The 461,373-nt window shown below is 36.6% G+C and carries 422 protein-coding genes, 5 pseudogenes and 4 riboswitches (2 of these 431 running past the window's edge); of the genes and pseudogenes, 119 read left to right on the top strand and 308 right to left on the bottom strand.

What is annotated here, in order from left to right; translation table 11 throughout:
• Positions 1 to 1,427: the 3' portion of a methyl-accepting chemotaxis protein gene (locus FC748_RS09285; protein WP_024363370.1), read on the top strand. Its footprint begins 262 nt before the window's first position; the window shows 1,427 of its 1,689 coding nt (coding positions 263–1,689); its start codon lies beyond the left edge, outside the window; the stop codon is at positions 1,425 to 1,427.
• Between the two features lie 326 nt (positions 1,428 to 1,753).
• On the opposite strand, the gene FC748_RS09290 is transcribed toward FC748_RS09285, so the two are convergent.
• The 3 genes from FC748_RS09290 to FC748_RS09300 all read right to left on the bottom strand — a co-directional run bounded on the left by FC748_RS09290 (position 1,754) and on the right by FC748_RS09300 (position 4,827).
• Positions 1,754 to 4,021, bottom strand: a complete 2,268-nt coding sequence (locus FC748_RS09290) for a DEAD/DEAH box helicase (protein ID WP_108030476.1) — start codon at positions 4,019 to 4,021, stop codon at positions 1,754 to 1,756.
• Entirely contained in the window at positions 3,996 to 4,379 is a 384-nt protein-coding gene (locus FC748_RS09295) for a YppE family protein (RefSeq protein ID WP_108030475.1), read from the bottom strand. Before FC748_RS09295 ends, FC748_RS09290 begins: the two co-directional genes overlap by 26 nt.
• A gap of 253 nt (positions 4,380 to 4,632) precedes the next feature.
• Positions 4,633 to 4,827, bottom strand: coding sequence for a hypothetical protein (locus tag FC748_RS09300; protein WP_024363367.1), 195 nt, complete (start codon positions 4,825 to 4,827; stop codon positions 4,633 to 4,635).
• 383 nt (positions 4,828 to 5,210) lie between these two features.
• On the opposite strand from FC748_RS09300, the gene recU reads away from it, so the two are divergent.
• Both recU and FC748_RS09310 read left to right on the top strand, forming a co-directional pair.
• Complete coding sequence (gene recU, locus FC748_RS09305; RefSeq protein WP_108030474.1) at positions 5,211 to 5,861, top strand: Holliday junction resolvase RecU; 651 nt, start codon at positions 5,211 to 5,213, stop codon at positions 5,859 to 5,861.
• Positions 5,858 to 8,554 (top strand): transglycosylase domain-containing protein, encoded by a 2,697-nt coding sequence (locus FC748_RS09310; RefSeq protein ID WP_108030473.1) that lies wholly within the window; start codon positions 5,858 to 5,860, stop codon positions 8,552 to 8,554. The genes recU and FC748_RS09310 overlap by 4 nt, the downstream gene beginning before the upstream one ends.
• Positions 8,555 to 8,699: 145 nt before the next feature.
• Here FC748_RS09310 and FC748_RS09315 read toward each other — a convergent pair whose 3' ends face one another.
• The 7 genes from FC748_RS09315 to FC748_RS09345 form a co-directional block, all read right to left on the bottom strand.
• Positions 8,700 to 9,014 (bottom strand): YpoC family protein, encoded by a 315-nt coding sequence (locus FC748_RS09315; protein ID WP_024363364.1) that lies wholly within the window; start codon positions 9,012 to 9,014, stop codon positions 8,700 to 8,702.
• Positions 9,011 to 9,673, bottom strand: coding sequence for an endonuclease III (gene nth / locus FC748_RS09320; protein ID WP_108030472.1), 663 nt, complete (start codon positions 9,671 to 9,673; stop codon positions 9,011 to 9,013). The genes FC748_RS09315 and nth overlap by 4 nt, the downstream gene beginning before the upstream one ends.
• A gap of 14 nt (positions 9,674 to 9,687) precedes the next feature.
• Positions 9,688 to 10,419 carry a DnaD domain-containing protein gene (locus tag FC748_RS09325; RefSeq protein WP_024363362.1) on the bottom strand — a complete coding sequence of 244 codons (732 nt, stop codon included), beginning with the start codon at positions 10,417 to 10,419 and terminating at the stop codon, positions 9,688 to 9,690.
• A 93-nt stretch (positions 10,420 to 10,512) separates the two neighbouring features.
• Positions 10,513 to 11,808 (bottom strand): asparagine--tRNA ligase, encoded by a 1,296-nt coding sequence (gene asnS / locus FC748_RS09330; RefSeq protein WP_108030471.1) that lies wholly within the window; start codon positions 11,806 to 11,808, stop codon positions 10,513 to 10,515.
• A 28-nt stretch (positions 11,809 to 11,836) separates the two neighbouring features.
• Complete coding sequence (locus FC748_RS09335) at positions 11,837 to 13,030, bottom strand: pyridoxal phosphate-dependent aminotransferase (protein WP_024363360.1); 1,194 nt, start codon at positions 13,028 to 13,030, stop codon at positions 11,837 to 11,839.
• 16 nt (positions 13,031 to 13,046) lie between these two features.
• Complete coding sequence (locus FC748_RS09340) at positions 13,047 to 13,529, bottom strand: cell wall elongation regulator TseB-like domain-containing protein (RefSeq protein WP_024363359.1); 483 nt, start codon at positions 13,527 to 13,529, stop codon at positions 13,047 to 13,049.
• 446 nt (positions 13,530 to 13,975) lie between these two features.
• Positions 13,976 to 15,397: a tetratricopeptide repeat-containing diguanylate cyclase gene (locus FC748_RS09345; RefSeq protein WP_108030470.1), complete on the bottom strand. Its 1,422-nt coding sequence runs from the start codon at positions 15,395 to 15,397 to the stop codon at positions 13,976 to 13,978.
• 443 nt (positions 15,398 to 15,840) lie between these two features.
• Here FC748_RS09345 and FC748_RS09350 point away from each other — a divergent pair, with 443 nt between their 5' ends.
• Positions 15,841 to 17,706: a multicopper oxidase family protein gene (locus FC748_RS09350; RefSeq protein WP_238600185.1), complete on the top strand. Its 1,866-nt coding sequence runs from the start codon at positions 15,841 to 15,843 to the stop codon at positions 17,704 to 17,706.
• A 1,320-nt stretch (positions 17,707 to 19,026) separates the two neighbouring features.
• On the opposite strand, the gene FC748_RS09355 is transcribed toward FC748_RS09350, so the two are convergent.
• Together FC748_RS09355 and FC748_RS09360 are read right to left on the bottom strand one after the other, a co-directional pair.
• Positions 19,027 to 19,809, bottom strand: coding sequence for a MerR family transcriptional regulator (locus FC748_RS09355; protein WP_244311199.1), 783 nt, complete (start codon positions 19,807 to 19,809; stop codon positions 19,027 to 19,029).
• Between the two features lie 56 nt (positions 19,810 to 19,865).
• A complete protein-coding gene (locus tag FC748_RS09360) occupies positions 19,866 to 20,465 on the bottom strand; it encodes an NAD(P)H-dependent oxidoreductase (RefSeq protein WP_108030468.1) in 600 nt (199 codons plus the stop codon).
• Between the two features lie 119 nt (positions 20,466 to 20,584).
• Here FC748_RS09360 and FC748_RS09365 point away from each other — a divergent pair, with 119 nt between their 5' ends.
• Both FC748_RS09365 and FC748_RS09370 read left to right on the top strand, forming a co-directional pair.
• On the top strand, positions 20,585 to 21,019 hold the full coding sequence (locus tag FC748_RS09365; protein WP_024363354.1) for a MarR family winged helix-turn-helix transcriptional regulator: 435 nt from the start codon (positions 20,585 to 20,587) through the stop codon (positions 21,017 to 21,019).
• Positions 21,020 to 21,162: 143 nt separating this feature from the next.
• Positions 21,163 to 21,933, top strand: a complete 771-nt coding sequence (locus FC748_RS09370) for a YqcI/YcgG family protein (protein WP_024363353.1) — start codon at positions 21,163 to 21,165, stop codon at positions 21,931 to 21,933.
• Here FC748_RS09370 and FC748_RS09375 read toward each other — a convergent pair.
• The 4 genes from FC748_RS09375 to FC748_RS09390 form a co-directional block, all read right to left on the bottom strand.
• A complete protein-coding gene (locus tag FC748_RS09375; RefSeq protein ID WP_108030467.1) occupies positions 21,930 to 23,255 on the bottom strand; it encodes an amino acid permease in 1,326 nt (441 codons plus the stop codon). The genes FC748_RS09370 and FC748_RS09375 overlap by 4 nt on opposite strands.
• An 11-nt stretch (positions 23,256 to 23,266) precedes the next feature.
• On the bottom strand, positions 23,267 to 24,208 hold the full coding sequence (locus tag FC748_RS09380) for an arginine deiminase family protein (protein WP_108030466.1): 942 nt from the start codon (positions 24,206 to 24,208) through the stop codon (positions 23,267 to 23,269).
• 376 nt (positions 24,209 to 24,584) lie between these two features.
• Positions 24,585 to 25,613 (bottom strand): spore photoproduct lyase, encoded by a 1,029-nt coding sequence (gene splB / locus FC748_RS09385; RefSeq protein ID WP_024363350.1) that lies wholly within the window; start codon positions 25,611 to 25,613, stop codon positions 24,585 to 24,587.
• A gap of 12 nt (positions 25,614 to 25,625) precedes the next feature.
• Positions 25,626 to 25,853 carry a transcriptional regulator SplA domain-containing protein gene (locus FC748_RS09390; protein ID WP_024363349.1) on the bottom strand — a complete coding sequence of 76 codons (228 nt, stop codon included), beginning with the start codon at positions 25,851 to 25,853 and terminating at the stop codon, positions 25,626 to 25,628.
• 400 nt (positions 25,854 to 26,253) lie between these two features.
• On the opposite strand from FC748_RS09390, the gene FC748_RS09395 reads away from it, so the two are divergent.
• Positions 26,254 to 26,787 carry an ECF transporter S component gene (locus FC748_RS09395; protein WP_024363348.1) on the top strand — a complete coding sequence of 178 codons (534 nt, stop codon included), beginning with the start codon at positions 26,254 to 26,256 and terminating at the stop codon, positions 26,785 to 26,787.
• 117 nt (positions 26,788 to 26,904) lie between these two features.
• On the opposite strand, the gene FC748_RS09400 is transcribed toward FC748_RS09395, so the two are convergent.
• From FC748_RS09400 to FC748_RS09475, 16 genes are all read right to left on the bottom strand, one after another.
• On the bottom strand, positions 26,905 to 27,414 hold the full coding sequence (locus FC748_RS09400) for a QueT transporter family protein (protein WP_024363347.1): 510 nt from the start codon (positions 27,412 to 27,414) through the stop codon (positions 26,905 to 26,907).
• Between the two features lie 151 nt (positions 27,415 to 27,565).
• Positions 27,566 to 28,321: a 3-oxoacyl-ACP reductase gene (locus FC748_RS09405; protein WP_108030465.1), complete on the bottom strand. Its 756-nt coding sequence runs from the start codon at positions 28,319 to 28,321 to the stop codon at positions 27,566 to 27,568.
• A gap of 181 nt (positions 28,322 to 28,502) precedes the next feature.
• On the bottom strand, positions 28,503 to 28,724 hold the full coding sequence (locus FC748_RS09410; RefSeq protein ID WP_024363345.1) for a DUF2829 domain-containing protein: 222 nt from the start codon (positions 28,722 to 28,724) through the stop codon (positions 28,503 to 28,505).
• 221 nt (positions 28,725 to 28,945) lie between these two features.
• Entirely contained in the window at positions 28,946 to 30,433 is a 1,488-nt protein-coding gene (locus FC748_RS09415) for a malate:quinone oxidoreductase (RefSeq protein WP_024363344.1), read from the bottom strand.
• Between the two features lie 1,171 nt (positions 30,434 to 31,604).
• Positions 31,605 to 31,850 (bottom strand): cold-shock protein, encoded by a 246-nt coding sequence (locus tag FC748_RS09420; RefSeq protein ID WP_024363343.1) that lies wholly within the window; start codon positions 31,848 to 31,850, stop codon positions 31,605 to 31,607.
• A gap of 18 nt (positions 31,851 to 31,868) precedes the next feature.
• Positions 31,869 to 32,420: a histidine phosphatase family protein gene (locus FC748_RS09425; RefSeq protein ID WP_024363342.1), complete on the bottom strand. Its 552-nt coding sequence runs from the start codon at positions 32,418 to 32,420 to the stop codon at positions 31,869 to 31,871.
• A 273-nt stretch (positions 32,421 to 32,693) separates the two neighbouring features.
• Positions 32,694 to 34,001 carry a sensor histidine kinase gene (locus tag FC748_RS09430; RefSeq protein WP_108030591.1) on the bottom strand — a complete coding sequence of 436 codons (1,308 nt, stop codon included), beginning with the start codon at positions 33,999 to 34,001 and terminating at the stop codon, positions 32,694 to 32,696.
• A gap of 320 nt (positions 34,002 to 34,321) precedes the next feature.
• Positions 34,322 to 35,353, bottom strand: coding sequence for a choloylglycine hydrolase family protein (locus tag FC748_RS09435; protein ID WP_024363340.1), 1,032 nt, complete (start codon positions 35,351 to 35,353; stop codon positions 34,322 to 34,324).
• Positions 35,354 to 35,559: 206 nt separating this feature from the next.
• Positions 35,560 to 35,793 (bottom strand): DUF1540 domain-containing protein, encoded by a 234-nt coding sequence (locus FC748_RS09440; RefSeq protein WP_025219139.1) that lies wholly within the window; start codon positions 35,791 to 35,793, stop codon positions 35,560 to 35,562.
• Between the two features lie 190 nt (positions 35,794 to 35,983).
• Positions 35,984 to 37,444 (bottom strand): spore germination protein, encoded by a 1,461-nt coding sequence (locus FC748_RS09445; RefSeq protein WP_108030464.1) that lies wholly within the window; start codon positions 37,442 to 37,444, stop codon positions 35,984 to 35,986.
• A 107-nt stretch (positions 37,445 to 37,551) separates the two neighbouring features.
• A complete protein-coding gene (ribH, locus tag FC748_RS09450) occupies positions 37,552 to 38,019 on the bottom strand; it encodes a 6,7-dimethyl-8-ribityllumazine synthase (protein WP_024363337.1) in 468 nt (155 codons plus the stop codon).
• 17 nt (positions 38,020 to 38,036) lie between these two features.
• On the bottom strand, positions 38,037 to 38,666 hold the full coding sequence (gene ribB / locus FC748_RS09455; RefSeq protein WP_108030590.1) for a 3,4-dihydroxy-2-butanone-4-phosphate synthase: 630 nt from the start codon (positions 38,664 to 38,666) through the stop codon (positions 38,037 to 38,039).
• A 59-nt stretch (positions 38,667 to 38,725) separates the two neighbouring features.
• Positions 38,726 to 39,364, bottom strand: coding sequence for a riboflavin synthase (gene ribE, locus FC748_RS09460; RefSeq protein WP_024363335.1), 639 nt, complete (start codon positions 39,362 to 39,364; stop codon positions 38,726 to 38,728).
• Positions 39,365 to 39,554: 190 nt separating this feature from the next.
• Positions 39,555 to 39,680, bottom strand: a riboswitch (FMN riboswitch).
• 120 nt (positions 39,681 to 39,800) lie between these two features.
• A riboswitch (FMN riboswitch) is annotated at positions 39,801 to 39,926 on the bottom strand.
• Between the two features lie 105 nt (positions 39,927 to 40,031).
• Positions 40,032 to 40,820: an ABC transporter permease gene (locus tag FC748_RS09465; protein ID WP_108030463.1), complete on the bottom strand. Its 789-nt coding sequence runs from the start codon at positions 40,818 to 40,820 to the stop codon at positions 40,032 to 40,034.
• Positions 40,817 to 41,722: an ABC transporter ATP-binding protein gene (locus FC748_RS09470; RefSeq protein ID WP_108030462.1), complete on the bottom strand. Its 906-nt coding sequence runs from the start codon at positions 41,720 to 41,722 to the stop codon at positions 40,817 to 40,819. The genes FC748_RS09465 and FC748_RS09470 overlap by 4 nt, the downstream gene beginning before the upstream one ends.
• The gene (locus tag FC748_RS09475; RefSeq protein WP_024363332.1) at positions 41,706 to 41,957 is read right to left on the bottom strand and encodes a PLD nuclease N-terminal domain-containing protein; all 252 of its coding nucleotides are present in this window, start codon (positions 41,955 to 41,957) and stop codon (positions 41,706 to 41,708) included. Before FC748_RS09475 ends, FC748_RS09470 begins: the two co-directional genes overlap by 17 nt.
• Positions 41,958 to 42,248: 291 nt before the next feature.
• Here FC748_RS09475 and FC748_RS09480 point away from each other — a divergent pair, with 291 nt between their 5' ends.
• Complete coding sequence (locus tag FC748_RS09480) at positions 42,249 to 42,629, top strand: GntR family transcriptional regulator (RefSeq protein WP_024363331.1); 381 nt, start codon at positions 42,249 to 42,251, stop codon at positions 42,627 to 42,629.
• Positions 42,630 to 42,804: 175 nt separating this feature from the next.
• A pseudogene (locus tag FC748_RS09485) lies at positions 42,805 to 43,421 on the top strand (HAD-IA family hydrolase).
• 110 nt (positions 43,422 to 43,531) lie between these two features.
• Here FC748_RS09485 and FC748_RS09490 read toward each other — a convergent pair.
• From FC748_RS09490 to FC748_RS09500, 3 genes are all read right to left on the bottom strand, one after another.
• Positions 43,532 to 44,497, bottom strand: coding sequence for a VanW family protein (locus FC748_RS09490; RefSeq protein WP_108030589.1), 966 nt, complete (start codon positions 44,495 to 44,497; stop codon positions 43,532 to 43,534).
• 272 nt (positions 44,498 to 44,769) lie between these two features.
• Entirely contained in the window at positions 44,770 to 45,150 is a 381-nt protein-coding gene (locus tag FC748_RS09495; RefSeq protein WP_167492664.1) for a DUF3997 domain-containing protein, read from the bottom strand.
• Between the two features lie 257 nt (positions 45,151 to 45,407).
• Entirely contained in the window at positions 45,408 to 45,869 is a 462-nt protein-coding gene (locus tag FC748_RS09500) for a site-2 protease family protein (protein WP_108030460.1), read from the bottom strand.
• 773 nt (positions 45,870 to 46,642) lie between these two features.
• On the opposite strand from FC748_RS09500, the gene FC748_RS09505 reads away from it, so the two are divergent.
• On the top strand, positions 46,643 to 47,839 hold the full coding sequence (locus FC748_RS09505) for a winged helix-turn-helix domain-containing protein (protein WP_108030459.1): 1,197 nt from the start codon (positions 46,643 to 46,645) through the stop codon (positions 47,837 to 47,839).
• Positions 47,840 to 48,036: 197 nt separating this feature from the next.
• Here FC748_RS09505 and FC748_RS09510 read toward each other — a convergent pair whose 3' ends face one another.
• The 4 genes from FC748_RS09510 to FC748_RS09525 all read right to left on the bottom strand — a co-directional run bounded on the left by FC748_RS09510 (position 48,037) and on the right by FC748_RS09525 (position 53,039).
• A complete protein-coding gene (locus tag FC748_RS09510) occupies positions 48,037 to 50,610 on the bottom strand; it encodes an ABC transporter permease (RefSeq protein ID WP_108030458.1) in 2,574 nt (857 codons plus the stop codon).
• On the bottom strand, positions 50,610 to 51,296 hold the full coding sequence (locus tag FC748_RS09515) for an ABC transporter ATP-binding protein (protein WP_108030457.1): 687 nt from the start codon (positions 51,294 to 51,296) through the stop codon (positions 50,610 to 50,612). The genes FC748_RS09510 and FC748_RS09515 overlap by 1 nt, the downstream gene beginning before the upstream one ends.
• A gap of 80 nt (positions 51,297 to 51,376) precedes the next feature.
• Positions 51,377 to 52,366: a sensor histidine kinase gene (locus FC748_RS09520; RefSeq protein ID WP_108030456.1), complete on the bottom strand. Its 990-nt coding sequence runs from the start codon at positions 52,364 to 52,366 to the stop codon at positions 51,377 to 51,379.
• Positions 52,353 to 53,039, bottom strand: a complete 687-nt coding sequence (locus tag FC748_RS09525; protein ID WP_108030455.1) for a response regulator transcription factor — start codon at positions 53,037 to 53,039, stop codon at positions 52,353 to 52,355. Before FC748_RS09525 ends, FC748_RS09520 begins: the two co-directional genes overlap by 14 nt.
• A 335-nt stretch (positions 53,040 to 53,374) precedes the next feature.
• On the opposite strand from FC748_RS09525, the gene FC748_RS09530 reads away from it, so the two are divergent.
• The 3 genes from FC748_RS09530 to FC748_RS09540 all read left to right on the top strand — a co-directional run bounded on the left by FC748_RS09530 (position 53,375) and on the right by FC748_RS09540 (position 54,413).
• The gene (locus FC748_RS09530; RefSeq protein WP_108030454.1) at positions 53,375 to 53,572 is read left to right on the top strand and encodes a DUF6980 family protein; all 198 of its coding nucleotides are present in this window, start codon (positions 53,375 to 53,377) and stop codon (positions 53,570 to 53,572) included.
• Between the two features lie 79 nt (positions 53,573 to 53,651).
• A complete protein-coding gene (locus FC748_RS09535) occupies positions 53,652 to 53,846 on the top strand; it encodes a hypothetical protein (protein WP_108030453.1) in 195 nt (64 codons plus the stop codon).
• 312 nt (positions 53,847 to 54,158) lie between these two features.
• Positions 54,159 to 54,413, top strand: a complete 255-nt coding sequence (locus FC748_RS09540) for a hypothetical protein (protein WP_238600183.1) — start codon at positions 54,159 to 54,161, stop codon at positions 54,411 to 54,413.
• A gap of 379 nt (positions 54,414 to 54,792) precedes the next feature.
• On the opposite strand, the gene FC748_RS09545 is transcribed toward FC748_RS09540, so the two are convergent.
• From FC748_RS09545 to FC748_RS22420, 11 genes and pseudogenes are all read right to left on the bottom strand, one after another.
• Positions 54,793 to 56,022, bottom strand: a complete 1,230-nt coding sequence (locus tag FC748_RS09545) for a glutathionylspermidine synthase family protein (protein ID WP_108030452.1) — start codon at positions 56,020 to 56,022, stop codon at positions 54,793 to 54,795.
• Between the two features lie 8 nt (positions 56,023 to 56,030).
• The gene (locus FC748_RS22295) at positions 56,031 to 56,315 is read right to left on the bottom strand and encodes a hypothetical protein (protein ID WP_244311200.1); all 285 of its coding nucleotides are present in this window, start codon (positions 56,313 to 56,315) and stop codon (positions 56,031 to 56,033) included.
• A 188-nt stretch (positions 56,316 to 56,503) separates the two neighbouring features.
• Positions 56,504 to 56,902 (bottom strand): DUF350 domain-containing protein, encoded by a 399-nt coding sequence (locus FC748_RS09555; protein WP_108030450.1) that lies wholly within the window; start codon positions 56,900 to 56,902, stop codon positions 56,504 to 56,506.
• Positions 56,903 to 56,917: 15 nt separating this feature from the next.
• Positions 56,918 to 57,250, bottom strand: coding sequence for an aminotransferase yhxA (locus FC748_RS09560; protein ID WP_137102295.1), 333 nt, complete (start codon positions 57,248 to 57,250; stop codon positions 56,918 to 56,920).
• A 202-nt stretch (positions 57,251 to 57,452) separates the two neighbouring features.
• Complete coding sequence (locus tag FC748_RS09565) at positions 57,453 to 58,250, bottom strand: DUF2705 family protein (RefSeq protein WP_108030448.1); 798 nt, start codon at positions 58,248 to 58,250, stop codon at positions 57,453 to 57,455.
• Positions 58,251 to 58,295: 45 nt separating this feature from the next.
• The gene (locus FC748_RS09570; RefSeq protein ID WP_108030447.1) at positions 58,296 to 59,093 is read right to left on the bottom strand and encodes an ABC transporter permease subunit; all 798 of its coding nucleotides are present in this window, start codon (positions 59,091 to 59,093) and stop codon (positions 58,296 to 58,298) included.
• A 6-nt stretch (positions 59,094 to 59,099) separates the two neighbouring features.
• Positions 59,100 to 59,984 (bottom strand): ABC transporter ATP-binding protein, encoded by an 885-nt coding sequence (locus tag FC748_RS09575; RefSeq protein WP_024363313.1) that lies wholly within the window; start codon positions 59,982 to 59,984, stop codon positions 59,100 to 59,102.
• A gap of 986 nt (positions 59,985 to 60,970) precedes the next feature.
• The gene (locus tag FC748_RS09580) at positions 60,971 to 62,158 is read right to left on the bottom strand and encodes an aminotransferase (RefSeq protein ID WP_024363311.1); all 1,188 of its coding nucleotides are present in this window, start codon (positions 62,156 to 62,158) and stop codon (positions 60,971 to 60,973) included.
• Positions 62,159 to 62,257: 99 nt separating this feature from the next.
• A complete protein-coding gene (locus FC748_RS09585; protein ID WP_108030446.1) occupies positions 62,258 to 63,169 on the bottom strand; it encodes a D-alanine--D-alanine ligase in 912 nt (303 codons plus the stop codon).
• A gap of 4 nt (positions 63,170 to 63,173) precedes the next feature.
• Positions 63,174 to 64,622 carry a MocR-like pyridoxine biosynthesis transcription factor PdxR gene (gene pdxR / locus FC748_RS09590; RefSeq protein ID WP_024363309.1) on the bottom strand — a complete coding sequence of 483 codons (1,449 nt, stop codon included), beginning with the start codon at positions 64,620 to 64,622 and terminating at the stop codon, positions 63,174 to 63,176.
• Between the two features lie 17 nt (positions 64,623 to 64,639).
• Positions 64,640 to 64,843 (bottom strand): annotated as a pseudogene (locus FC748_RS22420) (transposase); the annotation flags it as partial.
• A gap of 405 nt (positions 64,844 to 65,248) precedes the next feature.
• On the opposite strand from FC748_RS22420, the gene FC748_RS09600 reads away from it, so the two are divergent.
• Positions 65,249 to 66,133, top strand: a complete 885-nt coding sequence (locus FC748_RS09600; protein WP_108030445.1) for a helix-turn-helix domain-containing protein — start codon at positions 65,249 to 65,251, stop codon at positions 66,131 to 66,133.
• 387 nt (positions 66,134 to 66,520) lie between these two features.
• On the opposite strand, the gene FC748_RS09605 is transcribed toward FC748_RS09600, so the two are convergent.
• Positions 66,521 to 68,269: a methyl-accepting chemotaxis protein gene (locus FC748_RS09605; protein ID WP_108030444.1), complete on the bottom strand. Its 1,749-nt coding sequence runs from the start codon at positions 68,267 to 68,269 to the stop codon at positions 66,521 to 66,523.
• Positions 68,270 to 68,648: 379 nt separating this feature from the next.
• Here FC748_RS09605 and FC748_RS09610 point away from each other — a divergent pair, with 379 nt between their 5' ends.
• Positions 68,649 to 68,936, top strand: a complete 288-nt coding sequence (locus FC748_RS09610; RefSeq protein WP_108030443.1) for a hypothetical protein — start codon at positions 68,649 to 68,651, stop codon at positions 68,934 to 68,936.
• A 128-nt stretch (positions 68,937 to 69,064) separates the two neighbouring features.
• On the opposite strand, the gene FC748_RS09615 is transcribed toward FC748_RS09610, so the two are convergent.
• The gene (locus FC748_RS09615) at positions 69,065 to 69,625 is read right to left on the bottom strand and encodes an LOG family protein (RefSeq protein ID WP_108030442.1); all 561 of its coding nucleotides are present in this window, start codon (positions 69,623 to 69,625) and stop codon (positions 69,065 to 69,067) included.
• A 58-nt stretch (positions 69,626 to 69,683) separates the two neighbouring features.
• Here FC748_RS09615 and FC748_RS09620 point away from each other — a divergent pair, with 58 nt between their 5' ends.
• The gene (locus FC748_RS09620) at positions 69,684 to 69,998 is read left to right on the top strand and encodes a MazG nucleotide pyrophosphohydrolase domain-containing protein (RefSeq protein ID WP_024363304.1); all 315 of its coding nucleotides are present in this window, start codon (positions 69,684 to 69,686) and stop codon (positions 69,996 to 69,998) included.
• A 239-nt stretch (positions 69,999 to 70,237) separates the two neighbouring features.
• On the opposite strand, the gene FC748_RS09625 is transcribed toward FC748_RS09620, so the two are convergent.
• The 10 genes from FC748_RS09625 to FC748_RS09670 are packed head-to-tail and all read right to left on the bottom strand — an operon-like array spanning position 70,238 to position 79,226.
• Positions 70,238 to 70,693, bottom strand: coding sequence for a hydrogenase maturation protease (locus FC748_RS09625; protein ID WP_108030441.1), 456 nt, complete (start codon positions 70,691 to 70,693; stop codon positions 70,238 to 70,240).
• Positions 70,693 to 72,099, bottom strand: a complete 1,407-nt coding sequence (locus tag FC748_RS09630; RefSeq protein WP_025219113.1) for a nickel-dependent hydrogenase large subunit — start codon at positions 72,097 to 72,099, stop codon at positions 70,693 to 70,695. The genes FC748_RS09625 and FC748_RS09630 overlap by 1 nt, the downstream gene beginning before the upstream one ends.
• Positions 72,092 to 72,997, bottom strand: coding sequence for a hydrogenase small subunit (locus tag FC748_RS09635; RefSeq protein ID WP_025219112.1), 906 nt, complete (start codon positions 72,995 to 72,997; stop codon positions 72,092 to 72,094). Before FC748_RS09635 ends, FC748_RS09630 begins: the two co-directional genes overlap by 8 nt.
• The gene (locus FC748_RS09640) at positions 72,990 to 73,526 is read right to left on the bottom strand and encodes a cytochrome b5 domain-containing protein (protein WP_024363300.1); all 537 of its coding nucleotides are present in this window, start codon (positions 73,524 to 73,526) and stop codon (positions 72,990 to 72,992) included. Before FC748_RS09640 ends, FC748_RS09635 begins: the two co-directional genes overlap by 8 nt.
• A 55-nt stretch (positions 73,527 to 73,581) precedes the next feature.
• Complete coding sequence (hypE, locus tag FC748_RS09645; protein WP_024363299.1) at positions 73,582 to 74,589, bottom strand: hydrogenase expression/formation protein HypE; 1,008 nt, start codon at positions 74,587 to 74,589, stop codon at positions 73,582 to 73,584.
• A gap of 4 nt (positions 74,590 to 74,593) precedes the next feature.
• Positions 74,594 to 75,700, bottom strand: coding sequence for a hydrogenase formation protein HypD (hypD, locus tag FC748_RS09650; protein ID WP_025219111.1), 1,107 nt, complete (start codon positions 75,698 to 75,700; stop codon positions 74,594 to 74,596).
• The gene (locus FC748_RS09655) at positions 75,675 to 75,908 is read right to left on the bottom strand and encodes a HypC/HybG/HupF family hydrogenase formation chaperone (RefSeq protein ID WP_024363297.1); all 234 of its coding nucleotides are present in this window, start codon (positions 75,906 to 75,908) and stop codon (positions 75,675 to 75,677) included. Before FC748_RS09655 ends, hypD begins: the two co-directional genes overlap by 26 nt.
• A 15-nt stretch (positions 75,909 to 75,923) precedes the next feature.
• Positions 75,924 to 78,227 (bottom strand): carbamoyltransferase HypF, encoded by a 2,304-nt coding sequence (gene hypF / locus FC748_RS09660; protein ID WP_108030440.1) that lies wholly within the window; start codon positions 78,225 to 78,227, stop codon positions 75,924 to 75,926.
• Positions 78,212 to 78,871, bottom strand: coding sequence for a hydrogenase nickel incorporation protein HypB (gene hypB, locus FC748_RS09665; protein WP_024363295.1), 660 nt, complete (start codon positions 78,869 to 78,871; stop codon positions 78,212 to 78,214). The genes hypF and hypB overlap by 16 nt, the downstream gene beginning before the upstream one ends.
• Before the next feature lies 1 nt (position 78,872).
• Positions 78,873 to 79,226 carry a hydrogenase maturation nickel metallochaperone HypA/HybF gene (locus FC748_RS09670; protein WP_108030439.1) on the bottom strand — a complete coding sequence of 118 codons (354 nt, stop codon included), beginning with the start codon at positions 79,224 to 79,226 and terminating at the stop codon, positions 78,873 to 78,875.
• A gap of 406 nt (positions 79,227 to 79,632) precedes the next feature.
• Here FC748_RS09670 and FC748_RS09675 point away from each other — a divergent pair, with 406 nt between their 5' ends.
• A complete protein-coding gene (locus FC748_RS09675; protein WP_108030438.1) occupies positions 79,633 to 80,190 on the top strand; it encodes a hypothetical protein in 558 nt (185 codons plus the stop codon).
• A gap of 527 nt (positions 80,191 to 80,717) precedes the next feature.
• Complete coding sequence (locus FC748_RS09680; RefSeq protein WP_108030437.1) at positions 80,718 to 81,059, top strand: hypothetical protein; 342 nt, start codon at positions 80,718 to 80,720, stop codon at positions 81,057 to 81,059.
• An 86-nt stretch (positions 81,060 to 81,145) separates the two neighbouring features.
• Here the strand turns inward: FC748_RS09680 and FC748_RS09685 are convergent, their stop codons facing one another.
• The 8 genes from FC748_RS09685 to catA form a co-directional block, all read right to left on the bottom strand.
• Entirely contained in the window at positions 81,146 to 82,873 is a 1,728-nt protein-coding gene (locus FC748_RS09685) for a methyl-accepting chemotaxis protein (RefSeq protein ID WP_108030436.1), read from the bottom strand.
• A 953-nt stretch (positions 82,874 to 83,826) separates the two neighbouring features.
• Positions 83,827 to 85,512 carry a methyl-accepting chemotaxis protein gene (locus FC748_RS09690; RefSeq protein ID WP_108030435.1) on the bottom strand — a complete coding sequence of 562 codons (1,686 nt, stop codon included), beginning with the start codon at positions 85,510 to 85,512 and terminating at the stop codon, positions 83,827 to 83,829.
• Positions 85,513 to 85,996: 484 nt separating this feature from the next.
• Positions 85,997 to 86,182, bottom strand: a complete 186-nt coding sequence (locus FC748_RS22555; RefSeq protein WP_108030434.1) for a hypothetical protein — start codon at positions 86,180 to 86,182, stop codon at positions 85,997 to 85,999.
• Positions 86,183 to 86,745: 563 nt separating this feature from the next.
• A complete protein-coding gene (locus tag FC748_RS09700; RefSeq protein ID WP_108030433.1) occupies positions 86,746 to 88,542 on the bottom strand; it encodes a sensor histidine kinase in 1,797 nt (598 codons plus the stop codon).
• Positions 88,542 to 89,225, bottom strand: coding sequence for a response regulator transcription factor (locus tag FC748_RS09705; RefSeq protein WP_108030432.1), 684 nt, complete (start codon positions 89,223 to 89,225; stop codon positions 88,542 to 88,544). The genes FC748_RS09700 and FC748_RS09705 overlap by 1 nt, the downstream gene beginning before the upstream one ends.
• 273 nt (positions 89,226 to 89,498) lie before the next feature.
• The gene (locus FC748_RS09710; RefSeq protein WP_108030431.1) at positions 89,499 to 91,031 is read right to left on the bottom strand and encodes a hypothetical protein; all 1,533 of its coding nucleotides are present in this window, start codon (positions 91,029 to 91,031) and stop codon (positions 89,499 to 89,501) included.
• 23 nt (positions 91,032 to 91,054) lie between these two features.
• Complete coding sequence (locus tag FC748_RS09715) at positions 91,055 to 92,989, bottom strand: ABC transporter ATP-binding protein/permease (RefSeq protein WP_108030430.1); 1,935 nt, start codon at positions 92,987 to 92,989, stop codon at positions 91,055 to 91,057.
• 1,576 nt (positions 92,990 to 94,565) lie between these two features.
• Positions 94,566 to 95,231 (bottom strand): type A chloramphenicol O-acetyltransferase, encoded by a 666-nt coding sequence (gene catA, locus FC748_RS09725; protein ID WP_108030428.1) that lies wholly within the window; start codon positions 95,229 to 95,231, stop codon positions 94,566 to 94,568.
• A gap of 189 nt (positions 95,232 to 95,420) precedes the next feature.
• On the opposite strand from catA, the gene FC748_RS09730 reads away from it, so the two are divergent.
• The gene (locus tag FC748_RS09730) at positions 95,421 to 95,870 is read left to right on the top strand and encodes a GNAT family N-acetyltransferase (RefSeq protein ID WP_108030427.1); all 450 of its coding nucleotides are present in this window, start codon (positions 95,421 to 95,423) and stop codon (positions 95,868 to 95,870) included.
• A gap of 454 nt (positions 95,871 to 96,324) precedes the next feature.
• On the opposite strand, the gene FC748_RS09735 is transcribed toward FC748_RS09730, so the two are convergent.
• Positions 96,325 to 98,253 carry a sigma-70 family RNA polymerase sigma factor gene (locus FC748_RS09735; RefSeq protein WP_108030426.1) on the bottom strand — a complete coding sequence of 643 codons (1,929 nt, stop codon included), beginning with the start codon at positions 98,251 to 98,253 and terminating at the stop codon, positions 96,325 to 96,327.
• Between the two features lie 1,154 nt (positions 98,254 to 99,407).
• Here FC748_RS09735 and FC748_RS22425 point away from each other — a divergent pair.
• On the top strand, positions 99,408 to 101,903 hold the full coding sequence (locus FC748_RS22425) for a winged helix-turn-helix domain-containing protein (RefSeq protein ID WP_108030425.1): 2,496 nt from the start codon (positions 99,408 to 99,410) through the stop codon (positions 101,901 to 101,903).
• 139 nt (positions 101,904 to 102,042) lie between these two features.
• On the opposite strand, the gene FC748_RS09750 is transcribed toward FC748_RS22425, so the two are convergent.
• A complete protein-coding gene (locus tag FC748_RS09750) occupies positions 102,043 to 102,651 on the bottom strand; it encodes a YkwD family sporulation-associated protein (protein WP_025219101.1) in 609 nt (202 codons plus the stop codon).
• A gap of 299 nt (positions 102,652 to 102,950) precedes the next feature.
• The gene (locus FC748_RS09755) at positions 102,951 to 103,571 is read right to left on the bottom strand and encodes a transmembrane-type terpene cyclase (protein WP_108030424.1); all 621 of its coding nucleotides are present in this window, start codon (positions 103,569 to 103,571) and stop codon (positions 102,951 to 102,953) included.
• A gap of 206 nt (positions 103,572 to 103,777) precedes the next feature.
• On the opposite strand from FC748_RS09755, the gene pgeF reads away from it, so the two are divergent.
• Positions 103,778 to 104,542 (top strand): peptidoglycan editing factor PgeF, encoded by a 765-nt coding sequence (gene pgeF / locus FC748_RS09760; protein ID WP_107895982.1) that lies wholly within the window; start codon positions 103,778 to 103,780, stop codon positions 104,540 to 104,542.
• Positions 104,543 to 104,667: 125 nt separating this feature from the next.
• Here pgeF and FC748_RS22060 read toward each other — a convergent pair whose 3' ends face one another.
• Both FC748_RS22060 and FC748_RS09765 read right to left on the bottom strand, forming a co-directional pair.
• Positions 104,668 to 104,847: a Ger(x)C family spore germination protein gene (locus FC748_RS22060; protein WP_153062814.1), complete on the bottom strand. Its 180-nt coding sequence runs from the start codon at positions 104,845 to 104,847 to the stop codon at positions 104,668 to 104,670.
• A gap of 263 nt (positions 104,848 to 105,110) precedes the next feature.
• Positions 105,111 to 105,986, bottom strand: coding sequence for a hypothetical protein (locus FC748_RS09765; RefSeq protein ID WP_108030422.1), 876 nt, complete (start codon positions 105,984 to 105,986; stop codon positions 105,111 to 105,113).
• Between the two features lie 358 nt (positions 105,987 to 106,344).
• Between FC748_RS09765 and FC748_RS09770 the strand changes: the two genes are divergently transcribed.
• Both FC748_RS09770 and FC748_RS09775 read left to right on the top strand, forming a co-directional pair.
• Entirely contained in the window at positions 106,345 to 106,581 is a 237-nt protein-coding gene (locus tag FC748_RS09770) for a hypothetical protein (protein ID WP_137102297.1), read from the top strand.
• Positions 106,578 to 106,709: pseudogene (locus FC748_RS09775) on the top strand (laccase domain-containing protein); the annotation flags it as partial. The gene FC748_RS09770 and the pseudogene FC748_RS09775, both read left to right, overlap by 4 nt.
• A 169-nt stretch (positions 106,710 to 106,878) precedes the next feature.
• Here the strand turns inward: FC748_RS09775 and FC748_RS09780 are convergent.
• The 4 genes from FC748_RS09780 to FC748_RS09795 all read right to left on the bottom strand — a co-directional run bounded on the left by FC748_RS09780 (position 106,879) and on the right by FC748_RS09795 (position 112,044).
• Entirely contained in the window at positions 106,879 to 107,991 is a 1,113-nt protein-coding gene (locus FC748_RS09780; protein WP_024364229.1) for a Ger(x)C family spore germination protein, read from the bottom strand.
• Positions 107,988 to 109,079 (bottom strand): GerAB/ArcD/ProY family transporter, encoded by a 1,092-nt coding sequence (locus FC748_RS09785; RefSeq protein ID WP_238600181.1) that lies wholly within the window; start codon positions 109,077 to 109,079, stop codon positions 107,988 to 107,990. Before FC748_RS09785 ends, FC748_RS09780 begins: the two co-directional genes overlap by 4 nt.
• Positions 109,080 to 109,109: 30 nt before the next feature.
• Positions 109,110 to 110,504, bottom strand: a complete 1,395-nt coding sequence (locus FC748_RS09790; RefSeq protein ID WP_108030420.1) for a spore germination protein — start codon at positions 110,502 to 110,504, stop codon at positions 109,110 to 109,112.
• A gap of 166 nt (positions 110,505 to 110,670) precedes the next feature.
• On the bottom strand, positions 110,671 to 112,044 hold the full coding sequence (locus tag FC748_RS09795; protein WP_024364232.1) for an amino acid permease: 1,374 nt from the start codon (positions 112,042 to 112,044) through the stop codon (positions 110,671 to 110,673).
• Positions 112,045 to 112,565: 521 nt separating this feature from the next.
• On the opposite strand from FC748_RS09795, the gene bcaP reads away from it, so the two are divergent.
• Complete coding sequence (gene bcaP / locus FC748_RS09800) at positions 112,566 to 113,951, top strand: branched-chain amino acid transporter BcaP (RefSeq protein WP_024364233.1); 1,386 nt, start codon at positions 112,566 to 112,568, stop codon at positions 113,949 to 113,951.
• Between the two features lie 116 nt (positions 113,952 to 114,067).
• Here the strand turns inward: bcaP and FC748_RS09805 are convergent, their stop codons facing one another.
• The 6 genes from FC748_RS09805 to FC748_RS09830 all read right to left on the bottom strand — a co-directional run bounded on the left by FC748_RS09805 (position 114,068) and on the right by FC748_RS09830 (position 121,713).
• A complete protein-coding gene (locus tag FC748_RS09805; RefSeq protein WP_025219097.1) occupies positions 114,068 to 114,277 on the bottom strand; it encodes a hypothetical protein in 210 nt (69 codons plus the stop codon).
• Positions 114,278 to 114,297: 20 nt separating this feature from the next.
• Entirely contained in the window at positions 114,298 to 115,818 is a 1,521-nt protein-coding gene (locus FC748_RS09810; RefSeq protein ID WP_108030419.1) for an NCS1 family transporter, read from the bottom strand.
• 266 nt (positions 115,819 to 116,084) lie between these two features.
• On the bottom strand, positions 116,085 to 117,347 hold the full coding sequence (gene preA / locus FC748_RS09815) for an NAD-dependent dihydropyrimidine dehydrogenase subunit PreA (protein WP_024364236.1): 1,263 nt from the start codon (positions 117,345 to 117,347) through the stop codon (positions 116,085 to 116,087).
• A 13-nt stretch (positions 117,348 to 117,360) separates the two neighbouring features.
• Positions 117,361 to 118,728, bottom strand: a complete 1,368-nt coding sequence (locus tag FC748_RS09820; protein ID WP_108030418.1) for an NAD(P)-dependent oxidoreductase — start codon at positions 118,726 to 118,728, stop codon at positions 117,361 to 117,363.
• A gap of 204 nt (positions 118,729 to 118,932) precedes the next feature.
• Positions 118,933 to 120,333, bottom strand: coding sequence for a dihydropyrimidinase (hydA, locus tag FC748_RS09825; RefSeq protein ID WP_024364238.1), 1,401 nt, complete (start codon positions 120,331 to 120,333; stop codon positions 118,933 to 118,935).
• Between the two features lie 135 nt (positions 120,334 to 120,468).
• A complete protein-coding gene (locus FC748_RS09830) occupies positions 120,469 to 121,713 on the bottom strand; it encodes a Zn-dependent hydrolase (RefSeq protein WP_108030417.1) in 1,245 nt (414 codons plus the stop codon).
• Positions 121,714 to 121,852: 139 nt separating this feature from the next.
• On the opposite strand from FC748_RS09830, the gene FC748_RS09835 reads away from it, so the two are divergent.
• Positions 121,853 to 123,022, top strand: coding sequence for a PucR family transcriptional regulator (locus tag FC748_RS09835; protein WP_108030416.1), 1,170 nt, complete (start codon positions 121,853 to 121,855; stop codon positions 123,020 to 123,022).
• Positions 123,023 to 123,317: 295 nt separating this feature from the next.
• Entirely contained in the window at positions 123,318 to 124,838 is a 1,521-nt protein-coding gene (locus tag FC748_RS09840) for a CoA-acylating methylmalonate-semialdehyde dehydrogenase (RefSeq protein WP_025219091.1), read from the top strand.
• An 83-nt stretch (positions 124,839 to 124,921) separates the two neighbouring features.
• Here the strand turns inward: FC748_RS09840 and FC748_RS09845 are convergent, their stop codons facing one another.
• Complete coding sequence (locus tag FC748_RS09845; protein WP_024364242.1) at positions 124,922 to 125,248, bottom strand: DUF378 domain-containing protein; 327 nt, start codon at positions 125,246 to 125,248, stop codon at positions 124,922 to 124,924.
• 709 nt (positions 125,249 to 125,957) lie between these two features.
• Here FC748_RS09845 and FC748_RS09850 point away from each other — a divergent pair.
• On the top strand, positions 125,958 to 127,763 hold the full coding sequence (locus FC748_RS09850; protein WP_238600180.1) for a sensor domain-containing diguanylate cyclase: 1,806 nt from the start codon (positions 125,958 to 125,960) through the stop codon (positions 127,761 to 127,763).
• Positions 127,764 to 127,800: 37 nt separating this feature from the next.
• Here FC748_RS09850 and dinG read toward each other — a convergent pair whose 3' ends face one another.
• The 4 genes from dinG to panB form a co-directional block, all read right to left on the bottom strand.
• Positions 127,801 to 130,572 (bottom strand): ATP-dependent DNA helicase DinG, 3'-5' exoribonuclease type, encoded by a 2,772-nt coding sequence (dinG, locus tag FC748_RS09855; RefSeq protein WP_108030415.1) that lies wholly within the window; start codon positions 130,570 to 130,572, stop codon positions 127,801 to 127,803.
• 225 nt (positions 130,573 to 130,797) lie between these two features.
• A complete protein-coding gene (panD, locus tag FC748_RS09860; protein WP_024364245.1) occupies positions 130,798 to 131,181 on the bottom strand; it encodes an aspartate 1-decarboxylase in 384 nt (127 codons plus the stop codon).
• A gap of 1 nt (position 131,182) precedes the next feature.
• Positions 131,183 to 132,037, bottom strand: a complete 855-nt coding sequence (panC, locus tag FC748_RS09865; RefSeq protein WP_108030414.1) for a pantoate--beta-alanine ligase — start codon at positions 132,035 to 132,037, stop codon at positions 131,183 to 131,185.
• Positions 132,038 to 132,874 carry a 3-methyl-2-oxobutanoate hydroxymethyltransferase gene (panB, locus tag FC748_RS09870; RefSeq protein ID WP_108030413.1) on the bottom strand — a complete coding sequence of 279 codons (837 nt, stop codon included), beginning with the start codon at positions 132,872 to 132,874 and terminating at the stop codon, positions 132,038 to 132,040. It abuts the gene before it with no gap.
• A 497-nt stretch (positions 132,875 to 133,371) separates the two neighbouring features.
• Here panB and FC748_RS09875 point away from each other — a divergent pair, with 497 nt between their 5' ends.
• The 3 genes from FC748_RS09875 to FC748_RS09885 are packed head-to-tail and all read left to right on the top strand — an operon-like array spanning position 133,372 to position 135,118.
• A complete protein-coding gene (locus tag FC748_RS09875) occupies positions 133,372 to 133,692 on the top strand; it encodes a PadR family transcriptional regulator (protein ID WP_024364248.1) in 321 nt (106 codons plus the stop codon).
• Positions 133,685 to 134,284, top strand: a complete 600-nt coding sequence (locus FC748_RS09880; RefSeq protein ID WP_108030412.1) for a DUF1700 domain-containing protein — start codon at positions 133,685 to 133,687, stop codon at positions 134,282 to 134,284. Before FC748_RS09875 ends, FC748_RS09880 begins: the two co-directional genes overlap by 8 nt.
• On the top strand, positions 134,285 to 135,118 hold the full coding sequence (locus FC748_RS09885; protein ID WP_108030411.1) for a DUF4097 family beta strand repeat-containing protein: 834 nt from the start codon (positions 134,285 to 134,287) through the stop codon (positions 135,116 to 135,118). It abuts the gene before it with no gap.
• A 315-nt stretch (positions 135,119 to 135,433) separates the two neighbouring features.
• Here the strand turns inward: FC748_RS09885 and FC748_RS09890 are convergent, their stop codons facing one another.
• The 7 genes from FC748_RS09890 to FC748_RS09920 form a co-directional block, all read right to left on the bottom strand.
• A complete protein-coding gene (locus FC748_RS09890) occupies positions 135,434 to 136,417 on the bottom strand; it encodes a biotin--[acetyl-CoA-carboxylase] ligase (RefSeq protein ID WP_024364251.1) in 984 nt (327 codons plus the stop codon).
• A gap of 83 nt (positions 136,418 to 136,500) precedes the next feature.
• Complete coding sequence (locus tag FC748_RS09895) at positions 136,501 to 137,037, bottom strand: GNAT family N-acetyltransferase (RefSeq protein WP_029747403.1); 537 nt, start codon at positions 137,035 to 137,037, stop codon at positions 136,501 to 136,503.
• A 153-nt stretch (positions 137,038 to 137,190) separates the two neighbouring features.
• A complete protein-coding gene (locus FC748_RS09900) occupies positions 137,191 to 138,366 on the bottom strand; it encodes a CCA tRNA nucleotidyltransferase (protein ID WP_108030410.1) in 1,176 nt (391 codons plus the stop codon).
• Positions 138,353 to 139,498, bottom strand: a complete 1,146-nt coding sequence (gene bshA / locus FC748_RS09905) for an N-acetyl-alpha-D-glucosaminyl L-malate synthase BshA (protein WP_024364254.1) — start codon at positions 139,496 to 139,498, stop codon at positions 138,353 to 138,355. Before bshA ends, FC748_RS09900 begins: the two co-directional genes overlap by 14 nt.
• 31 nt (positions 139,499 to 139,529) lie before the next feature.
• Positions 139,530 to 139,934: a methylglyoxal synthase gene (gene mgsA, locus FC748_RS09910; RefSeq protein ID WP_024364255.1), complete on the bottom strand. Its 405-nt coding sequence runs from the start codon at positions 139,932 to 139,934 to the stop codon at positions 139,530 to 139,532.
• Between the two features lie 18 nt (positions 139,935 to 139,952).
• Positions 139,953 to 140,750, bottom strand: a complete 798-nt coding sequence (dapB, locus tag FC748_RS09915) for a 4-hydroxy-tetrahydrodipicolinate reductase (RefSeq protein WP_024364256.1) — start codon at positions 140,748 to 140,750, stop codon at positions 139,953 to 139,955.
• The gene (locus FC748_RS09920) at positions 140,750 to 141,085 is read right to left on the bottom strand and encodes a nucleotide pyrophosphohydrolase (protein ID WP_024364257.1); all 336 of its coding nucleotides are present in this window, start codon (positions 141,083 to 141,085) and stop codon (positions 140,750 to 140,752) included. Before FC748_RS09920 ends, dapB begins: the two co-directional genes overlap by 1 nt.
• 115 nt (positions 141,086 to 141,200) lie before the next feature.
• On the opposite strand from FC748_RS09920, the gene FC748_RS09925 reads away from it, so the two are divergent.
• Positions 141,201 to 142,070, top strand: coding sequence for a YitT family protein (locus FC748_RS09925; RefSeq protein ID WP_024364258.1), 870 nt, complete (start codon positions 141,201 to 141,203; stop codon positions 142,068 to 142,070).
• 105 nt (positions 142,071 to 142,175) lie between these two features.
• Here FC748_RS09925 and FC748_RS09930 read toward each other — a convergent pair whose 3' ends face one another.
• The 38 genes from FC748_RS09930 to prsW all read right to left on the bottom strand — a co-directional run bounded on the left by FC748_RS09930 (position 142,176) and on the right by prsW (position 180,250).
• A complete protein-coding gene (locus FC748_RS09930; protein WP_024364259.1) occupies positions 142,176 to 142,850 on the bottom strand; it encodes a zinc metallopeptidase in 675 nt (224 codons plus the stop codon).
• Between the two features lie 60 nt (positions 142,851 to 142,910).
• Complete coding sequence (gene lhaT / locus FC748_RS09935; RefSeq protein WP_025219081.1) at positions 142,911 to 143,507, bottom strand: lipoprotein heptaprenylglyceryl N-acetyltransferase LhaT; 597 nt, start codon at positions 143,505 to 143,507, stop codon at positions 142,911 to 142,913.
• A 205-nt stretch (positions 143,508 to 143,712) separates the two neighbouring features.
• The gene (locus FC748_RS09940; protein ID WP_025219080.1) at positions 143,713 to 144,486 is read right to left on the bottom strand and encodes a menaquinol-cytochrome c reductase cytochrome b/c subunit; all 774 of its coding nucleotides are present in this window, start codon (positions 144,484 to 144,486) and stop codon (positions 143,713 to 143,715) included.
• A 42-nt stretch (positions 144,487 to 144,528) separates the two neighbouring features.
• The gene (gene qcrB / locus FC748_RS09945; RefSeq protein WP_024364262.1) at positions 144,529 to 145,203 is read right to left on the bottom strand and encodes a menaquinol-cytochrome c reductase cytochrome b subunit; all 675 of its coding nucleotides are present in this window, start codon (positions 145,201 to 145,203) and stop codon (positions 144,529 to 144,531) included.
• Positions 145,204 to 145,225: 22 nt separating this feature from the next.
• A complete protein-coding gene (locus FC748_RS09950) occupies positions 145,226 to 145,729 on the bottom strand; it encodes a QcrA and Rieske domain-containing protein (protein ID WP_024364263.1) in 504 nt (167 codons plus the stop codon).
• A gap of 155 nt (positions 145,730 to 145,884) precedes the next feature.
• A complete protein-coding gene (locus FC748_RS09955; protein ID WP_024364264.1) occupies positions 145,885 to 146,334 on the bottom strand; it encodes a DUF2487 family protein in 450 nt (149 codons plus the stop codon).
• A 151-nt stretch (positions 146,335 to 146,485) separates the two neighbouring features.
• Positions 146,486 to 147,043, bottom strand: a complete 558-nt coding sequence (locus FC748_RS09960; protein WP_024364265.1) for a ReoY family proteolytic degradation factor — start codon at positions 147,041 to 147,043, stop codon at positions 146,486 to 146,488.
• A 14-nt stretch (positions 147,044 to 147,057) separates the two neighbouring features.
• The gene (locus FC748_RS09965) at positions 147,058 to 148,326 is read right to left on the bottom strand and encodes a tetratricopeptide repeat protein (protein WP_029747404.1); all 1,269 of its coding nucleotides are present in this window, start codon (positions 148,324 to 148,326) and stop codon (positions 147,058 to 147,060) included.
• 287 nt (positions 148,327 to 148,613) lie between these two features.
• The gene (gene aroA, locus FC748_RS09970) at positions 148,614 to 149,903 is read right to left on the bottom strand and encodes a 3-phosphoshikimate 1-carboxyvinyltransferase (protein ID WP_108030409.1); all 1,290 of its coding nucleotides are present in this window, start codon (positions 149,901 to 149,903) and stop codon (positions 148,614 to 148,616) included.
• Between the two features lie 101 nt (positions 149,904 to 150,004).
• Positions 150,005 to 151,102, bottom strand: coding sequence for a prephenate dehydrogenase (locus FC748_RS09975; RefSeq protein ID WP_025219078.1), 1,098 nt, complete (start codon positions 151,100 to 151,102; stop codon positions 150,005 to 150,007).
• Complete coding sequence (gene hisC / locus FC748_RS09980; RefSeq protein ID WP_108030408.1) at positions 151,099 to 152,199, bottom strand: histidinol-phosphate transaminase; 1,101 nt, start codon at positions 152,197 to 152,199, stop codon at positions 151,099 to 151,101. Before hisC ends, FC748_RS09975 begins: the two co-directional genes overlap by 4 nt.
• An 18-nt stretch (positions 152,200 to 152,217) precedes the next feature.
• Complete coding sequence (gene aroH / locus FC748_RS09985; protein WP_024364270.1) at positions 152,218 to 152,586, bottom strand: chorismate mutase; 369 nt, start codon at positions 152,584 to 152,586, stop codon at positions 152,218 to 152,220.
• Complete coding sequence (gene aroB, locus FC748_RS09990) at positions 152,583 to 153,674, bottom strand: 3-dehydroquinate synthase (protein ID WP_024364271.1); 1,092 nt, start codon at positions 153,672 to 153,674, stop codon at positions 152,583 to 152,585. Before aroB ends, aroH begins: the two co-directional genes overlap by 4 nt.
• Before the next feature lie 3 nt (positions 153,675 to 153,677).
• Positions 153,678 to 154,859 carry a chorismate synthase gene (gene aroC, locus FC748_RS09995; RefSeq protein ID WP_108030407.1) on the bottom strand — a complete coding sequence of 394 codons (1,182 nt, stop codon included), beginning with the start codon at positions 154,857 to 154,859 and terminating at the stop codon, positions 153,678 to 153,680.
• A gap of 375 nt (positions 154,860 to 155,234) precedes the next feature.
• Positions 155,235 to 156,005 carry a CheR family methyltransferase gene (locus FC748_RS10000; protein WP_024364273.1) on the bottom strand — a complete coding sequence of 257 codons (771 nt, stop codon included), beginning with the start codon at positions 156,003 to 156,005 and terminating at the stop codon, positions 155,235 to 155,237.
• Positions 156,006 to 156,089: 84 nt separating this feature from the next.
• Positions 156,090 to 156,320: a hypothetical protein gene (locus FC748_RS10005; protein WP_024364274.1), complete on the bottom strand. Its 231-nt coding sequence runs from the start codon at positions 156,318 to 156,320 to the stop codon at positions 156,090 to 156,092.
• Positions 156,321 to 156,801: 481 nt separating this feature from the next.
• Positions 156,802 to 158,427: a long-chain fatty acid--CoA ligase gene (locus FC748_RS10010; RefSeq protein ID WP_108030406.1), complete on the bottom strand. Its 1,626-nt coding sequence runs from the start codon at positions 158,425 to 158,427 to the stop codon at positions 156,802 to 156,804.
• Positions 158,428 to 158,551: 124 nt separating this feature from the next.
• Positions 158,552 to 159,319 (bottom strand): 3-hydroxyacyl-CoA dehydrogenase, encoded by a 768-nt coding sequence (locus FC748_RS10015; protein ID WP_024364276.1) that lies wholly within the window; start codon positions 159,317 to 159,319, stop codon positions 158,552 to 158,554.
• Positions 159,320 to 159,333: 14 nt separating this feature from the next.
• Complete coding sequence (locus tag FC748_RS10020; RefSeq protein ID WP_024364277.1) at positions 159,334 to 160,482, bottom strand: thiolase family protein; 1,149 nt, start codon at positions 160,480 to 160,482, stop codon at positions 159,334 to 159,336.
• Between the two features lie 347 nt (positions 160,483 to 160,829).
• A complete protein-coding gene (locus tag FC748_RS10025) occupies positions 160,830 to 162,338 on the bottom strand; it encodes an SH3 domain-containing protein (RefSeq protein WP_108030405.1) in 1,509 nt (502 codons plus the stop codon).
• Between the two features lie 1,214 nt (positions 162,339 to 163,552).
• A complete protein-coding gene (ndk, locus tag FC748_RS10035) occupies positions 163,553 to 163,969 on the bottom strand; it encodes a nucleoside-diphosphate kinase (RefSeq protein WP_024364284.1) in 417 nt (138 codons plus the stop codon).
• A gap of 86 nt (positions 163,970 to 164,055) precedes the next feature.
• Positions 164,056 to 165,030 carry a heptaprenyl diphosphate synthase component II gene (gene hepT / locus FC748_RS10040; protein ID WP_108030404.1) on the bottom strand — a complete coding sequence of 325 codons (975 nt, stop codon included), beginning with the start codon at positions 165,028 to 165,030 and terminating at the stop codon, positions 164,056 to 164,058.
• Between the two features lie 19 nt (positions 165,031 to 165,049).
• Positions 165,050 to 165,754, bottom strand: coding sequence for a demethylmenaquinone methyltransferase (locus FC748_RS10045; RefSeq protein WP_024364286.1), 705 nt, complete (start codon positions 165,752 to 165,754; stop codon positions 165,050 to 165,052).
• A gap of 16 nt (positions 165,755 to 165,770) precedes the next feature.
• The gene (locus tag FC748_RS10050) at positions 165,771 to 166,538 is read right to left on the bottom strand and encodes a heptaprenyl diphosphate synthase component 1 (RefSeq protein ID WP_024364287.1); all 768 of its coding nucleotides are present in this window, start codon (positions 166,536 to 166,538) and stop codon (positions 165,771 to 165,773) included.
• 312 nt (positions 166,539 to 166,850) lie between these two features.
• Positions 166,851 to 167,069 (bottom strand): trp RNA-binding attenuation protein MtrB, encoded by a 219-nt coding sequence (gene mtrB, locus FC748_RS10055; RefSeq protein ID WP_010858802.1) that lies wholly within the window; start codon positions 167,067 to 167,069, stop codon positions 166,851 to 166,853.
• 63 nt (positions 167,070 to 167,132) lie between these two features.
• Positions 167,133 to 167,702 (bottom strand): GTP cyclohydrolase I FolE, encoded by a 570-nt coding sequence (folE, locus tag FC748_RS10060; protein WP_024364288.1) that lies wholly within the window; start codon positions 167,700 to 167,702, stop codon positions 167,133 to 167,135.
• A gap of 458 nt (positions 167,703 to 168,160) precedes the next feature.
• Entirely contained in the window at positions 168,161 to 168,433 is a 273-nt protein-coding gene (locus FC748_RS10065; RefSeq protein WP_004232618.1) for a non-specific DNA-binding protein Hbs, read from the bottom strand.
• A gap of 199 nt (positions 168,434 to 168,632) precedes the next feature.
• Positions 168,633 to 170,111, bottom strand: coding sequence for a stage IV sporulation protein A (gene spoIVA, locus FC748_RS10070; RefSeq protein WP_024364289.1), 1,479 nt, complete (start codon positions 170,109 to 170,111; stop codon positions 168,633 to 168,635).
• A gap of 144 nt (positions 170,112 to 170,255) precedes the next feature.
• On the bottom strand, positions 170,256 to 171,044 hold the full coding sequence (locus FC748_RS10075; RefSeq protein WP_024364290.1) for a YphF family lipoprotein: 789 nt from the start codon (positions 171,042 to 171,044) through the stop codon (positions 170,256 to 170,258).
• An 18-nt stretch (positions 171,045 to 171,062) separates the two neighbouring features.
• The gene (locus FC748_RS10080) at positions 171,063 to 171,272 is read right to left on the bottom strand and encodes a DUF2768 domain-containing protein (protein ID WP_024364291.1); all 210 of its coding nucleotides are present in this window, start codon (positions 171,270 to 171,272) and stop codon (positions 171,063 to 171,065) included.
• 415 nt (positions 171,273 to 171,687) lie between these two features.
• A complete protein-coding gene (locus FC748_RS10085; protein WP_024364292.1) occupies positions 171,688 to 172,704 on the bottom strand; it encodes an NAD(P)H-dependent glycerol-3-phosphate dehydrogenase in 1,017 nt (338 codons plus the stop codon).
• Between the two features lie 157 nt (positions 172,705 to 172,861).
• Positions 172,862 to 174,172: a ribosome biogenesis GTPase Der gene (gene der / locus FC748_RS10090; protein ID WP_024364293.1), complete on the bottom strand. Its 1,311-nt coding sequence runs from the start codon at positions 174,170 to 174,172 to the stop codon at positions 172,862 to 172,864.
• Between the two features lie 436 nt (positions 174,173 to 174,608).
• A complete protein-coding gene (gene rpsA, locus FC748_RS10095; RefSeq protein WP_025219071.1) occupies positions 174,609 to 175,745 on the bottom strand; it encodes a 30S ribosomal protein S1 in 1,137 nt (378 codons plus the stop codon).
• Positions 175,746 to 175,847: 102 nt separating this feature from the next.
• Complete coding sequence (gene cmk / locus FC748_RS10100) at positions 175,848 to 176,522, bottom strand: (d)CMP kinase (protein ID WP_025219070.1); 675 nt, start codon at positions 176,520 to 176,522, stop codon at positions 175,848 to 175,850.
• An 83-nt stretch (positions 176,523 to 176,605) separates the two neighbouring features.
• Positions 176,606 to 177,265 carry a flagellar brake protein gene (locus FC748_RS10105; RefSeq protein ID WP_024364296.1) on the bottom strand — a complete coding sequence of 220 codons (660 nt, stop codon included), beginning with the start codon at positions 177,263 to 177,265 and terminating at the stop codon, positions 176,606 to 176,608.
• A gap of 86 nt (positions 177,266 to 177,351) precedes the next feature.
• Positions 177,352 to 178,626 carry a PepSY1/2 domain-containing protein gene (locus tag FC748_RS10110; protein WP_036205511.1) on the bottom strand — a complete coding sequence of 425 codons (1,275 nt, stop codon included), beginning with the start codon at positions 178,624 to 178,626 and terminating at the stop codon, positions 177,352 to 177,354.
• A gap of 24 nt (positions 178,627 to 178,650) precedes the next feature.
• Complete coding sequence (gene sleB / locus FC748_RS10115) at positions 178,651 to 179,475, bottom strand: spore cortex-lytic enzyme (RefSeq protein ID WP_024364298.1); 825 nt, start codon at positions 179,473 to 179,475, stop codon at positions 178,651 to 178,653.
• Between the two features lie 100 nt (positions 179,476 to 179,575).
• The gene (gene prsW / locus FC748_RS10120) at positions 179,576 to 180,250 is read right to left on the bottom strand and encodes a glutamic-type intramembrane protease PrsW (RefSeq protein ID WP_024362348.1); all 675 of its coding nucleotides are present in this window, start codon (positions 180,248 to 180,250) and stop codon (positions 179,576 to 179,578) included.
• An 82-nt stretch (positions 180,251 to 180,332) separates the two neighbouring features.
• On the opposite strand from prsW, the gene FC748_RS10125 reads away from it, so the two are divergent.
• Positions 180,333 to 181,301, top strand: a complete 969-nt coding sequence (locus FC748_RS10125) for an asparaginase (RefSeq protein WP_025219068.1) — start codon at positions 180,333 to 180,335, stop codon at positions 181,299 to 181,301.
• Between the two features lie 68 nt (positions 181,302 to 181,369).
• On the opposite strand, the gene FC748_RS10130 is transcribed toward FC748_RS10125, so the two are convergent.
• From FC748_RS10130 to FC748_RS10160, 7 genes are all read right to left on the bottom strand, one after another.
• Positions 181,370 to 182,911 (bottom strand): aminotransferase class V-fold PLP-dependent enzyme, encoded by a 1,542-nt coding sequence (locus FC748_RS10130; RefSeq protein WP_024362350.1) that lies wholly within the window; start codon positions 182,909 to 182,911, stop codon positions 181,370 to 181,372.
• 4 nt (positions 182,912 to 182,915) lie between these two features.
• Positions 182,916 to 183,476 (bottom strand): glycerol-3-phosphate acyltransferase, encoded by a 561-nt coding sequence (locus tag FC748_RS10135; protein ID WP_025219067.1) that lies wholly within the window; start codon positions 183,474 to 183,476, stop codon positions 182,916 to 182,918.
• Between the two features lie 69 nt (positions 183,477 to 183,545).
• A complete protein-coding gene (locus FC748_RS10140; protein ID WP_108030403.1) occupies positions 183,546 to 184,511 on the bottom strand; it encodes a YpdA family putative bacillithiol disulfide reductase in 966 nt (321 codons plus the stop codon).
• Positions 184,512 to 184,656: 145 nt separating this feature from the next.
• On the bottom strand, positions 184,657 to 185,412 hold the full coding sequence (locus FC748_RS10145) for a metallophosphoesterase (protein WP_024362353.1): 756 nt from the start codon (positions 185,410 to 185,412) through the stop codon (positions 184,657 to 184,659).
• A gap of 159 nt (positions 185,413 to 185,571) precedes the next feature.
• A complete protein-coding gene (locus FC748_RS10150) occupies positions 185,572 to 186,327 on the bottom strand; it encodes a LysM peptidoglycan-binding domain-containing protein (RefSeq protein WP_025219065.1) in 756 nt (251 codons plus the stop codon).
• 87 nt (positions 186,328 to 186,414) lie between these two features.
• Complete coding sequence (locus FC748_RS10155; RefSeq protein ID WP_108030402.1) at positions 186,415 to 187,857, bottom strand: RecQ family ATP-dependent DNA helicase; 1,443 nt, start codon at positions 187,855 to 187,857, stop codon at positions 186,415 to 186,417.
• Positions 187,857 to 188,885 carry a YpbB family protein gene (locus FC748_RS10160; protein ID WP_108030401.1) on the bottom strand — a complete coding sequence of 343 codons (1,029 nt, stop codon included), beginning with the start codon at positions 188,883 to 188,885 and terminating at the stop codon, positions 187,857 to 187,859. The genes FC748_RS10155 and FC748_RS10160 overlap by 1 nt, the downstream gene beginning before the upstream one ends.
• A gap of 105 nt (positions 188,886 to 188,990) precedes the next feature.
• On the opposite strand from FC748_RS10160, the gene FC748_RS10165 reads away from it, so the two are divergent.
• Complete coding sequence (locus FC748_RS10165; protein ID WP_024362357.1) at positions 188,991 to 189,239, top strand: ferredoxin; 249 nt, start codon at positions 188,991 to 188,993, stop codon at positions 189,237 to 189,239.
• A gap of 210 nt (positions 189,240 to 189,449) precedes the next feature.
• Positions 189,450 to 190,232 carry an enoyl-ACP reductase FabI gene (locus tag FC748_RS10170; RefSeq protein WP_081769866.1) on the top strand — a complete coding sequence of 261 codons (783 nt, stop codon included), beginning with the start codon at positions 189,450 to 189,452 and terminating at the stop codon, positions 190,230 to 190,232.
• Positions 190,233 to 190,325: 93 nt separating this feature from the next.
• Here FC748_RS10170 and FC748_RS10175 read toward each other — a convergent pair whose 3' ends face one another.
• Positions 190,326 to 191,531, bottom strand: coding sequence for an MFS transporter (locus FC748_RS10175; protein WP_108030400.1), 1,206 nt, complete (start codon positions 191,529 to 191,531; stop codon positions 190,326 to 190,328).
• Positions 191,532 to 191,831: 300 nt separating this feature from the next.
• Here FC748_RS10175 and FC748_RS10180 point away from each other — a divergent pair, with 300 nt between their 5' ends.
• Positions 191,832 to 192,656, top strand: coding sequence for a methyl-accepting chemotaxis protein (locus FC748_RS10180; RefSeq protein WP_024362360.1), 825 nt, complete (start codon positions 191,832 to 191,834; stop codon positions 192,654 to 192,656).
• A gap of 28 nt (positions 192,657 to 192,684) precedes the next feature.
• Positions 192,685 to 193,257 (top strand): GNAT family N-acetyltransferase, encoded by a 573-nt coding sequence (locus FC748_RS10185; RefSeq protein ID WP_108030399.1) that lies wholly within the window; start codon positions 192,685 to 192,687, stop codon positions 193,255 to 193,257.
• Between the two features lie 95 nt (positions 193,258 to 193,352).
• Here the strand turns inward: FC748_RS10185 and FC748_RS10190 are convergent, their stop codons facing one another.
• Together FC748_RS10190 and FC748_RS10195 are read right to left on the bottom strand one after the other, a co-directional pair.
• Positions 193,353 to 194,909, bottom strand: a complete 1,557-nt coding sequence (locus FC748_RS10190; protein WP_108030398.1) for a flotillin lipid rafts scaffold protein FloT — start codon at positions 194,907 to 194,909, stop codon at positions 193,353 to 193,355.
• A 15-nt stretch (positions 194,910 to 194,924) separates the two neighbouring features.
• On the bottom strand, positions 194,925 to 195,455 hold the full coding sequence (locus FC748_RS10195) for an NfeD family protein (protein ID WP_025219059.1): 531 nt from the start codon (positions 195,453 to 195,455) through the stop codon (positions 194,925 to 194,927).
• Positions 195,456 to 195,651: 196 nt separating this feature from the next.
• Between FC748_RS10195 and FC748_RS10200 the strand changes: the two genes are divergently transcribed.
• Positions 195,652 to 196,032, top strand: a complete 381-nt coding sequence (locus FC748_RS10200) for a hypothetical protein (protein WP_024362364.1) — start codon at positions 195,652 to 195,654, stop codon at positions 196,030 to 196,032.
• A gap of 62 nt (positions 196,033 to 196,094) precedes the next feature.
• Here the strand turns inward: FC748_RS10200 and FC748_RS10205 are convergent, their stop codons facing one another.
• From FC748_RS10205 to FC748_RS22430, 4 genes are all read right to left on the bottom strand, one after another.
• A complete protein-coding gene (locus FC748_RS10205) occupies positions 196,095 to 196,829 on the bottom strand; it encodes a hypothetical protein (protein WP_024362365.1) in 735 nt (244 codons plus the stop codon).
• A gap of 91 nt (positions 196,830 to 196,920) precedes the next feature.
• A complete protein-coding gene (locus FC748_RS10210; protein ID WP_025219026.1) occupies positions 196,921 to 197,712 on the bottom strand; it encodes a GNAT family N-acetyltransferase in 792 nt (263 codons plus the stop codon).
• Positions 197,705 to 199,510 carry a ribosomal protection-like ABC-F family protein gene (gene abc-f, locus FC748_RS10215; protein WP_108030397.1) on the bottom strand — a complete coding sequence of 602 codons (1,806 nt, stop codon included), beginning with the start codon at positions 199,508 to 199,510 and terminating at the stop codon, positions 197,705 to 197,707. The genes FC748_RS10210 and abc-f overlap by 8 nt, the downstream gene beginning before the upstream one ends.
• Positions 199,511 to 199,614: 104 nt before the next feature.
• Positions 199,615 to 199,755 carry an RAxF-45 family protein gene (locus FC748_RS22430; RefSeq protein WP_279633374.1) on the bottom strand — a complete coding sequence of 47 codons (141 nt, stop codon included), beginning with the start codon at positions 199,753 to 199,755 and terminating at the stop codon, positions 199,615 to 199,617.
• Positions 199,756 to 200,041: 286 nt separating this feature from the next.
• Between FC748_RS22430 and FC748_RS10220 the strand changes: the two genes are divergently transcribed.
• The gene (locus tag FC748_RS10220; RefSeq protein WP_024362368.1) at positions 200,042 to 201,736 is read left to right on the top strand and encodes a methyl-accepting chemotaxis protein; all 1,695 of its coding nucleotides are present in this window, start codon (positions 200,042 to 200,044) and stop codon (positions 201,734 to 201,736) included.
• Positions 201,737 to 201,786: 50 nt separating this feature from the next.
• Here the strand turns inward: FC748_RS10220 and FC748_RS10225 are convergent, their stop codons facing one another.
• Entirely contained in the window at positions 201,787 to 202,821 is a 1,035-nt protein-coding gene (locus FC748_RS10225) for an AbrB family protein (protein ID WP_108030396.1), read from the bottom strand.
• Positions 202,822 to 203,139: 318 nt separating this feature from the next.
• On the opposite strand from FC748_RS10225, the gene FC748_RS10230 reads away from it, so the two are divergent.
• The 6 genes from FC748_RS10230 to FC748_RS10255 all read left to right on the top strand — a co-directional run bounded on the left by FC748_RS10230 (position 203,140) and on the right by FC748_RS10255 (position 207,046).
• On the top strand, positions 203,140 to 203,589 hold the full coding sequence (locus FC748_RS10230) for a LytTR family DNA-binding domain-containing protein (RefSeq protein WP_024362370.1): 450 nt from the start codon (positions 203,140 to 203,142) through the stop codon (positions 203,587 to 203,589).
• Position 203,590: 1 nt separating this feature from the next.
• Complete coding sequence (locus FC748_RS10235; protein WP_108030395.1) at positions 203,591 to 203,995, top strand: DUF3021 domain-containing protein; 405 nt, start codon at positions 203,591 to 203,593, stop codon at positions 203,993 to 203,995.
• 6 nt (positions 203,996 to 204,001) lie between these two features.
• On the top strand, positions 204,002 to 204,952 hold the full coding sequence (locus tag FC748_RS10240; protein ID WP_108030394.1) for an ABC transporter ATP-binding protein: 951 nt from the start codon (positions 204,002 to 204,004) through the stop codon (positions 204,950 to 204,952).
• A complete protein-coding gene (locus tag FC748_RS10245; protein WP_108030393.1) occupies positions 204,921 to 205,796 on the top strand; it encodes an ABC transporter permease in 876 nt (291 codons plus the stop codon). Before FC748_RS10240 ends, FC748_RS10245 begins: the two co-directional genes overlap by 32 nt.
• Positions 205,797 to 205,929: 133 nt before the next feature.
• Complete coding sequence (locus FC748_RS10250) at positions 205,930 to 206,685, top strand: DUF2087 domain-containing protein (RefSeq protein WP_108030392.1); 756 nt, start codon at positions 205,930 to 205,932, stop codon at positions 206,683 to 206,685.
• Between the two features lie 16 nt (positions 206,686 to 206,701).
• Positions 206,702 to 207,046: a GIY-YIG nuclease family protein gene (locus FC748_RS10255; RefSeq protein ID WP_024362375.1), complete on the top strand. Its 345-nt coding sequence runs from the start codon at positions 206,702 to 206,704 to the stop codon at positions 207,044 to 207,046.
• A gap of 22 nt (positions 207,047 to 207,068) precedes the next feature.
• Here FC748_RS10255 and FC748_RS10260 read toward each other — a convergent pair whose 3' ends face one another.
• From FC748_RS10260 to FC748_RS10295, 8 genes are all read right to left on the bottom strand, one after another.
• Positions 207,069 to 207,425 (bottom strand): MmcQ/YjbR family DNA-binding protein, encoded by a 357-nt coding sequence (locus tag FC748_RS10260; protein WP_024362376.1) that lies wholly within the window; start codon positions 207,423 to 207,425, stop codon positions 207,069 to 207,071.
• A gap of 107 nt (positions 207,426 to 207,532) precedes the next feature.
• Positions 207,533 to 208,348, bottom strand: a complete 816-nt coding sequence (locus FC748_RS10265; protein ID WP_024362377.1) for a YitT family protein — start codon at positions 208,346 to 208,348, stop codon at positions 207,533 to 207,535.
• Positions 208,349 to 208,458: 110 nt separating this feature from the next.
• Positions 208,459 to 209,760, bottom strand: a complete 1,302-nt coding sequence (locus FC748_RS10270; RefSeq protein ID WP_108030391.1) for a M48 family metallopeptidase — start codon at positions 209,758 to 209,760, stop codon at positions 208,459 to 208,461.
• Between the two features lie 356 nt (positions 209,761 to 210,116).
• Positions 210,117 to 210,923 carry a hypothetical protein gene (locus FC748_RS10275; RefSeq protein WP_108029690.1) on the bottom strand — a complete coding sequence of 269 codons (807 nt, stop codon included), beginning with the start codon at positions 210,921 to 210,923 and terminating at the stop codon, positions 210,117 to 210,119.
• Complete coding sequence (locus tag FC748_RS10280; RefSeq protein ID WP_108029689.1) at positions 210,920 to 212,011, bottom strand: MBL fold metallo-hydrolase; 1,092 nt, start codon at positions 212,009 to 212,011, stop codon at positions 210,920 to 210,922. The genes FC748_RS10275 and FC748_RS10280 overlap by 4 nt, the downstream gene beginning before the upstream one ends.
• Complete coding sequence (locus FC748_RS10285) at positions 212,004 to 213,665, bottom strand: ABC transporter permease (RefSeq protein WP_024362381.1); 1,662 nt, start codon at positions 213,663 to 213,665, stop codon at positions 212,004 to 212,006. Before FC748_RS10285 ends, FC748_RS10280 begins: the two co-directional genes overlap by 8 nt.
• Before the next feature lie 131 nt (positions 213,666 to 213,796).
• Positions 213,797 to 214,828, bottom strand: a complete 1,032-nt coding sequence (locus FC748_RS10290) for an ABC transporter substrate-binding protein (protein ID WP_108029688.1) — start codon at positions 214,826 to 214,828, stop codon at positions 213,797 to 213,799.
• Positions 214,825 to 215,790 (bottom strand): ABC transporter ATP-binding protein, encoded by a 966-nt coding sequence (locus FC748_RS10295; RefSeq protein ID WP_108029687.1) that lies wholly within the window; start codon positions 215,788 to 215,790, stop codon positions 214,825 to 214,827. Before FC748_RS10295 ends, FC748_RS10290 begins: the two co-directional genes overlap by 4 nt.
• A 137-nt stretch (positions 215,791 to 215,927) precedes the next feature.
• Between FC748_RS10295 and FC748_RS10300 the strand changes: the two genes are divergently transcribed.
• The 6 genes from FC748_RS10300 to modB all read left to right on the top strand — a co-directional run bounded on the left by FC748_RS10300 (position 215,928) and on the right by modB (position 220,695).
• Positions 215,928 to 216,824, top strand: a complete 897-nt coding sequence (locus FC748_RS10300; RefSeq protein ID WP_024362384.1) for a LysR family transcriptional regulator — start codon at positions 215,928 to 215,930, stop codon at positions 216,822 to 216,824.
• 215 nt (positions 216,825 to 217,039) lie between these two features.
• On the top strand, positions 217,040 to 217,495 hold the full coding sequence (locus FC748_RS10305; protein ID WP_108029686.1) for a PTS sugar transporter subunit IIA: 456 nt from the start codon (positions 217,040 to 217,042) through the stop codon (positions 217,493 to 217,495).
• Entirely contained in the window at positions 217,496 to 217,759 is a 264-nt protein-coding gene (locus FC748_RS10310) for a PTS sugar transporter subunit IIB (protein ID WP_108029685.1), read from the top strand.
• 67 nt (positions 217,760 to 217,826) lie between these two features.
• Positions 217,827 to 219,095 carry a PTS ascorbate transporter subunit IIC gene (locus FC748_RS10315; protein WP_024362387.1) on the top strand — a complete coding sequence of 423 codons (1,269 nt, stop codon included), beginning with the start codon at positions 217,827 to 217,829 and terminating at the stop codon, positions 219,093 to 219,095.
• Between the two features lie 157 nt (positions 219,096 to 219,252).
• Positions 219,253 to 220,038 carry a molybdate ABC transporter substrate-binding protein gene (gene modA / locus FC748_RS10320; protein WP_108029684.1) on the top strand — a complete coding sequence of 262 codons (786 nt, stop codon included), beginning with the start codon at positions 219,253 to 219,255 and terminating at the stop codon, positions 220,036 to 220,038.
• The gene (modB, locus tag FC748_RS10325; protein ID WP_024362389.1) at positions 220,039 to 220,695 is read left to right on the top strand and encodes a molybdate ABC transporter permease subunit; all 657 of its coding nucleotides are present in this window, start codon (positions 220,039 to 220,041) and stop codon (positions 220,693 to 220,695) included. It begins immediately after the preceding gene.
• Between the two features lie 314 nt (positions 220,696 to 221,009).
• On the opposite strand, the gene moaD is transcribed toward modB, so the two are convergent.
• From moaD to FC748_RS10350, 5 genes are read right to left on the bottom strand one after another with little or no spacing between them, the layout of a single operon-like run.
• Positions 221,010 to 221,243 (bottom strand): molybdopterin converting factor subunit 1, encoded by a 234-nt coding sequence (moaD, locus tag FC748_RS10330; RefSeq protein WP_108029683.1) that lies wholly within the window; start codon positions 221,241 to 221,243, stop codon positions 221,010 to 221,012.
• Positions 221,240 to 221,719: a molybdenum cofactor biosynthesis protein MoaE gene (locus FC748_RS10335; RefSeq protein WP_025219008.1), complete on the bottom strand. Its 480-nt coding sequence runs from the start codon at positions 221,717 to 221,719 to the stop codon at positions 221,240 to 221,242. Before FC748_RS10335 ends, moaD begins: the two co-directional genes overlap by 4 nt.
• Positions 221,700 to 222,233 carry a molybdopterin-guanine dinucleotide biosynthesis protein B gene (mobB, locus tag FC748_RS10340; RefSeq protein ID WP_108029682.1) on the bottom strand — a complete coding sequence of 178 codons (534 nt, stop codon included), beginning with the start codon at positions 222,231 to 222,233 and terminating at the stop codon, positions 221,700 to 221,702. Before mobB ends, FC748_RS10335 begins: the two co-directional genes overlap by 20 nt.
• On the bottom strand, positions 222,203 to 223,492 hold the full coding sequence (locus FC748_RS10345; protein WP_108029681.1) for a molybdopterin molybdotransferase MoeA: 1,290 nt from the start codon (positions 223,490 to 223,492) through the stop codon (positions 222,203 to 222,205). The genes mobB and FC748_RS10345 overlap by 31 nt, the downstream gene beginning before the upstream one ends.
• Positions 223,493 to 223,505: 13 nt before the next feature.
• Positions 223,506 to 224,522 carry a thiazole biosynthesis adenylyltransferase ThiF gene (locus tag FC748_RS10350; protein ID WP_108029680.1) on the bottom strand — a complete coding sequence of 339 codons (1,017 nt, stop codon included), beginning with the start codon at positions 224,520 to 224,522 and terminating at the stop codon, positions 223,506 to 223,508.
• 101 nt (positions 224,523 to 224,623) lie between these two features.
• Here FC748_RS10350 and FC748_RS10355 point away from each other — a divergent pair, with 101 nt between their 5' ends.
• From FC748_RS10355 to moaC, 3 genes are read left to right on the top strand one after another with little or no spacing between them, the layout of a single operon-like run.
• Positions 224,624 to 225,118, top strand: a complete 495-nt coding sequence (locus FC748_RS10355) for a MogA/MoaB family molybdenum cofactor biosynthesis protein (RefSeq protein ID WP_024362395.1) — start codon at positions 224,624 to 224,626, stop codon at positions 225,116 to 225,118.
• Complete coding sequence (gene mobA / locus FC748_RS10360; protein ID WP_024362396.1) at positions 225,115 to 225,705, top strand: molybdenum cofactor guanylyltransferase; 591 nt, start codon at positions 225,115 to 225,117, stop codon at positions 225,703 to 225,705. The genes FC748_RS10355 and mobA overlap by 4 nt, the downstream gene beginning before the upstream one ends.
• Entirely contained in the window at positions 225,698 to 226,180 is a 483-nt protein-coding gene (gene moaC / locus FC748_RS10365; RefSeq protein ID WP_024362397.1) for a cyclic pyranopterin monophosphate synthase MoaC, read from the top strand. The genes mobA and moaC overlap by 8 nt, the downstream gene beginning before the upstream one ends.
• Before the next feature lie 48 nt (positions 226,181 to 226,228).
• On the opposite strand, the gene moaA is transcribed toward moaC, so the two are convergent.
• Genes moaA through FC748_RS10380 form a run of 3 tightly spaced genes read right to left on the bottom strand, consistent with a single transcriptional unit; the run spans position 226,229 to position 228,424 of the window.
• A complete protein-coding gene (gene moaA / locus FC748_RS10370) occupies positions 226,229 to 227,245 on the bottom strand; it encodes a GTP 3',8-cyclase MoaA (RefSeq protein ID WP_108029679.1) in 1,017 nt (338 codons plus the stop codon).
• Positions 227,246 to 228,064: a formate dehydrogenase accessory sulfurtransferase FdhD gene (gene fdhD, locus FC748_RS10375; protein ID WP_108029678.1), complete on the bottom strand. Its 819-nt coding sequence runs from the start codon at positions 228,062 to 228,064 to the stop codon at positions 227,246 to 227,248.
• A gap of 12 nt (positions 228,065 to 228,076) precedes the next feature.
• Positions 228,077 to 228,424: a Na-translocating system protein MpsC family protein gene (locus FC748_RS10380; RefSeq protein WP_024362400.1), complete on the bottom strand. Its 348-nt coding sequence runs from the start codon at positions 228,422 to 228,424 to the stop codon at positions 228,077 to 228,079.
• A gap of 570 nt (positions 228,425 to 228,994) precedes the next feature.
• Between FC748_RS10380 and fdhF the strand changes: the two genes are divergently transcribed.
• Genes fdhF through FC748_RS10395 form a run of 3 tightly spaced genes read left to right on the top strand, consistent with a single transcriptional unit; the run spans position 228,995 to position 233,474 of the window.
• Positions 228,995 to 231,931: a formate dehydrogenase subunit alpha gene (gene fdhF, locus FC748_RS10385; RefSeq protein ID WP_108029677.1), complete on the top strand. Its 2,937-nt coding sequence runs from the start codon at positions 228,995 to 228,997 to the stop codon at positions 231,929 to 231,931.
• A 4-nt stretch (positions 231,932 to 231,935) separates the two neighbouring features.
• Positions 231,936 to 232,415, top strand: a complete 480-nt coding sequence (locus tag FC748_RS10390; RefSeq protein ID WP_025219001.1) for a helical membrane plugin domain-containing protein — start codon at positions 231,936 to 231,938, stop codon at positions 232,413 to 232,415.
• A 12-nt stretch (positions 232,416 to 232,427) separates the two neighbouring features.
• Positions 232,428 to 233,474 carry an Mrp/NBP35 family ATP-binding protein gene (locus tag FC748_RS10395; protein ID WP_024362403.1) on the top strand — a complete coding sequence of 349 codons (1,047 nt, stop codon included), beginning with the start codon at positions 232,428 to 232,430 and terminating at the stop codon, positions 233,472 to 233,474.
• A gap of 49 nt (positions 233,475 to 233,523) precedes the next feature.
• Here the strand turns inward: FC748_RS10395 and FC748_RS10400 are convergent, their stop codons facing one another.
• The 3 genes from FC748_RS10400 to FC748_RS10410 all read right to left on the bottom strand — a co-directional run bounded on the left by FC748_RS10400 (position 233,524) and on the right by FC748_RS10410 (position 235,465).
• A complete protein-coding gene (locus FC748_RS10400) occupies positions 233,524 to 233,814 on the bottom strand; it encodes a hypothetical protein (protein WP_025218999.1) in 291 nt (96 codons plus the stop codon).
• 115 nt (positions 233,815 to 233,929) lie between these two features.
• Positions 233,930 to 235,060, bottom strand: coding sequence for a CamS family sex pheromone protein (locus tag FC748_RS10405; protein WP_108029701.1), 1,131 nt, complete (start codon positions 235,058 to 235,060; stop codon positions 233,930 to 233,932).
• Positions 235,061 to 235,252: 192 nt separating this feature from the next.
• Complete coding sequence (locus FC748_RS10410; RefSeq protein WP_024362406.1) at positions 235,253 to 235,465, bottom strand: DUF3955 domain-containing protein; 213 nt, start codon at positions 235,463 to 235,465, stop codon at positions 235,253 to 235,255.
• Positions 235,466 to 235,690: 225 nt separating this feature from the next.
• On the opposite strand from FC748_RS10410, the gene FC748_RS10415 reads away from it, so the two are divergent.
• From FC748_RS10415 to FC748_RS10435, 5 genes are all read left to right on the top strand, one after another.
• Complete coding sequence (locus tag FC748_RS10415; RefSeq protein ID WP_108029676.1) at positions 235,691 to 236,140, top strand: hypothetical protein; 450 nt, start codon at positions 235,691 to 235,693, stop codon at positions 236,138 to 236,140.
• Between the two features lie 155 nt (positions 236,141 to 236,295).
• Positions 236,296 to 237,819, top strand: coding sequence for a spore germination protein (locus FC748_RS10420; protein ID WP_051147728.1), 1,524 nt, complete (start codon positions 236,296 to 236,298; stop codon positions 237,817 to 237,819).
• Positions 237,820 to 237,847: 28 nt separating this feature from the next.
• Positions 237,848 to 239,035 (top strand): Ger(x)C family spore germination protein, encoded by a 1,188-nt coding sequence (locus FC748_RS10425; protein ID WP_108029675.1) that lies wholly within the window; start codon positions 237,848 to 237,850, stop codon positions 239,033 to 239,035.
• A gap of 8 nt (positions 239,036 to 239,043) precedes the next feature.
• Positions 239,044 to 239,283 carry a hypothetical protein gene (locus tag FC748_RS10430; protein WP_108029674.1) on the top strand — a complete coding sequence of 80 codons (240 nt, stop codon included), beginning with the start codon at positions 239,044 to 239,046 and terminating at the stop codon, positions 239,281 to 239,283.
• 16 nt (positions 239,284 to 239,299) lie between these two features.
• The gene (locus FC748_RS10435; RefSeq protein ID WP_108029673.1) at positions 239,300 to 240,448 is read left to right on the top strand and encodes a GerAB/ArcD/ProY family transporter; all 1,149 of its coding nucleotides are present in this window, start codon (positions 239,300 to 239,302) and stop codon (positions 240,446 to 240,448) included.
• An 88-nt stretch (positions 240,449 to 240,536) separates the two neighbouring features.
• On the opposite strand, the gene FC748_RS10440 is transcribed toward FC748_RS10435, so the two are convergent.
• The 7 genes from FC748_RS10440 to FC748_RS10470 all read right to left on the bottom strand — a co-directional run bounded on the left by FC748_RS10440 (position 240,537) and on the right by FC748_RS10470 (position 252,206).
• Positions 240,537 to 240,854 (bottom strand): hypothetical protein, encoded by a 318-nt coding sequence (locus FC748_RS10440; RefSeq protein WP_137102298.1) that lies wholly within the window; start codon positions 240,852 to 240,854, stop codon positions 240,537 to 240,539.
• Between the two features lie 682 nt (positions 240,855 to 241,536).
• Positions 241,537 to 243,156 (bottom strand): hypothetical protein, encoded by a 1,620-nt coding sequence (locus tag FC748_RS10445; RefSeq protein ID WP_108029671.1) that lies wholly within the window; start codon positions 243,154 to 243,156, stop codon positions 241,537 to 241,539.
• A gap of 462 nt (positions 243,157 to 243,618) precedes the next feature.
• Positions 243,619 to 245,313, bottom strand: coding sequence for an FAD-dependent oxidoreductase (locus FC748_RS10450; RefSeq protein WP_108029670.1), 1,695 nt, complete (start codon positions 245,311 to 245,313; stop codon positions 243,619 to 243,621).
• Positions 245,314 to 245,610: 297 nt separating this feature from the next.
• A complete protein-coding gene (locus FC748_RS10455; protein WP_108029669.1) occupies positions 245,611 to 249,363 on the bottom strand; it encodes an InlB B-repeat-containing protein in 3,753 nt (1,250 codons plus the stop codon).
• 310 nt (positions 249,364 to 249,673) lie between these two features.
• Positions 249,674 to 250,273 carry a TetR/AcrR family transcriptional regulator gene (locus FC748_RS10460; RefSeq protein WP_108029668.1) on the bottom strand — a complete coding sequence of 200 codons (600 nt, stop codon included), beginning with the start codon at positions 250,271 to 250,273 and terminating at the stop codon, positions 249,674 to 249,676.
• A gap of 296 nt (positions 250,274 to 250,569) precedes the next feature.
• Entirely contained in the window at positions 250,570 to 251,226 is a 657-nt protein-coding gene (locus tag FC748_RS10465; protein WP_108029667.1) for an MBL fold metallo-hydrolase, read from the bottom strand.
• A 47-nt stretch (positions 251,227 to 251,273) separates the two neighbouring features.
• On the bottom strand, positions 251,274 to 252,206 hold the full coding sequence (locus FC748_RS10470) for a DMT family transporter (RefSeq protein WP_024362416.1): 933 nt from the start codon (positions 252,204 to 252,206) through the stop codon (positions 251,274 to 251,276).
• Between the two features lie 112 nt (positions 252,207 to 252,318).
• Between FC748_RS10470 and FC748_RS10475 the strand changes: the two genes are divergently transcribed.
• A complete protein-coding gene (locus FC748_RS10475; protein ID WP_025218987.1) occupies positions 252,319 to 253,737 on the top strand; it encodes an aminotransferase-like domain-containing protein in 1,419 nt (472 codons plus the stop codon).
• A gap of 255 nt (positions 253,738 to 253,992) precedes the next feature.
• Here the strand turns inward: FC748_RS10475 and FC748_RS10480 are convergent, their stop codons facing one another.
• Positions 253,993 to 254,586, bottom strand: a complete 594-nt coding sequence (locus FC748_RS10480) for a class I SAM-dependent methyltransferase (protein ID WP_025218986.1) — start codon at positions 254,584 to 254,586, stop codon at positions 253,993 to 253,995.
• A 330-nt stretch (positions 254,587 to 254,916) separates the two neighbouring features.
• Here FC748_RS10480 and FC748_RS10485 point away from each other — a divergent pair, with 330 nt between their 5' ends.
• Together FC748_RS10485 and FC748_RS10490 are read left to right on the top strand one after the other, a co-directional pair.
• Positions 254,917 to 256,245 carry a c-type cytochrome gene (locus FC748_RS10485; RefSeq protein ID WP_108029666.1) on the top strand — a complete coding sequence of 443 codons (1,329 nt, stop codon included), beginning with the start codon at positions 254,917 to 254,919 and terminating at the stop codon, positions 256,243 to 256,245.
• Positions 256,242 to 257,282 carry a cytochrome ubiquinol oxidase subunit I gene (locus tag FC748_RS10490; protein ID WP_024362420.1) on the top strand — a complete coding sequence of 347 codons (1,041 nt, stop codon included), beginning with the start codon at positions 256,242 to 256,244 and terminating at the stop codon, positions 257,280 to 257,282. The genes FC748_RS10485 and FC748_RS10490 overlap by 4 nt, the downstream gene beginning before the upstream one ends.
• 95 nt (positions 257,283 to 257,377) lie before the next feature.
• Here FC748_RS10490 and FC748_RS10495 read toward each other — a convergent pair whose 3' ends face one another.
• Together FC748_RS10495 and FC748_RS10500 are read right to left on the bottom strand one after the other, a co-directional pair.
• On the bottom strand, positions 257,378 to 257,917 hold the full coding sequence (locus FC748_RS10495) for an IbrB-like domain-containing protein (protein WP_024362421.1): 540 nt from the start codon (positions 257,915 to 257,917) through the stop codon (positions 257,378 to 257,380).
• Positions 257,907 to 259,238, bottom strand: coding sequence for a phosphoadenosine phosphosulfate reductase (locus FC748_RS10500; RefSeq protein ID WP_025218983.1), 1,332 nt, complete (start codon positions 259,236 to 259,238; stop codon positions 257,907 to 257,909). The genes FC748_RS10495 and FC748_RS10500 overlap by 11 nt, the downstream gene beginning before the upstream one ends.
• A 470-nt stretch (positions 259,239 to 259,708) precedes the next feature.
• Here FC748_RS10500 and FC748_RS10505 point away from each other — a divergent pair, with 470 nt between their 5' ends.
• Positions 259,709 to 260,350, top strand: a complete 642-nt coding sequence (locus FC748_RS10505; protein ID WP_025218982.1) for a TetR/AcrR family transcriptional regulator — start codon at positions 259,709 to 259,711, stop codon at positions 260,348 to 260,350.
• Positions 260,340 to 261,014, top strand: a complete 675-nt coding sequence (locus tag FC748_RS10510; protein ID WP_108029665.1) for an MBL fold metallo-hydrolase — start codon at positions 260,340 to 260,342, stop codon at positions 261,012 to 261,014. Before FC748_RS10505 ends, FC748_RS10510 begins: the two co-directional genes overlap by 11 nt.
• A gap of 469 nt (positions 261,015 to 261,483) precedes the next feature.
• On the opposite strand, the gene FC748_RS10515 is transcribed toward FC748_RS10510, so the two are convergent.
• Together FC748_RS10515 and FC748_RS10520 are read right to left on the bottom strand one after the other, a co-directional pair.
• Positions 261,484 to 262,158: a hypothetical protein gene (locus tag FC748_RS10515; RefSeq protein ID WP_108029664.1), complete on the bottom strand. Its 675-nt coding sequence runs from the start codon at positions 262,156 to 262,158 to the stop codon at positions 261,484 to 261,486.
• 501 nt (positions 262,159 to 262,659) lie between these two features.
• The gene (locus FC748_RS10520) at positions 262,660 to 263,721 is read right to left on the bottom strand and encodes a PepSY domain-containing protein (protein ID WP_167492665.1); all 1,062 of its coding nucleotides are present in this window, start codon (positions 263,719 to 263,721) and stop codon (positions 262,660 to 262,662) included.
• Positions 263,722 to 264,622: 901 nt separating this feature from the next.
• On the opposite strand from FC748_RS10520, the gene FC748_RS10525 reads away from it, so the two are divergent.
• The 3 genes from FC748_RS10525 (at position 264,623) to FC748_RS10535 (ending at position 268,874) form a co-directional block, all read left to right on the top strand.
• Positions 264,623 to 266,233, top strand: a complete 1,611-nt coding sequence (locus FC748_RS10525) for a glycosyl hydrolase family 18 protein (RefSeq protein ID WP_108029662.1) — start codon at positions 264,623 to 264,625, stop codon at positions 266,231 to 266,233.
• Between the two features lie 695 nt (positions 266,234 to 266,928).
• Entirely contained in the window at positions 266,929 to 268,209 is a 1,281-nt protein-coding gene (locus FC748_RS10530) for a hypothetical protein (RefSeq protein ID WP_238600118.1), read from the top strand.
• Positions 268,210 to 268,454: 245 nt separating this feature from the next.
• Positions 268,455 to 268,874 (top strand): hypothetical protein, encoded by a 420-nt coding sequence (locus FC748_RS10535; protein WP_108029661.1) that lies wholly within the window; start codon positions 268,455 to 268,457, stop codon positions 268,872 to 268,874.
• 174 nt (positions 268,875 to 269,048) lie between these two features.
• On the opposite strand, the pseudogene FC748_RS10540 reads toward FC748_RS10535, so the two are convergent.
• From FC748_RS10540 to FC748_RS10550, 3 genes and pseudogenes are all read right to left on the bottom strand, one after another.
• Positions 269,049 to 270,402: pseudogene (locus tag FC748_RS10540) on the bottom strand (IS3 family transposase).
• Positions 270,403 to 270,662: 260 nt separating this feature from the next.
• Positions 270,663 to 271,046: a type II toxin-antitoxin system HicB family antitoxin gene (locus FC748_RS10545; RefSeq protein ID WP_108029660.1), complete on the bottom strand. Its 384-nt coding sequence runs from the start codon at positions 271,044 to 271,046 to the stop codon at positions 270,663 to 270,665.
• A gap of 50 nt (positions 271,047 to 271,096) precedes the next feature.
• Positions 271,097 to 271,270, bottom strand: coding sequence for a type II toxin-antitoxin system HicA family toxin (locus FC748_RS10550; RefSeq protein WP_108029659.1), 174 nt, complete (start codon positions 271,268 to 271,270; stop codon positions 271,097 to 271,099).
• A gap of 457 nt (positions 271,271 to 271,727) precedes the next feature.
• On the opposite strand from FC748_RS10550, the gene FC748_RS10555 reads away from it, so the two are divergent.
• Positions 271,728 to 272,270 carry a hypothetical protein gene (locus tag FC748_RS10555; protein ID WP_108029658.1) on the top strand — a complete coding sequence of 181 codons (543 nt, stop codon included), beginning with the start codon at positions 271,728 to 271,730 and terminating at the stop codon, positions 272,268 to 272,270.
• An 18-nt stretch (positions 272,271 to 272,288) separates the two neighbouring features.
• Positions 272,289 to 272,489: a hypothetical protein gene (locus FC748_RS10560; RefSeq protein ID WP_108029657.1), complete on the top strand. Its 201-nt coding sequence runs from the start codon at positions 272,289 to 272,291 to the stop codon at positions 272,487 to 272,489.
• Between the two features lie 79 nt (positions 272,490 to 272,568).
• On the opposite strand, the gene FC748_RS10565 is transcribed toward FC748_RS10560, so the two are convergent.
• On the bottom strand, positions 272,569 to 273,303 hold the full coding sequence (locus tag FC748_RS10565; protein ID WP_108029656.1) for a hypothetical protein: 735 nt from the start codon (positions 273,301 to 273,303) through the stop codon (positions 272,569 to 272,571).
• A gap of 183 nt (positions 273,304 to 273,486) precedes the next feature.
• A complete protein-coding gene (locus tag FC748_RS22065) occupies positions 273,487 to 273,636 on the bottom strand; it encodes a hypothetical protein (protein WP_167492666.1) in 150 nt (49 codons plus the stop codon).
• Positions 273,637 to 273,873: 237 nt separating this feature from the next.
• Here FC748_RS22065 and FC748_RS10570 point away from each other — a divergent pair, with 237 nt between their 5' ends.
• The 3 genes from FC748_RS10570 to FC748_RS22070 all read left to right on the top strand — a co-directional run bounded on the left by FC748_RS10570 (position 273,874) and on the right by FC748_RS22070 (position 276,307).
• Positions 273,874 to 274,419, top strand: a complete 546-nt coding sequence (locus FC748_RS10570) for a hypothetical protein (RefSeq protein ID WP_137102299.1) — start codon at positions 273,874 to 273,876, stop codon at positions 274,417 to 274,419.
• A gap of 303 nt (positions 274,420 to 274,722) precedes the next feature.
• Positions 274,723 to 276,150, top strand: coding sequence for a recombinase family protein (locus tag FC748_RS10575; protein ID WP_108029654.1), 1,428 nt, complete (start codon positions 274,723 to 274,725; stop codon positions 276,148 to 276,150).
• Entirely contained in the window at positions 276,134 to 276,307 is a 174-nt protein-coding gene (locus FC748_RS22070) for a hypothetical protein (RefSeq protein ID WP_158497867.1), read from the top strand. Before FC748_RS10575 ends, FC748_RS22070 begins: the two co-directional genes overlap by 17 nt.
• A gap of 77 nt (positions 276,308 to 276,384) precedes the next feature.
• On the opposite strand, the gene FC748_RS10580 is transcribed toward FC748_RS22070, so the two are convergent.
• Together FC748_RS10580 and FC748_RS10585 are read right to left on the bottom strand one after the other, a co-directional pair.
• The gene (locus tag FC748_RS10580) at positions 276,385 to 277,539 is read right to left on the bottom strand and encodes a hypothetical protein (RefSeq protein WP_108029653.1); all 1,155 of its coding nucleotides are present in this window, start codon (positions 277,537 to 277,539) and stop codon (positions 276,385 to 276,387) included.
• A 378-nt stretch (positions 277,540 to 277,917) separates the two neighbouring features.
• Positions 277,918 to 278,361 (bottom strand): hypothetical protein, encoded by a 444-nt coding sequence (locus tag FC748_RS10585; RefSeq protein WP_108029652.1) that lies wholly within the window; start codon positions 278,359 to 278,361, stop codon positions 277,918 to 277,920.
• Positions 278,362 to 278,741: 380 nt separating this feature from the next.
• Between FC748_RS10585 and FC748_RS10590 the strand changes: the two genes are divergently transcribed.
• The 6 genes from FC748_RS10590 to FC748_RS10615 all read left to right on the top strand — a co-directional run bounded on the left by FC748_RS10590 (position 278,742) and on the right by FC748_RS10615 (position 283,712).
• The gene (locus FC748_RS10590; protein WP_024364792.1) at positions 278,742 to 279,281 is read left to right on the top strand and encodes a helix-turn-helix domain-containing protein; all 540 of its coding nucleotides are present in this window, start codon (positions 278,742 to 278,744) and stop codon (positions 279,279 to 279,281) included.
• Between the two features lie 43 nt (positions 279,282 to 279,324).
• A complete protein-coding gene (locus FC748_RS10595) occupies positions 279,325 to 280,185 on the top strand; it encodes a YitT family protein (RefSeq protein WP_024364791.1) in 861 nt (286 codons plus the stop codon).
• 196 nt (positions 280,186 to 280,381) lie between these two features.
• A complete protein-coding gene (locus FC748_RS10600; protein WP_024364790.1) occupies positions 280,382 to 280,693 on the top strand; it encodes a hypothetical protein in 312 nt (103 codons plus the stop codon).
• Positions 280,694 to 281,121: 428 nt separating this feature from the next.
• Complete coding sequence (locus FC748_RS10605) at positions 281,122 to 282,024, top strand: hypothetical protein (protein ID WP_108029651.1); 903 nt, start codon at positions 281,122 to 281,124, stop codon at positions 282,022 to 282,024.
• Positions 282,025 to 282,106: 82 nt separating this feature from the next.
• Positions 282,107 to 282,985, top strand: a complete 879-nt coding sequence (locus tag FC748_RS10610) for an ABC transporter ATP-binding protein (RefSeq protein WP_108029650.1) — start codon at positions 282,107 to 282,109, stop codon at positions 282,983 to 282,985.
• A 16-nt stretch (positions 282,986 to 283,001) separates the two neighbouring features.
• Positions 283,002 to 283,712: an ABC transporter permease gene (locus FC748_RS10615; protein WP_108029649.1), complete on the top strand. Its 711-nt coding sequence runs from the start codon at positions 283,002 to 283,004 to the stop codon at positions 283,710 to 283,712.
• 56 nt (positions 283,713 to 283,768) lie between these two features.
• On the opposite strand, the gene FC748_RS10620 is transcribed toward FC748_RS10615, so the two are convergent.
• Entirely contained in the window at positions 283,769 to 284,794 is a 1,026-nt protein-coding gene (locus FC748_RS10620; RefSeq protein ID WP_167492667.1) for an Rpn family recombination-promoting nuclease/putative transposase, read from the bottom strand.
• A gap of 140 nt (positions 284,795 to 284,934) precedes the next feature.
• The gene (locus FC748_RS10625; RefSeq protein WP_025218965.1) at positions 284,935 to 286,128 is read right to left on the bottom strand and encodes a YbfB/YjiJ family MFS transporter; all 1,194 of its coding nucleotides are present in this window, start codon (positions 286,126 to 286,128) and stop codon (positions 284,935 to 284,937) included.
• 526 nt (positions 286,129 to 286,654) lie between these two features.
• Between FC748_RS10625 and guaD the strand changes: the two genes are divergently transcribed.
• Positions 286,655 to 288,025 carry a guanine deaminase gene (guaD, locus tag FC748_RS10630; RefSeq protein WP_108029647.1) on the top strand — a complete coding sequence of 457 codons (1,371 nt, stop codon included), beginning with the start codon at positions 286,655 to 286,657 and terminating at the stop codon, positions 288,023 to 288,025.
• Positions 288,026 to 288,121: 96 nt separating this feature from the next.
• Complete coding sequence (locus FC748_RS10635) at positions 288,122 to 289,468, top strand: uracil-xanthine permease family protein (RefSeq protein ID WP_108029646.1); 1,347 nt, start codon at positions 288,122 to 288,124, stop codon at positions 289,466 to 289,468.
• Between the two features lie 194 nt (positions 289,469 to 289,662).
• Here FC748_RS10635 and FC748_RS10640 read toward each other — a convergent pair whose 3' ends face one another.
• Positions 289,663 to 290,007, bottom strand: a complete 345-nt coding sequence (locus tag FC748_RS10640) for a winged helix-turn-helix transcriptional regulator (protein WP_024361405.1) — start codon at positions 290,005 to 290,007, stop codon at positions 289,663 to 289,665.
• 130 nt (positions 290,008 to 290,137) lie between these two features.
• Between FC748_RS10640 and FC748_RS10645 the strand changes: the two genes are divergently transcribed.
• Together FC748_RS10645 and solA are read left to right on the top strand one after the other, a co-directional pair.
• Positions 290,138 to 290,770 carry a nitroreductase family protein gene (locus FC748_RS10645; protein WP_108029645.1) on the top strand — a complete coding sequence of 211 codons (633 nt, stop codon included), beginning with the start codon at positions 290,138 to 290,140 and terminating at the stop codon, positions 290,768 to 290,770.
• A gap of 240 nt (positions 290,771 to 291,010) precedes the next feature.
• Complete coding sequence (gene solA / locus FC748_RS10650) at positions 291,011 to 292,129, top strand: N-methyl-L-tryptophan oxidase (protein ID WP_024361407.1); 1,119 nt, start codon at positions 291,011 to 291,013, stop codon at positions 292,127 to 292,129.
• A 57-nt stretch (positions 292,130 to 292,186) separates the two neighbouring features.
• On the opposite strand, the gene FC748_RS10655 is transcribed toward solA, so the two are convergent.
• From FC748_RS10655 to rpoN, 7 genes are all read right to left on the bottom strand, one after another.
• Positions 292,187 to 294,166 (bottom strand): hydantoinase B/oxoprolinase family protein, encoded by a 1,980-nt coding sequence (locus FC748_RS10655; RefSeq protein WP_108029644.1) that lies wholly within the window; start codon positions 294,164 to 294,166, stop codon positions 292,187 to 292,189.
• Positions 294,167 to 294,190: 24 nt separating this feature from the next.
• Positions 294,191 to 296,215, bottom strand: a complete 2,025-nt coding sequence (locus tag FC748_RS10660; protein ID WP_024361409.1) for a hydantoinase/oxoprolinase family protein — start codon at positions 296,213 to 296,215, stop codon at positions 294,191 to 294,193.
• A gap of 99 nt (positions 296,216 to 296,314) precedes the next feature.
• On the bottom strand, positions 296,315 to 297,712 hold the full coding sequence (locus FC748_RS10665) for an aldehyde dehydrogenase family protein (protein ID WP_108029643.1): 1,398 nt from the start codon (positions 297,710 to 297,712) through the stop codon (positions 296,315 to 296,317).
• 61 nt (positions 297,713 to 297,773) lie between these two features.
• Complete coding sequence (locus FC748_RS10670) at positions 297,774 to 299,102, bottom strand: aminotransferase family protein (RefSeq protein ID WP_108029642.1); 1,329 nt, start codon at positions 299,100 to 299,102, stop codon at positions 297,774 to 297,776.
• A gap of 295 nt (positions 299,103 to 299,397) precedes the next feature.
• Positions 299,398 to 301,044: a sigma-54 interaction domain-containing protein gene (locus FC748_RS10675; RefSeq protein ID WP_108029641.1), complete on the bottom strand. Its 1,647-nt coding sequence runs from the start codon at positions 301,042 to 301,044 to the stop codon at positions 299,398 to 299,400.
• 193 nt (positions 301,045 to 301,237) lie between these two features.
• Positions 301,238 to 302,653 carry an amino acid permease gene (locus FC748_RS10680; RefSeq protein WP_024361413.1) on the bottom strand — a complete coding sequence of 472 codons (1,416 nt, stop codon included), beginning with the start codon at positions 302,651 to 302,653 and terminating at the stop codon, positions 301,238 to 301,240.
• A gap of 278 nt (positions 302,654 to 302,931) precedes the next feature.
• On the bottom strand, positions 302,932 to 304,269 hold the full coding sequence (gene rpoN / locus FC748_RS10685; RefSeq protein WP_024361414.1) for an RNA polymerase factor sigma-54: 1,338 nt from the start codon (positions 304,267 to 304,269) through the stop codon (positions 302,932 to 302,934).
• Between the two features lie 266 nt (positions 304,270 to 304,535).
• On the opposite strand from rpoN, the gene FC748_RS10690 reads away from it, so the two are divergent.
• The 5 genes from FC748_RS10690 (at position 304,536) to FC748_RS10710 (ending at position 309,688) form a co-directional block, all read left to right on the top strand.
• Positions 304,536 to 305,690, top strand: coding sequence for an acyl-CoA dehydrogenase family protein (locus FC748_RS10690; RefSeq protein ID WP_024361415.1), 1,155 nt, complete (start codon positions 304,536 to 304,538; stop codon positions 305,688 to 305,690).
• Positions 305,691 to 305,695: 5 nt separating this feature from the next.
• Positions 305,696 to 306,763: an acyl-CoA dehydrogenase family protein gene (locus FC748_RS10695; protein WP_238600126.1), complete on the top strand. Its 1,068-nt coding sequence runs from the start codon at positions 305,696 to 305,698 to the stop codon at positions 306,761 to 306,763.
• Between the two features lie 86 nt (positions 306,764 to 306,849).
• Positions 306,850 to 307,656 (top strand): enoyl-CoA hydratase/isomerase family protein, encoded by an 807-nt coding sequence (locus FC748_RS10700; RefSeq protein WP_025218954.1) that lies wholly within the window; start codon positions 306,850 to 306,852, stop codon positions 307,654 to 307,656.
• Between the two features lie 20 nt (positions 307,657 to 307,676).
• Positions 307,677 to 308,819, top strand: a complete 1,143-nt coding sequence (locus FC748_RS10705) for a CaiB/BaiF CoA transferase family protein (RefSeq protein ID WP_108029639.1) — start codon at positions 307,677 to 307,679, stop codon at positions 308,817 to 308,819.
• Between the two features lie 101 nt (positions 308,820 to 308,920).
• Positions 308,921 to 309,688 carry an IclR family transcriptional regulator gene (locus tag FC748_RS10710; protein ID WP_024361419.1) on the top strand — a complete coding sequence of 256 codons (768 nt, stop codon included), beginning with the start codon at positions 308,921 to 308,923 and terminating at the stop codon, positions 309,686 to 309,688.
• Between the two features lie 42 nt (positions 309,689 to 309,730).
• Here FC748_RS10710 and FC748_RS10715 read toward each other — a convergent pair whose 3' ends face one another.
• Genes FC748_RS10715 through FC748_RS10730 form a run of 4 tightly spaced genes read right to left on the bottom strand, consistent with a single transcriptional unit; the run spans position 309,731 to position 313,249 of the window.
• Positions 309,731 to 310,294, bottom strand: coding sequence for a 5' nucleotidase, NT5C type (locus FC748_RS10715; RefSeq protein ID WP_024361420.1), 564 nt, complete (start codon positions 310,292 to 310,294; stop codon positions 309,731 to 309,733).
• Between the two features lie 16 nt (positions 310,295 to 310,310).
• The gene (locus FC748_RS10720; RefSeq protein ID WP_108029638.1) at positions 310,311 to 311,396 is read right to left on the bottom strand and encodes an FAD-dependent monooxygenase; all 1,086 of its coding nucleotides are present in this window, start codon (positions 311,394 to 311,396) and stop codon (positions 310,311 to 310,313) included.
• Positions 311,393 to 312,502, bottom strand: a complete 1,110-nt coding sequence (ribD, locus tag FC748_RS10725; protein ID WP_024361422.1) for a bifunctional diaminohydroxyphosphoribosylaminopyrimidine deaminase/5-amino-6-(5-phosphoribosylamino)uracil reductase RibD — start codon at positions 312,500 to 312,502, stop codon at positions 311,393 to 311,395. The genes FC748_RS10720 and ribD overlap by 4 nt, the downstream gene beginning before the upstream one ends.
• A gap of 15 nt (positions 312,503 to 312,517) precedes the next feature.
• Entirely contained in the window at positions 312,518 to 313,249 is a 732-nt protein-coding gene (locus tag FC748_RS10730) for a GTP cyclohydrolase II (RefSeq protein ID WP_024361423.1), read from the bottom strand.
• A gap of 273 nt (positions 313,250 to 313,522) precedes the next feature.
• Here FC748_RS10730 and FC748_RS10735 point away from each other — a divergent pair, with 273 nt between their 5' ends.
• The 4 genes from FC748_RS10735 to FC748_RS10750 all read left to right on the top strand — a co-directional run bounded on the left by FC748_RS10735 (position 313,523) and on the right by FC748_RS10750 (position 317,419).
• The gene (locus FC748_RS10735; protein ID WP_069512026.1) at positions 313,523 to 314,158 is read left to right on the top strand and encodes a TrkA C-terminal domain-containing protein; all 636 of its coding nucleotides are present in this window, start codon (positions 313,523 to 313,525) and stop codon (positions 314,156 to 314,158) included.
• A gap of 255 nt (positions 314,159 to 314,413) precedes the next feature.
• Positions 314,414 to 315,613, top strand: a complete 1,200-nt coding sequence (locus tag FC748_RS10740) for a quaternary amine ABC transporter ATP-binding protein (RefSeq protein ID WP_108029637.1) — start codon at positions 314,414 to 314,416, stop codon at positions 315,611 to 315,613.
• Positions 315,606 to 316,460 carry an ABC transporter permease gene (locus FC748_RS10745; protein WP_024361426.1) on the top strand — a complete coding sequence of 285 codons (855 nt, stop codon included), beginning with the start codon at positions 315,606 to 315,608 and terminating at the stop codon, positions 316,458 to 316,460. The genes FC748_RS10740 and FC748_RS10745 overlap by 8 nt, the downstream gene beginning before the upstream one ends.
• An 86-nt stretch (positions 316,461 to 316,546) precedes the next feature.
• Positions 316,547 to 317,419, top strand: a complete 873-nt coding sequence (locus FC748_RS10750; RefSeq protein ID WP_024361427.1) for a glycine betaine ABC transporter substrate-binding protein — start codon at positions 316,547 to 316,549, stop codon at positions 317,417 to 317,419.
• Between the two features lie 138 nt (positions 317,420 to 317,557).
• Here the strand turns inward: FC748_RS10750 and FC748_RS10755 are convergent, their stop codons facing one another.
• The 6 genes from FC748_RS10755 to FC748_RS10780 all read right to left on the bottom strand — a co-directional run bounded on the left by FC748_RS10755 (position 317,558) and on the right by FC748_RS10780 (position 322,294).
• Complete coding sequence (locus FC748_RS10755; protein ID WP_024361428.1) at positions 317,558 to 317,872, bottom strand: DMT family transporter; 315 nt, start codon at positions 317,870 to 317,872, stop codon at positions 317,558 to 317,560.
• Positions 317,872 to 318,213, bottom strand: coding sequence for a DMT family transporter (locus FC748_RS10760; protein ID WP_025218951.1), 342 nt, complete (start codon positions 318,211 to 318,213; stop codon positions 317,872 to 317,874). Before FC748_RS10760 ends, FC748_RS10755 begins: the two co-directional genes overlap by 1 nt.
• Before the next feature lie 61 nt (positions 318,214 to 318,274).
• A riboswitch (guanidine-I (ykkC/yxkD leader) is annotated at positions 318,275 to 318,372 on the bottom strand.
• 32 nt (positions 318,373 to 318,404) lie between these two features.
• Entirely contained in the window at positions 318,405 to 319,550 is a 1,146-nt protein-coding gene (locus tag FC748_RS10765) for a PstS family phosphate ABC transporter substrate-binding protein (RefSeq protein ID WP_108029636.1), read from the bottom strand.
• A 487-nt stretch (positions 319,551 to 320,037) separates the two neighbouring features.
• A complete protein-coding gene (locus FC748_RS10770; protein WP_024361431.1) occupies positions 320,038 to 320,478 on the bottom strand; it encodes a cell wall hydrolase in 441 nt (146 codons plus the stop codon).
• Between the two features lie 72 nt (positions 320,479 to 320,550).
• On the bottom strand, positions 320,551 to 321,345 hold the full coding sequence (locus FC748_RS10775) for a GNAT family N-acetyltransferase (RefSeq protein ID WP_108029635.1): 795 nt from the start codon (positions 321,343 to 321,345) through the stop codon (positions 320,551 to 320,553).
• A gap of 85 nt (positions 321,346 to 321,430) precedes the next feature.
• Positions 321,431 to 322,294 carry a phosphotransferase family protein gene (locus FC748_RS10780; protein WP_108029634.1) on the bottom strand — a complete coding sequence of 288 codons (864 nt, stop codon included), beginning with the start codon at positions 322,292 to 322,294 and terminating at the stop codon, positions 321,431 to 321,433.
• 473 nt (positions 322,295 to 322,767) lie between these two features.
• Here FC748_RS10780 and FC748_RS10785 point away from each other — a divergent pair, with 473 nt between their 5' ends.
• Complete coding sequence (locus tag FC748_RS10785) at positions 322,768 to 324,447, top strand: methyl-accepting chemotaxis protein (protein WP_108029633.1); 1,680 nt, start codon at positions 322,768 to 322,770, stop codon at positions 324,445 to 324,447.
• Positions 324,448 to 324,551: 104 nt separating this feature from the next.
• On the opposite strand, the gene FC748_RS10790 is transcribed toward FC748_RS10785, so the two are convergent.
• Positions 324,552 to 324,869 carry a hypothetical protein gene (locus FC748_RS10790; RefSeq protein ID WP_108029632.1) on the bottom strand — a complete coding sequence of 106 codons (318 nt, stop codon included), beginning with the start codon at positions 324,867 to 324,869 and terminating at the stop codon, positions 324,552 to 324,554.
• Between the two features lie 363 nt (positions 324,870 to 325,232).
• Here FC748_RS10790 and FC748_RS10800 point away from each other — a divergent pair, with 363 nt between their 5' ends.
• Positions 325,233 to 326,111, top strand: a complete 879-nt coding sequence (locus FC748_RS10800) for a DMT family transporter (RefSeq protein WP_024361436.1) — start codon at positions 325,233 to 325,235, stop codon at positions 326,109 to 326,111.
• Positions 326,112 to 326,175: 64 nt separating this feature from the next.
• On the opposite strand, the gene FC748_RS10805 is transcribed toward FC748_RS10800, so the two are convergent.
• The 6 genes from FC748_RS10805 to FC748_RS22195 form a co-directional block, all read right to left on the bottom strand.
• Entirely contained in the window at positions 326,176 to 326,916 is a 741-nt protein-coding gene (locus tag FC748_RS10805) for an alpha/beta hydrolase (RefSeq protein WP_238600117.1), read from the bottom strand.
• Positions 326,917 to 326,997: 81 nt separating this feature from the next.
• Positions 326,998 to 327,447 carry a hypothetical protein gene (locus tag FC748_RS10810; RefSeq protein WP_108029631.1) on the bottom strand — a complete coding sequence of 150 codons (450 nt, stop codon included), beginning with the start codon at positions 327,445 to 327,447 and terminating at the stop codon, positions 326,998 to 327,000.
• Positions 327,448 to 327,519: 72 nt separating this feature from the next.
• Positions 327,520 to 327,969: a GNAT family N-acetyltransferase gene (locus FC748_RS10815; RefSeq protein WP_108029630.1), complete on the bottom strand. Its 450-nt coding sequence runs from the start codon at positions 327,967 to 327,969 to the stop codon at positions 327,520 to 327,522.
• A 206-nt stretch (positions 327,970 to 328,175) separates the two neighbouring features.
• Positions 328,176 to 328,418 carry a hypothetical protein gene (locus FC748_RS10820; RefSeq protein WP_024361440.1) on the bottom strand — a complete coding sequence of 81 codons (243 nt, stop codon included), beginning with the start codon at positions 328,416 to 328,418 and terminating at the stop codon, positions 328,176 to 328,178.
• Positions 328,415 to 328,594 (bottom strand): hypothetical protein, encoded by a 180-nt coding sequence (locus FC748_RS10825; protein ID WP_024361441.1) that lies wholly within the window; start codon positions 328,592 to 328,594, stop codon positions 328,415 to 328,417. Before FC748_RS10825 ends, FC748_RS10820 begins: the two co-directional genes overlap by 4 nt.
• Positions 328,595 to 328,626: 32 nt before the next feature.
• Positions 328,627 to 329,067: a hypothetical protein gene (locus tag FC748_RS22195; RefSeq protein WP_193768771.1), complete on the bottom strand. Its 441-nt coding sequence runs from the start codon at positions 329,065 to 329,067 to the stop codon at positions 328,627 to 328,629.
• Between the two features lie 163 nt (positions 329,068 to 329,230).
• Between FC748_RS22195 and FC748_RS10835 the strand changes: the two genes are divergently transcribed.
• Positions 329,231 to 329,704 (top strand): YbaK/EbsC family protein, encoded by a 474-nt coding sequence (locus FC748_RS10835; RefSeq protein ID WP_108029629.1) that lies wholly within the window; start codon positions 329,231 to 329,233, stop codon positions 329,702 to 329,704.
• Between the two features lie 68 nt (positions 329,705 to 329,772).
• On the opposite strand, the gene FC748_RS10840 is transcribed toward FC748_RS10835, so the two are convergent.
• The 3 genes from FC748_RS10840 to FC748_RS10850 form a co-directional block, all read right to left on the bottom strand.
• A complete protein-coding gene (locus tag FC748_RS10840) occupies positions 329,773 to 331,029 on the bottom strand; it encodes a glutathionylspermidine synthase family protein (protein ID WP_108029628.1) in 1,257 nt (418 codons plus the stop codon).
• A gap of 24 nt (positions 331,030 to 331,053) precedes the next feature.
• The gene (locus FC748_RS10845) at positions 331,054 to 331,782 is read right to left on the bottom strand and encodes a hypothetical protein (RefSeq protein ID WP_108029627.1); all 729 of its coding nucleotides are present in this window, start codon (positions 331,780 to 331,782) and stop codon (positions 331,054 to 331,056) included.
• A 155-nt stretch (positions 331,783 to 331,937) separates the two neighbouring features.
• A complete protein-coding gene (locus FC748_RS10850; protein WP_025218937.1) occupies positions 331,938 to 332,984 on the bottom strand; it encodes a DUF418 domain-containing protein in 1,047 nt (348 codons plus the stop codon).
• 186 nt (positions 332,985 to 333,170) lie between these two features.
• On the opposite strand from FC748_RS10850, the gene FC748_RS10855 reads away from it, so the two are divergent.
• Entirely contained in the window at positions 333,171 to 333,929 is a 759-nt protein-coding gene (locus tag FC748_RS10855; RefSeq protein WP_108029626.1) for an MBL fold metallo-hydrolase, read from the top strand.
• 114 nt (positions 333,930 to 334,043) lie between these two features.
• The gene (locus FC748_RS10860; RefSeq protein WP_108029625.1) at positions 334,044 to 334,307 is read left to right on the top strand and encodes a Parvovirus coat protein VP1-like protein; all 264 of its coding nucleotides are present in this window, start codon (positions 334,044 to 334,046) and stop codon (positions 334,305 to 334,307) included.
• A 126-nt stretch (positions 334,308 to 334,433) separates the two neighbouring features.
• Here FC748_RS10860 and FC748_RS10865 read toward each other — a convergent pair whose 3' ends face one another.
• Complete coding sequence (locus tag FC748_RS10865) at positions 334,434 to 335,297, bottom strand: AraC family transcriptional regulator (RefSeq protein ID WP_108029624.1); 864 nt, start codon at positions 335,295 to 335,297, stop codon at positions 334,434 to 334,436.
• 388 nt (positions 335,298 to 335,685) lie between these two features.
• Here FC748_RS10865 and FC748_RS10870 point away from each other — a divergent pair, with 388 nt between their 5' ends.
• Positions 335,686 to 336,756: a branched-chain amino acid aminotransferase gene (locus tag FC748_RS10870; protein WP_024361450.1), complete on the top strand. Its 1,071-nt coding sequence runs from the start codon at positions 335,686 to 335,688 to the stop codon at positions 336,754 to 336,756.
• A gap of 136 nt (positions 336,757 to 336,892) precedes the next feature.
• Here the strand turns inward: FC748_RS10870 and FC748_RS10875 are convergent, their stop codons facing one another.
• The 8 genes from FC748_RS10875 to FC748_RS10910 all read right to left on the bottom strand — a co-directional run bounded on the left by FC748_RS10875 (position 336,893) and on the right by FC748_RS10910 (position 344,660).
• Positions 336,893 to 337,249 carry a hypothetical protein gene (locus FC748_RS10875; RefSeq protein ID WP_025218934.1) on the bottom strand — a complete coding sequence of 119 codons (357 nt, stop codon included), beginning with the start codon at positions 337,247 to 337,249 and terminating at the stop codon, positions 336,893 to 336,895.
• 94 nt (positions 337,250 to 337,343) lie between these two features.
• Positions 337,344 to 337,733, bottom strand: a complete 390-nt coding sequence (locus FC748_RS10880) for a tautomerase family protein (RefSeq protein ID WP_108029623.1) — start codon at positions 337,731 to 337,733, stop codon at positions 337,344 to 337,346.
• Between the two features lie 74 nt (positions 337,734 to 337,807).
• A complete protein-coding gene (locus FC748_RS10885; RefSeq protein ID WP_108029622.1) occupies positions 337,808 to 339,244 on the bottom strand; it encodes a phytoene desaturase family protein in 1,437 nt (478 codons plus the stop codon).
• On the bottom strand, positions 339,241 to 340,236 hold the full coding sequence (locus FC748_RS10890) for a glycosyltransferase family 2 protein (RefSeq protein ID WP_167492668.1): 996 nt from the start codon (positions 340,234 to 340,236) through the stop codon (positions 339,241 to 339,243). The genes FC748_RS10885 and FC748_RS10890 overlap by 4 nt, the downstream gene beginning before the upstream one ends.
• Before the next feature lie 114 nt (positions 340,237 to 340,350).
• Positions 340,351 to 341,001, bottom strand: a complete 651-nt coding sequence (locus tag FC748_RS10895; RefSeq protein ID WP_167492669.1) for a lysophospholipid acyltransferase family protein — start codon at positions 340,999 to 341,001, stop codon at positions 340,351 to 340,353.
• The gene (locus FC748_RS10900) at positions 340,994 to 341,740 is read right to left on the bottom strand and encodes a carotenoid biosynthesis protein (RefSeq protein ID WP_108029619.1); all 747 of its coding nucleotides are present in this window, start codon (positions 341,738 to 341,740) and stop codon (positions 340,994 to 340,996) included. Before FC748_RS10900 ends, FC748_RS10895 begins: the two co-directional genes overlap by 8 nt.
• Before the next feature lie 120 nt (positions 341,741 to 341,860).
• Positions 341,861 to 343,441 carry a phytoene desaturase family protein gene (locus FC748_RS10905; protein ID WP_024361457.1) on the bottom strand — a complete coding sequence of 527 codons (1,581 nt, stop codon included), beginning with the start codon at positions 343,439 to 343,441 and terminating at the stop codon, positions 341,861 to 341,863.
• A gap of 229 nt (positions 343,442 to 343,670) precedes the next feature.
• On the bottom strand, positions 343,671 to 344,660 hold the full coding sequence (locus FC748_RS10910; protein WP_024361458.1) for an EAL domain-containing protein: 990 nt from the start codon (positions 344,658 to 344,660) through the stop codon (positions 343,671 to 343,673).
• Positions 344,661 to 345,095: 435 nt separating this feature from the next.
• Between FC748_RS10910 and FC748_RS22075 the strand changes: the two genes are divergently transcribed.
• Complete coding sequence (locus tag FC748_RS22075) at positions 345,096 to 345,263, top strand: hypothetical protein (RefSeq protein ID WP_162832709.1); 168 nt, start codon at positions 345,096 to 345,098, stop codon at positions 345,261 to 345,263.
• Between the two features lie 155 nt (positions 345,264 to 345,418).
• Positions 345,419 to 345,922, top strand: a complete 504-nt coding sequence (locus tag FC748_RS10915) for a DinB family protein (protein ID WP_025218929.1) — start codon at positions 345,419 to 345,421, stop codon at positions 345,920 to 345,922.
• A 137-nt stretch (positions 345,923 to 346,059) separates the two neighbouring features.
• Here FC748_RS10915 and FC748_RS10920 read toward each other — a convergent pair whose 3' ends face one another.
• From FC748_RS10920 to FC748_RS10945, 6 genes are all read right to left on the bottom strand, one after another.
• Complete coding sequence (locus FC748_RS10920; RefSeq protein WP_108029699.1) at positions 346,060 to 346,917, bottom strand: PhzF family protein; 858 nt, start codon at positions 346,915 to 346,917, stop codon at positions 346,060 to 346,062.
• A gap of 65 nt (positions 346,918 to 346,982) precedes the next feature.
• Positions 346,983 to 347,588 (bottom strand): ABC-2 transporter permease, encoded by a 606-nt coding sequence (locus FC748_RS10925; protein WP_024361463.1) that lies wholly within the window; start codon positions 347,586 to 347,588, stop codon positions 346,983 to 346,985.
• Positions 347,581 to 348,447 (bottom strand): ABC transporter ATP-binding protein, encoded by an 867-nt coding sequence (locus tag FC748_RS10930; RefSeq protein ID WP_108029618.1) that lies wholly within the window; start codon positions 348,445 to 348,447, stop codon positions 347,581 to 347,583. Before FC748_RS10930 ends, FC748_RS10925 begins: the two co-directional genes overlap by 8 nt.
• 5 nt (positions 348,448 to 348,452) lie before the next feature.
• The gene (locus FC748_RS10935; RefSeq protein ID WP_024361465.1) at positions 348,453 to 348,824 is read right to left on the bottom strand and encodes a GntR family transcriptional regulator; all 372 of its coding nucleotides are present in this window, start codon (positions 348,822 to 348,824) and stop codon (positions 348,453 to 348,455) included.
• Position 348,825: 1 nt separating this feature from the next.
• A complete protein-coding gene (locus FC748_RS10940) occupies positions 348,826 to 349,143 on the bottom strand; it encodes a YfzA family protein (RefSeq protein WP_024361466.1) in 318 nt (105 codons plus the stop codon).
• A gap of 339 nt (positions 349,144 to 349,482) precedes the next feature.
• The gene (locus tag FC748_RS10945; RefSeq protein ID WP_108029617.1) at positions 349,483 to 349,923 is read right to left on the bottom strand and encodes a VOC family protein; all 441 of its coding nucleotides are present in this window, start codon (positions 349,921 to 349,923) and stop codon (positions 349,483 to 349,485) included.
• 315 nt (positions 349,924 to 350,238) lie between these two features.
• Here FC748_RS10945 and FC748_RS10950 point away from each other — a divergent pair, with 315 nt between their 5' ends.
• Positions 350,239 to 350,547 (top strand): GrpB family protein, encoded by a 309-nt coding sequence (locus tag FC748_RS10950; RefSeq protein WP_238600114.1) that lies wholly within the window; start codon positions 350,239 to 350,241, stop codon positions 350,545 to 350,547.
• 340 nt (positions 350,548 to 350,887) lie between these two features.
• On the opposite strand, the gene FC748_RS10955 is transcribed toward FC748_RS10950, so the two are convergent.
• Both FC748_RS10955 and FC748_RS10960 read right to left on the bottom strand, forming a co-directional pair.
• Positions 350,888 to 351,469 carry a DUF4352 domain-containing protein gene (locus FC748_RS10955; RefSeq protein ID WP_167492670.1) on the bottom strand — a complete coding sequence of 194 codons (582 nt, stop codon included), beginning with the start codon at positions 351,467 to 351,469 and terminating at the stop codon, positions 350,888 to 350,890.
• A gap of 616 nt (positions 351,470 to 352,085) precedes the next feature.
• Complete coding sequence (locus FC748_RS10960; RefSeq protein ID WP_024361470.1) at positions 352,086 to 353,420, bottom strand: glutamine synthetase family protein; 1,335 nt, start codon at positions 353,418 to 353,420, stop codon at positions 352,086 to 352,088.
• Positions 353,421 to 354,421: 1,001 nt separating this feature from the next.
• Between FC748_RS10960 and FC748_RS10965 the strand changes: the two genes are divergently transcribed.
• From FC748_RS10965 to FC748_RS10980, 4 genes are all read left to right on the top strand, one after another.
• Positions 354,422 to 354,844 (top strand): ATP-binding protein, encoded by a 423-nt coding sequence (locus tag FC748_RS10965; protein ID WP_024361471.1) that lies wholly within the window; start codon positions 354,422 to 354,424, stop codon positions 354,842 to 354,844.
• Between the two features lie 28 nt (positions 354,845 to 354,872).
• Entirely contained in the window at positions 354,873 to 356,567 is a 1,695-nt protein-coding gene (locus tag FC748_RS10970; protein WP_108029615.1) for a methyl-accepting chemotaxis protein, read from the top strand.
• 27 nt (positions 356,568 to 356,594) lie between these two features.
• A complete protein-coding gene (locus FC748_RS10975) occupies positions 356,595 to 356,981 on the top strand; it encodes an STAS domain-containing protein (RefSeq protein ID WP_024361473.1) in 387 nt (128 codons plus the stop codon).
• A 170-nt stretch (positions 356,982 to 357,151) separates the two neighbouring features.
• Positions 357,152 to 357,706: a hypothetical protein gene (locus FC748_RS10980; protein WP_108029614.1), complete on the top strand. Its 555-nt coding sequence runs from the start codon at positions 357,152 to 357,154 to the stop codon at positions 357,704 to 357,706.
• 152 nt (positions 357,707 to 357,858) lie between these two features.
• On the opposite strand, the gene FC748_RS10985 is transcribed toward FC748_RS10980, so the two are convergent.
• The 10 genes from FC748_RS10985 to FC748_RS11030 all read right to left on the bottom strand — a co-directional run bounded on the left by FC748_RS10985 (position 357,859) and on the right by FC748_RS11030 (position 367,846).
• Positions 357,859 to 359,205 (bottom strand): sodium-dependent transporter, encoded by a 1,347-nt coding sequence (locus FC748_RS10985; RefSeq protein ID WP_108029613.1) that lies wholly within the window; start codon positions 359,203 to 359,205, stop codon positions 357,859 to 357,861.
• Positions 359,206 to 359,350: 145 nt separating this feature from the next.
• Positions 359,351 to 359,512 carry a hypothetical protein gene (locus tag FC748_RS10990; protein WP_229388933.1) on the bottom strand — a complete coding sequence of 54 codons (162 nt, stop codon included), beginning with the start codon at positions 359,510 to 359,512 and terminating at the stop codon, positions 359,351 to 359,353.
• 516 nt (positions 359,513 to 360,028) lie between these two features.
• A complete protein-coding gene (locus FC748_RS10995) occupies positions 360,029 to 360,373 on the bottom strand; it encodes a hypothetical protein (protein ID WP_153062810.1) in 345 nt (114 codons plus the stop codon).
• A gap of 558 nt (positions 360,374 to 360,931) precedes the next feature.
• The gene (locus FC748_RS11000) at positions 360,932 to 361,663 is read right to left on the bottom strand and encodes a LytR/AlgR family response regulator transcription factor (protein ID WP_108029611.1); all 732 of its coding nucleotides are present in this window, start codon (positions 361,661 to 361,663) and stop codon (positions 360,932 to 360,934) included.
• A 4-nt stretch (positions 361,664 to 361,667) separates the two neighbouring features.
• Complete coding sequence (locus FC748_RS11005) at positions 361,668 to 362,861, bottom strand: GHKL domain-containing protein (RefSeq protein ID WP_208733883.1); 1,194 nt, start codon at positions 362,859 to 362,861, stop codon at positions 361,668 to 361,670.
• Positions 362,862 to 362,970: 109 nt separating this feature from the next.
• The gene (locus FC748_RS11010; protein ID WP_080653286.1) at positions 362,971 to 363,111 is read right to left on the bottom strand and encodes a cyclic lactone autoinducer peptide; all 141 of its coding nucleotides are present in this window, start codon (positions 363,109 to 363,111) and stop codon (positions 362,971 to 362,973) included.
• Positions 363,101 to 363,679 carry an accessory gene regulator ArgB-like protein gene (locus tag FC748_RS11015; protein WP_108029609.1) on the bottom strand — a complete coding sequence of 193 codons (579 nt, stop codon included), beginning with the start codon at positions 363,677 to 363,679 and terminating at the stop codon, positions 363,101 to 363,103. Before FC748_RS11015 ends, FC748_RS11010 begins: the two co-directional genes overlap by 11 nt.
• Positions 363,680 to 364,352: 673 nt before the next feature.
• Positions 364,353 to 364,583, bottom strand: coding sequence for a hypothetical protein (locus tag FC748_RS22560; RefSeq protein ID WP_024361480.1), 231 nt, complete (start codon positions 364,581 to 364,583; stop codon positions 364,353 to 364,355).
• Positions 364,584 to 364,649: 66 nt separating this feature from the next.
• Positions 364,650 to 366,851 (bottom strand): non-ribosomal peptide synthetase, encoded by a 2,202-nt coding sequence (locus FC748_RS11025; RefSeq protein WP_108029608.1) that lies wholly within the window; start codon positions 366,849 to 366,851, stop codon positions 364,650 to 364,652.
• Positions 366,852 to 366,925: 74 nt separating this feature from the next.
• Positions 366,926 to 367,846, bottom strand: coding sequence for a DMT family transporter (locus tag FC748_RS11030; RefSeq protein ID WP_108029607.1), 921 nt, complete (start codon positions 367,844 to 367,846; stop codon positions 366,926 to 366,928).
• 696 nt (positions 367,847 to 368,542) lie between these two features.
• Between FC748_RS11030 and FC748_RS11035 the strand changes: the two genes are divergently transcribed.
• The gene (locus FC748_RS11035; protein ID WP_108029606.1) at positions 368,543 to 369,130 is read left to right on the top strand and encodes a C39 family peptidase; all 588 of its coding nucleotides are present in this window, start codon (positions 368,543 to 368,545) and stop codon (positions 369,128 to 369,130) included.
• Between the two features lie 340 nt (positions 369,131 to 369,470).
• Here FC748_RS11035 and FC748_RS22080 read toward each other — a convergent pair whose 3' ends face one another.
• The 14 genes from FC748_RS22080 to FC748_RS11100 form a co-directional block, all read right to left on the bottom strand.
• The gene (locus FC748_RS22080) at positions 369,471 to 369,632 is read right to left on the bottom strand and encodes a hypothetical protein (protein ID WP_167492671.1); all 162 of its coding nucleotides are present in this window, start codon (positions 369,630 to 369,632) and stop codon (positions 369,471 to 369,473) included.
• 76 nt (positions 369,633 to 369,708) lie between these two features.
• Positions 369,709 to 370,296 (bottom strand): ECF transporter S component, encoded by a 588-nt coding sequence (locus tag FC748_RS11040; RefSeq protein ID WP_024361484.1) that lies wholly within the window; start codon positions 370,294 to 370,296, stop codon positions 369,709 to 369,711.
• Between the two features lie 224 nt (positions 370,297 to 370,520).
• A riboswitch (FMN riboswitch) is annotated at positions 370,521 to 370,717 on the bottom strand.
• Positions 370,718 to 370,967: 250 nt separating this feature from the next.
• Positions 370,968 to 372,254 (bottom strand): hypothetical protein, encoded by a 1,287-nt coding sequence (locus FC748_RS11045; RefSeq protein ID WP_024361485.1) that lies wholly within the window; start codon positions 372,252 to 372,254, stop codon positions 370,968 to 370,970.
• Positions 372,251 to 372,784, bottom strand: a complete 534-nt coding sequence (gene sigX, locus FC748_RS11050) for an RNA polymerase sigma factor SigX (protein ID WP_024361486.1) — start codon at positions 372,782 to 372,784, stop codon at positions 372,251 to 372,253. The genes FC748_RS11045 and sigX overlap by 4 nt, the downstream gene beginning before the upstream one ends.
• Before the next feature lie 240 nt (positions 372,785 to 373,024).
• Positions 373,025 to 374,800, bottom strand: coding sequence for an ATP-binding protein (locus tag FC748_RS11055; protein WP_024361487.1), 1,776 nt, complete (start codon positions 374,798 to 374,800; stop codon positions 373,025 to 373,027).
• Complete coding sequence (locus FC748_RS11060; protein ID WP_024361488.1) at positions 374,793 to 375,509, bottom strand: response regulator transcription factor; 717 nt, start codon at positions 375,507 to 375,509, stop codon at positions 374,793 to 374,795. Before FC748_RS11060 ends, FC748_RS11055 begins: the two co-directional genes overlap by 8 nt.
• A 115-nt stretch (positions 375,510 to 375,624) precedes the next feature.
• Positions 375,625 to 376,806 carry a c-type cytochrome biogenesis protein CcsB gene (gene ccsB, locus FC748_RS11065; RefSeq protein ID WP_108029605.1) on the bottom strand — a complete coding sequence of 394 codons (1,182 nt, stop codon included), beginning with the start codon at positions 376,804 to 376,806 and terminating at the stop codon, positions 375,625 to 375,627.
• Entirely contained in the window at positions 376,803 to 378,476 is a 1,674-nt protein-coding gene (resB, locus tag FC748_RS11070) for a cytochrome c biogenesis protein ResB (protein WP_025218908.1), read from the bottom strand. The genes ccsB and resB overlap by 4 nt, the downstream gene beginning before the upstream one ends.
• A 13-nt stretch (positions 378,477 to 378,489) precedes the next feature.
• Positions 378,490 to 379,023 (bottom strand): thiol-disulfide oxidoreductase ResA, encoded by a 534-nt coding sequence (gene resA / locus FC748_RS11075; RefSeq protein WP_024361491.1) that lies wholly within the window; start codon positions 379,021 to 379,023, stop codon positions 378,490 to 378,492.
• 275 nt (positions 379,024 to 379,298) lie between these two features.
• Positions 379,299 to 380,030, bottom strand: coding sequence for a pseudouridine synthase (locus FC748_RS11080; RefSeq protein WP_025218907.1), 732 nt, complete (start codon positions 380,028 to 380,030; stop codon positions 379,299 to 379,301).
• Positions 380,031 to 380,359: 329 nt separating this feature from the next.
• Positions 380,360 to 380,941, bottom strand: a complete 582-nt coding sequence (locus tag FC748_RS11085) for a hypothetical protein (protein WP_025218906.1) — start codon at positions 380,939 to 380,941, stop codon at positions 380,360 to 380,362.
• Between the two features lie 126 nt (positions 380,942 to 381,067).
• Complete coding sequence (locus FC748_RS11090) at positions 381,068 to 382,138, bottom strand: D-alanyl-D-alanine carboxypeptidase family protein (RefSeq protein WP_024361494.1); 1,071 nt, start codon at positions 382,136 to 382,138, stop codon at positions 381,068 to 381,070.
• 79 nt (positions 382,139 to 382,217) lie between these two features.
• Positions 382,218 to 382,811: an SMC-Scp complex subunit ScpB gene (gene scpB, locus FC748_RS11095; protein WP_024361495.1), complete on the bottom strand. Its 594-nt coding sequence runs from the start codon at positions 382,809 to 382,811 to the stop codon at positions 382,218 to 382,220.
• Entirely contained in the window at positions 382,783 to 383,562 is a 780-nt protein-coding gene (locus tag FC748_RS11100; RefSeq protein WP_024361496.1) for a segregation/condensation protein A, read from the bottom strand. The genes scpB and FC748_RS11100 overlap by 29 nt, the downstream gene beginning before the upstream one ends.
• A gap of 55 nt (positions 383,563 to 383,617) precedes the next feature.
• Here FC748_RS11100 and FC748_RS11105 point away from each other — a divergent pair, with 55 nt between their 5' ends.
• On the top strand, positions 383,618 to 384,121 hold the full coding sequence (locus FC748_RS11105; RefSeq protein ID WP_107895149.1) for a DUF309 domain-containing protein: 504 nt from the start codon (positions 383,618 to 383,620) through the stop codon (positions 384,119 to 384,121).
• Here the strand turns inward: FC748_RS11105 and FC748_RS11110 are convergent.
• The 12 genes from FC748_RS11110 to FC748_RS11165 form a co-directional block, all read right to left on the bottom strand.
• Positions 384,118 to 384,489 carry a GNAT family N-acetyltransferase gene (locus FC748_RS11110; protein WP_024361498.1) on the bottom strand — a complete coding sequence of 124 codons (372 nt, stop codon included), beginning with the start codon at positions 384,487 to 384,489 and terminating at the stop codon, positions 384,118 to 384,120. The two genes, FC748_RS11105 and FC748_RS11110, sit on opposite strands and share 4 nt — an antisense overlap.
• A gap of 200 nt (positions 384,490 to 384,689) precedes the next feature.
• Positions 384,690 to 386,009: a diaminopimelate decarboxylase gene (gene lysA, locus FC748_RS11115; RefSeq protein ID WP_025218903.1), complete on the bottom strand. Its 1,320-nt coding sequence runs from the start codon at positions 386,007 to 386,009 to the stop codon at positions 384,690 to 384,692.
• Positions 386,010 to 386,234: 225 nt separating this feature from the next.
• Positions 386,235 to 387,677 carry a spore germination protein gene (locus FC748_RS11120; protein WP_024361500.1) on the bottom strand — a complete coding sequence of 481 codons (1,443 nt, stop codon included), beginning with the start codon at positions 387,675 to 387,677 and terminating at the stop codon, positions 386,235 to 386,237.
• Positions 387,678 to 387,692: 15 nt separating this feature from the next.
• Positions 387,693 to 388,481 (bottom strand): RNA polymerase sporulation sigma factor SigF, encoded by a 789-nt coding sequence (gene sigF, locus FC748_RS11125; RefSeq protein WP_024361501.1) that lies wholly within the window; start codon positions 388,479 to 388,481, stop codon positions 387,693 to 387,695.
• A 10-nt stretch (positions 388,482 to 388,491) separates the two neighbouring features.
• Entirely contained in the window at positions 388,492 to 388,932 is a 441-nt protein-coding gene (gene spoIIAB, locus FC748_RS11130) for an anti-sigma F factor (RefSeq protein ID WP_024361502.1), read from the bottom strand.
• Positions 388,925 to 389,278, bottom strand: coding sequence for an anti-sigma F factor antagonist (gene spoIIAA, locus FC748_RS11135; protein WP_108029604.1), 354 nt, complete (start codon positions 389,276 to 389,278; stop codon positions 388,925 to 388,927). The genes spoIIAB and spoIIAA overlap by 8 nt, the downstream gene beginning before the upstream one ends.
• Positions 389,279 to 389,891: 613 nt before the next feature.
• Positions 389,892 to 391,142: a thymidine phosphorylase gene (locus tag FC748_RS11140; protein ID WP_108029603.1), complete on the bottom strand. Its 1,251-nt coding sequence runs from the start codon at positions 391,140 to 391,142 to the stop codon at positions 389,892 to 389,894.
• A gap of 13 nt (positions 391,143 to 391,155) precedes the next feature.
• Positions 391,156 to 392,337, bottom strand: coding sequence for a phosphopentomutase (deoB, locus tag FC748_RS11145; protein ID WP_024361505.1), 1,182 nt, complete (start codon positions 392,335 to 392,337; stop codon positions 391,156 to 391,158).
• A 128-nt stretch (positions 392,338 to 392,465) separates the two neighbouring features.
• Positions 392,466 to 393,368 (bottom strand): site-specific tyrosine recombinase XerD, encoded by a 903-nt coding sequence (gene xerD / locus FC748_RS11150; protein ID WP_024361506.1) that lies wholly within the window; start codon positions 393,366 to 393,368, stop codon positions 392,466 to 392,468.
• 202 nt (positions 393,369 to 393,570) lie between these two features.
• Positions 393,571 to 394,035: a ferric iron uptake transcriptional regulator gene (fur, locus tag FC748_RS11155; RefSeq protein WP_024361507.1), complete on the bottom strand. Its 465-nt coding sequence runs from the start codon at positions 394,033 to 394,035 to the stop codon at positions 393,571 to 393,573.
• Between the two features lie 124 nt (positions 394,036 to 394,159).
• Positions 394,160 to 394,672: a hypothetical protein gene (locus FC748_RS11160; RefSeq protein WP_024361508.1), complete on the bottom strand. Its 513-nt coding sequence runs from the start codon at positions 394,670 to 394,672 to the stop codon at positions 394,160 to 394,162.
• A gap of 65 nt (positions 394,673 to 394,737) precedes the next feature.
• Positions 394,738 to 395,283 (bottom strand): NUDIX domain-containing protein, encoded by a 546-nt coding sequence (locus FC748_RS11165; RefSeq protein ID WP_024361509.1) that lies wholly within the window; start codon positions 395,281 to 395,283, stop codon positions 394,738 to 394,740.
• 216 nt (positions 395,284 to 395,499) lie between these two features.
• Here FC748_RS11165 and FC748_RS11170 point away from each other — a divergent pair, with 216 nt between their 5' ends.
• From FC748_RS11170 to FC748_RS11180, 3 genes are all read left to right on the top strand, one after another.
• Positions 395,500 to 396,618, top strand: a complete 1,119-nt coding sequence (locus tag FC748_RS11170) for an RNA-guided endonuclease InsQ/TnpB family protein (protein WP_108029602.1) — start codon at positions 395,500 to 395,502, stop codon at positions 396,616 to 396,618.
• A gap of 162 nt (positions 396,619 to 396,780) precedes the next feature.
• Complete coding sequence (locus tag FC748_RS11175) at positions 396,781 to 397,680, top strand: aldo/keto reductase (RefSeq protein ID WP_108029698.1); 900 nt, start codon at positions 396,781 to 396,783, stop codon at positions 397,678 to 397,680.
• Positions 397,677 to 398,141 carry a VanZ family protein gene (locus FC748_RS11180; RefSeq protein ID WP_108029601.1) on the top strand — a complete coding sequence of 155 codons (465 nt, stop codon included), beginning with the start codon at positions 397,677 to 397,679 and terminating at the stop codon, positions 398,139 to 398,141. The genes FC748_RS11175 and FC748_RS11180 overlap by 4 nt, the downstream gene beginning before the upstream one ends.
• A gap of 135 nt (positions 398,142 to 398,276) precedes the next feature.
• On the opposite strand, the gene FC748_RS11185 is transcribed toward FC748_RS11180, so the two are convergent.
• Positions 398,277 to 398,543 (bottom strand): YqkE family protein, encoded by a 267-nt coding sequence (locus FC748_RS11185; RefSeq protein ID WP_024361512.1) that lies wholly within the window; start codon positions 398,541 to 398,543, stop codon positions 398,277 to 398,279.
• A gap of 22 nt (positions 398,544 to 398,565) precedes the next feature.
• The gene (locus FC748_RS11190; protein ID WP_024361513.1) at positions 398,566 to 399,750 is read right to left on the bottom strand and encodes an acetyl-CoA C-acetyltransferase; all 1,185 of its coding nucleotides are present in this window, start codon (positions 399,748 to 399,750) and stop codon (positions 398,566 to 398,568) included.
• A 257-nt stretch (positions 399,751 to 400,007) separates the two neighbouring features.
• On the opposite strand from FC748_RS11190, the gene FC748_RS11195 reads away from it, so the two are divergent.
• Entirely contained in the window at positions 400,008 to 400,982 is a 975-nt protein-coding gene (locus FC748_RS11195) for an alpha/beta hydrolase (protein ID WP_108029600.1), read from the top strand.
• Positions 400,983 to 401,025: 43 nt separating this feature from the next.
• Here FC748_RS11195 and FC748_RS11200 read toward each other — a convergent pair whose 3' ends face one another.
• The 4 genes from FC748_RS11200 to sirA all read right to left on the bottom strand — a co-directional run bounded on the left by FC748_RS11200 (position 401,026) and on the right by sirA (position 403,465).
• The gene (locus tag FC748_RS11200) at positions 401,026 to 401,496 is read right to left on the bottom strand and encodes an S-ribosylhomocysteine lyase (RefSeq protein WP_024361515.1); all 471 of its coding nucleotides are present in this window, start codon (positions 401,494 to 401,496) and stop codon (positions 401,026 to 401,028) included.
• 510 nt (positions 401,497 to 402,006) lie between these two features.
• On the bottom strand, positions 402,007 to 402,513 hold the full coding sequence (locus tag FC748_RS11210; RefSeq protein ID WP_108029598.1) for a cysteine hydrolase family protein: 507 nt from the start codon (positions 402,511 to 402,513) through the stop codon (positions 402,007 to 402,009).
• A gap of 207 nt (positions 402,514 to 402,720) precedes the next feature.
• Positions 402,721 to 402,939 (bottom strand): YneF family protein, encoded by a 219-nt coding sequence (locus FC748_RS11215; protein WP_024361518.1) that lies wholly within the window; start codon positions 402,937 to 402,939, stop codon positions 402,721 to 402,723.
• Positions 402,940 to 403,039: 100 nt separating this feature from the next.
• Entirely contained in the window at positions 403,040 to 403,465 is a 426-nt protein-coding gene (gene sirA / locus FC748_RS11220; RefSeq protein WP_024361519.1) for a sporulation inhibitor of replication protein SirA, read from the bottom strand.
• 230 nt (positions 403,466 to 403,695) lie between these two features.
• Between sirA and FC748_RS11225 the strand changes: the two genes are divergently transcribed.
• From FC748_RS11225 to FC748_RS11245, 5 genes are all read left to right on the top strand, one after another.
• Positions 403,696 to 404,049 (top strand): lmo0954 family membrane protein, encoded by a 354-nt coding sequence (locus FC748_RS11225; protein ID WP_024361520.1) that lies wholly within the window; start codon positions 403,696 to 403,698, stop codon positions 404,047 to 404,049.
• Positions 404,050 to 404,065: 16 nt separating this feature from the next.
• Positions 404,066 to 404,704, top strand: coding sequence for a PspA/IM30 family protein (locus FC748_RS11230; protein WP_024361521.1), 639 nt, complete (start codon positions 404,066 to 404,068; stop codon positions 404,702 to 404,704).
• Positions 404,705 to 404,784: 80 nt separating this feature from the next.
• Positions 404,785 to 405,474 (top strand): cell wall-active antibiotics response protein LiaF, encoded by a 690-nt coding sequence (gene liaF / locus FC748_RS11235; protein WP_233433805.1) that lies wholly within the window; start codon positions 404,785 to 404,787, stop codon positions 405,472 to 405,474.
• Positions 405,471 to 406,508 carry a sensor histidine kinase gene (locus tag FC748_RS11240; RefSeq protein ID WP_025218886.1) on the top strand — a complete coding sequence of 346 codons (1,038 nt, stop codon included), beginning with the start codon at positions 405,471 to 405,473 and terminating at the stop codon, positions 406,506 to 406,508. Before liaF ends, FC748_RS11240 begins: the two co-directional genes overlap by 4 nt.
• A complete protein-coding gene (locus tag FC748_RS11245; protein ID WP_024361524.1) occupies positions 406,483 to 407,115 on the top strand; it encodes a response regulator transcription factor in 633 nt (210 codons plus the stop codon). Before FC748_RS11240 ends, FC748_RS11245 begins: the two co-directional genes overlap by 26 nt.
• A gap of 226 nt (positions 407,116 to 407,341) precedes the next feature.
• Here the strand turns inward: FC748_RS11245 and FC748_RS11250 are convergent, their stop codons facing one another.
• From FC748_RS11250 to FC748_RS11260, 3 genes are all read right to left on the bottom strand, one after another.
• On the bottom strand, positions 407,342 to 407,734 hold the full coding sequence (locus tag FC748_RS11250; protein ID WP_108029597.1) for a hypothetical protein: 393 nt from the start codon (positions 407,732 to 407,734) through the stop codon (positions 407,342 to 407,344).
• Positions 407,735 to 407,902: 168 nt separating this feature from the next.
• Complete coding sequence (gene tkt / locus FC748_RS11255) at positions 407,903 to 409,897, bottom strand: transketolase (RefSeq protein WP_108029596.1); 1,995 nt, start codon at positions 409,895 to 409,897, stop codon at positions 407,903 to 407,905.
• Between the two features lie 295 nt (positions 409,898 to 410,192).
• Complete coding sequence (locus FC748_RS11260) at positions 410,193 to 410,426, bottom strand: DUF896 domain-containing protein (RefSeq protein WP_024361527.1); 234 nt, start codon at positions 410,424 to 410,426, stop codon at positions 410,193 to 410,195.
• Positions 410,427 to 410,598: 172 nt separating this feature from the next.
• Here FC748_RS11260 and FC748_RS11265 point away from each other — a divergent pair, with 172 nt between their 5' ends.
• Entirely contained in the window at positions 410,599 to 411,111 is a 513-nt protein-coding gene (locus tag FC748_RS11265) for a GNAT family N-acetyltransferase (RefSeq protein ID WP_024361528.1), read from the top strand.
• 56 nt (positions 411,112 to 411,167) lie between these two features.
• Here the strand turns inward: FC748_RS11265 and FC748_RS11270 are convergent, their stop codons facing one another.
• Together FC748_RS11270 and yneA are read right to left on the bottom strand one after the other, a co-directional pair.
• Positions 411,168 to 411,830: a YneB family resolvase-like protein gene (locus tag FC748_RS11270; RefSeq protein ID WP_024361529.1), complete on the bottom strand. Its 663-nt coding sequence runs from the start codon at positions 411,828 to 411,830 to the stop codon at positions 411,168 to 411,170.
• Positions 411,830 to 412,144, bottom strand: coding sequence for a cell division suppressor protein YneA (yneA, locus tag FC748_RS11275; RefSeq protein WP_024361530.1), 315 nt, complete (start codon positions 412,142 to 412,144; stop codon positions 411,830 to 411,832). Before yneA ends, FC748_RS11270 begins: the two co-directional genes overlap by 1 nt.
• 165 nt (positions 412,145 to 412,309) lie before the next feature.
• Here yneA and lexA point away from each other — a divergent pair, with 165 nt between their 5' ends.
• Positions 412,310 to 412,927 (top strand): transcriptional repressor LexA, encoded by a 618-nt coding sequence (gene lexA, locus FC748_RS11280; protein ID WP_024361531.1) that lies wholly within the window; start codon positions 412,310 to 412,312, stop codon positions 412,925 to 412,927.
• 141 nt (positions 412,928 to 413,068) lie between these two features.
• On the opposite strand, the gene FC748_RS11285 is transcribed toward lexA, so the two are convergent.
• The 26 genes and pseudogenes from FC748_RS11285 to FC748_RS11405 form a co-directional block, all read right to left on the bottom strand.
• On the bottom strand, positions 413,069 to 413,524 hold the full coding sequence (locus tag FC748_RS11285) for a GNAT family N-acetyltransferase (RefSeq protein WP_025218880.1): 456 nt from the start codon (positions 413,522 to 413,524) through the stop codon (positions 413,069 to 413,071).
• Between the two features lie 252 nt (positions 413,525 to 413,776).
• The gene (locus tag FC748_RS11290) at positions 413,777 to 414,499 is read right to left on the bottom strand and encodes a gamma-glutamyl-gamma-aminobutyrate hydrolase family protein (RefSeq protein WP_024361533.1); all 723 of its coding nucleotides are present in this window, start codon (positions 414,497 to 414,499) and stop codon (positions 413,777 to 413,779) included.
• Positions 414,500 to 414,511: 12 nt separating this feature from the next.
• On the bottom strand, positions 414,512 to 415,264 hold the full coding sequence (locus tag FC748_RS11295; protein WP_108029595.1) for a prepilin peptidase: 753 nt from the start codon (positions 415,262 to 415,264) through the stop codon (positions 414,512 to 414,514).
• Positions 415,265 to 415,554: 290 nt separating this feature from the next.
• On the bottom strand, positions 415,555 to 417,645 hold the full coding sequence (locus tag FC748_RS11300) for a DUF2339 domain-containing protein (protein ID WP_108029594.1): 2,091 nt from the start codon (positions 417,643 to 417,645) through the stop codon (positions 415,555 to 415,557).
• 91 nt (positions 417,646 to 417,736) lie between these two features.
• A complete protein-coding gene (locus FC748_RS11305) occupies positions 417,737 to 417,988 on the bottom strand; it encodes a phage holin (protein WP_024361536.1) in 252 nt (83 codons plus the stop codon).
• A gap of 449 nt (positions 417,989 to 418,437) precedes the next feature.
• Positions 418,438 to 419,118 (bottom strand): 4'-phosphopantetheinyl transferase family protein, encoded by a 681-nt coding sequence (locus FC748_RS11310; protein WP_108029593.1) that lies wholly within the window; start codon positions 419,116 to 419,118, stop codon positions 418,438 to 418,440.
• Between the two features lie 88 nt (positions 419,119 to 419,206).
• Positions 419,207 to 420,010, bottom strand: a complete 804-nt coding sequence (locus FC748_RS11315; RefSeq protein ID WP_025218877.1) for an ABC transporter ATP-binding protein — start codon at positions 420,008 to 420,010, stop codon at positions 419,207 to 419,209.
• A gap of 33 nt (positions 420,011 to 420,043) precedes the next feature.
• Positions 420,044 to 422,398: an ABC transporter permease gene (locus FC748_RS11320; protein ID WP_108029592.1), complete on the bottom strand. Its 2,355-nt coding sequence runs from the start codon at positions 422,396 to 422,398 to the stop codon at positions 420,044 to 420,046.
• A 55-nt stretch (positions 422,399 to 422,453) separates the two neighbouring features.
• A complete protein-coding gene (locus FC748_RS11325) occupies positions 422,454 to 423,776 on the bottom strand; it encodes an MFS transporter (protein ID WP_024361540.1) in 1,323 nt (440 codons plus the stop codon).
• 293 nt (positions 423,777 to 424,069) lie between these two features.
• On the bottom strand, positions 424,070 to 424,819 hold the full coding sequence (locus FC748_RS11330) for a thioesterase II family protein (protein WP_108029591.1): 750 nt from the start codon (positions 424,817 to 424,819) through the stop codon (positions 424,070 to 424,072).
• A 28-nt stretch (positions 424,820 to 424,847) separates the two neighbouring features.
• The gene (locus FC748_RS22200; protein WP_176723145.1) at positions 424,848 to 425,678 is read right to left on the bottom strand and encodes a hypothetical protein; all 831 of its coding nucleotides are present in this window, start codon (positions 425,676 to 425,678) and stop codon (positions 424,848 to 424,850) included.
• Positions 425,675 to 431,071, bottom strand: a complete 5,397-nt coding sequence (locus FC748_RS11340; RefSeq protein WP_167492672.1) for a non-ribosomal peptide synthetase — start codon at positions 431,069 to 431,071, stop codon at positions 425,675 to 425,677. Before FC748_RS11340 ends, FC748_RS22200 begins: the two co-directional genes overlap by 4 nt.
• Positions 431,072 to 431,260: 189 nt before the next feature.
• A pseudogene (locus tag FC748_RS22565) lies at positions 431,261 to 431,440 on the bottom strand (CurL C-terminal domain-containing protein); the annotation flags it as partial.
• A gap of 16 nt (positions 431,441 to 431,456) precedes the next feature.
• Complete coding sequence (locus tag FC748_RS11345; protein ID WP_108029589.1) at positions 431,457 to 442,148, bottom strand: hybrid non-ribosomal peptide synthetase/type I polyketide synthase; 10,692 nt, start codon at positions 442,146 to 442,148, stop codon at positions 431,457 to 431,459.
• 34 nt (positions 442,149 to 442,182) lie between these two features.
• Positions 442,183 to 442,659, bottom strand: coding sequence for a DUF6790 family protein (locus FC748_RS11350; RefSeq protein ID WP_024361545.1), 477 nt, complete (start codon positions 442,657 to 442,659; stop codon positions 442,183 to 442,185).
• Between the two features lie 46 nt (positions 442,660 to 442,705).
• Entirely contained in the window at positions 442,706 to 444,658 is a 1,953-nt protein-coding gene (locus FC748_RS11355; protein WP_167492673.1) for an aminotransferase class III-fold pyridoxal phosphate-dependent enzyme, read from the bottom strand.
• 22 nt (positions 444,659 to 444,680) lie between these two features.
• Positions 444,681 to 447,518 (bottom strand): type I polyketide synthase, encoded by a 2,838-nt coding sequence (locus FC748_RS11360; RefSeq protein WP_108029587.1) that lies wholly within the window; start codon positions 447,516 to 447,518, stop codon positions 444,681 to 444,683.
• Between the two features lie 15 nt (positions 447,519 to 447,533).
• On the bottom strand, positions 447,534 to 455,027 hold the full coding sequence (locus FC748_RS11365; protein ID WP_108029586.1) for a type I polyketide synthase: 7,494 nt from the start codon (positions 455,025 to 455,027) through the stop codon (positions 447,534 to 447,536).
• Between the two features lie 72 nt (positions 455,028 to 455,099).
• A complete protein-coding gene (locus FC748_RS11370; RefSeq protein WP_108029585.1) occupies positions 455,100 to 456,074 on the bottom strand; it encodes an electron transfer flavoprotein subunit alpha/FixB family protein in 975 nt (324 codons plus the stop codon).
• A 23-nt stretch (positions 456,075 to 456,097) separates the two neighbouring features.
• The gene (locus FC748_RS11375; protein ID WP_108029584.1) at positions 456,098 to 456,868 is read right to left on the bottom strand and encodes an electron transfer flavoprotein subunit beta/FixA family protein; all 771 of its coding nucleotides are present in this window, start codon (positions 456,866 to 456,868) and stop codon (positions 456,098 to 456,100) included.
• A gap of 12 nt (positions 456,869 to 456,880) precedes the next feature.
• Positions 456,881 to 458,020 carry an acyl-CoA dehydrogenase family protein gene (locus tag FC748_RS11380; protein ID WP_108029583.1) on the bottom strand — a complete coding sequence of 380 codons (1,140 nt, stop codon included), beginning with the start codon at positions 458,018 to 458,020 and terminating at the stop codon, positions 456,881 to 456,883.
• On the bottom strand, positions 457,968 to 459,059 hold the full coding sequence (locus FC748_RS11385; protein WP_024361552.1) for an HAD-IIIC family phosphatase: 1,092 nt from the start codon (positions 459,057 to 459,059) through the stop codon (positions 457,968 to 457,970). Before FC748_RS11385 ends, FC748_RS11380 begins: the two co-directional genes overlap by 53 nt.
• The gene (locus FC748_RS11390; protein ID WP_025218865.1) at positions 459,056 to 459,304 is read right to left on the bottom strand and encodes an acyl carrier protein; all 249 of its coding nucleotides are present in this window, start codon (positions 459,302 to 459,304) and stop codon (positions 459,056 to 459,058) included. Before FC748_RS11390 ends, FC748_RS11385 begins: the two co-directional genes overlap by 4 nt.
• Before the next feature lie 16 nt (positions 459,305 to 459,320).
• Entirely contained in the window at positions 459,321 to 460,154 is an 834-nt protein-coding gene (locus FC748_RS11395) for a 3-hydroxyacyl-CoA dehydrogenase family protein (RefSeq protein ID WP_024361554.1), read from the bottom strand.
• A gap of 340 nt (positions 460,155 to 460,494) precedes the next feature.
• Entirely contained in the window at positions 460,495 to 461,124 is a 630-nt protein-coding gene (locus FC748_RS11400) for a response regulator (RefSeq protein ID WP_051147706.1), read from the bottom strand.
• Positions 461,111 to 461,373 carry the end of a sensor histidine kinase gene (locus FC748_RS11405; protein WP_024361556.1) on the bottom strand. Its footprint extends 1,984 nt past the window's final position, so only the last 263 of its 2,247 coding nucleotides appear in the window; its start codon lies beyond the right edge, outside the window; the stop codon is at positions 461,111 to 461,113. The genes FC748_RS11400 and FC748_RS11405 overlap by 14 nt, the downstream gene beginning before the upstream one ends.

The following is a 461,373-nucleotide window of genomic DNA, read 5'->3' on the forward strand; positions in this document are numbered from 1 at the left end:
ATGATGAAATTACAGAACTAGAGAGCACTTTTAATGAACAACAATTACAAAAAGAAATACAAACGCTAAAGGAGAATCAAGCAAAATTTAACGCAGCTTCACAAGAAATTTTAAACATTTATAACGGTGAAAATTTACAGGAAGTTATACATATTCTAAGTAATAATGCAGGCCCAGCAAATTCAGCAATCCAATCCTCTATTAAAGAAATTGTCGATTTTCAAACTAAAAAAATGATAGAAGTACAGGCGAATTCCACTAAATCTGCAAAAGTTGCTTCCATTTTAATTATTGTTATTTCTGCGATTTCAATTATTTCAGCTATTTTTATTGCTTTAGTGTTAACTCGTGCAATTACGATCCCAGTTAACAAATTAGCGGCTTCTGCCAAAACGATTGCTGAAGGTAATTTAAATCAAGAAGATGTAAACGTCAGTACTAAAGATGAAATTCGCAAATTAGCCGATTCATTTAATCTTATGAAACACAATTTACATAAACTAGTAAATAATGTGGCGACAAATGTGGAACTAACTACTTCTTCTGCTGAAGAACTAGCAGCTAGTATAGACGAAGTATCTCATTCTTCGAAAGATGTAGCTAAACGTGTAGAAAAAATGGCCTTAAATGCAAGCCAAGCCTCATCTAATGCTCGTGAATGCTCTATGACTCTCGATGAAACTGCCAACGGTGTACAACGTATTGCAGAAGCCACGCAAATATTGAATACCAAAGCTTCAGACACTCAATTGATTGCAAATAATGGTGGCGAAATATTACAAGCAGTTGAAAGTCAAATGCTTGTTATTCAACAAACTTCCAATGATACCAATAATCGTATTAAACAACTAACCATCCAATCAGCGGAAATAGAAAATATTACAAAAGTTATAACAGACATCTCAGAACAAACAAATCTTCTTGCACTTAATGCTGCTATCGAAGCTGCTCGTGCTGGGGAACATGGAAAAGGGTTTGCTGTGGTGGCTGAAGAGGTTCGCAAACTAGCGGAAGAATCAAAAGAATCTGCTAACAAAATAGTGAACATAACATCTCTTATTCAGCAAGATACAAAAGAAGTGGATAAAGCTGTATCTGTATCTGTTCAAAAAGTTGATGAAGGCGTGTCATACATTGCGGATGCACAATCTGCATTTGGTGATATCCTAAATGCTATTGGAGAGATAAGTTCTCATATAGAAGAGGTATCTGCCTCTACACAACAAATTTCTGCTAGCACTGAAGAAGTAGCTGCATCGATCAATGAATTATCATCTATTGCTGAGCAGGTAACTGTACAGTCTGAAATGATTTCCGCCGCAGTAGAAGAAGAAACGGCAACTATTCACGAAATTAATTCTGTGTCGAAATCAATGAGTGAAGGTGCTATGACGCTACAAGACGAAATCAATAAATTTCAAGTTTAAAATAGGTTAATTCATTTAAAACTCCAGAAGAAGTATTTGCTGGGGAACTGAATAAAGGAAAAAACGAAAGATTTGTTTGATTCTTATGCTACAAGGATTTTGTGTAGCTTTCAAGAAGCTTAAACAACCGTTAATTGCAGTAAATGTGATAAGCTTCCCAAGTAGTATTTAAAGATAAAATCTATCTACTTGGGGAGCATTTTTTACATATTATTCTAATATATTGTGTGGAAGAATACGATAAAGGCAATTACTAGCATCCCACCGAAGAAAATAATTTGGTGGTATAACAATAATACACCCCATCCCCTCTTCTTTTGTGTATATTAATATAAAATTTGCAGTAACTCTTTAACTTTCCGTTTCATGTTTACTAAAGCATTTTGAGGCCCAATACAGGATGGGCAGCCCGATTCACAAGGGCAGTTTACGACATGATTCATTGTCTTGGTCAATAAGTCTTCCCATAAATCATACACTTTTTCACTTAAACCAATTCCGCCTGGATACTTGTCGTACACAAAAAACGTTGGCAAATTATTATGTGTAGCCTTTACCTGTGGAACTACTGCTACATCACTGGCGTCACATTGGATGAATAGCGGGATAAAGGCATTCATTGCATAGGCTGCACCTGTCATCGCCTCTGTTAATTCTGCCTCAGACCATTGTAGTGTATTGCTAAAGGACAACCATGACGAGCTTGTATGCATTTCATCTGGTGGTAGATGGATTGGACCCGAGCCAATATTATCTTGTTTATCATTCAAGCTTATTTTCTTAAAGATGGTAGCCTGTGCGACTAATCCTACATCACCAAAGCTAATAGTCCCACCTTGGTAGATGCGACTTCGATCTTCTTCAAGCACTTTCATCTCTACTGCTAAATTCGCGTCTGTGTAATAATCAACATCTACTTCTCGCACAAAAGCTTTTTTTTCTTCCCAATCAAGTTTTTCTACTTGATATTGAATGCCCTGATGCAAATAAATTGCTTCTTCATGTAATAATGTCATAGCACTATGGCGATCCATTTCCCCAATGACTTTTGTACGAGCAGGTACTGTCATATCAATAATTACAACATTTTCTTGAGAAGCTGAACGGAGGCTTATATCATGTGCAGGAAAACGATCACTCATCCAATGCCATTTTTCACTCGTTTTAAAAACAACACCTTCTTCTGCTAAATAGTCGAGCAGTTCTTGTATGTCATATTCTCCGTACGTATCGCTTGTTGTGAACGGTAACTCAAACGCCGCACATTTAAGATGATCCATTAAAATCAACATATTTTCAGGATATATACGTGCCTCCTCGGGGTCGCTCCCTAGTAAAAATAGTGGATGATCTACCACATATTGGTCTAGTGCAGTAGACTGTGCAACATAAATAATAAGCGCCTCGTCTTGACGTCGACCAGCTCGGCCCGCTTGTTGCCATGCACTTGCGATATTTCCCGGGTAGCCTGTCATAATACATGCCTGTAATTGACCAATATCCACTCCTAGCTCCAGCGCATTCGTACTAACTACGGTTTGAATTGTACCATCACGAAGCCCACGTTCTATAACACGTCGCTCTGACGGCAAATAGCCTCCTCGATAGCCACGCACAGATTCATCTTTTAGCTTATTGCGCGTCAGTTCTTTCAAATAAGTAACAATCATTTCAACACGCACACGACTTTTAGCAAAAATAATTGTTTGAATGCCAGCTATATAAAGTCTTTTGGCAAGATCACTTACCTCTAAAACCGCACTACGCCGAACACCAAATGTTTTATGGATAATTGGTGGATTGTAAAAAAGGAATGTTTTTTTACCAACTGGAGCACCTGAATCAGCAATTAAAGTGTGGGTATCATTTGTTAAATTTTCAGCTAATTCTTTTGGGTTTTTTATCGTTGCTGACGTACAAATAAACACAGGTTTACTACCATAAAATTCACAGATACGTTTCAATCTGCGAATGACATGTGCCACATGTGAACCAAATACACCTTTATATGTATGTAATTCATCAATAACGATATACTTTAAATTTTCAAAGAGCGATACCCACTTCGTATGATGCGGTAGTATACCTGAATGCAGCATATCTGGATTGGTCATCACAATATGCCCTGCTTTCCGTACCTTTTGCCGAATACCAGGAGCCGTATCACCGTCATACGTATAACTTAAAATGTCCTCTCCACTCTGTTCAATCAGGTCATTTAAATCATTTTTTTGATCCTGTGCTAACGCTTTCGTTGGAAATAGATAAATTGCCCGTGCATTGCGGTCTTCTAAAATTTTTTGTAATACAGGTAAATGATAGCAGTAAGATTTCCCTGATGCTGTCGGTGTTACGGCAGTAAAGGATTTGTGACTCGCCGCCAAATCAAACGCTTCCCGTTGATGTGTATACAATTGTGTAATTCCTCGGGCATGTAATGCTTTCACAAGCGCAGGGTGTAAATTTTCTGGGAAAGGCGCGTACTTCGCTTCGCGGCCTTCTAAAGTGTGCCAATGAATAATTCGCTCTTTTAATTCGTCATCATAGCGCCATTCATTTAACAATGCATTAATTGTTCGTTTTTTCGATAACATGATGTTGCGCCTCCTTCACTAAGCGATAAAAATTATTTAACGTATAGGAAGTAGAATGCGTTGCATCTAAAAAGCGTTTTTTACTTGTTTCTTTATAAAAAGATTGCACAACAAATTGCTCCATCGATTCAGCCGCTGAAGCAATTTGTCCTATATGCATATATTTCGGTCTGTTTTTTTGAATCCAAGCAGTCGCCTCTTGCTGCCACTCTTTCAGCAGTTGATGAATGACATCCGCATGCGGCTTGACTTCTGCAAAAAAATCTGGCGTCCGATCCTCCTCGCGCATTTGCCAAAAGCGTGCAACACATTTTTCACATTCATCTATTAATATGGAAGTTTGCTGTATTAATAACAATTTCGCACCTCATCTCTTTCATTGTACCTTTAGCTAATGATTGTGTGATTATCGTTCACAACCAATAATACACTGTGTCAAATGTTGAAAAAACATAAGTTCAGGTTCATATGCCTTCCTCTTCTCTTTACGACATACTACTGCAAACTATCTGAAAGTATCTCTTCGTCATTCTTAACACGCGCTAAAAGCATTAAACGATTGCATCTAATGAATCATTTTTATAGGTATGAGGTTAGTGTACCAAAGTCTATCATTTTTCACTACTAATAGGCGAACAAGCATTCTTTACTTGCCAGTTCTTTTCTGCTAAGCTTACTTTCTGGCTAACAGATTTGAGCTGCATAAAAAATTGCAGGCTATGTGCATTATTTTCTAATGACACCCTCGTGATAAGTAATTGATTGACCAGATCCAACTGCGCAACTAATTGTCCTAATTTGTTCAATACAACGCCTCCTTTTATCTTTACTTATGTATTCCTCGCATGTATAAAATAACCTTCATGCGTGACAAAAAAAGCGTAAGTTAGCTGAAAGAAGAAGTATTTCGATAAATTTTTAATAAATACTACCTAAGAGCAGCATTCGTAAATAGGCTGATAAAAGACTCTATCTCTACGAATCTAGCAATAAATGAAAGTATTAATAGGACAATTTCTATGACGAATGCAGTTGTTTCCTTGGCGAATTTTCTACTTTAAACAGCGAATCATGCTACGAATTAGCAATTGTCATCTAACTTTAGAGCAATGTGCTGACTGTGGTGAAGTTCTACAAAAATCATGGTAAACTATTGTGTATAATAGCAGTATTATAGAGGGTGAGCTAAGTGACAATTCGTTATCCAAATGGGAAAATCTATACCCCTGCACAAGCTATTCAAAAAGCAGAAAAAAAGGGGAAAAAGAAGGATTTCTCCTATAGTAATCGAGGGAAGACGCTTGAGGATGAAATTAATGAAGCAAACGACTATTATTTAGAAAGGCGACTTGCTATTATTCATAAGAAACCTGTTCCCGTACAAATCGTCAAAGTAGAGTATCCATCACGAAGTGCTGCCGTTATTCGTGAAGCTTATTTCCGAACGCCCTCTACAACTGACTACAATGGTGTTTGGAATGGGCACTATATTGATTTTGATGCAAAGGAGACCGCCTCGAAGACGAGCTTTCCACTAAAAAATATACACACACATCAAATGAAACATATGCAGCAAGTGAAGGAACAAAATGGTGTGGCATTTATTATCGTTCGTTTTTCAGCTTTTGAGCGTTATTTTTTAGTGCCATACGAAGTTTTACAAAAGGCCTGGCATGCAATGAACAATGGTGAACGTAAATCGATTCCCTTTTCAACCATTGAAAAGGAAGCTTATGAAATTCCTACAAGCTACTATCCACGTATCGATTATTTACCTGTTCTCCAGCGGTTTATTGAAGCAACAAGTCATGGCTCTGAAAGTGAGGAGATAAAAAAATGAGTGAACGTCGTCAAACACGCGGAGAGCATCAAAAAGCTCTCGCTCAAAAAAATAAAAAGAAAGCGCCGAAAGCAGCGAAATCTTCGACTAAAGTTTGGTTGAAGCGTATTGTTCTAACAATACTTATTATAGGGATTGTTGGTTTAGTCGGCGGGGCAGGTGTATTTGCCTATTATGCAAGTACAGCTCCTGAACTGGAAGAAGATTTATTGAAGGACCCCGTTTCCTCTGAATTTTATGATAAAAACGGTGAAATTTTCGCCACAATCGGTGCAGAAAATCGAAAATACGTAAAATACGAAGACATTCCTGAAGATATGATTAACGCCATTCTCGCAACAGAAGACGTTCGCTTTTTTAAACATCATGGTATGGACTTTTATCGTCTTGGTGGTGCAATACTTGCCAACTTCCGTGATGGTTTTGGGTCACAAGGGGCTTCAACATTAACACAGCAAGTTGTCAAAAATTCATTTTTACAAAATGAGAAAAAATTAAAACGTAAAGCACAAGAGGCATGGCTTGCTTTCCAACTTGAACGCAAATATTCAAAAGAAGAAATATTTGAAATGTACTTCAATAAAATGTTGATGTCCGGCCGTATTTATGGCTTTGGGACAGCAGCTCAATATTTCTATGGTAAAGAGTTAAAAGATTTATCATTGGATGAAGAAGCGCTACTAGCTGGCTTAGTTCAACGTCCAAACGCATACAATCCATTAAAAAATCCAGAGCTGGCAGAGAAACGCCGAAATACAGTTTTGGGCTTAATGTACCAGCATGGAAAAATTACAAAAGCTGAAATGGAAGAAGCGAAAAAAGTTGATGTGCAAGCAGGTCTTTCAGACGACGCTACACGCCAATCATTTGCTGGTTCTAAATACGATGCCTTCCTAGATATCGTCATTAATGAGCTAGAGAAAAATGGCGATGGTTCTGCTATGGCTGAAGGTATTAAAGTTTACACAACACTTGATCCAAATGCACAGCAAATTGTAGAAAACATCATGAATGACGATAGCAATTTCCCAACAGAGAAAATTGAATCAGGCGTTGCTGTTATTGATACAAAAACTGGTCAAATTCAAGCAGTCGGCGGTGGACGAAATTACGGCAATCGTACATTTAACTATGCAGATGACTTAAAGATTAACCACCCTGGTTCAACAATGAAGCCATTACTCGATTACGGTCCAGCAATTGAATATTTAAAATGGTCAACAGGTAAAACACTTGTCGATGATCCAATGAAATATACAGGTACAAATCAAACGATTACAAACTGGGATGGGAAATATTTAGGTGCTATGACAGCACGTAAAGCGTTATATGCTTCTCGCAATGTGCCAGCTGTTAAAACGTTTAAAGAAGTTGGCGCTGACAAAGCGAAAGAATTTATCGGTCGCTTAGGAATTAAGGCAGAAATTGCTTACGAGACAGATGCAATTGGTGGTGGTGACATTACAATATCACCTATTCAAATGGCAGCATCTTATGCGGCATTTGGGAATAACGGTGTATATACTGATCCTTATGCCATTACGAAAATTGTTTACCGCGATGGTAAATCAACGAAAGACTATACACCAAAATCTACGGTTGCCATGGAAGATTACACGGCTTATATGGTCACAGATATGTTACGTGATGTAGTCAGCAATAAACCAGATGCATCAGGTACAGCCGCAAATGTTTCAGGCTTAGATATTGCTGGTAAAACAGGTACAACCAACTATTCAAACGATGAGTTTAATAAATATAATTTACCAGATACAAGTGTGCCAGATTCATGGTTCGCTGGTTACACTACTAACTATTCAATCGCTATTTGGAGTGGATACGAAAAACGTTCGGATCCAATCACTACATGGGATGAACGCCGTTTACCACAACATCTATTTAAAAATATTATGAAAGACCTTTCTGCGAACATTGAAACTGCACGTTTCAAAAAGCCAAGCTCGGTTGTAGAAGCGACGATTGAAGTAGGCTCTAGCCCACTGAAACTAGCTAGTGATTATACTCCAAGTGAATTGCGCCAAACAGAACTATTTGTTCGTGGTACAGAACCTACAGAGGTTTCAAATGAGTATGAAGCACCTGAACTTTCTACACCTTACAATGTAAGTGCAAGTTTAGATTTAGCAGGTCAATCTATTAATATTGGCTGGGAACATGATGCCATTCTTGACCCAGAAACAGATGAACCAATGGCTACTACTTTTGAAGTATCTGCTACACGCGAAGGTGGCGAAACGGTAGTGCTTGGAACTACTGACAACAAAGGTTTAACTGTTAGCAACACATTAGAAGATGGGAATTACACGATTTCTGTCGTAGCGATTGTAGATGGTGCACGCAGTGAACCAGGAACGACATCTTTCGAGATTTCGAGCATGCCTGATGAGGATTTAGGTACCGAAGATCCAGATAATCCGGATATAGAACAACCTACACCGCCTGATCAAGGCAATGGTGAGGACAATGGCAACAATAACGGCAATGGCAATAATGGCAATAACGGCAATAATGGTAATAACAACGGTGGTAATAACGGCAATAACAGCAATAACGGTAACAATGGCAATAATGGCAATGGTACTGGCAACAATGGCAACGATGCTGGTAGCCAACCTCCTGTAACACCAACTGACCCCGTAGTGCCAAACCAAGAGAATGATAGTGAACAATAATTAATTTAAGATTTACTAAATACTAAAAAACAGGTGCAGAAACCGAAATGTTTCTACACCTGTTTTTATATTTTATAAATAAAAGAAGGTTGTCCTTTTTAAGTTCAATCACTTATCGGACAACCTTATACTTATCATGTATACTTTAGCGTTTAGTCGCCTGTAAGCGCAAACGTGCCGTTCGTTTTTTCGTTTCTTTAAATAATTCATCTATTTGACGATAACACGCATATTGACCTGGTTTCGTTTTAATAAAAGTTAAACGTTCCACTCCATTTATGGGCAATACTTCTTCACCTGCTTCGTTAACTAAACGTTCAAACAAACGTATAGCCTCTTCCATAAGGCCTTTTGCTTTCCCATTACGTGCTTGATGGGCTGCATGTATTTGCGCTTCTAGCAATGCCCACTCTGCAAACCATTCATCAATTTTTTCTTTTGTGATTGCATCGATATTCATGCTTTGGTCACCAGTCCTTTTTTAAAACGCTTTTGTCCTTCACGACAATCACCTAATAACGGACATGTTGCGCAACCTGGATTTTGTGCCTTGCAATGATAGCGACCGAAGAAAATTAGCTGATGATGGGTTTTCGACCACTTGTCCATCGGTGTTTTTTTCATAATCGTTTCTTCCACCTCAAGAACTGAGTCTTTCCAGCGACATAAGCCTAATCGTTTAGATACGCGCTCTACATGTGTATCGACTGCAAGCGCTGGTATGTCAAAGGCTACGGATAGCACAACATTCGCTGTTTTACGACCTACACCTGGCAAGGTAACAAGTTCCTCTCGACTTGCAGGAATTTGCCCACCATATTCAGTCAAAAGTCGCTCACATAAAAGTTGAATATTTTTTGCTTTATTTCGATAAAGACCAATAGAACGAATATCCAGTTGTAGCTCCTCTAAGGACACCGCTAAATAATCTTCGGGTGTTTTATATTTTTGAAACAATGCTTTCGTTACTTTATTAACAAGTACATCCGTACATTGTGCAGATAATAACGTGGCGATTGTCAGCTCGAACGGGTTGTCATGCACAAGTTCACAATGTGCATCAGGAAACATGCGGTCCATTTCAGCTAAACAATGCTCCCACTGTTTTTTTGTTAACATTCCCTAAAATCCCCCTATTCTCTTTCTTCTAACCAGTTATAAAATGGTACTTTATTTGTCGACTGCGTTTCTTGCTGTAACGTGCGGGATTGCGGTCTAGTCAAGTTTTGCTTTTCACGGAACTGTTCGCCTTGCTTATGTGCAGCTTGTGGTGTTGTTATATTTTTCTTTTTCCACTCCAACAAAATCCGATCGATATAGCGAATGCTTAGTTTTCCAGCAAACACAGCCTCTTTTAACGCTTCTTTAATAAGTGAAGGACTGTGCCTATCCTCATCTAACCAAGAACCAATTTTTTCTAGCTCTAAAGGAGATAAAAGACGCCCCATTTCTTCTTCAAATAAACGGAATACCTCGCCCTCTTCTTGACGAAGCGTAGTTGCTGATTTTTGTTGCTCTTTCAATTCTATAATCTGCAAGATACGTTCCCAAAGAGGGTACACCGAATATTTTTCGTACAGCTTGCCAGTTGTCTTATCAACGTCACGTGTAATCTCAAGGAAGCCTTTTTGCATAAGTCTTTGTAAGCGCGATGTAATGTCATTACTAGGCATCGTGAGACGATTCATCAGGTCTGTTGGTGTAGGAAAATCATTTCCTTCAACATGATAGGCAAGTAAATGCAAGACGATAAGCGCCTCATCATCCTCAATATTTAACTCCTTATAAAACTGAAAAAAGAGCTGAGGAATGTGTATCGTTCTCTGCTCAGTCCATGTACGGAGTCGATTATTTTTTGTATTCATGTAGACATGACTCCTTTTTTCTAAGTAAGTAGAAAAGCCGCGTAGAAATTTCACTACGCGACTTTGCAATTGTTTCTGTTTATTGCTAACCGATTATGGATATAAGCGGTTTAATAAACGTGGGAACGGAATCGTTTCACGAATATGCTCTGTCCCAGAAATCCATGCAACTGTTCGTTCTAACCCTAGACCGAATCCAGAATGCGGTACGGATCCTTGCTTACGAAGTTCTAAATACCATGCATAAGCATCTAATGATAAGTTATGTTCTTCTAGACGAGATTTTAATAATTCGTAGTCATGAATACGCTCTGAACCGCCGATAATTTCACCGTAACCTTCAGGTGCAATTAAGTCAGCACATAACACAACATCATCACGATCAGGATGTGGTTGCATGTAGAATGGTTTGATGCCTGTTGGATAGCACGTAATGAATACTGGTTTGTCAAATGAATTGGCAATGGCAGTTTCATGTGGCGCACCGAAGTCATCTCCCCATTCAATATCATCAAAACCTTGTTCATGTAATAGTTTAATGGCATCGTCGTATGAAATACGCGGGAATGGCGCTTTGATATTTTGAAGTGTAGATGTATCACGGCCAAGTCGCTCTAATTCTAGCGTACAGTTTGCCAGAACAGACTGTACAATATGCTCAACATATTGTTCTTGTACTTCTAAATTTTCTTCAAATTCCACAAAAGCCATTTCCGGTTCAATCATCCAGAATTCGATAAGGTGACGGCGTGTTTTAGATTTCTCCGCACGGAACGTCGGACCGAAAGAGAAAACCTTCCCTAACGCCATTGCCGCTGCTTCCATATAAAGTTGACCAGATTGAGATAAATACGCATCTTCATCAAAATATTTCGTGTGGAATAACTCTGAAGTTCCTTCAGGTGCTGAACCCGTTAAAATTGGTGGATCCATTTTCGTAAAGCCATTATTGTTGAAAAACTCGTATGTAGCACGAATAATTTCATTACGAATTTTCATCACCGCATGTTGCTTACGAGAACGTAACCATAGGTGGCGGTTATCCATTAAAAATTCAGGGCCATGCTCTTTAGGCGTAATTGGGAAATCAGTCGCTGCATGTAGCACTTCAATGCCTGTAACTGCTAGTTCACAGCCAAAGCTTGAACGCTCGTCGGCTTTCACCTCGCCAATTACATACATCGACGTTTCTTGCGTCATACCTTTTGCAATCGCAAAAATTTCTTCGCCTACTTCTTCTTTCACAACAACGCCTTGCACAAAATCTGAACCATCGCGCAGCTGTAAGAAAGCAATTTTACCACTTGAACGTTTGTTAGCTAACCAAGCACCTAGCTTGACTGTTTCGCCGATATGCTGTGGCATATCTTGAATCATAATTTTTTTCATAGAAATCCTCCAAAGTTGGTTAGAAGGATTAGTCTTGCCATTTTGATTTTACGAATGCATCAATACGACGGACTGCCTCTTCTAATAATTCTAAAGATGTAGCATAAGATAATCGCATTGTAGTTGGTGCACCAAAGCCAGAGCCCGGAATCACTGCTACGTTTGCTTCAGTTAAAATATCCGCAGCAAATGCATCTACTGAATCATAACCAGTATGAGCCATCGCTTCTGCTACATCTGGTAATAAGTAAAATGCGCCTTGCGGTTTTAATACATTGAAGCCAGGAATTGCACTAATTTGTGGATAGATTTTTTCAAGACGAGATTCAAATGCTTGGCGCATTTCTTCTACAGTGTCTTGTGGTCCATTATACGCTTCCACTGTTGCATACTGTGCAGTTGTTGTCGCGTTTGAAGTAGAGTGTGAAGCAAGGTCAGTCATTGGTTTAATAATGTCTGCATCACCTGCTGCATACCCGATACGCCAGCCTGTCATAGAGTGAGATTTAGCTACACCATTGACTACAATTGTACGTGCTTTCAATGCATCTGAAAGTTGTGCAATTGAATAATGCTCAATACCATTGTATACAAGCTTCTCATAAATTTCATCTGACACGATTAAAATATCTTTTTCTTCTGCAACAGCCGCAAGTTCTGCTAGCTCATCACGAGAATAAATCATACCAGATGGGTTGCTTGGCGAGTTAATGATGACTGCTTTCGTTTTATCCGTAACAGCTGCTCGTAATTGATCCGCAGTAATTTTATAACCTTGTTCGCGTGTTCCTTCAACATAAACAGGCACGCCACCTGCTAATTTCACTTGCTCTGGATACGATACCCAATAAGGAATAGGGATGATTACTTCATCGCCTTCATTTAAAATAACTTGGAATAACGTGTAAAGAATATGCTTAGCCCCAACACCTACGATAACCTCGTTCGGTTTATATGTAAGATTGTTGTCGCGTTGAAGTTTGTCAATAATGGCTTTCTTTAGAACTGGAAGACCGCCGGCAGGTGTATATTTTGTTAAACCTTTTTCCATAGAGTCAATAGCCGCATCTAGAATATTGCGTGGTGTGTTGAAGTCTGGCTCACCAGCACCTAGACCAATTACATCGATACCTTGCTCTTTTAATTCTTTTGCTTTTGCAGTAATCGCTAATGTTGAAGATGGTGTTAAAGTTTTCACTCGGTTTGCTAATAATTTTTTCATACGGGATCTACTCCTCTTATAAATTCTTAATGCGCTTCCACCAGTCGCCGTCCTTAAACAAAATATAGACATAGTTGAGTTTATCTTGATCGTTCAGGTATGAAATTTCCCAAACAGCTCCAGCCTCCTCATAGCCTAATTTCATATGAAGAACCTTTTGTACATTTCCTTCTTTTTTAAAAACCGATAATGCTTGCTTTTCCGTAATACCATCTTTCAAAAATACTTCCTGAATGGAATCCTCTTCTAGATTCGTTGGAACAAAGACAGCCTTTTTGTCACCGTATTCGTCTACCCCGAATACAGTAACATACGAATTTTTGCCATTATATGTGTAGGACTCCGTGACAATTGCTAGGGCTTTGGCATCAAGTGCCAACTGTTCAGCCTTTTCTTCAATTGAACTAAACGGAGCCTCGGCTTTCCAGAGTACTAAAATACTAATGACAAGTGATAAGGAAACCATAAAGACAGAAATGAAAATCAACCAGTTTTTCATATATTCACCTTATGTTTCACACCTAGCTTTTTGTTTGCTAAGAATGCCTGATATTTTTGCGTGTCGAACACTGCGCACACTTTCATTTTGCTTACCATTTTTGCCAACCTGCTTTCTTTCCTCATACCACAACATTATACACCAAAATCCCGTTGTCGTGTTTGCTAATTTCATTTATTGTACGTTGATAAACCAACGTTTTCAAATGATTAGAGTATCTATTTTCGATTTTTACTCTTTCATGAAAATAGACAGCCCTTTCCCGTCAAAAGTTCCTATTCTTTTTCACAAAGAGAAAAGTTTTTTTGAGGGAAATCTCTTTTTTCTATATTAAAAAGGATAATTATATGAAAACAAATTTATTCCCACTGCCTAGTATTGACAGTGGGAATGATGAAAGCGGATTTTTACTAAAATAGACAATGCATTTAAAGCTGCAAAACTTTTTATTGTACACTAATAACATAACTAGCACGACCGTTATTTTTAGCTTTGTACAAGTTGCGATCTGCTTGCTTAAAAAGCTTTATATATTCATAATTTTTTTGGTCATTCAAACAAGCGCCTAAACTAACCTTTAATGGATAGCTATCATATTCATGTTCTAGTTTTAAAGTTAACATGTAGGCATGCAATTCTTTTATACTCTCATTTAAAAACATCTTACTTTTATGCCGAAGACAAATAATAAATTCATCTCCACCATAACGGATAATCACCGCTTCTTGATTATACAAAAAATCTTTTAACCCCGTAGCAAGGAGTTGCAACACCATATCTCCAAATAAATGGCCATATTGATCATTGTATGCTTTAAAATAATCAATATCGAGTACAATTACACCAACATATTGGTGGCATGCCTGTGCCTCATTTAACCAATCATTCAGTTCTATATCAAGAAAATGGCGATTTAGGACACCTGTTAACGGATCATATAGCGCTCTTTTTTCCAATGTCTCTTTTTGCCGATTAAATTCTAGATTCATCACCTGTTGAAGCAGATTATCTGCACTCATTTTTTCTGATAGCTCTATATAAGCGCGTTGCACATCAAATATTTCATTACGATAATCCAATTGATAAAGTACGTTTAAAAGCATTCGCATCACTTTCTTCGTAATGGGGTTATCACCATAGGATTGTGCTAATTCTATCGCTTGCTTATAATAGTCTACCGCTTCTTCAAGTCGATGTTGATGCTCGTATAAAAAACCATAGCCAAACAATGCAGCTACCTTTTCTCGTTTATGATTTTGAATAATTTCAGAATTCAATGTCTGATCCAACAAAGCTTGAGCAGTAACAAAATCGCCCTCTAAAATATACACATCCGCCATATTATTATGAATGCGAATCTCTTGTAATTTCGCTAATTCTGGAAGTGTCTTCGCAAGCTCCACATTATAATTTCTTGCAATAAAAGCCGCTTCCAGAGCCTCCATATAACAGCCATTTTCAACTTCTAGATAGCATAGATTACTATGGCAACGTACAAGCATTTTAATATCTTTTAACTGCGTAGCATATTCTATAGACTTTTTTGTCATTTCCACCGTTTTTTCTCTGAAACCAACCAGATCATATACTAAAGACATGACCAGATTGTAATTCATAAAGTCCTTTTTCGTGCCGTACTTTTGGCAGCACTCCTCATATTCTTGGATATGACGTACCATGCTTAATGTATCACCTAGCGCATGATGAATTAATATCTTTTGGAAGAATAAATCTAGTCCATGCCTATGATTATCATTTTCTAATGCTACTAAAAGTCCCTGTTCAGCAAGAGTTAGAGCTTCTGTCAACCGCCCTTTCGTCCGCATTTCTAGGATTGTTTTGTTTAATTGTTCTAATGTTAACTCCAATTCATCACCACTTCTCTAAGCTCGGATTTTCCCTTATCCATCACACCTTAATGTAGCAGTTAGCCTATTCATTAATTATAAGCGAAGTCCTATACACTCGTCCGTCATTTCTATCATATCCCATAAATTACTAAACATATCGAATGATGAATGTTTTGTAAAAAGCGTATAATACTTGCCCTTCCTTTATACTAGTAAGCCACAATAAGCAAAGGGACTGCTCGTTCATCAGCGGCCCTTACGCTATCAACTAAAAACGCTGCTTTCGTTTTATGTATAGTAAATATATGCCTTATTGGCTACTCATTAGCAGATTGCATGAATTTTTGAAATTTAATATTTTTTATATATTAGCACAAATACTTCCATTATTGTCCTCGTTTCTTATTGTTTTTACCCATATGATGAAGTTAAGTTTGTAAAAATGTAAGGGAAGTGATGTTTTGAATAAAAAAATCAATCCTGCTGACCCAGCAACAATCCCCAAATTTGTAGATGCCTTACCGAAACCCGTTACCGCAAAACCAAAATTCAGTAGCAGACATCCGAAGAAAGATTATTACGAGTTGCAGATGTTGGAAGCAGAGCATAGTTTTCATAAAAACTTTCCAAAATCCACGATTTGGGGATATAACGGGCTTTATCCAGGACCGACCATCGAGGCTTCAAAAGACAAAACGATTTATGTCAAATATAAAAACCAATTGCCGACCAAACATTTTTTGCCAGTTGATTTTACTCTTCATGCGGCTAATGACTCCCAAGAGGTTCGAACAGTAACTCATCTTCACGGTGCCAATGTAGATTGGGAAAGCGATGGACATCCTGAAGCTTGGTATACAAGAGACTATACGTATACTGGTCCTAAATTTAATAAAGAAATACATGAATATACGAACCATCAACCAGGTACAACTTTGTGGTATCATGACCACGCAATGGCTTTAACGCGCCTAAATGTTTACGCTGGACTTGCAGGTTTTTACCTGCTTCGAGACTCCATAGAAGAACGTTCAAACTTACCATGTGGCGATTATGAATATCCGTTATTAATTGCTGATAAATCCTTTAATGAAGACGGCTCACTGTTCTATCCAGAAGGTCCTCCATTCCCAGTGCCGGTGAATCCATCCATTACACCTGGATTTGTTGGAAACACAATCGTTGTCAATGGTAAAGTATGGCCTTATTTAAATGTTGAACCTCGCAAATATCGTTTTCGTTTGTTAAACGGTTCAAATAGAAGAGGCTATGTTTTAAGCCTGTCCAACAAGCAGCCAATGATTCAGCTTGGCACAGATGGTGGCTTTTTAACTGCCCCAAATGCAATTTTCTCGGTTGAATTATTGCCAGCTGAGCGAACAGATGTCATCATTGACTTTTCAACATGCGAAGGTCAAGAAATCACTTTAATGAACGGTGATACCGATTTTTTTGATGAGCATACTAGCGTCATTATGCAATTTAACGTAAATTGCCCACTTCGATATGAGGATACGAGTGAAGTGCCTGCAAGACTTGCAATGTCAATGGATTTACACCCTCATCATGCACAGGTTGAACGCAACTTACCGTTAAGTGCCACTACGGATGACTTCGGAAGACCTATGTTGTTATTAAATGACCGAATGTACCATGACCCTGCTACCGAAAAGCCTGCGCTTGATAGTATAGAAGTTTGGAATTTTATTAATGCTACGCCGTTTATACACCCTATTCACCTGCATTTAATTCAATTTAAAATTCTTGAACGACGACCATTTGACGTGGAACTCTATCAAAATGAAGGAAAGCTAGCATTTACTGGTCCTGCAGAAAAACCACGTGACTACGAACGAGGTTGGAAAGATACCGTCAAAGCTGATGCAGGGAAGGTTACAAAAATTATTATGCACTGGAAAGACCATATCGGAAATTATATGTGGCATTGCCATTTCCTCGAACATGAGGATCATGATATGATGCGACCTATTCTCGTAATGAAAGATGTACATCCCGTATCGGAGCCACATGTTGAAGTAGCGCATGTTACAGAAAGTCATAGCACCACAGCAACAACCATTTCAAATGATTCGGACACCACTCCCCCCTTGTTGAATAATGCTCAAAATATTACAGTAGCGCCTGAGCCAACACAGCACGTATCTAGAAGGGCTAATAAGCAATTGTCCGTTGCGAAGGAAACTGCACCTCATGTTGCGACTCATACACAAAATGTCTCACAGTTTGTACCGCTACCTATATATCCTTCAAAAACAAGCCAAACACAAGCCCACACGGCAAATAGATGGCGTAGAAGACGGTCATAGCAACCTACTTCAGCCCATATAATGCCAAATAAAAACGAGGTATTTGACATTAGCTTGTCAAATACCTCAGTTTGTAAAATAAATATTAGCTATCTCACATCGAGTTTCATTTCTCTATAATTGGATAACGGGCAATAATAAGTCTAATTGCGTAAAATCTTTATCACCTATGATAGATAATGCATTGTAATTATTGTAAATAATCGTCATTTTTTTATTTCCATTTATAGTATACTAAAAGTCTAGAAAAGGAGGTGAACAAAGTAGATTAAGATAAAATACATATTCTTCACTACCTACTAGTAGTATTTGAAGAAAACAAAAAAGCGGCACAATCTAAACCACAACGTCGCAAGTAGTCATTTGAAGAAGGTGAAAACCTCTTTTTACTTAGTATTTTATCGTAACCACTAATTATGCGAAGGAAAACCATACGAATATTTAACATTGTTATCATCATAGTACTAACTTTTATAATGGCACAAACAACAGACTTTAGTAATTTAACAACGTCGGACTATGTATATTTATCACTGTATGTTTTGATTATTATTCTTTTCATCGTTAACACTATATTAGAAGTAATCAATAAACGACGTGATATTAATGAGTAATATCCGTAACACAGATAATCCGTTATTCAAAGGTATGGATATAGCAGAAGCATCCGGACTATGCGGACTGTCTCAACTACAGATCAAATTGTTATGTAGTATACACCTATAATTGAGGAAGAATGACACCTTAGAAGCAGATAGTGAAGGCATATTTCAATTAAGTGGAGACTTTAGCACAGAGTAAAAAATAATACGCGTGCATTTTAACTAACAAGAGGCTGGGACAAAAGAGAAAAGGGTTAGATTGATGGCAGTCAATCTAACCCTTTTCTGCTGCGCCGTTGTTGTCCGCTTCTGCGGTGCTTTCCGCGGGCACACACGTAAGCCGCAACCCTCGCTAGCGCGCGGAATGCCAGCGTCTTACGCTGCGTGCATTCCCGCAGGAGTCACCGCCTCCGCTACCAACAACTAGTGAACCCTTCTAATTTATTATTAATTGCAAAAGAAATAATAGTAAATATGTTCTATATATTTTCTTAGCAAAAATTTATCAAAACCAATGTCCCTCTATTTAAGATTCTAAAGTTATGTGCCAGCCTCTAATTGTTTGCCTTTTATCCATGATTAATAATCTTATCTGTATAGAAGACTTGCTCCTTGACAACTCTTTGATGATTGGTGCATATACGACGCTAAAACACGATGAGTAATCGTAATTACTGTAAAATAATATGGATTCAACAAATAACTTTAAAAAATCATCTCACTTTTCATTTCTCTCCAATTGGATGACGGGCAATAATAAGTCTAATTGCGTAAAATCTTCTCCTCGGTACCACTCGATAATTGAGCGGGTAGGCACCCAGCTATGATGAAAAGCATATTGTAATAATTTGTGATAACCGCTTTTGATTTTTGTAGGATTTTCTTTAAATGGTAATGCTAAGCAAATACAGGCAGGCATATGTTCGATAAAATCAACACCCTTTAATCCATTTAGCATGGAATCTGCTGTCACTCCAAAACCGATTTGTACTTTTATCAAATCTTGTCCTGATAAGTAGTTTACATAATAACTTTTAATGCGTATATTGTTCTGCTTTAATTTATTCGCTCTTTTTGCAAAATGCTCTCCAAACTTCCCTGTTGTCGATTGCTCAATGAACCAAATAATTTTTTCATCTTGTTTATCGATAAGATAAATATCTTCTTGAATTGAATCACTTTCTAAAAAACGTAAACTAACATCTATTAGATCACGTTTTTTCTTAATAGAACGAATCCAATTTTCCATCATGGTTTGACGAGCTATTTCATCATTTTCCTGTAAATAATGTTGAATATCTTGTAGAGGGACATCTGCAATTCGCAAAGTGGTAATTAATTTGACTGTAGCAATTTGATGCTGCGCATATACACGATAGCCATTCTCTCTTCGTTCTACTGGCAATAATAAATTTTTCGATTCATAAAAACGTAACGTGCTTTTTGCAATTCCAGTTCTATTTGAAAATTCTTGAATCGTCATATCCTTTTGCAAAGTCATCTCACTCCTTCGCTTTAACAGTAAACCTTAAAGCTACTTGAAGGTCAAGAAAATTTTCAGAATTGTTTGGGTGACTGGCACTGCCTAAAATACTGATAGACTTTTTCTAACTTTTTTTGTTGCCCTCCCTTTTTACTTTCCATATTGCCAAATTCAAAAAACTTCACCTTTTTAATTCCTACAAAATTAAACAATGCTTTTCGCATTAACACTTTATGCGCATTATTCAACCAAAAGAGTGGATAATTTGTCGGGCCTTTCATTGTTGACACACAGACGACCGACTTCCCTTTTAAAAGTCCTTCTGGAAACAAGCTTTTTTTATCTCTATAAGCAAAATTAGATGCAAATAGTTGATCGATATATCCTAAAAGCATTGCAGGCGGTCTTCCCCACCAAATCGGATAGATAAAAACAATCTGATCTGCCCATGTAAGTTGTTCTCTATATTTCTCTAAGTTAGGCTCGCGATACATATCACGTCTTCGTTTATGTTCGTGAAAATGTAAAATTGGATCAAATTTTTCCTCATATAAATCTAACACTTGTAATTCGGTTATGTACGGATTTTCATTACAGCCTTTAAGGACTTGCTGTAAAAAAGCATAATTCAAACTTTGATGATTTGGATACGTATAAATGACTAACGTGTTCATAACATCCCCCTATTACTTATCATTTGATAAGTAAATAATAACGAACATTGATTTAGTTGTCAAATGATAATTGTTTTAAGATAAGTTCTTTGATATCTTGTCAGTAAGAGGTGAGATATTTGGACAAGAATGCATTATTCAATCAATTTGTTACGTTTACCGCAGCCGTCCACCAAGTAACAAGTGACTTAACACAAAACATTAATACGGATGCTATTACGCCTGTTCAATACAAAATTTTAGAGTATTTAAAAGTAAGCCAACCTGTTACGATTACCGAAATTAGTGAATGTCATCATATGTCGTTACCCAATACAAGTCGCGAGCTCAAGAAACTTCAAGAAAAAAATTTAATTGAAAAAATAAGTGATATAGCGGATCGTCGTAAATTTTTTGTACGTCTATCAGCAGATGGTGAACAAATGATGCATGAAGCGTTTGCCCGTATCGAAGAACGCTTTCAACAGCTCATTCAACATGTTCCAGAAGAAGATTTAGAGGAAATCAAACACGCTTTGGATATTTTGCAACAGAAGGTTTTTAAACAACCTTAATCGTCAAACATTTTAATGTAAATGAATCATACTAATGCTACAGGTATTGTGGCTATCAACTCATTTAGAATTTAATCCCTAATATTCGTCACCCAATGACACTTTCCTTAATAGTCTAAAGATGTATAAAGGAGGTGACTCATGTGGGAGCAGTTTTTGATAAAATTTGGCTTGAACAGCATTTGGCTTCCCTTCCCTTATGGCAACAGATCGCATTTCAAGATTTTGCTTCAATGGTTGCAGATGATGCAAATGCATTCCCTTGTATTCCTGCGCGCACAGGGTTTATTTCGAATCAACTACGCTACAGTTTCGTTGGCGATCCCCGAGAGTTACAATCAGCTAAAGATTTGGCAAATTGCTTAAGGGCGTATGGTGACTGTGCTCGATCTGCTGGGAAATATACTTCGCACGCCATTTTCTTTGAGACGCCAAAAGATATGCTTGAAAATTATGATGTAGAAGATTACAGAGCTTTATTTTGGACCATGCTAAATCATGTAACTGCCTTTGACGAAAAAGAATGGCCTAGAGAAATCCCCGTAAATCCGTCTAATCATACATGGGAATTTTGTTTTAATGGGGAGCCTTATTTTGTCTTTTGCGCAACACCTGCCCATCAATTGCGTAAAAGCCGCCAGTTTTCAACTTTACTAATGGCATTTCAGCCACGCTGGGTCTTTGAAGATATAAATGACACGACTGTGCTAGGCCAAAAACTAAAAAAGTTAATACGAAAGCGCATCGAACAATATGATGCTATTCCAGAACACCCCGACTTAAAATGGTATGGGCAAAAAGATAATTTTGAATGGAAGCAATACTTTTTAAGTGATGATGAACATAGCCCTGCCCAATGTCCGTTTGTAAGAGGCAATTTACCACTCACTTTGCCACAAAAACGAAAAAATTAAACGGAGCGATGGTTGCTCCGTTTTTTCATAACAATTAATGTTGCCAGTGCAATGAAGACGATGAACAGTAAGCTTATGTAAAAACCGAGCCTGCTTGTTTTTTCGCCTAAAGTGCCCGAAACAGTTACCGCAATTAGCAGCATCCCAACAATATTTTTTACATGTTGCCACTTCGTTAATGTCATAAGTTTTGCATAGGTTACTAAAATAAAAAGCCAATTATAAATTAACATTAATCCTGCTGCCGTTATTAAGTATTCAAAAATCTTTTCTGGAATCATGAAACCGATTGTAATAGTGATAATTAAACCACCCGTGAGGAACAGAAAGGCTGGTAATGGAACTTTCATTTTTCCTTTTTTCGCTAATATCGCTGGTGCATCATGATCTTCAGCTAAAGCCGTTAAAATCGTGACAACAGCATACAAGGACGCAACCATTGTAGAAAATCCAGCAATAATTAAAATACCGGTTATGATATCCGCAACAAATGGGATATTAAAATTTGCAAGAGCAGTAATAAACGGGCTTTCGTCTATTGTGAATGATGCCCAATGTACTAATGCAAGGGCACAGACTAGTGCAATTACATAAATCGTAGTAAGGATAACAATCATTACTTTTCCGGCTTTCGGTGCCTGATGGGGATCTTTTAAATCGATTACGAGTAGCCCCATTACCTCTATGCCACCAAAAGCAAAAAATGCATAGAGTAAACCAAGCCAAACACCCTTTACTCCTTCCGAAAAAAAGCCTTGAAAGTTTGCTAGAATAACATCTACTTGCCTTGGCTCACTATTCATCCCCTTTATCATTAGGATAGCAGTAACTACAATAAACATGACAACAGCAGCGGCTTTCATTGCCCCAAATACATTTTGAAATTTTTCAAAGCCTTTCATGCCCGTCAGTATAATGAGCAAGCCCAGTGCACCAAAACCTGATGCAGTCATCCATAGCGGTATGCTAGGAAACCAAAAACGCGTGAAAATTCCTAATGCCATTAATTGGCTCCCCATAATTAATAGTTCAGAAATTAAATAGACCCAACCATTACTAAAACCTGCCCAATTGCCAAAAGCTTGTTTTGCATACGTACGAAATGATCCTTTGTCAGGATTGGCAACAGACATATTCACGAGCGCATCATAGACAATGTAGGTGCCAATGGCTGCTAAAATAAATGGAATTAAAACAGCAGGCCCACTCTTTGCAATGGCCATGCTTGTTCCAAGAAAAAAACCTGTCCCTAACGTACACCCTACACCTAATAGGGACAACTGCCACCAAGACATTTGGCCTTTGCTTGTTTTTGACTCCATAGAAATCACCTCTATACCGATTTTCGCACTAATGGTAATGTCATACAGCGAATACCACCACCGCCTTTTTCAAGCTCTGTCACGTCAATTTCCACAATATTTTTCTTTTGTAATTTTGGATGCGCTTTAAAATGCTGTTTAGTCGCCTTTTTACTGACTAACAATGTTTCGGGATTGAGATTTAAAAAATTGATATCAGGAATGGTGTTATACTTTTCTAACCAATACAACTCAAACCCATGACGATTGAAAAATTGTTCGGTCATATCAAAACGAGTCCCACTTGTTGTAATTATTTGGATAGGAAAATAACGCATAAAACTTTTAGCTATGACGACATCGTTGTTGGCAATATTACAATTCATATCTAAATGCAGTGTATCCGAGCTTCGAGGCAAATCAATAATGCCTATTTCAGAGTAACCTGCTTGAAAAATACTGTCTTTTATCTGCTCTACACCCTGCCTTGTCGTTCTTACACCTATATTAATAAGCACAGCATCACGATTTAACACCATCACATCTCCAAACTCTAATACATGGCTACTTTCCTTAGCGGGCATAAAGTGTTGCGGAAACCATTTCTGAAGTAATGTATGCGCATGTCCATATTCAGGTCGTCTAATCGAGCTACCCGCTGCACCTGGTAGCATTCGGTTACCAAACACACATGCAAGATCACGCACAAAATAACGATTTAGAAGTTGTTCGCTAATGTGCTGCGCATCTGCTAATAAATGTGTTGCGTAATCTATTACGTGCACGCCTGCCTGTTGTAAAGTCTCTTTCAACTCCATAAAACTTTCCATTGCTTGGGTATGTGAAACAGCCGCACTCCATTGTACATTTTCTGCCGTTTTTAAATCGGGTACATCTAATTTGGAAGGCGCACAAAGCATAACCGCAGTAAGCTCTCCGTGCTCCGACCAACAGCTTGGTTGAAATGACATCATGATGGTAACTCCCCCTTTTCGTCGCGATTATTGTTAGCCTTACCAGCAACTTAAAGATTATACGATGCAGCGCTACAAGAAAACACACCATACATAATTTTCAAGGAACAGCAAAAAATGAAATACTTCTTTTAAACGTTTACTATGACAATCTCATGACCACGTAGAATTCTTTGCAAAGGCGAGGTAGGTATATTGTTACCTCAAAAATATTCGGCATGCTAGGAGCTTGACTAGTTGAGTGGAGTGGAAGGTGCGACACTCCAGCTCAGAACAACACGAGCTGAAAATCCATTTTTTACGGCTTTTGTCGCAAAAATTAGTTGAAGCCGTGCCTGCGGAAAGGGAGCGCCTGGAACGGAATTCAACGATATGTTTACGTAAAATACTCTAGTTTCGCATTGGGGAAAAATTTTTTCATATAGCCATAAAGATGTTCTTTTATGTCTTCCTCTTCTTCTTTTTGATAAATATATTTACCAATCCCATATTTCCCCCACTTGTATCTTCTCGCAGTCTCATCCAATTCTAATTTTGTCATCGGATAGTTTTTTTCGATTACCTTTTTCGCAGGCTTTGTAAAGCGATGTTGAATAAATTCAAAAGTAATATCGTCCCTTACATCATGGGGCAATTCCGCATCTAGACGCTCAAACATATGATAATAGCCTTCCTCCCAACCTTCGTGCAGATAAATGGGCGCAACAATAAAACCTAGAGGATAGCCTGCTCTCGCTACTTTTCCAGCCGCTTCAATGCGCTTATCTAAAGGAGATGTGCCTGGCTCAAAGTTTTTAATCACATAGTCCGCATTTACACTAAAACGAAATCTTGTCTTGCCATTATGTTTCGCATCTAATAAATGGTCCACATAATGGAATTTCGTTACAAATCGCAGTAAACCAAACTCACTTTGTCCAAAATGCTCAATCGCTCTTTTTAACGTATGTGTTAAGTGATCAATTCCAACAATATCTGATGTACACGATGCTTCAAAGCGCGTAATTTCAGGTGCTCGTTCTGCCATATAGTTGTCTGCAGCTTCAAGTATTTCCTCAACATTGACATATGTGCGAATATAAGGTTTGCTGCCCATCGTTGTTTGCAAATAACAATAATGACAATGCCCCATACATCCAGTGGCAAAAGGAATAGCATATTCTGCTGACGGTTTAGAAGTATCAAATTTTAATGTTTTTCGAATACCCACGACGAGCGTTGACTTGGCAATCCGATACTTTTGCAAATCATTGTCTCCAGGAAGATTGCGCACTTGATTATGAGATGTAGTGTAACGAATTTCTATGCCCATTTGCTCAAACTTCTCTTTTAGTTCTTGTCCAAGCGGATAGTCGAGCGCATCAGGTTCAAAATAAACGAGCTGAGGTGTAAATGGTTTTCGCATCCTCTACCTCCATCAATGAAAGTATTGATGATATGCTTGCTCCGCATCCATCTCACTTGAAAAAATAACAAAGTCATTCGTTAACGGATAGTAAGTTTCAAAAAGAAATAACGCCAATTCATTTGGATTTTCCGGATTAGTAACAACTGCCGCTTCCTGTATATTTGCGACATCTTGAATATGTGGATTGCGGTAAAAGATATAAACAATATCCCCTGCATTGTATGATTGCTGTTGCATTTCTTCATCCTCCTTTAGTCATTTCTATTAGTTTGGCTAAAGAAAGTGAAATTATGTTGTGTATTGAAATCATATTTTCTCCTAGCTATTTACTTGAAGAAATTATTTTAAAATAACAAATCCCAAGACAGATCTTCTTATAATTAGATAAGTAATTATTTCCTTTTTCTACTCTATTCTTTTTATCAAATTCCGTTAACAAGCAGAGTTTACTTCATATCTCTAAGTACCAGTTAGTGCAAGATGTAAAACTGACCACTATTTTTTTTACAAAATTGATACTTTTAAATAGGCCAAGCCTTTGCTAATGTTATCCTAGCATGCAGCATTGATTTACGAAGTAAGGTTTTGCGCAACTATTCTTTGACATTGAAAAAGCAAATAAGGAAGGTTTACAACTATGCAAAAATCAATAAGCTATTCACATTCACGCACTTTTGATCTCATTCTATCAGCCATGTTAATTGCACTTGTGTTTGTAGCAACACTCACATTGAATATTAAACTACCTATTAAAGCAAATGGTGGATTGGTTCATCTTGGTACAGGTATGCTCTTTATCGCATCTATTCTTTTTGGTCCTAAAAAAGGTGCCATTGCAGGTGCAATAGGCATGGGTTTATTTGACGTTGTATCTGGATGGACATTGTGGGCGCCTATTACAATCGTAGCTCGTGGCTTACAAGGCTATATCGTAGGGAAAATCGCTTGGTCAAACGGACGCAAAGGAAACAGCATTGCTTTTAATGTTCTTGCTATGATTATTTCAGTTCCATTTATGGTAGCCGTTTATTATGTTGGGGAAGGTATTTTATATGCCAATTGGGTTGCACCATTGACTTCTATTCCTGGAGACTTAGTTCAAAATGTTTTAGGAATGATTGTGGCAATTCCGGTTTGTATTCTCTTAAGAAAAACACCGATTTTCAAATAAATATTCGTAGTTCTTTGAGTTGTTCTCGCTGTTAAATCAGCGAGAATTTTTTATTTGCGATACACGCCTGTTCCCTTTAAAAATAAAAACACACTCGCTTGCGCGAATGTGTTTTTTCTATTTGGATAAATCTATTTTTTTATTTAATAAGTAAATGGTCACGCCACCAACAGTCATCGATAATAATTCTCCGACACCAACCGTAAACCATGTCGCCCAAAATGGCAGATCATACAGTATCGTTAATTGGCCTGCAACAGTAAACATCGATAGTGCAAAAATCACTGCTGTGATGACCATTTTCCAACTATCCTGCTTAATGTTTTTAGTTACCATTCGACAAAGAATTAATACTAGAAATGTTGCAATTCCGCCAATAGGCACATCAAGAATCCAAGTCGGCGACATAAAATTTGCTAATACAACACCTAGGGTTACTGCTACTACATAGCGTTTATTGTACAGCGCCAAATAGTTGAACATCTCTGACAAACGTAGCTGCACTGCTCCAAAGCTAATCACTGACAATAATACAGTTACAGCCACATATAAGGCTGCGACAAGTGCTACTTTAGTAAGTTCCCTTACAGAAGTACGCGGTGAATCTTTTACAATAGATGTATTCAATTTACATTCTCCTTTGTAAAATAGCAAGTTGCTATTTTAGTAATAACTACGACCAAAGGAAGAGAGCATATTGCCCTAACTGAAGTGCCGTAGTGTAAGCTATTTTTGCTTACTTGCGTATTATAGCAGAAGAATGATTCATTGACCAATACTATTTCGCAATCCAACCACCGTCAATTGGTACCACAGCTCCATGCATATAATCAGCGGCATGACTCGCCAAAAAAAGCGTTAAATTCGCCACTTCGCTTGGTTGTGCCCAACGACCCGCTGGCGTCTCATTGGCAACCCATTTTGCCATTTCACCATCGCCTTCAAAATCCGCTTTGGTCATAGCTGTTTGAATAGCTCCTGGTGCAATGGCATTCGCACGTATCCCCTCGCGACAATAATCTAAATCCAACTGTTTCGTATAGCCCACAATGGCATGCTTGGATGCTGTATAAGCCGCACCCCCACCTCCTGCAATCAGCCCAGCAATAGACGCCATATTAACGATGATGCCCGATTTACGCTTTACCATATGAGGCAAAATCGTATTCGTTACAAAAAAAGTACCCTTTACATTCGTATTCATAATTTTGTCCCATAGCGCCTCATCGGTATCTAGTGTTTTGGCAAAACCATCTAAAACGCCAGCTGTATTCAGTAAGATATCTACGCTGCTAAAGCTTGCCATTGCTGCTTGAAAAGCGTGCTCTACATCACTTTTTTTACAGACACTTCCTAGCGTATAAGCAAAGCGCTCAGGGTATTGCTGCTGTAATTGCCCTAACCCTCGCTCATCTACATCCAAACCAAAAACATAAGCACCGTTTTCTAAAAAAGCAATAGCTTGTGCTTGGCCAATACCTGACGCAGCACCTGTAATAAACACTGTTTTACCATTATATTCTGCAAACTTCATAGGATCTCTCCTTTATAAAAAGTAATCTACTACTAAAAACACTGACACAAGTCGCAGCTCTACATGCATTGTGCCAGCTCTTATCAACTATACCGCCTACAAAGCTTAACCTTCATATCAAAAAAATAGCATACTAAGAATCACTTAGCATACTATTATAACCTTTGAAACGACACTGAATTTAGTTTACGATTTTCCAATCTTCGGCTAATAAATCACATACTGTTGGTGTGAACATCGTGTAACCCTCGCCACGCACATTAATTAAAAAATAGGGGTTCAAATTCTCTCCGTCGTGCACGCTTTGACCTACAAGCTTAACATATAATTCAGCACCGCCCCATCCTTCACGAATTACTTTCTCGCCCGCCTTTAAACGCGGTAATACTTCTTCAAACGTCATCTATACTCATCCTTTGTTAATCTTTTCTAATATGCCATACGAAAAAAGTATACTGGATATTTATTTTGTTTACAACAGAAGCTAGTTCATTTATAATTTTCATTCTAACTACTTTTTTGTTATATTAGTTCCTTATTTAGTAATATATTGGAAATTTAGAAACAACAGCAATATGAAAAAAGAACCCTCAATCCAAAATGGATCGAAGGCTCATAAGTTGTTTAGTTTTTGTTTAGGCCTAGAGTCTCTGCTGTTGAAGTATGAACTTCTTCAAGAAGCTCTGGATTTTGTAATAAGGAGATACCATAAGATGGAATCATTTCTTTTAGTTTTGGCTCCCACTCTTTAGCTTGTTGAGGGAAACATTTTTGAATAACTTGCAACATAACGTGAACGGCAGTAGATGCACCTGGTGAAGCACCTAATAATGCAGCGATTGATCCGTCAGCAGCACTTACTACTTCGGTACCAAATTGTAATGTTCCTTTACCGCCAGCTTCAGTATCTTTGATAACTTGTACACGTTGACCTGCTACGACAATATCCCAGTCCTCGCTTTTAGCAGTTGGGATAAACTCACGTAACTCTTCCATACGTTGATCTTTTGATAATAACAGTTGTTGGATTAAATATTTTGTTAAAGACATTTCTTTAACCCCTGCCGCTAATAATGTTGTAATATTATGCGGTTTTACAGAAGCGAATAAGTCCATGTTCGAACCTGTTTTTAAGAATTTTGGTGAGAAACCAGCAAATGGTCCAAATAGTAATGATTTTTTGTTATCGATAAAGCGAGTGTCTAAATGTGGAACAGACATTGGTGGTGCACCAACTGCAGCTTTACCATATACTTTTGCATGATGTTGTTCAACCACTTCTTGGTTTTTACATACCATAAACAATCCACTAATTGGGAATCCACCAATGTGTTTTCCTTCAGGAATGCCTGATTTTTGTAATAATTCAAGACTTCCTCCGCCAGCTCCAAGGAAGACGAATTTTGCTGTATGGTATTCCATTTTACAGCCATCTTTATCATGTACTTTTAATTCCCATAAACCGTCTTTCGTACGTTTAATGCTTTCGACACTATGGTTGTAGTTGATATCTACATCTTTCGCTTTTAGGTGGTCAAATAAAATACGTGTTAGAGCACCGAAGTTAACGTCTGTACCAGTGTCAATTTTTGTCGCAGCAATGGCCTCATTTGCTGGGCGGTCTTCCATAATAAGTGGAATCCATTCTTTAAGTTTTTCTGGATTATCAGAGAATTCCATCCCTTTGAAAAGAGGATTATTTGACATTGTTTCATAACGTTTTCTTAAATACTCAACGTTTTTTTCACCTCTTACCATACTCATATGTGGTAATGGCATAATAAAATCTTGCGGATTTTGGATCAGCTTGTTCTTTACAAGATATGACCAAAACTGCATCGAAACCTGGAACTGTTCATTAACATTAATTGCTTTGCTAATATCAATAGTACCGTCTGGTTTTTCAGAAGTGTAGTTAAGCTCGCATAGTGCTGCATGCCCTGTTCCTGCATTATTCCATTCATTAGAGCTTTCCTCACCGGCGTTTGAAAGTTTTTCAAACACAGTAATATTCCAGTCCGGTGCTAATTCTTTGAGCATTGTCCCCAAAGTCGCACTCATAATTCCGGCACCAATTAAGATGACGTCTGATTTAGTTACTCTGTTACTCATTTTTACCATCCTTATATTTTAAGATTTGCAGAAATGATGTAGGTGTAAACTAGTCACACACCTTTTCTGTATCAACTATAAACTTACAATAGTCTATCACAACTATTTAAAGAATAAAATATCTACTACAATATTATAGTAATAAACTAATTAAAAAGTAGTAAAAAGTGCGAAGTCCGCTCATAATGTCCTTTGTACATATTTAAAACAAAAACCTTCCCCCTGTTTCCAGGAGAATGGTGCATTGATCAAATCGGATAAATGCATCGTCTGAAAGATGTTTTATGTTGTATAAAGTCAACTGATTGAATTTTAGTATGCTACTACTAAAATAATTTATCCATCATTTTTTAATGAAAGATATTTTTTAACTTCACTCATACTAAAAGCACTAGACCTTTTAGTCTAAAAGTGCTTAATCGACTCTATTTTACATGATTTGCTAACATTCACAAGGTACCTTCAAACTAATTTTCGCTTTTTCGACGGGATATTCCAGCATTTTCACTCCAATTATGTATAAAGGTCAAAAGACACACTTCTTTAAACAAACGAAACAATTACTTCCAATCCTCTTCAATAACAAAAGCTCAACAATTATTTTTTCTCATTAAGCTAAGTGTTACAAATCAAACGATTATCTGTCACTTGCCTCATTAGTTACTGTATACGCTTCCATTAAATCTATCAAGACTTAAACCTTGGTTTTATTATTCTCTTCCTTTTTAAGGAAATCATATACAACCTACAAAAATATTTTCTTCATATTGTTATATAACACAATCAAGTTTACCATACAACAACAAAAATTATTAGAATATTTTATTTTTTAAATAACTTATACATCAAGTAATTTATCTTTTCCAATAAATTCATTGCCCTAAACAGACAACTAAGGTAGGTCACTCAATATAAGTGACCCGCCCTTTCGGTATACAAAATACAAATAATTATAAATTTAGATGTATATTTAATCGATTTTTACAATCTACCATACTACAGCGTACCTTCCTTATCTACGAAAAATAAGAAAACACCATAAGCTCTAATAAACGCAAGAAAAAAACGCCAATCCTGTATATGGATTAACGTCTCTATAAATCGGTACCGTACTTTTTCGTCGATAGAATATTGAACTATTGGTTGCCACAAACTATTACGCCCGTGCATATTAGTCTGACAGCACAATGACATTTTCTGCAACCTGCTTTTGATCAGTAGAATTGGGTATTTCAATTAAATCAAAGGAGACTTTTTGGCCTTGTTTCAGAAAGCGAAATGCATTTGGAAATCTTTCCTTATCCGGCAAAATCGAGCTAAAATGAACAAAAACATGATTGTCTTCCTCACCATTCAGCATAATACGTCCATAGCCTTTTTCATTTTTATACCATTTTACAATTCCTTCTCGTTTCATTTCTATCCCCCAAAATTATTATTGTAACGTCCCTAAGGTTGCTAAATCGGCTAATGTTAGCTGTTTTACAATTTCGTAGCCATTACCCACACCTTTGGGCTTAATAATAACGGTTCCCATGCTTGTCATTTCACCTATGGCAGTCCCTTTCGGAAAACTGTGTGCAATAATTACTTGATTAGTCCCAGGTGGTGGTTTTACTTCTAGATGTTTTTGGGCTTCCATTACAATTTGTTGTTGTTCCGTAGTGGAAATCGTTTCTGCTAATTTAGTAATTGAAAACCAGAACGGGTCAATTTGTAGATACATTGTTGGAAATGCAAGCTGTGCCGTTTCAATTGTTCGACAAAACGGACTTGTCATTATAGGTGAACTAATTGGAATTTGCCAATACCGCAGCATTTGTCCATAGTAAACGGCTTCTCGCCGACCGTAATCAGATAAATTTCTTTGCGTATAGCAGTTTTGAAAATTAACATATGGCTGATCTTCACCAACAGTTGCTTCTCCATGTCTAACATATAAAATCAATCCACCTGCTCTTAGTAAATCAAGGATTGGCTGTTCCAAATTGTTTTTATCCTCCTAACCTGCCCTATTAGGTTTACTGTTAATGTATGATTGATATTAGCTCATACATGCTATGCAAAACAGCCGGATTTTCTTAGCAACAAAAGCCTCCTACTCTATATATGTAGGAAGCTTAAGCTATTATTCTATCCTGTTAAAATGACTTTGCTTCACGCGAAAATTAGCCGTGAAGGAAAAAATGCTAACAAACAACCCTATAGACAAACCACATCAGAAAAATTTTAATACTATCAGTCAAGTACATCTGCCCATTTACTTTAAAGGAATAATGACAATCGCTGTTGTTTCAAATTCCGCAGTAGATTGGATAGAAATAGTGCCGTTGTATTTTTTCACAACTTCTTTCACAATAAACAAGCCTTGGCCTCTAATTTTCCCTAGTTCAGCTTTTTTCGTTGTAAACCCTTGCTTAAAGATTTGATCAGGGTCTGGAATTGTTGGTCCTGTATTAACAATTTCAAATACATACTTCATTTCATCCGCATGACAACAAATTTTCATTTTGCGTTCACTTTCAGGCAATTCAGTTGTCGCATCAATCGCATTATCAATTAAATTTGATAATAATTTAATGATATCAGTTGTTTTTATTTTATCGAAAGTATCCTGTGAAACCGATATATCCATCTCAATATTATGATTTTGAGCAGCTAACTTTTTTGTTTGCAATAAAATTGACAGCCCTGGATGGTTAATATTTAATTTCAATGACTTTATTTCCTGTACCTCTTTAGATAATGATGATAAATACTGTTTCGCTTGATCTGGCTCTCCCAATTGTAAAAGCCCATGCAACACTTGAATATGGTTGGTAAAGTCATGTCTTAAGGACGATACAGAGGTAATTAACGCTTTTATTTCAGTTTGGTAGGTATCTTCTGTTACCTCTACTTCTTTTGTCACTTCTTTTTGATACCATCTCTGTAAAAAGAAAAACGATGCAATAACGATTACTATAAATATTCCATTATAAATAAACAAGAATAAATTATTTTCTAATACTTTTCCTTTGATACCATTAAGTTTGTCTGCGCTTATATCAATCCCGAGATAGCCAATAACGTGACCTTCTTCATTCTTAATAGGAGCGCCTACAGAAAGATAATCTCCGTGTTGAGGGTCATTAATGACATTCGTAACATATGTCAACCCTTGATAAGCTAGTTTGATTTGCTTTTCTGGAACAGTACAAATTTGTCCAATATCAAAGCCTACTGTGAGATGATTAGGAACACCGGCAATCATCGTTTTTGATACTTTAGGATTATCAATTTCTAACGTATAGACATTTAAGGCCCCTATTTTTTCTCGTGCATCATTTAAGTATTTTCTTATTTCCCAATAAGTTGCATTTTTCACAGGATTATTTGCAAATTTTTGATACAACTTAACATCAATTGATGATGCGATGGAAATAGCCGCTTCTAAGCTTTGGTTAGCGATAGATTCTTCCACCGTCTTTTTCATTTTCACATATGAAGTGAGCACATTTAAACTTGTGAACAATGACAATAAGACTGTCGCTAATACTAATATTAGTTTAATTTTACGATTTTTCATACAAACTGGTACTTCCTCATCTATTGTATTCATTATTTAACGATGTGTAATTACTCCTAGAACAAATTAATATTTATATTAATAACAATAATATTATACTATAGTAATTTTCGTTTTTTCATGTATATTTTTTAAAGTACGTTGAAAACAATACTTTTATCCAAGTTTATTTTTAAAACTTAGTAATTGTTATGCAAAAATGGAATAATTTATTTTTCTTTCGAAAAGCGAAATAGCTACAAAACGAAAGGAGAATAGCCCAACAAATGTTACGCCATTCCCCTATTTATTCTATTAAATTATAAACCAAGCCTAACAAATTAGATAGCCTGAATTATGTTTCCTTTAATGGTTATCGGAAAAATAAGTTTACCTTCGATAAATTGTTGGAGAGAAAATGATTGCGGCTCACAATTTTCACCTATTCCAACAACTACCTCTAATTGCTTCGGTGAGTATATAACAGTATGGAGAGTACCAAAATATTCTTGATATTGTTTAAAAAATAACGGAGAATCTCCATTATTGAAATGGTGATAGACAGACATGGTCGTACGCGCATCTACTACATAGCGATTTATAAAGCTTTTTCGTTGTTTTGAACCCTCAATGCAAGCTTTGTTTTTCCCTGCCAATTGTTGAGACTCAAAATGATTTGTGCATATAAGCGGATGTTCAGCAGAAACTACCCGCTCTATTGGTGTAGCCTCCACCACAACTGCTTTTCCACTTTGATCTGTCATGGAGTAATTGTAGCAATAGCGATGTGGAATTTTATTTAAAAGTGCAATAGCCTCTTCAATATTTTCACACTGTTCAAGCACTATTTTAACGATTGTAGTCGCCAAAAAGCCATCTCCTTTCCAATCATTATTGACAAAATGCAGCCCTACTACAAGCCCTTTTTCATTCATTCCATCTAACCTACCAATAATTTGCTGGCTAAAACCTACACTGGCATACCCTTTAGACGGTTTAGAAAAAACGAGTCTTGCATCATACATAACTGGACTAAAATCATAATTTCTTACATACTTCCCATTGTGTACAACCGAGGTACATCCCATATTTGGAAATATTATATTATAACCGCTATACATTTTTATAATGGTTTCATACGGCTGTTTTAAGCCAAACGCTAATCCCTTCATCTCTTGCAAAAGATTGGGCGAAACATGTCGCAACAGCTCTTGTACCCGCTGTGTATTACAAGTAGCAGATAAAGCTAACAGTTGTTCATTTTGCGCTAAATGTGCATTTGTTTTTATTTCGTTACTTTGTTGAAAACCTATTTCATAAGCATCGCCTCTTAAAGCTACTACAGATACGATTAATTCTTGATATTTATTCATTGAAATCCCTCCCATACAGCTATTCAATCTTCAGTATCATCGTAATCCTTCAAGTAACTGGAAGGTCAAGGGTATAAAAAAAGTTGCCTTCCTATAGGAAGACAACCTTTAACGTGACCAAATCAGTAGTAAAAGGTACAGATAAATTATTTTGGTGAAATAAAGATATTGTCTTTATTTACATTGTCCAAAACAAACGATACCCATTAGCTAAAGTTTTTTTCTTTTGATTTGAATGTTTTACAACACGTATCGGATGATTGAATGGCTGCTGCCTCTTCTGACATTGTATGCATTTCAAAGTCAGAAGCAAACTCCGCATCACGTTTGTTCGTATTACGTTTATCCATGTCGATTGCAATTTTTTCAGCTCCGCAATAATTACCTTTGGCATGGAAAACACAATTTGATACTGCACAGCTAACTTGGACATTCGGCATAACTATCCACCCCTTATGATTGGTCTTGAAAAATATAGAATGGAAAATCTAATCTATACTCTTCACTTTGTATTTTGTCCAATCCATAGGTTTTTACAAGTAAAGCTTAAAAATAACTTTAACATAATCGGTCAATACGATTGCAAGTAGCACATGTGATAGATGTAATTGTCGTGCTACTGAAAGACATCTAATTTTTGCCCGATGACCTCGTCTCATCTTGAGGATGTAGAAATTTTGGTCGTTTACTATATCCTTTTGGCGATAGACGTATTAATGTTTTCTTGGTATCGGACCAGTTTAAATTGGCACCAATATTTAAGTACGGAACGCTTAATACACGGATATTGGCAAAGTAAATAAGAATGAAAAACAAGGACAAAAAGAAACCAAATAATCCAAAGAAAGCGGCCATTGAGATAACAAATAACCTAAAAATACTCATTGCAGTTACAAACGATTGATTGACAAGAGTATAGGCGGCAATACTTGAGATGGCAATCACCACGATCATGGAAGGACTCGTTATGCCTGCCTTGATTGCCGCATCTCCGATGATTAGTCCACCTACAACACTCATTGTTCCACTCAAAATAGACGGTAAGCGTAGATTTGCTTCGCGAAATATTTCAAACATAAATAACATTAGCAATATCTCCAATATCGTTGGAAAAGGCAAGCCAGTACGTGATTGGACAACCGTCGCTAACAGTAATATTGGCATCTGCTCTTGATGATAAGTCGTTAATGCTAGCCAAAAACCGGGTAAAAGCATACTTATTAATATCCCTACGATTCGTAACAGACGCTCTAATGTACCGACCATAGATGGATAATCATTATCCTCACCTGATTTAAAAAGTAGAAACATATTAGGCGGCGTAATAATTGCGTAAGATACGCCATCGACAAAAAGAAGTATTCGTCCTCTGACTAGCGCTTGTATTGCGAAATCTGGTCGCCCTGTATAATCATGTCGCGGTAAAATTTTCGCGGTTTTTTCCACACTTTCCATCATTATATCGCCACTAAAGACAACATCTGTATTAATTTTCCTTAATTGCTTTTTTAGTTCCGTGACCATATTTTTGTCCGTTATATCACCCATGTATAGGACAGCCACTGTCGTTTTAGAGCGCTTTCCGACTTCCACTGTTTCCACGCATAAAGAATTTGTAGGCAATCGCTTACGAATTAAGGCCACATTAATAAAAACATCTTCTATAAAATCATCTCTCGGCCCTTTTACCACTAGTTCTTGCTTTGTTTCTTCAGGATTTCGATTTGGTTTTTTTGTAATTTTACTTGAAAATAAAATTTTTTCCCCTTCAAAGTAAAGCAAAACAAACCCTGAATATACACGCGTAATAGCATCATCTAAATTGGTTACTTTTTGAAGATTAGGAATGTGTAAATCGTTTTTTATTTTTTCCTCTAATAAGTTTACAGAGCTGTCTTCAAACAAAGATTGAACTCGATCGATAATGACCTTATTCAATAAAAACTGATCGACCATCGACTCACATGTAATAAAATAAACATGCTGTTGTTGAAAGGTAAAGGATTGAAAAATTACGTCAGCAGAGCGTTGAAATAATTCTTTCAACATTTTCAATTCGATTTCTTGTTCTATTGATTGAATATTCCTCATCTCCTACTGAACCAAATTCAAACAAATTATTTTACTAAAATACTTATAAACATATATTTCCCAATGTCCAAAAAATTATGCAATAAATTTTACGACCATGCATCCTTTTAGCCAATCATTTTTTGTAAATTAGCCATTTCAATTGCAGACATCGCTGCATCATAACCTTTATTGCCAGACTTTGTTCCAGCACGTTCAATCGCTTGTTCAATATTTTCAGTTGTGACAATACCAAAAATCACTGGTACATTTGTCGAAAGCGATACGTTTGCAATGCCTTTAGCTGATTCGTTACATACATAATCATAATGCGTTGTAGAGCCACGAATAACTGTACCTAGACCTATAATGGCATCATATTTTTTCGTTTCAGCTAGTTGCTTTGCGATAAACGGTACTTCAAATGCACCTGGTACCCACGCAACATCTATTAAATCATCGTCTACACCATGACGCTTTAGCCCATCTAATGCACCACTTAATAATTTACTTGTTATAAATTCATTAAAACGACCAACGACCACCGCTATTCTTAAATCATTGCCAATTAATTGTGCTTCAAATGTTTTGCCCATCATTTCATTCTCCTCTTTTACATAGTAAGTGAATTTTCTATTTGCATATGTTGACGACGGTATGTTGCTAAAGCGTCAATCGAAATCATTTTTAATTTATGTTTTTTTGCATATTTCACTAAATCATCAAAGCGTAACATTTCCCCATCATCGCCCATAATTTCACATATCACGCCAGCTTGTACACTGTTGCAAAGTTTAGCCAAATCGATAGTAGCTTCCGTATGCCCTCGACGCTCTAATACCCCATTGTCTTTTGCTATTAGCGGAAAAACATGTCCAGGTCTACGGAAATCCGATGCTTGTGCATGTGACGCTAGCATTTTTTGAATCGTCAAAGCACGTTCAAACGCACTAATGCCTGTTGTTGTCTCTTTATAATCAATACTGACAGTAAACGCTGTTTGGTGATTATCAGTGTTATCTACGACCATTGGCTGCAACGCTAATTTTTGTGCAAGCTGCTGTGAAATGGGTGTACAAATAAGCCCCCTACCATATTTCGCCATAAAATTAATCTTTTCTGGTGTCATGAACTCTGCAAGGGCCAGTAAATCTCCTTCATTTTCACGGTCTTCATCATCCACGACAACAATCATATTGCCCTGTTTTAAATCGGCAATCGCTTCTTCAATTGAATGTAGCAACATTGCCACCTCCTAATAGATATCACTTTATAAATTATGTTTTTTCTTTCTATAGCAGGTTAAAAACCATGCTTCGCTAAGTAATCTTTTGTAATAGTCGACGATTGCTGACTACCCTTTAGCTGGTGAATAATGTATTTGCCTACTAAATCGGTTTCGATATTGACTAGTGCCCCAACATTTTTAATTCCTAGTACGGTTTCTTTGTATGTGTGTGGAATAAGTGATACTGTGACACTGTTTTTTTCAACATGAAAGAGCGTTAAACTCGTTCCATCAATTGTGATTGAACCTTTAGGAATACAATAGCTCGTTAAGTCTTCTGAAAGTTCGATCTCAATATAGACCGCATTTGCCATTGGACGTTTACGTAAAATTTTCCCTACACCATCTACATGCCCTGAAACAAAGTGGCCACCAAATCGTCCATTGGCTGGCATTGCACGCTCTAAATTGACCGCATTTCCAACAGTTAGTTGCTGTAAATTCGTCGCTTTCACTGTTTCAGGCATTACATCCATTGTTAGCTCTTGGTCATTATAATGAGTTACTGTCAAACAAACCCCATTTACGGCTATACTATCCCCAAGCTTCACATCCGCCACTATTTTGGGCGAAATCACCGTTATTTCCATACTTCGCCTATCGCTTTGCAAGGTTTTTACTGTACCAATATCCTCAATAATACCTGTAAACAATTTTCCACCTACTTTCTTAACCCTATGTCGTAAACCTTTTGATAGTGATTATTTTAATTCCCCTTTCATTTTTTATAATCGAAACAAACAAAAAACCCCTTTCATATAAAAGGGGTTTGGGAGTACTTGTACATAAGACGTCACGAAATAAACCTAGTGGATACAAAAATTTTCCACAGGCTGCCATCTCATTGTTCTTCTCCCATCCAGACTATCACTGTCGGTTTTGGATTTGCACCAAATCAGCTTGCGCTCACGGACTTTGAATTGCTTCATCACCGCCGATTGGGAATTTCACCCTACCCCGAAGAACAGATATTTATTCAATTTTTGCCTAAATAAAAAACTTCCCAACAGAAGCGATGGGAAGTAGTATGCTATATAAGCGTAGCCAAATAGACCTTTTAAAGTCATACGAATTTAAAAAGCTTATACTTTCACCCTTCTCCCATCCAGACTGTAACTGTCGGTTTTGGATTTGCACCAAATCAGCTTGCGCTCACGGACTTTGAATTACTTCATCACCGCCGATTGGGAATTTCACCCTACCCTGAAGGATATATTATTTAGTTACTTCATACGATAACATTATTTTAATAGATTATCCACCTAAAATTTTTTCATGCCTGCATGCTGATAACTGATTTTGTCAAAAAATTATACTTTATTAATTTTTATGGTATTTCTTCTCCGAAATCCAATAGTGCGAAATTGTTACAGTTAAAGTAATCCATATGAACGTTATCACCATATTTCCATATAGTTGTGCATCCATTGAACCCGTTATTAATACCATCATTGCTTGTTGACTCATGCCAGCAGGATTCACTAAATCAATTATTGGATGTAAACCACTAATGATTTTCAACAGTAGCAAGCAAACAATACTAATTAAAGCTATAACGCCCTGTCCATTAAAAATAGTACTGACCATCGCAGTAAAAGAAATCATAAAAAGTACCCATACTAAGTAAAATCCAAGCGCTAATATCATCGTAAGAAATGGAATATTACTAAACAAGAAATTTACATAAACGTAAGATACAAAATAGCCAAATGTCACACTAAGTGCTACAAATGAGAAATTAGAAAAAAGTTTTCCACCGATATAGGATCCTACCTTTACAGGCCTTGTTAATATAAAATCAAGCATTCCATTCGCTTTATCTGACTGAATAATGCCCATAATGGCAATAGCAATTACCATAATGCCTAACTGATCAAATTGGGAGCCTAGAGTTGCCGCCATTACTTGTGCTCCATCCTGCTGCATCATTGCAGGGTCGATGGTAATACCTTGATTTCCACCAAGCGCTGTTAAAATTGATGGTAAATAGTATGTGACAACTGGTTGTGTTGCGCCTAAAAACATAAAAACAAGAGGTAACCAAAGTATCTTAAACTCACGAAACATTTGTACATATTCTTTTCTCGTTAAAATAAATAAAGATGTCATACACTCACCACCATCTTTAAAAAGATTTCTTCTAATGTCTCACTGCTTCCAACTTCAAATTTAACGATATCCATGTTGTTGTCCATCGCATCACGAATCAACCTATCTTTATTTTGCTGAATATTATCGAGGGTAATCTTCGCCTTCTTACCCAATACTTCAACATTTTTAACATATGGGAGCTTTTCAATGATTTGCACCCAAAGCATATTATGTGATGCCAATTCAAGATGCACAACCGCATCATGATTGTTAGTTAATTTATCTAATGTCGTATCTTCAATTTTTTCACCTTTTTTCATAATGACAAAGCGTTCACATATTTCTTCTGCATCACTTAAAATATGAGTAGATAATAGGATAGTCGTTTCATGTTTAATTTCTTGTATTAAATTTAAAACCTCTCTCCTGCCTATTGGATCTAATGCCGATACAGGCTCATCCATGACAATAAAAGATGGCTTATGTAACAGTGTTTGGGCAATGCCAAGCCTTTGCTTCATTCCCCCAGAAAATGTTTGAACTTTCTCATGTTGTTCATTTATAAGTCCAACTTTTGTTAAAATAGCTGGCACTTCCTCCGTAAGCTCTTGTTTTGTTATGCCAGATAACTGTCCCATAAAAAAGAGTGTTTCTGTAGCTGTCATCCAATGAAAGAAATCAGGATATTGTGGAAGGTAACCAATTTCTTTTTTCATGGTTGAAATTTTTTTCCCATCTAGTAGGACTTCTCCTTTATCCGCATATAAAATATCTGCAATAATTTTGATTAACGTAGACTTTCCAGCACCGTTAGGTCCAATAAGCCCTACACATTGTCCAGTTTCAACCACCATCGAGAAATTATTGACTGCTGTCTTTGCCTTAAATGTTTTAGTCACCCCTTTAATTTCTAACTTCATGATGTTTCGCTCCTTTTCGCCCAATAGTAAAATATAAAATTGGACCAATGGTATTAAAAAATAAAATAATGATTGTCCACAACACAACATTTGATCGTGCATTTCGGTGTCGATACAAATCAATTAATGCAACAAGGATAAGGATGAAACCAACCATCATAAATGGCAATATAACCTGTAATACAGCCAACCAATCAATGTCATTCAATTCATCTAACCCATAGTGAAGTTTCAATAAAAACGCTCCTCTCAACATTCATTATCATTACTAATAATGATAACATTAACACACATTTTTTGGAATTGCACTTGTTATTTTATTAAATGATATGCTACAGTCAATATTATCTATAATGATAATATTATCATTATAGATAATTATTTTTACATTGATTTCACTGCCAATATTGTTAAAAGGAGAAAATCGCGTGAAAGTGCACCGGATAAGAATGAAAATTAGTCAAACTCAAAAAGAAATTCCTATTACGCCGATTTCAGCTAATTTATTTATTTTAGGGGGAATACTATGCTACCTATTCATATAGATACAAATAGCCCATTGCTATTATATAAGCAAGTCGGAAATCAATTAATTGAACAGATTGCAAAAGGGCATATTCAGGACAATGAAATGCTTCCTTCCATTAGAAATATGGCGCAAGATATTGGAATCAATATACATACTGTTTCAAAAAGCTATCGTGAACTTGAGAAAAAAGCGATTATCAAGATGGAAAATCGCTTGAAAGCAACAGTTATCGCTCGTTCAAATCGACGGTTAGACGAAAACCAATTACATAATCTCGAACTTTCTATAAAAAACATGATAATGGAAGCTTATGTAATAGGTTATAGCAAGAAACAAATCAAACAATATATCACAAAAGTATTAGACCAAGTGCAGTAATTTACCTCATACTGAAGAAGCAATGGTAAATAATTCTTTCCTCTCATAATGTAAAATCAGATAGTATACTAATTCATTTCTTTTTTTCCGCATTCATGTCATCATGAACGAATGACTATATTGATTTAAGTATTATGAATGGTAAAGCCAAATACCCTTTAAGGAGAAAAATACAATGAAACATATAATATTTGATTTTGATGGCACACTTGCGGATTCCACGGCAGTGTTTGCATCTGTATGGAATACGATTGCTAAAAAACATGCATTCAAAGAAGTACAGTTAGAAGATATTGATGCACTAAAAAAATTATCGATTGCTGAACGAAGTAAATTATTTAACTTCCCGTTACACAAACTACCTACTATACTCCCGCAATTTTATCGTTTATATCAGCAATCATTACAAGATGTTCATTTATTTCACGGTATGAAAGAGGTCATACAGGAACTTGATAAGAAAGGATATACAATTGCCATTATTTCCTCCAATTCAAAAGATAATATTTTGGCGTTTTTACAAACTAATGGTATCGACCATGTGTCCGAAGTACTTTGTTCGAGCCGTATTTTTGGTAAAGATAAAGTGATAAAAAATATTTAAAACAAGCCAATTTAAAAACATCCGATGTTTTATATATTGGGGATGAGCAACGTGATATCGTCGCCTGCAAAAAAGTAGGTATTCCAATTATTTGGGTTGGTTGGGGGTATGATGCCATTGAGATTGTCCAATCCGCAGAACCCGATTACAAAGTATTTACTCCTGCAGAAATACTAACTATTATTTAAGGTTTATGAAATCTATCACCACTGCCTAGGCTCTAAAAAAAAAAGACACTCTTTATAAGTGTCTTAAAATACAAGAGAAGTTGATTATTATTCCTACATCAACTTCTTTCTTATTGTGGGGGAAGCTTTGTTAAAATTTCTTGGTATTTTTTTGCTGTCCTTATTTCCACTGTCAGAAAATCTTGTCCATAGGCCGCCTTAATTAAAAATGGTACATCACTGGTGTTTTGAAATCTAAAATCTAAGCCACCATAGGACACCGTTGCATCTCTGCCCTTTGGAACATATCCTACATCTAATGAATGATGGTGTCGCTCCACAAATTTAATCGGGAGTTGATCGACTGCATTAAACAATGTTGAAGATGTTTGGCAAATCCCCCCACCAATCCCCATAACAAGCTTTTTATTAATAATTTCAGGTGCGGGCTGATAGCCATTCGCTTCATCTCTAGGGCCTACAACAGTATTAAACGAAAAAGTATCTCCGCTACCAACAATCACATTGTGAATGGCTTTTGCTGAAAGTTCAATATTTTTATTTCTTCCAGCATCCGCTCTATTGAAGTAGGTTGTATAAGAAGCCACTACAACATCTTCTAAATAGGGTATGTCTTCAAAATAATAGCCACTTTCAGTAATATACAGCGGCATTTCTACTGTACCACCCGTTGCTGATGCTGCCATAATTTTCTCTACCAATTCACTTTCTTTTAAAATAACTAATGGATTACCTTTTATAATCCGACCATTGTCATCGACTTTATCAAGCATCATTCGCTTATCAAAACCAACTTTTGTTTCTGTGCCTCTCGCTAATTGTTGTGCCAATTGTTCAATGTTCTTTTTATACAAGACTGGGTCTGTTTCAAAGCCTAATTCTATGGGCGATACGATGTGGATGATTTCTTTAGATTGTGGATTAACAATTTCAACCACTACAGGACCTACTTCCTGCCCCTTGTCCTGCGTGTACATAACGGGTTGTTGCACGTCGTCTTTTTCAATTTGTTCATGCTTTATTTTACCCTGACAACCTGCTAAAGCCATTACACTGCCTAAACAAAATACAACCATCCATTTTTTCAAGTTTAAACACCTACCTCCGACTTACTTACAGCAACATCTTATTCGACTCGTTAGGATAGTGTGTTTCTTTTCTTAGATTTTTATTGATGTATATCCAATTGAAAAATGTTTTTTTGCACAGCTTAAGGAAAAAACACCCCACAAAAGTTTAGATGCTTACTTTTGTGGAATGCTTTTGTGTAAATAAGTTTGTCATTATCACATAATACTTATGTAACTTTCTGGACAATAAGATAACAATTATACATGTTTATATTTAATTATTGTATATCTTCTACCAATTTCAATTCTAAGTTAGTAATATCATACTCTTTTATTTTTTTTTGAAAGTCATTAAGAATAAAAGGTCCTTCTACATATTCATCTTTAACATTTAAAATCCAGTAAAAATACTCTTCATTAGGGTAAGCCTGCTGTTTTGCAATTATGTAATCTTTATTCCAACCAACTTCTACAACTTTTGCAGGAATAACATTCTCATCCCACATTCCTTCACCATTCTGACTTTTAGGTGCAATCGTAATATTATGACTTGAAGTTCGCAAAAGTGAATAATTCCCAGATAAGTTAATACTATAATCTCCTAAACCGGCACAACCACTTATGAATAAACAAATCAGAATTACTATCCATCTTTTCATAATAACCTCCATCTCTAAAATGTTATGAATACTTATAAATATTTCTTTTTTATGTAAAACACAATTTGAAAAATCAATAATTTCTTGAAAATAATTCATTATAAAATTAGATTATATAAATTTCACTAACAGAATATCTAATGTCGAATCTCCCATTATGTTAAACTCTTTAGACTCTGAAAATATATTTAGATTCTTTTTTTCTTCCTCAAATTTATATTGATATCCGTTTAAACTCAGTAATTCTTGCATCAAAATCACTTCCTAACACTATTTTTAATAAGATTTATAATTTTTAGACCATCACTTTCCAATCCATCTTCTCTATACTTATATGGTATTAAAGAAAAAATTGCTACTAAGTATGATACAACAATAAACCCCCTATACCAGTCAGCCCATTCTACGTTACCAACTATCCAAACCAAAGTTGCAGATACTATATTAATAGCTGGTCCCCCTAAACTTATTAAAATTTTTTTTGTCGTTTTAATTTCATTTTCAAATTCATAACAAATTCGACCTGTATACCACCATCCTATTTCTCCTATTCTAAATATTTTATATTGAAATAATTTATCACCTGCGCCTAAACCTATATAATTAATTTTCCCACCGAATAGCTTAACAAAAATTGCGTGTCCATATTCGTGAATGATTACAACAATTGGAGCATAAACGATATGAGCAATGACATTAATTAATGAAAAATCGAACATATCATACTTCTCCTTAATCTGATTTTTATAAAATTTCAAAACTATATACTTTATATCCAATTCTTTTTTTTAAGTAGAATGTGGAAGTCACATAATAAAAAAGAGATAACTGCTATAGCTCTAAAAAATTCTAATATTTTAATATTAGAATTTAACGATAATGACAAGCATTATAGGCATTGAATGTATCTTATAATTACTTTCCATAATCACCCCTTTAAAATTTTCCTTTTCCAAATCCCCAATTTCGTTCTCAAAAATCTTTATTAAGTAACATCAAACAATAGACTGAACAATGAGAGTTTTAATTTATTTATAAAATAATTGATTTTTCTTTATATTTCAGCAATTTTGTATATTGATTTTTTATTTTTTACAAACGATTTTTACAGCAATTTACTCTATTAAAAATCTATCTTTTTTAGAATTCCATATATAAAATCACATTTCCTATGGTAAAAAACAAAAGGATAGTACATTATTTGGTCTTTTCTCACTCATCCACTAAACGGAACATATGTTTGTTTATTTTCACTGTATTCTGTATAATAAAACAGAAATGGTGCTAAGAGGAGAAGTTTGGAAGTATTAGGGATGATGTTTTAATGGCATTTGCAGTAGCTAGAAGGAACATTGCAAGTATGCCAAATTAGAATAAGCTATTTTGTAAGAAGCATGCTACACTGACTATCCGTAAAAAGATTTCACTTCACGGTTTCGTTTTTTGTTCTCCACTCTCCTGAATTACACTAAAACTAGAAGTAGGTGCATAGATGATTCACTTAACAAACCGCCAGGCACGGCAATTTCTGTTGTTGAAACACGGACTTTTGGACGACTATAAATTTAGCGGGAAACGGGGTGTATTGGACTTTACTCGACAAGTTGGTTGTATTCAATACGACCCCATCGATGTTTGCGGAAAGAATGCCGAATTGGTGTTGCAGTCCCGAATCAAAGAATTTACTAAAGGAATGCTCGCCGATTTGCTGTATGAGGAAAGAAGCCTTGTCGATTATCCCGACAAGAACCTCGCTATTATCCCTGTTGAAGACTGGCCGTATTTTGAACGCTATAGGGAAGCCGCCCGACAACATGCCAAACGCTATCCCGAAATGGAAGCGTTGACAACGCTAGTACGGGCTCATATCCAAAATCATGGTGCACTAAGTTCAGATGATTTAAAATTGGATGGAGATTTCTCTTGGCAATCAGCCATTCACTGGAGTAGCGGAAACAATCCATCTCGCTCAGTACTGGAACAGATGTATTCAACGGGGGAGTTGATTATCCATCATAAAAAGGGCAGCCGTAAATATTACGATTTAGCCAAGAAGTACATACAGCCGAATCTGCTGACTGCATCAGAGCCCCTAGTTGATGAACTTGCGCATTATAAGTGGCGGGTACTACGTCGAATCGGCTCGGTCGGTCTCTTATGGAATCGTGCGTCAGATGCATGGTTGAATATTTGGGGGTTGAAAGCAGCACAACGCAAAGAGGTTTTTAGCCAGCTATTGCAGGAAGATCGTATTGTTGCCGTTACTGTGGATCAAATGAAGGATATGCTGTATTGCCTTGCGGAGGATTTACCGCTTATTGAAGTGGTTTTGCAAAATCCAGAACCAAAATGGCGTTGCGAGCTGATTGCGCCGCTCGATAATTTCCTTTGGGACAGAAAACTAATTACCGCATTGTTTAACTTTGATTATACGTGGGAGATATACACACCTGTAAGCAAACGAAAATTCGGCTACTATGTGCTCCCCCTCGTATATGGCGAACGCTTCATTGGACGAGTTGAGATTATCGCGGAGAGAAAAACTGGCACACTCGTTGTTAAAAACATCTGGTACGAGAACGGTGTGAAGCAAACAACTCAATTGCGTACAGCTTTGAACAATTGTCTCACAAAATTTGCTCACTTCAACGGGTGTGAGACCATGTCAGTAGAATATTTGAACGAATAGCCATAATTTTGTGCAGTATAGGAACCATAGTTTATGTGCAACCATTCTCATCGTTGCCAATTGCCATTTTCACCATAGTCTCTCCCCTACTATTAGACAACAAATTGTTACAGAGTCGGATTTCCAAAGTAAAAACGGCGGTTCTGAAAGATTCAAAACTGCCGTTTAGGTCTATTGCTATTCGCTACATTTAAAAATTAATTCATATCATCACGCAGTGCATCGACGATATTTTCTTTTTTAATCATGCGAAGTGCGTACATTGTTGTAATAAATATAACAAGGAATACCCCCAGTACACTAATGCCCATACTGCTCCAAGGGAATGTGAATGCGACTTCCGCTCCACCGATAAACATCCCTTTATAGATTAGCCAAGCTAAAATACCTGAAATAGGGAGTCCAAATAGTAATGTTTGGAACCCATAAAGAACACATTCAAAGCGCATCATCTTATTGAAATCACGATTGGACATACCAACTGAGCGAAGCATTGCAAGCTCTCGTCTACGTAATCGAATATTCGTAGAAATGGTGTTAAACACATTGGCGATTGCAATAAGTGACATCATTATGACGAAAACAATGGTGAACAAATCAATGATGAAGATAATATTGCGGTTCTGGTCAAATATTTCATTGGCATTGTATATCGAATATTCGTATAAGGTTTCTTCCGATTCGATTATTTTTTTCAGTTCATCAACTGACTGCGATGCATCCTTTGATAGGAACGTTAAGCCCCAATCCATCGGAACATCAGCTAGTGCCCATGTATCGATTAATTGATATGGTGCAACAATCATAAACGTGTACGGTCTTACTTCAGACGGTAACTTTGGTAATGGATCGACAGGATACGTATCGACAAATGTAATCGTTACATTTCGCTCTTCATTTAAGATTGCGCTAGTATTTACGTTTGGTGTAATAACTAAATTCATCGACTGTTTTGTAAACATATCTATTATGTTGTCTTTTTCCGATGCAGTAGCCGTTTTATTTTTCACTTTGGCAACGGCAATGACTTTCGCATTTTCCCCTGTATATTCAGCTATATCTAAACCTAAGCTTTTAATAAAATCTAGGTAAACACTATCCTCTAAAAACTGCATGTCTAGCGGTACATCAATCGTCTTATCGAGCTCACCATAACCTGCTGCTTGACGGTAGTCTGCTGAGAAATCATGTAAGTTAATTTTACTTGTATATTCCATCATGGATTGATAAGAGCCTTTATAAACCCCATCTACATTTTGTAGTTTGTCAAATAGCTGAAATGAATCGTTTTCTTTCATGTTCTCACTAAAGAACATAATATCGTAATCCGTATTGACAACGGATGACTTTGCAGCCTGTTGGAGCGTTGTTTTAAATGCGCTAGACGATACAAACATAACTACACTTAATAGAAGTGATAGGACGATACTGCGATATCGTCTTTTGTTTCGTTTAAAGTTTTTAAGCGCAAGTGTGCGTTCTAAGCCGTAAATACGCTCCATCCATTTAGGCGTATTAATGGCTTTTGATTCCACTTTAATTTCATTTGTTTGACGAATACAAGCCATAACTGGAGTATTAGCAGCTTTGCGTGCTGGGATATAAGCTGAAATTAAAATGGTCATCAAACTAATAACGACTGTGACGATTATGATAGGTATCGAAACGGTCAAAGTTAATGGTACATTATCATAGGCGATATTTTCGAAATTTTTCGACACAAGAGAAAGAACACCTTTGATACTTGGGATGCCAACTAGCACACCGATTGGTATACCAATAGCGCCAATACAAAGTCCTTCAAATAATACAGAATTTCGCAATTGTTTTGCCGTTGCACCTACTGACATCAAAATTCCATATTGTCGCATACGTTCGTTTAACGAAATGGAAAAGGCATTGTATATAAGGAAAACTGAACCGAGCATAATTAAGGCAACTAAAATGCCACCAATTGAGTAGAGTAGACGATTAAATAGTTTATCATTTGACAGACCCATAAATCGTAACACGTTGTCATTTGTAACAAATTGATGTTCCGTTGCGAATTCATCTGCATAATCATGTACTTTACGAGGACTTTTCATTTTAATAAAGGTACTAAAGCTACTCGCTTTTTTCATAGCATCAGTTGTTGTAATTAATGTATAACCAGGTGCCTTTACCTCTTCGAATCCAGGTCGTTTGAATGTCCCAACGACTGTGTAGTTTTTCTGACGCTCAGCTACAAAGCTTTCTGGATTAGTTGAAAGGTAAGGGTCATATTGTGAGAGCTGTTTATCATTGCTTATACGTCTTCCAACATTCAATGCAAGGGTATTACCTACAGAAATCGTCACGCCCCCATTTTCCTTAAGGTGCGAAGGAATGAGAATTTCCGTGTTATTTTTAGGGTATCGACCAGAAGTAAGTGTTATTGGTAAATGGGCATACGTGTCTTGGTCAAAGCCAGCAATAAAGAGATACGGCTTGTTGACGTTTTTACCTCCCTCCAGTTTGGCATAACCAATGTTTTCAAAGGTAATGGTGTTGGCTATTCGTTTATCTTCATTTTGTTGTTCGATAAATGTAGCGTCAACATCAGAAAATCCAACGTGCCAATCGCCATATTTTATTATCGAGCCATTAATCATATAGTTTTGTAGGGAGGTCGCAAAGGTCGTAACGCCTGTAATCATCGCTGCAGATAAAATAACGCCAATAATGGTCACAATCGTTCGCGTGCGGTTTTTTAGTAAACTTTGCAAGGCGACTTTATTGAAAATATTCATTATCTTGCCACCCGTTTCTCATCTCGAATAACTTTGCCGTCAGACATGGAAATAATCCGATCCGCTTGTAAGGCGATATTTTCATCGTGCGTGACTACAATCAGCGTTTGCTGATATTTTTCGTGGCTGGATTTTAACAAACGCATAATTTCATGCCCATTTTTGCTATCTAAACTACCTGTAGGTTCGTCAGCTAACATCACGGCTGGCGCGTTCATCAGTGCACGTCCAATCGCAACGCGTTGCTGCTGACCACCTGATAGTTGATTTGGTAAATGGGTTTTTCGGTCTTCGAGGCCAAGTAAGTTTAATAAGTCCATTAATCGTTCTTCATTCACTTTACGTCGATCCATCAAAATCGGTAATGTCATATTTTCTACGACATTTAATGTAGGAATAAGGTTATGAAATTGATAAATCAGACCAACTTCTCGACGACGGAAAATTGCCAGTTTTTCATGATTTTGAGCATATACATCTTGTCCGTTCAAGTAAATTTTTCCGCTTGTCGGTACATCTACGCCAGCAATTGCATGTAGTAATGTCGATTTACCTGAGCCGGATGAACCGATAATGGCAGTAAATTCCCCTTTTTCTATCGTAAGTGAAACATTGTCCAATGCTGTCACTTGATTTTCACCTTGCCCATATGTTTTGCATAAGTTTTCAATTTTTAAAAACTCCATTATGTGAGCCTCCTTTTGTGCTGTACCCTTATAATAGAATTTTTAACTTACATCCTCGTGACTCTAAAGTGAGAGATTCGTCACTTTGGGAAACGAATAGAAAAAATTGCGCCACCTTGCGGATGATTTTTGGCACAAATAGTTCCCCCTTGGCGCGTAATAATGGTTTTGCAAAGCGCTAGGCCAATGCCATATCCTGTCGTGCTCGTATTTTTCCCACGGTAAAATCGTTCAAATAAGTAGGGCACATCTTCTTTTTTAAAACCTGGTCCACTATCATGCAAGGTGATTTCTGTATACAGTATATTTTCCTGACAAACTATTTGAATCGTCCCGTTATTGCCTATACTCTCTATGCAATTTTTTAAAATGTTTTGAATGGCCTCTGAAAGCCAACCGAAATCTCCATGAATAACTAGTCTGTCCGCTATATTCACTTGAGGTGTAATATTATGTAAATCCATCGACATAAGAAATGGATGGAGCGAATCCTTTATTAAGGTTATGACATCCAATGGTTTCATTTTGAAATTTACAATATCTGCATCTAAACGTGATAATTTTAACAGAGAGGTTAATAGCCAATCCATTTGTACAAATAATTTTTGTATATCCCATAGCAACGTTTTACGCTCATGTTCCTCTGGATTGTTTTTCAGTAAAGATACAATCAAATTCGCTGAAGTTAGTGGTGTACGGAGTTGGTGTGCAATATCGGCTAGTGAATCAGCTAGATAGAGTTTCTCTTTTTTCAGTGCTTCATTTTGTTCTCGTATGCGAAGCGTCATTTTAGTGATTTCATTTTGTAAAATAGACAGTTCGCCTTCTTCTGCATTACTAATAAACAAATGATCTGTATTATGCAGCACTAAATTTATTTGCTCTGAAATTTGTGTAATCCTTTGATAATGCGCTTTTGTAAATAGGAAAAATAAGGTACCAAACGCAACACAAGTAGAAAGAATTAATAGGCCAGCTATGGGCTGAATAGTAAAACCTAAAATGGCGGTAATGATTGTGATGCCGGTAAATAAAAGTGTAAATTGCCGAATCTCCCTATTCCGCAACATGGCTAGCTCCTAGGCGATATCCTGTACCACGAACCGTTAAAATGTATCGCGGGTTGCCAGGATCTGTCTCAATTTTTTCTCTTAGGCGTTTTATATAGACGGTTAGGGTATTGTTCGTTACGAACTCGCCCGATGCATCCCATAATTCGTCCAATAGCCTGTCGCGCGTGATAATACTTTTAGGGTTATTTATAAACACTAATAGTAATCGGTATTCAAGCGCAGAAAGAAAAACTTCTTGCCCATCCTTTTTGACAACGCCAGTCGTTGGATCAACATGAAGGTCCCCCATTTCAAAGACAACTGGAGAATGGCCGTTTTTTCGTAATGCTGTTCCAATTCGAGCAATCAATTCGCGTGGACGAAAAGGTTTAGTCACATAGTCATCAGCCCCTATGTTCAGCCCCGTAACGACACTGGCTTCATCGCCAGAAGCTGTTAGAAAGATTACTGGAATGTTCTGAGTTTGCTTGATTTCCGTGCAGACTGCAAAGCCGTTGCCATCAGGAAGGGAAATATCAAGCAATGCCAAGTCATATTTCTGCGCAGCAAGCATAAGTATGGCTTCTTTTTGCGTCGCAGCATGGGTGATGGTAAATCCTTCAGAGCGGAGTAAAAAAGCGAGGTTTTTCGCAATTTCCAAATCGTCTTCAACTAAAAATATATGTTTCATTTATTATCACCAACCTTTATTAGCATATTTTATATTTTTAATATACTGATTTTCTGTTTCAATCGGACCATAATCCATACTTCAACACCTCTGAAATTGATTTCAAGAGAAATCATACCATGTATCTCAATGAATCCGTACAGACTATAAAGTTTTTGCATAAAAATTAGCTGTGGTACCTGTCACACACTTTTCATGGATTACGTCGCACTTATGCAACGTTTCGATTAAAATAGACAATGATTGGAACTGTGAAGTGTTGAAACGAACCTATCCAATAAAGGCGCCAAGTGTGCCGAAATCGGGTCCGTTTACTTTAGGAAAAGAGGTTGAATATGACGAAACATCATTGTTGTGAGTATATGGATTACCATGCAAATTTCAAATGTGATATGCATATTGATCCATTTGATTGTCCTGACAAAATAATCATTTTTTCGGATAAAGATAATGAATACGGTTTGATTATTCATGATGGCGGTTCTTCAAGTATAGCAATTGAATTCTGTCCATGGTGTGGTTCTAAATTATAGTTAGTTGTTGGTGCATGTGTTTATCGAATACATGAATAGTAGAATCAGATACTGAAATTGTATTGAGGGAGAGTTATAAATGAAAAAAATTAGAGCAATATATATTGGCGATGTCAGATTTGACCAATGTCCAGTTTTTGAACTTAATGTTGAAACAAATTATTTTGAAATGCTGATTGACAAAGAGTTTAGATATGAAAAAGAAGTTGTAGAAGAAGATCATGATTTTTTAGTTTTTGAAATAGAAAACGATGTCGCAACATTGATTAAATAAAATTATGGCATTTCACAATGGTGAATAAAATTTTCTAAAAAAATTGCGAATATAAATATGAATAATCTATACTTGCACTCGAATCTAGCATGTTTAACTAACAAGTTTTGATTGCGGTTTTGGACTTCCTCACGTCTTGTAAATATTAGATGTTTGGGGTAGTTACCAACGTAAATATAAAAACCAATATTCTTTATATTAAGTAAATAATGTTACATTTAAATCATAAGTAATTGAATACTATGCATGAAGGTGCTCCACACACAAGCCTGCTTAATTAATAAGCTTATTGATTTAAAGGGGGTTACATTTTTGAACAAAAATATATTAGGCGTTTTATCAGTTTTGACAGTAGCAATAAGTATCATTTTTTTCTTTATCATCAGAGGACCTAACGCAAACTTAATTTTGGGTATAAATGTGTTTACAGTGCTTTCTGTACTAGGCATTCTCTTTGCTATCTTATCTAAAAAACTATGGTTTATTATTACAGGCATCTTGTTAAATGATGCCGTGTTAGTATTTGTTTATTTTCTGTTGCTGGCAGTAGGAATTAGTGAACCATAAAAAATACGTCAAGAAAATGGCATGATTGTTGTATATCCTCTTTCCTGATTCGGCTAACGTGTGCTTAAATTTTAAGGATTTATAACATTTACATAAATAAACCTACTAACGTTCCCAAATACTGTTACGTTAGTAGGTTTATAATGAATATAAAATGGTCTTAGGAGTTACTTATTTATATCTTTCAAATTGGAATAAAGCTAAAGACGATTTGCGTTCAAGAGTGGATTTTCAGTTCATTTATAATAGATGTGCGCATGACCGACTGGCAGAGCCGTCATGACTTTGATACTCTCTATTGTCGCTAGCTTAGGAGAACTTCCATTGAATTCAACTCACACTACATTAAGTGCATTCCTTCCTCTTCTTTTAAAATCGTTCAGAACCCAAACTTCCCTCTTTTTATTCCAATTGGCAAGTAATACGATAAATTGTTTGTAATCATTCCACCTATGCGTAAACCAATTGCACTTGGCTTTCCGCTAATTAAAAAGCTACCAACCAATATTTCTCCTGTTTGTTTGCCTTTTTCACTGTGAAATGTTGTTTTTGGTTGCTCGATATATTGCTGATACACCTTTGTATAGTGATGATAAGATTTTTGTGCATCCGCCTTTAGTAAATGTCCATCTGCTTCATAAATCTCTATCGTATCCCCTTCACGACCAAATACAGGTTTTTTTACATAGCGCAGCCCTTTGTCAATAAACGGGCTTTCTTCTAAATAGGTAGGTAACAAATAATCGGCAATCCACTCGTGCTCTTCAGCAGAAAAAAATTCATTTCCTTCCTCGTGCAAGCCCCAAATGACAGCTTGTACCGCTTTGTTTTGTAGTAAAAAAGCAGAGGGTGGGTTGATAATCGTTAACAAATTTTGTTCAACTAACTCTAATAGCCACAAGCCGATTTTATTTTGTGCTTCATCCTCGTCTAGAATTAAATTTTCAATCGGAAACGTTTGACGATACAGGACATCGATTTGCTTCCCGTCCTCATCAAATAACCCGACACCTCTTTGAATTTGTAATTGATGCAACGGCGTAAATTTGGCTCCAGATATAAATTGCATTAAGTAAAGCGTTGTATAGTAGTCTTCTATATTTTGTTCATGCGCAGTAAAGACGATATGTGTTTTTTGAGAACATTTATTTTGTTTAACGCTTTCTTGAATCAAATCTTTTAAAACCTGCTCCGCTTCAGCATTTGGATTTTCCATTGCAAATGCATGACAAATGCGTTCGTTGACAAAAAATAATTCCTTAATAAACGTCGGTGTATCTGCATTCATTTCAATACATTTATAGCTACCGTTATGTGGAATAAAGTCAAAGCGCGCAATTACGCTTTCAACCTCCATCGTTTTTAAACGAAGAAAATGGAGCGTTTCTTCCGGATAACCCATTTCAAGTAATGTCTCATTGGATACGTTGCGTAATAAATGAGCCGTTTTAAAAAAAATTTTACCCGTTCGTTCCGTTGCTAACCGAATCTTTTCAACTTCTTCCTCTGTTATTTCATACATATCATAAAGGGCATATTCCTCGTCATATAAATCGGCCCAAAACTGTTCAAATTGCGTATAAAACTGCTGGCGCTCGCTTTTATTCATGAAACCATTCAGCTCACTTTCAATTCCGTTACATAAATCACATAAACGCCACGGTCCTCGTCAATTTCAGTAGAAGTAACAAGCATTTGTCCGATATTCGGAATATCTACAACATTCTTTAATAAGTAGCGAATAACTTCAGTATGTGTCTCACAAGGGATACGTAAGAGCAATCGATAATTTTCATGTTCATTTGGATTTCTAAATTCGATATGGATGCCTTGTTCACGGAAGCTTCTCTCATCCTCACCTGATAAATTACGGCCCATCTCTCTTAATACAAGTACTTCCACATTCCCTTCCATCTCATTCGATATAAGCTCATATTGTATACCTTGCATGATAAAATATGTACAAAGCTGTCGCGCATAAAATTCATCTAGGCCAACATTGGGTTCCATATATTCAAAAAACGGCTCAAAATATCCATTTCCTTTATCAATATAATAAATTAACTCCTTCAGAGCTACCCCTCCTCAAACTAATATGATAAACATTTCGCAACAATCCAACCAACTGCTAATGATAACGATAATAACATTGTTCCAACTGCTCGATTGTCTTCTTCAATCGCTTTTTGAATGCTAAAACGAATCGTTATTAGTTCTGCTATGAAAAACACAACGACTTGCGCTACAATGCCGATTGCACCCCAGATAACCATATCAAATAAAGAAATCGAATACTCTACAGCCGCCCCTAATACGATGGCTAAGCCGATTACTTTACCACCTAATAGCATCGCAGCACTTACATTTTTTTGCGCGATTAATTGGAACTCTTTAATTTTTGGTGTACTTAGCGTAAATAGCAACATACCGATTACTAATAAACTAATGGATACACCTAGATATGATAAAAAATTTAAATACACATTCATATTTTTCGCCCTCTCTTATCCTCCGAAACTTTTTAATCCACTGCCAAACCCTGAGCTGGATCGCCCTGCTTTAGAGCTGGTACTGCTTTTATAATTTTTGTAGTCGCTGCTACTCTTTAACGCTGACTTGGTATTATAATAGCTTCCCCCGTAATAGTAGGCTCCATAATGCCCTGAACGACTTTCATCACATTGCCATACGCCCTCTTCCACTGACCAATCCCAGTCATTACAGCTTTCATCTGTTGGCTTTGATGGTAAGCTACTTGTTGATGTGTCACAACCAGCTAAGCTTAACGTTAAGGCTGTTGCTGATATACCAACCATCATTTTTTTCGTTTTCTCCATTTCTATGAGCCTCCATTTCCTTTCCTACTTTAACGTACGAAAAAAGAACGAAAAAAGATTCAAAAAATTTAACATCGTATAAATCTTGGAAAAAAAGTGAAACTGCAATCATCGGAAAATTCACTAGTATAGGTTTTTTTGCAATGTTAACTATCTTTGTGATTTTTCCCATGAAAAAAGACCGCAAATGATGGTCTTTTAACTAAACATTCAAATCTCTTTTTTTATAATAAACATAGGTTATGACCAAAAATGATAGAATCAATATTAGGGAGATTACGACAAAGCTTACATCTAGCCCACCGCCATACATTACATTTTTCGCTTCAAAATATTTAAATGGTGTAAAATATCTTATTCCTTTTATACTCTCATTCAGATCAATAATCATTGATAACATATACATAAGTAAGAGAATTCCAGTAGCCACTGATGCAGCCGTTTTTGGTTTCTTCTTTACAGCAGCAATGGCACTGCCAATAACCATAAACAAAACCTGCAAAATGAACATTGCTACCATTAAGATTGCAATTTCACTATTCACCGCTTCGCCATCGCTGTATTTCCCTAAAAGAATAATAGACGAAACGAATGTTGCGAGATTGAAGATCACAATATTTATCAACGCAGCCAATAGCTTGGCTGTAATAACTTTACTTCTAGATACTGGTTTAACGAATAAAAACTCAGATGTTTTATCTCGCTCTTCTTTGGCAATAATGGTCGCTCCGAGCATGACTGCATGAATAGTTGCCATTAACACTAAATAGAGAAAAAGCATACCATAGTAGCCGCTAGCTTTCGTTAAATCCAAATCATTGAAACCTAATACAGCCCGTAGCGATTTTGGCATATCTGCCATCAATTTATTTATCGATTGGCCCGATGACGAATACGCTTCATATTTAGTCATTCCTGATGCCACCATCAGGAAAACACCGATGCTCCAAAATATGAGTGATTTTCGATGAGACTTCAATTCTTTTAAAAATATATTCATTACCGAACCCCTCCATTTCGCTTTCTACAAGTAAAGCTAACATTTTTAAACCGCATGGATATCCTTCTTACTATAGACAACATAACTAGTTGCGATTGCAAGAATAATAATCACTGCACCAGCAATTAAAAATGTTGTTTCATAGCTGGAATGCTTTATGATATAAGCGGTGTCGAAGTATTTAAACGGCGAAAAATAACGTTTCACTTCATCACCAGTCGTATCGCTGAACATTCCGACAAAGTAGAAAGCAAAGACGGTAGCAAGTGAGACGGTCAGCACAGATTTAATCTTTTGGACAATAACGGAAATGATTATTCCTAAGGATAGGAATATCAGCTGAATAAAGAATATTGTAAGTGAAAGCAGCAAGAAAATTTTTAAGCTAAAATCATCAGTCTGAACTTGTAATGCCACAAAGCTAGCGGCAGCGAAATAAAAGATATTCGTCACGACAATCGAAACGAAGGCTGCTAATAATTTAGCTGTCAAGATTTCTGTACGGGTAACAGGCTTCGTTAGCAAAAAGTCCGCTGTTTTTTCACGGACTTCCTTATTGATAATGGACGTGCCGAGATTCATCGCCTGGATTGCTGCGCAAAGAGTAATAAACGATAACGGGAAACTATAGAATCCTAAAATAGTAAAAAAATTTTCTTGATTAAACCCCATTGCATTTCTGATCGCCTCTGGATAGTTTTCAACGATTTTCATAAAACCCTTTGCATCTTCAGCAAATGTAGAATACATTGACATAAAAATAATCATAATGGCAATTAACGATAGCGACCAAATAATTGTAGACTTTCGATACGTTTTCAATTCATGTATAAAAATATTCATTAATGCTTAGACCTCCTTCTCATAATAATGTAAAAAGATCTCCTCAAGGTCTGGTTCTTCAATCCACAAATTCGTAATTTCAATGTCAGCGATTTTTTTCATCACAGTATTAATATTACCTTTAAATAAAAAGCTAGTTACGTTATTGTGAATATCTAATTTATTGACCCCATCGATTTGGAAGTAATTTTTGTCTAGGGGTGCATCCGTCTCAACTTTAAACTTTTTATAGTTATTCTCTTGTAACGTACTAATCTTTTCTACCGTTACAATTTTACCTTCTTTAATGATGGCAACACGATTACATAATCTTTGAACCTCACTGAGGATGTGGGACGAAAATAAGATCGTAGCACCTTTTTTATTCTCTTCCTCTAATAGTTCAAAGAATTTTTGTTGCATTAATGGGTCAAGCCCGCTTGTTGGTTCATCTAAAATAATGAGTTTCGGCTCATGGAGGAGCCCTTGAACAATCCCGACCTTCTTCTTATTTCCTAAAGATAGGTCATCAATTTTTTTATTCAGATCCAAGTCCATCATTTTTGCTAACTCTTTCATTCTCTTACTGCAATCTTTTTTATAAAAGCTAGCTGAGTATTTTAATAGGTCCTTTACTTTCATATTGTCATAGTAAAAGATTTCTGATGGTAAATAGCCGATCTCCTTTTTTATTTCGGGTGCAAATTGAATGCAGTCCTTGCCAAAAATCGTGGCGCTGCCGCTCGTTGGGTAAATAAGCGATAATAATGTGCGAATTGTTGTCGACTTTCCAGCACCATTAGGTCCAATAAATCCGAAAATTTCACCCTGTTCAACGTTAAAACTAACATCAGCTATTCCCCTTGCTTTGCCGTAAGTCTTCGTTAGATTTTTAATTTCTATTACGTTCATTGATAATACCTCCCTTTTTCTTCTCAAACAGTTTCGCAAAATGACTAATAGGATTGGATTACTGTCTTATTCGTAAGTCAGCTCACAGTCAACAACGATATTTCTCTTTTCACTTTATATATACATACATTAGTATTTTTGTAAATTACAACTTGCAACATTCATTTTCTCTAAATGGAATCTATAATAAAAGGGGTGTTAATATGAATAAAAGACTTTTGTTTTTAAGGTTGAGGTAAAATAAAAATTACAACTACTAATTTTAAGTATTTGCTGTTAGGGAGAGGTCACGAGGTAGCTCTTTATATAGGGGTGCTGTTGAAGTAAGCTTACTGTTAAGCCTAGAAGCTTGTTCTCTAAAATCATAAAAAAGTCAGATCACTGTGACTATCCTAGCTTTTTGTGAAATGACCTTTATTAGTAAGGTTCACCTTCTACTTTTATTACTTAAAGGTATATACTGATTTTCCACATTAGGGGGTAAATTCGTGAAATTGAAATGCAAGTGTTTGCTATCTATCGTCTTATGTTTGAGTATATTGAGTGGATGTAGTAATGAGAATCGTTCTAACGGGACATACGTTTCTTTTGCTAGAAAAGAAAATTTATCAGACGCGTTACGAAAATCGTTATTCGAACAATTAAAAGAAAATGATATAGAATATATAATAGATACTGAAGGTTCCGTGTATGTAAGTGAAAAAGATATCAATAAAGCTGTTTCGTGTTGTTCATAATATAACAAAACTTGCTATACGTCGTTAGGCTATGGAACAGTTATCAACGACACCGTCAAAGAGAGTTACATCCATTAATGGATGTCCTCACACTTTTGCAATGATTCTAATAAATAATGGGCAAAACGTAAACAACATTGCTGAACGATTAGGTATAGCTCAGCAATGTTGTTTAATTTTACGGACTTGTAATGAGAGCGTTAGAGAAGCAATCAATAGAAGTGTGTAGCATCATTTATTTTATTAATATTAAATCTGGGGATTGTGATTTTCAAGATTATTAACAAATCGCTGAATACGTTTCATCGCTTCTTGTAGTTGTTCCATAGAAGCAGCGTAGGAGCAACGAATATTTCCTTCACCGCTTTCACCGAAAACATCTCCTGGAACAACAGCAACTTTTTCAGTTAATAACAACTGCTCTGCGAATGCTTGAGAACTTAGTCCTGTTGACGCAATGGATGGAAATGCATAGAATGCTCCGCCCGGATAATGACAACTTAACCCCATATCATTAAAAGATTTAACGATAAAATTACGACGTTGGCGATAAATGTTTCTCATATCCTCTATATTGGATCTGCCATGTTTTAGTCCTTCTAGCGCTGCATATTGGGCCATCGTTGGAGCACACATAATAGTGTATTGATGAATTTTTAACATGCCCTGTGATATTTCTTCAGGAGCACAAACAAATCCTAAGCGCCATCCTGTCATCGCAAATGCCTTTGAAAAACCGTTAAATAAGATCGTTCGCTTGTGCATTCCTTCTATAGAGGCAATGCTCGTATAGTTTTCATCATAAACAAGTTCTGCGTAAATTTCATCAGAAAGTACAAGCAAATCATGTTGTTCACAAAGTTCAGCAATCTTCTCTAATTCTGTTTTATTAAGCAAAGAACCAGTAGGATTATTAGGAGAACAAATCATAATCGCTTTGGTCTTTTTTGTAATAGCTGCTTCTAATTGATGCGGAAGAATTTTAAATTCATTTTCTTTTAATGCTTGCACAGTAACAGGTACGCCTCCAGCCATCGTTACGAGTGGAGCATACGAGACAAAACAAGGCTCCACAACAATGACTTCATCACCTGGATCTAGTATTGCTCTTAAAGCTATATCTATTGCTTGGCTAGCACCCACAGTCACAATAATTTCTGATTGCGGAGCATAAGTAACTGAAAAGTATTTTTTCATATATAAAGCAATCTCTTCTCTTAGTTCAAGTAGTCCAGCATTTGCTGTATAAGAAGTATAGCCTTGTTCTAACGATGAAATTGCAGCTTCTCTGACATGCCAAGGTGTGACAAAGTCTGGTTCTCCTACGCCAAGAGAAATAACACCTTCCATTTTTGTAGCCAAGTCAAAAAAGTGGCGTATACCAGAAGGCTTTAATTGTTCTACAGCGTTTGCTAAATAAGATTTTGTTTCGATCATTATGGGACACCACGATTCTTTTATCTTTATCTTTTGTTCGTATTCTATTTCAATAATATGTAAAAATATTGCTAAGGCTAATATCTGCTTATTATTGCTCTATCCATCATTTCTCTTTACTTTAAGTGATTTTTCAATGATCAAGTCAAGTAGCTGAGGATACGGAATACCTGCTGATTGTGCACTTTTAGGTAACAGGCTGTTTTTCGTCATTCCAGGTAATGTATTAACTTCCAATACATATGGAACGCCGTTATTGATGATCATATCAATACGGGCATAAACGCTACATTTCAATGATTTATAGCAAGAAATCGCTGAAGCAACAACACGATGATATGTTTCAGGCGGTAGCTGAATCACCTCTTCAACTGTAGTCACATCATTATATTTAGAGGTGTAGTCAAAAAACTCGTTCTGATGACGAATAGAAATTACCGGCAAAATTTTGCCATCCAATATCGAACAAGTGATTTCCTCGCCCGTTACCAGCTTTTCGATTATCACTTCGGAATCCCATTTGAATACTTCCGCAATCGTAGATTTTACCGCTTCTTTGTCATACATAATTTTTACGCCTACACTTGAGCCACCTGCATTAGGTTTCACTACTACTGGGTATCCCATGTTATCTAGTTCATCCATATTAAGCTCTTCCATACTCATAAGATGAATCCAATCTGGTGTTTGCACACCTTCAGACCTCATGATTTTTTTCGAAATATTCTTATCCATACATAAGCTACTGGACAGGACACCGCTTCCTGTATAGGGAACTCCCATAGTTTCAAGGGTACCTTGAACGGTGCCGTCCTCACCATACTTGCCATGTAACGCCAGTAACGCAACGTCAAGATTCCGTGCATTTTCCACTAAATCTTCTTTTTTCTCTATGTGGATTGATACAATTGTATACTTATTTTTATCTAAATTAGCTATCATTTCTTCACCTGTCATAATCGAAACTTGCTTCTCGGAAGAAACCCCGCCCATAATGACGCCAACTCTCATTTTTTTAACCTCCATAATTATTTTTTAAAGTATCTCCTATGATTTTAATTCCTTGAATAATTTCTTTCTCATGTAACCTAGAAAATCCTAACCGCAACGTATGTTGTCCACTACTGTCTGTGTAAAATACATTGCCTGTCGAAAAAACAACTCCCTTTTGGTAACACTTTTCTAAAAGCTTTTGTGAGTCAATGTTGTGATCTAGTTCTATAAAAAGGTGGAGCCCACCGTCACTTGTGATTCGCTTACATGGAATATATTGCTTACAATAATGGACAGCTAGTTCATATTTTTTCTTATAGACTGCTTTTGCTTTTTTTATATACTTCTCAAAGTAGCCATCATTTAAATATTGATATAGCACAGCTTGATCTAAAGTTGACGTATGCACCGTTCGAGCTCTTTTCATACTTTCCAAATAATAAATCAACTCTTTGTCTGCTAAAATCCAGCCAACTCGCAAGCCAGGAAAAAGAATTTTAGAGAAGCTACCAATATAAATCACATTATTGCCGTTTCCAGCAAAAGCAGCTAATGGAGCCTGATGGGACCCTGAGTAACGTAATTCTTCATTAAATCCATCTTCTATAATAGGAAGCTGATAGGCCGAAAACAGGTCCATGATTTTCTTTCTTTTTTGAGAGGATGTTACGATTCCAGTTGGATTATGATAAGACGGAATGAAATAGGCAAAATCATATTCCTGTTTAGATAAGCATTTTTCTAGCTCACTAACATTGACACCGTCATCCTCCATTTCAATGCCATCAATCTCATAGCCATGTAATCGAAAGAGCTTGAGGGCTGCATGATGGGTTGGATTTTCACAAATCACACGGCCGTTCTTTTTATTTAAGGTGGATAAAAGAATATCCAGTCCTTCTGTAAAGCCATTGGTAATTAAAATATCTTTGTTTCGAATGTCTACTCCCTTAATCTCCATGTAGTTAAGGAGGTAATCGATAAGCGGTTTATAGCCCTTTGCATAACCATAGTTAAGAACAATGTCTCCTTCAATGGACATACGATTTAAAAATGCCTTTTTAAAATTTTCTACATCAAAAAGCTTTTCATCGGGCGCGATACTTGTAAATGAAATCATTTCTTTATTCCAACGTACTCCGTGTTTCATGAGATCTAATTTTTCAGATAAAAAGGTTTGCTCATTGATTTTTTCAGTCCAATTTAACTCGATAGTTGGAGCTTGAAAGGTCTCTACATGACTTACAAAGTGTCCTTTTCCTTTTACTGCATAAATCATGCCTTCTTGCTCTAAATCTGCATAAGCCGTAAGAACGGTATTTCGACTGATAGCTAATAATGAGCTGAGTTCACGAGTGGATGGAAGCTTTTGATGTTCAAGTAAATGCCCGTTCGTCATCATTCTTATTAAATATTCCTTAAGCTGAATATACAAAGGCCTGCCTTCCGTTATCTTAAAATCCTTAAACACTGAATTCATCTCCTTATTTACATTTTTACATTTCTGCACCGATTCCAAAAGGTCCACTCAACATGGATTTTTATGGTCTGGTGGTAGGGTGTGGAACGATTCTTTTCTTTCAAATAACCTACAAACGATGAAACACGTAATTTTGGTAGTATACTCACCAACATGTGAATACAATCAGGACAATTTGTTACTTCACTATTTTCTACTCTATTTCTTTCACATCACTATCGAAGAATCATCTATTATTTGCCAAGGACGATGTGATACTTATAATCCTGGCCATGTGCTTTCCTTTCGTACGGCGTTGCTAACCAAACTTGATTTCATGGTACGATTGTTTTTTCTTGTTGTACTAGAACCTGTTTGGCTGTCTCTATTACGAACGTAGCCATTCAAAACTATTCAGTTATTCCATTATAGAGCGCCTTTCCAGTGTAACGATAAACTAAATTTCTCGAGCAAGTTGGTTTGTTATATTGTACAGGTTCTATTGTTGTAGCTATAAAAAGAGTATTATTACATCAACCTGTTCTTAATGGTTTTTAGGATGCAGCGATTACTTCGCAAGATATATCAAAAAACGAAGGAAGAACCTTGATATTCTATATTTAAAGGAGGTGTCTTCGTTGTATAACCATGAAATTATAATTAAAAAAATTATTTTATATGTGGAAGAAAATCTACATGAACCACTTACATTAAAAAATATTGCAGCACAATCAAATTTTTCAATGTATCACTTTCATCGAATATTTCAAGCCACGGTTGGCATGACGGTAACTGAATATATTCGGTTAAGAAGATTGGCTAATGCTTCTTCCGCCTTGCTTTACACAAGCAAACGCATTCTGGATATTGCTTTATATTATCAGTTTGAATCACAAGAATCATTTACGAGAGCATTTAAAGAGATTTATAAGCTACCACCTGGTAAATATCGCAGAATAATGTCAGACGTGATGAAAATGAAGGAGGAAACAAATATGGATACAAAGGTGAAAGGTTGGTTTTTAAGTGGATCAAATCCATTTAATTACGAAATGGGAATTGATTATGAAGTTGTTCATCAGGGGAAAGCATCAGGTTATTTAAAATCCAAAACAGTGTTAGATTCAACTGAATTCGCTACTATGATGCAAACATTTAAGGCTAATCAGTTTGTTGGAAAGCGTATTCGACTCTCTTGTTTCATCCGTACGGAAGAGGTAAATACGTACGCTGGGATGTGGATGCGAGTAGACAACACAACGGAAGATGTTCTTCAATTTGATAATATGAGTAATCGCCCCATTAAAGGTACAACAAAGTGGAACCACTACTCTATTATTTTAGATGTTCCCACCCAAAGTGCTGTTATTTCGTTTGGTATCATGCTGTGTGGACAAGGAACTGTATGGGCAGATCAATTCACTTTTGAAGAAGTAAATAAAAATATTCCAACAACTAATTTAGATGTGCATGGTGAACTGCTGGACGAGCCAGTAAATTTATCGTTTGACGAAGAAATATAATTTAAGAGATGGTGATAACATGGCTAATTCCGGTAAAAAGGCTATTGGTGTAGTATTAAGTATTATCGTTATACTTATAATTATGTCTGTTAAGTTTGCAGGAATTAATACGTTAGTACATTACTTAACGTTTTGGTGAATATACGCCTAACTACACCGCAAATGTGCGCATTTCTTTAATAAAGAGATGCGTATTTTTTCATTAAAGGCTATATTGTAGTCATTCCGAATATCATTTTTGAAATTTAAGGGGCAAAATGAAGAGTCAACTTACTAACTAGAATAAATGCATCGAAACATTTGATTCGATGCATTTTTTTATATCTAATTTGTAAACTGGTTATCTTTTGAAGTAGTTTTAGAGCATGTCCTACCATCACTATCCTGTTATAAAGTATATTTGTCCATTAAAGCATTTAAATCTCGATTTAATTCCGTTAGTGTTTCAGCAGCACTTGCAACATCAGCAATTGCTTTAATGTGCTCATCTATGGACGATGCAATTTCCTGTACTGAAGCCGCCGTCTGTTCTGATACACTGGACGCGCTTTCGATTCCTTCACTCATCAACTTATTATAGGATGTCATAACGTCCATTTCTTTATTTACTGCTAATATCGATTCTACTATTTGTTTAACAGAATCAGACATCTGATTGAATTTGCTTTGTGTTAGAACAACATCATCATTTAACTTTTTAGCAGTCTCCATTGTTACTTCTACAGTTTCAACTGTTTTAGTAGTTTCTGAAACAATGGATAAAACGACTCCTTGTACTTGATGAGTAGCATTTTTTGATTGTTCCGCTAGTTTCCTTATTTCATCGGCAACAACTGAAAATCCTCTACCATACTCACCTGCTCTTGCTGCTTCAATACTCGCATTTAAAGCTAGTAAATTTGTCTGTTCTGCGATTGTTTCAATTGTTTCCATTACCTGTGTGATTTGATTTATTTTACTATTTAAATTTTTTATTTCATGACTGACTTCTCGTGATGCTGCTAATGAATCCGTATTTGATTTTTGTAATTGGTGAACGATTTCAATTCCCTCGGATGATAGTTTTTCTGCATGTTTTGTAATGTCGTACATAACTTTACTTTGTTTTTCCGTAGTATCTATTGAACAAGATAATAGCTCTACTGTTTGGTTTATCTTGTCCAAATCATGGGCTTGTTCTTGTGTACCAGTAGCAATTTCGGTAATTGCTCTACCAACTTCATCACTACTAGCTGATGTTTCTTCTGAAATTGCTGATAAGTTTGTAGCTGAATCCAATAATTGTTCACTAGTATTTTTAGTATTTTCGACAAGCGTACGTAATTGCTGTGACATTTTATTAAAAGCAATCGCAAGTTGTCCAATTTCATCACTTGATTCAGGCAAATTGGTAACCATTATATGACCATCAGCAATTTTTGATGATGTTTCAGCTACATCTTTTAGTGTATTTATTTTCCTACGAATACCTAAATAAAACACAAGTGAGCTTAAAATAATGAGTACAACTGTTGTACCAAAGATAATATATTGTAAAATGTTTAATCCTTCATAAAATTCATCTTGAAAAACAGCAATTCCAATAGTCCAGTCCCAAGGCTCAAAATATTCTGTATAGGCTGTTTTATCTTTAAAAGAACCATCAGGCTGTTTGTCGGAATAAACGACATAACGATCTGATTCATTTTTGGATTTACCACCTGCAACTATCTTTTCTCGATTGCTTCTGTTAAGTTCATCGGTAGGAGCTCCACCTATTTTAGAAGGGTGCAGTTGCAACACTAAATCTTCGTCAAAAGCTAATATATAACCATTTTCTTTGTAAGTAAAATGGGATTTTTTATAATCGTAGTCTCCATTTTCATTTACTGGTCCATTTAGAATAATTCTCGCTTTTTCTTTCCCTTCCGCTAGTGTTATTTTGCCACTTTCTACTTCTTCATTAATCAATTCTAATGAAGTATAAGCCCCCTTAACAATGCTTTGTAGTTCTCTTTGACCTGATTCTAAGAGCTGATTTTTGGCAACCAAATAACTTGTTGAGCCGATAATCACAACTGTGACAAGTATAATAGTTGTGATAAGTAGCATTAACTTCCCTGAGATACTTCGTAACTGTAAATTTTTCTTCTTCATTTGCTTCCTCCCACAACTATATATAGGTATATTTCGACAATAATCTACATAATTCAATAGTATCGAAATTATTTTTTATATTAGGAGAATGGATCTACGAACAGCTAGAAGCAAATTCTTTTTTAATCATTTGTCTTTTTCCACTGCCAATAGCCTTTTAAAGTTGTAACACTCTTGTGAGATGTCATCTAAAAGCAATCGCGTATAAATAACTATACATTGCTCATTCTTTAGTACTTTATGGTCTCCATCTTCCACAATCGTGCGTTTTTTGTGAGAAGCTATGAAAGTGTTCATCTTGTTAAAGATTATATTGTTGAGGAACGCTCATTTTTTTATAATTCATTCATAACAAAAAAACATGTTAGGGGGCATTGTTATGGAAATACATTGGGTAAATGGACAATATAGAGAAGATAATAGAATTTTTGATTCTCCGTTTGAAGTATATGAATGGACGGACTCTTTGTATCAAGATTTCTCAAATCACTTTTTGAGAGAAGAAAATGTCGGTTATGCCAGTCCTGATGTAAAGGTTATTGATTGTTTAACTGAACTAATACCACAATGGGCGAGATACATTAATGTGGTTGTTATATTACATAGAGATGTGATAGAGGTAGATGGTAAATATGTGTATAGGGTTTGGACGTCATATAGTAGATAAAGTTAATCAACAATCGGGCGCATTTCTTTAATAAGGAATGCGCATTCCTCTTTATAAAGAGCCATTTTGTTGATTAACATGCTTTTGTGAAAGGTTTGAAACGGAAAAGGTGCGCTTATTATGTATCATTAATATGTTCTTACCGAGACCGGTGTAAATTCTTTTATATATTGTTCCATTTTTGTAATGGAATCCGTAAATAACATCGCTTTTTGGTCAACCATTGTTAAAAATCCACTTGTTACCATACCATTGTAAAAATCCTTTAACTTATCGTAATAACCTGCTACGTTGAACAGGATACATGGATTTTTGTGTTGCCCAATTCTTGCCCATGAAATAACTTCTGATATTTCTTCTAATGTCCCTGGTCCACCTGGTAATGCAATATAGCAGTCTCCTAATTCAATCATTTTATTTTTTCTTTCAGACATTGAATTTACAATTTCTAAACGAGTTAAATTTGGATGACTTAGCTCTCGGTCTACTAAAAATGTCGGAATAATTCCGATTACTTCACCATTATGGTATAAAACTTCATCAGCAATGACGCCCATTAATCCTGCTTTTCCCCCACCATACACTAGCGTATGACCATGATTGGCAATCCACTTACCTAACGCTTTTGCTGCTTCAATATAATCTTCATTGTTTCCTAAACTCGCGCCACAATAAACTGCAATATTCAAATTTAACGCCTCCTTCATGCTATTATTATCATTATAGAAAAATAAGGAGTAGATTGCATTGAATATTGTAGAATATCAAAAATGGATTACAGAATTTTATAAAAAACGAGGTTGGTATGACTTAAATCCATTTATTCGTGTGAATTTTTTAACAGAAGAAGTAGGTGAAGTATCAAAAGCCATTCGTACACTTGAGATTGGTCGCGACCGTCCAGATGAAATTACACAATCTAAAGAACAACAAATCGAAAACTTGAAAGAAGAACTGGGGGATGTATTGGATAATTTATTTATTTTAGCAGACAAATACGAAATTGATTTGACAGAAATTATGGAAAGTCATAAAGATAAATTAACGAAACGCTATCAATAATACATATAGAAAGCGTCCCAAACACTGCTTGAAAAAAAATGCGGATTATTAACGTTAAAAATAGGCAAATTCTTATTCACTAATGATGAGATTGAAAGGTTTCAAATGCGCAATGCTTTTATCATTTAAATAGGGGGATTGTTAAAAATTTTACTCTGTTGCTTCCTTTTTTTGGGTCGTCCAAAGTCTCCTTTTCCGCTTACTAAATAGCATAGAGGCCACCATTAATAGAGTGGTCTCTATGCTATGTTGATTAACTGTTGAATCACTTCTTTTACATTTTTTTCGATTTCATTTCTTTTATTTTCTATGACTTTGCTTAATCCAAAATTAAATGATATTTTATATGGCTCAATTCCAATTAGATAACCTTTAATTTGATTTCTCAATTGATACAATACTTGGAATAAATGAAGATTATGAACTGAAAAGTCGAATGAACGAGATACAACAAGATGATCTAATGAATGAATTGTTATCTCTCCTGGTTGCCCACCTGTAATGGTACAATCTATTATAATAACAAACGTTGCATTTTCGATTTGTTGAATACAATAGTCGATGTCTGACTCTCCGATAATATACTGGATATTTTGTGCACTTGCATCTCGCATCATTTCTTCCACTAAATAAATGCCAATCCCATCATCCATCATTAACCGATTTCCAATACCAAGTACGATAACTTTTTCCATTAGAACACCTGTATAGTTTTCACTTTTTTTCCAGGGCTGTATACATGTGTTGCACATGACATGCACGGGTCGAAAGAACGTAGTATTCTGCCAATCTCAACTGGTTCATCGGGATTGGCTATCGGTGTACCAATTAGCGCTTCTTCAGCTACTCCTCTATAACCATTCTCATCTCGGGTTGAAAAATCCCATGTTGATGGTGTTATAATTTGATAGAAGGAAATTTTCTGATTTTTAATCTCTAGCCAATGCCCTAATGCTCCTCTTGTAGTATCTACTAGTCCCCTACCAGATGCTGATAAAGGGAGGTCGTATTTTTGCTGCATTTCCACATCCGGTATAATTTGTTTCAGTAGTATTTTCATAATTTCTGCAATTTTCTTTGTTTCTAATGCTCTGGCAATTGTACGGTCCATTGCTGAAATACGATTTATATAATTTCCACTTAAAATTAGTCTTGCTAGTGGTCCTACTTCAAAAGGAAGTCCATTATATCGTGGTGCCTTTACCCAAGAATATGCCCCTTTTTTATCCATGTCTGGTTCTAGAGCCAATTGATTTTGTTTATCAGTTTTCTCTGACAACTTGTAATAAGAATAATCTATTTTTTCTTCTATATTATTTTCGTTAAACACTTCTAGTCCTTTATTGGATAGAACAAGTGGATTCGTATACAGTGTTCCTAACTCTTTATAATTATGAAATGAACCATAAGATAGTAAGTTACCGTACCCTCCACCTAGTTGAAAATATTCGGGATAATAATGAGCAATATCATAAACGTCAGGAATCATTTTTTCGTCTATAAATTCTACAATTTTTTGTAATAGTGAATCAATCAATGCTACCTTCTCAGATGTTGCTTTTGTTGTAATACCACCGATAAACACCCCATGATTATGTGGTGCTTTCCCTCCTAATACCGCTAACATTTGGTGTGCCGAACGACTGATAGCGAGTGAATCTAAATAATGCTGTGCAATCCGATTATTCATTTCTTTAGCTAATCGAAAATCATGATGATCCGTTTCTAAGAGTGTATTTTGACCTAATTTAACATAATCTGGAACAGTATATTGATAAAAATGACGAATGTGATTTTGTAAAAACTCACAGCAATGAATGATATCTCGTAAATAGCGTCCTTGTTCCATAGGCTCAATTTTTAGTGCATCTTCTAAAGCCAGTGAGGAAGCCATAGAATGAGCCGCCGAACAAATTCCACATATTCGTTGTGTAAAGTAAACCGCATCAAAAGGACTCCTACCTACTAACATTTGTTCAAATCCTCTAAATAAGTTTCCTTTTGTTTTTGCATCCACAACTACATTGTTTTCAATCCGAACGTCAATTTCTAAAAAACCACTAATACGTGTCAAAGGATTTATGATAATTCTTTTATTCATCTTTTACCACTCTCGTTGTGTCATAGCTAATAAAAGGAGCCATCGCATCTGGAAAACCAAATTGCGCACATCCAATACAAGGTGTATCATCCCCAATTGGCCAATTTACGTGTCCGTTCCATTGCCTTGTCGGACAATCCGTTCTCGTTACTGGGCCACGACATCCAAGTTTGAATAAGCAAGTTTTATCACTTAATTTCTCCGCAAAAATTCCCCGATCAAAAAACGGTCTTCTTGGGCAACGGTCATGAATAAGCGTACTATAAAACATCAATGGGCGGTTTAAGCTATCTGTATCTGGCTCCCCATATAATAAAAGATGGGCTAAGGTTCCTAAAAACCAATCTGGGTGTACAGGACAACCAGGTAACATTATCATTTTTTTATTTGTTAGAACTTTGTTTATACCTACTGATTCAGATGGGTTTGGTTTTGCTGCTGACACTCCACCATGTGTAGCACATGCACCGACTGCCAATATGTGTGATGCTTTTTCTCCTAACAACTTGATTGCTTCTAGTCCTGTTAACGGTTTTCCTTTCCAACTACCAATGATGTTGTAAAGACCATTATTTTTTAAGGCTACTGCCCCTTCAACGGCTAAAATATAATCTCCTTCTAGTGCGTTCATTAATTTTGCAATAGCTTTTTCACCCTCCGAAACCATTAACGAATTACTGTAAAGAATATTGACCATTGATGTAAAAGCGTATTCAAAGTCTGGATTTTGCCCGTTTAACAAAGATATAATATTTCCTGAACAACCATTCAGTTCTAAATACACAAGATTCTTTTTGTTAATCAGTCCATTGTTCACATTATTTAACGCATTTGTCGTTAACCTTTTTGAAATAGCTTCATTACTTAAATCTTCCGGCGGTAAAATAAGCTTATTCAAGATATAACCTCCCCACAACAGGTAGAGTTGTTAAAATAGATTGTTGTCCAGCATGACATGAAGCAAATTCTTGTGAATATTCTTTACCAGCTAGTAAACCAAAGTGGGTCGCTGCTGCCCATGCTCGATTATTGGTGATATCATAAACAGTGCCGTTGACAGCAACATAAGCAGGATTTCCATTTTTACCATTGAAATTTGCTAATTCTCCTATTGTAAAATTACGTCCGTTTAAATGTGGAATGGATTGATTTGGCGATTGAGGTGTAGTAGGTGGCACTTGAGTGTTTTTAGGGGTACTGTTTACAGAAATTATTTGTGAATTATCAGATATTGGCTGGTAACAATTTAAAGCTTGATTGACAAGTAATTCACCAATGAAATGGATACTAGAAGTTGTATCCCATAACCTTTGAAGAATTACAGGGGTTATTGATGATTGATTAGTTGTAGAAAGTGTATAAATATCTTGTTGTACTTGCGAAACAAGGCTGTTCAACTGCCATCGAAGCATCTCGATATTTTGCATGTTTTCCTCCTAATTAGAGAGACTCCACACATTTTATGCTTCATGTTTATTTTCATTAACAAATTCTAGGTAATAGCAGGCCTGAAAGACGGAAAAGACGTCTTGTAGAACCTATAGGTGTTTTTAATAACACCTTCCCCTCTTCTTTTTGACATTCAGTAATTTGGCCAATTACTTTTGCATCTTTGCCTAGTTCGTGATTTTGTAGGATATCTAAAACACAATCTATTTGATTTTTGTCAACAATTAGCAATACTTTACCTTCATTAGCAAGATAGAGTGGGTCAAAACCTAAAATATCGCATGCTCCTTCTACCTCTTGCCGAATAGGAATTGAACGGTCTTCTATTTCAATTGTACAATGCAATTCTTCGCATAGTTCGACAAGTGCCGTTGATACACCACCACGTGTAGGATCACGCATTACACGAATCCCATCCACTTGCTCTAAAAGCTCTTGTAGTAAATGATTTAATGAAGCACAGTCACTTTGTACATCTGTCATCAAACCCAATTCCTCGCGTGCAGATACGATAGCAATACCATGGTCTCCAACTGTTCCACTTACAATTACCATATCGCCCACGCTTATATTTTCTGGATACAATTGATGTGTTTCTTTTATAAAACCAATTCCGGTTGTGTTAATAAATAATCCATCAACACTTCCCTTTTCTACTACTTTCGTGTCACCAGCTATAATTGACACACCTGCATTTTTGGCTTCTTCCGCCATACTTTTAACGATAAGTTTTAATTGCCTTATTGGAAATCCTTCTTCAAGAATAAAACCTGCAGTAATAGCTTGAGGTGTTGCACCACTTACTGCTAAGTCATTGACTGTTCCCGTAATAGCAAGCTTACCAATATCTCCACCTGGGAAAAATAAGGGTTTTACAACGTAACAATCTGTTGTAACTGCTAATTTTGAAGCGTTTAATTTAATGATTGCTGCATCAAGTTGTGTGTGCTGAAGATTACCAAAAGATTCGATAAAAACATCTTTAATTAACCGATGAGTTAACTCGCCGCCTTCTCCATGTGTTAAACTAATACGCTGCACCAAATTATCCCTCCTTCATATATTGGTAATGTGCTGCACAAGTACCTTCTGCCGAAACCATACAAGGACCAATTGGAAATAATGGTGTACACCCTTTACTAAATAGGATACATTCCTCAGGTGTTATTACCCCTTGAATAATTTCACCGCAGCGGCATTTTGTTTTTCGCGGCTCTTCAACAGACACATGAAACTTTTTCTTTGCATCGAATATCGCATATTCAGGTTTTAAAATGAAGCCACTGTTTTGAATTACGCCTATACCGCGCCATGCTTCATCGTGGTAATCTAAATATTTTTCCATCAACTTTTTCGCGACTATATTTCCGTCATTTTTGACCATATATTTATAATCATTAATAATTTCATTTTTTCCGCTTAATAATTGCTGTAATAGTTTATAAATCGCTCTTAACAATTCAACTGGTTCAAACCCTGTTATTACACCAGAAATACCGTACTCTTTTACTAAAAAATCAAAACTATTCTTTCCTGTCACCACAGAAACATGACCAGGTAATAAAAAACCATCTATATTAATCTCTTTGCCATTAAGTAGCGTCCTTAGTATAGGCTCCACTAATTTCGTTGTCATCCAAATAGTGTAATTTGTTAATCCCTTTTTTTCTGCCTCCTGAATAGTTGCCACAAGAATAGGTATAGTCGTTTCAAAACCAATACCTAAAAAAATGACTTCTTTTCCTGGATTCTCTTCTGCAATTTTAATACTGTCTAACGGGGAGTACACAACTCGTATATCCTTGCCTTCTGTTTTTGCCTCCATTAAAGAAAACTTTGATCCTGGGACACGCACCATATCACCAAATGTACAAAGAATGCGATTGGTATCACGCGATAATTCTATCATGGTATCTATGGATTTTTGATCTGTTACACAAACTGGACATCCTGGTCCTGCGATTAAACGAACATGGTCTTTCAGTCTTGTTTTAATACCAGTTTTTGCAAAAGCCATTGTATGTGAACCACATACTTCCATCAGTACAGGGATTCTACCTTTTTCTTTCTTATATTGCTCAGCAAGTTGAATGACTGCTTCCAAAGATTTTCGTAGAATAATAGGATTAGATAAATGTATCAGATGTTCCATTCATTATATTCCTCCATTCTTCCATACTCTCTTTTGCAAATTTCTCATCAACTATAGTCATGGCTTGCCCAGCATGTAACAAAACAAAATCGTTTAATTGAACTTCTGGTACAAAAACGATTCCAACAAACATCTTTGATCCCATTACATCCACTAATGCTTTCTCCGCTTTTATTTTTATTACTTTAGCAGGAACCCCTATACACATTGTTTCAAGTCTCTCCTAACTATTTTTATCTATAATTTTATGTGCAGCAATTAAAAGTTGTCCTATAGCTAAGCCACCATCATGACATGGAATCTTTTGATGTGTATATACTTGAAACCCTTCCTCACGAAGCTTATTCGTTATTTCAATTGACAAATAGTTATTTTGGAACGAGCCACCCGAAAGAACGACATTTCTATTTAAAACAGGGGATTTTTTCACAATTAATACAATCATTTTAACGCAACTTTCAACAATCGTTTGATGGAACTTTTGGATGATTTGGACAATAGGTTTTTGTTCTAATTTATCAATGACTATTTGACGTATCATAGCACTCATATCAAGTACAAATTCTTGAGGATTTTCTATAATTTCGAAGGAATACATATCCTTCGTTGATTTATTCATTGTGTCACGAGTTAAGTAATCAGATAACTTGATTGCTGCTTCTCCCTCATAAGTAGAACTTGTACAGATGCCCAATATTGCACTAACCGCATCAAATAAGCGTCCACAAGTTCCTGCCATTACTGTATTTAATTGTTTTAGAATCATTTGTTCTATGACATGAATTTCGTTTGATTTTTCAGGGAAAAGTTGTGTAGCAAATCTATTTCCTTCTTCTTTCAAAGATGAAACAATCATCCCAACTGCATTTCGCCACGGTTCTTTAACTGCCTTTTCACTTCCAGGTAAAGGTGTGTACTTTAAATGGCCTAATCTTCTGATTCTTTTTGCATCTCCATATAAAAATTCAAATCCCCAAATATGACCGTCATTACCGCAACCAGTACCATCTAAAATAATACCCAAACATGGTTCTTTGAGATTATGTTCTGCCATACAAGATACGTGATGAGCGTGATGATGTTGAATCGGTATTACTTCACTTTTCGATTGTTTTGCCAGTATAGTAGTTGCGTATAAAGGATGCATATCAACGGCGATATATTTTTCGTCAACAGTGTACCATTCTTTAAAAGATTGAAGCTGTTTGTTCAAGCTATTCATCATTTCCTCATTTTCTAAATCTCCAATTTGCGGACTAAGTACTAGACCTTTTTGACCCCCTATAGCAAATGCGTTTCTTTGATTTCCACCAAGAGCAATAATATTTGAAACATTCATATTGGATTTAATTACTTCAGGTGCCAAACCTCTAGCACTTCTAATAATGACCGTATTCTCTCCATTATGTTGTATTACTGAATCATCAATTGGATGTGCAATTTCACGATTATGCGTTAAGATATAATCACTAAGTTCACTCAAACCGTCATAATCTGAATCTTTGTAATAAATGGGAGAGCCACTTCTGTTGGCACTTGTCATAATTAGACATTCCAGTTCTGGCGTATCAAATAACAGATGATGAATAGGTGTATAGGGTAACATAACTCCAAGCTTGGTTAATCCAGGAGCAATATTAAGTGGTAATAAATTTTCTTTCTTCATTTCCAATAAAACGATAGGATTTGCTGAACTTGTTAATAATACGGCTTCATCAGATGTTATATAACAAAATTTCCGCGCGACTTCTAGTGATTTTACCATTATAGCGAATGGCTTTTGAGGACGTTTTTTTCGATTCCGTAGTAAATCTATTCCTTTTTCTTGGGTGGCATCACAAACAAGATGATAACCGCCTATTCCTTTAACGGAAATGATTTTCCCGAGTTTCAATAACTCTGTGGTTTTGGCGATTGCGAAAAGGTTATGCGCTATTAACTCACCTTTTGTATTTAGTAGATTCAATGTTGGTCCACAATTAGGGCAACAAATTGGTTGTGCATGGTGCCGTCGATTATTTGGGTTATGATATTCATTTTGACAGTCTGAACACATCGGAAATTTACTCATAGTCGTCTGAGGACGATCATATGGAAAACGATGTATTATCGTATAACGTGGACCGCATTGAGTACAATTAATAAATGGATGTTGAAAACGGCGATTTTGTGGATTCATCATTTCTTCTAAGCATAATTCACAAATTGCAGCATCTGGAGTAATAGCAAGAGTCGTAGGATGTTTGCTTTCTTTACTTTGAAGAATAGAGAAATCTTTGTAATAATGAGGCGGTATTTTTTGTATTTCCAAATCCGTGATGTTGCATATTTTTGGTGGATTACTTTTTAATTCGTGTATCATCTCGTGTAGTCTTTCTTCTTCACCCTCTATAATAATTGATACACTGTCAACGGTATTTTGTACAGTTCCTTTTAAGTCGTACTTTTTTGATAGATCATACACAAAAGGACGAAAACCTACACCTTGTATTTTTCCCTGCACAACGACATTTAATGCTTGATACATGTACGATAAACATCCTTAATCCAATTAATCCAATCATCTATACCTTCCCCTGTCGTTGCAGATACTAATTTGAATTGTGCGGTGGGATTAATTTGTGCTAAATCTTGTTTCGCCTCTTCGATGTTGAAAGCTACATATGGCAAAAGATCTATTTTATTAATAATCGTTAAATCGGTTCTTCGAAACATGACAGGATATTTCGGTATTTTATCATTACCTTCTGGAACACTTAAAACGACAACTTTATAATCTTGGCCTAAATCATAACCAGAAGGACAAACTAAATTACCAATGTTTTCTATAAAGAGTATATCAATAGATTCAAAGTTGAATTCTGGAATAGTCTTGGCAATCATTCTTGCATCTAGATGACAACCACCCACAGTATTAATTTGAACTGTTTTGATTCCAAGAGAGCGTAATCTTTCTGCATCTCGTTCTGTCGCTAAATCTCCTTCAATCACAGCAATATTGAACTTGTCCGCTAGTCTTTTAACTGTTTCTTCTAATAGGGTTGTCTTACCCGCACCAGGTGAACTCATTAAATTAATTACTAGTGTTTTATTCTCTTTAAACAAATTCCGATTAAATGTTGCCGCTGCATTCAGATCGGTTAATACTTCTTCTTTAAGTTTTATTTTCAAACTAATCACTTCCTTCATAAAATTCAACTTGAAATGTTTCTCCTGATATAATCAGACTATCTAGTAAATTGCATTTTGGACAAAGGGCGATGCGATAGTCCGGTTCAAACTGAAATAAACAGTTTTGGCATTGTGATATTGCCTTTTCACGGATAATTGTTAGTTGTGATTCTTCATTCAGAAGACAGGCTCTCTCTTTACAAAAATACAAAAATGCCCATTCTAACGCATCTGGCAACACGTTTGATAAATCTCCTACAATCACTTGGATTTGTTTTACTTTTTGAAAACCTCTTAATTTCGCATCCTCTGAAACAAGCTGAATGATTTCATACATTAATGACATTTCATGCATCTAATAGGCGCCTTTCTTCAAACTTCTATAAAAATTTTATGTTTGATATTACTAAAAAGAACTTAAATTATAAATTAAGGATTATGCTTATTTATTTCTCACTTTGTCCATTTTGGTATGCGTGCTTCAAACGAAAGAAAGAATTCACCCCCGTAACTAGCTATGACATAACCATACATTTGGATATTAAAACACTCTAAGATAAGTAGAAGTAAAGAAAAGTCGACTGCCATCTAGAACCATTTGTAAGTCTGTATATCAAAGCCGCTAACATCCCTTCTATGAATCAATCCACTTCTTCATGCAGTTAACAAATTTCATAAAGGAATTTCTCCATTAGCCCTAGCGTAATTCCCTATAAAACATATTATGGAGATAATAAGTTGAAACTTTTTGGGGTGAGTTTATGCATAGAAATAAGACCTATAAAATCGTTCAAAGATGCTGTTCAGAACAAGAATGTAAAAAATATACTAAGATAAAAGCAGTTTGTCCACCAGAGCCACAGAGAGAAAAAGAACCTCCGGCAAGCAGCGGGCTATTGACGGAATTTGATCAAAATATCGTTATACCTACTTTTATTGAGCTTACGTTGTTACCAACACTGTTAGCTACTGTCACATTAAATATTGATGACTTAGGTGACCGAGTATGGTTTACTGGAACAGTTCAGACAAGGGTATCTACAGGTGCGCCTGCACCAGGTTTTGTACAAATTGCTCTCCAAATATTTAGAAATGACCCTACGTTCACTTCATCAATCTTCCTGATTGAAGATGTAGTAGTGAATAGCGGGTTTGTAAATGGCAATGCTACTACCTTTACCTTTGTAGACCTCTCACCGCCTACTGGTGTGAATACTTACTATCTTACTGGACAAATATTATCTACAGATCCCCAAGCTACAGGGGCTTTTGTAGAAAAAACTGTTTTTACAGGGGCAGAAATTGAAGCAAATAGTTAGCTATTTTCAATTTATTTAAAAAGTGATTATTATAAGAATGCCAAAACCGTTATATGTCCCAAACAGCAGCCGAGCGTTCTTCAATACGCTTTCCTGCTGTTTCTTTATCCACTGAATTAGAGAGCAGGCAATGGAAGTGTTTAGTAGAAGTGTAGCAATCGCGGGAATTAGTTGAAAAAAAGTATGGGTCACATATTAAAGGTAAAGAATGTTATAGCATAGGGCTCCAGCTAACCTCCCAATACTTCAACATCATCAGAAATAAGGGGGAAAGGTCCGCTCCATGTAAATGATGGGCTAGAGTCGCGCCACAAGAAATGAAGCCGGTCACCAACCAGTACGACCGATAACTTCAAGATTACCACCACCATTATTTGAAGTTACTAAAACATATCTTAACCGATGCTGGAACAAAATTATGAAGATAACCTTGTGAACCTTAAGTGAGAGGCCTTACAACATGTATGTAAAAAAACAGAGGAAACCGAAGAGGCAAAACGAATATAATATAGCGAAAGGGGATTATGATGAAGAAAATGATCAGTACACTTGCCCAAACCAACAACAGCTTGAATTTAAATACGTACCACGCTACTGGATTTATGAAAATACAAGAAGGATCTGCTCAATTACAACAAACAACAGAAACATTTAAATCTATTAATGAAGCAATGCAACAAGTAGCGAATCATGTAGTGCGTATGATGCAAAATGTTCAAGGTATGGCGGAAGAAGGACAAGAAATCAATGCTTCCATTCAAGAAATTACCGCTATTACACAAGAGGCATCAGCTGGCGTTCAAGGAACAGAGCAACTAGCTACCCTGTCTACAGAACTAGATGCATTAGTCAAACAATATAAACTATAGCCATTACCTTAAACATACAAATAAAATAGCATTATAAAAGCGCAATAATCCTTACAATACAAGGATTATTGCGCTTCTATTTATTACTAAAGTTCTTTCTCTAAATCCGTTAATAAACCCAAAACAATTTCGGAATATTTCTCTAATTCTTCAAAGGCTTTCTCTATTCCTATAGGATCATTCATTTCAAAACATTTCACTGCCAGTTGAGCACTTTGATGTACTTTCATATGCGGTTGTTCCAAGTCTTTAAATGTTTTTTTGCTTTTCACATGATTAGGTAAATCTCCGTAATACCAATTGCCTAGCCTACATTCTTTATGTGAAATCATTTCTTTTGAGTCGATCGTCCCTATACCTAAAATTAAGTTATACACTCGCCATTTCCATAGTAAATGGTCCGTTTTCGCCACTTTTAAAATATCTTTTGATGTTAGTTTCACATTGATATTTAAGAATTTTTTTCGATACGTATCCATTTTATTACTAATTTCAAAAAATGTTTTTGCTGTTCGTTTTGATATTTCTTGTGATTCCACACTATTATCATAGATACTGGCATTTCGTGAAGCGATGTCCACAATCGTAGCGGTTTGCTCTTCACTCATCGCTGCGATTTGGGAGGTTGATTCATTAATCCCTTTCATCATTTCAACGATACTGATTAATGCTTCACTTGCACTTTCTGCCCCTACAACACTCTTTTCAACTAATTTTTCCGTTTGGTCAATCCCTTCAATGACTTCCAAAGATACATTTTGCAATGACTCCATATTAGCAATAATCTTCACGATTTCTTCCTTCGTATGCTCTGACAGCTTTCTCACCTCTGAAGCAACTACCGAAAAACCACGTCCATGCTCCCCTGCACGAGCCGCTTCAATGGATGCGTTAAGTGCTAATAAGTTGGTTTGATCAGCGATTTCTTTAATGATTCTCACAATATCCTGTGTATAGTCAATTTCTTGATTCAGTTGTTCTACATTCTTTACAATTTTTCCATATACATGACCGACTTGCTTTATATCTTCCATCGTTTCATCTACGACTTTTCCGCTTTCTTCCGCTGAATGAACCGCCTCATCTGTTCCTTCTGCTACTTCAACTGCATAATTTGCTACCCCATGTATAGAAGCGCTCATTTCTTCCGTTGCCGCAGTTACACTATGGGTCTCATCTATCTTTTTCTGCATATTCGAAAGCAGTTGTTTGATTGTATCTAAACTCATCATATCATTTAACATGTCGGATACTTCGTTTAAAAAGTATTTAAACGTATTTTCCATATATACTTCAACGATTAATTGTTTGTCATAGGCTGCTAGCTTTTGTACAGCAACCACACTTTCTATCATACGCTTAGGATGTCGATGTAGTTTTTCCATTAAAATTGTGGTCATTATCTGAATCAGCAAATCATGTGCAGCAACAAAATTTTCTGCTGTCAAATTAATTCGACTATTGTACTCCCCTATTTTTATTCGCGTCACGATATAATGCTGATCTACTTCCGCTTCTAAAAATTGATCGATATATTGTTCTATCTTCTCTCTTAGACGATCGACTGTGGCGTGTTGCACAATAAGTTGATTAAATATATGTTCAGATTGTATTCTTCCGTAAAATTTATCAATCATTTCCTTCTTAAAAGGAGCTAATATATTCGCTGATTGTTTTACCCTATTAAGCGTTTCTTGGTCAACACCTAAGAACGATAAGCGCTCCTTCGCTCGTTCCCCCACTTTAGGTAAGTCTGTTTCTGAAGCATTTATATATTGATCCCAGTTGTTAGATTTATTTATGAAAAAGACCATCTTTTCCCCTCAACTTTGCATAATATTATTTTTCATTTGAATACATACATTCCATTTCGTATTTCTATTCGGTTAGTAACTTGAAGCTATTCTAGAATTAGGTATTTTAGACTATACACAATTAGAAGTTTCGAGGGCTTTTCGTATAATAATAAGGAGGGCAAAAAATCTAATAAAATCCCCTATAGTAAGTAGTGATACAAAGGTATTTCACTACTAGCTTACATCCATTCAACCGTTCATCACTTCAGCTACTTTACTCTATTATAGTTATATATAACTAAAAATCAATATTTATTATTACTTTTATGAAAAATAAAGAGCACAAAGAATCAATGTGTGTGTCTTTCATTTAGAATATAGATTTTCAATGAGATAACATCTTTTCTATCAGCATGATTTTATTAGTGGTATGTTTGATAAAAGGGCTCTCTCGTTGATTGAAGCGGAAATTAATGTATTTCCAACAGGGGTACCGTCACATGTCCGTCAAGCTAACGAAACTAATTTCCCAAAAATCAAAAAAATCCTATTTCCTATTCTTTCTGTAAAAATATTCGTTTACGAGAAAGGGTGGCGTTTTTGATGAATCCAATCATTTCAAATGAACTACATCTTTTCGCACAAGAATTACAACGCTGTCTCTCCCCAATAATCCTACAAAAAACGGCAAAAAAGTTGGCTTTGTCCAGCGAGCTAGTAAGTAGCAAGCAAACGAACTGATAGCCCTTTGTGTATGGCTTAGTCAGGAAATAGTTTATCCCCTTAAAAAGACGAAATGAAATGATTATAAACATTACGGGATTGTTCATTAAGCAATTTCATTTAAGGTATATTCTCTTTTTTAAACAGGCAAAAAAGCCTCATCTCCTTTTTAAATGGAAATGAGGACTTCTTTTTAATAGAAAAGGATGATTTTTTTCATAAAGCAACTAACCAATTTAATCCTTTCATTATATTTTAAATTTATTAATTTCTTCTTGCACTGTCATTGCACCTTCACTTAACGATTTAGCTACAGCATTGATTTCTTGAATCGTTGCTGTTTGTTCTTCTACGGCTGCAGCAATCATTTCGGATTGTTCTGCGGCGGTAGTTGCAGCAGAAGCCATTTCATTTACTGAAGCGGCAACTTCTTCAGTACTTGCCGAAATTTCTTCAGTAGAAGCTGAAACGTCTTCAATTTGAGAAGTAATTTCTTGAATGGCCTTCATAATAGTATCAAATGATACTTGGGCATTTTGGATAAAGGTAACACCTTCTTCGACATTTTGCACAGTGACACTCACTGCCTTTTCAACTGCATTTGTTTCTTGTTGAATAGATGTTGTTAAGTCAACAATTTGATGAGCAGAAGCCTTTGATTCTTCTGCAAGCTTCCGAACTTCATCGGCAACGACTGCAAAACCTTTTCCATGCTCACCAGCACGTGCCGCTTCGATAGCTGCATTAAGGGCAAGAAGATTTGTTTGCTCCGTAATATCCGTAATAACTTTTATAATTTTTTCTATCTCTGTTGATTGTGCACTTAACTGTTTAATTCGCTCATTTGTCTCATGAGAAGATTGTTGAATAACAGCCATTTGGTTTTCTGCGGTCTGTAATGTTTTTCCGCCTTCATTAGCAATCACTTGTGTGTCTAATGCTTTTGAATTAAGTAGCTGTGTTGCTTCTGCAATTCGTTGTACACCATGGGCAGTTTCATCCATCGCGGTCGCACTTTCTCGTCCCGTTATAGCTGATTGATTAGCCCCCTCTGATGTTACCTCTATTCGATTGGCTACTTCATTGGATGAGATAGCTACTTGATCTGTACTAGCTGCTAATTGTTCAGCAGCGGCCGTTGTCTGCTCTACATTTGCAGCAACATTATTAATAATTGAATGTAATCTCCTTTTCATTTCATTAAATGAATCAGCTAATACTCCAATTTCATCGTTTGTTTTCACATTTATATCTTCTCCGCTTAAATCACCCTCAGCAATAACTTTTGCAGTAGCATTTAGTTTATTAATAGGTACAGTAATTAAACGAGTAATAAATACTGAAATGAGAAGAGCAAGAATTGTGGTTACGATAGCAATACCTAAAATGATCAGTGAACTATTTTTTGCAATTTTAGTTGCTTCCGTGTTCGCCTTTTCCATCAACTCCTTTTGATAAACAGAAATTTTATTCACCGCAAGTTGAATACCTTCGTTTGCAGGACGCACCAATACTTGTATTTTTTCAATTGAAGCTTGAACATCTTCTTTGTTATATGTATCGATAATATCTTGCGCACCTTGATTAAATTTTGCTTGGTTCTCTTTTATACTTTGAAGTTGTTTTTGCATTTCAGGATTTTTTATTATTTTTTCTAATTCTGCAGTTTTTTGTTCGATTAGTTCTTCCTGTTTTTCCAGGTTTTTAATTGTTTCATCACTTGGATCAAGTATGTAAGAACGAATGTAAAGACCTTGTAAAGAAGATGCGTTTAATATAGCATCGACTTGTAAAAGTTTATAGACTCTGTCTTCTATAGTAAATGTATACTTGTTATCAACACTTTTTAATTGGACAAATGCAATGGTAGAACTAAGTAGTAGAAATAACATAATACTACCAAACCCTAAGTAAATTTTCTTTTTAATTGACATAAATCTAAACCTCCCATATTTTGAAACACCTTTCTTTTTTGAAAAGTATATTAGAATAATAATTCAATAATGCATTAACCTTTTTAAACAGTTCAATCAAATAGCTTAATAATAAAGGTAATGCAGGAATCGCCCTTCTTACAGTAACGAATCTTCCTTTGTATGTCCATAACTTAATCAAATGTTCTTCCGACTTTTTAAACTTGTTATACTCAGAGTCATTATTTAATGAATTAACCTAATTTAATAATTTAGAGTTCACTTTTTATATACAATAAGTCATCTAGGTCAATGGTGAATTTTACAAAATCCTCTCAATTATTGTACTAAATCAATAAAATAATGTGGGGAATTATACATATAACAAGTTAAATCATACGTAAAAGAATTAATATATAATAAATAGTTTTATAATACAGAATGCCTTTTTAATTGTCTTATTAATGTACAGGTTCAGATTTTTCCAACAAATATTTAGCTGTTGTCACTCCAACCACTTCCTCTCCAATTCTGCGTACTTTTTTAGCACCTCCATTTGTTGCTTTAAATAACGGTTTTCCAATGTTAATTTCGTTTGTTCATTGTCCGGTTCAGGACTTTTATTAAAGCTATATTGTTTGCCTACAGGTTGTTTCAAACGATTGACTTCGCCATTTCTATACCAACGCATCCATGTTTCCACCTGTGTTTTATGGCGTATATTTAATTCCAATAAAATCTGTTTGATAGGTACACCTGCTAATCGCATCTCAATGCTTTCATTTTTACATCATAGGGATAACTCACTCTTGTTCCCATAGAAAAAACACCTCCAAATTGAAATTTAAGTATCTATACCCGAATTTCAATCGAAGATGCTTTTTTTATTTGTCTTTACCTATTGGGGTCAGTTCCCCAAGTACATTTTGATTTATATATATTACACCTTTACAGGGAGAGACGAGCATGACATCCTTGGCCGGTTAGTAAGCCCTTGATATAGCTGGGTTCTAGGCTATCGAATTGTGCGAGTAGTGGCCACGTGTCAAGTTGTAATTATTCACGCACTTGTATAGGAAAGTAGTTAATCAATGAAAGTGTAGATGCTCAGACTAGCAAAAATGTACATTGTTATTTCGACATTTACAATCGCGTAACAAATGTTTAGAGGGGATATTCCAAAAGTTCACAAATGGCTTTTAGAGCACCCCTTTTATTTATCTTCATTCAGAGGTAGAGGAAAACAGTTGGTGATTAGTAATCCAAGTAATCTGTACTAACCGCTTTCAAGTCAAAGTAAAATTCGACTCCATTTTTAGTATTATTTACGCCAAAGCTACTATGATGACGTTCCAGTATTTGTTTTACAATAGCTAAACCTAAGCCTGAACCACCAAATTCTTTGCTTCTTGATTTTTCTACTCTGTAAAATGGATTCCATATTTGTTCCATTTCTTTATAAGGAATGAATGTGTTCTCATTCTCAATTTTGAACATATATTTGTTTAAACTCTCTAGATAGATAATTTTGATGTTGATACGGTTTTGTTTTGGTGTATATTTTACAGCATTTATAAATAAGTTGGTGATGACTTGTTCAATTCTTTTTATATCCCCACTTACATAAGCTTCGTCATCAATTTCAAACAGAATCTGCAATCCTTTTTCGTCAGCCATTACTTTGAATTTATCGAACACCTTTAAGAAAGTATGCCATAAGTCAAAAGTGCTCTCAATAAGCTGATATGTAGGAGACTCCAGTCTCGAAATATCAAGCATTTCTTGCACCATTTCTGTCATTCTGTCAACTTCATCCAAAATAACATCACAAAATTTTAAGTCGTTTTGGTCGTATATCCCATTTTTTATACCTTTAATATAACCGTTTATTACAGTTAAAGGGGTCTTTAATTCGTGAGATATATTGGCAACAAACTCTTTTTCTTTTTCCTTCAACTTCAACTGTAATTCATAATCTTGTGCAAGTTTTTCATTGGCATGGACTAATTCCGTAATTTTCTGTTCTAGGTTTGTAGAAATTTTGTTCAATGCCTCGCCCATTTGTCCTAGCTCGTCTTTGGAATGGACAAGATATTTTTCGCTGAAATTTTGATTTGCAATCTGATTCGCGATAGTGCTCATTTTAACTAGAGGCTTGGATAATGTCTTAGAGAAAATAATAGCTATTAAAATAACGATAATCATCGTGAAAACAAATAAAATAATATAGTACTGATTTAAATTTCCAATAACCTCATCTACAGATTGAAGAGAAGTGACAGCGAATATTACTAAATCTGTTCCTTCCACATTTTCAGTTAACACTAAATTATTAATGTCTGTCTGTGTATCCCGTACCGTATATATTTGATTTGGAGATACTCGTTCTTCTTTTCTATTCATCATGACAAGCATTTCTTGAATGAGGACATTTTTTTGCGCTATGAAGGATTTACTTTCAGTTGGTTTCGAAATCACTTTCCCTTCAATTGCAATAGGCTTAGGCTGCTGATTTATTAAGTCATTATCATCTATAGTGAATCTTTCAAAAAATATCGAGGATATCTCGGGTGGCACTAAGACTTGGGTACCAATTTTGATTTTATTCGGGAGAACCAAGGATTCCTTATCATCCAGTAAAAGCCCGTCTATGGATATGATGTCTTCTTCATTTATTTCTTTATAGTCGATGGCTAGTAAATCATCTATGATATTATACTTCTTGTTGTCCTTCGTTCTGACCACGAATTGTGTGTAGTTATTGTTTAATGACGATCCGTAATGATGCTGAAGTTGATCATCGATAACCGAAATGATAGCATTATTACTCTCTGACATTTCGGAAATGTACTGATTAATAGCGTCAGTTGGCTCATGATTATTAATCTTTGATTGAATTGCACGAGCAAACTCTTCCATATTTTGTTTCTTGTTATGGATATAATAAGGTTCGAAATAAATCGATTGAAAGACGATTTGGATTATAAATATAGAGGTAAATAATAAGATATGAATTAAAAAAAGCTTATAGGCAATCCCTCTTTTTCGCATTATTCCACCTCGAATTTATAGCCTAAACCAAATATGGTTTTAATTAGGTAGGCTTTATGCTGTAGGTTTTTTCTAAGTTTTTTGACTTGCGCATCAACTACTCTTGCGCTTCCGAAATAATCATATCCCCATACTTCATTTAATATTTGATCTCTAGACAAGACAATATGCTTGTTTTCCATCAAATATAGTAAAAGATCAAATTGTTTTGGCTCTAATTCAATGGACGTGCTATCTATCCATACTTCACGTGTAAGTTTGCTAATCGTGACTCCTTTTAGTGTCAAGGTTTCTTTATCTTTTTCTTCTTTTTTAACAGTATAGATTCTATCGAGAAGAACTTTAGATTTAGCTACTAGAATCTCAGGATTAAACGGCTTAGTCATATAATCGTCCACTTTAAATTCATAGCCCATCAACTGATCTTCTACTTCTGAACGTGCTGTCAGCATGATGATAGGAATGTCTGATTTTTTTCTAATTCTTCTGCACACGGAGAATCCATCGATCTCTGGTAGCATGATGTCAAGAATAATTAAATCGACTGATTCTTCTTCAAACATTTGCAGACCAACCTTACCATCCGTCGCAATTAGGATTTTGTATTCGTTCATGGTAAAATAGTCAGCTATTATATTAGCAATTTTTATTTCATCTTCTATAATTAAAATCGTTCGCTTCATTAATTATCTCCTCAATCAATAAAGTGAAGCTATAATCAGTGGGGGTTACTTAACCCTCTCTCATTAGTAATCTTCACTAATCGGCTTTTACGGTCAGTAAATACTCCCAGCTAATTTCTTTGCATCGCTGAATATTGAGGTCTGAGTCTTGTACCTGACGCTTCGGTTTCACTACAAATAAATTACTACCCGTTAATACGGGATAAAGCAGGCATCTTCATAGTAGATTTACTTGCCGTACGAAGAAGGATGCCTGCTAAATATATGGATACGTTAGTTCACCAATATTTGATACTCTCCGTCTTTTTCTACATACTTGGCATCAAAAATTAATAAATCATCTCTTTGAATCGTAAGTAGTTTATCCTGAGAGAACTCAATATCTTTTTTAGGAATAAATACAATCGTGTAACCCATTATCATTGTTGGATTCATCTTCTCCGGATTTTCCAAACCTTCCAAACCTTCCAGAGGAGCTTCTATGAAAATAGATTTCATTTTATTAAGTTTAATTCGAGTATCTGGAAGAAGAATTTCTCTAGTCGCTGTCTGTATTTCTGCCGGAATCTCTTTATATTGATATTCTACAATCATATCCTCATACATAACTGAAGAGTTTTGGATTGTCACAGGGATTCTAACTGCTACATATTTGTCATCCCTCTGTTTGGATGCTATATCATCTATATAAGATTTTAGCTTACTATTATAAGAATTGTAATAATCAGCGTTAGCTTTTTTAATATTTTGATGACCTTCAGCTTTTTTGCTACCGAATTGAGAATTTAATAATCCTAAAGGAGAAGCTGTTAATATTGTTTTGTCATTAAGGTTCAAGTCAACTGCAGAGGCAATTGCTAAAGCTCCAATATCATAAAATTCTTGACCCTTCATCAAGAGTACTTTTTCTTGCTCTTGATCAGCTGGAATAAAGTTATCTATGATACTTTGTGCAGTCAACTCATTTATTTCTTCTGTAGTTGCGTCTGGATGTTTAATCATCTGATATGCTTTTGCATCTAGATAAGTAGCCATTCCTTCAATATTATCGTAGCCATCCTGATGCTTATTCTTTTTGTTGCTATTTAGATATAATTCATAAAAATATACTGCTTTTTGAACCTGATTTATTTTTTCATCTTTGTTCTTGCCAATAGCCTCCTTCAGGTACTGGTACATTTCATTTCGGTAATATCTACTGTCAGTATCTTCAGGATATGTTTCAGCTCTTGTACCAAGTCCTTCCACAGAATTTCCAGACTGTAGTAGAATATGAATCCCTTCATGCACAATAAACTTAAACACACGTTCGTATGTTTTCTCACCTGCGTCAGAATACAAGTCTGACGCAAAATCAAGGTTAAATGCATAGGTAGGATGATCGTTAAATGTTGTTAATTGGAAGGGGGTGACTAACAATTGTGTATCCTTAATGGAATCCGTACTGTACTCAATCACCTCGTCTTTAGTTCCAATATCGGTCTTCTGGTTGTTAATCAAATAGGCCATTTTATTTGAAGGATTTAATAATAATATTTGCTTATCATCAGTATTGAACGATGGCCATAGCTTGCTTGCATCGTCTATCAAAATCTTTTTAATATCTTTCACTAATTCAGGCGTTATTTCTCTACTTTTTTTACTATTTTCAATCGGGTTGCTATCCATCGAATCTTCGTTCGTCTTCTGGGATTCTTCAATCTTTTTGTTTTCAGGCTTTTCGGTTGTTTCCTGAATATTGTTGTTGCATGCCGTTAATATGGTTATAATCAAAATCATGAACATTAAACGTACTGTTTTTAACATAATTATCATCCTTTTTTTAATAATTAATCCTGTTTAAGCAGTTGAATCGGATTTAACTTTGCTGCTTGGTTAGCTGGAATCATACATGCCAATACATTAATAACGATGCCAAATCCTATAGTTAACAGTATTGTAAATACATCTATTTGTAACAGCTCGAAATGAATTTTAGCTTCTAGTGCACGATTTAAAATAACCTGAACCACAATGCCTAGAACTGTACCATTGATAGAAGCCATGCCCCCCAACAAAATCGCTTCTGAAAAGAAGATCCAGCGAACTTCTTTGTTCCTGCCGCCAATTGCTTTGAACAAACCGATTTCTTTTCTACGCTCTAAAACACTGATATAAAGAATAATTCCTACCATAATAGAGGAGATTAAGAGAATTAGCATAGAAACTCCAGTAATAGCAAGCTGTATATTTTTAAATGTTTTAGTTAACTCTTTCAATACATTTTCAGGTGTTGTAATGGTATAGCTTTGTTTAAACTGGTTGACAACTGATTTGATTGAACTTTTATTATCCACATACACTTCATAGTTGTTGGTCGTTATTTCTGAGTCTTTTCCGATAAATCTTGAACGTTTAACTACTTCTGTATGGAAATCATAGGGAATATAAGAATATTCTTTTCCAATAAAAGATTGTTCCGTAATGGCAGAAATCTTCAGCTTTTGCGTGTCCCATCTAGAGGGATAGCTTGTAATTTCGTCCATAGACAGAAATTTAATAGTTATCTCTTTACCGATTAATTCTTCCAATTTGCCGCCTTCCTTCAGCATTTTTTTGGCTGTGCTTTCTGACAAGGCTATTCCGTGCTTCCCATCGTTTGGAAGTTGACCATACAATACCTTTGGCGAGGCGTAATCTTTTCTATTTTTTTCTTTATGTAAAGACTTAACATCAAAACTGATGATATCTGGCTTTTTCTCAATTCTTGCCGATAGTTCGAATTCAGGCTGCACTAATTTGATATGCTCATTTTTCTTGAGTTCATAATAATCGGAACTAACCATATAATCTTGTTCTTTTTTAAAATCTAATTTTTTACTATCTATTACTTTATCAGATGAATACTGTATATAGTTGTCTATGCCACTCCCGAACGCCAGAGCCAGTAAAAATCCACATATCCCGATAGAGATACCTATGGATACAAGGAAATAGCGCCACCTTTTTTCCTTAATCCTGTGATAAGAAAGTCTAAATGCCGATTTCAGTTGAAAAGAACGTTTCCGGGGTTCTTCTGTTATCTCCATTTGAACAGCATCCTGAGTACCTTGTTTCCTATCCTCGATAATTTCTCCGTCTTTAACTCGAACGATTCTTGAAGCTTGCTCAGCAACCGCCTCATCATGGGTGACTACAACGACCAAGTGGCCTTGCTCAGAAATACTTTTCAATAAATCAATTATCTCTTTAGAAGTATGGGAATCTAAGGCACCCGTAGGTTCATCCGCTAAGATGATGTTTGGCGACTTAACTAATGCTCTTGCAATCGCGACTCTTTGTTGCTGCCCTCCTGACAATTCATTAGCTTTTTGATGAATCGCTTTTTCCAGACCAACTTCTTGAAGGGCTTGTACACATTTTTGGTAAGCTTCCTTTTTCTCATACGAGCTCATAGCCAAAGCCAATTCAACATTTTCCAACACTGTCAGGTGAGGAATTAGGTGAAAATGTTGAAATACAAATCCCACGTTATCTTTCCTGTAATCAGAATACTGATAATCGTTAAACGTCGACATAGGGATTTCATTTATGTACACCTCTCCAGAATCGGGTTTATCCAGACCCCCAAGTGTGTTGAGAAGTGTGGACTTTCCAGAGCCCGAAGCCCCTACAATCGCTACAAACTCACCGTTATCTAATATTAAATTTACCTTTTTCAATGCAGGAATTGGTGTTGATTTATCGGGATAATAGGTTTTACTAACATTTCTAATTTCTATCATTGAACCACCCCTTCTTTTAATTGTTATCTATTAAGATAATGGGTGGTTATGATTACCTTATGAATTCCTTATGACTTTTTTGTGACTATTGGAGAAGATTATCAAGCAGAAAAGATATCCCATAACTCCGTAGTAACTGGAATGCCAAGAAAGCGCAGGATTTTCACCTCAGAATCATCATCTAATACGGTACTCAATTCAATAAGTTTAGAATTGGCATTTACATTGTCATATATTTTAGGTCCCCCTCTTGAAGAATTATTTATTTTTAAATTACGAAAGGAATGAGAAAAATGACAATTATAAAAAAGTTTAGTGTATCCAGTTCTTTAGTTATTATTACTATAGTTGGTGGTTATGGGGATATTAAGTAGAATTCTAAGCTGCATTGTTTTGAAACTTTATGGTCCATATTTCACAATCGGGCGTTTTTCCGAGAAACTATGAAGTGGCCATCTTGTTAAAGATCATATTGTTGAGGAAAGACAATGGGTAAATGGACAATGCAGAGAAGATAATAGAATTTTTTTTGATTCTTTGTATAAAGTATATGAATGGACAGACTCATTGTATCAAGATTTCTCATATCACTTTTTAAAGAAGAAAATGGCGGTTATGCAACAGGAAAACTTTGAAAATTTTATATTATTTAATGTAAAAAATCCAAATGAAACTTATTCTTTTGCCAATGACCTTAAAATGAAATTATTAAAAGAAGCTCTGAAGAAATGGCGGTTAGCATCTAATAAATAAGAAAAAACAGGCAGGGAATAACGGAGATAAGTATTATGCTGAAACAACAGGTTAAACTATTTATACATAATAACATGGTTGGCAGCATTTCTATTTATCTCTTATATGTTGCAATTTTATATGGAAATCGCGGGCATATCACTTCGAGTGAATATATTTTACTCGGTATTAACTTGATTATCATTTTTATTACTAGCATTTTTATGTACCTAATTTACATATTATCTCTTAAAATATTTAAACGGTTATTGGTCAATAATCATTTCAGTGTGAATGGCGATAGTCCATGATACGGGAACCTATGCGGGCATGATTCTCCAGCAAGGGGGCCAGCTGTATATCAGCATCTCAAGAAAAGCTTAATGCCCGCTATTCCATAAATTGAATAGAGCATAGAAGAGTAGCGTATCCGTATAGAATATAAACAAAAGCAATTTACGTGGTTTTTGTGAAGCTGTCTTCATTTTCATATAATAATCTGATTGTGTAATCATTTGGTTATCCATAATCGTCCTTTATGTTGAATGTGGTCTGGTAACTTCTTTTTACAAAAGAAGACGATTATTTTTGTATACAAAATGGAAAGAGGCTGCCCCCACGATTTCATTGCAAAGTAGTTTTAATTACAGAAATACGCTAGTTCATCTGTTTAATAAAAAAAGTTTGAGTTAAAAATAAACATCTAAATAGGTTTATTTTGTTTAATTGTCTCCCGTTAGACATCCATAAAGCAGAAAATCAGTGCTACAATACAAAGAATGAAAGATTAATAAGTTCTTTCATGGAGATCAATAGAAAATAAACTGGTTATTAGTCACAACTACTAGTGCTCACGTATATACAACCATTCACCAAAATTATCTGCTAACTGCTGTAACTCATTTAAGAATATACTGGAATGATATCCATCGCAAACTGAATGATGTACTTGCAATGATAAAGGTAAAAATATTTTATTTTCTTGTTCAAAATACCTACCGCTAGTGATTATTGGCAATAAATACCTTCCGTCATTAATAATATTTAGGTTAAACCCTGTAAAACTAACCCATGGAATGCTCGAAATCGGGAGAGTATTTTTTGGCTGAAATTTCTTAGAGGTCATTTCTTTTATAGCACCGTATAGTTCCATATCTTCTAGATAATTTTGATAAAATGTATCAAAATCAGATGAATACTCCGTCCACATATTAGAAAACGTTTTATTATCATTATGGAAAATTGTAAAGCTAGGTATCAATTCATCCCAATATCCAAGTCTATCTTGCTCATCAAAACAAGTTCTAAATTCTTCGTGTGCATTAATAATCCTAGTAACCATATATATAAAAGTAGGATAAAACTTGATGTTCTTTTTTCGTAACTGTTGTAATAGCTGTGTGATGTCTATATTTGCAGTAATACTAAATGTACATGTTGTATGATTTAAAAAATGCTCAAAATAAGGTTTTCTATCCCAATTATCAATATTAATTAAATTAAATTTCATTTATTTACCTCCTCCAATAGTTAAAGTCTAACCTTCTTAAATCATTTTAGGTAACAGTTCTTTACTTTAATGTTTTTAATCCGTATGAATATATCGAAACCCCAATCAGAAAAGAAATGAATATCCTTTTAAATATTGCTATAATTATAGCAATATTTAAGTTTTCAAACAAAGTTTGGAGGTATATGGATGATTAGATTAGAGAAAGTGAACCCTAATAACTACCAAGAAGTTTTTGGTTTAGAACTTGTAGGAGAACAGCAAAATTTTGTTTCGTCAAATATGAAATCACTTGCACAAGCATGGGTATTTTACGATAGGGCCCAGCCCTATGCTATTTATAATGATGATACAATTGTAGGATTTATAATGTTTGACTATAGAATAGAAAATAGGAAAGTAGAAATTTGGCGTTTTATGTTAGGGAGTGCACATCAAGGAAAAGGCTATGGTAAGGAAGCGTTAAATAAAGCTATAGAATTTTTGAAGCAAGAAAACTTATTCGACTATATTCAAATAAATTATGTTGAAGAAAATCTAGTAGCAAAAAAACTTTATCAAAAAGTTGGTTTTTCAGAAACCGGAGAAATGGAAGGAAACGAAGTTGTTATGAAGCTTTCATTAGTTCAAGTTCAATAATGCTTCAAAATTCAATGAAATTCATAAAATCTCTTACCTCCATTTAATGTAATTATATCAACAGTGAATATTATCCTTAATTATTCAAAAGCAACAATCTTTAAGACAACAGCCTTAGACTAAGCACAAATTTAGCCCTCGATTGGACGCTTTATTGGTATAAATCTGACGTGATCCCTTTTAGTAGAAAAAAGATTTTTCACAACTATAGGAAAAGATGGACAAAAAAGGTATTACAGTTAACTATTAGTTTTGGTGAACCGTATTATTAGCAAGCGTGGTTTATGAGAAGAACCACCTAGAACATTGAAGTAATAATGTTTTAGGTGGTTTTCTCTATAGAATGAATAGGAGCGTTATTAGTTTGATAACAATATGGTATGAAAAGATAACTTGTTCTGTGTCTCTTTGTTTCATTTGTAGGCTTATAAAAGTTATATATTCCCCGATTTAATTAAAGTTTACTGACTATAAGTTGTCCTGTCGTTGCATCTATACCAACAATCTGCTGTTTTGTTTCCGATAGTCCCAATCGATATTGTAATACTTCATCATTTTTATTTTCATCATACTGTCTAGACCATTGTAAAAAGGCATCGGCCTTTTTTAAGGCAGGTATTACGTTCTCTATAGGTTGAATAGTTGCAGAATCATAGGAGTAAAGAAGTTCTAGGTCCATACTAGGAGACCTGAATATATCGATGAATCCCGTCGTTTTATTTACACCAACGTAAAAATGTTCCCACTCTATTTGTAAGCCAGGAGCTACGTGCAGCGGAAAAGTGAAAAATGCACGGTTTGCCTCATTAAAGGAGGATTTCTTGATTTGCATTTGTAAATAAGGAACATATTGTTTAAAATGTGTCGCAATAAATGTACAAGCAATATCGCGACAAGCTTCGAACGAAAGATCCAGTTCACCTGTACGCTCTTTAAACCACATGAACTCCTTTAAATTCCTTGAATGCTTATCAACCTTCGCCTTCACCGTATCCTCTATACGTTCAAGCAGGAAATTTTCCATCGATTTATCTTTCGGAGCTTTCCAATCTTTTTTTCGCCATACAATGCCCAGTGTATTTTCATCCATTTCGACTTCCCGTAGTTTTTCCATACAATCTGTTACACCTATAATATTTTCAAGTGTCTTCTGCTTTTCGAGTGGTTGTACGTAAGGAAACTTGGTGAACGAAGCTACATCTTCCTCAACTTCCTCTTCAAATAATGCTTTTCCATCAATTGCATTAAATGACTGGTATACAATTGGACTCTCGTAAATCGGGTACAGGCCAGACTGTGGAACAGAACAATTGTCACTCACTAAATACTTCATCGATAATGTCCACGGAGCTTTAAATACTTGTTGTAAAATCCTGTCCTTGCTGGCAAGCTGCGTAGGGATTTTTGGTGGAGCTTTCGTGTACCCATTGTACGTAAAATCAATAATTTCTCCGTACTTGGAAACGATTATTTTCGTGTAATAGCTTTCAAGAGGATAGCCTCCCACAAATTGTTTATATAAAAACTTTGTTTCATCCTCTTTTTCAATGATTGTAGACACAGTTAAATAATCTAATGCTTCAGTGTATTGCGCTGTTAAAAATTGTTCTGCAATGGCTTGCTGCTGTTGCGTTGTGACAAGTTTACCTGTTGTTGAAGGAGGTCTAGTTAAATCTAATAATTTTCCGTTCGGATCAAGTGACACTTCAATTCCTTCTTCTAATTCGTCTGTAGACCACATAAATGTAGCTTGTTCGTTTGAATAATCCTCTACTAGTAATTGATAGTTATCAGGAATTGACACAAAGTTTAGCGCTAATTTCGCTAGTTGTTCCTTTAGCATATGTACCACTTCTTTCTGCTTGATTGACTTGTTCATTCGTTGTTCTAGTTGCTTTTTTAATTGGATACGACCACGATGTAAATACATTTTGATCGTATTGATTGGCTTATCTAGGAGATAGGCGATTTCTTGTACTTTAAAATCATAAAAATAAAATAATATAAGTACGTTTTGATAATCTTTTCGAAGTAAAGACAATGCCTCATGGACAAATTCGTAGTTCACTGATGGCTCTTGTTCAAATAGCTGTTGCTGTATAAGCTCGGTTTCCACTACTAGTGTACGCTTTTTTTGTCGTAGAAAAGCAAAACATTGTCGTAGTAATATCTTAAACAGCCATGTAGAGAAATATTTTGGTTCTTTTAATTGATGCATTGATTTAAAAGCTTGAAGCAATGTTTCTTGTACAATATCTGATGCGTCTTCTCTGTTACTAACATAGGAGTATGCTTTTGCGAGAAGCTTAGACTTTTCAGCTTCTACTAGCTGCTCAAATGCAGCTTGCTGACCGTCGATAGCTGCTCTTACTAATTGTTCCATCTAAATCCCTCCTATATTGTTAGAGTAACATTTTAGATGAAAAGGTTTCACTAGATAATGAATTTTTATGTTTTTCCTTATATTTTGTAGAGAATTGCCAAAATGGACGACAAAACGACAATTTTATCAAGTCGAATGTATGTGCGCTCTCGGTGAAAAAGTAAAAATTATGAGGGATCGCTTTTTCTATTGCAGCTAAGGGGGCAGATCCTGCGGAAATACGCCCCTAACACTCAACTATTACCAGTTTGTCGTTCAATCTCTCACACAGTTGTACTTAAAATGTCGGCCATGACAGCTTTCACCGTAGACATCGCGTTTTCATTCGACTCCACAGCATAATACATTGGCGTAATGACCTCTTGCTTACAAGCAAACTGCATATCTTGTAAATCATCGTTTGTAACACATACACTACTTGATCTTAATAAATACGCCAATGTATGGTGTGAAGATGCTTGGAATTGATCAAACTTCGCATCATGTTTTCATTCTCGATAAACTTCAATTCGTACAAACCTTCTAGTTCTTGTTTGACCTGAATCAAACTATTCTTACCATAGAACACACGTTGCAGCCTTTTATTAAACGTGTACTTAGACTGCTTATATTTATTGAATAACGTGATTTTGTTACGTTTTAACCATTTCTCCTTACGTTTAGGCTCAAAGAGTTATACATAGAGGAATTTGACCGTAATATTGATTGTTGGTAGACCTTCAAGTGACATTGTTATCCAAAGAATAAAAGATAGTCCATAATCCTGCTTCAATTGTTGACAAAAGATACTTCAACTTCCCATCATCTAATAATCCGTTCCAAATAAAATTATGCAACGATTCTATTAAATAGTGGGCAAAACGTAAAAACCATTGCTGAACGATTAGGAAATACTCCAGCAATGATTTATGAAATTTACGGGCATGTAATGAAAGAGTTGGAAGAGCAGTCAATGGAAGTGTTCAGCAGAAGTTTAGAAATGGGTGGGGCTAAAACTGGGGCTAATTAGTTTAAATAACCTTATAAACGTTGATAAATCAATGTTTTTATCATTTATCTAATGCTAGGACTATTAACATTCGAAATTATGTTAACACTTGTAGTAAAATTAATTACATCATTATCCTAAATTTAAAAAAATGAGGTAAAAAAAGATGTCTACTACACTAGTATCTTCTAAATTAACTATTCCTCTCAATACACCTGATTTGATTGAGCGCAAGCAATTGTTTGATCTTTTACAGAACCAAACTTATAAAAAAGTGACGGTTCTCCGTGCACCAGCAGGTTATGGGAAAACGACTGTTCTAAGTAGTTGGTTCAAATCTAAGAAGGCAACGGTCGCTTGGCTTTCACTTGATGCTGCTGATAATGATCCGATTCGTTTTTGGACGTATGCTGTGCATGCCGTTGCAAAAGCCTATCAATGCCCTATCGATCAAGTACTTGCACCGCTTTTACACACCCAAGACCTAGCTACACTGGAATTTTTTATAAATTCATTTTTAGAGGAGCTCCATGCTTTAGCAAAACCGATTCAAATTGTATTAGATGATTATCATGTAATCGATAATCCGGTAATTCATCAACTTATGACACAATTTATCGAGTACTTACCTGTAGAGATACACGTCTATCTAACGACTCGAACAACCCTAGCCCTCCCTATTGCTAAGTGGCGAGTGAAACAATGGCTACAAGAATTCGATGCGGATCATTTACGCTTTACGTTCCAAGAAACGAAGCAATTTTTTTCTTGCAAACAGGTAACACCACTCAATCAACAATTTTTACAACAAATGTTGGACAAAACGGAAGGATGGGTAGCGGGCCTATTATTAACACGCTTGGCAAATGAACACCAAGTTGACTTATACGATCATATCGCACAACCGTTTATTTCTGAATTTTTATGGCAAGAAATCATTCAAAACCTTCCGACAACAACGCAAAAATTTCTTATAAAGACCTCCCTACTGCACGAGCTAGAACCAGCGATATGTGACCAACTAACAAAGCAGTCAAATAGTCTTGAACTGTTGGAAAGTTTAGAAGCAAAAGGTCTATTTATTATTCGTCTCCAAACAAAAAAGCCTGTTTTTCGCTACCATCATTTGTTTGCCGAAGCTTTACAAGTAGAACTAAATAAACAGTATTCCGTGCAGCAAGTACAGACTATTGTCCAAGAAGTCTCACATGCTATTTATAATCAAGGAAATTATCATTCTGCCATTGAACTTGCACTTAAATATGAACAATATAATCAAGCTGCTTTATGGATTGCAGAACATCTTGTCCAGCTATACGCTTCCGGGCAAACGACAACATTCATGCGCTGGTTGCATCAACTTCGAAGTGCTCAGTATACCGTTTCGTATGAAATGCTTGTTATCGGCTTCCTAACTTCTATAACAACAATGGACACAAAAATAGCTACTTCTCTAATGGAAGAGCTTGAACTGCGACAGCATGTAGAACAATGGATGGCGCAAGAAGAGCATGCTGCAATGGCCTATATATATGAAAGTGCAAAAGCGTATGCCATTGTCGCTTCTGGCGGAAATTTACAATTGGTTGAAGAGATTATGCGCAATTTGCTTGCGAATGGTCCTGCTCCTTCTCGCTGGGATAATGTTCCGATTCCCTATAATATTTTTGAATATAAGATTTCACGTACAAGTATTGGCTCTAAAGGAAAACTGCAACTGTTTGAAGAAGGCGAAGCTGTTAGCAAACTTTTTCGAGAAACAACATTACAAACTGCAAATGTGACAGCATTTAGTTATGGGGTTGCTGCTGAATCTTTATATGAGCGAAGTTTTATAGAAGCTGCCCAAAAAGAGTTGGAAATCGCCATTGCATTAGGTCAACAACATCAAGACCCAGGTTTATATATCCCTATGTATTTACTTAAAGCGAAAATATACGCTCATCAGCAACAGTCAAATACAGCCCGTATCATGTTGTCTCAGGTGTTAGAAGATGTTTCGGAAAAACATTGGCAAACGTCGATTCAAATTATGCAAGCCTATTGTTTTATCGTCGAGGGAGATAGCCAAAACGCAGAGATGCTCTTACTAGCAACAAAAACAAAGCAACCATTTTGGCAGCTCGTTTATGCTCGTTTATTGTTATTAAAGGACACACCTCAGGATGCACTACCAGTAATCATTCAAGTTAAAACAAAGGCACAGCAAGATGATCAAGTTGCAACGATGATAGAAGCAACAGTACTAGAAGTTATTTGTCAGCATCGTTTAGGAAACACTGCTATTGCATTAGATATTTTACATAAAGTATTGCAATGGGCCGCTAAATACTACTATGTTCGGACATTGGCAGATGAAAAAGAGCTACTCCCCCTTCTGGAGCAATATTTTCAATTAGAATCATTGGCAGCTAAGTGGAATCCTTACCCAGACTATTATTTACATTATTTACAAAGCTGTACAACCAATGTAGTTCGTCATGAAGTGTTGACACCGCGTGAAAAAGAGGTATTTGATCTGTTAGCCAAGGGTGTAACCAATCGTGAAATTGCAAACATGCTAAATCTATCGGCTGGCACTATTCGCGTTTATTTATCTACTATTTATCAAAAACTAGGTGTAAAATCCCGTTCACAAGCTATTCTCCTTGCCAAAAAGTAATAAAAAGCAACTAACAGCTCTTGAAAGCTGGTAGTTGCTCTTTTTTGTCAACTTATAGACGACACGCAAAGGCCGCATAATTCATGAATGCACGTCATAAAAAAGAACTGTTCCACTTTGAGGAACAGTTCTGAATATATTATTTTTGAATAAACATTTGAGACCAATAGTTGCCGTCTTTCACAAAGCCAACTCCGATATGTGTATAGCTTTTGTTTAAAATATTTGCACGGTGTCCTTCACTATTCATCCACGCATTTACGACTTCAGAAGCTGATTTTTGACCTTTGGCGATATTTTCTCCAGCTGCTTTATACGTAATGCCAAATTTCTTCATCATTGCAAATGGTGAACCATACGTTGGGCTAGTATGGTCAAAGTAATTTTTATCATGCATATCTTGAGATTTATATTTTGCTACTCGTGATAGCTCCCAATCTTCTTTTAATGCTGGCAGACCTGCTTTCGCTCGTTCTGCATTGACAAGTTTCACTACTTCTTGCTCTACAGAAGCTTGTTCATTTGTTGGAATATTAATTTTTTGACCTATATTTATTTGATCTGGGTTTGCCAGTTGAGGGTTTGCATCTATTAATTCTTGTACACCTGTTTGTGTTTTTACAGCAATTTTCCAAAGAGAATCGCCTGCTACTACTGTATATGAGTCAGCGGCCATTGCGCTAATTGGTACCAATAAGGATAGTGATAATACGGATGCCATCGCTACTTTTTTTACTTTTCTAAACATGTAAATCATTCCTTCCTGTTTTGCTCTATATTTATGGTAAATAGATTAGTGAAATAATGCATCACTAAATATTTGGAAGGATTTTTACAGTTGTATGACATTTGAAATAATTGACGAATAGATTACGAGTTTATCAGTGTTTATTCTCAACTTGTCAGTAATAAAATTGAAATATAGTTGTAACAGGAATATATTACTACAAGATTTTAAACAGCAAAGGCACCATTCCAGTCATAAACTTCATGATAAATGGAAAACTTCCCGCCCACATTAAATTGTTTGAGTGACTGGCACTATATTCAGAATTGTTTGGGTGACTGGCACTTTATTAAGGAAATATATAAACAGTCATACATAAAGGTTGCCATAGAGATAATTGTAATAAGTGGGATGCTACTATAGAAATAGAATGCGACGGCTGCAAATAATGTTCCAATCATTTTGCACACTGCAATAGACATAGATTGACCTGCCAGACTCCCCCTTGCAAAAAACAAGCCGATAAATAACCCTGACATCATTAAGTTTTGTATAAACGCAGCATATATCCCTTGCATATCATGAAGTTCATGCGAGAGTGCCAAAATAACTAAAAAGCTTGTTGCCAATGTAAAAAGGAAAGATGTATAAAAAAGTGTGGTAGACATAGTATTTTTAAATTCTTTGCGCCCATATATTAAATACTGCCACATAATTACAAGGTCAAGGACAAACCAACTAAACGTAATGATTCTTTGAAAATCATTGTGTGGATATATAAACGTAAAGATAAACTCCCATGATATATTGGCACAAATTGCAACCATTGGCATACCATATTGCTCATCCTGAAAGCCACGTTTTATAATAAATATGTATGTCACTATCCAAAACAGACTCATGCCTATTTGACAAATTAAGAGCAAGTAGTCTTGATTCATACACACACTCCTTTTTACTTGAATGTTGGTAATGTAACCTCTACTTTGCTACTGTATGATAAGGTATGAATCTATTATGTCTGTTTAAAGAAAGTCCATTTTTTATCAGTAAACACAGTGAGGTCAAATAGCCTGTAACACCAGATACATATTGCATAAGCTATACATTGGCAATCTAATCCGATATAGTTAAACGGGGTGATGATATGAAAACTAAATTTTATTACAACAATAAGCAATTCATAGCAGGAACTACCTTAAAGGACGTTTTGGAACTTGAACAAAATAATATGGCACTACATGTCTGCACAAGTACTGAGGATGTGTTAAGCAATCGAAAGAAATTAGCAGCTTCGTTGCAATGTGATATCAATGATTTTATATGTACTCAACAAACACACAGTGCTAATTTTTATCGTGCAACTGTAGCAGATAAAGGTTTAGGCGCGCTGAGGCAAGATACAGCCATTGCCAATACCGATGCACTCTATACATTTGACCAAGATGTAATGCTTTGTACTTTTACTGCTGATTGTGTACCTGTTATTTTTTATAATGAACGTAGTGGTGTCATCGGTGTCATTCATTCTGGCTGGCAAGGAACAGTCAAGGAAGTGACATTGAAACTTTTCCGTCATTTAATAGAACAAGAGCACTGTAATCCACAGGATTTCCATGTTCAAATTGGCATGGCACTTAGCCAGCAAAAATTTGAGGTTGATGGCGATGTCTATGAACAATTTAATCGTCTAGGCTATGCCGATAATTTTATGTATTTCAATGCTGACACAAACAAGTATCACATTGATAATCAGCAAACTGTGAAAAAGCAATGTGAAATTGCCGGCATTCCGTCACAACAAATTACGATTGATCAAACATGTACGTATCTTAGTGAAGAAGGTTTCTCCTACCGCCAAGACAAAACATGTGGCCGACATGTAAGCTTTATTATGCGAAAATCATTCTAAAAAAAAGGCAATTTATCACTTTTTCAAATGATAAATTGCCTTTTTATAACTTTCAAGTCCAGTAGTGTTGATGATAGCTGTGAACATATACCTGTCAATAGTGGCACTTTCTTTACTGAATTAGTTTATTTTAATGTCCCTGTACTAATGATGGATGTTTTCACCTGTACATCAATTGCTACTTTACTAATAATCTCCCGCTTCTTTTCAGTTGTCCATTTTCCGCGATGATACATTCGGAAATGTTCACTAAGCATGCTCACTTTTGTGGAGTGCTTTCTGTTAAAAAATTGAGTTTTCGGCATATAATAAATACTCGTGTCTTGATTATACTCTTTGAAAACACAAGTCAAAATAACCTTCGCTATTGAAATCAAATTATCTCATCTTTTGTTCCTTCCAAAATATAAAATGAATAAAGTAAAAGTTGCAAATAAGAATACTATAATGGTTGTCGCTCTAGGGAAATAACCATTTTGGACTTGATGAAAAATTTCTATTAATGAAAAAGATAATACACCAAATATGATAAGTATTACTAAAATAAAATGTATCTCTTTTTTATGTTTCATGAAACCCGTACATTGGAAAAATCATCGTATTTTCCAAATCTCCAATTACGTTCTGATCCAGGGATTTTTTTATAGGAGTTTAACGTTTTATTAGTAAGAATTAAATATTCAACAGATGCAACTATTACAGAAATGCCAGGTATGCTTTTTAAATATTTTCTCAAGAAATTTGTGACGTTAGCAACTGTAGGCTTTTTGATTGATTTAAATGCCTGATCTAGTAATCCTATTAATAATAAATCCTTTAGAATACTTGTTTCAAAATTTCTTATCTTATCAACATTTCTTGTGAATTGATCAAAGTACTTATTGTATGTGCTAACTGTTTTTTCATTGGATAGTTCTCTGGCTTTTCCCCCTCCATTACTGTATTTATAATATGAATAATTAAACCCACTCGCTCTTGCTGTCACCCATTCACCTGTTGCACTTGTCGTATATACTATTTTATCATTCTTAATTTCGTTAACAGGCGAAACATTCATAGATGTTTTTGAATAAATCTGTTTACTTAATAAATTTTTCTGGCTTACAAAAATATCATCTTCATTCATATCAATAATTGTTATGAAATTTTCGACAAGTTCTTTAGCTACATTATCTATTTTATATTTATTAGTAGTTACAGCTTCATTTTCAATTTGCTCCTCATATAAAAAAAGGTCGCCACTTTCTAATGTTTTATACACTACTTCTTTATCCGTAAATTTAATAATTTCCAATATTACAAAACTATCATCTTCCAATTCTTCTGAAAGAGGTATAGCAAATGACTTAACTGGTACAAAAGTTAATGTAATTGTAGTGATTAATACAACTGTAGTTAGGTAAATTATTGAGTTTCTAGCAAAAAAGTAAAATGTTTTTTTCATAGTACCATCTTCCTTCCCTTTCTTAGAAAATATTCAATAAATTACTTTTTGAATAATCAGTATTCTTATTTATTTATAAAATATTATACACTCTTTATTTTTTCAATAATTTTGTATGTTTTTCTTCAATTCTTTTCAAACCCTTTGAACAGCAATTTACTCTATTTAAAAATCAACCACATTAAAACTTTTTTAACTTTTGCCATTAGCCACTTCCCTTATTAAACTTCAAATCCATATATAAAAAGCCAAAAGCACTCCTTTGTTACATTGCTTAAACTTTCATTAAGTTCCTAGTTTCTACTATTTAAAATGGAGGAAAAACATAATTACGACATTATTACTTACTAAATTAGAATTGCCAGACAACGCACCTGATTTAATTGAACGAAAGCAGTTCAATAATCTTCTACAGCATCATACTTATAAAAAAGTGACGATTTTACGTGCACTAGCACTCTATGGGAAAACTACCTTTTTAAGTAGCTGGTTAAAAAATAAAGAAGAGGCTATTGCTTGGGTTTCACTTGATGCTGCCGATAATGATCCCATTCGATATTGGACATACGCAGTGCATGCTGTTGCCAAAGCTTAGCAGGCATTGCATCACAACAAATTACGATTGATCAGACCTGTACGTATCTTAGTGAAGAAGGCTTCTCCTACCGTCAAGACAAAACATGTGGCCGACATGTAAGCTTTATTATGCGAAAATCATTCTAAAAAAAGGCAATTTATCACTTTTTCAAATGATAAATTGCCTTTTTATAGCTTTCTGTTGATTATAGCTGTGAACATGTACCCGTCAATAACGGTATTATTTATATTGGTTGACCGCGCTCTTTTCCTTCTTCTATAATTCTGATGATTCAACTTTCTTCACTGAAACAGTTTATTTTAATGTCCCTGTACTAATGATAGATGTTTTCACCTGTACATCAATTGCTACTTTACTAATAATCTCCCGCTTTTTTTCAGTTGTCCATTTTCCGCGATGGTACATTCGGAAATATTCACTAAGACCACTTGGATCTACTTGCCATTCATTTAGTTTATCTAAAAACTTTTTAATATCTTGCTCCAACTCTTTATTCACGTCTTTTTCTAAATCCGCTAAACTTTCTATAGTAAATAAATCATTTTCTCGTGCACCTTTATATTCACTTAATGTTCCTTTGATTGTTAATGCTATCGTGAGTTTAGGTGAATGCATATTTTTATTACTCTCAATATGCACATCATTTTCCACTAAGTCAATCAATAACTTTTCTTTGCCATGTCCTTGCTCCATTTTAATATCTAATGGCGCAAGATTTTTTCTTCCTTGGATTGCCTGAATAATGAGTGCCTCATTCGGCGTGATCAATTCAATCATCTGGTTACCTTTAAATACAGCAATCCCTTTTATTTCGATTTTATCACTATTTTTATCAATAAACGGTATAGTAGGATCAAATACCGGATTCGAAATGGTATACATAAAATCATGGATGTTCGTATTAGGATTAAATGCTGTATTAATGCTAGGTTGCAATAAATCGTTTAAATAGAAATTAATATTCGGTTTATCAGGATAATTATATTTCAGCATTTCCTCTCCTTTTTCCTTCACAATGGCGATAAGTACTTTATTCCCAACTTCGGCATTTCGGTATAAATGCTGAAGCACTTTTCGAATATTACCTTGACGTGCGAACTCTTCATTAAACAACACAACGCGTAACTGATTAAAAACAATTTTTTTGTCTGAAAGTTTTTCTATCTCCACAATGCCATTTGAAACAAGTTCCGTAGTCACAGAAAAAGTTTGCGTACTACGTTGCGCTTCAGGTGAATATTGAGGAATGGCGACGGTTAATTTCATACTATCCTTATCAATATAATCAAATGCGATAATGCCCACCATTCCGACATCTTCAAGCGGAACTTTTACTTCTTTTTCCGTACAGGCGGCTAAAACGAATAGTTGGATACAAAGAGTTACATAAAGAAGTTTTCTGCTCATACTTGCACCTGCTTCTTTTTTCGAAGTACATAAACTATCATTAATAATACTGGCCAAAGAATTAACATATAGCCAACATAATTGGCACTTGTAAATAATTTATCTTGAAATTCTCTGGAAGATGGCATTTTTACAACAAAGAAAATAATCGCAACTAAGATGTACAAATAAACATTACTTTTTTTAGATACTAAAGTCTCTACCCCTTTTTTTGCACACCATAAATAGGCGGCCACGGTCGATAAAATTAAAAAAACCCATAATGTAATGCCAAAAATATCAATTCTCTCAATAAACGAAAACTCTCCAGCTTTAAACAAGTTTAGTACTGAAAATTCCACATATTCTAGCTGCCATTCAGAATAATACATAACACTAATCGCTGTCGTAATAAAACAAAGTAAGATACTAATCCAAATGCCAATTAACGAATGACGGAATGCTTTTTTTTGATCGACAATGTAGGGAAAATAAAACATGACTAATTCATAACCTAGAACGGATAAATACCCTCTTTTTAATGCCTCATAAAAGTCATTTACACTAAAAAAATTAAATAGAGGTAAAAAGTGACTCATATCGCCCTTTTCAAATGCCCAATGTGTAAAATATAGAAAACCTATCGTTAGAAAAAAGGTCATGATACAAAAACGGGCAATTGATTTAATGCCTCCACTGACAATATAAATAAGCAATAATAAAAAACAAAAAACAGGCCCCGTAATAGTTTGCTCTTGAAGAGCAGTACTTTGAATGAGATGCATATAATTACTAATAATACCTGCAATAAAAACGAGAAATTGAATAACGAAAAAAAGATTGATACATTTCCCTAACCATTTACCTAGTAGGATTTCATTGATACGAAATAGGTTGTCATTTGGAAATTTAGAATTAATCCAAATCATTGGGTACAGTGTAACACTTGCAATCACACCAAAAATCAATGGCATCAATGCTTGGCTATAGCCTAAAGAACTAAGTTGCTGAGGCAGGGAGAGAATACCAGTACCAATCATGACGCTTTGTGCTAAAAACACAACATGATATGCATTTAATAACTTTTTCTTGCTCTTACCTGTACTCAACTAAAACCACCTCAAATGCTACAAAAGCTGTTATTTTTTTTGTGCTCTAGAAATACCCTTCTTGGTTTTTAAATATTTGGTTGGAAATCGAATAATACTATCGAATAAATCACTGGCATTACGAGGAACAACCGGTGACATATACGGTGTTCCTAATGAATTTAATCGTAATAAATGAGCAAATAGCCATGCAAATGCTAGCATTAATCCGTATAACCCAAACAGACCAGCAGACAAAATAAAAATATAACGAATAAATCTACTTGTATTACTCAATAAAAAGATCGGTGGTAGAAATGACAGTAAGGCAGATGTCGCAACCAATACAATTAGAATATTACTAAGCAATCCCGCTTCAACAGCTGCTGTACCGATCACGATACCTCCAACGATACCAATCGTTTGACCGACTTTAGCAGGCATTCGCGAACCTGCTTCACGCAGCACTTCAATAATTAATTCAATAAACAATACTTCTATTAGTGGCGGAAATGGAACTTTACTTCTGGATTCCTGAAGATTTAACAAAAGCTCATAAGGTAATACTTCAGGATGAAATGTTAAAGCAGAGATATACATCGGCGTAATCATAATGGTTAGGAAAAAGCCAAAAAATCGAAGCATTCGTAATAATGAGGCTGTTGTCCATCGGTTATAATAATCTTCGACCGAAACAAACATTTCAAAAAAGGATGTAGGACAAACAATCGCAGCCTGACTATTGTCCATAAAAATCACGATTCTTCCATCAATAAGATACTGACTAACACTATCTGGTCGTACGCTCATATAATGCTGTGGGAAAGGAGATAACGGATTATCTTCAATCAGTTGCTTGAGCTCTGATATATCTGTAAAAAAAGGGAATTGGATTTGATTGATTCGCTCTCGTAGCGTGTCTAAATTTTCTTTATTTACGATATTGTCTATATATAAAATTGAAATTTTAATATTGGTTTCTGTTCCTACAGTGCGTGTTTCATTTTTTAACATTGGATTTTGAATCCGTCTTTTTACTAATGAAATATTGGTCTCTAATGATTCAGTAAAAGCATCTTGTGGTCCAATAACTGTTGACTCTGTTTCCGTATTTGTTATCGAACGTGTAGGGGCACTATAGGTGTCAATCACTCGTAGTTGTGCTGTTTTATGGAAAAACAATAAGGTTTGGCCTGCATCTAATTTTTGCAAAATCAAATCCACATCGTCTAATTCTACTGCATCAGATACTTGAAAAATTTGATTAACATGGTTCGCTAACGGTATGAAAACCATCGATTGTAATGTCATTTTCTCTATAAGAGAAGAGAAATAGATAATTGTCGCATCCCCTGCATCAGTAACCATCTTTTTTATAACGACATCATCAATTTCTTGAACCTTGTCCTTTATCTGGTCAATTACTTGCTGTTCTCTTTCTTCCATGCCATTTCAACCCCCGTTAAACGCCCGTATGTATCATGAACACAACATATTTCTTTATGTAGCTTATCCCTTTTTTGAATAACTATGTATGGAACATCTCTAAAAAATCTTGATTCTACTATAAAAAAGGATGTATCTCAAATTAAAGAGATACATCCTTTTTCGATCATTTAGTACGCTTGCCAGCAGGTCTTTCTTTTCCAATACCAAACACATAATAACTAAGTGTTACAAGTATCAGGAAAGCAATCCCTACAATTAACGAAACACGCGTATCCTCATTAAACCACATACCGATAAGCACCATAACTAAAAACGCGATGGTTGCATAGTTTGTCAAAGGAGCTAAAGGCGTTTTAAATGGGTGATTTTCCATTTGCGCTGCTTTTACTTTTCTAAACCGAATTTGACTAATTAAAATAATAAACCAAGGAATCATCCCAGGAAGTACGCTTGCACTATAAACATAAACAAATAGGTTTTCTGGTGCAATATAACTTAAAATAACACCAATGACTAACCCAACTAATACGCCAGCAGTACCTAAAATCGGAACACCGTTATTTGAAACCTTTGCAAAAAACTTAGGTGCCTGACCATTCATAGCCAGTGTATAAAGCATACGTCCCGCACTGTAAATGCCACTATTACAACCACTCATAGCTGCTGTAATTACAACAAAGTTAATAATACCAGCCGCTGCCGTAATCCCTACCTTAGCAAAAGTAGCAACAAACGGACTACCAATCGTTCCTAACTCATCCCACGGGTAAACCGTTACAATAACAAAAATCGCACCGATATAGAAAATTAAAATGCGCCAAATAATACTTTGGATAGCATTGGTAATTGTTTTTTGCGGATTTTTTGCTTCTCCAGCCGTAATTCCGATAAGCTCTACACCTTGGTAAGCCGCCACGACTAAAGATAATGCAAAGAAGAAACCTGTCCAACCACCTGTGAAGAAGCCACCATGTGACCACAGATTGGATAAACCGATTGGCATACCGTCATTTCCAAACCCAAAGAAAATAAGGCCAATACCAGCCACAATCATAAGCACAATTGTAACGATCTTAATCATCGCAAACCAAAACTCGAATTCGCCGAATGATTTAACAGAAATAAAGTTTGCTACACCTAGTATAACCATAGCAATTAACCCAGGAATCCATGCAGGTAAATCAGGATACCAATATTGCATATATGTTCCGACTGCTATAATTTCAGACATCCCAACGATAACCCACTGAAACCAGTTACTCCACGCAGTTAAATAACCCGCCAATGGGTGAATATATTTATAACCGAATGTTGCAAAAGATCCAGTACTTGGCTCTACATAGAGCATCTCACCCATAGCTCGCATGATGAAAAATATAAAAATGCCCGAGATAGCATATGCAAGGAGCACGGATGGCCCAGTCCACTGGATAGCGCTAGCGGAACCCATAAATAGGCCTACACCAATCGTACCACCTAGAGCGATCATTTGAATATGTCGCGCCTCCAGCCCTCTCTTTAATTCTTTGTTTGCCACTTGAATACGCCTCTTTCTATCTTAATATAAGAACGATAAATTACTTTATAAATAATAATAAATTCTTCTCAAAAACACAAATGTATTTTTAGGAAAAACAATATTTTTTAAATTTTAATATAATAAATACACGATTTAATATCCTCTTTGAAAACAGTTTTACCTAGACACTACTAAAGAAGTCAACAATCCATATATATCAAGTTAAAAGAACATAATAAATGTGCTAAAGAAACAAAAATTCTTAAAATTTACTACCTGCTTTTCCCATGTATAACGCACGCTCAATTACTATATTAGTAGCGTAATAATATCGTTAAACTTCCTTCTCTTTTTAATAGTATTATTATTTCAGAATATTCATAATTATCATTTCTACACTAAAAACCTTCTTTCTTTTCTTTAGATTTTAATATTTCTTAAAATTCGACCAATTTCACTTCGAATTCGTAAAAATAATTGACCTGAATGTCAAAAAAGTATAATATTTTTACATATTTCTAAGAAAAAGAGGCTTTCATGTGAGAAATTTATTATTTAGAAGAAAAAATATAGCGGATTTATTGAAAAAGGAAGGAACTATTCAGCTCAAACAATCGTTAGGTGCTTTTGACCTGATTTTGCTTGGGGTTGGCGCAATTGTTGGCACAGGGATATTTATCTTGCCTGGAACGGTGTCAGCTACCCATGCAGGGCCAGGAATTGTTTTTTCATTTATCATAGCCGCTATTGTTTGTGCATTAGCAGGTATGTGCTATTCTGAGTTTGCTTCAAGCGTACCTGTCACAGGGAGTGCCTATACGTATGGCTACATTGTATTTGGCGAAATCGTTGCTTGGCTAGTTGGCTGGGCACTGTTACTAGAATATGGATTAGCCGTTGCAGCCGTTGCAACTGGATGGTCATCGTATTTAAGTGCGCTCCTTGCTGGCTTTAATATTTCGCTGCCAACAGCAATCTCAGGATCATTTAACCCTGCCGCTGGTACGTATATCAATTTACCTGCCATCGTTATTATTTTTGCCACAGCCTTTTTCTTAATGCTAGGCATAAAAGAATCCACTCGATTAAATTCCATTATGGTCTTTTTGAAAGTGGGTGTTATTTTACTATTTATTGGCGTTGGCGTATTTTACGTGGAACCATCAAATTGGCAACCGTTTCTACCATTTGGCGTAAGTGGTGTACTAAGTGGCGCTGCTCTTGTATTTTTCGCTTATCTTGGATTTGATGCTGTTTCATCAGCAGCTGAAGAAGTAAAAAATCCCCAACGTAATATGCCAATTGGTATTATTGGCTCCTTATTAATATGTACAGTTCTTTATGTTGTTGTTTCACTTGTATTAACAGGTATGGTGCCCTACACTGATTTAAACGTTAGTGATCCGGTCAGCTATGTTATGCAACTTGTTCATCAAGACTGGATTGCGGGTATTATTTCCCTTGGTGCAGTTGTCGGCATGATGACGGTTATCCTTGTCATGTCCTATGGAGGGACACGCTTGCTATATGCTTTAGGCCGTGATGGTTTACTGCCAAAAAGTATGGCTGAACTGAGTCCTAAGTTTAAAACCCCTGTCAAGAACACTTGGGTATTCGCTATCCTTGTAGCCTTTTGCGCTGGCTTTGTCCCGTTATCGAAGCTTACGGAACTTGTCAATATGGGGACGCTAGTAGCTTTCACAATCGTTTCAATAGGCGTCATTTATTTACGTAAAAACAAAAATATTCCATCAGGTGGTTTTAAAGTACCGTTCTTCCCAGTACTACCGATTCTGTCATTCTTGATGTGCTTATTTTTAATTTCCCAGCTATCTATTCATACATGGATTGCTTGTGGACTTTGGTTTGTATTCGGTTTAATTGTGTACTTTGTATATGGCCGAAAGCATAGCACGATGAACTAAATCGTGCCAGTCACTCAAACAATTTGCAAACAATTTAAAAGCTGTGTTGCCCTTGTGGAAACGCACAAAACGTAAGCCGCAACAATCTGCGTGGTAGCAGAGGTTGCGGCTTATAGCTATTGCAATAAGGTTTGTTCTTGAAGTTTTGCGGCGAAATATTTGCGGGCATCCGCTGTAAGAATTTTCAAATGTACAACTTCTTCCTGCCGTGCAAACTCTACAAACATACCACTTAAGTTTTCATAGACATATTGTATTTTAAAGCCGCTGTCTAAAAAGTCATCAACTTTCTTTATTTCTTCCGTACTTTGTAAAAAATCTGACATGCGCTCACCCTTTCTTTCTACTAATCAGCACCTTTTATTTCTAAAAGTGGTTCCGTTTGATCTACTGCCTCAACGTCATCTGAGCCAACTGCGGGCTGTGGCACCAAATCTTGCCCAAATAGTTCATCTAAGTTATGACCAGCTGTAATCCCTAAATACTTCGCATCACTTGGATCTTCTAATTCAGCTTGAGGATACTTTTTAAACCACCAGTACTTCGCTAATACATAGTAAACCAACGCTCCAACGATAAAACCCACTAGTGATGAATAAGCAGAGAAAATATTTGCAATGACACCGCCGATAACCCAAGCGATTAAGCCAGCTAAATTAAAGCCATTCATATATTTGAATTGACCGTTTAGCTCATACAAATCTTTGACATTGATGCGTCTTTTTCGAATTAAATAATAATCTGCGTATAAAATACCAACAATGGCTGTTAAAATACCACCTATAATTAAGAGCGCATTGACTAAAACATCAAATAAGCTCCATGGCTGTGCAAGAATTCCTATTACACCCGCAATTACAACGCCAACCCAGAATGGTACTTTTGGGCCGCCAATATTAGAGAAAATAGTAGCTGCTGGAATCACATTAGCAGACGTATTCGTTGACCATTGCGCTAAAACAATCATTAATAATAAAATTCCAAGTATCAAGCCACTTGCACTTTGCTGTAATGCATTGATTGGATCTGCAGATGCAACCGCCATATAACAAACCGCGCCAATTGTAACGATAAATGTATTCGTGATGGGCATAACAATTAAAGAACCGACTAACTGGGTTTTGTTCCGTTTAAACCAGTTGCGCTCATTTTTAGGTGCTTTAAAGAAGCGAGACAATGATGGCATATCAGCGGCTAACGTAGCCCAGAATCCCATATTTGCCATGATAACAATCATAAATGCTGTAAAAGCCGCTACACCCGTAGTTGGCGTCTCAACCCAAGACCAGACATCTTTGCCTTGTGTTGTGGCCGCATCTGCTAATGTTATATACATCCAGCAGGAAATTAAAATAATAATGGGCGCCGCTAAATCTGCAAAACGCTCAATTGATTTAATGCCTAACGAAGTATTAAATAATTGTAGAGCAGCAAAGACTAGAAAACATAGAAACCAATTATTAAAACCAAAAAGTAAATTAAGAATGCCATTAATAGCCATGGCGCCGAAATAGGTGTTTATACCGAACCAACAGGCTGCTGTTACGCCTCGCACTAACGATGGTATGTGCGTTCCAAAAGTACCGAATGGAGCACGCATATATACAGGAAAAGATAAGCCATGCTCAATCCCGATATCACCAATTAATGTCATAAATACACCGATTAAACAAGAGCCAATCAATGTCGCTAAAATAACCATTGGCAAAGGTAAACTCATAATAGCAGAACCACCAATTGCAAATGCGGCTAGTACAATAGCCATGCCTATCCAAATGACTGCAAAACCGAATGTTCCAATATTTCTTTGTTGATGTGTCACTGGAAGTAAATCAGGGGATTTCAAATAATTCCCGTCATGTTCCATACATTTCGCTCCTTTTTGAATAGATTATGCATCGGCACAAGGAATCCGAATATCATTCGTACCATGTACTGACAGCATGCATTTATCCAGACATCGAATCATTATCCCCTGAAATCTAGCATTTTGTACCAGTTAGCTCTTACATGGGGAAAATGCTCTACTGAATAAACAAGATTTCCGTGACAACTCCATGAGGCTTTCCTTCCTTTTCGAAATCATTCGTAAGGAAGGTGGAAAAACAGTTAATCATTACACAGATGAACCTTTTATTTAGATAGACTATTCATTAACAATTGGCGCTCATTCCAAGTCATTGGCGCAATAGCGGATTGTCTTTCGACCATAGAAATTGCTCCATCAACCGGACAGACAATCGAACATAAATTACAACCAACGCAATCTTCTTCGCGAACCTTTAGCATAGGCTTTCCATTTTCCGTATACAAATCGATACATTGATGGGACGTATCTTCACAAGCAATATGACACTTATTACAGTTAATACATACATCATTATTGATGTCCGCAACAATTTTATAGTTTAAATCTAGATTGCCCCAGTCCGAATATCGAGGCACCGAGCGACCAACTAAGTCCTTTACCGAAGCAATTCCCTTATCATCTAAATAATTATTTAGTCCATCAATCATATCTTCGACAATACTAAATCCGTGGTGCATAGCTGCTGTACAAACTTGCACACCCGTTGCACCCATCAACATAAACTCTGCTGCATCTTGCCAATTGGAAATACCACCTATACCCGATATCGGAACCTGAATGTGAGGATTACGAGCACACTCTGCTACCATATTGAGTGCTATTGGCTTCACAGCTGGACCACAATAGCCGCCATGCGCCCCTTTACCTGCAACATGAGGTATTGTATTCCATGTATTTAAATCAACACCTGCCAAGCTGTTGATTGTATTAATCATACTAATAGCGTCCGCTCCGCCTCTTGTCGCCGCTTCTGCTGTTACTGTTATATCCGTTATATTTGGCGTTAGTTTCACAATAACTGGCGTACGTGCTACTTCCTTCACCCAATACGTTTGCTTTTCCACCAATTCAGGTACTTGACCAGAGGCGGAGCCCATTCCTCGTTCTGCCATGCCATGTGGACAACCAAAGTTAAGCTCAAGACCATCTACCCCCACATCTTCTACGCGTTTGACAATTTCATGCCACTTTTCTTGCTTTGGTTCTACCATAAGGGAAGCAATAATGGCGTGATGAGGAAACCTTTTTTTCGTTTCATAAATCTCTTTTAAATTTACCTCCAACGGGCGATCGGTTATTAATTCAATGTTATTAAAACCTGCCACACGTTGCCCGTTATAACTAACCGCTGCAAAACGTGAAGAAACATTTAAAATCGGTTCACCCAATGTTTTCCAAACTGCCCCACCCCACCCTGCTTCAAATGCACGCTGCACTTGATAGCCTGAGTTCGTAGGTGGTGCGGATGCGAGCCAAAATGGATTGGGTGATTTTATCCCCGCTAAATCTATTCGTAAATCTGCCATGTCACTGCCCCCCTTATGCAATCTCGCTTGGTTTTCTTAAACGTTCATGAATCTTATAAGCAGCATCTTTTCCTTGTTGAACCGCTGTTACAACCATTGCCTCTCCTTGTCCGTTGCCAAAAACAACATCCCCACATGCAAACACTTTTTTATTCGATGTTTGCATCGTCGTTTCATCAATATCAACAACGCCATTTGTATGCTGTAAGCCAAACGCTTCAATTAATGACACAAAACGCGTTTGACCAATTGCTTTAATAACTGCATCCACCTTTAAAATAAAATTGGATCCTGCAATCTCTTCTGGTCTTTGACGACCATCTGCTCCTGCTTCACCAAGTTTCATGTGAACGCATTCAATGCCAATCACTTCACCTGCATCATTGCCGATGATTTTTTTCGGCGCTGTTAACCATTGAAACTCCACGCCATCTTGCTTGGCAAATTCAAATTCAAATTTGTATGCGGTCATTTCTTTTTGCGTTCTTCTATAAAGTATTTTCACATTATCCGCACCTAATCGCATGGCACAAGTAGCACCATCAATTGCGGTATTCCCAGCACCAATAACTGCAACACGTTTCCCTACTAAATCAGTTGGAAGCGCTCCCACTTTTGTTTGTTTTACAAATTCAATGGCATCATGCACGCCTAACAGACCTTCTCCTTCAATGCCCAGATGTGGCACAGCCCCCATACCAACTGCTAAAATGACACTGTCATATTGTGCTAATATTTCTTCTGCAGAAATGTCGCTACCTACTGTCGTATTTGTTTGAATGTTCACACCGAGTTTGGCAATTTGCTCGACTTCCCAATCTGCTACCTCATTTGGTAAGCGGAACGACACGATACCATAGCTTCCTAAACCACCTGCTTTCGCTTCAGCCTCATAGATTGTGACACTATAACCAAACCGACTAAGCTCACGCGCCGCCGAAAGACCAGCTGGACCCGCCCCAATAATGGCTACTTTCAGTCCATTGCTTTCGCCTTTCTTAAATAGCTGTGCACCTGTCTCCATCGCCCAATCTGTCGCATAACGCTGTAGTTCTCCGATTCTAATTGGCTTTGTTGAGGAATTTAACACACATGCCCCTTCACAGAGCTCTTCTGTTGGACAAACTCTTGCACAACTTGCACCAATTGGGTTTGCTTCTAATATAGTAGTGGCAGAACCCTTCATATTCCCTGATGCAATTTTTTTTATGAAATTTGGGATTTGAATGCTTGTTGGACAAGCTTTAATACAGGGTGCATCATAACAATAAAGGCAACGATTTGCTTCTTCCATTGCCTCATTTTTTGTCATTCGACTTGTTAACTCAACAAAATTACGCTGAAGTAGCTTGGTCATTGCATGCTCTTGCATCGGAACCATTTCCACATCCCCCTCATGTGTTCTTGTTGAACTTGCCATTGTTTAATAGCCGATTGTTTTGTTCTCCAGTCAAAACAATCGGCCATGTATTACCTATTGCTAATTACACCTTTGCATGATTGTTTAAATCCTGCTTGAAAGGTGGTGCTACATTGACTGTGTGACAACAGTGTTGAAGCCACACGGAATATTTGCAAAAACAAGTTAGATTTTTATCGTTTCCGCAGTCGTTTTCAGTTGACGTTTGATATAGCGACCACTGCCTAGTACACCAACAAATTCTTTCTCTTTAATAACATATTCCCCACGGACAAGCACAGTGACCGGTTCACCCGTCACTTCCCAACCTTCATATGGGTTGTAGTCCACATTCATATGGTGGGTTTTTGCTGAAATTTCGCGTTTTACATTAGGATCAAAAATTACGATATCTGCGTCAGAACCTATAGCAATTGTCCCTTTTTGTGGAAACAGACCAAAAACTTTTGCAGCATTTGTAGCAATCATATCGACAAATTCATTGACTGTTATTTTCCCTTTGGCAACCCCTTCTGAATATAAAATACTAAAGCGATCTTCAATAAACGGTCCACCGTTCGGAATTTTAGAAAAATCATTTAGCCCTAATTGCTTTTTGCCGTTAAAACTAAACGAGCATTGATCGGAACCAATTGTTTGTAATTGCTTCGCTTTTAAGGCATTCCATAAATGCTCCTGATGGTATTTCGGACGAAGTGGCGGTGACCATACGTATTTCGCCCCTTCAAAGCCTGGTTGTGCTAAAGCAGACTGGTCTAATGTTAAATAAGGTGGACATGTTTCGCCATAGACGTTATAGCCTTTTTCACGTGCTGCAATAATTTCATCCACCGCTTCTTTACAAGTAACATGGACAACATAAAGCGTTGCACCTGCGATATGGGCTAGTTCAATCGCACGTTTTGTGGCTTCTCCCTCTAATTGTGCTGGACGCGTAAGCGCATGATAAATCGGCTCTTTATGTCCCGCACGTCTTGCCTCTTCGACAAGCTCATCGATAACTGAGCCATTTTCACAGTGCACCATAACAATAGCACCAACATCTTTTGCAATTTTGAACGCTTTAAAAAGCGTGCGATCTGTCGCTTGGAATTCTTTTGCATAGGCCATAAAAACCTTTACAGAGGTAATTCCTTCTTGCTCTAGTAACACAGGTAATTCCGCTTCTGTCTGTGGTGTTAAATCCCCAATCATTAAATGGAATCCATAATCAATTGCAGATTTCCCTTTTGCTTTTTCATGCCATTTTTCAACAGCAGTAGAAAGTTTCTCTTCACCTGCTGTTAAACAAAAGTCTAAAATCGTTGTGGTGCCGCCAAACGCAGCCGCTATCGTACCCGATTTCCAATCATCGTCTGTTACTGTATTATTAAAAGGCATATCTAAATGGGTATGCGGATCAATTCCTCCTGGCATTACGTATTTATCAGTAGCATCAATGATTTCCGCACCTGCAACAGATAAATTTTTACCTATCTGTACAATGATTCCGTTCTCAATAAGAATATCTGCTTCGTAGACATCTGAAGCAGTTGCGATTCGTCCACCTTGAATGATTTTTTTCATACTATCCTACCTTTCGTGGTCGATATTCAAGTAAACTATTTTCACTTTCTTCTTTTAACTTGATTCATTGCAGCATCACTTTGGCAGCTTTCTAGTTAGTAATAGAGACGTAACAATCATGATAAATTTCAAATTTTAATGTAAGCTGTACGTTTGCCCCATACTGTATTTTGTTTGCATCGTTAATACCGTTTCGAGGAGAATATCTGCTCCCTTTGCGCAATCTTCAAATGATGTTTCTTCCTCCTCGCAATGACTCTTTCCATTAATACTCGGTACGAAAATCATTGCTGAAGGTATCATCGTCGCTATATATTGCGCATCATGCCCTGCTCCACTAAACATTCGATGAGCGGTATAGCCAAATCGTTGGCAAGCTGTTTCGATTTCATCACAAATTTGTCGATCAAATAATACTGTGTCTCTTCCCCATAGTTTCACAGGTTCTATACGACAACCTGTGTCTTCTGTAGGCAAGTTTTTCAATACTTCCTCGACCTTTTGCATAATAGCAGGATTTTGATGCCGTGAATCAATTGTAAACGTCACTTTATTTGGTATAACGGTATGAATATTAGGTAAAACATGCATCCGCCCAAAGGTATATACTAGTTGCTCATCAATCTTGCCAAGCTGTTCATGTAAAAATACCATTGTTTTTGCGGCAACAATCATCGGGTCTTGGCGCATTGCCATCGGTGTTGTTCCTGCATGATTGGATTGGCCAGTAAAGGTAATTTCATAACAAACCATTCCTAGTACCCCTTCAACAACACCTATTTCCATTTGCTTTGCTTCTAAAACGGGCCCTTGTTCGATATGGAGTTCAATATAAGCAAGGGCTTCCTTTAAGCGATGTTGTTGCTCACCCTCATAACCACTTGCTTGTAGTGCAGCTTGAAAAGTCATGCCATTGTTATCGACAGACTGTAGCATTTGGGCTTTTTCAAATTTTGCAGCAATGACGCCTGAGCTCATCATCGCCGGATCAAAGCGAGCCCCTTCTTCATTCGTAAAATTCACAATCATTAATGGCACATCTAACTCTACGTCATTGTCCTTTAATATTCGAATCGCTTCTAAGGCTGTTAACACACCTAAAACACCATCAAATTTCCCACCCTTTTCAACTGAATCTAAATGAGAGCCCATAACAATTGGCGGAACTTCTTTTTTGCCTGGTAGCATCGCATAGATGTTGGCCATATCATCTACTTTGATTTCCATCCCTAATTCTTCACAACACTTACAAAAATAATTTCTAGCTAAAATATCTTCTTTCGAAAGAGATAAACGCGTGACACCACCGTTTAAAGTAGCTCCAAACTGACTAAATTGTTCAATCGAATCTTGCAATCGTCTACTATTACATTTATACATATGCAAGTCCTCTCTTTCACAGTAGTTACTAAACATTCTAAAATAGATAAATTTTAAGAGATATGGATATAACACTAAAAAAATATGTGCATCTGCACATGATATATGGTAAGTTATGTTCATAATAAGGGGGGAAACGATGGGAACGATTCGCAAAATTGTGGAGGGAAATCAATTCCCTATGCTTACATTAGTAGCTGGACATAGTGGTGTACATCGAAGAGTTACAGGTATTAACGTAGTAGAGAGCATTGATTTAATTATGTTTTGTCGGCCAAATGAATTGGTCGTCACGACAGGTATTAACTTATCACAGCAGGAAGATTCCTTAGAACAACTCGTTAAGTTAGCTTATAGCAAAAAAGTAGCAGGATTTATTATCAATATCGGCCCTTATATTCCTGCCATTCCTGAATCTATCATCGCTTTTGCTAACGAGCATGATTTCCCTGTTTTTCAAATGCCTTGGCATTGCCGCGTAGCTGATTTATTAAAAACTACTTTTCAATTTATAGCTAACCATCATCAAGAACATTCCATTGAAGAAAGGGTACTTTACAATTTACTTTTTCACTCCAAAAAACAGATGGATACGACGAAAGTACAACTGGCGCAACTTGGATTCCCACAAGGTAGAGAACTTGCTATTATCACTTGCACAACAATAGGTGTACAATCTAGCATTGACCGCTATGAAGTGATGATCCAATTTGCCTTTCAACATCGTTATAAACGCTTTTTAAAACTAAAACATAAAAATCACCTCATTTTTTTAATTGACCGAGCGCAAATTAATACACCGAACATCCCCTTCTCAAAAGTAGTTGAAGAAATCTATGAAAAAATCAAACAAAAAAATGGCTTTCTCGATATCATTATTGGCAAAGGAAACTATCAAAAAGAACATGAAAATATTCGTAAAAGCTATGAAGAATCGTTAACCGTTATCCAATTAGCACAGCTTCATAACAATCGTTTTTTGTACAAATATAAAGATATCGGTGCCTACCAAATTATTATGGCTGTACAAAACCAACCATTAATGCAATCCTTTAGCCATGATATTTTAGGTCAATTACAACGATACGATGAACTGCACAATACGGATTATATAGCCTTTTTGCGCATATTTCTCGAGGAAAATGGGAGTACAAGTAAAATTAGCGAACGGCAATTTATTCACCGTAATACTGTGCTATATAAAATTAAAAAAATAGAATCACTGTTAGATATGGATTTAACAAATCCATTTACCAAAACCAATCTCTACTTAGCATTTTTAATTGAAGATGTCATAACACATCAATAATGAATGAGATACTAAGTTTATACACCTCGTTTTATATATCAGAATTTTCGATTAATAGATAACCCTTCTAAATTATTTTTCCTATTCATATAAAGTATTATTGACGTAGCCTTTAAACGTCATAGATTACCCCCACCTGTTGGTATAAGGGAAGTTGCGACAATAGGGTACTAGAAAGTTAAACAGATAAAGCATAACAAAACTACTTATTCGTCGTATCGTTTTCACAATGAATAGAGTAAGAATACCTTATGTAATGTTTTTAGTGCATATAAACGAAGGAGGAATAATGAGGATGGTAACGAATACGGACGTAAAAGAATTAGGGCATTTTATTAATGGCACCGTAGTGGCGGGTCAAAGCGGGCGCTTTTCAAATGTCTATAACCCGAGTACAGGAGCTGTCATTGCCCATGTCCCACTTGCTACAAAGGAGGAGGTTCAACAGGCAATCGCTACTGCTCAAAATGCCTTTCCAGCTTGGCGCGCACTTTCAGTTGGCAAACGGGCGGAGATTGTACTGAAGTTTCGACAATTACTAACAGCACGTATGGACGAATTAATTGACATGATTTGTACTGAAAGTGGCAAAACCATTGAGGATGCTAAGGGTGAAATTACCCGCGGTTTAGAGTCAGTGGATTTGGCAATTAATGCTCCTCATTTAGTTAAAGGGGAATATTCGGTCAATGTAGGAGGAAATATTAATGCCTATTCTACAAAAGCGCCCCTTGGCGTTGTGGCGGCAATTTCTCCTTTTAACTTCCCAGTGATGGTGCCACTTGCCATTACAAGCATGGCAATTGCAGTAGGAAATGCCGTTATTTTAAAACCGTCTGAACGTGTTCCTTGCTCTGCCCTCTTGCTTTCAGAGCTGTGGAAGGAAGCTGGCTTGCCTGATGGGATTTGGACGGTCATCAATGGTGATAAAGAGACGGTAACCGAATTATTAGAAAATCCTTCTGTTGAAGCGATTTCTTTTGTTGGATCAACACCAGTTGCTGAATATATTTACGCAACAGGCTCAAAATATGGAAAACGAGTAACAGCATTAGGTGGTGGTAAAAACAATATGGTGGTCATGCCTGATGCCGATTTGGAACAAGCTGCAAATGCCTTTTTAGGGGCGGCATATGGGGCGGCTTCTCAACGTTGTATGGCGATTTCGACAATTATTCCAGTCGGTGATACAACCGCTAACAAGCTTGTTAAAATATTAGCCGATAAAATTGCCAATTTAAAAGTAGGCCCTTACACGGATCCAGAAGTAGATTTTGGTCCTGTTATTACACAACAATCGAAGGACTCCATCATCGGCTTTATCGATCGCAGTCTTCAAGAAGGTGCTACAATCGTGTGCGATGGTCGCCAACCAGACATCTCAAAAAACTCTAAAGGATTTTACTTAGGGCCAACTCTATTGGATAACGTCAAGCCAGGGATGGAAATTTACGAACAGGAAGTATTTGGACCTGCACGAAATGTCGTACGTGTACAAACATTGGAAGAGGCGATAAGCTTAATTAATAACCATGAGTTAGGAAATGGCGTCACGATTTTTACAAATAATGGGGCTGCTGCGCGTAAATTCACTTCTGAAATAGAAGTTGGGATGGTAGGCGTTAACGTACCTATTCCAATTCCCGTTGGCTACCATAATTTTGGTGGCTGGAAACGTTCAAAATTTGGCGAAGGTCATATGTTTGGGCCAGACCAAGTACGCTTCTTTACAAAGGCTAAAACAATTTCCGAAAAATGGTTTGAGGATACGAACGAGTCTGCATCCTCTTTTGCCTTCCCAAGTAATAACGACTAATAGGAGGAGCCGTTTCATTTTTTGAGGCGGCTTCTTGTTATTAAAAAACTGACGCACCCAAAGGGCCATCAGTTTTAAAAAGCTTACATTTTTTTATTTCCTGAATCCTTTTTCTTCGCTTTTGGCACGTCTGTAAAATCGGCTTCTTCCCCAGCTTCCATACCATAACTCGGATTGTTGTGAATACGAGTATGTGCATCGAAGTCTTCTTCCTCATCTAAACGCTTCATAAGGATTGGGATTGATATAAGCCCAGCAATTCCGACAAGTGCATAAATCCATCTCGACAATACGGCTGTTTGACCGCCAAATAAATATGCGACTAAATCAAATCTAAAAAATCCTATTAGTCCCCAGTTAATTGCACCAATAATTACGAGAACTAAGGCAATCCTATATACTACACCCATTTGTAGCACCTCCTTCCTTCTGTTGTTCCAGCGAAGCAATCATTGTATGGTAATGACAAACCTTTACCATTCTTAAACGCAACACTGTTATAACTGTCTTGGCGATAACGCCAAAATTACTTGCCATTTCTTGAATGTGCAATGTAAATTTTTTACAACACTCATGATGACGGTCTTATTTTTTGCAATAACCGTTTTTTTATACAAAGAGCAATTTCAGCTCGTCGAGAAGAAATTGTTTTCATCAAAATTTTTTGCAATACAAAAATGCACTAATAAAATGACTATAAATAAGCATTCATTAGTGCGTAAATGCCATATAGAATGATGTTCATTCCTATTTTATCTAACGAAAGATTTACGTTACTATCCATTAAATACCTCTTCTTTTTCAGCAATTTTTATAAAAATGATGTATTCTCTGTCTCCACCAATCGTGTTGCATTTTTTAGGATACTTCATCCTAAAATGCTGGAAACGTTGAACACCCTTCGTTCCTCATTCTTTTCTTATGGTCTAAGGTAACATTCGATAATATAAAAATCATGTATTTTATTGGTAAATTCAGAAAATAGCAAATAAAATATGGTATATTACTTAAGGTATATTCTTCTTAAGGAGCTAATACCCTAAGTTGCTAAGTATTACGTATAATTCTAGATACGATTAATTGAATGACTTATTTATGAAACGTAGGTGAAAGAAAAATATGAAAAAGAAAATTGTAATAAAAGTTATCGTTATGATTGCAATGTTCGCGACATTAAGTACGGTAATGCTATTTCCTTTAAAAAGTTATGCCATAGAACTTTCAGAGCCTATTGTATTAGGGCAATACTTTGATATTTTTCGTGATCCTTCAAAATCCATTACAATTGAGGACATTTTATCTGGTGACTATGATCAATCCTTTGAGACAAGTAACCAAAATTATTTGTTTTTTTGGCATACAAACGATACGATTTGGCTAAGGCTCCATACCGCAGAAATTATGGATAATAAACAAGGGCCCTATTGGCTAGAATCTATTGATAAACTAGACAATGTTGAATTGTTTTTAGTAAAAGAAGATGGTTCTTATGACCAACAAAAGAGCGGAGTTGCCCATATAAACGAGCAAAAGATTGACTACCGTTCGAATGTCTTTACTATAACAGACCCATCTACTACAGCAATTTATGTAAAGTTAGATGGCGTTCTTCCAAAAAGTTTTATGTCCTATTTGTATACAACAGAGGGCTTTTTAGAAAAAATCATTTCATATAAATTTTTCTCGGGTATGTTTTATGGCTTTATGTTCGCCTTATTAATATATAATTTATTTTTGTTTTTTTCTTTAAAAGAAAAAGCGTATTTTTATTATGTCTTGTATATGCTTAGTTTTATTTTTTATCAAGCGACGATGAACTCCTTAGATTTGGAAATTGCAGGTCATTTCTTCCCAGAATGGTTTTTTATCCGATCGTTAGTGATCAGTAGTAATTTTTTACTGATATTTATGATTTTATTTTCCAAAGAGTTTCTAGAGTTAAAAACATATTTACCGAAGTATCACTTACTCGCAAATATTTTATTATGGCTTTCAATTTTATCACTTATTGCCGTATTTATTATTCCAGATGTTGCTATTGTCAATAATTTCACAACCATTTTTGCAGTCGTAGTACTTTCCTTTCTTTGGTTATCTGGACTCCTTGTATGGTTAAAAGGACAAAAAATGGCTCGTTTTTATTTGATTGGTTGGTCAGTTTTACTAGGGTCTGTTATTGTTCAAGCGTTAGCCTTTTTAAGTATCATTCCATTTCATCCAAGAATATTCGAGGATATACCAGCAATTGGAGCTACTTTTGAAGCAATCTTTTTATCACTAGCACTCGGGGATAAAATTAATCTTATTAAAAAAGAACATCAAAAAATGCAGCAAATGTTAACTGAAACGCTTGAATATAAAGTACAGGAACGAACGCAAGAGTTAGAGAAAGCAAGGCAAGAGCTTGAAAATATCGCCAATACTGATAAATTGACGCAAATACCAAACCGAGTCCGCTTAGATGATGTATTGGATGAAGCATTAAAGCAAGCACAAAATCATGCAACGCCTCTTTCTATTATTTTGCTCGATATCGATTATTTTAAAGCCGTAAATGATGAATTTGGTCATCAAGTTGGGGATATTGTATTGATTAATGCAGCGGAGTTATTTAAAAAATCTATTCGGGAACAGGATACAATCGGTCGATGGGGTGGTGAGGAATTTTTAGTTATTTGTCCTCAAACCACATTACATGAAGCACTTCAACTTGCTGAGCAGCTCCGACATCAACTAGAGAATTATCAGTTTCCAATCGTGAAGCAAAAAACGAGTAGCTTTGGTGTAACCACTTATGTACATGGGGATACGCTTACAACATTATTAACAAGATGCGATCAAGCATTGTATCAAGCAAAAAATAATGGACGTAACTGTGTCGCGTATTTACATAATGAAGAAACGACAGTTCCCCATTTCATTTAAAAAATCCCTTCTAGCCTCATGCTAAAAGGGATTCTTTTTATTTCTGCCAATTACTTAATTCCTTCAGCAATTCAGGCAATTGGAGTTTCTTGACATCTATAGGCGGTAATGCATGAATAAATTCTTTGCCATAAGATTTTGTGCTAATACGGCGATCTAGCACAATAAATGCGCCCTTATCTTGGGATGATCGAATTAAACGGCCAAATCCTTGCTTAAAGCGCATAATTGCTTCCGGTAAAGATAGCTCCGTAAAGGAGTTGTGCCCTTGTAATGTTAGATGTTTGGCTCGTGCCTTGAACACTGGCTCCTCTGGTGAAGAAAACGGTAGTCGTACAACAATGACAGAAGAAAGTGCATCACCAGGAACGTCTACCCCTTCCCAAAAGCTGTTTGTGCCAAATAGCACTGCTTGGTTGAACTTCTGAAAAGATTTAAGAATGCGCATTCGACTACCACCTGTGACACCTTGTGCAAAGAGCATATAGTCATCGAGAAGCTCACTATCTTGTATCAGCTCAACCGTTTTTCTTAACATATCTTGGGCAGTGAATAACACAAAGCAACGTCCTTCTGTCATGCGAACCGTGCGTGTAATCGCATGTGCCACTGCTTCAATATACTCTGCCTGCGTCACCTGTTGAATATCTGGCATATCTGTGACAATAAACGCTTTTGCACCAGAATAATATGATGCTGGTGCTTGTAACTGCATAACTTGCACACTATCTGAAATGCCAAGCTGACGCGTAATAAAGCGTTCATTTCCAGGTACCGTTAAAGTGCCCGAAGTCCAAACGATACTTGCTTGTTTACGAAGTGGCGCCATTACTTTTTCTATAATTGGTGTAACATTAACTGGCTTCTTATAAACATGCAGACTGCCAGGGACACTGCGTAAATCAAATTCAAACCAAACGGAATGTTCGTCCTGATGTAAAAGGAAAATTTCCTCCCATTCCGCAATTCTTAGCTTCATCTCTCGAATCCAATAGTGCCACTCAGATAAAATAAAAACCTCATTTTTGTCTAACTGTTCAATATTATTTTCAAAAGCTTTACCAGCTTCCACCGCGAGATCAAGCCAGTGCTGTAATAGTTTGCTGACTTGTAAGAGCGGCTCTTTTGCTAGTGATACATCCTCTAAGAACAGGGTACATTTGCTACTAGCCTGTTTGCCTCGAACTTGCTGTTGCATTTTTTGTACAGCATGCCCAATGGTGTCATCGAAAACGCGCTGTAATCGGATAAATTGTTTGTCAAGTTGCTGTAAACTTTGCATTGGGATGCGCTGTTTCTTTTTAGCTGCCTGACTGAATTGTTGAAAGAGCGCTGTATCTTCCATTGTTCCAATTTGGCCAAAAATATATTTCCATTGTGTGTAGGAAAAGACGGTTTCATCTTGTTGCATAGCTGCTTGAATAACTTGATGCGCTTCATCGATAATCCACCCATCGATTTGTCTAAAGATTGGTGTTTGACGAACTAAATCACTAATGACCATCGAATGATTTGTCACGATGCAATCCGCTGTCGTACTATTTTTTAATGCTTGCTCATAAAAATCAAAGCCCTTTGTCGGTTTCTCCTCAGGCAATTTGCGAATTTTTTCTAAAAAAAGCTGTCCCCCACCGGAAACATTAAGTTCACTTAATACGCCTGTCTGCGTTTTTGTCAGCCAGACAAGCAACTGTAAAATGGTAAATGTATCATCATATGATTCATCTGCATATGCCATACACTGTTCAAAGCGAGCAAGGTCGATATAATGTTGCATGCCTTTCAGTACAGCAACGTTTACTTTTGTATCAAGAATTTTTTCGATTTTTAGTAGTTCTTCTTCTACAAGTTGCTCTTGTAGATGTGCTGTATACGTACTAATTGCAATTTTTTTATTGTTCGCCCGCGCATATAAAATACTAGGTAAAAGATAACCGACTGTTTTGCCTATGCCCGTCGAAGCCTCAATCACACATTCTTCTTTGTCATTTAATGCTTGCCAAATCGTATCCATCATCGTAAATTGCGCAGGTCGTTGCTCGAAGTTGGGCATAGCTTTTGTCATCAGTGCTTCTTTTTCATTTATTGTTTTTGGATAAGGTGCTAGCTCGGATTTTAGAACCCGTTTTTGACGACCATCACAAATTGCAATATTGCGATAGTACGTAATATTTTCATCAGTTGTTCTATGATGACGTTTAAGTTGTAATGCTTCAAAGAAAAGCTGGGACAAATTAGATTTTAAACGGAATGAACGTTTATGCATTTGTTCGAGCGTTAGTTGTGGAAGGCTTAGAAGCTCTTTCCAACTACGTTTAAAAAGTTCAGCCGTTGCCAGCGCATCATCATCCGCTCTATGCGCATTTTCAAGTTCAATATTTAAGTCTGCGGCTAAATCACCTAGCTTAAAGCTAAGAGACATGGGAAATAAAATTTTTGCTAGTTCAACTGTATCCATTTTCTTACCATGCCATTTTGGTAAACCCGCTCGTTTAAATTCTGCTTGTAAAAAGGATAAGTCAAAATCCGTATTATGCGCGACAAAAACACAATCGGAAATTAATTCGTATATGTAGTCGGCATGTGCCTCGAACGGCAAGGCATCTTTCACATCCTCGTCCGTTATATGCGTTAAATCTTGAATAAAGGACGGAATCGATTTCCCTGGATGAATAAATTTTGTATAGGTGCGTTCTATTTTCCAATCCTTCATAATGACAATGGCAATTTGAATCATTCGGTCACCATTTGCTGGAGAATGACCTGTCGTCTCCAAATCAACTATTGCATACTTTTGACTTTCCATCATACATCTCAACTCACAGTTCACATTAGATAGATGAATTTTATCATAAATACATCTCGCAGGTCATCCTTGCGCCATTTCAATAAAAAAATGCACGAGAATCATATGAATTATGTGAATTTTGCGAATCGTTCCGGTGACTGGCACCCAAAAAAATCCACTTCGCTTTCTGCGGATACACCGTTAGCGAAGTGGATTTTACTAAAAGAATTGTGTAGGTGACTGGCACTACAATACAGTTGCTTCTGGCTCGTAGGCAATCATTTCTTTAATGGTATTGCCTTCTCCCATAATGGCTACTGTCGGTTTATGGTCCTTAGCCTCTGCATTATCCACATAAACATAAGAAATAATGATTACAATATCTCCACGTTGTACGAGGCGCGCTGCTGCCCCATTGACACAAATCACGCCTGATCCGCGCTCACCTGCAATAATATACGTTTCAAAGCGCGCACCATTGTTATTATTCACAATATGCACTTTTTCATTTGGTAACATTCCAACGGCATCTAAAATATCCTCATCAATTGTAATCGAGCCTACATAATTTAAATCCGCTTCCGTTACAGTAGCACGGTGGATTTTACTATTCATCATCATTCGTAACATGTTATTTTCCTTCTTTCACATTAAAAATACAATTATCAATTAAACGTGTTTGGCCGATGTAGACGGCGGCTGCCAAAAGAACTTGTTCCGTTTGGGCTGTTACAGGCAGGAGATCCGGATAAGCCAATAATTCTATATAGTCAATTTTGCCATGTGTGCGTGCTGCCATATGAGCTTTTGCCTTTGCAAGGGCTGCTGTTGCATCACCATTTGCTAAAAAGCTATGTTGAGCCAGTTGCAAAGCCTCATAAATCGCCGGTGCTTCTGTGCGGTCCACCTCGTTCAAATATACATTACGAGAAGACTTCGCTAAGCCATCTTCCTCTCGGACAATTGGTACAACACGAATCTCTAAAGGAAAATGGTAATCTCGCACCATCGTAGAGATAAGTGCCACTTGTTGGGCATCCTTTTGTCCAAAGTAAGCACGTGTTGGCTGTGTTAAATGAAACAATATTGAGACCACCTGTAAAACACCATCAAAATGCCCTGGACGGCTTGCTCCGCATAGAAGCGTTGCCTGCTCACCTGCGCGGATACGAATACCACCATCATGCGGATATATCTCTTCCACACTTGGTGCAAAGATTATGTCTACACCGACAGATTGTGCTAAAGCAGTGTCCCTTGCCAAATCACGAGGGTAACTTTCAAAATCCTCATTTGGCCCAAATTGTGTTGGGTTAACAAAAATGCTCATCACAACAAGGTCATTTTCTGCACGAGCTTTTGATGCTAATGTTAAGTGACCTTCATGTAAAAAACCCATTGTTGGCACTAGTCCAATTGTTTTTTGTGCTCGTTTAGCTGCTTGAATTTCTGATGTCAGTGCTTTGATTGTAGTAATGACTTTCATTTACTTTACGCCCCCGTATAACTGATCCAATGCTTCTTCTTTCATCGTAAAGGAGTGGTTTAATGTTGGAAATGTCCCTGTCTTCACAGCATTAACAAAACTTGCAATGCCTCTGCTGGCTTCACTTCCCATATCAGCAAATTGTGCTACAAATTTTGGCACATGGTGCGAACCATAGCTCAGCATGTCATGGAAAACTAATACTTGTCCATCAGCCTCAATACCCGCCCCAATACCAATTGTCGGAATCGTAAGTGCTGCGGATACTAAATCCGTTAGTTGATGTGGAATACATTCTAAAACAACTGCACATGCGCCTGCCGCTTCACATTGTTTGGCATTTTCAATAAGTTGAGCTGCCTGTTCCGCGGTTTTCCCTTGCACCTTATAGCCTCCAAGCACACCTGCTAATTGCGGTTGCAAACCTAAATGTGCAACGACTGGAATACCTGCTGATGTTAATTTACTAATCACTGGCACGACATCTCCTGCACCTTCAACCTTAAGGGCATCTGCACCCGTTTCTTGCATCATAGATACCGCTGTTTTTAACGTGTCATTGACATCCCCGTGATAAGAACCAAATGGCATGTCCACGACAACAAACGTATTTTTTGCCCCACGACGGACAGCTTTTGCATGATGAACCATATCGGCTACTGTCACTGGCATTGTAGAAGAATAACCGAGTACAACCATTCCAAGTGAATCTCCCACTAAAATCATATCAACGCCGGCTTGCTCGGCAAATGTTGCGGAAGGATAATCGTAGGCTGTTAGCATCACGATTTTCTCCCCATTTGCTTTCATCTTTAAAAAATCTGATGTTGTCTTCATTGTGTAGTCCTCCTTTTTTAAGGAAAGAAAACAAAAAAGACCTTTCTATTCCTAAATTTGGACAGAAAGGTCATGAGTTCGTTCAGTACCGTTTTTTCCTCAGATGCATGATGAGGTTTTAACGTTAATTAGGCAGATAAAAACTAGTCGCGACTTATCATTTGCGATTAGGTTTCCCACTCAATCAAGTTAAATTTTGAACGTATCGTTTTCTTCCGTCCCTGTCTATAAAAGATCAAGGCAGATATTTGTTGTAAATTGTAAAACGCTGTTGAAGGTGCCGTTCACAAGGATACTGCCCTTCAGCCATTACTATAACAGATTCACTAGCTAATCTTCAATTAGTTTTTTCTAGCAATTCACTACAAGGAGCATTTATTTGTAAAGATAATGGTAAAAAAAATTGACAAGTATATACTATACGTCATATACTATACACATACTATACAACATATAATATAAAACCTTGTATAGGTAATAGAATGTGAGGTGGAAAGATGACATTTCAGCTTGGCTCCGCATTACTTGACGCTTGTGTACTTGCCATTGTCGATAAAGAGGATGCATACGGTTACTCGTTAACACAGCAAGTGCAATCTGTGATGGATATATCCGAATCAACGCTGTATCCGGTATTACGTCGTTTACAAAAAGCTAATTATCTAACAACGTATGACCAACCCTATCAAGGACGAAATAGACGGTATTATCAAATTACCGAGCAAGGGCGTAAACGATTGCTCGAGCTTTTACAGGAATGGCAAATGTATAAACAAAAAGTTGACTGTGTACTTTTAGGAGGGAAATTAGATGGATAGAGAAAGCTATTTAAAAAAGCTACGAGGGAAATTACGGCGTCTTCCAGCGCATGAACTAAATGCAGCGCTTGTCTACTATGAAGAGTATTTTGATGAAGCAGGCGTAGAAAATGAGCAACAAGTTATACAACAACTAGGCTCTCCTTCTGTTGTGGCCTCACAAATAATGGCTGATTTTGCCTTAAAGGATTTAGATGCGACACCCGCTTCTACAAAGAAAAATATGACGGCTATTTGGCTTATTATTCTTGCAATCTTGTCGGCACCACTATCTTTACCATTACTTGCCGTAGCGGTAGCACTTATTATATCGGTTGGAGCAGTTATTTTTAGTTTTGTTATTGCAATCGTTGCAATGGTATTAAGTATTTTTTTTGGCGGTATTGTAGCACTTATTTCAGGAGTGCTCGTATTAACTGAACACTGGCCAACCGCATTACTCTTTATAGGCATAGGATTAGTAGTAACAGGTTTAGGCGTCCTGCTTTTCCCAATCGTTGCCCGCTTACTAAAGAAAATTGGTATGGTTTGCGTGGAAGTATTAGCAAAATTGTTCCATAAAATGACGAAAAAGCACAAGGGGGGACTATAGATGACTTCACGACATAAGCTCATCGCTTTTAGTATGATTACTTTAGGGATTTTACTTGCCGTCGTTGGTTTTACCTCTGGTGGTAAATGGGTAATTGTAAAAGGGGATAACGGCTTCTCTGTACCAAGTAATAATGGGCTCGAAAAGAATTCCCATACACTCGAAGCATTTTCAGATATCCATGTAATAAACAACTATGGAGATGTTGAAATACTTCAGGGCGATAGCTACACATTAGAAACAAATGTTGTTAAAAACACAGATGTATCTTACAGCATGGATAATGGTACATTAACAGTTGAAACAAAAAGTAAAGGAAAAAATGGCGTCACATTTGGCATTGGAACGTTTAAAACACCTTCTATCATCATTACTGTGCCAAAAGATGCAAAGTTAAATTCGCTTATAGTAGACAGTGATTTTGGCGATACGATGCTTCAAGGACTACACTACCAACAGCTAACTATCAAAGGGGATTATGGGGATATCCTACTCCAAAATATTACTAGTGACAAAACGGAGATTACACAGGCTTTCGGGGATTTGACACTCGAACAATTCATCAGTAATGGCTTTGTTGTTGAAAGCGAGCATGGAGAAATTGATATAGAAGGAACACTTAACGGTCAATCACAAATCACTTCTAACTTTGGGGATACAACGTTAGACTTGCAAAATAAAAAAAGTGAACTAGGCTTTGAGTTAAAAACAAGCTTTGGGGAGATTACAGTGAATGATCGTGAGCACAATAGCAAGGCTTCACAACCTCTTGAAGGAAATAATCAGCTAAATGTGTCTCTGTCACATGGGGATTTAGAATTATCCTTAAACTAAACGTCACATAGCCTCAGCGCTCATCATGAAACGTTATCTTACTTAAAAACAAAGAGACTAGGACAAAACTAAAAAAATTTAAGGAACAGAGGAAAGCTGTTCATAAATTTTTGCTCTATGGGGACCTTAGCTATTCTTGCTTTTGCAATTAAAAAAATTAGAAGTGTTCACTAGTTGTTGATAGCGGAGGTGGTGACTCCAGCTCAGAACAGCACATAATGTAAGACGCGAGCAACAACCGCATAGCAAAAAAGTGTTAGATTGATTGGGTTCAATCTAACACTTTTTCTCTTATGTCCCATCCTCTTTTATTTTTTATAAAATTTTAATATCACCTGAATAAATCGTTCGTATTGTCCCATCGTTTTGCGTTAGCTGAAGCACGCCATCATCTGTAATACCGCTAGCAATTCCTTCAAAGCGTTCTCTTAAAGTTGTCACTTCGATGCGTTGACCAATCGTGCACGACATCTGCTCCCAAAGCGCTTTAATACTAGAGAAGCCCTCTTTCACGTATAGTGCAGTAAACTGCTCCAAATATTGCAAAATTGTTGCGACAAGTGCAGCACGGTTAATTTCCTCCCCTGCCGCAATACGTAACGATGTCGCAATATCTGCGATGTCTGGTGAGAAATCGTTTTCTAGCTGGTTGGCATTGATGCCGATTCCTACAAGTAATGCTTGTACAAGATCTGCCTCTGCCTGCATCTCTGTTAAAATACCTGTGCATTTCTTACCGTTTATCAGTAAATCATTTGGCCATTTAATAGCAGGCTCTACATGTTTATACAATGTTTTAATCGCCATTGTAACCGCAACCGCTACGACAAGTGTGAACGAAGATGCTTGCTGTGGTGAGACATCTGGTCGTAAAATAATGGTCATCCAAATACCCGTACCATTTGCTGATTCCCATGGTCTTGCCATACGTCCACGCCCTGCTGTTTGTTCTTCACTAATCACAATTGTGCCATCTGGAGCACCTTCCTGTGCAAGTTTATGGGCAATGGTTTGTGTGGAATCGACTACATCAAAATAGTGAATTTCTCGCCCAAAACGCTCTGTATTTAAAAATAATTCTATTTGTGTGGGACTTAAGCTATTCGGTACACCAGTCAACATATAACCTTTTTTCTTAACGGTTTCAAAAGTATAGCCTTCCTCTTGCAACGTCTGCATATGCTTCCAAATAGCCGTACGTGAAACCCCTAGTGAATCTGCCAACTCCTGTCCTGAAACCGCCTCACCGCTAGATGCTAATAATCTTTTTAAAATTTCATCCTTCATGGACATACTCATACTCAAACCAATCCTTTAGTATTTTTCTTCATTGCAAACCTTAACCCATAACCTATCTCATTAGCACGAAATGCGAATAAGATTTACCATTCATGCTTTAAAATACTGAATAAAAGAGAATCTCGCCAGCCGTCTTTTAGTAGCAAATCTTGCCGTATTCTACCTTCGTAAGTCATACCGATTTTTTCTAACACTTTTGCCGAGCCTAGATTTCTTGGGTCACAAGTAGCAAAAATACGGTGTAAATTGAATGCACTAAATCCAAATTCAATCAGAAGCTTTGCTACTTCAGTAGCGTATCCCTTTGCCCAATCATCTGGATGAATAATATAACCAATCTCACCTTGTCTATTGGTAAAATCCCGAATATTCATTTCTCCAGCACCGATGACTCGATTCTTTTCCATAACAGCAAAAACGAAACGACTTCTCGGAACGTTAGCCGCCTCCAAAACTACTTGTGTTACAAAATCTTGTGACTCTTTCTCGGAATTCGGACCCCAAGGTTGATATTGGCAAACAATTGGTTGCGATGCATATGCATGCACAGCGCTCCAATCTTGTTGTTCCATTTCTCTCAGTATCACTCTCTCACCTTTTAAATGGTTCATGTCAATCATCACCCAAACACCCCTTGATTGAAATTTACTTCACGATTTATGTATAAAGTGTGTGCTATGTCCCAAAAAAGATAAAGCAAGTGACCCTTTTAATGACGTATTTTCATGGTCACTTGTTGTCACTTGCTTAATTTACTTTATATCAACAATGATTCATCCTTTATGGACATACGCACGCTCAAACCAATCCTTTATGTGGTTTCGCTCATTTATTAGCTCCCCGTTAACAACAGCCGTTAGAATCCTTTGCAACGCTTCTTTTAACCATGGACCACGTTTTTGTTCAGACCATTGTAGTAAATCCATTCCATTGACTACAAGCTCTTGGCGATTTCTTATTGGTAATCTTGCCTGCACTTCACGTATACTGTGCTGCGAAATGGTAACTTGCTCTTTCAATTGTGCAAAGTAGTGTGCTGTTTCAAGCTCCTCAAGCGAATACGTAAAATAGTCCATGCTCGTCCAGCCATTCTGTAAGGCATGGAACGCACTTAAAACAGCCTTCACAAATGCCATTTCCTTATTCGATAAACGATAAGCACGCAACACTTCCTGCCAATTTTCTTTTTGTCCAAGAGCAAAATACGCCCAACCGCAAGTTGCATTTTCTACAGCAAAACCACGCCAATGGTCTACTTGGAAATCCCCTTGTAAATAAGACACAAGTCCACTTTCTTCAAGCTTTTTAATGCCATTATATACATCTTTTCCTAGCCATAGCTTATCAAGTTCAGCCTTCATGCGCTCTTTGGCAACCCATGCAATATCGGGGGCCTTTTGCTGCATTGCCTGAAGGGTAGCCGCTTCAATCGAAAAGCCAAGCTGTGCTGAAAATCGCACAGCTCTTAGCATTCGTAAGGCATCCTCGGCAAAGCGCACCTTCGCCTCCCCTACAGCTCGAATCACGCTAGCCTCAATATCACGTTGTCCACCGTAAAAATCAACAAATGACCCATCTCTACGCATGGCTATAGCATTCATCGTAAAATCACGGCGCTGTAAATCTTCTTTCAAGGAACGTACAAAATGAACTTCCTCAGGTCTTCGATGATCTGTATACTCTCCATCTGTGCGATAAGTTGTTACTTCAACAGGCCCTTCTGGCACAATGACAAGTACAGTACCATGTTGAATACCGATATCAACGGTACGATTAAAAACAGTTTTAACTTCTTGTGGCAATGCATTTGTCGCTACGTCAACATCATGTGCAGGACGATTTAAAATTGCATCTCGCACAGCGCCACCTACGACAACTGCTTCAAAGCCAGCCTCCTCCAATTGCTCAATAACTGTGAAGGCTGCTTGCCATTCTTTAGTGTTTTGCATGGTTTATTTCCGCTACCTTTTCATACAGTTGTTCATACTGCTCGACAATTTTAGATGAATGGAATTTTTCATTGACTGCGCGCATTGCTGCTTCACGGAAACGAAGTAATTTATCTTCATCATTTAATAATTCTACAGCATACTCAGCTACTGCATCTGTATCGCCTAATTCTACTAAGTAGCCATCGACACCATGATCAATGACTTCTGGTATTCCACCAACGTTCGAACCGATACATGGCACACCACAAGCCATTGCTTCTAGCAGTACAAGGCCAAAAGATTCCTGTTGAGACAGTAATAGCTTTAAATCACTAATAGCGTATAATTCAGCTAAATTTTCTTGCTTGCCTAAAAATAAAACATCCTTCACATATGGACTTTCCTTTACTTGGTCCATCACACGATGCTTTTCAGGTCCATCTCCTACTAACAATAGTTTCGCTTTCATATTAGCGCGGATTTTCATAAAGGCATCGACAATATGAGGAAGGTTTTTAATTTTACGGAAATTTGACACATGAATGATAACTTTTTCATCAGCTTGAATACCAAACTGTTCTTTTAAGTTACCAGCGTCAAGTGGACGATATTCACGCTCATCTACAAAGTTATAAATTGTTTCAATTGGTTTTACTGTATCAATTAGTTTGTAAGTTTGTTCTTTGAGTGACTGTGATACTGCTGTGACAATATCAGATTTATCAATGCCGTATTTAATAGCTTGTGAAAGCGTTGAATCCTGTCCAAGCACGGAAATATCTGTGCCGTGTAGCGTTGTCACAATACCTATATTTTGCCCACTCATTTCTCGGGCTAGCACCGCACATACAGCATGTGGGATAGCATAATGTACATGGAGTACATCTAGCCCTTCATCTTTAATCACGTCCGCCATTTTACTCGCTAATGCAATATCATACGGCGAATACTGAAATACTGAATAATTGTTTACTTCTACTTCATGGAAAAAGACGGTCGGATAAATTTTATTCAATCGAAATGGTACGCTGGAGGTGATGAAATGTATTTCGTGTCCTCTCTCTGCAAGCATTTTTCCTAATTCTGTTGCAATCACACCAGAGCCTCCAACAGTTGGATAACAGGTAATGCCGATTTTTAGCTTTCTCATTCGATGATCATCCTTTCTAAAATCACGTCTTTTAGTCTCGTCTTTCTTGAATCAGTCTCCAATCCACAAAGCCTTCTTGTAGGCCTTTTAGTAATATTTCTGCAGTTCCCATATTTGTTGCCAGTGGCACTTGGTAAACATCACAAAGACGGATAAGTGCAGAAACATCTGGCTCATGTGGTTGTGCTGTTAATGGATCACGGAAGAAAATCACCATGTCCATATCATTGTTGGCAATCATAGCGCCAATTTGTTGGTCTCCTCCAAGAGGACCTGAGCGAAAACGTGTAATTTCTAAGCTCGTAGCTTCCATCACACGTTGCCCTGTTGTACCTGTAGCATAAAGCGTATGCTCATTTAAAATATCGCGGTAAGCAATAGCAAACTGTACTAGATTATCTTTTTTGCGATCATGTGCAATCAATGCAATTTTCATAAGTATTCCATCCGTTCTTTAGATGATGTTTTCTAAACCATAAACGAGCTGATCCATTTTCATAACTTCTTCTACACAAAAAGCAACGCCAGACATAAAGGAATTACGATTTAATGAGTCATGACGGATTGTTAACAGTTGGCCGTCTCCTCCAAATAATACTTGCTGGTGTGCCACTAAACCAGGTAAGCGAACAGAATGAATGCGCATGCCATCAAAATCTGCTCCTCTTGCTCCTTCAATCGTTTCTTTCTCCTCTGGATGACCTTGCATTTTTTGTGCACGCACCTCTTGGATCATTTGTGCTGTTTTAACCCCTGTACCAGATGGTGCATCTAACTTCTGGTCATGGTGCATCTCAATGATTTCTACATCAGGTAAATATTTTGCTGCTTCTTTAGCAAATTTCATCATCAGAATCGCGCCAATCGCAAAGTTTGGTGCAATAATACAACCTAACTCCTTCTCATTCGCAAGTGCTGATAATTCTTCTAGTTGTGCATCTGTAAAACCTGTTGTACCAATCACTGGTCGTACATTTAAATTTAATGCTTCTTTTGTATGATGATATACTGCATGTGGATTCGTTAAATCGACTAAAACATCAGGGGCCGTTGCCTCTACTAGTTCATGCATATCTGTAAATATTGGTGCTGTATAGCTTGCTGGGAACATTTCTAAATCAGCTAATGTATGACCAACCTCTTTATAATCTAGTACAGCTACTAACTCCATTTTGGCATGTTTCATGACTGTATGTACAGCTTCTGCTCCCATTTTTCCTCTTGGCCCTGCAATGGCTACACGAATCGACATTATTCCTCTTCCTTTCTTGTCCAGCGATCCTTATCTCTCGTCTCAAATTTATGTATGACACGCAACAGTGCCTCATCTAATTTTATACCTTGTGCATTTGCAAAGCATACTAAAACAAAGAAAAAGTCACCTAGTTCTTCTTCAATACTATTCGTTTCTTCTGTGCTCTTTTTCTTTTTTTGACCGTAAACGTCCTGCACTTCGCGCGACAGTTCTCCAAGCTCTTCCGTTAAACGTGCGAGTAGTTCAAAAGGTGGGAAATAACCTTCCTTAAATTGCCCAATGTAATCATCCACACGTTTTTGCAAGGCTTGCATCGTAATCTGTTCTGTCATCTAATATCACACTCCTAATTACCATCGTATAAAATTTACACCATTGTTGTCAAAAACAATAAAATGACAGATAATAGAATCCACTACTTCATAGCTAAGAACTACAGGAGGTCTTATGTTTAAACAGATTAAAATACGTAATATTATCGCAATAATGCTCGGAGCAGCCATTTTTAGCTTTGGTTTTGTACACTTTAATATGCAAAATCATTTAGGTGAAGGCGGTTTTAGCGGAATTACCCTTGTTCTCTATTTTACACTAGGTTGGGATCCCGCATTACTTAATTTACTGTTGAATATTCCAATGTTTATTTTAGGTTGGCGCTTACTAGGTAAAAAATCTTTTATTTACACATTAATTGGTACCATTTCAGTATCAATTTTCCTGAAAATTTTCCAGAAATACCAATTCACTATTCACTTAGAGGATGATTTATTTCTCGTGGCATTGTTTGCCGGTATCTTCGTTGGACTTGGACTAGGAATTGTGTTCCGCTTCGGAGGTACAACTGGTGGTGTGGATATATTAGCACGTCTCGGACATAAATATCTAGGCTGGAGTATGGGGAAAACCATGTTTATATTCGATGCCATTGTTATTTTATTATCTTGGCTAACATTTTTAGATGCACGTTCAATGATGTACACGCTTGTCGCTGTATTCGTAGGTGCTCGTGTTATTGATTTTGTACAGGATGGCGCCTATTCAGGGCGTGGCGCACTCATTATTTCAGAAAAATCTAGTGCGATAGCGGATATGATTACTTTGCGCATGGAACGAGGTGTCACGATTTTAGAAGGTCACGGTCACTTTACAAAACAAGCAAAAGAAGTAATTTACTGCGTTGTTGGACGCAATGAAGTTGTACGCTTAAAATCGATTATTCATGAGGTCGATCCGCATGCTTTTGTCTCTATTTCAGAAGTTCGGGATGTTGCGGGAGAAGGCTTTACGCTGGACGATCAAAAGCAACCTTTACATTAAGGTTCACATATTGCAGTAGCGCAGATTAAATAGATTCTAAAATACTGGCTATGTAAATAAATTAAAAAAACTTGTTATAGTGGTTAACCCACTATAACAAGTTTTTTAGTCGTCACTACGCATATTTGTAAATATTAATATTAAACGTAATAATTCTAATACAGCTACTGCTGCTGCTGCCACATAAGTTAACGCAGCGGCACTTAACACTTTACGTGCAGGGCGTTCTTCTTCATTGGTAATAATACCAAGGGAATTCATTTGCACTAATGCACGCTTCGATGCATCGAATTCAACTGGTAGCGTAACTAATTGGAACACTACGCCTGCTGCTAATAGGACAATACCTAGTAATAACATGTTTGATAACCCAGAAAAAATACCAATCATAACGAATATCCAAGATGCGTTTGATGAAATATTTGCAACTGGTACAAGCTTACTACGTAAAGTAAGCATTGAATATGCCTCTTTATGCTGAATAGCATGACCTACTTCATGGGCAGCAACTGCTGCGCCAGCAACACTTGCTTCATAGAAATTGCTTTCTGATAATGCGACTGTTTTTGTCGCAGGATTGTAGTGATCAGATAACACACCTTGGGTTGGCACAACTCGCACATCGTACAAACCGTTCGCATCTAAGATCGCCCTAGCTACCTCAGCACCAGTTTGTCCCTTCATGGTACGTTCCTTTGCAAACTTTTTATACGTACCTTTTACCTTCATCTGTGCGTACAATGGCAGCAGCATAATAATCGCAAAATAAACAATATACATGCTTGTTGACAATTTTCTAACCCCTTTCTATCTCGATACTATAATTCTATAGAGATTTCCCTAATTGGGCAAATATTTGCGCCACCTAATTGAGAAAATGGCGATAAAAATACAAGCAATTGATAACCAAAATGTAAAATAGCCAATGATACTTGTATAGTCTGCTAAATCACGGTACATTGGCATTTGTCCAAATACATAGTCAATAACATCATTGTGCAAAGTCCATACCGCAGCAAAAGCAACATGCCAATATGAAAATACATATTTACCGATATAAAGAACACCTTGGACAGCCATCGCAAAATGTGAAGCAATCAGCATCCAACCTTGCCAGCCTATATAGCCCGTTTCAACTAGCGTCCAAAGATTCATCACATCCGCCCAAATACCATATTTAACCAATGTCACAAGCGCTAATACTTCCATCAATGGCCATCGTTTTCCTAAAATCCATGCCAGCAGCACAAAACAAAAAAATAAACTAGCAGTGGGACTATCTGGTACAAAAATATAAAAAATGGGCTTTGTTATCGCAAGTTGCCAACCATACCAGTAATAGCCGTAAATGGTTCCTAACAAGTTAATAAGCAGTAAAATGATTAAAAATGTTTTATGCGTAAGGAGATACCAAATGTTTGCAGGCGTTATTTGCATGATTAAAACTCCTTTACTATCCGTCTATTCTAAGATGTCTTTTTTCCTCGATTTTTATGTATGATGTGACGGCTGCGCTTCTTAGTCCACTATGTCATATCGTAGTTTCCTTTCAAAGCTGTGCCTTATTAAGTATATCGTAAACATCCATATAATTTTGATAAAAACTAGAAAAAAAGAGTCAGTTTCCTGACTCTTTTTGAAATTATTCAGCTTTTAAGCTTTCGATAAACTCAGCAAGCTTTTGAAGATCTTCATCAGATCCTGTCCATAGACCTGCTGGCATTTTACCGCTAGGCGTACCATTGTGTGCGATATCCTTAATTTCATCAGCTGTTAAGCCAGTGTTCATAAGTGTTGGCGCACCAGCACCACCTTCTAAGCCTTCACCGTGACATGTAATACATGCAGAGCCGGCATAGATTTGGTAACCTTCTGAGCCTTTATCGAACTCTACAGTTTCCACGATAGCACCTTGAATTTTTTGAGCTTCCCAGTCATGATTAACAACTGACTCCCAAGTTAAATAGAACATAGCAGCCAATGTTAATAACATAAACGCAGTTGGTAACGGACGTTTAGACGGACGGCGTTCTGGACTCTTATCTAAAAATGGCATTAATAATAGCGCTCCAAATGCTAGACCTGGAATGACAATTGCTCCGATAACATTATATGGACCAGAAGCAAATGAGTATTTTAAGAGTTGGTACATGAATAAGAAGTACCAGTCCGGTAATGGCGTGTATGCTCTTGTTGGATCAGCTGGCCCTTCAAGTGGAGATGGGTGAGCGACTGTTAACAGTAAATAACCGATTAAGAAAACAGCACCTACCATCCATTCTTTTAGTAAGAAGTTCGGCCAGAAAGCTTCAGTTTTACCTGGATATTCGGAATAATCCTTTGGAACGTTCGGCATTCTGTGATTCGCTTTGATACGAGAATCGCCGACAAATTTCATTCCTTTTCCGCGATGCATAGTGTCCCCTCCTTTAAAAAATCATCGAACCGTCAAGAAGTATTACAACGGCCCTGAAATTCCTTGACGACGAATCATGATAAAGTGTGCTGCAAGTAACCCAAACAATACTGCAGGCAAGAAGAATACATGAATCGCAAAGAATCGTGTTAACGTTTGAGCACCAAGAATAGTACTGTCACCCGCTAATAATACTTTAATCATCGAACCGATAAACGGTACAGATGCTGCAATTTCGATACCTACTTTAGTAGCGAATAATGCTTTCATATCCCATGGTAATAGGTATCCTGTAAAACCAAGACCCATCATTACTCCAAAAATACCTACACCAACCATCCAGTTTAACTCACGAGGTTTCTTATAAGACCCTGTGAAGAATACACGAAGCGTATGTAAGAACATCATTACAATTACTAATGAGGCTCCCCAGTGGTGCATACCGCGCACGATTTCACCAAATGCTACTTCGTTTTGTAAATAATAAACTGACTTCCAGGCATTCACGACGTCTGGTACATAGTACATTGTTAAGAACATACCAGAAAGAATTTGAATTACTGTGATGAAAAATGTTAATCCACCAAAGCAGTAAACGAATGCTGAAAAATGGTGTGCAGGGTTCACGTGCTCTGGCACTTCGTGGTCGGCAATATCACGCCAAATTGGTGTAATATCTAATCGTTCATCGACCCAATCATAAATTTTATTTAGCACTGAATTCGTACCCCCTTACAAATTAAACTAGAGTATTTGCTCTTGCTGGACCAATCATTAAATAACCATCTTTTTCTTGTACTTCAAATTCATCCAACGGACCTAGAGGTGGTGTACCTGCAATGTTTGCCCCGTTTTTCTCGTAACGCCCTGCATGACAAGGACAGAAGAATTGATCTGGGTGTGCTTTATCGCCACCCCAGTCCACCATACAACCTAAATGCTTACAAACTGGTGATAGAGCAATTATTTGGTCGCCACTTTTGTAAACCCAAGCTACGTTTGTAACGTTAGATTTGTACCATGCGTCAACTTGTTCAAAAGTAAAGTCAACTTTAATTGGCTGTTCAGTAATGTCGGCGACTTTATGTTCGGTTTTGATAAAATCCCCACCTTCATGCTTTTGTAAGACTGGGTCAATTGCAAAACGAACCATTGGCATCAACATACCTGCCGCCATAAATCCGCCAACACCAGTAAGTGTGTAGCTTAGAAATTGACGACGTGAAACTCGATTGTTACTCATCCTTTTCCCCCCTCTAACTTTAAAGGTCAGTCCAACGGACATACTTTTACAAATAGTAATACTAGGACATATCTATGATATATCAAGTCCATAGCTTGGTCAATATAGCATTCTGTGGAAACCTGGAGAATGTGAACATTTATTGAAACAAATTGCTAAATTTGTGACCATTTAGTCGAAAATACAGGGATTACTTGCCGTAACTGATCTTCGAGAATGGTGTTTTTCACGCCTTTATCCATGGATTCTAACGGAATAGCTGGCAACCAAATTATATTTACTACATCTCCAATATTTGTCCAAAAATGGTCACAAGTAATGAAGAACACATGCTTAAAACCAGCAGTATGTAATTGTGCTTCTAATTGCGCTGGCAATTCTTCGTTTTTCAAGGTCGTACTATATGAAAATGGTGGCATCACTAGTAAACGTCCTTTAAACTGTTGTTCAATAAAAGCCGTTAACGATAATAAGTAATCTGCTTCTGCGCCACTTTGCTTCAACTTTTCAGCAGCAAAATCGATCCCTACGAGTGGTACAATCGCTGTATCGATAAAATCCTTCTGCGCTAAAAAAGATGTTACATCGTTTGCATTAAAATACATCCAACAACCCTCCTTACGATTACAAAATAAAAATGCCCTTTTCCACTCTTTAATAGGATAACCAATAAAAAGTGAAAACAATCATTCACTAGTCATGTTACCATATAGAGGTGGAGAAAGGGCATTCAATTTTTACCTATTCGGCTTGAGATTATTGTAAATTAGCAGTTTCCTTTAAAACTTGTAACAAATTAGACAATTCATAAAATCGTTCTTCATCGCCCTTATCTAGAGCTTCATCAATTTGCGCAAGTAATTTTTCTTCTTGGAATACGAGTAAACTATTGGAAAGTAACTCTTCAGCCAGTAAACGATCCTTTTCACTAACAATCAATGTTTCTGGCATATAAGGGTTTTCTTCAAGAACTGCTAAGTATTGTGCACTTGGCGGTATATTTGGAAAGTTCAATTGTATATACATATCTTCTTGCTCATGTAAACGTAAGTCATGGAAAGATTTCTCGGCATCGGCTGTCATCACATTGCCTTTATAAAAACGAAATGGTACACCTGTTGAGTCTACTGTAGACATCACCATTGCTCTAGGACAATAGTGTGCTTCTTCTACAAACCGTATTCGTTTTAACAACTCATCATTACTTAATAAGTAATTTAAAATCCATACACACTCACGACGTTTTAATTGGTAATTTTTCAAAAACCAGCGAACAAATGCTTTTTTATCGACAACTGATACAGAAGCAGTCATACCCACTCCCTCCTTTACTCTAATTCTAAGCCTTCTAACATCTCTTGCCATTGTGGTTCACCTGGCTGAAGCTTGATTAAATGACCGATTACCTCTTTAACCTCTGAACGCTTGCCTTCTTCTAATAAGAAATAAACATATTTCTCTAAAAATGCTGCGTCTTCCTTAAAATCAGTATATGCCAAACGGTAAAATTCGTATGCACGGTCGTACAATTCTAAATTTGCATATGCGTCGGCAGCGTAAGGGTATAAAGTGTTCCACTCAAAATCATTTTTTTGCAATGTCTCAAATAATTCAACAACATCTTCAAAACGTTCTTGCTGTGTCAGTATAGAGATAAGTGTTAATACTGCCTCCATATATTCAGGATCTAAGGCAATCGCTTCACGTAAATAACTTTCAGCTTCATTTGGCAATGCATTTTTTAATGCCATTTTACCTGCGAATAAGAATAATGATTTGTCGTACTCATCACGCTTTAAACCTTCTTTAATGGCAGCATATGCTTTTTTATTGTCTTCCGTCATAGCATAACTTTCCGCAAGTAATAAATAAGCAGAGAAATAATCAGGATCCAATTCCTTTAAGTCCTCTAATTGTTTAATCGCCATTTCATATTTTTGTGATTGGAATGCAGCGTATGCTGCGCCAAATAAAATATCTGGCTTCACTTCGTCCTCAAGTGCTGCTAAATAATAGTCTAAAGCTGTTTCATAGGCAGCGCCTGCACGATATACTTCAGCTAATCGTTCAACGAGACTGATACCTGCAAAGTCTTCCTGCTGTTCATGTAATTCTTCATAAAGGCGTGCGGCCTCTAGAAAACGTCCTGTCTCAAATAACAGCTCGGCTTTAGCAAATTGTAGTAGTGGCTCATCAGGTAAGATGGCTAGCGCTTCATTAATGCGCTTTTCTGCTACCTCAAATAACCCTTGCATTTGATAATAATCAGCTAGCACTAGTAATGCTTGCGGGTACTCTGGAGCGGTATCTTCGACTGCTAACAACATGTCTAACGCCTCGTCCTCATCACCAAGCTCCATTAAAACATTGGCACGATCAATTTTTAATTGTGCCTCTTCAGGGAATAAAAATTGCAAATGCTCCAGTACACGGTCCGCTTCTTTCATATACCCATATTGCATAAAAACTTCCGCCAGTGCGTAAATTTCCTCAGGTAACTCCTTCATTAAAAAAGATTCGAGTAGCTGGTCTATTAAAGCTAAATCCCCTTGCTCAAGTGCTTGCATCATTTCAGTCATCGCATTATTCACAGTCATTCACCTATTCTTTCTTGTATATCTTTATGCTACAAAATATTTTCTTTCGAAACAAGAAAAAACTCCCCAAAAGGATTGGGGAGTCCAGACTTTAGACAACCCAAAGAATGACGCATTTGTCTACTGTCTTGTTTGATTAAAAATACTTTTACATTATTACTGCCTGTATTAATTGACAACCTACTGTAAAATACTAGAATTACAGCCAACTGCTACATCAACTAAACTATCATGTAAGAAATTTAAACGATAGAGAATGGCAATAGATGAAAGCATACACTTGCAGACTATTTCTTCACAGCTTCAACATGCTCGAAAAACGATGGGTAGGATACAGCGATGCATTCCGCATCATCTAATGTCACTGCACCATTCGTAATTAAAGCTGCCACAGCGCCCATCATACCGATACGGTGGTCTCCGTATGTTTTTAGGCTAGCCCCTTGTAATGGCGTAGGCCCTTCAATCACCATGCCATCCTTAGTTGCTTCAATACGTGCACCAAGTTTTTGTAGTTCATCCACCACAGCCGTAATCCGATCTGTCTCTTTAACCTTAAGCTCCTCAGCATCTTTAATAATGGTTGTACCGTGTGCTTGTGTTGCTAAAAGTGCAAGAATCGGAATTTCATCGATTAGTCGTGGAATTATATCGCCTTCAATAATTGTCCCTTTTAATGTAGACGTTTCAATTGTAATAGTTGCTGTTGGCTCAAATTGATCGTCTTCATTTGGCACTACTGTCATCGACGCCCCCATATTTCGAAGCACTTCAATAACCCCATCACGCGTTGGGTTAATGCCCACATTTTCTAAAACAACTTTACTATTTTGGCAAATAGCACCCGCCACTAAGAAAAATGCTGCGGAAGAAATATCTCCTGGTACCGACACATGTGTTCCTAATAGTGTTTGTCCACCTTCAAATGAGATAACGCCTTCCTCCACAGTTAGTTGTGCCCCAAATTGACGTAACATGCGCTCTGTATGATCGCGAGAAATTTCCGTTTCGCGCACTACTGTTGTGCCTTGCGCACGTAAACCTGCTAGTAAAATAGCAGATTTCACTTGTGCACTCGCAACAGGCATTTGGTAGTCTATCGCTTGTAGCGTTGAACCCTGTATGGCAAGAGGTGTATATTGTCCATCTGCACGTCCCGTAATATGAGCACCCATTTGACGTAGTGGATCGATGACACGTCGCATCGGACGCTTCCCAATTGATGCATCCCCTGTCATTACAGAATGTACGTTAGAGCCTGCTAGAATGCCAAGCATTAAGCGAGTCGTTGTACCGGAGTTCCCTGTATAAAGCACTTCGCTAGGCTCTTGCCATGCTTCCATCCCTGCACTTTCAATTGTTACATTTGTACCGTCCACATCAATTTTGACGCCAAGCTTGCGGAAGCAATCAATTGTGCTTAAACAATCCTCTCCAAGTAGAAAGCCATCCACCGTTGTTTTCCCTGTTGCGATAGCGCCAAACATAACTGAACGATGTGACACTGATTTATCACCTGGGATTGTTAAGTGTCCTTGTAATGATGGTTTATGATACTGTAATACTTTTTCACTCATCGTTATCTCCCGCCTCCATATGAAGATAGAAAGCGCCGATATATCGACGCTTTCTTCATTATTAGTAATCCAACGTCTGTTCTTAACGTGAATGCACTTACCTATGAAATATATGTTTCAAATTTTGCACGCTGTTGAATACATGCAGCTGCACGCTCACGATCACTTTCACTTTGTAAACTAATGACAAGTATACCGAAGACATCTTCGCGAGATTCTACGATACGTAAATTAGTAATACTAATTTTTTCATCTGCAAGTAAACCTGTTACTTCAGAAATTACCCCTGGGTAGTCAGGAACATCGACATACAAATCAAACGACGTGAACATTGCCCCAGCACTAATTGGTAATTCATCACGAAGCTCCTTAGCAATTGCAAAATAGTTTTCAATATCAGCAGAGCTTCCATTTAGTAAAAGCTCCTTCACACGATTCATTTCGGATTGCCATCCCTCAAGCTGGGCTACTAATTCATCACGATTTTGTAGTGTAATATCACGCCATAATATCGGATTAGATGATGCAATACGCGTGACATCACGGAAGCCCCCTGCTGCCAGTGAGCGTGTCATCGGATACTCACCATTTTCTCCGCCTAATTGATGCACAAGAGATGCCGCAATAACATGCGGGAAATGGCTAACTACGGCTGTCATATGATCGTGCTCACGTGCAGATACACTAACAACTTTGGCATGAGTGAATTTCAATAGACTTTCAAGCTGGGCCATATTAATAATTTCTTCACCCGCTAGTGGTGTTAACATATAGTACGCATTTTCAAAAAGATGAGCCTTTGCCGCTAAAACACCACTTTTATGAGACCCTGCCATCGGGTGTCCACCGATAAAGGTAATACCTAATTCACGTAACTCCCCAGCTTTTTGCATAATCATTTTTTTCGTGCTACCTGTATCTGTTACAATCACTTTATTTTTTAACGGCCATGTTTTTAATTGTTCCATCCACTCAAGTGTAGCGTTAACAGGAGTCCCAAATATAATGATATCAACTTCTGCTGCAACATCTTGTGGATTTGTCACAATGTCATGAACAATATTTAATGTTTTAGCATGTTCACGTGTTGTTTCGTCCATATCATAGCCTATAATTTTTGTGTTAGGTGCTTTTTGTAAAGCAAGAGCAATCGAGCCCCCAATTAAGCCTAAACCAATTACAAGTACTTTGCGTGTCATGCAAAAACTCCTTGTTCTTGTAACACGGCTTCAAGATGCTGTAACAACGCCGCATTTTGCGCTTCAGTACCAATAGTTACACGAATAAAACCAGGGGCACCTAAAGCGTTCCCACTGCGAATAATAAACCCGCGCTTCATAAGTTCCTGAAAAACAACATCACTATTAGCTTTCGTATCAAATAAAATAAAGTTCGTATCAGATGGGTAGTATTTCAAATTATGCTTTTCACAAAAATCAACATATTGCTTTTTACCTAGTTCATTTGCTTTACAGCAATTTTTAATATAGTCTTGATCATTTAATGCAATCGCCGCAACTGCTTGGCTTAAAATCGTATTGTTAAACGGTGCACGCACTGGATCTAGTTTAGCAATGACTTCAGGTTGACCAATTGCGTAGCCTACTCGGAAGGAAGCAAGACCGTATGCTTTTGAGAATGTGCGCATTAATAGTAGGTTTGGATACTCGTTAATTAATGGTAGTGTTTCTTTATGACCAGGGTGTGTCACATATTCGATATACGCTTCATCTAACACGACCAGTACATCGCTTGGTACTTTCGCTAAAAACGCTCGTAAATCCGTATCTGCAATGACAACACCTGTTGGATTGTTCGGGCTACATACCCACACAATTGAAGTATGCTCGTCAATTGCTGCCGCCATAGCATCCAAGTCATGTGCACCATCAATACAAGGAATTTTACGAACTTCTGCGCCTTCAATTTCAGCATTATGAGCATATTGTGAGAATGATGGATCTGCCATGATTGTATTCACACCTGGATACAACAGCGCACGAGTAAGAATCGCAATAATATCATCTGAGCCATTGCCAAAAAGAAGCTGTGTTTCCTTGACACCTACATGATTTGCTACAGTTGTACGTAAGTTTTGCGCATAGCCGTCTGGATATAATGCATGGTTTACTGCACTATTGTGTAAATATGCTGTTACCTTAGGGGAGCAACCAAATGGGTTTTCATTTGATGCTAACTTTACGACTTCTTGTAAGCCAAATTCACGTTGTACTTCTTCAATTGGTTTACCTGGCTTATATGCTTGCATCCCGTCCAATTGTTGTTTCCATTTCATCTCAAACATCTCCTCTTATTATTTAGCTTGGGCTAAATCTGGTCTTAATTTGATTGCATCATTTAAATAAATATGCTTTACATCTTTTTGCGCCATTTCGACATTCGCATGAATTAACACGCGTATGCATAATGGCAAAGCTCCAGGCACGTCCATTTCATGCATACACATGACAGGAACATACTGCCAGCCTTCCATTAACCTAACAGCACGCGCTGGAAACGCTGATGTAATATCCGGCGTTGTCGAAATGACAATAGAAGCAATATCCTCTACCGCAACACCGTTTACTGCTACTACTTCACGTACTAACCTAGCTGTCTCATCCCATACAAGCTCTGGCTTGTCCAATTCAATTGTAATTGCGCCTCTTAAACCACGAATCATCCAAGCACCTCCGCTAATAATTGGCGGAATTCTGCATCTATTTCTTTGCATTCTGCTAACTCAATTGGTCGCACAAAAGGTTTCCCAATTTCTTCTAGCAGGACAAATTGTAATACACCATATTCCGCTTTTTTATCTTTTAATAAATATGTTGTTAACTGTTCAAATGAATAATCATTCACCGCTTCGAAAGGATAGCCGTTTTTTACAGCAAAATGTAAAAATGCTGTTGTAAAGTCACGATCCAGCTTACCATATCGCTCACTCAGTAAAAGACAATACACAAGACCAATCATTACTGCCTCACCATGTGCGACTTTCCCATAACCTGCTGCTGCTTCAATAGCATGGCCATATGTATGACCTAAGTTTAAATATTTGCGCACAGATTGTTCCGTTTCATCTTCAGACACAATTTTCGCCTTTACCTCAATGCCAGCCTTTAGCTGTTGAGCCAATTCCGTTGTACTAAAATGAATGACTGATTCAGCCCCCATTAATTGCTGTAGCCAGGAAGCACTTGAAATCATCGCATGTTTTATGACTTCAGCTGTTCCCGAACGCACCTCACGCTCTGGCAAACTCTCAATAAAGAGCGTATCGTATATTACCCCTTCAGGCTGGTAGAAGGCACCAATCATATTTTTGCCTAGTGGATGATTGATAGCTGTTTTACCTCCCACTGCTGAGTCATGTGCTAAAATCGTCGTTGGGATTTGAATAAACGGTACTCCTCGCATATAGGTAGCTGCAACAAAGCCTGTTAAATCGCCAACTGCTCCGCCACCAAAGGCAAAAATAAATGATTTTCGTGAACATTTTTGTTCAAGTAAGAAAGTTTGTGCTGCATTGTATTGCTCAAAAGTTTTACAAGCTTCACCACCCGGTAGCACAAAGACCTCAAAGTCATATGGGAAATGGCCCTTAAAATATTCCCCTTGGGCAGCCCACACATTGGCATCTGTAAAAACAATGAGTTTATCTGCTTTTTGCAGTTTATCGTCAAATGTTTTGACTGCTTCAGCTAAAAAATTATGCCCAAGCACTACTTCATACTGATGTGATGTTGTCGCTACTGGTACACGCATATATCAAAACTCCTTTGCGTAACGGCGTTGTTCTTCAATTTGAGCTTGTAGTTGTGGCAATTGATCTCCGTGGAATTGCTCCATAATCGCATTTGCTATTTCCCAGGCAATAACATGTTCGGCAACAACAGATGCCGCCGGTACTGCACAGCTATCAGAACGTTCAACACTTGCTTTAAACGGTTCTTTTGTTTCAATATCAACACTTTGCAAAGGTTTATACAGCGTTGGAATAGGCTTCATAACACCGCGAACGACAATTGGCATACCTGTTGACATACCGCCTTCTAAGCCACCAAGTCGATTCGTTGCACGTGTATACCCTTCTTCTTCTGACCAAATAATTTCGTCATGGACTTCTGAACCTTTGCGACGAGCCATTTCAAAACCAATACCGAATTCAACACCTTTAAAGGCATTAATTGATAACATAGCTGCCGCTAATTTCGCATCAAGCTTGCGATCGTAATGCACATAAGAGCCAATACCAGCTGGCATACCCTCAACAATTACTTCAACAACACCACCGATAGAGTCACCTGCTTTTTTCGCCTCATCGATTGCCTCCACCATTTTTGCAGAAGCAATAGGGTCTACACAGTAACATGGATCTGCTTCAACAATCGTACGAATTTCTGCTACTGATTTCCCTTCAATTACAGAAGTGTCTGCCTTAATGCCTACGATTTCTGTAACATGTGACACAATTGATATACCAAGCTCATTTAATAATGCTTTAGCAACAGCACCAACAGCTACGCGGACAGTTGTTTCACGCGCAGAAGAACGCTCTAAAACATTGCGTAAATCGCGATGCCCATATTTCATGCCGCCTACTAAATCTGCATGACCCGGACGCGGACGTGAAATCTGACGTTTTATATCTTCTGGATTAATATCTTCTGCTAATGGTTCGGCCCCCATAATTTTTGTCCAATGCTTCCAGTCATCATTTGTGACAACAAGCGCAACTGGAGAACCTAGCGTTTGTCCGTGGCGCACACCACCTACTATTTCTACTGTATCTGTCTCAATTTGCATACGGCGACCGCGGCCATGTCCTCCTTGACGACGTTTTAAATCATGATTAATTTTCTCTGCTGTAATTGGTAAAAGTGACGGTAAACCCTCAATTATCGTTGTTAATTGCGGTCCGTGTGATTCACCTGCTGTTAAATAACGCATAAACGCTTTCTCCCTTCAACTCGCTAAAGTATGTATTTTTCACTATAACATATATTCTCTAAAAAAACAGTCCTTTTACAAATGTCATACCACCTTGCTATTAATACGTTCAAATAAACAGCACAGTATTATATGCGAATATTCTGAACGATTCATTTAAAAAAAGAAGGTTTTCTAGTAACACATCCAACTATTCTAACGCTACACATTCTACTGGAAATTATCGGCAGCAAAATGGTGAACTTAATAAAAAAATACGCTTTTTGCTTATGACAAGCGAAAAGCGTACGATCATCTATGTCTAGTGTCTTGGCAATTTTATGTACGTGACAGTCATCTTGTTCACTGTACGAATGCTTTTCATCATATAGTTTGCTATTTTTTTCGATAGAAGAATGTATCCTCTACCTCAAATTCATAACGCGAAGGATTAAATATTTGCTCCGTTGAGCCGACAAATAAAATGCCATCTTGTCGTAATGCTTTACTGAAGTTTGCATAGATTTGATCCTTTGCTTCTTCGGTAAAATAAATCATCACATTGCGGCACACGATCAGATCATAATTGGCATCATAATGATCGTTAAGCAAATTATGCTTTTTAAAGGTCACACAACGTTTAATTTCATCTTTCACTCGGTAGAAGCTTCCCTCTTGCTCAAAATACTTCGCCTGAATATCTTTTGGAACCTCTGCTAAAGAACGCTCTGGATAGACGCCCAATTTAGCTTTTTGAATAACATTTTCATCTAAATCTGTGGCGATTATTTGAATTTGCGATAACGGTACTAATTGTGATAATACCATTGCTAATGAATAAGGTTCTTCCCCAGTAGAACAGGCAGCACTCCAAATTTTCAAACGCTTATTGGATTGCAATAACTTTGGAAAAATTTTCTTTTGCAATACTTCCCAGCGCTTTCCATTTCGATAAAACTCCGAAACATTAATGGTCATTCGATCTAGAAATTCATTCATTAAATCGCGATCTTGTTCAAGAGCCTTAAAAAAATCAACAAAATTACGATATCCCTTTTTCTCATAGAGTGAAGTTAATCGTCTTTTCATTTGCGCTTCTTTATATAACGCTAAATCAATACCTGTTTTGCGCTTAATACCTTCTACAAATTGTTCATAATCTGACATACGGTCATCTTCCCCTCTAGCGTCGTATTTCCATTATAGCGGAAAAATGCCTTTACTGAAATAGTCTTTCATGTGTATTCAAAGTTACCTCGTTGTATTTTTCTTCTCTTCTAATAGTAGCACTTTCGAATGTTCCAATTCTAGTCGCAGTTTTTCGGTTTCTTTTGTATATGATTCCAATCTTAGCTTCTCTAATTCCACTTCTTGTTCGATTGTCTTTAATTTAAGTTTTTGTCCCTTCGTACGCGCATCAGTAAATATCCCAGCCAAAGCGACCATAATGCCGCCAATAATAGCAACAATAGCGATTTCCATAATTTCTCTTCCCCCTATCTATAAAGATTATCTATAAAGATTATACGATAAAACAAGCAAATAGTTTCCTTTTTTAAGTGTACTCCATCCACTTTCTAATTAATCAACAATGGAAAAACTAGTTCGAGGAAAAACACACGTCTTTTGTTATAGACATCACGCGTTTTCTCTCAACACAGCATCCAATGCAATAAAAGGCATCAAAAGAGAAAAAGTGTTAGATTGACTGCAATCAATCCAACACTTTTTCGCTATGCCGTTGTTGTCCGCTACGGCGGTGCTTTCCGCTCAGCACAGTAAGCCACAACCCTCGCTACCACCTCCGCTACCAACAACTAGTGAACACTTCTAATTTTTTTATTGCAAGAGCATGAATAGCTAAGTTCTCCATATAGCAAAAAATTATGAACACCTTTCGTCTGTTTCTTAAATTTTTTGAGTTATGTCCCAGCTCCAGTCTATTACCATATTAATATAACTGTTAAATTTTCACACGATAATCTTTTAAATTTTCCCTTAACTTAGCTTTCATAAATTTGCCTACGGATGTTTTCGGCACTTCATCTAAAAAAACAACATCATCGGGAATCCACGTTTTATGGAACTGTGTACGCAAACTATCGAGCAGTTCCTCCTTCGTAATGGAATCTTTATATTCAGGCTTAGGAACGACACATGCCAGCGGACGTTCCAACCATTTCTCATGTGGAATGGCCACCACGGCCGCTTCAAACACTTTCGGATGTGTCATTAAGGCATTTTCAAGCTCCACAGATGAAATCCATTCCCCACCACTCTTAATCAAGTCTTTTGTACGATCTGTAATTTTAATATAGCCATCAGGGGTCATCACCGCAATATCTCCAGTATATAGCCACCCATCTTTAAAAGCTTCTGCCGTGCGCTCATCTTTATAATATTCACTAGCAATCCAAGGGCCTCTTATTGTGATTTCTCCCATCGTCTTGCCGTCCCATGGTACCTCACCATGTTCATTAACGATTCGCATATCAAGAAGTGGCATCGTGATCCCTTGCGTAGTGCGAACGTGCATTTTTTCGTCTGTCGTATAGTGTTCCATATGTGATAAGTAGGTCGATAAGCTAACAAGTGGTGATGTCTCGGTCATACCGTAGCCCGTAAAATACGGAATTTTTTGTTCTTCTTCAAAACCGCGCACAAGACCAATGGGCGATGCAGAACCACCACAAATAATCGAACGTAACGACGATAAATCACGTGGTTGTTGACGTTGCGCTTGTAACACACCAAGCCAAATCGTTGGAACGCCCGCTGTTAATGTTACTTTGTACTGTTCAATTAAATCCGCTAATAGCTGCGGTGTAAACATCGGTCCAGGTAGTACTTGAGTAGCCCCAAATAACACGCTAGCAAACGGTAAGCCCCAAGCATTGGCATGAAACATTGGGACGACCGGTAACACGACATCACGCTCACATATCGCGATGCTATCAGACAGCCCAGCCGTAATGCTATGAAGAACAATGCTCCGATGTGTATAAACAACACCCTTTGGCATACCTGTTGTTGCACTTGTATAGCACATACCAGCAGGTGCATTCTCCTCTATATCGTCTGGAAATTCAAAATCACTACTTGCCTCTGCAAGTAGGTCTTCATAAGACAGCGCATTGGGTAATGGCGAGTTTTGCAATTCCACTGCATCCCCCATAACAATAAAATACTTCACTGTTTTAAGCTGGGACACGATTGGTGCAATGACAGGAACTAGATTTTCATCAATAAGTAAAATTTCATCTTCTGCATGATTTATCACATACACGATATGCTCAGGCGCCAAGCGAATATTAATCATATGCAGTACTGCACCAGCACACGGTACGGCAAAATATGCCTCTAAGTGACGATGATGATTCCAAGCAAAAGTACCCACTTTTATACCTCGGTCCATGCCTAGTGTTGTTAAAGCATCCGCTAATTTACGAGTACGAATAGCAAACTCTTTATAAGTAAACTCATGAATCGTTGTAGGGCTTGTACGCGAATAGATTTTCTTCGCATGAAAGAATCGTTCTGCCCGACTTAAAAAACTTGTCAGTAGTAAAGGTGTATCCATCATATGCATAACATCGCTCCCTTTCATTATCCTGACGTTTATCACGCCCTAATTAAACCGAAGCTGACCGCTGCTACAAAACATTTGTTTTTATCGACGACTATTCATTTACATCATAAGTACTTCAATTTTATTATTTCGGTTGCATGCGTATCGCACCATCAAGGCGAATGACCTCGCCATTAAGCATAACATTATGAATAATACTTTCTACAAGCAATGCATATTCGGATGGTTTGCCAAGACGTTTAGGAAATGGTGTCATAGTTGCTAGTGCTGTACGAGCTGGTTCAGCTAGCGACGCAAACATCGGCGTTTCAATTAGCCCAGGCGCGATCGTCATTACTCGTATTCCTAACTCTGCAAGCTCGCGCGCAATTGGCAATGTCATCGCCGCTACTCCACCCTTTGAGGCACTATAAGCCGCTTGTCCAATTTGACCATCAAATGCAGCCACAGATGCTGTATTAATCATAACGCCTCGCTGCCCATCTTCATCAGGCTTATTATGCTGCATTTGTTCGGCTGCAAGACGAATAACGTTAAATGTCCCAATTAAATTGACAGCTATCACTTTCGAAAATAACTCAAGTGCATGGACACCTCGTTTTGAAATGACTTTACTCGCATCCGCAATCCCTGCACAGTTAACAGCTACATTAATCAGTCCAAATGTTGCTATCGCATGTTCAATGCCCGCTGCCACATCCGCTTCCTGTGTCACATCAACACGAACATAGCGGACATTATCACCTAATTCTTGCACAAGTGTCTGCCCTCTCTCATCATTGACATCAAAAATAACAGCTTTACCACCTTCTCCAACAATTTTCCGGACAGTTGCCTCCCCTAAACCTGATGCACCACCTGTTACAATCGCTACAACTTCATGACATTTCATCCCACACAACCCCTTTACATTTTTTCAATAATTGTGGCATTTGCCATACCCATACCCTCACATATAGCAATGAGGCCATAGCGTAAATTTTCACGTTGCATCCGATATACCATTGTCGTTAACAACTTCGTACCCGTTGCTCCTAATGGATGCCCTAAAGCAATAGCACCACCATCTGGATTTAGCTTTGCTGGGTCTGCACCGATATCATGTAACCAAGCAAGTGGCACAGGAGCAAAGGCTTCGTTGACTTCATACGTATCTATCTCTTCAATTGTCAGTCCTGCACGTTTCAAGGCTTGTCTTGTAGCTTCAATTGGACCCGTAAGCATAAGCGTCGGATCAGAGCCTACCACAACGCGTGTAACAATTTTTGCAAGCGGTTGAATGCCAAGCTCTTGTGCTTTTTCTAACGACATCAGCACGACAGCCGATGCCCCATCACTCATTTGGCTTGCATTACCGGCTGTAATAACCCCTTGCTCTTGAAAGACGGTTTTTAAGTTATTTAATCGTTCCATCGTTGTATCTGCTCGAGGCCCTTCATCGACATTAAATATGGTAACCGTTCCGTCTTCTTGTGTGAGATGGACAGGCATGATTTCCTGTTGAAAAAGACCTGCCTCAATGGCTGCTAAAGCTCGCCTATGACTTTCATAAGCAAAATGATTTAAATGGTCTTTTGAAAATTGCCATTTTGCCGCCATTTTCTCAGCTGATAACCCTTGATGAATAATCGTATAATTTTCTTGTAAGCGTTTGCCTTTATGGGCACTCTGCATATTTGAAAACATTGGCACCCTTGTCATACTTTCTACACCACCAGCAATGACAGTATCCATATCACCTGCTAAGATAGCTTGTGCGCCAAAATGCACAGCTTGCTGGCTAGAACCGCATTGTCGATCAATCGTGACGCCAGGAACTTTCTCTGGGAAGCCTGCCATTAATAACGCTGTGCGGGCAATATTTGCACCTTGCTCACCTGATTGTGTCACACAGCCGAAAATAACATCCTCCACTTGACCCTTGTCAATCCCTGCACGCTTTACTACTTCTTGTAATACATCTGCTGCTAAATCATCTGCACGTACATCCTTTAAAGCGCCTTTACTACGTCCAACTGCGGTACGAACAGCTGCTACTATTACTACTTCTCTCATATCACTACCCCTTTTCTAAAACGTTTCTGTCATTCCCCTTAATACATTACGTTTAAGTTTATTTGCTTGCTAGAAAATATATACCGCTTTATAAAACTATTTACTAGCAACGAATTATCTGAATATTATAGCATTTATCTAAAAAAAGTTATAGCTTATAAGGATTGCACTCACAGCCAAAACAGATGGAAAGTTTGTAAATTCATATGTCTTTCAATAGCTATTTTGTCACTTATTATGAGCCTTCCATTGTTATGCTTTCTCCAAGTGTGTCAAGAAAGGATTTATTAAACATAAAAAAGAAAAGATGACTTTTTATAGTCATCTTTTCACTTGTAAGTAGCAATTTAGTTATTGAATATTTGTTCGTAACGGTGGAAGAATGCCACTGTGTGCGCTCTTGCTAGAGAATCATTTGGTTTAAACTCTTCATTTGTTTTAGTAGTTGTTAAAGCATTATCACGAAGGAATTTAATAGCCTCTGACTGAGATACGGTCTTACCATAATGCATTGAAGCTAAAATACGAGCGAAGTTACCTCGTGTGATATCCTTCCCTGCAATGGCTTGTTTGGATGCTGTGTTTGCACCTAGGACTGGTAGAGAGTATTTTGTAGCCAGTTGGTAGTTTACGTCTCCATACCATGAAGTATTAGCTTTCGTTGAAGCTAGTTCTGATGGTTTGAAGTAACGGAATAGGATAGATAACATTTGGTTTTCCGTTAAGTTCGTGTACGGTTTAAGTAAGTTTTCGTACTTACCTGTTGATGGGTTTTTCACATTTGGGTATCCACTGATGATACCGATGTTGACTGCCCACTTAAAATCCTCAGCCCAGTATTGGTTTGCATTGTAATCAGCAAACTTTGATACATCAACGTTGCCCGTTGTGGGTGGTGTTACTGGAGGTGTTGGTGTTGCAGCTGAGTAGTTTAAATAACTTGATGCTACATAGCCCTCTGTCCCGTCACTTCTTTTCACAGGATACCACACAAAATGGTTTTTCTTCGTTGATACTTTTTCATATTCAAAAGGACCTGTAATGGTAACAATTTCACCTTCACGTAAAGTACCCAAAGAAGGACTATCCGTAGTAGGTCTTGTCCTAATTGTTACATTCGTTATTGCACTAACTTTTTGATTTTTTTCAAAATAATACTTAGATTTTGTTAATGGTAAATCAAAGTCATAGTTCATCGTTGAAAATTTAATATTTTCCCTGCTGTTAGAGCCATATTGAAAATGTTCACGTGAAAAAGGCAGCTCTGTTAAGTCTATTAATTCCAATTTATTAATAATACGGAGAATTCTTTCTTGATAGGCATTGGTATTTCTTTCACCAGTTGCTTGAACAATTGGACTATTTACTGGCTTAGTACCGTTATAAGCCATGATAGCGAAGTACCAATGTTCCAGTACATCTCTTTCTCCACCGTTGATGCTAGGTAAATCCTTTCGCTTAAACATATTATCTAGCGTCTCTACACCAGCTTGAATATTATAGACAATATCGCTTTTTAGTCTATCTTGGTTGTAGCCTGCTTGATTTGTAATTTGCATAATGCCTATTCCATTATCAGCTGTCACAATTGCTTCACCATTCTTATCAAAATGACGCCAATTTCCACTTTCACCTTCCGCTATTGCCTTCACAATTTCAGGAGGAACATCATATTTCAGTGCTGTTTCAGTTAACAAACAGTTCATTGTGGAATAATCAGGGTTTACTTTCGATGTCGAATTATACGCACATGTATTTGCAATATTATTAGCGAATACATTTTTATCGATGTTTATAGATAGAGAGAGGGTACCAATGGCAATAACACTAATCAATGGTTTCAATATCTTTTTCATATATGATTATTACACTTCCTTTCATAAGTATTTAAAGTTAAAAGATTCAAATATATGTTATCATAAACCCAATATTTGAGATAGAGGTATTAGTCATTTATTCCTTAATTTAACATAGTAGAATGATAAATGATAGCTCAAACATATATTGTTTAATTTTAATTCGGTGAAAAGTTTGTACATAGTGATTGTTATGAAATAGGTAAGCTTCCTAACGTCCATTGAAACAAGCCCAAGCAAAATCTATCAACTCTTGCAAGCTCGTTAAAGGACTCTATAAGCTTGCTACCATTGTTGTTGTAAGCTGGCTGACTCAAAGTTGAAAGAATAGCACTTTGTTACACGCCTTATTACCACCATGAGCTTGTGTTCGCTTTGTCGCTTTATATTTATTCATTAATCTATTCATATAGAAAAGCACACCAGCTTAATGATAGGCTACCGCAATCTCATCATAATCTATTTTATAATCTCGCATTTCTACACACCCATTAATTCAACTGAATTGAGGGAATCTTTGTTCATATGTTTAAATACTGAAGAAATTATTTATCAGGTCAATAACGATAATAATGTTTTAATAAAAAATAAAACGCAACCCCATGGTTGATTTATCCAAAAGCAATAACACTAATGCTAACTCTTTTTCTGTAGCAGCTTCCTTAACGCTTGAATTTACTTTTATTTTGATGTTTGTGCAAAACTTTAAGTATATCCAGCCATTATCGTAACACTTGCTTAAAACGGCTTAAACGACCATATAAAGAAATGTCCTTCACAAATATTGATCAATTTTTCATTATTAATTTTATGTAGATATTCAACTTCGGTTACCTCAACAAAACGCTTAAAATTATAGTTATACCTATCAATTGTCCTTGGTCTTAATCCACTTAGTCACCACTGTTGATTTAAAATTTGTGTCGCGTATTGAATTGTTATATTTTTGTTGTCCAACTCATCAAAAGAATCCATTTTAACTATTGAGTTATTGATTTTTTTCACCATTGCTTTCTTTGGTGTTCTATTTCAGTTTTGCTAGTCAAAAAGCTTAAATCAATGTTTGCGTTCTTCACTTTATTGAGAGATTTGAACAAACAAAAAACCCCCTAACATTTTTTTGTTAGAAGGTAAAAGTCACATCGGAAAAATAGATGATTTTTTTATTGAGTTCTATTCGTAGTTCTTTTCGCTACGCTTCTTAGAAGTGCGAATTAAACTAAATCTTCACCGAAGAATAAACCGATTTCGCGCTCTGCAGATGCAAGAGAGTCAGAACCGTGGATGATGTTGTGAGATACAGTTGTAGCGTAGTCACCACGGATTGTACCTGGGTTAGATTCTTCTGGTTTCGTAGCACCCATCATTGTACGTGCAAGTTTGATTACGTTTTCGCCTTCCCATACCATAGCGAATACTGGACCAGAAGTGATGAAGTCTACTAATTCACCGAAGAATGGACGTTCAGCATGCTCAGCATAGTGTTTTTCAGCTAATTCTTGAGGAATTACCATTAATTTAGCGCCTTTTAATACAAAACCGCGACGTTCAAAACGGTCAACGATGTCACCTACTACTTGTCGTTCTACGCCATCAGGCTTAACCATTAAAAAAGTTTTTTCGATTGCCATGTTTAAAACACTCCTTAAATTCGTCTAACAGGTTTTACACCTACCGATAAATATTAACAAAAAATAAGCTTTAGCACAACAAAAAGCTAGAATTTACGCTTGCCCATAAACAAAGCGATATCACGAAGCTTTTTCTTAATTGGATGTTTTGGTAAAGCATCTATTTCTTGTAAAGCTTTTTTCAAATACTTATCACTCATTTTATTAGCTTGTGTAATTGCGTCAGATTTACGCACATATTGCAACATATTTTGGCGCTCAAGCTCCGTTAATGTCCCTGCAAACACTTTTGCTAAGTAAGGTTGCATTTGTGGATCATCTTTTAATAACAAAATCGGCAAGGTAATATTCCCTTGCAATAAGTCACTACCTGCTGGCTTCCCTAATTCTTTATCTGTCGCCATAATATCTAATACATCATCGATTATTTGAAAGCTCATACCAACAAAGTAGCCAAAGCGTTTCAAATGGCTTACTGTTTTTGCATCAACACCTGCTGCCACTGCACCAATCTCACAGCTTGAAGAAATAAGTAATGCCGTTTTTCGTTTAATACGTCTGAAGTAATCCTTTAAGCCCTGATCCAATCTAAACTTGTCCTCAATTTGTATCACTTCACCATTACAAATTTCTACCATTGTACGTGCCAAAATTTGATGAACAAGTGGATCCTCTAGCTTTGTGATGTACTCAAGTGCACGTGCAAAAATAAAATCGCCCGTGTACATTGCTACTCTGTTATTCCATTGGGATTTGACAGTTGGACGTCCTCGTCGCATATCGGAATCATCAATCACATCATCATGCACTAGCGACGCCATGTGAATGAGCTCTAAAGGCACAGCCACACTTTTCATCTTTTCGATATCATAATCGCCAAATTTTGCGCCAAGCAACACAAAGATTGGTCGGATTCGTTTGCCACCAGCTTGTAATAAATGGAGAGAAGCATCGTTAATTAAATGCGAAGACGAATTCACCGCTTTTTCTAATTCTTGTTCGATGATATCAATATCTGACTTCAAATCGGAATAGAGTAGTTTTAACTTCATCTTTTCCACGCTTGAAAACCTTCCCCCATTAACGTACCTTTTTAAAGCCCATATGCATTGCCGCAGCACCGCCACTGTATGCTTTGTACGTTACTTTTTCTAAACCTGCCTGTTCAAACATTGCCGCTAGCTTCTTCATACCTGGGAAATCATTTGCAGATTCCTGTAACCAAGAATACTCTTTATAACTTTTCGCAAAAATTTTACCAAATATCGGCATAATATATTTAAAATAAAAACGGAATAGTTGTCGATAGCCAGGTATTTCTGATTGAGATGTTTCTAAACATACAACCATGCCTCCCGGTTTTACAACACGATTCATTTCTTTTAACACTTGTAAATAATCAGGAACATTGCGTAGACCAAAACCAATCGTCACATAATCAAATGTATTGTCTGGAAATGGTAATTCCATTGCATTTCCTTGTATCAGTTCAATTTGTGGGTAAGGCGTTATTTTTTTTTCGCCCACTTGCAGCATGTTATGACTGAAATCCAGTCCCTTAACTTCGCCACTTTCTCCAACTGCTTCAGCTAGTGCAATTGTCCAGTCAGCTGTGCCACAACAAACATCTAGCGCTTTCGATCCAGGCTTGACAGCCATGCGCTTCATCGTATCGTTGCGCCAACCTACATGCATTTGGAAGCTAATTACACCATTCATTTTGTCATAGCTTTCAGAAATACTTTCAAATACTTCGTGAACGTGCTCTTCTTTTGATTTAGCCATTTTAGAAAAACCTCTCTTATCCGTTTGTAGAAGCAATCGATGCATCTACACGTGCTTGTAGAGCTTGTTTCACATCACTTTGTAAAAATGATGCTTGTGCTATTACTTGCAACAGCTCTGTTTTTAAGCGGGCAATTTTATCTTGTAAGACGCTATTGAAGGTCGCGCCTGTCTGTAATGCACTTTGTTCCAGCACTTTACTCATCAATGATTTTTGTCCACGTTGATACATAGCCCATTCTCTTTCTAATCGTAAGATCAATAAGCTCTTCTCCATTATTGGAATATAATGATGCAATGCATAAAGCTCAAAAAATTTCGCAATTAAACCTGACTCGATATTGCTAATTGAAGAACACCATTGTTCCACTGTACGCTGTTTTGCCTCATACACTTTTATTTGATGTTCGCAACGTGACACGATACCTTGTGATAAATTCCGAATTAATGCGACATTTCCCGACATTGCTAAAATTTCATAATACCGGCCACTATAAAAATCCCCAGCCAAAACGGTTAGCTGCTGTTCCTTTGAAGTGGCATCTAATTCTTTTATATGATCATGTGCCGCTAACGCTGCATATACAATTCCAACAGTTATTGCAGCTTCCCTTTGCTCTTGTTGCCACTCTTCTCCATTCAAGAAGGGCACTAACAAGTAAAACAGTTGATTTTCATCGAGCACAGGCGCTCCTGTGTATTTTTGCAAAGTTCTATGACGAACATCCATGAAAATCTCTGTTTTTAACTGTGCAATTGAATTTTGAATGTATGTTGCATTCATAGACCTTACTCCATTTCACTTTCAAATACGTTCATCATCAACATGACTTAACGCTTGCTTACTGAGTCATTATAGCATAAGCATCGATTCGGAATAAAAAGTTTTTGCTTTCACCAACACGAACGGGCAGTAGAACCCTACCACGGAAAGTACAAGAAAAAAATGGTAGGAAATCTACTTGCCCGTAAAAGCCAGTTTCACCAACACATATTACTTTTTTCATATGCATTTGGCACATCTGCAGATTATAACTAACCAGTCATCAGCACTGTATGTTGACTCTACCGACGGAAGCTAACTTACATGACTATGCTACTTTTTACCTTCACTTTGAATAACACCATGTGCTGTGTGGATTTGTGCTTTGCCACGAATTTTCATGGCAGAAGTATGCTCAGTAAATTGAGCAATCATTACTTCCCCTGCATCTAATTTTTCAGAATGATGGAATTTCGTATCCGTACCACGTGTTAACCCAATTACATGTACACCATCTTCTTCTGCCTGTATTACTATATAATCTTGCGCCATTGTCTGTACACTCCTTAAATCCGACAAATTCTTAGTCCATCATAACATAATTAGACATGCAGTTTAAGACATTTGAATAAATGACAAGACTTCTCTACGTTTTACCTCATCTTGTTCATAAATGCCACGTGCAACTGATGTAACCGTTTTAGATCCAGGCTTTTTCAGTCCACGCATAGTCATACACATATGTTCTGCTTCAATAACGACATAAACACCTTTAGGAGATAGCATTTCCATAATCGTGTCGGCTACTGAAGATGTAATTCGTTCTTGTAATTGCGGACGACGTGCAATCGTTTCCACTGCGCGACCTAATTTACTTAGGCCCGCTACAATGCCGTCGTTTGGTATGTAAGCGACATGTGCTTTGCCGTAAAATGGCACTAGATGATGCTCACACATTGAGTAAAATGGGATATCCTTTACAAGCACTAGTTCTTCATGATCCTCATGGAAAACCGTTTTAAAATAATCTTTTGCATCTTCATGTAAGCCACTAAACATTTCAGCATACATTTTAGCAACGCGTTTTGGTGTATCGAGTAATCCTTCACGATTCACATCTTCGCCCACAGCTTCTAAAATCATTTTCACTGCTTGTTCTATTTTCAATAAATCTACATTCGACATTCGTAAAAACCCTCCTGCGTATCAAAACATTACACATTTCCCTATGCATCGTAGCATATCCAAAAGTGAAGCGCAAAACGACTTACTTGAATTAAAAGAAATTCAACATAACTTCTGTAATTAGGCATTAACTGCCGTCTTTGTTTCCAAATTTTATATTCAAGTTTGCTCAAAAAGTCATCTTAAAATCCATGATATCCTTCTAGAGCATTTAACATAAATCAATCTTTGATGGAATGCTTGCTCTTCCGTTTTCTATTTGGCATTTATCCTCATTTTTAGTAATAAGGGACTTGTGGTGAAGCAAGTTATAGTTGTCATTCATTATGCTATGTATACAAATCTTAGTAAAACGATTTCATGTTTACTGCTACAAGTCATTTTATAAATTAAGTTAAAAAGAGCAGCCCTCATGCTCGTTTACATGAAGACTGCTCTATGTAACTACTAGACGTGTATTATTTTACAGCATCTTTAAGCGCTTTACCTGGTTTGAAAGCAGGTACCTTGCTAGCAGCGATTTCGATTTCTTTACCAGTTTGTGGGTTACGACCTTTACGAGCCGCACGTTCACGTACTTCAAAGTTACCAAAACCAATTAATTGTACTTTGTCACCCTTTGCAAGAGCATCTTGAATTGTATCAAATACAGCTTCAACTGCTTTAGAAGCGTCTTTTTTAGAAAGACCTGCAGCTTCAGCAACAGAGTTTACTAATTCTGTTTTATTCACACCATTCACCTCCTCTCAAAGGGTCATGAACCAATTCTGTAAAAAGAGTAACACATAGAAAACCGCGACGCAACTGTATTCATTCATGATTATAACCAAAAAATGCGTTTTTCACGCAAAAAACAAAAATAACAGGACTTTTCGCATAAATACGAATAGTCCTGCACTATTTTTTTGCTCAGTATTTTCCATTTTATCTCTATAAAATAAATGTCACTAATCCTCTATCACCTTCATTCACCATACGCTCAATTGTTTGACGCATACGTTTTTTAGCTGTAGGTGGTACTGCATTCATTTTATAACGTATGCCCTCTTTTAACACTTCATGCAATGGCGTACCGAAAAGTTGTGTTTGCCAAAGCGCATCACGATCATGTAAATAAGCATGGTTTAAATCTTTTAATAACTGCTGACTGTGGAATTCAGAACCAATAAGTGGCGCAAATTCTGATTCCATATCAACACGAATAATATGATAGGATGGCGCTTTTGCTTTCATCCGTACGCCGTAGAAATTATTTTGCTTAATTAGTTCTGGAGCAGTTGGTTCGAATTCTTGCATCATTGGCAATGTTACGCCATAACCACTATTATCTGCTTCAGTAATGGCATCTTTAAAGCGTTTTTGGGCTTCTTTTGCTTCAGCAGCCTCTTTAATAAATAGCAGCCAATCGCGCTTTGTTTCAATCGGCTCTTCCAACCATTCATTACAAACAGCTTTATATAATTCACCTTGTAATGACACGCGAATAACCGCTGTACCGATTCCTGAATCGACATGTACCACTTCACTTTGATCGATAAAATCAATCGCTTTAAAGGCATCAGAAGCTTGTTGCACGTCCCTAATTTTCATCACAGACGAAAGCACTTCTTCCATCGAATCAATTAATGCCACGTTTAGTGGGTGAGTAGCATCAAGGACATCGAGCCAATCTGGTTTTTCAACCTCAATCGTCCGAATCGGAAACTCAAATAGTGCCTCTTGTAAAATATATTGAATATCAGAAGCACGCATTTGATCGATTGAAATCGCAATTACCGGAACATTATATCGTTCAAATAGCTCATTTCGAAGCTGTACCGTTTCTTCTCTTGCCGGCATTTGACAATTTAACACAATAACAAAAGGCTTGCCAATTTCGGTTAATTGCGCAACAATCTCTTCTTCCGCTTTTTCAGCTGCACGACGGCTGATGCCATTTACTGTTCCATCTGTTGTCACAACAATCCCGATATTCGCATGGTCACGAATCACTTTATCTGTGCCAATTTTCGCTGCTTCTTGGAAAGGAATTGGCTCAGTATGCCAAGGCGTATGCACGTATTTCGGACCATTTTCATCCTCATAGCCCTTTGTACCTTCAATCACATAACCAACGCAATCTGCTAAACGAATTTGGAATGTCATTTCATCTTCGCCAACCGCAATACGAGTCGCTTGAGCAGGCACAAACTTCGGCTCAGCAGTCATGATAACTGGGCCTGGCGAGCTTTGTGGCAGCTCGTCCTGTGCTCGCATTCTTTCTGTATCATCCACAATATTCGGCAATACTACAGCTTCCATTACTTTTTTTACAAATGTTGATTTACCTACCCGAACTGGACCAACAACACCAATATAAACATCGCCATTTGTGCGCTCTGCAATTTCTTTAAATACTGCTTCACTCAAGGTTTCTGCCTCCTTTATCTACGCTTTTTCACTATATGCGCCCATGCAGATAAATATGAAAATGTATGAGAATTGTTTGAGTGACTGGCACATAAAAAAAATCCCCAATCATTAGACCAACATCTAATGATTGGGGTGAAAAATTTATTTTGAATCCGTAGCTTTGCTTTCTTTCTCTTGCGCGGCTTTAGCTTCTTCCTTAGCTTTTTTGACGTCTGCATTATAAGCATCCATCATATAAGTTGGCTCTCCATTTTCATCCACAGTATATGGCACTGAATAAGCTGGAACAACAGGATACTTTTCGACAAGCAATTGACGAATATCATCACCTGGTTTCACATCTGGCTTGTCTTCTTTTAAAAGTTGGCCTAAATCAATAGAATAATCCACATGCATTTCGCCATCACCAGTCATAAAAATTGGTAATTCAGCACCTGAATATGGACTTTTCACCGTCACTTCTGATTTATAGCCTAATTTTTCAAAGTTAATTTGATAAACATTATCGGCAATTGCCCCCTTTGTCGGGATATATTGCGTACCCAATTTTCGAATATTAATCTCTCGCATGCGCTCAGCAGAGTTTAAGTCTACTAACTTAACTTCAGCACTGTTTTCCGGATCCCAAATAATGTATTGATAAATACCGCCCTTTTCATAGGCATTTCCAGGAATTTGAGCGATATATTTTGGCATAAGTTTTTCAAAATCGATTAAATATTTTATATAAATATCTGTATCCATTTCACTGTTTTTAATTGGCACAAGGCCACCAGTCGCTTCACGATATTCATTGACAGCACGTTGTACGGCTGCTAACTGGTCGACATCTGGCACTTGGTTTGCGGCTTTTTCTTCCTCAGGATAGGCACAGCCACCTAACAAGACGGCAATTGCCACTGTTAAAAGAAAAGCATTTAGTTTTTTCATAACACGTTCTTCCTCCTTTTAAGGCCATGTGGCAATAATCAGTACCATTAAAAATGTTCCAAGTCCAAACAGTATGTATGCTAATAAATTTACGATTGTACGTAAAAAACCATTTGAAATTTTATTGCGGCCTAAATAAATTAAACCCACCGACAAAATCATAAAGCCGATACAATAAAAAGATACCCACATGACATCTAGTGCAGGCATATGTGCTAACGGACCCATTTTCGTCTACCACCTTTCTTCAATGACACGAGACAATCAACGTTTATTATACTATGGGCAACTTCAAAAAAGAAATGGCGCTGTAGCAAAAAAGAAAATAGCCTAACGACTTTAGTGAAAATACTATTTTTTTGATATACTTATAAAATCCAAGAAATGTACTACAGAAATAAGAAGATAGCTATATTCAATTATATACCCATGGAAATTATAACATATATTTACTAAATAGAGAGAGGATTATAAACATTAAAAGGACTTTTTGCATAATTGCATTATGAGAAAAGTACTAAAAACAACATTTCTCTTTTGTCATTTAAATTAAAAAAGGTATCTCACAGTGTGTCTGAGATACCTTTTTGTGTCCATTTCATGACAAATTCTTGCTGTTTAATAAAATGAAAGTTACGGTAATTTAATGCATCATTTCGTCAATTTCACGCTTTTTCATACGCATCATTAATGCATCAACCGCCACTTTTGGTTCTACATCGTTGAACAATACACCATAAAGTTCTGTTGAAATAGGCATTGCGACATTATATTTTTCTGCTAATTGATAGGCTGCCTTTGTTGTTCGTACGCCTTCCACTACCATACCCATTTGATCGAGTACTTCTGGCAGTTTCATACCCTTACCTAACATATTTCCAGCACGCCAATTACGAGAATGCACGCTTGTACATGTAACGATTAAATCCCCCATACCTGTCAGCCCCGCGAATGTAAATGGATTTCCGCCCATTTTGACACCTAAGCGCGTAATTTCAGCGAGTCCACGTGTAATTAGTGCCGCTTTTGCATTATCACCATAATTTAGCCCGTCTGTAATGCCTGCCGCTAACGCAATCACGTTTTTTAACGCCCCACCCATTTCTACGCCTATAACATCCTCATTCGTATAAACGCGGAAAAATTGATTCATAAACAAATCTTGGACTTTTTCAGCTGCTTCAATATTGGCACAAGCTGCCGTAATCGTTGTCGGATGATGTAATACGACTTCTTCTGCATGACTTGGCCCCGAAAGTACTACAATGTCTTCGATAAATTCAGTTGGCAAGCTTTCAGCCAAAATTTCAGATATACGTTTTAATGAATCAGGCTCAATTCCCTTTGATACATGGACAAATAATACTTTTTGATCTAACGTAGCAGTCATCTTTTCACAAACTTCTCGAATAGCCTTCGTTGGTACTGCTACAATTATTGTATTGGAGTGAGCTACTGCCTTTGCAATATCATTCGTTGCATGTAAATTCTCCGGTAATAGCGTTTCAGGTAAATACTTTTTATTTGTATGTTGCGTATTCATTTCTTCAGCCTGATCTGCTCTATGCGTCCAGACAAGCGTATCATGTCCATTTTCTGCAAGTACCATTGCTAGTGCCGATCCCCATGAGCCTGCTCCTAGTACACAAACTCGTTCCATTGTTATTCCCCCTTTTAATTCCTACAGGTTAATTGCTAAAGGTCCATATGCATGCTAGACATATTTTAACCAATTAGTGATTTAGCCTAATCCTTTGAAAAAAGACGCCACCCAACAACAATTGTCGGGTTGGCGTACTGAAGTGTAATATTTTAAATTATGCACGTGCACGTGTAATTAAACGAATTGGCGTCCCTTCAAAATCGAATGTTTCACGAATTCTATTTTCTAAAAATCGCTCATAAGAGAAGTGCATTAATTCTGTTTCGTTGACGAATACCACAAACGTTGGTGGTTGAATCGCCACTTGAGTAGCATAGTAAATACGTAAACGGCGACCTTTGTCAGTCGGCGCTGGGTTACGTGCCACAGCATCTTCAATCACTTCATTCAGAATAGACGATTGAATACGCATTGCATGATTTTCACTTACGCGCTGCACAATCGGTAAAATTTGATGTACTCGTTGTTTTGTATTGGCTGATACGAAAATAATTGGAGCATAGTCTAAGAATAAAAAGTGCTCACGGATTTGCTGCGTAAAAACATTCATTGTTTTTTCGTCTTTTTCAATCGCGTCCCATTTGTTAACGACAATAACAATTGCTTTTCCAGCCTCATGTGCATAGCCTGCAATTTTTTTATCCTGTTCCTGAATGCCCTCTTCAGCATTCAGAACAACTAATACAACGTCAGAGCGTTCAATGGCACGAAGCGCACGTAACACAGAATATTTTTCTGTCGTTTCGTACACTTTTCCTTTTTTACGCATACCGGCTGTATCAATAATGACATATTCATGCCCATCATATTCGTAAGGTGTATCAATTGCATCTCGCGTTGTCCCTGCAATGTTGCTGACAATAACGCGTTCTTGACCTAAAAAGGCATTGACTAGTGATGATTTTCCGACATTTGGACGACCAATTAAAGAGAATTTAATTACGTCATCGCCATATTGATTTTCATCCTCTTGAGGGAAGTGTTTTGCACACTCATCTAATAAATCCCCTAAGCCTAAGCCATGAGAGCCTGAAATTGGCCAAGGTTCACCAAAGCCAAGTGCGTAAAAATCATAAATCATTTCACGCATGTCCGGATTATCAATTTTGTTGACAGCAAGAACGACAGGCTTTTTTGTTTTGTATAAAATTTTTGCAACTTGTTCATCTGCTGCTGTTACGCCTTCACGGCCATTCGTCATAAATATAATAACGTCTGCTTCTTCAATAGCGATCTCTGCTTGTTGACGAATTTGTTCTAAAAATGGCTCGTCTCCAATTTCGATACCACCTGTATCAATAATATTAAAATCATGTGTTAACCACTCTGCCGAACTATAAATACGGTCACGTGTTACTCCCGGAATATCTTCTACAATCGAGACACGTTCTCCAACGATACGATTAAAAATCGTCGACTTACCTACGTTCGGACGACCTACGATGGCTACTACTGGTTTCGTCATCTGTACTTCATCCTTCCAACTTCTTATCTTTCGCTATTATACACGAAAAATGCCATTATATCATAACATATCCATCGAGGAGAGTACTTTTTACTTTTCTGCTCGACATAATCGTTGTTTTTTGTCCCAGCGTGCTCTTTAATCCTCGTATTATTCACCTATTTTATTTTCCTTTGCGCACGTGCCATTTCGCTTAGTATCACCAAATCGGCAAATTAACATGTAAACAAAGTAAGCCCCACCAAATAGGCTTCTGCAAGCAGCAAACTAGACATGGCTTCACTCATTTATTAGGCAAATGCCATGGATAGAAGCTCTTACTCGCTCACTAGAAGCGCAGTGATGGGGCTTGCATCGTTACATTACTACGCAGCTTAATTATCATATGATGACAGACGAAAGCGAGGATACAGCATCATATCCTCGCATGTCATGATTATTTAAAGTTTTTCAGTTGATCGCCGATGACATCACCAAGAGAGAAACCTGTGTTTTCTTCTGGTAATTCATAATCGATTACTTCTTCTGCCTCTGGATTTTCCAATAAATCTTTTATACTTAATGCTAGACGACCTTCGTCAACGTTAACATCCAGCACCTTCACCTGTACCTCTTGCGCTTCTTTTAACGCTTCATGTGGTGTATTAATATGTTTATGCGCAATTTGCGATATATGCACTAAGCCTTCCACACCAGGGAACACTTCTACAAAAGCACCAAACGATGTAAGGCGTTTGACTTTCCCTACAAGTATTGTGCCTTTCGCTGCACGCTCTTCAATATTCGACCAAGGTCCAGGAATTGTTTCCTTAATGGATAATGAGATACGTTCATTCTCTGGATCTACCGACAGAACTTTTACCTTCACTTCTTGTCCTTCTGATAAAACCTCACTGACATCACTTACATGCTCATGTGATACTTGTGAAATATGAACAAGGCCATCGATACCACCAAGGTCAATAAATGCACCAAACGATGCTATACGTTGCACTTTACCGTCTAATACATCACCAGCTTTAATTTGGTTAATGACATTTTTCTTCTGAGATGCTTTCTCAGATTCAACTACAGCTCGATGTGATAAAATTAAGCGGTTTTTTTCTTTATCTAGCTCAACAATTTTAAAGCTTAATACTTTCCCTTTATAATCTTCAAAATCATCAACAAAATAATCTTCTACTAAGGATGCCGGAACGAAGCCACGAACTCCTAAATCAACAACAAGACCACCTTTAACAATATCCTTTACTTCCGCTTCGAAAACTTCCTCAGCAGTAAATTGTTGTTCAAGTGTATCCCATGCTTTTAAGGCATCTACTTTACGTTTTGATAATACATAGTTTCCTTCTTCAACTTTTGTAATCATCAATTCTAACTCATCCCCAACGGAGATTGCGTCAGACGCTTTTTCAATGTGTAAGCTCGATAATTCACTTATTGGTACGATACCGTCAAACGGTGCACCTGGAATTGAAACAGTTACCGCTTTTTCATCAACCTGCTCTGCAATACCTTTGACGATATCACCTTCGTTAAACGTTTGTTCTGCATAGTTCATTTCTTCAGACATATGTAACCCTCCTTCGCATCTTCCCTTACTATTTTATTCGATATTGAAGACAAAGACAAAAATAAATCCTTTAAATTCAAAAAATGTCTGAAATTTTAGGATTTATACCATTTTTTCTTGTGCTAATTTTAAAATGGCCTGTGCTGCGGCATCAATTGATAGCTCCGTTGTGTCTAAAAATATAGCATCCGCTGCTTGAATCAGTGGTGATGCTTCGCGCTCACTGTCCATTTTGTCGCGCAAAGCAATCTCTTCTTGGAGCTTTTCTATTGAAGACGCGATCCCTCTTTTTTCATTGTCAATAAAACGACGTCTTGCACGTTCTTCTACAGTAGCAGACATGAAGATTTTGAGTTCAGCATTTTTTAACACATGCGTCGCAATATCCCGTCCATCCATCACAACACCACCATTTGCAGCAAGTTTTTGCTGCTGTGCGACCAATAATTCACGTACTTTGGCATGTGCTGCTACTTGTGAAACAGATGATGTCACTTCGTTAGAGCGTATTGCATCTGATACGTTTTCGCCGTCTAAAAAAACAAGTTGACCTTGAGGAGATGGCTTTAATTCAATTGAGCTAACGGCTAACATTTCTGCTAATTTTGCTTCATCATCTAAATGTATGTTTTGTTGCATCGCTTTATACGTAACTGCTCGATACATTGCACCCGTATCGATATACGTGAATCCTAGTGATTCTGCAACGATTTTCGCGATTGTACTTTTCCCAGCTCCTGCAGGTCCGTCAATCGCAATTTGAATGTTTTTGTTCATTATGCTTCCCTACTTTCTTTCACACCATATTGTATCATACTAACAAAAAAAAGCCCTCTATTTACAAGAGGGCTACTGCGATTTTAATCATCGAAAGGATTTAATTCTTTACGGCGATTGACTAGCTGACGTTCGAAGCAGAAACGTACAATATGTTGTTGATCGATATCATCCGTATCTGTTAACTGAATGGTAGCAATTGTCTTATCTTCTTTTTCAAATATCTTAACAACAGTAGCTTCTGTTACGACATAAATGACATCTCCATTGGCAAATGGTAAGACAATCGTTAACTTAACATCATCATCGTCTTTGAAAGCTACATCACCTTTCAAAATTAGTGCAATACCACCCGCACTGATATCCGCTGTGACTAATTGATACTTAAATTCATTAAATTGAACTGCCACATCAACAGGTGTTTCAACACGAACATATTCACGGCGTTGAATTTTAATAAAATCATCTTCTTGAGGGCAATGCAACATAATCATCGGTATATTGCCCGCCTTGCGTCCTATTACTTCTGTATTGAATGCATAGGAAAGCTTATCCTCTGTTCGAAAGGTTGCCCTAAATTCTGAACCATCTATTAAAAAAGCGGTTTTCTTTGTTACTACATTTGTTGGATAGTCAATATAAAGAATATTGTCTTTTTGTTCAACTACTTTACAGCGGAATTTCTCTATACGTTCTGTATAAGTAGGTTCTAGTTGTAATAGTGTTCCAATTTTTATTTCCATGAGCATCTCCCCGAACAATATATATACCTCCATTATCGCATGGGATGTAAATTTTGGCTATATGAACTGGGAGCTTTTTCTTTATCTTAGGTTAAATATTCTACTTTTAAAACATTGTGATTTTCAGCATCAATGACAATACGGAATGTTTCTTGCGTCTGTTCATCTCGAACGGCTATCACTTCATAGCAAAGTCGTTGCTCGAATTGTCCATTATCCGTATAAATATTTTTTACTTCTTCCACACGCACATTATTATCAAAGAAAGATTTCCAATCAATTGGATTGGCCTTTTGAGGTTTGATTGATTCTTCTTGGATATATTCCATTGCATTGGCACCTAGTAATTCCCCAGTATCTTTTGCAATTTTTAACTGAACACCATCCGCATAGATTAATGCATTATCACCAGGATGAACGCGTGCAAATGTAACATGCCATGCTAAATGATTTTCACGAGCTTCAACATAAGCAACATCTTTCATTTCCAATCGCTTTAAATGTTCTTCAGCTTTTTTAATTATTTCATCTTGGGAAAGTTTTGCTTCATCCACAGGACGTTCTACTAAATAGGACAGTAAATGTCCTCCTTTTTCAGTTAAATCTACATAGCCTAAGCGAATACCTTGGTGGAACTGTATGTGATAAAACGGATACGGTGCGGTATCACTACTTTTGGTCACAGTAAATGTAGCATCTTTAATAAGCGGGAATAAATATTTCACTTTTTCCAATGCTTCTTTTTCCGTAATAACTGAATCTTGTAACGCTTTTAATTCTATTTTCTTTTGCCAATCTGCTTCACTTAAAGTAAGCGGGAAATCACTTTCACCATAATCTTTTAGTGTCTTTTGAATATTATCGAAAGAGGTATTAGGATTTTTATTGTCTACTTGACGCATCCAAACATCCATTTTTCCATCTTGCTTATAGTAATCAACCGTTGCTGTCGTCCACTCGTCAGATAAAGCTTGTAAATTCGTAGAAATTTGCGGCATTTTTTCTCGCCATGCTTCATAATCCCCCGATTTTGCTGTTTTCTTTGCTTCATCTCCTAGTTTTCCCAAATAACCTAGCCACTGATTAGAAAGTTCTTGCCCAATTGGAATATTCGCTATAGAAGAACGTACTTCAGAGCTTAGTCGCCAAATAGAATCTAACTCACTATCGATCGCCTGTTCATCCTTAAATAATAAGGATTGTGAAACGGCTCTTTGTAAGTATGATAATTTTTCAGAAGCGTCCGTTAATTTTTCTGTATACTGCGCATGTACAGTACGTTGTAAACTTTCTTTATCGCCATGTAAATCAATGCTATAGGCACCCAAACCAATTACTGCTATTGTTAAAATAACGAGCATTGTTCTCAATTGTTTTCCTCCTTTCTATGAACAGAAAATATGCTCACCTATTTGTTTTATTTGAGGACGAGTCCAAATCCACTTACTTGTTGCTGTTTTTGGATTAAAGTAATACAGGGCATTTTCCGATGGATCCCAGCCATTCATAGCATCAATGACCGCTTCCTTTGCACGTTGGTTCGGCTCTAACCAAATTTGTCCATCTGCTACTGCTGTAAATGCTAATGGTTGGAATATAATACCTGATATTGTGTTAGGGAAATCAGGGCTTTCTAGTCGATTTAAAATCACTGCTGCTACAGCAACTTGCCCCTCATAAGGTTCTCCCCTCGCTTCTCCGTAAACGGCATTAGCGATTAGCTGTAAATCTCGCTCTGTATACTTTGGTGGAATTTGTGTATCGGTACCATTACTATTGCTGCTACCACTGCTGTCACCACGATTTGCTGTACTGCCTCCACCACTATTTTTCACCTGTTGATCAAGAGGCACACCACCATAATAGGTAAATTGATTGCCTGCTTTTAATTGCGCTTTTACCCAATTCTCATCATAATCTGAATAGCCAGCTAACGCTTTTTTCGTCTTTGCCCCCGCTATTCCATCAATCGGCAATCCATATTTTTCTTGGAAATTTCGCAGTGCCCAATACGTGTTGTAGCCAAATTTCCCATCAATTTTACTTTTATAAAATCCTAAGTATTGTAGTCTAGCTTGCAGCTCAATCACGTCATCTCCATAAGCACCACGAGCAATCTGTTGATCGCTAAACGCTATGGCGTCATTTTGCGGTATCGAGACTATACTAATCGCAAATAGGAAAGCAAAAAGTATGCTTAATAAACGCACAATCATCACTCCTTTTTTTTATAGCTTGAAACAAAAGACACTTTTTATACATTGATAAAAAAGAAAAAAACGTAGAAATCGTTTTTAGATTTCTACGTTTTTATATTTTTTTATGCATATGCAAATGTTGGACAAGATGATAGTGCGCTAGCTTTACTTTACGTAAGCCAAACCACCATAAAAATAACATAAACGGTATCATTAAATATACCCAATGCCCTTTAAATGATAATATTGTATTGTATAAAATGTGTAATACTACCGGTGCGCAAATGGCCATTGCAATCATTTCTTTCGTCTTTGCATTTTTTGAAAATTTAGCACGTCCATAGTAATAGCCCATTACTACACCGAACAGAGCATGACTGGATACGGGTAATAACGCGCGCATAAAGGCCGTGTTTAAACCGAAAGAAAATAAATATAATATATTTTCTATCGTAGCAAATCCAAGAGATATACTCGCACCGTACAATATACCATCATAAGGATCATCAAATTCCACATGATTGTAAATAGCTATTAACAGAACAAACCATTTAAAAAACTCTTCAATGACACTTGAAAAAAGGACATCTTGTAAATAAAGATATCGAAAAACTCCCTCCTCCGTTAATACATATTGTAAAAACAAGATAGGGAAAGTTAGAAAAGCACCATACAAAAACGTTTGAAGTAAAGTTCTTCTTGGCTCCGTTGCCATTTGATTGCGCAAATAGAAGTAACTAAAAAGCGCTAGACCGGGAGCAATGGCAGCTGATAAAAGAATGATCATGTTGCCGGCTCCTTTCAACAATAGACTGATTTCATTATACCATGTAATGACAAAAAAACTTTTTAAAAGGAGATATATTTTTATGAAAAAAACAATTTTATTAATTCATACGGGTGGCACAATTTCCATGGCAATGAGTGATGAAGGTGCGGTGATGCCTAACAAGGAAAATCCATTAATAAAAGAGAGTAAAAAACTTGATACACTGGCATCTATAAAAGAAGTGGAGGCGTTTAATCTTCCTTCACCACATATAACACCAAAAGAAATGCTTCATTTACGTAACTTAATTATGGAAAAAACTTCAACAGAACATTTTGATGGTGTGGTCATTACACACGGCACAGATACTTTAGAAGAAACAGCCTATTTTTTAGAGTTAACAACCAATTTATCCATTCCAATTGTCTTAACAGGCGCAATGCGCTCCTCCAATGAGCTAGGTGCTGACGGCATATACAATTTAGTGGAAGCTGTTCGTGTAGCGATAGATGCTGAAGCAAAAGACAAAGGTGTGCTAGTTGTAATGAACGATGAAGTCCATTTGGCTGTCAACACAACAAAAACGAGTACGAGCTCAGTCAATACATTTCAATCCCCACAATACGGCCCAATCGGACTTATTACAAAAACACGTATTCTGTTTCATCATGCCCCGATTCGTCGCCAATATGTAGATGTACAAGGCTTAACAAAACGAGTAGCGATGTTGAAAGTATATGCAGGAATGGAAGTTGATTTACTTGATGTGGTCCTCGCCTGCCAATATGATGGTGTTGTACTTGAAGGACTTGGACAAGGCAATGTACCACCAACAGTTGTAAAAGGCATAGAAAGTCTATTGGAACGAGGTATTCCGGTCGTTTTAGTTTCTAGATGCTTCAATGGCATCGCAGAAGGCGTATACGGCTACATTGGTGGTGGTAAAATGTTGGAAGACTTAGGCGCCATTTTCGCCACAGGTATTAACGGACAAAAAGCACGCTTAAAGTTACTAATCGGTTTAAATACAGCAGGGAATCCTTTAGACTTAAAAGAGTTTTTCCAGTAATAGTACTGCCCCAATTGTTAGACACCACCTAACAATTGGGGCAGTTTATAGTTAGTTTGAGATGTCACTTATAAATCAACTGTTTGCTTATAGAAAGTTAACAAATTTTGCAAGCGCCTATAGGCTAACTCAAAATCAGGTTGAATCACCGATAACTGTATAAAATTTCGATGTTTTAAATAGTTACTATCTGCATGCACAAATAACCCGTTTAATTTTAAATCTGTTGCTAGCTTGGTTAAGCCATTTGGACATTGTATAGTGATGATCATTGGATATGCTGTGATTGGTAAACGATAATGCATAAAAGGCAACTGCAACAATGCCTCGTAGCGCTGCTGTAGTTGATGATAACGCGCTGGATAGGCTTGTAAGGCTTCCACTACATTCCCAACTAGTGCTGCTGGTAGTGTATAGGGAATTGTTCCATGTTGATAATTGGTTAAATCCAAATAGGCAGGCAACGCTGTCACAGGCTCTACAAGTTCTTGAGAAAACACAAAGGCCAAACCACTCAATGCCCCAATAGCTTTACCACTCACTGCTGTCGCTAAATAGCAATCGTCCAATAAAAACGGCATAGCACCAAAAGAGCTAATACAATCAACACAAAGTTTTATGTTATAGCGCTTAGCCAACTGCTTCATCCCGTGTAAATCATTGCATGCACCTGTTGACGTTTCTCCGTGCACCATAAGCAACCACTGATAAGCCCCCGTTTGTAATAAATCCTCCAATGCCTGCATGTCAAATGCGCTTCCCCACGCTTGCGTAACAACATCAAAATCCAATAACCAACGTTCTGCCTGCTTCTGAAGACGCTCTCCAAATTCGCCATTTGTTAAAATAAGTCCATGCCCCGCTTGTTGGGCCTTGAGTTGCCCAAGCATCACTTCATTTGCGAGCGTCCCTGATCCAACGATTGTAGCGACTTGTTTAGCCCCAGATAATTCAAGCAACTTGCTACGCATACGTGCATAGAGCGATTGAAAGGCTTGTGACCTGTGCGACATATCAGAATACACAATTGCTCCCTGCTGTTTCACTGGTCCTGGATAAAATGTATAACTTTCTTGCGCAAGCTTGTGTTGCAACGACTGTTCAAATTGTTGCCTTGTTAAGACCATTGGTAAAAACATTGCTTCGTTTGTTCCTACCGCAGGTGCGAATTGGCTAAAGCCCATTTGTTTATACATCTTTTCCTCACGTGTAGTACCTGAGATAACAGCTGCTGAGTACCCCTTTTCATAGGCAAATGCATTTAATGCTTGTGTTAATCTGATTAGTACTCGACCTGAGCGGTAAGGCTTTTTCACTGCGAGTAAGCGAATTTCACAAAGCTTTGTACAAATTTCCTTTGGTAAAAATTGCTCTACTTCGCCAATTTTTTCATCGATTGAAAACGGTCGCTGATCTCGAAAGGCTAGCATACCGATAAGCTCAGTACCTTTATACACCACTAAATACGTATTTTCTTTATGGAAACGATCGACTTTTCTTTTCAGCGCATTTGGTTCATGTTGTGGAATTTCCTCAACAAAAGTTTCATAATTCAACTGCGCAATTGCATCAAATTCCTTTTCTGTCTGTGCGACTTTACACCAGTACATAAATTCACTTCCCTCTTCTCAATGACTCCTTTATATTGGATGAATGCTTCAATAGCATACACATAATGGCAACAAGTATCGGTATGTATAACTGTAAATGTCCTGTCAGTACAATTGCGCCAATGTAAAATACAAAGCCACCTAACATGCCGAGTGTTAAACTTCTTGTTACACCAAGTACAATAGCTGTACCGACAATCATCATTGAAAATAAAGATGGAGAAAGGGCAAGTCCAACACCAATAAACGTTGCAACCCCCTTACCACCATTAAATTTTAGCCAAATCGGATATAAATGACCGAGAATCACGAAACAGGCTCCAGCCATAATAACCCACTGTTCCAAATGCCAGAAATAGCCCAATGTTACAACTAGTACACCTTTTAATGCATCCCCCAAAAATGTCCACATAAATGCAGCCTTGCCAATTACACTCCCTGCATTTCTGGCTCCTAGATTTTTACTACGTTCTTGTTGCAAATTGACACCATACATTTTTCCAACGAAATAAGCCGTCAAAAAGTTTCCAACACTATAACTAAATAGCCAATAAAGCCAAGTCATTATTCCCCTCCTTCTACAGTCTAAAGAAGCTGTATAAGCAGTGCATGCCTATACAGCTTCCTTTTTCTTTTATAGCTTTCTTTCCGCAATAGCTTGAGCAATACAATCCCCATGGAAGCGGCCATTTTCTATAAAAATTTCATTGGCATTATTCCCTGCTGCAATAACCCCAGCAATAAATAATCCAGCTACATTGGTTTCCATTGTTTCTGGATGACAAAATGGTCGACCTGTTTCTTCGTCAATTGTAACTCCCATCGCACGGATAAATGAATGGTCTGGATGATAGCCTGTCATAGCAAAGACAAAGTCGTTTTTTATCATTTCTTCACGACCATCAATATTAATGATGACTTCATGTTCACGGATTTCCTTCACAATTGTATTAAAATGCATTGTGACTTCTCCATTGCGCACAACACCTTCAAATTCTGGTAAGACCCATGGTTTAATGCTTGGTGAATACTCGCTACCTCGATAAACAACTGTGACGCGAGCGCCCGCTTTGTTTAATTCTAAAGCTGCATCTACTGCTGAATTTTTGCCACCAATCACAAGGACATCCGTATCAAAAAATTCATGACCTTCTTTAAAATAATGGTGAACTTTAGGTAATGCCTCGCCAGGAATATTCATATAGTTAGGATGATCATAGTAACCCGTTGCAATGACCACATAGGGTGTTCCATATACATCCTTATCAGTCGTAACAGTAAAAAGTTCCCCTGATTTGACAACACTTTCGACTTTTTCAAAACGGTTTACTTGAATATTTTTCAAGCGTACTACTTCACGATAATAAACAAGTGCCTGATTTCGCTTTGGCTTCCGTCCTTCAATAATAAATGGTACATCACCAATCGCTAAACGTTCACTCGTACTAAAAAAAGTTTGATGTGTAGGATAATTGTAAATAGCGTTTACGATATTTCCTTTTTCAATTACAATCGGTTGTAAACCAATTTTTTGCAAAGATATTGCTGCGGCTAAACCACAAGGGCCTCCTCCAACAATAATTGCATCAACTTGTTGCATTGTTTGACACTCCTATCAAATTGGCATCAGCGTATTAAACACAAATGCTTAACTGTTGCAGATGAGCTCCCTTTAGGGCATCTACAAAATGATTTCAAAATCCACTATCGTTTCCATTATACGCCTTCTATACATTTTTGGTTGTTTATTTATCCGAAATATCGATGTCAATAATATGACACTCTGGTTTCGCGCCTAAACGTAATGGCAATAAAGTTGTACCATAGCCATTACTTACGAGCGTCATAATGCCTTCACGTTGTCGATAGGAGCCTAGGGGATGCACCCCATATGGCCCCACTCGTATTTGCCCACCATGCAAATGTCCACCAATCATTAAGTCAGCTCTAAATTTTGCTCTTACTCGGGCAAAGACACCTGGATTATGTGAAATAAAAACGACTAAATCCTCCTCACCCACTTTTTCAAAAGCAGCATCAAAACTATATTTCATTGTCGAAGTATCTTCAATCGCACTTATCCAAAAGCGGTTCTTATTAGGCAATAACACAGCATCATTGGCGATAATCTTTACACCATGCTGTTGTAAAATAGCTCGAAGTCGCTCCTCGCCCACTTCTCTATCATTATTTCCCCAGACAAAATAAGTAGGACCTAACGGTGTCAATAAATCGAGATTTTCATGAATACGCTGAATCGGCGTGCGTCCATCTGCAAAATCTCCACCGATGATGACCGCATCAAATGTACTTTCTAATCGTTCAATCATTGAGCGATTTATTTTCCGTAAATGCGTATCTGAAATAAAAAATAGTCGAATCTTTTCTGGTTGACCTTTAAGTGATAATTGATGATGCAACACATTATTTTCGTGCGCGACCTTCCACATGTAGAGTAGGAAGGCGATAACTATTAAAAGAAATAGTCCAATATATAGCATTCCCTCACTTCTCCTTACGATAGCAAAAAGGCGATTCAATACGCTATAGAATCGCCTTTTTGCTAATTAGACGTTTGCCTCAACCTTATGTTGGTGTTGACGTTTGTCCTTTATTTTATACTAGAAAAACATCGTTGCCAAAGAATGACACCGTTTTTCTTATGGTAGTTTAATGACTTGCCCAACAATTACCGTGTCAGAAGTCATACCGTTCGCAGCTCGAATTTTCGCTAGCGTTGCTTCACTACCATCACCGTAGTGATTCAATGCAATACGATATAGATTTTCATTAGGTTTAACTGTATGTGTTTTTACTGGTGTCGCATTTTGCTTTTCTTGTTCGGCTTTACGAGCTTGTTCCGCTTTACGTGCTTGCTCCGCTTTTTTCGCTTCTTCGGCCTTTTTTGCTGCCTCTGCCTGTTGCTGTGCTTTCTTCGCTTCTTCCGCTTTTTTCGCCTCTTCAGCTTTTTTCGCTTCTTCTGCCTTCTTTGCTTCGTCAGTAGCTTTTTGTTGTGCAGCTAGCTTTTCAGCATCTTTTTGCGCTTGTTCTTTTGCTTGTTCATTTGCTTTATCATCTTTTTCTTTATCTGCTGATGTAGATGCTTCCGCTTTTCCATCAGTCTTATCAATTTCTACAACAGCATCCATCGTATCTTTTTCAGCTTCTTCAATCGTTTTACCAGGATCATAGAATTGCACAAAATAAATTAATATAGTTAATGGAATTAAGATAAATGTAACAAAAAGAATCGTCATTAAAGGAAATTTACGTTGTTTTGTATTTTTCGGCTTTTTGTTATTACTTCCATTTTTATTCATTCTTGAAACTCTAGATAGATTTTGCTGTTCTTGTTGTTCTTCTTCAAATGACTGACGATGTTCTTCGATTTTATCACGATAGTCTTCTTTACTCATTCGACTTTCCTCCAACCTTGCTACGCATTCTTCTATCATTCTATTATGACGAATTTTGCGAAAAAAGTAAATGACCGTAAGTTTAGTCTAGTCGCTTATTAAAAGCTGTTTTAATCGACTTTCCCACGCCATCATTTCTACTTTCTTCTCTTCCTTCATGCGTACTGTATTGATTTCATCATAATGGATTCCACAATTTTCACAACAGTTTTCAGGTTTTTTCTTCAATTTTTGCCCAAAATACCCGACAAGTTGCTCGCGCAAACAATCTTTTGTCTTTATAATTTTTAACATTTCATCCACTGCCTGATATTTTTCAAGTGCAAAATGACGAAGTCGTGCTTTTACTCGTTCTTCAGGTTCCTGATGGAGCCAATAATCTAGCACACGAAAGGCTGTTTCACTCAACTCACCATTTTTTAACATTTGAGAGGGGGCAATACGCTGCAATACAAGCTCTTGATAGCGATCGACATGACTAGATGACGGTAAATCTCCTGTTACTACAAATTTCGCCAGTTCCTCGTCACCATCGCTGTAAAGTAAAATCGCAAGTGCAGGTTTACCATCACGACCTGCGCGCCCAATTTCTTGCATATAATTCGCAACATTGGCAGGCATTGTCTCATGTATCACCTGTCGAATATCTCCCTTATTAATGCCCATACCAAACGCATTGGTCGCCACAATCCAATCTAACTCTCCATCGATAAACTGCTGTTGAATAAATTGACGATCCTCCGCACTATAGCCTGCATGATATGCGGCAGCTCGCAAACCCGCTTGCATAAACAGTTCACAATATTGCTCAGCACGCTTGCGTGATGACAAATATAAAATACCTGGTCCAGCGGTTTTTTTTACATGCTCCACTATCCATCTTGCTTTATCGCCCCTATCCTCGAAAAGAACACGTCCGAGGTGAATATTTGGACGATCAACATTATACATAAATTCAAACGGTGCATGCAGTGATAGTGTAGCATGAATATCTTTTACTACTTTTTCAGTTGCAGTCGCAGACAACGCTAATACAGGGGGACGATTACCTTGTGAAAACCAGTCGCCGATGCGCAAATAATCCGGACGAAAATCAAATCCCCACTGCGAGATACAATGTGCTTCATCCACAACGATAAGACTTAACGTCATATTTGCTAACTTCTCCTGTACCTGTTGTTGTAACAACATCTCCGGCGATGTGAAAATAAAGCGATACTGTTCTAAAAAATGGAGAGCATATCGTTTTTCTTCTACTGTTAAAAATGAATTTAATGCTACTACCCTTTTTTCACCAAATCGCTTCAGTTGCTCTACTTGATCTTGCATTAAAGACAATAGCGGAGACACTATTAACACTGGTTTTTGCAATAAATAAGCGGGCAACTGATAGCACAATGATTTACCCATGCCTGTTGGCAATAATGCAATAACATCTTTCCCGCTAAGAATTGCTTCAATTACCTCTTTTTGCCCTGGTCGAAAGGTGGCATAACCGAAATATTTTGCTAATGTTTGCTCTAGTTCCATTATACTTCTCCTTTCGCGAGGACAAGTCTGAGCTGGAAATAACTCAAGTCATTGACCACTTCATGCAATGCCTTTAATTTCTTTGTTTGATATTGCTTGGATGCCTGCCAAACTTTTTCCGCTTCCTCATAAGAGACGAACGGACCAATCGAAAAGTTCGGTTCGTTCATTGCTATTTCAACTAAATGATCTTCAATTGTACTTTGTTTCAACTTTCTAATTTGAACAATCTGCTCAATTGAATACCCTTGTTCATATAAATAAGCGGTTTGCTGTGTCGAATCTGTCAACAATGCCTTTACTCGCAATTCTTCTGCTATTTTGCCAAGCAACGGGTAGTTGTTTGTTGCATGCACTTCATTCAATAGTGTATGTAGTAACTCAATAAATGCTAATTGACTATCAAGTACGGTTTCTTTGCGTTCAATGGAAAGTTGCTGCCATGTCCAACCTGGTAAACTATAGCCACTCAATCGATAAAGGGCAAGTTGCTTATTACTTTCAGAAACGGCTAGTGTTGCGAACACACGCAAGCATTCATCCAGTAATTGCTGTTGCAAATGCCCTGATTGATATTGCTGATCTTGTAAAAAAGCACGTACCCATGATTGTACTTGCGTATCCTTACTAATTGGTGAAAATGACCGAATTCCCTCTTTTTGATAGGACAAACTTTGTACAACTAAGGAAAGCCGCGCAAAAAACACATGTTCATTTCCTCGATAATGCCAACCGTCAAATAAAAAAGTTGGTGTTTGCGCTGCTCGCTGTAAACCTAGCTTTTTCATGGAATAGTGACCTGATTCCTGCATAATTAACCAACTATATTGCAAAAAGGTAGAAACAGCTTCATCAAATGTCGCACGAGGTAATTTTGGGAGTAATCCAAAATAGTTATGTAACTGAAACAGTCCCACATCTTGAATTGTCTGGCCTGAACGCTTTCCTCTAAGGATATGATAGGCCGCTGATACGGTTCGTTCATTATTTAGTTTTTGAAAGATTTGCAATAAAATTTGATAAAACATTGAAGCAAATTCCTCCAATTTAATAGTATTAGGTTGAAATGTCAGTTAAACATCTTTAAAATGAGTATGAAGCTTTGTAGGAACATCGTAAAAGGAGAGAAAGAAATGGCTAAATACACAATTGTTGATAAAGATACATGCATCGCTTGTGGCGCATGCGGAGCCGCAGCACCAGATATTTATGATTATGATGATGAAGGAATTGCCTTCGTTATTTTAGATGATAACATGGGAACTGCTGAAGTTCCAGAAGATCTACTAGAAGACATGCAAGATGCTTTTGAAGGTTGCCCAACTGATTCTATCAAAGTGGCTGACGAACCTTTTGACGGCGACTCTTTAAAATTCGAATAGTCTATACCTTACTAAAAAGGCATCCAATAAAGGATGCCTTTTTGCATGGATTCACCGTTAACAATCTCAATGATTCCTAGAATTGAAGAACGCATTGAAATCAATTTTATGCCCTTTTCATCTTATTATTGCAACCATAATTTATGTATGATAAGATTTTAGTAGTTGGTACTAATAACAGATATTATTTCGTAAAGGGGATTCTTATAAATGATGGATAATTTATTACAATTAAAAGATAAAAATATTGTCGTAATGGGCGTTGCAAACGATCGCAGTATTGCTTGGGGGATTGCTAAACGTTTATTTGATGTAGGGGCAAACGTGATTTTCACATATCGTCAGGAACGTTCTTTAAAAAAATTACAAAAACAACTTGAAAATTATGGGCATGCAGATGCTCTTGTTGTGCAATGCGATGTGAACAGTGATGAAAGCACAAAATCAGCATTCGATGAAATCGGTTCAAAAGTTGGGGTTATCCACGGTATTGTGCACTCAGTAGCATTTGCCAATGCAGAAGATTTACACAATCGCTTTTTAGAAACAACTCGTGATGGCTATGCATTTGCCCAAGATACAAGCGCCTATTCCCTTATTTCTACAGCCAAAGCAGCACATCCATACATGACAGAAGGCGGCTCAATTGTAACAATGAGTTACCTAGGTGCAGAACGTGTACTTGACGGCTACAACGTAATGGGTGTTGCCAAAGCAGCATTAGAAGCATCTATGCGCTACCTTGCTGCTGATATTGGTCAAGACAATATCCGTGTCAATGCAATATCTGCAGGTGCTATTCGTACACTTGCTGCGAAAGGCGTTCCTTCATTTAATACAATTTTACACAAAATTGAAGAGACAGCACCGTTAAAACGTAATGTTCAACAAGATGAAGTAGCTGATATGACAATCGTGATGTTATCTCACTTATCACGTGGTGTAACAGGCGAAACAATCTATATTGACGCAGGCTATAATATAATGGGTTAACACCTAAAAAGTGTTAGATTGACGACAATCAATCTAACACTTTTTCTTTGCTTTTATTAATGCCTAGTTGTAACACTAACTTAGCACCTCACGCTAATGCCCAGTAAGGAACCGTTGTTTGGCAATAACGCTTTTTAAAACAAATGTTAGCCCACAAGCAATGACTAAAAAGACCGTGATCATGGCAACCACACCCATCCAGCCAAAATGCATCCAAAATATGCCTCCTACCGTTCCACCGACACTAGAGCCAAAATAGTAGAAAAATAAATATAAAGACGATGCTTGTGCTTTATCATGAGTAGCTCGTTTGCTCACCCATCCACTTGCGATTGAATGGGCTGCAAAAAAACCAAAGGTAAACACTGTAATTCCTACTATTTTTAAGAAAAGTAGACCTTGTAGAGTAATAATGGCACCAGCTAGCATAATTGCAATGGCTAACAGTAACATTTTCTGACGCCCAAAACGATCAGCTAAACTGCCAAACCACGCAGAGCTAAATGTCCCAACTAAATAAATTACAAATATCCAACCGACAATTGTGGCACTCAAATGATAGGGAGGTGCCATTAATTTAAAACCGATATAATTGTAAAGTGTTACAAAGCTTCCCATTAGCACAAAACTAATAGCAAACAAGCACTGCATGGATGGGTCCTTTAAATGCTGCATAAGTGATTTGGTTAAAGCTTTTATTTGTAACGGCCGTCCCGAAAAATGCTGCGAGTTCGGTAGCATCCAGACAAATAACACACTAATGATTAAACTAATGATACCAAGTACAATCATACCAACCTGCCAGTTATAAAGGTCTGTTAATGTACCAATAATGACACGTCCACTAAGACCACCTACAGAATTGCCACTTATGTAAAGTCCCATTGCAATACCTAGGCTAGATGGGTTCATTTCCTCTCCTAAATAAGCCATCGCAATTGCTGGTAAGCCCGCAAATACAACACCTTGAATTACACGCAATACTAATATGGTTTCAAAATTTGGTGAAAAAGCGAGTGCTAGCGTCAAAATGGATGCTGCAAATATCGAAATCGTCATTAATGACTTTCTACCCCACGCCTCAGATAATGAGCCAACAATAATCATACTAATCGACAGTGCCAATGTGGTCACCGATAGTGACAAACTCGCTACTGCTGGCGAGACATGAAATTCCTCTGCAAATGTCGGTAACAATGGCTGCGAAACGTATAAATTCGCAAAGGTAATAAAGCCTGCTAAAAATAAAGCCCAATTTGCTTTGTGGAATGCCTTTGTTCCTTTCTCTATATACTCCATTTCAATCTCCTCCATTTACGAGTCCATCTATCTATTATTCTAATACAATATTCTCCAAAATACAGTGTGGATTGTCGAAAAATAGACAAAATTAAAGAGCTTCTTTATATTTTCTACTATTTTTATTTGACAATTCTATACATTGCTAAATAGTATTATTTCTATTTTTTACAATTAATATATTTAATAGTAATAATAGTAATTTAATGTTAAATGCATGTTTTTGCTATGTTGAATTCGGCGTTTATATGCTACAGTGAGTAATATAATGACTGTTATTCTACAATTTGGAGGTATTTCATGAAAATAATCGAAGCTTTAGCACAATCAGCGCACTATATCCATCTTGCATTAAAAGAAGAAGCAATTGTAGCTGTCGTTGATAAAGAAAGTGAAACAGTTGTAAAATACTTAGCAGGCAAACGTGTTGACTCAGGTTATGTAGATGGGCAACAAGTAAATGCAAATGATCAAAATGTTTACATCGCCTTTACTGGAAAAAATGCAGATGTCATCATACCCGAGGATGTATATGGCATTGCCATTAACGCCTTTGCATTTCCAATTCGAGAAAATGGCAAAGTGATTGGCGCTCTAGCGTTTGGACTTCCTATCGATAATGAGCTAAAACTCGAACATTATATGAATACAATGGATAGTATCGTCTATAACCTTCAAGATAAAGTACATAACATCGCCTCTCATTCGGAGGAGTTAGCTGCCACTAGTGAGGAGATTAATAAACAGGCACAACATGCCCTAGAAGATTCTGAAAAAACAAATGATGTCACAGATTTAATAAAAAACATTTCTCAACAGACAAATTTACTTGGCTTAAATGCCTCGATTGAAGCTGCGCGTGCGGGTCAGCATGGAGCTGGTTTTAATATCGTAGCACAGGAAGTTAGAAAGCTTTCTTTTGAAACGTCAAGTGCCACGGAAAATATTGAAGCTTCTCTGCGCAATATTACTCGAAATCTTGATAATTTAAAGAAAAACATGGGTCAAATCTCCGATGCGACTAATGAACAAGCACAACTTGTCCAAGATTTTAGTGAAATTATCGACGAACTTACAACCTTAAGTCAAGAAATGAAGGGCTTCATGCATAATGCCTTGAAATAAACTATCGAAACGGAGGGCTACAATACCAATGCAGATTACAATCAATCACGAACTAATGTTAAGAACCATCACGCTTGATGATGCAGAAACGGTTTTCGCACTAACGGATACATCGAGAGCATATTTACGTGAATGGTTACCATGGTTAGATTTTACAAAGGAACTAGCGGATACAAAAAGCTATATAGAAGGCTGTATTGCTGGTTATGAAACAAAAAGTAGTATGTCCTTTGTGATTATTTTCCGCGATAAAATTGTAGGAATTGCGGGTTTTAATACGATCAATCATGCTAATAAAATTGCAGCCATTGGCTATTGGCTTAGTGCAGATGCTCAAGGACATGGCATTATGACAACAACAGTACAAGCGCTAGTACAGTATGCTTTTGTCGAGCTCCAGTTAAATAAAGTGGAAATTCGTGCTGCTGTTGGCAATACAAAAAGTCGCGCGATTCCAGAGCGACTTGGTTTTAAAACGGAAGGAACCATTCGCGCGGCAGAATGGCTATACGATCACTATGTCGATCACGTCGTTTACGGCATGCTTGCGAGCGAATGGACATCAGCATCAGTACTATTGGGTAACGATATTCGTCGCTAATAGTATTTGGCTTTGCGCCACTATTACTTCATAAAGTTCCACTTAACATAAAAAAGCTACCTAATCCCGAAGTTTTAGGTAGCTTTTCTCAATGTTTATTGTTCGACGGTTTCTTTTACTTGTTCTGTCGTCGCAACAGGCTCTGGCTTTTTCACTAGCTCCGTTGCAATACGCTCAAGCTCTGGACGCAATGTATGCTTGCCCGCATAGCTTTCGATTAACTCCTTCATATCAATGCCGGAAGTTTCCTTTAATGTTTCTTGCAAGGTTGACATTAAATTCGTTGCATAAGAAGTGACCTTGTTCGCACCACTGCCTCCTTCTCCACTACCCGTGTCAACAACTGTAATTTTGTCAATATTGCCAAGTGGACTTGCAAGCTCTTTTGCGTACTCAGGCATCATGCGTACAACCATATCCAGGACAGCTGCTTGACCGTAGTATTCAAAGGCTTCCGCAATTTTACGTTTTGCTTCTGCTTCCGCTAGACCACGAAGACGAATAATATCGGCATCTGTTTCACCCTGTGCACGCTCAGCATCTGCTTTCGCAATACCATCTAAACGTATTTTCTCCGCTTCCGCTTTTGCTAACGACTCAATACGATATTTTTCCGCATCTGCCTGTGCAAGCTCACGCATTTTTTCCGCCTCTGCATTTTGCTCAACTGCATAGCGGTCGGCATCTGCCTTTTTCTTCACTTCTGAATCATATTGCTTTTCACGACGTAGAATTTCTTTTTCTTCTAATTCAATTTGCTTTTGACGTTCAATAATGCGAATTTGCATTTCTTGCTCTGTTACTTCCTGCTTCGCACGTGCAGTTTCTAATTCATAAGCTTGGTCGGCACGAGCTTTGGCTATATCTTGCTCACGACGGAATTCCGCCACTTTTAATTGATTTTCTTTTTCCGCTTCCGCAATTTCTGTTGCCCGTTCTAGCTCAGCTTTTTGCGCTTCTTTTGATGCTTCTGCTCGTTTAATGCGCGTTTCTTTTTCTGCCTCGGCAGTTGCAATATCTGCATCACGTTTCACTTGTGCAATTCTAGGCTTCCCTAGTGAATCAAGATAACCATTTTTATCGCGCACATCTTTAATTGTAAAGGACACAATGACAAGACCCATCTTCGCTAAATCTTGAGAAGCTACACGTTGTACCTCTTGCGAAAATTTATCGCGATTTTTATAAATTTCCTCAACTGTCATTGATCCTAAAATAGAACGTAAATGTCCTTCTAATACTTCACGTGCTTCCCCTTCACGTTCTGCCTTTTGCTTTCCTAAAAACTGTTCAGCCGCTGTAGCGATTTCTGAAATGGAACCACCAATTTTAATAATCGCTGTACCATCCGCCATTACGGGAACACCTTGCTCTGTATAAACTTCAGGCGTTGTTACTTCTAACTTACTTGATAATAGACTTAATGGTTGTGCTTGCTGGAAAATTGGGAACACAAATGTACCGCCCCCACGAATAATTTTAATACGGTTTCCTGACTCATCTTTATGTACATTTTTTGAGCCAAGATAGCTACCTGTCACAATCAGTGCCTCATCAGGACCCGCTGTACGATACTTTGTTACATACAGTGCCACTAGTGCGATTAAAATAAATGCTACAATTCCCAAGACAATTAAAATCTCCGTTGACATGACTGTATCTCTCCTTTATATAAACTTTTTTTCATAGGCTCTTACAAAAAGAGTGCCTTCCTTCACTTCAACAACAAGGACGGTCGAATCATAATCGATGACCTCATTGTCATAGCCTGCTGCGCGCTTTGCAATCATACCGCTCGTTGTCTCAATAACAACTTCACCGAAGCCATCTTCTGGTATTGGTACAATCACTTTACCTAACTGCCCCTCAAGAGATTGTTCCGTATAGGCTAATGAAACATCCGCTGATTTTAGTGGAACAAGAATAAATAAATAAAATAGGGCACTTAAAATCACGCCGATGATAGCAGCCACACCTATGTTCCATGCGCTAGAGAAAAAGGCTAACTTTTCTAATATAAATCCAGCTGCTGACATCAATGTGAAGAATGATAAAATGACACTTGGATTAAAAATCGGTAGACCATCCCCAATGCCCTCGACTACTTCGCCGAAAAACATAAACAAAATCGTTGCAAGTCCCGCGAAAATCAACACCACCAAATAAATTTGCTCGAGTGAATAGCCAAATAGCGTCAAGTTGTTCACCCCTTTTCATCATATTACCTACTATACGGATGCCCTAAGGAAAAAGTTTCATAATTTTTAAGATTATCAAAATTTTTAAAATTAAGAAGCTAGCATTAATCCCTTCTCATTCTTTTGCGTATTTTTATTTCTCAAACTCAAACCATGTTACAATAGAAAAGAATAAAGGCATCGAAGGAGATATTGCATGAAGCGATCAACAATTATTAATGTTTGTATTTTCATTTTTTTCACTTTACTATTCGTCAATGATTTTTTCCCTGCCACTCCGTTAGCAGAAATATTGTCGAAGAAAATTATTCTTGTTATATTAATTGTCCTAGTTGGTATAAATCTAGTGTCATCAAAAGGTACATATAAAAAGCTATCCAAAAAAGCATATGCTGGTTTAACACTTTATACAGTTGGTCTTTGGATTGTGCTCACATTATTAGGTGGCGAGTCCGAAATTGGCTTATCTTATAATAGCCCTATTTTCTATCTTATCGTGATTGTACTAGGGTTTGACTTATTACGAGTTTATCGCCAATGGAAGCGTGAAGAAGCAGAAAAAAATAATGCAAAATAAAAGCATGTTGCCAATTAGCAATGAACACTAATTGGCAACATGCCTTTTTTGTATATAGCAGCTTAGGATTCTAGTACATTTAAAATCGTATCAAGTTCATTGACAGCGTGGTCTAATCGTTCCTTTGCCTCAATGTTTTGTTGCTTTAACTGACTATACTCTAATAAATTTTTTTCATGCTTTAATTTAATAGAAGATAAGCGCTCAATGCGTGCTTCTACTTTGTCAATTGCTTGCTCACAAACGCTAATCCATAATTTTTCTGATTGCTGAATTTCTGTCGTGGATGGATTGTGCTGACGCATAATACGTGCATATATTGCTTCTATTTGCTCAATCATTTCACTATAAAAATGACGCTCAACTCGCGTAGTTTGGAAAGTAGGATGCTCTATATCTTTTGCGTATGGCGTAATTTGACGTAACAGCTTCCCAGCATTTTCACCAAAACTATGCGATAAATTCAATACATTCATCAATTGCAATAATAAGCGAACTTCTTCTAGATTAATAAGCTGTGAATCGATATTTTCTTTGACTTTTAGCGACTCCATATAACGGCGATCGAAATGCTCAATTTCCCCTTTATGTTGCTCTACTAAATGGGCACTCGCATTTTCTTTTAAACTTTTAATATATCGGATTGCATGACTTCTTAGCTCCTCCATTGAAAGCATGTTGTCATTATCTTGTTGTGGTTTTCCTCGTTGAACATACGCAAATGCATCCACTTTTCGGGGCCATTTTGCTTCTTGGTTTTTTTCTGAGACATTGTAGCGTATATAAATTCCGTGCATTCCATATCCTCCAAGTCCATTTAACAAGTATCTCTAAAGACAATAAATCGAATACCACTTTTTTTCAAGTAATTTACCTTCAAAAATTTACTTATTTTGCAGACCTTATTTCTTGAATAGTTTTCCCTTCTGTAAATGCATGTATTGATTTTATTTTACCAAAAGAATAAAAATTTGCCTTTTCATATACTTTAGCGACTTGCTCATTAATAGGCAATAGCCAAAGATGTTCTAAGTTATTTTTAACAGCTTCTTTTTGAATATGTTGCAATACATAACCAATCAATCCTCTTCCACGATAGCTTTCTAATGTTGCGACACTTTCAATTCGACCTTGACGACCAGATAGAAACAAATTGGCCGTACAGCAAGCAACACCATCTATTTTTAATAAATAGTACGTAAAATGCGGTGAACAGTACATGTTTTCGAACGCCCTTTTTATTAAAGCAGGCTCACCAAATGTAGAGATAGTCATTTCTACTTCTAATGCTTCTTGTACATTTGCATCTGTCACACGTTCAATGCGAATCGCTGGATTATGCGGTAATATAACAAATTCGCCATTCCAACACTGGATGTCATCCGTAAAAGACTCATATTGAAAACCATGTGATGATAATGCCTCCACACAGTGATGATTTTCCTCAACATTATATAAATACATTCTCGGAATTAACCCTTTTGAGAGATAGAATTGTTTTACATTAGTTAAAAATGTCTCTGCTTGCTCTACTCTCTTCCATATATGTGCATGGTTGGCGTCATAGTACATAGGCATTTCCTTATTGTAAAAAAATACTCCTTCCGGACACCGTTCCATCTCACTAAACTCATTGATATAGTCAATGTCTAACTGCATAATGTCTTGGAGCTTATGCATGTGTTGTTCCTCCTTCCAACCATTTAACATATAGAGCTTCTAGCTGTTGCTCCAATTTTTGACGTTGCTCTTTAGCAAGTGTAGGTTCTTTTAATTTAAATTCTACTTTTTCAATTTGTTCTTCAATTGGGAGTTCTTTATCACTGTGATCTTTTGTCTTTGTGCTGCTATCCACTTTTACTTCAGGCACTTGCTCAACGAGGGCATGCTTTGTTCTTGCCAATTCATAATCCCCTTCATATACATAAATCTTTTCTTGCTCAATCCATGCAATTTTTGTAAAGATTTTTTGTAAGAAGTAGCGGTCATGGGATACACCAATAATAGTACCTGTAAAGGATTCAAGGGTGTCTTCTAATACCTCTCTTGCTTCTATATCTAAATGGTTAGTCGGTTCATCTAAAATGAGTAAATTAATATCTTCATGCATTAATTGTGCAAGACGCAGACGCATCTTTTCTCCACCACTTAAGTCCTTCACTTTCTTAAAGACATCGTATCCATAAAACAGAAACTGTGCTAACAAATGACGTGCCTCTGCTTCTGATACGTATACACATTCCCGAAAGGCATCAATTAAACGAATAGCAGGATTTTCATGGTCAAATTGCTGCGATAAATATCCTATTTTTACACTACTACCTACTTTACACTCTCCTTGATACGGTACAATCTCCCCTAACATCATTTTTAATAAGGTCGACTTTCCACTTCCATTATTGCCTACAATCGCGAGACGTTCTCCAAAATAGACCGATAGATGACTATTGTTAAATAATGGCTTATCAAATGCATGACTTATCGCTGTCATCTTTATCACTTCTTTCCCACTACGTTCAGCCATCGTTAAGGCGAGATTCATTTTCTTTTTTGTGCCAGGTTTTTTAACTCGTTCTATACGATTCAGTGCCTTTTCCATACTTTTAGCACGGCGAAACAATGCGGCATTCGGTGGGTTCGCTTCATTTGCCCACTGTCTTAAACGTTTAATCGCTTCTTGCATCTTCTTAATTTTCTTTTGCTGTTCCTCATATTCAGCAAATTGCTGTTCAACTTTCGCTTCTTTCTGTGCAGTAAAATCATCATAATTTCCTGCATAGGTAAACGCCTCTCCATCCTCAATTTCAATGATTTTTTGCGCTACTTGATTCATAAATTGACGATCATGCGAAACAGCAATGACAATGCCAGCAAAGTGTTGTACATACTGTTCAAGCCACTCAATTGCTTGCATATCTAAATGATTGGTTGGTTCATCTAAAAGTAAAATAGATGGGTTACTTAAAAGCATTTGACCTAGCATTACCTTTGTTTTTTCGCCACCGCTTATGCTTGCAAAGGGCACAGGAAGTAAAGATGTAATGTTCAGTCCATTTGCAATAGTAGCTAATTGCGCATCGACTTCATAGCCCCCCTGCAGCATAAATTGTTCCTGAACTTGACCATATTGTTGTAACACTTTGTCTGTACTATTCACTTGCATTGCCTGTTCCAGTGTGGTCATTTTTGCCTTCAGTTTGTAGATGTCAACAAATGCTTCCTCCAGTACTTCTTTAACAGTAAGCAAAGGATAGCTTGGAATTTGGTGTAAGTAGCCAATAGTTGCTCCTTTACTTTTAATAATACGACCAGCATCAGGTGTATCGAGCCCTGCTAATAATTGCAGTAAAGTTGTTTTTCCACTACCATTCACACCAACAATCGCTACATGTTCCCCTTTATTGACTTCCAGTTGCAATCCTTCAAATAATACGTTTCCACCGATGATTTTTTGTATTTGTTCAGCCTTTATTTGCATTGTTTTTTCCTCCATGAAACGCGCGAAAAAACATCTCTAGACAACAAAAAAGACTGCTCAATTAACAAGCAGTCTTTTCCTTCAATATATGTGAAAAAGAATGGTTAATTCGCTACGTTTAGTATTTGATTTTGCTTAAAAATAGACAGACTTATCCCGTTGTTAGCAAAATCGAAAGTTTGAACACGTGTAAAATAAATAGCTATATCTATATTTCCACCTGTTCTCGTAGCGTTTAAATTCATTCCTTTTCACCTCCGTTCAAATTAGTTAGGTATAGCATACCATATTCCATATAATTTGGGAATGTTCAATTTCAACAACTGGAACAACCATCATTACAAAATTCCACTATTTAGCAATGAAATAATCTAAATGTCACTAATTATATTTAATTTTGAAATATACAAATAGCGTAAGTAATTATATACTAGTAAAAATACAATGTTTTCCTGAAATACATACAATTACAGCAAGTTACTTTGCAATACTTGCTGTCTATTTATGTGGACAAAAACGTGGAGGGAATCTATGAAAAATTTAACGATGCAAATGAAAATGAGCTTATTGATTGTAACAGTTATTTTATTTGTTTTAATTGCTGTTGGTATTGTCAATACAAGCGAAATGAAAACGACCATTGAAGCAGAAAATAAAGCACGTCTTAGTCAAATCTATGATTTAAGTGTTTATAATTTAGATCAGGCATTACCTGGCGAATGGCATTTAAAAAATGGGGAGCTGTACAAAGGTGACGCTAAAATAGCAGAAGAAACTGCATTAATTGATAAATTAGGAGAATTATCCCACGCAGCTATTACTATTTTTGCTCAAGATACACGAGTTAACACGAATATACAGGTTGATGGACAACGTGCGATTGGCACAACTGCCGATCCTAAAGTGACAGAAGCAGTGCTTACACAAGGAAGTCTTTACAAAGGAGCAGCTGATGTAGTTGGCAAACCTTATTTTACACAGTATGGACCCATTCAAAATGCGAATGGAGAAACGATAGGTATGATTTTCGCTGGTGTTCCCTCCTCTGAAATCAATGCTATCGAACAAAAAATGCTTCTTAAAATGGCGGTTGTTGCCATCATTGCAGCAATTATCGCTGTCATTGCTGGAACATTGCTTGTGCGTAATATTGTTAAGCCTTTAAAGCGTTTAAATAGGCAGTTGGAAACCATTTCAGCTGGCGAAGGCGATTTAACGCAACAGTTAGTTGTAACAACGAAAGATGAAATCGGAGATCTTGCTACATCCTTTAATGCAATGCTTGCAACACTCCGAAAAATGATGCAACAAGTTGATGAAACAGCCAATGAAGTCTCGGCATCATCTGCTGAGCTTTCTGCAACAGCAGGCTCTACAACAAGAACAACGGAACAACTAACAGCCAATATGCAAGAATTAGCGAGCGGTGCAAGCACCCAAAAACAAAGCGCCAATGAAAATGCAGAAGCCATGCAGGATATTGCAGGCGGTATTCAGCTTGTAACGGAAACAAATATGGAAGTTTCATCTCAAGCTTCAGAAGCGTTTGATACGGCTAAACATGGCGAAAAAACCGCACATGCTATGCAAACTCAAATGCATGCTATGACGGAAGCTGTCTTACAAAGCGTCAATTCAATCGTAGCATTGGATAAACACGCCAATACAATTGGAGACATTGTAGAGGTTATTCATGCTATAGCCGATCAAACAAACTTACTTGCTTTAAATGCATCTATAGAAGCTGCACGTGCTGGAGAACATGGCAAAGGCTTTGCTGTTGTAGCAGAGGAAGTTCGTAAATTAGCCGAGCAATCTAAAACATCTGCCGCTCAAATTACCGAGACTATTCATACAATGCAACAATTAGCAAAAGAAGCAAGCGACTATATGCAACAAAGTGAAAAAGAAGCCGCTTCAAGTGTAGAAATAGTGCGTACAACAAATAGCGCATTTGAGAACATTACAACAAAAGTAGCGGTAGTCACACATAAAATTCAGGAAGTTTCGGGTATTGCAGAGGAGCTATATGCACGTATTGAACAAGCCAATGCCTCTACCCAAATCATGGCTGAAATTGCGGTTGATGCACGCGAACAATCAAAAGTCGTGACCCAAATTGCCGAGACAAATCTTTACTCTATGGAAGACATTAATAACGCAGCTACAACACTTACAAAAAATGCCGAAACACTTCAAAACTTAATTCATCAGTTTAAATATTGAGGCCAAAAGATTGTTCATCGCGGGAACGCATGGACAATCTTTTTTATTCTCTAATCATGAACTTTCACCTTTTTGACAAACACCTTTACCAATGGGACAAGAAAGACAGATACTATCAATACCCTAAATAGCTGAAAAGCGGTCACAATAGTTACATTTGCATGTATAGAAGCGGCTATAATGCCCATTTGATCGAGTCCCCCTGGTACAATACTTAAAAATCCTGTACGGAAATCAAGGCTATACAAATGTTTCATCACAAAAGATAAAACATAAGCAGCACCGATAAAAAGACTTGCTGACGCAAAAGCATAAAATACATGCTTCTTTGATAAATGTAAATCTTCCTTTTTCAATAAAAGACCAATATAAATACCGATTACTAGCTGTGCTATATGCAGCAATGATAATGGCATCTTTGGCACAGCAACTTCTGCTATATTCAACCCCATTAATAAAAATACTGGTCCTAACATATAGCCCGTTGGAATTTTTACCTTTTGAGCAAGCCACCCTGCTAAGCCGCAAATAAGTAGTAAAGTTAGCAACTGCCAAGAAAAGACTCCATCTACCATGACAAGGTTTTCACCAGTGCCTGTCACCATTAATGGCACAAAGCCAACGATTAAAAGGACTCGCAATACCTGATAAAACGTAATGACAGCCATATTCATATTGCCTTGCTCCTCGGCAAATGCAATAATTTGTGTCATGCCTCCTGGTACACAACATGTGAGCGCAGTGGAAAAATCTAAATCCGTACGCCTTGCAACTAAAAAACTGATGGCAAAAAATAAAATAGTAAAAATTATATTTAGCACAATTATACTGCCTAAAAACTGTTGAATATCCTGAATGGCTTCTTTAGTAAAAGCAAATCCAATGGAGTAGCCCGCCACGACTAATCCAATATTGCGGAAATAACGATGCCATCGCAACTGTAAGTTTGTAAATAACTGCACGCAAAGTACAGCGGCAATAGCCCCTAACAACCACGGCATCGGAATATGTAAAAGTTGAAATAAAAGCGCTCCTAACAACCCTATACATAGTGTTAGGAACATCTGCTTATAAAATGTAAACATTGCTAGCAACCCCTCAAGAATGAATAGTTCTATTATGACGTGAACATCCCCAATTTACTACTCATGCCTTTTACTCAACGTGCCTGCCACCAAAACAATTTTGAATATTCAAAAAATTATAAATGCATTGGAAATAATTGATGTTAGTTGCCGTTATTGTATAAAACAAACCTGTTAGTCATTAATTTTTACCACTTATTAAACATTTAGCCTTCGTTAAAAATTTCTATGCTACATTAATATTAAGCTGATTCAGTACATAAATGCCTTTTTCTTTTACGGGAGATGAGGTAATACGATTACCAAAGGAGGCCTCCAATGAAAATTCATTTAACCATTAATAGTGCGCTAGAAGAAACAGAGATTCATATACATGCCAAAGAATACAACGAACATATTGAAAAATTAATGAAGCAATTACAAGCAGTCCAAACAACCATGCTTGATGGCTATTTACAACAGGAAATTCATCTAATCAAAATCACAGATATTTATTCGGTTTATGCTGAAGGGGCAAAAGTTTTTTTGCAGACCGAGGAGCAAGAATTTGAGTCCAAACGCAAGTTATATGAGCTAGAAGCCCAATTAGCAAAAGACTTTGCAAGAGTCAGCAAATCGACGCTCGTCAATATCAATAAAATTTCATCTATTCAAATGGGTAAAATTGGCGCAACAGAGTTACTGCTTGAAAATGATGTATCCATTCATGTTAGCCGAAAATATTTAAAAGAATTAAAACGCCAATTAGGTATAGGGAGGGAATTATAATATGAAAATATTACGCATGATGATAATTGGACTACTGATTTCACTAAGCTCATCCTACATTTTAGTAACAATAAGTGTTATGTCGAATCATTCAACAATAGTAGGAGCAGAACTTTTCGAACAAATAATCATAGCCGCCATACTTGGTGTTGTAATAGGTTCACTATCCCTCATCTTTGAAATAGAACGTTTAGCATTTTCTATTCAGCTCATTGCACATTTTATTGCTGTGACATGTTGCGTAATGATTGCTGGTTATTTTGGGCATTGGTTTGAGCACTCGAGCATACTGTATGTGCTTGTAGCGGAAATTATCATTTACTCCATCGTATGGTGCATTTTATATGTACTGCAAAAAAACGATATTGAAGAAATCAATAATCAAATCCAAAAAAGAAAGGAATAGACGAATATGACATTTGCCATTCAAGTTGACCACTTACAAAAGCACTATGGCGAGCATTTAGCTGTAAAAGGAATTTCTTTCAAGGTGGAGCAGGGCTCCCTCTTTGCATTTTTAGGTGCTAATGGCGCCGGTAAATCGACGACCATCGAAATTTTATGTACACTACTACAAAAATCTAGTGGTACCGTTACGATTAACGGTTATACACTTGATGATAAATCACATAATGCAAAAATACGCAAATCTATCGGCGTTGTTTTTCAGCAAAGCCTCCTAGATGACCGATTAACCGTTCGAGAAAATATCCTGCACCGTGGCAAAACATATGGCTTATCGAAAGCACAGCTGACAAAAAATTATCAATTCGTCTCGACCTATTTACATTTAGATGATATTGAACTGCAAAAATACGGGACATTATCAGGCGGACAAAAAAGACGCGCGGATATCGCTCGGGCACTTATTCATCGGCCACAAATTTTATTTTTAGACGAGCCTACAACTGGTCTCGACCCCCAAACACGCCAATTTGTTTGGCAAGCAATCAAACAACTTCAGGCTGAAACAAATATGACCGTATTTTTAACTACGCACTATATGGAAGAAGCTGCCGTGGCGCATCAGGTGATTGTCTTAAAACAAGGTCGTATTGTCGCTGAAGGAACCCCTGATGCCTTAAAAACAAAATATGCCTACGACCAGATGGCACTTGTATTTCATGATCGTTCATTAGGGCTGAAGTGGCTTAAGGAAAATACCTTACCGTACACAGAAAAGCTAGGCATTTTCTATGTTCGAGTTAGCTCTACACTGACAGCACTTACACTTTTAAAAAGTGCCGAGCCCCTATTAGCCTCTTTTGAAGTTATGAAGGGCACGATGGATGATGTCTTTCTTCATATCATGGCACAAGGAGATGGTACAATTGAAAGCAATGATAAGCTTAATACAGCGTAATAGTAAAGTTTTTAGAAGAGATAAAACTCAAGTCTTTTTCTCTCTGCTTTCCGTCATTATTGTGATTGTTCTTTACGCCATTTTTCTCCAAAAAATGCAGGTGGATGCGATTGAGCAAGTAACAGAGGCTACTCCTGAGTTGATTACAATGGTCAATGAATGGCTTGTTGCTGGTCTATTATCAATGATGGCGGTTACGACAACTTTAGGTGCATTTGCCATTGCGGTGCGCGATATGGAGTCAAAAGCAACTGCAGATTTTCTCACAGCTCCTATTTCTCGTGCAACGATTCACATGAGCTATGTATTGAACGCTTTTATTATCGGTTGTCTGTTCTCCTTCGTAGCGCTAATAGGCTGTGAGATTTTCATTGTATCAACTGGCGGAGAGCTACTTAGTTTTAGCGCCTTCATCAACGTGATTGGCATACTTTTATTATCCGTATTCCTTGCGAGCGTATTTAATATGTTTATTGTATTATTTGTTAGCACGCAAAATGCCTTTTCTACATTAAGTACAATCGTTGGTACAGTACTCGGTTTTTTATGTGGTGTTTATGTCCCTGTTGGCGTCCTCCCTAGCTTTGCTCAACAACTAATCATGTATTTTCCAATTAGTCATACTACATTACTATTGCGAAATGCCTTTATGGAAAGCTCGATTGCGAAAGTTTTTGATGGCGTTCCGACGGAGCATGTGGAAAGCTATAAGCTGAATTATGGTATTACTTATGAGCTAAATGGCCATGCTGTTAGCCTAACTACAAGTTATATAATGATTTTAATAACTATTGTTCTCCTTGCTCTATTATCAATTATTATTTTCAAAAAGAAAAATCACTAGGTTTCATTTAAGATACACATCGGCGATAAATGCGGTGTGTATTTTTTATTGCTTTTTAACAAACGTTTTGATATTTTAAATATAAATAAGCAAACAAAAATTAAATACGTTTGTTTTTTAAAGGAGGTTCCATATGGATCTAAACCAATTATTTTGGCAGGCTTCTATCGAGGACATTAAACAAGGCTACACAGATGAAGATACACACTACACTTGCCTTCTTTGTGGAGAGAAAATTGAAAAAGGGATTATATATCCACATGAAAATGTCCTGTATGAAGCAAAAAAATTTATGCAACATCATATTTCGGCTGCACACCAATCTGTTTTTCACTACTTAAATGGATTAAATAAAAAAATGACAGGCTTAACGGACCATCAAAGTCACATTTTGCGTTTATTTTACGAAGGTAAAACCGATCAGGCCATTAAAGAAGAGCTTGCCATTGGCAGTGCCACAACGATTCGTCACCACCGTTTTGCCTTAAAAGAAAAAGAACGTCAGGCTAAAACATTTCTTGCCATGATGGAACTATTAAAAGAACAAGGTCAAAAGGAAGAACCTTTTGTCCCTATTCACAAAACAGCTACGATGGTGGATGATCGCTATAACATCACCTTGGCCGAAGAACAACAGCTACTGGCTAAATACCTCCCTCATGGCATTGGGCAGGAGCTTGTCCGCTTTCCAAAACGAGAAAAACATAAAATTGTTGTGCTCCGTGCCATTACAAAGCTTCTTGATGAGTCAACACACTATACAGAAAAGGAACTTAATGCAATTATCCAGCCGATGTATGAGGATTATGTACAAATTCGTCGCTATTTAATTCAATATGGATTTATGGATCGTCAGGATGATGGTAGTGCATATTGGGTAAAAAAATAAGAAAGTAGGGTTATGAATGGACCACAAAAAAGAATTAAAAGAACTTTATAAAGAAATGAAAATTGAAGCAGGCGTTTTTACCATGACGAACAAACAAAATGGCAAAGTGTTTGTTGGTAGCTTCAATAACTTAAAGCGCCTAAATGGCTTTCAGTTTATGCTAAAGACAAATACGTATACAAATAAAGCGTTACAAGCAGATTACAATACATTTGGTACGGATGCCTTTCAGCTCGAAGTAGTGGAGTATTTGAAGCAGAAAGAAGAGGGATTTTTTGATGCCAAAAAAGAACTCGAAAAGCTTGAACAAAAATGGCTTGAAGAGCTACAACCTTATGGTGAACAAGGCTATAACTCTTGAGAATTGTTTGCGTGACTGGCACTCAAATGCCTATTTCCTGTTGTGCTTTTTTTGTTAGCTTTTCGAATACGAGCTCGTAGGAATGCTGAATTAAATGTTCAAGTAACTCGTTCGGTATATTGGCATCTAAATAAATAGAATTCCAGTGTGTTTTGTTCATATAGTACCCTGGAATAATGCCTTCATAGGATTCTCTTAATTCTTCTGCACGACTAGGTGCACATTTTAACGTAATAATCGGCTTTCTCGTTGCATCCCCGCCCATCATGGCAAACATTTTGCCACCGATATGATAGCGATCAGCCTGCCATTCGTCCTTGTAATCATGCGTTGTGCCACGAAGTTTTAAACAATACGAATGAATGCTATCTTTTTGCATATTTACTCCTTTCTTCAACAAAAATTTAAAAACACACGTTCGATTATATTATAATCAATTACGTGTGTTTTTAAAATACATTTTTTGCAAATGATTGAACTTTCCTATCATTTGGAACCGCGGTCAAACATACCAATCACTTCTGTTGTTTGCAAAATATTCACAAACGCTTTTGCATCTGCTTCTTTTATTAGGCTTTTCACTTCAGCAAGCTGATAACGTGTAATGACGGTAATCAGCACTTTTCTCCCTTCTCCTGAATAGCCACCTTTCGCATCCATCATCGTAATCCCTCGATGCAGCCTAGCTAACAGTTGTTGTTTCACATCTTCACCGTTGCTAGTAATAATCATTAGCGTCAGTTTAATATTACTCGTATGGATGGTATCAACAACTTTTCCAGTGGCATATATCGAAACGAGCGTCAGCAAAGCGGCATCCCAACTAAAAACAAAACCTGAAATCGCTACTACGACCCCGTTCATAGCTGAAATAAGTACCCCCAGTGGAAAATCCCTTTTGCGACTCAACAGCATCGCAATAATATCAAAGCCACCTGAGGAGCCAGATGCGCGAAAAATCAAACCTACACAAAGGCCCACAATAACCCCACCAAATAAGGAAGCTAAAATCGGTTCCTGTGTTGCCTTATAAATCGGAATAATTAACAAGGCGATAGACATCACCGCAACTGAAAGAATTGTATAAGCAATAAAACGTTTCCCTAACTTCATCACACCTAATATAAGCAAGGGCAAGTTTAATAAAAGATTTAACACACCTGTATTCAACGGCGTTACGATGCCAAGCATAATGGCAATCCCACTTAATCCACCACTTAAAATCTCATGCGGTATTAATAAAAAATTATAAGCAAATGCCATTAAAATGGATGCAAGCGTTATAATAACAATATTGCGCATAAACTCCCCTACCATTCTAAAACGAACAAATTTTGATCAACTTATCGTTAGAATACCCAATTTATTCGTCTGAAAAACCTCGGCAATTGTGGATTATTAAACTTCCATCATTACCTCGTTTTTTTCTGTTCTTCTTTTATCGGCTTTTCTTTGATTGGTTCTTCTGTTTCCGCTACTTTCATAATACGGTCAAGCATGGTTGGATGTGTATAGCGGAACCATTTCACAAGAAGCGGTGGGTTCACTTCACTTAATCCTGATATGGTAAGCTTTTGGAATGCCGTTACAGCTGCCTGACGATCGTCCATCATTGATATGGCATATTGATCAGCTCGTGTTTCCTGATATCTTGATATAAAATTCGATAAAGGGCTCGAAGCAAATAATAAAAAGGATGTAATAAGTAAAAATAGTGGCAAAGAATTGATGTCACTTATTTTTGTAATTTTTAATGCATGTCCGTAACGGGCTATTACCCACCGCATAATTTTCGCTGTTATCCAAAGCCCGACTAAGGTCATTAATAAATAACCCGCAATGCCAAAATAAATATGTTTCTCAACATAATGTCCCATCTCATGCGCCATGATAAATAAAATTTCATTATCTGTTAAACGATTTAACGTCGTATCCCACAGCACAATTCGTGAATTACTACCAATACCCGTCACATAAGCATTTAATGCATTGGTCTTTTGTGCCATATTCACTTCATACACATGCTCTGCTGGAATATCCGCTTGTTCTGCTATTGCTAATATTTTCGTTTCTAGCTCCTTGTTTTTTAGCGGATAAAAATCATTGTATAACGGATCAATTACAACGGGCTGAATAAACATTACAAAAATTGTAAAGGGAATCGTTAATATCCACGCATATAGCCACCATCTCTTGGCACTCTTTTTCATAAGCCAATAAAGAACGGATACGATAATAAAAGTCATACCAAAGTTAACCCAAAAATCAATGACACCATCACGCATCCAAGACGGAAAAACTTGAGTGCTAATGCCATAGCTTTTACTTAAATAGTAACGATAGTATTCAATTGGGAAAAGGATTACATACAGCAAAAACGATAATAAAAATAAATAAGCAGCATTTTGTAACGGCTTCCTTCTCGTTTGGGACGTCGAAACTTTTTCAAAATAGCGAGAAACACCCATTAACAAAATCACAATATAAGCAAGCCATTCAAATGGTGTTACTACAAAAAATAAGAAATTTCGTATTTTCGAATATTCCAGACTTAAGTTTAGTTCTTTTTCAGACATAAACATAACTGGGTCCGCAACGGAGCCTTGAAACGCTCGCGGTATTGTGCCACCACCACTATGAAATATATACCAATACATGCCCAGAACGTAGGCACCAAATATTAGTAGTGCCACAACTCCCATTTTTTTCGCTATGTTATTTCCCCCTTACTCCACACAAAGTTCGTCCTATAGTAAGTGTAAGCTAAATTAAAAAAGTTAGAACAAAGTTTATAGGTTTTATTTTCACGCTTTGACCAATTCACTCCATAGTCAACACGATATTTATTACCTACTAGGCTGTTCATTATCCATACTTACTTTAAAGCCGTAAATTAACAAAAAAATCCCGTGAACGTATCACGAAATTTTTTTATTATCCGTATTTAACAATATTATTGCAGGTCCTCGTTCTTCGCGGGTATTTGTACTTTGTTCCGCGGGTAAAACCTCTCACTTCGCGGGTATTTCACCTTGTTCCGCGGGTAAACCTCTCCACTCCGCGGGTATTCTTATTGCTCCATTACAAAGGCTGTTTTTCCACGTTGATCCGCACTAAGATATCCAACTGCTGCTAGCTGATCATGCCATACTTGCTCAATTACTGCAGCTTTTGTGGCGTCGTCTTCTTTAGTAGAAAGTTCTATCATAACATCCCCTTGATAATGCCAAACCTCGATATCAGCCTCATAGCCTGCATAACTTCCTTTATAGGTTGTTGCATTGGCAGGCCCATACACGATGGCTTGCGATAACGTGTTGTTATACCATGTTGCAGAATCCCAATTTAACATTTTCTTTGGAACATTATCTAAAATCATTTTTTTCGCAGCATTTTCATCCACTGCATCGAAAGAAACTTTAGTCGTTGCTTTTAACGATTCTTTGCGACTAATTGTAAATGTACGATTTCCCCCCTTAATATCCATTTCAAACTTATAGTTAGATTCATCCCCTGTAAAGCCGTGGCTTTTGGTGATTGCTAGTGCTTCGTCAAGCGGTGTATTCAGAAATCTCTTTTTATACGTAATATCGATTTTCGTGCTATCTTTATAGACACGTAAACGGTTGTTATAATCTGCATTTAAAAATTCTTGATTATTTGTATCGAAATAGTAAATCTTTACTTCATCTTTTTTCGTTGCTGCAAAAAGTTTTAAAATGGCTGATTCATTAAATAAATCCGTTCGCAAATTATATTTAATCTCATGACTAGGCTCCAATGCTGCTTTCGCTTGTACTGTATTCAATAGGCCAAGCGTGCCCAGTACCATGGTCATTACGACCATTTTCAGTGCAACTCTTTTAAAATGATTCATCCTATATCCGCCTCTTTTCCGATTAAAGTTAATAGTGTTGTTTCTTCATTTGTAAAATGGCTGTGAAAATAAATGGTTTTCTCAGCATTTATGTGCTTGGACAGGGCAATAATATCCTCATAATCCGGATGTGTTTTGTAAAAAAACTGTTTTACTTGTTGGGGTGCTAATGATTGAGTATAACTAGCTTTATTCAAATATCCTGTAAAGATAACAATTGCTGATGGACTATTTTTGAGTAGTTGCGATATTGTTGCTTCCTCTCGCTCTGGAACAAAATAAATAGCATTTTCCTCCACAGTCTTCTCTTGTAAACATTCACTTCTAAACAACGGCAATATCGGAGTAGGTACCACATTTTCAGGTGCTGCATAGTAATCTTCAAACAATGGGAACAACTGATGATCAATACACACTTTTCTTGTACTATGCGCAAAAAGATAAATTGCAATATCAGCCGTTTTGCCTGAAAAGGACGAAGGGAAAATAATCGGTCTACTAGCGTTCGTACAAATAAACTCCACTATTTGTTGCAATACTTCTTCGTTCTTAATGGTCTTTTCAACATGCCCACTATCGATAAACGCGACGTTATACTTCCCACAATCCTCATACGGAAGATTCGCCTTTAATAGATAGGAATCTAAAACATAGTCTCCCGAAAAAAATATCACCTCCCCCAAAAATCGAATGCTGTACCAAACACTTCCTATTAGATGCCCACTAAAACCCCATTGAAAAGAAAGATGCTGATTAATATGTAACCAATAACCAATCGATTCTGGTGAAAAGGTTTGAATATTTGGATAAGCGTGTTTTAATTGTTTTGCTGTCATCTCACTCATAATTAGTTGACCATTGTAACCCCACTGTTCCAGTAAAGGAAGCGCGCCGACATGATCAATATGCGAATGAGAAATAAACACAGCATCAAGTTTTGCCACATGAGCGGGAGTTAAGGTTGGCATCGTTTTTTCCCGATTATTCATGACACCACAATCAAGTAATATCGCTCGTCCGTCCTTTTCGAGATAAAAGCAATTTCGTCCGTACTCTCCAACCCCTCCTAAAATCTCTACATTAAGCACGTACATGTCCTCCCCATCTTTGAAGCCAATTTAATAGGAACATAAAAACAACGGTCATCGCGACTGTAATAACTGCAACAGCCATTCCTATCCCAACATTGCCTTGTTCAAATTGGCTGTAAATAAATGTTGCGCCTGTCTCAACTGAAGGAGGCAAAATAAGGAGACCCGCGACTAGTTCGCGCATTGAAATAATAAATGTCATCATCATACCAGCAAGTATTCCTTGCATTAGCAGGGGGATGATGATAGCTCGATACACGTCCCAACTATTGCGTCCAAAAATCGCAGCTGATTGGAAAATAGATTGATCTAGCTGTGATAGTGAGGATTTTGTATATTGCACAGCGTAGGGTAAGAACAGCACACAATAAGTCACAACAACCATCGCCTTTGTATTGTAAATGGTTGCTGGTAACCATGGGGCATTCCAAAACATAATTAAGCCGACAACAAAGACGATACCAGGAATAATATTCGGCATTAGACTAAAGAAATCTAATAGTTGTTGCTTTTTCGTTTCTCCCTTTTTAATGTAAAGGGCAATAAATAAACCAATTATCGCTGTAATCACTGCTGTAAGTATTGAAAAAACAACGCTATTTAAAAATGCCGTTAAGCCAGCGCTACCACTAGTAAAGACAGCCTGATAAGACGCTAATGTGAAATTGCCTGCACGTAAACCGTCTCCCCTTACTTTTTGTAGCGAGGTTACAATTATTGAAAAGTAAGGAATACCGATTGCAAACAATAATACAAAACCTACATAAAACCATGATCCCAATTGGATAAACCATTTATCTTTTATTTCACGTGCAGCGGGCGTTTTTCCTGAAAGTACGCTATATGTAAACTTTCGTCCGATAAGATTTTGAAAATACCAGATAATAAGACATACGGAAAGCAAAAATACAGAAAGCGATGTAGCCATTCGAATATCTACTGGCCACCTTGAAAGATAAGCATGAATTTCTGTCGTAAAAACATGAAAACCGATACGGCTTCCAAACGTAGCAGGCGTCCCGAATTCCGCTAGCGTTTTAATGAAAATTAACAATACCCCAAGAACATAACTAGAAATAAGTAACGGCAGTATTACTTGTAGCCAGTTGCGCAAAGAGCTACGTCCGAAAATAAGTGCAGCATCCAAAAAGGAACCATTTATTCTAAGCAACGTATTTTTCAGCATTAAGTATAGAAAAGGAAATAGATGTAGACTCATAACCATGACCATGCCAAATAAAGAAAAAAAGGCATCAGACAACCAAGCTGTGCCTGGCACTAGTTGCTGTAAAAATCCATTATTTTGCATAAATAATATCCATCCCATGGAACCGATATAAGGGGGTGTCATAAAAGGAATCGTTAGGACAATATCTAGCCAATCATATTTTTGTAAAGTTGTTTTCGTGCGAATGAATGCCATAGGCAATGCTAATATCGTCGTACCTAAAATAACCAATACACCTAATAATAATGAGTTGCCCAAAGTCTGCCATAATCTTTCATTAGCAAACATGCTACTAAATTGTGAAACATCAACTAGACCATCATGGACAAATGTATAATACATAATGGCTATTAATGGTGCGATCGCAAACGTTGCGACAATCGTCAATAACAAGCCAAAACTTCGTCTGCTTTCCATTATCATGTTGCGTTATTCCTTTCAAAGAGCTTTATTTTCGAAAAATTCGCAATAGTCAGTATTATAAAGTGATGACTGACCAATAGCGAATTTTACACACGCAGGATGATTGCATCATCTAGAAGGAAGCTTGCAACTTAACGAAAAATATCATTGAACTTCGTTAAAATATCAAGTTGCTTTGCTTCTGAACCTTTCCAGCTCACATTTAACTGCGGGATTTCATCCAATGTTGCGCGATCTTTTACAGCTATATCATGATTGCCAGGTAGTAGATAAGCATCTGCCACTAGTTTTTGTCCTTCATCTGAAAGTAAAAAATTCACATAGGCCTGCGCACCTTCCACATTTTTAGCATCTTTCATAATGCCTACTGCTCGCGGACTAACAACCGTTCCACTCTTCGGATAAACAATTTCTACTGGTTCCCCACTCGCTTTCGCTTTATACGCCATATAGTCAACACCTGAAATGGTTGCATTTTTATCACCTGTAATAACAGCATCCAATGCTTCCTTATTGGCTCCATTCACTTGTAGTCCATTGTTTTTCCATGCTTGGATTGTATCCCATGCCGATTTTTCCGCTTCTGTATAACCGTAAATAAAATCAACAGCAGATCCAGACAAACTTGGATCAGGAATATTTATTTTACCTTGCCACTGTGCTTTAGCTAAATCTGTCCATTCGCTTGGTATGTCTTTCGTATTTTTCGTATTGTAGGCAATGCCTAATGCCGATGCGCTATAGCCATAGTAATAGCCTTCTGCATCTGACCAATCGGGGTTCATTTTACTAGCATTTTCAGCTTCTTTGTAACTTTGTAATTGGTTGGCTTCCTTTAATCCATCCATTGATGCAATAGAAGCTAGCACAACGACATCTGCGACCGGATTATTTTTCTCTGCTTCTAAACGCGATAAAATTTTGCCCGTTGTCCCTTGGAACATCTCTACTTTCATGCCTGTTTTTTCTTCAAAAGCTTGTTGAATACTTGCTGCCAAGCCATCAGGACCAGCAGAATAGACGGTTAGTGTTTGCACTTCATTTGGCTTTGCACTGGCTGCATCATTCTTCACACTGTCAGTCGACTTAGTAGCGTTGCACCCTGCTAATGTTAATGCCACAAGAAAGCTCGCTGTTGCTAATAATTTGAAACGTTTTTTCACTGTAAACCCTCCAATTGATAGATTTGTTTAGTATCCACAAAAACTTCCAGTTGCTGTCCGTGTTCAAGCGGTACAGCTTCATAAAAGCTCCATTGCTTCCCTTCAACTTGCGCATGTACTAAATAGCGATCACCAACAAAAGTACTTTTCACAATCATTGCCTGTTTCGCAATGCTTCCAGGATAGTGTTGTCTCGATACTCCCTCTGGACGTACAATTCGATTCCCTTTACCGAACCAATTGACCTTCCCTATAAAATCCGCTACATAAGGTGTTGCTGGCGTATGATAAATTTCCTCAGGTGATCCAACCTGCGCAATTTTACCTGATTCCATCACAATTATTTGATCCGACATCGTCATAGCTTCTGTTTGATCATGTGTTACAAAAATAGCTTGGCAACCCAGTTCATGAATAATATGCATAATTTCATCCTGCATTTTTTCTCTAAGTACGGCATCTAACGCTGATAATGGTTCATCAAATAAAATTAACTTTGGATTCGTTGCCAATGCCCTTGCCAATGCAACTCGTTGTTGTTGGCCTCCCGATAATTGTCCCGGCTTACGTTTTTCATATCCTTCCATCTTCACTAACCGCATCACGTATGCTACTCGCTCTGATATTTCTTCTTTTGGCATCATTCCTTTTAAGCCGAATGCGATGTTTTGGAAAATGGTCATATGAGGCCATAATGCGAAATCTTGAAAGACCATGGCAATATTGCGTTTATTTGGTTTAACATTTTTGTGAAGCTTAGACGAATAAATAATTGTGTCATCGAATGCAATTTCACCATTTGTTGGCTTTTCAAGACCAGCTAGTATTTTCAATAATGTCGTTTTCCCACAGCCCGATTGTCCTAAAATTGTAATGAACTTACTATCTAATTCCACATTAATGGGCCATAACGCTTGTGCCTGTCCATATTTTTTCTCTAAGTTCGTTATTGAGATTTTCATGGTATCCTCCTCGTCTATCTCTACTATAGTTTCCAGATATTTAGAAAATATTAACCTACTATTAATATGTCGTTAAAAAAAGTCTAATAAACTTAAGGAAATGCAATACTTTTTCGAATTTCCTTTAGGAGGCTAAAATGAATCATCTGAAATTACAGGCATTTTGTTTACTCGTCGATTTTAAAAAATTAGCTCCTGTCGCTAAAGAGCTAGGTATTACGCCGCCTACGGTGTCCTTTCATATTCGCTCGATTGAAGAAGAGTACGGGATACGTTTGTTTCGCACAAATGCGGGTGGCTATCGTTTAACAGAAGCTGGAGAGGGGCTCTATCACTACGCAAGACAAATCGTCCAACTACAAAACGATATGAATCGTTTCATTGAAAATCTATTAGCAGGCAATATTGGCTCCATTCGATTAGGTGCAAGTGCCCTACCTGCGCATATTTATATGCCTGAAATTATTAATCAAATTTCCACTGCATATCCTGACATCCGTATATCCTTAGAGGTTAAAACAGCACCTGAAATTGAAAAAATGGTAGCCCTGCAAGAACTAGATTTTGGGTTAATTATGGAAACAAAGCAAGAAAACAAAGCATTAATCTATGAAACAATTGGTGAAGATTCGCTTGTTTTAGCTCTAAGCCCTCGTCACGAGCTGGCAGCAAAAAAGGACATCTCGCAATCCGATGTCCTTAAAAACAAAGTATTATTACATACTTCCTCTAGTTCAACCAATCATTTTATCGAAAAATGGTTGGACCCTTTCCAACCAGCATTTAATACCATTGAACTCGATTCTGTAAGTACGATAAAAAAAATGCTGACGTTTGGTAAAACCATTGCTTTTCTTTCCGTTTCCCTTATTGAGGACGAACTGCAATCTGGCTTATTAATCAAAAAAGATTTAAATGATATTACGCTAAAACGGAAAATCCAACTAGTTTACCCGCAATCTAGACTAGACAATCAAATTGATGTATTTGTCAAAAAAGTGATTTACGATTTAGCACAAAAAATCAAAACATAATCCGCTTCAAGCAATGAGTCTCACAGCTTCAACCAACTGTGAGCTCTCCCTCATCTATCTGCACAAAATAACTTTCAACTGCATCCCAATAATCACTTACTCCCTTTTTCAACATATTTACTAAAAAAATTCAGTAATCTGACATAATTACATAGCAACCATTAATAACATGGATAGAAGACATGTTGTGCTCTAACGAAAGGAGGAATGACAAGTTGCTTACCGAATTGCTTCAGAGTGAGACTATCCAAATCACAAACGAAGTAGCAAACTGGCAAGATGCTATACGCATTGCTGCATCACCACTCTTACAGCAAAACAAAATAGAAAAGCGCTATATCCAAGCCATGATCGATTCCATCGAACAACACGGTCCCTATGTTGTACTTACACCTAAAGTAGCAATTCCACATGCGCGGCCATCTGACGGGGTAAACGAATTATCAATGAGTTTATTAGTTTTACAAAAACCTGTATATTTCGGACCCGATAAACCTGTGTATGTAATCATTATTTTAGCAGCGACAGATCATACAACCCATTTACAGGCATTAGTCGATTTAACACAAGTCTTACAAGAACCTAGCCAAATCGATAACATTATCGGATGTAAGCGTGCAAAATGCGTCATGGATAAAATCAAACAATATGCAACAAAGGAGCAATTATAAATGAAAATTTTAGTCGTTTGTGGAAATGGCTTAGGCAGTAGCTTCATGATGGAACTGACTATCAAAAAAGCATTGCTAGAACTCAGCAAAGAAGCAGAGGTAACGCATACTGATTTAACATCTGCAACTTCTGAAAAGGCTGATATTTATATTGGTGCAGGAGATATCGTCGACCAACTAGATAATGGTGTGCGAAAAGTTGTGCGAATCGTCAATATGATGAGTATCCCAGAAATCAAAGGAAAACTTGCCCCACTATTGTAATGGACAATATGATGTGCAGTTGTAACGCTTACGCTGCTTTTAAAATTGGATAAGATGAGGTGTTGGTATGTTAGATGTTATGATGAATGACATTTTAGGTACACCAGCAATACTAGTCGGCCTATTTGCGCTTGTCGGCTTATTAATCCAAAAGAAATCTGCTTCAACTGTTCTTTCAGGGACGTTAAAAACTATTATGGGCTTTGTCATTTTAGGTGCCGGTGCAGCTGTTTTAATTGGTTCTTTAACTCACTTTAGCAAAATGTTCGATCATGCCTTTCAGGTACAAGGGGTTATCCCCAATAATGAAGCCATTGTTGCTGTGGCACAAACGACATTTGGCACATCCACAGCCTTGATTATGGTATTCGGGATGGTAATGAATCTTTTGCTAGCGCGATTTACGCCTTTAAAATATATTTTTTTAACTGGTCATCATACATTATTTATGGCGTGTTTAATCGCAGCTTCCCTCTCTGTTGGGGGGATGAGTGGCGCTCCTCTCATTATTTTCGGTTCTATATTGTTAGGTTTATGTATGGTGATTTTCCCTGCCATTTTACAACCTACCGTGCGTCAAATAACAGGAAATAATGACTTTGCAGTTGGGCATTTTGGCAGCATTGGCTACTATGTATCTGCTAAAATTGGTCAACTATTTGGCAACAAAGCCAAGTCGACTGAAGCAATAGCAGTGCCTAAATCACTTGGATTTTTAAGAGATACATCCGTTGCCATTTCCTTAACAATGAGCTTATTTTTCATTGTTGTCGCTTTATTCGCAGGTCGTTCTTATATTGAAGCGCAATTATCCGGGGGATCGAACTTCATAGTTTTCGCGATTATCCAAGCGATTACCTTTGCAGCGGGGGTCTATATTATCCTTGCGGGTGTTCGTATGCTGATTGCAGAAATTATTCCTGCATTTAAAGGGATTGCTGATAAGCTCGTACCAAACGCTAAACCTGCTTTAGATTGCCCGACAATTTTCCCCTTCGCACCGAATGCCGTTATAATCGGTTTCCTCTTTAGCTTTTTAGCTGGCTTATTGTCCATGTTTGCCCTGCCGCTGATCGGGCTTAAAGTTATTGTTCCTGGCCTAGTACCACATTTCTTTACAGGTGCTGCGGCAGGTGTTTTCGGTAATGCAACGGGTGGTCGTATTGGCTCCATGGCAGGTGCATTTGCTAACGGGATAATCATTAGCTTTATTCCAGCGATTCTCCTTATCTTTATGGGTGATATCGGCTACGAAGGAACAACATTTGGTGATTCTGACTTTGGCATCGTAGGCATTATTATTATTAATATTTTAAAATTATTTGGTGCGGTGTAAGCACATCACTTCATATTTAAAAACTCGTTCTAACATGCAGAACGAGTTTTTAAATTGTCAGAATTGTTCGGGTGACTGGCACGACTATCTTTTTTACTTGGCACTGATTATAATTAGTTATGTCTTGTTATAACGAGTTATAAAAGGAGTAAAATCAGTGAAAAACTTTTATCGTTTATTTGCGACACTGGCTCTACTAGTAGGTCTATTAGTAGCTTGTGGTAACCAAGAAAAAGAAGGGACTGCAAACGAACCTGTTGAATTAACAATTTCTGCGGCAGCTAGTTTACAGGATGCCTTAGAAGAACTTAAAACAACGTATGAAAAAGAACACGATTCGGTCAATATCCTCTATAACTTTGGCGGCTCTGGTGCATTGCAACAACAAATTTTACAAGGTGCACCGGTGGATTTATTCTTTTCAGCAGCGAAAGATAAATTCGACGCCCTAGTAGAAAAAGAAATGATTGAACAACAGCAAGGAACAGATCTTTTAGCTAATGAGTTAGTATTAATCGTTCCTAAAAACAACGAAAAGCAAATCCATTCCTTTGACGATTTACTTCAAGCAGGAAAAATTGCGCTTGGCACACCCGAAACGGTTCCTGCTGGGCAGTATGGCGTCGACACGTTAAAAAGCATGCAGCTTTGGGAATCACTTGCATCTAAAATGGTATATACAAAAGATGTGCGTCAAGTACTTACTTATACTGAAAGCGAAAATGTAGATGCTGGCATCGTTTATAAAACAGATGCCCTCTTCTCCGATAAAGTCGATGTCATTGCGACTGCCGATGATGCGACCCATGCACCGATTATTTATCCTGTAGGCGTCCTAAAAGCGAGTAAGCATGGACAAGAGGCAAAAGATTTTTATCAATTTTTACAAAGTGATGAGGCAATGAATATTTTCAAAAAGTATGGCTTTAAAGGAGCTCAATAAATGGGTACCGATTTTTGGTCTCCTCTTAGGCTTTCCATTGAAATTGCCTTTGTTGCTGGAATTACTGCTATTATAGTTGGTATTTTAATGGGTAAATGGATGGCAACTCGCCATTTTAAAGGCAAACTCTTGTTAGAAACGGTGTTGCTTTTACCCTTAGTATTACCTCCTACTGTAGTTGGTTTTCTGCTCATCGTTATTTTTGGAAAAAATAGTGTATTAGGAAATCTAATTATGTGGCTTTTCGATCAACCAATCATGTTCACATGGTGGGCTGCCGTCATCGCTTCTACAATTGTTGCCTTTCCATTAATGTATCAATCCGCGAAAACGGGCTTTGCCTCTGTAGATAAAGATATTGAAAATGCAGCACGTGTTGATGGGGCGAATGAATGGCAAGTCTTTGTTTGTGTATCTATTCCGCTCGCATTAAAGGCACTTGTATCTGGTGGAATTTTAAGCTTTACACGTGCTTTAGGGGAGTTTGGGGCGACCTTGATGTTTGCGGGGAACATTCCAGGAAAAACACAAACAACACCGCTAGCGATTTATATGGCACTTGATTCAGGTAACATGACGCTAGCTTGGACATGGGTTTTGTGCATGATTGCTATTTCCTTTCTAATGCTTCTTAGTATCCATTTACTAAAAGTATAAAAGAGAAAAAGTGTTGGATTGATTGCAGTCAATCCAACACTTTTTTGCTCTATCATTGATGTCTGCTATGGGTGGTCTCTTTTCGCTCAGCACAGTAAGCCACCACCCTCTGCTTGACCGCTAAATGCCCTCGTCTTACGGTTGAACAGGAGTCGCCTCTCACCGCACTCATCAACTAGTTTTAACTTCTAACCAAAATTTATAAACAGCTTTCCTCTGTTCCTTAATTTTTTTTAGTTTTGTCCCAGCTTTTTTAATAGCTGTTAACTACGGCTGATGCTCTCGTAGCGCTACTTACCGCATAGTCTCTTTCATCATCCCCCGCTAATTGGTGGGATAAAGGCGATAGTATCACCCGATTGAACAATTGTCGTATCGGTTGCAAATTCCTCATTGACTGCTGTCATTATTTGTTGTAATGATAGCTGCGGATAGTGCTTTTCTAGCCACTCTTTTAACTGAGCAACTGTGACATCTGACAGTGCTACCTTGAGTTGTGATTCACCAACTTGTTCCTGTAAGTGAGCAAATAATAAGATGTTAATCACGCTTTCCCTTCCTCCTCTTGAATAACTGGTGTTCCTTGTGGATAGGGGATATTTTCTAATTGGTCACCAATCCATTCCGTCCCGTCCTCCCAATGCTCCTTTTTCCATATTGGAACAATTTGTTTAATGCGATCAATCGCATATTCATTTGCCATATAAGCTACTTTACGATGTGGTGATGATACAGCAATAACAACAGCAATGTCTGAAATATCCAAGCGACCTACTCGATGCGTAATAGCCACTATCGCTTCTGGCCACTGCTCTTGAATTTCCTTTGCAATCTGTTCAAACATTTTTATCGCCATCGCGGGATAGGCTTGATATTCTAAATGCAATGTTTTTTTACCATTTGTAATTTCACGTACGGTGCCGATAAATAGTGTAACGGCACCAGCATTTCGATTTAGTACTTTTTGTCTTACTTGCTCGACATCAATCGGTTGGTCGATAATTTCAAACAACGCTACCGTCATGGTCTTCCCTCATTTCTTTCAACAAAAATTCCATATATTTTCTTTCTTCATAAATTGAATACGCTGGGATTGTTAAGGACGGATTGAATGGATAGCTCGGCCAATAAATAACACAAATAATATTGGTTACTTGCTGCAATAGCACTTGGTCCTGTGCTGTTCGGAGTAGTACTACTTTTGGATAATGTTCCTGTTTATATCCTTCAATCAGCACGACATCCATCGAAAAGGACGCATAGATTGCTAGAATTTCAGCCAATTGCCAGCTATTTTGGTGAATACTCATACGTAAAGTACCCTCTCCTTCCACAGCAGTCACAATCGCACCTGCCTGCTCATGCCGACTACTATCTTTGGACGTTTCGATCATTGGCGCACCACCATGTCCGTGATGCTTAATCGTTCCTACTCGTAGCCCTTCCAGTGAAGCTTGTTTAATTAATTGCTCCATCAATGTTGTCTTTCCACTATTTTGATAGCCAACTATCTGTAAGATTTTTCGAACTTGTCCCAAGGCCACTCACTTCCTTGTAAATCTTCTAACAATAAGACTGCTACGGACATGCCTCTTTCATAACCTCGTGAACCACCTGGTAAAACGATAAAAGCATTAGCTGTCGCCAACGAAGAAACGGCACTCGATTTATCAAAACCAGATGGCACAGCAACTAGCTGCCCTGTTTCGTAATAAGCTGTCGCGCGCACAAATCGTGTAAAGGGATTCGGCTTTGTAAAATCCGCCCCTAATATAGCTTGCTCTCTGCGTAAATGAGGTTGCGGATGACAATAGGCAGTGCGTATAATGGGGCGTACAAATAGTTCAAAACCAACATAGCAGGCTGAAGGATTACCAGAAAGGCCGAATAACAATTTACCATTGCAAGCAGCGACAGTTGTTACACTGCCTGGACGCATTGCTACTTTATTAAATAATACCTTTGCATCCATCGCCTGATAAATGGCCGGTAAATAATCATAATCACCTACGGAAACGCCCCCCGTTGTAATTAGAATATCTACTTCCTGCAATGCTTTTTCCACGATTTTAATACATAATGCCAAATCATCGCTAAACTTGCCAAAATATTTGACTTCTGCGCCTGCACGTTCAATTTGTGCCATCATCATATAAGCATTACTATTTCGAATTTTGCCCGGCTGTAAACATTCACCTGGCTCTAGTAATTCGCTACCCGTGGCTATCACACCAATGACCATTTTACGATAAACCGGTACTTGCTCGTAGCCAAACGTAGCGAGTAAAGCCATCACACCGGGGTTAATATATTGACCTTTGTCAATAAGGATTGTACCCTGCTGTACATCTTCCCCCTTGTAGGAAATATTAGTCCCCGCTTCAATAGAGCGTTTAATCGACATATACTTTTGTTGATTTTCTTCAAAAGTATGGGTTATTTCTAGCATAACCACCGCATCACAGCCTTGTGGTATCGGTGCCCCTGTCATAATGCGAACAGCTTGACCTTTCTCCACTACACTGTCATAGACATAGCCTGCGCCAATTTCCCCAACGACCTGAAATCGAACTGGCTGCTGTGAACAAGCGCCTTGACTATCAATGGAACGAATGGCATAGCCATCATACGGTGAACGATCAAAAGCTGGGACATCTTGATCGGCTCGAATCGCTTCTGCTATAAAGCGACCATGGGCTTGTGTTAATGGTACAAGTTCATTTTTTGCTTGAAAGGCATAGTCCATTACACGATGAACAGCTTCTGCCACAGGAATTGGTTGTCTTTTTTCTAGCATTTAGCACACTCCTTTAACCTAATAAACGATAGTAAATTGTTTTAGCTTTTTGTATATCTTGTATACCATGAATCACAACTCGCCCATCTTGAAAAATAACGATTCGATAATCGTCCGCTTGACAAGAAAGCAAATAAGGATTCATCTGAATTTCACCATAGGAACGAAGCTGATGTGCCAACTGCTCGAACTGATAGTAAATGGGCTTTGGTGGTCGAATTTGCACAGCGTCCCGTCCACAAAGTATTTGTAATTTCGTTTGATTTTCATAGGATAAGTAAGGATATGTTGGCGCATTGCCACAAGATGGACAGTCTGCCTGTCTCATTTTAGCGACATTGATTTCATAGTGTTGATTTTGCCAAACATCAAATGTTAAATAGCTTTTTCGTAGCGCTTTGTCATCTCCAACAAGCACTTTTAACACTTCAGCCACTTGATATGCGGCAACGATTTGAACCGTTGGGCTAATAATACCTACCGTATCACAAGTCATCCCTGTTTGGGGTATTGCTTTTAATAAGCAGTGCAAACAAGGTGTTTTGCCTGGCACAATCGTATAGGTTGCGCCATAACTACCGACACAAGAGCCGTACACCCACGGAATTCGATACTTTTGTGCAAGGTCATTCATTAGAAAACGCACATCAAAATTATCGGTCGCATCAACCATTACATCTACATCTTTTAGCAATGGTAGCAAAGTCTCTAAACATGCATCCATAATGGCAACATTGATTTCAACCTCTGTGTTAATTTCTTGCAGACGTTTTTTAGCTGCGATGACTTTTGGCATTTTTTCTTGGGCATCTTGCTCTGTATATAATTGTTGTCTTTGTAAATTACTCCACTCTACATAATCACGATCAATCAGTGTTAACTTGCCGATACCAGCACGTACAAGCGCTTCGGCACTAGCACTCCCCAATGCACCGACACCTATTAAAAGGGCATGTTTTTGTTGGATCGATACTTGCCCAGATTGTCCGATAGGGGTAAATAATTGTTGTCTCGAATATCTATTTTGCATACGTATAGAGCCTTTCTTTCTATGAATTTCGTTTGACCTTTTTATTTATAGCATTATAATAAAAGCAATGTTTTTTAGTAATTTTGAAGGAGGTCTTAACTGTGCATCCCACACATCATCAGCAACCCATTCAAGTTGCTCTTTTAACTGTCAGTGACACACGCACAAAGGCAAATGATCACGCTGGACAGCGTATTCAAACTTTACTTCAAGAAGCAACATTCGAAGTAGTGGACTACCAACTCACAAAGGATGAACCACGGGATATCGCTCGTTATGTGAAACAGTGGTCCAGTGATCCATCCATCAATACCATTATCGTAACGGGCGGAACAGGCTTTACACCAAGAGACCAAACTTACGATACCATTTTGCCTCTTTTCGAAAAGGAAATGATGGGATTTGGTGAGTTATTTCGAACACTTAGCTATGACGAAATTGGCCCAAGGGCAATGTTTAGTCGTGCCACTGCTGGGACTATTCAACAAACAGCCATCTATGTTTTACCTGGTTCCACAAATGCGGTATCACTAGCTATGACGAAACTTATAGTACCCACTGTTCAACATTTTGTTGGTGAGTTGAATCGTCTATGAAAATTGCAGGGATTATATTAGCAGGCGGTCAATCCTCTCGATATGGTAAACCTAAAATGTTCGAGCTGTTTGCTGGGCAGCCTTTATACAAGCATAGTCTTATCGCTTTACAAAAAAATCAGCTATCGCCTATTATTATTGCTACAAACGCACAGTTACAACATCAGTTTGAGCAGGAAAACGTCCAATGGATTATCGACAAACAGCTACATCAAGGACCACTTTTTGCTTTACATCATATCATGACAGCCTACCCTGATGTGGAATGGTTTTTTGTCGTGGCTAGCGATATGCCTTATATGAATGCTGATTTTATCAAAAAAATGGTCGGTCGAATAAGTGACGATTATGATGCAATCGTTCCTATGCAGGCGCAAAAACATCAGCCATTAGCTGCATTATTTCGACGTACAGCTTTACCTAAAGCACAACAATTAACGAAACAAAACAAACGAAGTATGAAAGTACTGTTAGAGCAACTGCGAGTTTGTTACGTCCCTTTTGATGACGATGACACAACATTTATCAATATTAATGCACAACAAGACTGGTCTCAAACAAGGAAAAAGGAGTCTAATAATGAATAATTTTACACACTGGAACGCAGAAGGTCGTCCTAAAATGGTTGATATTTCAGAAAAAGAAATCACAACACGTACAGCCATTGCGCGTAGTACAATCACGTTATCCGATGCTGTCTATGAAGCCATCCAACAAGGTGGCATTAAAAAAGGCGATCCAACACAAGTTGCCCAAATTGCAGGGATTATGGGGGCTAAAAAGACCGCTGATCTTATTCCCATGTGCCATCCTATCATGTTACAAGGCACGGATTTCCAATTTAACTATGACAAAGTAGAGAAGGGCTATGAGCTTCATATTCAAGCTACAGTCAAATGTAGTGGGAAAACTGGTGTTGAAATGGAAGCCCTCACAGCTGTGACGATCGCTGCCTTAACTTTTTATGATATGTGTAAAGCAGTTGATAAAACGATGGTCATTAAGGACACCTATCTTGTTGAAAAAACGGGTGGGAAAAGTGGCACTTTTGTGCATAAATAAACAGAAAAATTCGGCAGCACTTTGCCGATTTTTTCTGTTTTTTTCGCACTACCCCCCAATATGAGACATTTCAATTTTGGCATTTTTCCTTGTTGTCATCGTTTGTTCATTGCGTTCATCTGAGTAACGATCGTCCCTTGTTTCCCATACCTTTGATACACATTCACGGATAGCGGCATCATCTTGTCCTGTTCGTAACAGCTCTCTTAAATCTGTTCCCTCTGTTGCAAATAAACAAGTATATAAGGTCCCTTCTGCTGAGAGACGAGCACGTGAACAATCGGAACAGAAGGAATCTGTAACGGATGAAATCACACCTATTTCCCCTTGCGCATCTTGATATTGATAACGTGATGCCACTTCCCCTTTGTAATTAGGCGCTACTTGTTGTAGCGGAGAAAACTGATGAACTCGCTCAATAATATCCTGCTTCGACACAACATCCTGTAAGTTCCAACCATTCGAATTGCCCACATCCATATATTCAATAAAACGTAAAATATGCTGTTTTTCTTTAAAATATTGTGCCATTGTAACAATATCTTGGTCATTCTTTCCTTTTTGCACAACCATATTAATTTTCACTTGTAAACCTGCTTCCGCAGCCTTTTCTATGCCCTCTAACACCGTTAATACCTTACCTCGATGTCCATTCATTTCCAAAAACCGTTCATCATTCAATGAATCTAGACTAACAGAAACGCGAGTTAAGCCTGCTTGAGCCAATGCTTGTGCATATTTTTTTAATAAAGTGCCATTTGTTGTTAAAGCAATATCTTCTACACCTTCAATGCGGTGAATGCGTGCAATTAATGCTGGTAAATCACGACGAAGCAAGGGCTCTCCACCTGTAATTCGTATTTTTTTCACATTCAACGACACAAATATTTTTACTAATCGTTCAATCTCATCAAAAGTTAATATTTTATTAGACGGTAAAAATGCATAATCTGGACCAAATACTTCAGCTGGCATACAATAGCGGCAACGGAAATTACAGCGATCTGTTACAGATATTCTTAAATCTCTTAAAGGTCTATTGAATTGGTCTTGTAGATCTGGCATTTAATCTCCTTCTTTCAGTGCATTCTGATCTGGTAATAGGATGCGTCGTGGCTGTGTATAAATATTCAAAGCTTGTTGTCGGATAAAACCTACCGTTGTAATGCCGAGCTGCTCGGCTAATTGTAATGCTAAGTCCGTTGGTGCTGATTTAGATAGCACAATTTCACAGCCTATTTTGGAGACCTTTAGTAAAATTTCTGACGATAGTCGTCCGCTAAAGACGATAATTTTATCTTGCATACTGATATTGTTGCGCAGACAATAGCCGTAAATTTTATCTAACGCATTATGACGTCCAATATCCATGCGACTTAAGACAATGCCATTGACATTACATAGTGCAGCATTGTGCACACCACCCGTTTGCTTAAAAATGTCTGCACCTTCCTGCATATCATGCATTAAACGGAAGCAATACTCGGTTGTGATTTGCACATGCACATCGTCCATTTTTTTCGCCACTAATGCATCATTCGTAAAAACAAAGCCTTGTCGACTCATTCCACAACAAGAGGTAATATAGCGTTTGTTTTGCGTCTGCTGGTAATAGGGATTAACATGCTTTGTTTTAATATGCACAAAGCCTTCTTTTTCTTGGTGCCAAATTTCCTCAATATCATCAAAACTGCGAATAACTCGTTCAGAAGCTAAGTAGCCAATAACCATATCTTCCACATACTCTGGTGAACATACCATCGTGACAAATTCTTGCTGATTGATTTTTACAGTTACAGCGTATTCTGTGACGATTACATCATCCATTTCTTTTACTTGCTGTCCTTCAACGCGCATAATTTTCCTTGTGATTGCTCGTTCCATAAGGCATCCCCTTTAGACACTGATATTCTTTTCAAAAACAAAGACGGAAATTGCAAAATCCTCTTCAATTTTAATATCTGAAAATAAGTGGAGCAATTTGCTGCCCATCAATTCTTCCATACCCTCTGGCGGTGATTGTACATATAAATCTTGAATCATAGTTGTCCTTGCAGCATGCACCATTTTTAGCCCTTCTGGTGTACTGGCAATAAATTTTTCCGTTGGTGTTATATTTCCATACAAAGTAGATACAGCCATATTCTCGACAAAAACTGTATGAATACGCTCTGGACCTTTACCAAATACTTCTTTTCTTAATTTACGTATCATATCATTAAATTCATGTATTTTTTTAGACATAGCAACGATTCTCCCATCGTAATAAAACTTTTTTAGTCAATTTGATGTGACGGTCACCCTTACAGTTTGTTAATGATATAGCAACTTGAAAAAAATTAAAAGAGAAAATACTTTTTGATAACCATTATCATCTAATAATTTTTTATGATAAATATTGTTCATTTTGTAGAAAAAGGCTATAATTATTGTTATTCCAAATGGAGTTTATCTATTTTGATCCCTTTCTCACGATGTTGGAAAGTGGTTTTAATAGTTATATTCTATTGTTATTTAACATAAAAGTAGATTGAGTTTTTAGCAAGACCTGCTAAGAATTTTATCCACCATGAATGATTAGCATGTCTTGGACATGTAATTTCATGGTGGATTTTTTTATTTTACAAACCAAGATATGGAGTACTTGTTATGAACTAGACATTTAACTATTTCTAGGTAGATTAAAGACGAAGTGGGAATTACAATAATAACAAGACAATCAATTCAATCAACAACTCAATTCGTCATTCCCTTTTTGTCTTAAGCCGTAACAAGTTGTTTCATGAGTCTCAACGTGCAAAAGGAGGAAGTATCTTGACTCAAATTCTTATTAATGGGGTACCGTATGATGTCAAAGAAGGAGCTACAATACTTGATACCATTAATCAACATGACATTCCTCATCCACAGATTTGTCATGTGCCAGCTGTAGACCCAATCGAAACATGTGATACATGTATCGTGGAGGTAAATGGCCAATTAGTTCGTTCTTGCTCTACAAAGGCAGTAGAAGGCATGAATGTGTTATTAGCTTCTGACAAAGCTAAAGCGGCACAAACAGAAGCGATGGACCGTTTACTCGAAAACCATTTACTGTACTGTACAGTGTGTGATAATAACAACGGAAATTGCACATTACACAATACAGCCGAATTAATGGAAATCGAACATCAAAAATATCCGTACAAACCAAAAGTTGAACCACATGAAGTAGACATGTCACACCCATTTTACCGATATGATCCGAACCAATGCATTGCATGCGGACAATGCGTAGAAGTTTGTCAAAATTTACAGGTAAACGAAACATTATCGCTCGATTGGGAGGCAGAAAGACCACGTGTAATTTGGGATAAAGGTGCTGCCATTAATGATTCTTCCTGTGTAAGCTGCGGACAATGTGTAACCGTTTGTCCTTGTAATGCTTTAATGGAAAAATCCATGCTTGGAGAGGCTGGATTTATGACGGGTTTAAAACAAGATATGTTAGATCCCATGATCCATTTGATTAAAGAAGTTGAACCAGGGTATAGCGGTATTTTTGCGGTTTCTGAAGTGGAAGCTGCCATGCGTAGTAAGCGCACGAAAAAAACAAAAACAGTTTGTACTTTCTGTGGTGTAGGTTGTTCATTCGAAGTTTGGACAAAAGACCGAAAAATTTTAAAAGTACAACCTTCTGATGGTCCGGTCAATGCCATTTCTACATGTGTAAAAGGAAAATTCGGTTGGGATTTCATCAATTCGGAAGAACGCATTACAAAACCACTTATTCGCAAAAATAATGAGTTTGTTGAATCTTCTTGGGATGAAGCGTTAGATTTAATCGCCACAAAACTTGGTGGCATTCAACAACAATATGGTCCAGGTTCTGTCGGTTTTATCTCTTCTTCTAAAATTACAAATGAAGAAAATTACTTAATACAAAAAATGGCACGTCAATTATTTGCAACAAATGACGTCGACAATTGCTCTCGTTATTGTCAGTCTCCCGCTACGGACGGTTTATTACGTACAGTAGGTTTAGGCGGTGACGCTGGTACGATTCAAGATATTGCCAAAGCAGGCCTTGTCATTATTGTTGGTGCTAACCCAGCTGAAGGCCATCCTGTTTTAGCAACACGTGTGAAACGTGCCCACAAATTACATGGTCAAAAATTAATCGTTGCCGATATTCGTAAACATGAAATGGCTGAGCGTTCAGACATCTTTATGCATCCAAAACAAGGTACTGACCAAGTGTGGATTATGGCAGTTACCAAATATATCATCGATCAAGGATGGCATGACGAAGCCTTTATTCAAGACAATGTCCTGCATTTTGAAGATTTTAAACAAGTGCTTGCAACCTATACCCTTGATTACGCTCAAGATATGACCGGAATTAGCAAGGAAACATTGATTGAAGTTGCTGAAATGATTCGTGATGCAAACGGCACTTGTGTTCTTTGGGGTATGGGTGTCACGCAAAATACGGGAGGCTCTTATACATCAGCGGCTATTTCGAATTTACTATTAGCAACTGGTAACTATCGTCGTCCTGGAGCTGGGGCTTACCCGCTACGCGGTCACAATAATGTTCAAGGTGCCTGTGATATGGGGACATTACCAAATCTATTGCCTGGCTACCAAAAAGTGACCGATGATGAAGCACGAGCAAAATTTGAAAAAGCTTATGGTGTCCCTATTCAATCTCAACCAGGTCGAAATAATATGCAAATGTTAGATGCTATTATGGAAGGTAAAATGAAAGCGATGTATTTAGTGGGCGAGGATATGGCACTTGTTGACTGTAATGCCAACCATGTAGATGAGGTTCTTTCACAAATAGAATTTTTTGTTGTCCAAGATTGCTTCCTATCACGTACTGCCCAATATGCAGATGTGATTTTACCAGCAGCCCCTTCGCTTGAAAAAGAAGGCACATTCACGAATACAGAACGTCGCGTTCAGCGTCTCTATCAAGTTTTGCCAACACTCGGTGAGTCAAAAGCAGATTGGGAAATCCTTCAAGCAGTCGCACGTCGATTAGGAGCAGATTGGCAGTATAATCATCCAAGCGACATTTTCGATGAAATGGCGAGTCTATCTCCGCTATTCTCACAAGCCAACTATGATGTTTTAGCAGGCTGGGGTAGCTTCTGTTGGGGTAGTCATGATGGAAAAGATACACCATTATTATATGAAGACGGATTTAACTTCCCTGATAAAAAAGCACGTTTTGCTTTACATGATTGGGTGCAACCGGTTGAATTTGAGGCACAATACGATTGTCATATTAATAACGGTCGTATGCTCGAGCACTTCCACGAAGGAAATCTAACAAATAAATCGAAAGGTATTCAATCAAAGGTACCTGAAATTTTCGTTGAAGTTTCACCACAATTGGCGAAAGAACGAGGCATTGAAGATGGCGCCCTACTCCGTTTAGTATCTCCATATGGCGCATTAAAGCTCAATGCATTAGTAACAGATCGCGTGCAAGGGAATGAATTATTTTTACCAATGAACTCTGTTAGCAAAGATTCAGCTATCAACTTCTTAACTGGTCCTGCAGCAGATATTAATACATCAACACCAGCCTACAAACAAACAAAAGTTCGAGTAGAAGTGCTAAAAGCAAAAGGCAAGACGCCGTTGCCACGCACTAACCCGCGCTATAAAAAGCGTCATCCTCAAAATGGTGTAGAGGTACAACGAAAATGGAATCGTCCTGGCTACGTTCACTTAACAACCCTAAACGAAAGAGAGTGAGAACATGGCTGAACCCATTACAAGCATAAAAAAACAACAAGTAACAGATGAACAACTCAAGGAACAAAAATTAGATAATCTTAAACAACTGCTTTCTGAGCAGGAAGAAGCGGTCAATCAAGTATTGCTTATTATGGCTGAATTAAATCATATCGGTGCACTAGAAGCCGCAATGAAACTACTAGAAGCCAAAGAAGAAGTGGCCCATATTGCGCTTGGACAACTAACACGAAAGCCTGTAACCAATATGATTAATAATTTAATGGGGGTTGCAGGAGCTTTGACAGAGCTCAAGCCGGAAACAACAGCGAAGCTTATTGAAGGCTTAAATTCAGGTGTAGAAGAAGCTAACAAAGCACTTGAATCCGATGACAAAGTTAGCACCTTTAAACTTGTGAAAATGTTAAATGATCCAGATGTCAATCGCGCACTCAATTTTGGTGTTCATTTCTTAAAGGGACTTGGCAAAGGGTTAAAAGAATAAGGTGGTTCTAATATGTTAGTACAAGAAGATGTTATCAACGCATTACAACAAGTTCAAGATCCTGAGCTTCATCAGAGTATCGTCACATTGAATATGGTACGCAATATTCACATAAGCGGCACCCATCTATCACTGGATATTATGTTAACCATACCAGGCTGTCCGTTAAAAGCGAAAATTCAGCAAGATGTGGAGGAGGCACTACAAGCAATTGGTGCCTCCAGTGTTGCCGTTACCTTTGGTGTTATGACTGAACAGGAACGTCGTGCACTATCGTCCCTGCTACAAGCGAAAAATAGTAACGAACAAGGGATGCCAAACATGTTGCAGCTTCATTCAGGTGTGCAGTTTATTGCTATCACAAGTGGTAAAGGTGGCGTTGGGAAGTCGACAGTGACCATTAATTTAGCGGTCGCTCTTGCTCGTCTTGGCAAACGTGTAGGCATACTAGATGCTGATATTTACGGCTTCAGCATTCCTGCAATGATGAACATTGAGCAAAAACCTATTATGCTTGACCAAACAGTGATACCAGTTGAAAGTCATGGGGTTAAATTAATGTCAATGGGCTTTTTCACCAATGGGAACCAGCCTGTTATGTGGCGTGGACCAATGCTCAACAAATGGATTCGCAATTTCCTTGTCAACACGGTATGGGGAGAGTTGGATTTTCTGCTGATTGATTTACCACCAGGAACTGGGGATGTGGCGATTGATATGGCCGCGATGATTCCACAAGCACAAGAAATTATCGTAACGACACCGCATTTGGCCGCTTCTCACGTCGCATCCCGTGCAGGCTTAATGGCTCAACATACGAAACATTCCATTCTTGGTGTAGTTGAAAACATGGCTTATTTTGAAGGGGCAGATGGTCAAAAAAACTATCTATTCGGACAAGGTGGAGCCGAACATTTGGCAAAATTACTCCAAACTGAAGTGATTGCCCGTATTCCTTTCGCCCAGCCTGAAGAAAATACAGGTTCCTCCATATATGATGAAGAAACAGTGATTGGCGAAATCTTTACTCATCTAGCAGAAGATTTACTATATCAATAAAACAACAATCCCTTGATTTGCTTATTCACAAATCAAGGGATTTTCATTGCTACAAATAACCCGCTTTTTTTAACACTTGTATGAAATAAAAACGATACGTATTTTGGACAAATGTATCTAAAGGTAACCCTACATGCACCTGATACTTTGTAAAAATAAAATAAAAGCGTTTATCCCATTTTAAACGTAATAACGCTCCTGCCTCTTCACCATATTTCGCTGTAAATTCTCCAATCAAAGGCTCAATTATGTTGTAACAATAGCTTTTTAAATGTGCTAATGCTTCAATATCTTTATCCCTTTGAAAGCGTATAATCCAATCTACTAATTGCTCATTCATGTTGTCTAAATGCCATCCTTCAATATAGAGTTTCTTCCTATTTAAATAATACTCCATATTAACGCAATTGATAAGCGAATAATTTTCAGAATTGTTTGGGTGCCTGTCACTAAAACTAAATCGGGGTAGCAAATATTTGTTTTTCTTTTGGGTCCCATAGAACAATGCCGATATCTTGGTTTTGATCGATAATACGAATCGACACAGGCACATAGTCAAATAAAATAGTATTTAGTTTTGTCCCTATAAACTGTAAAAGCCCAATCAGTTCGGTATCGTTTATTAAAGGGGCATGTACCTCTATTTTTATATCTGCTAGCTTGCCATTTTCATATCGCAACTTTCCAATTATTTTAGGATTTAAATGTTTGAAATTCTGTTGTATATCTTCCTTAAACTTTAATAATTGATTATATGTATCTTGATCTAAACTATATAAGGCATCAGAAGGAAACGTATAGTCTTTTTTATCTATGGCATTCCATTTATCTATTTTCTCCTTCCCCTCTGCAATATAAGAATCAGCTAAAAAAACACCTGGAATAATATCGTTTTTATTGGACTCTTGATACAACGTTAAATAGATTGGAACGTTAGGTATTGTGGCATTTTTCCTTAGATCTTTTATGATGCTTTCAGCCACTTTTTTGCCATACTCAGCAACATCATTCACATCATTATCAGTATTATCTACTTTCACTTGCCCTGTATAAATCAAGCCTTTATCGTCGGATACCCGAATATCATAAAATTCATTTAACGATATAGCTAAAGACATTCCTTCTATTTTCCCGCTTTTTTTGTTAATAAAATTTTGCTCTAACACATGTGATAATATTAGCGGATTCATTTTTTCATCCTCTAAAACATTGCCCGTACTATTTTCGATAGCTGGATTTAACCCTAAACCTTCTTCAGTTTTTCTAGCTAACCATTGATTTATAATATTTTTATCTAAATATTGTCCTTCTTGCATATAAAAACTGTTGGGAGAAAAATGGTCAACTGATAAATTCATGAGCCCTTTTTCGATTTCATTGATATTGATTGAATTGTTCATGTGACCAACAATTAGCCCTCTTGAAACGTTCGATTTGGCAGGCTGTTGAATTTCATAAATTTCCTTCTTTTGAATTGAAGAAATATACATTTTTTCTTCTTTCGTATTTACATCGTCATTATCACTACAAGCAGCTAAGAAAAACAAAGGGGATAACCAAATTAGCGCACTCTTTTTTATATCCATTTCTTTTTGCTCCTTAATCATTGTCATTTCAGGCAATTCTCTACAAATAATTCCACACCTAATATTACCATAAATTGTACAAAGATAGGTTAACGCCATAAATAACCTTTACCTGATTAACTGCCCTCTTATTCTATTTTTACACCATACAAAAAACCCTGTAATAAAACAGGGCTTTTAATGAATTCATAATCAAACATGTCTTGTTTTTTGGATTAACGACAACAATACTACCCCTACTACACAAATACAACCAATAAATAACAACAAAAATCCTATTGGTATTAAAAAGAACGGTTCCTCTAATGTACCATCAGGTGCAACACTACTCCCCTTTATCATAAAGATTAAAAAGCTGATGACTCCTAAAACAATTGGTGTTGAAGCTAACACATATTTCTTCATTTCTTTGTCCCTCCATATAAATAATTTTGGATTCAGTGTTTTAATTTAGCACCAAATCCCTTGTATCCTGTTGCTATCATAAACGAATCATTTAACCTAAGTCAATTATTTTTTATCGTAAATCGATAAATTTTTATTCTTTAATACGTTCTTTTATTTTTGACTTTTAAAATCTAATATTATAAAATAACCAAAAATCTTATATAAATATGGAAGGGTGTTTTTATGAACTATGAGGATTTAATGCAGCGAGAAGGTTATTTATTTTTAGATAAGATAACAGAGCCTGGAACAAACGCTTTAAGGATTTCGATTAATAGAGCTGCTATCAGTTCAAAAAGCGAGGATATCAACATTCATGAATTTCAATTACATGATGCCTATCCTATTGAAATTGATAAGACATTACCACAAATCCATATCGAATTCGATTCGTATGTAGCGTACACTGTTTTTGATGAGTCATTCCACTTTGTCAATAACGAAGATGAATTTCGAGGTCATGCCATACGCATATTTACAAAATCCGCCTATTTAGATTTTGTATGTAAAACAACGATTGCACAGGAAATATATTCTTATAAAGAATTAATCCACTATCAGATTGTTTGTCTAGACCATATAGTAGATATTGTTTCCTTCGAACAACCTAGCATTTGGACAAGCGAAAAATAGATTTCAAAACAGACAATCATCATATGTCTGTTTTTTTATTTTCTATTCATTTCATTGATTTTAGAGAATTTATGAAACAGCAATTCTATTATTTGGTATAAACACGCTATCATTTGCATATTCTATTAAATAGAAAACTAAAGGAGGACACTGTAGTGAGTAATGCCGAAAATGATAATCTCTTAGAAAATAAAACGATTACATCTCTTTCTACATCTCTCCTAGAAAATATTAAGACCATTAAAAACTCACTAGGTAATAGCAATGATATTATTATCCGTGAATTTTTAGTTGGCAAACCGGTGGAGATACCAATCGCTATTATTTATACGGATGGTCTGGCAGATAATACCTCGATTAACGACTTTGTTTTAGAGTCTATTATTTCTAATTTTGAAGTGACATCTGAAACTACTTTGCAGGAAATTGCGATTCGATTAAAAGCTTATTGCATAACCGTTGGCAGTATAAAAGATATTGCGGACTTTTCATCATTGTTAAATGCTATTTTAAGTGGCGAAACTATTTTATTAATAGATGGGCTTGCTATCGGTATTTCAACAAGTACTAAACGAGTCAAAGATAGGGCGATAACAGAGCCCGTTACAGAAGCTGTTATTAGAGGGCCTAGAGAATCATTCACCGAAACTTTACGAACGAATACAGCTTTAATTCGACGGAAAATAAAAAGCCCTAATCTATGGATAAAATCAAGAGTGATAGGTGAGGTTACACAAACAGAAATCGCCGTTATGTATATAAACGGCATAGCCAATGAAAAAATAGTGAAGGAAGTACTGCATCGATTAGATCAGATTGATATTGATGGTATTTTAGAGAGTGGTTACATTGAACAATTAATTCAGGATACAAAGTTTACTTTATTTCCTACTATCTACAATTCCGAAAGACCAGATGTTATAGCTGGAGAATTACTAGAAGGAAAGATTGCGATTCTAGTGGATGGTACACCTTTTGTTTTAATTGTACCTGCTTTATTCACTTCCTTTTTGCAATCAGCAGAAGATTATTATCAGAGCGCATTTGTTAGTTCGTTCATCCGTCTTATTCGATTTATAGGGATTAGTTTGGCATTAGTTGCGCCATCTCTTTATATTTCTTTAACGACCTTTCATCAAGAAATGTTACCAACATCGCTACTAATTAGTATTTATGCGCAGCGAGAAGGCGTTCCATTCCCTGCTTTTGTTGAAGCTTTAATAATGGAAATCGCCTTTGAAGTTTTAAGAGAAGCTGGTTTGAGGATGCCGAGAATGATTGGATCAGCCATTTCGATAGTCGGCACACTTATTATTGGACAAGCAGCCGTTGAGGCCGGCATTGTGTCCGCAGCAATGGTCATTATTGTTGCTTTAACAGCTATTTGTAGTTTTCTGTTCCCGGCATATGGTCTTTCCAATTCAATTCGTATTTTACGCTTCCCATTAATGGGCTTGGCAGCGATGTTCGGGCTGTTTGGCATATTTATTGGAATTATGCTATTAATTATTCATTTATGTAGCTTACGTTCTTTTGGCGTTCCATATATGAGCCCATTTGCCCCTTTAATACCGAAGGATCAAAAAGATGCTTTAATTGTTTTACCGCGTGGTTCTTTACTAACACGTCCGCGACTCATTAGTCAAATTAATAATGTAAGAGGACGAAAAAATCGCTAATCACTATCTGGTTAAATGAGGGTACCTAATGAAGAAGACCATACTAATAATTTCATTAATCTTTCTAATTTCAATTCTTAGTGGTTGTTGGAGTAAACGTGAATTAAATGATTTGGCACTTGTTGCTGCTCTAGGTATAGACTTTGTTGATGATGAATATGCCATTTCTGTACAAGTAATTGATCCTAGTCAAATCTCTTCCAAGCAGACGGCATCTAGACAAGCACCAGTCGTTACTTATCACGCGAAAGGAAAAACTGTCTTTGAAGCCATTCGAAAAATATTAGCCTTGTCTCCAAGAAAATTATATTTTGCGCATGTACAATTAGTTGTACTTGGAGAGGACTTAGCTGTAGACGGTATACGAGATTCTATTGATTTTCTAGCAAGAGATCAGGAGATACGAAACGATTTTACGATTATCGTTTCGCAGCAAGCAACAGCCAAAGATATTTTAAATGTCTTAACCCCAATAGAAAAAATACCAGCAAAAAAAATGTTAAATTCGCTTACCGTTACCCAAGATGCATGGGGCTCTACTTTAGAAGTCGATGTTGAAGACTTAGTAACAAAATTAGGAGTAGGAAATCAATATTTTGTTCTATCAGCTATTGAAATTCAAGGGGATAAAAGTTTAGGCATTGACCAAACAAACGTAGAAAGAATTGAAACACCTGTAAAACTTAAGTTTACTGGCCTTGCCATTTTTAAAGAAGATAAATTAATCGGTTATCTCGATGAGTACGACAGTAAAAGTTTTAATTACTTAAACGATAATATAAAATCAACTATTGAAATTATTGCATGCCCTTCTGATGGTGTGTTAACAACTGAAATTACGCAATCCAAAACAACAACAAAGGGAGCAATGAAGAACGGTTCACCTACTATCAACGTTAGTATCGACATTGTCCAAAATGTTGCAGAAGTTAAATGTGACATCAATTTAACAGAATTGACCACGATTGATTGGATTAATCGTCAAACCGAGTTATCTATCAAAAAGAATATTGATGAATCGCTGCATGTTCTCCAAGAAAAATTTAACGCAGATGTTCTCGGTTTTGGAGAAGCGATTCATCGTGCTGACCCTAAAGAATGGAAAAAAATAAAAAAAGATTGGCATACCATTTATCCTAATGTTGAAGTAAATGTCAAGGTAAACGTCAATACGCAAGGTTCAGGAACGATGCAAAATTCAAAATTAAAGGAGTAAAAAACACTATGTTCATTGCTCTAGGTATATTAGTGATTTCACTTGCTATTGTTTTGGTCGAACGTCCTAAATTAAAAAAGGAAGGAAAAAAGATAATTTGGACATTTTCCATTTTTTTAGTCATAGGGACATCCTTAAACATTGCTATCAGTTTGCAAACTTTTATTCCTAGCCCACTGGACGCAATTATGTATATTTTTCATCCAATTAGTGATTTTCTAAAAGAAGCATTACTAAATAAAAAATAACAAATAAGAGGCTATTATGAAAAAACAATTGATAAGCTCCCGTCAATTCACAATCATTGTTATCCTTTATACAGCTGGAACAGGAGTACTAATAATACCTGCAAGTATTGCCTTAGAAGTACAGCAAGATGCTTGGATTGTAGCAATAATCGGCACTCTATTAAGTTTATTATTAATAAAGCTATTTATTATGTTATCAAATAAAATGGCGGATCTTTCTCTTGTAGAAGTAACGGAAAAGTTTCTAGGAAAATTTATCGGGAAAGTTGTTTCTATCGGATTTGTACTGTTAACTCTTTTTTCATCCGGTGAGTTACTATATTTCATTGGTAATTTCCTACAAACAGAGGTGATGCCTGAAACACCTCCAGTCGTATTTGCTATACTTTTTTGCTGTATTATTTTATTTGCTGCATATCAAGGGATTGAAGTATTTGCACGTACTTTAGAGATTCTATTTCCTGCCTTTTTATTGGTATTTATGATTTTCTTGTTCTTTGTTTCACCCCAAATAGAAATAAAACATGTGCAACCAGTTTTTGAAGTGTCCTTTCAACCATTTATCTATAGCATTATACATTTTATGGGGCTATTTTCTTTTCCATTAATCGTACTATTAATGATTTTTCCTTCAGTAATCAACAACCTACAATCAGGTAAAAAAGGATTTTATATAGGCACATTAATGGGAGGATTTATTATTACTTCCTTTATAGCCTTATCAATACTCGTATTAGGCGTTACCAATACCACTATCAGAACATTTCCTAGTTATACATTGGCACAAAAAATTTCTGTAGGAAAATTTTTGCAGCGCATTGAAATTATTATGGCATTTATGTGGATGGTCACAATATTTGTACGAGCGTTTATGTATTATTATGCTTCTTTAATTGGCATTAGCCAAATACTGAAACTAAAGGATCATCGACCATTAATTTTGCCACTTGGCATGATCTCAATAGCACTCTCTCAAATTGTTCATGCGAATATTATTCATTCCGATAAATACAACCAACAAACATGGCCACTTGCTATCGCTGTTTTTTCTATTTTTCTACCCATCATCTTGCTATTGATAGCGATGTTTAAAAGATCAAAAAATAAGAAAAAAATTGACCCAGCTATGGACGATGGTGAAACGCCTCCTAATGCATCATCATAAGGCTCAATTTAACACTAAGAGAAACGCAAAAAAAATCGGTAGCCAAGGATTTTTCCACTGGCAACCGTTTTTTTATATTCCGTATCTATTAATATCTTGCCGCTTCAGAAGAAGGATTTAAAATATCGTGTACTTGTTCTTCAGTTACATCATAAGTGTTGAATTTAGTGTAATACTGTTGAATTTCTTCAGTCATATTATAATTGAAAATTTCTGGATGATTGTGCTGTGCCATCCATTTTAACACAAGAGGTGCATCTCCATTTGGTGGATACCAGCGATAAATACCTAGTGGCACTTTATACACTTGTTTATTTTTCACTGCTTTTAACTGATTCCAATCTTGGCCTTGTAAAAGCCCTCCTATATGATACTTGCGTGTCAAAAGCAATTGACATACTATCATACGGATGGACTGTTTAATTATAGCTTGTTCTAGACTACGTCCTCGAAGTTTATTCGACGCTTCGAGTGAAAATGAGCACTCAATTACTTTTTATCACATAAACAGTTTTAGGATACGATTAGCTTTTGTTATTGTGCTGGAATAAAGGATTCGACTATGGCTGCTAAAGCTTGAATCGTGTAGTAGCTATCACTTGTAATCACATGACAACCATGGCAATACGGATTGGAAACAATCGCTAAACAGAATCATAAGTGTAATTGTTCCTGCAACGCATAGTGCATAGAATATACTATTATATAATCAAGTGTATCATATCCATTGTTAATTCTACTATATATCTCATTTGAAATTAATCAGCCTCATACATTGAATCGAAAATAAATTCCTCGATGTTCCATTTAATTGTAAAACCCCACACCCTTTACTAATTATCATTATCTTTTCCCCCTATGTATTAACATTAGAGAAAACTATGAAAGGATTATTATTCTCAAAACTTGTGTTCATCCACTACTATTAAATGTTGGAGGACTCCGGATCTATCTAGATAAGAAAGCTTGAATGCACTCTCAGAAAGTTTTTAATAAGAATCGTTACTTTCTTTCATTTCATTTCATCGATTTTTATAATCAGACTTTGGAATTACAAATTTTGGTTATTGCTATCGTTCAAGCAAATTTTAACTCTGTTTGGGACATTCTATAAATTCTTTATAATCATTCAAAGCTTCAAAAATTGCTATATATTCGCTACTATTTATACTTCCACACTCATAATATGATTCAATTGTTCGTTCCAAAAAGTCCAGTTCGTTTATACCTTTTACGATAAAAACCCTCTTTTCAAACTGAGGAGCAACCAAATATTTAACAACTTGATAAAAATCAGTATTAACATCTTTTTCAACGCTGTAAAAAATCTTCTCTTTTGGTAATGCTAAATAGTTAGCAATAGATAAAGTTATTAGTACAACACTTACTATTACTTGAATTAAATGTACTAGTAATAGAATAAATTTACTTACACCTACTAACCCGATATCCCCTGGGTACGAAAAATTAAAAAAACTAATTGAAAAAGATTTCATTATAGATAGAAGTAAAATATGTATAGTTGAAAAAATTATATTTAATCCGTTAAGTAATCCATCACTAGCATCACCATTTTCTAAATAATCACCTATATAAAAATAATGGATAAAATTTAGTAATGCAGCAAGTATTGATAATTCTGCTAAACTAAATAGGGCCAATATTATACGATTGCTTCCATCTAAAAATGTAGTCTTAGTAACTTTTTTAAATTCTATTATATCATTATAGAAGGAATAAATAATTTCTACAGATCTTGAAATAAATCTTATTAACACAATTCCAAAACATACAATCAAAAATACTTCACTATATTCATTGAATTGAATGTCATCTTTTAAAAATCTAATTCCCCCATAACAAAAAATAATAATCGTTACAAAAATAGAAATGGAGAAATAAAAATTAAATTGATTTCTTTCCAATACAATGTAGGTCAGTTGTTCTTTTAAATTAAATATAGTTCTTTCATTTGAGTTTTTAAATTTTTCTTTAACAGTTTTTTTTATATAATCTGCATATGAATAATCAAAAAGTATTATTAGCCTCATACCCCAAAAAGCTAATATAAACATCACTGAAAAAAATAAAACAAAAGGTAATTTTTTTAATACAAAATCAAGATATTCATATTTTGGTAAATAGTATAACTCCGGTAAGTAATAACATATAGCTATTATTACAAAAATCATATTCCGATAAAAAGTTTTTAAAAGAACAAATATTAAAATTAAACCTAGTATTAGTGTAATAATTATTTCAAAATCTTTTTCTGAGGTAATATTAAACTGAATGTAAATTAAGATAAATATTGCAGTCATCAATCCTTTATATCCAAAAAATTTCTTAATATATACGAAAATATCACTTAAAATAGTATTTTTCACATGAAATCTTAACAATAACTCAGCTAATTTTGGTAAAGCTATATATAAGTAAATAATAATTAATATTAATGGTATAAAAATAGATAAACTTATTAATTCAGAAAACTCTGCCGTACTTTTTATTGTAGGATTTTCTTTGACGATAAAACCTACAGTATCAACTAATTCAGTTAATAACTTTTTGCTAGATGAATTTGTCATTATAATTATAGCTAGAAAAATAGCAATTAAATTTACTAAAATATATAACAATATTTTTATCTTTGAAAGTGTATACTTTTCATATATCAACCTATTATCTTTAAATTTTATTGATTTCACCTTATCTCCTCAATTCCAAATTATTAAATGAAGGGTTCATATTCCACAACTACATATATGAAAATTAATGTAGCAACTAACTCAATCTAATATTCTCTGCAAACCTGATATCTATGATTAGTTATATGTTACCAAAAAACGCTTTAAAATAAACAGCATTTTTCAACTCTTATAACTTTCGATAACTTGAATTGAATATAGGCTTTAAAAATCCAAATTTATTGGTAGAGATACTGCTATAATCCCTCAAACCTTCTACTGCCGCATTATCTCTATCTAACCGAGGTCTTGATATAAAGTCGTACATAAAAATTATGTAGCCCAATAAATATCTAAATATTTAAAGTGCTGAAACTAAAAAGAACTACTTACTAAAGATAGTAAGTAGTTCTTTATTTTCCAGTCGCATATCTCAAACAAAGTATTATTCACGAAAACTTCTATGCCTTACTTCTACAACTATTATTTAAAATTATATTGTGTAACAATTGGCTCACGATTTAGTTGTTGATCTTTAAAATACTCATACAAGCTAATTCCTAAAAATGAGCCCGAGATATTGTAAACTTGATCATAACCATTATGCTCTAGCACCATTACCGCATTGTAACTACGTTGTGCAGAACGACAATGGACATAGACAGGTACGTCCTTTGGAATTTCATGCATACGCTCACGTAATTGACTTAATGGAATGTTTTTTGCACCCTTGATTGCACCATTTGCAAATTCATTAGGCTCACGTACATCAATTACAACTGCGCCTGACTCGACTAATTGGCGTACTTCACTGACACGCACTTGCTTAAAACGACCTGCCATAATATTTGTTGCGACAAGAGCCGCTAAATTGACGACATCTTTCGCGGTTGAAAACATTGGTGAATATGAAAGCTCTAGCTCTTTTAAATCTTCAATTGTCCCATTCATTGTCATCAATGTCGCAATGACATCGATTCGTTTATCTGCATTCCCCTTACCAATCGCCTGTGCGCCAACAATTCGTCCAGTTGGTACTTCATAAATTAATTTAAAATGAAGTGGATTACTTGTAGGCATCAGCCCAACTTTATCTGGCGCAATGATATACACGGCATCAACTGGTAACCCCATTTGCTTTGCTGTCCGCTCATTCAATCCTGTTGCAGCTGCTGCATAATCAAAAACTTGAATACTCGATGAACCTATAACACCTTTATTAGCCGAAGTTATTCCATATATATGATCCGCAGCTGCACGAGCTTGCTTTTGTGCAGGCCCAGCTAATGCTAAACGAGTCGCTTTATTCATCAAGCGATGATACACTTCTATGGCATCTCCAATAGCATAAATGCTCGGGTCATTCGTTTGATAATTTTGATTTACTTTAATGGCACCAGTTGCACCAATCTCTAGTCCTGCCTCTACTGCTAATGTTGTTTCTGGACGAACGCCAATCGCTAAAACAACGATGTCAGCATTCATTCTTTTTCCTGAATTTAATGTAATAGAGTCTGTCGTAATTTCTGCTAAGCCATCCCCTACAATCAAGTTCACACCATGATCTAATAACTCTTTGTGTAAAATTTGAACCATATCTTCATCAAATGGTGTTAAAATTTGTGGGGCAAATTCCACTAAAGTAACACCGCGTCCAACTAAGCGGAGGTTTTCAGCTACCTCTACACCAATAAATCCACCACCAATAACTGCGATATTTTGAGCATCTTTTTTAACAATTGCTTGTTGTAATTGTTCAATATCTACTACATTTCGCACAGTGAACACATGTGGTAAATCCGTACCTTGAAGATTTGGAACAATCGGGCTAGCTCCTGGTGATAAAATTAACTCATCATATACTTCTGTTGATAGCTCTCCTGTTTGTGTACTTCTAATCGTTACTGACTTTTCATGACGATTAATGGCAATCACTTCACTATTTACACGTGCATCAATTTTATATTTTGATTCAAAGGACTCTGGTGTCATCATTAATAAACGCTTACTATCTTCCACAACACCGCTTAAATAAAATGGTAAAGAACAATTTGAAAACGATACATGTGGCCCTTTTTCAAACATGACAATTTCAGCTTGCTCGTCTAACCGTCTAATTCTCGCCGCAGCAGAAGCGCCTCCAGCAACTCCACCAATAATAATAATCTTCTTCATCAAAATCCCCTCCAAAAAATATGTAGAATACAATACATGTAATTGATTAGCACTTTCACAATACACTATATACCCACAGGGGTATATAGTCAACTAAAAATTTACCAAATTAAAGGAGCATTAGAAAAACTTTCGATTTTGCTTCACAAAAGCAACATCACAAATTTCGTCATGCACGTCATATAAAGTAACAATATATTGCTTCTTTCCATACTTTAAAACGCTAAATTTAGCGTCTCCCACAAACAGAAATACTCAAAGGGCGTAAAGCACTGGAAATGCTTCACGCCCTTAAAAGATCTATTGCTGCATTGCTCGATATAAAAAAGCTGCTAATTGTGCTCTTGTCACAGAAGCTTCAGGTCGGAACTTACCATTATCACCTAATGCTATCCCTGCCCGTTCTAGTGCCCCGATATACCCCGCACTCCAATGACTGCTATCTACATCCGTAAATGAACTTGTAGTTTGTGGTTGGAGCTGTAATGTATTCGCTAATATTTTCGCCAATTGGGCGCGTGTAAGATGGTCGGCTGGATGAAAGGCTCCATCAATCCCGTCTATAATACCCGCCTGCTGTAAGATCGTAATCTCATGATAATACGGATGATGTGGTGCTACATCTGAGAAAGCTATTGATGGACGACTCGCCTCAAATGTAAATGCACGTGTCAAGAGGACCGCTACGTGCTGGCGGCTTATCGTCTCATTTGGACGGAAAGTACCATCCTTATAACCTGTAATTATCCCTCGTGTTGCCAATGCCTCAATTATTTCCTGTGCCCAATGGTTTTCAATATCTTGGAAAGTCACGATTGGTAGCAATGGCTGTGGTGTTTTGGGTGGCTGTGAATCTTTTGACGATTCTGCTTCTTCCTCTGGTAAGGCTGTCCATTTCGCATAGAGCGTTAAACTTTCTTTCACCAGCGTCCCTTTATCCCACGGTTTCGTTAATTCCTTGTCTTGATACCAACCAGCAAAACGGAAACCTTCTCTTGTCGGTATAGGTAAGTCGCTAACTGTTGTATTATAGGCAATCTCTATGTCCTTTAAAGATAACCCTCCATTTGTCTCGAGGGATATTTGAATGGATCTTGATGGATTAGCGGAATTATTGCCTTCCGATGTGGATGGACCCGTAACATTACCTTCATTTGGTGTAGAAGGGTTCGATGCCCACTGTGCATACAATGTGACATCTGCTTTTCCCATTTGGAAGGTTGCATTTTCGACATAGGAAATGCCTTTTCCATCTGCTTGAGTATTCCAGCCTGCAAACGTATAACCAGTTCTTACTAGCTGTCCACTATTTCCTTGAACTGTTACCGTTTTGTTTTCTTCATACTGGGTACTGTCCTGTGGCACAGTGCCACTCGTTGCGCCATTTGCATGATAGATTACGGAATACGTTGACGTATTAGGTTTCGTCCATTGTGCATATAGCATCACATCCGCTGTACCGATTGGGAAAACGTCATTTGCCTGATACGTCGTCCCTTTTCCATCTGCTTGTGTATTCCAGCCTGCAAATATATAGCCCTCTCTTACTAGATTGCCACTATTTCCTTGGACTGTTACTGTTTTATTTTCTTGATAATGTGTATTATCCTGTGGTACAGTGCCACTCGTTGCGCCATTTGCATGATAGATTACGGTATACGTTGATGTATTAGGTTTCGTCCACTGTGCATATAGCATCACATCCGCTGTACCGATTGGGAAAACGTCATTTGCCTGATACGTCGTCCCTTTTCCATCTGCTTGTGTATTCCAGCCTGTAAATATATAGCCCTCTCTTACTAGATTGCCACTATTTCCTTGGACTGTTACTGTTTTATTTTCTTGATAATGTGTATTGTCCTGTGGTACTTGACCTCCGACTGCATTATTGGAATCATAGGTAACTTTATAATATTGTGTTGCTTCATATACACCTAAATCAATGGCCTTTCCTTGAATGCGTTTTCTTCCTACTAAATCATGCGGTAAACTATTTGCAGTTGAATCTCCTACATCAATCGCAGGTCCTCCAAGCTTTAAATGATAATATCCGCTAATTGGGTTAAGAAATACATCTTCAAGCGTATAAATAGCTTGACTAATAGGTTTTTCATTAGCATCGTATAACTGACCTTTGTAGCCTAGCCCATTCGCGAATACATCTAGCAAACTATTTGTTACCTTACCTAAAAAATTACTCAATGCTACTGAATTGCCATTTCCAATAATTATACTATTGATAATTTTACTATTTTCTGAACCGCCGACTATAGCTATTGGACCATTATCAGATATCGTCGCATTGATTATACTAACATCTCCATTGATATAATTGTAGATGGCACTCCCTATGCGATTTGTTGCATTATTAGAAGCAAAAAGTGCATTCATTAATGTTGGATGACTTGCCTCATTAAATAATGCGCCTCCCTGCATTGCTGTATTTGAATGAAACCCTACATCTATTATAGTTGGATGACTATCAAACTGATTGTATATTCCACCACCCCATGCATCCGCTATATTTCCATAAAATTTTACATCCTTCAATATCGGATTACTCCGATTATTTTGTATACCAGCTCCATTGCCCCCTACTCCATAGCGTATTTTCGCATTATTTCTATAAAATTCAACTTTATTTAATTGGGGTGCACTTTCTGTATTAGCCATACCGCCCCCAGCATTCGCTTCATTTTCAATAAATAGAACATTTTGTAAAATAGCGTGACTGCTCATCTCATTGCGCATGCCCCCTCCAAACCATTCAGCTTTATTTTGCACAAATTTTACACTTGTTAAGGAAGGCAAACTTTTTCGATTATACATACCTCCTCCTTGTTGCAGTGCTATATTCCCGCTAAATGTCACATCTGTTAATATTGTGTCACTCCCACTGAAATTTGCCATTCCACCTCCATAATAGCCTGCTTCATTGTCTATAAATGTTGCAGATTCTATAGTAGTGTGACTTGCACCATTATAAATACCACCACCACTCTCTGTTACTTTATTTTGACTGAAGATCCCATTTGTTATAGTCGGAGTGCTCATATTTCCATTATAAATGCCGCCTCCTAACACCGCTTTATTGTCATGAAATTCAACATTCATTAAGGTTGGAGAGCTGCCTAAGTTATACATCCCCCCTCCGTATTGATTGGCATGATTTCCACTAAAAATAACATTCCTCAAAGTTGGATGATTTCCAGAATTAAACATACCTCCCCCATGTTGATGAAAAATGGAATAACCGTCTGCTTGTCCTTTTGTAATCGTGACTCCATCAAGTATAGCCGTGGCGTTCAATTTTACGTCATAGTTATTGGGATGATAAAACACATGATAGGCCACTTCTCCGCTCGGAAGTTCACCACTTAATATCGTTTTATTTTGCGTTAAATCTCGATTATCTACGATTTCTTCATCTTGTTCACCTTTAAACCCACCATAAATGGCTACACCATTTTTCATTCTAAAGTGTGCAGTACGAGCATCCCTCACATTATCTAATCTTGTCGGTGTATATATGCCTTGCGCTATCCAAATTTGATCGCCAGGAGTTGCCCGTTCTAAAGCCGACTGTAAATCTATAAAAGCGTTTTTCCAACTTGTACCATCACCTGTCCCACCAGCAACATTTGCCTTGACATAAATAATCTTACTTGCTGCTAATTGTGTAGTTTGAGGCACTGCAATACGAATCGTCTGCTTATAAATATCTGATTGTCCTGCCACTCTAAACCAAATGGAATGGTCACCTGGCTCTGTTACTATAAGTGGTGAGGTCGTATCAAATATTGTCCATGTATTTCCCGCATCTCTCGATAACTCTACTTGAAGATTTGCACGATCGGCAGTAGTTACTGTCACTTGAATTGTGACAGGAGCTGAAGTAATATTCCCAGCTATGTATGGCTCTCCTTCTGTTGTTAAAGTAAGTTGAAGTGACTGATTCATCTCTGCTTGTACAGGTATACCGCCTATTAAAGAATATGCACTTAATAAAAATAAAGAAAAAATAGATATAACCTGTAGCCATATCTTCCTCATACCATCCCTCTTTTCATTTAGTTTATAGTAGAAATAAAAACTAAAATCCGCTTATATTACTACGAAGTAATATAAGGGTATACTATAATAATTTTAGTATAACAATAGCTCATTTCTAACACATTGAAGTTACCTTCTATTACTTACCCTCCGTTGGAACATATAAAGGAGTATGTATAGCGTATACATTCCGTCACCATATAGCTATTGCCCAATCTTTATTTCCACCTCCATAATATATTACTGAAAAGTAATATTCAACTATAAAAAGAAAAATATAAATTTTCCTTTTTAACTCAATTTGAGAACACTATTTTTCTCTATTTAGCATTCCTTCTATCAGTAAATTGACTATATCCGTCGCTATTTCTTGTGGTTGTTTTTTCTGTGGTAGTAATTGAATGAATGTTAATCGTTCAATTATGCCTATTAAGCACTCTGCCACTGTTTGCGTATCTAAATCTTTCCGAAAGTAACCGGCATCTACTTCAAAATCCAGATTGTCTTTTATTTGCTTGACCATTTGCGCTTTTATTTCATCTGCCTTTGTTGATAAATAAAACCCAATACGTGTTAAATTAGGGTTTTTAGAAAAAAACACCAGTAATTCTTTTACGTTATATATAATACGCTCTTTTACTGTTGCTTGCTCCAATGCAGGCTGTAAGCGGCTTTTTTTGGCAAAATCAATCATGCGTAAGCGAAATAAATTTTCTAATTCTTCGAAAATAGCATCCTTATTTTTAAAATACAAATAAAAAGTGGGTTGACTTAATGAAGCAGCTTTAACAATCGAACTCACTTTTGTATCATGATATCCATGTTGTGCAAATTCATTTGCTGCGATTTCAAGAAGTAGTGCCCGACTTTCTTCACCACTAGCGCCTTTAGGTCTTCCTCTTTCTCCCATTCAAAACACTCCTACATAAAAATTACTACTAGTCCCACATCTACATTTCATTATAATGTATATGTAGTTACAATTTCTAAACGAACAATCAAAAATTTACTGATACTATACATGAAAGTGACCACTTAGGCAAATACTTTTCCATTCATTCAATTACTTTATTTTGCGACCTTTTATCGCACATCAACATTGTGACACACTATTGGCAAAAGTATAACAAATACACCTCGTAAAAATTAGACATGAAATCTATCTTTTACGAGGTTGTCTTTTGTTTGGCTCACCATCTTTTTTTACTATTGAAATTTTAAAATCTGATCATTACTATTTGCCAGACTTAATCCGCCGTGGTAACAAACTACGTATTCTATGTCTAGATTTATATATTTCTTTAATGATTGGCGAGCAGCCTCTATATTTAAAGTAGTTGGAAGATGAACTCCCTGCAGTACACCGTTTACACTATACATCGAATCCCCTGCAACAAGTGTTTTACTTTGCCTCAAATATAGACTAATGTGACCTGGGGTATGTCCTGGCGTATGGATTACGAGAATTCCCCCACAATATGGCAGCTCTTGACCGTCATGTAACGTCTCATCTACTCTTCCCTTCGGTGGATTCGCTATATGCCCATCTTTCAGAAGTGGAAAATCCCCTTGAATATAAGGTTTATCTAGCTCATGCGCGTATACTTTCATATTACTTCCATCGTTTTGTAATATGTCAGGTAGGTTCCCTATATGATCTATATCCTGATGTGTCAAAATCACAACTTGTATATTGTCAAAAGCCACGCCTATCTTATCTATTGCTACGCGCAAATCTTCCATTTGTCCAGGAAATCCAGTGTCTATTAAAACGGCCATGTCTTGATCCCATAAAAGCGTGGGATAGATCATGGTGCCATTAAATTCAAGCTCCAAAACCTCTACTCCTTTAGAAACTTGCATAACTTTGCCTCCTTGACAATTCGATTTTTTAATAAGATTTTCTTACATTAGAAAATCTTTTGCTTAATAACATGCTGCAAAGTCCCTTTCTGCCAGAGTAACTTCTTCAATGTTTCGTAATTGACTAGAACCGTTCCAACAATAATCGTCAAAGTACCTATGCCAGTTAACCAAGATAGATATTCTTGATAAAAAATAACACCTAATACTACAGCGATTAAGGGAGAAATATACAGCCATGTAGAAGGAAAAATTGGATTTGTCCGTGAAACAAGCCAATAATAAATGCTATGCCCAATCATTGAGCCTACAATAATTAAATAAAGAAGGGAGCCCATTGAAGCGAGATTTAACAGATTGTTAAACTGAATGTTCTCGGTAAAAAACGATAAAATAATTAATAGCATCCCGCCGTACATCATTTGCACTGCATTTAAGGCAATTGGTGATGTCGTTTCAAATTTTTGGATAACATGTTTCGTATAAATTGTTCCTATTGCATAAAATAGCTCACCTACTATGATGGCGAGACAACCAACCATCCAGAAGGTACTTATTTCAATTGAAAAACTAGGTATAATCAACAGTGTGACACCAATAACTCCGACAACACAACCGATCAATGATTGACGATTTCCTTGTTGTTTCAATACCAATGTTTGAATAATGATAATCATCATCGGACCCGTAGCAGATAAAACAGCTGCAATTCCTGATGTCACATACTGTTCTGCCCAGTATAATGCGGCAAACGTTCCAAAAGTCAAACATACCCCTGTAAAAAACATCTCTTTCCGCCATAATAACCGGATTGTCGTTTTTTCTCTCCAAACCATAAAACTAAATAGCAGCAAACCAGCAATGAAAAAACGAAGCCCAGCTGATAAAAACGGAGGTACCCCTGCATCAACACCAATTTTAATCGCTAAAAAAGTCGTACCAAAAATCAAACACATAAAAATATAATTAATCATCACCATATCAATCTCCTCCTTTTTTCTATCATAAAAGAAGGAACGTAGAACAGATTGAAAAAGATAGAACAGATTAACATCGTTCGTGATACAATCTTTTTGAATAGGAGGAATCGAAGTGGACAAAACGATTGAACATAAAGATTATCTTTTTAAGAAAGTATATGATTATGTACTACACCGTATAGAACGCAACGAATGGAAAGAACATGAAAAGATTCCCTCCGTCCGCCAATTAGCTTCTGAAATGAATGTTCATCGATTAACGGTCTTAAAGGCTTATCAATTATTAAAAAAGCATGACAAAGTTTATGTAAAAGATAAAGCAGGCTATTTTGTCCAATCAATCGAAACAAAACATTTTGAAAATCTAAATCAAAGCAATCCGATTGTTTCTGCATACTTACAAAAAAATCATTTATCTGAAATCCATCAGCCAGCTGTTTCCTATCAATTTTCGCAGGCGTTAATTGATCCCAATCTTTTACCTAATCATTATTTTTCAGATTACGTAAAGAAAGTGTTTGATCTTTATCCAAAAGTACTTGCAACTTACTCAACTGTGCAAGGTGATTTAGAACTACGTGAAACACTCACACAGTATTTTATCAACCAGTATAAAACACATATTAGTGCAGATGAGTTGCTCATTACTTCTGGCTCACAGCAAGCGATTCACCTTATAGCCCAAACTTTTATTAAGCCTAGAGACGTCGTTTTATTTGAACGTCCAAGCTATAGTGCTGCGATTGATATTTTTAAAGCACAGGGAGCCCAGATTGTTACGGTGGATATTCATCCAAAAGGGTACGATTTACAACAACTTGAATTATATATTAAGCAATATAAACCGCGATTATTTTATCTCAATCCGACATTTCATAATCCGACTGGCTATACTGTTCCTATTGAGCAGCGCAAAAAATTAGTAGAATTAGCTGAACAATATCGACTGTTATTAATTGAAGATGATGCTTATCACGACATATATTTTGATGAACCCCCTCCACCACCCATTTATACCTATGATAGTGCTGGGACAGTCATTTATATCCGAAGTTTTTGCAAATATATTTCACCTGGTTTAAGAATTGCGACTGTTATTTGTCAATCATCATTAATGAACGCATTGCTAACAACGAAATCGTTAGCGGATAATGGCTCACCACTTCTCAATCAAAAAATTTTTCTCCATTACTTTTCATCTCTAAGATTGCAACAACACTTGGAGAAAATTCGAATTGCTCTTCAAATTCGAAAGGAAATCATGGAGGAAGAGCTAGCCATAACAGATTGGCGATGGACCAGTCCAAAAGGCGGTTTGAATTTATGGGTACAGCTTCCAAATAATTTTCCAACTGAATTATTATTAAGCAAAAGTTTCGAACAAAATATTTCCTTTGTGCCAGGACAAGTTTGTGATCCATTAAAACAATTATCTTCTTGGATTCGTTTAAGCTATTCTTACGCAAATGAAAAACAATTAAAAGAAGGGCTAAAAAGGTTTGTAGCAGTGGCACAATCACTTTCTAAGTAAGCTGCCATACAACAAAAGTGTTAGATTGACTGCAATCAATCTAACACTTTTTTGTTATGTCGTTGATGTCACCAAAGGCTCCGTTACCGACAACTAGTTTTTCATTCTATTTTTTGCAAAAGCAAAATACACGAACATTATTTCTCTGTTTCTTAAAACTTATTCGCATTGGCCCAGCCTCGATACGATAGACAAAGAAAGTTCAAGTTATTTCTCGTATGTCATTTGTCTTTTTCTTCTCATATACCATACAGATTATTTTTCTACTATTACTTGTATGACACGGCGAGTACTTGTTTGAATCGACGTATCATATTGTTCTACTTCCCCCGTAAAGTAATGTTTTAATTTATAACGACGAGCCCATCTTAAGATATTCTCCGCATTATATAAATGAGACATATCTTTTGGTCCCCCCGTATTGTATAAAAGCTGTGCGTATTCATATACCTCAAACATAAATACACCGTTTAGTTTTAAAGAGTTCATAATTTTATCAAGTACTACTAATTGGAAGCTATGAGGAAAATGCCCAAAAACCATTATTGCGCCATCATAGTTTTCTTTAGGCAGTTTGTACTCTATTAATTCTACCCTTTTTGTGTCGATCGTTACGCCATTCATATTTGCCAGTAATTGAACTTTAGCTAGTCCTTGTGAAGTAGAATTATAAACCGTTACCTTATATCCGAGTTTTGCTAAAAATACTGCATTCGCTCCCTCATTTTCTTCATACGCAGCAATTTTGCCATGCTTTGGGAAATAATGTACAGAAGACTTAATAAATCGATTCGCTTCCGTTCCATACACATATAGTGGTGGACTCTCTTGTTCACGCCCCATGCTCATACCCTTCCTCCCATTTATACGTAAAACGATTCCAGTATTTTAAACTGATGTTTTTATTACCATCATTATAAAAAACAATTGAGAAATTCTAATGAATTTTAGTAACAAAAAAGTAAATTTCATTTACAGTCGATATTTTACTCTCAACAATTAGCTTCTATTGCGTGAAATCAAGAGAAATCGGACAAACCATTTCTACGTTATACATACTATTTTGACAAACTAATGAAGTTTAGTTGCTTTGGATTTCACATATTACTCATCTGCGTTTCAAATCTATTTAGTATGATATGCGTTGAATGTCATTAAAAACAGAAAGGAAGAGGAACTATGAATTTTCCATCGGTCGATTATACTTGGTTTGGGAACGGCAGTGTCATTGCTCTTATTGCCATTATTCATGTAATTATTAGCCATGGCGTGGCAATTGGAACCTCTGTTTTAGTTGTATCTACTGAGTATAGAGCCATGAAAAGAAAGAACGAAGCATTAGATCAAGTAGCAAAAACAATGTTGAAATGGGTATTAATCATTACTACAACTATGGGAGCTATGACTGGAGTAGGGATTTGGTTTTCAACAACCGTCATACAACCGGACTCAATTTCTTCTTTACTACGCATTTTCTTTTGGGCATGGGTTGTGGAATGGGGAGCATTTATTTCTGAAGTGATTATTCTTATTGTCTATTACTATACATGGGATAAATGGAAAGAGGGAGAACGTAAACGAAAGCATATTATGTTGGGTGTCGCACTTAGTATTGCTTCATGGGTAACGATGGTAATCATTACAGGTGTCTTAGCCGCAAAATTAACGCCGGGACGTTGGATTGACACATTTTCATTTTGGAATGCATTTCTCAACCCAACTTACTTCCCTTCACTCGGATTCCGTATGTTTTTAGCAATTATGCTAGCTATCTCGTTAGTATCATTTTTCATCCGTTGGCGCATTAAAGATAAAGCGTTACGAACAGAAGTCTTTCGAGTGTTTGCATTCTGGGGTGCTATCGCCTTACCACTAACTTTTATAACAGGATTATGGTATTTATGGGCCATCCCAACTGAAGCCTATAACATGATTGTTTGGTCGACAGGCATGTCTGAGGTCATTTTCAAAAGCCTCAATATTTTAGGTTTTAGTATCCTTCTTATTTTCTTAGTATGGCTCGTTAAAAGTCCAAAAAACGTTCCGTGGATGCTATCAATTGCAGTCATGTTTTCTTCAATCGGTTTTATTGGGGAATTTGAAGTTGTAAGAGAAAGCGTTAGAAAGCCATACATTATTTATAATTATATGTACGCAAACGGAATGTTAGCAAAAGATGAAGAAGAACTGAAAAAAGAAGGATATCTAGCTAATGCAACATGGGCAAAAGAAAAAGAAGTTACTGACAACAATATGGTTGAAGCTGGTCGAGACGTTTTCGTTGGTCAATGTATTACTTGTCATACGATTGATGGATGGCGAGATACACGAGCTTTAGCTACTAGAATGAAAGGTTGGGATAAGGAAGCCATTATGTCCTTTATTCCTAATATGCATTATGCACAAGTAGCGATGCCACCATTTATGGGGACAGAAGAAGAGATTGAAGCATTAGCCACTTATATTGTAACAGAATTGGAAAATGATAAAGAGGTGACCCAAAAATGAACCATCTAGTTTTTGCATTAATTTCTTCTGATAACCCTTTACCGATTCCTGCACCCATTGGTTTACTAGAAATTTTGATTGTCTTAACATTTATTCTTCATATTATTTTTGTGAATTTTACTATTTCATTGACTGCAGGTGCTGTTGGGCTAGAAATTACGGGGATAATGAAAAAAAATAGTTTATTTGATAAAATGGCACAAATTTGTTCCTTCCATGCTTCAATACATAAGAGTATTGCAGTTGTTTTAGGTGTTGGTCCATTATTAATTGTAAGTGTCTTATATACACAATATTTTTATTCTTCCACAATTTTAATAGGGAAGGCTTGGATGAGTTTATTAATCCTACTCATTGCTGCATTCCTTTTGTTATACATTTATAAGTTCACTTGGGTTAAATTCCAAACAAACAAATTATTGCATTTGAGTATTGGCCTATTAGCCATGTTAATTTTGTTTTTTGTCCCTCTTATTTTTATTGTCAATGTCACTTCCATGTTATATCCGGATCGTTGGGGAGAAGCAAATGGTTTTTTTGAAAGCTTATTTTACTATCCTCAAATTTGGCAACGTTACCTACATTTTATGTTAGCGAGTTTAGCAACAGGTGGCTTTTATATGTTTGTCTATTTTGCTTATTTGAAACGAAAGCAGAAGAAACTAGAGCAACATGAACAAGCATTAAAACTTTTTGGTGCCAAAGTAGGCTTTTGGGTTACAATTACACAGTTAGTAACTGGTTTTTTATTATTATTTTCTTTCAATACGAATATTCGTATGCTTTATTTAGGCGAAGATTTATTGTTAACTTCTTTACTTATTATTTCTATTGTCTTAACAGTCATCCTTTGTATGCTACTCTATGCAGCAGGCTATAAGGATTCTGCTAATTCTTTTCTCGCCTCTATTCTGGTCTTCATATTAGTTATAGGTATTATGGGCTGGATGCGTCATGAATTGAGAGAAGCCTATTTATCACCTTATCTCGATGAACATCCACGAACAGAGGAGCGATTAGAGTCTACGTTGAAATAGAAATATAGACCGCAAGGAACACCGTAGACAAAGTCGATTTATTCGACTTTGTCTATTCAATATATAGTGATTACGTTTTAAACACTCGTAACTTACTATTCTTCTTGCAGCAGAAACTCTTCCTCATCTGGTTCCCACGCTTGACCAAATGAATGATCTTTAAATAGTGCTGCAAGTCCTGTAATCTGCTTCAGTCGTAATATTTCATCGCGATCCATCCCCAAATGCTTTGCAATCCATGCATCAGAGCGCCCCAGTTCGTGTAGTTCTTTCACGATGTTACTCATCAAATCTACATTATGGCTTCCTCTAGCACGGTTATGTCGTATGGTACTTGCTATTCGCTGATCAATCGGCTTATCTATGATAGATACAGGTAGCATACCTCCTTCACGCTCATAGATATCTGAAAACTCCTTCATAATTCGATAACGATGAAACCCATCCACAATAATATAGTTATCCTCTTCCTTGTTATGATAACAAACGATGGGCATTGTATAGCCGTCATTTTTAATACTATCGTACAACAGTTTCATCTCGGGTGGCGCAACGGCATTCGGATTATAATCATTCGGTAAGATTTTTTCGAAAGGGATTGGGTAAATTTGATAAACTGGACTCTTACTCTTCACTGTCCATATCCTCCAAACTTCTATATTTTTTTTTGATATAGTCAAGTTGGGATTGTTGTTGACGTGTTAAACCATATCCCATAAATCGGCAAATATGATCATTCTTCAAAATACAGAAACACATCCGTTTCCAACTTGGAATATCCTTAGTTGACTTGATATCATCCGTATCATCTGGTATTTTTTGCAAAAAAATGATGCGCGAATTCTTAAACGTCGTATAGTTAGACACGCCATTCCTTTTAATTTTATAACCGTTTTCTTCCAATTCTCGAATTGTTTCTTCTTCGAGTCCACCACCAACTGTATGCCAAAATTCAATGGATTTATTAAATTTCTTAATATAATTATTCCGTAGTTGTAAAGGCAAAGTCTGCAATAAAAATTGCGTATAGGACTTCCATGTATGCCCTTCTGGAAGTGTGACTGTCCGATATCCCATGGCTTTTGTCTTTGCATATATCTGCGTAAAATTAGCACCTTGTACTCTTCCTACTAACTTCACCCAAATTTGTGGATCAAGAATTCGGTAGAGGTTCAAGGAATCTTTAGCATAATCTTGAAACGGGGAGGCAACACGCATTTGAGAAGCTGTTAATCCAGCCTTATAATACAAGTCATAAAGTGGATTATAATCATAGTTGAAAGCATAATAGGCATGCCAAACATCTTCAACAGACCAGTCGTAAAGCGGTGAAGCTGTCCAAACATCCTTAAACTGTTGTGTAATCCAGCACTGTTCTTTATAACCATACTTCTTATTTACAAATCCACTATACCGTTGCAGAGACTCGTCTGCGCGAATTCCTAGTAAGCAGACCGTTTTCTTCCCTCCATGTGACTGTCGATACCATCGGCCAAATTGCTTTGCCAAATCTTCCTGATGCATCTTATAACGGTAAGTATGTATTGGATTATTCTCAAGATTAATGACATAGTCGTATTTCGGCATTGCTCTGACCCAACTATCTTTCTTACTATCATCCCATGGATACCAGTACATTTCGTAACTACTTAAAGCCGTTCGAGTAGCCATCGGCAAGCATACCCAATAACGCTCCACTCTATCTGTCAAGCGTTCAAATGTTTTTTCTACATATTCTGTCGTTACACTATATTGCGCTTCAAAATCCTGATGAAATACGCCAATTATCTGATGTGGATAATAAGTATCTCTAAAATCCATCAAAAGATTCAACAATAGACCGCTGTCCTTCCCACCAGAAAACGAAAGATAGATGACATCAAATTCACTAAAGATAAAATGCAACCGCTCCTGTAATGCTTGGTATACATTTTTTTGAAGATAATTTCTCCGCACACATACCTCTCCTTGTCATTTTCAACAATGTCCTTAAAATCAACAAAAAAACAGCTATGCAACTGTGTTAGATCAGTCGATACCTGTCTTTTTCTTTCAAAAACTAATCCTTCACATAGCTTTAATAGCAACTGTTTAATCCGTCAATAGATTACCAATATTGCTAGACCAGCCCTATTTTTAGCAACAACAGCTCGTTAAACACATTGTAACGATAAATTATGTACAAAGTTAGTATAAAAAATTTTCTATAGAGTGAAAAGCATCTTTTTTTCGAAAATTTCGTGAACTAATTGTACTTTGGTTTAGGTCTTATCTCTTACATTAAAACATTGTATGTTTTGTTAGAAGAATGTAATTAAAGATAATCAGGCACGATAACTATTCCGTTTCTTAAAATAATTGACATCAAAGTAACCAATGGTTATTATATAACCATTGGTTACTTTATAAGGGAAGCAGGTAATTTAGTGAAGAATAAACAGGCGGAACGGTCAGAAGAAACAAAAAGGCAAATAGTAACATCCGCGGGAAGATTATTTTCCGAAAAAGGATACGATTCTGTGACAATACGTGCAATTGCAAAGGATGCTGGTTGTTCTCATACAACCATTTATCTTTACTTTAAAGACAAGGAGGAATTATTACATCACCTTTCTATGCCTCCTTTGCAGGAACTACATCAACAATTTTTGTATCTTTCGAACTTAAGTACATTATCTTCAGAAGACAAATTGAAACAAATCAGTCTTGAATATATTCAATTTTGTCTACAGAATCGAAATTTGTATGATATTTTCTTCAATACAAAGTCAACAAGGGTAGATGAAGACAATCCAAAACTTGAGATTAATAGACTGCGGATTGAGCTCTTTGACATAATGAAGAAATTAATTCAGGAATGTCTTGCTATATCAAACGAAAATCAATTATTAGCTTTTTCTCGAATTTATTTCTTCAACCTAAATGGGATTTTAAGCACTTACTCGTATCAACATGAACCTCTTAATGTTCTAATAGAAAGATTAAATCCAACATTTAATCTTTCTATAGAAATTCTTCTTTTAGGCATTAAAGAAAAATTAAAAAGGGGAAATGAAAATGAAAGCTGAACAAATCTCCGACCATATCTGGAGTCTAAAAACGTGGATGATTGTTCCGATACATGTGTGGGTAGTTATTGAGGAGGATGGGGTCACTTTAGTAGATGCGGGAATGCCGATGATGGCAAAGGGCATTATAAAATTTATTCAACAGCTAAATGCAGGCCCTTTGAAAAGGATTCTCTTAACGCATGGACACTCCGATCATGTTGGAGCAATAAAGGGAATACTGGCTCAAAGTAAAGTACCCGTATTCGCACACGCTATAGAAATACCATATATGGAAGGTAAGGTTCTATATCCAAAAAGGAAGAAACTTGAAAATAATGTCCCTAAACAATTAGCTCACCCTCTTCTAGAGCGTACGCATGGAACGTTACAAACAATTGCTGGACTTACACCTTATTTAACACCTGGTCATTCTCCAGGACACGTAGTTTATTACCATGAAAAAGACCAAGTCCTGCTAGCTGGTGATCTTTTCAACTCTAAAAAAGGGAAATTTCGTCCACCAATGTTTACCCCTTATATGGAGGAAGCATTACAAAGTAGTTTAATTGTAAAAGAATTAAAACCTGAGCGAGTAGAAGTGTGTCATGGCAGCACCGTATTTCGTCCAGCAGAGCAACTAGATGAATATGTTCGACAAACGAGAAGAAAATTAGAGAGCTAGTTTTAGTGTGAGAAGGATAATGCCTTGACTATAGGACGGGTATTTCCTTCTCTTTTGAATGAATAGGCTAGACTCCTATACTTCTCATTTGCAATTGAATTTGCCCATGTATCAGCCTCATATAGAGAATCAATAAACAACCCTTCGACATTCCATCCACACTTACACAGGCGTTCAGACTTCAAATGGGATGAACTTTACACAAAAAATTGTACCGGATATAAAAGAAAACGGTAGCCAATGATGTTCCTCCCTGGCAACCGTTTAAACTTTAATACACTATTTTCTATTTAAATATACAACAACGAATAAAACAATTAGTGCTAAGAAGTTTGTAACCGGCACCCATTCATTCTGATTCTTCCAAATTACTAAATATCCAAAATATATATTTAATGCAAATATAGGAATGAAAATTAATATAAAAAGATAATGTTTTTTCATTATACACCCTGCCTCATTTTCCTTATTATTGAGACGTAATATTATAAATTGTTGCCCAAGTCATATCTACGATAACACCGCTACCTTTATTATTAGCATTTAAACGCTCCGAAAGTAGCCAGAAGTAACCAGATGTCAGTCCAGAAATAGCACCAACAGCAAGCAAAGGAGGGAACCAAACCCCAAGAGCAGTGAGACTCGTTGTCGTTATCGCGCCACCTGCTGCAATTGTACCTGCATCAGAACTCACTTTAGCCGTATCACAACTATTTAACTTTGTTTTATAACCCCACCAGAAATATTCAGGCGAGGTAGTTACACCTCTACACCTTGTAAATCGTATAAATGTATTGTTTTGATTTTCATTATTATTTGATAGTCTCTGGATAGTTAAATCTGATGCTACACTAATCGCATTTAATTTAACCTGCTGATTTAAAAAAATAAAATACTCTTGTTGGCCTTTAATTAATATAGAATCAATTCCAGCTTCACTTGCACCGTTTTCATTAAGGACGAAAAAACCATCTTCGACATGGACAAAAGGCTTTAATGATAGAATATCTTCAAAAGTATAATCTTTAAAGTCCTCTATGCTATCCTTTTCTATTACAGAAAGTCCATAACTTTGAGCCGTTGCTGGATTTACAGTAGGAAGCAAAAAAATTGTTAGTAATGCTAAAATAAATATTTTACGCAATTTCAATTCCTCCATTCATGTAAATAACTATTTTGTAATTATTATAAAATGGAGTACAACATGGGAAAAGTTAAATTAATTGAAAATTCAGCGAAATAAATTTATTCCATAATTAAAAAATATTTACATTAAAAGCATTGTGTATTTTGTAAGAACCTTAACTCGAGTGTTGCTAACTTTAACTAACTTGTTACCTTATTATTTTACAACATATAACCAGTCCATAGTTATCTAGATAATAAAACTTGATTCTCTCGTGCTTTTTTAAACGAACTTTTAAATCAAAAATTTTACTATTTATCTACCCTCTTTTCTCTTCATTTTATAAAGAATAATTTTTTACTAGAATTTTCTTCTTAGATATTTTTATTATTCGGATAACGGTAATAACTGCTTAGAATACTAAATATAAAGTTATAAGAATGACTAGGAAATGATTATGAAAGAGTGACCCCAAACAGTTACATTTGAGGTCACTCTTTTTAGCAGTTATGTCGAAATTTAATCATCATAGTCACTTTGAAGCTTTAGAATAGTACCTGTTATTGCATCTATCTCGATATCGTATTCTATACGACCATTTTGTATTTCGATCTCATAAATAGCAATTCCATCATCATAGTCCAACTCTATCTTTGTAACATTACCTGAAACCTTTTCCTTTGCTATTGCAATTGCCTTGTCCTGAGATATGAATTGAGCTGATGAAGGTTTTGAAGGTATAGTATAGTTTAGATCTGACATTGTATCACTCGATGTATTGAGTGTATAAACATTTAAAGCAACAGATGAAATATTAGTAATATTAGCGTAATTTAATCTATAAAAAAACGTTACCAATTGCTTTCTAGTCAGCACATTTTCTGAACCAAAATATTTTTGAATATTGATATTTTGATATTCATTATTTTGCCCTGTCGTTATTTTATTTTGTAATAAGTATTGGATAGATTCATTCAAATTATTACTTCCATTGGCTAAATAAGCAATTGCTTGTGCAACAATACCTCTATTCACAGCCATATCTTTCAACTTAGTATCGTTATATCCGTTTAATGGAACCCCATACTTAGCTAAAATATTATAATTTAATTCCGTTTCTGAAACGTTGCCATTGCTCTTATTATCTAGCTTAAAATAATTCACCAGTATTTTTGCGAACTGTCTTTCTGTCACAATATTATTCGGTCTAAAAGTCCCGTCTTTATAACCATTTATTAAACCCATTTTTCTAGCCCAATGAATAGGCAAATTATTAGGATCGTTGACATCTACATCTATAAAGTAATTATTAACCTCACGTTCTGTAACCCGTATCTGACCAGTATTAGCATCAACATCCATTTCAACTTTTTCTGTATTCGTTAGAACAGTGATTTCGAAATGGGATTCATCATTATCAAAACTCGCTTCAATTACCTGCCCCCCAAATTTCTTAATAGCAATTTCTTTTGCTGTTTCTAGTGTAATGTTTGTCGTAGAAGCAGAAGCCTTCTCTTTTACAATGCCAATTAGACAAAACAAAGTAAAAAATACAACAAGTACTGTTTGAATATTTTTCAAAATAAAGTCCTCCAAATTTAATTTTTCATTGTAACTATGAATTAAAATTTCCAACTTACTGTTGTCATTTCTGGAACTTGATATTAGGTACAAACCATAAAAATTGCGTCAGTTGGCTTAATCATTATGGTAATCTAGAAATATTTTAATATCCCTATCTATTTCAATTTATCTATTAGTCTTGATTTTGCATCAATCTCCATCTCATATTGCAATTAAGTTTTGATTGATATAAAGTAACAACCCCTTTAAGAGATACCCCCTGCACCTATCCACCGGGTCCAAAACTTGGATAATAAGAATAAATAAACCTATTATACTAAGTATAATTCAGAACAGAAGTGAATTGAAGAATTAAATCATTACAATTTTTTAACAGGTATTCCTGAAAATTTTACACACAACTACAAAATAACTTGACTAATTACGCCCTTGATTTGTCATGTCGACTAACTCTGATTATCGTTCATATTTACTTCCAATAGACCAAACTGATTGGTTAATTTCTTCAAAAAAACTTTTTGTGACACCTAATAAAGTCCTCTGATCCTAAAAGCATAAAATACTGTAAAAAGAACCTATTCTATAGTAACAATTATTTACTTCCAGCACTTGCTTGCACTGTATTTTTCAATTACTACCCGCCAACCGTAGTTACCTTTATTGATTTAATTTACATTTTTGTTCAGAATGTTTATTAATAACTCTACGCAAAAGTAAATTTACTTTCAAATGGTAAAACATTCTCAAAAATAGCCTGCCCAAAAGCAATGATTATATTTAACCCTTCATATCATAAATTTACAAAACAACTCAATGAAACCATATTTTAATAATTGATAACGTTTACTAACGTAATAGATAATAAAGTGGATAAAATCTATTACAAAGGAAGAAAGTAATGAAGAATCCATTAATAAAATATTTGATAATACCAGCTATGCTCACTACTTTATTAGCTACTCCGTTTAGCGCTAATGCCTCAGAGAATGATATACATATGTCCTATTTATATAGCGGAAATACAAGCTCTTTCATAAAAAATATAGATATGACCCAAGGTGCGTTAAATACGGCAACACCTAACTTTTTTAATTTAAATGCAGATGGTAGTTTGCGTGCTACGATTGATAAAAGTTTAGTCGATGCAATGCATAATAGAGGATTAAAAGTTGTGCCATTCATTTCTAATCATTGGGACCGTAAATTGGCACAAATCGCAATGACAAATCGAGAAATATTGTCTACTCAAATCGTCAATTCTGTTGTGAAAAATAATTTAGATGGCGTCGATATTGATATAGAAAATTTAAACTATACAAATAAAGAAGAGTTTACAGATTTCATTCGATTATTACGTGAAAAAATGCCTAATAATAAAACAATATCCATAGCAGTCGCTGCAAATCCATATGGGTGGACAACTGGGTGGCATGGTTCTTATGATTACACGAAACTAAGTGAGTATAGCGATTATTTAATGCTGATGGCGTATGATGAAAGCTATAATGGTGGTTCAGTTGGTCCTGTCGCAAGTTTATCATTTGTTGAAAATTCGATTAAATATTTATTAGATAAAGGGATTCATCCAAAAAAAATAGTATTAGGGCTTCCTTTTTATGGACGAATTTGGAAAGATGATGTGGAAATTGGAGGCGACGGCATTGCTAATAATGCCGTAAACTCTATTGTGAATAGCCATAATGGAAAATTTTATTTTGATAATACTTCAAAATCAGCATTTGCCAAATTTACAGTAAAAAGCAGTGACTCTCCAACTTATATCGGTGGCAAAAAGCTAGTACCAGGAAATTACACGATATGGTACGAAAATGATTTATCTTTAAAATATAAGTTAAGACTTGTAGAGAAATATCAGTTAAGAGGAACAGGTAGCTGGGAGTTAACTCAAGCGGATAATGGTATTTGGAAATTTTATTCTTCTTGGGTAAACGGGGAACATAACTTTATAGATACGGAAAATGATTGGGCAGAACAGGATATTATGGCCCTTTACCGAAAAGGCTGGATTAGCGGCAAAAACGAATACACTTATGATCCAAATGGTAATTTAACAAGAGCTCAGGCTACTGCTATCCTTATTAATGCCATCGGTTTAGACACAACAAACGAAACTGTACCTAATTATTTCAAGGATGTGCCAGCAAATCATTGGGCAAAACGTGCTATTGAAATTGCCTATAAGTATCATATTGTGAATGGAACAAATGAAAACATTTTCGATCCAAATGCCAATATCACAAGAGCACAATTAGCAGGGATATTATCGAGAGTATTAAATTATCCATTACCTACGGATGATTCCAATTTTTATGATGTTCCAAAAGATTTTTGGGCATATGCGGATATTTTAAAATTAAGTAGTAAAGGGATTATTAAGGGAAGAGAAGATGGAGGATTTTATCCATTTAATCATGTCACGAGAGGTCAAATGGCAGCGATGGTAAACCGCGCAAGTGCAGACTTAGAAAAGTATGCAGTAAAAAAATAAATTCTTTCACAATAGTTAATAATAACTCAACTAGTTTAAATAAAATAGCTAATCAACAAAAATGAGGAGTTATAAAACGAATTGTACATCGATGGTTTCTTACATCATAACTTGTTTATAATGTCGCACATATAATAAAAATGTACATTACTAAATTCAATTTTAATAGTGTACATTTTTTATTTTGCTTAATATTTCTACTAAGTTTTACCAAAAGGTGTAACATTTACAATTATGAAAATTACCAATATATTGTTTATTTATAGAATAATTGTTATTCACTTATCACAACACCCACAGCAGATTGGAACATGAATTACAAAAAGGAGTGCCCCCAAAGCTTATCTACTCTCCAGAACCTCATTTACTTATGATACGGTTCACCGTAGTATCACACATTACCCTCTCACAAATGCCACTGGGTTCAACTAATTTAGTTCATTTTTATGTAACAATGATTAATGAAAACATTTGTTTTAAAGCAAGACATTCTATTACAATCCAATGACTAATGGCATTATTATAAATTTGATGGAAATAATTTTTAAAATTTTCTATTTTAACCACAATTATTATGAAATGAACCTGCTGTGTATTTTTATCACATCGACTCCCTCCTTTTATTCCCGAAACTAATCACCATCTAAAATTCCTCTCATATTCTATAATTAGACCTATTTTGAGGGGGAAACTATATGGGGATTGAACTTACTTCTCTCCATTGGATTTATGTTATTTTTATTGTTTTAATTATTGGCTTTATGGTAAAACGTCGGGATACTACCCTCATTTGTATTCTTGGCATTTTCCTACTTGCGATTATCGCTACGGGTGATCTCACCTCGTCTATAAGTGGGGTTTTTAACAGCTTTATTTACGCGATTACGGAGCTGTTATCGACCATTTTGATTATCTCCATTATTGTTGCAATGAGTCGTGTGTTAATAACTTCTGGTATTAATGAGGTCATGGTTGCACCATTTACAAAAATTATTAAAACACCGACACTCGCCTATTGGACGATTGGTATTTTAATGATGATTATTTCTTGGTTTTTCTGGCCCTCTCCTGCTGTAGCATTATTAGGAGCAGTGCTACTACCTGTAGCGATTCGAGCGGGTTTACCAGCGTTGGGCGTTGCCATGGCAATGAACTTATTTGGTCACGGAATTGCTTTATCTAGTGATATTGTGATTCAAGGCGCTCCAAAGTTGACTGCAGATGCAGCAGGTATTCCAGTAGGGGATGTTGTTTCAGCCAGTATTCCGCTTGTTATGACGATGGGTCTTGTGACGACGATAGCTGCTTTTATCTTATTAAAACGTGATATGAAGCGAGGCACTCTTCAGTTAACAACTTCATCTGTAACGAATGATGGTATAGAACAAGTGACAGATGAACATTTGCTTACCCGTGGACAAAAACGATTTTTTGCGATGCTTATTCCATTCACCTTTTTGCTCGATGTTATTGCGATGTCGGTATTAAAACTGCAAGGCGGTGACGCTACTGCTCTAATTGGTGGGACAGCTGTCTTTATATTGTTTGTGCTCTGTCTTGTTGCACATAAAAAACAAGGATTTGAGAAATCAACAGATTATTTAATTCAAGGATTCCAATTTGGATTTAAAGTATTTGGACCCGTTATCCCCATTGCAGCTTTCTTCTATCTTGGTGACTCCGGATTCACCAAAATTATCGGTGACTACCTCCCTTCCACTTCTCATGGCATTGTCAATGATCTTGGTGTCGGCTTAGCCGCCGTTGTACCATTAACGAAAGAAATTGCGGTCGTGACCCTTGCGATCGTAGGTGCCATTACAGGTTTAGACGGCTCGGGATTCTCTGGCATTTCGCTAGCTGGGTCAATAGGTAGCTTATTTGGCAATGCGATTGGAGGAGGTACAGCAACCCTAACCGCACTCGGACAAATCACTGGAATTTGGGTTGGTGGCGGTACACTTATCCCTACATAAGACAAATATTAGACCGCCTTTTACGGAGTGTCTTGGTTTTATATATTCATTTTCTGTTTTTTATTTTTGGAAATAAAATTCATACAAGTCCAATCACATATAAAAAAATGATTATTTACAAAAAAATAAATATTTAGAAAATTATGTTGAATAACCATATTTATAGTGGTATATTTTACTTAACTCGAGTGTAGCTATCTTTTCTACAGCGCTTTTAAAGGATTAAATTATAGGAGGAATTAAATTTGCAAACTAAAAAAATAATTAGTGGTGTCCTACTAGGATTATCGCTAACTCTATCGGGGGCACTAATTTCTTCAGCAGAAGAAATAGATTCTTCAGCAGAAGAAATAGAAGAAATAGAAGAAATAGATTCTTCAGCAGAAGAAATAGATAATAATATTGAAAATATAAAAATCGGAATTGATAGCGAGTTTTCGCAAAACAATGAAGTAATAACTCCTTATGCTGTTCATGAAAGATGGGTTTCAGGAATCGAAAAAGTTTACTATAAGGCCTCAGAGGTTGAGCAACAAGTATACTATTGGAGCGGCGATTGGGGTGGTATACTTAATTTAGTATCTACTAAACCTGGATATAATCCACTGACAGGAAAATCCACTGTAATTGGTATTTATGAGGGTTGGATACATCCAAGAAAATAAGTTTAAAGAATCTATTTAAATGTTTGAACTACATTCAATTGAAGATGTAGATATAGAGTTGAAGGCGGCTACCAAAGCCGTGTACTTAAGCTAAATTAAATTATATTTTATAAAACCCCTCCTAAGTTAGTATAAAATGAAGTGACCCCTAAAAGTTAGACACGGTTATTTCATTTATGCAGCTTGGGTAAACTGAGTTCGGTATTGTACCGGACTCAGTTTTAATTTTGCCTTAATTCGTTTCGTGTTGTAATACGTTATATAGTTTTCAAGTTCCAATTTAAAATGCTCAACACTTTCGAACTCCTTTAAATAAAGGAATTCCGATTTCAAAATCCCAAAGAAATTCCCCATCACCGAGTTGTCATAACAGTTGCCTTTACGTGACATACTTTGCACAATGCCTTTTGATGCAAGTGCGTGACGGTATTGCTTCATTTGATAATGCCAGCCTTGATCGGAATCCATCAGTAATTGGCGTTCCTCTGGTAACTTCTCTAATGCTTTCTCCAATATTCCTGAGACAAGTGAATACGTTGGTCGATGACCAATTGTGTAAGTAATAATTTCTCCGTTAAATAAGTCTAAAACAGGGGATAAATAGAGTTTTTCACCAAACAATTTAAACTCTGAAATATCTGTTACCCACTTTTCATTAGGGGCTTCAGCTGTAAATTTGCGGTCTAAAATATTCGGTGCGATTTTACTGACTGTCCCTTTATATGATTTATACATTTTCATTCTGACTACGCACTTTAAACGAAGTGTTTTCATGATACGTTGTACCTTCCTATGATTCACTCTTCGTCCACGATTTGCGAGTTCATCACGAATGCAACGGTATCCGTAACGGCCTTCATATTCGTTATAGATGAGATTGAATTTCAGCCTTTAAGTCGGTATCTGGAACGGGACGATTCAGTTTCTTCACTATGTCATAATATGTACTACGTGGAATCTGTGCGAATGCGACAAGTGCCTTCACCGAGTATTTATGCCTTAATTCATAGATGACCTTTACTTTGTCTTCTTTGGTGATGTTTCTTTGGATTGAACTAAGGCGTTCAACTTTTTTAAATACTCATTTTCCATTTCAAGCTGCTTGATACGAGCTTGAAGTGCTTCTGGTGAGCCTTGTACTGGTGTTTGTTTTGGTTGTTTATTGGTTTCTTTTTTCATGGATGGACGCCCCTTTTCCTTTGATTGAAGGGCCGAATCCTTTTGTTTCAAACTGTTTTCGCCAATGAATAATGGACGATGGAGCTGCTATACCAAAGATAGCCGCTGTTTCTATTAAGGACGTACCGTGTTCAATCATGAAGTTTAGTACGTCTAGTTTAAACTGTGCTGTATAGTTTGTATACGATTTTATAAACGCTTTTACACCGTTATACTCATATTGTTTAGCCCAATTAAGAATTGCCTTATGATCTGTCCCGATCGATTTAGCAATTTCATGTGAACTTTCTTTGCCTTCTAAGTATCGTAAAGCTGCTTGTAATTTTTCCTCTGCAGTATATTTAGCCATTAAAAAACTGCACCTCCCATTGTTAGATGTGTCTAACAATGGGGGTGCAGTTCATAGAAGGGGTTTTTTTGTATAATTCATACAATTTGTATTTAAAAATATTTTCGACTTTTTTACCCACGAATTCTTGAACATGGATTATAAAAAAACGGAAAGAAATTCAAAAAATGAAAAGAAATAAAAAACGGCTTGAAATTATCAAGCCGAAAATAAAAAGAGAGAGTTAAATTATTCGTGAATTTATTATGCTAATTTATTTATTATAGTAATTTATCTTTTAAAGCATCCGTTAAAGTTTGGGAAAAGTTTATACCTTGTTTCATACCTAAATCATTTAAATAGCTAGGAATAGTTAACGTTTTTTTAACTGGTGTTAAATCTAAAGCTTTCTTATGTGCTTCTATATCAATATCTACAAGTGTTACAATATCATTTTCTTTTGGTGTAAAAGAAACCGTATTCGGTTTATTTATTGGTTCATCAGCAAAAGCTATAGCATTACCTATATAATCCCTTGCATACTCAATAGCTTCAGCAATAGTTTCCCCTTGGGTAATCCCGTCAATATCAGGAATTGTCACTAAGTGAAAACCGTCTGCTGATAGGGGTGAAATAACCACAGGATAAACTACAACATTTTTCATTTTCTACCTTCTTTCGTTTCTATTTTTATTGGGCTTGAAAGCAAACCCTTTTACAGGTTGTGCTTTCTAATTAACCCTTTTGCTAATTCTTCATTAACTTCTCTATGCCTAGGAATTTGTTCTTTCTTGCCTGTTGGTGACATCCATATATCATGTTTACCACCATGGGTCAAAAATTCCCATCCTTTAGCCGAGAAGCGTTTCTCTAACTCTCTCTTTTTCATTTTTTAACCCCTTTCCGCTATACGTGTATTATACGTATAAAAAAAGAAAGGAGTCAATGAATTTATACGTATTGTTTACGTATAATTAAAATTTTATGCAGTCGATTATTTTTTATGTTCATCGCCATTTCACTATATAGCCCTTATTATTGATACGATTATGCTCATTTTTTTTGGATTTTGAAGGACGAGCAGAAACGCAACACCATGTTCATTAATCGCTTTGCATAATTCAAATATTTTTGTGTTTATATTAATCACACAATTTAATGAACAATACCCTTTTATTATTCAAACAATCTGTATCATGCTATTTAAAAATAAGTATCGATTAAAGTATTCTCTATTGAAATCCAAACAAATTTTTTTGTTACAATTTTGTGTATTATACTTTCAGTTTTATGTTTTTTATTTAAAATATAAGAATAATCAGAATATTATAGGAGGCGTTATACAAATGAGGAAATTATTTTTTATGCTGACTTGTTTGGTTCTCTTATTCTTTTTCACGGCAAATATTGGCTTACCTGCATCCACTGTTTCTGCAGCTGAACAGAAAAACGATTTTGCTATTACCATTTTAAATGAAAGTACCATGCGTTTAGATTTGTTAAATGAAGACGCAAAAATTGAAAATGATGAAGTTGGGAATATAATAGTTACAAAAGGTGATTATACAGAAATACTGCCAACTCAAGCGATAGATAGTCATGGTAATGAGGTGCATTTAGTTTATAAATCAGTTGCTAATGGACTGATTATAGAATTACATAACGATGAACAACCGATTCATACGACTAGATTGGCTCGTTCTAAATGGAAATGTACACTAGGTGTTCTTGGCGGGTATTATCTTGGTGCATTAAGTGGCTTAGGGGTAGGAGCTGGTGTCGGATCCGTTCTTCCTGTTATCGGAAATGCGGTAGGTGCTGCTGGAGGAGCTATTATAGGTGCAGCAGGCGGAGCAATGTCAGGTGCAGCGTCCTCTTGTTTTGATTAGTATATAGGAGGAAATTGTATGCTGGATTTAGATAAAGTTTTTTGTTTACCCATGATATTGGCCTATTATGTCTGCTTGATTTTGTGGATTTTATTGCTTTTAGCATTAGAATCAAGTTTACTTTGGGCTTTATTAAATCCGTTAAATTTTTGTTTAATTTTTAACATAGTGTTTGGTATTACTTATCAAATTAAAACGAAAAAAAAAAGAATAAGCTAACAATAAAGCCCAGGCTCAACAATCGAGTACCTGGGCTTTAAAACGATACAAATATGCATTTTCTCACTATGTCAGCACGTTAATAAATCGGTTTTAAAATTCCAATAGGAAGCCACGTACATTGTTCATCTTTTGCTTCCAAGTCTTCTTTTACACATAGGTAAGCATTAATGGAATCACTTACTGAATAAACTATGCTTCCTTTTGGCATCGCTTTTTCCGTTTTGGAACCTTCTAATGGATAGGTTTTCGCTTCTGAGTCTTCCGTTACTTCATAACGAACACCGGCTTTTTTAAATTTTGTATCAAGAACTTTCATATCTGAACCAGGATAATGCTTTTCGCACTTTAAACCATTTCCAGTGTCCTCACAATATCGTAACATTTGATCACCATTCATATCTGATATGGAAGTATCACGCCATTCCGTAAAGATTTTACCATATTCGCCACTGTTACGATTGATATTGATATACGTTACATTTGCATAGAAAGATGCGCGAATTTTCATCGGTATTTCTTTAAAAACTACTAGATTGGTTGCTTGTACTCGATATGGCCCCATTTGATAAAAGGTTTTGCCATCATATTTTTCAATTTCATACGTTCTAAAATAATTATTGCGTTTCACCACTAACGAATCAAATGTACCATCTTCATTTTTCTTATAAATCTTAATGTCTTTGGTAAACGTCATTTTCCCCGTTTGATCTTTATATACTTCTGCGCCATCATATCTAATAGCCTCTGATTTTGTTGGATTCACAATTGCAAATACCACCGCTGCTAATAACACAATAAATAATTTTTTCATTATGCTCCTCCTACTCTGCTTTATATTACTTACTTTATCTACTAATATCGTAATATTTTATCAATAGAAATATAGGTTGTCAAAAATCTAACAAAAATAGAGATTTTTAGATGATGATAATTTAATTAATTGTAGCAAAAGGACATACTTCTATCAGTTTATGCCCAAAATCTTGTGAATGCACTATTTCGCGCCATCTTCTTTATAAACTGTAATACCCCCCACTGTTAAATCCTTTAGTGTTACCTTCCTGCCATATTCCCGCGACAGAATACTTTCAATAATCGGCAATAATTTTCGAACCTTTTCTTCTGTCAATTTGACTGCCGTCATTCCCACACTCCTTTTTATCAGAATATGTCGAATGGGCTTGTCACTTGCATAAGACCATTTATAGTCGATATTGACTACTTACTAAATCTAAAATAATATCCCCATTTATGGACCTTTCTGTTAAAATGATTGTAGAAAGGAAGGTGACTGAAAATTAAAACAACAAAAAAAGAGCAAATGTCTGTTGGTTTAACACAGTTTATCGATTTCACCGTTAGGCAAACCATGCTGGCAAAGATGAACAAAATTAATGATATTAAAAATCAAGGCGAGTATCATCCAGTAAAAGATCATTGGAAGCAGTTGCGAGAGCGTATTAAATGGTGCTATGAGCAAAATCAATCTCTTGATCATTTAGATACCTTACTAACTGAAGTTCACGAACGAAAAATCAATTCCTATACCGAAGCAATAAAGGCATTTAAAAAATTTACACGGAACAAGAAAATTGAATGGTTTGATCCACCTAAATCCCTGTGGACATCTACTAATGGCTTAGTAGTCCGTTCATCTCCCGAACTCGGTTTAGTGATAGACGGCGTACCCCATTTAATAAAATTATTTTTTAAAGGAAATACAGAAAAAATTAATGAACGCAACATTCAACCAATCCTAACGTTAATGTTAGAAGCACAATCGAAAGAGCCTTATCCACCAAACATTGTATTTGCTGTATTAAACGTGAAAACAGCTAAATTACATGTAGCCACGCAAGTAAACCCTAAAATTCTTCAAGCACTTCAACTCGAAGCACAAACATTTGAAAATATCTGGATAAACTAATTAATTTAAACCTTCAATCATTCTTCTGTTATGTACATTGACTCAAATCCCACTTTCATTATGACAACCTTCCATTAAAATAAACCATTCTTGTTTCTGTATCATGCTACTTATTGTCCCACATCGTTTTAGAATAATTGTGACATTAACCGAAGTATAGTCTTAAACATAGGATGCTCGTAATAAATTATGTTATATAAAGGCTCTTTCGTTGCAGGCATTTTAGTATCTGTGTAAAAGTCAGTTATAAAATTGTTATTCGTTCTTAGAAATAATAACGCTAAGAGTGGGAGTGACATACTTATGAAATGCGTTATCTACGTTCGCGTTAGCACCGACGAACAGGCGAAGCATGGGTTTTCGATTGCTGCACAAATTGAAAAGTTAGAGGCTTATTGTGTTTCACAAGGATGGGACATTGTTGAGGCGCCTTACGTCGATGATGGCTATTCTGCTAAAGATTTAAATCGCCCCCATTTTCAAACGATGTTGCAGCGCATTCAACAAGGGGGCATTGATGTTTTACTTGTCTATAAGCTAGATCGTCTAACTCGCTCTGTGCCTGATTTACATACGATTTTGGCTGAGTTGGACCAATATGAATGTAAATTTAAATCGGCTACGGAAGTGTACGACACGACCAATGCAATGGGACGTTTGTTTATTACGTTGGTAGCGGCGATTGCGCAATGGGAGCGAGAAAATACCGCTGAACGGGTGCGTTTAGGCATGGAAAAGAAAGTGAAGTTGGGCTACTGGAAAGGAGGCACCCCTCCCTATGGCTATCAAGTAGTGAATGGTGCATTAATAATCGATGAAGAAGAGGCGCAAATTGTAAAGGATATATTTACGTTAGCAAAAACATTGGGGTTTTACACAATTGCCAAGCAATTAACGAGTAAAGGTGTCCCTACTCGAAAAGGCGGACAATGGCATGTCGATAGTGTGCGGGATATTGCCAATAATCCGACATACGCGGGTTATTTAATGTTTAGCTTAAATCCAAAAGACATAAAAAAACCACCGCGTGAACGGGTGCTATTTGAAGGTAATCATGAACGCATTATCGATCGAGATGAATTTTGGGCACTACAAGATTTGTTAGATAAGCGTAGAACATTAGGTGGCAAGCGCGAAACGAGCAATTACTATTTTTCCTCGCTTTTAAAATGTGCACGCTGTGGGCATTCGATGGCTGGTCATAAAGCAGGCAAGAAAAAAACATATCGATGTTCTGGTAAGAAAGCTGGTAAAGCTTGTACTAGTCATATGATTTTAGAAAGTAATTTAGTGCAAGCCATTTTTGCACAATGGGATGACTTGGTCGGTGGCCATTTTACAAGTAATGAGGGGGATGCTAGCTTTCCAGCGGCACAATTGACTGCATTACAACAGGAACTAGCTGTTGTGCAAAAGCTTTTACACAAGAAAAAAACGATGTTTGAACATGATATTATTGGTATTGATGAGTTAATTCGAGACAGCGAAAAATTGCGTAACAAAGAAAAAGAAATTCAAGCAAGTTTAAAAAAGATACAGCTGCTGGACGATCGCCATCATGAGGAAATTCGGGCGATTATTCGCAATATTGATACCCTATGGATCAATGCCGATGATTACGAACGCAAACAATTAATGACCACCATCTTCGAACAAATAGTCGTTGATACAAAGGATGATTATAGGAGCAGTAAACAAGCTAGAGAAATAACCATTGTTACAGCTAAATAATATGTCTTTTATTGGTGGCGGTACACTTATTCCATGGGCACTCATTCCAGCAGCTGCGATTTGCAATGTAAGTCCATTTGAGCTTGCAAGGCGCAATTTATTACCTGTAGCGATAGGTCTTATTGTAACGACCATTGTCGCAATGTTTTTACTATAAATCTTATAGAAAAGGCCATCTACTATTATCGATTGTCGATTACTAGCAGATGGCTGAATTATTTTTTATGGTTACGATTATTCTGATTGTGGAAGATAATCTTGATTGTTTATTGTTAGTTTAGAAGCGAAGAATAGAATTTCTTTATTTAAAGCAAAATAAGGTTCTAGAATGTTGTAAAACGCTTCCCATTTTTCGTCAGCCTTTTCATTATCAAGTTTCATGGCTTCTTCATACAATTTTTTTAATTGCTCTTTATCTTCTTTACTAACTTCGAAGTCATAATCAGACATGTATTCTTCAAATGTTAACGGCTCGATGAATTGACTAAGAAGATCATGGAATTGATTCCATGCCGTTTCAGACAACTCCATATTCTCATCATTTTCAGCCTTTTGTGCATCTTCAAATAACGTTTTTAACTTCGCCATCGTTTCAGCAGGAATGTCTAATTCCATTCCTTCCATGTATTCTTCAAACGTTTGTGGTGGGTATAATTCATCAAGATATGGTTGAAGGATTGTATACAACTCTTCATATTTTAAATTAGCTTTTTCTTCATCACCACTTTTTTCAAGCTTTACCCACTCTTCATAAATAGCTTGAAGCTGTTTTTTATCATTTTCTTTAATAGCTATATTTCCCTCACTAAACCCAAAGCCTTCTAAATATTGTTCAAAAGTCTCTGGTTCCCAATTTGCTAATATATAAGGTTTTGTAATTTTATACATTTCGTCATAAATTTTTTCCATTTCTTCATATTTCTTTTCAAGCTCTTCTTCTGTTACTTCTTTTTCAACCTCAACTGACGCTTCTTTTTCTAACTTTTTAATTTCGTTAAACAACTTTTCCAATTTTCCTAAATCTTCCTTAGTTACCTCTTTAGGAAGGTCTTTTTTATACACTTCAAATGTATAAAAGTCTGAATAATCGTCTACTACTTTACCTTCTATAGAAATTTCTTGTCCTACTACTAAGTTCATTTTCTCAATTTGTTCAGTAGAAAATTTACTAAAACTAATAAAGTAATTTTTACCATCTATTCCTTTCAAGTTCATGCCATCGCCGAAGACTTCTTTAATAGTGCCGGATATTTTTTGTTCTAATTGAACATTAATATTACTATCCTTTGTTTCTAATGTTGTAGCTCCCGCTTGAAGTGGTGTTAGGATAGCCATCCCTAGTGTAAATGCTGATGCAATCATCCAAGTTTTTTTTAATGGTTTTTTCATACTTTATTTCCCCTTAATTATATAGATTGGTGTTACTAATACTTATACGCTTTTTCTACAGAAAATGTTTCATTAATTAGCAAAAAAAGTTTATTAAATTAGATACTTCAAAATTAACTATAATTCAGTACATTTTAATTAGGGTTATTATTAGTATTTTAATATAGCGAAACTTTACCAATGTATTATTTAATTATAGCTTTTTATGCTGATGCAATAGGATTTGAATAAATATGAGTGTGAAAACGCACTAGCTAAAGAATCAACCTCGATTAAAATTTTTGCGTAGATACCCTTACTCGATTATTTGCTATGCGTCTCCATACAGTTTATTTAGTAAAGGGAGATTATTATGTTTTGAACAACCTAAATTATTTTTTACTGACCTTCAAAATCTTGTTTCATTATAATTTGCATTGTTAAAAGTGCACTAATAAAAGCAGTGGTTAACAGTATTATTCCATCAGCATGAATGAAATTAAATCCATAAACGATGCTCCCACAAATGACACAACTTACCGTATTTATACCGAATAAAACGCCCCATACCACTTCTTTGAAGCGTTTATATGCTTTACTGCCTGCTAAAAACTTGATGTAAAAGAAACAAATTAAGCCTATACCCAACACTACTATCATTGAGTTAATGAAAGATGCTGTAAAGTTAATAGATTCCTCCCAAGCCATATCTACAGCAATAACATTTGTCAAATTCACCAAATTGAAAACAACAATGCAGAGTAGAACATACAAGAACAAAATCCATTCCGCTACGTACACAATTGGCACAACCAATTTTTTCACTACAGACGAACTAACCACAAATTATCCCTCCTTAGATTTGTTAATTTTAATATTAGACTGAAAAAGTATACAAAAGTTCTAGTAGCACTAAACCACTAAGTTACAAATATTTCGATAACCTAGCTTCCTTTATATTTGTAATAGAGACAGCCTATCCTTGATTGAATTGAAGGAGTTCTGATTTGTCGGGGCTCCTATTTTGCATTAATTTTTATGATAAGTTTGTTATGTCAAATATGAGTTACATTTGCCCCAGCTTAATAATGCTTAAAAAAATTCCGTTAGCATTTTACTGTACATTTGGATAAAAATATAATATATTTTTTGATAATGTTCTCAAAATGATAACATTTGTTTTGTCTTTCTACATATCATTTCTTCAATTAGGAGGCTCGTAGATGCGTAATAAAGCAGAAGTTTTAATGCATCCTGTGAGAATGAAAATTTTACAAGCACTGATGCATAATACAGACGAAGGCTTAAGTACCTTAGAGATGATTTCTGTTATTAAAGATGTACCGCAAGCTACCTTATATCGCCACATTCAAATATTAATGGATGAAAGCATCATTAAAATTGTGAAGGAGCGAAAAGTACGTTCTGTAACGGAAAAATTTTATGCATTAAATGAAGATGCTGCAAAAATAAGTAAGGAGGATTGGTCAATACTAACGAAAAAGCAAAAACTCAACTATATTTCGTACTATCAATTAGCTCTACTGTCTCAGTATCAAAATTATTTAAACTTATGTGAAGAAGATGAACATATCGTAGATTCTGCAACTTTTTCATTACTGGACTTATCCTTAACGAAAGAACAGTTTAACCACTTTCAAAATGATTTGAACGATTTATTAACGAGATACTATAATATGTCCGATTCAAGCCATACAACGGAAACAAAAACAATCGCAGTAAATATTATTCCAAAATCGTAAGTAACAACACAGGATTTAATTTGTAAGGAAATGGAGAAGATTTATGAAAAAAAGCAAGTCACTTGAAAATATACGAAAATTTATCATGATTATTACAGGGGCAATCATCGCAGCGTATGGACTTGAAGCTGTATTAATACCAAACAATGTGATTGATGGTGGCGTTACAGGTCTTAGTATTATGGGTGCCCATTTATTTGAAATTCCATTAGGCGTGCTACTCTTTGTATTAAATATTCCGTTTATCTATATTGGCTACAAACAAGTAGGAAAAACATTTGCATTAATGAGCTGTGCTGGGATTGCTGCGTTATCGATTTCCACAGTTCTATTACATGACGTTAAAACGATTTTAGGACCGAATGATCCTTTATTAATTGTTTTATCTGGTGGTATGTTACTTGGAATTGGGATAGGAATTGTTTTACGTAATGGTGGTGCTTTAGATGGCTCTGAAGTATTAGCCGTACTACTATCACGTAAAATACCGTTTTCAGTCGGAGATATTATATTATTTATCAATGCCTTTATTTTCTTAGGGGCAAGCTTTATTTTCGGATTAGAGAGTGCTTTATATTCCGCTTTAACGTACTATATTGCGAAAAATGTTATTGATATTATTCAAGTTGGTTTAGAAAAATCCAAAGACGTCCGTGTTGTCAGTGCAAAATCTGAGGAAATTGGAGATGCCATTCAAGCTCGTTTAGGACGTGGCGTTACTTATACACAAGGGCGTGGCGGGTTTTCAAACGAACCAACTGAAATATTAAACTGTGTCATTAACCGTATGGAAGAAAATAAGTTGGTATCCATTATTAAAGACATAGATAGCAGTGCGTTTGTCGTCATTTCTGATGTTTCAGAAGTGCGCGGTGGCAATTTCAAAAAACGCGATATTCACTAATACAAAAAGTAAGCAAGTGCATCTCTTGCTTACTTTTTATTTGTTGTTTTCCCTGTAATTCAGATCCTGGGTGCAACTACAGAAAAGAATGACATCTGGCGTTGGTCTAAAGGCTCTTTCAAGACAATTTCAACTAAAAAAGCTATAATTATAATAATTCTTATACTTGTGACTTTACATTTTGAAGGAGAACTTAATGGACTTATTTATAGCAAGTGATCGCCAATTGCCAATTCGTTATTATGTAAATGAAGCTATTTGGATTCGCCGTGGCTGTTTTTCGCCACCCCAATTAACTTTGCCTTTTTTTGTGGAGGTAGAAATTAAAAATAACGACAATTTGCCAATTATTACACAGTATATCCGAGAATTTCAATGTCAATATAAGTATACAGAGATGCAAATTCTAATAAAGGACAACGTTATATTTACTGAAATGCAAGATATGCTCACTAAACAGCTATTGAGTAATCATCTGATTTCTATCCACCCACTGTTATTAAAGTAGGCATTTTCTTACTGCTTTCATATTATAAAAATTACATAAATAATGGACATAAGCTTCAATCTAAATTTTGTAAGCTCATGGTCATTAAAGAAAAGATGAAAAAGGCTTGATAACCAGTAAATGGATATTTTTGTTTTGATCAACACGATTTTCTTTATGGCTGACTTCAATTGACTCTTCTATATTCGCTCTAGCATTACGTGTTTAGCTAAAACCTTGGTTTACCACCATTCTTGATTCAGTTTGTTGGAAGCACGCCATTAATGTAAAAAGGTTTTCTCACTCCTCCATTTAACAAACTACCATCTCGCTAGAAAGCTTAAAAACATCAAATAATCCTACTTTAAATAGGCATACATTTGCACTTAAAAGAATAGAAACCTAGTAGAGAGTTTAGTTCAAGAAAAATAAAGTGAGGTGTAGAAGTAATGCTAGAAATAAGTGATGCAAAAGAGTTGGTACTCGGAGTTGTGCAGCATGATCCATTGTTTGTCGTACTACAACATACACCATTAGTAGAAACACTTTATGGTGATGCCTATTTAACACATATCCATGAAAAAGAATATTATAGCATTTCAGAAGTTGCAGGTTGGTTTGAAATAACAGATGCTATGCTGCGTTACTATATCAAACCTTTCGATCAGTATATTTTTGATAGCGCCTCTTATCATCAAACCACTAATATTCGCTTAGACCTCCCTGCTATTTTACGACTTCGCATGATTCTACTTTTGAAGGATGAATACCGTGTTAAAGGTCTAAAACTACTGCTAGGTATTGATGATAGTAATCAACAGATTAAACATCAAATTACTGCCACTACTCTTGATTTTACGGATAATTTAGCCCACAAAGTCGATGTATTAGGTAGTGTCCTTCAGCAAATGATACAAACTGGTTTATTTCATATGGAACCAGATGAAAAGCAACGGACATTAAACATTACGATTAATCAAGATTTTTTAGCGCAAAATCTACAAGAGCTCTCTTCCGAATCAAGCCGCCAAATAGAGGTAATTCAAAATGAAACAGCCGAATTGAAACATCTAAATGAAAATCTCCAAAAGCAAATGGTAGAGTTACAAGAAGGTAGTGTCAAAGATATCGTCAAAAAAATCCGTGAGCGTCATATTGAAAACGAAATCGTGTCCACTTTACGCACGGAGGCACTACAGCAATACTCTATGGAGAATAAGTCAGGGTTTTTCGCAAAAATTTTTAAATCCTCGCAAATTGAAATGGAAAAAGAGCAATTTGTTGTTGGCTATATTTCACAACATTTAGAAGAACGCTTAGAAACAGCACTAAATAAATATTACAGTACCTAATTCTTTTACGTGCCTGTCACTCAAACAATTCTGAAAATTTCGAGTGACTGGCACTAATCACTAATAAAAAAGGTGTGTACGAATGAATACAGTAATGATAGTACAAAACATTTCTAAACAATATAAAACAAAGAAAGTTTTAGATAACATTTCATTTTCCATTTATGGAGAGGAAATTGTCGCACTTGTAGGGAAGAATGGTTGTGGTAAAAGTACGCTACTAAAAATTATTGGAGGTATCGTCGATTCAGATAGTGGCGCAGTTACTAGTCATGTACAATCTTTAAAAATTGGGTACGTCCCCGAAATTACTCCTCCACATGTACTCTTTACGCCAGAAGAGTATCTTTTTCATATGGGTAAAATAAGTGGTGTACCTCGTAAGCCATTACAACAAAAAATAAATCAATTACTTGAGCTATTCAATATGCAAGAGGTTCGGTCGACACGAATTACTCATTTTTCAAAAGGCATGAAGCAAAAGATTATGATTATGCAGGCAATGCTTGAAGAAACACATCTTCTAATTTTGGATGAACCTTTATCTGGACTTGATCCTCGTGCCCAAAATGAATTAGAAAACACCCTTTTGTCTTTAAAAGAGAATGGATATAGTATTATATTAACCTGTCACGAAACCAAATTATTAGAAAACCTAGTGGATCGGATTTTATTAATGGAAGGCGGCCAAGTGGTACAACTGGAATCATTTACAGACGCTTCTAACCAAAACAATCTAATAGTGTTTGAGTTACCCAGCGACCAATCACTTGATACAGTACTTTCCTTTATCCAAATCAAACAAATGCGCACATTAAATAATGGCAATCAAGAGCTAACTGTAACGGTAAACAGTGGAGATACAGACAAAACCCTTTTGGCCTTACTTCAACACGAAGCTACCATTAAACAGCTTATGCCTCTAAATTCAAAGAAGGAACAATTTCATAGTCATTTCTAGGAGGCTTATTAAATACATGATAAGTTTATTACACTATCAATTTAGTAATTATATAAGAACTTATAAATACCTTCCCCCTTTTTTCATTTTCATTTTATGTACGGTAGTCAACTATGCATTTGTACCAAATCCAATATTGGACAGTTACTCATTTACTGCGACTCTTTTATTTTTACTAATGGGATGGTTTACAGTAACAATATTTCATGCGGAGGACGAGGGACAAAAAGTCATTACTATACTACATGCTAAAGGGCAAAATGTGTATTTTGTTACGCTTTATTTGATTTGTTTTGTAATTGGCTTTTGTCTAAGCTGTGTGTCAGTGTTGTACCCTATAATAATTGGTGCATTTGGTGAACGACCAAGTTTATGGCATATCATATTGGGCTTCCTAGCTCATTTTAGCCTTTCTATGCTTGCTATTGCACTCTCTGCCATTTTCACAAGGGAACTAGTCAAGAATAAACAAAATTCTTGGTGGGGTGTACTTAGTATCTTAATTATTTCTTTAGCTATCGCCTCTTTAAAAAGCGTTATTTTACAAGTAAAGGGTCTATTATGGCTCTTACCTCCAGTACATCTTTCTTTAGAAATGATGAGTTCAGATGATAGCATCAACGTAATACCAGCCATTTTTTATTGGCAATATATTTGGATTTTTATTTATAGTATTTTAGTAATATGGTTATACTTTTTTATGTTGAATCGAAAAAGGAAAATGTAAGAAGTGCCTGGCACCCAAACAATTATGAAAATTCCGAGTGCCCGGCACCTAAAGTTTTAATCAAGTAATTCTTTTAACTGGTTAATTTCAGTAATTGTTAGCTCTGTTAATTCTGCGATTGTTTCAATATTGGTTTCTCTCTTCAATAACTTTAACGCAATTTCCTTCTGCACCTTTTTTTCTCCGTGTTTAATGCCTTGTTCTATACCCTGTTCTATACCTTGTTCTATACCTTGTGCTATTCCCTGTGCTATGCCTTGTTCTATTCCTTTCAATAGCCCTTCTTGCTCAGCTATATATTTTGTATCTTCTAGCTTCGCCGCCTCATCAAGGATATATTTCAAACGAGATTGATATGCATAATAATCTTCAGGGGACTGACTTAAATCTTGCCAAACATTCATAGCATTGAATAACTCCTCATCTTTCATGGCAAGCTCCTCCAATTCTAAATAAATTTCTTCATAGACTTTCTGTTTACGTCCATCAACCATTCCCAGTAGCATTAACCATCTATCCAAGACATTTTTAAAAGAATCCAATTGTTTTGCATACCATTGCTGTATAAATCGATTAATATCGATAAAATGTATTTCAAGTACGTCATCCATTTTCAAATTATCTTGATTATCATAAAGTTGAAAAATAGAATGATAATTTTTTGTGTGTTCAAATAACGTAAAATTACAAATATTTATAGTAATTGTCGGTCGTAATTTATGATACCCCATCTCTTTACGCAGTTGCGAAGTATAAATTCTTGACCAATAGTACAGTGTTCGTTTCATCATATCGTATTGATTGGTTAATTGAATTTCAACATTAACAAATAGCTCATCTTGTGTTTTCACTAAAATATCCAAGCGAGATTGCTTATCATCTACATGTTCACTACCAAATTCTTGACTTATAAAAGTAACTTCTTTAATAGCATTTCTCCCTGTACGATTTAATAAAGCATTCAGGAATACTATAGTAATAGCCTTATTTTTATCCGTACCAAATAATTGTTTAAAAGCATAATCTACTTTTAAATCTATAAATTTTTCAAGTGGGATTTTACGAAAAGTATTTACACTCATGCGCATCACTCCAATTGATTTACCACAATTATAACATTTTTTTGATTTAGAAAAAAACGAAAAAGGTGCCTGACACTTGAACAATTCTGGTGACAGGCACTCAAACAATTCAGAATATTCCGGGTGTCAGGCACCCTTAACTAATGATTAGATTGGATGTTTAAATTGGCTATCTTCTCTTGTTGTTTTAACACGATCCACTTACCGCATAACATTACAATTAGCCCTAGCAATACGATGCTGCCTGCAAAAATGAGTGCTGCCTTGTAGCTGCTAAAAATGACCACAAGTTGTCCAGCTATAATTGGCCCGATAATTTGTCCAAACGCATAGAACGTTGTCAACAATGACACGACTGGACCACTTTGTGTTGGAAATAGCTGTCTAGCATAGGCAGTTGTTAGCGTAACAATACCGACGAATGTTAAACCAAATAAAAATGAAGACAATAGCACACTCCATACTGTTTGTGAAAATACCGGCAACAAAATCCCTAGCACTTGTAGTATGTAAGCCACAAATAAAATTTTTATTGCAGAAAACTTCTCTAATAGTACTGTCCAAACTGGAGCAGATGGAATAGCCGCTACACCAACAATGACCCAACTATAAGAGGAATATGCTTGGAGCGATGGAATGTTGTGAATAATATCCACTAAAAATGTACCTGTTATAATATACCCAAGCCCCTCAAACCCATATGCCGCAATTAGCCAAGGCATAAAACCCCGCGACATTTTTGCATCTGCCGTTTTCGTTACTTTCACGCTATCGTGTACTTGTAAATTTCTCCATAATAGAAATGTAATCACTAAAAATAGTGCGGATAAAATGCCTAAGCCAATCCAAGTACCTTGCCAAGCAAAACGTGCTTCAATAAAAGGTACGAATAAACCTGAAATGGCAATACCAAGCCCTATACCACTAAATAAATAGCCTGACCACTTTGTGAGCGTTTGTTTGGCTAAATAATCCATAATAATACTAGAAGTTAAAACAAAAATAAGTCCCCCTGTAATCCCTGCAATTAATCGTAGAACAAGCCAAACACTATAGAGCTCAATTAGCCCCATAAGCACAACAGAAATGACATTTAATACCACACTCAACAGTAAAAAATGTTTCCGCTGTCGGTAAATAAATCCCGCCCATAATGCCCCAATAAAATAACCAATATAATTACTAGATGCTAAAAAGCCTGCAACCTCAAATGAAAAGCCAACATCCTCCCGCATAAACGGCAAAATGGGCGTAAAAGCAAAACGGCTAATCCCCATCGCTACAACTAGTAATAGTACTCCCCCAAATAAAATACCAATGTGTTGACGATTCATCGCATCCTCTCCCCCTTTGTTAATAAAAGGATACTGAATGCTCCTTAATAAAGCAATTAAATTTATAAATTTTACCAATATTCAAAATAATAAAGGGATGTGGTTTTACACTTTTCTTTTTACAAAAAAGACCCAAGCATTCACACTTGAGTCGTCGATTAGGCGATTTATTTAATAATTAGCTTTTAAACTAATAACAAGTAATACTATAAGCAAAAAAACACCAACACATACTCCCATAACTAGGCTTACTTTCCTACCAAGCATGTCCTTTCAATCCCCTCCTTTTGGGCATTTCCTAAAAATCTTATATAGCACCTATTTATTCCGAATTTCTCGCAACAAACTATGATAATAATTCTCATTTACAGTTTATATAAAGATTATTAATTTGCCAAGCCTCATTTTCCCACTACTTTCTACATCAGGTGAAAAGTAAAATATTCGTTTTTTTATAGACTTTACAGTTTTATTATCCTATAATATTCCCTGCTGATATCAAAATACGAACATTGAGGTGTAAACTATGTTTAAATATACGCAAATTTTCAAAGGAACTGCTTTTTCAAGTAAGTCTTCCAAAGAAGTACAAATTTTACAAGACTACCTGTTTTGCATTAACGCAGACGGAATAATCGAAAAAACGATTGCGCAAGAGCATCCTGACTATCAAACAGTACTACATACATATAAAGGGAAAGAAAATTTCTACCAATTAACTGATGGCCAGTATTTCTTCCCAGGCTTTGTCGATTTGCATGTCCATGCACCACAATGGGCTCAAGCCGGTACTGCTCTAGACATCCCCCTATATGACTGGCTCAACACCTATACCTTCCCTATCGAATCGAAGTTCTCGGACTTAGCATTTGCGAAAGAGGTCTATGAAGATTTAGTAAGTACCCTTCTTGCCAATGGCACAACAACATCGTTGTACTTTGCAACAGTACATAAGGAAGCAAGCCTATTATTAGCTGAAATCTGTGCTACAAAAGGACAACGTGGTCTTGTTGGGAAAGTTGTCATGGATGACCCTGAACAAAACCCTGCATTTTATCGAGATGCAAATACGGCAACAGCATTAGCGGATACAGAAGAGTTTATTTTAGCTGTTAAAGAATTAGCGAAATCTACCAAGCAAGGCGTATATCCTGTTGTAACACCTCGCTTTATTCCAAGTTGTACAGATAGTGCTTTAAAAGGTTTAGGTGAATTGGCAGCTAAGTATGATACACATATTCAATCTCATTGTAGTGAAAGTGACTGGGAGCATAGGTACGTGCAAGACCGCTTCAACAAAAATGATGCCTACGCTTTACATGATTTTGGTCTATTAGGTGATAAGTCTGTTATGGCACATTGTAATTTCTTAAACGATGAAGATGCCACACTATTTGCTGAAACTGGTACTGCTATCGGCCATTGTCCAATTTCAAATGCTTATTTTGCTAACAGCGTTATTCCCATTGCCCGCTTCCATGCAAAAGGTGTAGATATTGGTTTAGGCTCAGACATTTCAGGTGGCTTCTCACCTAGTCTTTTTGATAATGCAAGACAGGCGGTAATGTCATCTAGAATGTTGGAAGATGGTGTGAATACAGCACTTCCTGCAGACAAACGTGGCGTGCCAAATTCGCGCATTACTATCAACGAAGCATTCTATTTAGCAACAGCTGGCGGTGGTGAAAGTTTAAGTCTTCCAATTGGTCGCTTACAAGAAAACTATACGTGGGATGTTCAAGTAATCGATACAAAAGTAGCATCTGCTAAACTACCAATCTTTGATAACAAAGAAGAACTGGTTGATATCTTCCAAAAAATCATGTATCTAGTACGTCCTGAAAATATTCGAGAAGTATGGGTGCAAGGCATTAAAGTGCACGAAAGAACACAATAATCTAACGCAAACAGTGGTCTCCCCTTCTCTGTAGCAACAGATGGAGGTCACTAAGTCGTTTTATTTATAAACTTAACATTTGAGGTGGGCATCTTAGTGGAAACGCAAAAAAACAATTTAGCAAACAGTAATACCGCACATTTAACCGTTTTACCCGATGACAAAGTACCATTCGGTCAATCCGCTCTTCTAGGTTTACAACATGTAATGGCCATGGACGTCTATGTCGTACCTTTCCTAATTGCGATGTTAATAGGCATGCAATCAGGACAAGCAAGTGCTTTAATACAATCAACATTTATCGCAGCAGGGATTGCGACGATTGTCCAAAGCCATTTCTGCATGAAGCTTCCAATCGCACAAGGACCCTCGTATGTACCATTAGGAGCGATAGTTGGTATCTATGCCGCAAGTGGCAGTGGCGAACTTGGTTGGAGCGCTGTACTGGGTGCAAGCCTGATTGGGGCCATTTTTGTCATCATTTTAGGTTATACAGGTATTTTCAACAAAATCGTTAAAACATTTATTCCCCCAATTGTAGGCGGTACAATTATTTTCGTCGTTGGCTTATCCCTTATGCCCGTTGGTTTAAGTAGTAATATTTTTGAAGGCGCTGGTGCTACGATTAGCCAAAACATATACTTGGCGCTTATTTCAGCTACCGTATTAATTGGCTGCGTAATGCTAGGCTCTATATTCCGTCAAAAAGGTCGAGTATTTCGTATTGCCTCCGTTATTATCGCGTTGCTTATCGGTTGTGTCGCTGCAAATATTATGGGTATTTTAGATTTATCGGCTGTTGGAAAAGCAAATTGGTTTAGCTTACCGCAATTGCCTTTTGTAGATTACGACTTTACATTTAACTTTTCAGCTATTTTAACAATGGTGATTATCTATATTGTCTTAATGGCTGAAACGACGGGTACATGGTTTGCTGTAAGTAATGTAATTGATAAACCATTGACAGATAGACAAATTAATCGTGGGGTAATTGGTGAGGGGATTGGCTGTTTCATCGCCTCATTACTCGGTTCTACGCCGGTAACTGGCTATTCAACAAATGCAGGGGTTATTTCCATCACAGGTATTGCAAGCCGTCGTATCTTTATTGTTGCAGGTTTTTGGTTTATTTTGTTCGGTTTTTCCGGTAAATTGGCTGCCTTAATCTCTGCCATTCCTTCAGCAGTGATCGGTGGCGTCTTTGTCATCGTCTGTGGCATTATCGCCATTAGCGGGTTACAGGTAATGAAAAATGAACATATTGGCGAAAAAGAAATGTACGTCATTGCTGTTCCTGTTATCTTAACATTAGCGTTAACACTATTACCAAAAGATTTCTTATATGCTTTACCTACAACGGTACAATATTTATTCGGCTCTCCAATAGCAACAGCTGCGCTCGTTGCCATTATGTTAAATAAAGTATTACCAAATGTTAAATAGGTAAGGTTTGGAGACTGTAGATACACTCAAAGAGAGTGTATCTACAGTCTTTTAAGTGAATCCTATAATATAAAGGCAAAAAAGTACAAACTTTATAGGAAGAATAAAGATATTGGCAAAACAACAAAAGTCATTACAAATAGTTACAAATAAAAAAGCCATAACACCTCAAGCACTTGAGGTATTTTGGCTTTTTATGTTGTCTCTTTTGTCATTTTCTCAAATTCACATAAATCAATCCATTTTTGAATAGACGCTATGACTTCCTGAAATGCTAAGCCATTTGGTGTTAATGCATATTCTACCTTTTTTATCGATGAATCAATGTATTTCTTTTCAATTAGTCCTGCATTAACAAGCTCATTTAAACGTTCTGTTAGTAAACGATCAGAAATGCCGGGTATTGTGGCATGAATTTCATGATACCTTTTTGGACCAGGCAACAAAGTATAAATAATCATTCCCATCCAACGTTTCCCTATAAACTCTATTGCCTGATGATAACTACTACATATATGTGAACAGTTTGATTGTGTCATCTCATAACCTCCTGTCTGTAATTCCTTATTCTATTGTAGCACACAAAATATTTTTTATTTGACGAATAAACTTACTAATGGTAAGATTCTAATCATCAACTTACCATTAGTAAGTTTTAAGGAGGACATTATGTCAGCAACTAAAACACAAACCAATCTATATACAATTATGGAAGAGCGTAAATCCGTTCGCGTCTATGATTCAGCTTTTAAAATTCCACAAGTAGAGCTTGAAGCAATTATTCAAGAGGCTACTAGCGCTCCGTCATCTAGTAACTTGCAACCATGGAGATTCCTAGTCATTCAAGACGAAGCTGTAAAAACAGAACTACGTGCTATTGCCAATAACCAAGAACAAGTTGAAACATCTTCAGCTATTATTGCAGTGTTAGGCAATGCCGAAATGTATCAGCAAGTTGAACAAATTTACACGCAAAATGTAGCAGAAGGGCATATGGGTGAAGCACAGAAAGATTTAATGATTACGAATACTCTACGTACTTACCCAGCTGCACCACTTGAAGTCAGAAAAAATATTGCAACATTTGATGCAGGTCTTATCTCAATGCAACTAATGCTGATTGCAAAAGAAAAAGGTTATGATACGGTGACAATGGGCGGATTTGATAAAGAGAAATTTGCACAACGTTTTGAATTACCAGAGCATATTTTCCCTGTTGTTCTTATTGCCATCGGGAAAGCGGCAGCACCTGCTTATGGTTCATCACGTTTACCATTAAAAGACATTGCTCGTTTTATTTAATTCAGTAATAATCTGTTGGCTAACAGGTAGAGAAAAAGTGTTAGATTGACTGCATCAATCTAACACTTTTTTGCTCGTTGTATCATTTGTTTATGCATTCTAAGCAAGAGTTGTCCCTTAAACCACTCTTCTTTTTAGTGATGTCCCAGCCTTTTCGTGTTTTCCTATAATCCCTATTTAAGTTGTTGCAAAATTCTCATTTCTTTTTTGCTATACTAGAGAAAGAAAGTAGGGATGACTATGATTTATGATGTAATTATTGTGGGTGCTGGTTCAATGGGAATGGCGGCTGGTTATTATTTAGCGAAGGCAGGAAAAAACGTCCTTATGCTCGATGCTTTTGATCCACCACATGAAGAGGGCAGCCATCATGGCGAAACAAGAATTATTCGTTTTGCTTACGGTGAAGGAGCGAGTTATGTCCCTTTCGTGCTACGCGCAGGACAACTATGGAAAGAGCTTGAAGCGGAAACAAGTGAATCTTTATTTTTACAAACAGGTGTGATGAATGTTGGTCAATCAGATCATACCTTTCTTCAAAATGTTAGAACAAGCGCGAAACTATACGATTTACCTTTAGAACAGTATACAGCCGCCGAAGCGATGGAAAAATGGCCTGGATTAGCATTGCCTGAGGATTTAGTAGTGTGCTATGAACCAACTGCAGGTGTATTGCATGTAGAAGCCTGTATCGCTGCCTATAAAAAGTTAGCATTAGCACAAGGTGCCATTTTACATACAAATGAAAAGGTCCACGCTATTAAGACCGAAGACATTGTACAAATACATACAGAAAATGGGCTATATGAGGCAAGAAACCTCATTGTCACAGCAGGGGCTTGGGCATCGGAATTGCTCCAAACCATGAACCTTTCATATCCTATTACACCAACACGCAAAACATTTGCTTGGTTTGAAGCAGACGAACAGCTTTATCGTGACACTACTTTCCCCGCCTACTGTTTCGAATTTGCTGATTCTGCCTATTACGGTTTTCCAAGCATTCATGGGGCAGGCTTGAAACTAGGTCGCCATGATGGTGGTGAGCCTATCGACCCTAATGAGCCAATGCGTCCATTCGATAATCAGGATGCTGCTGATTTACAACATTTTCTCAATCGCTTTATGCCACAGCATGGTGCACTTGCATTCGGCAAAACATGTAAATATTCTGTGACACCTGATGAACACTTTATCATTGATTTTTTACCTAATCATCGCAATATTGTCATTGCTGCAGGATTTTCTGGTCATGGCTTCAAATTTAGTAGCGCAGTTGGCGAAGTATTAACAGAACTTATATTAAATGGTACAAGCAAGCAAGATTTATCCCTTTTTCAGCTTAATCGCTTTGCCTAAATCATAACAACCAAGAGAAATATTTCGTTCTCTTGGTTGCTTTATTGTTGTATAACATTACATCCAATAGGCTAACGAACGTTTTTTCATGGACGTACGATATTGTTTTGTGGAAATTGGTAACACTTGATTTGTTTTGTAATCCATAATAACGCCATAGCGACGTACAACGTCCATTTGATTGATTTCACCTGTATTGTACATACGCTCCACTTCATAGGGGTCTGTTTCAAGCCATTGTTGACGATTTTTTCGAATATACGCTCGCTCTTTCACGGTAGCTGCCATATCAATTTCAAATGCATCAATATCACGATCAATTTCACGGATAACAACGCCATAATCAAGTTTCGCACGTTCAAGCGAAACATATTCATCGATGACATCCTCTAAAACTGCGTTGACATCACGCTCAAGAGGGTCCCCTAATCCTCCCCCGCCAGCAGATGGACGTGTAAAGGAGTCTCCCTTTTTCAATGCGACATTAGAAAAAATAGTACCCAAAAATTCCTCACCAGCTTGATTTGGATTTAAAATAGCCCCTTGTGCAATGGATGGTAAGCCGCCCATAATGCCCCACGTAATGGATCGAGAACGGTCACAACAATATGACATCACGGTGTTGTTTATATCTGTTAATAACCCACCTTTTTCAACACCACAACCACCGCGATATTTCCCTGGACCTGCTGAATCTGTAATAATCTCATGTTTTGTCGTTAGTACAGGAGACAAGCGCTCTTGCCCTTCACACGGTTGGACACTTAAACCGACCCCAAATACAGGTGATGTCGTATTTGCGCCATCGCGATCCACACGCCCACCATGTCCTCCTGCCATCCAGTCATACCACATAAAATACCCATTATTATTTTGTCGTTGATCGTAGCCACCAATTAACAAATACTCTAGGTTAAATGAACAAGCAATTGCACGTTCAGGCATGATGTTTGACCATAACTCAAAACATGCATTCATTATCTTTTCAAAAGAACCTGAGCAATAGCCAGATACCGCAATGGGACTCGGCGCATTGACAACAGTATTTTCGGGCAAATGTATTTTGACAACTCGATAGAAACCTGAATTTAACGGAATTTCCGGAAAGAATGTTTTCGTTCCTGCATAAATACCAGAAAGTGCCGAACCGAATCCAGCATTTAAAAAGCAACTTATAGCAGGGTGTGACCCACTTAAATCATAGAAAATTTCATCTTCACGAATTGTCATTTTCACATGCACTGGTATTAAGCCATCCCCTAGCTCTGGGTCCATATCAATGTAATCGACTGTTTCCCATTGTCCTTTCGGTAAGGCTTTAATCTTTGCACTCGTCAAACGTTCTACATAATTTTGTACCTCTTCAAATGCTAGTAAAACCGTATCGATACCATATTTGTTAATCATCTCATTCAATTGTTTTTCGCCAATTTTAGCCGCTTCTACTTGTGAACGTAAATCACCAATTCGTTCCTCGGGAATACGCATATTCATCACGATAATATTCACAACATCTGCTAAATACTGACCTTTACTATAAATGCGTACAGGGGGTATTCGTAATCCCTCTCCATAATGTTCCTTTGCTGTAATATCAAAAGAACCTGGATTAGAACCACCTACATCTGCCCAATGACCGTTTGTTTGCATCAGGGCAATCAGCTTATCGTCATGGAAAACAGGTAGTATAACCCGAACATCGCTAAAATGCGTGCCCCCCCGATATGGATCATTTACTAAAAATACGTCACCAGGGTGAATATCATTTGCAAAATCCTCTAAAACCGCTTTCGCTGTTAGATGTAAAGTACCGACATGTACCGAAATATCTTGTGTTCCCTGCATAACTGTATTTCCTTGTGCGTCACATAATGCACAACTAAAATCCCGATTATAAATAACAAAAGAATAGCAAGTACGCAGCATTTGTTCAGCCATTTGATCGACTAAATTTACAAAGCCATTTTTCAACACTTCAAATGTTACTGGATCCAGATTTTTAATTTGATTATTTAGGAACAATCCTGTAGTACTCATAGATTACTTCCCCCTTATCATGTATTAGTTCACGGTAATAATGATATTTTTATAAGCATCTACTTCAGCCGTAAATCCTGGTGGAATGACCGTCGTCGTATCTAATTGATCCACAATTGCAGGACCTTGTAATTGTGCATGCACTGGAATTTTATCGCGATAATAAACGTTTGTTTCAACATATGCCCCATCAAAATAGACAGGTCGTGTCTCTTTATAAGCATCTTGTAAGGAGCCAGTTGATTCAAATTGTGGGAAATTAGGTTTTGGCACTGTACCTATTGCAGTCACACGTAAACCGTAAATCTCAACAATCTGGTCCTTATCTGAAAATGCAAATTCTCGCTCATGTTCTTGGTGGAATGCTGCTAATACTTCCTCCAAGGAAGTGACGTAATCTGGTACCACAACCGCTAAGGAACGCCATTGTCCCTTATAGCGAAGATCCATATAATTCATCAAAGTCGATGTTTCTTCAGAAATCCCTTCTTCTTCTAATAATGCTTTCGCCTCTTTCCGTAGTGCCTGATATTGAATATCGAGCTCTTCGACTGATACTTCATTTGCTTTTTTTACAAACGTTTTTGAAATATCGTGGCGTACATCTACAAGTAAGCACCCCATTGCTGCTGCTACGCCCGGATGTGTAGGGATAATGACTTTCGGGATATTTAAATCTTTTGCTAAATGTGCGGCATGAAGTGGCCCTGCACCACCAAAGGCTACAAGAGCAAAATCACGTGGGTCATAGCCCCTTCGTACAGAAATTAAACGAACGGCATCACTCATATTGGCATTGGCAACTTCAATAATGGCACTCGCAGCTTCTTCAATTGTCTGATTGAAAGCTTGCGCAATTTTTGTTACAGCCTGCTGTGCCTTTCTTTTATCTAATTGCATCATCCCATCTAACAATGTCACACCAAGACGTCCTAAAACGACATTAGCGTCTGAGTTGGTTGGCTCTGTACCACCATGACCATAGCAGGCTGGACCTGGTATAGCACCAGCACTTTGCGGCCCATTTCGTAATGATCCACCTTCATCTTGCCAAGCTAAACTACCACCGCCAGCACCTATCGTTAATATTTCAATACTTGGAAATCCTATTGGATAACCATATTCAATAGACCAATCCTTTGTAATTCGAATTTGTCCTTTGTACATCAGTGAAATATCTGTACTCGTTCCTCCCATATCCAAGCCTATCGCATTTTCAAAACCGCATAACTTTGCTATATGTTTGCTCGCAATTGCTCCCGCAGCAATTCCTGAGCTCGCTAATCTAGCGGCATAGCGAGGCACTGTACTAGACGTCATGACACCTCCGCCAGAATGTAAAACTAAAATTTCCTCCTCATAGCCTCTTTTTTGCATTTCATTGCTTAATTTACTAATATAATTGCTCATGATTGGTCCTAGAACCGCATTAATAATCGTTGTACTCATCCGTTCATGCTCGAATATTTCAGGTAGTACTTCACTTGAAGTACATATATAAACATCTGGCAGTTCCTCAAGTAAAATCTTTTTCACTTTTGCTTCGTTTTCTCCATTCACATAAGAATTGATAAAACATATAGCAATGGATTCTGTCCCGCGACGTTTCAATTTCTTTGCTAATACCCGAATTTCTTCCTCATCGATAGCTTGCAATACTGTTCCTTCATAATCTATTCGCTCGGTGACTTCAAAACGATCGCGGCGTTGAATATAGGGCTTTGCCGTATCTTTGTACGTATCCCAAATATCCTCCTTTGTGCCGCGACGAATTTCTGTGACATCGCGAAATCCTTTTGTCGTAATTAGAGCGGTTTTCGGTAGCTTTCGCTCAATTAATGCATTCGTACCAACCGTCGTGCCATGAGAAAAAATTTTAATATCCTGCCCTTTCAACTCTGCCTTCTCAACGCCATTTAAAATTCCCTGTTCAGGGTTTGATGGGGTGGATGAAGTTTTTGTGACAAATATTTCTCCTGTATCTTCATTAAAAACAAACACATCTGTAAACGTTCCACCAACATCTATTGCTAAGCGAGTTTGTGCCATAGAGATACCTTCTTTCGTTTAATAGTGTGAAAATATGCATAACAATCTACTAACCTATAAGAAAAAACAGTCTCCCATATGTAACGGGCTTTAAGCCCATTACATTCCCTGTGTGCGGATTGTCACCGTTTTAAATGTTGTAAAAAATTCTTTTGCTGCTTGCCCTTGTTCACGTGCGCCAGTACTTGAATTTTTCATACCGCCAAATGGCGCTTGTGGTTCAGCACCACCTGTCTCGTCGTTCACTTGAACAAGCCCCACTTCGCTACGCTGAATAAAATCAAAAGCTTTTTGAATGTTGTTCGTATAAATAGAAGCACTTAATCCAAATTCAGAGTCGTTGGATAATCGAATTGCTTCTTCATAATCCTTTACCTTAATCACAGCTAGAACTGGTCCAAAAATTTCATCACGCGCAATGCCCATAGCATGTGTTACATTTGTAAAAATCGTCGGGTCAATATAATAACCTTCTGATTTACCTTGCGTCGGTCCACCACCATAGACAAGTTTGGCACCTTCTAATGTTGCTTTTTCAATGGCAGCTAAAATACTCTCATATTGACCTTTTGAGGAAACTGGACCCATTGACGTGCCGACTTTGATTTCCCTCGCTTGTTCAATTAAACATGCTAACACCTCATCATAAACTGCTTCCTCAATATAAACTCGACTAGTTGCTGTACAACGTTGTCCGGTTTGCTTCATTGCTCCTTCAATTGTTAACTTTGCAGCGAGATGAATGTCCGCATCAGCTAATATAATGGCAGCGTTTTTACCGCCTAGTTCAAGCTGAATTTTTTTCTTAGTTGATCCTGCGCTATCTAAAATACTTTGCCCAACACCATTTGAACCGGTAAATGTTATTGCTTTCACTTCTGGTGCTTCAAGCAAAACTTGCCCAACTTTCGAACCGCGTCCTTGTACGACGTTTAACACATTCTTTGGTATACCTGCTTGTTCAAAGAGCTCGCCGATAAGTTTTCCCGTTAAAGCGCTTTCAATAGAAGGTTTCCAAACAACCGTATTGCCGTATACTAATGCGGGCGCAATTTTCCACAAAGGAATAGCTACTGGGAAATTCCATGGTGTAATAGCTGCAACTACACCAAGAGGGACACGCATTGTGTACAACATTTTGCCTTCACTGGCAGACGGCAATACTTCACCTGTCGCCCGCATTCCTTCTTGTGCAAAATAGCGCAAAATAGAAGCGCCACGTTTCACCTCCCCAATCATTTCATTTTTGGTTTTACCCATTTCGTTGGAAGCTGTTTCAGCTACTTTATCAATATTTTGTTCGAACAAGTCTGCAGTGACACGCAATAGTTCCCCACGCACTACTGACGATGTATTTTTCCAATCTTCAAATGCTTCATTTGCCGCTGTAACGACTTCCTTTGTCTCATCCACTGTCAAAAGCTCTACTTGACCAATACATTGCGATGGTTTTGCAGGATTAAATTGCTCTCGAATTTCCCTAATGATAGTTGTCATAAAACCCCTCCTTGATTAAGTAACTGATTCTTCATATTAGCTCGCATTAAAGCCATACATATTAATCTTTTGCAATAATCGTTTTACGCACAAATTCAAAAGTCTCATCTAGAATACGTAACATTTCGTTTAATTCTGCTTTCGATAAAATAAGTGGTGGTGCAAAAACAACTGTATCTTGCTCGTACGTGACTGTTCGTAAAATTAAGCCTCGTTTCATCGTTTCTTGAACAAATATCGGGCTAATGGCAGTCTCGAAAAGCTCGCCAGTTTCACGATTTTTAACTAGCTCAATAGCACCAAGCAAACCAATTGTTCGAACATTTCCGATAAAGCTATATTTTTCTTGAAGCGCTTTAAAACCTGTCAACATCGCTTCTCCCATAGATGCTGCGTTTTCTATCAACATTTCTCGCTCTAGAATGTCAATGTTTTTTAAGCCTACTTGGCAAGCCAATGCATGACCACTATACGTATAACCGTGCATTAAAGTCCCTTTGGAAAGCTGGCAATATGTTTCATGAATTTTTTCGGAAATTACCACACCTCCAAGCTGTGCGTAGCCACTCGATACCCCTTTAGCAAATGACATCATATCTGGTACAACGCCATAATGCTCCATGCCAAACCATTTACCCGTACGACCGAAACCGGTAATTACTTCATCCGCTATAAATAAAATGCCGTACTCATCGCAAAGTTTACGTACTTCTTTAAAATAATCTTCTGGCGGAATATTGACTCCTCCCGCTCCTTGTATCGGCTCGGAAATAAACGCTGCTACTGTTTCTGGACCTAGTGCCTCAATCATTTCTCGAAGATCGCGAACAGATTGATTGTAAACATAATGGAAATCAGGTGCAGGTGAATTAGTAAAGTTACGAAATGCCTGTATACCCGTCGCATTTGTCGCTCCCATTGCCACCCCATGATAGGATTGTGTACGTGAAATAATTTTTTGACGCGCTGGCTGACCCTTTAATAACCAGTAATGGCGAGCTAGTTTAATCGCCGTATCATTGGATTCCGATCCTCCAGAAGTAAAAAATACTGTATTTAAATCTCCTGGTGTTAAAGAGGCTATTTTCGTTGCTAAACGAATAGCTGGTTCATTACTAAATGAAGCAAAACAAGAGCTAAATGCTAATGTAGCCATTTGTTCTTTTGCAACTTCTGCAATTTCCTCACGACCGTGTCCAACGTTTACGTTCCATAAAGAAGACATGCCATCAATATAACTTTTCCCCTCTAAATCTTTTAAATAGATGCCTTTCCCCTCTGTAAAAATAGCAGCAGGACCTTGTGTTTGCTGTTGCTCAATCGACGTCGTTGGATGTAGAAAATGCTTTTGATCTAAAGTTTTCAATTCTTCTTTTAGTTGAATTGTCATCAATACCAGCCTCTTTTCATTAAAAGTTTTATACACTTTATTACAAGCAATTTTCATGCCAACTCCATAAAAAAAGAGACATTATTAAAAAATGCCTCTCTAATTTATTGAATTCGTCCATCATTATTCACTATTGAGCACCTCGAACGACTTGGCAGTTTTCAGAATGTCGATATTTTTTCGCTGCAATAAACATCTTGTTAGAAACACATACGCCTATTCAAATATCACTAGCATTTCATGCTTTTTTGCACTAATTATGCAAATATACAAGTAGTGATGCATAACTGCATCATTATTCTTGATAGGAGATATGCCGTGTCAATTGGAATTTTTGTATTTTCCTTACTAACGTAGATTGATCGCAACCGAGCGCTTTGGCTGCTTGTCTTATACTCGGATGTTCAGATAATGCTTGCTTAATCAATTGCTTTTCAAACATTGCCACTTGCTCTTTTAATGTACCTACTAAAAGTGGAACTGCAAGCTGTTGTTTTACATTTGGCTGTTGCACTGTATTGTCGACTTGTCGAATAACTAGTGGATTGCTATCAAGCTCTTGTTGAACTGTACTTGCCGTAATTTCAGGTTGGGTAGCCAATAAGCAAAGGCGTTCCACCATATTTTTTAATTGCCTGACATTTCCCGGCCATGCATACGCTTCTAACACTTTCATAGCTGTTGACTCAATTGTTCGATGAATGCCATATTTATCACCTATCAACGCTAAAAAATGATTAACTAATGGAATAATATCTTGCCGACGATGTCTTAATGGTGGAATTTCAATAGGGATAATGTTTAAGCGATAATATAAATCCTCCCGAAAGCTACCTTGCCTAACCATATCCGCTAAGTTTCGATTCGTTGCTGCGATAATTCGTACATCGATTGCAATTGGCCTGCCACTTCCTATGCGCTGTACCTCCGATTCTTGTAGCACTCGCAATAATTTAGCTTGGAGCTGCAAAGGCATTTCTCCAATTTCATCTAAAAACACCGTGCCTCCTGATGCAATTTCAAAGAGTCCGGCTTTTCCACCTTTACTAGCTCCCGTAAATGCCCCTGATTCATAGCCAAAAAGTTCAGATTCAAGTAATGTTTCTGGAATTGCACTACAATTGATTGTTAAGATTTGCTTATGACTTCGTCTGCTATAGGCATGAATAAGTTTTGTAATCTCCTCTTTGCCGACTCCCGATTCACCACCAATTAGCACGGTAGAATCTACTTCCGCTACACGCATCACCCTTTTGACTACTTGCATCATGGCGGAAGATACGGCAATTAAACTACTTTTTCTCGATTCTTGATTATGTAAGGCTTGTAGTTTGTATTTAAAATTTTCATTTTGATCTTCTAATTTTTGTACTTCTTGTTCAAGCAATTTGAGTTGTGTCATATCCCGTGTGATGGCAACAACATATTGTAATTTGCCATCTTCGTCAAAAATAGGCTGACCTGTTACTAAAAAACATCTACCGTTAATGAAAGTTTGCAATATCGTTACCTTTTCTTGCGATTCAATTACTTTCATCGAAATAGAATCACTCATTAACCCTTCAGCAATGACATCTTTTGCATATCTCCCCCGTAAATCGATGCCAACAATTTCAATATCAATATCATTTTGAAATAAAATTTTGCCGTGACGATCACAAATTGTCACCCCATCAGAAATTGAGTTCAACAACTTATGTGACAGGGGGTTCATAAAATCGATATCGTTAAACTGCTTCAATGATCTAGCTGTAAACAGCGTACCTTGAGATGTTTCTACTACATGGACGAAATATTCTTGCACCTCAAATGTTTCTTGTCCTTTACAGTATTTCTCACTTATTTGTTCAAGAAGCTCTTGTTGGATATCACTTTTGACAATCACTTCACCATTTTTCACAATAAAAAAATGTTCTTCCTTATGAAGTTCTGTTACTGACATCTGAACCGCTTCCTTTCCAAATCCATTTTATTATTTTTAGAAGTAATGCAAAAAATCCGCTCCCTATCCACGGAATCTCTAGCAAACAACTACTTGCGTAGTTGTTTGCTAGGCTTGCATTCCCGTAAGCGTGTCGCGAATTTAATCTCATCGTATAGTTCCCTCACACTCGTCTTAGCCTCGTAGTAATATTCTACTCTGAAGCTAACTTATCCTCTAATTGCTCTGCTGGTTTAGTTGAAAGTTTTCGCATGATGACAAATAGCACAATTGACACAATCAATACTAATGTACTTAAGTAAAACTGCGTACGCAACGATTCAATTAACACTTGGCATAAATAGACAATCGTTAAAACACCAATCGTAACATACGATAAGTATGGAAATAACCACATCCTAATCGATAATGGCTCGCCCGAAACTTGATCATAATACCGTCGAAATCGTATTTGTGAAATAGCGATAAAAATATAAACAGCAATCATTAATCCTCCAACACAATTACCTAAAAAATAAAAAATTACTTCTGGGGAAATAAAATAGAGCATGGCACAAATATATGCAACTAAGGTACTTCCAATAATAGCTGGTACTGGTGCACCACGGCGATTTCGTATTTGTGAGAAGATTTTTGGCGCATCTCCTTGACGTGACATTTCAAGTAACATGCGTGAACTTGTATAAAGTGCTGAATTAAGCACCGAAATTAATGAAATAAATATAACGATTTGAATAATTTGAGCTGCAATTGGAAGTCCAGCCATCGTTAAAATATTGGCATAGGGTGCTGCTAAAAACGTTGAATCATTCCACGGGATAATCATGACCATAATAGCTACTGAGCCGACAAAAAATAATCCGAGACGGAATACGACATTGCGAATAGCACGAACAATATTTTTTGCTGGATTTTCAGACTCTGCCGCAGCAATCGCTGCAACTTCAGCACCGCAAATAGAAAATATAACAAAGACAATTGCGGTAAATATTGGAACAACCCCATTTGGTGCAAAGCCACCAAATGCTGTTAAAATCCCTAATCCTTTAGGCTCATAATTAGGCCATATACCGAAAATCATTGCTGTTCCAACTACTAAAAAGATAATGATTGCCGTAACTTTAATAAATGATAGCCAATATTCAAATTCACCGAAAGATTTCACCGAATAAATATTAATAATGGTCATTAACAATGTAATGCCTACACTTCCAACCCAAATCGGTATAAATGGAAACCAGTTATGCAGCATACCCCCGATTAATGCAGCTTCTAGTCCAACAATGAATACCCAGCTAGCCCAATAAAGCCAGCCAACTGTAAAACCTGCCCATGGCCCAATATACTTTCCTGCATAAGATGCAAATGAGCCTAACTCCCCCGATTGACCAGACTTCTCTCCTAATGCGATTTCCCCAGCCGCCATTTCACCAACCATTTGCATAATTAAGACAATGAGCAAACACGCAATTGCATAGGATATGACTGCTGCTGGACCGGTACTTAAAATGTTTTTTCCGGTTCCGACAAAAAGCCCGGTTCCAATTACCCCACCAATGGAAATCATTGTAATATGTCGTGTTTTCAGTGATTTTTGCAAAGCTCCCATTAAACCACCCCTTAGTGTTTTGATATAGACATTTACTAGCCCCTTTCTCTAATGCATGTCTTCTGTTTAATGAGCAAGTTCTATGCCAAACACTACAAAAAACTTAAAATTTATAAAATTCTGTTAAATAAGTTTGTAGTTTACTAGCTTCTTATCTCGCTTCATCCTTTTATGGTGAGCACAGCTTATCAAGATGACGCGGTACGAATCGCTTTTGCACAATGCACAATTAAAATTTTGATGCACATTTGCATCATCCATTTATTTTTTACATCACATTACCCATACGCTCGATTATATGAACTTAAAATATTTAATTCCTCTCGATACTTTGCAACAGTTCTTCTTGAAATTTGAATTCCTTCTTCACATAAAATATTTGTCAATTGCTGGTCTGCTAAAGGATTTCGTTTATCCTCGGTTTCAATCAACTTTTGTAAGCGCTTTTTAATGTACATAATCGAATCCATTTTTCCGGAAGAATTCAGCAAGCCCTTTGTAAACAAAGATTGTAATGCATAAATGCCTTTTGGCGTTTGAATATACTTCCCTCGAATAGCACGACTAATGGTCGATTCATGTACAGCTAACAAGTCAGCAAGATCTTTTAAACGCATAGGTTTTATCGCTTCTAACCCCTTCGTAAAGAAATTTTCCTGCTGTTGCAATAATAATCTAGTTAACTCATAAAGCGTCTTATCTCGCTGTTCAATTCCTTGCAATAGAGCTAATGCATCTTTCATGGAATCTCGGTAGTACGTTTGATAATTTGGATCATTTTTTAACAGCGCAACATAACTTTCATCAATCGATACGATAGGTAAGTGGTGACGAGTTAACTGAATCACCCATTCTCCAGCAATTGCTTTCACTTCGATATCTGGCATCACATAGGGAATCGATTCTAATTTATCCCCCATCATGATTGGTTTCAATTTTTTTATATAGTGAACCGTTTCGATGACATCTTGTAAAGGCATCTTATATTTTTTGCTCAACTGTTTAATCGCCTGCGTTGCAACTAACTCTAAATCCGAACGAATAAAGGTCGAAGCCATTTGCGGCGCAAACTGATCATTATCCAATTGGATAAGTAAAAATTCTTGGTAACTTCGTGCGCCTACGCCAATCGGCTCAAAAGTTTGTAATAAATCTAAAATTGCCTCTACATGCGAATAACTAGTTTGAAACTTGTCTGCTACAATCTCTAACTCTACGTCCAAAAATAAGCGATTATCCAACGATTGGATTAAAAATTTTAAAATTCGTAAATCAATAGAAGATAAATTTTGGTGCATCGGCACTTGCTCTAAAAGGAATTGCTCATAATTTTCTTTTTCAGCAAGCTTCATCTCAATCATATTAAATTGGTTACTGCTAGACCTATCATAGGATGATGAAAAATGATGAACAGAACAATTTGCTAATTGCATAATCTCCTCATATTGCGTTTTTTCTTTTGCGTCGTTGACTACTAATAGTGGATTTTCTGTTGCCCTTTCATAAATGTATTGCTCTAGCTCAGTCGCCGAATATTGCAATATTTCTAAATGCTGGACTAACTGTGCTGATAATATTTGTGTGACCTTTTGAGAAGTTTTAATCGTCATTTGCATCTTATCACACCCCCAAAACGGAATTTTTCTACATAGTAACATGTTTTTTCTGTTTTTTTACACTTTTTCGTAAATTAAATACTTTTTACTATTTGTAAGGCTTATCGCTAAAAGCTATCTACTAATTTATATATGCTGTAGCCAGTTTTCACTTACGGAATTTTCTAATTATTCTAAAAAACATTTGACTTATTTACATAACGAATCATAAAATACACATATAATGTAATTGTTATCACAATGCGGTAAAAAGGAGGAGTTATTATATGTTTCAATTACCAACAGTGCAATTTACAGAAGCGCAAGAACAATTCCGTTTAGAAGTTCGAGCATTTCTACACGAAGAACTAGCAAAAGGAACCTTCGTGCCGAAATGTGATTCTTGGTTAAGTGGAGATAACCCTGAATTTTCTAAATTGATAGGGCAAAAAGGCTGGATTGGCATCACCTGGCCCAAAAAATATGGCGGTCAAGAGCGCAGTACTATTGATCGTTATATTTTAACGGAGGAATTTTTAGCTATAGGTGCGCCGGTTGCAGCACATTGGTTTGCTGATCGACAAACAGGACCACTACTTTTGCGTTATGGCACAGAACAACAGCGTGCATTTTTCCTACCGCAAATTGTGAAAGGTGAATGCTACTTCGGCATTGGGTTAAGTGAACCAAATAGTGGTTCAGATTTGGCTTCTGTCAGTACACGTGCTGAAAAAGTAGAAGGCGGCTGGATCGTAAACGGTCAAAAAATATGGACGAGTAATGCGCATCTATGTCACTACATGGTGACTTTAGTTCGAACGAGCCCATATGATGGCAAACATAAACATGCGGGATTAAGCCAACTAATCGTCGATTTACAAGCGGATGGAATTACAGTAGTCCCAATCAAATTTTTAACAGGTGAACATCATTACAATGAAGTATTCTTTGATAATGTCTTTGTTCCTGACAATATGGTTGTCGGTGAAATTGGCAATGGTTGGGTTCAAGGTTTAGCAGAGCTAGCATTTGAACGCAGTGGCCCAGAGCGTATTTTAAGCACGTTCCCTTTAATCGATGAACTCATTCAAGAATTAAAAAGACAAAATAACATTGAAGGGTTAAAACAAGCATCTAAAGTTGTCGCACGCCTCTGGAGCTTACGCAATTTATCAATTGGTGTAGCCCAGCTTTTAGCAACTGGAAACGGCGATGAAGTCTCTATTCCCGCTGCTCTTGTAAAAGCGCTTGGCACCAAATTTGAACAAAGCATACCAGAAATTACTCGTTTATTAGTGCAAACCTACCCTACACTTGACGCGCAACGTAAAATCGACCGTTTAATGGCAGAGTCTATTTTACATGCACCAGGTTTTACAATTCGAGGAGGCACTTCAGAAGTACTTTATGGCATAGTAGCGAAAGGAGTTGTCGCACAGTGAGTGAAATGAAAGAAATGATTCTTGAAGTAGTAGAACGAATGCTAAAAGAAAATGTTAGTAAAGATTTAGTTGATATTGTCGAGCAAGGCAAGTGGGCATCGGATATATGGAATTTGTTCGTGGAAAACGGTATGACGGCTGTCGCCATTTGTGAAGAAAGTGGCGGTGCGGGTGGCGATTTAGAAGATTTATTAAATATTGTTCGTTTAACAGGAAAATATGCAGCTCCGATCCCATTTACAGAAACAACATTAGCAAACTACTTATTAGCATATACTAACCTACAAGTAATGGATGATTTGGCAACCTATGCGCTAGCTGAAACGCCGAGCTTTACACTTGAAAACGACAAACTAACGGGCACAGCACAACATATTCCTTGGGCGCGCCATACAAAGCAATTAGTAACACTTGCACACAGCACAAAAGGTATCCATTTAGTTGCAATTGACTTAAGCCAAGCGGCTATTTCAACGGATAAAAACTTAGCTGGTGAGCCACGTGATACGGTAACATTCCAAAACGCCAATGTTTGCCAACAATCTACTGTCTTAACTTCTAAACAAATTCAGACTATGACAGCCATTGCAACAGCCTTTCAACTAGCAATGATGACGGGCGCTATTGAAAAAATAAATGACTTAACCGTGCACTATACAAAAGAGCGTGAGCAATTTGGTCGTCCTCTCCATCGCTTCCAGCTTGTTCAGCAACATATTGTGAACTTAGCAGGTGAAACAGCGTTAGCTTTAGCAGCATTTAATAATGTGACTGTTGCCCTCGATGCACAAAGCCCTCTGAGTGAAGTGGCCTATGCACGAATTCGTTTTGAAGAAATGATTCAAACGGTAGCGACCATTTCCCACCAAGTGCATGCTGCAATTGGTACGACACACGAACATAGCTTACAACAGTATACACGTAGGCTTTGGTCATGGCGTGATGAAGGCACAAGCACTTTTTATTGGACTGATTTGGTGGCAACTCAATTACTAGAACATAGCGGTGACAGCTTATGGGCTTATATGACGTCATTCACTAACAATTCACTACTGCTCAAAGCTCAGAGCTAAAACTATACTTTGTTAGTTGAAGTAAGCAGTGCAATTCTTCAGCACAAGCCAGACAAAATACCAATTATGTAAAGGGAGAGATGAACATGGCAGATTTATTATTTGATGTTAAAGACCATATTGCCACAATTACGTTAAATCGACCGGAGGCGTATAATGCGTTTAGCGAGGAAATGATTGCAGAATGGATTACAGCGCTTGAAACCGTACGTGATTCAGATGATATTCGTGTGGTTATCGTGAAAGGAAATGGCAAATCATTCTGTGCAGGTGGCGATATTAAGGCGATGCAAGCTGGAGAAGGTTTTTTCAAAAGTGAGGATGATATTTCTTCGACTGGCTTAGCACGAAAAAATTCGCTATGGAAAAAGATTCAACGTATTCCATTGCTGCTTGAAGAAATTGATAAGCCAGTAATTGCACAAGTGCACGGTTTCGCAATGGGTGCCGGTCTTGATATGGCTTTAATGTGTGATATTCGGATAACGGCAAAATCAACAAAAATCTCAGAGAGCTACATAAACGTAGCAATCGTTCCTGGTGATGGTGGCGCCTACTATTTACCAAAGCTTATCGGCATCGATCAGGCACTGGACATGTTTTGGACTGCGCGTGTTTTAACAGCTGAAGAAGCGAAAGCGAAAGGCATCGTTACCTTTGTCGTAGAAGATGAGGCACTCGAAGAATACACATTACAGTATGCACAAGAACTAGCAAGTCGCCCAACAACAACAGTACAATTCATTAAACGTGCGGTCTATCAAAGCCAACGCATGGATTTACGCACAGCACTCGATTACATTTCTTCTCAAATGGCGATTGTAACAGAACTAGAAGATTTTAAAGAAGGTGTAACAGCCGTCGTAGAAAAACGTAAAGCAGTATACAAATAACGTTTGTGGGAGGAAACCATATGCAACCTCTTAATAATATTCGGGTGTTAGATTTATCACGTGTCTATGCCGCTCCTGCCGGCTCCATGTTGCTAGCTGATTTAGGTGCTGAAGTTATACGTGTAGAGCATCCCGATGGCTCTGATAGTATGCGTGACTGGGGTCCATTTTTAAATGAACAAAGCACCTATTATTTATGTGCCAATCGCAATAAAAAATCGATAACATTAGATTTAAAAACAGATGAGGACAAAGAAAAATTTAAAGAGCTAGTAAAGGATGCAGATATTATTCTTGAAAACTTTAAAACTGGTGATATGGAGCGGATGGGGCTAAGCTATGAGGAATTGAAAAAAATAAATCCGCAACTCATTTATTGCGCGGTGACCGGCTTCGGTCAAACAGGTCCCCTCGCCTACGAACCAGGGTTTGATCCGGTCATACAGGCGATGAGTGGATTAATGCATGTAACAGGTGCAACGGATGGTGAGGCGACAAGAGTCGGTGTCCCAATTGCAGATATTTTAACTTCCCATTATGTCGTCATCAGTATTTTATCTGCATTACGAATCCGAGATATAACGAATAACGGGCAGTTTATTGATTTAGCATTATTGGATGTTCAAATGAGTAGCTTAGCAAATGTTGCGAGTGCCTATTTAAATACAGGATTTGCTTCTGAACGTTTAGGCAATCGGCATAATAACGTAGCGCCCTATCAAGTATTTAACTGCGCAGACGGTCCTTTAATGATATGTGTTGGTACTGATGGGCAGTTTCAAAAATTTTGCACAATGCTTGAACGTCAAGAGTGGGCAACCGACGCACGTTTTAAATCAAACACGATGCGAAAGCAACATGAAGCAGAACTGGTACAACTCATTTCGGACATTACAATAACTAAAACGCGTGATGAATGGATTGCGTTATTACAACAATATAAAATACCCGGAGGTCGTGTGAATTCCATTGCGGAAGCACTTGAACAACCACAAGTTATGGCACGTGACATGATTGGAGAAATCGAACACAAAAAATATGGCAAAATAAAATTCGTCAAAAACCCGTTGCAGTTTTCAAATTTAAATATTCAATATAAATTAGCTCCACCTATACTTGGGGAACATACAAATGAATTCCAAAAATCGTCTCTACCGAAATAAATTTACGCTATAATAGTAATAATTTTATCATCATACAACCCTCATGAAGATAAAGGTTATAGCCGCTAAGCGAAAGTAAATTTATGTAAGTAGGTGACGAGATGAATCAAGAAACTTTCGAAAAAAACTATACAATGTCATCGTTGCACAAAGCAATTAAAGTATTAAAAGCATTTACAAAAGAAGAACCTAACCTCTCTTTAACAGAGTTGAGTAAAAAAACAGGTATTAGCATCTCCAGTTTACAACGTTTTGTTTCTACCTTTGTGTATGAAGGATTTCTTCATAAAGATGAGGGAACAAAACGCTACCAATTAGGTCATTCACTGCTCTATTTAGGAAACCTAGTCAAACAAGAGTCCAGTCTAATTATTGTTGCAGAGCCTATTTTAAAAAAGCTCAATGAAGATATGGGTGAAAGTGTCTCGATGAATATTATCGACGGCTTAGAAAGGCGCTGTATAGTAAACTATGATTCTACCTACCCTCTATCAACGAAAATGTATGTAGGTGACACCTCCCCACTTTATGCAGGTGCATCTTCTAAAACATTACTCGCATTTATGCCAAATGTTGAAGATTATGTAGAACATATCACACTTGAACCAATTACCGATAAGACGATTTGTTCCAAAGAACAGCTATTAAACGAATTACAGCAAATTCGCGCGCAACGTTTTGCCATAAGTAATAGTGAGCGGGTGCGCGGCGCCTGTTCTGTATCAGCCCCAATATTAAATGCTTCGCATCAAATTATCGCTTCCGTCACACTCGTTATACCGGAAGTCCGTTACAATGATTACGATGAAAATCATTTAATTGCAACGATTCTAAAAGTCGCTGCAAATATTGAAAAACAACTGTTTTAAAACAAAAGGAATGGTACAACGAAACCCGTTATACCATTCCTTTTAATCATTCATTTTGCTTAAAAACTCATGCCAATGATGCATTCGAGGTAAATTCACATACTGGTTGTAAGATTGGTTTTTTAATATCACTTTTGTGTGGATGTCTTGTAGTGTTTCTAATACAGCCGGTTTATCATCTACATAAACATCTAATACAAGTTTTTTAATAATGTTCACTTTCTCCGCGTCTTGCATACCACAATAGAAATGCCCCTCTTCCACAGGAAAACCTTGAGCCTTCATCCATTGTTGCGTTTGCTGACAATATTGCTTCGGACGTGACGTAATATAATAAATTTCATGCCCCTCTTGATGTAATGTTTGTAGCGTTTCAAGGGCCATTTCAAAAATTGGACAATCCGTAAAGTATATTTCCTCTAAAGAACTATTCCACATTGCGGCGCCTTCTGCATCTGTTAAGCCAAAGGGCTCATGAATCTCCACTCTTTCTAAAGCATGAAAGGCTTCCAGTGTGATATCTTTACCTAGTTTTTTATTATAAAGTGAAAAAGCATGTGCCCGTAAATTGATCAATGTGTCATCTATATCAAAACCAAATTTCATCTATGTTTTCTTCCTCTCAAGATGCCCTATCAATGAAGTGAAAGGCAAAAGTCTGTTCTTTTTCAATTTGCTGCGCTAATACTTCTTCAATCGCCTGTGCTCGCATTTGTTGAAAATCTTGCACATTAAATTGACTAATTGTCTCTTTGTTTAGTAAGGATGCAAGACAATCTGCATCTTTTAGCGCGCTATTTAAGCCGAATGCGCCAGTAGGTGTCATGGTATGAACAGCATCACCTAACAGAACAAGTCCTGCTGTACCCCAACAATCGCAATGACTACTAAATACATCGAGTAACACAAAGTCCTGCCATGATTGAATATAGTGTGTAACAATATCATCTAGCTGTGGAAAGGCCTCAATTAGCTTGTGAACAAACGGTGTAAATGGCTGCTTTCTCAGCTGCGCAAAATTTCCTTGTTCAATATTCCAACCAATTTGAATAAAGCCCCCAGTCTGGGAGAATAGCGACAATTGTTTTTCATCAATTAATGCCATTTTAATAGCTGGCTCCCAATCTTGAGGAGCTGGAATTTTCGCCCACAGTAAATCAAAACCATGTTTCTGTTTTTGGCTGGCAATATGGGCTCGCTTTCGAATAGTCGAGTATCGACCATCCGCTCCTATAATAAGCTGACTTTTGATTTCAATTGTTTCATCGTCTTTCCTAGCCACAACACCGATATATCGCCCTGAAGTATCCATCAAAAGTGTTGTCACTTTAGTATGCAAGAAACACTTAAAGTTTTGAAAGTGAACTGTTTGTTGAAGTATTCCCTTAAGTAAATGAGCTTGAGGCACATGAATACCTAAATGCCCTATAATGGCATCTGGAACAATTGTTTTAATGACTTCGCCCTTCGCATAATATTCTAATTTCTCCATTCGTAATAAACCAAGTGCTTCAACCGCTTCAAAAAGAAAATGCTTTTTGAGAACCGTCTCACCTTCTTCGTTTAAATGCTCACCACGAAATGCCTGCCCAAGCGTTGCGTTTTGTTCCAATAGTATGACGGATAGACCCTTTTTAACTAGCAAATGCGCAAGAAGTGCACCAGCTGGTCCAGCTCCGACAATACAAACATCCGCATGATAATTCACTTTCCTTCACCTTTTTTCGGATAAGCAATAATGCGTAAATCTTGCCCTAACTTATTAAATGAATCAAATTCAACATCCCATGCTTCATCCATCGTTGCTGCATTGTAACCAGCGATTGGTGTTAATGATAGACGACCACCTAAAACTTTAGGCGCTACATAGATGATATATTTATTGATGGCAGCACTTTGTAAAAATGAGGCATTAATTGCGCTACCACCCTCCACTAAAATATCTGTAATACCAAGTACATAAAGTTTCTCTAACATATCATCAATATGCAATCCTTCATTATCTCTTCGCACAGGGAGGACCGTAACACCTTTTGCCTCAAAAGTGCTAATTTGCTCTTGTTTGACTTCCTCACTGCAGACAATAATCGTTTGCGCTTCTTCTACATTTAATACATTTGCATGTGCTGGTGTACGAAGATAGCTATCCATGATAATTCGTATAGGATTCTTGCCTTGTCGATTATTTAATCGCGTCGTTAAAGATGGATTATCAGCAATCACTGTTCCAACACCGACTAATATGGCGTCTACTTCATGACGAATATGGTGCACATCTTCCCGAGCTTCTGCACCAGTTACCCATTTGGAATGCCCTGTATGCGCTGCAATTTTGCCATCCAATGTCATAGCATATTTTGAAATAACGAATGGACGTTTAGTAAGCATATTGTGTATAAAACGTTCGTTTAAACGTCGAGATTGTTCTTCTAGTACACCTACCTCCACCTCAATGCCTGCATCACGTAGCAATTGTATACCTTTGCCCGCTACAGCTGGATTCGGGTCCTGCATCGCTACTACAACTCGACTCACTTCAGATTCTTTAACTAAATTCGCACAAGGTGGCGTTTTACCAAAATGTGAGCAAGGCTCAAGCGTAACATAAAGAGTAGCACCTTTAGCGTGCTCTCCCGCCATACGAAAGGCATGCACTTCCGCATGAGGCTCCCCTGCTTTACGATGCAAACCAGTGCCTACAATAACACCATCTTTTACAATAACAGCACCTACAAGAGGATTTGGGTTCGTATTCCCTCTTGCACTCGCCGCCAAATCTAATGCCAATTGCATATATTTTTCATCTGTCGTCATCTTTACACCCTCCACTTACTTCATGTCACGGATATGACCAGATTTTTCAACTTTTGTATCTAAATAAAAGCGGTTTGTCTCTGTTACCCCACCCCATAACGGGATATGTCCATTTGCTGTTAAACCGTGCATCTGTAAAGCGGCTAGCTTTTTCGGATTGTTCGTAATTAGTGTTACAGGTTTTGAACGAAGAGCCGTTAAAACCGTAATCGCCTCTTCATAAGAGCGCGTATCATCTTGGAAGCCAAGTGCATGATTCGCTTCTACTGTATCTAAACCTTCTTCTTGTAGTAAATACGCAAGCGATTTTGAGAATAATCCGATGCCACGCCCTTCATGGTCTGCTAAATAGAAAATCGCACCGCAACCATGCTCTACAATCATTTTCATCGATTCATGCAACTGGTAGCCACAGTCACAGCGTTGGCTTCCAAAGATATCACCTGTATGACAGATGCTGTGCATACGAATTAAAACATCTTCCTCATTTGCAAAATCCCCATAAACAAGTACAGATGATTGCTGAGAAAATGCTAAATTTGCTGTTGCTAGCCCATCAATTATTTCTTCTTTTGATAGATTACTATCAATTTTTAACCAGTTATACCATTGGAATGTCGCTGAAAATTCACCTTGCTTAACAGGTAATTTCACAGGACCTACAAGACAAATATTTTCAGTTTCTGAATGCTTTACAATTGTCATTTTGTCCTTCACTATATCCACTACTTTAGTAGTAATTGTCATATTTATCGCCAACTTTCTATGTTAAACATTTAGGTTATATTTACTAACTGAACATTTCATTATATTTAACTTACTTAACGTAACTTAGTTTATAATAATAACTTAAAACTGTCAAACAACAGCTCTTTTCTACTAAAATATCATATTTGAATAGAAAGCTGTTAAATGATGCTTAGAACCTATACTAATAGCTTATGGAGATGCTATTTTTTCTGTGCAGGCTAGTCTATAATAAGCGAAGGTAGGTTTGTTATGACGAAAGGAAGTTTAAGCATGAACTTAGAAAAAAATGTTCAAGTAAAGCAACCAAAATACCAGCAAATAGCGGTAGACCTTGCTTCAAAAATTGTAGAAAAAAAATATCAAATTGGCGATAAAATTTATGCAAGATCTTCATTGGCTAGCCAATACAATGTATCGGCTGAAACGGCAAGAAGAGCGATAGCCGTGTTGCAAGATTTAGAAATTGTCGAAGCATCCAAAGGTAGCGGTGTCATCATTAAATCGTATGAAATGGCGGCGCGCTTTGTCCGACAGTTCCAAGATGTTCAATCTGTTCATGAACTACAAAATGAGCTGTTGATCAGTATTCAAAAACAACAACAGGAATTGTTGCATTTACAAGAAAAAACAAAACAACTAATTAGTCGCACTGAACATTTCCGTTCCGTTAATCCTTTTATTCCATATCAAATTGAAATGACAGCTGATAGCCCGTGTATTCATCACACATTGCAAGAATTAAATTTTTGGCAAAATACATCTAGCACGATTGTTGGTATCCGTCGTGGCAATGAATTATTACTTTCACCAGGACCATATGCTTCAATTGAAGAAGGAGATATTATTTACTTTATCGGCAATGATGAAAGCTTAGGCCGCGTGCAGAGCTTTTTATATCCAAATTAAAATCCGCATAAGCGCTGATATAACAGCGTTTATGCGGATTTTTTCTCATTTATCGATTTGACAAAAGTAACAACTCTTTGTTAACGTTAAGTTGTTACTTGTTCATTTTTGGTTTTCATTATCCTCAAATAGTTTCAAATAAAACAATTCGCCCACAGATTTGTTTTTAAAGTAACTACATTCTCCCTCTACTAATTGAGGTTGTATCTCACTGTATATTTGTAAGTGGGATTAGTTTTTGAAAGGAGTGGTTCTATGGAAAAAATAAAAGTAGAACATGTTTCTAAAGTTTTTGGTAAGCATATTTCTCAAGCTTTAGAACTCGTCAAACAACAAAAAAGCAAGACAGATATTTTAAAAGAAACAGGTGCAACGGTTGGTGTTTATGATGCTAGCTTTACCGTCAATGAAGGAGAAATTTTCGTCATTATGGGCTTATCTGGTAGCGGGAAATCAACACTTATTCGACTGTTGAATCGTCTTATCGAACCAACGAGTGGCAATATTTATATTGATGGCGAAAATATTTCTAAAATGGGAAAAGAAAGCTTACGAACCGCTAGAAGAAGCAAAATGAGTATGGTTTTTCAAAACTTCGGTTTATTCCCTCACCGTACACTTCTACAAAATACCGAGTATGGTCTTGAAATACGAGGTATCTCTAAAGAAGAGCGCAAAGCTAAAGCAGAACAAGCTTTAGCAAACGCAGGCTTACTTGCCTATAAAGATCAATATCCAAACCAACTATCTGGCGGGATGCAACAACGTGTTGGCTTAGCACGCGCACTCGCAAACGATCCAGAAATTTTATTAATGGATGAAGCATTTTCTGCTCTCGATCCTTTGATTCGGAAAGAAATGCAGGATGAATTACTCGATTTACAACGAACATTGAAAAAAACAATTTTATTTATTACTCATGATTTAAATGAGGCACTACGCATTGGTGACCGTATAGCCATAATGAAGGACGGTTCTATTATTCAAATTGGGACTGGTGAAGAAATTTTAACGAATCCAGCAAATGAATATGTAAAAACATTTGTTGAAGATGTCGATCGCTCTAAAGTATTAACAGCTGAAAACGTAATGGTTCGACCAGTATATGTCAACGTTGACCTTGATGGACCTACAGTTGCACTGAAAAGAATGCGTCAAGAAGCTGTTAGTTTACTAATTGCTGTTGACAAAAACAGACATTTGAAAGGATTTATTACTGCTGATGATGCACTAGCGGCTGCAAAAAAACAGGAACAAACAGTACATTCGATTGTTCAATCCGAAATGTTAACCGTTCCTCCAGATATGCTTTTACAGGATATTTTAGGCATGATTCATAACTCCCCTACTCCTATTGCAGTTGTGAAAGACGAACGTTTACTTGGTGTTCTTATCCGTGGCGTGGTTATCGAAGCACTTTCAACATGCACTGAGGAGGACGTAACACATGAATAATTTTTTAGACAATATTCCAACCTTACCACTTGCCCCATGGGTAGAATCAGCCATGGACTGGTTGACGAGTAATTTTTCAGCATTCTTCGATGTGATACAAAAATACGGAAAACTACTCATGAACCAGGTCACGGATTTATTAATTAGCATTCCCGCTATTATTCTTATTTTACTTGTCGTTATTTTAGCATTTTTCGCTGTAGGCAAAAAATTGGGGCTTGCAAGCTTTACACTAATAGGTCTGTTATTTATTTACAATCAAGGTTTATGGGATCACTTGATGGAAACGACAACACTCGTATTATTCTCTAGTATCATTTCTATCATCATCGGTATCCCACTTGGTATTTTAATGTCCAAGTCAAGCGTTGCTGAAAATATTATTAAACCAATTCTTGACTTTATGCAAACGATGCCTGGCTTCGTATATCTAATCCCCGCAGTTGCCTTTTTCGGCATTGGCATTGTACCTGGTGTATTTGCATCCGTTATTTTTGCATTGCCCCCTACTGTACGTATGACAAATTTAGGAATTAGACAAGTACCAAAAGAATTAGTAGAAGCTGCTGATTCATACGGCAGTACCGCAGCACAAAAATTATTTAAAGTAGAAATTCCACTTGCCAAATCAACCATTATGGCCGGCATTAACCAAACGGTTATGTTATCTCTATCAATGGTTGTTATCGCGTCGATGATTGGGGCACCAGGACTTGGTCGTGAAGTATTAACAGCATTGCAACGTACACAAGTCGGTAATGGATTTGTTGCTGGTTTAGGGCTCGTGATTTTCGCGATTATTATCGATCGCTTAACTCAAAGCTTTAATCGAAAAAAAGAGCTGTAATAGCGCATTTTAGCATTATATCAGCAAGTTACAATCGCATTATGTCACTAAAATGCTAAATACGTAGAGAAGAAAGGAAGATTTGAATGAAACTAAAAACATTATCAAAATTAGGGATGGCTCTAGGGCTAAGCTTTTTACTAGCCGCTTGTAACGAAGGTGATACCACTAAAAAAGAAGATGCAAAAGATGTTAATTTAGCCTACGTTGAATGGGATACTGAAATCGCTTCGACAAACGTTGTCGGTCAAGTTTTAGAAGATTTAGGGTATGATGTTACTTTAACTCCGCTTGATAACGCTATTATGTGGGAAGCTGTTTCTAAAGGGGAAGCAGATGGCATGGTCGCTGCATGGTTGCCACATACACATGGATCACAATATGAAAAATATAAAAGTGACTTAGATGAACTTGGCGAAAACTTAGCAGGTGCGAAAATTGGTTTAGTCGTACCAAGTTACATGGATGCTAATTCTATTGAAGATTTAACAAATGAAGCAGACCATACAATTACAGGCATCGAGCCAGGTGCTGGAATTACGGCAGCAACTGAAAAAGCGTTAGAAGAATATGATAATCTTTCTGATTGGAACTTCTTAACTTCATCTTCAGGAGCGATGACAACAGCACTGTCGAAAGCAATTAAAAATAAAGAAGAAATTATCGTTACAGGTTGGTCTCCTCACTGGAAATTTGCCAAATATGATCTGAAGTATTTAGAAGATCCAAAAGGTGTTTATGGCGGAGAAGAAACGATTAATACATTTGTTCGCAAAGGTTTAAAAGAAGACCACCCCGATGTTTATACTGTTTTAGATAACTTCCACTGGACATCAGAAGATTTAGAATCTGTTATGCTAAATATTTTAAATGGCGATGACCCAAAAGATGCAGCAAAACAATGGATTAAAGATAACCCAGAAAAAGTTGCTGAATGGACGAAAGATATAAAAAAATAACGAAAAAGAACGCTGCATACAGTCCTTTAAGGGCTAAAAAACCCACCTTACTCTCTGCTGGCACATTCCAGCAAGAGTCTAGGTGGATTTTTACTTTACAATGAAATTGTTTAAAATTGTTTGGGTGACTGGCACTACTTAAGATAACAATTTTAAACAAATCGCAGCTCCTAAAACGAGCACAATACAGACGATTCTTCGCCAATCTTTCGATTCATTAAAGAACAACATGCCTAGTATAGCTCCCCCTGCTGCCCCAATTCCCGTCCAAATGGCATAGGTTGTTCCCATCGGCAAGGTTTCCATGGCATAGGCAAGCCCTAAAAAACTAACCGTAAATACGGCAATTAATAAGACTAGGTTTTTTATATTTTTCACTTCATTGTACTTACTAATCATAAAAACACCCATCATTTCACAAAGTCCAGCGATGACTAATGCTACCCACGCCATTATCCCTTCACCTCTTTCTCTTTTGGCTCACCCGTCACAAGCTTCAAGCCTACAACACCTGCGAGTAAAACGACAATACACAAAATTTTTGCTAGTTTCCACGGCTCTCCAAACAGCAGACTATCAGCACATACCGTACCTGCCGTCCCCAAACCTACAAACACTGCATAAACCGTGCCAACAGGTAAACGCTCTCCAGCCTTAATTAATAAATAGAAACTAATAAAAATAGCAATTGCTGTTCCTAGCCATTCTAGTGTACTATTAGCATGCTTTAAGCCAATAACCCAGCCAACTTCAAAAAAAGCCGCTACAAAGACACTAATCCATTGTTTGTTCATTTTAAATCCCTCCATTTTCGACAAATAAAAAAAGCCTACAGAAACACTGTTTTTCAACAGTATCTCCCAGGCTTTTATCCTTCCGTGTCACAAAATATATTTTGTGGTTTTCTCTCGGACCAGACTAGCTAGCGCTACGGAACCCTAGAAAACTATCATATCGAATTGTTACCATCATTATAGCCAATAAGCTAATCATTTTCAACTGGCACATAACCAACCTTTTCAACTAATGCCTGTCCTTCAGGCGACACAATCCAATCAATAAACTTTTTAACATTTGGATTATCCGTCCCAGCAGTTACTGCGTAAAATTCGGATATTAGTGGATATGTACCATTGCAAATATTTTCCTTTTTCGGCTCAATACCATCAATGGATAATAATTGTATTTCATTATTCCCAACCATTTCTGTCGAGTAATATCTAAACGTATAACCAATTGCATTTTTATAATTGCGATATTGAGAAACTTCATGGATTATGCCACCCATGCCAGTTGCTACATTTTCTGCAGGTGCTTCCATTATAGGTGTATCGCCCATAATTTTTTCTAACGTCGTCTGACTACCACTATCAGCTGGTCGTTGGAATGCGCGAATAGAGTCATTATCGCCACCAACTTCGTGCCAATTTGTAATTTGACCTGCATAAATTTGCTTCAGCTGTTCAAGTGAAAGATTTTCAACGCGATTTTTATGATGCACAAAAAAAACAAAAGCCTCACGCCCAATCGGGGTCATAGCAAATGTCAGCCCATTTATTTCCGCGACTTTTACTTGTGAATCTGATGGGGCTGCTGCAAAAATCACATCTACATCACCAGCAATTAAATTTTGATAAGCTTCAGGCGTTCGACTTACTTTCACCTCGCTATCATAGTATGGATAGCTTTTGTTCGGATAGGTCGCCTCTACAAAGGCCGCATATAACGGGTACATCGCCGTTGCTCCATCTATACGCGGAAGTGGCTCTTCCAAGTGTAAGGAAGCGTCTTGACTATTTTTCACAACCTTATTGTGTACTGTAAAAGGTTCATAGGCAGATACATCGATTTCGGCATCAACAGTAGCCATATTCATTTTATAATAGTACTGAATCGGTGCTACAGAAGCAATAATCAGAGCTACACCAATAATCGTGGCGAACAATGTTTTGCGCTTTTTTGTCGTAAACCAGTCAAAAATCATACATGTAATAAATAAAAAGAGGCTAATTGATAACACAAAAAGAAGATTTAAAAAATGGATATCCCCATTTAGTACTAAAGTCAAAGCAATTATTCCTGTGAAAAATAACAAAACTATAAACACTAGTATCGATTGTATAACCCTCATTGCCGTTACCTCCTTATTCTTAAAAGTGTAAATTTACACCACTACTATTTACCTTATAAGATTTCCTTTTAAAACGCAACCATTAGTTATGAAAATATTGGTAACAGACCATAAAAATTGAAGCATATAAAAAAGGATGGGACATAACTAAAAAAATTTAAGGAACAGAACAAAGGTGTTCATAAATTTTTGCTATATGGAAAACTACCACACTTAGCTATTCTTGCTTTTGCAATAAATAAAAAATTAGAAGGGTTCGCTAGTTGTTGGTAGCGGAGGCGGTGACTCCTGCTCAGAACGCACACATTGTAAGACGCTGGCATTCTGCGGGTTAGCGAAGGTTTTCGGCTTACGTGTGTGCCCTCGGAAAGCACCGCCGAAGCGGACAATAACGGCGCAGCAAAAAAGCGCTAGATTGACTGCCATCAATCTAACACTTTTTCTCTTTTGTCCCAGCCTCTAATCGTTACTATAGCAACTGTACTGCCTATCCAATATAAACCCCATCACATGTGTCAGGTGCTGGTTCATAAAAACAATGGTTTTTAAACTGTCCTGCAAATGGTTGACCGTACCATGTAGGTGGGCACGGCGCGTACGGATTAAAGTACCAGAGTGCGTATTTCCCTGGGTGCTCTCGCCAATAATCTAAATTTTGTTTAGCTAATCTTTTCTCCGTTTCTCTTGCTCTTTGATAGAACATATTTCCTTTTTGAACTGCTTCAAATGAATAATTTCCGCCTTGGACTTGATAAATAACATCTTCAATTGATCTTAAATCTTTAAAGTCTAAACAATTGGAAACTAGCCGATTGACAATCACATTGCCAACATACAACATCCCTTGTTTCCCTTCACCTACAGCTTCTGCTCTCATCATCCTCGCCATTAAGTCAATGTCTGCATCACGATATTTTACTCTTGGCAATTCATTCACCCCAAAGTTAGTGTATGACTACAAAACGATAAATGTGTCATATGAAGACGAAGAAAAATACTTTTAACACGGACCATTAGCATCGTGTCTAATTTTAAAGTAAACGCTATAGGGCCGCGGATTTATAAAACCCAATTTAGTCCCTAAATTAATTGAAGCTTGATTATCAATATCACAGTCCCAACGAGGTTGAATATGAGCGGCTAGGCAATCATCGATAAATTGTTCCGCAACGATACTTGCTAATCCTTTTCCTCTATAATGGGAATCTGTCACAATATCTATTTCAGCAAATTTTGTAGATTTAAAAATTGATACGCTTGCGCTAATAATTTGCTCATTATCCTTGACACAAAATCCTATTCCATTTTGGATAAAATTATCCGTTGAATCCCAATATGTATCGTAATATTTGTTGTCAAACTCCAAACAATGTTGGATATCCGCCTGCCCAATTTTAGCTACGTCATATTCACTTTTATCACTGTTTTTTCTATTTTTATACGTCTGTGCGTCAAATGAAAAAGCATAACGCTGGACTTTGCCTACCTGCTGCTTCAGATATTTTTCAATTTCACGATCCCACGCTGCACTAGGTGAAAATAATGTAAAGCGCTTTCCTTGCTCTACAGATGCATCAAAAATTTTTACGAGGTGCTGAAGGAATCGTTCATCTAATACCTGTCCGGCAACATAATTTAATCCTGAATCCGTTGCGATTAGCAATGTCTTGTAATCAACAGCATCTGCATAAACCGTTCCTTTAATCATCGAATCCAATATGCTAAATACAAACGTTGGTGCTTCATTAAGTTTCGTTTTAATCAACTGAAAATGGTCTTTTGATACTATAATCATATGACTATACCTCTTTATTTTATCTTCTTTTCGAGTCCTAAAGTAAATAAGACATATTTGTTCCGTTATTTTACGTGACTACCCATTATTTTAGCAATTTTTCCAAAGTAACTAAATTCCGTTCCAAAAACACAGCATTTTTCTCAAGTCCACGGCGTTTACACCATCCGATACTATTGAAAGCATCTGTAAATCGATAAAAAGGCAATACCACATCTAAATCGATTAATGGCCTAATACTGTTGTATCCTTCTTGATAAGCTTGAAATAATGTAATATCCCGACTTAAAAAATCTCGATATAGCTTTGTAAAATCTATTTCGGTGGAACCAAATCGGACAGATTCAAAATCGATTGTACCTAATACTTTATTAGCATCCACAATAATATTCGCTGGCCGAAAATCCATATGGATCAAACTTGGTCCATCAGGTGATGGGAGCTGTTGTTTCATTTTTTCAAAATGAGCCATGGCTTGATTGTATAAACAAACATCTACCACATCTTTAACATCTTCTGCAAAACTATAAAACTGGCGTTCCACAAAATTAGACCAACTAGCAAACTCATTATCAATGCCGATTAATTTGTGCAAAACAGGAGGTTGGACGGAATGGATGGATGCGTGCAAGACCCCTACTTGATAAGCTACTGTTGGTGGAGCTTCAAATGTTAACGGTTTACCTTTTAATTCGGATAATAAAAATGCTCCTGTACAGGCTTCATCACCAGCCCAACAATCCAGCATGTCTGGTATAGCTACCCTTCCTTTTAATAGCTCATACGCTTCTAACTCTCGTTGATATTTTAATTTTGAAAAAGGTATCTTCACAAAAACATTTTCCTTATTACGTAGTGCACATTTAACAACTGTTGAACTATTGGAATCTTCCACCTCACTGACTAATACAGCATCCAATCCAAAATGTTTAAGAACACGATCTACCATCTATATGAACCTCCATTTTATAAATTTCATTGTTGAATCGTTCATCACTTGCATAAATGAAAATTTTTACCATTTTCTATTATCTAGAATATTTGATGATTATGCAAATGCCTTAAAGATGAGAACATAAACTGCAATATTTCTACACAAAAAACATTGCGTAGAATAGTTTTAAGTTAAAGGAATTTCTTTATTTCCATATTGCATTTCAACTAAAAATGTCTTGATTATTTTTAACGTACGTAAACAAACAATTGTATGCTCCTACAGTACAAAGAGCCTAACGTTATATCTATTGTTATAATAAAAAAATTTATTTAGGTAGTTAATGTTTTCTTAATCATCTTATTGACGAATTAATAACTATTCTATAAAATTAATTTCGTGGCAAAAATTACCTAATAAAAGACCTGACTCAGCCATTAGTATTACATTCTTAAAAAGATTTTTTTTCAAGAAAAGAGGAAACCTTAGTGAAAAGCATCAAACATAAATTATTAGGCGTATTTTTAATTATCATCCTATTAATTACAGCTTTATGCGTATATAACTTCAAGTCCGTTGTGAAATTCAATCACGATACCGACGCTATAATAAAAGAAGATTTACCATTGTTAATCGCTGATGAAGAATTAGCCTTTAATATTGCCCAACGAATCGCGTTAGCACGTGGATACATATTGTATAATGACCCTTCCTATAAAGAGGCATTTCTTCAATATACGGAGGAAAGTAAAGCATTACAAAATCAAGTCCTTCAAGAAACAAATTCTGAAGAAGCAAAGCAACTTATTGATAAAAGTATAGAATGGCGTAAAACAATTACTGAAGAAGTGTTTGTAGCGTTTGATAAAGGGAATAAGGAACAAGCCCTTGCCATTATGGCCAACAAAGTGCAGCCCCTAGGTAGGGACTTGATGTCTGGTTTTAAAGACATTGCTGATAAAAGAAAAGACATCATTCTTAGCGAAGGTAATGATGTAATGGATACAGGAACAAGCATTAAAAATGCCAGTTTAATGATGTCTATTATTATCATTATGGTTGCCATTATTTTAGCAATAGTAACAGCGAGAATTATTTCAACGCCAATTAAAAAGGTTGTTGACCGTATGTTACAAATTGCGGATGGAAACTTACAATCTACCAATCTTGTCACGAAGGCAAAAGACGAAACAGCCCAATTAATTGAAGCTACGAATACAATGAATAGTAATTTGAAAAATGTTATTACCAATATTATTAACGCAAGTGACAATGTAAAAGAGCAAAGTAAAGGGCTTTCCGCTTCTGCCAATGAAGTGAAGGAAGGTAGCTTACAAATTGCGATCACTATGGAGGCATTAGCTTCAGGTTCTCAAGAACAAGCGCAAAACTGTGCCAATCTCGGTGAAACACTTTCCGACTTTATAGAAAAAATTAAATTATCAAATGAAGAAGGGATACAAGTAAGAACCCTTACTGAAAAAGTAAAAACAGCTACAATCAGTGGCAATAAACTGATGTCAATATCCGAGAGTAATATGCATAATATAGAAGATTTAGTGGAAGATTCCGTTACGAAGGTGAAAGAATTAGATCAAAAAACTGCCAAAATTAATGACATCATCTCTGTTATTACGAGTATTTCAGAACAAACCAATTTATTAGCGCTAAATGCCGCAATCGAAGCAGCAAGAGCAGGTGAACATGGAAAAGGCTTTGCTGTAGTTGCAGACGAAGTAAGAAAGCTTGCTGAAGAAGTAAAATTTAGTGTTAATGACATTACAAGTATTGTTAACGATGTGCAGCTAGAATCTGCCGAAGTTGCATCATCATTAGAATTCGGCTATAAAACGATCCAAAACGGAACATCCCAAATAAAAGAAACCGCAAAAACGTTTAATTTAATTGCGGAGCTGATTGAAAACATGTCAACAAAAGTTGGTTTTATTTCGAATGAACTTGAAAGTTTTGTAGATAAAGGACAAATACTTAACATGTCAGTTACTTCAATCGCAAGCGTGTCAGAAGAATCTGCTGCTGGTGTAGAAGAAACAACTGCTTCGACTGAAGAAATAGCCACTCTAATGGAACAAATATTAGCCAGCGCTCAAATGCTAGCTGACCAATCTGAACAATTAAACAACATCACCAAAAAATTTACAGTCTAATGAGGATAAGATGTGTACTGAAGTCATTACAGTACACATCTTTTTTTAGTTTAGTATGAACGTATGGCGATTCCCCCTCATTTTATTGGCGTTTCGCAGTTTCATTATTGACCCCAAGGCTGCTCACCATATCTTTTGAGCGCCACAACTTCACCGTCATTATTTTTCAATCGATTATAAACATACTTAATTTTGTATTCGTTGTATTTTTCTAATTCCAGTTTTTCATAATAGCTCTTCGATAAAGACAACTCGCGATTATCTATGAGTAAATAGTGCTCACCATTTCTTTCAATAATACTTTGCTCATCAAGTTTATAGATACTTTCGATTTGTACATCATTCATAGTATAAAAACCCGCTATAATCAGTCCACCAAAGATGACTAACAAAAAGATAGCGAAGATTTTACTTCTGCTCATGTGTATCCACCTCCCATTAACTTTTGTATTTAACTTCTATACGTTTCTACATATTACAAAGGTAAGGAATATCATTATACATCGCTTCAAAAGTATCTTATTTTCTTAACTTCGTTACTTGCACTCTAAATGTTTTATTTTTTTCTGGAATCTTTTCAAAGATTTCTAATGGTATAATAAGTAAAATATAATTTTTTATGAAACAGGAGGAACTTTTCATGTCATTATCCGATATAAATATTTGCGTTTGGAAGCCACTTTCAACATCACCGCCACCACCGTATACTCCGAATAAGCTTATATACAAAACAGATTAAGAATCTGCGAGATATAAGCTGTTTCGCAGATTCGAAGGAGTATACAATGAAATCAAACATTCAGTTTATTTTATCCATGGTCATTTTCGGTACAATTGGTTTAGTAGTACGAAATATTGACCTATCTTCGAGCGAAAGAGCTTTGCTAAGCAGTTTTATTGGATGCTTGTTTTTAACAATCGTCTTTTTTATTTTGAAGAAAACAATAGCATGGCAGTTGGTAAAAGCGAATGCTGTCATTTTGGTGTTTTCTAGTATTGCCTTGGGGGGAAATTGGATTTTCCTTTACCAATCCTACGACTATACGACAATTGCCAATGCAACACTTGGCTATTATTTTGCGCCCGTGTTTGTCATGCTTCTTTCTCCATACGTACTGAAAGAACCATTGTCTTGGAAAAAAATTGTTTGCGTTCTGGTTGCGATTACCGGTTTAGTATGTATTGTCGGTGAAGGTCTAAGTGCATCAAAAACTGATGATCTTCTTGGACTTTTTTATGGATTAATTGCCGCCGCTTTTTACGCTATATTATTGTTATTAAATAAATTCATTCACGATATAGAAAAACTGGAACTGACGATTATTCAGCTTGGAACTACCGCTGTACTTCTCTTGCCTTACGTTTTGTTAACGTCCGGTTTTGATATCGTAAAAGTATCTGGTTCATCCATTCCTTTTATTTTAATTTTAGGGATTTTTAATACGGGGATTGGATTTTGGCTATTCTTCTCGGGTATGGAGAAATTAAAGGGGCAAAGTATTGCCATGCTCAGCTATGTTGATCCCTTTGTAGCCATCTTGATTTCCGCTTTTATTCTACAAGAGCATATGACAATGCTTCAAATACTTGGGGGTATATTACTACTAGCCTCAACTTTTGTTAGTGAAATAAAAACGAAATCACTGAAATTTATAAAACACTAAATGAAGAAGACACAGTGGGAAGTATTGATTTCCCACTGTTTTGATGGAAATAACTTGATTGAAACTACCACGTTAAATCATGTAAAAAAGCAAGTATATCCTGGTTTATGTCATGCAGATCTAACCCTAATGTCATCAAATGTTTAGAGTTTGGATACCCTTTTATTATTTTATGCTGCGACACAACGTTGTGAAAAATAACTTCGGCACTTTCTTTATACAACGGATCATCCAATGCACCATACATTATTCGAATAGGTGCTGTAATCAATGCCAACTTATCCATTGTTACATCAATTAACTGTTGAAATTCCACCAATGTATGATTAGGCAAATTTTGTAGAAGGGCCATTTCCATATTTATTTGGTCCTCGTTTTTTCCTTCGAGTCGTTTGTATTCCTTTGCATAATAAAAGGCGCGCTTTTGAAGAAATAAAGCTTCCCTATGTCTTGGTACGGACATTGTCACAACACCATTTACCTCTAATTCTTGAGCAACTTTTAAGGCAAACACGCCACCAAGAGAAAGGCCGATTACCGCTATTTTTTCATACCCTTCATCCTTCAACAACTGGTAAGCTTCTCGTACATCCTCCCACCAATCACTCGGTCCAAACGTCAGCAATTCTTCTGCTGGTAAACCATGTCCTTTGTACAAAGGTGCATAACAAGTATAATTGTGCTGTTGCAAATACTTTCCTAGCTTTTTCATATCCATCGTATTGCTTGTAAAAGAATGTAATAATAAAACCGCTTGCTTTCCACCTTTATAGAAAAAAGGCTTAGGTGGTACAATGTTCATCATAATAATTGAATCCCTCGCTAAAATATACTTTGACGTTCACATAAAGTATACCATCCAAAATAGTCGCAAATTACCACGAACTCAGCTTCTTAGAACTGCGGAGAAATTATCAAATGCATGTAATACATCATCACCTAATGGATGACCAAATTCTTGTTCTTTTAAAGGTAATATCCCTTCCTTTTCAAGTTGCTGTAGATAGCTTAAAAATGCGCAAGAAATAGCTTCCATATAAGCCTTTAGCTTAAATTGATATGTATCTGTACGTTGTGGATAATGGCCTACATGTTCAATAAAAAGATTTTGACCATCACTTGAAAATAAATAATAATCAGCATTCCCGTGACAATCTAGCTGTGCCTCGCTGATTTCACCTTTATAAAGTGCCGATAACGTTATAAAAAAATGCGGAATTGCTACAAAGCCTATACCTGATTGAAAACGAAATAGCTGCATATCATCAGAAACGTCGAATTGTATATCTCCACCGCTCAGTCGAATATCGATACAACATTTATAATTACCATTCATAAATCCTACCTCCAAAAAAGAAAAGGACCAAAGAATGGCCCTATTCCTTATTCAACTACTCTATCAAACTTGTTACTCTACTATCTTGATTACTGCCATTTCCTTACCGAATCTATCCCCTTCATCCATAAATCCTAAACTTGTATATAAATGATGGGCTTCTAAATTTTTTGGATGGTAACCTACAATTATTTTCTTTGCATTCGGTAATTTAGCCATCTCTGAAAGCATTAACGCAGTTGCAACTTTTCCAATACCATTACCTTGGAAGGTCTTATCGACCATTATTCGATATATCCAATAGCCATCAAGTTCTTCTTGAACGGAATTGTACATTAAAAAGCCAACCACTTTTTCATTATCATAAATAGCATATGGCTTTAAAGTAGGCTCAAACTTTGATTGGGCAATTGAAATTGCATTGGATTCCATGAATTTTTTTTGCTCTGGTGATACTTCTAATTCACAACAGTCATACCAGTTTTCTGCATTTAATTCGACAATTCGGACATTTTGTTTCATCTTCATTTTCCCCTTTCATTTTTCGGGGAAACGCTAAATAACTTTGTTAGTAAGGCGTTATCCCCTTGTAACCATTCACATTCAATCTCGTATTTTCCATACTGAACGCCTCCTTTAACGATTGCTGTTCTTCACACTTTTTAATTATACCTTTTTTCCACTAAAAACCTTTTATATCAAATTTCCATTCCTAGTCAGCTCGAACATTAGTAAACATCAATTTCAATGGAATCCCACAATTCCTTGATTAATTGACCATCCAGTTTAATCTTTCGAAGTAAATCTTCAGCGTCTTCGCCAATTATTTCACTCGCTGAATCATAGAATTTCCAAAACATAAACTGACCAGTTCCACGACCTATATAGTAATTTTCTTTTTTATAAATGAAATGAATTTCTCTCCCCATCGTTAGATCATGCAGCAAATCTGTATAATTGTAATCTTTCATAAATCTTCATTCTTTAAATGTTTGGCATTTATAAAAAAGGCTGTGCCAATTAAAAATAATCCTAGACAAATGAACATAGCTATCCCCGAATATTGATCTTGCAATATAGTTGTGCTTATTAACATAACGACCATCATTAGTACAAGTGCTCCATATAAGCCTTTAATATACTTCATTAGTTATTCCTCCTTATCCAACACATGGATTGCTAAAGTTTCTTGCGAGTTTGAGAAAAGATAAAGAAAACGACAAATAAAAACGCTAAAATCCCCAAACCTTTAAAGATATAGTGTATATAGCTTTTTTTGTAAGTATAGGGGCCTTCTCGGAAGGCTTTAATATACTGATTGTCTCCAACTTGGACGGCAATTGTATCATCCGTATTAATACCAACAATTGAATAATATTTCGTCCCTTTTGGATATACATTTGAAAAGTTCCCTCCATATTGTTCCATATCGGAATACTTCGTGACTTCTCCAATTTCTTTATCAATATTATTTACATTTTCATCGCTCATCACATAAATATAATTGTCCCAAACAACGAAAGGATATGCCCAACTTGTTGCGTTTGCTTTGCATGGAAAAATGGCTATAACTAGCATACTTACAATAACTACAAAAGAAATAATTCTTCTATAACTCAAGTGCTCCACTTCCTCACTCAAACGTTTGCCTAATTTGACGTTGCCAACAGAAAGAAAGTTACAAAATATTCCACATTAAAACTTATTGTGCACCCAATACATTAACTTTAAATTCTGAAAATTATGTTAAAATAGATAAAGAACACAGCAAGGAGGGTTTTAAATGGCAATTGAAAAAGTACGTGAGCATTTTGCACAGTGGAATTTACAACACAAAATACAGGAACTAAGTGAAAGCTCAGCAACCGTTGAAATGGCTGCAAAAGCACTTGGCTGTGAACCAGAGCGTATCGCTAAAACACTATCATTTCTTGTAAATGATGGGGCGATTTTAATTGTAGCAGCGGGTGATGCCAAAATTGACAATGCTAAATATAAAGCGATTTTTGGCACGAAGGCTAAAATGCTTGCCAAGGAAGAAGTCAATGCACGTATTGGACATGATATCGGGGGTGTTTGCCCATTCGGTATTCATGATGGAGTTGCCGTTTACTTAGATGAATCGCTTAAACGTTTTGCAACGGTATTTCCTGCCTGTGGCAGTAGCAATTCCGCTATTGAACTTAGCATTCACGAACTAGAAGCATATACACCTTATCAACAATGGATTGATGTCTGTAAAGGTTGGAACGATTAATAAACTAAAATGGAAAGTAAAAATCCACTGAGCCTCCTGCATAGACAGAAAGCAAAGTGGGTTTTACCTTATTTATAGCCTATAGCTAACCAATGGGAATCCCATTCGGTAATTTGATTGCCTACGCGACAAGACAAACCACACGCGCGATTATCAGCGATAAAAGAGCCGATGAGCCATTTCTTAGAATGGAAGCCATCCGTCTGTTGGATATTGATGGAAGGCATTTCAACGTACTGCTGGTAAATAAACAAATTATCATCATAATGTGTGTAGGCAGATGCATTTGTTTTAGAGCCGTCTCCGGCATAAATTTCTACTGTATTGCCTTCACGAGAATAGACAGGTTTTTTCACAAAAGGCACTCCATCTGCTACAAATGGCTCTGCGGACAAATAAGTTGGTAACATGTACTTATTAATTGCAGACCGCTCCTCCGCATTAAATAATAGTGGATCATTTTTCCGCTCCCAAATTAGCCATAATAAAATTTTGGACTGAAGAACATAGGCCGCTGGCGCATTAATAATGGCAAGCTTACGATCTTTTACAAGTTCTAGTAATTGCAGACCAATTCTTTCACCATCAGATGCTATATCGTCAATTAAAAACTCCACTGGATGTGCGGGGCGATATAAAATATCGATTTTTTCCATAGAAGGTGTATAAAGCCCTCTCATTACTCTAGGCGTATCTTTAGAAAAAATAATTAGCTTTTGGATAGGTACATATTCAATATCAAATGGGACACAAGTTTTTAAAAAATTCACCTGGCAATATTCCTCAAAATCCTCTTCAGCCGTTTTTCCTGTTATAACTATTTTAGGTTTTTTAACATCATGTAAATAATGCATTGCGGCAAAAAGTGCACCAGATAGCGTTTTTTGCAATGCTGCTACATCATTAGGATTTTCTAGTTGGAAATGCTGACAGAGCTGTTCATTCATTTCAAACGTTTCTTGGACAAGAAATGGTGTTTCTCCATTCAGTTCTAGACATTTTATATCGCCTTCCTCCGTACAAATAAAATCAAAACGAGCAAGGATGGACTGTTGCTGTAAATAATCCAATTCGATATAAGGCATCATTTCCGACCGAATGCCAAGGGCGAAAAGCTGTTCGTCTGTTAAATGCTTAAATTGTTTTCCAACTTTTAAAAAGATTTGCCAAAGCATCTTCGTGGCGTAATAAATCTCGTCTATCTTCTCTTTTTGCAGTTCCATCACATCGTATAAAGCATATTCTAGATCTTCAAAATCAGAAAAGAAATTAGGAAATTGCGAATAGAATTTTAGCCGTTGCTTACTATATGTAGCGTGTTCCATCGTGCTTCCTCCTTTTCCAGTCGGTTAGGACGAAGACGAGCCTCCTCTAGAAGCCCCTCCAGAGCCGAAACCTGATTTCCCAGCGTTTGATGAAGAGCTATTATACGAACTACCACTTGAAGAGGAACTAGAACCATTGGAATATGAACGCTGACCGCTCGAATAAGAATTCGTGTTAGTCGAATTTGTGTTTGAACCACTAGATGTTGAAGCATTCGAATTCGTATTATTTGATGTAGAACTATTTACATTTGAGCTTGAACCACTTGTTGAGTTGCCAGATGACGTCGAAGAAGAACCTCCCGTTGTGATGCCATTTTTCGAGTTTGTAGCATTCGATTTATTCGTATTCGTTGTCGATCCTGCCGCGCCGCCACTGTGATTGTTACGCTCCGTGCCATTTTTTAAATTACGACTTTTGTAAATGGCACTACCAATCATTGCACCCGCAGTAGCATACATTAACCCATTAAAGAAATGCTGTGCGTAATACGAAGAATTTTCGTCTAAACATTCATATGAACCATCATCACTTTCTTGCCACTCATCACAAGCATCAGCCATCTCACTGTTATGTACATTTAGCAATTCATCTTCATTCGTTGTTTGGGAATTATTTTCAACCGTATCCGTCGTATTAACGGGGTCAGACTCCTTCACTACCTCCGTTTCAGCATTACCGCATCCTGCTAGTTGCATCACCATAAACGACGCTGTAGTCACTGCCATATATTTTTTTAATTGTTTCGTCATATTTGTACTCCCCTTATTCTTGTTATCTATTTTACGGATAACTTGTCATTTAGTTTCATTAATTTTACAAATTTATACTTTCAATAGTAACAGTATATGATTGTTATTTCAAAAAACGCCAGTGCAATAATGCCCTGACGTTAATTTTTTGCTATTTATGATTTTACCGATACTTTTTTTCCATAAGTCATCCATCTCCACACTTTTTCTAACGGACCCATTTTAAAGAATTTAAACCATATAACACTAAAGATAATTTGAATGACAAAAATGATAATGGCAATTATCACTATATAGGAAGTTGATAGGACTTCAAGTCCCATTAACTTTATTATAGCTAGCCCTATAAAGCTCTGAGCTAAGTAGTTTGTAAAAGCCATTTGTCCGACACGCCCAATAGGCTTTAATATTTTTACAATCGGCTCATGTTCTAAAATAAGCAATAAGCAAGCTACATAAAAATAGGTCGTCGGGATTACACCTAAACCAAGTAGTAAATGAAGATGCGCATCTTGATTTTGAGAGGCAAACCCAATCCAACTAGATAAGCCTATAAACAATGGACATGTTACATAAATCACCCATTGAATTTGCTTAGTATGTTGTCTTACGTTGCCTATCCAATTAGCTTTTGCAACGAGAAAACCAGTTAAAAACATAATAAAAATCGTCATGATATCATTGCCTAAGAAATCAAAAATTGTTGATAAGAAACTTATATTTGGCATAAACATTTGGCCCAATATGCTCACAATATAAACCGCAATCAAGCTAAATAGCCATTTGCTCATTGTAGAAACTTTTGCATGATAAAATGGCAACAAAAAAAGACCGATTACTGCATAAGCAGATAAAATGGAGCCCCAGAAAAAAATTAAATGGACAATCCCTATAAGAAATAATGCTAGTAATCTTCTTGCAAAGCGCCATCTCGGCTTATCACCCCGAGCTTCAGCACGTGAAGTAAAAATATAATAACCTACACCGAAGAGTAATGAAAAAATCGAAAAAAATTTCTTCTCGATAAATATATCAATTACCGTATCTAGTATGCTATTGAATTTGCTATAAACAGGCAATGGTTGTCCTTCAACTACCAACTGATAAGCCCCCACATTTATAAATAATATGCCAAATAGCGCTAAACCACGAATAATATCTAAGGAAACAATCCTTTCCTTTTGTGTAACGGTTGGATTCATTCTCCATAACTCCTTTCATCAATACTGTATTTTTTGCTCCTTCGCAAGTATAACTACGCAACCTTACAGCAGTTTTTTAATTAGCTTACAAAAACCTTAACTGTTCTCCACCTTCTACTAATTAGTAGAAACAAACTTCATAATATGATAGCGTATGTAAAAAATAAATCACTTGAAGGAGTTCATATGACCATTCGCCTCCAACATATTCGACACGCAACGTCGATTTTATTTATCAACGAAAAACGCATACTAATTGATCCAATGTTAAGTGATGTCAGTAAACTTGCACCCGTGCCATTTACCCGAAATTATCGTAGAAATCCATTAACTCCATTACCTGTTCCACTAAACATTTTTGAAGATATGGATGCCATCTTATTAACGCATCGTCACTTTGACCACCGGGATAAAAGAGCGATGGCTATCCTGAACAAACAGATTCCTGTCTTTTGTCAGCCACAAGATGCCACAGCAATACGGTCTGCGGGTTTTAAAAAGGTAATAGCTATCAATGATTGTTATGAATGGGAAGGAATTCACTTGAAACGACTAGCAGGACGACATGCACCTGGTATTACTGGCAAATTACTAGGACCTGTTTCTAGCTTTTTCTTAAATACGACGGAAGAAGGTTCCATTTATATCGTCAGTGATTGTATTTTGACACCAGCTATAGACAGAGCTTTCAGAGAGTTGCAGCCGGATATCGCCATTTTAAATGCATCAGAGGCACAGATGATATGGGGAACTGTAATAACAATGACGCGCGAAGATGTTGCACGTATTGCTCGCTTATCCCCAAACACAAAGCTTGTGATTGTCCATCTTGAAACCATCAATCATTGCAAATTAAGCCGAGCGCAGTTAACTAATTTTCTAGACGAGCAGCGACTGGCACATGCCGTATCAGTGCCGAATGATGGTGATATTTTGTCGCTTTAATTTTCACTACTTCATCCATTCTTTTTTGAGTTATCACTAGTTTTTCATCTCTTTTCAAATGTGAACGCTACATAATGTATAGTATGAAAACTTTTTTGAAAAGAGGTTATCACTGTGAATAGGAATAGAAAAATAGGATTTTGTTTTCCAGGCTATAGATATTGTGGACCAGGATGTTCAGGCCCAGGCGCACCAACAAATGCAGTTGATTCTTGCTGTAAGAAGCATGACGAATGTTATGCCAAATACGGTAGAACAAAATACTGTGATGATAGGTTTCAAAAATGTTTATTGCCACAAATGAACACCAACAGCAAAATGAGCAGGGACGCTAAATTGTTCTATAAAGTATTTCATTTGCGCCATAACTTCTTTTAGAACAAAATTTTAAGTCTGCTCGACAAACAAGTCAAAAAGCCAAGAATAAATTACATTCTTGGCTTCACTACTCTTTACGAAGTTACAAATTGTTTGAGAATTGTTTGCGTGCCTGGCACCGCCTTACTACTTAATCGGTATCCAAATTTCCGAATATAAATTTTCACTTGTAGGATCTTCATCCGTATAAACTTCTAATTCAGCTGTTCCAGCAGGTTCATATGGGTTGGATGGGAACCATTCCGAGAAAATTTTCTTCCAAGCATTTTGCATCGCATTAGGCATCGGGCCTCGCACTTCAAATACAACCCATTTGGATGCCGGTACTTCCATTGCTAACATATTTTCAGGTACTTCTCCTACGTGATCTGTTGCAATCCAATAGTCTATTAAACTGTTATCCTTATAGTTTTCATCTGGTACACACACACCAAGTACCCCTTTGATTTGCCCGTTGTTTAATGTAAATAATTGCTTGTCCATACCTTGCCCATTTAGTTCATTCCAAAATTGAGGTATGCCTTGTAAATTCTCACCTGTTTGGCAATTATACGTTCTTTTGACACCCACGACTTGAAACTTCTCTTTCTCTACAATGTTATATTTCATTGGTTCTGCTCCCTTCAAAGTCACCTGGATTATCAGGCGATTGTATGATTGTAATGGTCCTTGCTGTTTACGTACTTCACTTGGCGTTACGTTATGCTGCTTTCGAAATGCTTTGGTAAAAGCTTCAGGAGAGTCGTAGCCATATTTGTAGGCGATGTCGATTACTTTACTATCTGTATTGATTAACTCTTGGGCAGCCAACGTTAATCTTCTTCGTCTAATATAATCTGCGATAGACATATCTGTTAAAATAGAAAATGTCCGTTGAAAATGAAAAACAGAGGCATTTACTTCTTGTGCTATTTGTTCCATCGTAATGGTTTCATGTAAATGCTCTTCTATATAATTTATTGCCTTTTGAATCGACTCAATCCAACTCAAATGCCCTCACTCCTTACTTCAAGATTATCGTATTCAATTAATTTCATCCTGTCTTTTTATGCTATCTTTGGACAGGTACCCCCACTTTAATTTCCAAACCTTTACTTCAATCATAATCGTTTCGACGTGCTAATTACATACATACGTTAGCATTTGAAAGTTGAAGACTCTAATTATGCCTATCTTGGACGTCACAACTAAAGGACAGGGTGCTCACCTTATGAAAAAACATTTCTTTATCTATGTAATGTTGGAATTTGTTGAATTAAATAAATATTTCAGCAATTTTATTAATTATTAGTAGATTCTTAGTATTTCATTAATTTAAAATAAACAGTATTATTAAGTATTATAGATAAATCACCTAATGACATAAGACGCGGAGGATATGACGATGTTAGAAATTAAAAAAGAATTAACAACACAACCAAAAGAAAAACCTGCAGTAGACCAATTAGGGTTCGGACAATTTTTTACAGATCACATGTTTATAGTCGATTATACTGAAGGAATGGGATGGCATGATCCACGCATTATCCCGTATCAGCCACTTTCTATCGATCCATCAGCAATGGTCTTCCATTATGGACAAGCTGTATTTGAAGGCTTAAAAGCTTATGCAACAGTAGATAACGGCGTGCTATTATTCCGTCCAGACCGTAATTTCAACCGTTTAAATCATTCAAATGAGCGTATCGTCATTCCAGCAATTGATGAAGAACTTGCGTTAGAGGCGTTAAAGCAATTAGTAACATTGGATCGTGAATGGGTTCCAACCGCACCAGGAACATCTCTTTATATCCGTCCATTTATTATTGCAACCGAGCCTCACTTGGGCGTACACCCTTCGAATAGTTATCAATTTATTATTATTATGTCACCGTCGGGTTCTTACTACAAAGAAGGCATTAATCCAGTCAAAATTATGGTGGAACAGCACTTTGTACGAGCTGTTGTGGGGGGAACTGGCGAAGCAAAAACCGCTGGTAACTATGCAAGTGCCCTGAAAGGACAAGAAATTGCGCACAAGGAAGGCTACTCTCAAACATTATGGCTTGACGGCAAGGAACACCGTTATATTGAAGAAGTAGGGAGCATGAATATTTTCTTCAAAATAAATGGTACTGTCATTACGCCAGCATTAAACGGAAGCATCTTACCAGGTATTACGCGTGATTCGATGCTGCACGTATTAAAAGCAAAAAACATCCCAGTCGAAGAACGTCGCATTTCAATTGATGAAGTGGTTGAAGCCTATCATAACGGCACATTGGAAGAAGCATTTGGTACGGGTACGGCAGCAGTTATTTCACCTGTCGGAGAGTTGAAATGGCGCGACGAAAAAATCCTAATTAATAACGGTGAAATTGGTGAAATTTCACAAATGCTTTACGATACATTAACAGGCATCCAAAATGGCACGCTTGAAGATTCATTCGGTTGGACAATTAAATTATAGAAATAAACAAATAAAAAATAGCTAGAAAAAGCAAAAGTGTTAGATTGACCACAATCAATCTAACACTTTTTTGTTGTCTACTTTGGAAGAAGCTTTTCTCCTCCTCTACTAAAATATTTTTACAAATGGATGATTTTTAATGACATTGGAATAACACTAAAATAGTAGTACCTTTAGCGCTTTTCCACAGCTCTACAAAAAAGCAATAGCCATTAGGAAAATCATTTAAGCAAGCTTCATCATCAAGGCTAATATTATTTTTATACTTTGTACGCCATTCAGACTTAACATCATGCGTTACTAAACGCTTTAACGTACTTATTCGTTCCGTTTGATAGTGACAGATAAAAATTTCTTCTAATTCGCCACTAAAAATCATTTGTTCAAGTTCCCGTAACGTAACATTATTAGCGTAAATTTTATTTGATACGCATACTTCATCGTGAAACATCTGATTGTTTTCTTTGTCTATGAAGTAGCCTTTTCTTATCACGTTGTTCAACCCTTTTTGTTTAGTACTTGCCTAAGTAAATTTCGATAACCGTTTGTTACAAAGGTCTGTCATTTCAATCTACCTATACAAAAACTCATACATTTACGTTATAAGTTAATGTTAACTCATCTCCAGGCAGTCCCCGTATTCCCCAATTATGTTTTGGCGTTTCAAAAATCGTAATTTCGATATCTTGAGGCGCTATACGCAGTTCACTATGAATCTTGTCAAACAACAATGTAAATAATTGCTTTTTCGTTTCCACTGTTCGACCTTCAAACATGCTCATTTCAATAATGGTATAGGCATCACTTCTATCACTGGGAAAGCAAAAATCTTCTTTATCCATCGGAAAAATACGATGAAATTTCTTTTCTGAAGGCAATGCAAGTGCCTCTACCATACATGCATGAATAATCGTCGATAATGTTGCCTTAATAGGATTTAAGCTATCTTTCACACCATATATTTTAACTTGCCCCATATTATCTCACCCTTCTGGTTACCCCACTTATAATAATTCTATAAAAACTGCGAATGTCCTTTCAATCACTGTCGCTAATGTTGATTGACAATTGCATCGGCTACATGCATGCCACCTAATGTCACAAGAGGTGATCCCCCTCCTGGATGCGTACTGCCACCTACAAAGTATAAGTTTGATGCAATCGAACTCTTATTGGAATGACGAAAAAAAGCACTGCGAAAACTATTGGATGCATACCCATATAAAGCACCCTTATAGCTATTGAAATCTTGTTCAATCGTTTGTGGCGTAATAATTTGCTTTTGTACAATGGCGTCTTTTATATAAATGCTATATCGCTCAAGTTGTTTCATTATTATTTCATCATATTGGTCAGGTGGTGTTTGCCCAGCGGGTGCATTCACTAAAATAAGCAAATTATCACCTTTAGGAGAACGAGTCACATCTGTTTTAGATGAATTGCAAATGTAAATTGTCGGCTCGTTCGCATAAACCTTTTGCTCAAATAGTTGCTCAAACTCGTTAAAATAGTTTGGTGAGAAAAAGACATTATGGTGTTCCAAAGATGCTATCTTTTTATTTAAGCCTGCTAGAATAACGAAAACCGAGGACGATGGCGTAATCTGCCTCTTTTTTGCGAGAAAGCTACTGTCCATTAACGTTGGCATTGCCTGTAAAATATCTGCATTTACTACCAATAAGTCACTAGAAATTTTCTCACCCTGTTTGAGTTCAATACTTTTTGCTACACCATTGTCTATATTAATATTTATTACTTCACTGTTCGTATAAATTTTCACCCCAAGCTCTCGTGCACGCCTTTCAAAACCTTTGGCAATTGAAGCTGTCCCACCAGGTACATAATAAACGCCTTCCACAAGTTCTAAATAGGCAATCATCGCAAATGTGGCAGGTGTCTTATACGGAGACGACCCAATATACGTTGCATACCGCAAAAAACATTGCAAAACAAAAGGATTCGTAAAATAACGTTGCAAAAACTTTTCCAATGTTTCAAAGGGGCGAACTGCTAAAAGCGCGTTGGCTAGTTTCGGTGATATAAAATCCTTTTTTGATAGAAAAGCTTTATTTAAAAAATGCTGTCTTGCTAAAAAGTATAGTCGAGATATTTCTGTAATAAAGGCTGGATAATTTTTTGCCCCATGTGGATCTAAATGCTGTAACTGACGAATCATAAACGCTCGATTATTTGACAAATAAAATGTTTCGCCATTTACTCCTACATTTTTCATATGTGGTTGTACCTCAACAAAGCGAAAATAAGGGGCTGCATCAACACCTGTTTGTTCAATTACTTGATTAAAGACATAAGGCATCGTTATCGTATTCGGTCCAAAATCAAAATAGTAGTCACCTAACGTAACTGGACGCATTTTACCGCCCAGCGTACTATTTTTCTCAAATAAATGCACATCGTATCCTTTATGTGCAAGTGAAATGGCACAGGCAAGCCCGCCTAACCCACCACCAATAATACTAACCTTCATTTATAAGACCTGCCTTTCCAAGTATAAGCTCCCCCTGTTTTCGATAACACAACTGAACGCCATAAAATACATAACAACGCCACAACAGACCCTGAAATACCCAAACTATAAACGATTGGTGTTTTACTTGCGATATCACAAATCATTTTGTGTATAACTGTGATAATAAAAGGAAGTATGAAAAGTGGTTGCCACGTCGTCACACCATACACACCAAAGATCAATGGCACGATATACAATAGCGAATAAAATAATGTTAAACCAATTGCCATTGGGAGTGATCGACCAATTCCTACAAAAATATTTTTAGAAAAACCTTCCCATGTCTCTTTACTCGTTTCATACATATGACAATGCACACAATCCGTAACATTGGTCAGTAATACACGATGGCCATTCCGCTTCAGTATTTGTGCAATATGTATATCTTCTACTAAAGAGCTTTTTACTGCCTCATGTCCGCCTATTTGGTCATAACTTGCCGTTTCAAAAAACATAAATGCGCCATTTGCAGCCGTGGTAGCCGGAATTTTGGTAAAGTTTGCAAGTGCAATTGGTAAATGGAAATAGACAATAAAATGCATCATTGGAATAAGCATTTTATCAAGCCAATTTGTATAATGGAATTTAGGAAACCCTGTAACTAGTGACGCATTGTATTGTTTAGCTCTTGCTATTGCATAGGTAAGCGTATGTTGATGTAGTGTCACATCTGCATCAATAAAAGCTAAGAAACGACCATGCGCATGTTGACGGAGCTGATAACAGGCGTGTACTTTTCCAATCCAGCCTTCCTTTAATAGTTCGCCACGAATAACTTGAAATCTAGTATCATCCCCAATTTCTTGAAGTAATAATGAATAGGTGCTATCAGTCGATTGATCTTCATAAATTATTATTTCTATATTTTCATAGCGAATATTCTTCAGCATTGCAATGCAATTTTGCACATTTCTTGCTTCATTTCTCATCGGCACTAATACTGAAATCAAGGGATACTCATGCAAGGTGAAGTGGCTTTTTAAGTTAGGTAAGAAAGTGAGATTTAAAATCGTCCATATGCAAAAACCTAGTAAGATGCTCATTAAAATAATCAAATTCACACCTCATAATATATTGATATATTTTTCATAATGATTTGTAACTACATCTTGCTTCAACGAATTCAATTGGGCTGTCATGATTTCCTCAAAATGCTGTGTAAGAATTTCACTGTTTCTTCCTTCTGTCTCGATGGGACCTCCAATAGAAATCCATACTTCCCCTTTTATCATATGGCGAAAAGTATAGTATATCGTAACTGGAATAACAGGAATTCGAGGAGATTTTCCCGCTAAAAAAGCGGCCCCCTTTTGAAATTGTAATGGTCGTGCTTCTAAATGAACCTCTCCCCCTTGTGGAAACAAGGCAACACTTTTTTCTTCATATAATAACTTTTGTGCATAACGGAGCGATTGCACCACATGCTTTGTACTTTGAGAATTGACAGAAAAAGCACCGATCCATTTAAAAATCGGTACTTGTTTTATGCCATCTTCATGCGTCATCATATAAATTGGTGGTACTTTCTGTCGCTTTTCCAGTTGAAAAAATATAAGTCCATCCCACCAGCTACTATGATTGGCAATAAAAAGGGCATTTTTTGGCAAGGGCTCCTCTATAGCAAGCCAAATTTTATGAAAATAGCGATTTAATAACCTTTGTTGCACGAGGTGAAACATCCAAGCAGCAACTTTACTTTTTTTTGCCTCAAACATAATGTTCATCTCGCTTCATAGTTACAAATAGGATAGCTAAAACGATTACTGGAATGATTGCTGCTAAATAGAGTTTGTTTAACAGGGCGATAAATGCAAACATACAAATCATTAAGCTATATAAAAGAACCATACGTCGTTGCCACTGCTTATCTACGTTTAGCAAGTTGCCAAAGAGCCCTATGACAATATGTAAAACCAAAGCAGTTAAAAACCAGCCAAGAAAATTCGTCAGTGGAATGTCATAATAATACCCGCTCTGTTCCCATATCCAATATTCTTTGACTTTAAAGGAAACAGGATCAAGCACTAAATCAAACACCACTGCTAATAGACTAGCAATGATAGAGCGAATCCACCTATTTGGTAGACGAACAATATGCACTATCGCATGGGAAGTGGCAATCACCATAATCCAAGCGAAACCAATTGCAATAGGCACGCCAAAAAGATTAGGTGCGAAATATTGCGTATAATGATAAGAACCAAAAAGTATGGAATGAGTAGATCCTAAATATTCGACAATAAACGTTGTGATAAAAATGAGTGTACTAATACTCACACCATAAATTGCGCCAAATCCCCTAACAAAATAAATTACCCCAAGCACACCCGCTGTGATAATAAAAACACTGTTTGCCCATTCAAGCCATGTTGGCAATAGATTAAACCCTACTAAAATCACACCGAAGCTATACCAAATAAGAAAAAAATAAAAAATATAATGTTGCCACCTCATAAAGTTGTGCTACCCCACCTTTTTGTATTTTTAAAAAGATTCATACTAACCTTATGAACTTAATCCTTAGACATTGCTCCGGTGCGATGAAAGGAAAACGCTAGATTACTAGATTTATCATTAAATTTGTACCGCATCAATGCCGTTACCATGCCCTTTTGGCATTTTAGGGTCAAAGAGTTCTACTTTTGGTAATGGCTTGACAGCAAATTCAGTCATCTTCTCTTTTCTTAAAATACCATTTGCCGTAATACGTGCCGACTCTAAAATAATAGGTAATCCACTTCCTGGATGCGTACCTCCTCCTACTAGCCAGCAATGATCTAACTCTTCAAATTTATTATGAGGACGGAATGTTAGCATTTGTGTTAACTGATGTCCTAGATTAAAGGTCGCCCCTTTATATACATCCATTTCCTCTTCCCAACCTCTTGGTGAAATCATTTTTTCTTCCTCAATATATTGCGCAAGATTGTCAACCCCAAGTTTCTGTTCAAGCATTCCTATTAACATATCACGATAGTCTTTTTCACATTTCTCCCATTCGATATTACTAAAGTTATTCGGTACAGGTGCAAGAATATAGAGCGTTGATTTCCCTTGTGGTGCAACTGTTGGATCAGTCACAACAGCATTTTGGATATAAATGGAAGGGTCATCTGATAATATTTTGGCATTCGTAATATCTTCCACATTTTGACGATAGTCCTCAGCAAACCAAATTGTATGGTGTGGCAAATCAAATGTTTTATTGACACCTAGATATAACATAAATGTTGAACAAGAGTATTTTTTCTTGTCTAACTTTTCCTTCGAATATTTTTTTAGTACACCTGGTTCTACTAGATTCGTCATGGCATGAGCAAAGTCTCCGTTAATAATGACATCATCAGCCGCAACTTTTTCACCATTTTCTAAAATAACACCTCTTACTTTACGTCCATCTAACCATAATTTTGATACACCTGTGCCTGTAAAAATTTCTCCATTATTTTCACGTACAACTTTAGCCATCGCTTGTGTCAACTTGTTCAAGCCACCTTTAACATGATAAACCCCATAGGCATGCTCAATATAAGAGAGAATCGAAAAGGCACCTGGACTTTCCCAAGGAGACATACCAAGATATTTCGCTTGGAAAGTAAATGCAAGCTGTAATTCTTCTTGTTTATAATAACGCGATAATGTATCAATTAAAGATTTACCGACTTCTAGCTCTCCTAATGCTTTTAAAACCTTTGGTTGAAGTAAATCTGTAAAGCGATTCATACTCGTTTGTAGAACAGGGGCTAATTTTTCTAATTTGCGATTTGTTTCCTTCATATATCGCTCATAGCTTCCTTCATTTCCCGGGAAAAGCTCATTCATTTGGCGAATCATTTCGTTTCTGTCACGTGTCATTTTAATTTTTTTATCACTAAAAATCAGCTCATACATAGGATTCAAGTCAATTAGCTCTATGTAATCATGAATATTTCTTCCGGTAAGTTCAAAAATCTCTTCTACAATATATAGCATATTTAAAAATGTAGGACCCATATCAAACTTGTATTCGCCTAGCTGTATTTCGCTCGTTCTCCCACCAATATAATTCTTTTTCTCAAATACTTTTACATTGAAACCCTTTGCAGTTAGCAACATCGCTGATGCTAACCCACCCGGGCCAGCTCCGATAATAATGATTTCTTTGTTCTTTTTCATCATAAAACCTCCCTATATCCTTAGTTAGCTAGTATTTGCAAAGTTGTTTTAAATGGTCATGTTCTTGTATAAGTAATCCAGTTTTATATTATACAAGAATTCTACAACAAGTATACAACTGCTGTACAAAAATTTGCAAATAATAAAGAAGCTAAAAAATGCAAAAAAAATATCCTGAACAAAAGCTTGTACAACACAAGCTTCATTCAAGATATTATTGTTTATGATTTTACAGTTTCCGTTGAGGATGCATGCTCGGTTTTCCAAAGAGGTAACCTTGAAAAAGTTGATAACCATTTTCCTTTAACCATTCAAAATCTGCTCTGCTCTCAATACCTTCTGCTAACGAAATCGCATTCACTTCAAATGCCTTCGCTAAAAACTGCTTGGCTACTGCTTGCTTTTCACTATTTCCGCTAACACCTTGAACATATTTGATGTCCAATTTCATATATTGAGGCTTTAAGTCTGCAAGCATTTCCAGCGTGTTGTACCCTTCACCAACATCATCCAAGGCATATTGAAAGCCCTTTTGCTTATAGTAATTGAGAATGGATTTTAAATGCTCAATGTCATCGACTTTGTCTGATTCGACTACTTCAAAAACAAATTGATTCGGATCAATGCCTAATTGATTTGCTAATTGTACCGTTGTTTGCAAACAAAACTCTGGGGAATAAATAGACGTGGGAATAAAGTTTATAAACGTCTTTTTCTTCAATACTGCTGAATAGCTCACTGCCGCCATTCTACATATGCGATCTAGAGCATATAACCGTCCTCGACTTCTCGCTGCAGTAAAAATTTCATTAGGATAGATGAGAGAACCATCCTCTCTCGGAAACCTAGATAATATTTCATAAGCATAAATTTCTTCATTTGCATCGACAATCGGTTGAGAGTAGCTAATAACAGATTTCTTCCTGATTACTTCATCAATCCACTTCATCTCTAAAATCGGCTCGATTTCTGTAATAGGTTGCCACGTTCTATTGTCAAAACGAAAATAAACTTGCGCTAAATCCATAAAATCATGGCAAAAATCAACAAATTCCCTAACGCCTGACTCTTGAATCATGAAGTAATCATCCTTCACTGAAAGCAAAAAGCCTCTTCTTTTAAAATGATTAACTACCTTTTCCATTAGTGATAGATTTCGATGTCCCTTTAACTGTATGTCAAACTGTAACTCTAAAACTAAACAGCTTTTACAAGGCATATTTATTCCCCCAGTATAGTAACGAAATGACGAATTTTTATTCTTCCCTGTCGAACTCGATTAGTCTAATGAACGAACAAAATAACGACTCTCCTCTTATTTTCGTTAAATTATACAATTATGGATTTTCATTATCAATTAATCACTACGCATTATTACTAGTTCTTGCGTTTTTCTACGCCATACACTTAGCTTAGAAGGATTTCAGATGGCTACAAACTGTTAGTTGTCAAATGCCTATTTTCGTCAAACTCACTTTAAAATTCAACTTCTTTCTTTAACAGTTTTCTGTTACTAAAACTTTGAATAATATTTCTCCTGACAAACCATCAATATACACAATAGAAGCTCGATAATCTTTTTGCAAAGCAACGATGTATGAAGTAAAAAAATAGGGCAAGAATAAAAGTATAAATTTCATTATGAGGTGAATGAATGAAAAAATTATTTATCGGTACATTTACAGCAATTCTAGCAACAGGGCTATTATTTGGATGTGGTACATCAAAAGATAAAACAGAGCCCAATGATACGGAAGCACCATCTACACACAAAGAACATATGGAAGATTCCAATAAAACAGAAGACACATCAAAAGAATAACTTCTCCTATAATGCAAGAACAGTAACCAAAAAACCAGCTCAAATCATCAATCGAGCTGGTTTTTAATTATTTACAAAAACATAATGTTATTTCATGCAATCGAGGATAAAATTGTATATTTATAGAAAGAAAACTATATTTTAGGAGGGTTTTAATGTTCCAAACTGTAGACCATTTTATACACTCTTGGGCATTTGAAGCGAGTGCCACACAAAATTACCTCAACACGTTGACAGATCAATCACTTACGCAAGCCATCACAGCAGAAAATTGGACTTTAGGACGCATTGCTTGGCATACTGTAACTGCTATTCATATTATTACATCCAATACAAACTTAACGTTCGAAGCTCCAACAGTAGATGTTCCTGTCCCTACCTCGGCTCAATATATAGCAGACCATTATCACCAAGCTAGCAGTGCATTTGTCCATGCATTAAAAACGCAATGGAATGACAAGACCATGACGGAATATATACAATTTCTAGGCCAAGAAATACCGAATGGGTCACTATTATTGTTTTTAATGCAACATCAGAGCCACCACCGTGGGCAAATGAGCGTTCTTATGCGACAGGCAGGATTAACCGTTCCAGGTATTTATGGTCCTTCAAAAGAGGAATGGGCAAACTTTGGTATGGATGCCCCACACATGTAGCGCAATTTAAAAATGATGAAAAGTGTTAGAATGCCTGCCGGCAATTCTAACACTTTTTTACTACGATAGGGACTTATCGAAAATCTATGCTAATTTCCAAACTTCTATCAGCCTAGGGAGTTTTTTTGTAGTGTTGTCTAGTATAATTCGCCTTTTGTCAAGATTATGGCATTTCCTCCCACCATCACTCTTGGATCATTGTTATGTATTAATTTAGTGATAATGGTAGAAGGTCTGCCCATGCTATAGCCTTGCAAAAACGTGAATTCTTCATTAAATTTCGTTAACACGTGATTATGAAAAAGATAATACGTTAACGCACCATTGGAAGTCCCTGTTGCTGCTTCTTCATCAATCCCATAGAGCGGGCAAAAGTTTCTACTCTCTGCTATTCCCTTGTCTGTGTCCAGTGTAAATGCATGAACGCCTCCTATATTATGGCGTTTGGCATATTGTGTAAGGGCATTAAAATCAGGGTTTAACGCGTATAATGCATCTTTTGTTTTGATTGGAAGCATAATGTCCCAAAGCCCAGTGCTTACAGCTTGAGGCACTAGTTTAAAGTGATTATCGCCAATCTGCTCTTTATCCATATTAAAAAGAGTAGACAGCTTATCATAATCATCAAAGATTTTCCCAAGTCTTGGTTCAGCTTGCTCCATCATGACAAATGATTGATTCACTTCAACAGCCAGTGTGCCCGCCAGTGTTTTCATATAGTAAGTATGGTTATCTTCAATCGCTTGACAGTCCAATAGCGCTTTAAAGGAGGCTATTGTAGCATGGCCACACAGTGCTACTTGGGAAGTTGGTGTGAAAAATTTTATATCAAAATGATTATTGTCTATTTTTTTAATAAAGGCTGTTTCTGAAAAACGAACCTCTGCAGCAAACTTTTGCATAAATTCTTCGTTTAATTGTTCATAAATCACTACGCCTGCCGGATTTCCGCCAAACTTTGTCTCTGTAAAAGCATCAATTACATAATAGTACAAAGCTAATTCCCCTTTATGTTGTATAATTTGCCATGCTGAAATCGGTGAACGAAGCAGGACATCAATTAAAATGCTTTTCGTTGGTAAATTGCTGTAGTAATACCCCACGAAAGTAAAAATACTAGCAAAATCACCACTGTTGCAGCTATATAAATTGTTGTAATGGATAAGTGGATAATAAAATCCGTTATGGCTGTTAAATGTTCAGCTAAAAAGATCACAATAGACGGTCCTATACCTGCTAAAAGGATGAAACTAAACATGATAACCATTGTGATATAACCTGGTTTAAATATATAAAACATTGGCAAAGTAAGGGAAACAAATAATATAAATAACCCTACAGAAATTGCGATATCCGTTAGTGAAAACGTTTTATTAAAGACCATTAATGCTAAGCTTGTCACAGCAATGGATAAAATCATATAAACTAATGCTCCAAGATAGCGTGAAGCAATAATTTCCTTGCGTGTGTATGGTAAAGAATTTAATAAAATATTCGTTTCTGCTTTTTCATCGTAAGCATAAGCATTAAAAGGAATAAAAATACTAGCTACTAAAAAGATAAGAGCCGGATGCGAATCCATAAAAATAAAGAATGCTATAAAAGGAATAAACGTTAAGAGTAGCTTTTTTTGCATGATTACATCGCGCCAGATTAAATTAAACATAGCTTCCTCTCCCTTTCATGTAATACATAATATCTTCCAATGATGCTGGGTCAATGATAACGGACTCTCCGAAAATATTTTTCACTGCGCTAATATTATCCGTTAATGCTTCAAAACCTGTAGATGCACGATGAATGTGTACAAAGGCTTGTTCTGTATCTCGATCCAGCAGATCCACTCTTCCTTTCACAATAGCATAGTTTTCTGTAACATCATGAATGGACTTATTAAACACTAATTGTCCTTTTTGTATAAAAGCTATATAATCTGCAATTCGATTTAAGTCTGTGGTAATATGCGTGGAAAAGAAAATAGTACGATTCCCATCAATCATTAACTCTTGTAAGAGATTCAACAGTTCTCGTCTAAAAATTGGATCTAAACCTGCAGTTGGCTCATCCATAAGTATTAGCTCGGCATGATGTGATAACGCTATCGCCAACGAAGCCTTCATTTGCATTCCTTTTGAGAATGTTTTCACTGCTTTATTCATCGGTAATTCGAATTGTTCCACATATTGATAAAATAATGTATCATCCCAATTTTTATAAGCTGGTGCAACAATACGCTTGATATCTTTTAAGTTGAGCCCTTCAAAAAATACATTGCCATCATATACAAACCCAATGCGTTCCTTGATTGCCTTCTCATGGGTCTTGTAGTCTAACCCAAAAACCCTCACTTCCCCTGCATCTGCCTTTAATAAATTCATCATCATCTTTATCGTTGTCGATTTACCAGCCCCATTTGCCCCTATAAATCCTGTTACAAACCCTTGCTTTACTTGTAAATCAATATTTTTCACTGAAAAATCTTTAAAATGTTTTGTTACGTTTTTTAACTCAATTACATTTTCCACTTCTCTCACTCCTCAGACAAAATATCCAATAATTGATGCAATTCATCGAGTGACAGGCCAATTTCTTTACTATTCGTTATAACGGCACTCAACTGCTCCTCAATGACCTTCTGTTTTTTCTCTCTAATTACTTCAAGATTTTGCTCTGCGACAAAAGAACCCTTTCCAACAATAGAATAGATAAAGCCTGCTTTCTCTAATTCCTCATAAGCACGTTTAGTCGTGATCACACTAATTTGTAAATCCTGTGCGAGTTTGCGCATCGAAGGTATGGCTGCACCCTCTTGTAGCTCCCCAGCTAAAATAGACGATTTCATTTGATTTGTAATTTGTTCATAAATCGGCTCCTTTGAACTATTGGAAATAATTATTTGCATGCTAATCCCTCTTCTTCCTATTTTCAAAACCTCTTTGTATGATGTCATGTATTGCTTGAATGAGAATGGCAATCACGTGAACTGTTGTGACCAAATTAAAAAATGGAAAGGAATAAGGAGCAATCCATTTAGTGAAGAGCTTCAAATCGAGTATCCATCTTGCAATTCTGGCAAATAAGTTGCCACTATCGTTGATATTTGGCTCCAGTAAAGTGCCATCAATAGCGATAAAAATCAATTGAACAATCAAAAAGACACCAATGGTAAGCACCCATCGTTTTCCAAGTTGATTGTTATATACTTTATCAGTTCCTATCATTTAATCTCCTCTCTATAGCTCACTTAGCACTCCAAATTCATTATAATGTATATATACTATATACACATTATATACAAAATTAAAATTTGTGCAACTTTTTCCAAAAAAAATTCCCGTGGCTATTCTTCACAGTTATGACCAAACCTATCAGTAGAATTAAAAAAAGACACGCACAAAGCAGGTTATGACCCTGTCTGTTCATGCCTTTGAATTTCATTGCTCCAATTTTTAGTTATCTCCAAATTTACCTCAATTCCTTCTAAAATGCTCTTAGCTTTAGTAACTACAGCATTCGTCATCAAGTAATCATCCTTTCGTGTAGCGTCATATAGCCCACCATTACTTTTTGATTTCTTCAGCTAACTCCAAAATAATGCCCTCTGGACCTCGCACGTAGCAAAGCTTATAGCGTTCTTCGTATTGCTGTATCTCACTAAAGATTTCCTTACCGTTCTTTTTTAGTTTGGCAACAATCGCTTCAATATTTTCAACAGCAAATGCGATATGTCGGATTCCCAGCGTATTAGCACAGGGTAGCTGAAAATCCCCTTTAGCTAACGGGGAATAAAATTTTATTAGTTCTATCCAAGTCTGACCGTCCGGCATGCCCAATCCCACACACGCTACTTTTGCGTCAGAAAGCCCAGCTGCATATCCCATCAACTCTCCTGCCATTTCCCATTCCCCTTTCACCTCAAGTCCAAAATCGAGAAAAAACGCTTTAGCGGCAGAGAGGTCATTGACAATTATCCCTATATGATCCATTCTTTTAATCTTCAATTTTTACCCCTCCTATATCCCCTTATTTTACTAGTATGTACACTGCAACTGCTAATAATATCCTACCAGCATTGCCAGTAAAAATTTTATTTTATGTGCATTCTTCTCTATATATTTTTTTCTGGATTGATTAGCTCTTGGGTTACTTAACTTAAAACTTCGTTTTGGAATTACTGTCTATATAATTTTCACCTCTCCTTACATAAGAACTCGACTTTCTTAAAGATTGTCGTTATCAACTTAAAAGCCATTTTCATCTAACGAAGTTTTCACTTAAGTTTATCGAATTTGAATATGTGAAAAAAAGAATTGTTGATGTTATTAGGTGATAGAATTGTTGGCATTGAACATATAGGAAGCACTTCTATAAAGGGATTGGAAGCGAAACCAATAATCGATATTATTGTGGGTGTCGAAGATTTAGATGAAGTTTCCAGCTTTATTACCCCTCTTAGTGAAATCCATTTTGAATATGTTCATAAACCTGAGTTTATATATAGATGTTTTTTTAGGAAAGGATTATGGGGACAGGGTACTTGTCATTTGCATATTTGTGAAATTAACAGCAGTGAGTGGATTGAAAAATTATTGTTTCGAGATTATCTTAGATTACCCTCCATATAGCTAAAGAGTATGCTTCATAAAAAAAAGAACATGCTTCTAAATATAAGTTCGATAGACCAACATATACAAAGAAGAAAGAAACGTTTATTAAAACCATTATTGAAAATAGCCAAGAAGGAAATTACTGAAAATAAACATCTTTTATTCATGTTACGGGGAGCTTTAGTGAAAACAGCGACAACCATTGCATCCATCTGGTTAACCATCATAAAACATCATTATTCACTGCTCGCACGGTTGACTCAAACGATTTTGTATTTGAATTGCTGTTAGGGTAGTCGCCATGAATGCACCTCTTTTTTTAAAAATAAAAAGCCACCCAAATGAGTGACTTAATAAGTTAATTTAAATTTATTATACCTGTTTCTGTTCCCCAAAAACCAGTTTGAACTTGTAAATCAAGTCCAGTTAAACCTGCTGGAACTTCAAATAAAACATTTCCTGTTAATGCAAGACCTGGATTTATACCTTCATATAAAAAATATTTATCATCTGCAACAATAATGGATGATGGTGAGTATTCTGCCCCATTAGATGCAATTAGTTTAAAGAAACTTGAATCTGTATTAATTGATTCTGTTCCATCATTTCTCACAGTTACGTTTACATTTAAGAAAACAGCACCTTCTGCTTCAGGTTTATAATTCATATAACCACCTGCAGCACTAATCTCATTAGTTTCACCTATAGAATTAGCTTTAAATGTCACTTTACCTACAGTAAGTTCTTGACCAATACTAACTTTTTTATTTTCATTAGTAGATTCCTCTTTTTTACCATCGTCTTTAGTTGTGGCTGAAACAGGCTCTTTTTCTTTTTCAGTTACTTTTTTACTATCATCACCAAGTAATGCACCGATAATGATTAATAATACGAATAAAGCAACAATACCACCACAACCAAATTTAAAAAATTTTTTCATAAATATATCCCTCCTATCCATAAATATACATGTATTTGAATTACAATTCTATTACTATTTTCATAAAATTACTTTTTTAATTCAAATTTCAACATTATTCTCGCCTCTTCCAATGAAAAAACACCCTTAATTGAGAGTGTCTATTATCTAAAATAGTTTTACTTTCTCTATTACCTTATTCAAAAGAGTATGTTCAGTAAGAATTAAATCGATTTCAAGGACATACCATTTGTCCCAGAAGAGTTTTTACATGATGATATTTGTTCCACCGCACTTGGTATGTAGATTTAGTGTTCAACATGCTTTTTTGTATAACAAGTTACGATCAAAAATTTTGTGATAAGTATAAGGTTTTCAAGATAGGAACATTCCATTAAACCAATAAAAATTAATGGTATCTCCAATATTTATTTTTTCCAGATAAGGATTTATATATCCAATTTAAATACATACTGGATAAATCCTCTGGTATGATAAATAGACCATGAATTAACTCTTATATTATTGCGTGATAACAAATCGCCTCTACACTGGGCAATTTGTGGACAGCAAAATAAACCCATGTGGGCAAAAAAACAAAGAAGTGTTGGAGCCTTACAGCCCCAACACTTCTTTGTTAGTACATCGTCAAATATTCATCGCGTTCCCAGTCGTGGACGCGTGTGCGGTATTTGTTCCATTCAATTTCTTTCGCTGCGGTGAACTTTTCAAAAATATGAATGCCTAGTGCGTCACGAACGGTATGGTCCATTTCTAGTTCTATCAGTGCATATTCTAATGAAGATGGTAAACTATCGATGCCATTCATTTCACGTTCTACACGATTCATTTTATAAATATTTCGGTCCACAGCGTCTGGCGGTGTTAAGCCTTTGCGAATCCCATCGAGCCCAGAGGCTAAAATAACTGCCATTGCTAAGTATGGGTTGGCTGCTGGATCAACAGAACGCAATTCAATACGTGTGGAAAGTCCTCGCGCCGCAGGGATACGAATAAGCGGTGAGCGATTTTGTGCTGACCAAGCTACGTAACATGGCGCCTCATAGCCAGGCACTAAACGTTTGTAGGAATTGACTAATGGATTCGTTACTGCTGTAAAGCCGTGCACATGCTTCATAATCCCTGCCATAAAACTACGTGCCGTTTGACTTAATTGCAATTCTGCATGTTCATCATAGAAGGCATTATTTTCTCCTTCAAATAATGACAGATTAAAGTGCATTCCTGAACCATTCACTCCAAATAAAGGTTTCGGCATAAAAGTTGCATGCAAGCCGTGTTGAGCTGCTACCGTTTTAACAACTAGTTTAAACGTTTGAATGTTATCACATGCTTCAATGGCACTGGCATATTTAAAGTCAATTTCATGCTGACCCGGTGCCACTTCATGATGGGACGCTTCAATTTCAAAACCCATGCCCTCTAGCTCCAGCACAATATCCCGTCGACAGTTTTCACCTAAATCCGTCGGCGCTAAATCGAAATACCCACCGCTATCATTTAATTCCAGTGTTGGATGGCCTTTTTCATCTAGTTTAAATAAGAAAAATTCCGGTTCTGGTCCTAGGTTAAACGAAGTAAAGCCCAATTCTTCCATTTCTTTTAAGACGCGCTTCAAGTTAGAGCGTGGATCGCCCTCAAATGCCGTACCGTCTGGCCGTGCAATATCACATATAAAGCGTGCTACCTTGCCTCTTTCAGCCGTCCACGGGAAGATTACGAATGTATCAAGATCCGGGCGTAAATACATATCGGATTCCTCAATACGAACAAATCCTTCAATCGAGGAACCATCAAACATCACTTTATTGTCTAATGCCTTAGCTAACTGACTAACTGGTATTTCTACATTCTTGATTGAGCCCAATATATCAGTAAATTGTAGGCGAATAAATTTCACATTTTCCTCTTTCACCATGCGGATAATATCATCTCTAGTATGATGTTTCATTCTTCACCACTCCAATTTGTCATTTTTCTTAACATCCGTTTTTTAGAACTGCTTTTAAATTACACTAAAACAACTAGTGAGCGCAATGGGCATGTGAGGTTTTATTACATAGAATTTTTAGAATATTCTTATCTTCTTTTTAGATGTATAGAAGCCTACTTGTTGCCCTTTCATTGTCCACCCTAAATAAAAGGCTAGTGAAATAGTCTATAAGTATCAATATCTGAGCAAAAAATAAAACTTAAATATTAATTAAAATATATTTTATATAGAACATTAGTCTTGCTTTTTTTATATTTTACTGGTACATTAAAAGCGAATTTATTTTTATAGAGTTTATTGGATACTTTGAACTATTCAATAAATGGATATTTACCATTGTCTATTAAAGTAATTGTATAATTCGAAAGTACCTTTTATAATTATGACGTTGGTGGATAAAGACCTTTAATTCCATCTAGTTCTATACTCCCTTTAAACGGTCTTAAACTACCAAGTTAAAGCCCAACTTCGCAAGCTCCAAGTAAAAGATTAGTCATCGCCAAAATTTCCTTAACAATGCATGGTCACCAACTAAAATACATAGACTTCCTAGTATTTTTCACTGCTATAGGTGTGACATGTACTACGAGGGTGATAACAGCAATATTTAAAACTATACGTTGCGAGTAAACTCGTTCTCTACTTGTGAATACACACTACCGTTAAATAACGAACTTGTTTCAAACATTACGGATTGTGATTAAATCGTTAGCTACATAATCTAGCGTTTAGAAGGTTACACAGAGCCTAACAAGGTATATTTATGACGATAATGACAGCTTTTGTATGAAAAGAAACATTTTTTATGCGCTAAAAGCCTATCCCTTAATGGATTCAGGCACTTCCATTTATTATTTTCTCACTATAATGGCGATGACCTATTTTATTTGCTTACATTTTTTACTGAAATGCTAGCGAAAATGTAATTGTTATTTCAAGTACAAGATAGGTGATTGGTATTGGAATTTACACTGCGAGTTCAAGCGAATATGCAAGCAGTTCATTTTATAGATAAGACAATGGAAAATTATACAACGCTTTATAATGTACCTTTTAGTAGAGAATTACGTTTTGTCTTACACGAATTAGTTATTAATGCAGTTGAAGCAACGGAAAAATCATTACATCCCCTCTCCCACAACACAATTCAAGTGCAAGTAACACACAACGACGAGGAAATTAAGTTAACCGTTATCGATGAAGCACAAGGAATTACCGAAAATAATTTGGAAAAGGCTTTGCAATTTGATCTTAACGAACATAATTATACAGATCGAGGTCGCGGGTTATTTTTTGTCAAACAAATGGTGGATTCTATTTGGTTCAAACATATTTCGAAAACAAAATTTTTAGTCGGTGTTTCTAAGAAAATTCATGGATAGGTACATCTGAGATTAGGAGGGACTTTTTATGAAATGGACAATCCGCAAAAAAATTAACTTACTACTCATTACTTGCATTTTACTTATGATTACGGTAATAACGATTGTTGATTATACCGATGCTAAAAATAATCTTTTAGAGGCCGTCAATACAAAACTACTATCGGATATCCAATTAGGTTATGAATATTTAGATGCTAAAATCCCTGGGGATTGGAACATCCAAGACAATGAATTGTATAAAGGGGATGTAAAGATTGTTGGTAACTTTGATATTGTCGACAAACTAGGAGATCTCACAGATGGAAATGCCGTAACAATTTTCCAATTTGATACTCGAGTTAGTACAAATATAGTGGAGAATGGCAACAGACCAATCAATACAAAAGCTCCTAAGGAGATAATCGCTGCCGTGTTAGAGCAAAAAGAGCGCTATACTGGTTCAGCCGATGTGTTGGGAAGTATGTATGAAGTCTCCACCGACCCTATTTTAAACAAACAAGGGGAGGTTATTGGGATGTGGGCAACAGGCATACCGCTAGAGACCTATAACAATACCGCTATGGAAAGCGTTATTAAAAATGTTGTCGTTTTATTAATTGTTTCCACCTTAATGTTTGTCATCATCAGTTGGTTTTTACAACGCCAAATTATTGCGCCCATCAATCAATTAAGCGCCAATGCCAAAGAACTAGCAGATTTAAATTTAAATGTGAAAATATTAAATCCTAAAGGACAAGATGAAATTGCTAATTTAGCACAAGCTTTCAATGCGATGAAGACCCGTATAACTGAAACAATCAACGTTGTCGCCAATAGCGCCAATCAAATCGCTAGTTCTTCGCTAGTTTTAGCAGAATCTTCTCGCCAAACTAGCGAAGCCTCAAACCAAGTGGCATTAACAATGAATGATATTGCAAGCGGCACTAGCACGCAATCCGATCAGGCGGAGCATATTGTGAAAATGATGCAAAAAACGAATGATGAAGTAGCCAATAGCTTACAAAAGGCAGAAGCTACTTTAGAGAGAGCCATTCAATCGACCCACATCGCACGAAAAGGCGAGGATGCGATTAACGAAGCCATAAAACATTTAAACTCTGTCACGCAAACCGTTTCCTACGCTACCGATTCTATTCAAAAACTAGGCAAACGTTCCGAAGAAATCGGCGGTATTATAACTGTTATTACAGGGATTGCGGAACAAACAAATTTATTGGCATTAAACGCCGCTATCGAAGCAGCTCGAGCGGGTGAGCAAGGAAAAGGCTTCGCCGTAGTAGCTTCCGAAGTACGCCAGCTAGCCGAACAATCAAGTTTAGCTTCTGGGCAAATTACGAGTTTAATTAAAGATATACAAGCCGAAACCGCTGTAACCGTTCGGACAATGGAAAGTAATTTACTCGCTGTCGAAGAGCAGGTACACATCATTAGTAAAGGAGGCAATGCTTTACAAGAGATTGTCGAACAAGTTGTGGAAACAGAGCAAGGTGTGAAGGAAATGAAATCAGCATTCACCCATGTCAATGACAATTCATTAGATGTCCAACAAGCTATACATGATATCTCACGTATCATTGAAGATTCTGCAGCAGCGACCGAAGAAATTGCAGCAACTTCCGAAGAACAGCACGCAACCGTTGCGGAAATCTCACAAAACTCAGAGGAATTAGCCGAAATTTCGACTAACTTACAAAACGAAGTAAATAAATTTACAATCTAACTTTAAACATATAAGGAGGCGTAATTTATGAATCAGAAAAATATGATTAATATTGATACTAAGGCTGATTATATTTTAATCGCCTTTACTGGTAAATTAGAATATGGATTGATTGGAGATTTAAAAGAGGAGCTTCACGCGATTAGTTTTGACACAAAACACGGCTATATTATCGATATGCAAAAGGTGACGAATATTGATAGTACTGGTTTTGGTATGATTATCAATTTTGCAAAGAAAGTCACAACGCTCGATAAGAAAATAGCGATTATTGTGACAGATGATTTTATTCGTAAATTATTTGCCATCTCACAATGCGATAAAGTTTTCCCTATTGCCAAAAGTGAACTCCAAGCGAAGCAGTACATTAAAGAAGAAAAATGGTTAGGCGAACTCGCACTAAGTGAATATTAAATGGTGACAGGCACGCAAACAATTCTGACAATAGTTTAAACAGCAGAGCAGACATATATTTGTCTGCTCTTTTTTGTCTAAGGCTATAGAGAAATGAGTTAAATGCACACACAGGCAAAAAAAGATAAATTAAATAAACTAGTAGAAAAATGTATTAGGAGGTACAGTCTTTGAATCGTTGTCCAAAAAATTGTTCATGCGAACGTTGCCAATCTAGTTTGCCTGTTATTAAAGCCATCGATATTTGTCACATCACTCCAAACGAACAAACGCCAGCAGTATCACCTTCCACATACGGGAACTTTTTTCAAACAAATTTTATCACGCTTGCTAACAATCAAGCTATGCCTTGGAACGGTATGGGGGAAACAGCCGGTATCACTTTAGACCCCGATACAGTGACTATCAGAGTGTCCCAAGGAGGGGCGTACTATATTGATTATCATGTGAATGGAAACTTCTCCCCATTCGGGACAGGTAACGTTACAATCATTACAGCTCTCTTTGTTAATAATGCCGAAGTGAATCCAATCCAAACGAGATACGGAGCATTAAATACAGAAGTCGATAGATATGAATGCGTACCAATTACTGGAGGAACAATTGTGTTTATCCCAGATAATGGAACAATTCAATTAAGAAATATCGGTCCAGACTTCCGTACTTGCGATGGTGGAATTGTACTCGCCGCTTCAATAAATTTGATAAAAGTTAGCTCATCTTAATGTCTTGAAGTGCCAAAAACATAGTACCTGTAGTTAAAACACTTGCAAAGAGTGCTTTAATGGCAGGTATTTTTTTCACTACCACTTGGTGCTTAATCGAAAAAAAGATGGTTCCTGCACAATACAAGAACCATCTCTAAGCTGCTATACAATTATTTTTGTAGAAGCATATTTAATAAAACAACGATAATTACAATTGGGACGACCACTAACATAAGTAGCCGATACGTGTTATAAAACCCTTGCCCCACTTGACTTCCCATAAGCAATTCTTTTTTCATAAAGTCTTTATCTACTACATAGGCAATAAAAATGGCGATCAATAAATTGCCCAATGGTAGCATTAAATTAGACACTAAATAATCAGTAGCATCAAAGATTGACTTGCCAAATATGGAAACATCCGCTAATAAACTTGACGATAATGCCGATGGAATTGCCGCAACAAAAACAATGACTCCAAGTAATAACGTTAAGATTGAACGCGAAATATGCCATTTTTCAATAAATGCTGCCACGATAATTTCATATAAACTAAACGACGAAGTTAATGTCGCAAATAAAAATAGTAATAAAAACAGGGCTAAAAACACTTCCCCAAAAGGCATTTGACTAAATGCTGTCGGCAGCACCATAAATAATAAGCCAGGTCCAGCTTGTGGTTCTAAATCAAAGGCAAATACAACTGGGAAAATAGCTAGTCCTGCTAATAACGACACAAGTACCGTCAAGATAACAACGGAACCTGCTGAGTTTGGTAAACTAACATCTTTTTTCAAATACGAACTATATGTAACCAAACAAGAGAATCCTACTGCCAAACCAAAGAATGACTGCCCTAGCGCCTCTAGTAACGCTTTACCTGATATATTAGAAAAATCAGGCCATAAGAAGAATTTCACACCTTCCATTGCCCCATCTAAAGTTAATGCACGAATAACAAGAATGATAAACATCACAAATAATAATGGCATCATCCACTTATTTGCTTTTTCAATACCATTTTGTACACCTAGCGAAATAACAAGTACATTGGTTAGTGTAAATAACGCTAAACCTAGTAATGTAATCCACGGTGTGCTAATAATCTTTCCAAATAAATCGCCTGGATTAACTGAAGAATCAATAACTGCACCTGATACACCAAGGCCACTATAAATAAAAATCCATCCTCCTACAACACTGTAAAAGGTTAATAACAGAAAACACCCCAGTACACCCATACGTCCAATCCAAGCCCAAGCTGGTTTCGTTGGCACAATTTTTTTATAGGCAGTGACAGCTTCCGATTGCGTACCCCGCCCTAAAATATACTCGGATAATAACATCGGTAGGCCAATCAATAATGTAAAAAGCACAAAAATTAGGAAAAATGCGCCTCCACCACTTTGCCCTGTGACATAGGGTAACTTCCAAATAGCCCCTAGCCCTATTGCCGCACCCGCTGATGCTAAAATAAACCCTAATTTACTAGACCACTGTCCTTTATTCTCACTCATCTCTTCAATCTCCTCAAAACTAACTAATCTCTTATTAATTGTACATTAAAATAGGAAATTAGACTAGACAGTTCCTAAATTTCCCAGTACGCTATTGGCTCTATATAAAAAACCTCGAACATAAATATGTTCGAGGTGAAATGAATTATTTCGATAAATACATTGTGCGTTGTTGGTTGATCCATTTGCGCATCGTTGTGAATAACAATGCCATAATCGCCGTTAATAACACACCTTTCACGATATTAAATGGTAAAATGCCTGCAACAATCATTGTGTACAATGAATCGCAAACGACTGGCGCCATACCTAAGAAATAAGCTAAATGAGGGAATTAGCGTAAAAAGTATAAGTATCAATAGTTTATAAGTAATGAACACTAATTTATTCAATGTTAATATCGATTGTAATGGAGTTATTACTGAATTACAAGTATGTTCTTAACTGCAAGATAATCTCACTACCGAAAAGTTAGGAACTTGAAATCCTATTGCTACACTCTGCACTCAACCAGCTTAGGAAGCATCCATAGATACCATCAAAGAATGAATGAACTTTCACACTCACAGGAGGTTCACAGACGTTCCTACAACTCCATAGATAACTTTGTACTTTACATGATACAATTTAATACTGTTATAAATCTTATGCCGAGAATAATCTCAAATTAAAAAACGAGATAAACACTTAATTATCTCGCTTCTTTGCTTCCATTTGGCTTCATAGGAACGCTATCAAGCCATTCTGTAACCTTGAAATACCCCTCAGACATGCCCATTTTGAACACTCTGTTTTGTAGAAGAAAATTTCCTAATAACTAGTCCTATTCGCCATTAAAGAATCTTTCAAGTTCTGCTCTCTTTTCTTCCTCCGTCATATCTTCTATTGGCTTGTATTCTCCATCTACATTATAATCAGCAGGATTGTCGCTAGGACCATTTTCAGGGACATATTCACCGTTTGAATTGTAATCATTCGGATTCGTAGACGGAGCTAAAGGGTCATTTATTAGTTCATCTTCCGTATAAGGTGAACTCGTGTTACCTGTGTCATTTGTATCTTCATATGAATCAATATCACTTGAATCAATATCACTTGAATCACTGCAAGCCGATAAAACTAGTAATGCAAGCATGGAAAATAAGAGTACCAACCTTTTTCTTTTCAAAATTCACCAATCCTCCAATTTTGTAAATCATAGGGATTATATCATAAATGGTTCTTGTTATACTTACTATCTTTCAAGTATTTTCAGGACAACTGTACTTTCCATAAATTAAAAATATAATGGTTTATTAAAGGTGAGGAATCACATTTTATCAAAAGCAGACAAGTTTCTTAACATAGCATTTCCCTTGAGTAGTAAGCTCTTTGGTTGACAGTGAAAAGTCTACATCAAATAATCCTGTCTTATTGGTCATAAAAAAAATCCTCCATACAATTGAATTGGAAGATAATTTCGGTACAATATTTACGTAATTTTCAAGGTAATAAAAAAGGGATTCTGAATCAGTGACCGAAGACCTAGTTTCTCTCAAATCCAATTGTATCAATGGTTTGCTACTGTTTTTTTAGACGTCCCCAGGAGGGGCAGCCTCTGTTTAGCCAACTTTTTTGGGCTTTAATTATCTGGTCTGTGCTACCTCGTCAATCGAGTGGCAGATAGGGCTTAAAGATGAACTGGCATTTATCGTAAATTATGCTAATAAAAACTGGATGAATTTATTTAATTAACACGTGTGATATTTTTTGTGTAACGAAATGAAACCAAACATTTATGTCCATTACTCATGGTAAGCATTCTTTCTTTAGGAGAAAACTCTATCATGTGATCTATATTTATTAAATAACTATTATGACAACGTCGGAATCTGCTATCTAATTTTTCATAGTCTTTGAGTTTCCCATAAAATTCGTATGTTCCATCTTTGGTATGTAATCTCAGCTTATGAGCCACTGTTGCTGTTTCTAAGTAATAAATATTTGCGTATTTAATATTTTTAATGTTTTCTCCAACCTTTATCTGTAACATATTAACTCTATCACTTTGTTGACCAATAGAAACATATCGTTGGTATGCAGTATTTAAAGCAAGTGTTAGGTTTTCTTGAAAAATTTCTTTATCAGGATCTTTTACAATATAATCCATCGCAGCAATTTTATATTTAAAAGTTAACCTTAGCTTATCAGCAAACATTGTAACAAAAATAATATTTGCTAATGAATCCTTTTCTCTAATTAAGCTTGCCAATTCTAATCCACACATAATGCCTTCTAAATCAATATCTAAAAAGTAACAATCGGCTGGATATTGATTTATATAACTTAATACTTCGGCACCACTTGAAGCACATAAAACAACCTCAGTGCCGGGTAAATGAAAGTTAGCATATTGAACAATCTCATTTAAAATAAATTGCCGTTGTGAAATGTCGTCTTCACATATAATAACTCTCAAAATATCACTTCCTATAGTTTAATTCTAATTCTTGAATAAATATTTGATTCTCAATTCGAGTATTTAATAGAACATTTGGATATTTTTTAATAATTTCAGTAACATTTGCAAGACCATTTCCACGATTATTTCCTTTTTTCGTTGAATAGTTTTTATTGAAAATTTGATTAATGTCTAGAGTATCTTGAAATGAGTTTTCGATTACAAAGAGTATTGATTCATTCGCTGTTTTTAATATAGCAAGATTTATTACTCCGTTCTTAGATTCTTCATTTGCTTCAATTGCGTTATCGATTAATATCCCTAAAATTCTCGAAAAATCAATTATATCGATAGGAATACTACTGATTTTTTGCGGGAGTTCAATATGAAATTTTATATTTTTTTCTAGTATTAATAATAATTTTGTTAAAAGAAGACCCTTTAATTCAATAATAGCTAAGTTACTAATATTCTTCATAAATTGATTTTTTAATAAAGTATCGCTCTCTACTTTTAGTATTTTTTTGTTAAAGTAGGTTTTCAAACCTTCTATATCCCCTTGTGAAATATATCCATCCATAGTCAATAAAATATTCATATAATCATGCTGGAATTTTTGTATATCTTGATTAACAGCTTCTAAAGAAATTAAATATTGATTGTATTGAGACTGTTGCAGTTGCTTATATTTAAGAGCATTCTCTTTTTTTATAATTTTTATTAGAAACATAATTAATGTAGAGATTAGAACTAAATATACAAGCTGTATGGTTAAATTAATTTTAGTCAGCTGCATTTCTTCATATGTTGAAGGAATAAAAATATTTAAGTATAGTACAATGACAGTTACACTGAAAAGCAATACAAAGATTATTTTGATTATTAAAGGAAAATCAATGATGCTAATATCTTTCTTCAATTTGTGTATAATGAGATTTAATAGGCTGAACAAAGATACATAAATTAAACTAAATAAAATGAGCTGAGAATTAGTCGATTTACTAGATCCTAACATAATTTGTGATAATGACTCAGACAGAATTCCAATAAAAATGATAGTAGTTAAATCAATACATATTTTAAAAAAATTGGATTTAAAGCTTAAAAAAATAAATATAGTTATAAAAAGAAAAGAGATCACTTTCCAAGACTCAACGTATAAAAATGCTGTTGCTGCTAATATCCAAATTAATACAGTTGAACTTATAGTAACCAAATTAAATTTTAAATTCTGTAAGTAATATATAGAACCCGTTATAATAAAAAATTCAATAATTACTAATATTAAGAAATTACTTTCTATTTGAGTATCCTCCAATACTTAATTAAAATTTACTTTCTTTTTTTAAACTTTCTGGTATTTTTACTTCGTGAAAAACTAAGTTACATGCATATGTAGTCGCAGAAGTTGCGAATAAAATAACCAAGTTCGATACCTTATTTAATAATTGTTTTCTAATTTTCATAATTACTTCCTCCAAATATTTTTTGAATTAATACTGATATTGCTAATAAATTTATTGCATACAAAATAAATAATTGATAATCGCCTTTTAAAACGAAAATAATAGTCCATAGAATTGATAATCTAATGAACAATTGTTTTCTTAAATAGTTTCGGTGATTTTGATTAAAAACGGGTCTTTTTGTAGTTCCAACAGGAGCTATTAATAGTAAAAAAAGAGTCGATAATATACCAATTAAAAATATAAAATGGTCAGCATTTATATGGTTGCTATCGATTATGTATAAACCGATTGGCAAAGAAACTATACTTGCAACTAAGCAAATAATGCTACTTTGAAAATGAAAACCAAAAGATACTTGTCGTAATACAATAAATGTAATATGTGTTATTAGTGTGGCCATAAAGCAATTCAAAATGAATGCCACTATATAAATAAACAGTATTTTCCAAATATCATTTACAATTAGTTGTATACCGAATCTAATTTTCTCCTTTTCTATCTCATTGTGGTTTTCCTGAATCAGAGCCTTCGTAATGATATTTTCAAGCTTTAATAAAGCCTCCATATACTCCCCCCTCCTCTTTTTATATTACTAAATTATTTAATAATTTAGTATTGTAAATCTTAAGTGTTACAAAAAGCTTCTTAAATGTATTAAATTGGGTATTAATCGCTGTAATGTTTCTTTTTTGTTTATAAAAAAATAATATTGTTAAAATATTCCACTTACCCTATATTAATTCTTAAATTTTCTTAATAGATTAGCTATAGAATCACTCCATTCATCAGATTTTAAAGGTGAAAATAAGTTAATCAACATATGTAATTATTCGTAAATATATTTGAGTATCAAAATTTCCAGTCATATAAGTGGTTATTCGTTTTTACACTTAGGTGCATACCCGAAATTTGTGATGGTTATTCTACCTAAGGTGACTTCCTAAAATGTCACATTCGCTAACTGTTAGACAGATTTGTGACATGATTGCCTGAAATTCGATCGTAACGAGGGAATATGGACTTCGATTATTGTAATCAATTGAATCGCTTAGAATGTCAATTTAAACATCTTTCACCAGTAAAACGTTGAAAAGTTCGTCAAAAATAATCGAAGCCCATTGTGGAGAAATTCTTGAAAGGGGTAAAGGACTTATCTTTTTTTGGAAAAACGTGCTCGCAAAAGCAGCAGATTCAAATTAAATCGTGTACAAGGGTTAAAGGGCTTTTCTATTTGACGATTAGATTGAAATCGATAATCGTCCAGCCGAAAATGCAATTCGCCCAATCGTAATCGGTCGAAGAAAATTGGCTTTCTCTGTAAGTGAAGTTGGTGCGAAAGCCAATGCAATCTGTTTAAGATTACCAGAGACGGTCAAAGCAAATGGCATCAACTCGTCTTTGTCAAAAAACATCCCAGACACATGCACAAAATAGCCAGCTAGCCGAAAAAATTTCGGATAGCTGGCCATTCGTTGTGCTTGCCATAAAGGTGCGCTATTTTATATTTCTGACTTACTCTAGATAAATAAGTAAATTTAATTTAGAATAATAGCTAAATTATTTTTATCAATTTTTCCATTTATATTTATTGGTAATTTATCTAATACAACATAATAGGATGGTACCATAAAGTCTGGTAAAAATTTATATAAATATTCTTTCAAATCTGTAGCAGAAATAGTTTCATTTATTACTATATAAGCAGTTAAATATTTATTTTTATCTTTGTTTTCTCTAGCTATAACACACGCTTCTGTAACATTTGGATGCTCTAGAAGTTTTTCTTCCACTTCACCTGGTTCAGTTCTTCGTCCACAAATTTTTATTTGATTATCAATCCTACCTAAAAACTCAATATTCCCATCTGGTGACCACCTTGCTAAATCTCCAGAAATATACATTTTTTCATTCGGTATGAATGGATTTTTTAAAAAGCGCTCACTTGTTAAATCAGGGCGATTCAAATATCCGCGGGAAACACCAACACCTGAAATACACACTTCTCCTGGAACTCCAATAGGAACTGGTTTTCGATTTTTATCTAAAATATATACTTTATAGTTAGCGATAGGTTTACCGGTTGGAATGCCACTTTGTATTCTCTCACTTGTTACTTCATAATACGAGATACAAACAGTTGTCTCTGACGGACCATAAGTATTATATATCTTAACTTTATCAATTAAATTGTTTATATATTCTTTTCTTAGTACGTCTCCACCACTAATCATTGTGTGAACCGATTCTACAGGAGGATATTTGTTTAATTCATTCAATAATAAAGGGAATCCGCTAATCATGGTAACTTTATTATTTCTCATTACAATTAAAAGCTTTTCTATAGAGGCTACTTCATCTTTACATGCTATAACCAAAGTTCCGCCAGTTAGTAAAATAGGAAAAATTTCTTCTACAGAAATATCAAATGATACTGTTGATTGCTGCAACATAATATCATTTTCAGTTAATTTAAATTCATCTATAAAACTATGATAGTATCCTACAACATTTCTATGCTCAACAGTAACTCCTTTTGGTTGCCCTGTTGAACCAGAAGTATATAACGTATAGATTAGATTTTCTGCATTATGTAATCTATCTAAATTGTCAGTTGGATATTGATTTAAAGGATAATTATCTAGATATATTTTTTCACAAGGAAATGACAAATCTATATTTAAATGACTATGTGTTAATAGTAAATCAATTTCCGCTTGTTCATACATATAATTAATACGTTGTAATGGGTAAGCTGGATCGACAGGAAGATAAGCTCCGCCAGCTTTAAGAATCGCCAATATACCAATAATTAAATCTTCGGATCGATCTACTACTAATCCTACTAATTTTTCTGGTTTAACGCCTTTTTGACGTAGTAAAAAAGCTAATTGATTGGATTTCTTATTAAGTTCATCGTATGTAAAACTTTTATCCTTACAAATTAAAGCTACTTTATTGGGATTTTTTTTAACCTGCATTTCAAAAAAGTCATCGACAGTTTTAGTAATATCATAATTAATCGATTTATTATTAAATTCATACAATACTTGATTTTTTTCTTTTTTTGAAAGAATAGCAATATCCTCTAATTTAGTATGTGAATTTAAGGTAAGTTCAGATACTAAATTAAAAAAATGTTCTTTCAATTTCGATATTGCGTAATTATCAAATAAATTATCGTTGTAGGAAATACTACATTTTAACGAAAAATCTATTTCAAAACACATCTCAATCTCATTTTCTTCTAAATATTCTGACAAAACCGCTTTTGATTCACCACTCGAAAATATTGAACCAAATAAACCACTTTTTAAACCCAGTTGATTATAAGAAAAAATTTCTTCTTCTGTTACATTTTTGTATAATTTTATCAATTCTAATTCATTCTCAATTTGTCTAATATATTTTATAGATGTAATATCAAAATCAGTTTTAACACAAAACGGTAGCACTTTACCTTCTGTTGTACTTGTACCAAATACAACATAATCTGTATCATTATAGTTGTGAAGTAATAATCCCCAGGCTGAATATAAAATAGAATTTACATTGACATTATAAGTATCAGCAAATTGTGAAAGTGATTGCATAATTTTTTTATCTAAAAAAAATGTATCGTTTACTAACTTAAATCCATTATTTTTAAAAGTACCTAAAGTTACTTTTGATTTAAGTTCAAATTCTTTTAAAGCAGCACTCCAATAACTTTCCTTTGTATCTAACTCTAATGTGTTCATTTATATCTCTCCTTTTAATCATGGGTTTTGTATCATCATCACTAAAAGATGATGGAGTTGCAGTCGCTTTTGATTTATATATGTTCGTTTTGAATTAGGGTCCGATTTATTGCTGGTTTTTTTATGCTCTTATTTTGAGAATAAACTAAAACGACTAAACTAATTAAAACGAACATTCCTCCAGTAAGTTGTGAAAATTGTAATCGTTCATTTAAAAAAACAAGAGCAAATAAAGTAGTAAATACAGGTTCTACCATGCTAATCATCGAAACGTTAGAAGAACTCAACAATTCCAGCGACTTAAAAAATGTAATTTCAGCAAAAATAGTTGAAAAAATCACAATACTAACAATGTGTATCCATGCTTGGTTATTAAAATTTAAAGAGATATCTTGCTTCACTACACCAATTATGAAAACGCCAAAAGTTGCAAATAGTGCTGTATAGGCACTTATTATTACTGGTGAATTATTAATAGTTACTCTTTTCCCCACAATCATATATATTGCAAAGATCAAAGCTGCAAGAAGGGATAAGACTATTCCATAGACATTCATTTTATCTAATGAAACTCCAAGTAAATAAATCATGCTAATGAAAGTTGCTACTAAAGCTAGTATTGATCCTATACTTAATTTTTCTTTATATAAAAAATAAGAGATGATACAAACTAGTAAAGGAAAACAATATAAGAGCAAGACTGCCATAGATGATGATATATATTTTAATGATTCAAAATGGAAAATAGATAAAAGTGTGAATAGTATACCACCTAGTATAAAAAGATTTTTCACCTCATGTTTACCAATTCTTATATTTGTACCTTTCACAAGGAAGAAAAGGAAAAAGATGATAGAACTTAATCCGAATCTTAAAAAAAGTAAAGTATACACTGTCACACCATATTCATAGGCTTTAACTGTAAAAATTGGCATAATCCCATATCCTATGCTCGAAAGAACTGCATAAATAGCTCCCTTGATAAAATTATTCATAAATCTCCTCCTTTCACTTCACTTACAATAAAATTTAATGGCATTTTTACTATATAGTTATTCCCTTTTAAAACAATTACTACCACATTTCATTTAGAATTTATTATATCTAAATTTTGAAAACGAGTTCTTTAAATTTCGTAACAAATCGCATCTTAATTATTCTATTCAAGAATGTAAAAATTTGTATGAAATATCAGTACTGATAAAAAGATTATAGTATAAAAGTAAATTTAAATAGATACATTTCCTAACATATAACGTTTTAGTCTTTAGCGTCGAATTTAAGCGAACATTATAATTAAACAGAAGAAATGTAACACAAAGTTATGACATTAACTTCATATACAAGTGTTGATTTACTATGATGTCTAGAATCTTATGGCATCACACCTTCATACGCTCATTAACAGTTTTCTAGGAGTGTTTTTTGTTTTATTCTTAATTGAAGATTTATCCTTGAAAACCATTTCCAGATGGAGTTTTTCGTATAAACTTAACCATAATTTTGGTCCTTTATTAGTGGATTTGGACAGGTTACCACCTGATTTTATCCATTATAAAGGACCTTTTTTAGACATAATAAAATGATTGAATATTTTTTTTCTTTAAAGTATAGTTAATTTAATGTAACGCTAGTAATATCTTTTAATTTATTTGAGATATAACAAGAAAATTATTGGACGTGAATAAAATATGGAACTAAACATTCAATCACATAATAACGATTGTGAAAATAATTTAATGAATTATTCTCTTTATATACCTCGTTATAGTCAAAAGTTTTGTATGAATGACTGGCCAAAGGGATTACTTATTGAAGAAAGAAGTCATGACTATTGGAGCGATAGATGTTGTGGGTTGGCGTGTTTACGAATGGTTATATCTCATTATAAAATACCTATACCAACCCAATTAGAATTACTTAAAGAAGGTTTAAAAAGAAAGTATTATATTTCGAAGGGATGGTTACACCAAGGTTTAGCCGATTTAGGAGAAATGTATGGGGTGAAGGGTAAGCCTATAGTTGTTAAAAGCGGTAAACAACTTGAAAACTTGCTTGTAACAAAGGGCCCAGTAATATGTTCTATTGCTCCAAAGTTCCCTAAAAACGGAAGCAAAGGGGGACATTTGGTAGTAGTATGTGGTCGAATTCATACCTCTAAAGGAAGACTAATTTGTTTTAGAGATCCATCTCTTTGGGGAGAAACAAATAGTATAGTATTTGAAGACAGGTTCTTTAGCAGTTTTAGTGGTAGAGCAATTGTTTTTTCTTTGGATTAATAGAAGATATGATATTTTCATTAGAACTGTACGCCTGTAATCGAATAAAGCATATAACTGACCTGGCACCTCCGAGATGCGAATAAAGTAGTATACTTATTTAAAAGAAATCTCCCACGAAAATCAAAGGTATTGTCGAAATTTGCGGGAGATTGAACAAATTTATTATCTAAACTTGACTAATTTAAGTAGCAATTCGCTTCAAGTTATTGCGTTGACAATTATCCCAATAACAGCTTCAATACCTAAACCAATGGTAAATATCATACATTTTTTCATTCCCCTCATAATTTTTTTGTTATTTTAACCTAATGACCTTGGATAATAACTTTTACTTCCCTCATACTAAATTCACCTGTAAAAAGTCAATATGGTTTGCTGGTACTTTCTTTCGATATTCTTCCATGTGAGTCGATATTGCATAACCTTTTAATGTATTTCTACTTAAATTTTGTAGTTCTTTTTTGGAAAGTAAATCTGAAATTGCAAATTTAAGCAACAAAAAAACACCTCCTAGACATAACAGTCTAATAAGGTGTCATTACTTGAACACTATCCTAAATCATACTTTTTTACGCTTATTTCGATAAATACATTGTGCGTTGTTGGTTGATCCATTTGCGCATCGTTGTGAATAACAATGCCATAATCGCCGTTAATAACACACCTTTCACGATATTAAATGGTAAAATGCCTGCAACAATCATTGTGTATAATGAATCGCCAACGACTGGCTCCATACCTAAGAAATAAGTGTACATCGGTAAAAATACTGCGATATTTAACAAGCTCATGCCAACCGCCATCACAATCGTTCCTGTTGCTAATCCTCCAACAAGACCTCCAATCGTTTTAAAACGGTTAAAAATAAATGATACTGGCAAAATAAATAATATGCCTGTTACAAAGTTTGCAATATGACCAACTGGCACTCCCGTTGGCGTACCAGAGAAAATCCAATCTAAAACATTTTTAAATAGCTCTACTAAAATACCTGCTACTGGGCCCATCGTGATGGCTGCAAGTAAGGCAGGCATATCACTGAAATCCACTTCCAAAAAGGCTGGGAACGGTGGAATCGGGAAATTAAATAACATTAATAAAAACGAAATACTACTCAGCATACCAATCGTAATAAACGATTGCAGTTTGACATTTTTCTTCATTGAAAACTCTCTCCTCTTTGCTGATTCAATCTTGCAAGAAGAAAGGTTACGACGTAATCGATTGTTTTTCACGAAAAAACCCTTATGCAAATCAGCATAAGGGAGAAAAGGCATGAGTAAATAACGCCATTACTAGCTATTTTTTGTGCATAGCGTGCATTTAAAGACACACTAAAAAAACGTTCGCACATAGCTTAATTCGTAACAACGAATGACGATCGTACCTCCATCTTCTCCCATCCAGACTATACTGTCGGCCTTGGAATTACACCAAGTCAGCCATGCAAAAAAATCTTTGCACAGGTCGCGGGCTGAAGAGCCATCTAGTAAATCATGCGAGCTACTGTAGCTTACTACTACACTAGCGATTTACAACTCTATTACCGCCGGTCGGGATTTTCACCCTGCCCCGAAGATGAATCAATATTATTTTATAAACTAACTATAATGTTTTATCACATAAAAGTAAATACTTCTGCTTAAAATAATCCGATTAAATTTGTATGGTTTAATAAATCAAGCACTTTGTGAGAAATAATGGAGTAGCTTATCCGCGGAACAAAGTCACTTACCCGCGATTTATTATCATTTACCCGCGAATCAAGGTGCTTTACCCGCGGTATTTCCATTAAAAAAAACAGCTATCTACTATCTGATAGCTGTTTTCTATATTATGGCATCATTTGTTTATTGGCACCTACAGGCATGGGTAAAAACTTTGTTAAATCAAAGCCTTCCCAACTTTCCTGGACAATGTTATCTAAACGTATCTTTTTATCAAAGCTTGACGCAGTCAACATCATCGCCTCGATTAATTGTGTTGCTCGTACGGCATCCATTGTCGTTAAATCAAGTGGTGCGTCAAATGTGACCACAACCCCATCTTCTTCTTCTTTTACAGTGTATGTGACATTTTCCGGAACAACTGGCACATAAACATCATCCTTTTTGTCTCGCATCGCCAGTAGAGCCTCTGTCACAGTAGGATACGTTTGATGGAAATCAGGCGATAAATATTCAGTCCCGTTTCCCTCTGTATATAAATAATAATTGTAATGATTATCTTTTGTTAGCGCTATAGGCTCACTCGGCTCTTCTGCTTGCGAAAACTCGTAATCAGAACCATCTGCCTGTTTAATGGCAATGGCTTTATATTCGGACTCGGAAAAAGTATCTTTTAACGAGTTTAAATATTTCGTGACAGAAGCCGAAGCTACATCATAATCATTTTCTTCTGGTAATACGTGCACAAGCGTTTTACCTTCTTCTTTTAACTCACCTTTGTACGGATGATAGTCTGTTAAACCCATTGCTTCTTCATCAATTTGAGGTGCGTATTTTTCATACATTTGTAAAGTTGTTGGCTTCTTCTTCCCAAAATCAGCAGTTATTTTTTTGTTCGGAATAATATAGGTCATTGGTATGCTATCAGCCTTACCACCAGGTAATCCAATTCTGAAAACGACTGCATCGACTAAATCATCTTCGTAAACAGATGTCCGCAACGATAGGATACGAGCATGCTCAGCACCAATATTCGCTTTCATTACACTATCTGCATCTGCATTTTCACTTTCTGTGACCGACCGATCCTCCTGCACAGAAGAATAATTTTCGATTGGGGCGTTTGCTTCATCCTTTACGGAAGAATTGTTCGATACATAGATGTACCCTGCTAGTGATAGGACAAAAATTGCAGCAACACTACTTAAAATAGGCCACCTACTCTTGCGTCGTTTTATAGGTTTAGTATTTTCTTGAGCAGGCAATGATTGCGCTTGTTGTTCTTTTGCCTCAGCTACTGGTTGTATCGCCTCTTGAAGATGTATGTTGTCTTGTAAACGTGCATCAGCAAGCAATCTTTTTAACACTTCGTCTTTCGAGCGGTGGTCAGTAAGCTTCGGGGCATTGTTCAACATTTGTTCAAGTTGTTCATCGTCAAATTGTTTATGCGTCATTGCCTTTTCGCCTCCTGTTCCCTAACCTGTTGTAGATGTTGCCTTAAAAACTTAATGGCTCGATGTTGCGTCGTTTTAACCTTTGCCTCTGTCCAATCAAGTATTTGCGCAGTTTCAGTAATCGACAAATCTTGGAAATAGCGCATAATAATAACCATTTTTTGATCCCCTGTACAATTTTCAAGTGCAAACTCTATCTGCTTTAATTCATCACTGGCCTGTAGCACATCTTCCGGTGATGGTGTGGTTGAATGTAATTGTTCCGTTTCCCAGTCAAAAAAATCGAGTGAATGTTTTTGGCGCACAGCCTGCTTTCGAAAATGATCAATTGCGACATTTTTAGCAATAGCAAAAAGCCAAGTTTTTTCACTGCTATTCCCTGCAAATTGTTCATAAGATCGCAGCACACGGACATAAACCTCATGTGCAAGGTCCTCAGCAAGTGTGCGATTTTTTACTAGATAAATAAGAAACTGGAACACGTCTTGATGGTATGCATCGTATAGTCGATGGAACACGGAGTCATTCAAAGCACTCCACCCCCGTTCTCATAGTATTTGTCGTCTAACACTCGCACAAGTTACATTTAAATAATATTTTGGTCTTAATTTTGCTATGTGTCTAAACCCGAGCACAAGCCGACGTATAGCCCCTAACAGGTATTGGTATTGTTGCCAACTAGTTCAGCTAGTTCTAACTATACCAATGACCCGTGGAAGCATGAAAGAGCATTGTCAGATGGCATCAGCTACAAGGACTTCTTCATGAACTTATTCGAATGGTAAATAGAAAGTAAAAGTTGTGCCCTCTTTTAACACACTATCGACCATAATATTGCCAGAGTGTGCCTTGACAATATTTCGAGCAATTGCAAGCCCTAAACCCGTTCCGCCTTTAGAACGTGTCCGTGCTTTATCCGCTTTATAAAAACGTTCAAAGACATATGGTAAATCTTCCTGTGGAATCCCATGTCCTGTATCCTGAACAGATATTTTGGCAAAGGTTGGCTCTTGCTCTATCTTGACAATGACAGAACCTTCGTCTGTATGACGCAGTGCATTATCTACTAAATTTGTTAACACTTGTTCGATACGATCCTCATCCATACTGATGCGGGCATCATTATCAAACTCACTATTAAATAAAAGTTGCACGTGTTTTTCTTTTGCTACTTGAGCAAATTTTTGCGTAATACGTTCAAATGTCGAATTAATCGGTACTTCATCTTTGTACAGTGTCATATGTCCTGATTCCATTCGCGCTAAATCCAATAAATCGGTTACTAAACGTCCCATACGCTTCGATTCATCATAAATAATTTTCGTGATTTCATTACGTTCTTCTTGATCTTGAATAAAATCATCATCCATTAATGCCTCAGAATAGCCTTGTAGCATGGAAATCGGTGTACGTAGTTCATGTGATACATTGGCAATAAAATCAGAACGTAGCTTTTCTAAACGATGCTGCTCTGTCATATCACGGATTACAGCAACTGCTCCACGAATTAATTCCCCACTATAGAGCGGGCTAATCGTAAATGTATAATAATTTCCATCCATTTCTATTTCTTCTTCTAACTTATCTTCAAACATTAGTACATGATCGAGCATATGATAGAGTTCAGGTGGAATAGGCTTTGCGCTTTGCGAGCCTTTATTAACAAACCATTTTTGCATTAAACGTTCCGCTGGCGGGTTGCTCAGTAAAATTGTTCGATCACGGTTAAACGTTATAACGGCATCTGTCATGGATGTTAAAATATTGGACAATTGCTCATTTTCTTGATTAATTACTTCTAAGTTATGCTTTAGCTGACGCCCCATTTGATTGAACGCAACAGCTAGCTGGCCGATTTCATCATTTTGCGTTGTCGGCATTTTTGCCTCGAAATTCCCTTTTGCAATTTCAAAAGCTAGCTCACGCATTTTACGTAATGGGGATGTAATACGGGATGATAAGAAAAATGCAAAAAATGTCGTTAACACAAACGCAATAAATGCCGCTAAAAAGACAATTTTGGTCGTCTCTTTCGATGTTTTATGTAACGCATCTGGACTTTGATAAATAAATACAGCGCCATGCACTTCATTTTCCACATTTAGTGGAAACCCTAGCACGACATAGGATTCCATTTTTCCTTGATCTGTTGAAGATGGCATCATCATTTCCTTTATAATGGGTTCATCTGATTGGAAAATTTCATGGAAGGATTTATTCGCTAAAATTTCATCTTGAATTTCTTTCTTGTTGACCCCTTCTTGCAGCGCAAATGAGACTTCTAAATGATTTATGGCGATAAGTGCATTTGTACCCTCAGGTAAAATATCTGTCAGGAGTTGCGAAGTCGATTCTGCCGTCTCATTGTCATCCACTATACTCGCTATTGTTGCAGCCGTTTGACGCAGCGAAATCTCTGCTTGCTGCATATGATAGTTTTGAAGAAATTCGAGCATTAAAACCGTGAAAACAAATAATACAAATGAAACGAGAAGCAATATGGTTACCCATAGCTTCCCGACAACACTGTTCCATATTCTATTCATTGACAACCTCAAATTTGTAGCCAACGCCCCAAACAGTGACAATCATTTTCGCTGCGTTCTCTGATACACGATTCAGCTTCTCACGTAGACGCTTCACATGGGTATCGACTGTTCGTAGGTCTCCAAAGAAATCATAATGCCAAACCTCTTTTAGTAATTGTTCACGGTCAAATACTTTGTCTGGAGATTTTGCAAGGAAGTACAATAATTCATACTCTTTTGGTGTTAAATTTACTTCGATACCTTCCGCTGTTACACGGTGCGCATCATGGTCAATCATCAAATGTTGGAATACAACTAAATCTTTTGATGACGATGCATTTGTCGTAGGTGAAAATGCTTGTGAACGACGTAAAATAGCTTTTACGCGTAGAACCACCTCACGAGGACTAAATGGCTTTACAATATAATCATCTGCTCCAAGCTCGAAGCCTTGTACACGGTTTGCTTCCTCGCCTTTTGCAGTTAATAAAATAATTGGCGTTGCAGCTCTTTCGCGAATTTCTGCACATACCTCAAGCCCATCTTTTTCAGGCATCATAATATCTAGTAAAATACAGTGGTACTCTTTTTCTAAAGATTTTTCGATCGCTTCTTCACCATTCTCTGCTTCGTCAACTTGATACCCTTCGCGCTCCAAATACATTTTTAATAAGCGTCGAATACGATCCTCGTCGTCTACTACTAAAACTGAAATATTTTCTGACACTTTCACGATCCCTCTCTTCCGATCTTTCTCTACCCTTCTATTGTACATGGTACGCTACGACTTGAAAAGAAAAGAAAGCCCTTTCGCAGCAGCGAAAAGGCTTTTCGTTCCCCTGTTACGCGTAGGAGTGTAAACCTGCAAGAATTAAGTTAACGGCAATAAGGTTAAATAATATAATACCAAAGCCAATTAATGCTAACCAAGCAGATTTTTCACCTTCCCAGCCCTTAGATAAACGTAGATGTAGGAATGCTGCATAGAATAACCATGTAATCAGGGCCCATACTTCTTTCGGGTCCCAACCCCAGAAACGACTCCATGCAAGTTGTGCCCAAATCATCGCAAAAATGAGTGCACCTAATGTAAATACTGGGAAACCAATAATAACAGAACGATAACCGACTTCATCCAGTAATTGGAGATTTACACGTTTAACAAGCGGTTGGAATATCGCGCTTATGCGACGACGTGCAATAAGGCGAATGAATAAGTATAGTAATGAGCCTATTAATAATGACCACACGACCGTTGTTAATTTTTTAGCATTAATCAGTGCAGGCATTTCTACTAATGGAGACATGCCATGTTCTTCCACTACCTCATACTCATTCATCCCAAAAATAGGTGGCAAATTATAAGTAATTTGGCGAGACATACCTTCTTTATCGATATACGTGTATTTCGATTCATAATCCATCGCACTAAATGTAGATGACACAATAACAAAGCCAAGCACAACGACTAAGCAGTACATAACTGCTTCAAGCCAGAAACGTTGCTTTGAAGGTTTGTTTAGATCTACAACTTTTAATAAATAAATTAAACCTGCAACTGCACTAATCGCTAAAATCGATTGCCCCATTGCAGCCGTAATAACGTGAATTGTTAACCAATGACTTTGCAATGACGGTACTAATGGACTTACTTCTGTCGGGAACATCGATGCATAGGCAATGATTAATAACGCTACAGGTAACGCCACTAAACCAAGCGCTGTTAGGCGATAAATAAAGTAAATTAAAATAAATGCACCAACAATAAACATCCCGAAAGCAGTCGTAAATTCAAACATATTACTAACAGGTGCGTGACCTGTGTGAACCCAACGTGTAATAAAATAACCAATTTGCGAAAGGAAACCTATAATTGTTACGACAATTGCCATTTTACCCCATTTATCTGTGTTTTTGCCAGAAGCATTGGATTGTTTAATGGCGCCGCCAAATAGTAAAGTAGCTACTAGATAGGCTAAGAATGCAACAAATAATAGATTTCCACTTAAGTCAATCAAACTCATAAGGTGTTGTCACCTTCCTTTTTAGTATTGCCACGATTTGTGGACTCTTCGCCTTCTTCAGACGGCTCTAACTGATCCTTATATTGCGGTAGACCAGCAAATGCAGTCACGGCATCTAAATCTTTTTTCATGCTGAACATATTTTTATTGACATGAGCAGCCATCAGCACACGGCCATCAGGTTCTACTTGTAACCAAAGTCGACGGTGGTTCCAATATGAACCGATTGCAACGCCGATCATGAAAATAATACCACCAACAAATAAAATTGGGATTGTGCGGTCTTTACGTATTGTAAAACCAGACATATCGCGTGTTTCCACACTTTCAAACTTCATTTTGTACTGGTTTTCACCTAGTGGCTCTAATGTTTGTTTAATCGCAACGAAGCTAGTTTCACCCTCTGGTGTTTCTGGTGTTGTCATTTTAAATAGAAATGCTGGATTATTAGGAACTGACGTCGCTGTTTGCGGTACACCATTTTCAAATCCAGAGAAGTCTGGTGTGTAAACAAGTAATTTAACAGATACACCATTTCCTAAATCGTATTCTTTTTTAGGGTTTGTTAAATCAATTCCTACTTTACCAAGTGATTGCTCCGTTGATTTATTTACTAATTGGAAATTCATTTGCTTCAATTCATTTAAGCGATAATCCATTTGATATAGTGCATAGCCTGCTTCTTTTAAAGGATGATTCACTCGAATTGAATAATCTCTCACCTTTTCTAGATTTTCCGTATCACCAGCAATAGCGTCTTCAGGTTGCTTATATAACGTAATATCCGTTTGGAAGTTTTTCGCAACGACGTTAACACCTTGCTTTAGCTGTTCACCTTGTGGTGTATTATCATGTGTTTCTAAAATAAAGTCTCGATTTTCAATAAAATAACCGTCCATGCCAGTAATTGCACGTGTTTCACCTTCACGTACCCATATCGATTCATCGACATAGAAACCAGGAACTAAACGCAACATTACCCCAGTTAAAAAGATAATGAGGCCTACATGATTTATGTACGGACCGTAACGAGAGAAGCGGCCTTTTTCTGCTAACAAAGCACTGCCGTCTCGACGAACAATGTATTTCATCTCAGTCATTTTCTTTTCAACTTTACTAAGCGTCTCTTCAGGACTTGCTGTTACCTGTCCTTCTGCAACAATACGTTGGCGCTTTAAAAAACTTTCATGACGCTTAACACGTTGATTTTTCAATGATTTATAAAGTGGTATACCACGGTCAAGACTGGCAACAATAATGGATACCGCAAGCATTCCAACTAAAATTTGGAACCACCAAGAGCTATATAAATCAGACAGCCCTAATGTATAATAGATTTTCCCCACAAAACCATAAACATCCTCGTAATAGGCTCCCTTTTCCATGTCAGAAGCTTTTACGTAAAACTCTTGTGGTAGTAACGTTCCGATTGAAGCTGCTATTAATGTAATAATAATTAATGCTATCCCTACTTTAACACTTGAGAAAAAATTCCAAATTTTGTCGACAATTGATTTGTTGTACGTTTTTGAGCGAATAGCCGTACCATCATACCGCATGTCGACAACTTTATTTTGCTTTTCTTCTTCGGTTAAAGGACGACCGCATTTCTCACAGAGCTTCGTGCCAAACGGATTACTATGTCCACAAGCACAAATAATATTCTCCATCGTCTATTACCCCTCATTTTGGCTTTATTAATTCCATGTAAGAAGCGATTGTCGCCTCCGTCATTTCTCCAGTAGTAATCTTCACTACCTTACCGTCCGGATCAATTAAAACTGTTGCAGGTAAATTTCCAACATTGTAAGCAGTCATTACACTTTTTGTTTTGTCAATTACAACAGGAAATGTCAGGCCGTACTTATCAACAAAATTTTGTACTTCTAAATCCGTTTGTGCAATGTTGACAGCCAATGTCTGTACACCTAAATCCTTGAAAACTTGGTATTGGCTATTCATTGCAGGCATTTCCTTCTCACATGGTTTACACCAAGTTCCCCAGAAATTCAAAAATACCCCCTGTCCTCTATAATCAGACAGTTTGTGTTTCTCGCCATTTAAATCTACTAACGTGAAGTTCGGTGCTTCAGAGCCAACAGCTACTAACTCTACCTTTTCCTTTGTCGCTGTCCCGTATACGGTATACCCAATTGCGATCGCTAAGATGGCTAAAATAATAGTGCGGGTTACGAGACGTTTTTTCTTTTTCTCCAAGTTAATAAACCCCCTACTCAAATACGCCTCGAGGGTATTTGTCGATATTTCACTTCCACTTAAGAAATATCTGTTATCTCTCCCCCGAGACTTACTTTGTTTACGCGCCTGCTGGATAAAATTAAAACAGGTGTACTATTCTCACCTATTATAGCAAAATGATACAAATTCGCTTAGTTATTAATTATGAATGATTTATGAACGTTTTCACACGAGGAAAGTGAAAAACCCACCATACGTATAGCGGTATATACATTTTCCATGTTGTTATTCGTTTAGCCGATTTGCCCAGTTTCAGCTAACACGCGCAGTTGCTTGACTTCATGTTTCGACAATTCACGATATTCTCCTGGTGTTAGACCATATAAATCTAAAAATGCAAAACGTTCACGCTTTAGTTTGACAACCGGTGTACCGATTGCCTCAAACATACGACGTACTTGACGATTTCGCCCTTCATGAATTGTAATTTCACAAATCGCCTTGCCCGCCTGCTCATCAAAGGAAGTCATACTTACTTTTGCTGGTGCTGTTTTGCCATCTTCTAATTGAATACCACGTTGTAGCTTTTTTAAGCCCTCAATTGTTGGTATACCTTTAACACGTGCAATGTATGTTTTGTCAATTTTAAATTTTGGATGCGTTAACATATAGGAAAACTCTCCATCATTTGTCAGTAATAATAATCCAGATGTATCATAATCTAGACGACCAACAGGGAAAATACGTTGCGGAATATGTTTAAATAAATCTGTGACAGTTTTGCGTCCTTTATCATCCGTTACTGCCGAAATTGTTCCACGTGGTTTATATAGTAAGTAGTAAACTTTATCTTCTTTCTCAAGTTTTACACCTTCTACTTCAATTGTATCCGAGTTGGATACCTTCGTTCCAAGTTCACGTACAACAACGCCGTTTACCTTTACTTTACCTTCTACAATCAATTGCTCAGCTTTACGCCTTGAAGCGACACCTGCATATGCAATCACTTTTTGTAATCTTTCCATTGTTTCACCTCTAGTTAAAAATGTAACCTTTTGAAGGTTATTTTTCCCGTCAATCTGTGAAAATTATGTCATACTTTTGTGCAATATAAAAGAGAAACTCATTCCGCACTAGTAATACGATTATTCTAAATAGTGTATTATTTGCTAGTTTCTCATTTAATTGTCTTAGCACTACATAAAATAACCTAGCTATTTTTCGATTTATTTCTAATATAGACCAAACCACCAAATTTTAAAAAAAGGTGCCTGACACCCAAAAAATTCTGAACATTCATATTTGTTTCGGTGTCTGGCACCCTAAAAAAAGCTACCCTTTTAGGTAGCTTTTTTTATTGATATACATTTTCTATGGTAACGCCATTTTTACTTAATTCAAGATTGATAAATGGTTTTGCCTTTACTAACTTAGCTGTTAAAGATTGTTCAATTGTCGAGCCGTCATGCAACGTAAAAATCAACTTATCTGGTTTCGTCACACCATCTTTTTGCACGTTTGTTTGTTCTGCTTTAATGATTTCTTCCCAGCTTGTCAAATCTTCTTGCACACTAAAAAATGCATTCATATGGAGCCCTTTTTCATCCATTATTTGATAATGATTGATACATAAAAATAAAAATAAAAGGACGAGCAACCAAGATGTGCCGACAATCGCCCGTTGTATATTTCTACCCTTTTTTGTTTTTGGGACAATGATTATATTTACCAAAAGAACCGTCGCCATGCCAATTAAAGCAATCATTAATATAATATACGCTTTAAAAGTAGTCTCGAAAAGGTAATAGTCGTTAGGTCGATAAAGCAGCTCTTGAATGGGAAATAGCAAAATAAACGGAGCGATAAAACTTGATAAAAATAAAACAATAATGACTGCTATTTGATTGTGCTTTCGATTCACTTTAGTAGTAGCCATAATTGTCCCTCCTTGCCACCATGCTTTTACAATTCGACTAACATAATTTTACACTAATTACGATAAATATAAAATTCTTTTTTACATCTAGAATATATAGCATAAATAAAAATCAGCGCATCGCTTTTAACGATCCGCTGATTCTACTTTAACGGGTATAGCATAAATTCGCTCTTCCCCTAGAAAAATCGACAATACTGCTTCCTTTCTTTTTCTAGAAATTTGCAGTACTTGCCTTGCAATCTTTTTTTCCTCTTTATTTAATTGCAATTGAATTGGTTGCTCTAATCGGATAGCCAATTTATCATTGACATTATATTTTCCCTTTTTCACAACCGTCTCCATATTATAGTTTTGCCATACTTCATTCGCTAAGCCTCTGTGAACATTCCAATCATCCGATTCATTTAACGTCACAACTATACATGTTTGCCCGTCTTTTTGAAAAGCGGTTGCTAACGTTCGTCCTGCTACCTTTGTAAAACCAGTCTTTCCTGCAAAAGCTGTTCCCGTTGCCGATTTTAATGAGCTTACAGGTTGCTCCGTCTCATCATCTACTTCGACTGCGACACCCGAACCTTCCCGCAATAGACGATGCTTATTTTCCCATAGTATACCATTTACTGTATTGGCACGATAAAGGACGGTAGATGCAATTTTCTCAAAGGTTTTGTTTTGAAGTGCGATTCTTAGCATTTCAGCTGTATCTCTTGCAGAAGACAAATGCTCGTCGTGATGCAAACCTGACGGGTTCATAAAAACTGTATTGGTAAGTCCCGCAATCACAGCTCTTTCATTCATTAATTTGACAAAGCCTTCTACCGAACCGCCTGCATGCTCTGCTAATGCTGTCGCAGCATCATTACCTGACCGTAACATTAAACCATATAATAACGTTTCAACCGTCACCGTCTCGCCCGCTTGCAAATAAATAGAAGAGCCTTCAGCCATTGCAGCTTTAGGAGAAATAATGACTTCATCTTGAAGATCACTATTTTCAATCGCGACGAGAGCTGTCCAAATTTTTGTTAAGCTCGCAATGGGGAGCCTCGCATCGCTATTAGAACCTGATAATACTCGACCTGTCTCACCGTCAAGCACGACATACCCACTTCCGCCTCTTGCTAAACCATTTTGTGGGATAGTTAAGATTCCCACAGCTATCATAAACACCATTAATCGTCGTAACCGTAGCAACAAGCCACTCCTTATTTTAAGTGATAGATAAGTAGAACTATGAAAATTAAAAGGAAAGCACATAGTACTTTTCTTTTGATTACTTAACGCCATTAAACGTTTCTTGGAATTTAGTCATAAATAAATCTGTTTCTTGTTCTGCTTCACCATTGTCCTCCTCAGGTAATGGAGGCATTTCTTCAATACTATTTAATCCGAAGTAGTTTAAGAACTCCTTCGTTGTGCCATATAAAATCGCACGACCTGTCCCCTCAGAACGTCCTACTTCTTTCACTAGCCCTCTTGAAGCGAGCGTTTGCAGTGGTCGTTCACATTTGACACCACGTAAATCTTCGATGGCTACCCGTGTAATGGGCTGTTTATACGCCACAATGGCCAACACTTCTAAAGAAGCCTGAGACAATGATTGCGCTGTTGGATTTTCTACTAATTTTTGAATCGTATCTGCTAATTGTGGTTTTGTAATTAACTGGTAAACACCTGCGATTTCCTTTATTGTAATTCCTCTAGTATCATCTTCGTCAAATGCTACACGCAGTGCCTCCATTGCGGGCGCAACTACTTCTTCTGCTTCACCAAGTAGCTGTGCTAATTGCTTAATTGTTAAGCCATCATCTCCTACAACAAATAATAAAGCTTCAATTCTACTCTGTAGGATTATTGTCTTCGTCATCATCCCATTCCTCCTTCTGTAATGTGACCGTTAGTTCTTCAAAATTACCATCTTGCTCTACAATGACAATTTGACGTTTCATCAGTTCAAGCAGTGACAGAAACGTTAAAATAAGTGTTGGTTTATCTTCATAAGGAAAAAGCTCGAAAAATGATGCACGTCCACCTGTTAAACGTAAAGAATTCACAACAGAACGCATTTGCTCCTTTACTGAGCGCTCCTGCCTCGTGACAGTTGTTTTCAATGGCTTCTTTAATTTTTTTCGGCGCATCAGCTTCTGGAAGGCGCCAAGCATATCATAAATATTGACGTTCATATCGAATAACGCCATCTGTTCATCAGGTGCTAATTCCGATAAATCTGAAGGTGGTCTTGTAAATACCTGTGCTCTATCTGTTTCAAGCTCTTGTAGATTACTTGCCGCTTCTTTATATTTTTTATACTCTATTAAACGTTGTACCAGTTCTTCACGAGGGTCAGGGCCATCGATTTCGATTTCCGCATCTTCTAGCTCTCCTTCATGTATTGGTAATAGCATTCGGCTCTTAATAGCCAAAAGTGTTGCCGCCATCACTAAATACTCACTCGCCTCATTTAATTCAAGCACCTGCATCGCATGGATATGATCAATATATTGTTGTGTAATTTCAGCCATTGGAATATCATAGATATCAATTTCCAATCTGTGAATTAAATGCAATAATAGATCCAGAGGACCTGAAAAGGCTTCTAACTTTACTTCATAAGACATTATTTTACCACCCTGATATTCAATGTTCTTTTAGTATAGTGGAAAGGAGTTCAAAATGCATCCACAGCACCATACTTTATTTATTGATTACTGTGCCTATTTCAATGGCAATGGGGATTTTTTTGAATGCCATGAAGTGCTTGAGGAATATTGGAAAGACATTGCGCCCGGCAATAAAAAGCATCCTCTTGTTGGCTATGTTCAACTAGCGACAGGATTATATCATTGGCGTCGTGGCAACGCAACTGGTGCTTTCAAAATCTTACATAAAGCACTCACTAATTTTCAAGTCAATAAAGGCAATGTGTTTTTTAACGAAATCGACTACACAAAACTACTATTACAATTAACCGAAACACTTAGCCATATTCAAATGGGCAAGTCCTTTCAAGCTTTTCAATTACCGCTGACACCTACTTTACAAAATTTAGTAACAGCTCGCATACAGCTTTTACCGGAAAGCAACCCTAACTATCTTCTTCATAAACATATGCTACGTGATCGCTCACATATTCTTGCTGAACGACAAGAAAGCAAACAAAGAAAAAGCAGACGTTAACTTTCGTCTGCTTTTTCTTCATTACATTGTATACATTTGCTAACAAATTCACGCGTTTCATCCGTTGCACGCAATTGTTCGTATTGGCCAAGTTCTGCCACTTCTTGTAGCATTTCCTTTGCTACGCCTTCTCCTCTGTAAGAAGGAACTACAGAAACGTGCTGAATTGTTGCTGTGTGATTGTCTGTTACAAGCCCGACGATACCAACGTATTCATCGTTCTTTTTCCATAAGTATAATACCCAATTATCATCATTTTCATAGGATTGGATTGTCTCTGTGAGCTTTTTTATGTCTTTTTCGTTAGGCATAAACGAGAGTAGCCCCATTGCTATTTTCTCGAAAGCTTTTTTATATCGAATTAACATATTTGTCTATTCCCTCTTTTTCTAGCTGTACATAATCTTTGACTATCCTACACGATTTGTACTATTACCGCAAGCCAATTTTCTGTCTTACGAACCAGGGCCGAGAATACCTTGCGACGCTAACACCCAATAGACAACGCCCCACAACAAAATAAATGTCGTCATAGATGCCAATAATACCCATTTGTTTTTTCTCAAATTTATTCACCCTTTTTTAACGTTAGCGGGAGATCATTTTGTACAATATCTTCGTAACTTTCACGTTTAATCGCTAATTGATGCTGTCCATTTTCTACAAATACCACTGCTGGACGTGGTACACGGTTGTAGTTGCTTGCCATCGAGTAGCCATATGCCCCTGTACAGAAGATTGCTAGTACATCACCAGAAGCTGCCTCTTGTAATTTTGCATCGATAATCAATTTATCGCCCGATTCACAAAGTTTTCCAGCTACAGTGTACGTTGCTTCTTTTGGTGCATTGGCTTTACTAGCGATGACTGCCTCGTATTTTGCATCATATAATGCAGGACGAATATTATCACTCATTCCGCCATCAACTGCAATGTAATTACGTACATCTGGTACTGTTTTTTGAGAACCGATAGTATAAAGTGATGTTCCTGCATCACCGACAAGTGAACGGCCTGGTTCAATCCAGATTTCTGGCATTGTTAGTCCAAGTACAGTTGCTTTATTTTTCACAACAGTAATCATGTCCTCTACATACACTTGTGGCTCAAGCGGTGCATCTTCTTCTGTATAGCGAATACCGAAGCCCCCACCTAAGTTTAACACAGTACACGTAAAACCGTGAGTCTTGTTCCAATCAGAAATCTTGTCGATTAGTTTTTCACCTGCTAAGCCAAAGCCAGCTGTATCGAAAATTTGAGAGCCAATATGGCAGTGTAAGCCTAAAAGCTGTAAGTATTCGTGTTTAAAAGTTTGCTCAAATGCTTGATCGGCTTGACCGTTGTTTAAGTCAAAGCCAAACTTAGAATCCGCTTGCCCTGTCGTAATAAAATCATGCGTATGTGCCTCAACTCCTGGTGTGACACGTAATAAAATACGCATTTTTTGTTGACGGCGCTCAGCAATTTCTTTTAAAAGTTGAATTTCATAGAAGTTATCTACAACAATACAGCCAATTTTTGAGTCAAAGGCTAGCTCCAATTCTGCAATGCTTTTATTATTACCATGGAAGTGAATACGCTCTGTTGGGAAACCTGCTTTTAATGCTGTAAATAGCTCCCCTCCAGAGACAACATCCAAGGATAGGTTTTCTTCTGCTGCTAATTGATACACCGCTACACATGCAAATGCTTTGGAAGCATACGCTACTTCAGCCTTTACCCCTAGCTTTTTAAATGTATCGATAAAGCCGCGTGCTCGCTTACGAATAAGCGCTGTATCGTACACAAATAATGGCGTACCATATTCTTTTGCAAGCTCTAATGTATCTACTTGTCCTATTGTTAAATGTCCGTCTTCAGAAATCGCTTGTGTTCCATATAAATGCATTTGCATCTCTCCCTTTTCACGTCTCCATTTTGTGACATTTGCGTACCTCGTGGTATGTCAGTCCTTACTCAAACATTTCCATCGAGACATTGTCTTATCTTAGCAGGTATTGGCATGTCACAAGATAAAAACACATAACCATTCACTAGCAAAGATAATTTTTGCAAAAATCACAAAATACTATATGTGAACTTTATCACATGAAAAAAGTGAGTGCAACGGCTCCTATGATCTTTTTCTCTGTTTGGAAGCGACTACATATGGTCTTAGTGCATCCGACGTCATAGGGAAGCGGATAATGACGCGAAGCATCGCAGTTGGGAAAAATGGAACGAGCGGCCATAAATATGGTGCTTGTAACGGACGTAATGAACATAAATAGGTAAATAATAAAAACAATCCAATAAATAATCCATCTTCTCCCCAAATACCTGTCATAATGAGCAAAACAAATCGGAAGAGCTTAATGGAAATACCTAGCTCGTAAGATGGAATAATAAACGTAAAGATGGCTCCTACCGCTGTATACAATACAACTTCGGATGAGAACACACCAACATCAATGGCGATCTGCCCAATGATTACCCCGGCTACTAAACCCATCGCAGTAGACAATGGTGTCGGGGTATGGATGGCGGCCATCCTTAGAAATTCAATCCCAATATCGGCGATTAGAATTTGCAGTAATATCGGAATATGTGATTTATCCTGACTACCTAAAAAAGATAGCGAATCAGGTAATAATGATTCATTCGTTACAAATAAATACCATAAAGGTAATAATAATAACCCCATAATTGTTCCGAAATAGCGCATAAAACGCACAAAGGTCCCGACAGTAGGTGCTTGTCTATATTCTTCAGCATGCTGCAATAAATGGAACATCGTAACGGGCACTAAAATAACGGAAGGTGAAGTATCCACCATAATCGCTACATGCCCCTCTAGTAAATGAGCAGCGACAATATCAGGACGTTCTGTATAGCGTACAAATGGAACTGGGTGAAACTTTTGCTTAAACAGCCATTCCTCTAGTGATTTATCGGCCATTGTCAAACCATCATGATTAATTTGACCAAGACGCTGTCGCAATTTATCGAGCATTTCCTCATTAGCAATATCCTTCATAAACGCAATTGCGACATCGGTTTGACCGAGCTTGGATATTTTATGTAGCTCGAAGCGTAAATTACTGTTGCGAATGCGTCGACGAACTAAAGCTGTATTTTGTGAAATCCCCTCTGTAAAGCCATCCCTAGAACCGCGAATTACTTTTTCATTATCCGGCTCTTCTGGTGAACGCCCTGGATAATTTCGAAGCTCCGCAATATAGCAGTATCCACTTTTCGTAATAAAGGTTACTTGCCCACTTAAAATAGCAAGCAAATAGGCTTTACGTTCCGTTTCTTCAGAACGACCATGAAAGTTGAAATGTGCTTCAAAATATTCTCGCTCATCATCAATATCAATGTCTTCTTCAGGTAACATATTGGATAGTAATTGCGTCAGGGCTTCCCCATCTACTAGTCCGCTAATATATGCACAAAGAACCGGCAAATCTTTGACAAATAAATGCTTAATACCTACGTCAAATGATTCGCCGTCTCCAAATTGCTCTTTAAGAAAATCTTCGGCTTCTTCTAAGCTGTTAAATAGTTTATTTGTCATGCTGTCACCATTTTCTTAGATGTCTTTTTCTACTCCGTGTTCAACCGTGGCACTCGTCGCCATCCAACTTTTCAACTGCGCTAAAATCTTTTTCTCTAAACGAGATACTTGTACTTGTGAAATGCCCAGACGAGTTGCGATTTCAGTTTGTGTACAATCTGAAAAATAGCGTAAATAAATAATGGATTGTTCCCTCGGATCAAGTCTTGTCAACACTTCTTTTAACGGAATATATTCAAAAGGTTGCTCTGATTTTTCATCCTTCATTTGATCCATTAATGTAATGGAATCCCCTTCACTTTCATACAATTGCTCATGTAAGGAAGCTGGATCCCTTAAAGCATCCGACGCTGTCACAATTTCCTCAGTCGTGACGCCAAGAACCTGCGCTAATTCTTGAATGGTCGGTGGATGCTCATTATTTTTAATAAATTCATCCGTCGCATGGCGGATTTTAAAGTTGAGCTCGCGAATTGAACGGCTCACCTTTACCATGCCGTCATCCCTTAAAAAGCGCTGTATTTCACCGATAATCATCGGGACAGCATAAGTGGAAAATTTCACATCGTACGCTAAATCAAACTTATCTACAGATTTCATAAGGCCTATACAGCCTATTTGAAATAAATCTTCGAGCTCCACGCCCCTTGTTGTAAAGCGTTGGACGATAGACCACACAAGCCTCGTATTCCCCTCAATCATTCGTTTACGAGCTTCATGATCGCCCTGTTGTGAACGCGCAATTAAATCACGCATTTCCTCCTGTGACAAAAGCTTATCGGACGACTGTTCTATCGGCTTCACGATAGCAACCTCACATTACCGCCGTGCGAACCGAATAAAATTTTTTCGTAAACGTTACAGTTGTACCTTCCTGCCACTTGGACATGACAGTCAACTGATCTGAAAAGCTGTCCATAATGGTAAAGCCCATACCAGAACGTTCCATTGCACTTTTCGTCGTAAACAAAGGCTCCATCGCTTGACTGACATCCGCAATGCCTACCCCTTTATCCATCACAGACACCGTTACAATATCATCCTCACGCTTTGCGTGAACTGTAACGACCCCTTTTCCATCTTCTTCATAACCGTGAATAATGGCATTGGAAACAGCCTCTGAGACAACGGTTTTAAATTCTGATAGCTCATCAATTGTTGGATCTAATTGTGCAATAAAGCCCGTTATCGCCACACGTGCTAAGGCTTCGTTTTCGCTAATTGCTAAAAAAGTTAATGTCATTTCGTTATCCATTTACAATCCCCCTAACTCGATCAATCGCTTCTTCCTCTGTTGCTTCCATCATCCACGGACCTAAGCCTGAAAATTGAAATACTTTTCGCATCGTCGGCGATGGATTTAATAAAATTGTTCGTCCAGCGACTGCTTCTAACTCACGCATTCGACCAAGCACTAGGCCTACACCTGAACTATCCATAAACGATAGTCGCTCAAAATTCCAAATGATGGTCGTTACAGCCCCCTGAAAAATTGCTGTAGAAATTTTAGCCCGAATTTGCTCTACTGCATGATGATCGAGCTCCCCAAATAAACGTATAACTACTGTCTCCCTTGTTACCATTTCTAATTGAAAATGCATGAACATCGCCTCCTCCTCGTGCAATTCCACATTCCATATAACAAATCCTTGCTGTTGACAGAACTAGTGCAAAGTCTCTTGAAATAGTGTCAAATCGACATTCTTATGGCTTTTAGGTTAAGTGCAGTATGGGATAAATCAAAAGGTTTTAAACGTCGTCTACATTTTTTGTCAGTGTGTCATTGTAGATAGCTAATTTATGTAGGTATTCAATACGAGGAGAACGAAAAAAAGTGTTAGATTGACTGCCATCAATCTAACACTTTTTCGCTTCGGCGGTGCTTTCCGCTCAGCACAGTAAGCCGCAACCCTCGCTAACGCGCAGGTTTGTCGCGTCTTACGGTGTGTGCGTTCCCGCAGGAGTCACCGCCTCCGCTACCAACAACTAGTGAAAACTTCTATTTTTTTACAAATAACCAAGTTCCCGTAATAGCAAAAATTTACGAACACCTTTCCTCTGTTCCTTAAATTTTTAAGTTATGTCCCAGCCTCTTTTTGGCTATGGCGTTGATGTCCGCTCCAGTAGCCGCAACCGTCTCTGTCGCGTCTTACATTTTGTGCTCTCTACAGAGCACCGCCTCCGTATATACTAGCGTTTTCTGCTAATTTATACTTATGCCATTAAATAGGCTTGCTGTACTTTAGTGATTGTTTCTTCGTTAATTTCACTGTTTGAATACAGATAGGCAATAGTTTCATCCGCACTGACACGGTCACCTTTTTTGGCAACTAGCTGGATGCCTGCATCATAATCAAGCGAAGATTCCTTCGTTAAGCGACCAGCGCCAAGACTAACACTTGCTTCACCAATCATTAATGCATTAATGGACGCAACAACACCCTCTGTCGCTGCTTTTACAGCCACCTTATGTGCTGTGTCATTTTGCACAATATCCGCTAGATCGCCGCCCTGTGCTACGATAAATTCCTCAAACTTCGCAGCTGCTGAGCCATCTTCCAACACTTTTTTGACAGCTGCTACCGCTGTTATTTCATCTACTCCAGCCGCAATCTGATACATTAGAGAAGAAATAATAATGCACTCTTCTAATAAGTCTGCGTGCGTTTCTTCTAAGCGACCTTTTAGCAAGGCATACGCCTCTACTACCTCAAGTTTATTACCGATCATTTTCCCTAAAGGATTATCCATATCGCTAATATGAGCGACAACTTTACGGCCTAATTTTTCACCAATTGCTGTCATCGCTTCAGCCAATTTCTTCGCTTCTTCTTCCGTTTTCATAAAGGCACCAGAACCACATTTCACATCTAGCACAATACCATCTGCACCACTTGCAATTTTTTTACTCATAATCGATGCAGCAATTAACGGAATAGAGTCGACAGTACCTGTCACATCTCGCAATGCATAAAGTTTTTTGTCGGCAGGTACAAGATTGCCTGTCTGACCAGCAACCGCAATTTTATGTTTATTGACATTATCAATGAATTCTTGTGACGATAATTCTGTTTTAAAGCCACGGATTGATTCTAATTTATCGATTGTGCCACCTGTAATACCTAAGCCTTTACCACTAAACTTCGCCACTGGAATACCTAGAGAAGCAATAATTGGTGTGACGATTAACGTGACTTTATCACCGACACCGCCTGTAGAATGTTTATCAATTTTAAAACCTTCGATTGAAGTTAAATCAATTACATCACCTGATTCAATCATTGCCTTCGTTAAATAAAACGTTTCTTCGTCAGTCATACCAAGTAAGCGAATAGCCATTAGCAATGAGCTCGCCTGATAATCCGGAATAGCACCTGTTGTATAGCCTTCAACAAAGTATTGAATTTCAGCTTGTGTCAGTTCTTTGCCTTGTTTTTTCTTTTCAAAAAGCTGCACCATATTCATAGACAATTCCTCCTTATTTTAAATCATTTAAGAAACTCTTACCGAATGGTGGTGCTTCTACTTTGAAGTTTTCAGCGACAGTTGCTGCAATATCTGCAAAAGTCTCACGAAGAGCAAGCTCGCTTCCACCTTTAAAACGTGGTGAATAGACAATTAGTGGCACGTATTCACGTGTATGGTCTGTGCCAGGGAATGTCGGATCATTACCATGGTCAGCCGTAATCATAAGTAAATCATCTTCTGACATTGCCTGTAAAATTTCAGGAAGACGCGCATCAAATTCTTGTAATGCGTTACCGTAGCCAAGTGGATCACGACGATGCCCAAAATTGGCATCAAAATCTACTAAATTTAAGAAGCTAATCCCATGGAAATCTTGTTTTGCGACTTTAGCGAATTGATCCATACCGTCCATATTATTTTTTGTACGAACTGCTTCAGTAACCCCTTCACCATTGAAAATATCAGAAATTTTACCAATGGCAATTACATCAAGACCAGCATCTTTCAAAGCATTCATCGTTGTACGTCCAAAAGGCTTTAACGCATAGTCATGACGATTTGGCGTGCGTGTAAAGTTACCTGGCGTCCCGATAAATGGACGTGCAATCACGCGTCCTACTAAATATTCTGGCTGTAATGTCAACTCACGGGCAATCTCACAAATTTTATAAAGTTCGTCCAGTGGAATGATTTCTTCATGTGCAGCAATTTGTAACACAGGGTCAGCCGATGTATAGACAATAATAGCCCCTGTCTCCATATGTTCTTGTCCAAAGTCTTCAATCACCTGTGTACCACTTGCAGGCTTATTACACAGTACTTTGCGTCCTGTACGTTGTTCAAGCTCGGCAATCAGTTCGGCAGGGAAACCTTCAGGATACACTTTAAATGGTTTATCAATATTAAGACCCATTATTTCCCAGTGTCCTGTCATTGTGTCTTTCCCGACAGATGCCTCTTGCATTTTACCGTAGTATGCTTGCGGTGTATTTGTTGCTTGCAGTCCTTGCAGTGGTTCGATATTCGCTAAGCCAAACGACTCCATCACGGGCATTGTAAGCCCATTCATTTTTTCAGCGATGTGACCTAAAGTATGTGCGCCTGCATCGCCGAATTTAGCTGCGTCTGGTGCTTCACCAATCCCAACTGAATCCATTACAACGACATGGATTTTTTTAAATGCTTTATTCATAATTATTGCCTCCTAATCTCACGATTCCATTTTACCAAAAACAAGCGAAAGGATAAAGGTCAGACATCCGACTAAGTAATTTATTTTCCTTAAACAAGAAACAAGCTCTATCTGTCGCTTATTTTTTATTAGGCACGCGGATGGTACTGCTTGTAGACTTCTGAAAGTCTCGTTTTACTAATATGCGTATAAATTTGAGTTGTGGAAATATCTGCATGCCCTAGCATCTCCTGCACTGCACGTAAGTCAGCTCCATTTTCCACTAAATGAGTAGCGAAAGAATGACGTAACGTATGTGGTGTAAGCTCATGTTGGATGCCCGCCTTTAATGCGTGCTCCTTCATTAATTTCCAACAACCTTGCCTTGTTAAACGTTTCCCTCGTTGATTAATAAAAAAGGCATCTGTTTTTGGGTATTTCCCCTGTAATGTACCTCGTGCACCATCTAAATAAACACTCAATGCAGAAAGGGCACTTTTACCAAGCGGAATAATGCGCTCCTTGCCTCCTTTTCCAAATACACGTACAAAGCCCATCGTTAGATGAATATCAGCCAAATCGAGTGCAATCAGCTCACTTATACGCATGCCAGAACCATATAAAAGCTCTAGCATTGCTACATCTCGAACACCTTGTGGCTTGCTGCGATTCGGTACTGCCAGCAATGCTTCGATTTCTTCAATCGATAGAATATTTGGAAGTTTTTGTTCAATCGTTGGCATTTCTAAATGCACTGTAGGATCTGTTTCTGTGCGCTTTTCTCGAAGTAAAAATTGGTGGAAGCTACGAATGGATGAGATATGACGTGCAACAGTACGGCTCGTCTTTCCTTGCATGCGCAGTTGCTCTAAATGGCGCAAAATTGTTGTGCGTTCAATAGTGCGAAAATCAGCCATTCCCTCAGCTTCTTGCAAAAAATGGACATAGTTTTCTAAGTCTCGGCGATAGGATGCTAATGTATTAACGGATAATTGCCGCTCTACCTGGATAAAATGGATATAATCCTCTATTGCATATTGAAATTCATTCATCACAACGCCCCCTCACTGTCAATTATTCTCTATTTTAGCACGCCTATAAAAAAAGTGCGAAAAGCCCACACTAGAGCTGAGTCGTAATTTGCTTAGGCTTTTCCTCCCTTTACTAGAATAATAGAGCATCACATCATGCATAAAAAAAACAAAAAACTGCCTGATGCAATCTATACGCAAGATTTCATCAGACAGTTTCTCGTTATTGTTCTTCATTTGTGTCGTCGTTTTTATCATGACAACGCCAGCAAATACCGTGGAAAGTTAGTCGGTGATCTTTTATAATAAAGTTCCAACGTTTCTCAACAACGGCTTCCACATCTTCAAGTAAATCTTCTTGAATTTCATCTACAGCACCACACTCGATACAAACGAGATGATGATGGAAATGCGCAGCTCCCTCTTGGCGTAAATCGTAGCGTGATACGCCATCACCAAAGTTGATTTTGTCGACGATTTTAAGCTCTGTTAGTAATTCTAACGTTCTATAAACAGTAGCCAGACCTATTTCTGGTGCCTTATCTTTTACTAAAAGATAGACATCCTCTGCACTTAAGTGGTCCTCTTCATGCTCTAGCAAAACAGCAACTGTTGCTTCTCGCTGCGGCGTCAGCTTATAACTAGCACTATGCAACTGTTTTTTTATACGATCAATTCGGCTTTCCATGTGACGCCCCCCTAAACTTATTTCATTATACCAAAGGAGTAAATCCTATTACAAGATAGTGAATAGATTTCAAATAAGCTTTTAATGTTTTTAGCTGTTGCTTCATATGAACGTATTTTATGCATCATTTGAGTACATACGTTATAACGATAAACTCAGCAACTATTATGATGAAAAAAGCGATAAAATTCAACAAAATTGTCCGTCCATTCGTCTTTTTCCCGATTTTTCGCTTCGACCAAGCAGGTACTAGTAAATTACATAGGACTAGCAACAATATACAATAGATAAGCTGAAATGGAAACCACCAAATCGTATATAGCCAAAATGCTTCAAGTTTTTGTAGTAAAAATACAGAGCTAAAGCCAAAAAACGTTGCGCGTATTGCTACTGTAACACGTACTAACACTTTTAAGACACTATGTGTTGCAAGTAACAGTACAATACCGATTGAAGCGGCTACAGGTAACACTAAACGAACAATAGATTGCCTGTCCACATCTGCTAAACGAGGTTCTATAAACAAAATAAAAGGCTCTGCATTCGCCCCTCCAATAATATGAAAGCAGATGACGCCACAAACGAAGCTCACTGCAACAATTGATGCGTGATAAAATATAGAAACCGTACGAGACATAAGCATGCTCCTTTTCTATCAAGGTTTGTACAGCTTATGCTCGTCCGCTTCTATTATGCTAAACTTTATTTTTCTTGTTGCAATGCCAACCACAGCACAGCAAACGCTGTTTTCGCATCATAGATACGCCCATCAGCAACCATTGCTTGTGCCTCTTCCAACGAAACTTCTAGTAATTCGACAAATTCATCTTCGTCTAGTTCTGCACTATTTTCAATGTGATATAAATCTGTCGCCACAAATAGATGTATGATTTCATCCGCAAAACCTGGTGAAGTGGCAAAGGCTTGTAAATACTTGAATTGATGTGCACCATAGCCTGTCTCTTCTTCCAATTCACGACGTGCAGTATGAATTGGCTCCTCACCGCTTTCAAGTTTACCTGCTGGAATTTCTACAATGGAACGTTCGAGCGCTTTACGATATTGCTCCACCATTACGAGCTTGCCTTCGTTGGTAATGGCAATGATTGCTACCGCTCCAGGGTGTTTAATAATTTCACGCTTAGCAGACTTCCCGTTTGGTAATGTGACATCATCAACCTGTAAGTTCACGATTTTGCCCTTATAGATAGGTGTCGTCTGTGTCGTTATTTCTTCAAACTTTTTCATTGCCCATAACCTCGCTTGTTCTTCAGATATGTTCATTGTACCATTACAAGTAGAGAAATCGAAGGAGGTATGATGCTGTTGAAATAAATCTATACAAATGTATAAAAATATAGTTATTTTTTATAGGGATTATAAGAGATAACTTTTGAAGTATGACGCAATAGGGAAATTTGCAAAAAAATTCGGCAAAACAGTTCAAAAGGGAGTTACTTGAGGATGATACTAGCAAAGAAAGTTAGATTATACCCAAGCAAATCACAAGAACAAAAATTATGGCAATCAGTAGGAACAGCAAGATTTGTTTACAATTGGACACTTGCAAAACAAGAAGAAAATTATAAAAATGGTGGGCAGTTTATATCTGATGGTGTTCTTAGAAAAGAATTAACTCAATTAAAGAAAAAAGAATTATCTTGGTTAAAAGAAGTATCTAACAATGTAGCAAAGCAGGCAGTCAAAGATGCCTGTAATGCTTACAGGAGATTTTTCAAAGGCTTAACCAATAAACCAACATTCAAAAGCAAAAGAAAAAGCAAGAAGTCATTCTACAACGACAATGTAAAGTTAAAAGTCAAAGATGGAAATTTGGTACTCATTGAAAAAGTTGGTTGGATAAAAACAAATGAGCCATTACCTATTGGTGTTAAATACAATAATCCAAGAGTCAGTTATGACAATAAGTATTGGTATCTATCAATAGGAATCGAACAAGAAACCAGTCAAGAAGAATTAACAGATGTTTCTTTAGGGATAGATATTGGTATAAAAGCATTAGCGGTCTGTTCAAATGGTGCAGTATATAAAAATATCAATAAAACTAATGTCGTTAAAAAGACTGAGAAATGCCTTCGTAGGTTGCAACGACAAGTTTCTCGTAAATATGAAATGAATAAGGAGGGAAACCGTTTTGTCAAAACAAGCAACGTTATAAAAATCGAAAAGAGGATACAACTCCTGCATAGAAGATTATCAAATATCAGAAAGAACCATCTTCATCAAAGTACAAATGATATGGTGAAAACCAAGCCATATCGAATTGTAATGGAGACTTTGAACATCAAAGGGATGATGAAGAACAGACATTTATCGAAAGCTATGGCGAAGCAATGTTTGTATGAGTTCAAAAGACAAATTCAATATAAATGTGAAAAGTATGGAATTGATTTTTTAGAAGCTGATAAATGGTATCCATCTTCAAAAATGTGTTCAAGTTGTGGAAACATAAAAAAGGACCTGAAGTTGTCTGACCGAACATACGAATGTGTATGCGGTCATAAAATGGATAGGGATTTAAACGCAGCTATCAATCTAGCACATTTTCAATTAGCAAAATAACACGTAAACGTTATGGCTAATATGTAGGAATCGTTGCATCCGAATTGACGCTTGTGGAGTGTTACATCAAACGAAAGTAGCTTTTTGCAAAATCGGACACGTAGAAGCAAGAATAAAACAAGATTTATAGATTTTTATAAATTTTTGGCAACGGGCATTCGCATGAAAAAAAGACAACTTGGCTCAAGTCATTTATTTATTTCAGAGATTAGTTTAGGAGGTATGTCTCTTTCGACAGATAAACATAAGGCAGCAGCCATACTTGATATGGCGTTAGATGCGGGCATTAACTACATTGATACGGCTGATTTATATGATTTAGGTGCCAATGAAGAAATTATCGGTACAGTTTTGGGTAAACGTCGACAAGACCTGATTATCGCAACGAAAGTGGGGAATCGTTGGACAGAAGGGGTGGACGGCTGGCAGTGGGATGCCTCCCCTACATATATTAAAGAAGCTGTTCATAAAAGCCTAAAAAGACTCGGTACAGATTACATTGATGTCTATCAACTACATGGTGGCACAATAGAGGATGACTGGGACGGTATTATCGACACATTTGACAACTTAAAAAAAGACGGTGTCATTCGAGAATACGGCATATCCTCAATTCGACCAAATGTACTGAAACGTTTTTTACCTGCTAGCTCGGCAAAAAGTGTCATGATGCAATATAGTGCGTTAGATCGTCGCCCAGAAGAATGGTTAGATTTTATAGCTAGTGAGGGGGCTTCGGTCGTAACACGCGGCACCATCGCAAAAGGATTATTAACAAATAATTGGAAAGAACGTTTGCAACAGGTCAATGGCTATCAAACATACACTGTAGATGAATTAACAACAACATTAACAAACTTAGCCAAACACTATGAAGATTTACATGCATTAGGGCTAGCCTTTAATTTGAAGGAGCCCACTATAGCTTCAACGGTGATTGGTGCTAGTTCGCAGGAGCAACTCGCCCAAACACTTACTGCGTATGAAAAAACAAATGCAATTACTAATTTTGAAGTAGCGAACGCTCTGACTAAAGCAGACCAATACGTTGACCACCGATGAAAAAATGGTTCGTTTTACTTTTATTTTTAATCATTCTTGCAATATCCTCTAGCATGACTTATGAACAACAGTCGATTATTCCTGAACTAGAGGAACTATTAGCGCATAAGCCTTTTGAAAAACAACTGTCCGTTTTAAAAATTCCCTATTGGGATACAGTCGTTTCTATAGAAGAGCGAGGCTACTTTAAATTTGTAGAATTTCTAATTCGAAAATTTACGCATTTTGTAGGATTTGGTTGTATTGCACTGGGGATTTATTTTGCGTTAAGTAAACGTCGATTCGCTGCGCGTATAGCCATTGCCATTACGGCCATCATTGCCACGCTAGATGAATTTCGACAAAGCTTTACACCTGGACGTACCATGAGCGGACAAGATGTCCTAGTAGATACAGCAGGCGCTATTGTATTTATTAGCATTGCCGTAGTCGTAAAGAAACTACGGTCGCTTAGAAAATAAAATTTTGTTTTTATCAACAATTTCCTAAGAGTTTGTGGCGATTCTCTCGTGGATAGTGGCGTCAAAGCATTCTAAATCAAAATTAACAAAAAAACAGTGAATCTCATTCCAAGAGATTCACTGTTTCTATCAAACTTAAAATTTCGAGCCTTTGTCACCGTATTCGTTCAATAATTCTTCGAACGTTTTGTTTTTCTCACGTTGCTTACGCTCAAAAGCTAACTGTGCTTGACGCTCTTCCTCTGCCGCTTGCTCTTTCGCTGACAAATCTTGTTTCGCAGCTTTTAACTTCGCTAACACATCGCCAGCAAGCTGATCTGCTAATGTAACAGCCTCCTGCTTTGGTAAACTAGCAGAAATCCCAGCGTCAACACGTTGCTGTTGTTTTCGTTTTTTTCCCATTACTTTCACCTTCTTACTAACTTTAAGGGCGTTGAACAACTGTTGCTACGCCTTGTCCCCCACCGATGCATAATGTAGCAAGGCCTGTTTTTGCATCACGTTTTTCCATCTCATGTAACAGTGTCACTAAAATTCGTGCCCCACTTGCTCCAATTGGATGACCAAGGGCAATTGCTCCCCCATTTACATTTAGTTTATCATGATTAAAGCCTAGTTCGCGATCGACAGCAATCGATTGTGCTGCAAATGCTTCATTTGCTTCAATTAAATCTATATCTACTAGCGAAACATCCGCCTTCGCTAATGCTTTCTTCACCGCTGTGACCGGCCCAGTTCCCATAATCGATGGATCTACACCTGCGCTCGCATTGGCTGAAATAAGCGCCATTGGCTGAATACCTAACTCGATAGCCTTCGCTTTTGACATAACAACCACCGCTGCTGCTCCATCGTTAATACCTGAAGCGTTCGCTGCAGTTACAGAGCCGTCCTTTTTAAAGGCTGGACGCAGCTTTGCTAATGATTCCGCCGTAACCCCTGCACGTGGAAATTCATCTTGGTCAAAAATAATCGACTCGCCTTTACGTTGTGGGATTTCCACAGCCACGATTTCATTATTAAATTTCCCTGCTGCAATCGCCGCTTCTGCACGTTGCTGTGATCGCGCAGCAAAAGCATCTTGCTCCTCACGTGAAATTTCATACGCATCACATAAATTTTCGGCAGTAATCCCCATATGATAGTCATTAAATGCACACCATAAGCCATCATGAATCATCGTATCCACAACTTTTTGATCGCCCATGCGGAAGCCTTCACGTGCATTTTTTAATACATAAGGCGCTTGGCTCATATTTTCGAAACCGCCTGCCACGATGATATCTGCATCGCCAGCAATAATTGCTTGTGTTGCTAAATGCACTGCTTTTAAACCTGAGCCACATACTTTATTAATTGTTAAAGCTGGCACTGTGTTCGGAAGTCCTGCAGCAATCGATGCTTGTCGAGCTGGATTTTGTCCAAGACCTGCCGATAAAACATTCCCCATAATGACTTCATCAACTTGTTCACCTGCTACACCAGCACGTGCTAATGCTTCTTTAATAACGATACTTCCAAGAGTTGTTGCTGGTACATCTTTTAATGTTCCTCGGAATGAACCGATTGCCGTACGCACGGCACTAACAATCACTACCTCGTTTGTCATAACCATTCTCCCCTTTTCCCCGTTCAAAAATCAACACTGCATGCATATGCTACTAGCAGATATGTATATTTTAACAAATGTTTAGACGATTTTCGATAACAGAAATAATCGCAGTTTTTCAAAAGTTGTTGTAAAATGTTGTCGTGTTTTAAACAAACGTAGTTGGGAACATTACAAATAAGAAATGTGCATTGGCTTACGATCAGTTAAGTACAATGCCTAGACATGAAAAGAAATAGGGCGTGGAGGTGTAGAAGATGAAAAAGAAAGTGCTTTTATTTTCAGGTATTACAACGACGCTTGCTGCTGCAGCAACGGGGCTGTTCGGCTTTGCGCTTTCCAATAAATTAATGTACATTCAAAAAAAAGATCCCGAATTTATTCGTGAACGTGAGACAACTGCCAAACGCTTTGACGAAGCTTGGTACAATAAAAATTTTAAATGTGAATTAAATATTGACTCTCCCAATGGTTATTCCATTCACGGCATTATGTTTCAACCATTACAAACAAACAATACAATGATTATTTGTCACGGTGTTACAGAAAATAAAATTAACTCGGTCAAATATGCTCGTCTTTTTGAACGGTTAGGATACAATTCTGTTATTTTTGACCATCGAAGACATGGCGATTCCGGTGGCAAAACGACTAGCTATGGCTATTATGAAAAAAATGATTTAGATGCTGTTGTAAAAACAGTGAAAGCGATGATTGGTGAAAATGCCTTGCTCGGCATCCATGGGGAGTCAATGGGTGCTGCAACCATGCTTTTGTACGCAGGAACGGTTGAAGATGGCGCTGATTTTTATATTGCAGATTGTGCCTTTTCGGATTTCTCAATGCTGCTTAAGCAAATCGCCAAGACCGAATTTAAATATGGCTCCATTATTCCGATTCGTTTCGCAGATTTCTTTATCCGGTTACGCGATGGCTATTCATTTAAGAGTGTAACGCCCTCTGAAGCTGTGACCCATATTGAAAAACCGATTCTCTTTATTCACAGTATTCCTGATACATTTATACCTGCTTCAATGTCACTCGATTTATACAATAAAAAAAATGGACCTAAGAAATTGAAGCTTTTTGAAAAAGGGGCGCATGCTCAATCCTTTAATGAAAATATGGCTGAATATGAAGATCTCATACATGACTTTTTAGAAAGTTTTATTTATGAAAAAATCAATCATAATGCTTCATCATCCAATGTGATTCCTTTTCACTTTCGATAAGTGAAAAAACCTTGCAAGCTTTGACAACTTGCAAGGTTTTTTATTATTCTGCAAAAACAATATGCCATTCGTCTCGCTTCGCTAAAAATTCTTTTGCCAGCGCCTGTGCGCCTTCAAGACTATGACTTGCAGCCCAGCCACATTGCACTTCGTTGCATGCTGGAACAGCCGTTGCCTTCGTTACATCTGTAAAAGTTTTTTCTAAAATCGTCAGCAATTCATCATAATCATTATGATTAATCAACGATACATAAAACCCTGTTTGACAACCCATTGGACTAAAGTCAACGATGTGATCTGAATAATTGCGGATAATATCTGCAGATAAATGCTCCAAAGAATGGAGTGCTGGCATTTCCATATGCTCTTTGTTAGGCTGTTTTAAGCGAATGTCGTACTTATAAACTTCATCGCCATTTTTCCCCACTTTCACACCCGCTAAACGAACATAAGGGGCTTTCACTTTCGTATGATCTAAATCAAAACTCTCGACATTTGTTTTTTCGCGTTCCATTGCTAACAGCTCCTTTTCTGACAATACTAACTATTATACCTAGTTTTCTATGAAATGTGTAAATTTTTGAAATAGAATGATAATTTAGGTGCGAATTTACTAAAAAAGAAGACAAAACGCCCATTTCGTTTTGTCTTCCCGCTGAAATTTATTTTTGCTGGTGTATTGCGGCTTCTACAATGGAAATTCAAAGTCTTGAACACGGCTCGGTATGTTTAAAAGCAATGTAATCACAACACTCATTGAGATTAGTATTAACACTGACTTCCATTGTAATTTAAAATCGTTCTTTTTCAGTAATAACATTTGATTAATAAAGTGAAAGAACGAAACAAACAGCAACACAACAACAAACTGTAAGAAAAAATTCATTGTTGTCACCATCCTTTACATGTACAGAGTTCTCGCTAATGTTTAAGTAATATTTTTATCGTCAGTTACTTTGGTTTATGCAGCTACCAAGGCAAGTTGACGTTTCAAGCAGGCAAGTCACCAGTTTCTTCTATTTTCTTATTTTTCTATAAATCTCAAAAATCTGTTGTTCCATATATTTTCGTAAAAATCTATTGTCTCTCTTGCTGTCATAAAAGGATTATTTATCGTAGAAGTAGCATGACGAACCATCAAGTTTTCGTATCCTAAACCATGGGCAAATTTAATCGTTGCATCCATGCAGTATTCTGTTTGAGCGCCGCAAAATTCTATGCGTTGCACTGCTAATTGCTCTAAAATCGTTTGTAAGTTTGTTTTGTAAAAGGAATTGGCATGTTCTTTTCTGACCAAATAATCTTGTTCATGTACATTTAGCTCGGCATGAATTGCCCAATTTTCCTCTTCAGGTACTAGTTCTTCGTCACAATGTTGAACAAAAATAATTGGTTTTTGGTGTTCTCGATATAGTGCAATTCGATTATTTACTTTAGTGAGTAAATTTTGTAAAGCAAATAAATGCTCTCCACTGAAACATACACCATTTTGTAAATCTATTACGATTAAAACATCTGCATTAGCCTTCATCATTTTCCCCTTCTTTCATAAACAACCAACCATTTTATGTTAGATTAACAATAATTATAAATTTAATAATGGAGGAATTCACTTAAAATAGATTAAATCTAGATTTATCAGCGACGAACTCTGCTAATTTAACTAAGTCACTTCCTTTTAAAAAAAAACGAAAAAAGCAACCGGTTACCTAAACCAGTTGCTCCTTAAAAATTCCAATTATTTTTGGAATTTGTTCATTTGCGTCATCATTTGGCGTACTTGCTTTTCAGACGGCGTACGACCCATTTGTGCCATCATCATTCGAATCATTTGTTCGTTAATTGGTGGGTTCTCTTTTAAATATTTCATCATAGCTTGACGTGCAAAGTAGAAACCAAGTGCTGCACCAGCTGCTAATGCGATAATTACAATAATAATCCAGCCCCATGTAGGCATACAACCAACCTCCTCCACTACAATATACCGAGAAAAAAACTCTCCACGCTCCATTATACACCAAATTCTAGCGTGTTACTATATATTATAGTGAAAAATCCTAGTGCATTGTATACTTCATCGGCTTTAGCCAACCACACTCATTATCTTGTTTATTAAAGGCAATAAAACGCTCACTCATCTTGGCTAGCATTTGAAATAAGTCCAAATCAAGCATGCGCGAGCCTTCGCAATAGACACAAATTTTACGATCTACTAGATAAATCGCCATTTTCCCTTTTATCGGATGTTCTAAAAATAAAGCATTACGCGCTCTTTCTAAATGTGCATATTTGGAGTCTAGCTGTGCTTCTAACATGATGGCAATGTCATCGAAGCGAACAGTTTCACATATATACGCGAGTTCTTTTAAGGATTTCTCATTGGCATCTTCACAGCCTTGCATCATCTCTAACAACTTACGCTCTCTGCCGAAAATAAACGTTAAATGCTCTTCTTTTATTTTATATATGGAATAGGTTCTCACCAGAAATCCCCCTTCGCTCAGTTTCTTTAACGTAAGTATAGCGGATTGTCTCTAGTTAATTTGTCAAACGAAGGAGGCAACCATCTTCTATTTTTGTCGAAAACCTTCTACTTTCAGCTTAAAAAATAACTGCTCCGCCTCAAGACCTAGAGGAAAATCCATTTCCAGTCCGTTTTAGATGTTCTCGTAAGCAGGTAACATAAAGGTACAAACGAAAGGAGCTAAAACATATGAAAAAATTTCTTTTATTAACTGGAGGTATTATTGCAGCATGTGTCGCACTTGCCTTAATCGGACCAATTACTGGCCTAGTATTTTCAGTTGCATTCGTTGCACTAGGCATGCACTTCTATATTGGTAGTAAATCGACATTTGCAAAAATTATTTGGTTTACAGTTGGTTTAATCGGAGTACTATCGGCTATCTCTAATATTCCAGCAATGATTGGTCTTGCAGCAATCGCCATTATTTATGTGATTTATAAAAAATGGAATGGCGAAAAAGTGAACATCCCAACAATTGAAGCGAAAGAAGAAGATCCGTTTACAAACTTTGAAAAAGAATGGTCAAACTTAACAAAATAAAAGGAGCGAACTAAAAATGAACTTATTACAACGTTTTAGATACACAATTGAGGCAGACTTACATCAATTATTTGATAAAAAGGAACAAAAAAATCCTATTGCGATGTTAAATCAATACATTCGCGAGGCTGAAAAACAAACTGAGCAAACGGGTACATTATTAGAGCGCCAGGGCAAACTAAAAGAAAAAATGGAACTGGAGCTTAAACAAAATGCTGATTTACTAGCAAAACGTGAAGCACAACTTCAATTAGCACTTGCGAGTGGCGAGCAAGATTTAATTGATTTTGCTTCCGACGAAGTAGCAGCCTATACAGCTCGTAACCATACATTACAGACAAGTATCGAAGTGAACACGCGTGAATATTTTGAACTTGAACGCAAATTTGAAACAATGAAGCACAAAATTAAAGATATGAAAGTTCGTCAATTACAGCTAATGGGCAAAGAAAATGTGACGCGCGCTCACCATCAAATGGACGGCATGATTGCAAACAACAATAAAACGAATTTCGAAGATTTAGAATCCTATATCGAAAAACTTGCCCACCGTATTGACAAAGATCACGAGGTAACAACTTTCGAAGCACGCCTAGCAGCGCTTGAAAAAAATTCAACTGAAGCTGTTTCACCACTACTCATTGAAAAGAAATAACATGTTATAATAGAAAGAAATGCGCCACTAAAAGCGGCGCATTATTTCTTGTTGTAAAATATTACATAGTAGAAAGAAAGGTGACCCTTTTGCAAAACTTCACAACTAATAAACTCACATTTTGGGTACTATGCTTCTTTTTACTCGTATTTGTAGAGCTTACTATTTTCAATAACGGCGGTGCTTTTTGTTTATTAATCGGTGCTGTCCTGCTCTATTTAAGCTTTTCAAAAAACAAGCGATTTTTAAAATGGACAGGAATTTTCTTTATTGCAATTGCTCTCTTTACGATGTGGAGTTTGCGACTATTTATCGTCATACTGCTCTTATACATGCTCTATCAATACTTACAACGAGAAAACGAACCGAAAATCGTCACATTGGAATTTGATAAGTTACCGGCAACTAAAAACGAACTATTCGGTACAATACCTGCGCCTGAAGATGCTTACAAATGGCAAGATGTACAAATTCAACGACTCGCTGGTGACATTACAATCGATACAACGCAAACAGTTTTACCTGCTGGCCCAAGTCTCGTTACGATTCGACAAGGCATTGGTAAAGTACAGATTTATGTCCCTTATGAAATTCCTTTTCGCTTACACTACACAACGCTATTCGGAGACTTTACATGTTTGCAAGGACATCCACAGCGGCTTCTGAATGAAAGTATCGTGTTCTCAGATGGCAACCCTGAGGATGCAAAACGTACCCTCGTCATTCACGTCGCTACATGGCTAGGAGATTTGGAGGTGCTACGTAAATGATTGCCTTTCTTTCTAGAGCTTTCTCTATATTTTTCATATTGATTGGCGCGGCATTCGGTCTCCTTTTTGCGATTTGGGGTGAACCAAATGAAAAAGTATGGGAACCTTTGTGGCAACAAGACTATGATAATATTCCATTAGGTGGCATAATTTTAATCAGTCTCTTTGCGCTTAGTTTCTTTATTGCAAGCTGGATTAGCATGACTGCACGCGCGCGTGAGGCGCAAGCAACTCGCTTTGTAAAAGAATTAATCGAGCCGGATTTTGTTCTACCTAAAAAACATGCACTACCGAAGCCACTGAAAAAAGCACTTGTTCAAACGAGCGAATTGATTGATACTCAGCGAAAAAGCTTACAGCGCCTTTCCAATGAACGAGCAGAAGCCAATGATAAAGTGATTCAAGAGCGCATTATTGCCGAACGTCAACGACTTGCACGTGAGCTCCATGACTCGGTTTCACAACAATTATTTGCCGCTTCAATGTTACTTTCTGCCTTAACGGAAAGCGATGAAAATGCCAAAAGTTTAAAGCAAGTAGAAAAAATTGTACAGCAGGCCCAGCTAGAAATGCGCGCATTATTATTGCATTTACGCCCTGTTGCACTGCACAATAAAACCCTCGCCCAAGGCTTAGAGGAATTGATTATTGAACTACAACAAAAAGTATATTTTCATATAGAATATGAACTAGAAGAAATAGCTTTAACAAAGGCTGAGGAAGATCACCTGTTCCGTATTGCTCAAGAAGCATTATCCAATACATTGCGCCATTCTAAAGCAACAGAAGTTGAACTACTTCTTGTTGCCCGAGACAATCTTGCTATTTTACGCATTCAAGATAATGGTCTTGGCTTTGATGTAGAGGCTGATAAATCGACTTCCTACGGTTTACAAAATATCGCTGAGCGAGCCGTGGAAATTGGTTGTAGGTATAAAATTGTTTCGGTGCCTGGAGAAGGTACAATAGTGGAGGTAAAAGTTCCGCTACAGAAGGAGGTTGTTGAAGTTGATTCAAGTATTAATAGTGGATGACCACGAGATGGTACGAATTGGCGTATCTGCCTACCTGTCAGCACAGCCTGATATTACTGTTGTGGGGGAAGCTGAAAATGGCGTCGAAGCTGTTGAACGTGCGCTCGCCCTTCGTCCTGATATTATTTTAATGGACAATGTCATGCCTGTGATGACCGGAGCTGAAGCAACTGTTAAAATACTTGAAGCTTGGCCAGAAGCGAAAATTATGATGGTCACAAGCTTTTTAGATGACGATAAAGTGTATCCCGCTTTAGAGGCTGGTGCGATTAGCTATATATTAAAAACATCCAATGCTAAGCAAATTGCCGATGCCATTCGTAAAACAATGGGCGGAGAAACTGTTTTGGAGCCAGAAGTCACATCTAAAATGATGCACCGTATGCGCTATGGAACAAATACACCCCTTTATGAGCAATTAACTGAACGTGAAATGGAAGTTCTTTTGTTAATGGCAAAAGGCAAGGCAAACCAAGAAATTGCGGATGACTTATACATCGCCTTAAAAACAGTGAAAACCCACGTCAGCAATATTTTAGCCAAACTAGACGTTCAAGATCGAACACAAGCTGTCGTCTACGCCTTTCAAAATGGTTTAGCAAAGTAATTTTTATTAATGTCGCCAGGTTTGTGTCGGTTCGCCGAGTTTTAGTGGCGATTCGTAACATCGAAAAGATCAAAAAATACCGCAGCGCTCAATAGGAGCTTGCGGTTTCTTTTTAATTATTTGTTTGTTTTAATCTATCTAATAAATCAAATAAACTCCAATAACCTTTTATTAAATCCTCATTTGTATTTCCATTCAAAGCAACGCCAAAAGTAGTACCTTGATATTAACCGATAAAATAATCTTGAGCTTGATTTTCAAATGTATTTTCGTACGTGTGGTTAGGAATAATAAAAGCTGAAATTGCTTTGTCTGACTGAACAAATACAATAGGTATAGAGGAATTTAAATAAAATTGAGTATATTGTTCGTCGGAAGCTTCTTGTAAATAATCTTTCGTAATCATGATAGCATCAAAAGAATCTTCATTTTTTTTATGTAAATCTTGTAACATTATTTTTTTAAATTTTATATTGTTTTCTTTAATTAACGAAAGTATTTCCCCTACAATCCCAATTTCTATAACTTCATGTTTTTTGACGATATTTACTTCTTCATTTGAACATCCCACTAATAAAAATAAAAAAGCAAAAAAAGAAAAAAAGTATTTTTTAATCATTTAAGCTCACCTTTTACATTTTTTTATGCTTTATGATAAAGTTGTCATCTACATATATTTTTAAAATAAAAAAAGGACTGTAGACAACCTCGAAAATTTCCGAGTTTGTCTACAGTCTGACCGTAACGCTTAATTAGAGCTTACGGTATTTTTTATGGAAGCCAAATCTTATAGTGCTTTAACTTTTGCTACAACGTTTTCTACAGTGAAACCGTATTTTTCCATAACTAACTCACCTGGAGCAGAAGCGCCGAACTTGTCGATTGCAAGAACGTCACCTTCAAAGCCAGTATATTTGTGCCAACCGAATGATGCACCCATTTCGATTGCTAGACGTTTTGTAACAGCTTTTGGAAGAACCGATTCTTTATATGCTGCATCTTGTTTTTCAAAGCGATCCATTGAAGGCATTGATACGACTGCAACGTCCATACCTTCAGCTTTTAAAGCTTTTTGCGCTTCAATTGCAAGTGAAACTTCAGAACCTGTTGCAATTAAAATAGCATCTGCTACTTCTTTCGATGCAGGTGAAACAGTGTAAGCACCTTTTGCTACACCTTCACGAACTGTTTCGATTGACGCGTCAAGCACTGGTAAGTTTTGACGAGATAATACTAATACAGTTGGTGTTTTTTCTGATGATACTGCAAGCTCCCATGCTACTGCTGATTCGTTCGCATCTGCTGGACGAACAACAGAAAGGTTTGGCATTGCACGTAATGAAGCTAAATGCTCGATTGGTTCATGTGTTGGACCATCTTCCCCTACAGCGATTGAGTCATGTGTGAATACATATGTCACAGGAAGACCCATTAATGCAGAAAGACGTACAGCTGGACGTACATAATCAGAGAATACGAAGAATGTTCCGCCAAAGACGTTAACACCGCCGTGAAGAGCCATACCGTTCATTGCTGCGCCCATAGCGAATTCACGGACACCAAACCAAATATTGCGACCTGCATAGTCATCCGCTGAGAAGTCGCCTGCACCCTTCATCGTCGTTTTATTTGAGCCTGCAAGGTCAGCAGAACCACCGAAGAATGATGGTGTTTTCTTCGCAATCGCATTAATTGCATCGCCTGAAGATGAACGTGTTGCTACAGATTTACCTGCTTCATAAACTGGCAATTCTGCTGCGAAATCTTCTGGTAGCTTACCATTCATCGCATCTTCGAATTGAGCTGCTAATTCTGGGAACTCTGCTTTGTAAGCTTCAAATTTTGCATTCCAAGCTGCTTCCGGCTGTGCACCTTGTACTTCAGCTGCTGCATTAAACGTATCATATACTTCAGATGGGATTTGGAATGGCTCATGTGTCCATTCGTATGCCGCTTTTGTTAAGACAACTTCATCTGTACCTAGTGGCGCACCGTGAGAATCTGATTTTCCTGATTTGTTTGGTGAACCGAAACCGATGACTGTTTTCACTTCAATCAATGTTGGCTTACCAGTAGATTTTTTCGCTTCTTCAATAGCTTGGTTAACAGCTTCTACATCTGTACCGTCAGCCACTTTTAAATAGTTCCAGCCATATGACTCAAAACGTTTTTGTACGTTTTCTGAGAATGATTTTTCTAAATCACCATCTAATGAAATATCATTTGAATCGTATAACACGATTAATTTTTCAAGTTTTAAATGTCCAGCTAATGAAATCGCTTCAGCCGCAACACCTTCCATTAAGTCGCCGTCGCCACAAAGCGCAAATGTATAGTGATTGACAATTTCATGTCCTGGTTTATTATAAGTCGCTGCTAAATGACGCTCTGCCATTGCCATACCAACTGTCATCGCAATTCCTTGTCCAAGTGGACCTGTTGTTGCCTCTACCCCAACCGTATGGCCGTATTCTGGATGTCCTGGAGTTAATGAATCCCATTGACGGAAGTTTTGAATTTCTTCCATTGGTAGGCCGTAACCGCCAAGGTGAAGTAGGCTATATAAAAGCATAGAGCCATGACCTGCTGAAAGTACGAAACGATCGCGGTTATACCATTTTGGATTTGCCGGATTATGGCGAAGTTGTTTTGTCCAAAGCGTATAAGCCATTGGCGCTGCCCCCATTGGTAAGCCTGGGTGACCTGAATTTGCTTTTTCAATTGCATCAATTGACAATGTTCGGATAGCATTAATCGCTAGTTGGTCCGCATGTTGAGTCATTATGTTGTGACATCCTTTCTCGTCCTATATATTGTTCTACTACAGTTTAGTCAACATTGTCCTAGAAAACAATGCTTTTGTTATACTATTTGAGATTTATGACATACTTTATCATCATTCTGTAACTTAGACATAGCAATGATAGAATAACGACAAAATTACTGCCTATTTTGGAGGAAGGTTTAACAAATAAAAAAGAAACCTTCTTCAGTGATGGCAAGGATTTTGCTAGAAATCTATAGTGAAATGTCCACGCGAAATGTGTTTGCTTACATCCTGCATGAAATGTGTCATATTAATTTAGAAATTTATTTTTTTTCGCTTGTTTTACCTTCTCAGGCGTTACGTCATTACCTTCTTGATCGACAACTTTAACATTTTCAATTGTATTGCGCATCGTTGCTCTAAATGTATCTAAATATTCTTTGCGAAGGGATGTACGCTCTTTCGCTTCTTCTTCCGTTAAACTGCCCGCTTTAGCTTTTGCTGCTAATTCATTGATTCGATTAATTTTTTCTTTGGATAACATCGTTACACACCTTTCAATACCTTGATGACTTCAGTATGCAAAGTATAGCATGCTTTCCCTTAAAATGCAGTTATACCAACCCTTAATCACACAGCTTAGCCACAATTTACATGACTTCCAAATGTTAGTAGTGTATAACTATTAATAAAGAACACATATTGGGGGAAATAAGGTGAACATTACAACACAGCGATTACATATCCGAAAATTTGAAATACAAGATTGGCAGGCTGTTGTTAACTATATGTCCGATCAAACCGTGATGCACTATATGCCAGAAGGCGTTTTAACTGCACAACAAGTGCAAAAATTTATATCAGATAATCGTGATGAAGCAAAGCATTTCGCCATTGTTTTACAGGAGCAGTCACAGGTTATCGGTCATCTCGTATTCCATCCTTACTTTGGCGAACATACATATGAAATTGGATGGGTGTTAAATCCTGCGTATTATCGTAAAGGCTATGCGTCGGAGGCAGCACAAGCACTATTAGATTACGGCTTCACGAAAATGAAGCTTCATCGAATCATCGCCACATGTCAGCCCGAAAATATCGCTTCTTATCGCGTTATGGAAAAAATCGGCATGCGTCGTGAAGGATTTTTCAAAAAATGTATACCACATGGTGACGATTGGTGGGATGAGTACTATTACGCTATTTTGCAGGAAGAATGGCAAAGTTGAGCTCTCTACTACACTTCAAGACTGTTAGTAGAATAAAAAAAGACTAGCAGTGCAAATTATTTGCCTGCTAATCTTTCTTGATGTTCTTGATAGCGCCTATGTACGGTTGCCTTACTAACTTCGAAGCCAAGACCTCTAAGTGTCATGGCTATTTCTTCAAAAGTAAAGCCCCGATTTCGCAACTTCACAATTTCTTCTACCGGTACTTCCTTGCGCTCCTGACCATTTGGATTGCCACGATTGGACAAGTTATTTTCTGGACGATAGCCATTTTCTACTGCCCGACGCATACCGCGGCGAATTTTCGCATTATGAATTTTACGCTGATACTCCTCTACAATCGCTAATATTTCAAGCAACATCGTGTCCATCTCATTTAATTGGACAGGCCCCGCATCTCGCATCGAAAAAACATCTGTATCTGTTTTTTGCAATAAATGGAGTACAGCCATTCGCGCATTCCCACGCCCTAAACGTGTTTCATCTTGCACAAATAATGCTTGAATTTCTTTTTCTTTAATAAAATCGAGCATCTCCAGTAAACCTTCGCGTTCCACATCATAACCACTATGTTTGTCCTGAAAAACCTGTATCACTTCATAGTTTTGTTCCTTGGCATAACGCAGCAATTCTTCTTGTTGTCGTTCTAATGAAGAACTTTGGGTCTCTTTTTCCGTACTAACCCGGCAGTACAGTACAGCCGTTCGTTTTTTATTCATCATTTTCCACTTCTCGCAATTTCAATAGAATTGGTGGGCATCTTATTGTCACCCACTACGGGTATAACGAGTGATTTCCCTGCAACAATATTAACGCTATGTAATTCGTTCTCGGCTTTCACAAGGTTAATCCAGTCATCCGTACCCATTTTACCACGGTATTGTTCGGCTAACGACCATAAGCTATCGCCATGCTCTATATGAATTTCAGTGTAGGTAATGTCTCCAGGATCAGTTATAAAAAGATAGCCTGCAAATAAGAAAATTACGCCCAATAAAATTGAAATATGTGTATTTTTTTTAAACCAATTCATGCATCATATCCCCTTTTTAGAATGTTTGTTCGGAATGTATGTTCTTATAATAAAGCGAACAAACGTTTTTGTCAAACACTTTTCGAACCTATGTTTGCATAAGTGTTCGCATTCTGCTATACTATCTAGTAAGAAGAATGATATGAAAAAAAGAGGTGAGCAATCATGAAAAAAGTTTCGAAAAGACAAGAAGACATACTAGCGTTTATCAAAGAAGAAGTACGCGCAAAGGGCTATCCACCATCTGTACGTGAGATTGGTGAAGCAGTTGGACTTGCATCAAGCTCAACAGTTCATGGACATTTAGCTCGTTTAGAGCAAAAAGGCTTTATTCGACGAGATCCTACTAAACCGCGTGCAATTGAAATTTTAGAGCCTGAGGATTCGATTCAAAAGCAAAGTGTTATCCATGTACCACTTGTAGGGAAGGTTACTGCTGGATCTCCAATTACAGCGATTGAAAATATCGATGAATATTTCCCTTTACCGGATATTTACGGGACAAGCGAAGATCAGTTATTTATGCTAGAAATCATGGGTGAATCGATGATTGAGGCAGGAATTTTTGACGGGGACTTAGTCATCGTCAAGCAAAAGGCAACAGCCGATAACGGTGATATCGTCGTAGCCATGACCGAAGAAGATGAAGCAACTGTCAAACGCTTCTTTAAAGAAAAAAATCATTTCCGCTTACAGCCAGAGAACGCTACAATGGAACCGATTATTGTAGACCAAGTTTCGATTTTAGGACAAGTTGTCGGCTTATATCGCCGTGTACATTAATGCATTCTTATACTAATTTTGCGAAAAAATAATGTTCGATTAGGAAAGCCACGAAATGTTGATGGGATAACATTCGTGGCTTTTGCATGTGTGCTCAAACTTACATTTAGGAGCGTTCTATGGCATATATCATTAAGTTCATCAACGTGATAACGATTGTTTAATGTTCTTATGTAGAAAGATGATTCTTTCTATTTCTTCAAAACCATTTTTTTTATAAAATTCTTCGGCAGGTATCCCTCTATCTGTCAGCAGTACAATGTTATCTATTTTGTTATTATCGAGTTCTTTAATTAAATGATTTAACAGCGCTCTTCCAATTCCCTTATTCTGCTGTTGTTGTTTTACGTACATTTCATTAATAAAGAATTCATCTCCGCTCCACCAAACTCTATTGACTCCTAAAATACAGCCTAAAATCTCGTCATTTTCTATTGCTAAAACTCCTAAGAATCCAGGTGTCTGATAAAAATCTAATAAATATTTTTTAGCTTGCGAAAATGTCCATTTATCATTCCAAGGCGCATCATTAAATACTTCAATAAATGTTTCGGTACATTTACTTAAATCCTCTTCCACTAATAATTTATATTCCATTACAACCACCCCTTTATTTAACATATAAATGCAATTATAACATTTATTATTAATCCTTTGTTTCACTGTAATTACCTGAAGAAACTCTGCGTAACTGCCTTTTGCCTTGAAGTAATTATCAATTTGCATAGTTAGAATTTCTCTTAAACTATACCTCCAATTATGACAATAAAAATACAGCCTTTTCTATGTGAAAGACTGTATTTAAAGGCTAAACTATTAAATTTTCGTTTGGTTTCTTAGCTGTCATCCCTATGCTTCTCTTTTATATAGCATGCTCGCTTTAACGAAAGCTGAAAAAAGTTTTTGTGCAGCAATATCTCCTACAATTGCCTGTTCTTCTGGGTGCCACTGAACCGCTAGACAAAACGGAAACTCTTCATGGACCACCGCTTCGACTAGACCATCACTAGATTTTGCTGCAACGACTAGCTTCTCTGCTAAAACATTTACTGCTTGATGATGAAAGGAATTAACAGCAATTTTTTCTTCTTCAATAATTGTTTTTAACAATGTATGAGGTGTTATGTGAACATAATGCGTTGCGACGCCACGAGCTGCTTGTTGTGCATGTTTTAACAGTTTACTACTATGATATTCACTATCAACATCTTGGTATAATGTTCCACCTAATGCAACATTGAGCATTTGAATACCACGGCAAATACCGAATATCGGCATTTTCCTTGTAAAGGCTGCATTAAGTAAGGCCAGTTCCACCTTGTCTCTCTCCGGGTGTATCTTTCCTAGCCTTGGTAAAGGTTCAGCACCAAATTCAAATGGATGAACATCGTGCCCACCCGATAAAAGTAAACCATCCGTTAACGATAGAATTTGTGCCGCATCTTCCTCTACCCCCAGCGGAATAATAAATGGGATCCCTCCAGCCTCAATAATGCTTTCGCTATAGGCTACATTTAATCTCGATGATAAATCATCTTCCGCAAACGCCGTTATACCTATAATTGGTTTCATCTATCTCCCTCCTTACCATAATCCTACATACCACTGTATTATGACATTTCCATAGAAATACACTATGACCGCTGCTAGTGCGATGGCAGGGCCAAATGGAATCGCTGTTTTTCTACCTTGCTGGCGCACTTGCAGCACAATCATTCCAGCAACCATTCCAATAACGGCTGCTATAAATAATGTCAATAGTGTGTGGATTGTACCTAATACAAGGCCGAGTAAAAAGAATAATTTTATGTCGCCACCACCAATTCCACCACGCGACACAACTGCGATACTATATACTACGCCAAAGCCAACGACAGCACCTACAATACTATCCCACCAAGGCGTCAAAGGCGCTAGCATACGCCCAATCACCAATAATGGCAAAAAGCACAATAGCACTTTATCTGGTATAAGCATATAGGTAATATCCGATACAACCACAATCACCAATAATGAAATCAATAATAATGCCACGATAAATTGTTCACTTAATCCATATTGCCAATATGAAAAGGCAAATAATATCCCGGTCAGCAGCTCGATTAATGGATAAATCCATGCAATTTTTTGCCCGCAGCTACGACATTTGCCTCCTAAAAATATATAGGACAATACAGGTATTAAATCTATTGCCGTCAATTGCCTCTGACAGGTCGTACAGTGCGATGGTGGTTGGATTAGTGACTCCTTCATCGGCACACGTAAACCTACCACATTAAAAAACGAACCAAATACAAGTCCAAATACGAATACAAGTATTGTATAAGCCATTTCCATTTTTCTTACCCCCTAAACTAACATAGTGCTTATACTTGTTGTCCTTTATAATAAGGTTGTGACCTCGACGGTCGTGGTAATAGTAGACTCTACATTCTGCTAATGTTTCTAGTTTGATTTCATTATTGGTGAATGATAATTATAAAATTCTACAGCCACTATGCGTGTTCCTGTCACCACTCAATAATACTTTCAAAGAGCACGTATTTGAGTGGCTTTTTTACGTCAAAAGAAATTTACCGTAAAATAAAAGACCATTTACTAGTCACACTAGTAAACAGTCTTTATTTTTATTTCCTCAACAATCGGCCCGACAGTAGCATGCCGATGCCACCGATTGAGATGAAAAGTATTGCGCGTATTAATAAATCGAGTGCGGATAAGTCGAAGAATATCAGCTTTATAAAGGCGATGGCTAATATGATAAAGCCGGAAAGTCGAAGCATTCGTAAGTGCCGCACTGCGCCAAGCCATAGTGATAGGCTTGCCGTTAGAAAGAGCGTAATTGTTGTTAGTGCAATGCTAAGCTTCCAATCTAGTAAGTCGTTATAAGCAAGTTGTGACACAAGACCACATACTGCTAGCATCGCACTTACTACACCTATACTAACAATGGCATCTAAAAATTTCGGCATATAGTCTTGATAGATTCGATAAATACGTCCCTTCATGAGCAAATCCAGGATGATAGCCTTAATCGTAGCAATGAAGGTTAACCGTGTCATAATATTGAGCCATTCAATCCCCTGTATATTAGAAGGAATAACGTTTAACATAAATGTAAATAACAAGAATAACATAGTCAGCACTGGCGTTAATGCCCGCCCTTTAAATGTTACTGGTAGAAACAGTGACCCTACAAACAACAATACTATGCTGATACTCATTAGATGTGGGGTATTACTAGCACTTACAATATAAACACTATCCAGCTTGCCTATATAGGCGATAAAGTAACTAGCTGTAATAACTGCTATTATATCAAGCACATATAAATCTTTCATCCATTTCTCAAAGGCATTTAATGTTTCTTTACGACGTAATGCATACATATAAATAATGAAGAGATATACCCCTGGCATCAATAAAGCGAGATGTTCTATACTAAAAAATGGGGTTGGCTCGTGTATAACAAAGCTAACAATCATTGCCACGAAAAACCCTATTGAACTGACAACTTTCATCACACTTGCTCGAAGTCGCAAGCTCATCATAACGCCTGCAAATAGTATGAATGGAAGAAGTAAATCATCTACTTTTTCTGGTATATTCATAATCAACAGCGTATTACAAAGTGTAATAAATGCGAGTGTTACGGCACTATCAAATGCCTCCTGCCATTTTTGCTTATAGCCATAACCCGCTATAACTATAAATAACATACATAAACCGAACAGTAGGAGCTCTTTATAATCAAGTGGACTACTTATCAAGTTCATCATTAGTAAGCTAAAGACCCCTAAACTAAATTGCAGTCCAACATAAATATGCTTCCACTTCGATTCAACATTATACAAGCGACACCAACTCGTGTAGAAAATAGCGAGTGTCATGAACAAACCTAAGGCAAACATTCCTTGATTATCATTATTCATAAAGGCGACAATACTAATTGCCAAAATTGAGAAAAAAGTAGCGACATAAAGCGCAATTTTTTGTTTATGTTGAAGAATAACAAATTGCAACATTGTAAATAAGACAATGACAAAGAATAATATAATGTATGCGCTAAAATCCATGTATTCTAGTAAATAAGGTAATAACAATGAGGTGAAACTGACAAATAAAGTAAGTACCTCATTTTTCTTTAGATAGCTGATTGCTATGCCATAGCCAATGAATAGGATGGCAATAAACAATGCTAATGTTAAGCCCAATACATCGTATAGCATAGCACCAGCAGCAGTAGTTAAAATACCTACGATAAATGCCCCTCCATATAAGGAAATGGTTACGGCTGATGACCCTAGCTTTTTATGTTCTACTACATATGCTATGGTTGCTAATGCGATGGATAATAAATAAGCGAGGATGATTTTTACCTCGTTTGATAAGTAGCCATAATCACTAACTAGTTTTAGCCCCCATAACACACCCAATACTAAAATAACCATAAATACTTTCGGAAGCGCCCACATAATTTGCTCTTCGATTGAACGCCCTTGTTGTACATTTGTTTTTGCTGTTGGTATTGGTGAAGTTGGTGGTGTTGGCTTAGCTTTTGCGATTGGTAAGGCAGATTGGCCAGTGATGGATTTGTTGATGTTTTGTATCGTAGTCTTTTTTTGTGACTGTTGGTGCTTTAACTCATCCATTTCCCGCCGTAACGCTACCATCTCTTTTTCTAGCTTAGCAATTCGCTGCTCCATTTCTAGCGACAATTCATCATCCCCCTTAGCGATTAGAATTTTCTTACATTATACCACATTCACTTTTATTGTAAAATTACACTTTTTATACATATCATGAATTTTATCGAGGTTTTCGATACATTAAGGCACGTTCACTATCACTGGTACCGCTCGTAGTCGGATCGACAACAACCCCCATTAAAACAAGAATCGATAATACTGTATTTAAAATGGACGTTAGTTGCTCACTCATTGCACTTGTTAAATCATAACCAAACAAGGCGCCCACTTGTTGAGCGAGTAGTAACAGCATGGAAAATAAAGCTAATAAAAACGGCTTATGCATGAATCGAATCTTCCAGTTAATTCTCATAAATGCTCACCTCCCCCCTCCTCACCACAGTATATGCACCACGTCACTTGACACATATGCAAAAATATAGCTTTAGCAAGGAATAAATGAATGCTTCCTCCTAAATTGTCGTTACACTTTCTATCAACACTAGGCGCTAATGAATCAATGATTTACATGGGTTAATCGGGGATTTACATCGACTGATCAGCGCTTACAACCTTTTCTATGAACTAAAAGTTACAACTTCACATACTATAGAAAGGAACGATTTGATAAAGGGGATGTCAAATGTCTGGTAGGGAAAGACCCGATGTGTGGGACGAAGATGGAAGAGATATTGAGCGTTGGGAAAATGACGGTGGTCGAAGTAATTTTACTAGATACTTCTAAGCGGCTATATAACGGTTTCCAAAAACCCTGTAAAAAAGCAGGCTGTCCTCTAAATAACTAGGACAGCCCGCTGAACATTACCATATATCAAGATGGTCAAAAGAAACAATGGAAATCGGTTCTTTCGATAACTGCTTGGAACACAAGGCAACGATATGACAATCATCTAAATCAAACAATTGAAAGCTATACTTTTGTGACAGTTGGTTGCTTTCATACAGTTGTATTGTTTCGGGTTGAATGCAAAACGAAAAAGAATCAAGTGGCATAGTCAATCCTTTTCCCTCAGCCTTTACATAACTTTCTTTCAATGTCCAAAGTTTATAAAAATACTGTATTTGTTTGTCTTTTGGTTGACTTAAAATATCTTGATACTCACTGCTTGTAAAATAGGCTTTTGCAATGTCCATCTCTATCATTGCTACTTGTTCTATATCTATTCCAATAGGCGTATCACTCACTGCACATACAACCCAGTCACCTGAATGCGCCAAATTAAAATGAATCTGATCGAAATTTTGAAGATTAGGCTTACCATATTCATTGATAGTGAAATGAATATGGTCATTTGTCATGCCAAAGTCCCTCTTTAAAGAATGACGCAGAAGAACTTCTGCCAATATAGAGCGCTTTTTATCTTCATCAAAGTGAAATTTACTTACTTTTTCTTTTCTTTCAGCAGATATCCTTAGCTCAAATTGTTGGAAAATATCTTGATACGCTTTTTCTGTTATTTTTATTGCATATTTATATATCATTATTGTGCTCCATATAAATTTTAATACTGCTAGTCTTTGGATTTCACTTTATAGTATAATTTTGCAACAAGAAATACAAAAGCGTAAATTACTTGGCCATTTTCTCTTCATCCTTGTTGCTATAAGTATCGGTACTTTCCACTATCCATTTCATAATGCTTTCTTCTCTTTCCTTAATATTGTCAACCTTCGCATCAAATTTATTCATTTTCTTAGAAGCGACAATTTTTCCATCTACCATAAATAGGACTCTTTCAGTTTTTGCAGCAACTTTTGCATCATGTGTTACCAGCATAACTGTTGTTCCTTTTTTATTGATTTCTGTTAAAAGTGACATAATCTCTGTCGCAGATTTAGAATCTAATGCGCCTGTCGGTTCATCTCCAAATATAATATCTGGATCATTAATTAATGCCCTACATATCGCGACCCTTTGTAACTGGCCCCCTGAAGCTTGATTAATATTATTATTTTCAAGCGCTGCAATTCCAGTCATCTCTAGTAATTTTTTTGCTCTTTTATACACTTTAGTTTTATCTGCATCTTTGGATACAAGCGCAGGGAACATAACATTATCAATTAACGAGAGGTTTTTTAAAAGATTTATATTTTGGAATATAAAACCCATATTATTTAAGCGGATCTTCGCTAGATTTTCTTCTTTTAGTTTGCCAATCTCATTCCCTTTAAAAAGTACATCGCCAGAAGAAATTCGGTCCATACCACTTACATTATATAAAAGTGTTGATTTTCCACTGCCTGATGGGCCCATTACGGCTACAAATTCGCCCTCTTTAATTTCTAGATTTACATCTTTTAAAATATGCAGTTCATTATTTTTCCCTAATTCTACTATTTTGTTAATTCTTGTCGCCTCTAAAATATTATTCATATCTATTCCTCCATTGCATCGTCTTTCTACTTCTTAACCCTTTAAAATAACAGATAAATCATCTTTTACGGTTACTTTACAGCACACAGATATCGTAATACCAACTACTACAATTAATGCTAAAGGACATAGTAGCCAAGTCTGCCATGCAACGTTTACTAACTCTATTTTCGCAGCGCCCATAGAAGACATCCCCATACTTACAAGATACTCTCCTAAGTAATTCGAAACTAGTACACCTAGGAAAATTCCTACTAGTAGTACTAGTAGTGTTCCTGCCATATATTGTTGTTTAATATGATTGGCTGTTAATCCCATGCTTCGCATAATAGCGATTTGAGACATATCTTTTGATAATAACATTCTCAGGAATAGGGCTGTAATTAAAACAATAATGATTAATGAAATGGCAATTCCACCGATAACAACCGTACTCATTTGGCTAATAATATTGCCCAGCGTTTGCTGAGTATATTCTTTAATATCATTGACCTGTGCAGAGGCATATTGGCTTTGATAATATTCCATTTTTTCTGGAATATTGACATCTTTAGCCACATCCATGTTCACTATATACCAAAGAATCGCATTTTCATTTAATTCCAGACTTGTTGTTGCTTTTGCCGTTTTCCCGCCATTTGTAATATCTTGATAGATACCACTTACTGTCATCTTCTTCTCTGCTCCAGCAACCTTTACAATTACCGTATCTCCGACTTTTTTATCTAATCCATCTTTAGAAGCATTCGCATAAGATAGAGCAATTTCTCCATCCTCTTTCGGCGCATATCCCTCCAAATAACTTAGTGGAAATACTGAAAAATCACCGGTTTCAATATTTATATAATCCCATGCACCTTCTGCATTTTTAACTTGAAACGAGCCTGTAATATAAGCAGCGTGTTTTTCAATATCTGGATCATTTGCTAACTCTTCTTGCAATTTTTTATAATCTTCTGTAATCGTATCTGTTTTTCGAAGGTCAATCCTCATATCAGATTTCCCTACACCCATATAAGTAGAGAATTCCGGTGAATTCATCGTATTATATACACTTATTGGAAGTATGATAATAAATGTACAGATAACAAATATAACGATAAGTAATCTATATAATTTGAAACGCTTAAATACATCCCTAATCCCCATATAAATATTGGTACTGAAAAATTTATTTTTTAGCAGGGAGAAGCTATATTTCTTATTCTTACCGCGTTGCATAATATCTGAACGTAGTGCTTCTACAGCAGAAATCTTATCAATTCGTTTTAGCACTTTCTTGAAGTACAACGTAATGATGAAATAAACAAATAATGGCGCTATAAGAGAAAGTACATATTTCAAGTTACCTGATAAATCAGAAGATATGTAAAGTCTCATATTCCCCGTAAACAGATTAACAACTACAAAGGACAGTAAATATCCAACAATACCTGCAACTACAGATATAGCTCTATACTTATTAAGATATACCTTTTTAATATCTTTCTTAGAGATTCCGATCGCTTTCATTACACCGATTTCTCTTAAATCCTCATCAATCGTTGCTAAGAATGTCAGTCTAATACAAAGCGATGCAATAATAATAAGCAAAATACTAATCAGTATAATAACCATTGCTACAATCGTATCTGACATTGCATTAAATATTAAGAATATTTTTCCGCCAACTGTAGGTCCATTTGCTGGAAGACCTGCATCAATATATGCTGTCTGAACAGCTTGAGCATCGCCAGTCTCATGTAGTTTGAATTGAATTAAATATTCGCGTTCGCCTACTTGATTGACCAACATTTCATTATAATCAGATTGATTGATAACAAAACGTTTTGACGAAGTAAGTGAAGAATTCATCTCATAATCTCGGGCATAGTCTGAAATGGTAAAGTCCTTTTCATAATCGCCTCTTTTTACCGTAATCGTTTCGCCAACTTTTAAGTCATATTGCTGCATAAAATAAATAGGAACAGCTACAGTCCCTTCTTTTACGTCCAACTTATTGTTGTTTAAATCCAATATATAGTCAAAACTTTTATTTTGAACAACAAATGATATGTCCTGTACAGTACCTGCCATTGTATTGTTGTTTCCAAAATGTATATTATTTCCATCTAAAGTGAGAAGAACCATCGTTTCCTGCATAGCAATATGTTCACGTTGTTCTTCTGTAAATTTATCAATATCTCGCTGATTATAATCTCCTGCATGCATCTGCGTGATATCGGCTGGGTGTGCTCTTTCTTGCAGTTCTGACATTGACTGCGTTAAATTTGCAATGATATTTGTTGCACTAGCTCCTAAGATTACTGCCATCGTTATAAAAATAAATATTGTTGCCGTAACAATTTTCTTTCTGTAGCAATCATTCTTTACCATCTTCAGAAACAAAGCTATTCCTCCTTCATCTAACTACACGACTTTACTATTTATTAAATTTTTATTATTAAATTGACTGCTCAGTTGGTATTAGCTCAGTATCTTTTTGTTTTTCCATTTCTCGAATACCTTTAGATTTTGAAACAAATAATGCCGTAATTATTAGTCCTACTCCAGAAAGAATGATTAAAAAACCAATTCCCCTTGTTTCACCAGTACCTATAATTTTTCCAACAGAATTTGCTAGAACGCCTCCTTCGACTAACGCTGGGTTAAATACGTAATCGGCCAGAACACCTGCAATAACGTAAGCAACGACGAAACCTATTTGTGATATTAAAGAAATCAGTCCCCATGCTCTACCTTGCTTCTCATTGTCTATCGATTTTCGTATTAAAACATCAATACATGTCGTTGCAAATGGTAATGAAGCAAAGAATAAAAATCCGGAAATAATAATAACTGGGATACTTGTTGTGGCGCCGAATCCTGCCATCGTTATACCAGATACAATGAAACTAACGACCATTACTTTTACAAAATTTCTTTTGATAATTCCTGTACCGATTAAAATACTGGATACCATCATACCGCATGCTACAACTGTCTGAAGTATTCCGGTTGTTTTCTCACTCGCAAATGATAAAATCATAGGTTTTGATAGTACTTGAATAATTCCCATATAGAACATTAAAACGGAAACCAGTACTATAAGAAGCATAACCCCTTTTGATTCAACAATAATTTGCCAGCCTTCTTTTAAATCTTTGAAAAAGTCTAAATCTTTTTTCTCCAAAGGCTTTACCGAAAGCGATTTTCTTACAAAAAGAATTGTTGAAACTGTTACAGCAAGTGTCAAAATATCAATGATGATAATTAATTCCATACTGTAAAATGCTAAAATTAGACCACCAATAATTGGTGAAATCAAAAATTTAGAAGAGGAAGCAATCCCCACCATACCACTTGCCTTTGCATATTCATCCTCTGATAGTAAATCCGTTAGTGTTGCTTTATACGCTGGATCTAATAATGATGCGAAGGCTGAACTAAATCCTACACAAAGACAGATTTGCCATACTTGAATATTTCCTGTATTCATTAGCACTAATAACAAAACGAGTCCCAACCCTGAGACACAATCACCAATAATCATAAGGAGTCTTCTGTCAAATCGATCTGCAAGAACTCCTGCAGCCGGACTGAATAAAATCATGGGAAGTAGCGCTGCCATTTCAACCATAGCAACATCCAATGCGGATTTCGTAAGTTGCCAAACGTATACGCCAAGACCGAAGGCAGTCATACCAGTACCGATATTAGATATCAGCTCCCCCATCCAGATGACCAAGAACTTTTTAAATCCTGCATCTGTCTTTACGTCATTCATAATTCGAATCCTCCTTCGTTTAAAAATTTACTCCAATATTATTTTACAATTTTATCCGTTAAATAACACATATATATTTGAATTTTTTTTATTTTTTTCCATAATCTAATACCTTTTTATATGTAAAAACAGCTTCAAATATCGGTTTCTCATTTTCAAGTATTATTGTTATGCAAGCAGTCCTCTTTTTATTTCCGTAAAACACGCTCTTTCCGTCTGCGACACTCTGTTTATAAAAGTTGCACCATTCAATTCCCAGATCTAAGAATCCATAGACCTGGGAAGAACAGTAACTACCTCACTTTAACTTCTAAGTTAAGAAACTGATTGATGAACGTGACAACTTCCTTTTCCATATTATGAATAAACATATGCTCTGCATTTTCAATAGAAGTTACATTTAAATCTTGAACAAGATAATCATCCCACATGATCGCTGAACGAATATTCTCTGATTTATCATTTTCTCCCCATAACAAATGTGTTTCGATATCAATTTTTTTGTATGGCGCTTTTGCTGAGGATTCTAAAATGCCATAATCAGCGCGAAATATTGGAAGCATAATATTCATTAACTCTTTGTCTTTTAATACAGCCTCTGGCATACCACCATAAACCTGTATTTGCTTTATCAAGTCCTCATTACTCAACTTGCTATATTGTTTATTTGCAAAACTGGATGGTGCAACAGATGCAGATAATATTAATGTTTTTGGAAGAATTTTTTCTTGATTTTGAAACATTCTTTCTAACAAAAAATATGAAACTACGCCACCCATGCTATGCCCCAAAAATACGCTTCCTGGGCGAATAATCTTTGATATCTCCTGATAATATAGCGAAATCAGTTCATGAATATCACTAATTAGTTCGAGTTGAGAACCAAAATGTCCAGGAGGATTCGCCACCCATATTTCAACATCCTCCGGCATTGCACGCACAATTTCATTGAATGAGTTGACATAGCCCCCTAGATAAGGAAAACAAATTAACTGCCCCTTACTACCTTCTTTGGATTTGAAAAATGTTTTTAGCTCCATCATGATATTTCTCCTATTTTTCAACTAAAAATTATGCTCCAATCCCAACATACTCGGGTAATACTTGAAGCTTTTGTTCAATATTTCTCTTCTTCGTAAGGAAATGCATAATAACAACAGAAATTGCGAAAAATGCAATCTGTAATAATTGAACTTGTGCATTAAAGTAATATAACTCCAGTCTCGCACCTGATGAAATGAGCCAGAATAATAAAACGTAAAATAGTAGATTTCCGTTTGTCGCATTAAACATATAACTAATAAATATAAGGAATAACATTAATTGAATAACGTACAATGGGAAGATAGCTGCCAATTCAAATGATGTAATTACATAACCCGGTAATACATAGATGCCGAATATAAGACCTGTTATTACACCCGCTTTTATATTACTGTTATATTTTTTCTGAAGATACGGCATTAAAAACCCGATCCAGCCAAGTACTCCACCAAGAATTCCTGCTTCTTCAAACAGATTTTTAACTACTTCTATGACCATTTGCTTAAAAGTTAATGTCATCTCTGGTACTTCAAAACCAACAGCAATGGAACCATAATGAATACTACCTACATAAAGAAGAAACAAACCGATAATGATTGGAAACCATATCAAATCTTTTTTTCTAGGAATAAATTTAGAAAATAGATTTTTGATCGCTTCAAAGCCGCCCATTAACCAATAAACAAATAAACCTGCAATGGATGGCGAATACAAAGCGATCATAACAATCGGGTTCGTAAAGGACGTTTCACCAAAAAGTTTTGTAAAAAAATCATTAAAAATCATAGATGCTGATGCAAGCCCCCAACATAAGCCAAATGTAATAATTAAATAAATCGTTAAATATTTATTTTTCATTGTGATACCCTCCCTTGTTCGCTTCTTTTTTCTACAATAGTTCTAAATTTTTTCTCATCAATTCCAATAACATCTTCAATTTCAATGTAAAGGTGGTCACTATCATAATTTAATGTTACAGACATACGGGCAAGGCTGTTTTCAGTATTGTTATGACTAAATGCTTGTTTCTCCTCCGCTTTAACAAATCCTTGGAAATTATAGAGGATGAAATTACAGTACTGTTTATCATTGAAATAGTATTTTCTAAGGAGTTGATTTAATTTTGGATAGTCCTTACTAAATCGTTCTTCCCCAAGTAATGCGAGATAATTGATGGAATGATCTTTACAAAGTTGAATGGCCGTTTCAACCGATGTTCTATTTCCTTTTTCACTAATAATCGGTACAATATCTAAAAACTCGCCTACGCTATTATAAAAATCCTTCCCCTGATAACTTCTTGCATACTCCAGCACTGCAAAGGGAATGACTTCTGTATTTGTGTAATCTCTTAAAATATCAGATACAAAATCGAATGCATACCACCAAATATCTAAATGCTTTTTATCTGATAAAGGAATGATAATTTCTATATTATTTCGCAAGGCTGTATTACGCTTTGGTTGTGCCATTACCTTACGGTTATTTTCACTCCACTTCACCAAATTAAATTTTTCAATTAGCTCCTTCTCACTAATCCCTAATGGCCCTTCGTTTAGCACATCAACATACTCTTTAAAACTTCGAATAGTATTTTCCATGCTCGTTGTACCTTTTAACCCCTGTTCAATCTGAGTTTTGATAATCTCGGCACTCATACCATCGAATATCAAATGATCGGCACCCCAGATAATGAGATGTCTCGTATCACTTTCTTTTAGTACACACATTCGCCATAGTAGTTCATTATTTGAGTAGGTTCTTAAAAGTATTTCTTCACTAAGCTTATTGATGATAGTTGTTTTTACACTCTCGGTATACATAGATATATCTACATATGTAAGATAATTACTCATAATGGTTTCTAATTTGAGTACTTCATGTTCACACCATTTCTTTTCGCCATCGGTTTCTACCAATGAACAACGCAGCAACTGATTGTTACTTATTACGTCTGCAATAGTATTCTTTATTCTATTTTTCGAAATTTTTCCATCGAAATGGCTTATAAATCCACTATAGTTCGACCCCTTTGACATATGACCTTTCTGAATTGGGGAAAGAGAAAACGCCATTCTCGTATCAGATGCAGTAATAATGTCAGAGAGACCTTCAATACGTGCAATAACATTCTTTACGAGACTAGTAATTTGTTTCGCATTTAATTCTATATCTTTGCTTGTCCTTATTTTATCAATCATAGGCGGCGATACTTCCGCAAGCGGTTCTATGGATGCAGCAATTTTTTCTGCTGTCTGGTACTGGAAAATTTCATTAATTTTGAGGTCCACACCTTTGTTAGACAATGCCTTCACTAAAGCAATGGCTTTAATTGATTGACCACCGAAATGAAAGAAGTTGTCTTTCAATCCAAATTCCTTAACATCCAGTATCATCTGCATTGTTTTCAGAATCGTTTTTTCTAAAGTTGTTCTTGGCTCATCCTGCACCATCACTTTTTGAGAATATGGTTCTGCGTTTACAAGCGCTTTTCGATCAACTTTTCCGCTAAAGTTGAGAGGAAATTCTTTTAAGACCACAAATTTAGATGGAATCATATATTCAGGTAATCTATTATTTAAATGATTGCGCACATACTCTCCATCATATTTTTCTATATGATGATTTTCATTCACCGTATAGTAAGCCGTCATATATAGCGTGTCTAGATGATCCCTTTCGGCAGTAACAATGACATTTTTTATTCCATCGATATTTTTTATATGTCGCTCAACTTCACCAAGCTCGACTCTGAATCCTCTTAGTTTTATCTGAAAATCTTTGCGACCTAAAAATACAAGTTGGCCTCTGCTGTTCCACATCACTTTATCACCAGTACAGTACACTCTTTTACCGCCTACTGCATCAAGGGTAATAAATTTTTCATTTGTAAGGTCTTCTCTATTTAGATACCCTACTCCTACCCCATCTCCACCTAAACATAATTCACCTGCAACGTTCATCGGTACCAACTGTTTCTTTTCGTCCACAACATAAACTGTTGTATTCGATATTGGAATACCAATAGGAATAATGGAAACATCCTCTATATCATCTATCGGGTAATATGTTGCAAATACTGCCGATTCGCTTGGACCATAGGCATTAATAAGCTTCCCCTTGCCAATTTGATTTACTGTTTGTTGCGCATGTGTGAGCGAAATCTGCTCTCCCGCTACAATGATTTTACGTACATTCTTCAAAAATTCGACCTTTCCGTCAACTAACATATGGAATAAAGCGGTTGAAATACAAAAAACACTAATTTCTTTCTTCTCTATAAATTCCGCTAGCAAAGGAATATCAAGGGAGGTCTCTCTTGGAATAATGACAAGATTGGCACCATTCAGTAAAGCGCCATAAATATCAAATACAGAACAGTCAAATACATAATTAGATATCTGCATAATTCGGTCATTTTCGTTAATATCGATATAGTTCGTATTCTTCACGACACGCACGACATTTTTATGCTTAATTAATGTTCCTTTCGGTTTTCCTGTAGAACCGGACGTATAGATAACATAAATCAGATCATCACTATTGAAATATTGCGATGTATAGGTGGATTCTATGCCCATATCTTGTTCTCGATTGAGTGTATTTTCATCTTTATCGATTAGGAATTTTTCAATATTTACACTTATTTTTTCTTCCAAAGAATAATCTGTAACGATTACTTTGCTGTGACAATCCTCTAGAATATAATCAATTCTCTCTTGAGGAAATTTAGGATCAATCGGCACATAGACAGCGCCAAGTTTCATAATGCCCAACATACTGACAATTTGCATATAACCGCGGTCTAAAAGTATGGCCACCTTATCTTGGTATCCAACATTTCTATCTTTAAGTTTTTCAGCTAACTGATTTGCCATATTATTTAACTGTTTGTAAGAAATTTTATCTTCCAACCATTCAATAGCAATAGCATTTGGCGTATCTCTAGCATAGTCTTCAAAAATAGTTAACACTGTTTTATGTGTTGGATAATCCGTAGTCGTTTGATTTACTGTTTCAATAAGCCAGTTCCGCTCTTCCACAGTCATCATATCAATATCTTTAAGCTTTACGTTTACATCCTTAAGCATTTGCGAAATGATATAAATAAGTCGCTCGCCCATGACACGAATCGTATCTTCTTTATACAATGCTTTTGAATAGTCAATATCCATATAAAATTGCTGATTCTTTTCTTCTAATGTAAAACTAATATCAAATTTCACATTAATTTCGTTATTTTCATATGGTGTTAAGGAAAGTCCTTCAATATTGACCTCATCCGTACCAATATTTATATAATTAAACAAAATATCAAATAACGGATTTCTAGATACACTCTTTGGTATACCAAGTTCCTCCACTAGCAATTCAAACTGACAATCTTGATTATCATAAGATTTGACTAGCTTATTTTTTGTATACTGAAGAAATTCTTCTAGTGGTATATCTTCATCGAGCTCACTTTTAATAGCCAAAGTATTAACAAACATACCTACAATCGATTCTAATTTTGCATGGTTTCTGCCTGAAATAACTGTACCAATGACAATATCTTTTTGGTTTGTATATTTCCAGAGCATGATATTAAGGGCTGCCATAATAAACATGTATGGTGTGATTCCATGCTTCTTAGTGAAAGCAAGAATTCCTTGATTTATATCATGTTCAAAAGAATAGTGAATTTTACCGCCTTCATAGCTTATAAACTCTGGTCTGTCATAATCGGTATACAAATCTAGTACTGGAACACCTTCTTTAAATTCATTTTTCCAATAGTCCAGTTGCTTTTGCACTTTTCCGCTGTTGTAAAAATCGTTTTGCCATTTAGCAAAATCTTTATATTGAATCTCTAAATCTGGAAGCTCCTCACCCTGATACATACAGCCGATTTCTTTTAGCAGGATATCTAAAGAACTCTGGTCCGAAATAATATGATGCATATCCAGAACCATGACATGTTCTTCCTCATTTAAGCTAATAAAAGTTACGCGCAATAATGGTGCTTTTTCAAGGTTAAATGGCTTTAAATTTGCTGTTATTGCTTCTTCTAACCGCTCTTTTTCAGACGTTTGAAACTTTACTTTGAAATCGACATTGTCTTCAATAATTTGAACTATTTCACCATCGACCATGTCGAACCGAGTTTTGAATGCCTCATGTCTTTCGACCACTTTAGAAAAGCATTGTTGGATTTTAGTATGCTCTAATCTTCCTTTGACATGATAGACGGCTGCAAAATTATACGGGATTGCATCCTCCACCAATTCGTTCATTATGTACATTCTCTTTTGTGCAGAGGATGCTTCATAATATTTCTGAACGCCCAGCTTTTCAATTACATCTACTGATTTTTGATCTAAATGCGCATCTATATATTGTTCCATTTTGCCAAATGTTGAATGAATAAATACGTCAGACACTGGAAACTCAATTTTTAATGTTTCCTTGATTTTCGAAGAAAGCATAATTGCATTCAGTGAATCTCCACCCATTTCAAAGAAATCACTCGTTTTCTGAATATCTGTTACACCAATTACTTCTTCCCAAAGCTTCCTTAATACAACAGCAGGGTCGAGTTGCTCCATTTCAACTTTTTCTATAGTAGAATGTATTGAATTATTACTTGGTAAAGGATTTATGGAATTCACTACGTCACTATCATATTCTTTTTTATCGAAGACATATGTTGGTAGTGCAACTCTTTTTAACGAAGAAGTAGTAGCAGCACTGATTATATCCCAATCAATTTTCAGCCCTCTACACCATAGGTCCCCGATAAGGCGGTAAACATTATTGATAAAGCTATCACTCGAATTTTCTATCAGATTCAAGACATTTTCAGCTTCAACATTTGTCATACATCGTTTTGTAATCGAATTTTCTAAATCACTACTGCCAAGTTTTATGACAAGTGCATCTTCAATATGTTGTTTAGCTTTTATACCAGGCTTTTTTATTAACGGAATTTGTTTTTTTCTTAAATCATATTTTTCATAAATGGCTTCATACGTAGCAAGTTGTCCATATGTTTGAATTATGCTAATTGCATCCCTCAAGGTCACTGCACCTGCGCAAACCATAGATACAAGTTCAGCAATCCCTTCCCCAACTAATGCGGATGGTTGAACGCCAAGCTCCCTTAGCATCTGGACACATGCATATCCACCTAGCAATGCTCTATAACACTTGACCTCATTATCATCATTTTCAATGTTTCTTACTTTTTCTGCAGTTTGCTGTGGTAACATTTTTAATAGCTGCTCTACTGTACGTTCATAACCTTTTAATAGGGGATAGAGACCTTCTACCGTCCCGCTTTTTCTCCATAAAATATTAACATCTTGTACACCAGGTAATATCAATACAAGGTTTCGTTTCCTTTTCCCATTGTTACTGCAGACATGGAAAGTACTACTTTCCATGTCTTTTCTGCTCGTAACAAACACTTTTCTATGTTCTAATGCTCTTCTCCCTTTTTGAAGGGTCCAGGAGGCATCTGCTAAATCAATATGATGGAGTTCCTTTAAATAACTCATCACTTGCGCAGAGGTATTATTCAAAGCCTCCCAACTCTTTGCAGAGAAAGGTAAAATGTATGAAATATTGTCTCTTTGCATGTTGTTCCATACCTCCTTACTTTGGCGCTTCTTCTAAAACAATATGTGCATTCGTTCCACCGATGCCAAAAGAGCTGACTGCTGCTTTTAGTTTCCCATGAGTTGTTTCTAGCTTCTTCGCCTCAGTATTGAAATAAAATGGACTGTTGTTTAGATCTAGTTTTTCATTAGGCTGATTAAAATTAATCAATGGTGGTACTACTTTTTTATCAAGCACTAAAACTGTTTTTATAAATCCTGCCACTCCTGCTGCTGCATCAAGATGACCGATGTTTGCTTTTACCGCTCCAATGGCACAGTAATTTTTTTTATTCGTTCCCCACGCCTGTTTTAAAGCTTCTATTTCAATTGGATCTCCTAAAGAAGTTCCCGTGCCATGTGCTTCTACAAAACTAATCTCCTCTGGTTTAATACCAGCGTTGCCTAAGGCAGATTTAATAACATCTGTTTGGCCTTTAATACTTGGTGCCGTATAGCCAATCTTGTCAATACCATCATTGTTAACTGCAGAGCCTTTAATGACTGCATATATATGATCGTTGTCATTTAAAGCTTTTTTCAAAGGTTTTAACAATACGACGCCGCATCCGTTCCCAGAAACCGTACCTGATGAATCATCAGAGAAAGGTCGACAATGGCCATCTTTTGAAAAGATCATACCTTCATGCCATAGATAGCCTTCTTTTCGAGGATAGGAAATACTTACTCCACCTGCGATTGCCATATCCGCCTCTCCATTTATAACAATCTGTGCTGCTTGATGGATTGCAACAAGAGACGTAGAACATGCCGTCTGAATGTTCATATTAGGACCTTTTAAATTCAACTTGTAGGCAATTCTAGTTGTCAGAAAATCCTTCTCATTGTATGTGATTGCTTCGAATGCATCGATGATATCATTCTGGTTGTTCCCAAACTTTGACATCCATAACAGATTGGAACCACTTCCAGCGTACATAGCAATTTTTCCGTCATAGTCGAATGAATTGTATCCCGCATTTTCCAATAGTTCATACGTACATTGATGCAATAAACGTATTTGAGGGTCCATCATGCTCGCTTCTTTATCCGAATAGTCAAATAGTTTTGCGTCAAAATATTCTACATCCTTTAAGAAGCCTTTTGCCCTTACATAATTCTCTTTCTCAAATACTTCTTTAGGAATGCCACTTTGTAAAAGATCGTCATCATTAAAGAAATGAATACTCTCCTTGCCATTGACAATATTCTGCCAGAATGAATGAATGTTTTCTGCGTCTGGGAATCGACATGCCATACCGATTACAGCTACATCATCATTACGAATTCCCTCGGTATTCACAGCTTCAGTTGAATCCTCGAAGGCTTCATCAAATCCGTCGTCATCAAAATAATCTTGATCAAATGATGGTTCCTCGGCAGTCGTCTCGTTTTGGCTACCATTCTTACCACTTTCCTGTGATAATTCTTGAACTAAACCATCTATGGTCGGATATTCAAAAAGCTTCATTACTGGAATCGTTAGCCCTAACTCACTATTAATCTTGTTATTGACCATCATTAATGTTAATGAAGTCCCTCCTACATCAAAGAAGTTATCATAGACACCAATATGGTCTTTTTGTAAAATCTCTTTCCAAATTTTCAGTATTTCACTTTCAAGTACTGATTTTGGTGGCATATTAACCTCAAGTACTTTCTTTTCCTCTAAGGTTGCTAATGCATTTTTGTTAATCTTTCCATTTGGAAGAACAGGCATGTTATCTAATTGCATATATTCAGTAGGTACCATATAATTTGGCAATTTTGACTGTAACCAGTTCTTTAGCCATAGTGAATCTTTTCTTGCTGCACTAGGCGCATCATCCTTTAGGCAATAATATAATGTCAAATTTTTGTTATAATCTGCATCTTCATTTGCCTTTACTACAACTATGTTGACATTTGAATGTTCTAAAGCAGCTTTTTCAATTTCACCAAGCTCAATTCGATACCCTCTGATTTTAATCTGATTATCTAATCTACCAGAAATTTCGATTTCACCATTAGCATGCATTCTCCCTCTATCACCCGTTTTGTAAACTTTAATACCAGGTAAATCTTCTACTAAAGTGAATTTTTTATCTGTTTCTAGTTTATCGTTGTAATAGCCCCTTGCAAGGCCTTCTCCTGCAATACATATTTCTCCATAAACACCATACGGTTGTAACTGTTGTTCTTCATTCAAAATAAAAATTTGTGTATTGGCAATTGGCTTACCGATACTTATATAATCTGAATGTGTAAGATCTTTTGTAGTTGACCATATAGTAGTTTCAGATGGTCCATACATGTTATAGATACTTGCTAGAGATTTTGACCTTATATCTTGAAGTAGTTGAATTGGGAAATTCTCTCCACCACTTAAAATACATGTCAACTGTGATAATGCCGGTGCAAACGCAGGATTATCGACAAATGTTTTAATTCTTGATACCGTACTTAAAATATGCGTAACCCCATATTTTATAATTTTTTGTGCAGCTAAAGTTGAATCTAGCTGTTCGATTTCATCTGCCATATATATAGAATGACCTGTGCACATTGGTACAATGGATTCAAATGCAAAAATGTCAAATGATAATGTCGTTAAGCAAATGACTCTATCCTCTTCATTTCTAAAAATCCTTCTATTGACAATATCGTATATAAAATTAATGACAGAGGCATGATTGACCATAACGCCTTTTGGTTTTCCTGTTGATCCAGAAGTAAATATCGTATAGGCTAGTGAATTTACGGTGCAGGTAACTTCAGGATTTTTAATATTTTGTTCGTTTGCTTCTAATGCCCTACAGTCTATAGAGACCCCGTTATAATCGACTGTTCCGACATGATCTCTATCTACTAACAATGCCTTTGGTTTGCTTAATTGCATCATATGGTCAATTCGCTCTTTTGGATAATTATGATCAATCGGAACATAGGCAGCCCCTGCTTTTAAAATGCCAAGCATACCAGCTAACATATTTTCATTCCTTGTTGTCATAAGTCCAACTAAATCTTCGTGTGCGACATGTAAGGATAGTAACTTGTGGGCAATTATATTGGCTTTTTTATTCAATTCTCGGTATGTCCAGACTGTACCATCTGAAGTAATCAATGCTGTTTTATCTGGATGTTTATCGACATTTCTTTCAAACATTTTGTGAAGTGTTACTTGTTCTGCTAGATCAAGCTTGGTCTCTTCTAATTGTCTTAAGATGTTGTCTTTATCTATAGAAGAAACTACATTCATTTTGCCAATTAGCGTTTCGCTATCCTTTAAGATACTTTCAAGAATTGTCTTGTAATTACTTTGCATTCTCTCCATCGTATCCTCGTTAAATAAATCAGTTGAAAAGTCAATAAAACAGTCAATTTCTTTATTCTTGCTCTGTTGTTGACATGTTAGAACTAAATCATAAGCAGAAGTTTGCGTATCAAATTGGAATGGACTAATTTTTATGCCATCAATATTCAAATCGTGAGTCTCCATGTTTTGGAAATCAAAACAAACATCAAACAGTGCGTTGCGGTTTAGTGTCCGCTTAATATCCAGTTGCTCAATCAAATCATCGAATTGATATTCTTGATTTTTTAATGCTTGAATGGTATTTTCTTTCACTTCATGGAAGAAATCGATAAACTTTTTCTTTGCCATTGGCTTGTTTCTTATCGCAAGCATATTAACAAACATACCCATGATATCCTTGACTTCATCTGTTGTACGTCCTGCTACTGGTGAACCAATCACGATGTCTTCCTGTCCAGAATATCTTTGAAGCAATACATACCAAGCACTTAGTAACGTCATATACATCGTGGCACTATTTTTTTGTGCAAACTTTTCCAATCTCTCCGCCATTTCACTTTCAATAGAAAAATGAATTCTTTTTCCTGCGAAAGTTTTGATTGCAGGTCTTTCCTTATCAATCGGAAGCTCCAATACAGGAATCCCATCTTTAAACATCTCAGTCCAATATTTTTTAGATTCTTGTATTTTTTCAGATGCTAGATACTGATTTTGCCATTCTGCAAAATCTTTATAGTGCACAGTTAATGGTGGCAACGAAGAAACATATAAATCATTAAAATCTTTTGTTAAAATTTCAACAGATGTTCCGTCTGCAATAATATGGTGTACATCGAATAGTAGTATGGATTTTACATCTGAAACTGTCACTAATTTCAGTCTACATAAAGGCGCTTTCGATAAATCAAAAGGTCTTATGAAGTCGTCAATTAAATCTTTTATTTGATCATCATTGTCTATCAATTGTTCTGTAAAAGTTAATTCCATATCTACATGGTCTTCAATCAGCTGGACAACTTTATTATCTTTAATGTCAAAGGATGTTCTTAATATTTCATGTCGCATCAATAGTTTTTCAGCAACTTGTCGCACCTTTTCCTCACTTAATTTTCCTTCTATTATTGTGGCTGAAGGAAGATTATAGGCGGTACTTGTTTTATCCAGCAAATGCAAACTATACATACGCTTTTGCGCTGAAGAAGTATTATAATAAGCAGCTTTTTTTAATGGGACTATTTTATTTTTATTTACAGAATGTCCATTCAAACTAGCGATATAGGCATTCATTTTCTTTGGTGTCGTATGTTTAAATATTTCAGTAACAGCTATTTTTATACCTGTTTTACTCTCTATCACATTAGAAAGGCTTACCGCTTTTAATGAATCTCCGCCTAATTCAAAGAAATCCTGATTTTCTGTGATATTTTCAAATCCTAGTACGGATTTATAAGATTCAATAATGCATTCCTCTAAAGAATCCTTGCTTTCAATTGTTGCCGTAACTTGCTCTGAAGCTTCGAGTACTTTTTGTATTTCCGGATTACTTCTCAATGTATTTCCTTCTTGAGCTATTGTAATCGTAATAGGGTATCGTTTTTTCTCGAAATGATAGACTGGTAGCGACACTCTATTGCGGACGTTACTGCCCATAAATTTCTGCCAATTTAGTTTTATTCCAGCACTCCAAGCAAGTCCAAGTTTTGCATAAACATATTCCAAATCATGTTCTTTTTCTATTGCGTGCCGTAAAATATTTAGGAATATTTGCCCTTCTTTTCTCTCTTTATGCTGTAATGCAAAGGTACATAAAGATCTTCCTCCACCTATCTCGATAAAGGCTGCATGCTCATCTTGTAAGATTAATGCTAGGTTTTTATCAAATTGTACTGGGTTTATAATATGTTCTGCCCAATATGTTGGCGTGCACATTTCATTTTCCTTCACCCATTCACCAGTGACATTTGAAACAATCGGAATGGATGGATTGTTAAATTGAAATGCTTTGAGATATTCGCTGAACTCCGTTGCGGCATCCTGCATCATATAGGTATGGAATGCATGTGAGGTTTTAAGTATTGTCGCACCAATGCCTTTTTCTGACATTATTTTCTCAAATGCCTCTATTTTTTCTTTCGTTCCACCTACGACACAACGATCCGAAGTATTATTTAATGCTAACGATACGCCATCAATTAGCATTTCTTTCACTTCGTCTACACCTTTCATTACAGCAAGCATGACACCTGACTTCTGCTTCTGCATAATATCTCCACGGGCTCTGACAATTTTTACGGCATCAGCAAGACTCCATACGCCTGCAACTGCTGCGGCTGTTACTTCACCAATACTGTGTCCGATAAACGCCTTTGGCATTATCCCTACATCTATCAGTATTTTGGCAAGTGAAAATTCCGTAACAAACAATGCAAATTGACTATATTTTGTCTGATTAACGAGAGAGGAATCTGCATTGCCATAGATAATATCAAAGAATTCATGTTGTTCTTCTTCATTGAGATAGCCGAATATTTCATCAACATACTGACGGTAACGTTTACCTATAAAGCTGTCTGTTGCGTAATATAACTCTCTTCCGATTCCTTGATATTGGCTGCCCTGTCCTGAAAACATAAAGTAAACATGCTTACCTTCGTCAGCTTTTTTACATTCACTGTCAAGAATATCTTCTATAAATTCATCGACATTTATATCCTTTCCAAGATGCTCATTCACTACAATAGCTTTTCTATATTTGAAATGCTTTCTGCCCGCCATCAATGTCCAAGCAGCATCGGAACGGTTTATACTTTGATCTGACGCAACATACTTTAGCGTTGATTTTATATTTTCAATTAATGCATTTTTTGTTTTTGCTGAAAACAGGAACAGATTTGTTTTTTCTTCCTTACTGCTGTTTTTTACAGTTGGTGCTTCCTCCAATACCATATGTGCATTCGTTCCACCAACACCAAATGAATTAATGCCAGCTCTAAGAGGGAGATTGTTGTTATTTTTCCATTCCATACCATTACTTTGTACAATAAATGGTGTCTCATCAAAATTAATCTTTGGATTAGGATTTTTATAATTTACTGTCCCAGGTATAAATCGATTCTTTAAGCTTAATGCAACTTTTATCAATCCTGTTACACCTGCTGCCGTATCAGTATGGCCGATATTGCCTTTTACAGAACCTAATAAACTGTATCTCTTTTTATCTGTGGCAAATGCTTTTGTTAACGATTCAACCTCAATCGGATCGCCTAATATAGTACCTGTCCCATGTGCTTCAATATAGCCGACCGTTTCGGGATCGATTTCTGCTCGTTTATAAGCTTCCCTTATTACCTCCGCCTGCCCATCTACACTTGGCGCAGTAAAACCTGCCTTTTGACTGCCATCATTATTAATAGCAGAGCCTTTAATAACTGCATAAATATGATCTCCCGCTTCCAGTGCCTCATCTAGTCTCTTTAATACAACAATTCCCATTCCATTTGAAAATATTGTACCGCTAGCTTCTGCATCAAATGGACGACAGTGCCCATCAGATGAAAACATCATCCCATCTTGATACATATAACCACCATCATTTGGAAGTTCAACAGTAACACCGCCAGCAATAGCTATATCACATTCTCCTAACATGAGAGATTGACATGCTAGATGTGTCGTAACGAGGGTCGTTGAGCATCCAGTAAGTGATGAGAACACAGGCCCTTTAATATTAAATTTGTAAGCTAACCTTGTTGCAAGAAAATGATTCGTACTCATTGTAAATGCTTGATACATATCACTGTAATTGTCATTATTGCCCAATGCTTCGTTATACCATTGGAAATCATCTGAACCACCGATGAAGATGCCCATCTTATCTTCTGTCGATTCTGGATAATATCCCGCATCCTCCAAGGCCTCCCATGTTCCTTTGTACAAAAGCCTTAACTGCGGCGACATAAGATTTACTTCGCTCGGTGTATATTCGAAAAATTCTGAATCGAAGTATTCAATGTCATCTACACGACCTTTAGCCTTTACATAATTCCTGTTGTGAATCGTTTCTTCACTAATGCCAAGGTTGCGAAGTTCTTCATCATTATAAAAATGAATACTCTCTTTTTCATGTTTCAAGTTATGCCAAAAATCCTTAATATTATCGGCACCTGGAACGTCAATTGCCATTCCAATAATGGCAATATCAGAATAGACTGATTTTTTCTTTCTCTTGAAAAAATTCTTTCTGTCCTGAATTTCTACCTTTTCGTTTTTCATCATTTGCTCAGATAATAGACGTATCGTTGGGAATTGATATAAAACAGTAATAGAAAATTCCATATCAAGTACTTGCTTTAATCTGCTATGTACTAGAATCGCAGCCATGGAATGCCCACCGATTTCAAAGAAATTATCTTCTATTCCTACATGATCAATTTCTAATACCTCTTTCCAAATACGAGCAATAATTGTCTCTAATTCAGATTCTGGTACTTGATTAATTGTCGTAGTGTGATGATTATAGGTAGTATCTGCAATAAGTATTTTCCGGTCTATTTTCCCACTACTATTAATCGGCATTTTCTCCCTATGAACAAAGAATGCTGGAATCATATAGTCTGGTACATAATGACTTAAAAATGCTCTTAACTCAGCTACAGGCACTTGTTGTGGAGCAACATAATAAGCACATAGTACAGGTAAATGGTTGGAAGATTGCTTCGTAACTACTACACCTTCTAAAATGCCATCAAACTGAACCATTGCATTTTCAATTTCTCCCAGTTCAATCCGTAATCCGCTAATTTTAACTTGGTGATCCATTCTCCCCATAAATTCGATATTGCCGTCAGGAAGCCATCTCGCCAAATCACCTGTTTTATACATCTTCTTAAACCAAACGGGATCTTTTCTTTCATCATAGAATGGATTTTCACAAAATTTTTCATTTGTAAGTTCTTCTTTATTGAGATAACCTCGGGCCAATCCTACTCCACTTAAACATAACTCACCAGGTACACCTACCACCTGAAGTTGATTATTTTCGTCAATAACATACCATCTAATTTCATTTAACGGATGTCCAATCGATACATTCGAAACACGCTCGCATTTTTGAATAGAATGGTGTGAAGCCCACATTGTACATTCTGTCGGACCATAAACATTTTCAAGATTTACAGCTAGTTTCATGTCAAAAAATTTATCAATTATATCAGCAGTTAATGCCTCTCCTCCAACAAAAATCCATCGTAAGGAGTGTAACTTTTCTTTATTATTTTTTTCATTCAACAGTTCTAAAAATACCTTGAGCATGTTTGGTACAAAGTTTATATGGGTTACATGATAGCGATCTATAAATTCTAAGATAAGTTCTGGATTTTTCTCGCCATCATGTTCTAAAATACACAGAGCACCTTTTCCCATAAACCAGCCATACAGTTCCGTTCCCGAAATATCGAATGAAAAAGGCGTTTTATATAGATAAACATCGCCTTCTTGAACAGGGAAACGTCTTTCCAAATCCATAATTGTATTGACTACACTATGGTTTTCAATCATTACCCCTTTTGGCTCCCCAGTCGAACCTGAAGTATACTCAATGTAGGCCAAGTCAAAAGGATTTAATACAATATCAAGATTGCTATCATCCCCGCTGTATGTTTCATTATCATCAACAAAAATAATTTGTTTATCCTGACAAAAATCATATTGCAAGTCTTTCGATGTAATTAAAATATTGATATCGGCATCGTTAAAAATATAATTTTTTCGATTTTCAGGATAATAATTTTCGATTGGTACATAAGCACAGCCAGCTTTCAAAATTCCTAATATAGTAAGAACCATTTCTTTAGAACGTTTTAACTGTACGCCAATTACTTCATTCTCTTTTTTCTTGTGTTGCAATATTTTTCTTGCTATCTGATTCGCTTTTTTATTGACTTCTTCATAGCTCATGCTGCCATTATCAAAAAGAAGTGCTGTATGTTCTTTATACGTGCCAACTCGCTCATGGAAAATATCTATAATGTGCATTGGTTTATAATCGAAGAATGCACTCTGATTGAAAGTATTCAAAATATGCACTTTTTCATCTTCCAAAAATAAGTCGATATCTTTCACTAGTACATCCGTATGCGCTGTTACAGTTTCTAACAGTTTAATAAAACGTCTTCCTAGCATTTCGATCATTTCTTCTGCATAGATATCAGACTTGTACTGAATCTTAATCATGTCACCATCAGGCATTTCAGCAAGAATTACCATCATATTTCCAGGGAACATCGTATTGTCCATTTCAAATGTGTCACATTCTACGCCTTCCCATGTCGGTTTACTATATTTGTCATAGACGAAGGTAATATCGAAGATTGACTGAATCCCTGTATAGATACTAGATTCCGTTTCACGGGCAATTAAATTGTTGGGATATCCGATATTTTTATATGCTCCAATCATTTCCTCATACATTGCCTCAATAACATCTTTAAATGGTTTATGATTGTCGATTGTTACACTTAATGGCAATGTATAAATAAAGCATCCTATCGTTTCTTCAAAGTCGAATCCCGGTCTATTTGTGAATGGACTGGAAACTACTACATTCTTTTCATTGCAGCATTTTCCCATCAATGCACTAAATGCCGCTAAACAGAAAATAAACGGTGTCACTTCTTCTTTTTGAGATGCTTTCTTTATACTGTTCATTAAATCCTTAGAAATTCGATAAGACTTCTCTTTCCCTATCCCGTTATGATGAGCATTCGAGAAGTCCTTTGGAAAGTTCAAAGCATTTGCATCTTTTACTTTTTCTCGCCAATATTCCTTTTGTTTTTCATAGCTACCATTCGCCAGTTTTTTATTTTCGCTTTCAACAAAATTTAAAAATCCGCAGTCTTCTTTTAATTCAATTACTTCACCATTTAGCGAATTGGAATAATAGGTAAATAGTTTTTTGATAAAAATATCAAGTGACACTCCGTCAGCAATAATATGATGAAGATTCAGTACTAGAATAAATACATTATTATCCTCTTTAATTAAGGACACTCTAAAAAGTGGTGCCTTTGATAAATTAAACTCATAGCCAACCTCTTCGTTAACTATTTCATCTATTCTCTTATTATGATGTTCCTTGGAAACATCATAATAATGAACAGCAGCATCTACTTCTTCATTAATTACCATGGACAGACTGCCATCTAGTAATTCAATATGACTGCGCAGTGCTGCTTGTTCATTCACCAACATTTGTAATGCCTTTTCGAACTTTACAATATCTATTTCATTCTTTATTTTTATTGCCGCTGAGATATTATAATTATTTTTTTCTCCTGTTTGGCATTCAAAATAGATTCCCTTTTGGATCTCTGATAATTCAATCTTTTTTTTCAGCATTTACACAGCACTCCTAAAATGGATTTTTATGTTTTTAGCCAATTACCCATATTCCACCAATAACAATAGATAATACGGTTATAAAGGTCTGATATGCAATATCCATTATGATATTTGCAATGCTGTCCGCGTCTGCCTTTTTATTCATTTTCATAACATTCCAGTGTGACCAAAGACCACTAATTCCATATATATACATAGCTACGATTGTTCCTAACCAGAACCCATCTCTAAACCAAATACACATAACGCCCATAACACCTAGACCCAATTGTGAAAACCCGTATTTTATCTGGAACGGCCCACCTGGCCAACCGACCATTTTGGCATTTTGTTTTGCAAAAATCATATTACTTAATAATCCTGTAATACCTAAAAGTCCAAATGTTACTACGAACTGATGAAGTAAAATTACCGAGCAGATCAATTGAGGGTCAGACGGAAATCCCTTCATATATAAGTCGATAACAGCTGTAACAATTCCTAATCCCCATAACACTAAAAAGAACATATTTTTATCTCCTATTTATATAAATCTATTTTCTGTCCAATCTTGTTTATTGATTAAAAAAATTGGCTTCTTTCATTTCATATACAGTTTTCTTGACAGCCTCTATAACGTATTCGATATCTTCTTTGGAATGCTCTGTAGATAAGAAACAATTACGTCCTTCCCAAATATAGATACCTTTTTCTAACAAACCATAGTAGAATATTTCTTTTTCTAAATTTACGGTAAATCTAAATAATGAACCAAGCTGATTGATACGAATATCTACGTGTTCACGTTCAAAGAATTGATTTAATTCGTTGACAAATTCAGTAGTTTTTAGATTCAATGTTTGATAAATAGTGTGCTTATTTTCCTTTATATATTCGAGCACTGCATTCGTAGCTGCCATCGCCATCGGATGATGACAGAAAGTACCTGCAACGAATGTTCTTTTGTCTTCATTAGGAGGAACAGAGTCGTCTCCGAAGTTCCACATGCCACCATCTATACTATCTAAATATTTCTTCTTACCCGCTAAAACACCTATTGGCATTCCGCCACCAATAACTTTTCCATACGTTACAATGTCAGCTTCCACACCAAAGTATTCTTGTGCTCCACCACTAGCAATTCGGAAACCTGTAATAATTTCATCAAAAATTAAGGCAACGTTATTGTCTTGTGTCACTTGTCTTAATTTCAACAGGAAATCCTTCGGTTGAATATCTGGTCTTCGGCTTTGGATTGGTTCCGTTATAACGGCCGCAATCGTATCACAATGTTGTTCGATATATTGCAAAGAAGATTCGGAGTTAAAATCCAACATCACAACGTCTTGCACTGCACTATCAGTAATTCCCGGTACTAATGAAGTAGTTGTATGATTTGAATCATCTAAATAATTCGGCATTCCTAAAAAACCATCGTAAGTTCCATGAAAAGCTCCTGTAAAACAGACGATTTTCTTTTTACCTGTAACAGCTCTTGCTACTCTAACTGCAAACATATTTGCTTCTGTTCCAGAATTACAGAAAAATACTCTGTCTACTCCCGCTAACTCGGAAATATTTTGGGCTACTCGTCCAGTAAGCCTGCCCATTGGACCAACAGGCATTCCTTTTTCAAGTTCATTTCTCAATGCTTTTCTAACAAATTCTGGGCTATGTCCAAACATTAAGACCCCAAAGCCCATCGTCAGATCAATCATTGTATTGCCATCAATATCTATTATCTTAGAACCTTGGCCTTCTTCCGCAATAATTTGATAGAGCATTTCTTTATATAAAGGTCTAAAGCCCGCAGAGTTTCGATTACTCGCATATATATTTCTATATTGTTGGGTTCTATCCTTTGAATTTTTAGTAAAAATATTAATGCGTTGTTCTATATTTTTAATGTATTTTAATTGAAGTTCATCTACTTCATCTTCTTTGTTAAAATCTAGCTTTTTATAAGGCTTGTAATAATCATCGGATTTTGTCGGGGCTATTGCCGAACTGGCTTCCTTTTGCACACCCTTTGTTTTCTGGCCATTATTTTGTGCTTTCGTTGTACTGGCAATTACTTTTAAAATCTCATTTTGTTTTGTCATAACATCATATTGGTTGTTAAATACTTGCACCATCATATCCATATCTAATTTTCCTATACTATGATAAGTGACTTCGTTTGTAGAGTTGTTAAGTTCTTCAGGTAGCGCGTCAATAACATCCATTACTTCTTGATACGTTTCCTCTTGTTGTTCAGCCTCCACAATGCCATTTTCTGCAATGTAATCTGCAATTAGTTGTAACGTATTTAAAGTTGTAAAAAATACATCTAAAGGAATTTCTACCTTGTACTTTGCATGGATTTGCTTGGCAAGTGTTAGGAGAAGGATTGAATCAAGACCATAGGAAATTAATCTCTTCTTTTCATCTATTTCTTCTTTTTCCATGGCGGATATAATATGAACAATTTCTTTTAATTCTTCTATTACGATCATCGTTTTTGTTTCATCTAGAACTAGATTCTTCATTTTTTTACTCCTTTCTTGCTGTTTATTTAAAAATATTTTCAAGAAGCTGTTTCTGTAACATGAGTTGCTCATTTTGTTTTTCCAATAACTGTTCCAAATTCACATAGCTTGTATCTGCTACCGAAGTTGCTTTGTTTTTCCACAAGGTCTTTCTCTCAAAAGGATAGTTAGGTAAAATAATTTTCTTTTTATTGTAATTTTTATAGAAGCTATTCCAATCAATTTTCATCCCATTAAGATATAAAGATTTCAAAGATTCCAACAACTGCTTATAATCGCCTATTCCTTTTCTAAGTGATGGAACAAAAATGGCATTGTCATTTTGCAAACATTGGCCTGCTAAGCCACATAAAGTTGCATTACCACCAATTTCAATAAATGTGGAAACGCCTAATTTATCTACTTCCTGCATCGCTTTCATAAAATGAACCGTTTTTTCAAGATGTTCTGTCCAATACCCTTTATTTTCAAATGTACCGACGTCCTCTAGCTTTCCTGTTACACTTGAAATAATTGATTTTGGCGTTTTATTGCAAACAACATGCGCTAAACTTTCCCCATATATTTCTTTATATTCTTCCATTGCAGTTGAATGATAAGGATATGGAATATTTAAATCGGTAACAAAAGCTCTGACCTTTTTATGTAATTGATTAATTACCATATCAACTTCTTCACTTAGACCAGATACTGTAATATTTTTAGGTGCATTAACAGCAGCTATTGATACATTTTTACATCCGCTTTCCAATATTGCTTCCTTCATCGTCAATTCATCTACTAACACGCCCACCATTTTGCCATTCGGTGTCACACTAACCATAAGTCTACTTCGCATCGCAATCATGTTCGTAGCATCTTCAAAACTTAGCATGCCGACATAACATGCTGCGGCATACTCGCCAACACTATGCCCAATCACATAATCTGCTTTTATATTGAATGAATCCCAGATTTTCGTTAAAGCGTATTCCAACGAGAATATAATTGGTTGCGAATAAAGCGCATTTGTTAATAGTTCTTCGTTTGCTCCAAACAAAGTGTCTTTGATAGAAATGCCTAGGAGCTCCTTAAATCGATTATCACAAAGATCGAAGGTTTCTCTATACGCTTGCGAATTTTCATAAAATTCTCTTGCTGCATCTTTGTAGATGGAGCCTTGTCCTGTAAATAAAAATGCAATTTTTTTCTTTTTACTTTCTGCTTGTCCAATGTAGTATGCCAGTGAATCTTCATTTTTGAGCACATGATCTATTTCTTCAATAATTTGCTCTTTATTGTTACCAACTATTGCGAACCTGTATTCATGTTTATCTCTTGTAATATTTGTTGAATAGGCAATATCACTAAGTAGTTCTGTGGAAACGCTAAGATAATCTCTTATTTGAGAAATTGCTTTTACTAACACATTTTTATTCTTTGTTGAAATCGTTAGCATACTTTCAGGTAGATTACTTTTTTCAGTTTGTGGTGTATTTTCTTCGTGCTCTGCTTCTTCTAGTATTAAATGAGCTAATGTTCCACTAATGCCATACGCACTAATACCCGCTCGTCTTTTTTTCCCATTACTTTCCCATTCCGAGAGCTTATCGACTACTTGAATTTTATCCCAATCAATATTGGGGTTTGGATTTTTAAAATGGATACTTGGCAAAAGCTGTTTATGTTTTAAGGAAAGTAATACCTTGATCATACTTGCCATCCCGGATGCCGCCTCTAGATGACCAATATTCGACTTTACAGAACCAACCTTTATGGGTGCTTTTCTGTTTTTAAATACCTCACAAATTGCCTGTGCTTCAATAAAGTCACCAAGAGAAGTTCCTGTCCCATGAGCTTCAATATAATCAATATCATCTACATCTAGCCCTGTCCTTTTCAACGTTTCTGCAATCACTCTTTGCTCTGCCAGCCCATTTGGTGCAAAGAAGCCATTGGATTTACCATCTTGTCCGACATATATCCCTTTTACTAATGCCTCTATACTGTTGTTATCTCTTTTAGCATCACTTAATCTTTTTAATATGATAATTCCACAGCCTTCGCCTCGGCCAAATCCATCAGCGGATGCATCAAAAGTTTTACAACGTCCATCTGGTGATAAACCACTGTTTTGAGATAGTCCCACATAGGGCTCTGGATTTAGCAGCAGATTTATCCCTCCAACAATGGCTACATCACATTGACCACTTTTTAGGCTGTCTACTGCCATGTTCATCGCCGTTAATGACGATGAACATGCAGTACTTAAACTTACTGCTGGTCCTTTAAAATCATAAAAATAAGATATTCTACCTGCAGCAGAATGAGAGGATGCTCCAACAAGTGAATATAAACCAATATCTTTTATATCCCCTGACATCATTTCTCTGTTTACATAGTCAACTGCGTCGATTCCTATGAATACGCCTGTTTTACTGCCCTTCATCTCTTCGATATTCAGACCAGCATTCTCCATTGCCTCCCAGCTCACTTCCAATAGAAGTTTTTGCTGGGGATCGACAGATACTGCCTCTAGTGCAGAAATTTCAAAATGCAAATTATCAAATGTCTTAATATCTTGATCTATAAAGGAACCATAACGCGTATACATTTTTCCCTTATCTTGCCTATCTTCGCTGAAAAACGCTTCAACAGGGAATCTTTCAGGTTTGATATTAGTAACAGCATCATATCCTTGTGATAATTTGTCCCAGAATAAACTGCTGTTATTTGCACCGCCTGGAAATCTACAATTATAGCCAATTATTGCAATTTCATTTTCCTCTTTTGATTTTTTCAATTCTAAATCTAGTTCTTTGATTTTTTTAGCAGCCTTTAATAAGGCCTCTTTATATTTATTTTCAATGTCATTGTTCATATATAACACCTCTGACTATATCGTTAACTTATCAATTTCAGATAATAAGTCATCTATGTTTTCGGATTGTTCTTCTAATTCACCCATATTTTCATTTTCAAGAATTAGAACTTCACTTAATAAATAATCAGAAAGTTTTACGATGGTTGGATAATTGAAAAATACAGAGACATTGACATCGATACCTAGCAATTTATTAATCGCTGTTCGCATAGAGAATATCATTAAAGAATCTGCACCTTGTTCTTGGAATGCTTTATCTATGGATAGTACTTGGTTATGATCAAAGCCCATAATTTTCCCGCAAATACTTTGCAGTTTTTCAATTAGGATTTCATTTTGGCCTTCACCTGATAAACTCATAAGCGTTTCCAAGAAATTGTCCTTTTCATCTTGAACTATATCCACATGTAGGTCCTTTTCAGACACTAATTTGGATAGGAATTCTGTCTTGCCTGCTGCAGTTTCCAAAGATTTTACTAGGGTATTCCATTCTATATCGGCAATTAGCAGATTCTCATATGGTTGATCCATAAAATCATTAATAATGCTTTGTCCCTGGCCTTTTGAAAAAGTTTTCATACCCATTCTTGCCATCGTACTCGATATCGCATCATTATCTGCTGCCATCCCACTTTCATTCCATGGTCCCCAGCAGAAAGTATAACCAGGGAGTTTATTCATGTTCATATATGTTGCAAATGAATTCATAAAATGATTGGCAGCAGCGTAGTTGCCTTGTCCCATATTTCCAATAACACTCGTGATAGAGGAAAGCATCATGAAGAAATCCAATGTTTCCTTGTCAATTGCATTGAAAACATTAAGCGTTCCAACAACTTTTGGATTCATAACCTTTTCAAAATCCTCCCAATTGAGGTCAATCAACATCTTATCGTTTAACACACCTGCTGCATGAACGACGCCTCTAATAGGAGGCATCGTAAATTGAATGTCATCCAGCGCTTTTATCAGACTTTCATCATTACATACATCCGCATGGACAATCTTTACTTGCACTGCTTTGTCTATCAATTTTTGAATCGCTACTTTGGCATGTTCACTTGGTTCGCGTCTGCTTATTAAAATAAGGTTTTTAGCACCTGCATTTACAAGTTGTTCAGCATAAGCAAGACCCAATGCTCCTGTTCCACCTGTAATTAAATAAGAAGCTTCTTCTTTTAATACAATTTTCTTATTTTTTTCTAACCCTTTTTTCAAATAATCCGCATGAGCAATTAATCTTCCTACATAACGTTCGTTTTCTCTGAAGCAAACTTCCTGTACACTATCCCCTAATACTTCATGGATAAAATCACTATTTTCATAGAAAGTTATTTCATCCGTATCAATGATGCCACCAAAAATTTCAGGATATTCTATACTCATTACTTTTGCTAATCCCCAGACCATTGATCCTGATAAATTTAGTTTTTTCTCATGACGAAGCTTTTGCACATCTTTGGTCACGATTTTAATTTTGCTACCTTGTGTGTAACCCTCTTCATTCATAACTTGAACCAAATAGTGTAATGCTTTAATTGCTCTATAATTCACCTTATTATTCGCTAGATTCGGAACACTATCCTTAGTAGTACAATAAATAATATTTAAGTTTTTCTTCCCGCTGTCTTTGCATACATCTGCAAGAAGCTTCGACCACTCTTCTTTATTGTCCTGATTGATCGTATAATCATGGGTATTTTTCTTTAGGAATTCATCTCCATGTAGTACACATATTGTGTTTAAATGGTGTTTCTCCATATTTTCTTTTAAACTTGCTGCCGCAATTGCCTCATCTGCAATCAGAAGGTACTGTTTATTGACTGGCAACTCCTCTAATTTTCTAATGGCATCTGTTTGCACCCAGTCTGTATGGTAATACAATTTGTTTGCACTACTCATTTCTTGTAATAAACTTTCGCTTTCTGTAATTTTGGCCATGAGGTTATCTATTTTCATTAATACTTCGCCTTTTTCGTTATATACAATAACGTCCGCATACGTAATATCATTTTTTACAGTTGATTTTGAATAACACCATAACTGATCGGATTCTCGATAGTTAAACGTCAATTTCTCTAAATAGTATGGAATAACTGTTTTATTGCCATCTTCATTAACATTTGTACGTTCTTTTAATTTTTCTAAAACTAAGGCAATACCTGTTTGGAATATGGAGTCAATTGTTCCTGGGTAGAGTACATAATCTTTAAAGTATGGAATGGTTTTTAAAGGCTCTACCACACAGACACATTCATCTTCTCCGTAGCTAATACGCTTAATCCGTTGGAAACCTTCTCCTAATTCAAAACCAGATTTACTCATAAAATAGTAGATACTATTTTCAATATTTTCTTCATAGGACAGGCGTTTATAATCATCCATATTTGCTGTCATTTCTGAAAACTCATATTCATCTTGCATACATACATTGCCTTTAGCATGCATTAGCCATTTATCATATTTAGAGTTAAAATCTCTACTGACAATATTAAATTTGTAATCATTGTCTTCTTTTTCTAAACAAATTTGCACCTGTTTTTCTTCATCATCTGTTGCAGCTAATGGTACCCTGAAATCTACTTTACTTAACACGCAACTTTTAGCATTTCCAATTTCTTTCACAGCCGAAAGTATCATGGCCATATGGGCTGCAGCTGGAGAAATAGCTGTTTTGAAAATTACATGTTCTCTCATAAAGTAAGGTTCCAATGCAGTAAATTTCCTTTGGAATACTACAGCGTCACTCATTGATGGAAGATCAATTCTTTGGCCTAGAATATTGTGATAATCTTCAGCATTGATACTCTCTGATGCTCTATCGTATTTCAAATCCATCCAATATTTGTTCTTCTCATATGGATAGTTAGGAAGTTTTACTTTGTTCCAATTTGTGTTACCAGCGAACGTAATATTGCTCCAATCCACATCTACACCCGTTACATAAAGCAATGCAATTTCATTTGCCAGTTGTACTTTATCTTCCTTCTTCATGTTTAAAGTAGATGCAATGACTCTTTCATCTTCAAAAATTAATTTACAAAGTGCTGCCAACACTCTATTACTTCCTACTTCTAGCAATAAATAGTTTTCTTTTTTATCAATGCTTGTAACCGCTCCAAAGAAGTCAACTTTTTCTCTAATATGACTAGTCCAATAGTCGCCATCAAGAATTTGACCTTCTTCTAATTCTTTGGCGTAGAGCGACGAAACAAATTTTACCTTAGATTCTTTATAATCCAATTCTTTTGCTATTAAATGGAAGTCATCTAATATTGGCTCCATTAGCATAGAGTGAAAAGCATGAGATACCTTTAATTCTTGTACACGCATGCCTTCCATCTTTGCCTTCTCAACCACTTTTTCTATATCTTCCGCCATTCCAGAAATTACACAAGTTTCTTCAGCATTGTGTGCTGCAATACATACCGTCTCTTGGAATCCAGTAAGAAGTTTTTGTACTTTCGCTTTATCTGCAAAAACAGTTGCCATCTTGCCTTTTCCAGGTGCAGCATCCATCAGTCTTCCTCTTATTGAAACTAGTTTAATAGCATCTTCCAGTGTCATAATCCCTGCTACAACTGCTGCTGGATATTCACCAATGCTATGTCCCATCACTACCTCTGGTTTAACACCATAGCTCTCCCAAAGTTTGTATAAAGCATATTCCACCGCAAAGATTAATGGTTGCGCATAAACCGTTTTTTCAATCACTTGTTCGTCTGCATTTTCCCCATATATTAAATCGGCAATGGATTTTAATAAATACGGTTTAAACAATCGATCACAAGTGTCAAATGCCTGTTTAAAGACAGCATTAGAATCATAGAGTAGTTTCCCCATATTGAGATACTGTGAGCCTTGTCCAGTAAACATAAAGACAACTTTTCTATCTTTTTGCATCAACTGGTGCTTATCTATATTTTCAAAGACCCCTTCTGCATACCCATCTTTTAGATAGCTTTCTAGTCTCTCAGCAATCATTTTTCTGTTACTGCCACATACAGCAAATCGGTATTCTAAATCCGATCTTCCTAGATTGGCTGTATAAATAATATCTTCTAATTCATTGTCCGAACTATTTGCTATCAAATTATAGTACTGTTCAATTAGTTCATTTAATGATTTCTTGCTTTTTGCTGAAATTTTAAGTATATAATCTATGCCATCTTGGATATTTGTTTCGTTTTTACCGAAATCCTCATTTTTGTATTCTTCGATAATCGTATGGGCATTTGACCCACCAAATCCAAAGCCATTAATGGCTGCAGCTCTTAAGCCATCCTCTTTTTTCCACGATGCATGTTCGCTTATCACTTCTACATTTGCACCTTCCCAGTCAATAAACGGATTCGGTGTATGGAAGTGAAGATTTGCAGGAATCATATTATGCTTCATGGATAATAAAACTTTAATTATTGATGCTACCCCTGCAGCAGCCTCCAAATGACCAATATTAGATTTTACAGAACCTATCTTTAATAGATTATTTTTACTTCTGTTCTTTCCGTAAGTTGCACCAACTGCATGAACTTCGATTGGATCTCCAAGTTTTGTGCCTGTTCCATGCATTTCTACAAAATCAACATCATGAGGATCCATACTGGCATGCATCAAAGTTTTTTCAATCAATTTTTCTTGCGCTTCCCCATTTGGTGCAGTTAGGCCGTTACTCTTACCATCCTGATTAATTCCAGTTCCTCTGATAATACCTAAAATTTCATCTTGATCTTTAATAGCGTCAGATAATTTTTTCAGTATAAGGACGCCACCGCCTTCTCCACGCCCATAACCATTTGCCGCTTCATCAAATGCTTTACTATGCCCATCTACTGATGTCGCTTGCAGTTTCGAAAAACCGATATTAGTCGTTGGAGATTCCATTAAGTTAACGCCAGCTACAATTTGCATATCGGCTTCTCCGGCCTGCATTGCGGTACAGGCTAAATGCAACGCCGAAAGCGTGGACGAGCATGCGGTATCAACTGTAATACATGGTCCTTCAAATCCAAACGTATAAGATACCCTTCCACATGCAGTACTCATACAGCTTCCTGTCAGAGCATATGCACCAATAGTTGATAATTCTCCTGAATATAATTGCGCTAGATTGTATTCATTATTAGACATGCCTACATATACGCCGGTGTTCGATCCGTTGTATTTAGTAATATCCATATTTGCATTTTCAAAAGCTTCCCATGTGAGCTCTAATAGCATTCTTTGTTGGGGATCAAGGGCAGCTGCTTCTTTTGGAGATATATTGAAAAACCCTGCATCAAATTCATCAATATTGATATTTAAAAAACCACCCTTTTTGCAATACATTTTTCCGGGAACGGTTTTATCTTCATCATAATACTTTTCAATTTCCCATCTATTTTCAGGAACATCACATACGCCATCTACTCCATTTACAAGCAAATTCCAGTACTCATCAATACTATTAGCACCACCTGGAAAGCGACAACTCATTCCAACGATTGCTATTTTATCTTGCATATGCTGCTCTTCGTTCATGTTCCCTAGACTCCTTTGCTTCTCTTCTAAATTAACAAGTGAATAAATATGTTCAGACAAATCATATATAGTGAAATACTTAAAAATATCAGCGACAAGAATATTTACGTTAAATTCTTTATTTAAATTTTCAATAAACGATGGGATATTAATAGATACAATGCCATATTCAGAAAAAGGAATGTCATGCGCTAATACTTTTACATCGAAACGTCTCTCAATATATGTCACAATTTTCTTCGCAATAGAATTTCGAGAGTATCTCGTTTTTTCAGTATTAACCATTTGGCTTTTCTTACTATAATTCAAGTTATTTAGTATTGTTTCATATGTGCCAGCATTATATTTTTCAGTTAACCCACGTCGAAATGCTTTGCCACTGTTTGTTTTAGGAATATCTTCAACGGGTACTACCTCACTAATAGTCAGTCCCATTTTCTCAAAAACCATTGAAATAATGTCGTTTTTAAAGTCCTTAAATTCTTCTATATCCTTGTTATTTTCAAAGTCCATTTGTGTTTTTATAAAAACAATCACTTTCTCATTGTCATTTTCCTGCTTTGTTCCATTGCATACTGCACACTGTTGGTGCTTTGTATTATGCAAATGGTTATTTATTAGTTCTTCAATCTGTGCGCACGAGACTTTTTTCCCGTTGGCTACAACAAGTTCTTTTTCTCTTCCAATAATGATAAGATTGTTATCTTGAATAAATCCTATATCCCCTGTACATAACCATTTCTCTTCAAAAAATACTTTATCGGTCGCTTCTGAATCTTGATAATAACCTGCTGTAATACAAGGACCACTTGCACAAATTTGTCCTAAATGCCCTTCTGGGAGCTCTTGGAAGTTATCATCGCGGATACTAAGTTGTACAGTTTCCAAAGGCGTACCCATTTCAAGAAATACATTATCTGCTGTTTCGCCATCCGCTAATTCCCTACACTGCACTTTGTCACCAATCACAAGCTTATCGTTTGTAATTTCGAATGTTCTAGCATGCTTTCCTAATCTATTTGCGGTTAACATAATTGTCGCTTCAGTCAATCCATATAGCGGATAAACCTTATCTATAGAAAACCCATAAGCATTTACTTCGTTACAGAATTCTTTGTATAATGCTTGACTAACCGACTCCCCACCTAAAAACATGCTATCTACACAGGACAAATCCCATTTAAAGTTTTTCTCCGAATTCATATAAACATTATTAAAATGCTTCAATGCGAATGGCAGTGAACCAATTCTAGTTGCGCGATATTCATTAATAGTTTCCGCCCAAATTAACGGCTGATTCATGTACAATTTAGTAGAAAGCAGGCATTGATCTGCGCCCGCCATTAATGGTACAAGGTGGAATATGACTAAACCATAACAATGTGTTAATGGTGTCCATGATAAAAACTTATCATTTTCATCTATTGCATAATGTTTAACAAAGCCATATACGTTAGCAGCCACATTGGATTTGCTAATCATTACCCCTTTTGGCGTGCCCGTTGTTCCAGAAGAATATAAAATATATAGGATATCTTCTGGTGAAGTTTGATACTCTACATTCAGATTATTCGGACACTTTAAAATCTCAGTATAGAAGTCCTGAAGGCATAGCACTTTCCCTTTGTCCTTATCCTGTTCACTATCACTGACGATAATTGGATGAACCGACTTTTCCAATACATGTGTTAAAAGACTATCGACATTACTATTTTTACTTGCATCAATCGGAACAGCGATATAGCCTCCTATTGCACACGCCCAAAATGAATATAAAAAGAGCTCTAGATTTTCACACCGAATAATGACTTCTGCATTTCTGCTAACACCTTGCTTTTTAAATATTTCAGAAACATAAAAACTTCTATTCCATAGTTCTCTGTATGAAATAAATTTTTTATCCTCTTTTGAAAGGACAATTGTAATTCCTTTATCTGTTTTACTAAGTTTTTTTAGTGCTCCTAATATATCATCTGTTTTTTTCATTCCATTCCCTCCCCTATCAAACCTTCTAAAAGCTTTTTATGTCTTATAAAACGCTAAGTACATCTCTTGTACCTATCCTTCAGCCAGTTTTTCTAATTCAGCCAGTACTGCCTCCACATCATCTACGATAGCGTAATCCGCATATTCGAATATGGGTGCATTTTTATCTTTATTGATGGCAACGATTATTTCAGCATTTTTAACGCCAATCATATGTTGGCTAGCGCCCGATACACCGAATCCTACATAAATAGGTGAAGCCAGCATTTTCCCAGACTGACCAATCATTCTCTCTTTTTCAATATATCCCGCTTCAACGACTGCTCGGGTTCCAACTATTCCAACATGTAGTTTATTTGCAATTTGGCAAATTTTTTCAAAAGTATCTTGATTTTTAACTCCTCTACCAATACAAAAAACTTTATTTAAATTGTTCATCTCTTTCTTGTCGAACTTTTCTATTCGCTCTAGAACACCCCATGAATTGGACAACTTCTCCATATCATCATCGTATGTAACTTCCTCTATCATTCCACTACATTGCCCAGCCTTCATTTGTTTTGCAAAGATGTCTTTTTTCACAGTTGCGATGATAAATTCGCCATTAGAACAATTGTTTTTGGCAATTGTCACACTATTAAAGGCAGTTCTCAAAAAAGACAGTTCGTTATTTTCATCAAATTGAATATCAGTACAACCTGCTATAAGCCCGACCTCAAATCTGGCAGATAATATCGATGCCGTTATTTTTCCATTGCTAGATTCCGGAACCAATATGACTTTTGGGATGCGTGTCTTTATCATATTTGAGATTATATTTGTAAAATATGTCATATCAAATGGCTCGTTTTGTCTACAGATCACTATATTGTCTGCTCCATATTGAAAGAACTTATCAAGTTGCTCACTATCCTTATGTCCAACACATAATACTGTTACCTTATAGTTGCATTGATTACTGAGACTACTAGCTTTTGTGATGACCTGTAATATATTTTCATCGTCGTATTCTTGAAAATCACATATGATAACAATTTCTTTTTCCATTCAACGTTCATCCTTCATGCAGGTTATCGTTTACTATTGTGTGCCTTATCTGTTACTAAGTTATAGATTAAAGCCGCTTTTTCTTGTGCCGTTTCTTCTATAAATAGCTTTTTCTGTTTTGCTTCTTTTTGAACATGCCATTCTTTCACCTTTACACTAGCAAAACCACACTTTTCTACATCAACAGCTAAATCAGTAGCATTCCATACAAGGATCTCTTTTTTTCTTGCTTTTTTTAATGCTAGTAAATTGATTAAAGGCTGCGTAACTACATAATCGTAAAAAGAAATAACAGCGGGTGGTTTCAATCTCCCAATAATTATTTCAGTGTCTTTTACTTGTTTTAGCTGAATTGCTGATGCCTCATTCCCTAAAATCTCAGCTATATCAGTTAAACAATAATAGTTAAGACGTTCTCCTATGCCATATACTGCTTGTCCAACTTCTCCATCACTACTTCGTCTTCCACATGCTACAAAATCCACATCTTCTATTTTTTTGATTGCCTGTACTAAAATGTATGAAGTAGCGACTGTATCCGAACCTTCGAATAGCTCATCATTTAATAGAATGGCTTTATCTGCTCCTAAAGCAATAGCCTTTTGAAGCAATCCTTTTGTACTGTGATTACCCATACAAAGACAGATAATTGTGCAATCAATCGATTTTTTTAATTCTATAAATTGTTGTAATGCATATAAGTCATATGGATTTATAATAAAGTCCTCTGTTCGTAATTCATTTGGAAACATCTCTTCAGCTTTGATTGGTTTTAAACATACTACAACTTTCATGAGCACTCCTTATCACATATATCTTGCATTGGCCATATTATAAATTGTATTTTTTTGCATTTCATTTGTGCCTGAATAAATACTGCTTGCCAGGGCATCCCTTAGCTCTCGTTCCATTTCATACTCTTTTGTATATCCATATGCACCAAAAATTTGCATTGCATCTCTACACGTTTTTATGTAATTTTCACTTACAAAAAGTTTAAAAATAGAAGTTTCAAGGTAAGCAGATTTTTTTTGATCTTTTAACCATGCGATTTTATATAACATTAATTTCGCCATTTCTATATTTACTTCCATTTCGGCAATTTTATGAGATACTGCCTGATTTGAACCTATTGGCTTTCCAAACTGTTTTCTTCCATTTGCCTGTTTGATGCATTGTTCCATAATTCGTTGCATCACACCAATATGTGGCGCAAATTCAAAACATCTTTCCCATTCTAGCGCGCCTGTGAGAATATTATTACCATAGTTAAATTTCCCTAATATATTATTCTTTGGCACTTTTACATTATCTAAAATAAGTTCACTCGTCGGACATGCATTCAAGCCCATCTTTTCGATATCATTCCCTGTCGTTACGCCTTCAAAATTGCGCTCAACGACAAAAGCAGTGATTTTCTTATCTGGAACTTCCTCAGTAACAGCGAAAACAATAAAAATATCAGCGATAGGACCATTGGAAATAAACATCTTTGTACCATTAAGTACAAAACAATCATCTTCTTCCTTTACATTTGCAACCATCGCAAATGCATCAGATCCTGCTTCAGGCTCTGTAATAGCAATTGCCCCAATTTGTTTCCCTTCAACCATCTGTGGTAAATACTTTTCTTTCAATTCATCTGAACCATATAAATTGATTAAATTTTGACATACCCATATATGATTATTAATCACAAAAATAAATCCATTATTTTTACATGCATATCCAAGACTTTCAAAGACCATTGCCGCAGTCTCGTAGCTTTCCCCAAGACCTCCGTATTTTTCATCTACAGTTATCCCTAATAATCCAAATTCACTAACCTTTTTCCACATATCCATGGAGAATTCTTCGTAAAATTCACGTTCATTAAGATTTTCTCTTGCGAAATCAATGATTTCCTGACTGTATTGTTTCTGCTCTTTCTTTACTGAAAAATCCATCAACGTTCTCCCCTTCATAAACAAACGTTACATAGTCTGGTATAATTCGCTCGTATGACATATCTGCTTCAAATATTACGACATCACCGTCTTTACCTAACTCTTTAAAGCCGTTAAATTTGTATGTAATGTACATAATTCTATTTTTATCTGTTGGAATAAATTGTGCTCGTAAAGTTTTATTATTTTTTATCGATTCATTAATAAGAAAATTCATGAAAATATTACCAATACCTTTGGACATTACTCTGCATGACATAAGAAGTAGCTTCAAATCCCAAACGTCAGCCTTCTTTTCTACAAGCGCCAAGCCTATTTTTCCGTAAGTACCATATTTATCATCAAGCTGTGCAACATACACTTCATAATCATCTGCTTCAAGAAAGTTCTTTAATTCATCATAAGAATAAATGTAACCTGTGGAATTTAACTGGTGTGTTCTGACTGTAAGCTCTTCAGCTCTCTGAAGATCGTCTTCCTTAGCTTTGTCAATTTTGAAAGTCATATTAAGCGTGGATAAAAATTCTTCTTTCGTACCACTATACGCTAGCTCTTCTTTATTTCTTTGAATATCACTGTGGTACATTTTCCTTCTATTTTTCGAATCATTTGTTATAAATTTTGGCATCATTCTTTCCATATCTAGGATTTTGTCAATATCATTTGCGTCAATACATAAAATTTCTGGATAACTGAATAACACTTCTTCTCGTTCAAATTCTTGGTCATCTACAAAACTCAAAGTATCTATACCAATATTGATGTCTTTTGCAATTTGAGCAACAGCTTCTGACTTACTGTTCCAGCTAATTTGAGGATAAATAAAATAGTCCCACAAACCAAATTCTTCAAGTTTTTCTTTGGCCATATCATAGTTGTTTTTACTGCTTATTGATTGCAAAATTCCTCTTCTATCTAGTTCCTTTATTACTTCAACTACATTTTCTTTTAAAGTTAAATTGTCATTCTCTATTAAAATTCCATCCCATAATGTATGATCTAGATCCCAGACAACACATTTTATTTTCTCCCCACTCATACTGTTTCCTCCATTGCTAACTTCTTTTCAACTAAGGCAACAATTGAATTGATATCTTTAAAATTGTCCAAATCTAATTCCATATTATCGATGGAAATATCAAATTCAGTTTCAATAAAATTAACTAGATTCATTGCAAATAAAGAATTAACTAATCCTTTTTCAAAAATATTGTCTGTGTCATTGATCTCCGTAATTTTTATAAACTTTGATAAAAACCCTTTAATTTTCTCTTTTGTATTCATTATTATCACCTTTCTTTTAGTAAGAATAAAAACCTTTTCCGCTTTTTCTTCCAGTTGAACCTGCATATACCATTTGTTTTAAAAGGGGACAGGCTCTAAATTTTGGATCTTCATAATGGGTATATAATACTTTTAATGAATCTAATACCGTATCAACACCGATTAAATCAGCTGTTTCCAGCGGACCCATTTTATGACCAAAAGCATTTTTAAAAATGTTGTCAATTTGCTCTGCAGTTGCCACTCCCTCATACACTAGGGCTGCAGCCTCATTCATAAATAAATGAGATAATCGATTAGATACAAATCCCGCGCTGTCCTTAATTACTTCAATTTCCATTCCTGCTTTATTTAATAACTCACGAACATGCTGAACGGTCTCTTCAGATGTTTTCCATCCCTGTATAACTTCAGCAAAATTTTTCATAGGAACTGGATTCATAAAATGTACACCTATCACTTTTTCAGCTCTATCGGTATATGAACCAATAAGCGTAATCGGAATGCATGAAGTATTCACCATGTAAATACATTTTTGTTTACAAACCTTCTCTAAATTTCTATAAACGATTTCTTTCGTTTTAATATTTTCATCTACATTTTCAATAATAAAATCCATATCTGCAAAATCTTCATAACCTGATGTAATGTCGATATTGGCAACAATTTTTTCAGCATCTATCGTTTTATTAAACATACCTGCTATTTTTAAATTCTTTTTTATCTCTTCCCGTGCAGTTTCAAGAACATTTGAAGAAATATCATATAAAACAACATTATGACCATATTGTGCAAACCTTTGGGCTACACCTTTCCCCATTACACCGGCTCCAATTACACCAATTTTCATGTTAACCTCCAATAGCTTTGAACTTTTTTTATAGTTTTGTAGTAAAATTTATTAATGTCGATATACAAACTACCCCAGTAACATCTCTTGTCTCTCGTTATTTAAATTCTACCAATACATTTACCGTACTTTATAGGGCGGGTTTCCGATTAAAATAATGCGGAAAACCACACTTGACATTAAAAAATAAATATTTACACTAGTTGATAGCAAAGTAAAAAAAACGACAAAACACTTTACCAGTGTTTTGTCGTTATTAGATGTGTATTAATATTACAAAAAATTGTTGCTTTATTAGTAAAAAACGCATAATTCATGAACTTCAGTCGAATCTTTATACCTAATTAAAATGATATTTATCAGTTTCTAAAGTAGTTAATTCATTCCATTTAACGGCTGCCTCTGCTCGTGATTCAACACCAAGCTTAGAAAAAATTGTGGTTAATACTTTCTCTATTGTCCGTTGGCTTAAATGAATTTCTAGTGCAATAGCCTTATTCGTATAGCCATCTCTGACAAAATCTAAAATTTGTCGTTCTCTCTCTGTCAAGTTTATAGATTCTTTAGCTCCAACATTATGTACACACAGCTTTTTAAGAAGCGAAAGTGAAATAATAACTTTCCCTTCAAGTGCATATTGAATTGTATCAATCAATTGTTTTCTACTTTCCGTTTTACTAATAAATCCTGATATCCCCTTGTTTAATAATTCGGGTAAATATTTCTCGATATTATAACCTGTATAAATAATCGTGATTGCTTCAGGATGAATTTTGAGTAACTTTTGAATAAATTGCAGTCCATCCATCCCTGCTAAATTAAAATCAATTAAGTAAATATCATAAAATGATTCGGATAAGTGCTGTAATGCAATACAGGGATCTGTAAACACCACTGCTTGACAGTCTAGTTCAGCTTGCAATATGGCCCGTGTGCCTTCACCAATAGCAATATGATCATCCAATACCATTATTTTCAAAATCCTCACCTATTTTCATAGATAGTTTAATGTTTGTCCCTTGCGGCTGATTTGAACTTATTAAAAATGTCCCCTGATAATACTTGATACGCTCCTTCATCCCCATTAGTCCTATACTTTTCATACAGTCTTGTTGAATATTTTCATCAATATCAATACCAATTCCATCATCCCAATAGTCAATAAAAACTTTTTGTGCTTTGGATGTTAATGAAATATGGACAGACTGTGCTTGTGAAT

The sequence above is a fragment of the Lysinibacillus sphaericus genome (assembly GCF_005217585.1).
Taxonomy (GTDB): domain Bacteria; phylum Bacillota; class Bacilli; order Bacillales_A; family Planococcaceae; genus Lysinibacillus; species Lysinibacillus sphaericus.

Bases quoted from the DNA above. Each gene is read 5' to 3' on its own strand.
- FC748_RS09625 (WP_108030441.1), bottom strand. From the start codon at position 70,693: ATGGAAAAAGTTATCGTACTTGGTATTGGAAATCGGTTAATGATGGAT.
- FC748_RS10140 (WP_108030403.1), bottom strand. From the start codon at position 184,511: ATGCAACAAGTTGATGCAATTATTGTTGGAGGAGGCCCTTGTGGTTTA.
- hisC (WP_108030408.1), bottom strand. From the start codon at position 152,199: ATGAAATGGAAACAACAATTGGACGGGATGCAAGCATATAAGCCAGGT.
- FC748_RS11330 (WP_108029591.1), bottom strand. From the start codon at position 424,819: ATGATGGAGCTAAAAACATTTTTCAAATCCAAAGAAGGTAGTAAGGGG.
- mgsA (WP_024364255.1), bottom strand. From the start codon at position 139,934: ATGAAAATTGCATTGATTGCACATGATCGCAAAAAAGATAATCTAGTA.
- FC748_RS22075 (WP_162832709.1), top strand. From the start codon at position 345,096: ATGAAAAAATTATTTATCGGTACATTTACAGCAATTCTAGCAACAGGG.
- FC748_RS10240 (WP_108030394.1), top strand. From the start codon at position 204,002: ATGACATTTGCCATTCAAGTTGACCACTTACAAAAGCACTATGGCGAG.
- panD (WP_024364245.1), bottom strand. From the start codon at position 131,181: ATGTTACGAATGATGATGAATAGTAAAATCCACCGTGCTACTGTAACG.
- FC748_RS11085 (WP_025218906.1), bottom strand. From the start codon at position 380,941: ATGGCTACTACTAAAGTGAATCGAAAGCACAATCAAATAGCAGTCATT.
- FC748_RS10135 (WP_025219067.1), bottom strand. From the start codon at position 183,476: ATGACTTGGCTTTATTGGCTATTTAGTTATAGTGTTGGAAACTTTTTG.
- dinG (WP_108030415.1), bottom strand. From the start codon at position 130,572: ATGATGGAAAGTCAAAAGTATGCAATAGTTGATTTGGAGACGACAGGT.
- FC748_RS10405 (WP_108029701.1), bottom strand. From the start codon at position 235,060: ATGGATATAAAAAAGAGTGCGCTAATTTGGTTATCCCCTTTGTTTTTC.
- FC748_RS09290 (WP_108030476.1), bottom strand. From the start codon at position 4,021: ATGTTATCGAAAAAACGAACAATTAATGCATTGTTAAATGAATGGCGC.
- FC748_RS10205 (WP_024362365.1), bottom strand. From the start codon at position 196,829: ATGCACGGAATTTATATACGCTACAATGTCTCAGAAAAAAACCAAGAA.
- FC748_RS10810 (WP_108029631.1), bottom strand. From the start codon at position 327,447: ATGAATGGTAATTATAAATGTTGTATCGATATTCGACTGAGCGGTGGA.
- FC748_RS09415 (WP_024363344.1), bottom strand. From the start codon at position 30,433: ATGAGTAACAGAGTAACTAAATCAGACGTCATCTTAATTGGTGCCGGA.
- FC748_RS09710 (WP_108030431.1), bottom strand. From the start codon at position 91,031: ATGTTAAAAACAGTACGTTTAATGTTCATGATTTTGATTATAACCATA.
- FC748_RS09360 (WP_108030468.1), bottom strand. From the start codon at position 20,465: ATGAACACGTTAGTCATTTATACGTATCCAAATCATCAAAGTTTGAAT.
- FC748_RS10645 (WP_108029645.1), top strand. From the start codon at position 290,138: ATGTCAGCAACTAAAACACAAACCAATCTATATACAATTATGGAAGAG.
- FC748_RS09480 (WP_024363331.1), top strand. From the start codon at position 42,249: ATGCTACCTATTCATATAGATACAAATAGCCCATTGCTATTATATAAG.
- FC748_RS10985 (WP_108029613.1), bottom strand. From the start codon at position 359,205: ATGAGTGAGAATAAAGGACAGTGGTCTAGTAAATTAGGGTTTATTTTA.
- FC748_RS10730 (WP_024361423.1), bottom strand. From the start codon at position 313,249: ATGACAATTACTACTAAAGTAGTGGATATAGTGAAGGACAAAATGACA.
- ribH (WP_024363337.1), bottom strand. From the start codon at position 38,019: ATGGGCAAAACATTTGAAGCACAATTAATTGGCAATGATTTAAGAATA.
- aroC (WP_108030407.1), bottom strand. From the start codon at position 154,859: ATGCGTTATTTAACAGCAGGTGAATCACACGGACCGCAATTAACAACG.
- FC748_RS09830 (WP_108030417.1), bottom strand. From the start codon at position 121,713: ATGTATAAATGTAATAGTAGACGATTGCAAGATTCGATTGAACAATTT.
- FC748_RS10250 (WP_108030392.1), top strand. From the start codon at position 205,930: ATGGATCTAAACCAATTATTTTGGCAGGCTTCTATCGAGGACATTAAA.
- nth (WP_108030472.1), bottom strand. From the start codon at position 9,673: ATGTTAACAAAAAAACAGTGGGAGCATTGTTTAGCTGAAATGGACCGC.
- FC748_RS10430 (WP_108029674.1), top strand. From the start codon at position 239,044: ATGTTCATTGCTCTAGGTATATTAGTGATTTCACTTGCTATTGTTTTG.
- FC748_RS10660 (WP_024361409.1), bottom strand. From the start codon at position 296,215: ATGGCACAAACTCGCTTAGCAATAGATGTTGGTGGAACGTTTACAGAT.
- FC748_RS10675 (WP_108029641.1), bottom strand. From the start codon at position 301,044: ATGTCAGTAACAGAACTTCATAAGGAAGAACATTTTTTTATTGTGAAA.
- FC748_RS09565 (WP_108030448.1), bottom strand. From the start codon at position 58,250: ATGAATATATTTTTAAAAGAATTGAAGTCTCATCGAAAATCACTCATA.
- FC748_RS10410 (WP_024362406.1), bottom strand. From the start codon at position 235,465: ATGAAGAAATATGTGTTAGCTTCAACACCAATTGTTTTAGGAGTCATC.
- splB (WP_024363350.1), bottom strand. From the start codon at position 25,613: ATGCGAAAACCATTTACACCTCAGCTCGTTTATTTTGAACCTGATGCG.
- FC748_RS11040 (WP_024361484.1), bottom strand. From the start codon at position 370,296: ATGAAGAAAAATGTCAAACTGCAATCGTTTATTACGATTGGTATGCTG.
- FC748_RS10155 (WP_108030402.1), bottom strand. From the start codon at position 187,857: ATGGAACTAGAGCAAACATTAGCAAAATATTTCGGTTATGCCACCTTT.
- FC748_RS11400 (WP_051147706.1), bottom strand. From the start codon at position 461,124: ATGGTATTGGATGATCATATTGCTATTGGTGAAGGCACACGGGCCATA.
- FC748_RS11260 (WP_024361527.1), bottom strand. From the start codon at position 410,426: ATGTTATCCAAAGAAAAAATTAATCGAATCAATGAATTAGCAGCAAAA.
- FC748_RS10470 (WP_024362416.1), bottom strand. From the start codon at position 252,206: ATGGTGATGATTAATTATATTTTTATGTGTTTGATTTTTGGTACGACT.
- FC748_RS09575 (WP_024363313.1), bottom strand. From the start codon at position 59,984: ATGAACGTAATAGAAATTAAAAATCTAACGAAGACTTACGGCAAAGCA.
- FC748_RS11340 (WP_167492672.1), bottom strand. From the start codon at position 431,071: ATGTTACCACAGCAAACTGCAGAAAAAGTAAGAAACATTGAAAATGAT.
- FC748_RS10000 (WP_024364273.1), bottom strand. From the start codon at position 156,005: ATGTCAGATTATGAACAATTTGTAGAAGGTATTAAGCGCAAAACAGGT.
- FC748_RS09955 (WP_024364264.1), bottom strand. From the start codon at position 146,334: ATGTATTTTAATGCAAACGATGTAACATCTTTTTTAGCGCAGAAGGAT.
- FC748_RS10665 (WP_108029643.1), bottom strand. From the start codon at position 297,712: ATGACAACTATCATTAGGGAAATTCGAGAGCAATTTAATCCTGCAAAA.
- FC748_RS09510 (WP_108030458.1), bottom strand. From the start codon at position 50,610: ATGAATATTTTCAATAAAGTCGCCTTGCAAAGTTTACTAAAAAACCGC.
- FC748_RS10480 (WP_025218986.1), bottom strand. From the start codon at position 254,586: ATGAGCATGGGGCGTGAACAAGAGAGTCCACCACTATATGTGTATGGA.
- FC748_RS09845 (WP_024364242.1), bottom strand. From the start codon at position 125,248: ATGGGTGTAGTATATAGGATTGCCTTAGTTCTCGTAATTATTGGTGCA.
- aroH (WP_024364270.1), bottom strand. From the start codon at position 152,586: ATGATTCGTGGTTTAAGAGGCGCAATTACAATTGAATTGGACAAGCCA.
- FC748_RS10455 (WP_108029669.1), bottom strand. From the start codon at position 249,363: ATGAGGAAGATATGGCTACAGGTTATATCTATTTTTTCTTTATTTTTA.
- FC748_RS11105 (WP_107895149.1), top strand. From the start codon at position 383,618: ATGCATCCACAGCACCATACTTTATTTATTGATTACTGTGCCTATTTC.
- FC748_RS11395 (WP_024361554.1), bottom strand. From the start codon at position 460,154: ATGAAAATTGGTGTAATTGGAGCCGGTGTAATGGGGAAAGGTGTAGCC.
- lexA (WP_024361531.1), top strand. From the start codon at position 412,310: ATGAAAAAAGTTTCGAAAAGACAAGAAGACATACTAGCGTTTATCAAA.
- FC748_RS10170 (WP_081769866.1), top strand. From the start codon at position 189,450: ATGATGGATAATTTATTACAATTAAAAGATAAAAATATTGTCGTAATG.
- FC748_RS10690 (WP_024361415.1), top strand. From the start codon at position 304,536: ATGTTTCAATTACCAACAGTGCAATTTACAGAAGCGCAAGAACAATTC.
- FC748_RS09310 (WP_108030473.1), top strand. From the start codon at position 5,858: ATGAGTGAACGTCGTCAAACACGCGGAGAGCATCAAAAAGCTCTCGCT.
- FC748_RS10230 (WP_024362370.1), top strand. From the start codon at position 203,140: ATGAAAATTCATTTAACCATTAATAGTGCGCTAGAAGAAACAGAGATT.
- FC748_RS10670 (WP_108029642.1), bottom strand. From the start codon at position 299,102: ATGACAATTCAACTAAAAGAAGAATTGAAAACTTTAGATCAAAAGCAT.
- FC748_RS10625 (WP_025218965.1), bottom strand. From the start codon at position 286,128: ATGAATCGTCAACACATTGGTATTTTATTTGGGGGAGTACTATTACTA.
- hypF (WP_108030440.1), bottom strand. From the start codon at position 78,227: ATGTATCAAGCATTAAATGTCGTTGTGCAGGGAAAAATACAAGGTGTA.
- FC748_RS09875 (WP_024364248.1), top strand. From the start codon at position 133,372: ATGACATTTCAGCTTGGCTCCGCATTACTTGACGCTTGTGTACTTGCC.
- FC748_RS09950 (WP_024364263.1), bottom strand. From the start codon at position 145,729: ATGAGTAACAATCGAGTTTCACGTCGTCAATTTCTAAGCTACACACTT.
- FC748_RS10255 (WP_024362375.1), top strand. From the start codon at position 206,702: ATGGACCACAAAAAAGAATTAAAAGAACTTTATAAAGAAATGAAAATT.
- bshA (WP_024364254.1), bottom strand. From the start codon at position 139,498: ATGAGAAAGCTAAAAATCGGCATTACCTGTTATCCAACTGTTGGAGGC.
- mobA (WP_024362396.1), top strand. From the start codon at position 225,115: ATGAAAATTGCAGGGATTATATTAGCAGGCGGTCAATCCTCTCGATAT.
- moaC (WP_024362397.1), top strand. From the start codon at position 225,698: ATGAATAATTTTACACACTGGAACGCAGAAGGTCGTCCTAAAATGGTT.
- FC748_RS10020 (WP_024364277.1), bottom strand. From the start codon at position 160,482: ATGAGAGAAGTAGTAATAGTAGCAGCTGTTCGTACCGCAGTTGGACGT.
- FC748_RS10570 (WP_137102299.1), top strand. From the start codon at position 273,874: ATGAACAAAATTAATGATATTAAAAATCAAGGCGAGTATCATCCAGTA.
- FC748_RS09440 (WP_025219139.1), bottom strand. From the start codon at position 35,793: ATGCCGAATGTCCAAGTTAGCTGTGCAGTATCAAATTGTGTTTTCCAT.
- FC748_RS10180 (WP_024362360.1), top strand. From the start codon at position 191,832: ATGAAAATAATCGAAGCTTTAGCACAATCAGCGCACTATATCCATCTT.
- FC748_RS11120 (WP_024361500.1), bottom strand. From the start codon at position 387,677: ATGACAAATAAACTATTTAACAGCTTAGAAGAAGCCGAAGATTTTCTT.
- FC748_RS11195 (WP_108029600.1), top strand. From the start codon at position 400,008: ATGAAAAAGAAAGTGCTTTTATTTTCAGGTATTACAACGACGCTTGCT.
- FC748_RS10200 (WP_024362364.1), top strand. From the start codon at position 195,652: ATGAAGCGATCAACAATTATTAATGTTTGTATTTTCATTTTTTTCACT.
- prsW (WP_024362348.1), bottom strand. From the start codon at position 180,250: ATGATCATTCTTTTATCAGCTGCCATTGCTCCCGGTCTAGCGCTTTTT.
- FC748_RS10925 (WP_024361463.1), bottom strand. From the start codon at position 347,588: ATGTTTAATTTAATCTGGCGCGATGTAATCATGCAAAAAAAGCTACTC.
- FC748_RS10825 (WP_024361441.1), bottom strand. From the start codon at position 328,594: ATGAAGTATATTAAAGGCTTATATGGAGCACTTGTACTAATGATGGTC.
- FC748_RS10440 (WP_137102298.1), bottom strand. From the start codon at position 240,854: ATGATAGTATGTCAATTGCTTTTGACACGCAAGTATCATATAGGAGGG.
- panB (WP_108030413.1), bottom strand. From the start codon at position 132,874: ATGAAGACAACATCAGATTTTTTAAAGATGAAAGCAAATGGGGAGAAA.
- FC748_RS11045 (WP_024361485.1), bottom strand. From the start codon at position 372,254: ATGACGCATAAACAATTTGACGATGAACAACTTGAACAAATGTTGAAC.
- FC748_RS11175 (WP_108029698.1), top strand. From the start codon at position 396,781: ATGAAAAAAAGACAACTTGGCTCAAGTCATTTATTTATTTCAGAGATT.
- FC748_RS11325 (WP_024361540.1), bottom strand. From the start codon at position 423,776: ATGAATGACGTAAAGACAGATGCAGGATTTAAAAAGTTCTTGGTCATC.
- FC748_RS09395 (WP_024363348.1), top strand. From the start codon at position 26,254: ATGCAAAAATCAATAAGCTATTCACATTCACGCACTTTTGATCTCATT.
- FC748_RS09960 (WP_024364265.1), bottom strand. From the start codon at position 147,043: ATGACTGCTTCTGTATCAGTTGTCGATAAAAAAGCATTTGTTCGCTGG.
- FC748_RS10160 (WP_108030401.1), bottom strand. From the start codon at position 188,885: ATGTTTTATCAAATTTTATTGCAAATCTTTCAAAAACTAAATAATGAA.
- FC748_RS10565 (WP_108029656.1), bottom strand. From the start codon at position 273,303: ATGAAAAAATTATTTATTGTGTTATTAGCAGCGGTGGTATTTGCAATT.
- FC748_RS22555 (WP_108030434.1), bottom strand. From the start codon at position 86,182: ATGCGTTGGTATAGAAATGGCGAAGTCAATCGTTTGAAACAACCTGTA.
- FC748_RS10130 (WP_024362350.1), bottom strand. From the start codon at position 182,911: ATGTACTGGTGTAAAGTCGCACAGACAGAAAAGGAATTTGATGCAATT.
- FC748_RS10975 (WP_024361473.1), top strand. From the start codon at position 356,595: ATGAATCAGAAAAATATGATTAATATTGATACTAAGGCTGATTATATT.
- FC748_RS09715 (WP_108030430.1), bottom strand. From the start codon at position 92,989: ATGATAGAAATTAGAAATGTTAGTAAAACCTATTATCCCGATAAATCA.
- FC748_RS11030 (WP_108029607.1), bottom strand. From the start codon at position 367,846: ATGAATAATTTTATCAAGGGAGCTATTTATGCAGTTCTTTCGAGCATA.
- FC748_RS22065 (WP_167492666.1), bottom strand. From the start codon at position 273,636: ATGACGGCAGTCAAATTGACAGAAGAAAAGGTTCGAAAATTATTGCCG.
- FC748_RS10710 (WP_024361419.1), top strand. From the start codon at position 308,921: ATGAATCAAGAAACTTTCGAAAAAAACTATACAATGTCATCGTTGCAC.
- FC748_RS11355 (WP_167492673.1), bottom strand. From the start codon at position 444,658: ATGAAGAATCTAGTTCTAGATGAAACAAAAACGATGATCGTAATAGAA.
- FC748_RS11080 (WP_025218907.1), bottom strand. From the start codon at position 380,030: ATGGAAAGATTACAAAAAGTGATTGCATATGCAGGTGTCGCTTCAAGG.
- FC748_RS10955 (WP_167492670.1), bottom strand. From the start codon at position 351,469: ATGAAAAAATTTTTTAAATTTGGTTGTGGTGGTATTGTTGCTTTATTC.
- xerD (WP_024361506.1), bottom strand. From the start codon at position 393,368: ATGAATGAATTTCAATATGCAATAGAGGATTATATCCATTTTATCCAG.
- FC748_RS11215 (WP_024361518.1), bottom strand. From the start codon at position 402,939: ATGCCTACATGGGGCTGGATTATTATTGTAATTATCGCATTAGCAGCT.
- FC748_RS11270 (WP_024361529.1), bottom strand. From the start codon at position 411,830: ATGAATAAAAAACGAACGGCTGTACTGTACTGCCGGGTTAGTACGGAA.
- FC748_RS09975 (WP_025219078.1), bottom strand. From the start codon at position 151,102: ATGACACGCAAAGTACTTGTAATTGGTTTAGGCTTAATTGGGGGCTCG.
- pgeF (WP_107895982.1), top strand. From the start codon at position 103,778: ATGAAAACTAAATTTTATTACAACAATAAGCAATTCATAGCAGGAACT.
- hydA (WP_024364238.1), bottom strand. From the start codon at position 120,333: ATGAAAAAAATCATTCAAGGTGGACGAATCGCAACTGCTTCAGATGTC.
- FC748_RS11140 (WP_108029603.1), bottom strand. From the start codon at position 391,142: ATGAATATGGTGCAGCTTTTTGAAAAGAAAAAACAAGGCAAAGAACTG.
- FC748_RS09700 (WP_108030433.1), bottom strand. From the start codon at position 88,542: ATGCGAAAAAGAGGGATTGCCTATAAGCTTTTTTTAATTCATATCTTA.
- FC748_RS10235 (WP_108030395.1), top strand. From the start codon at position 203,591: ATGAAAATATTACGCATGATGATAATTGGACTACTGATTTCACTAAGC.
- FC748_RS11310 (WP_108029593.1), bottom strand. From the start codon at position 419,118: ATGATATATAAATATGCAATAAAAATAACAGAAAAAGCGTATCAAGAT.
- FC748_RS09655 (WP_024363297.1), bottom strand. From the start codon at position 75,908: ATGTGTATAGGGGTTCCTGCTAAAGTAATAAAAATAAAAGCGGAGAAA.
- FC748_RS09920 (WP_024364257.1), bottom strand. From the start codon at position 141,085: ATGACAGAACAGATTACGATGCAAGCCTTGCAAAAACGTGTGGATGAT.
- FC748_RS10850 (WP_025218937.1), bottom strand. From the start codon at position 332,984: ATGAATCCAACCGTTACACAAAAGGAAAGGATTGTTTCCTTAGATATT.
- FC748_RS10605 (WP_108029651.1), top strand. From the start codon at position 281,122: ATGCTAGAAATAAGTGATGCAAAAGAGTTGGTACTCGGAGTTGTGCAG.
- FC748_RS09765 (WP_108030422.1), bottom strand. From the start codon at position 105,986: ATGAAAAAAACATTTTACTTTTTTGCTAGAAACTCAATAATTTACCTA.
- FC748_RS10075 (WP_024364290.1), bottom strand. From the start codon at position 171,044: ATGAAAAAACTAAATGCTTTTCTTTTAACAGTGGCAATTGCCGTCTTG.
- FC748_RS10530 (WP_238600118.1), top strand. From the start codon at position 266,929: ATGGGGATTGAACTTACTTCTCTCCATTGGATTTATGTTATTTTTATT.
- FC748_RS10175 (WP_108030400.1), bottom strand. From the start codon at position 191,531: ATGGAGTATATAGAGAAAGGAACAAAGGCATTCCACAAAGCAAATTGG.
- FC748_RS09670 (WP_108030439.1), bottom strand. From the start codon at position 79,226: ATGCATGAAATGTCATTAATGTATGAAATCATTCAGCTTGTTTCAGAG.
- FC748_RS11375 (WP_108029584.1), bottom strand. From the start codon at position 456,868: ATGAAAGTTGTAGTATGTTTAAAACCAATCAAAGCTGAAGAGATGTTT.
- FC748_RS09470 (WP_108030462.1), bottom strand. From the start codon at position 41,722: ATGAAGTTAGAAATTAAAGGGGTGACTAAAACATTTAAGGCAAAGACA.
- FC748_RS10700 (WP_025218954.1), top strand. From the start codon at position 306,850: ATGGCAGATTTATTATTTGATGTTAAAGACCATATTGCCACAATTACG.
- FC748_RS10015 (WP_024364276.1), bottom strand. From the start codon at position 159,319: ATGAAATGTCATGAAGTTGTAGCGATTGTAACAGGTGGTGCATCAGGT.
- der (WP_024364293.1), bottom strand. From the start codon at position 174,172: ATGACGAAACCAGTAGTAGCCATCGTAGGTCGTCCGAACGTAGGTAAG.
- FC748_RS09605 (WP_108030444.1), bottom strand. From the start codon at position 68,269: ATGAAGAAGAAAAATTTACAGTTACGAAGTATCTCAGGGAAGTTAATG.
- FC748_RS09680 (WP_108030437.1), top strand. From the start codon at position 80,718: ATGAAGAAAATGATCAGTACACTTGCCCAAACCAACAACAGCTTGAAT.
- deoB (WP_024361505.1), bottom strand. From the start codon at position 392,337: ATGAATAAAGCATTTAAAAAAATCCATGTCGTTGTAATGGATTCAGTT.
- FC748_RS10900 (WP_108029619.1), bottom strand. From the start codon at position 341,740: ATGAGGTGGCAACATTATATTTTTTATTTTTTTCTTATTTGGTATAGC.
- FC748_RS22430 (WP_279633374.1), bottom strand. From the start codon at position 199,755: ATGAATTTAAACGCTACGAGAACAGGTGGAAATATAGATATAGCTATT.
- FC748_RS09545 (WP_108030452.1), bottom strand. From the start codon at position 56,022: ATGAATAAAAGCGAGCGCCAGCAGTTTTATACGCAATTTGAACAGTTT.
- FC748_RS10560 (WP_108029657.1), top strand. From the start codon at position 272,289: ATGCTGGATTTAGATAAAGTTTTTTGTTTACCCATGATATTGGCCTAT.
- FC748_RS10970 (WP_108029615.1), top strand. From the start codon at position 354,873: ATGAAATGGACAATCCGCAAAAAAATTAACTTACTACTCATTACTTGC.
- FC748_RS10045 (WP_024364286.1), bottom strand. From the start codon at position 165,754: ATGGCTAAATCAAAAGAAGAGCACGTTCACGAAGTATTTGAAAGTATT.
- FC748_RS10310 (WP_108029685.1), top strand. From the start codon at position 217,496: ATGAAAATTTTAGTCGTTTGTGGAAATGGCTTAGGCAGTAGCTTCATG.
- spoIIAA (WP_108029604.1), bottom strand. From the start codon at position 389,278: ATGCATTTTCAATTAGAAATGGTAACAAGGGAGACAGTAGTTATACGT.
- FC748_RS10950 (WP_238600114.1), top strand. From the start codon at position 350,239: ATGTTATTAGGTGATAGAATTGTTGGCATTGAACATATAGGAAGCACT.
- FC748_RS10885 (WP_108029622.1), bottom strand. From the start codon at position 339,244: ATGAAGGTTAGTATTATTGGTGGTGGGTTAGGCGGGCTTGCCTGTGCC.
- FC748_RS10350 (WP_108029680.1), bottom strand. From the start codon at position 224,522: ATGCAAAATAGATATTCGAGACAACAATTATTTACCCCTATCGGACAA.
- FC748_RS10435 (WP_108029673.1), top strand. From the start codon at position 239,300: ATGAAAAAACAATTGATAAGCTCCCGTCAATTCACAATCATTGTTATC.
- FC748_RS10285 (WP_024362381.1), bottom strand. From the start codon at position 213,665: ATGATAATGGAAAGCAGACGAAGTTTTGGCTTGTTATTGACGATTGTC.
- FC748_RS10620 (WP_167492667.1), bottom strand. From the start codon at position 284,794: ATGAGTGTAAATACTTTTCGTAAAATCCCACTTGAAAAATTTATAGAT.
- FC748_RS10460 (WP_108029668.1), bottom strand. From the start codon at position 250,273: ATGGGAGAAAGAGGAAGACCTAAAGGCGCTAGTGGTGAAGAAAGTCGG.
- FC748_RS09515 (WP_108030457.1), bottom strand. From the start codon at position 51,296: ATGGAGTTTTTAAAAATTGAAAACTTATGCAAAACATATGGGCAAGGT.
- ndk (WP_024364284.1), bottom strand. From the start codon at position 163,969: ATGGCAATCGAAAAAACTTTTTTAATGGTTAAGCCTGATGGCGTAGAA.
- FC748_RS09520 (WP_108030456.1), bottom strand. From the start codon at position 52,366: ATGTTGCGGAATAGGGAGATTCGGCAATTTACACTTTTATTTACCGGC.
- catA (WP_108030428.1), bottom strand. From the start codon at position 95,231: ATGAAATTTAATTTAATTAATATTGATAATTGGGATAGAAAACCTTAT.
- FC748_RS10735 (WP_069512026.1), top strand. From the start codon at position 313,523: ATGAACTTAGAAAAAAATGTTCAAGTAAAGCAACCAAAATACCAGCAA.
- FC748_RS09355 (WP_244311199.1), bottom strand. From the start codon at position 19,809: ATGACTTTGCAAAAGGATATGACGATTCAAGAATTTTCAAATAGAACT.
- FC748_RS09640 (WP_024363300.1), bottom strand. From the start codon at position 73,526: ATGCAAAATATCGAGATGCTTCGATGGCAGTTGAACAGCCTTGTTTCG.
- FC748_RS22200 (WP_176723145.1), bottom strand. From the start codon at position 425,678: ATGAAAAATAAATATTTAACGATTTATTTAATTATTACATTTGGCTTA.
- FC748_RS10870 (WP_024361450.1), top strand. From the start codon at position 335,686: ATGACGATGTTAGAAATTAAAAAAGAATTAACAACACAACCAAAAGAA.
- FC748_RS09465 (WP_108030463.1), bottom strand. From the start codon at position 40,820: ATGACATCTTTATTTATTTTAACGAGAAAAGAATATGTACAAATGTTT.
- FC748_RS11210 (WP_108029598.1), bottom strand. From the start codon at position 402,513: ATGAAGGCTAATGCAGATGTTTTAATCGTAATAGATTTACAAAATGGT.
- FC748_RS10555 (WP_108029658.1), top strand. From the start codon at position 271,728: ATGAGGAAATTATTTTTTATGCTGACTTGTTTGGTTCTCTTATTCTTT.
- hypD (WP_025219111.1), bottom strand. From the start codon at position 75,700: ATGGAACATCTGATACATTTATCTAATCCTATTATTCTACGAAAATCT.
- FC748_RS10110 (WP_036205511.1), bottom strand. From the start codon at position 178,626: ATGCTCGTTATTTTAACAATAGCAGTAATTGGTTTGGGTGCCTATAGC.
- FC748_RS09780 (WP_024364229.1), bottom strand. From the start codon at position 107,991: ATGAGCAGAAAACTTCTTTATGTAACTCTTTGTATCCAACTATTCGTT.
- FC748_RS11170 (WP_108029602.1), top strand. From the start codon at position 395,500: ATGATACTAGCAAAGAAAGTTAGATTATACCCAAGCAAATCACAAGAA.
- FC748_RS09940 (WP_025219080.1), bottom strand. From the start codon at position 144,486: ATGCATCGCGGAAAAGGAATGAAATTTGTCGGCGATTCTCGTATCAAA.
- FC748_RS09880 (WP_108030412.1), top strand. From the start codon at position 133,685: ATGGATAGAGAAAGCTATTTAAAAAAGCTACGAGGGAAATTACGGCGT.
- FC748_RS10680 (WP_024361413.1), bottom strand. From the start codon at position 302,653: ATGGGAGCTTTGCAAAAATCACTGAAAACACGACATATTACAATGATT.
- FC748_RS11010 (WP_080653286.1), bottom strand. From the start codon at position 363,111: ATGAAAATTAGAAAACAATTATTAAATAAGGTATCGAACTTGGTTATT.
- abc-f (WP_108030397.1), bottom strand. From the start codon at position 199,510: ATGCAAATAAAGGCTGAACAAATACAAAAAATCATCGGTGGAAACGTA.
- FC748_RS09925 (WP_024364258.1), top strand. From the start codon at position 141,201: ATGTTTAAACAGATTAAAATACGTAATATTATCGCAATAATGCTCGGA.
- FC748_RS11165 (WP_024361509.1), bottom strand. From the start codon at position 395,283: ATGAAAAAGTTTGAAGAAATAACGACACAGACGACACCTATCTATAAG.
- FC748_RS09420 (WP_024363343.1), bottom strand. From the start codon at position 31,850: ATGAAACGAGAAGGAATTGTAAAATGGTATAAAAATGAAAAAGGCTAT.
- FC748_RS10615 (WP_108029649.1), top strand. From the start codon at position 283,002: ATGATAAGTTTATTACACTATCAATTTAGTAATTATATAAGAACTTAT.
- ccsB (WP_108029605.1), bottom strand. From the start codon at position 376,806: ATGAGTTTGATTGACTTAAGTGGAAATCTATTATTTGTTGCATTCTTA.
- FC748_RS09895 (WP_029747403.1), bottom strand. From the start codon at position 137,037: ATGATTGACATGAACCATTTAAAAGGTGAGAGAGTGATACTGAGAGAA.
- FC748_RS10805 (WP_238600117.1), bottom strand. From the start codon at position 326,916: ATGATGAACATTGTACCACCTAAGCCTTTTTTCTATAAAGGTGGAAAG.
- FC748_RS10755 (WP_024361428.1), bottom strand. From the start codon at position 317,872: ATGGCGTGGGTAGCATTAGTCATCGCTGGACTTTGTGAAATGATGGGT.
- FC748_RS11100 (WP_024361496.1), bottom strand. From the start codon at position 383,562: ATGTCTTATGAAGTAAAGTTAGAAGCCTTTTCAGGTCCTCTGGATCTA.
- FC748_RS09500 (WP_108030460.1), bottom strand. From the start codon at position 45,869: ATGTTCGATTTTTCATTAATTAATGTCATTGCTCATATCGTTTATGCT.
- FC748_RS09585 (WP_108030446.1), bottom strand. From the start codon at position 63,169: ATGAGAGTTGGCGTCATTATGGGCGGGGTTTCTTCCGAGAAGCAAGTT.
- FC748_RS09380 (WP_108030466.1), bottom strand. From the start codon at position 24,208: ATGATGTCATTTCAACCAAGCTGTTGGTCGGAGCACGGAGAGCTTACT.
- ribD (WP_024361422.1), bottom strand. From the start codon at position 312,502: ATGACGACAGATGAAAAATATATGCAATTGGCATTAGATTTGGCGGCG.
- fdhD (WP_108029678.1), bottom strand. From the start codon at position 228,064: ATGGAACGAGCAATCACAAGGAAAATTATGCGCGTTGAAGGACAGCAA.
- FC748_RS11225 (WP_024361520.1), top strand. From the start codon at position 403,696: ATGAAAAAATTTCTTTTATTAACTGGAGGTATTATTGCAGCATGTGTC.
- FC748_RS11345 (WP_108029589.1), bottom strand. From the start codon at position 442,148: ATGCTGAAAAAAAAGATTGAATTATCAGAGATCCAAAAGGGAATCTAT.
- FC748_RS09335 (WP_024363360.1), bottom strand. From the start codon at position 13,030: ATGAAAAAATTATTAGCAAACCGAGTGAAAACTTTAACACCATCTTCA.
- FC748_RS10275 (WP_108029690.1), bottom strand. From the start codon at position 210,923: ATGAATCATTTTAAAAGAGTTGCACTGAAAATGGTCGTAATGACCATG.
- FC748_RS10765 (WP_108029636.1), bottom strand. From the start codon at position 319,550: ATGAGGGTTATACAATCGATACTAGTGTTTATAGTTTTGTTATTTTTC.
- moaA (WP_108029679.1), bottom strand. From the start codon at position 227,245: ATGCCAGATCTACAAGACCAATTCAATAGACCTTTAAGAGATTTAAGA.
- FC748_RS11365 (WP_108029586.1), bottom strand. From the start codon at position 455,027: ATGAAAAAAACAGATGATATATTAGGAGCACTAAAAAAACTTAGTAAA.
- FC748_RS09890 (WP_024364251.1), bottom strand. From the start codon at position 136,417: ATGAGTATGTCCATGAAGGATGAAATTTTAAAAAGATTATTAGCATCT.
- rpoN (WP_024361414.1), bottom strand. From the start codon at position 304,269: ATGCAAATGACGATTAAAACTTCTCAAAAGGTCACACAAATATTATCA.
- FC748_RS10990 (WP_229388933.1), bottom strand. From the start codon at position 359,512: ATGGCGCCAGTCGTTTGCGATTCATTGTACACAATGATTGTTGCAGGC.
- FC748_RS11385 (WP_024361552.1), bottom strand. From the start codon at position 459,059: ATGAGTGGGGAGAAAATAAAATGTGTTGTCTGGGATCTAGATCATACA.
- FC748_RS09900 (WP_108030410.1), bottom strand. From the start codon at position 138,366: ATGCAAAACACTAAAGAATGGCAAGCAGCCTTCACAGTTATTGAGCAA.
- FC748_RS22060 (WP_153062814.1), bottom strand. From the start codon at position 104,847: ATGCCGAAAACTCAATTTTTTAACAGAAAGCACTCCACAAAAGTGAGC.
- FC748_RS09410 (WP_024363345.1), bottom strand. From the start codon at position 28,724: ATGACGTTTGAAGAAGTATTACCGCGTTTAAAGGCGGGCGAGAAAGTA.
- FC748_RS10260 (WP_024362376.1), bottom strand. From the start codon at position 207,425: ATGCAAAAAGATAGCATTCATTCGTATTGTTTAAAACTTCGTGGCACA.
- FC748_RS11380 (WP_108029583.1), bottom strand. From the start codon at position 458,020: ATGGATTTTTCAGTAAAGAAAGAGCAGAAACAATACAGTCAGGAAATC.
- FC748_RS10210 (WP_025219026.1), bottom strand. From the start codon at position 197,712: ATGCATAAGCTCCAAGACATTATGCAGTTAGACATTGACTATATCAAT.
- FC748_RS10465 (WP_108029667.1), bottom strand. From the start codon at position 251,226: ATGCAAGTTTCTAAAGGAGTAGAGGTTTTGGAGCTTGAATTTAATGGC.
- FC748_RS10820 (WP_024361440.1), bottom strand. From the start codon at position 328,418: ATGAAAGATTACAATTATACAGATTTGCTGCATGATCTAACGATGGGG.
- FC748_RS10640 (WP_024361405.1), bottom strand. From the start codon at position 290,007: ATGACACAATCAAACTGTTCACATATATGTAGTAGTTATCATCAGGCA.
- FC748_RS10300 (WP_024362384.1), top strand. From the start codon at position 215,928: ATGAATCATCTGAAATTACAGGCATTTTGTTTACTCGTCGATTTTAAA.
- FC748_RS10085 (WP_024364292.1), bottom strand. From the start codon at position 172,704: ATGGAACGAGTTTGTGTACTAGGAGCAGGCTCATGGGGATCGGCACTA.
- FC748_RS10490 (WP_024362420.1), top strand. From the start codon at position 256,242: ATGAACCATCTAGTTTTTGCATTAATTTCTTCTGATAACCCTTTACCG.
- FC748_RS11015 (WP_108029609.1), bottom strand. From the start codon at position 363,679: ATGGAGGCTTTATTAAAGCTTGAAAATATCATTACGAAGGCTCTGATT.
- FC748_RS09805 (WP_025219097.1), bottom strand. From the start codon at position 114,277: ATGTCAGATTTTTTACAAAGTACGGAAGAAATAAAGAAAGTTGATGAC.
- FC748_RS11290 (WP_024361533.1), bottom strand. From the start codon at position 414,499: ATGAAACCAATTATAGGTATAACGGCGTTTGCGGAAGATGATTTATCA.
- tkt (WP_108029596.1), bottom strand. From the start codon at position 409,897: ATGACTCAACATGCGGACCAACTAGCGATTAATGCTATCCGAACATTG.
- FC748_RS11305 (WP_024361536.1), bottom strand. From the start codon at position 417,988: ATGAGAATTAACTGGAAGATTCGATTCATGCATAAGCCGTTTTTATTA.
- FC748_RS10225 (WP_108030396.1), bottom strand. From the start codon at position 202,821: ATGTTTACATTTTATAAGCAGATGTTCCTAACACTATGTATAGGGTTG.
- FC748_RS09790 (WP_108030420.1), bottom strand. From the start codon at position 110,504: ATGGAAGAAAGAGAACAGCAAGTAATTGACCAGATAAAGGACAAGGTT.
- resB (WP_025218908.1), bottom strand. From the start codon at position 378,476: ATGGAGAATATTATTTGTGCTTGTGGACATAGTAATCCGTTTGGCACG.
- FC748_RS10545 (WP_108029660.1), bottom strand. From the start codon at position 271,046: ATGAAAAATGTTGTAGTTTATCCTGTGGTTATTTCACCCCTATCAGCA.
- FC748_RS09820 (WP_108030418.1), bottom strand. From the start codon at position 118,728: ATGGTTCCGATGCAAGAGCATGCAATGACCAAGCTACTTCAGCGTAAT.
- FC748_RS11190 (WP_024361513.1), bottom strand. From the start codon at position 399,750: ATGACAAACGAGGTAGTGATTGTTAGTGCCGTGCGTACGGCAATCGGT.
- FC748_RS11295 (WP_108029595.1), bottom strand. From the start codon at position 415,264: ATGGAAATGGCTTATACAATACTTGTATTCGTATTTGGACTTGTATTT.
- scpB (WP_024361495.1), bottom strand. From the start codon at position 382,811: ATGACGAAGACAATAATCCTACAGAGTAGAATTGAAGCTTTATTATTT.
- FC748_RS09705 (WP_108030432.1), bottom strand. From the start codon at position 89,225: ATGAAGCGAACGATTTTAATTATAGAAGATGAAATAAAAATTGCTAAT.
- FC748_RS09435 (WP_024363340.1), bottom strand. From the start codon at position 35,353: ATGAATAAATATCAAGAATTAATCGTATCTGTAGTAGCTTTAAGAGGC.
- rpsA (WP_025219071.1), bottom strand. From the start codon at position 175,745: ATGTCTGAAGAAATGAACTATGCAGAACAAACGTTTAACGAAGGTGAT.
- FC748_RS09325 (WP_024363362.1), bottom strand. From the start codon at position 10,419: ATGAATACAAAAAATAATCGACTCCGTACATGGACTGAGCAGAGAACG.
- FC748_RS10550 (WP_108029659.1), bottom strand. From the start codon at position 271,270: ATGAAAAAGAGAGAGTTAGAGAAACGCTTCTCGGCTAAAGGATGGGAA.
- preA (WP_024364236.1), bottom strand. From the start codon at position 117,347: ATGGCAGATTTACGAATAGATTTAGCGGGGATAAAATCACCCAATCCA.
- FC748_RS10595 (WP_024364791.1), top strand. From the start codon at position 279,325: ATGAAAAAAAGCAAGTCACTTGAAAATATACGAAAATTTATCATGATT.
- FC748_RS11055 (WP_024361487.1), bottom strand. From the start codon at position 374,800: ATGAATAGAATATGGAACAGTGTTGTCGGGAAGCTATGGGTAACCATA.
- FC748_RS10880 (WP_108029623.1), bottom strand. From the start codon at position 337,733: ATGGGGCAAGTTAAAATATATGGTGTGAAAGATAGCTTAAATCCTATT.
- FC748_RS10510 (WP_108029665.1), top strand. From the start codon at position 260,340: ATGAAAGCTGAACAAATCTCCGACCATATCTGGAGTCTAAAAACGTGG.
- FC748_RS10905 (WP_024361457.1), bottom strand. From the start codon at position 343,441: ATGAAAAAGAACAAAGAAATCATTATTATCGGAGCTGGCCCGGGTGGG.
- FC748_RS10895 (WP_167492669.1), bottom strand. From the start codon at position 341,001: ATGTTTGAGGCAAAAAAAAGTAAAGTTGCTGCTTGGATGTTTCACCTC.
- FC748_RS10695 (WP_238600126.1), top strand. From the start codon at position 305,696: ATGAAAGAAATGATTCTTGAAGTAGTAGAACGAATGCTAAAAGAAAAT.
- lysA (WP_025218903.1), bottom strand. From the start codon at position 386,009: ATGCATTTATATGGAACACAAGCGATTTCTGAAGACGGACATTTAACA.
- FC748_RS10335 (WP_025219008.1), bottom strand. From the start codon at position 221,719: ATGACGGTAGCGTTGTTTGAAATTATCGACCAACCGATTGATGTCGAG.
- modB (WP_024362389.1), top strand. From the start codon at position 220,039: ATGGGTACCGATTTTTGGTCTCCTCTTAGGCTTTCCATTGAAATTGCC.
- FC748_RS10610 (WP_108029650.1), top strand. From the start codon at position 282,107: ATGAATACAGTAATGATAGTACAAAACATTTCTAAACAATATAAAACA.
- FC748_RS10740 (WP_108029637.1), top strand. From the start codon at position 314,414: ATGGAAAAAATAAAAGTAGAACATGTTTCTAAAGTTTTTGGTAAGCAT.
- FC748_RS10315 (WP_024362387.1), top strand. From the start codon at position 217,827: ATGTTAGATGTTATGATGAATGACATTTTAGGTACACCAGCAATACTA.
- FC748_RS10590 (WP_024364792.1), top strand. From the start codon at position 278,742: ATGCGTAATAAAGCAGAAGTTTTAATGCATCCTGTGAGAATGAAAATT.
- FC748_RS10150 (WP_025219065.1), bottom strand. From the start codon at position 186,327: ATGAGTAAAGAAGACTATCGTGATAAAATCGAAGAACATCGTCAGTCA.
- FC748_RS22425 (WP_108030425.1), top strand. From the start codon at position 99,408: ATGTCTACTACACTAGTATCTTCTAAATTAACTATTCCTCTCAATACA.
- FC748_RS09490 (WP_108030589.1), bottom strand. From the start codon at position 44,497: ATGGTTGTATTTTGTTTAGGCAGTGTAATGGCTTTAGCAGGTTGTCAG.
- FC748_RS09495 (WP_167492664.1), bottom strand. From the start codon at position 45,150: ATGAAAAGATGGATAGTAATTCTGATTTGTTTATTCATAAGTGGTTGT.
- FC748_RS11360 (WP_108029587.1), bottom strand. From the start codon at position 447,518: ATGAACAATGACATTGAAAATAAATATAAAGAGGCCTTATTAAAGGCT.
- FC748_RS09750 (WP_025219101.1), bottom strand. From the start codon at position 102,651: ATGTTTAGAAAAGTAAAAAAAGTAGCGATGGCATCCGTATTATCACTA.
- FC748_RS11200 (WP_024361515.1), bottom strand. From the start codon at position 401,496: ATGGAACGCGAAAAAACAAATGTCGAGAGTTTTGATTTAGATCATACG.
- FC748_RS09315 (WP_024363364.1), bottom strand. From the start codon at position 9,014: ATGAATATCGATGCAATCACAAAAGAAAAAATTGATGAATGGTTTGCA.
- FC748_RS10190 (WP_108030398.1), bottom strand. From the start codon at position 194,909: ATGTCAACGGAGATTTTAATTGTCTTGGGAATTGTAGCATTTATTTTA.
- FC748_RS10845 (WP_108029627.1), bottom strand. From the start codon at position 331,782: ATGACGAAACAATTAAAAAAATATATGGCAGTGACTACAGCGTCGTTT.
- FC748_RS09965 (WP_029747404.1), bottom strand. From the start codon at position 148,326: ATGACTGTGAATAATGCGATGACTGAAATGATGCAAGCACTTGAGCAA.
- FC748_RS10265 (WP_024362377.1), bottom strand. From the start codon at position 208,348: ATGCGCAATATTGTTATTATAACGCTTGCATCCATTTTAATGGCATTT.
- FC748_RS09630 (WP_025219113.1), bottom strand. From the start codon at position 72,099: ATGAATAAAAGAATTATCATAAATCCTTTGACACGTATTAGTGGTTTT.
- FC748_RS09840 (WP_025219091.1), top strand. From the start codon at position 123,318: ATGGTAACGAATACGGACGTAAAAGAATTAGGGCATTTTATTAATGGC.
- FC748_RS10390 (WP_025219001.1), top strand. From the start codon at position 231,936: ATGGCTGAACCCATTACAAGCATAAAAAAACAACAAGTAACAGATGAA.
- FC748_RS10025 (WP_108030405.1), bottom strand. From the start codon at position 162,338: ATGAAAAAGATATTGAAACCATTGATTAGTGTTATTGCCATTGGTACC.
- FC748_RS10745 (WP_024361426.1), top strand. From the start codon at position 315,606: ATGAATAATTTTTTAGACAATATTCCAACCTTACCACTTGCCCCATGG.
- FC748_RS10380 (WP_024362400.1), bottom strand. From the start codon at position 228,424: ATGTCTAAAAAAATACATGAATTTAATGATATGATACGTAAATTAAGA.
- FC748_RS10790 (WP_108029632.1), bottom strand. From the start codon at position 324,869: ATGAGCAGAAGTAAAATCTTCGCTATCTTTTTGTTAGTCATCTTTGGT.
- FC748_RS10105 (WP_024364296.1), bottom strand. From the start codon at position 177,265: ATGGAAATAAAAATTGGAACACTATTACAACTAGAACCTACTTATACA.
- FC748_RS10600 (WP_024364790.1), top strand. From the start codon at position 280,382: ATGGACTTATTTATAGCAAGTGATCGCCAATTGCCAATTCGTTATTAT.
- FC748_RS11350 (WP_024361545.1), bottom strand. From the start codon at position 442,659: ATGTTCTTTTTAGTGTTATGGGGATTAGGAATTGTTACAGCTGTTATC.
- yneA (WP_024361530.1), bottom strand. From the start codon at position 412,144: ATGAATTGGTTTAAAAAAAATACACATATTTCAATTTTATTGGGCGTA.
- FC748_RS10525 (WP_108029662.1), top strand. From the start codon at position 264,623: ATGAAGAATCCATTAATAAAATATTTGATAATACCAGCTATGCTCACT.
- FC748_RS10775 (WP_108029635.1), bottom strand. From the start codon at position 321,345: ATGATTATAGTATCAAAAGACCATTTTCAGTTGATTAAAACGAAACTT.
- FC748_RS10815 (WP_108029630.1), bottom strand. From the start codon at position 327,969: ATGAAACAAAATGTCCGAATTGTCGAATTAAATGCAGAAAACTGGTAT.
- FC748_RS09570 (WP_108030447.1), bottom strand. From the start codon at position 59,093: ATGAATATTTTTATACATGAATTGAAAACGTATCGAAAGTCTACAATT.
- FC748_RS09675 (WP_108030438.1), top strand. From the start codon at position 79,633: ATGCATAGAAATAAGACCTATAAAATCGTTCAAAGATGCTGTTCAGAA.
- FC748_RS09835 (WP_108030416.1), top strand. From the start codon at position 121,853: ATGGGAACGATTCGCAAAATTGTGGAGGGAAATCAATTCCCTATGCTT.
- FC748_RS11230 (WP_024361521.1), top strand. From the start codon at position 404,066: ATGAACTTATTACAACGTTTTAGATACACAATTGAGGCAGACTTACAT.
- FC748_RS09685 (WP_108030436.1), bottom strand. From the start codon at position 82,873: ATGGTCTTTTTCATAAATAAATCTAACAACTGGGATCAATATATAAAT.
- FC748_RS11185 (WP_024361512.1), bottom strand. From the start codon at position 398,543: ATGGGAAAAAAACGAAAACAACAGCAACGTGTTGACGCTGGGATTTCT.
- FC748_RS11035 (WP_108029606.1), top strand. From the start codon at position 368,543: ATGGAACTAAACATTCAATCACATAATAACGATTGTGAAAATAATTTA.
- FC748_RS11250 (WP_108029597.1), bottom strand. From the start codon at position 407,734: ATGATTAAAAAATACTTTTTTTCTTTTTTTGCTTTTTTATTTTTATTA.
- FC748_RS10125 (WP_025219068.1), top strand. From the start codon at position 180,333: ATGAAAAAAACAATTTTATTAATTCATACGGGTGGCACAATTTCCATG.
- spoIIAB (WP_024361502.1), bottom strand. From the start codon at position 388,932: ATGGATAACGAAATGACATTAACTTTTTTAGCAATTAGCGAAAACGAA.
- FC748_RS10415 (WP_108029676.1), top strand. From the start codon at position 235,691: ATGAACTATGAGGATTTAATGCAGCGAGAAGGTTATTTATTTTTAGAT.
- cmk (WP_025219070.1), bottom strand. From the start codon at position 176,522: ATGAACAAAAACATTCAAATTGCGATTGACGGACCTGCAGGAGCTGGG.
- FC748_RS10705 (WP_108029639.1), top strand. From the start codon at position 307,677: ATGCAACCTCTTAATAATATTCGGGTGTTAGATTTATCACGTGTCTAT.
- lhaT (WP_025219081.1), bottom strand. From the start codon at position 143,507: ATGCAAATAACGCCTGCAAACATTTGGTATCTCCTTACGCATAAAACA.
- FC748_RS10575 (WP_108029654.1), top strand. From the start codon at position 274,723: ATGAAATGCGTTATCTACGTTCGCGTTAGCACCGACGAACAGGCGAAG.
- FC748_RS09535 (WP_108030453.1), top strand. From the start codon at position 53,652: ATGAAAAAAATTAGAGCAATATATATTGGCGATGTCAGATTTGACCAA.
- FC748_RS10835 (WP_108029629.1), top strand. From the start codon at position 329,231: ATGGCAATTGAAAAAGTACGTGAGCATTTTGCACAGTGGAATTTACAA.
- FC748_RS09430 (WP_108030591.1), bottom strand. From the start codon at position 34,001: ATGAAAAATCGTAAAATTAAACTAATATTAGTATTAGCGACAGTCTTA.
- FC748_RS09555 (WP_108030450.1), bottom strand. From the start codon at position 56,902: ATGAATGTGTATTTAAATTTTTTATCATATCTAGGTGTATCCATTAGT.
- FC748_RS09810 (WP_108030419.1), bottom strand. From the start codon at position 115,818: ATGGAACATGACGGGAATTATTTGAAATCCCCTGATTTACTTCCAGTG.
- FC748_RS09850 (WP_238600180.1), top strand. From the start codon at position 125,958: ATGAAAAAGAAAATTGTAATAAAAGTTATCGTTATGATTGCAATGTTC.
- FC748_RS10655 (WP_108029644.1), bottom strand. From the start codon at position 294,166: ATGAGTACTACAGGATTGTTCCTAAATAATCAAATTAAAAATCTGGAT.
- FC748_RS10295 (WP_108029687.1), bottom strand. From the start codon at position 215,790: ATGAAAATCTCAATAACGAACTTAGAGAAAAAATATGGACAGGCACAA.
- FC748_RS09755 (WP_108030424.1), bottom strand. From the start codon at position 103,571: ATGAATCAAGACTACTTGCTCTTAATTTGTCAAATAGGCATGAGTCTG.
- FC748_RS10580 (WP_108029653.1), bottom strand. From the start codon at position 277,539: ATGAAAAAACCATTAAAAAAAACTTGGATGATTGCATCAGCATTTACA.
- FC748_RS10010 (WP_108030406.1), bottom strand. From the start codon at position 158,427: ATGCATATGATGGATACACCTTTACTACTGACAAGTTTTTTAAGTCGG.
- FC748_RS10400 (WP_025218999.1), bottom strand. From the start codon at position 233,814: ATGAATGAGCAATTAGTAGATTGGATTATACGCTTTCAAAGGGATAAA.
- FC748_RS09690 (WP_108030435.1), bottom strand. From the start codon at position 85,512: ATGTCAATTAAAAAGAAAATTTACTTAGGGTTTGGTAGTATTATGTTA.
- FC748_RS09580 (WP_024363311.1), bottom strand. From the start codon at position 62,158: ATGATCGAAACAAAATCTTATTTAGCAAACGCTGTAGAACAATTAAAG.
- asnS (WP_108030471.1), bottom strand. From the start codon at position 11,808: ATGAAAAAAATTATGATTCAAGATATGCCACAGCATATCGGCGAAACA.
- FC748_RS11370 (WP_108029585.1), bottom strand. From the start codon at position 456,074: ATGGAAAAAGAAATTGTTATCATATGTGATTTTCAAGAATACGACGAT.
- FC748_RS10780 (WP_108029634.1), bottom strand. From the start codon at position 322,294: ATGGTAGATCGTGTTCTTAAACATTTTGGATTGGATGCTGTATTAGTC.
- FC748_RS10395 (WP_024362403.1), top strand. From the start codon at position 232,428: ATGTTAGTACAAGAAGATGTTATCAACGCATTACAACAAGTTCAAGAT.
- FC748_RS11285 (WP_025218880.1), bottom strand. From the start codon at position 413,524: ATGGAATATAAATTATTAGTGGAAGAGGATTTAAGTAAATGTACCGAA.
- FC748_RS10080 (WP_024364291.1), bottom strand. From the start codon at position 171,272: ATGGGTCCGTTAGCACATATGCCTGCACTAGATGTCATGTGGGTATCT.
- FC748_RS09730 (WP_108030427.1), top strand. From the start codon at position 95,421: ATGATTAGATTAGAGAAAGTGAACCCTAATAACTACCAAGAAGTTTTT.
- FC748_RS09505 (WP_108030459.1), top strand. From the start codon at position 46,643: ATGATTCACTTAACAAACCGCCAGGCACGGCAATTTCTGTTGTTGAAA.
- FC748_RS10840 (WP_108029628.1), bottom strand. From the start codon at position 331,029: ATGGAACACGCTACATATAGTAAGCAACGGCTAAAATTCTATTCGCAA.
- solA (WP_024361407.1), top strand. From the start codon at position 291,011: ATGATTTATGATGTAATTATTGTGGGTGCTGGTTCAATGGGAATGGCG.
- FC748_RS09530 (WP_108030454.1), top strand. From the start codon at position 53,375: ATGACGAAACATCATTGTTGTGAGTATATGGATTACCATGCAAATTTC.
- FC748_RS11180 (WP_108029601.1), top strand. From the start codon at position 397,677: ATGAAAAAATGGTTCGTTTTACTTTTATTTTTAATCATTCTTGCAATA.
- FC748_RS11110 (WP_024361498.1), bottom strand. From the start codon at position 384,489: ATGTTAATTCGATATAAAAAAGCTTTCGAGAAAATAGCAATGGGGCTA.
- FC748_RS10005 (WP_024364274.1), bottom strand. From the start codon at position 156,320: ATGGAAATCGCTATTGTTGCTATTATTGGCGGCATTATGGTCGCTTTG.
- FC748_RS09930 (WP_024364259.1), bottom strand. From the start codon at position 142,850: ATGTATATTGTTTATTTTGCGATTATTATGCTGCTGCCATTGTACGCA.
- FC748_RS10750 (WP_024361427.1), top strand. From the start codon at position 316,547: ATGAAACTAAAAACATTATCAAAATTAGGGATGGCTCTAGGGCTAAGC.
- FC748_RS09560 (WP_137102295.1), bottom strand. From the start codon at position 57,250: ATGGAGAAAACGAAAAAAATGATGGTTGGTATATCAGCAACAGCCTTA.
- FC748_RS09375 (WP_108030467.1), bottom strand. From the start codon at position 23,255: ATGGAGTCAAAAACAAGCAAAGGCCAAATGTCTTGGTGGCAGTTGTCC.
- guaD (WP_108029647.1), top strand. From the start codon at position 286,655: ATGTTTAAATATACGCAAATTTTCAAAGGAACTGCTTTTTCAAGTAAG.
- FC748_RS10910 (WP_024361458.1), bottom strand. From the start codon at position 344,660: ATGCCTTGTAAAAGCTGTTTAGTTTTAGAGTTACAGTTTGACATACAG.
- FC748_RS10425 (WP_108029675.1), top strand. From the start codon at position 237,848: ATGAAGAAGACCATACTAATAATTTCATTAATCTTTCTAATTTCAATT.
- aroA (WP_108030409.1), bottom strand. From the start codon at position 149,903: ATGAGTGAAAAAGTATTACAGTATCATAAACCATCATTACAAGGACAC.
- FC748_RS11390 (WP_025218865.1), bottom strand. From the start codon at position 459,304: ATGAATACAAAAGAGAAAATTAAAGGGTTTTTATCAAAGTTTATAAAA.
- FC748_RS11240 (WP_025218886.1), top strand. From the start codon at position 405,471: ATGATTGCCTTTCTTTCTAGAGCTTTCTCTATATTTTTCATATTGATT.
- FC748_RS10960 (WP_024361470.1), bottom strand. From the start codon at position 353,420: ATGAAACATCATACTAGAGATGATATTATCCGCATGGTGAAAGAGGAA.
- FC748_RS09885 (WP_108030411.1), top strand. From the start codon at position 134,285: ATGACTTCACGACATAAGCTCATCGCTTTTAGTATGATTACTTTAGGG.
- FC748_RS09610 (WP_108030443.1), top strand. From the start codon at position 68,649: ATGGAAATACATTGGGTAAATGGACAATATAGAGAAGATAATAGAATT.
- FC748_RS10760 (WP_025218951.1), bottom strand. From the start codon at position 318,213: ATGAACAAACAATGGATTAGTGTCTTTGTAGCGGCTTTTTTTGAAGTT.
- FC748_RS11315 (WP_025218877.1), bottom strand. From the start codon at position 420,010: ATGAATAATATTTTAGAGGCGACAAGAATTAACAAAATAGTAGAATTA.
- FC748_RS09525 (WP_108030455.1), bottom strand. From the start codon at position 53,039: ATGAAACATATATTTTTAGTTGAAGACGATTTGGAAATTGCGAAAAAC.
- FC748_RS09340 (WP_024363359.1), bottom strand. From the start codon at position 13,529: ATGAAAAACTGGTTGATTTTCATTTCTGTCTTTATGGTTTCCTTATCA.
- dapB (WP_024364256.1), bottom strand. From the start codon at position 140,750: ATGTCGATTCGTGTAGCCATTGCAGGGCCAAGAGGAAAAATGGGAGCA.
- FC748_RS10185 (WP_108030399.1), top strand. From the start codon at position 192,685: ATGCAGATTACAATCAATCACGAACTAATGTTAAGAACCATCACGCTT.
- FC748_RS10165 (WP_024362357.1), top strand. From the start codon at position 188,991: ATGGCTAAATACACAATTGTTGATAAAGATACATGCATCGCTTGTGGC.
- FC748_RS11025 (WP_108029608.1), bottom strand. From the start codon at position 366,851: ATGAACACATTAGAGTTAGATACAAAGGAAAGTTATTGGAGTGCTGCT.
- FC748_RS10145 (WP_024362353.1), bottom strand. From the start codon at position 185,412: ATGCTATATATTGGACTATTTCTTTTAATAGTTATCGCCTTCCTACTC.
- FC748_RS11160 (WP_024361508.1), bottom strand. From the start codon at position 394,672: ATGTCTCGTACGGTTTCTATATTTTATCACGCATCAATTGTTGCAGTG.
- FC748_RS10715 (WP_024361420.1), bottom strand. From the start codon at position 310,294: ATGAAATTTGGTTTTGATATAGATGACACATTGATCAATTTACGGGCA.
- FC748_RS09735 (WP_108030426.1), bottom strand. From the start codon at position 98,253: ATGGAACAATTAGTAAGAGCAGCTATCGACGGTCAGCAAGCTGCATTT.
- FC748_RS10800 (WP_024361436.1), top strand. From the start codon at position 325,233: ATGAAATCAAACATTCAGTTTATTTTATCCATGGTCATTTTCGGTACA.
- FC748_RS22560 (WP_024361480.1), bottom strand. From the start codon at position 364,583: ATGGCCAGCTATCCGAAATTTTTTCGGCTAGCTGGCTATTTTGTGCAT.
- mtrB (WP_010858802.1), bottom strand. From the start codon at position 167,069: ATGGCGCAAGATTATATAGTAATACAGGCAGAAGAAGATGGTGTACAT.
- FC748_RS09405 (WP_108030465.1), bottom strand. From the start codon at position 28,321: ATGAAGTTTGCAGAATATAATGGTAAAACAGTGTTTATTACAGGTGCT.
- FC748_RS09390 (WP_024363349.1), bottom strand. From the start codon at position 25,853: ATGCAACAGCAATCATACAATGCAGGGGATATTGTTTATATCTTTTAC.
- aroB (WP_024364271.1), bottom strand. From the start codon at position 153,674: ATGCGTGTACCAGTAGCGACAACATCACATCAGTATGAAGTAGTGCTT.
- panC (WP_108030414.1), bottom strand. From the start codon at position 132,037: ATGAAAGTCATTACTACAATCAAAGCACTGACATCAGAAATTCAAGCA.
- FC748_RS10855 (WP_108029626.1), top strand. From the start codon at position 333,171: ATGACCATTCGCCTCCAACATATTCGACACGCAACGTCGATTTTATTT.
- FC748_RS10345 (WP_108029681.1), bottom strand. From the start codon at position 223,492: ATGCTAGAAAAAAGACAACCAATTCCTGTGGCAGAAGCTGTTCATCGT.
- FC748_RS10940 (WP_024361466.1), bottom strand. From the start codon at position 349,143: ATGATAGGAACTGATAAAGTATATAACAATCAACTTGGAAAACGATGG.
- FC748_RS09445 (WP_108030464.1), bottom strand. From the start codon at position 37,444: ATGAGGAATATTCAATCAATAGAACAAGAAATCGAATTGAAAATGTTG.
- FC748_RS10935 (WP_024361465.1), bottom strand. From the start codon at position 348,824: ATGCAAATAATTATTTCCAATAGTTCAAAGGAGCCGATTTATGAACAA.
- FC748_RS10485 (WP_108029666.1), top strand. From the start codon at position 254,917: ATGAATTTTCCATCGGTCGATTATACTTGGTTTGGGAACGGCAGTGTC.
- FC748_RS10915 (WP_025218929.1), top strand. From the start codon at position 345,419: ATGTTCCAAACTGTAGACCATTTTATACACTCTTGGGCATTTGAAGCG.
- FC748_RS10050 (WP_024364287.1), bottom strand. From the start codon at position 166,538: ATGAATGCAACATACATTCAAAATTCAATTGCACAGTTAAAAACAGAG.
- FC748_RS10220 (WP_024362368.1), top strand. From the start codon at position 200,042: ATGAAAAATTTAACGATGCAAATGAAAATGAGCTTATTGATTGTAACA.
- fur (WP_024361507.1), bottom strand. From the start codon at position 394,035: ATGGAAAGCCGAATTGATCGTATAAAAAAACAGTTGCATAGTGCTAGT.
- folE (WP_024364288.1), bottom strand. From the start codon at position 167,702: ATGTCGAATGTAGATTTATTGAAAATAGAACAAGCAGTGAAAATGATT.